General features: G+C 61.6%; 436 protein-coding genes, 5 tRNA genes, 3 rRNA genes and 3 pseudogenes (2 of these 447 running past the window's edge). 197 read left to right on the plus strand and 250 right to left on the minus strand.

Features of this window, described 5'->3' with window-relative positions:
* A protein-coding gene (locus NMAG_RS07440; RefSeq protein WP_004217401.1) for a class I SAM-dependent methyltransferase crosses the window boundary here: on the minus strand, positions 1-91 show its 5' end (the start). It extends 548 nt beyond the left edge of the window; the window shows 91 of its 639 coding nt (coding positions 1-91); the start codon lies at positions 89-91; the stop codon falls past the left edge of the window.
* Between the two features lie 30 nt (positions 92-121).
* A complete protein-coding gene (locus NMAG_RS07445; RefSeq protein ID WP_004217403.1) occupies positions 122-643 on the minus strand; it encodes an archaemetzincin family Zn-dependent metalloprotease in 522 nt (173 codons plus the stop codon).
* 39 nt (positions 644-682) lie between these two features.
* On the opposite strand from NMAG_RS07445, the gene NMAG_RS07450 reads away from it, so the two are divergent.
* The 4 genes from NMAG_RS07450 (at position 683) to NMAG_RS07465 (ending at position 4,785) form a co-directional block, all read left to right on the plus strand.
* Positions 683-1,081 carry a UPF0146 family protein gene (locus tag NMAG_RS07450; protein WP_004217406.1) on the plus strand — a complete coding sequence of 133 codons (399 nt, stop codon included), beginning with the start codon at positions 683-685 and terminating at the stop codon, positions 1,079-1,081.
* A 68-nt stretch (positions 1,082-1,149) separates the two neighbouring features.
* Complete coding sequence (locus NMAG_RS07455) at positions 1,150-1,815, plus strand: DUF3267 domain-containing protein (protein WP_004217407.1); 666 nt, start codon at positions 1,150-1,152, stop codon at positions 1,813-1,815.
* A gap of 89 nt (positions 1,816-1,904) precedes the next feature.
* Entirely contained in the window at positions 1,905-2,879 is a 975-nt protein-coding gene (locus NMAG_RS07460) for a TIGR01548 family HAD-type hydrolase (RefSeq protein ID WP_012996537.1), read from the plus strand.
* Positions 2,880-2,970: 91 nt separating this feature from the next.
* Positions 2,971-4,785, plus strand: a complete 1,815-nt coding sequence (locus NMAG_RS07465) for an FAD-dependent oxidoreductase (protein WP_004217409.1) — start codon at positions 2,971-2,973, stop codon at positions 4,783-4,785.
* Between the two features lie 213 nt (positions 4,786-4,998).
* On the opposite strand, the gene NMAG_RS22035 is transcribed toward NMAG_RS07465, so the two are convergent.
* On the minus strand, positions 4,999-5,169 hold the full coding sequence (locus NMAG_RS22035; RefSeq protein WP_004217410.1) for a hypothetical protein: 171 nt from the start codon (positions 5,167-5,169) through the stop codon (positions 4,999-5,001).
* A gap of 277 nt (positions 5,170-5,446) precedes the next feature.
* Between NMAG_RS22035 and NMAG_RS07470 the strand changes: the two genes are divergently transcribed.
* On the plus strand, positions 5,447-5,677 hold the full coding sequence (locus tag NMAG_RS07470; RefSeq protein ID WP_004217411.1) for a hypothetical protein: 231 nt from the start codon (positions 5,447-5,449) through the stop codon (positions 5,675-5,677).
* On the opposite strand, the gene NMAG_RS07475 is transcribed toward NMAG_RS07470, so the two are convergent.
* Positions 5,674-6,525: a glycerophosphodiester phosphodiesterase gene (locus tag NMAG_RS07475; protein WP_004217412.1), complete on the minus strand. Its 852-nt coding sequence runs from the start codon at positions 6,523-6,525 to the stop codon at positions 5,674-5,676. The genes NMAG_RS07470 and NMAG_RS07475 overlap by 4 nt on opposite strands.
* 155 nt (positions 6,526-6,680) lie before the next feature.
* On the opposite strand from NMAG_RS07475, the gene NMAG_RS07480 reads away from it, so the two are divergent.
* From NMAG_RS07480 to npdG, 3 genes are all read left to right on the plus strand, one after another.
* Positions 6,681-6,938, plus strand: a complete 258-nt coding sequence (locus NMAG_RS07480; RefSeq protein WP_012996539.1) for a hypothetical protein — start codon at positions 6,681-6,683, stop codon at positions 6,936-6,938.
* Positions 6,939-7,144: 206 nt separating this feature from the next.
* A complete protein-coding gene (locus NMAG_RS07485) occupies positions 7,145-8,563 on the plus strand; it encodes a hypothetical protein (protein ID WP_004217414.1) in 1,419 nt (472 codons plus the stop codon).
* A 111-nt stretch (positions 8,564-8,674) separates the two neighbouring features.
* On the plus strand, positions 8,675-9,343 hold the full coding sequence (gene npdG, locus NMAG_RS07490; RefSeq protein ID WP_004217416.1) for an NADPH-dependent F420 reductase: 669 nt from the start codon (positions 8,675-8,677) through the stop codon (positions 9,341-9,343).
* A 111-nt stretch (positions 9,344-9,454) separates the two neighbouring features.
* Here the strand turns inward: npdG and NMAG_RS07495 are convergent, their stop codons facing one another.
* Positions 9,455-9,757 carry a thioredoxin family protein gene (locus NMAG_RS07495; protein WP_012996540.1) on the minus strand — a complete coding sequence of 101 codons (303 nt, stop codon included), beginning with the start codon at positions 9,755-9,757 and terminating at the stop codon, positions 9,455-9,457.
* A gap of 261 nt (positions 9,758-10,018) precedes the next feature.
* On the opposite strand from NMAG_RS07495, the gene NMAG_RS07500 reads away from it, so the two are divergent.
* From NMAG_RS07500 to NMAG_RS07525, 6 genes are all read left to right on the plus strand, one after another.
* A complete protein-coding gene (locus NMAG_RS07500; RefSeq protein ID WP_004217418.1) occupies positions 10,019-10,180 on the plus strand; it encodes a preprotein translocase subunit Sec61beta in 162 nt (53 codons plus the stop codon).
* Between the two features lie 149 nt (positions 10,181-10,329).
* Positions 10,330-10,950 carry a pyridoxal 5'-phosphate synthase glutaminase subunit PdxT gene (gene pdxT / locus NMAG_RS07505; RefSeq protein WP_004217420.1) on the plus strand — a complete coding sequence of 207 codons (621 nt, stop codon included), beginning with the start codon at positions 10,330-10,332 and terminating at the stop codon, positions 10,948-10,950.
* 93 nt (positions 10,951-11,043) lie between these two features.
* Positions 11,044-11,511 (plus strand): bifunctional nuclease family protein, encoded by a 468-nt coding sequence (locus NMAG_RS07510; RefSeq protein WP_004217422.1) that lies wholly within the window; start codon positions 11,044-11,046, stop codon positions 11,509-11,511.
* Positions 11,512-11,796, plus strand: a complete 285-nt coding sequence (gene hisE / locus NMAG_RS07515; protein WP_004217424.1) for a phosphoribosyl-ATP diphosphatase — start codon at positions 11,512-11,514, stop codon at positions 11,794-11,796. It abuts the gene before it with no gap.
* 89 nt (positions 11,797-11,885) lie between these two features.
* On the plus strand, positions 11,886-12,239 hold the full coding sequence (locus NMAG_RS07520; protein ID WP_004217425.1) for a four-helix bundle copper-binding protein: 354 nt from the start codon (positions 11,886-11,888) through the stop codon (positions 12,237-12,239).
* A 65-nt stretch (positions 12,240-12,304) separates the two neighbouring features.
* Positions 12,305-12,859 (plus strand): hypothetical protein, encoded by a 555-nt coding sequence (locus NMAG_RS07525; RefSeq protein WP_004217426.1) that lies wholly within the window; start codon positions 12,305-12,307, stop codon positions 12,857-12,859.
* 253 nt (positions 12,860-13,112) lie between these two features.
* Here NMAG_RS07525 and NMAG_RS07530 read toward each other — a convergent pair whose 3' ends face one another.
* Positions 13,113-13,496, minus strand: a complete 384-nt coding sequence (locus NMAG_RS07530) for a DUF5518 domain-containing protein (RefSeq protein WP_004217427.1) — start codon at positions 13,494-13,496, stop codon at positions 13,113-13,115.
* 83 nt (positions 13,497-13,579) lie between these two features.
* Between NMAG_RS07530 and NMAG_RS07535 the strand changes: the two genes are divergently transcribed.
* The 3 genes from NMAG_RS07535 to NMAG_RS07540 are packed head-to-tail and all read left to right on the plus strand — an operon-like array spanning position 13,580 to position 15,156.
* Positions 13,580-14,575, plus strand: a complete 996-nt coding sequence (locus NMAG_RS07535; protein WP_004217428.1) for an NOG1 family protein — start codon at positions 13,580-13,582, stop codon at positions 14,573-14,575.
* Between the two features lie 7 nt (positions 14,576-14,582).
* On the plus strand, positions 14,583-14,726 hold the full coding sequence (locus NMAG_RS22040) for a hypothetical protein (RefSeq protein WP_160165672.1): 144 nt from the start codon (positions 14,583-14,585) through the stop codon (positions 14,724-14,726).
* A 7-nt stretch (positions 14,727-14,733) separates the two neighbouring features.
* Positions 14,734-15,156: a hypothetical protein gene (locus NMAG_RS07540; protein ID WP_004217429.1), complete on the plus strand. Its 423-nt coding sequence runs from the start codon at positions 14,734-14,736 to the stop codon at positions 15,154-15,156.
* A gap of 21 nt (positions 15,157-15,177) precedes the next feature.
* Here NMAG_RS07540 and NMAG_RS07545 read toward each other — a convergent pair whose 3' ends face one another.
* Positions 15,178-16,470, minus strand: a complete 1,293-nt coding sequence (locus tag NMAG_RS07545; RefSeq protein WP_004217430.1) for a TIGR00341 family protein — start codon at positions 16,468-16,470, stop codon at positions 15,178-15,180.
* A 126-nt stretch (positions 16,471-16,596) separates the two neighbouring features.
* Between NMAG_RS07545 and engB the strand changes: the two genes are divergently transcribed.
* Positions 16,597-17,214 (plus strand): GTP-binding protein EngB, encoded by a 618-nt coding sequence (gene engB / locus NMAG_RS07550; protein ID WP_004217431.1) that lies wholly within the window; start codon positions 16,597-16,599, stop codon positions 17,212-17,214.
* Positions 17,215-17,319: 105 nt separating this feature from the next.
* Here engB and ddh read toward each other — a convergent pair whose 3' ends face one another.
* Both ddh and NMAG_RS07560 read right to left on the minus strand, forming a co-directional pair.
* Complete coding sequence (ddh, locus tag NMAG_RS07555) at positions 17,320-18,303, minus strand: D-2-hydroxyacid dehydrogenase (RefSeq protein WP_004217433.1); 984 nt, start codon at positions 18,301-18,303, stop codon at positions 17,320-17,322.
* A 209-nt stretch (positions 18,304-18,512) separates the two neighbouring features.
* Positions 18,513-19,916 carry an NUDIX domain-containing protein gene (locus NMAG_RS07560; protein ID WP_004217435.1) on the minus strand — a complete coding sequence of 468 codons (1,404 nt, stop codon included), beginning with the start codon at positions 19,914-19,916 and terminating at the stop codon, positions 18,513-18,515.
* A gap of 149 nt (positions 19,917-20,065) precedes the next feature.
* Between NMAG_RS07560 and NMAG_RS07565 the strand changes: the two genes are divergently transcribed.
* The 6 genes from NMAG_RS07565 (at position 20,066) to NMAG_RS07590 (ending at position 26,792) form a co-directional block, all read left to right on the plus strand.
* Positions 20,066-22,285 (plus strand): hydantoinase/oxoprolinase family protein, encoded by a 2,220-nt coding sequence (locus NMAG_RS07565; RefSeq protein ID WP_004217437.1) that lies wholly within the window; start codon positions 20,066-20,068, stop codon positions 22,283-22,285.
* Positions 22,282-23,907 carry a hydantoinase B/oxoprolinase family protein gene (locus NMAG_RS07570; RefSeq protein WP_004217438.1) on the plus strand — a complete coding sequence of 542 codons (1,626 nt, stop codon included), beginning with the start codon at positions 22,282-22,284 and terminating at the stop codon, positions 23,905-23,907. The genes NMAG_RS07565 and NMAG_RS07570 overlap by 4 nt, the downstream gene beginning before the upstream one ends.
* A 189-nt stretch (positions 23,908-24,096) precedes the next feature.
* Positions 24,097-24,543 (plus strand): DUF5518 domain-containing protein, encoded by a 447-nt coding sequence (locus NMAG_RS07575; protein ID WP_004217439.1) that lies wholly within the window; start codon positions 24,097-24,099, stop codon positions 24,541-24,543.
* 138 nt (positions 24,544-24,681) lie between these two features.
* On the plus strand, positions 24,682-24,927 hold the full coding sequence (locus NMAG_RS07580) for a hypothetical protein (protein ID WP_004217440.1): 246 nt from the start codon (positions 24,682-24,684) through the stop codon (positions 24,925-24,927).
* A 36-nt stretch (positions 24,928-24,963) separates the two neighbouring features.
* Positions 24,964-25,746, plus strand: a complete 783-nt coding sequence (locus NMAG_RS07585; RefSeq protein WP_004217441.1) for a coenzyme F420-0:L-glutamate ligase — start codon at positions 24,964-24,966, stop codon at positions 25,744-25,746.
* Positions 25,747-25,763: 17 nt separating this feature from the next.
* Positions 25,764-26,792 (plus strand): 5,10-methylenetetrahydromethanopterin reductase, encoded by a 1,029-nt coding sequence (locus tag NMAG_RS07590; protein ID WP_004217442.1) that lies wholly within the window; start codon positions 25,764-25,766, stop codon positions 26,790-26,792.
* Positions 26,793-27,003: 211 nt separating this feature from the next.
* On the opposite strand, the gene NMAG_RS07595 is transcribed toward NMAG_RS07590, so the two are convergent.
* On the minus strand, positions 27,004-27,198 hold the full coding sequence (locus NMAG_RS07595; RefSeq protein ID WP_004217443.1) for a hypothetical protein: 195 nt from the start codon (positions 27,196-27,198) through the stop codon (positions 27,004-27,006).
* Between the two features lie 368 nt (positions 27,199-27,566).
* Here NMAG_RS07595 and NMAG_RS07600 point away from each other — a divergent pair, with 368 nt between their 5' ends.
* From NMAG_RS07600 to yciH, 6 genes are all read left to right on the plus strand, one after another.
* Positions 27,567-27,923: a DUF7573 domain-containing protein gene (locus NMAG_RS07600; RefSeq protein WP_049916425.1), complete on the plus strand. Its 357-nt coding sequence runs from the start codon at positions 27,567-27,569 to the stop codon at positions 27,921-27,923.
* A gap of 92 nt (positions 27,924-28,015) precedes the next feature.
* Complete coding sequence (locus NMAG_RS07605) at positions 28,016-28,210, plus strand: cold-shock protein (RefSeq protein WP_004217445.1); 195 nt, start codon at positions 28,016-28,018, stop codon at positions 28,208-28,210.
* A gap of 286 nt (positions 28,211-28,496) precedes the next feature.
* Positions 28,497-29,504, plus strand: a complete 1,008-nt coding sequence (locus NMAG_RS07610) for an AAA family ATPase (RefSeq protein ID WP_004217446.1) — start codon at positions 28,497-28,499, stop codon at positions 29,502-29,504.
* A gap of 103 nt (positions 29,505-29,607) precedes the next feature.
* Positions 29,608-30,816 (plus strand): DUF58 domain-containing protein, encoded by a 1,209-nt coding sequence (locus tag NMAG_RS07615; RefSeq protein WP_004217447.1) that lies wholly within the window; start codon positions 29,608-29,610, stop codon positions 30,814-30,816.
* A complete protein-coding gene (locus tag NMAG_RS07620) occupies positions 30,813-33,335 on the plus strand; it encodes a DUF3488 and transglutaminase-like domain-containing protein (protein WP_004217449.1) in 2,523 nt (840 codons plus the stop codon). The genes NMAG_RS07615 and NMAG_RS07620 overlap by 4 nt, the downstream gene beginning before the upstream one ends.
* A 93-nt stretch (positions 33,336-33,428) precedes the next feature.
* Positions 33,429-33,722: a stress response translation initiation inhibitor YciH gene (gene yciH / locus NMAG_RS07625; RefSeq protein WP_004217450.1), complete on the plus strand. Its 294-nt coding sequence runs from the start codon at positions 33,429-33,431 to the stop codon at positions 33,720-33,722.
* A gap of 189 nt (positions 33,723-33,911) precedes the next feature.
* Here yciH and NMAG_RS07630 read toward each other — a convergent pair whose 3' ends face one another.
* Complete coding sequence (locus NMAG_RS07630; RefSeq protein ID WP_004217451.1) at positions 33,912-34,310, minus strand: rhodanese-like domain-containing protein; 399 nt, start codon at positions 34,308-34,310, stop codon at positions 33,912-33,914.
* Between the two features lie 166 nt (positions 34,311-34,476).
* Between NMAG_RS07630 and NMAG_RS07635 the strand changes: the two genes are divergently transcribed.
* Entirely contained in the window at positions 34,477-34,731 is a 255-nt protein-coding gene (locus tag NMAG_RS07635; protein WP_012996544.1) for a hypothetical protein, read from the plus strand.
* 122 nt (positions 34,732-34,853) lie between these two features.
* On the opposite strand, the gene NMAG_RS07640 is transcribed toward NMAG_RS07635, so the two are convergent.
* Positions 34,854-35,459, minus strand: a complete 606-nt coding sequence (locus NMAG_RS07640; protein WP_004217453.1) for an NUDIX hydrolase — start codon at positions 35,457-35,459, stop codon at positions 34,854-34,856.
* 97 nt (positions 35,460-35,556) lie between these two features.
* Between NMAG_RS07640 and NMAG_RS07645 the strand changes: the two genes are divergently transcribed.
* Positions 35,557-36,045 (plus strand): NUDIX hydrolase, encoded by a 489-nt coding sequence (locus NMAG_RS07645; protein ID WP_004217454.1) that lies wholly within the window; start codon positions 35,557-35,559, stop codon positions 36,043-36,045.
* Between the two features lie 29 nt (positions 36,046-36,074).
* Here the strand turns inward: NMAG_RS07645 and NMAG_RS07650 are convergent, their stop codons facing one another.
* The 9 genes from NMAG_RS07650 to NMAG_RS07690 form a co-directional block, all read right to left on the minus strand.
* A complete protein-coding gene (locus NMAG_RS07650) occupies positions 36,075-36,500 on the minus strand; it encodes a DUF5809 family protein (RefSeq protein WP_004217455.1) in 426 nt (141 codons plus the stop codon).
* Between the two features lie 88 nt (positions 36,501-36,588).
* Entirely contained in the window at positions 36,589-37,098 is a 510-nt protein-coding gene (locus NMAG_RS07655; RefSeq protein WP_004217457.1) for a DUF5810 domain-containing protein, read from the minus strand.
* Positions 37,099-37,296: 198 nt separating this feature from the next.
* A complete protein-coding gene (rimI, locus tag NMAG_RS07660; RefSeq protein WP_004217461.1) occupies positions 37,297-37,785 on the minus strand; it encodes a ribosomal protein S18-alanine N-acetyltransferase in 489 nt (162 codons plus the stop codon).
* Between the two features lie 71 nt (positions 37,786-37,856).
* Positions 37,857-38,174: a hypothetical protein gene (locus NMAG_RS07665; protein ID WP_004217462.1), complete on the minus strand. Its 318-nt coding sequence runs from the start codon at positions 38,172-38,174 to the stop codon at positions 37,857-37,859.
* Positions 38,174-39,634 carry a sodium-dependent transporter gene (locus NMAG_RS07670; RefSeq protein ID WP_004217463.1) on the minus strand — a complete coding sequence of 487 codons (1,461 nt, stop codon included), beginning with the start codon at positions 39,632-39,634 and terminating at the stop codon, positions 38,174-38,176. The genes NMAG_RS07665 and NMAG_RS07670 overlap by 1 nt, the downstream gene beginning before the upstream one ends.
* 399 nt (positions 39,635-40,033) lie before the next feature.
* Entirely contained in the window at positions 40,034-40,528 is a 495-nt protein-coding gene (locus NMAG_RS07675) for a ferritin-like domain-containing protein (protein ID WP_012996546.1), read from the minus strand.
* 192 nt (positions 40,529-40,720) lie between these two features.
* The gene (locus tag NMAG_RS07680) at positions 40,721-41,002 is read right to left on the minus strand and encodes a DUF6360 family protein (protein WP_004217465.1); all 282 of its coding nucleotides are present in this window, start codon (positions 41,000-41,002) and stop codon (positions 40,721-40,723) included.
* Between the two features lie 169 nt (positions 41,003-41,171).
* A complete protein-coding gene (locus NMAG_RS07685; RefSeq protein ID WP_004217467.1) occupies positions 41,172-42,947 on the minus strand; it encodes a nitrite/sulfite reductase in 1,776 nt (591 codons plus the stop codon).
* A gap of 139 nt (positions 42,948-43,086) precedes the next feature.
* The gene (locus NMAG_RS07690) at positions 43,087-43,416 is read right to left on the minus strand and encodes a hypothetical protein (protein ID WP_004217468.1); all 330 of its coding nucleotides are present in this window, start codon (positions 43,414-43,416) and stop codon (positions 43,087-43,089) included.
* 214 nt (positions 43,417-43,630) lie between these two features.
* Here NMAG_RS07690 and NMAG_RS22045 point away from each other — a divergent pair, with 214 nt between their 5' ends.
* From NMAG_RS22045 to NMAG_RS07705, 4 genes are all read left to right on the plus strand, one after another.
* Positions 43,631-43,774 (plus strand): hypothetical protein, encoded by a 144-nt coding sequence (locus tag NMAG_RS22045; protein ID WP_004217469.1) that lies wholly within the window; start codon positions 43,631-43,633, stop codon positions 43,772-43,774.
* Between the two features lie 61 nt (positions 43,775-43,835).
* Positions 43,836-44,633, plus strand: coding sequence for a DUF7119 family protein (locus NMAG_RS07695; RefSeq protein WP_004217471.1), 798 nt, complete (start codon positions 43,836-43,838; stop codon positions 44,631-44,633).
* A 99-nt stretch (positions 44,634-44,732) separates the two neighbouring features.
* Positions 44,733-44,806 (plus strand) — tRNA-Lys (locus NMAG_RS07700).
* Between the two features lie 496 nt (positions 44,807-45,302).
* The gene (locus NMAG_RS07705) at positions 45,303-46,664 is read left to right on the plus strand and encodes a site-specific integrase (RefSeq protein ID WP_004217472.1); all 1,362 of its coding nucleotides are present in this window, start codon (positions 45,303-45,305) and stop codon (positions 46,662-46,664) included.
* Here the strand turns inward: NMAG_RS07705 and NMAG_RS07710 are convergent.
* The 8 genes from NMAG_RS07710 to NMAG_RS07745 all read right to left on the minus strand — a co-directional run bounded on the left by NMAG_RS07710 (position 46,628) and on the right by NMAG_RS07745 (position 49,953).
* Positions 46,628-46,798: a hypothetical protein gene (locus tag NMAG_RS07710; RefSeq protein WP_004217473.1), complete on the minus strand. Its 171-nt coding sequence runs from the start codon at positions 46,796-46,798 to the stop codon at positions 46,628-46,630. The genes NMAG_RS07705 and NMAG_RS07710 overlap by 37 nt on opposite strands.
* Positions 46,795-47,118: a hypothetical protein gene (locus tag NMAG_RS07715; RefSeq protein ID WP_004217474.1), complete on the minus strand. Its 324-nt coding sequence runs from the start codon at positions 47,116-47,118 to the stop codon at positions 46,795-46,797. The genes NMAG_RS07710 and NMAG_RS07715 overlap by 4 nt, the downstream gene beginning before the upstream one ends.
* Positions 47,115-47,417: a hypothetical protein gene (locus NMAG_RS07720; RefSeq protein WP_004217475.1), complete on the minus strand. Its 303-nt coding sequence runs from the start codon at positions 47,415-47,417 to the stop codon at positions 47,115-47,117. Before NMAG_RS07720 ends, NMAG_RS07715 begins: the two co-directional genes overlap by 4 nt.
* Entirely contained in the window at positions 47,410-47,808 is a 399-nt protein-coding gene (locus NMAG_RS07725; RefSeq protein ID WP_004217476.1) for a hypothetical protein, read from the minus strand. The genes NMAG_RS07720 and NMAG_RS07725 overlap by 8 nt, the downstream gene beginning before the upstream one ends.
* Positions 47,805-48,107 carry a hypothetical protein gene (locus NMAG_RS07730; RefSeq protein WP_004217477.1) on the minus strand — a complete coding sequence of 101 codons (303 nt, stop codon included), beginning with the start codon at positions 48,105-48,107 and terminating at the stop codon, positions 47,805-47,807. Before NMAG_RS07730 ends, NMAG_RS07725 begins: the two co-directional genes overlap by 4 nt.
* On the minus strand, positions 48,107-49,075 hold the full coding sequence (locus NMAG_RS07735) for a hypothetical protein (protein WP_012996547.1): 969 nt from the start codon (positions 49,073-49,075) through the stop codon (positions 48,107-48,109). The genes NMAG_RS07730 and NMAG_RS07735 overlap by 1 nt, the downstream gene beginning before the upstream one ends.
* Positions 49,072-49,446 (minus strand): hypothetical protein, encoded by a 375-nt coding sequence (locus NMAG_RS07740; RefSeq protein WP_004217480.1) that lies wholly within the window; start codon positions 49,444-49,446, stop codon positions 49,072-49,074. Before NMAG_RS07740 ends, NMAG_RS07735 begins: the two co-directional genes overlap by 4 nt.
* A 324-nt stretch (positions 49,447-49,770) precedes the next feature.
* Positions 49,771-49,953, minus strand: a complete 183-nt coding sequence (locus tag NMAG_RS07745) for a ribbon-helix-helix domain-containing protein (RefSeq protein WP_160165673.1) — start codon at positions 49,951-49,953, stop codon at positions 49,771-49,773.
* Between the two features lie 107 nt (positions 49,954-50,060).
* Here NMAG_RS07745 and NMAG_RS07750 point away from each other — a divergent pair, with 107 nt between their 5' ends.
* Positions 50,061-50,252, plus strand: coding sequence for a plasmid mobilization protein (locus NMAG_RS07750; protein WP_004217483.1), 192 nt, complete (start codon positions 50,061-50,063; stop codon positions 50,250-50,252).
* 386 nt (positions 50,253-50,638) lie between these two features.
* Here NMAG_RS07750 and NMAG_RS07755 read toward each other — a convergent pair whose 3' ends face one another.
* From NMAG_RS07755 to NMAG_RS07770, 4 genes are all read right to left on the minus strand, one after another.
* A complete protein-coding gene (locus tag NMAG_RS07755; RefSeq protein ID WP_004217484.1) occupies positions 50,639-51,394 on the minus strand; it encodes a hypothetical protein in 756 nt (251 codons plus the stop codon).
* Complete coding sequence (locus NMAG_RS07760; protein WP_004217486.1) at positions 51,384-52,598, minus strand: hypothetical protein; 1,215 nt, start codon at positions 52,596-52,598, stop codon at positions 51,384-51,386. Before NMAG_RS07760 ends, NMAG_RS07755 begins: the two co-directional genes overlap by 11 nt.
* Positions 52,599-52,676: 78 nt before the next feature.
* Positions 52,677-54,062, minus strand: coding sequence for a BRcat domain-containing protein (locus NMAG_RS07765; RefSeq protein ID WP_004217487.1), 1,386 nt, complete (start codon positions 54,060-54,062; stop codon positions 52,677-52,679).
* Positions 54,062-56,227 carry a helicase HerA domain-containing protein gene (locus NMAG_RS07770; protein WP_012996550.1) on the minus strand — a complete coding sequence of 722 codons (2,166 nt, stop codon included), beginning with the start codon at positions 56,225-56,227 and terminating at the stop codon, positions 54,062-54,064. The genes NMAG_RS07765 and NMAG_RS07770 overlap by 1 nt, the downstream gene beginning before the upstream one ends.
* 89 nt (positions 56,228-56,316) lie before the next feature.
* Between NMAG_RS07770 and NMAG_RS07775 the strand changes: the two genes are divergently transcribed.
* Positions 56,317-57,561, plus strand: a complete 1,245-nt coding sequence (locus NMAG_RS07775; protein WP_004217489.1) for a DNA methyltransferase — start codon at positions 56,317-56,319, stop codon at positions 57,559-57,561.
* A 527-nt stretch (positions 57,562-58,088) separates the two neighbouring features.
* Positions 58,089-58,439: a winged helix-turn-helix domain-containing protein gene (locus NMAG_RS07780; RefSeq protein ID WP_004217490.1), complete on the plus strand. Its 351-nt coding sequence runs from the start codon at positions 58,089-58,091 to the stop codon at positions 58,437-58,439.
* A gap of 169 nt (positions 58,440-58,608) precedes the next feature.
* On the opposite strand, the gene NMAG_RS07785 is transcribed toward NMAG_RS07780, so the two are convergent.
* Entirely contained in the window at positions 58,609-59,679 is a 1,071-nt protein-coding gene (locus NMAG_RS07785; protein WP_004217491.1) for a Cdc6/Cdc18 family protein, read from the minus strand.
* Positions 59,680-59,693: 14 nt separating this feature from the next.
* On the opposite strand from NMAG_RS07785, the gene NMAG_RS07790 reads away from it, so the two are divergent.
* Positions 59,694-60,503: an FxLYD domain-containing protein gene (locus NMAG_RS07790; protein ID WP_004217492.1), complete on the plus strand. Its 810-nt coding sequence runs from the start codon at positions 59,694-59,696 to the stop codon at positions 60,501-60,503.
* An 82-nt stretch (positions 60,504-60,585) separates the two neighbouring features.
* Here NMAG_RS07790 and NMAG_RS07795 read toward each other — a convergent pair whose 3' ends face one another.
* The 3 genes from NMAG_RS07795 to NMAG_RS07805 all read right to left on the minus strand — a co-directional run bounded on the left by NMAG_RS07795 (position 60,586) and on the right by NMAG_RS07805 (position 64,684).
* The gene (locus NMAG_RS07795) at positions 60,586-60,990 is read right to left on the minus strand and encodes a hypothetical protein (protein ID WP_004217493.1); all 405 of its coding nucleotides are present in this window, start codon (positions 60,988-60,990) and stop codon (positions 60,586-60,588) included.
* A 164-nt stretch (positions 60,991-61,154) separates the two neighbouring features.
* Complete coding sequence (locus NMAG_RS07800) at positions 61,155-62,003, minus strand: hypothetical protein (RefSeq protein WP_237076826.1); 849 nt, start codon at positions 62,001-62,003, stop codon at positions 61,155-61,157.
* Between the two features lie 2,423 nt (positions 62,004-64,426).
* Positions 64,427-64,684, minus strand: coding sequence for a hypothetical protein (locus tag NMAG_RS07805; protein ID WP_004217498.1), 258 nt, complete (start codon positions 64,682-64,684; stop codon positions 64,427-64,429).
* A gap of 537 nt (positions 64,685-65,221) precedes the next feature.
* Between NMAG_RS07805 and NMAG_RS07810 the strand changes: the two genes are divergently transcribed.
* Positions 65,222-65,851, plus strand: a complete 630-nt coding sequence (locus tag NMAG_RS07810; protein WP_004217500.1) for a hypothetical protein — start codon at positions 65,222-65,224, stop codon at positions 65,849-65,851.
* Positions 65,852-66,311: 460 nt separating this feature from the next.
* Positions 66,312-68,816, plus strand: coding sequence for a BGTF surface domain-containing protein (locus NMAG_RS07815; protein ID WP_004217501.1), 2,505 nt, complete (start codon positions 66,312-66,314; stop codon positions 68,814-68,816).
* A 120-nt stretch (positions 68,817-68,936) separates the two neighbouring features.
* Here NMAG_RS07815 and NMAG_RS07820 read toward each other — a convergent pair whose 3' ends face one another.
* Genes NMAG_RS07820 through NMAG_RS07840 form a run of 5 tightly spaced genes read right to left on the minus strand, consistent with a single transcriptional unit; the run spans position 68,937 to position 75,550 of the window.
* Positions 68,937-71,705 (minus strand): fibronectin type III domain-containing protein, encoded by a 2,769-nt coding sequence (locus NMAG_RS07820; protein ID WP_004217502.1) that lies wholly within the window; start codon positions 71,703-71,705, stop codon positions 68,937-68,939.
* Positions 71,705-72,838 carry a fibronectin type III domain-containing protein gene (locus NMAG_RS07825; protein WP_004217503.1) on the minus strand — a complete coding sequence of 378 codons (1,134 nt, stop codon included), beginning with the start codon at positions 72,836-72,838 and terminating at the stop codon, positions 71,705-71,707. The genes NMAG_RS07820 and NMAG_RS07825 overlap by 1 nt, the downstream gene beginning before the upstream one ends.
* Complete coding sequence (locus tag NMAG_RS07830; protein WP_004217504.1) at positions 72,831-73,727, minus strand: LamG-like jellyroll fold domain-containing protein; 897 nt, start codon at positions 73,725-73,727, stop codon at positions 72,831-72,833. The genes NMAG_RS07825 and NMAG_RS07830 overlap by 8 nt, the downstream gene beginning before the upstream one ends.
* A gap of 2 nt (positions 73,728-73,729) precedes the next feature.
* Positions 73,730-74,878, minus strand: coding sequence for a hypothetical protein (locus NMAG_RS07835; protein WP_004217505.1), 1,149 nt, complete (start codon positions 74,876-74,878; stop codon positions 73,730-73,732).
* 9 nt (positions 74,879-74,887) lie between these two features.
* The gene (locus NMAG_RS07840) at positions 74,888-75,550 is read right to left on the minus strand and encodes a hypothetical protein (RefSeq protein WP_004217506.1); all 663 of its coding nucleotides are present in this window, start codon (positions 75,548-75,550) and stop codon (positions 74,888-74,890) included.
* Between the two features lie 70 nt (positions 75,551-75,620).
* Here NMAG_RS07840 and NMAG_RS07845 point away from each other — a divergent pair, with 70 nt between their 5' ends.
* Positions 75,621-76,271 (plus strand): rhomboid family intramembrane serine protease, encoded by a 651-nt coding sequence (locus NMAG_RS07845; RefSeq protein ID WP_004217507.1) that lies wholly within the window; start codon positions 75,621-75,623, stop codon positions 76,269-76,271.
* A gap of 5 nt (positions 76,272-76,276) precedes the next feature.
* Here NMAG_RS07845 and NMAG_RS07850 read toward each other — a convergent pair whose 3' ends face one another.
* The 28 genes from NMAG_RS07850 to NMAG_RS07985 all read right to left on the minus strand — a co-directional run bounded on the left by NMAG_RS07850 (position 76,277) and on the right by NMAG_RS07985 (position 100,887).
* Positions 76,277-77,494 carry a hypothetical protein gene (locus tag NMAG_RS07850; RefSeq protein ID WP_004217508.1) on the minus strand — a complete coding sequence of 406 codons (1,218 nt, stop codon included), beginning with the start codon at positions 77,492-77,494 and terminating at the stop codon, positions 76,277-76,279.
* Between the two features lie 76 nt (positions 77,495-77,570).
* A complete protein-coding gene (locus tag NMAG_RS07855; RefSeq protein ID WP_004217510.1) occupies positions 77,571-78,071 on the minus strand; it encodes a hypothetical protein in 501 nt (166 codons plus the stop codon).
* Positions 78,071-78,964: a hypothetical protein gene (locus tag NMAG_RS07860; RefSeq protein WP_004217511.1), complete on the minus strand. Its 894-nt coding sequence runs from the start codon at positions 78,962-78,964 to the stop codon at positions 78,071-78,073. Before NMAG_RS07860 ends, NMAG_RS07855 begins: the two co-directional genes overlap by 1 nt.
* A gap of 31 nt (positions 78,965-78,995) precedes the next feature.
* Complete coding sequence (locus tag NMAG_RS07865) at positions 78,996-79,544, minus strand: hypothetical protein (protein WP_004217512.1); 549 nt, start codon at positions 79,542-79,544, stop codon at positions 78,996-78,998.
* A complete protein-coding gene (locus NMAG_RS07870) occupies positions 79,541-80,011 on the minus strand; it encodes a hypothetical protein (protein WP_004217514.1) in 471 nt (156 codons plus the stop codon). The genes NMAG_RS07865 and NMAG_RS07870 overlap by 4 nt, the downstream gene beginning before the upstream one ends.
* Positions 80,008-80,748 carry a hypothetical protein gene (locus NMAG_RS07875; protein WP_004217516.1) on the minus strand — a complete coding sequence of 247 codons (741 nt, stop codon included), beginning with the start codon at positions 80,746-80,748 and terminating at the stop codon, positions 80,008-80,010. The genes NMAG_RS07870 and NMAG_RS07875 overlap by 4 nt, the downstream gene beginning before the upstream one ends.
* Before the next feature lie 3 nt (positions 80,749-80,751).
* Positions 80,752-81,012, minus strand: coding sequence for a hypothetical protein (locus NMAG_RS07880; RefSeq protein ID WP_004217517.1), 261 nt, complete (start codon positions 81,010-81,012; stop codon positions 80,752-80,754).
* A gap of 2 nt (positions 81,013-81,014) precedes the next feature.
* Entirely contained in the window at positions 81,015-81,545 is a 531-nt protein-coding gene (locus NMAG_RS07885) for a hypothetical protein (protein ID WP_004217519.1), read from the minus strand.
* Between the two features lie 13 nt (positions 81,546-81,558).
* On the minus strand, positions 81,559-82,896 hold the full coding sequence (locus NMAG_RS07890) for a hypothetical protein (RefSeq protein WP_012996553.1): 1,338 nt from the start codon (positions 82,894-82,896) through the stop codon (positions 81,559-81,561).
* A gap of 2 nt (positions 82,897-82,898) precedes the next feature.
* On the minus strand, positions 82,899-84,104 hold the full coding sequence (locus NMAG_RS07895) for an HK97 family phage prohead protease (protein WP_004217525.1): 1,206 nt from the start codon (positions 84,102-84,104) through the stop codon (positions 82,899-82,901).
* A 91-nt stretch (positions 84,105-84,195) separates the two neighbouring features.
* On the minus strand, positions 84,196-85,629 hold the full coding sequence (locus NMAG_RS07900) for a phage portal protein (protein WP_004217526.1): 1,434 nt from the start codon (positions 85,627-85,629) through the stop codon (positions 84,196-84,198).
* A 1-nt stretch (position 85,630) separates the two neighbouring features.
* Entirely contained in the window at positions 85,631-85,975 is a 345-nt protein-coding gene (locus NMAG_RS07905) for a KTSC domain-containing protein (RefSeq protein ID WP_004217527.1), read from the minus strand.
* A complete protein-coding gene (locus tag NMAG_RS07910; protein ID WP_004217528.1) occupies positions 85,975-87,783 on the minus strand; it encodes a hypothetical protein in 1,809 nt (602 codons plus the stop codon). The genes NMAG_RS07905 and NMAG_RS07910 overlap by 1 nt, the downstream gene beginning before the upstream one ends.
* Position 87,784: 1 nt before the next feature.
* Positions 87,785-88,360: a hypothetical protein gene (locus NMAG_RS07915; RefSeq protein WP_012996554.1), complete on the minus strand. Its 576-nt coding sequence runs from the start codon at positions 88,358-88,360 to the stop codon at positions 87,785-87,787.
* A 34-nt stretch (positions 88,361-88,394) separates the two neighbouring features.
* Positions 88,395-88,685, minus strand: coding sequence for an HNH endonuclease signature motif containing protein (locus tag NMAG_RS20875; RefSeq protein ID WP_335332062.1), 291 nt, complete (start codon positions 88,683-88,685; stop codon positions 88,395-88,397).
* A gap of 192 nt (positions 88,686-88,877) precedes the next feature.
* Positions 88,878-89,153 carry a hypothetical protein gene (locus NMAG_RS07920; protein ID WP_004217531.1) on the minus strand — a complete coding sequence of 92 codons (276 nt, stop codon included), beginning with the start codon at positions 89,151-89,153 and terminating at the stop codon, positions 88,878-88,880.
* Between the two features lie 195 nt (positions 89,154-89,348).
* The gene (locus NMAG_RS07930; RefSeq protein ID WP_237076827.1) at positions 89,349-89,618 is read right to left on the minus strand and encodes a hypothetical protein; all 270 of its coding nucleotides are present in this window, start codon (positions 89,616-89,618) and stop codon (positions 89,349-89,351) included.
* A gap of 76 nt (positions 89,619-89,694) precedes the next feature.
* Entirely contained in the window at positions 89,695-90,135 is a 441-nt protein-coding gene (locus NMAG_RS07935; RefSeq protein WP_004217534.1) for a hypothetical protein, read from the minus strand.
* A 3-nt stretch (positions 90,136-90,138) separates the two neighbouring features.
* Positions 90,139-90,648: a hypothetical protein gene (locus tag NMAG_RS07940; protein WP_012996557.1), complete on the minus strand. Its 510-nt coding sequence runs from the start codon at positions 90,646-90,648 to the stop codon at positions 90,139-90,141.
* A gap of 177 nt (positions 90,649-90,825) precedes the next feature.
* Positions 90,826-91,071: a hypothetical protein gene (locus NMAG_RS07945; RefSeq protein ID WP_004217536.1), complete on the minus strand. Its 246-nt coding sequence runs from the start codon at positions 91,069-91,071 to the stop codon at positions 90,826-90,828.
* Positions 91,072-91,146: 75 nt separating this feature from the next.
* The gene (locus NMAG_RS07950; protein ID WP_004217537.1) at positions 91,147-94,665 is read right to left on the minus strand and encodes a hypothetical protein; all 3,519 of its coding nucleotides are present in this window, start codon (positions 94,663-94,665) and stop codon (positions 91,147-91,149) included.
* On the minus strand, positions 94,662-95,273 hold the full coding sequence (locus tag NMAG_RS07955; RefSeq protein WP_004217538.1) for an HNH endonuclease signature motif containing protein: 612 nt from the start codon (positions 95,271-95,273) through the stop codon (positions 94,662-94,664). The genes NMAG_RS07950 and NMAG_RS07955 overlap by 4 nt, the downstream gene beginning before the upstream one ends.
* Positions 95,273-95,503, minus strand: coding sequence for a hypothetical protein (locus tag NMAG_RS07960; RefSeq protein WP_004217539.1), 231 nt, complete (start codon positions 95,501-95,503; stop codon positions 95,273-95,275). The genes NMAG_RS07955 and NMAG_RS07960 overlap by 1 nt, the downstream gene beginning before the upstream one ends.
* A 138-nt stretch (positions 95,504-95,641) precedes the next feature.
* Positions 95,642-95,717, minus strand: a tRNA-Cys gene (locus tag NMAG_RS07965).
* Positions 95,718-95,844: 127 nt separating this feature from the next.
* Positions 95,845-95,966, minus strand: a 5S ribosomal RNA gene (gene rrf, locus NMAG_RS07970).
* A gap of 131 nt (positions 95,967-96,097) precedes the next feature.
* Positions 96,098-99,016 (minus strand): 23S ribosomal RNA (locus NMAG_RS07975).
* Positions 99,017-99,212: 196 nt separating this feature from the next.
* Positions 99,213-99,284: transfer RNA gene (locus NMAG_RS07980), tRNA-Ala, on the minus strand.
* A gap of 131 nt (positions 99,285-99,415) precedes the next feature.
* Positions 99,416-100,887: ribosomal RNA gene (locus tag NMAG_RS07985) — 16S ribosomal RNA — on the minus strand.
* Together the 16S, 23S and 5S rRNA genes with 2 tRNA genes alongside form the textbook arrangement of a ribosomal RNA operon.
* 1,054 nt (positions 100,888-101,941) lie before the next feature.
* Here NMAG_RS07985 and NMAG_RS07990 point away from each other — a divergent pair.
* Complete coding sequence (locus tag NMAG_RS07990) at positions 101,942-102,319, plus strand: winged helix-turn-helix domain-containing protein (RefSeq protein ID WP_004215747.1); 378 nt, start codon at positions 101,942-101,944, stop codon at positions 102,317-102,319.
* Complete coding sequence (locus NMAG_RS07995; protein WP_004215746.1) at positions 102,316-102,612, plus strand: DUF7521 family protein; 297 nt, start codon at positions 102,316-102,318, stop codon at positions 102,610-102,612. The genes NMAG_RS07990 and NMAG_RS07995 overlap by 4 nt, the downstream gene beginning before the upstream one ends.
* 30 nt (positions 102,613-102,642) lie before the next feature.
* Here the strand turns inward: NMAG_RS07995 and NMAG_RS08000 are convergent, their stop codons facing one another.
* From NMAG_RS08000 to lipA, 6 genes are all read right to left on the minus strand, one after another.
* Complete coding sequence (locus tag NMAG_RS08000; protein WP_004215742.1) at positions 102,643-103,098, minus strand: hypothetical protein; 456 nt, start codon at positions 103,096-103,098, stop codon at positions 102,643-102,645.
* 345 nt (positions 103,099-103,443) lie between these two features.
* Positions 103,444-104,919, minus strand: coding sequence for a dihydrolipoyl dehydrogenase (gene lpdA / locus NMAG_RS08005; RefSeq protein WP_004215739.1), 1,476 nt, complete (start codon positions 104,917-104,919; stop codon positions 103,444-103,446).
* Between the two features lie 183 nt (positions 104,920-105,102).
* The gene (locus NMAG_RS08010) at positions 105,103-106,740 is read right to left on the minus strand and encodes a dihydrolipoamide acetyltransferase family protein (RefSeq protein WP_004215737.1); all 1,638 of its coding nucleotides are present in this window, start codon (positions 106,738-106,740) and stop codon (positions 105,103-105,105) included.
* A 1-nt stretch (position 106,741) separates the two neighbouring features.
* On the minus strand, positions 106,742-107,752 hold the full coding sequence (locus NMAG_RS08015) for an alpha-ketoacid dehydrogenase subunit beta (protein ID WP_004215736.1): 1,011 nt from the start codon (positions 107,750-107,752) through the stop codon (positions 106,742-106,744).
* Positions 107,753-107,755: 3 nt separating this feature from the next.
* Entirely contained in the window at positions 107,756-108,865 is a 1,110-nt protein-coding gene (pdhA, locus tag NMAG_RS08020) for a pyruvate dehydrogenase (acetyl-transferring) E1 component subunit alpha (protein ID WP_004215735.1), read from the minus strand.
* A gap of 346 nt (positions 108,866-109,211) precedes the next feature.
* Complete coding sequence (gene lipA / locus NMAG_RS08025; RefSeq protein ID WP_012996559.1) at positions 109,212-110,177, minus strand: lipoyl synthase; 966 nt, start codon at positions 110,175-110,177, stop codon at positions 109,212-109,214.
* 135 nt (positions 110,178-110,312) lie between these two features.
* On the opposite strand from lipA, the gene NMAG_RS08030 reads away from it, so the two are divergent.
* From NMAG_RS08030 to NMAG_RS08050, 6 genes are all read left to right on the plus strand, one after another.
* Positions 110,313-111,713, plus strand: a complete 1,401-nt coding sequence (locus tag NMAG_RS08030) for an MATE family efflux transporter (protein ID WP_004215733.1) — start codon at positions 110,313-110,315, stop codon at positions 111,711-111,713.
* Between the two features lie 71 nt (positions 111,714-111,784).
* Positions 111,785-112,297: a PH domain-containing protein gene (locus tag NMAG_RS08035; protein WP_004215731.1), complete on the plus strand. Its 513-nt coding sequence runs from the start codon at positions 111,785-111,787 to the stop codon at positions 112,295-112,297.
* 296 nt (positions 112,298-112,593) lie between these two features.
* Entirely contained in the window at positions 112,594-113,190 is a 597-nt protein-coding gene (locus tag NMAG_RS08040; RefSeq protein WP_004215726.1) for a hypothetical protein, read from the plus strand.
* 135 nt (positions 113,191-113,325) lie between these two features.
* Positions 113,326-115,683: a DEAD/DEAH box helicase gene (locus NMAG_RS08045; RefSeq protein WP_004215719.1), complete on the plus strand. Its 2,358-nt coding sequence runs from the start codon at positions 113,326-113,328 to the stop codon at positions 115,681-115,683.
* Positions 115,684-116,103: 420 nt separating this feature from the next.
* Positions 116,104-116,991, plus strand: a complete 888-nt coding sequence (locus NMAG_RS21570) for a hypothetical protein (protein ID WP_148221903.1) — start codon at positions 116,104-116,106, stop codon at positions 116,989-116,991.
* Between the two features lie 517 nt (positions 116,992-117,508).
* On the plus strand, positions 117,509-117,688 hold the full coding sequence (locus tag NMAG_RS08050; protein ID WP_237076828.1) for a hypothetical protein: 180 nt from the start codon (positions 117,509-117,511) through the stop codon (positions 117,686-117,688).
* 67 nt (positions 117,689-117,755) lie between these two features.
* Here NMAG_RS08050 and NMAG_RS08055 read toward each other — a convergent pair whose 3' ends face one another.
* Positions 117,756-118,466, minus strand: a complete 711-nt coding sequence (locus tag NMAG_RS08055; protein WP_004215717.1) for an HAD family hydrolase — start codon at positions 118,464-118,466, stop codon at positions 117,756-117,758.
* Positions 118,467-118,599: 133 nt separating this feature from the next.
* Positions 118,600-119,196, minus strand: a complete 597-nt coding sequence (locus tag NMAG_RS08060) for a DJ-1/PfpI family protein (RefSeq protein ID WP_004215716.1) — start codon at positions 119,194-119,196, stop codon at positions 118,600-118,602.
* A 166-nt stretch (positions 119,197-119,362) separates the two neighbouring features.
* Between NMAG_RS08060 and NMAG_RS08065 the strand changes: the two genes are divergently transcribed.
* Complete coding sequence (locus tag NMAG_RS08065) at positions 119,363-119,692, plus strand: MazG-like family protein (protein WP_004215713.1); 330 nt, start codon at positions 119,363-119,365, stop codon at positions 119,690-119,692.
* Between the two features lie 113 nt (positions 119,693-119,805).
* Here NMAG_RS08065 and NMAG_RS08070 read toward each other — a convergent pair whose 3' ends face one another.
* The 7 genes from NMAG_RS08070 to NMAG_RS08100 form a co-directional block, all read right to left on the minus strand.
* The gene (locus NMAG_RS08070; protein WP_004215712.1) at positions 119,806-120,075 is read right to left on the minus strand and encodes a hypothetical protein; all 270 of its coding nucleotides are present in this window, start codon (positions 120,073-120,075) and stop codon (positions 119,806-119,808) included.
* 143 nt (positions 120,076-120,218) lie between these two features.
* Positions 120,219-121,406, minus strand: coding sequence for an HD domain-containing protein (locus tag NMAG_RS08075; RefSeq protein ID WP_004215711.1), 1,188 nt, complete (start codon positions 121,404-121,406; stop codon positions 120,219-120,221).
* 120 nt (positions 121,407-121,526) lie between these two features.
* A complete protein-coding gene (locus NMAG_RS08080) occupies positions 121,527-122,027 on the minus strand; it encodes an AAA family ATPase (RefSeq protein ID WP_012996561.1) in 501 nt (166 codons plus the stop codon).
* A 139-nt stretch (positions 122,028-122,166) separates the two neighbouring features.
* Entirely contained in the window at positions 122,167-123,327 is a 1,161-nt protein-coding gene (phnE, locus tag NMAG_RS08085) for a phosphonate ABC transporter, permease protein PhnE (protein ID WP_004215708.1), read from the minus strand.
* Complete coding sequence (locus NMAG_RS08090; protein ID WP_004215707.1) at positions 123,324-124,133, minus strand: phosphonate ABC transporter ATP-binding protein; 810 nt, start codon at positions 124,131-124,133, stop codon at positions 123,324-123,326. The genes phnE and NMAG_RS08090 overlap by 4 nt, the downstream gene beginning before the upstream one ends.
* Before the next feature lie 40 nt (positions 124,134-124,173).
* The gene (locus tag NMAG_RS08095; protein WP_004215706.1) at positions 124,174-125,166 is read right to left on the minus strand and encodes a PhnD/SsuA/transferrin family substrate-binding protein; all 993 of its coding nucleotides are present in this window, start codon (positions 125,164-125,166) and stop codon (positions 124,174-124,176) included.
* A gap of 371 nt (positions 125,167-125,537) precedes the next feature.
* Complete coding sequence (locus tag NMAG_RS08100) at positions 125,538-126,386, minus strand: hypothetical protein (RefSeq protein ID WP_004215705.1); 849 nt, start codon at positions 126,384-126,386, stop codon at positions 125,538-125,540.
* A 122-nt stretch (positions 126,387-126,508) separates the two neighbouring features.
* Between NMAG_RS08100 and NMAG_RS08105 the strand changes: the two genes are divergently transcribed.
* The 7 genes from NMAG_RS08105 (at position 126,509) to NMAG_RS08135 (ending at position 137,089) form a co-directional block, all read left to right on the plus strand.
* Positions 126,509-127,285, plus strand: a complete 777-nt coding sequence (locus NMAG_RS08105) for a PDDEXK family nuclease (protein WP_004215704.1) — start codon at positions 126,509-126,511, stop codon at positions 127,283-127,285.
* A 102-nt stretch (positions 127,286-127,387) separates the two neighbouring features.
* The gene (gene endA / locus NMAG_RS08110) at positions 127,388-128,515 is read left to right on the plus strand and encodes a tRNA-intron lyase (RefSeq protein ID WP_004215703.1); all 1,128 of its coding nucleotides are present in this window, start codon (positions 127,388-127,390) and stop codon (positions 128,513-128,515) included.
* An 89-nt stretch (positions 128,516-128,604) separates the two neighbouring features.
* Positions 128,605-129,774, plus strand: coding sequence for a tubulin/FtsZ family protein (locus NMAG_RS08115; protein ID WP_004215702.1), 1,170 nt, complete (start codon positions 128,605-128,607; stop codon positions 129,772-129,774).
* Between the two features lie 197 nt (positions 129,775-129,971).
* A complete protein-coding gene (locus NMAG_RS08120) occupies positions 129,972-132,692 on the plus strand; it encodes a DUF4129 domain-containing protein (protein ID WP_012996563.1) in 2,721 nt (906 codons plus the stop codon).
* On the plus strand, positions 132,689-133,675 hold the full coding sequence (locus NMAG_RS08125) for a DUF7269 family protein (RefSeq protein ID WP_004215700.1): 987 nt from the start codon (positions 132,689-132,691) through the stop codon (positions 133,673-133,675). The genes NMAG_RS08120 and NMAG_RS08125 overlap by 4 nt, the downstream gene beginning before the upstream one ends.
* Positions 133,668-135,131, plus strand: a complete 1,464-nt coding sequence (locus NMAG_RS08130; RefSeq protein ID WP_004215699.1) for a DUF58 domain-containing protein — start codon at positions 133,668-133,670, stop codon at positions 135,129-135,131. The genes NMAG_RS08125 and NMAG_RS08130 overlap by 8 nt, the downstream gene beginning before the upstream one ends.
* On the plus strand, positions 135,131-137,089 hold the full coding sequence (locus NMAG_RS08135) for a DUF7519 family protein (RefSeq protein WP_004215698.1): 1,959 nt from the start codon (positions 135,131-135,133) through the stop codon (positions 137,087-137,089). The genes NMAG_RS08130 and NMAG_RS08135 overlap by 1 nt, the downstream gene beginning before the upstream one ends.
* A gap of 22 nt (positions 137,090-137,111) precedes the next feature.
* Here NMAG_RS08135 and NMAG_RS08140 read toward each other — a convergent pair whose 3' ends face one another.
* Positions 137,112-138,077: an AAA family ATPase gene (locus NMAG_RS08140; RefSeq protein WP_004215696.1), complete on the minus strand. Its 966-nt coding sequence runs from the start codon at positions 138,075-138,077 to the stop codon at positions 137,112-137,114.
* 118 nt (positions 138,078-138,195) lie between these two features.
* Here NMAG_RS08140 and NMAG_RS08145 point away from each other — a divergent pair, with 118 nt between their 5' ends.
* The 4 genes from NMAG_RS08145 (at position 138,196) to pheT (ending at position 145,204) form a co-directional block, all read left to right on the plus strand.
* Positions 138,196-139,908, plus strand: coding sequence for a tryptophan--tRNA ligase (locus NMAG_RS08145; RefSeq protein WP_004215694.1), 1,713 nt, complete (start codon positions 138,196-138,198; stop codon positions 139,906-139,908).
* A 132-nt stretch (positions 139,909-140,040) separates the two neighbouring features.
* The gene (locus NMAG_RS08150) at positions 140,041-141,591 is read left to right on the plus strand and encodes a hypothetical protein (protein ID WP_004215692.1); all 1,551 of its coding nucleotides are present in this window, start codon (positions 140,041-140,043) and stop codon (positions 141,589-141,591) included.
* A 386-nt stretch (positions 141,592-141,977) separates the two neighbouring features.
* A complete protein-coding gene (pheS, locus tag NMAG_RS08155) occupies positions 141,978-143,486 on the plus strand; it encodes a phenylalanine--tRNA ligase subunit alpha (protein ID WP_004215690.1) in 1,509 nt (502 codons plus the stop codon).
* Positions 143,486-145,204, plus strand: coding sequence for a phenylalanine--tRNA ligase subunit beta (gene pheT, locus NMAG_RS08160; protein ID WP_004215688.1), 1,719 nt, complete (start codon positions 143,486-143,488; stop codon positions 145,202-145,204). The genes pheS and pheT overlap by 1 nt, the downstream gene beginning before the upstream one ends.
* Positions 145,205-145,235: 31 nt before the next feature.
* On the opposite strand, the gene NMAG_RS08165 is transcribed toward pheT, so the two are convergent.
* The gene (locus NMAG_RS08165) at positions 145,236-148,235 is read right to left on the minus strand and encodes a M14 family metallopeptidase (RefSeq protein ID WP_004215686.1); all 3,000 of its coding nucleotides are present in this window, start codon (positions 148,233-148,235) and stop codon (positions 145,236-145,238) included.
* Between the two features lie 238 nt (positions 148,236-148,473).
* Positions 148,474-148,671, minus strand: coding sequence for a hypothetical protein (locus NMAG_RS08170; protein ID WP_004215684.1), 198 nt, complete (start codon positions 148,669-148,671; stop codon positions 148,474-148,476).
* 236 nt (positions 148,672-148,907) lie between these two features.
* Between NMAG_RS08170 and NMAG_RS08175 the strand changes: the two genes are divergently transcribed.
* Positions 148,908-149,216: a non-histone chromosomal MC1 family protein gene (locus NMAG_RS08175; protein WP_004215683.1), complete on the plus strand. Its 309-nt coding sequence runs from the start codon at positions 148,908-148,910 to the stop codon at positions 149,214-149,216.
* A 110-nt stretch (positions 149,217-149,326) separates the two neighbouring features.
* Here NMAG_RS08175 and NMAG_RS08180 read toward each other — a convergent pair whose 3' ends face one another.
* The gene (locus tag NMAG_RS08180) at positions 149,327-150,163 is read right to left on the minus strand and encodes a bacteriorhodopsin (protein WP_012996564.1); all 837 of its coding nucleotides are present in this window, start codon (positions 150,161-150,163) and stop codon (positions 149,327-149,329) included.
* A 346-nt stretch (positions 150,164-150,509) separates the two neighbouring features.
* Between NMAG_RS08180 and pheA the strand changes: the two genes are divergently transcribed.
* From pheA to leuS, 4 genes are all read left to right on the plus strand, one after another.
* On the plus strand, positions 150,510-151,328 hold the full coding sequence (pheA, locus tag NMAG_RS08185; RefSeq protein WP_004215681.1) for a prephenate dehydratase: 819 nt from the start codon (positions 150,510-150,512) through the stop codon (positions 151,326-151,328).
* 275 nt (positions 151,329-151,603) lie between these two features.
* Positions 151,604-152,059, plus strand: a complete 456-nt coding sequence (locus tag NMAG_RS08190; RefSeq protein WP_004215680.1) for a peroxiredoxin — start codon at positions 151,604-151,606, stop codon at positions 152,057-152,059.
* 95 nt (positions 152,060-152,154) lie between these two features.
* Complete coding sequence (locus NMAG_RS08195) at positions 152,155-152,577, plus strand: Hsp20/alpha crystallin family protein (protein WP_004215679.1); 423 nt, start codon at positions 152,155-152,157, stop codon at positions 152,575-152,577.
* A gap of 274 nt (positions 152,578-152,851) precedes the next feature.
* Complete coding sequence (gene leuS / locus NMAG_RS08200; RefSeq protein ID WP_049939267.1) at positions 152,852-155,521, plus strand: leucine--tRNA ligase; 2,670 nt, start codon at positions 152,852-152,854, stop codon at positions 155,519-155,521.
* Positions 155,522-155,811: 290 nt separating this feature from the next.
* Here leuS and NMAG_RS08205 read toward each other — a convergent pair whose 3' ends face one another.
* Positions 155,812-157,041, minus strand: coding sequence for an ArsR/SmtB family transcription factor (locus NMAG_RS08205; protein ID WP_004215675.1), 1,230 nt, complete (start codon positions 157,039-157,041; stop codon positions 155,812-155,814).
* Positions 157,042-157,291: 250 nt separating this feature from the next.
* Entirely contained in the window at positions 157,292-159,505 is a 2,214-nt protein-coding gene (locus NMAG_RS08210) for a (Fe-S)-binding protein (RefSeq protein ID WP_004215673.1), read from the minus strand.
* A 180-nt stretch (positions 159,506-159,685) separates the two neighbouring features.
* Between NMAG_RS08210 and NMAG_RS08215 the strand changes: the two genes are divergently transcribed.
* Positions 159,686-160,276, plus strand: a complete 591-nt coding sequence (locus NMAG_RS08215; RefSeq protein WP_004215672.1) for a hypothetical protein — start codon at positions 159,686-159,688, stop codon at positions 160,274-160,276.
* A 90-nt stretch (positions 160,277-160,366) separates the two neighbouring features.
* Positions 160,367-161,050, plus strand: a complete 684-nt coding sequence (locus tag NMAG_RS08220; protein ID WP_004215671.1) for a CRISPR-associated protein Cas4 — start codon at positions 160,367-160,369, stop codon at positions 161,048-161,050.
* Positions 161,051-161,079: 29 nt separating this feature from the next.
* Here the strand turns inward: NMAG_RS08220 and NMAG_RS08225 are convergent, their stop codons facing one another.
* The 3 genes from NMAG_RS08225 to NMAG_RS08235 all read right to left on the minus strand — a co-directional run bounded on the left by NMAG_RS08225 (position 161,080) and on the right by NMAG_RS08235 (position 162,602).
* The gene (locus NMAG_RS08225; RefSeq protein ID WP_004215670.1) at positions 161,080-161,670 is read right to left on the minus strand and encodes an L-threonylcarbamoyladenylate synthase; all 591 of its coding nucleotides are present in this window, start codon (positions 161,668-161,670) and stop codon (positions 161,080-161,082) included.
* 72 nt (positions 161,671-161,742) lie between these two features.
* The gene (locus tag NMAG_RS08230) at positions 161,743-162,258 is read right to left on the minus strand and encodes a redoxin domain-containing protein (RefSeq protein WP_004215669.1); all 516 of its coding nucleotides are present in this window, start codon (positions 162,256-162,258) and stop codon (positions 161,743-161,745) included.
* A complete protein-coding gene (locus tag NMAG_RS08235) occupies positions 162,258-162,602 on the minus strand; it encodes a glutaredoxin family protein (RefSeq protein ID WP_004215668.1) in 345 nt (114 codons plus the stop codon). Before NMAG_RS08235 ends, NMAG_RS08230 begins: the two co-directional genes overlap by 1 nt.
* Before the next feature lie 102 nt (positions 162,603-162,704).
* On the opposite strand from NMAG_RS08235, the gene NMAG_RS08240 reads away from it, so the two are divergent.
* Positions 162,705-164,138, plus strand: coding sequence for a hemolysin family protein (locus tag NMAG_RS08240; protein ID WP_004215667.1), 1,434 nt, complete (start codon positions 162,705-162,707; stop codon positions 164,136-164,138).
* 255 nt (positions 164,139-164,393) lie between these two features.
* Here NMAG_RS08240 and NMAG_RS08245 read toward each other — a convergent pair whose 3' ends face one another.
* The 6 genes from NMAG_RS08245 to NMAG_RS08270 form a co-directional block, all read right to left on the minus strand.
* Positions 164,394-165,272: a hypothetical protein gene (locus tag NMAG_RS08245; protein ID WP_004215666.1), complete on the minus strand. Its 879-nt coding sequence runs from the start codon at positions 165,270-165,272 to the stop codon at positions 164,394-164,396.
* Between the two features lie 112 nt (positions 165,273-165,384).
* The gene (locus NMAG_RS08250; protein ID WP_004215665.1) at positions 165,385-166,578 is read right to left on the minus strand and encodes an inorganic phosphate transporter; all 1,194 of its coding nucleotides are present in this window, start codon (positions 166,576-166,578) and stop codon (positions 165,385-165,387) included.
* A gap of 218 nt (positions 166,579-166,796) precedes the next feature.
* Positions 166,797-167,648, minus strand: a complete 852-nt coding sequence (locus NMAG_RS08255; protein ID WP_004215664.1) for an ABC transporter permease — start codon at positions 167,646-167,648, stop codon at positions 166,797-166,799.
* Positions 167,645-168,652, minus strand: a complete 1,008-nt coding sequence (locus tag NMAG_RS08260; protein WP_004215663.1) for an ABC transporter ATP-binding protein — start codon at positions 168,650-168,652, stop codon at positions 167,645-167,647. Before NMAG_RS08260 ends, NMAG_RS08255 begins: the two co-directional genes overlap by 4 nt.
* Positions 168,653-168,714: 62 nt before the next feature.
* The gene (locus tag NMAG_RS08265; protein ID WP_004215661.1) at positions 168,715-169,602 is read right to left on the minus strand and encodes an ABC transporter permease; all 888 of its coding nucleotides are present in this window, start codon (positions 169,600-169,602) and stop codon (positions 168,715-168,717) included.
* Positions 169,603-169,750: 148 nt separating this feature from the next.
* A complete protein-coding gene (locus NMAG_RS08270; protein WP_004215660.1) occupies positions 169,751-170,473 on the minus strand; it encodes a DUF5828 family protein in 723 nt (240 codons plus the stop codon).
* Between the two features lie 178 nt (positions 170,474-170,651).
* Between NMAG_RS08270 and upp the strand changes: the two genes are divergently transcribed.
* Positions 170,652-171,329 carry a uracil phosphoribosyltransferase gene (gene upp / locus NMAG_RS08275; protein WP_004215659.1) on the plus strand — a complete coding sequence of 226 codons (678 nt, stop codon included), beginning with the start codon at positions 170,652-170,654 and terminating at the stop codon, positions 171,327-171,329.
* A gap of 105 nt (positions 171,330-171,434) precedes the next feature.
* On the opposite strand, the gene NMAG_RS08280 is transcribed toward upp, so the two are convergent.
* Both NMAG_RS08280 and NMAG_RS08285 read right to left on the minus strand, forming a co-directional pair.
* On the minus strand, positions 171,435-171,629 hold the full coding sequence (locus NMAG_RS08280; protein WP_004215657.1) for a YgaP family membrane protein: 195 nt from the start codon (positions 171,627-171,629) through the stop codon (positions 171,435-171,437).
* Between the two features lie 122 nt (positions 171,630-171,751).
* Entirely contained in the window at positions 171,752-174,040 is a 2,289-nt protein-coding gene (locus NMAG_RS08285; protein ID WP_004215656.1) for a S9 family peptidase, read from the minus strand.
* A gap of 113 nt (positions 174,041-174,153) precedes the next feature.
* Here NMAG_RS08285 and NMAG_RS08290 point away from each other — a divergent pair, with 113 nt between their 5' ends.
* Complete coding sequence (locus NMAG_RS08290) at positions 174,154-175,041, plus strand: hypothetical protein (protein ID WP_004215655.1); 888 nt, start codon at positions 174,154-174,156, stop codon at positions 175,039-175,041.
* Positions 175,042-175,078: 37 nt separating this feature from the next.
* Here the strand turns inward: NMAG_RS08290 and NMAG_RS22440 are convergent, their stop codons facing one another.
* From NMAG_RS22440 to NMAG_RS08305, 3 genes are all read right to left on the minus strand, one after another.
* Positions 175,079-175,579, minus strand: a complete 501-nt coding sequence (locus tag NMAG_RS22440) for a hypothetical protein (protein WP_004215654.1) — start codon at positions 175,577-175,579, stop codon at positions 175,079-175,081.
* A 284-nt stretch (positions 175,580-175,863) separates the two neighbouring features.
* Positions 175,864-176,478, minus strand: coding sequence for an IMPACT family protein (locus NMAG_RS08300; protein ID WP_004215653.1), 615 nt, complete (start codon positions 176,476-176,478; stop codon positions 175,864-175,866).
* A gap of 28 nt (positions 176,479-176,506) precedes the next feature.
* A complete protein-coding gene (locus NMAG_RS08305; RefSeq protein ID WP_004215651.1) occupies positions 176,507-177,010 on the minus strand; it encodes an amino acid-binding protein in 504 nt (167 codons plus the stop codon).
* Between the two features lie 242 nt (positions 177,011-177,252).
* On the opposite strand from NMAG_RS08305, the gene NMAG_RS08310 reads away from it, so the two are divergent.
* The gene (locus tag NMAG_RS08310) at positions 177,253-178,065 is read left to right on the plus strand and encodes a hypothetical protein (protein ID WP_004215650.1); all 813 of its coding nucleotides are present in this window, start codon (positions 177,253-177,255) and stop codon (positions 178,063-178,065) included.
* Positions 178,066-178,076: 11 nt separating this feature from the next.
* Here the strand turns inward: NMAG_RS08310 and hisB are convergent, their stop codons facing one another.
* Positions 178,077-178,676, minus strand: coding sequence for an imidazoleglycerol-phosphate dehydratase HisB (hisB, locus tag NMAG_RS08315; protein WP_004215649.1), 600 nt, complete (start codon positions 178,674-178,676; stop codon positions 178,077-178,079).
* Positions 178,677-179,159: 483 nt separating this feature from the next.
* On the opposite strand from hisB, the gene NMAG_RS08320 reads away from it, so the two are divergent.
* Both NMAG_RS08320 and NMAG_RS08325 read left to right on the plus strand, forming a co-directional pair.
* The gene (locus tag NMAG_RS08320; RefSeq protein WP_012996566.1) at positions 179,160-179,444 is read left to right on the plus strand and encodes a hypothetical protein; all 285 of its coding nucleotides are present in this window, start codon (positions 179,160-179,162) and stop codon (positions 179,442-179,444) included.
* A 154-nt stretch (positions 179,445-179,598) separates the two neighbouring features.
* Positions 179,599-181,128 (plus strand): TrkH family potassium uptake protein, encoded by a 1,530-nt coding sequence (locus tag NMAG_RS08325; protein WP_012996567.1) that lies wholly within the window; start codon positions 179,599-179,601, stop codon positions 181,126-181,128.
* Between the two features lie 8 nt (positions 181,129-181,136).
* Here the strand turns inward: NMAG_RS08325 and hisA are convergent, their stop codons facing one another.
* On the minus strand, positions 181,137-181,946 hold the full coding sequence (hisA, locus tag NMAG_RS08330) for a 1-(5-phosphoribosyl)-5-[(5-phosphoribosylamino)methylideneamino]imidazole-4-carboxamide isomerase (RefSeq protein WP_004215646.1): 810 nt from the start codon (positions 181,944-181,946) through the stop codon (positions 181,137-181,139).
* Positions 181,947-181,998: 52 nt separating this feature from the next.
* On the opposite strand from hisA, the gene NMAG_RS22050 reads away from it, so the two are divergent.
* From NMAG_RS22050 to NMAG_RS08340, 3 genes are all read left to right on the plus strand, one after another.
* Positions 181,999-182,151 (plus strand): hypothetical protein, encoded by a 153-nt coding sequence (locus NMAG_RS22050; RefSeq protein ID WP_004215645.1) that lies wholly within the window; start codon positions 181,999-182,001, stop codon positions 182,149-182,151.
* 105 nt (positions 182,152-182,256) lie between these two features.
* Positions 182,257-183,438 carry an inorganic phosphate transporter gene (locus tag NMAG_RS08335; protein WP_004215644.1) on the plus strand — a complete coding sequence of 394 codons (1,182 nt, stop codon included), beginning with the start codon at positions 182,257-182,259 and terminating at the stop codon, positions 183,436-183,438.
* Between the two features lie 38 nt (positions 183,439-183,476).
* Positions 183,477-183,905 (plus strand): universal stress protein, encoded by a 429-nt coding sequence (locus NMAG_RS08340; protein ID WP_004215643.1) that lies wholly within the window; start codon positions 183,477-183,479, stop codon positions 183,903-183,905.
* Positions 183,906-184,003: 98 nt separating this feature from the next.
* Here NMAG_RS08340 and NMAG_RS08345 read toward each other — a convergent pair whose 3' ends face one another.
* Entirely contained in the window at positions 184,004-184,750 is a 747-nt protein-coding gene (locus NMAG_RS08345) for a hypothetical protein (protein WP_004215642.1), read from the minus strand.
* A gap of 268 nt (positions 184,751-185,018) precedes the next feature.
* Between NMAG_RS08345 and NMAG_RS08350 the strand changes: the two are divergent.
* From NMAG_RS08350 to NMAG_RS08360, 3 genes and pseudogenes are all read left to right on the plus strand, one after another.
* Positions 185,019-186,241: pseudogene (locus NMAG_RS08350) on the plus strand (anion permease).
* A 184-nt stretch (positions 186,242-186,425) separates the two neighbouring features.
* The gene (gene fer, locus NMAG_RS08355; protein WP_004215640.1) at positions 186,426-186,815 is read left to right on the plus strand and encodes a ferredoxin Fer; all 390 of its coding nucleotides are present in this window, start codon (positions 186,426-186,428) and stop codon (positions 186,813-186,815) included.
* 399 nt (positions 186,816-187,214) lie between these two features.
* Positions 187,215-187,583 carry a cupin domain-containing protein gene (locus tag NMAG_RS08360; RefSeq protein WP_004215639.1) on the plus strand — a complete coding sequence of 123 codons (369 nt, stop codon included), beginning with the start codon at positions 187,215-187,217 and terminating at the stop codon, positions 187,581-187,583.
* A 324-nt stretch (positions 187,584-187,907) separates the two neighbouring features.
* Here NMAG_RS08360 and glmM read toward each other — a convergent pair whose 3' ends face one another.
* Positions 187,908-189,272, minus strand: a complete 1,365-nt coding sequence (gene glmM / locus NMAG_RS08365; RefSeq protein WP_004215638.1) for a phosphoglucosamine mutase — start codon at positions 189,270-189,272, stop codon at positions 187,908-187,910.
* Between the two features lie 147 nt (positions 189,273-189,419).
* Here glmM and NMAG_RS08370 point away from each other — a divergent pair, with 147 nt between their 5' ends.
* The 3 genes from NMAG_RS08370 (at position 189,420) to NMAG_RS08380 (ending at position 192,162) form a co-directional block, all read left to right on the plus strand.
* Positions 189,420-190,487 (plus strand): HVO_0234 family beta-propeller protein, encoded by a 1,068-nt coding sequence (locus NMAG_RS08370; RefSeq protein WP_004215635.1) that lies wholly within the window; start codon positions 189,420-189,422, stop codon positions 190,485-190,487.
* Positions 190,488-190,584: 97 nt separating this feature from the next.
* Positions 190,585-191,139, plus strand: a complete 555-nt coding sequence (locus tag NMAG_RS08375) for a hypothetical protein (RefSeq protein WP_004215634.1) — start codon at positions 190,585-190,587, stop codon at positions 191,137-191,139.
* Between the two features lie 147 nt (positions 191,140-191,286).
* Positions 191,287-192,162: a ribose-phosphate diphosphokinase gene (locus NMAG_RS08380; protein ID WP_004215633.1), complete on the plus strand. Its 876-nt coding sequence runs from the start codon at positions 191,287-191,289 to the stop codon at positions 192,160-192,162.
* 339 nt (positions 192,163-192,501) lie between these two features.
* Here NMAG_RS08380 and ileS read toward each other — a convergent pair whose 3' ends face one another.
* Positions 192,502-195,714: an isoleucine--tRNA ligase gene (ileS, locus tag NMAG_RS08385; protein WP_004215632.1), complete on the minus strand. Its 3,213-nt coding sequence runs from the start codon at positions 195,712-195,714 to the stop codon at positions 192,502-192,504.
* A gap of 222 nt (positions 195,715-195,936) precedes the next feature.
* Here ileS and NMAG_RS08390 point away from each other — a divergent pair, with 222 nt between their 5' ends.
* Positions 195,937-196,230: a hypothetical protein gene (locus NMAG_RS08390; RefSeq protein WP_004215631.1), complete on the plus strand. Its 294-nt coding sequence runs from the start codon at positions 195,937-195,939 to the stop codon at positions 196,228-196,230.
* A 70-nt stretch (positions 196,231-196,300) separates the two neighbouring features.
* On the opposite strand, the gene NMAG_RS08395 is transcribed toward NMAG_RS08390, so the two are convergent.
* Positions 196,301-196,528 carry a hypothetical protein gene (locus tag NMAG_RS08395; RefSeq protein ID WP_004215630.1) on the minus strand — a complete coding sequence of 76 codons (228 nt, stop codon included), beginning with the start codon at positions 196,526-196,528 and terminating at the stop codon, positions 196,301-196,303.
* Between the two features lie 125 nt (positions 196,529-196,653).
* Here NMAG_RS08395 and NMAG_RS08400 point away from each other — a divergent pair, with 125 nt between their 5' ends.
* On the plus strand, positions 196,654-197,385 hold the full coding sequence (locus tag NMAG_RS08400) for a uracil-DNA glycosylase (protein WP_012996568.1): 732 nt from the start codon (positions 196,654-196,656) through the stop codon (positions 197,383-197,385).
* Positions 197,386-197,591: 206 nt separating this feature from the next.
* Here the strand turns inward: NMAG_RS08400 and NMAG_RS22055 are convergent, their stop codons facing one another.
* Positions 197,592-197,756, minus strand: a complete 165-nt coding sequence (locus tag NMAG_RS22055; RefSeq protein ID WP_004267690.1) for a hypothetical protein — start codon at positions 197,754-197,756, stop codon at positions 197,592-197,594.
* 133 nt (positions 197,757-197,889) lie between these two features.
* On the opposite strand from NMAG_RS22055, the gene NMAG_RS08405 reads away from it, so the two are divergent.
* The gene (locus NMAG_RS08405; protein ID WP_004267689.1) at positions 197,890-198,309 is read left to right on the plus strand and encodes an HIT family protein; all 420 of its coding nucleotides are present in this window, start codon (positions 197,890-197,892) and stop codon (positions 198,307-198,309) included.
* Between the two features lie 139 nt (positions 198,310-198,448).
* The gene (locus NMAG_RS08410) at positions 198,449-198,772 is read left to right on the plus strand and encodes a hypothetical protein (protein ID WP_004267688.1); all 324 of its coding nucleotides are present in this window, start codon (positions 198,449-198,451) and stop codon (positions 198,770-198,772) included.
* 153 nt (positions 198,773-198,925) lie between these two features.
* Here the strand turns inward: NMAG_RS08410 and NMAG_RS08415 are convergent, their stop codons facing one another.
* Positions 198,926-199,747, minus strand: a complete 822-nt coding sequence (locus NMAG_RS08415; RefSeq protein WP_004267687.1) for a hypothetical protein — start codon at positions 199,745-199,747, stop codon at positions 198,926-198,928.
* A gap of 240 nt (positions 199,748-199,987) precedes the next feature.
* Positions 199,988-201,046 (minus strand): A24 family peptidase C-terminal domain-containing protein, encoded by a 1,059-nt coding sequence (locus NMAG_RS08420; protein ID WP_004267686.1) that lies wholly within the window; start codon positions 201,044-201,046, stop codon positions 199,988-199,990.
* A gap of 192 nt (positions 201,047-201,238) precedes the next feature.
* Here NMAG_RS08420 and NMAG_RS08425 point away from each other — a divergent pair, with 192 nt between their 5' ends.
* Complete coding sequence (locus tag NMAG_RS08425) at positions 201,239-201,988, plus strand: type 1 glutamine amidotransferase (protein WP_004267685.1); 750 nt, start codon at positions 201,239-201,241, stop codon at positions 201,986-201,988.
* A 70-nt stretch (positions 201,989-202,058) separates the two neighbouring features.
* Here the strand turns inward: NMAG_RS08425 and NMAG_RS08430 are convergent, their stop codons facing one another.
* The 12 genes from NMAG_RS08430 to NMAG_RS08485 all read right to left on the minus strand — a co-directional run bounded on the left by NMAG_RS08430 (position 202,059) and on the right by NMAG_RS08485 (position 215,641).
* The gene (locus NMAG_RS08430; protein ID WP_004267684.1) at positions 202,059-202,682 is read right to left on the minus strand and encodes a hypothetical protein; all 624 of its coding nucleotides are present in this window, start codon (positions 202,680-202,682) and stop codon (positions 202,059-202,061) included.
* 171 nt (positions 202,683-202,853) lie between these two features.
* Entirely contained in the window at positions 202,854-204,122 is a 1,269-nt protein-coding gene (thrC, locus tag NMAG_RS08435) for a threonine synthase (protein WP_004267683.1), read from the minus strand.
* Positions 204,123-204,518: 396 nt separating this feature from the next.
* Positions 204,519-205,490, minus strand: coding sequence for an ornithine carbamoyltransferase (argF, locus tag NMAG_RS08440; protein WP_004267682.1), 972 nt, complete (start codon positions 205,488-205,490; stop codon positions 204,519-204,521).
* Positions 205,490-206,641: a [LysW]-lysine hydrolase gene (locus NMAG_RS08445; RefSeq protein ID WP_004267681.1), complete on the minus strand. Its 1,152-nt coding sequence runs from the start codon at positions 206,639-206,641 to the stop codon at positions 205,490-205,492. Before NMAG_RS08445 ends, argF begins: the two co-directional genes overlap by 1 nt.
* Entirely contained in the window at positions 206,638-207,792 is a 1,155-nt protein-coding gene (locus tag NMAG_RS08450; protein WP_004267680.1) for an aspartate aminotransferase family protein, read from the minus strand. The genes NMAG_RS08445 and NMAG_RS08450 overlap by 4 nt, the downstream gene beginning before the upstream one ends.
* Complete coding sequence (locus NMAG_RS08455) at positions 207,789-208,718, minus strand: acetylglutamate/acetylaminoadipate kinase (protein WP_004267679.1); 930 nt, start codon at positions 208,716-208,718, stop codon at positions 207,789-207,791. The genes NMAG_RS08450 and NMAG_RS08455 overlap by 4 nt, the downstream gene beginning before the upstream one ends.
* Entirely contained in the window at positions 208,715-209,797 is a 1,083-nt protein-coding gene (argC, locus tag NMAG_RS08460; protein ID WP_004267678.1) for an N-acetyl-gamma-glutamyl-phosphate reductase, read from the minus strand. The genes NMAG_RS08455 and argC overlap by 4 nt, the downstream gene beginning before the upstream one ends.
* On the minus strand, positions 209,797-210,687 hold the full coding sequence (gene lysX, locus NMAG_RS08465) for a lysine biosynthesis protein LysX (protein ID WP_004267677.1): 891 nt from the start codon (positions 210,685-210,687) through the stop codon (positions 209,797-209,799). Before lysX ends, argC begins: the two co-directional genes overlap by 1 nt.
* Positions 210,684-210,848: a lysine biosynthesis protein LysW gene (gene lysW / locus NMAG_RS08470; protein WP_004267676.1), complete on the minus strand. Its 165-nt coding sequence runs from the start codon at positions 210,846-210,848 to the stop codon at positions 210,684-210,686. The genes lysX and lysW overlap by 4 nt, the downstream gene beginning before the upstream one ends.
* Before the next feature lie 224 nt (positions 210,849-211,072).
* Positions 211,073-212,578: an argininosuccinate lyase gene (argH, locus tag NMAG_RS08475; protein WP_004267675.1), complete on the minus strand. Its 1,506-nt coding sequence runs from the start codon at positions 212,576-212,578 to the stop codon at positions 211,073-211,075.
* A gap of 2 nt (positions 212,579-212,580) precedes the next feature.
* On the minus strand, positions 212,581-213,810 hold the full coding sequence (locus NMAG_RS08480; protein WP_004267674.1) for an argininosuccinate synthase: 1,230 nt from the start codon (positions 213,808-213,810) through the stop codon (positions 212,581-212,583).
* A 499-nt stretch (positions 213,811-214,309) separates the two neighbouring features.
* The gene (locus tag NMAG_RS08485) at positions 214,310-215,641 is read right to left on the minus strand and encodes a helix-turn-helix transcriptional regulator (RefSeq protein ID WP_012996569.1); all 1,332 of its coding nucleotides are present in this window, start codon (positions 215,639-215,641) and stop codon (positions 214,310-214,312) included.
* An 86-nt stretch (positions 215,642-215,727) separates the two neighbouring features.
* Between NMAG_RS08485 and NMAG_RS08490 the strand changes: the two genes are divergently transcribed.
* From NMAG_RS08490 to NMAG_RS08500, 3 genes are all read left to right on the plus strand, one after another.
* A complete protein-coding gene (locus tag NMAG_RS08490) occupies positions 215,728-215,913 on the plus strand; it encodes a DUF7554 family protein (RefSeq protein WP_004267672.1) in 186 nt (61 codons plus the stop codon).
* A gap of 95 nt (positions 215,914-216,008) precedes the next feature.
* Positions 216,009-216,509 carry a 2'-5' RNA ligase family protein gene (locus NMAG_RS08495; RefSeq protein WP_004267671.1) on the plus strand — a complete coding sequence of 167 codons (501 nt, stop codon included), beginning with the start codon at positions 216,009-216,011 and terminating at the stop codon, positions 216,507-216,509.
* A gap of 125 nt (positions 216,510-216,634) precedes the next feature.
* Complete coding sequence (locus tag NMAG_RS08500; protein WP_004267670.1) at positions 216,635-216,985, plus strand: hypothetical protein; 351 nt, start codon at positions 216,635-216,637, stop codon at positions 216,983-216,985.
* Between the two features lie 102 nt (positions 216,986-217,087).
* Here the strand turns inward: NMAG_RS08500 and NMAG_RS08505 are convergent, their stop codons facing one another.
* Positions 217,088-219,256, minus strand: coding sequence for an ATP-dependent DNA helicase (locus tag NMAG_RS08505; RefSeq protein WP_004267669.1), 2,169 nt, complete (start codon positions 219,254-219,256; stop codon positions 217,088-217,090).
* 155 nt (positions 219,257-219,411) lie between these two features.
* Between NMAG_RS08505 and NMAG_RS08510 the strand changes: the two genes are divergently transcribed.
* The 6 genes from NMAG_RS08510 (at position 219,412) to NMAG_RS08535 (ending at position 224,178) form a co-directional block, all read left to right on the plus strand.
* Positions 219,412-219,849 (plus strand): hypothetical protein, encoded by a 438-nt coding sequence (locus tag NMAG_RS08510; protein WP_004267668.1) that lies wholly within the window; start codon positions 219,412-219,414, stop codon positions 219,847-219,849.
* Positions 219,850-220,124: 275 nt separating this feature from the next.
* The gene (locus NMAG_RS08515) at positions 220,125-220,655 is read left to right on the plus strand and encodes a hypothetical protein (RefSeq protein ID WP_004267667.1); all 531 of its coding nucleotides are present in this window, start codon (positions 220,125-220,127) and stop codon (positions 220,653-220,655) included.
* Between the two features lie 484 nt (positions 220,656-221,139).
* Positions 221,140-221,754, plus strand: a complete 615-nt coding sequence (locus NMAG_RS08520) for a VOC family protein (RefSeq protein WP_004267666.1) — start codon at positions 221,140-221,142, stop codon at positions 221,752-221,754.
* The gene (locus NMAG_RS08525; protein ID WP_004267665.1) at positions 221,754-222,566 is read left to right on the plus strand and encodes an alpha/beta hydrolase; all 813 of its coding nucleotides are present in this window, start codon (positions 221,754-221,756) and stop codon (positions 222,564-222,566) included. Before NMAG_RS08520 ends, NMAG_RS08525 begins: the two co-directional genes overlap by 1 nt.
* Positions 222,567-222,646: 80 nt before the next feature.
* Complete coding sequence (locus tag NMAG_RS08530; protein WP_049916312.1) at positions 222,647-223,204, plus strand: hypothetical protein; 558 nt, start codon at positions 222,647-222,649, stop codon at positions 223,202-223,204.
* Between the two features lie 200 nt (positions 223,205-223,404).
* A complete protein-coding gene (locus tag NMAG_RS08535; protein WP_004267663.1) occupies positions 223,405-224,178 on the plus strand; it encodes an SDR family oxidoreductase in 774 nt (257 codons plus the stop codon).
* Positions 224,179-224,210: 32 nt separating this feature from the next.
* On the opposite strand, the gene NMAG_RS08540 is transcribed toward NMAG_RS08535, so the two are convergent.
* The 4 genes from NMAG_RS08540 to NMAG_RS08555 all read right to left on the minus strand — a co-directional run bounded on the left by NMAG_RS08540 (position 224,211) and on the right by NMAG_RS08555 (position 227,336).
* A complete protein-coding gene (locus NMAG_RS08540; RefSeq protein WP_004267662.1) occupies positions 224,211-224,633 on the minus strand; it encodes a universal stress protein in 423 nt (140 codons plus the stop codon).
* A gap of 83 nt (positions 224,634-224,716) precedes the next feature.
* Positions 224,717-225,859 (minus strand): aminopeptidase, encoded by a 1,143-nt coding sequence (locus tag NMAG_RS08545; protein ID WP_004267661.1) that lies wholly within the window; start codon positions 225,857-225,859, stop codon positions 224,717-224,719.
* 150 nt (positions 225,860-226,009) lie between these two features.
* Positions 226,010-226,258, minus strand: coding sequence for a hypothetical protein (locus tag NMAG_RS08550; protein ID WP_004267660.1), 249 nt, complete (start codon positions 226,256-226,258; stop codon positions 226,010-226,012).
* The gene (locus NMAG_RS08555) at positions 226,248-227,336 is read right to left on the minus strand and encodes a hypothetical protein (protein ID WP_237076829.1); all 1,089 of its coding nucleotides are present in this window, start codon (positions 227,334-227,336) and stop codon (positions 226,248-226,250) included. The genes NMAG_RS08550 and NMAG_RS08555 overlap by 11 nt, the downstream gene beginning before the upstream one ends.
* A 165-nt stretch (positions 227,337-227,501) precedes the next feature.
* Here NMAG_RS08555 and NMAG_RS08560 point away from each other — a divergent pair, with 165 nt between their 5' ends.
* Complete coding sequence (locus NMAG_RS08560; protein ID WP_004267657.1) at positions 227,502-228,515, plus strand: threonine aldolase family protein; 1,014 nt, start codon at positions 227,502-227,504, stop codon at positions 228,513-228,515.
* 104 nt (positions 228,516-228,619) lie between these two features.
* Here the strand turns inward: NMAG_RS08560 and NMAG_RS22640 are convergent, their stop codons facing one another.
* The 3 genes from NMAG_RS22640 to speB all read right to left on the minus strand — a co-directional run bounded on the left by NMAG_RS22640 (position 228,620) and on the right by speB (position 231,037).
* Complete coding sequence (locus NMAG_RS22640; RefSeq protein WP_004267656.1) at positions 228,620-228,748, minus strand: DUF7859 family protein; 129 nt, start codon at positions 228,746-228,748, stop codon at positions 228,620-228,622.
* Positions 228,749-228,855: 107 nt separating this feature from the next.
* Complete coding sequence (locus tag NMAG_RS08565; protein WP_004267655.1) at positions 228,856-230,028, minus strand: pyridoxal phosphate-dependent aminotransferase; 1,173 nt, start codon at positions 230,026-230,028, stop codon at positions 228,856-228,858.
* 4 nt (positions 230,029-230,032) lie between these two features.
* A complete protein-coding gene (gene speB, locus NMAG_RS08570; protein ID WP_004267654.1) occupies positions 230,033-231,037 on the minus strand; it encodes an agmatinase in 1,005 nt (334 codons plus the stop codon).
* 328 nt (positions 231,038-231,365) lie between these two features.
* Here speB and NMAG_RS08575 point away from each other — a divergent pair, with 328 nt between their 5' ends.
* The gene (locus NMAG_RS08575; protein WP_004267653.1) at positions 231,366-232,490 is read left to right on the plus strand and encodes a DUF128 domain-containing protein; all 1,125 of its coding nucleotides are present in this window, start codon (positions 231,366-231,368) and stop codon (positions 232,488-232,490) included.
* A gap of 242 nt (positions 232,491-232,732) precedes the next feature.
* Here NMAG_RS08575 and NMAG_RS08580 read toward each other — a convergent pair whose 3' ends face one another.
* The 8 genes from NMAG_RS08580 to NMAG_RS08615 all read right to left on the minus strand — a co-directional run bounded on the left by NMAG_RS08580 (position 232,733) and on the right by NMAG_RS08615 (position 242,230).
* Positions 232,733-233,653 carry a nitrilase family protein gene (locus NMAG_RS08580; RefSeq protein ID WP_004267652.1) on the minus strand — a complete coding sequence of 307 codons (921 nt, stop codon included), beginning with the start codon at positions 233,651-233,653 and terminating at the stop codon, positions 232,733-232,735.
* A complete protein-coding gene (locus NMAG_RS08585) occupies positions 233,653-235,662 on the minus strand; it encodes an ABC transporter permease subunit (protein WP_004267651.1) in 2,010 nt (669 codons plus the stop codon). Before NMAG_RS08585 ends, NMAG_RS08580 begins: the two co-directional genes overlap by 1 nt.
* A complete protein-coding gene (locus NMAG_RS08590; protein WP_004267650.1) occupies positions 235,663-236,775 on the minus strand; it encodes an ABC transporter ATP-binding protein in 1,113 nt (370 codons plus the stop codon).
* Positions 236,776-236,801: 26 nt separating this feature from the next.
* On the minus strand, positions 236,802-237,905 hold the full coding sequence (locus tag NMAG_RS08595; RefSeq protein WP_012996573.1) for an ABC transporter substrate-binding protein: 1,104 nt from the start codon (positions 237,903-237,905) through the stop codon (positions 236,802-236,804).
* Positions 237,906-238,091: 186 nt separating this feature from the next.
* Complete coding sequence (locus NMAG_RS08600) at positions 238,092-239,090, minus strand: DUF128 domain-containing protein (RefSeq protein ID WP_004267648.1); 999 nt, start codon at positions 239,088-239,090, stop codon at positions 238,092-238,094.
* Between the two features lie 10 nt (positions 239,091-239,100).
* Positions 239,101-240,501 (minus strand): aspartate aminotransferase family protein, encoded by a 1,401-nt coding sequence (locus NMAG_RS08605; protein ID WP_004267647.1) that lies wholly within the window; start codon positions 240,499-240,501, stop codon positions 239,101-239,103.
* 571 nt (positions 240,502-241,072) lie between these two features.
* Positions 241,073-241,591, minus strand: a complete 519-nt coding sequence (locus tag NMAG_RS08610) for a metallophosphoesterase (RefSeq protein ID WP_004267646.1) — start codon at positions 241,589-241,591, stop codon at positions 241,073-241,075.
* Positions 241,592-241,813: 222 nt separating this feature from the next.
* A complete protein-coding gene (locus tag NMAG_RS08615) occupies positions 241,814-242,230 on the minus strand; it encodes a bactofilin family protein (protein ID WP_012996575.1) in 417 nt (138 codons plus the stop codon).
* Between the two features lie 400 nt (positions 242,231-242,630).
* On the opposite strand from NMAG_RS08615, the gene NMAG_RS08620 reads away from it, so the two are divergent.
* The 3 genes from NMAG_RS08620 to NMAG_RS08625 all read left to right on the plus strand — a co-directional run bounded on the left by NMAG_RS08620 (position 242,631) and on the right by NMAG_RS08625 (position 243,977).
* The gene (locus tag NMAG_RS08620) at positions 242,631-243,107 is read left to right on the plus strand and encodes an Lrp/AsnC family transcriptional regulator (RefSeq protein ID WP_004267644.1); all 477 of its coding nucleotides are present in this window, start codon (positions 242,631-242,633) and stop codon (positions 243,105-243,107) included.
* 154 nt (positions 243,108-243,261) lie between these two features.
* Positions 243,262-243,480, plus strand: a complete 219-nt coding sequence (locus NMAG_RS22760) for a HalOD1 output domain-containing protein (RefSeq protein ID WP_394296889.1) — start codon at positions 243,262-243,264, stop codon at positions 243,478-243,480.
* Positions 243,481-243,554: 74 nt separating this feature from the next.
* Entirely contained in the window at positions 243,555-243,977 is a 423-nt protein-coding gene (locus NMAG_RS08625; RefSeq protein WP_004267643.1) for a response regulator, read from the plus strand.
* Between the two features lie 228 nt (positions 243,978-244,205).
* Here NMAG_RS08625 and NMAG_RS08630 read toward each other — a convergent pair.
* Positions 244,206-244,309: transfer RNA gene (locus NMAG_RS08630), tRNA-Arg, on the minus strand.
* Between the two features lie 105 nt (positions 244,310-244,414).
* On the minus strand, positions 244,415-244,864 hold the full coding sequence (locus NMAG_RS08635; RefSeq protein ID WP_004267642.1) for a hypothetical protein: 450 nt from the start codon (positions 244,862-244,864) through the stop codon (positions 244,415-244,417).
* Positions 244,865-245,309: 445 nt separating this feature from the next.
* On the opposite strand from NMAG_RS08635, the gene NMAG_RS08640 reads away from it, so the two are divergent.
* Both NMAG_RS08640 and NMAG_RS08645 read left to right on the plus strand, forming a co-directional pair.
* Positions 245,310-245,966 (plus strand): AAA family ATPase, encoded by a 657-nt coding sequence (locus tag NMAG_RS08640; protein ID WP_004267641.1) that lies wholly within the window; start codon positions 245,310-245,312, stop codon positions 245,964-245,966.
* Between the two features lie 77 nt (positions 245,967-246,043).
* Positions 246,044-246,457: an RNA-binding domain-containing protein gene (locus NMAG_RS08645; protein ID WP_004267640.1), complete on the plus strand. Its 414-nt coding sequence runs from the start codon at positions 246,044-246,046 to the stop codon at positions 246,455-246,457.
* A gap of 24 nt (positions 246,458-246,481) precedes the next feature.
* On the opposite strand, the gene NMAG_RS08650 is transcribed toward NMAG_RS08645, so the two are convergent.
* A complete protein-coding gene (locus NMAG_RS08650) occupies positions 246,482-247,528 on the minus strand; it encodes a hypothetical protein (RefSeq protein WP_004267639.1) in 1,047 nt (348 codons plus the stop codon).
* Positions 247,529-247,766: 238 nt separating this feature from the next.
* Positions 247,767-249,161: a signal recognition particle protein Srp54 gene (locus NMAG_RS08655; RefSeq protein ID WP_004267638.1), complete on the minus strand. Its 1,395-nt coding sequence runs from the start codon at positions 249,159-249,161 to the stop codon at positions 247,767-247,769.
* A 230-nt stretch (positions 249,162-249,391) separates the two neighbouring features.
* Here NMAG_RS08655 and NMAG_RS08660 point away from each other — a divergent pair, with 230 nt between their 5' ends.
* Both NMAG_RS08660 and NMAG_RS08665 read left to right on the plus strand, forming a co-directional pair.
* The gene (locus NMAG_RS08660) at positions 249,392-249,655 is read left to right on the plus strand and encodes a type II toxin-antitoxin system HicB family antitoxin (RefSeq protein WP_004267637.1); all 264 of its coding nucleotides are present in this window, start codon (positions 249,392-249,394) and stop codon (positions 249,653-249,655) included.
* 84 nt (positions 249,656-249,739) lie between these two features.
* The gene (locus tag NMAG_RS08665) at positions 249,740-251,326 is read left to right on the plus strand and encodes a dihydrolipoyl dehydrogenase (RefSeq protein ID WP_004267636.1); all 1,587 of its coding nucleotides are present in this window, start codon (positions 249,740-249,742) and stop codon (positions 251,324-251,326) included.
* Positions 251,327-251,361: 35 nt separating this feature from the next.
* On the opposite strand, the gene NMAG_RS08670 is transcribed toward NMAG_RS08665, so the two are convergent.
* From NMAG_RS08670 to NMAG_RS08680, 3 genes are all read right to left on the minus strand, one after another.
* The gene (locus tag NMAG_RS08670) at positions 251,362-251,805 is read right to left on the minus strand and encodes a hypothetical protein (protein WP_004267635.1); all 444 of its coding nucleotides are present in this window, start codon (positions 251,803-251,805) and stop codon (positions 251,362-251,364) included.
* Positions 251,806-251,935: 130 nt separating this feature from the next.
* A complete protein-coding gene (locus tag NMAG_RS08675; RefSeq protein ID WP_004267634.1) occupies positions 251,936-252,478 on the minus strand; it encodes a putative phosphothreonine lyase domain-containing protein in 543 nt (180 codons plus the stop codon).
* Between the two features lie 212 nt (positions 252,479-252,690).
* A complete protein-coding gene (locus NMAG_RS08680) occupies positions 252,691-253,485 on the minus strand; it encodes a sulfurtransferase (RefSeq protein ID WP_012996577.1) in 795 nt (264 codons plus the stop codon).
* Between the two features lie 282 nt (positions 253,486-253,767).
* Between NMAG_RS08680 and NMAG_RS08685 the strand changes: the two genes are divergently transcribed.
* Together NMAG_RS08685 and NMAG_RS08690 are read left to right on the plus strand one after the other, a co-directional pair.
* Positions 253,768-254,634, plus strand: coding sequence for a sulfurtransferase (locus NMAG_RS08685; RefSeq protein WP_004267632.1), 867 nt, complete (start codon positions 253,768-253,770; stop codon positions 254,632-254,634).
* A gap of 56 nt (positions 254,635-254,690) precedes the next feature.
* Positions 254,691-255,392 (plus strand): hypothetical protein, encoded by a 702-nt coding sequence (locus NMAG_RS08690; protein ID WP_004267631.1) that lies wholly within the window; start codon positions 254,691-254,693, stop codon positions 255,390-255,392.
* A 14-nt stretch (positions 255,393-255,406) separates the two neighbouring features.
* Here NMAG_RS08690 and thiM read toward each other — a convergent pair whose 3' ends face one another.
* The 12 genes from thiM to NMAG_RS08750 form a co-directional block, all read right to left on the minus strand.
* Positions 255,407-256,249, minus strand: a complete 843-nt coding sequence (gene thiM / locus NMAG_RS08695) for a hydroxyethylthiazole kinase (RefSeq protein WP_004267630.1) — start codon at positions 256,247-256,249, stop codon at positions 255,407-255,409.
* Complete coding sequence (gene thiE / locus NMAG_RS08700) at positions 256,246-256,911, minus strand: thiamine phosphate synthase (RefSeq protein ID WP_004267629.1); 666 nt, start codon at positions 256,909-256,911, stop codon at positions 256,246-256,248. The genes thiM and thiE overlap by 4 nt, the downstream gene beginning before the upstream one ends.
* 823 nt (positions 256,912-257,734) lie before the next feature.
* Entirely contained in the window at positions 257,735-258,331 is a 597-nt protein-coding gene (locus NMAG_RS08705; RefSeq protein ID WP_004267628.1) for a GNAT family N-acetyltransferase, read from the minus strand.
* Between the two features lie 53 nt (positions 258,332-258,384).
* Positions 258,385-259,017, minus strand: a complete 633-nt coding sequence (locus tag NMAG_RS08710; protein ID WP_004267627.1) for a hypothetical protein — start codon at positions 259,015-259,017, stop codon at positions 258,385-258,387.
* Between the two features lie 120 nt (positions 259,018-259,137).
* Positions 259,138-260,550: a signal recognition particle-docking protein FtsY gene (gene ftsY / locus NMAG_RS08715; RefSeq protein WP_004267626.1), complete on the minus strand. Its 1,413-nt coding sequence runs from the start codon at positions 260,548-260,550 to the stop codon at positions 259,138-259,140.
* A gap of 125 nt (positions 260,551-260,675) precedes the next feature.
* Entirely contained in the window at positions 260,676-261,128 is a 453-nt protein-coding gene (pfdA, locus tag NMAG_RS08720; protein WP_004267625.1) for a prefoldin subunit alpha, read from the minus strand.
* A gap of 103 nt (positions 261,129-261,231) precedes the next feature.
* Positions 261,232-262,182, minus strand: a complete 951-nt coding sequence (locus tag NMAG_RS08725) for a DUF6159 family protein (RefSeq protein ID WP_004267624.1) — start codon at positions 262,180-262,182, stop codon at positions 261,232-261,234.
* Between the two features lie 233 nt (positions 262,183-262,415).
* On the minus strand, positions 262,416-263,081 hold the full coding sequence (locus tag NMAG_RS08730; protein ID WP_004267623.1) for a translation initiation factor IF-6: 666 nt from the start codon (positions 263,079-263,081) through the stop codon (positions 262,416-262,418).
* A gap of 2 nt (positions 263,082-263,083) precedes the next feature.
* Positions 263,084-263,362 (minus strand): 50S ribosomal protein L31e, encoded by a 279-nt coding sequence (locus tag NMAG_RS08735; RefSeq protein ID WP_004267622.1) that lies wholly within the window; start codon positions 263,360-263,362, stop codon positions 263,084-263,086.
* Between the two features lie 5 nt (positions 263,363-263,367).
* Complete coding sequence (locus tag NMAG_RS08740; protein WP_004267621.1) at positions 263,368-263,520, minus strand: 50S ribosomal protein L39e; 153 nt, start codon at positions 263,518-263,520, stop codon at positions 263,368-263,370.
* A gap of 183 nt (positions 263,521-263,703) precedes the next feature.
* Complete coding sequence (locus NMAG_RS08745) at positions 263,704-264,732, minus strand: hypothetical protein (RefSeq protein WP_004267620.1); 1,029 nt, start codon at positions 264,730-264,732, stop codon at positions 263,704-263,706.
* Positions 264,733-264,889: 157 nt separating this feature from the next.
* A complete protein-coding gene (locus tag NMAG_RS08750) occupies positions 264,890-265,228 on the minus strand; it encodes a DsrE family protein (protein WP_004267619.1) in 339 nt (112 codons plus the stop codon).
* Positions 265,229-265,462: 234 nt separating this feature from the next.
* Between NMAG_RS08750 and NMAG_RS21580 the strand changes: the two genes are divergently transcribed.
* Together NMAG_RS21580 and NMAG_RS20890 are read left to right on the plus strand one after the other, a co-directional pair.
* Positions 265,463-266,041, plus strand: coding sequence for a hypothetical protein (locus tag NMAG_RS21580; RefSeq protein ID WP_012996580.1), 579 nt, complete (start codon positions 265,463-265,465; stop codon positions 266,039-266,041).
* Between the two features lie 455 nt (positions 266,042-266,496).
* Entirely contained in the window at positions 266,497-266,922 is a 426-nt protein-coding gene (locus NMAG_RS20890) for a hypothetical protein (protein ID WP_004267618.1), read from the plus strand.
* A gap of 12 nt (positions 266,923-266,934) precedes the next feature.
* Here the strand turns inward: NMAG_RS20890 and thpR are convergent, their stop codons facing one another.
* Positions 266,935-267,498, minus strand: a complete 564-nt coding sequence (thpR, locus tag NMAG_RS08755; RefSeq protein ID WP_004267617.1) for an RNA 2',3'-cyclic phosphodiesterase — start codon at positions 267,496-267,498, stop codon at positions 266,935-266,937.
* Between the two features lie 133 nt (positions 267,499-267,631).
* Here thpR and NMAG_RS08760 point away from each other — a divergent pair, with 133 nt between their 5' ends.
* From NMAG_RS08760 to radA, 5 genes are all read left to right on the plus strand, one after another.
* A complete protein-coding gene (locus tag NMAG_RS08760) occupies positions 267,632-268,501 on the plus strand; it encodes a tetratricopeptide repeat protein (RefSeq protein ID WP_004267616.1) in 870 nt (289 codons plus the stop codon).
* A 21-nt stretch (positions 268,502-268,522) separates the two neighbouring features.
* The gene (locus NMAG_RS08765; protein ID WP_004267615.1) at positions 268,523-268,816 is read left to right on the plus strand and encodes a DUF424 domain-containing protein; all 294 of its coding nucleotides are present in this window, start codon (positions 268,523-268,525) and stop codon (positions 268,814-268,816) included.
* A 99-nt stretch (positions 268,817-268,915) separates the two neighbouring features.
* Entirely contained in the window at positions 268,916-269,920 is a 1,005-nt protein-coding gene (locus NMAG_RS08770) for a hypothetical protein (protein ID WP_004267614.1), read from the plus strand.
* 295 nt (positions 269,921-270,215) lie between these two features.
* The gene (locus NMAG_RS08775) at positions 270,216-271,526 is read left to right on the plus strand and encodes an outer membrane protein assembly factor BamB family protein (protein ID WP_004267613.1); all 1,311 of its coding nucleotides are present in this window, start codon (positions 270,216-270,218) and stop codon (positions 271,524-271,526) included.
* A gap of 428 nt (positions 271,527-271,954) precedes the next feature.
* Positions 271,955-272,986, plus strand: coding sequence for a DNA repair and recombination protein RadA (gene radA, locus NMAG_RS08780; protein WP_004267612.1), 1,032 nt, complete (start codon positions 271,955-271,957; stop codon positions 272,984-272,986).
* A 96-nt stretch (positions 272,987-273,082) separates the two neighbouring features.
* Here the strand turns inward: radA and NMAG_RS08785 are convergent, their stop codons facing one another.
* The 6 genes from NMAG_RS08785 to NMAG_RS08810 all read right to left on the minus strand — a co-directional run bounded on the left by NMAG_RS08785 (position 273,083) and on the right by NMAG_RS08810 (position 277,233).
* Entirely contained in the window at positions 273,083-273,271 is a 189-nt protein-coding gene (locus tag NMAG_RS08785) for a hypothetical protein (protein WP_004267611.1), read from the minus strand.
* A 199-nt stretch (positions 273,272-273,470) separates the two neighbouring features.
* On the minus strand, positions 273,471-273,902 hold the full coding sequence (sufU, locus tag NMAG_RS08790; protein ID WP_004267610.1) for a Fe-S cluster assembly sulfur transfer protein SufU: 432 nt from the start codon (positions 273,900-273,902) through the stop codon (positions 273,471-273,473).
* Between the two features lie 149 nt (positions 273,903-274,051).
* Positions 274,052-274,318 carry a hypothetical protein gene (locus NMAG_RS08795; protein WP_004267609.1) on the minus strand — a complete coding sequence of 89 codons (267 nt, stop codon included), beginning with the start codon at positions 274,316-274,318 and terminating at the stop codon, positions 274,052-274,054.
* Between the two features lie 120 nt (positions 274,319-274,438).
* The gene (locus NMAG_RS08800) at positions 274,439-275,077 is read right to left on the minus strand and encodes an HD domain-containing protein (protein ID WP_004267608.1); all 639 of its coding nucleotides are present in this window, start codon (positions 275,075-275,077) and stop codon (positions 274,439-274,441) included.
* 73 nt (positions 275,078-275,150) lie between these two features.
* Positions 275,151-276,044, minus strand: coding sequence for an ABC transporter substrate-binding protein (locus NMAG_RS08805; protein WP_004267607.1), 894 nt, complete (start codon positions 276,042-276,044; stop codon positions 275,151-275,153).
* A 13-nt stretch (positions 276,045-276,057) separates the two neighbouring features.
* Positions 276,058-277,233, minus strand: coding sequence for a PGF-CTERM-anchored ABC transporter substrate-binding protein (locus NMAG_RS08810; protein WP_004267606.1), 1,176 nt, complete (start codon positions 277,231-277,233; stop codon positions 276,058-276,060).
* 640 nt (positions 277,234-277,873) lie between these two features.
* On the opposite strand from NMAG_RS08810, the gene NMAG_RS21585 reads away from it, so the two are divergent.
* Positions 277,874-278,293 (plus strand): hypothetical protein, encoded by a 420-nt coding sequence (locus NMAG_RS21585; RefSeq protein WP_148221905.1) that lies wholly within the window; start codon positions 277,874-277,876, stop codon positions 278,291-278,293.
* Between the two features lie 155 nt (positions 278,294-278,448).
* Here NMAG_RS21585 and NMAG_RS21590 read toward each other — a convergent pair whose 3' ends face one another.
* The gene (locus tag NMAG_RS21590; RefSeq protein WP_012996582.1) at positions 278,449-279,795 is read right to left on the minus strand and encodes a hypothetical protein; all 1,347 of its coding nucleotides are present in this window, start codon (positions 279,793-279,795) and stop codon (positions 278,449-278,451) included.
* Positions 279,796-280,032: 237 nt separating this feature from the next.
* Here NMAG_RS21590 and NMAG_RS20895 point away from each other — a divergent pair.
* Positions 280,033-280,584, plus strand: a pseudogene (locus NMAG_RS20895) (IS6 family transposase).
* A 74-nt stretch (positions 280,585-280,658) separates the two neighbouring features.
* On the opposite strand, the gene NMAG_RS08820 reads toward NMAG_RS20895, so the two are convergent.
* Together NMAG_RS08820 and pspAB are read right to left on the minus strand one after the other, a co-directional pair.
* Positions 280,659-281,903: an aminotransferase class V-fold PLP-dependent enzyme gene (locus NMAG_RS08820; RefSeq protein WP_004267603.1), complete on the minus strand. Its 1,245-nt coding sequence runs from the start codon at positions 281,901-281,903 to the stop codon at positions 280,659-280,661.
* Between the two features lie 729 nt (positions 281,904-282,632).
* A complete protein-coding gene (gene pspAB, locus NMAG_RS08825) occupies positions 282,633-283,238 on the minus strand; it encodes a PspA-associated protein PspAB (protein ID WP_004267602.1) in 606 nt (201 codons plus the stop codon).
* Positions 283,239-283,494: 256 nt separating this feature from the next.
* Here pspAB and NMAG_RS08830 point away from each other — a divergent pair, with 256 nt between their 5' ends.
* The 3 genes from NMAG_RS08830 (at position 283,495) to NMAG_RS08840 (ending at position 286,901) form a co-directional block, all read left to right on the plus strand.
* Positions 283,495-284,157: an SWIM zinc finger family protein gene (locus NMAG_RS08830; protein WP_004267601.1), complete on the plus strand. Its 663-nt coding sequence runs from the start codon at positions 283,495-283,497 to the stop codon at positions 284,155-284,157.
* A gap of 102 nt (positions 284,158-284,259) precedes the next feature.
* Positions 284,260-286,137 carry an acyl-CoA dehydrogenase family protein gene (locus NMAG_RS08835; protein ID WP_004267600.1) on the plus strand — a complete coding sequence of 626 codons (1,878 nt, stop codon included), beginning with the start codon at positions 284,260-284,262 and terminating at the stop codon, positions 286,135-286,137.
* 80 nt (positions 286,138-286,217) lie between these two features.
* Positions 286,218-286,901: a hypothetical protein gene (locus tag NMAG_RS08840; protein WP_004267599.1), complete on the plus strand. Its 684-nt coding sequence runs from the start codon at positions 286,218-286,220 to the stop codon at positions 286,899-286,901.
* Between the two features lie 249 nt (positions 286,902-287,150).
* On the opposite strand, the gene hjc is transcribed toward NMAG_RS08840, so the two are convergent.
* From hjc to NMAG_RS08855, 3 genes are all read right to left on the minus strand, one after another.
* Complete coding sequence (gene hjc / locus NMAG_RS08845) at positions 287,151-287,675, minus strand: Holliday junction resolvase Hjc (protein WP_004267598.1); 525 nt, start codon at positions 287,673-287,675, stop codon at positions 287,151-287,153.
* An 86-nt stretch (positions 287,676-287,761) separates the two neighbouring features.
* Complete coding sequence (locus NMAG_RS08850; RefSeq protein ID WP_004267597.1) at positions 287,762-288,586, minus strand: CPBP family intramembrane glutamic endopeptidase; 825 nt, start codon at positions 288,584-288,586, stop codon at positions 287,762-287,764.
* Positions 288,587-288,792: 206 nt separating this feature from the next.
* Positions 288,793-289,656, minus strand: coding sequence for a hypothetical protein (locus NMAG_RS08855; RefSeq protein ID WP_004267596.1), 864 nt, complete (start codon positions 289,654-289,656; stop codon positions 288,793-288,795).
* Between the two features lie 332 nt (positions 289,657-289,988).
* Between NMAG_RS08855 and NMAG_RS08860 the strand changes: the two genes are divergently transcribed.
* Positions 289,989-290,576 carry a hypothetical protein gene (locus NMAG_RS08860; protein WP_012996583.1) on the plus strand — a complete coding sequence of 196 codons (588 nt, stop codon included), beginning with the start codon at positions 289,989-289,991 and terminating at the stop codon, positions 290,574-290,576.
* A 251-nt stretch (positions 290,577-290,827) separates the two neighbouring features.
* On the opposite strand, the gene NMAG_RS08865 is transcribed toward NMAG_RS08860, so the two are convergent.
* From NMAG_RS08865 to NMAG_RS08880, 4 genes are all read right to left on the minus strand, one after another.
* Entirely contained in the window at positions 290,828-292,111 is a 1,284-nt protein-coding gene (locus NMAG_RS08865; RefSeq protein WP_004267594.1) for an adenosylhomocysteinase, read from the minus strand.
* A gap of 384 nt (positions 292,112-292,495) precedes the next feature.
* Positions 292,496-293,287 carry a hypothetical protein gene (locus tag NMAG_RS08870; RefSeq protein ID WP_012996584.1) on the minus strand — a complete coding sequence of 264 codons (792 nt, stop codon included), beginning with the start codon at positions 293,285-293,287 and terminating at the stop codon, positions 292,496-292,498.
* A gap of 154 nt (positions 293,288-293,441) precedes the next feature.
* The gene (locus tag NMAG_RS08875) at positions 293,442-294,740 is read right to left on the minus strand and encodes an amidohydrolase (protein WP_004267592.1); all 1,299 of its coding nucleotides are present in this window, start codon (positions 294,738-294,740) and stop codon (positions 293,442-293,444) included.
* 141 nt (positions 294,741-294,881) lie between these two features.
* Positions 294,882-295,775, minus strand: a complete 894-nt coding sequence (locus NMAG_RS08880; RefSeq protein WP_004267591.1) for an FkbM family methyltransferase — start codon at positions 295,773-295,775, stop codon at positions 294,882-294,884.
* Positions 295,776-295,824: 49 nt separating this feature from the next.
* Here NMAG_RS08880 and NMAG_RS08885 point away from each other — a divergent pair, with 49 nt between their 5' ends.
* On the plus strand, positions 295,825-296,850 hold the full coding sequence (locus NMAG_RS08885; RefSeq protein ID WP_004267590.1) for a phosphotransferase family protein: 1,026 nt from the start codon (positions 295,825-295,827) through the stop codon (positions 296,848-296,850).
* Between the two features lie 74 nt (positions 296,851-296,924).
* Positions 296,925-298,064, plus strand: coding sequence for a stage II sporulation protein M (locus NMAG_RS08890; protein WP_004267589.1), 1,140 nt, complete (start codon positions 296,925-296,927; stop codon positions 298,062-298,064).
* A gap of 213 nt (positions 298,065-298,277) precedes the next feature.
* On the opposite strand, the gene NMAG_RS08895 is transcribed toward NMAG_RS08890, so the two are convergent.
* Entirely contained in the window at positions 298,278-298,472 is a 195-nt protein-coding gene (locus NMAG_RS08895; protein WP_004267588.1) for a cold-shock protein, read from the minus strand.
* A 316-nt stretch (positions 298,473-298,788) separates the two neighbouring features.
* On the minus strand, positions 298,789-301,461 hold the full coding sequence (locus tag NMAG_RS08900; RefSeq protein ID WP_012996585.1) for a heavy metal translocating P-type ATPase: 2,673 nt from the start codon (positions 301,459-301,461) through the stop codon (positions 298,789-298,791).
* A gap of 305 nt (positions 301,462-301,766) precedes the next feature.
* Between NMAG_RS08900 and hisG the strand changes: the two genes are divergently transcribed.
* Positions 301,767-302,621: an ATP phosphoribosyltransferase gene (gene hisG / locus NMAG_RS08905; RefSeq protein WP_004267586.1), complete on the plus strand. Its 855-nt coding sequence runs from the start codon at positions 301,767-301,769 to the stop codon at positions 302,619-302,621.
* Between the two features lie 18 nt (positions 302,622-302,639).
* Here hisG and NMAG_RS08910 read toward each other — a convergent pair whose 3' ends face one another.
* Positions 302,640-302,900, minus strand: a complete 261-nt coding sequence (locus tag NMAG_RS08910; protein ID WP_012996586.1) for a PRC-barrel domain-containing protein — start codon at positions 302,898-302,900, stop codon at positions 302,640-302,642.
* Positions 302,901-303,093: 193 nt separating this feature from the next.
* Between NMAG_RS08910 and NMAG_RS08915 the strand changes: the two genes are divergently transcribed.
* Complete coding sequence (locus tag NMAG_RS08915) at positions 303,094-304,071, plus strand: M48 family metalloprotease (RefSeq protein WP_004267584.1); 978 nt, start codon at positions 303,094-303,096, stop codon at positions 304,069-304,071.
* A 45-nt stretch (positions 304,072-304,116) separates the two neighbouring features.
* Here NMAG_RS08915 and NMAG_RS08920 read toward each other — a convergent pair whose 3' ends face one another.
* Positions 304,117-304,311, minus strand: a complete 195-nt coding sequence (locus NMAG_RS08920; RefSeq protein ID WP_004267583.1) for a DUF7534 family protein — start codon at positions 304,309-304,311, stop codon at positions 304,117-304,119.
* A gap of 210 nt (positions 304,312-304,521) precedes the next feature.
* Between NMAG_RS08920 and NMAG_RS08925 the strand changes: the two genes are divergently transcribed.
* Positions 304,522-304,953 carry a universal stress protein gene (locus NMAG_RS08925; RefSeq protein WP_049916315.1) on the plus strand — a complete coding sequence of 144 codons (432 nt, stop codon included), beginning with the start codon at positions 304,522-304,524 and terminating at the stop codon, positions 304,951-304,953.
* Positions 304,954-305,033: 80 nt separating this feature from the next.
* Here the strand turns inward: NMAG_RS08925 and NMAG_RS08930 are convergent, their stop codons facing one another.
* Positions 305,034-306,143: a potassium channel family protein gene (locus NMAG_RS08930; RefSeq protein WP_004267581.1), complete on the minus strand. Its 1,110-nt coding sequence runs from the start codon at positions 306,141-306,143 to the stop codon at positions 305,034-305,036.
* Between the two features lie 303 nt (positions 306,144-306,446).
* A complete protein-coding gene (locus NMAG_RS08935) occupies positions 306,447-307,007 on the minus strand; it encodes a TATA-box-binding protein (RefSeq protein ID WP_004267580.1) in 561 nt (186 codons plus the stop codon).
* 167 nt (positions 307,008-307,174) lie between these two features.
* Between NMAG_RS08935 and NMAG_RS08940 the strand changes: the two genes are divergently transcribed.
* A complete protein-coding gene (locus NMAG_RS08940) occupies positions 307,175-308,272 on the plus strand; it encodes an RNA methyltransferase (protein WP_004267579.1) in 1,098 nt (365 codons plus the stop codon).
* 73 nt (positions 308,273-308,345) lie between these two features.
* Here the strand turns inward: NMAG_RS08940 and NMAG_RS08945 are convergent, their stop codons facing one another.
* Complete coding sequence (locus NMAG_RS08945) at positions 308,346-308,705, minus strand: hypothetical protein (RefSeq protein ID WP_004267578.1); 360 nt, start codon at positions 308,703-308,705, stop codon at positions 308,346-308,348.
* Positions 308,706-308,809: 104 nt separating this feature from the next.
* Positions 308,810-309,247, minus strand: coding sequence for an acyl-CoA thioesterase (locus NMAG_RS08950; RefSeq protein ID WP_004267577.1), 438 nt, complete (start codon positions 309,245-309,247; stop codon positions 308,810-308,812).
* A 90-nt stretch (positions 309,248-309,337) separates the two neighbouring features.
* Between NMAG_RS08950 and NMAG_RS08955 the strand changes: the two genes are divergently transcribed.
* Positions 309,338-309,907: a hypothetical protein gene (locus NMAG_RS08955; RefSeq protein WP_004267576.1), complete on the plus strand. Its 570-nt coding sequence runs from the start codon at positions 309,338-309,340 to the stop codon at positions 309,905-309,907.
* Between the two features lie 90 nt (positions 309,908-309,997).
* Here NMAG_RS08955 and NMAG_RS08960 read toward each other — a convergent pair whose 3' ends face one another.
* Together NMAG_RS08960 and NMAG_RS08965 are read right to left on the minus strand one after the other, a co-directional pair.
* Positions 309,998-311,002, minus strand: a complete 1,005-nt coding sequence (locus NMAG_RS08960; RefSeq protein ID WP_004267575.1) for an AAA family ATPase — start codon at positions 311,000-311,002, stop codon at positions 309,998-310,000.
* 106 nt (positions 311,003-311,108) lie between these two features.
* A complete protein-coding gene (locus tag NMAG_RS08965) occupies positions 311,109-312,287 on the minus strand; it encodes a DUF7282 domain-containing protein (RefSeq protein ID WP_004267574.1) in 1,179 nt (392 codons plus the stop codon).
* A 180-nt stretch (positions 312,288-312,467) separates the two neighbouring features.
* On the opposite strand from NMAG_RS08965, the gene rnz reads away from it, so the two are divergent.
* The gene (gene rnz, locus NMAG_RS08970) at positions 312,468-313,397 is read left to right on the plus strand and encodes a ribonuclease Z (protein WP_004267573.1); all 930 of its coding nucleotides are present in this window, start codon (positions 312,468-312,470) and stop codon (positions 313,395-313,397) included.
* Positions 313,398-313,485: 88 nt separating this feature from the next.
* Entirely contained in the window at positions 313,486-315,459 is a 1,974-nt protein-coding gene (locus tag NMAG_RS08975; protein ID WP_004267572.1) for a DUF460 domain-containing protein, read from the plus strand.
* 30 nt (positions 315,460-315,489) lie between these two features.
* On the opposite strand, the gene NMAG_RS08980 is transcribed toward NMAG_RS08975, so the two are convergent.
* Positions 315,490-315,669 (minus strand): DUF7470 family protein, encoded by a 180-nt coding sequence (locus NMAG_RS08980; RefSeq protein WP_004267571.1) that lies wholly within the window; start codon positions 315,667-315,669, stop codon positions 315,490-315,492.
* A 125-nt stretch (positions 315,670-315,794) separates the two neighbouring features.
* On the opposite strand from NMAG_RS08980, the gene eif1A reads away from it, so the two are divergent.
* Both eif1A and NMAG_RS08990 read left to right on the plus strand, forming a co-directional pair.
* Positions 315,795-316,085: a translation initiation factor eIF-1A gene (gene eif1A, locus NMAG_RS08985; RefSeq protein ID WP_004267570.1), complete on the plus strand. Its 291-nt coding sequence runs from the start codon at positions 315,795-315,797 to the stop codon at positions 316,083-316,085.
* Positions 316,086-316,230: 145 nt separating this feature from the next.
* Positions 316,231-317,655, plus strand: coding sequence for a S8 family peptidase (locus NMAG_RS08990; protein ID WP_012996588.1), 1,425 nt, complete (start codon positions 316,231-316,233; stop codon positions 317,653-317,655).
* Positions 317,656-317,799: 144 nt separating this feature from the next.
* Here NMAG_RS08990 and NMAG_RS08995 read toward each other — a convergent pair whose 3' ends face one another.
* The 5 genes from NMAG_RS08995 to NMAG_RS09015 form a co-directional block, all read right to left on the minus strand.
* Positions 317,800-318,081, minus strand: coding sequence for a hypothetical protein (locus NMAG_RS08995; RefSeq protein WP_004267568.1), 282 nt, complete (start codon positions 318,079-318,081; stop codon positions 317,800-317,802).
* A 344-nt stretch (positions 318,082-318,425) separates the two neighbouring features.
* Positions 318,426-319,538, minus strand: a complete 1,113-nt coding sequence (locus tag NMAG_RS09000; protein ID WP_004267567.1) for a pyridoxal-phosphate-dependent aminotransferase family protein — start codon at positions 319,536-319,538, stop codon at positions 318,426-318,428.
* A gap of 137 nt (positions 319,539-319,675) precedes the next feature.
* Positions 319,676-320,779, minus strand: coding sequence for a DMT family transporter (locus NMAG_RS09005; protein WP_004267566.1), 1,104 nt, complete (start codon positions 320,777-320,779; stop codon positions 319,676-319,678).
* Positions 320,780-321,151: 372 nt separating this feature from the next.
* A complete protein-coding gene (locus NMAG_RS09010) occupies positions 321,152-321,649 on the minus strand; it encodes a cupredoxin domain-containing protein (RefSeq protein ID WP_004267565.1) in 498 nt (165 codons plus the stop codon).
* Between the two features lie 216 nt (positions 321,650-321,865).
* Positions 321,866-323,089, minus strand: a complete 1,224-nt coding sequence (locus NMAG_RS09015; protein WP_191219376.1) for an MFS transporter — start codon at positions 323,087-323,089, stop codon at positions 321,866-321,868.
* A gap of 445 nt (positions 323,090-323,534) precedes the next feature.
* Here NMAG_RS09015 and NMAG_RS09020 point away from each other — a divergent pair, with 445 nt between their 5' ends.
* The 3 genes from NMAG_RS09020 to metX all read left to right on the plus strand — a co-directional run bounded on the left by NMAG_RS09020 (position 323,535) and on the right by metX (position 327,526).
* The gene (locus NMAG_RS09020) at positions 323,535-324,431 is read left to right on the plus strand and encodes a hypothetical protein (protein WP_012996591.1); all 897 of its coding nucleotides are present in this window, start codon (positions 323,535-323,537) and stop codon (positions 324,429-324,431) included.
* A 543-nt stretch (positions 324,432-324,974) separates the two neighbouring features.
* Positions 324,975-326,315 carry an O-acetylhomoserine aminocarboxypropyltransferase/cysteine synthase family protein gene (locus NMAG_RS09030; protein WP_004267561.1) on the plus strand — a complete coding sequence of 447 codons (1,341 nt, stop codon included), beginning with the start codon at positions 324,975-324,977 and terminating at the stop codon, positions 326,313-326,315.
* Positions 326,312-327,526, plus strand: a complete 1,215-nt coding sequence (gene metX, locus NMAG_RS09035) for a homoserine O-acetyltransferase MetX (protein WP_004267560.1) — start codon at positions 326,312-326,314, stop codon at positions 327,524-327,526. The genes NMAG_RS09030 and metX overlap by 4 nt, the downstream gene beginning before the upstream one ends.
* A 57-nt stretch (positions 327,527-327,583) precedes the next feature.
* On the opposite strand, the gene NMAG_RS09040 is transcribed toward metX, so the two are convergent.
* From NMAG_RS09040 to serB, 3 genes are all read right to left on the minus strand, one after another.
* Entirely contained in the window at positions 327,584-327,985 is a 402-nt protein-coding gene (locus tag NMAG_RS09040; RefSeq protein ID WP_004267559.1) for a hypothetical protein, read from the minus strand.
* Positions 327,986-328,160: 175 nt separating this feature from the next.
* Positions 328,161-329,468, minus strand: a complete 1,308-nt coding sequence (locus tag NMAG_RS09045) for an RNA-guided endonuclease TnpB family protein (RefSeq protein ID WP_049939281.1) — start codon at positions 329,466-329,468, stop codon at positions 328,161-328,163.
* A 129-nt stretch (positions 329,469-329,597) separates the two neighbouring features.
* Positions 329,598-330,236 (minus strand): phosphoserine phosphatase SerB, encoded by a 639-nt coding sequence (gene serB, locus NMAG_RS09050; RefSeq protein ID WP_004267558.1) that lies wholly within the window; start codon positions 330,234-330,236, stop codon positions 329,598-329,600.
* Between the two features lie 199 nt (positions 330,237-330,435).
* On the opposite strand from serB, the gene serA reads away from it, so the two are divergent.
* Complete coding sequence (serA, locus tag NMAG_RS09055) at positions 330,436-332,022, plus strand: phosphoglycerate dehydrogenase (protein WP_004267557.1); 1,587 nt, start codon at positions 330,436-330,438, stop codon at positions 332,020-332,022.
* 112 nt (positions 332,023-332,134) lie between these two features.
* Here the strand turns inward: serA and NMAG_RS09060 are convergent, their stop codons facing one another.
* Together NMAG_RS09060 and NMAG_RS09065 are read right to left on the minus strand one after the other, a co-directional pair.
* Entirely contained in the window at positions 332,135-333,112 is a 978-nt protein-coding gene (locus NMAG_RS09060; protein ID WP_004267556.1) for a hypothetical protein, read from the minus strand.
* A gap of 358 nt (positions 333,113-333,470) precedes the next feature.
* The gene (locus tag NMAG_RS09065) at positions 333,471-333,926 is read right to left on the minus strand and encodes a hypothetical protein (protein ID WP_012996593.1); all 456 of its coding nucleotides are present in this window, start codon (positions 333,924-333,926) and stop codon (positions 333,471-333,473) included.
* 1,183 nt (positions 333,927-335,109) lie between these two features.
* Between NMAG_RS09065 and NMAG_RS20900 the strand changes: the two genes are divergently transcribed.
* From NMAG_RS20900 to NMAG_RS22070, 7 genes and pseudogenes are all read left to right on the plus strand, one after another.
* Positions 335,110-335,520, plus strand: coding sequence for a hypothetical protein (locus tag NMAG_RS20900; protein WP_004267555.1), 411 nt, complete (start codon positions 335,110-335,112; stop codon positions 335,518-335,520).
* Positions 335,521-335,585: 65 nt separating this feature from the next.
* Positions 335,586-335,756 (plus strand): hypothetical protein, encoded by a 171-nt coding sequence (locus NMAG_RS22065; protein ID WP_012996594.1) that lies wholly within the window; start codon positions 335,586-335,588, stop codon positions 335,754-335,756.
* 1 nt (position 335,757) lies between these two features.
* Complete coding sequence (locus NMAG_RS21595) at positions 335,758-336,555, plus strand: hypothetical protein (RefSeq protein ID WP_148221906.1); 798 nt, start codon at positions 335,758-335,760, stop codon at positions 336,553-336,555.
* 658 nt (positions 336,556-337,213) lie between these two features.
* Positions 337,214-337,892 (plus strand): annotated as a pseudogene (locus NMAG_RS20905) (IS6 family transposase).
* 49 nt (positions 337,893-337,941) lie between these two features.
* A complete protein-coding gene (hisI, locus tag NMAG_RS09070; protein WP_012996596.1) occupies positions 337,942-338,382 on the plus strand; it encodes a phosphoribosyl-AMP cyclohydrolase in 441 nt (146 codons plus the stop codon).
* Between the two features lie 8 nt (positions 338,383-338,390).
* Positions 338,391-339,593, plus strand: a complete 1,203-nt coding sequence (locus tag NMAG_RS09075) for a DUF7118 family protein (protein ID WP_004267553.1) — start codon at positions 338,391-338,393, stop codon at positions 339,591-339,593.
* Positions 339,594-340,147: 554 nt separating this feature from the next.
* Positions 340,148-340,801, plus strand: coding sequence for a hypothetical protein (locus tag NMAG_RS22070; RefSeq protein WP_191219356.1), 654 nt, complete (start codon positions 340,148-340,150; stop codon positions 340,799-340,801).
* A 514-nt stretch (positions 340,802-341,315) separates the two neighbouring features.
* On the opposite strand, the gene NMAG_RS09085 is transcribed toward NMAG_RS22070, so the two are convergent.
* Positions 341,316-342,605: a polysaccharide deacetylase family protein gene (locus NMAG_RS09085; RefSeq protein WP_004267551.1), complete on the minus strand. Its 1,290-nt coding sequence runs from the start codon at positions 342,603-342,605 to the stop codon at positions 341,316-341,318.
* A gap of 387 nt (positions 342,606-342,992) precedes the next feature.
* Between NMAG_RS09085 and NMAG_RS09090 the strand changes: the two genes are divergently transcribed.
* From NMAG_RS09090 to NMAG_RS09095, 3 genes are all read left to right on the plus strand, one after another.
* Positions 342,993-343,703, plus strand: a complete 711-nt coding sequence (locus NMAG_RS09090; protein WP_004267550.1) for a CatB-related O-acetyltransferase — start codon at positions 342,993-342,995, stop codon at positions 343,701-343,703.
* A gap of 363 nt (positions 343,704-344,066) precedes the next feature.
* Positions 344,067-344,261, plus strand: coding sequence for a hypothetical protein (locus tag NMAG_RS21600; RefSeq protein WP_012996599.1), 195 nt, complete (start codon positions 344,067-344,069; stop codon positions 344,259-344,261).
* An 11-nt stretch (positions 344,262-344,272) separates the two neighbouring features.
* On the plus strand, positions 344,273-344,788 hold the full coding sequence (locus NMAG_RS09095; protein WP_004267549.1) for a hypothetical protein: 516 nt from the start codon (positions 344,273-344,275) through the stop codon (positions 344,786-344,788).
* On the opposite strand, the gene NMAG_RS09100 is transcribed toward NMAG_RS09095, so the two are convergent.
* The 5 genes from NMAG_RS09100 to alaS form a co-directional block, all read right to left on the minus strand.
* Positions 344,773-345,984, minus strand: coding sequence for an AMP-binding protein (locus NMAG_RS09100; RefSeq protein WP_191219377.1), 1,212 nt, complete (start codon positions 345,982-345,984; stop codon positions 344,773-344,775). The genes NMAG_RS09095 and NMAG_RS09100 overlap by 16 nt on opposite strands.
* A gap of 289 nt (positions 345,985-346,273) precedes the next feature.
* Positions 346,274-347,071, minus strand: a complete 798-nt coding sequence (locus NMAG_RS09105) for an alpha/beta fold hydrolase (RefSeq protein ID WP_004267547.1) — start codon at positions 347,069-347,071, stop codon at positions 346,274-346,276.
* A 74-nt stretch (positions 347,072-347,145) separates the two neighbouring features.
* The gene (locus NMAG_RS09110; RefSeq protein WP_004267546.1) at positions 347,146-347,658 is read right to left on the minus strand and encodes a DUF3368 domain-containing protein; all 513 of its coding nucleotides are present in this window, start codon (positions 347,656-347,658) and stop codon (positions 347,146-347,148) included.
* Positions 347,659-347,949: a UPF0175 family protein gene (locus NMAG_RS09115; RefSeq protein ID WP_004267545.1), complete on the minus strand. Its 291-nt coding sequence runs from the start codon at positions 347,947-347,949 to the stop codon at positions 347,659-347,661.
* Between the two features lie 179 nt (positions 347,950-348,128).
* Positions 348,129-350,909 carry an alanine--tRNA ligase gene (alaS, locus tag NMAG_RS09120; protein WP_004267544.1) on the minus strand — a complete coding sequence of 927 codons (2,781 nt, stop codon included), beginning with the start codon at positions 350,907-350,909 and terminating at the stop codon, positions 348,129-348,131.
* A gap of 309 nt (positions 350,910-351,218) precedes the next feature.
* On the opposite strand from alaS, the gene NMAG_RS09125 reads away from it, so the two are divergent.
* Complete coding sequence (locus tag NMAG_RS09125) at positions 351,219-353,651, plus strand: PAS domain-containing protein (RefSeq protein WP_012996600.1); 2,433 nt, start codon at positions 351,219-351,221, stop codon at positions 353,649-353,651.
* A 98-nt stretch (positions 353,652-353,749) separates the two neighbouring features.
* On the opposite strand, the gene NMAG_RS09130 is transcribed toward NMAG_RS09125, so the two are convergent.
* Positions 353,750-354,775 (minus strand): replication factor C small subunit, encoded by a 1,026-nt coding sequence (locus NMAG_RS09130; protein ID WP_004267542.1) that lies wholly within the window; start codon positions 354,773-354,775, stop codon positions 353,750-353,752.
* 200 nt (positions 354,776-354,975) lie between these two features.
* Between NMAG_RS09130 and NMAG_RS09135 the strand changes: the two genes are divergently transcribed.
* A complete protein-coding gene (locus NMAG_RS09135; protein ID WP_004267541.1) occupies positions 354,976-356,076 on the plus strand; it encodes a bactofilin family protein in 1,101 nt (366 codons plus the stop codon).
* Here NMAG_RS09135 and NMAG_RS09140 read toward each other — a convergent pair.
* Complete coding sequence (locus NMAG_RS09140) at positions 356,070-357,842, minus strand: zinc ribbon domain-containing protein (protein ID WP_012996601.1); 1,773 nt, start codon at positions 357,840-357,842, stop codon at positions 356,070-356,072. The genes NMAG_RS09135 and NMAG_RS09140 overlap by 7 nt on opposite strands.
* Entirely contained in the window at positions 357,835-358,461 is a 627-nt protein-coding gene (locus tag NMAG_RS09145) for an IS607-like element ISNma20 family transposase (protein WP_012996602.1), read from the minus strand. Before NMAG_RS09145 ends, NMAG_RS09140 begins: the two co-directional genes overlap by 8 nt.
* Positions 358,462-358,751: 290 nt before the next feature.
* Here NMAG_RS09145 and samp2 point away from each other — a divergent pair, with 290 nt between their 5' ends.
* Positions 358,752-359,015, plus strand: a complete 264-nt coding sequence (gene samp2, locus NMAG_RS09150) for a ubiquitin-like small modifier protein SAMP2 (protein ID WP_004267538.1) — start codon at positions 358,752-358,754, stop codon at positions 359,013-359,015.
* A 47-nt stretch (positions 359,016-359,062) separates the two neighbouring features.
* Here samp2 and ilvA read toward each other — a convergent pair whose 3' ends face one another.
* Positions 359,063-360,298: a threonine ammonia-lyase gene (gene ilvA / locus NMAG_RS09155; protein ID WP_004267537.1), complete on the minus strand. Its 1,236-nt coding sequence runs from the start codon at positions 360,296-360,298 to the stop codon at positions 359,063-359,065.
* Positions 360,299-360,506: 208 nt separating this feature from the next.
* Between ilvA and NMAG_RS09160 the strand changes: the two genes are divergently transcribed.
* Positions 360,507-361,262: a GNAT family N-acetyltransferase gene (locus tag NMAG_RS09160; RefSeq protein ID WP_012996603.1), complete on the plus strand. Its 756-nt coding sequence runs from the start codon at positions 360,507-360,509 to the stop codon at positions 361,260-361,262.
* A 102-nt stretch (positions 361,263-361,364) separates the two neighbouring features.
* Positions 361,365-361,946: an SHOCT domain-containing protein gene (locus tag NMAG_RS09165; protein ID WP_004267535.1), complete on the plus strand. Its 582-nt coding sequence runs from the start codon at positions 361,365-361,367 to the stop codon at positions 361,944-361,946.
* A gap of 104 nt (positions 361,947-362,050) precedes the next feature.
* Here NMAG_RS09165 and NMAG_RS09170 read toward each other — a convergent pair whose 3' ends face one another.
* On the minus strand, positions 362,051-364,423 hold the full coding sequence (locus tag NMAG_RS09170; RefSeq protein ID WP_004267534.1) for an ATP-dependent DNA helicase: 2,373 nt from the start codon (positions 364,421-364,423) through the stop codon (positions 362,051-362,053).
* 134 nt (positions 364,424-364,557) lie between these two features.
* On the opposite strand from NMAG_RS09170, the gene NMAG_RS09175 reads away from it, so the two are divergent.
* Positions 364,558-365,373, plus strand: coding sequence for a hypothetical protein (locus NMAG_RS09175; RefSeq protein WP_004267533.1), 816 nt, complete (start codon positions 364,558-364,560; stop codon positions 365,371-365,373).
* A gap of 3 nt (positions 365,374-365,376) precedes the next feature.
* On the opposite strand, the gene NMAG_RS09180 is transcribed toward NMAG_RS09175, so the two are convergent.
* A complete protein-coding gene (locus NMAG_RS09180) occupies positions 365,377-366,393 on the minus strand; it encodes a CPBP family intramembrane glutamic endopeptidase (protein ID WP_004267532.1) in 1,017 nt (338 codons plus the stop codon).
* Positions 366,394-366,572: 179 nt separating this feature from the next.
* On the opposite strand from NMAG_RS09180, the gene NMAG_RS09185 reads away from it, so the two are divergent.
* Both NMAG_RS09185 and NMAG_RS22075 read left to right on the plus strand, forming a co-directional pair.
* Positions 366,573-367,166, plus strand: coding sequence for a DUF1684 domain-containing protein (locus NMAG_RS09185; protein ID WP_004267531.1), 594 nt, complete (start codon positions 366,573-366,575; stop codon positions 367,164-367,166).
* 26 nt (positions 367,167-367,192) lie between these two features.
* Positions 367,193-367,369, plus strand: a complete 177-nt coding sequence (locus NMAG_RS22075) for a hypothetical protein (RefSeq protein ID WP_191219357.1) — start codon at positions 367,193-367,195, stop codon at positions 367,367-367,369.
* A gap of 183 nt (positions 367,370-367,552) precedes the next feature.
* On the opposite strand, the gene NMAG_RS09190 is transcribed toward NMAG_RS22075, so the two are convergent.
* Positions 367,553-368,233 (minus strand): class I SAM-dependent methyltransferase, encoded by a 681-nt coding sequence (locus NMAG_RS09190; RefSeq protein WP_004267530.1) that lies wholly within the window; start codon positions 368,231-368,233, stop codon positions 367,553-367,555.
* Positions 368,234-368,515: 282 nt separating this feature from the next.
* Here NMAG_RS09190 and NMAG_RS09195 point away from each other — a divergent pair, with 282 nt between their 5' ends.
* From NMAG_RS09195 to NMAG_RS09205, 3 genes are all read left to right on the plus strand, one after another.
* A complete protein-coding gene (locus NMAG_RS09195) occupies positions 368,516-369,679 on the plus strand; it encodes an extracellular solute-binding protein (RefSeq protein ID WP_237076778.1) in 1,164 nt (387 codons plus the stop codon).
* Positions 369,680-369,946: 267 nt separating this feature from the next.
* Positions 369,947-371,569 carry an ABC transporter permease gene (locus NMAG_RS09200; protein ID WP_004267528.1) on the plus strand — a complete coding sequence of 541 codons (1,623 nt, stop codon included), beginning with the start codon at positions 369,947-369,949 and terminating at the stop codon, positions 371,567-371,569.
* Between the two features lie 151 nt (positions 371,570-371,720).
* Positions 371,721-372,299 (plus strand): DUF7090 family protein, encoded by a 579-nt coding sequence (locus NMAG_RS09205; protein ID WP_004267527.1) that lies wholly within the window; start codon positions 371,721-371,723, stop codon positions 372,297-372,299.
* 212 nt (positions 372,300-372,511) lie between these two features.
* Here the strand turns inward: NMAG_RS09205 and NMAG_RS09210 are convergent, their stop codons facing one another.
* From NMAG_RS09210 to NMAG_RS09225, 5 genes are all read right to left on the minus strand, one after another.
* Positions 372,512-373,300, minus strand: coding sequence for a DUF7089 family protein (locus tag NMAG_RS09210; protein WP_004267526.1), 789 nt, complete (start codon positions 373,298-373,300; stop codon positions 372,512-372,514).
* Complete coding sequence (locus NMAG_RS22835; RefSeq protein ID WP_004267525.1) at positions 373,300-373,389, minus strand: hypothetical protein; 90 nt, start codon at positions 373,387-373,389, stop codon at positions 373,300-373,302. Before NMAG_RS22835 ends, NMAG_RS09210 begins: the two co-directional genes overlap by 1 nt.
* Positions 373,390-373,593: 204 nt before the next feature.
* Entirely contained in the window at positions 373,594-374,760 is a 1,167-nt protein-coding gene (locus tag NMAG_RS09215; RefSeq protein WP_004267524.1) for an OapC/ArvC family zinc-ribbon domain-containing protein, read from the minus strand.
* 30 nt (positions 374,761-374,790) lie between these two features.
* Positions 374,791-375,198, minus strand: coding sequence for a DUF2073 domain-containing protein (locus NMAG_RS09220; protein WP_004267523.1), 408 nt, complete (start codon positions 375,196-375,198; stop codon positions 374,791-374,793).
* A gap of 6 nt (positions 375,199-375,204) precedes the next feature.
* The gene (locus NMAG_RS09225; protein WP_004267522.1) at positions 375,205-375,843 is read right to left on the minus strand and encodes an Era-like GTP-binding protein; all 639 of its coding nucleotides are present in this window, start codon (positions 375,841-375,843) and stop codon (positions 375,205-375,207) included.
* Between the two features lie 1,433 nt (positions 375,844-377,276).
* Between NMAG_RS09225 and NMAG_RS09230 the strand changes: the two genes are divergently transcribed.
* Together NMAG_RS09230 and NMAG_RS09235 are read left to right on the plus strand one after the other, a co-directional pair.
* Entirely contained in the window at positions 377,277-379,235 is a 1,959-nt protein-coding gene (locus tag NMAG_RS09230) for a Cdc6/Cdc18 family protein (RefSeq protein WP_004267521.1), read from the plus strand.
* A gap of 97 nt (positions 379,236-379,332) precedes the next feature.
* Entirely contained in the window at positions 379,333-379,794 is a 462-nt protein-coding gene (locus NMAG_RS09235; protein WP_004267520.1) for a hypothetical protein, read from the plus strand.
* Between the two features lie 89 nt (positions 379,795-379,883).
* Here NMAG_RS09235 and NMAG_RS09240 read toward each other — a convergent pair whose 3' ends face one another.
* The gene (locus NMAG_RS09240; RefSeq protein ID WP_012996605.1) at positions 379,884-380,945 is read right to left on the minus strand and encodes a S24/S26 family peptidase; all 1,062 of its coding nucleotides are present in this window, start codon (positions 380,943-380,945) and stop codon (positions 379,884-379,886) included.
* 129 nt (positions 380,946-381,074) lie between these two features.
* Between NMAG_RS09240 and NMAG_RS09245 the strand changes: the two genes are divergently transcribed.
* Complete coding sequence (locus NMAG_RS09245; RefSeq protein ID WP_004267518.1) at positions 381,075-382,619, plus strand: DNA-directed DNA polymerase II small subunit; 1,545 nt, start codon at positions 381,075-381,077, stop codon at positions 382,617-382,619.
* 53 nt (positions 382,620-382,672) lie between these two features.
* On the opposite strand, the gene NMAG_RS09250 is transcribed toward NMAG_RS09245, so the two are convergent.
* On the minus strand, positions 382,673-383,119 hold the full coding sequence (locus tag NMAG_RS09250; RefSeq protein ID WP_004267517.1) for a hypothetical protein: 447 nt from the start codon (positions 383,117-383,119) through the stop codon (positions 382,673-382,675).
* Between the two features lie 278 nt (positions 383,120-383,397).
* On the opposite strand from NMAG_RS09250, the gene NMAG_RS09255 reads away from it, so the two are divergent.
* The 3 genes from NMAG_RS09255 (at position 383,398) to NMAG_RS09270 (ending at position 388,507) form a co-directional block, all read left to right on the plus strand.
* A complete protein-coding gene (locus NMAG_RS09255) occupies positions 383,398-384,576 on the plus strand; it encodes an aspartate kinase (protein ID WP_004267516.1) in 1,179 nt (392 codons plus the stop codon).
* Positions 384,577-385,102: 526 nt separating this feature from the next.
* On the plus strand, positions 385,103-386,455 hold the full coding sequence (locus NMAG_RS09265; RefSeq protein ID WP_004267514.1) for a tryptophanase: 1,353 nt from the start codon (positions 385,103-385,105) through the stop codon (positions 386,453-386,455).
* A gap of 117 nt (positions 386,456-386,572) precedes the next feature.
* Positions 386,573-388,507 carry a Xaa-Pro dipeptidyl-peptidase gene (locus NMAG_RS09270; protein WP_004267513.1) on the plus strand — a complete coding sequence of 645 codons (1,935 nt, stop codon included), beginning with the start codon at positions 386,573-386,575 and terminating at the stop codon, positions 388,505-388,507.
* A 126-nt stretch (positions 388,508-388,633) separates the two neighbouring features.
* On the opposite strand, the gene NMAG_RS09275 is transcribed toward NMAG_RS09270, so the two are convergent.
* Positions 388,634-389,008 (minus strand): hypothetical protein, encoded by a 375-nt coding sequence (locus NMAG_RS09275; RefSeq protein WP_004267512.1) that lies wholly within the window; start codon positions 389,006-389,008, stop codon positions 388,634-388,636.
* Positions 389,009-389,071: 63 nt separating this feature from the next.
* Entirely contained in the window at positions 389,072-390,223 is a 1,152-nt protein-coding gene (locus NMAG_RS09280; protein ID WP_004267511.1) for a thiamine ABC transporter substrate-binding protein, read from the minus strand.
* A 200-nt stretch (positions 390,224-390,423) separates the two neighbouring features.
* On the opposite strand from NMAG_RS09280, the gene NMAG_RS09285 reads away from it, so the two are divergent.
* Positions 390,424-391,233, plus strand: a complete 810-nt coding sequence (locus tag NMAG_RS09285) for a DUF5518 domain-containing protein (RefSeq protein WP_004267510.1) — start codon at positions 390,424-390,426, stop codon at positions 391,231-391,233.
* A gap of 42 nt (positions 391,234-391,275) precedes the next feature.
* Here the strand turns inward: NMAG_RS09285 and NMAG_RS09290 are convergent, their stop codons facing one another.
* Positions 391,276-392,607, minus strand: a complete 1,332-nt coding sequence (locus NMAG_RS09290; protein ID WP_004267509.1) for an ABC transporter permease — start codon at positions 392,605-392,607, stop codon at positions 391,276-391,278.
* Positions 392,607-393,473 carry an ABC transporter ATP-binding protein gene (locus NMAG_RS09295; RefSeq protein ID WP_004267508.1) on the minus strand — a complete coding sequence of 289 codons (867 nt, stop codon included), beginning with the start codon at positions 393,471-393,473 and terminating at the stop codon, positions 392,607-392,609. The genes NMAG_RS09290 and NMAG_RS09295 overlap by 1 nt, the downstream gene beginning before the upstream one ends.
* A 125-nt stretch (positions 393,474-393,598) precedes the next feature.
* Here NMAG_RS09295 and NMAG_RS09300 point away from each other — a divergent pair, with 125 nt between their 5' ends.
* Together NMAG_RS09300 and rpiA are read left to right on the plus strand one after the other, a co-directional pair.
* Positions 393,599-394,465: a S24/S26 family peptidase gene (locus NMAG_RS09300; RefSeq protein WP_004267507.1), complete on the plus strand. Its 867-nt coding sequence runs from the start codon at positions 393,599-393,601 to the stop codon at positions 394,463-394,465.
* A gap of 236 nt (positions 394,466-394,701) precedes the next feature.
* Positions 394,702-395,409 carry a ribose-5-phosphate isomerase RpiA gene (rpiA, locus tag NMAG_RS09305; protein ID WP_191219358.1) on the plus strand — a complete coding sequence of 236 codons (708 nt, stop codon included), beginning with the start codon at positions 394,702-394,704 and terminating at the stop codon, positions 395,407-395,409.
* Positions 395,410-395,427: 18 nt separating this feature from the next.
* Here rpiA and NMAG_RS09310 read toward each other — a convergent pair whose 3' ends face one another.
* A complete protein-coding gene (locus NMAG_RS09310; protein WP_004267505.1) occupies positions 395,428-395,853 on the minus strand; it encodes a hypothetical protein in 426 nt (141 codons plus the stop codon).
* Positions 395,854-396,114: 261 nt separating this feature from the next.
* Between NMAG_RS09310 and fni the strand changes: the two genes are divergently transcribed.
* Entirely contained in the window at positions 396,115-397,182 is a 1,068-nt protein-coding gene (gene fni, locus NMAG_RS09315; RefSeq protein WP_004267504.1) for a type 2 isopentenyl-diphosphate Delta-isomerase, read from the plus strand.
* Between the two features lie 141 nt (positions 397,183-397,323).
* Here the strand turns inward: fni and NMAG_RS09320 are convergent, their stop codons facing one another.
* Positions 397,324-397,491 (minus strand): DUF1931 family protein, encoded by a 168-nt coding sequence (locus NMAG_RS09320; RefSeq protein WP_004267503.1) that lies wholly within the window; start codon positions 397,489-397,491, stop codon positions 397,324-397,326.
* A gap of 258 nt (positions 397,492-397,749) precedes the next feature.
* Between NMAG_RS09320 and larB the strand changes: the two genes are divergently transcribed.
* The 5 genes from larB to NMAG_RS09340 all read left to right on the plus strand — a co-directional run bounded on the left by larB (position 397,750) and on the right by NMAG_RS09340 (position 401,374).
* A complete protein-coding gene (gene larB / locus NMAG_RS09325) occupies positions 397,750-398,502 on the plus strand; it encodes a nickel pincer cofactor biosynthesis protein LarB (RefSeq protein ID WP_004267502.1) in 753 nt (250 codons plus the stop codon).
* Positions 398,503-398,627: 125 nt separating this feature from the next.
* Positions 398,628-398,777 (plus strand): DUF7563 family protein, encoded by a 150-nt coding sequence (locus NMAG_RS22840; protein WP_012996607.1) that lies wholly within the window; start codon positions 398,628-398,630, stop codon positions 398,775-398,777.
* A 201-nt stretch (positions 398,778-398,978) separates the two neighbouring features.
* On the plus strand, positions 398,979-399,401 hold the full coding sequence (locus NMAG_RS09330) for a DUF5518 domain-containing protein (protein WP_004267501.1): 423 nt from the start codon (positions 398,979-398,981) through the stop codon (positions 399,399-399,401).
* A 180-nt stretch (positions 399,402-399,581) separates the two neighbouring features.
* Positions 399,582-399,974, plus strand: a complete 393-nt coding sequence (locus tag NMAG_RS22765; RefSeq protein WP_004267500.1) for a GIY-YIG nuclease family protein — start codon at positions 399,582-399,584, stop codon at positions 399,972-399,974.
* A gap of 326 nt (positions 399,975-400,300) precedes the next feature.
* Positions 400,301-401,374 (plus strand): hypothetical protein, encoded by a 1,074-nt coding sequence (locus NMAG_RS09340; protein ID WP_004267499.1) that lies wholly within the window; start codon positions 400,301-400,303, stop codon positions 401,372-401,374.
* A 115-nt stretch (positions 401,375-401,489) separates the two neighbouring features.
* Here NMAG_RS09340 and NMAG_RS09345 read toward each other — a convergent pair whose 3' ends face one another.
* A complete protein-coding gene (locus NMAG_RS09345) occupies positions 401,490-402,083 on the minus strand; it encodes an NADPH-dependent FMN reductase (RefSeq protein ID WP_004267498.1) in 594 nt (197 codons plus the stop codon).
* A 159-nt stretch (positions 402,084-402,242) separates the two neighbouring features.
* Between NMAG_RS09345 and NMAG_RS09350 the strand changes: the two genes are divergently transcribed.
* Complete coding sequence (locus NMAG_RS09350; protein WP_004267497.1) at positions 402,243-403,754, plus strand: phosphohexomutase domain-containing protein; 1,512 nt, start codon at positions 402,243-402,245, stop codon at positions 403,752-403,754.
* Positions 403,755-403,840: 86 nt separating this feature from the next.
* Positions 403,841-404,251: a hypothetical protein gene (locus tag NMAG_RS09355; RefSeq protein ID WP_004267496.1), complete on the plus strand. Its 411-nt coding sequence runs from the start codon at positions 403,841-403,843 to the stop codon at positions 404,249-404,251.
* A gap of 84 nt (positions 404,252-404,335) precedes the next feature.
* Here the strand turns inward: NMAG_RS09355 and cysE are convergent, their stop codons facing one another.
* The 3 genes from cysE to NMAG_RS09370 form a co-directional block, all read right to left on the minus strand.
* Complete coding sequence (gene cysE, locus NMAG_RS09360; RefSeq protein WP_004267495.1) at positions 404,336-404,848, minus strand: serine O-acetyltransferase; 513 nt, start codon at positions 404,846-404,848, stop codon at positions 404,336-404,338.
* 307 nt (positions 404,849-405,155) lie between these two features.
* A complete protein-coding gene (locus tag NMAG_RS09365; protein ID WP_004267494.1) occupies positions 405,156-405,824 on the minus strand; it encodes a metallophosphoesterase family protein in 669 nt (222 codons plus the stop codon).
* 166 nt (positions 405,825-405,990) lie between these two features.
* The gene (locus NMAG_RS09370; RefSeq protein WP_004267493.1) at positions 405,991-406,587 is read right to left on the minus strand and encodes an IMP cyclohydrolase; all 597 of its coding nucleotides are present in this window, start codon (positions 406,585-406,587) and stop codon (positions 405,991-405,993) included.
* A gap of 116 nt (positions 406,588-406,703) precedes the next feature.
* Between NMAG_RS09370 and NMAG_RS09375 the strand changes: the two genes are divergently transcribed.
* The 3 genes from NMAG_RS09375 to NMAG_RS09385 all read left to right on the plus strand — a co-directional run bounded on the left by NMAG_RS09375 (position 406,704) and on the right by NMAG_RS09385 (position 408,593).
* Entirely contained in the window at positions 406,704-407,489 is a 786-nt protein-coding gene (locus tag NMAG_RS09375; RefSeq protein WP_004267492.1) for a homing endonuclease associated repeat-containing protein, read from the plus strand.
* 133 nt (positions 407,490-407,622) lie between these two features.
* A tRNA-Gln gene (locus NMAG_RS09380) sits at positions 407,623-407,695 on the plus strand.
* 163 nt (positions 407,696-407,858) lie between these two features.
* A complete protein-coding gene (locus tag NMAG_RS09385) occupies positions 407,859-408,593 on the plus strand; it encodes a rhodanese-like domain-containing protein (protein WP_004267491.1) in 735 nt (244 codons plus the stop codon).
* A gap of 28 nt (positions 408,594-408,621) precedes the next feature.
* Here NMAG_RS09385 and NMAG_RS09390 read toward each other — a convergent pair whose 3' ends face one another.
* The 3 genes from NMAG_RS09390 to NMAG_RS09400 form a co-directional block, all read right to left on the minus strand.
* Positions 408,622-410,028 carry an oxidoreductase gene (locus tag NMAG_RS09390; protein ID WP_004267490.1) on the minus strand — a complete coding sequence of 469 codons (1,407 nt, stop codon included), beginning with the start codon at positions 410,026-410,028 and terminating at the stop codon, positions 408,622-408,624.
* A 122-nt stretch (positions 410,029-410,150) separates the two neighbouring features.
* Positions 410,151-410,678, minus strand: coding sequence for a KEOPS complex subunit Cgi121 (cgi121, locus tag NMAG_RS09395; RefSeq protein WP_004267489.1), 528 nt, complete (start codon positions 410,676-410,678; stop codon positions 410,151-410,153).
* Positions 410,678-413,077: an ATP-dependent DNA helicase gene (locus NMAG_RS09400; RefSeq protein ID WP_004267488.1), complete on the minus strand. Its 2,400-nt coding sequence runs from the start codon at positions 413,075-413,077 to the stop codon at positions 410,678-410,680. The genes cgi121 and NMAG_RS09400 overlap by 1 nt, the downstream gene beginning before the upstream one ends.
* Positions 413,078-413,186: 109 nt before the next feature.
* Between NMAG_RS09400 and NMAG_RS09405 the strand changes: the two genes are divergently transcribed.
* Together NMAG_RS09405 and NMAG_RS09410 are read left to right on the plus strand one after the other, a co-directional pair.
* Positions 413,187-413,672 (plus strand): universal stress protein, encoded by a 486-nt coding sequence (locus NMAG_RS09405; RefSeq protein ID WP_004267487.1) that lies wholly within the window; start codon positions 413,187-413,189, stop codon positions 413,670-413,672.
* A gap of 27 nt (positions 413,673-413,699) precedes the next feature.
* Positions 413,700-413,927 carry a zinc-ribbon domain-containing protein gene (locus tag NMAG_RS09410; protein WP_004267486.1) on the plus strand — a complete coding sequence of 76 codons (228 nt, stop codon included), beginning with the start codon at positions 413,700-413,702 and terminating at the stop codon, positions 413,925-413,927.
* 41 nt (positions 413,928-413,968) lie between these two features.
* On the opposite strand, the gene NMAG_RS09415 is transcribed toward NMAG_RS09410, so the two are convergent.
* From NMAG_RS09415 to NMAG_RS09425, 3 genes are all read right to left on the minus strand, one after another.
* The gene (locus NMAG_RS09415) at positions 413,969-415,177 is read right to left on the minus strand and encodes an inorganic phosphate transporter (protein WP_004267485.1); all 1,209 of its coding nucleotides are present in this window, start codon (positions 415,175-415,177) and stop codon (positions 413,969-413,971) included.
* Positions 415,178-415,392: 215 nt separating this feature from the next.
* Positions 415,393-416,127 carry a DICT sensory domain-containing protein gene (locus NMAG_RS09420; protein ID WP_004267484.1) on the minus strand — a complete coding sequence of 245 codons (735 nt, stop codon included), beginning with the start codon at positions 416,125-416,127 and terminating at the stop codon, positions 415,393-415,395.
* Positions 416,124-416,480 (minus strand): DUF7344 domain-containing protein, encoded by a 357-nt coding sequence (locus tag NMAG_RS09425; protein ID WP_004267483.1) that lies wholly within the window; start codon positions 416,478-416,480, stop codon positions 416,124-416,126. Before NMAG_RS09425 ends, NMAG_RS09420 begins: the two co-directional genes overlap by 4 nt.
* 764 nt (positions 416,481-417,244) lie before the next feature.
* On the opposite strand from NMAG_RS09425, the gene NMAG_RS09430 reads away from it, so the two are divergent.
* Positions 417,245-417,490, plus strand: a complete 246-nt coding sequence (locus NMAG_RS09430) for a ferredoxin (protein WP_004267482.1) — start codon at positions 417,245-417,247, stop codon at positions 417,488-417,490.
* A 24-nt stretch (positions 417,491-417,514) separates the two neighbouring features.
* On the opposite strand, the gene NMAG_RS09435 is transcribed toward NMAG_RS09430, so the two are convergent.
* Positions 417,515-418,165 carry a helix-turn-helix domain-containing protein gene (locus tag NMAG_RS09435; RefSeq protein ID WP_004267481.1) on the minus strand — a complete coding sequence of 217 codons (651 nt, stop codon included), beginning with the start codon at positions 418,163-418,165 and terminating at the stop codon, positions 417,515-417,517.
* A gap of 80 nt (positions 418,166-418,245) precedes the next feature.
* On the opposite strand from NMAG_RS09435, the gene NMAG_RS09440 reads away from it, so the two are divergent.
* Complete coding sequence (locus NMAG_RS09440) at positions 418,246-419,823, plus strand: cytochrome P450 (protein WP_004267480.1); 1,578 nt, start codon at positions 418,246-418,248, stop codon at positions 419,821-419,823.
* A gap of 16 nt (positions 419,824-419,839) precedes the next feature.
* Here NMAG_RS09440 and NMAG_RS09445 read toward each other — a convergent pair whose 3' ends face one another.
* Complete coding sequence (locus NMAG_RS09445) at positions 419,840-420,514, minus strand: HAD family hydrolase (RefSeq protein ID WP_012996608.1); 675 nt, start codon at positions 420,512-420,514, stop codon at positions 419,840-419,842.
* Positions 420,515-420,673: 159 nt separating this feature from the next.
* A complete protein-coding gene (gene mdh / locus NMAG_RS09450) occupies positions 420,674-421,588 on the minus strand; it encodes a malate dehydrogenase (RefSeq protein ID WP_004267478.1) in 915 nt (304 codons plus the stop codon).
* 174 nt (positions 421,589-421,762) lie between these two features.
* Between mdh and NMAG_RS09455 the strand changes: the two genes are divergently transcribed.
* The 3 genes from NMAG_RS09455 (at position 421,763) to NMAG_RS09465 (ending at position 423,592) form a co-directional block, all read left to right on the plus strand.
* Positions 421,763-422,212 carry a TIGR00725 family protein gene (locus tag NMAG_RS09455; RefSeq protein WP_012996609.1) on the plus strand — a complete coding sequence of 150 codons (450 nt, stop codon included), beginning with the start codon at positions 421,763-421,765 and terminating at the stop codon, positions 422,210-422,212.
* 111 nt (positions 422,213-422,323) lie between these two features.
* Complete coding sequence (locus NMAG_RS09460; RefSeq protein WP_004267476.1) at positions 422,324-422,764, plus strand: GNAT family N-acetyltransferase; 441 nt, start codon at positions 422,324-422,326, stop codon at positions 422,762-422,764.
* 57 nt (positions 422,765-422,821) lie between these two features.
* Positions 422,822-423,592: an Sjogren's syndrome/scleroderma autoantigen 1 family protein gene (locus NMAG_RS09465; RefSeq protein WP_004267475.1), complete on the plus strand. Its 771-nt coding sequence runs from the start codon at positions 422,822-422,824 to the stop codon at positions 423,590-423,592.
* A gap of 53 nt (positions 423,593-423,645) precedes the next feature.
* On the opposite strand, the gene NMAG_RS09470 is transcribed toward NMAG_RS09465, so the two are convergent.
* From NMAG_RS09470 to NMAG_RS09480, 3 genes are all read right to left on the minus strand, one after another.
* Complete coding sequence (locus tag NMAG_RS09470; RefSeq protein ID WP_004267474.1) at positions 423,646-425,775, minus strand: cation:proton antiporter; 2,130 nt, start codon at positions 425,773-425,775, stop codon at positions 423,646-423,648.
* Between the two features lie 484 nt (positions 425,776-426,259).
* A complete protein-coding gene (locus NMAG_RS09475; protein WP_004267473.1) occupies positions 426,260-427,855 on the minus strand; it encodes an HTTM domain-containing protein in 1,596 nt (531 codons plus the stop codon).
* 234 nt (positions 427,856-428,089) lie between these two features.
* Positions 428,090-430,579 (minus strand): DEAD/DEAH box helicase, encoded by a 2,490-nt coding sequence (locus tag NMAG_RS09480; RefSeq protein WP_004267472.1) that lies wholly within the window; start codon positions 430,577-430,579, stop codon positions 428,090-428,092.
* A gap of 118 nt (positions 430,580-430,697) precedes the next feature.
* Between NMAG_RS09480 and NMAG_RS09485 the strand changes: the two genes are divergently transcribed.
* The gene (locus NMAG_RS09485) at positions 430,698-431,291 is read left to right on the plus strand and encodes a flavin reductase family protein (protein WP_004267471.1); all 594 of its coding nucleotides are present in this window, start codon (positions 430,698-430,700) and stop codon (positions 431,289-431,291) included.
* Between the two features lie 29 nt (positions 431,292-431,320).
* Here the strand turns inward: NMAG_RS09485 and NMAG_RS09490 are convergent, their stop codons facing one another.
* Positions 431,321-432,532, minus strand: a complete 1,212-nt coding sequence (locus tag NMAG_RS09490; RefSeq protein ID WP_004267470.1) for an MFS transporter — start codon at positions 432,530-432,532, stop codon at positions 431,321-431,323.
* A gap of 182 nt (positions 432,533-432,714) precedes the next feature.
* Here NMAG_RS09490 and NMAG_RS22645 point away from each other — a divergent pair, with 182 nt between their 5' ends.
* Positions 432,715-432,849, plus strand: coding sequence for a hypothetical protein (locus NMAG_RS22645; protein ID WP_004267469.1), 135 nt, complete (start codon positions 432,715-432,717; stop codon positions 432,847-432,849).
* A 50-nt stretch (positions 432,850-432,899) separates the two neighbouring features.
* On the opposite strand, the gene dacB is transcribed toward NMAG_RS22645, so the two are convergent.
* The 3 genes from dacB to NMAG_RS09505 form a co-directional block, all read right to left on the minus strand.
* On the minus strand, positions 432,900-434,426 hold the full coding sequence (gene dacB, locus NMAG_RS09495; RefSeq protein WP_004267468.1) for a D-alanyl-D-alanine carboxypeptidase/D-alanyl-D-alanine endopeptidase: 1,527 nt from the start codon (positions 434,424-434,426) through the stop codon (positions 432,900-432,902).
* Between the two features lie 203 nt (positions 434,427-434,629).
* Entirely contained in the window at positions 434,630-435,220 is a 591-nt protein-coding gene (locus NMAG_RS09500; protein ID WP_004267467.1) for a hypothetical protein, read from the minus strand.
* A gap of 205 nt (positions 435,221-435,425) precedes the next feature.
* Positions 435,426-435,890: a DUF5518 domain-containing protein gene (locus tag NMAG_RS09505; protein ID WP_004267466.1), complete on the minus strand. Its 465-nt coding sequence runs from the start codon at positions 435,888-435,890 to the stop codon at positions 435,426-435,428.
* Positions 435,891-436,057: 167 nt separating this feature from the next.
* On the opposite strand from NMAG_RS09505, the gene NMAG_RS09510 reads away from it, so the two are divergent.
* A complete protein-coding gene (locus NMAG_RS09510) occupies positions 436,058-436,477 on the plus strand; it encodes a hypothetical protein (protein ID WP_004267465.1) in 420 nt (139 codons plus the stop codon).
* A gap of 99 nt (positions 436,478-436,576) precedes the next feature.
* Here the strand turns inward: NMAG_RS09510 and glyS are convergent, their stop codons facing one another.
* Together glyS and NMAG_RS09520 are read right to left on the minus strand one after the other, a co-directional pair.
* Positions 436,577-438,469 (minus strand): glycine--tRNA ligase, encoded by a 1,893-nt coding sequence (gene glyS / locus NMAG_RS09515; protein WP_004267464.1) that lies wholly within the window; start codon positions 438,467-438,469, stop codon positions 436,577-436,579.
* Positions 438,462-439,313: a CBS domain-containing protein gene (locus tag NMAG_RS09520; RefSeq protein ID WP_004267463.1), complete on the minus strand. Its 852-nt coding sequence runs from the start codon at positions 439,311-439,313 to the stop codon at positions 438,462-438,464. Before NMAG_RS09520 ends, glyS begins: the two co-directional genes overlap by 8 nt.
* 135 nt (positions 439,314-439,448) lie before the next feature.
* Here NMAG_RS09520 and NMAG_RS22080 point away from each other — a divergent pair, with 135 nt between their 5' ends.
* Positions 439,449-439,610, plus strand: a complete 162-nt coding sequence (locus tag NMAG_RS22080) for a DUF7556 family protein (RefSeq protein ID WP_004267462.1) — start codon at positions 439,449-439,451, stop codon at positions 439,608-439,610.
* Positions 439,611-439,730: 120 nt separating this feature from the next.
* Positions 439,731-440,318 carry a hypothetical protein gene (locus NMAG_RS09525; protein ID WP_004267461.1) on the plus strand — a complete coding sequence of 196 codons (588 nt, stop codon included), beginning with the start codon at positions 439,731-439,733 and terminating at the stop codon, positions 440,316-440,318.
* Between the two features lie 262 nt (positions 440,319-440,580).
* On the opposite strand, the gene NMAG_RS22085 is transcribed toward NMAG_RS09525, so the two are convergent.
* The gene (locus tag NMAG_RS22085; protein ID WP_004267460.1) at positions 440,581-440,739 is read right to left on the minus strand and encodes a hypothetical protein; all 159 of its coding nucleotides are present in this window, start codon (positions 440,737-440,739) and stop codon (positions 440,581-440,583) included.
* A gap of 523 nt (positions 440,740-441,262) precedes the next feature.
* Here NMAG_RS22085 and NMAG_RS09530 point away from each other — a divergent pair.
* The 5 genes from NMAG_RS09530 (at position 441,263) to NMAG_RS09550 (ending at position 450,113) form a co-directional block, all read left to right on the plus strand.
* On the plus strand, positions 441,263-441,682 hold the full coding sequence (locus tag NMAG_RS09530) for a PPC domain-containing DNA-binding protein (protein WP_004267459.1): 420 nt from the start codon (positions 441,263-441,265) through the stop codon (positions 441,680-441,682).
* Between the two features lies 1 nt (position 441,683).
* On the plus strand, positions 441,684-446,129 hold the full coding sequence (locus NMAG_RS09535; protein ID WP_004267458.1) for a DNA-directed DNA polymerase II large subunit: 4,446 nt from the start codon (positions 441,684-441,686) through the stop codon (positions 446,127-446,129).
* A gap of 314 nt (positions 446,130-446,443) precedes the next feature.
* Positions 446,444-447,430, plus strand: a complete 987-nt coding sequence (locus tag NMAG_RS09540; protein ID WP_004267457.1) for a bile acid:sodium symporter family protein — start codon at positions 446,444-446,446, stop codon at positions 447,428-447,430.
* Between the two features lie 105 nt (positions 447,431-447,535).
* Positions 447,536-448,936 carry an FAD-binding oxidoreductase gene (locus NMAG_RS09545; protein WP_012996614.1) on the plus strand — a complete coding sequence of 467 codons (1,401 nt, stop codon included), beginning with the start codon at positions 447,536-447,538 and terminating at the stop codon, positions 448,934-448,936.
* A 244-nt stretch (positions 448,937-449,180) separates the two neighbouring features.
* Positions 449,181-450,113, plus strand: a complete 933-nt coding sequence (locus NMAG_RS09550) for a ketopantoate reductase family protein (protein WP_004267455.1) — start codon at positions 449,181-449,183, stop codon at positions 450,111-450,113.
* A 166-nt stretch (positions 450,114-450,279) separates the two neighbouring features.
* Here the strand turns inward: NMAG_RS09550 and NMAG_RS09555 are convergent, their stop codons facing one another.
* Both NMAG_RS09555 and NMAG_RS09560 read right to left on the minus strand, forming a co-directional pair.
* Complete coding sequence (locus tag NMAG_RS09555; protein ID WP_004267454.1) at positions 450,280-450,639, minus strand: NifU family protein; 360 nt, start codon at positions 450,637-450,639, stop codon at positions 450,280-450,282.
* Between the two features lie 132 nt (positions 450,640-450,771).
* A complete protein-coding gene (locus NMAG_RS09560) occupies positions 450,772-451,116 on the minus strand; it encodes a DUF5783 family protein (RefSeq protein ID WP_004267453.1) in 345 nt (114 codons plus the stop codon).
* A gap of 168 nt (positions 451,117-451,284) precedes the next feature.
* Between NMAG_RS09560 and NMAG_RS20915 the strand changes: the two genes are divergently transcribed.
* Positions 451,285-451,603 carry the 5' portion of a hypothetical protein gene (locus NMAG_RS20915; RefSeq protein ID WP_004267452.1) on the plus strand. Its footprint extends 71 nt past the window's final position, so the window shows 319 of its 390 coding nt (coding positions 1-319); the start codon lies at positions 451,285-451,287; its stop codon lies beyond the right edge, outside the window.

Raw genomic sequence — 451,603 nt, forward strand, 5'->3', positions numbered from 1 at the left:
GTGCCTCCTGTTCGGCGCGATAGGCACCGTCGTTTGCGTCGAACCACTCGTCGTACGCGTCGGTATGCGTTTCGAAGGGGGAAGCAGTCATGTGTGGGAATGAAAGGGGAGGTCGGTAAATTCAACTAATCAGTCGCTGACAGCTGCCACAGAGGTTCTCCTCTTTGATGTCGACTTCGCGGACGGTCGGCGAGAAGTTCATCACGCAACGGTTGTTGTCGCAGTGTTCCAGGCCATAGGTGTGGCCGATTTCGTGGACGATCTCCTTGCGGACGCGGTTCTCGAAGATTTCGCTGGCGCTTTTGTTCGAGAAGCCGCCGTCGCTCGAGGTCTGCAGGCGGTAGGTCGAGACGACGCTGCCACTGCCGTCCAGGTAGGCGAGGCCGAAGACGTAGTTTCGGCGACGATAGAAGAGGTCGTGTGGTGTAATCGCGATGTTCTTTGCGCCGCGGCCGACGCGCTCTGCGAGTTGGATGAACGCTTCGGCGGAGTACTGGTCGCGTCCGGAGTCGTACGCGCCGTTTGGCACCGGCTGGGAGTCAGTCACGGAGACGTCACAGTCGTAGACCGACCGTAACGCGGAGGATGCCGCTCGTTTGACTGCCGCGGGGACGTTGCCGACCGGCACGATGTCGACGAGCATGACAAACGCTATGGGCGCTTTGCTCATAAACATCCCGCCATGGGCCACATTCGGCGAAATCGAACCACACTGACAGAGATCCTCGCGGCCTACGATCGACTCGTCGAGGTGGGGATTGGCCGCCGGACGGACGTTGCCGCGGCGCTCGCCGAGCGTGGCTGTACTGTGACGGCGACGGATATCTACGACCGAGATGTGCCGGCGGGAGTCCGCTTCGTCTGCGACGATATCGTCGATCCGAATCCGTCGATCTACGCCGACGCGGACGCGATCTACGCCCGAAATTTGCCGCCCGAACTCCACAGACCGGCCCGAGACGTTGCCCGTGAATCGGGTGCAGATCTGCTCTTTACAACGCTCGGGGGCGACCAGCCCGCGATCCCGGTCGAGCGGCGAACGATCGAGACGGGAACGGTGTACGTGAGCCAGCGATCCTGAGTCAGCGATCCAGTTCGGGTCGAGACGCATGAATTAACACCGTCGAAACCGTTCCATCAGGATGACCTGTGCTCCCCGAGCCACTCCTCTCTGCCCTCCTGTTGGTACTCATCACGGCGCTCATCGTGGCAGTGATCGCCGGCCTCGGAACGGTTCTCTGGGTCACCCTCCAGCTCGCGTCCGCTCCCGGCGTCGTCGTTCACGAGTTCGCCCACGCACTCGCCTGTCGACTCACCGGCGTCCGCATCCGCGAGGTCGTCTACTTTCGTTTTGGCGACCCGGCTGGCTACGTCCGTCACGAGCAGCCCAAACGGTACCTCGACGCCTTCGTTATCGGTGTCGCACCGTTTCTGGTCAACACCGTCGTCGCGTTCGGCGCGCTGCTCGGGTTCGCCGATTTCGTGACGACGACTGGGATCGTCACACCCGCTGACGGCGTGCTTCCCGCCGTCGACACGAGCGGCGCTTCGAACGAACTGCTCGCCGGCACGGCTGTCCTCGGCTGGCTCGGACTCGTGATCGGCGTCCACGCCTTCCCGAGCACCGGCGACGCGAACGCACTCTGGGCACAGACACGCACCAGATGGCGCCGTTCACCGCTCGTCCTGCTCGGCATTCCGTTCGTTCTCGTGGTCTACGTCGTGAGCCTGCTCTCGTGGCTGTGGGCGGACGTCCTCTACGCGATTGGGCTGTTGCTGCTCGCGTTCGCGGTTGTGGGTTCGCCACTCGTGTGAGGGGCGACCGACAGTATGGGGCTGTGATGGGCGGCTTCCTGAAACGAGAAATCGGCCGGCTTTATTCCCTCCGACCCATTCGAGACGGTATGACCACGAACGCGAATGGGGACGGGAACGGAAACAGAAACAGAAACAGAAACAGAAACAGAAACGGGACTGCGCCACTCGAGGCAGCCGTCGATGCCATCGTCCTCGACATCGACGGCGTCCTCGTCGACGTCGCCGACTCTTACCGGCGCGCGATCATCGAATCCGTCGACACCGTCTACGGCCGGACGATCCGCAAGGACGATATTCAGCAGTTCAAGGACGCTGGCGGCTTCAACAACGACTGGGAGCTAACCGACGCCGCCGCGCTCTACGTGCTCGCAACCGGAGAGGGCTACGACGCCTCACTCGCCGAGTTCACCGACGAAATCGCTGCTGCAGGTGGCGGACTCGAGGCCGCCGAAAGCGCCGTCCGCGACGGCATCGGCGCACAGGCGACGAAACGCGTCACCGACCGCTGGAATCGCGAGCGCCTGCGTGATGTCTTCCAGCAGCTCTATCTCGGCGAGGAACTCTATCAGGCACTCGAGTCCGGCGAGCCAGACGACGACCTGCGCCAGGAGGGATTCATTCACGACGAACCGGTGATACTCGACGAAGAGACCCGTAACTGGCTGCTCGACGAGGCCGGCGTCTCCGTCGGCGTGCTGACCGGCCGACCCGAGGCAGAGGCCGAAATCGCACTGGATCGCGTCGGCCTCGCCGACGAGATTCCGGTCGAACACCGGTTTACGATGGACGACTGGGAGGAAGGAAAACCACACCCACGCGCGCTGACGACGCTGGCCGAGCGCTTCGACGCCGACAGCGTCATCTTCGTCGGCGACACGCTGGACGACGTGCGAACCGCGACGAACGCGATCGAGGCGGATCCGAGCCGCGAGTACCACGGAATCGGGGTTCTGACCGGTGGTCTCACCGGCGCAGAAGGTCGACAGAAGTATGCTGACGAAGACGCAGCGGCGGTACTCGAGTCCGTCAACGAACTTCCTGCCTTGCTCGCGGACGAGTAAGTGGGGAAATAAGGAGACACCTTCTCCAGCTACCGGAAACCGGCAGGTTCGCACGCCCGTTTTTTGCCACCGCTCGATGTAGCGTGGCCCCATGACCGCACCCGACCCTGATTCCTCGTTCTCCTGTGACCCCCGCCTGCCCGGCGAGCCGACTCCCGTCTGGCTCGCGGAGCCGGCCGACGCGGCACTCGATGAGCCACCGGCGGATGCGACTGGCGGCCCAGTCGACGAGTCAGCCGATGAATCCGTACCCGCGCTCACAACAGACCACACCGTCGACGTCTGCGTCGTCGGCGCTGGCATCGCCGGCCTCTCGACTGCACTCGAGTTACGCGAGCGTGGGAAGACGGTTGCGGTTCTCGAACGTGACCGGATTGCAGCGGGTATCACGGGGAAGTCGACGGCAAAGTTGACGAGCCAGCACGGAGCGATCTACGACTACCTGCGCCGGGAGTTCGGCCGGCGAGAGACGAAGCAGTACGCGGCGGTACAGGAGGAGGCAATCGACGCGGTCGAGCGCCGGATCGAGGAGTTCGGGATCGACTGCGGGTTCGAGCGCCAGCCCTCGTACCTCTACGGAAACGATCGAGATACGATCGAACGCGAGGCCGACGCCGCCAAGCTCGCGGGATTGCCAGCAACCTTCGTGACCTCGGTACCGCCGTTCGAGCGGGCCCAGGCCGCAGTTCGCTTCGACGATCAGGCGTGGTTCCACCCGCGCCAGTACCTCCTCGGAATCGCGGACGTACTGCAGGAGGACGACGGCGCGGCCGTCTACGAAGGAACCCGCGTGACGGACGTCGAGTCCGGCACGCCGTGTCGCGTACAGACCGAGTCGGCGACGGTGACCGCCGAACAGGTCGTCCTCGCGACCGGCTTTCCGATTCTCGACCGGGCGGGCTACTTCGCGCGGATGCACCCGAAACGATCCTACGTGCTCGCACTCCGTCTCGACGGCGAACCGCCCGAGGGGATGTACTATCGGACGGGCGACAACTACCGCTCTGTTCGGACCTATCGCGGCGCTGGAGGTGGGGAAGACGGGAGCAATGGGGGAGAGAACGACGACAGCGATAGCAGGGGCGACGGCAGCAACAATGGCGACAGCGAAGCCCTCCTCCTCGTCGGCGGCGAAAACCACAAAACCGGACAGGGCGGCTCGACAGCCGAGCGCTATCGCACGCTACTCGAGTGGGCTCGCGAACGATTCCCCGTCGAATCGGTCGCCTACCGGTGGTCGAACCAGGACTACAAACCGGTCGACAAGGTGCCGTTCGTCGGCCGCGTCGGCGCGGGGGCGCAGAACGTGTACGTCGCCACCGGCTTTCGCGGCTGGGGAATGACCAACGGCGTCGCCGCCGGCCAACTGCTGGCGGCGCTCATCGACGGTCGCAAACCACCTGAGCGGAAGTTGTTCGATCCGATGCGGGTCACTCCGAAGGCGTCGGCGGGCAAGACGATCACCGAGAACGTCGACGCCGTGAGCGAGTTCGCGACTGACTGGCTCCGCGCGCTGCTCACGCCCGAACTGCGCTCGCTCGACCCTGGCGAGGGGACCGTGATCCGCAGCGGGGGGAAACCGGTGGCGTGTGCGCGGGACGCAGACGGCGACCTGCACGCGACCTCAGCCGTCTGCACCCACATGTACTGCCTCGTCGAGTGGAACGACGCCGAATGTAGCTGGGACTGTCCCTGCCACGGCTCGCGGTTCGCGCCGGACGGGGAGGTGCTTCAGGGGCCGGCGAACGAGGGGCTCTCGAGTGCCAGTATCGATGATGGTGGAGGAGGTGGTGGTGTGGGTGATAGCGCAGGTGCCGAAACGGGCGTGAGCATCGACATCGACAGGGGTGGAGTCGGTAGCGGGAGTGGAAGCGAGGAGCGGGACGGAGGAGAGGGCGAGGATTGAGGGGTGGGCGAAAATGGGGGAAAGGATTGAGGAGGAGTCGGAGATGAGGGGAGGAATTGAGGAGGGGCGACAGCAGCAAACTCGAAGTCTGTCGAAATCAGTGACCGAGGATAGTACTCGAGCGGTGTGTGCATACAGAGCAGAGAGACAGCACAGCGACACAGTTTGTTTCGCTCCCAATGAATACCGCATCCGGCCAGTATATCTGCACACCTACCGAAGACGGAGGAGTAGCAGAAGCGCTACTGGGATCAGGAAGGCAGGAAGAATGCCGCCGAGAAAGAGCAATTCCGGAGGGAGAAAGAAGACTAGCAGTAGTACAATGTTGGCAATCAACAGTGCGATGATCAGATTGAGACGGAAGATGACTGCGTTCTCGTTCATTATTTCGTGTTTCTAATTGTTCTCAAATATGTGTCTTGTGGATTGACTACTTGGACTGCACTGACCGACCACTACCAACGGAGATCGACTCGCAGTCAGTACCACATTCGCGCTCTGTATCCAGCACACACTCTGTATCAGTATCCGGAGATCTCAATCGAGCCGAACTCGAGTACCACCTGCTCCCAACGACGATGACGAAAAACGCGCACAGTTTGTACAGCCAGAAACACATCAAACCAGAAGATTGTTGGCCACCCAACATGCCGAGGTGAGTGTGGACCGAACTGACGTGTTTCTCGCGCTCATCACCTTCCTGCTGGCGGCGCTCGTCTACGAGGTTAGCGACCCGAATACGCCGGGTATCATCGCTGTCCCGGTGTTGCTCCTTCTCTATTCGATTCCGATCTACCTCGGCGCTGCTTTCGTGTTCAAACTGGCTGCAGCAGAGAGTCCCATCGCGGACCAGGCAGAACGTGGGAGCGAGACGAACGATCGGGATAGCTAACGGCTCAGTGGGTCCGAGCCACGCCGAAGCCCTGGATACTCCACGATAATCCCATCCACGCCCGCCGCCGCGAGCTGATCGTACTGCACCCAGGTCTCGACCGTCCAGACGTTGACCGCCCGTCCCTCCTCGTGGGCCGTCTCTACGATGTCGATAGCCGGCGCTTCGGAATCGAACCCTGCGTACTCGGTCCCAGCGAGGGGCAGGCCGGCGATTGCGTTTCGTGGCGGATGGATCGCCTCGCAGTCGTACCGCCGCGCCAGTTCGAGGCCGGACTCGAGTGCATCCCAGACGAGCACGGCACGATCGTACTCGGGACCAACCTCGCGGGCGGCGGCGAGTGCACCCTCGCAGAACGACGAAAAGAGGATCTCACCGCCGAACGCGTCGCAGTCGGCGACGACGCGCTCGACGAACGGTGTCCACAGCGCACGTCGTTCTGCCCGCTCGTCCGGCCCTAACAACTCGGCGAAACGCAGGTCGCTTGCTCCGCAGTGTTTCAGTTCGACGTTGACGCCGACGCTGTCGGGAACGGCTGCAAGAACGTCTGCGAGCGTCGGGACGGTCTCGTCGGTTCCGAGCACGCTGGCTGACTGGATGTCCGCGAGAGCTGTCTCCCAGACGAGTCCCGTCGCGTCGGTGAGCGGACGGCCGGCGCGCGAGCGAGACGGGTCGCCCTCGAGTCGCTCGTCGTGGATAACGACCGGTGTGCCACAGGCGGCGGGCTGCACGTCGAGTTCGATCATCGTGGTATCTTCGCGAGATGCAGCCGCGACGGCCGCGCCGACGGTGTTCTCGGGTGCGACGCCGGCGTAGCCACGGTGGGCGATGAGTGCGGGATCGGGCATAGACTGTGTACTCGAGTCGACGCACGCAGCGGAGTATCTTGGGAGCTGCGTTGGCGATTGGTGCAGGTCGGGGCTGCGAAGCGAGAGGGGTGGAGCGGTCGAACGCGGCGCTCGCCGCGGACACGTTGAACACCCTGGCCGTCGAACGACAGTCCATGGCCGACAGCACGCTCGACGATGTGAGACGAGCACTCGATCGCGCGACCGAACTCGAGAAGGAGGAAGCGCTGTCTGTCCTTCGAACTGCCCGCGAGGATCTCGACGCACTGGGGAACGACGCAGCCGTCGACGAGGAGCGACGACGGGAACTCGCGGATCGCGTCGATCAGCGCATCCGTGAGGTGGAGAACCGGGACGACTACGACAGCGGCCTCGGCGCGGCGATGAATCCGGACGAAGACGAGGCACCGTAGCACGCTAGTACGTCGTCGAGCCGACGGCATCGGCTGGGCGTGAGCCAGTAGTAAGTAGTAGCGTCTGCCTACAACGCTGCAGCCGTACGTGCTGTGTCCGTCTGCTATCGACCGACGGTTGTACGAGTGGCAATCGGCCCCTAATGAGGCGTTGTGACGGCAAACGGTCGGGATCCTTTTATCATGCTCTCGGTGACCGTTCACCTATGACGAGGCCATCTCGACGCCGGCTCCTCCAGGGACTCACGGCGGGAGGCATCACGCTCGGTGCAGTTCAGTGGAGCGATCAAACGGTGCAAGCGCGTTGGCAACCGAACACGGAGACGGACACCGACACGACAGAGACGGACGGCTCGCTCTCGATTTCGATCACCGAGACGAACGCGCCCGTGCCCGCCGGCGAGTACCTGCAGGTCGAGGCAGAGCTCACGAACACCGGCTCGACGGACGTTCGAACTGAGGCCGCACTCGTCGTCGGCGTCGGTGAAACGGAGATTTCGCGCCGCGGGATGACGGTCGGCGCTGGCGAGACGGAGACGATTCGGCAGGGGTTTTACACCTATCCCGTCCCGCAGGACGACGAGTTTCCCGTGCGTATCGAAACACCACACGGCGTCGCCGAGCAGACGGTCAACGTCACTGCAGCCGAGGCGTTGCCGAGCGCTCGTCCCGACAGTGAACTCGCCGTCCAGCCGGGTACCGAGGTACTTTTCGAAGCCGAAGCGCTCGATCCGGACGAGTCCCAGACGACGATCTGGTGGGTCGACGGCGAGAGCGTGACCACCGGCGTCGGCGGAGCCTGGGAGTGGCAGTACTACGAAGAGATCGGCGCTGACTTCTGGTGGCACGAGTTCGAGGAGCCCGGGAGCCACGAGGTGACCGCAGCCGTTATTCCGGACGATGAGGCAACCGGACCGGGAGAAACGGCCGAGGAGACCTACGCTGCCCGCTGGGAAATCGAGGTGACAGACGACGGTGCGGCATCGCCGTCCGTCGAGGGCGTGCGGCCTGCAGAGAACGTCGTCCCGATTCAGGAGGGAGACCAGGTCGAATTCGAACTCGAGGCGACCGATCCCGACGGCGGACTCGACCGCGTTGTCTGGTGGCTCACCCAGGCGGACACCATTCTCGACGTGACAGAACTCGAGGGCGACGCTGACACGGCGGTCATCTCGATGGACGGTGGCTGTCACACCTGTCACGTCGTGCCGTGGGTAATCTGCGACGATGGCACCGCCACTGCGCTGCAGTCGCGGTGGGAGATTGACGCAGTCGGCGACGGAGACGATGAGGATGACGAGGAGAATGGTGACGACGGCGACGACACCGGCCAGCTCGGCCTCTCAATCCAGGGAACGAACTCCCCTGTCGACGCCGGCGACTTCCTCGAGGTAACCGCGAGCGTGACGAACGACGGGGCCGAGACCCGGACGGCGTCGGTCGAGCTTATCGTCGGCCACGACCCGACCGGCGTCGACAGCGAGACGGTGACCCTCGAACCCGGCGAGAGCGAAACGCTGACGCTCGGCTACGAGACCTACGAAACCAGCCAGGACGAGCAGTTCCCCGTCCGCGTCGAGAGCGGCGATTCCACAGCCGAGGCGAGCGTGCAGGTGTTCGCCTGAGATCCAGGTGTTTACCCAAGCGTTTCGACTGAGACCACGCTATTCCCGCAGTCGCGGTGAAATCCACCGATCCCCGCACCCTTTATTCGAGTGCCGACGAGAGTGACAGGTATGCGAATCGCACTACTCGGCGGCACCGGCGACATCGGCGAAGGGCTCGCACTCCGCTTCGCCCGCGATACCGACCACGAACTCCTCATCGGCTCGCGCGACCCTGAAAAAGCGCGCGACGCCGTCGAGGAATACAACTCGGTACTCGAGTCCCACGATGCCACCGCAGATTGCAAGGGCTTCGCCAACGAGATGGCTGCAGACCGCGCTGACGTCGTGATCCTCAGCGTGCCGCCGTACCACGTCGGTGACACCGTCGAAGCCGTTGCGGACGTGCTCGACGAGGACACGATTCTGGTCACCCCCGCCGTTGGCATGAAAGGCGACGAAGACGGCATGCACTACCACCCGCCGGGAACGGGCAGCGTCAGCGAACTCGTCGCCCAGCGCGCGCCAGACGGCGTTCCCGTCGTCGGGGCGTACCACAACCTCGCGGCCGGAAAGCTCGCGAACATCGAACTCGAGTTCGATCTGGATACGCTGCTCGTCGGCGACGACGCGGATGCGAAAGAGACGGTTCGGAATCTGACGAACGAAATCGAAGGGCTGCGTGCGCTCGATGCGGGGCCGCTCGCGAACGCGGCGGAAGTCGAGAGTGTGACACCGCTTGTCATCAACATCGCAAAGTACAACGAGGAGCTGCACGACGTTGGCGTGAAGTGGGTCTAGTTTCGGACAGACTGCCTCCACAAACGCTGCCTCCACAAACGCTGCCTCCAGCGCACCCGCTCACGGTACGGGTCGAGTCCGAGAAAAACGAAACGTCGAGTCGCAGAGAGCTTACGCGCCCGCGGACTCGAGTGCGTCCTCCAGATCCTCGCGCTGGGTGACGCCAACGAAGCGCTCGACGATGCCGTCGTCGTTCTCGATGATCAGTGTCGGCAGCGAGCGTACCTGGTACTCGTTGGCGACGTCTTGCTGTTCGTCGACGTTTACCTTCTCGACCTCGAAGCGACCATCCCAGTCGTTTTCGAGCTCTTCGAGGATCGGATCCTGCGTCTTGCAGGGGCCACACCAGTCCGCGTAGAAGTCCTTGAGCGTGACAGTCATACGGTTCAGCGCTAGTTGCCACGCGCGGCGCATAAGGGTTTCCCAGTCATGACGGCTTGCCGGCATCGTGGATGGGCGACGCAGTGAGCAGCGAGCAGTGAGCAATGAGTTATGAGCAATGAGCAGCGAACAGCGAGCACCAGACACCGAACAGCGAGTAGCGGCCGCCAAACAGCGACGGTACTCGAGTCGACCCACCGAACGAGTGGACCACTGAACTGACCACGGCCACCCTCGTGCAGAGGCAACTCCGGGAGTCGAAAGTTTTAGTTCCCGGAGCACATAGAGATTGGTATGGATAAAGGACAAAACACTGGCGGGCTGATGTCCAGTGCCGGCCTCGTCCGGTACTTTGACGCGGAAGACTCGAACGCGATTCTCATCAACCCGAAGACGGTCATCGCGACGGGCGTCCTGATCGGCGTCCTCGTGCAGCTGCTGACGTTCGTTTCGTAAGCGACCCAGGCAGCCCATTTTCGCGCCACTACTCACACCACACACCAACACCTGGTAGCGGTCGGAATTCGATAGCAACAGGTGCCCGATAGCGACAGGATTCGTCGCCGTGCGCGCCACTTTTGACCCTCGTCTCCCTACCGCGAGCCATGACACTTCAGGCGGGTGTCGTCGCCGTACAGGGCGACGTCGCAGAACACGTCACAGCCATCGAACGGGCCGCAGCGGCCCACGGACGCGACGTCGAGGTCCGCGAAATTCGCGAATCGGGACTCGTCCCCGATTGCGACTTCCTCGCGATGCCCGGCGGCGAGTCCACCACGATTTCACGGTTGCTCCACGACGACGGCATCGCCCCCGAGATCCAGAACCACGTCGCGGCCGGCAAACCGCTGTTCGCCACCTGCGCCGGCCTGATCGTCGCCGCGGCCGACACCGGCGACGAGCGCGTAGACGAACTCGAGTTGCTCGACGTGACGGTCGAACGCAATGCCTTCGGTCGCCAGAAGGACAGTTTCGAAGCACCGCTCGACGTGGCGGGGCTCGCAGACGACGAGCCGTTTCCGGCGGTGTTCATCCGCGCACCGGCAATCGCGGACGCGGGATCTGCCGAGGTGCTCGCGACGTGGGACGGTCGACCAGTAGCGGTACGAGACGGGCCGGTTGTGGGGACCTCTTTCCACCCGGAGCTAACGCCCGATAGCCGGATTCACGGACTGGCGTTCTTCGAGAACGAGGAGGCGGCGCTGCCGGCCTCGGAGTCCGCGTAAGTTCGAGCGAGCGATACAACGCGGGTCCGACACAGCGCAGGTATGCGTTCGCAACCGGGCACGTTTTTCTTCCCGGCCGCCCTCACTAGGGCTATGCAGGCATCTATCGACGCGGTTCGCGTCGCCGGCACCCCGCAGGGACCGGTCCCCGTCGTCGTCCTCGAGATTGACGGCAAGGACGACGTGGTCCCCATCTTCATCGGGTTCAACGAGGCCTCGAGCATCGCCCGTGGCCTCGAAGCCGAAGATATTGGCCGGCCGCTGACCCACGACCTGTTGCTCGACGTGATGGAAGAGTTGGGAAGCCGAATCGACCGCGTCGTCGTCAGCGAGATCGAAAACCGCGAGGGCGGCCAGGGCGGCACCTACATCGCTGATCTCCACGTCGCGACGCCTCGCGGCGAGACCGTCATCGACGCCCGGCCGAGTGACTCGCTCGCGCTCGCCGCGCGAACGAACGCCTCGATCGAAGTCTCGGAGGCCGTCTTCGAGGACGGCCGAGACGACAGCGAGAAGTTCGCGGAGTTAGAAGACATCCGCAACGTCTCTGGTGAACTGTAAATGGACGATACGCTCGACGAGCTGTTCGCCGTCATCGAAGATCGGAAGGAAACGCTGCCCGAGGGCTCTTACACCGCCTCGCTCTTTACCCACGAGAAGGGCGAGAACGCGGTACTCGAGAAGCTCGGTGAAGAGACGACGGAACTGATTCTCGCGGCGAAAGACGACGACGAGGAGGAGATCGCCTACGAGGCGGCGGATATCGTCTACCACCTGCTCGTCTTGCTCTCGATGAAGGATATGGAGATCGAGGATCTCGAGGCGGAACTCGAGGCGCGACGCTGATTCGCTGGTCCGTTGGCTTACTGACTTGCTGATTCCGCCTTGCAAACGCCCATCGGACGTTGATGAGCGGTGGCGATGTCCGTTCTGTGATGGCGCTCGACCAGCTTTCACACGTGGACGACCACATGCACATGCAGGAGTGTATCGACAACTGTCTCGAGGCCGCGCAGATCTGTGAGTGGTGTGCAGACGCCTGCGCCGAGGAAGGCGAGGGAATGGCCCGCTGCATCCGGCTCTGTCGGGACGTGGCGGACATCACGACGCTGCACGCTCGCTGGATGGCGCGAAACTCGGGTTACCACCGCGACCTCGCCGAACTCTGTGCGGACCTCTGTGAGGAGTGTGCCGAGGAGTGTGAGCAACACGACCACGACCACTGCCAGGCCTGTGCGGAGATCCTGCCGAAGTGTGCCGAAAGCTGCCGAGAAATGGCAACGAGCTAACCGCGATGGAGTAGTCCACGAAACGCGGCCGAACACTTTTGCAACAGTTCGTTGAAAAGATCCGCATGGGCTCGCCACCCCGCCGCAGCGCCGACCTCGGCCGCGGAATCGACAGGCTGGCAACCGGCTGCAAGCGGTACGGACCCGGACGACTTCCGAAGGCCGAAAATCACGCTGTCGGGGCTGGATACGCGGGTGCGAGCGCAGCGGTTTGTACGGCAATATTCTACGCCGGAATCTCCACAGTGATCGGTTCGGTTGGACTGGATGCAGCGGCAGATTTTGTTAATATCGCGTTAGCTGCTCTGGCACTTCCACTCGTTGTCCCTGCCGCTTTCGCTATCGGATATGGTGGGTGGAAAATCGTGACGCCGACCTCGCCTGTTAGTGGATTGGTGTGTGGAGTTCTGGGCGTGTTTGCAACCTACGGCGTTGTCCTCCTCTTGTTCGGAATACTGGTGACGGTACCTGAGGTGCTTTCGGGTGCGTCCCCTCTCAGAGCAGCCGTGTTCTCGTGGGGCGTCATCTATGTTGCATTCGTAGAAGCGTGGTGGGCAGCAGTGCCTATCGGCGCGATGAGTGGCTTTGTCTACGTTGCAGTTATCTCACCGACAGAGTGAGTTGTCGCACTGTAGACAGTGATCTGCAGTAACAGCACTACTACCCGTCTCATTCGCGATCGTCCTCCTCCTCACCCTCGCTGTCGGACTCCACCCCGGCGGATCGGACGCAGTTTTGTGGGACGCTGCAACGCTAACCGCGCTCATCGCGATCGTTGCAGCCACGTTCACAACCGGGTTCACGCTCCCCTCGGCTGTCTGACCGGCGCAATATACGAACGCGCTCGCACTCGAACGGTTCCCGACGCGCCCGCTACCGGCGCGGGTTCGGATTGAGCACGCCGCCGACCGCGCCAGCAATGGCGCTCTCGAGTGCCATCACGAACGAGATGGCAAGCGCGACGAACAGAATCCCGAGGCCGGCGACGCCTGAGAAGAGACCGCCGATTGGGCCGGCCGCCCAGCCCGAAACTGCGACGATGAGGGCGATGAGCGTGCCGCCGACGAGTCCGCCGAACGCACCGGTGAGCAGTCCGTGCCAGAAGCCACTGGCGAGGCCACCGCCGGCGAGGTAGCCTGCAACGAAGCCGCCGAACAGGACGGCAATGAGCTGACCGATGCCGGGAACGACCACGCCGACCACGCTCAGGACCGTTGCGACCAGGAACCCAATAATAACCGCGCGCCAGTTAGTCATCGTGTCTCTCTTCGCTCCGTGAACGGATAAGCGCTCGCCGCATAACGAACGACCTTTTAAGACCGCGCGTTCTACCTGTGAGCATGATTTTCGAAGACCTTCCGACGACGCCCACGTCGGAAGAGCTGATCGACAAGGCGTTTTCGCGGGCAGCGCGGGCCGGCAAGGCCAAAGGCGGCCTCGAGGCCCAGCAGTCGATGCTCCAGACCGCGGCGAACATCATCTCGGACAACCTGGAAAACGTCGTCACGGCCTGGCCGGACTTCGACTACGAAGACGACGTCCACCCGTTCTACTACGAACTCGCAGACGCAATCGTCGACGTCGACGAGTTGCGCCAGGCACTCTCAGAGACGATGTGGGCCAGCCGAAAGGCTCGCGAGATCCACAACGAGTACCAGCCGCGGCTTCGCAAGACCGACATCGACACCGCCCGCAAGCACCGCAAACAGGCTTTCGCCCGACTCGCAGACATCGTCGAGCAGATCGACGACGAACTGCTGTACATCAACAAATCGCGAAACGACCTGCGCGATTTGCCCGAGATCAACCCGGAGGAGCCAACGATCGTCGTCGCCGGCTACCCGAACGTCGGCAAATCCTCCTTCGTCAACGACGTCACAAGCGCCCGCGGCGAGACGGCCTCCTATCCGTTCACGACGAAGGGAATCGGCGTCGGCCACTTCGAACACGAGCACATCCGCCACCAGATCGTCGACACCCCCGGCCTGCTCGACCGCCCGCCGGCCGAGCGAAACGAGATCGAATCCCAGGCCGTCAGCGCCATCGAGCACCTCGCCGACTGCATGCTCGTGATGGTCGACCCCAGCGCCGAGTGTGGCTACCCGCTGGCGTCGCAACTCGAGTTGCGTGATTCGATCGCGGCACAGTTCGAGACGGTGCCGGTGTTGACGATCGCGAACAAGGTTGACCGCGCGGAGGCGTGGGATGACAGCCAGATCGATGCGCTGAACGCGGACTACGAGATGAGCGTCGAGACGGGCGAGAACGTCGAGACGGTGCTCGAGGCTGCCGTCGAGGCGATCGACTTCGAGCCTGAGTTGCCGTTCGACGGCTAACTGGCGTATGAACTCACGAGGTCACGACCGGACGACCGGACGAGCGGGCGAACGAGCGAACGGACGAGTCGAGCAGACGGGCGAGCGGGCGAACGGACGAGTCGAGCAGACGGGCGAACGGACGAGTCGAGCAGACGGGGTGAGGAGGTGACGAGAGCATGAAGGGACCCGGCATCTTCAGCATGCTCCAGATCGCCGCCGGACTCTCGATGGCGGGACCGATGTTCGTCGTCGGTTTCGAGTTCGTTCGAACGGACCGTGTCATCCCTGGTATCGGTTTTTTCCTCCTCGGAGCGATCGCACTGTACTTCCCGACATATCTCGTCAAGCGTATCGGTGGGCCGCGAAACTGGCTTCGGTGGCTAGCCAGCAGCGTGTGGTCGGCAGTAAAACCAGGATCCAGTACAGAACAGGGGTCCGCAAACGGAGACGACAGCTGGCGACAGTCGTCGGAATCGACGGCTGCCGAAACACAGCAGCAGAGGGGATCGGCGACGGAGTCGACAGAGAACGGACGTGAGTCGGCTTCGGAGTCGAAATCGAAACGATCCAGCCGGCTCGAGCGGTTTCGCAGACGATAGCGTCGGAAACCGTCACCGTCCTCAGCGCTCGACCTGACCAACGTACCTGATCTCGACGATTACGTCCTCGTTCGTCTGTTGGTTGATCCGTTCCGCTAACGTGTCGGCAATGCCGGGCTCTTCTGCACCTGGCGGGCCGCCGATCGTCACGATGACGCGTTCGGGACCGACGAACGGGTAGTCCTCGTCGACGATCACCTCCGTTTCGAGGAGCTGGTACTCCGCGAACGCATCGTCCTCGAGGACGATTTCGGCCTCGTTCTGTGCACTCTCCTCGAACGTCGCAAGCCCGTAGGATGCGTAGGTAATGCCGCCGAGGAAGATGGCGAAGATGAACACGATCGCGGCGAGTCCGACAACTCGCTCTCGGACGCGTTTCTCGGTTTCGTCCCGGGAGAACAGGTTCTCGGGACGATAGCCGGCGTACCAGAGTGTCAACAGTCCAGCGAGGTTCACCGAAAGGACGTTGACGAGAACGAGCGCAGTCGAACCGATCGCGGCCGACGGCTCCCCCCAGGCGATGGCGACGCCAGCGGCTGCAGCGGGTGGAATGAGTGCGGCCGCGATCATCACGCCGACGAGTGCGACGGAGATTCCCGTCGCGATGCTCACGATACCGGCAACGCCGGCACCGAGTGCAACTGCAAGCGAGAGCAAGTCCGGCGTGAGCCGTTCAGAGATTTCGTCGACCGTCCCGATATCGAGGCCCGGCGGAACGATGTTCGTCGTCCGGACCAGCCAGGCGAAGACGGCTGCGGCCGCGATTGCGAGGACAATCCCGATGATCTGGTAGAGAATACTCTCGGTGAACAGCTCCTCGTCGTCGATCACGGAGCCGACGCTCGCACCGAGCGCCGGCCCGATTAGCGGCGCGATAACCATCGATCCGACGACGACGGCCGGCGAATCGAGCAGCAAGCCAGCGGTTGCGACGACCGCGCTCACGATCGTCATCGTCGCGTAGACGCCGAACGTCGGGGTGAGTGACTCCGCTTCGGCCTGCAGCTCCTGGCGTGAGATGCGGTCTGACTCGACATCACCCTTCTCGTACTCGTCTCGGAGCGCCTGAAATCGGCGTGAAATTACCGTTTCAGCGTCGACGACGACGGTGTAGGCGTCCTCGTCGATCCCTTCCTCCTGTAGTTCATCGAGCACAGGTTCGACCGCAGGAGATGGCAGCGGAAAGTAGACGACAGCGGTGTACTCCCGATTGCTGGCCTCGTCGGTAACGACGTAGTCGATTTCTCGGTCGTCGAGCGTCTCGAGAATCGTCTCTCGTCTCCCGGTTGGAACCGTCAGCTGTACGAGGCGCACGTGAGCCACTGAATACCCCGGGGGTCATAACTTGGGGGCATCTCCAACCGACCTGCTGGCGGGAGAGACGCCACAGCGCCGGCCCAGTCACGGTGCTTATAAACCCGAGAGCGCCGTAGCAGCGGTATGTTCGATACCCGCCCCAATCGCGAGGCCGAAGTCATCCTCGTCGGCCGCTCGAACGTGGGCAAGTCGACCCTTATGCGCGAACTCACCGGTCACAGCTTCGACACGGGTGGCAGTCCCGGCGTTACCCGCAGTCCGAACCACTACGACTGGGCTCCCGAAGACTTCGTCATCACCGACCTCCCCGGCTTCGGCTTCATGAGCGGCGTCCACGAGGAGCGACGCGAGGAGATCAAGACGAACATCGTCCAGTACATCGAGGAGTACGCCGACAACGTCCTCGTCGCAGTCCTGGTCGTCGACGGCAAGAGCGTCATCGACATCATCGACCGTCACTCCGGCCCCGACGAGATTCCCTACGACGTGGAGATGTTCCACTTCCTGCGGGAACTCGAGATTCCGACCGTCGTCGCCGTCAACAAGATGGACAAAGTCGATGACCGCGACGAGCGACTGAACGAACTCTGTGACCGCCTCGGCATCCTCCCGCCGTGGAAGCAGTGGCAGGAGACCATCGCACCGATCACCGCGAAGAACGGCCAGATCAGTTCGCTGAACGAGGCGGTCCGCGAGCACCTGCACGAACAGAACCGGGACGATCTGTTCAAATTCTTCTGAGCGCCGTTTTGCTGGGGGATCTCCTCACTGGTTCGGTCGAACCGCTTTCCAAAATCTACGCTATAAAGGCCACCGATCGGGCGCTGCCCGCTGCGGCGGTGAACCCTAAATGACGCGGTTGACGACCGACTCATCCGCCGCGAGTCGCTCGACATTCTCTCGAACCAGTCCGCCAACATCACGGAAGTAGTCAACCGTAAACGCGGCACAGTGAGGCGTGATGATCACTTCGTCCATCTCCCACAGCGGAGACTCCGCTGGCAGCGGCTCCGTCTCGAACACGTCGAGGCCCGCGCCTTCGATCGAGTCCGACTCGAGTGCATCCACCAATGCAGACTCATCCACGATGGAGCCGCGACCGACGTTGACGAAGTAGGCGTCGTCGCGCATGGCGTCGAAGAACTCGGCGTCGGCGAGGTGGTGTGTGTCGTCGGTGAGCGGGAGCGTGACGATTACGAAGTCGGCGTCTGCGACGGCGGCGTGGCGGTCTTCGGTTGGAAACACCGCTTCGAAGCCGGGGACTGGGTCGCCGGAGCGGCGGACGCCGGTGACGTGCACGCCGAGCGAGCCGAGGGTATCGGCGACGCCGCTGCCGAGCGTGCCAGTGCCGAGAACGCAGGCGGTCTTGCCGGGCAGGGTGAACGCCTCGTCCCATTCTGGACGCTCCCAGCGGCGGTCCTGCTGGGCGGCGATGGCGGTGTGGAGTCGCCGAGAGAACGCGAGAAGGTAGCCCGCGACGGTTTCGCCGACTGTGCGGTCGTGAATCCCCGTGCTGTTGGTGAGGATCACGTCGTTCGCTTCGAACTCGTCGAAGGGGAAGCGGTCAACGCCAGCCTGGATGGAGTGGACCCACTCGAGTTCGAGGAACGAATCGTCGTACTTTCGAGTGACGACGGCGTCACACGTGTCGGTGCCGTCGGTGTCCACGACTTCTACGGGGACGGGAAGATCGGCAAGTTCGTCGGCAAGTTCGGTCGGCGGGAAGACGCCACCGACGGAGTCGTGAATGCCGAGGAGCGCGATTTCGCGGTCGGTTCTGGATTCGGCGTCCACCTCGCCGTCATCCGTCTCGTCTGAACTGGCTGGCATACCGCCCGGTACGGACGACCCGACGTTCAAGCTTTGCCAACATGTGTCATTGCTGTCGCGACACCGACTGCTGTCACGAAACGCACCGCTGTTCACGTACGGAAACGGCGGCTCGGGAAAAGTCCTCGTCACAAGGGGCTCGGAGGGGGTAACTGCTCGTCACGGCCGCCGGCGGTTCCTACTCGACGAATGGGTTTCCCTCTGTCGCTTCAGCGGTCGCGCCAGGACTCGAGTGCGCGCATGTTCTCGGCGGTCTCCTCGATCTCGGCGGGCGCGAGCAGTCCTCGCTCTGTCGCAAACTCGGTGACACAGTCGGCAGGTGTGATGTCGAACGTCGGGTTCAGCACATCGATCGCCGCGTCGCCGTCGTAAACCGCGTCGCGCGCCGCGGACTCGAGTGCAACCTCCTCTCGTGTCGAAATTTTGTCCGTGGCGGCGACGACGGTGACGGGAACATCCTCGTGGGCAGCAGCGGCGGCGAGCGCTCGCGTTCCGGTCTTGTTCACGACAGCGCCGTCGTGGCGAATCGTGTCTGCGCCGACGAGCACCCGGTCGATGGATTCAGTTGCGAGCACGTGTGCGGCTGCGGCGTCAGTGTGGAGTGTCACGGGACAGTCGACACCACCAGCGGCCAGTTCCTCTGCGACGGCGACCCCCTCCAGCGCGGGCCGGGATTCGGCGACGAACACCCGCGACGGTGCGCCGGCGCGCAGCGCGTCGACGACGGTTCCAGAGCGCGAGAGCGTGAGCACAGCGCCGTCGATCACGTCGGCTGCAGTTGCCGCAGCGTCGTCGTCCGCAGCAGTCGCGCGGTCGATTCCCGCGAGGGTGGACTCGAGAACAGCCGCCGCGTCGGGAACGGACACATCGTCAGCGGCTGCCTCGCTGGCCTCCGCCATCGCCCGGTTCACCCGGTTCCGGAGCACCGCCATCGACGGCCGCGCCTCGAGGAGTCGCTCAGCGAGTGCGGTGAGTTCGGCCCACTCCTCCTCGGCGTCGGCGGCGGCGGCGTCGGTGTCGGTGTCGGCGTGCTGATCCACATCGTCGCCGTCGTCGGAATCCGCTCGCTCGGCAACCACCAGTCCCGCCCGGTCCCGAAGCACTTCGAGCGCACGAATCGAGAGCGCGGCCGCCCCGTGCTCGTCGTCCGCCGTAATCGAGCGCACCGTTGGCGCAACGCGCTCGTAGGCCGTCCAGAGCGCCGGCACTGTCTGGCGATCCGGATCGATGCAGATGGTCGTTGGTGGTGTCCACTCGAGTGCGTCGTGCTCCTCACTCAGGTCGACATCGCGGCTGTCGACGTCGAACAGGTACGGATGGACGGTCCACTCGCGGTCGAGCTCGGGGTCGGTGACGGAGACGGGGCGGCCCGACCGGATGAGGTCGATTTCGGCGTCCGAGAGGCCGGTTTCTTCGCGGATTTCGGTGCGGACCTGTGTGTTGGGATTACCTTCGGCGAAGCCGGAGACGCCACCCCATTGCCCGGTGTAGGTGCCGACGGCGTCGCTGCGGCGCAGGAGAAGGATCTCGCCGCGGTGGCGGAGGAAAGCGGTGACAACATCGGCGTGGGTGGGTTCCGATCCGGCCCCATCGCCGTCCGTGGAATCGGTCATACGTGGCCCCAGGCGGGCCGCGACGGAATTGCTTTCGGGAGCAGATAGACCATCGTTTCAGACAGAGCGTCTCAGCGTATCACGAACCAGGGAGACATCGACAGGCACCCGGTCGTGAACTATACCTATCTCGAGTCCGACCAGCGACCATGACACGGCGTGGGACGACGGAACACGAGTCGACAACGTGCACCCGCTCTCGATCCCGACCGCGATCCCGTACCCGTACCCGTACTCGCACCCGAATCGGCGTCGACGTCGGCGGCACCTTCACCGACATCGCGCTCTCCGTCGACGACGACCTCGTCACCGCGAAAGTACCGACCACGGCCCCCCAGCACGTCGGCGTGCTCGAGGGCATCGAAAAAGCCTGTGCCGACGCAGGTATCGACCCCAACGAAATCGACGAGTTCAGCCACGCGATGACCGTCTCGGTCAACGCCCTCCTCGAACGCGACGGCGCAACGACCGCGCTCGTCACCACTGCCGGCTTTCGTGACGTACTCGAGATCGGTCGCCAGAATCGCCGCTCGCTCTACGACCTCGACGCCGAGAAGCCGACGCCGCTCGTCCCCCGCGAACGCCGGTTCGAAGTCGACGAGCGGACGACGGCCGAGGGTGTCGAACAGCCGGTCGATCCCGACGAGGTTCGGGAGCTCGCAGCGCAACTCCGTGAGGCGGACGTGGAGGCCATCGCGGTCTCGCTCCTGCACGCCTATGCCGATCCGTCGAACGAGCGCCAGGTTACCGAAATCCTCCGCGAAGAGCTCTCGGTTCCGGTATCGGCTTCTCACGAGGTGCTGGCCGAGTTCCGCGAGTTCGAACGCACGTCGACGACTGCCGTCGACGCCTACGTCCGCCCCGTGATCGACCGCTACATCGGTCGACTCGTCGAGCAGGCGGCCGACGCGGGGATTCCGAAACCGCGGATCATGCAGGCGAACGGCGGCACCGCTACGCCGGAGACGGTCCGCAAGCACGCCGTCACGACGACGCTCTCCGGTCCGGCCGCGGGGGTTGTCGGCGCTGGGGCAACCGTTGGCGGCTCCGACTCCGGCGGCGACGACAGCGGCGACATCGGCGACAATACCGATAACGACGACAACACGGATAACGGCGACACCGCAGACACCGACGAACCTGTAGGAACAGACCGCGAGACACTCGAGGGACTCGTCACCTTCGACATGGGCGGCACCTCGAGCGACGTGAGCCTCGTCCGAGACGGCCGCGCCGAGCGGACGACCGACGCCGAAATCGACGGGCTCCCGATCCGGACGCCGATGGTCGACGTCAACACCGTCGGGGCCGGCGGCGGCTCGATCGCCTGGGTCGACGCCGGCGGCGCGCTCCGCGTCGGCCCGGAATCGGCGGGCGCACAGCCCGGTCCCGCCTGCTACGGCCGCGGCGGCACGCGACCGACCGTGACCGACGCCACCGTCGTCCTCGGCTACATCGGCCCCGAGACCGCGCTCGGCGGCGAGATGACCCTCGACGTCGAGGCGGCCCACGACGCCCTGGCGAGCCTTGCCGAGGAGGCCGGCCTGGACAGCGCACTCGAGGCCGCCCGCGGCGTCTACCGTGTGGCGAACGCAACGATGACCCGAGCGATCCGCAGCGTCACGGTCGAGCGCGGCCACGACCCCCGCGAGTTCGCGCTCGTCGCCTTCGGCGGCGCAGGGCCGATGCACGCCACGGCGCTGGCCGACGCGCTGTCAGTCGAGTGCGTACTCGTCCCCCGTCCGGGCGGCGTCCTCTCAGCGTTCGGCCTCCTCGCCGCCGACGAGAGCCACGACGCCGTTCAGACCGTTGGTGTTGTACTCGAGTCCGCCTCGCCGGCAACGATCAGCGAGGTGTACGACGAGCTGGTCGAAGACGTGCTCGCGGACGTCTCCAATCCGGACGCGGCCCAACTCGAGCGAGCGGCGGACTGTCGGTACGCCGGACAGAGTTTCGAGTTGACTGTTCCCGTGGACGCGGCGGGGGCGTTCGACGCCGAGGCGGTCGCCGACCGCTTCCACGAGGCCCACGAGCGAACCTACGGCTACGCGCTGGACGAGGCGATCGAAGTCGTGAATCTGCGGACGACGGCGACCGTTCCCGGCGCGGAACCGACCGTTCGCCACGAAGGCGGCGGTAGCGGTGATGCAATCGTCGGCACGCGAACCGCGCACTTCCCCGGCGTGGACGAGGAGCAGGGCCAGGCGACCATCTACGAGCGTGACCGACTCGCACCCGGCGCGACGATCGACGGCCCGGCGGTGCTCGAGCAGGCAGAGAGTACGACGGTGGTTCCGCCGGGGTGGATAGGTGAAATTCTGCCGGACGGAACGCTTGCGATGACGCGTACGGAGGTGAGTGAGGAATGACCGATCACGATTCGACAAACCACGACTCAGCAGCCAACAGCTCGACTGACGAATCCCCCACGACCACCGACCAGCCCATCGACCCCGTCACCCTCGAAGTCCTGCGCAACCAGCTCGCCGGCATCGCCGAGGAAATGGGCCAAACGCTGATCCGCGGGGCCTACTCCCCCAACATCAAGGAACGCCGCGACTGCTCGACCGCCCTCTTCGACGCCGAGGGTCGAATGATCGCCCAGGCCGAACACATCCCCGTCCACCTCGGCGCGATGCCCGCCGCTGTGGAGGCCGTACTCGAGTTCGACCCAGAACCCGGCGACGTCTTCGTGCTCAACGACCCGTTCGAGGGCGGGACGCACCTCCCGGACGTGACGATGGTCTCCACGCTCGCCGTCGAGGGCGAGATCGTCGGCTACGCGGTCTCGCGCGCCCACCACGCCGACGTTGGTGGGATGACGCCCGGCAGCATGCCCGCAGGCGCGGAGGAAATCTACCAGGAGGGGCTTCGAATACCGCCGACGCGACTGGTGGCCGGCGGCGAGGTCCGCGAGGAGGTGCAGTCGCTGCTGCTGGCGAACGTGCGCAACGCCCGCGAGCGCCGAGCCGACCTACGAGCCCAGCGCGCGGCGAACGAGCGAGCCGCCGAGCGGTTGCGAGAGCTGTTCGACGAGCACGGCCGCGAGACGGTGGTGTCGGGCTTCGACGCCGTCATCGACTACTCGCGCGAGCGGATCGAGAACGAACTCACGGCGCTGCCCGACGGCACCTACGAGGCGACGGATTACCTGGAGGGCGACGGCGTGACGGACGACGATATCGAGATCAGCGTCGCCGTGACCATCGACGGCGCGTCGGTCGACGTCGACTTTTCGGGCACCGCAGCGCAGCTTGCGGGCAACCTCAACGCGCCCCGCGCGGTCGCGACGAGTGCAGTCTACTTCGTCGTGCGCTGTCTCACGGATCCCGAGATTCCACCAAATCACGGCTGTTACGAGCCCGTGAGCGTGCACGCACCGAACGGAACGCTGCTCAACCCCGAGCCGCCGGCCGCGGTCGTCGGCGGCAACGTCGAGACCAGCCAGCGCGTGACCGACGTGGTCTTCACCGCGTTCGCCGAGGCCGCACCCGACCGCGTCCCGGCGCAGGGCCAGGGTACGATGAACAACCTGACCATCGGCGCGCGGGACGGCTCGTTTACCTACTACGAGACCATCGCGGGCGGGTTCGGCGCTCGCGCCGACCGTGACGGCATGGACGGCGTGCAGGTCGGGATGACCAACACGCTCAACACGCCCGTCGAGTCACTCGAGACGGAGTACCCGCTCCGGGTCGAGCGCTACGCGCTGCGCGAGGGGAGCGGCGGCCGCGGCCGGTTCCGTGGCGGCGAGGGACTCGAGCGCACCGTGACGGTCGAGGCGGACGCGACGGTCTCGCTACTGACCGAGCGCCGTCGCCACGCACCAGCGGGCGTCGCTGGCGGCGAAGACGGTGCGACGGGTGAGAACCTGCTCGACGGCGAGCCAGTGCCCGCGAAGACGACGGTCGACGTCGACGCGGGGACGACCGTCACCGTGCGGACGCCCGGTGGTGGCGGACACGGTGAGCCAGACGAACGAGCGGAGTAACTCGAGTGCAGCGGGAACACGGAGGGGTGCCTCGCGTCCACGAGGACAATTTTAGCCTGCCATACCCGTGTTCCCGAATCCTCTCGTGTCGCGGTCACTGGTTCTGATTAGGAACTAGTCGAGATGGTTCAATCAACACTCTTATTTAGATATATTATATGCGTTCATTTATTGAGAGGTGTGGAAGTGATGACTAGTAAGATCCGTGTTTTGACCACCGAATCGATACCCAACGCGATGGTTTCAGCGGCGGTTTTTTGGGGCGCAGTTGTTTGCGCTATCGTGAACGTCATAGAATTAGAATACAATATAGCCGCATTGGTCACCCCGTCCACTCCATCGGCTGGATCCGGTCAAATCATCGGAGGGCTGATTGCTGGCTACCTGTATACTGGCACACGGCGAGAGGCCTTGCAAGCCGGCGGATACGCCGGTAGCCTACCAATTTTGGTTTTCGGACCAGTTGCACTCGTTCTCCATATCGGTACGCAGGCAACTGCTTTCACGCTGGAATATACGCTTCTCCAATACGCGTTCGGGTTCCTGCTAGTGTATCCATTCATGATCTGTGTGGGTTTTCTGTTCGGTGGTATCGGAGGCTTTGTCGGCCACTGGATATCGAAAACACTCACCTGAACAGTTCGGGTGAATCGCTACACAGCATCGACTTATCGCGGATGGGAACAGTGGCAGAAGACGATACACCAGACCGCCTAATGCCATATGTCAATCATAAAGTAGTATATATTACTAATCCAAATTTTTGGGTGCAATATGAACGCGTTCGAGCCAACGCCGACCGCGTCGGTCGACGAGATTTCGCAGTGGGTCTTCGGACGAATACTGGTAGCGCTCGTCTTCACCGGCTACGGCGCACTGCTTGCCAGAGACCTGTTCGGCGTGTTCGGAACCGTTGTCGCACTGTGTCTCTGGTTCTACGGGCTCCTGTTCGTCATTCGAATCCTCTTTCGCGGTATCGACGCGTTTCTGGAGGGAAGAGCTGACGACTCTCTCCGGTGACGGTGCCCTTTTGACGCCGCTCGCCGACACTTCAGTATGGAACTCACACCAGTGACGGACCTGCCCGAAATCCGTCCCGGCGACGACCTCGCCGACCTCATCGCGGACCGGGCTGGCGACACCCTCGCCGACGGCGACGTGCTCACCGTCGCCAGCACGGTCGTCTCGAAGGCCGAGGGGCGAACGGCCGACCTCGCGGACTACCCCGTCAGCGGCCGCGCCCAGGAGATCGCCGACAGCCTCGGCGAGCTCGCCGGCGAGGAGAAAGACCCCCGGTTTGCCCAGGCGGTACTCGAGGAGAGCACGGAACTGCTGATCGAAGTCCCGTTCCTGCTGACCGAGACGCGATTCGGCCACATCTGCGTGAACGCGGGCATCGATCGGTCGAACGTGCCGGAACACGACCTGCTCTTGCTTCCCAAACAGCCGAGCGAGAGCGCAGCGCGAATCCGTGATGGACTCACAGAGCGCGGCTACGAGGACGTCGCCGTAATCGTCACCGACACCTGCGGGCGACCGTTCCGTCACGGCCAGCGCGGCGTCGCAATCGGCTGGGATGGGATGCCAGCAAGTCGTGACTGGCGCGGAGAACAGGACCGCGACGGCCGCGAGCTGGGCGTGACGGTGCAGTCCGTGGTCGACGAACTCGCGGCGGCAGCGAACCTCGTCACCGGCGAGGGAGCCGACGGGGTGCCAGCCGTCGTCGCCAGCGACTGGGCGTTCGGCGACCTCGACGGGAGCGACGAACTGTTCCGATCGGTCGAGGACGATCTCATCAGACAGGCGCTCCGCGGCTGGGAGTGGGAGGGTGGCACATGAGCGACAATACACAACGTATGAATAACGATACACAACCAGGAAGCGAGCCGACCGTCGGTATCGAGCTCACCCCCGAACATCCGACCGAGCGCATCGCCGACCTGGCCGCACTCGCCGAAGACGAGGGCTTCGACGTCGCGTTCACGAGCAGCCACTACTTCAACCGCGACCCGTTCGTCACGCTTTCGCGCATGGCCGAGGCGACGGACACAATTCGGCTCGGCCCGGGCGTCGTCAACCCCTACGAGAGCCATCCCGTGAAACTCGCCGGCCAGGCCGCGACGGTCGACGAGGAGAGCAACGGCCGCGCCGTCTTCGGCATCGGTGCCGGTGACCGCTCCTCGCTCGCAAATCTCGGCATCGAACACGAGCGGCCGCTCCGTCGCGTCCTCGAGACGTTCGGCGTGGCGCGCGACCTCTGGGCGGGCGACACTGTGAGTCACGACGGCACCTTTGCGGCCAGCGACGCCTCGCTCAATCTCGAGCCGCCGTCCGGTCAGCTCCCGGTCTACGTCGGCGCGCAGGGGCCACACATGCTCCGGATGAGTGCCAAGCACGCCGACGGCGTGTTAGTGAATGCTGCCCACCCGAAAGACCTCGAGTGGGCTGCGGGACAGCTGGAACATGGACTCGAGGAGCGCCCGGACGAGCACGGCCCGTTCGAGGCGCTCGCCTTCGCAAGCGTGAGCGTCGCGGATGACGAGGACGACGCCCGCGAGGCCGCACGACCGCCAGTTGCGTTCATCGTCGGCGGCGCGGCCGACCCGGTGCTCGACCGCCACGATATCGACCGCGAGGCTGCCGAAGCCGTCAGCGACGCGCTCTCGCAGGGCAATCTCACCGAGGCCTTCGGGCACGTCACCCCAGAGATGATCGACGCGTTCTGTATCGCCGGCACGACCGAACAGGTGGCCGAACAGTTCGAGGCGGTACTCGAGTTCGTCGACGGTATCGTCGTCGGGTCGCCGCTGGGGCCGGATCTGGAGGATGCGGTCGAGAAAGCAAGCGCGGCGATGGAGCAGGCAATCGCTGCTGACGAGAGGTGAGGAGTTGAGGTGTGGCGTGTGAGGTGTGACGGCCTGAAGGGCACTGGGTGACTGCGTTTGATTTCCGGGTTATTTTCCGATGGAGGGGTACCGATTGCGCTCGGATGGGGGATGTGGGATGAGGGATAAGGGGGTAAGGGGCCAGAGAGTTATCGCTCAACGCTGGCGTGACCTGAGCGAACGCGAAAACGGGTTCACCGCGGTCGGCAGTTCAGTTACCCGTGACGAGGCTGCCGAGTGCGCCGAGGGTGAGGACGCCGAAGACGCCGAGTGAGAAGACGACGAGGAGTGTGCCGGCGATCATGAGCAGCGGGGCGGCACCTTCGCCGGTTGCGACGCCACTGAAGTATTCGTTCATCTCGATGAGGTTATCCACGATGGCGTTCAGTACTGCGACGGTTTCCATGCGTGGGGCTTGTCACCGGTGGTACTTGGCCGTGCCGGTCGCGTGCGAGACAACAGGTGGTGTGACTCGTAGCAGTCGCGATCGGAGTGGCGTATTTCGCGGCAGCGACGGCCGAGCTATAGTAACAACTGCAACTAGTTACACACTGATCGCCGAGCAGGCTGGCGATCAGGTGTGCATTGACTTGCAGTGGCTACTATATTGGGTGAGGGGTGGTTGGAATGGGTAGTGTGGGACTGGGCGGGAATGGGCGGGAATGGGCGGGAGTGGGCTGGGTGCAGTGGTCGAGGGAGAACGAAGACGTATGGCATGCGCTGTGCGCTACGAATACCGCCGGGCCTAAGCCAGAGTCGCTCGTACGGACGAGCGTGACTGACGACGCGACGCTATCTTCGTTTGGAACGGATGCTGACTCCGGGTCTGTGAGTGAGCGTGAGCGTGAGTGTGAGTCTGAGTCTGAGTCTGAGTCTGAGTCTGCTCCCGAACTCGAACCCGAACCCGACTCCACATCCGCATCCACCGACGATTCCCAGGTAGAAACGGATACGGCAGAAGCGGACGCAGCGGACGCGGACCCCCACGAACTCACCCCGTCGCTCGCCACCTACGCCGTCCAGCCCCCTGGGGCCGAACCCGCTCACACCTGTGAGCAGTGTGACACAGTGAGTCGCCGTCTCTGGCGCGACGACGGGCGATTCGTCTGCCCCGAGTGCAAAGTCTGGTAGGCCGATAGAACGGTGATACCCGTCCGTTTTCGGACGAATCGGACACTAGCCCCCGAACATTTATATCTTCGTCTCCGCTTTGTAAACCTGCAATGGCGAAAGGTACGGTTGCATTCTTCAACGACACCGGCGGTTACGGATTCATCGAGACTGAGGACGCGGACGAGGACGTGTTCTTCCACATGGAAGACGTTGGCGGACCTGACCTCGAAGAAGGCCAGGAACTCGAGTTCGACATCGAGCAGGCCGACAAGGGGCCACGCGCGACGAACGTCGAGCGCCTCTAACTCGGCAATCCAGACAGTATCATTTTCTGAGTAACTCCGTCCTGAGCAGCGCTGCTGGTGTCGGCTGTACCCTACCAAACGACGCCAGCAGGCCAAGCATACTTTATCACAGCCGTTGTAGCATGTGATGAGAGGACATCACACGGAGAACGGACAGAACGGCCAACAGTCACCAGAATCGACACAAAACATATATTCACGACCCGCGCAAGTCGGACAAACGAGATGAATCCGTTTTCCCCGCCCGCACGACGATTGCCTCGCCACCTCCACTCACCCTCGACCGATGACTGACGCTGACCCACCGACCGACACGGTACTCGAGACGACGCCGATCGACGCCGACGAGCAGACTGAAGACGTAGAGCCCATAGCGCTCTCGCGCGTCGAGACGATCGCTGCTGAGATCGAGCAAAACGTCTCGCGCGTGATCGTCGGCCACGAATCCGTCATCGAACACGTCATCACGGCGCTCCTCGGTCGCGGGCACGTGCTGCTCGACGACGTGCCCGGTGTCGGGAAAACGATGCTCGCGCGCTCGATCGCGACCTCGGTCGACTGTACGTTTCGCCGGATCCAGTTTACACCCGACCTTCTCCCGACCGACGTGACCGGCGTGAACGTCTTCAACCAGCAAACCCGCGAGTTCGAGTTCCAGCCCGGCCCCATCTTCGGCAACATCGTCCTCGGCGATGAGATCAATCGTGCGCCGCCGAAGACGCAATCGGCGCTGCTCGAGGCGATGGAAGAGGGGCAGGTGACTGCCGATGGCGAGACGCGGTCGCTTCCCGCGCCGTTCACCGTCATCGCGACGCAGAACGCCATCGAACCGAACCGAACCTACGACCTGCCGTTCGCCGAACTCGATCGGTTCATGAAGAAACTCCACCTCGGCTACCCCGATCCCGAGGACGAAACTGAGCTGCTCGGTCGGACCGTTGGCACGCATCCGATCGAGGAACTCGAGTCCGTCACGGATCGCGAGACGCTGGTGCGCGCTCGGGAAACGGTCTCCCGCGTGGAGGTCGCAGAACCGGTCCGGGCGTACGTGACCCGGCTGGCGGGCTACACACGCGAGAACGCCCACATTGGTGCGAGTCCGCGCGGAACGATTGCACTCCTTCGGGCCGCCCAGGCTCGCGCGGTGATCAACGGCCGCGACTACGTGACGCCGGACGACGTACAGGCGGAGGCCGCCGTCGTCCTGAGCCACCGCGTGAAGACGAACGACCGCACGCGCGACGGGAAGACGATCGTCGCGGACGCACTCGAGCAGGTTCCGGTCGACGGATGACGGTGACAGTGGCGGTAACGGTGACGGTGACGGTGACGGTAACGAGTGCACTGACGACTGCGGCGACGAGAACGACAATGACAACGACAACGACACCGAGCACATGTGGGTAACAGCCCGCGGGTGGATCGTCCTCGCTGTGATCGCCGGTTCGCTCGCGATGAGCTGGCAGTACGGGCCGCGCGCGCTGAACGCTATCGTCGCGCCGCTGGTGATCGTGCTGGCTGCCAGCTTCCTCATCACACTCCGCCGAGATCGACCGACCGTCAGGCGACATCCCGTCGACGACGGCTTCGTCGGGGAGACGCGCGAGATAGCGTTCGTCGTCGAAACGGAGGGCGACATCGCCGCGACGGTCCGCGACGAGGTCGGTTCGGGACTGAAGCCAGTCATTGACGACGACACGAAAGCCCTCTCGACGCACGCGATCCTCGACGGCGAGACACACGTTACGTACGAGGTAGAACTCATCAACCGCGGTGAGCGTGCGGCCGGACCCGTTTCGATCACCGTCAGCGACATCTTCGGACTCTTCGTTCGGCGATACAGGTTCGACGAGCGAAGCGAACTCACGGTGTATCCGGAGATATACAGCCTCGACGGCGAACTGGGCCAGCGGCTCCAGAACATTGCGGACGCGACGGCCCGTCGAAGCCGCGAGGAGTTCGACCACCTGCGGGAGTATCGTCGCGGCGATTCACTGCGTGACGTTCACTGGAAGGCCGCCGCCAAACAGCCCGAAGACGACCTCGTCGTCACGGAGTACGCCGCCGACGAAGGGCTCGGATCGGTTACCGTCGCCGCAGAGTGTCTCTCCGGCCGAGAGGATGACCTCGCAACCGCCGTGGCGAGCATCGTCACGGCACTGCACGAGGCAAATATTCGGGTCGGACTCGTCGTCGACGGTACCGACATCCAGCCCGACACCGGAAGCGAACACTACTACGAACTACTCAGCGTCCTCGCCGCTCTCGAGCCACGTGCGGGCACGGCATCGCTCACGGACCGCGAACGTGCCGATTCAGAGGTCTGCGTGACAGCCGGCACGTCCGGAACAACCGTCTCCATCGGTGACCAAGACGCGCCCGCCCACGAGCGGGCACTCGAGTTCGAGTTCGAGTTCGAATTCGATCGAGTTCGAGAGGCGGGGGATGGGGGTCGGACGCGAGGAGAATGGCAAGGACGAGATCGAGAACGAGACCCTGGACAAGGCCGAAAGTCAGAAAGCGATCAGAGCGGAGAACGGACTCACCAGAGCACGGGCGTTGCACGCGGTCACGAGGATGAGACTGGGACGGGGGTGACATCATGAGCACCGATACCGGTGCCGGAACCAGTAGCAGTACCAGTACCAGTACGACAACCAGTAGCGACCACCGAAACGCACGGACGATCTCACTCGGCGTCGACGAGACGTCTCGGTCGATCGGGCCCGACGTGTTTCGGATCCTCGCACTCGGCTGCGTGCTGTTGCTGATCGCGTCGTTCGTCCGTATCCTCCACGAGGTGACCCAGGCCGTCGGCGGGACACCGTCGCTGTTTGCACTCGTCGGTGGCATGCTCCTCGCCGCGACGCTACTGGCGCGACTGATCCGACCACGAACCGCACTCATCGCGGCGCTCACAGTGGCTGGACTCGGGTTTGCCTACTACCTCGAGAGCAGCGGCGTTGGTGTCGGTATCGTTCTCTCTCAGACCGGCGCACTGGCTGACGATATCGCCACGCTCGCGACCGGCCTCCCGCTCATCCGCACCGTCGAAGCCGGCGTCTGGACACTTGGCTTCGCCCCCGCACCGGTCTTTCTCTCGTGGTATCTCGCTCTCCGCGGACGGTATGCACTGAGCGTCCTCCCCGGCGGCTTCGCGCTCGGATTTCTCGTCCTGACCGGGGACGCCGACCTCACGGTTACACTGCTTGGAACACTCGCCGGGCTGGGTGCCGTCGGGTTCGGTGAACTCGAACGCCGAGGCGGCTCGATCAGCCAGGCCGACCTGCTTGCGGCTCTCTTCGCGCTCATTATCGTCCTCTCGCTGTCCGTCTCGTTCGTCCCCGGCAGTTCCGAGGGGCCGTCGAGCATTGGTGCTACGGACGCAGGCACACTCGAGGGCACCATCGATTCGGCCGGTGATCGCTCGGGATTCACCGGGCAGGTCGACCTCTCGCCGGAGGTCCGCTTCACCGTCGAATCGGAACAACCCTCCTACTGGCGGACGGGCGTCTATGACCGCTTCACCGGCGACGAATGGGTCCGTACCGGGCAAGAACAGCCACTCGATGGACCGATCACCGAGCAGTCGGGCAATTACGAGACGGTACAGCAGATCGTGACTGCCGAAACCGAACTCGGCGTCATGCCGGTCGCACCACAGCCGCTGTCGGTCGCCGACGGCGCAGCGCAGTACGCGGAGGTCTCGTCGCACGGACAGGTCCATCCCTCGACCACGTTGATCGAGGGAGACAGCTACGCTGTCGAGAGCGCCATCGTCGACCCCGGAGCGGACGAACTCCGACAGGCAGGGACCGACTATCCCGACCAGGTCGAAGAACGATATCTGCAACAGCCAGAGGGGACCTCCGAGGCGTTTGACGAGTACACCGCGGATGTGACGGCTGATGCAGAGACGCCGTACGAGAAGGCTGCGGCGATCGAAAGCCATCTCCGATCCTCGAAGTCGTACTCGCTCGACGTCTCCCAGCCGGGCGGCAACGTCGCCGAGGAGTTCCTCTTCGAGATGGACGAGGGCTACTGCATCTACTTCGCGACGACGATGACGCAGATGCTGCGCGCCGAGGAGGTACCCGCTCGGTACGTCACCGGCTACACCAGTGGGCAGCAGGTCGACGACGACACCCACGTCGTCCGCGGACTCGACGCCCACGCCTGGGTCGAGGTCTACTTCCCCGACCACGGCTGGGTCGCCTTCGAACCGACGCCGAGCGGCGAGCGCGACGACGTCCACGACGACCAACTCGAGGAGGCCCGCGAAACCGGTGCCGAGAACGTCGACATCGAGGAGAGCGAAGACGTGCCGGTCCGTGAGGACGAAGACGACGATGAGCTGGCCGAGCGTGACCCGGCCGGTCCTGACGAGGACGCGGACAACGAAACGAACGAAACGGATCCGGATTCAGGTTCGGACCACGACCCAGAGCCAGAGCCGGAACCGGAACCGGAACCGGAACCGGACAACGAGAGCAACGACACGACTGACGGCACCGACCCCGGACCTGACGACGGCGGAGACGCGGATGCCAGCGACGATGGGTTCTCGATCCCCGTACCGATCACGCGCGAGTTGCTCGCGCTCACGACCGTCGTCCTCGTCGGACTGGCGGCCGGTATCCATCGGACAGACGGCCGCGAGCGTCTCCAGCGCTTACTTGGGCTCTACTGGCAGCGTCCGAGCGACGACCCGGACGCCGACGCGGCCCGCGCCTACCGTCGCCTCGAACGGCATCTGGGACGAGCATACCGACCCCGAAAGCCGGGTGAGTCGGCTCGCTCGTACGTCACGGCGCTTCAAGAACAGGCGACTACGAACGGCGAGCTCGATCCCGAAGACACGCGAATCGAAACGGTACTCGAGTCCTACGAGCGAGCGACCTACGGCGGTGGCGTGAGCCGGCGAGAGGCAACAGCCTCGATCCAGGCGGTCGACGAACTCGCGCGCGAGCGGGTGCCGCTAATTGGTGGAGACAAGAGCGAGAGAGTGGGCGAAAACGCGAGCAGCGACGGCAGCGGGGACGAGAGCGATGACGGCGATAGCGGGGATACCGGTTCCGAGGGTGAGTCAGGAACTGGCACAGAGGACGACAACCGTCGATCGTGATGACAGATTTGGGTGGGTCACTGAAAAAGAACCACACGACAGCATGTAGGTCCCGATAGTGTTTAATATGGCCATTTCGTAGCAAGGAACGTAATGTCGGAAGTCTGCTCGACGTGCGGGCTGCCTGAGGAACTCTGCGTCTGTGAAGACGTGGCCAAGGGACAACAGCAACTCAATATCCGCATTGACGAGCGCAGATACGGTAAAGAGGTAACGATCGTCGAAGGATTCGATCCGAAGGACGTCGACCTAGATAGTCTCTCGTCGGATCTCAAGTCCAAGTTTGCCTGCGGTGGGACCGTCGAAGACGGTCAGATCGAACTGCAGGGCAATCACACTGGGCGTATCGAAGAGTTCCTTCGGGATCGGGGTTTCAACGTCGCCTAACGCCCGCGATGATCTGAGACGACTTCCGAACCCACGACGCAAAGTCGACTGGCCTCGCGCCGGTCTCTGAATCGGGCGGTGAGTGACAGCGGTCCGGTCTTTTTACGCTGGTAAGTGATAGCGAGCGCTGGTGAGTTACTGTGAGTTACTGTGAGTTACTGTGAGCTATTGTGAACGTCGCGACGGCAACTAGAACGGCGACTCAGACCCAGCACCAGCATCAGCGCTGTGCTCACCGTCGGCAGCACCAGACTCCGCCTCCCTGTCGCCGGCCACGAGTCCGAACTTCAACCCGTACTTCTCGAGACCGCCCTCCATACTCTCGATCCGTGCATCTGCGGTCCCCTCGTACGAGCCGAGTAGCTGGGCCGCCTGGATGCTCGCCTTCCCGTGCGGACAGACGGTGACGATACGCGAGGCGTCCTCGAATTCCTCGACACGACTCGTGAGTTTCTGGAAGGGGACGTTCTCGCTACCGGGAATCCGGCTGTGGTTGAAGCTATGTTGATCACGGATGTCGACGATGCGAACGTCAGCGTCGGACTCGAGTAGCTCCTTGACCTCGTCGGGAGAGATTTCGCCGTCCATCACGCTCGCGTTGGGCTGCCGGAAGAATAAGCACATGGGTCGGAGTCGCAACCAGCGGTGTGACGTACGGGGGGTTAGCAGCCACTCGCTCACAAATAGCCAGCGCGAGTGACAGACAAATCGGCCGTAACAAGGCGTTATCGTCCTCGATTTCGTAGGGACGACTATGGTACGACAAGTGGTAACATATGAAGCACTGTTCGGCATCCAGCTTGTTGGCACGATCGTCCTCGTCGTCGGGCTATTTCTGGGCGGGCTGACAATGACGACGATTGCAGGCGGAGTCATCATCATGGCCGCAATCGTCGGGCACGTCTTCGCCGCAGTCCAGTTCGAGCCCGAAGAACTTGCCGACGAGCCTGACCGAGAGCGAGATCCAGACCCCGACTCCGAACCGGCGGGCCACGGTGCGAGCCGCTAACACGTTTGGTCTCGGACGGGAAGTACAGCGAGGACGGCGAACACGGCAGAGACGATGCAGACGAAAGTACGGTGGGTACGCCACAGACGGCAACCATCGCTATACCCACACTCACGGGCGACTTACTCGGCGTTGTTCCCAGACAGCACACCGTCCTCCCGAGCCAACAAGAGCGCCGACAGCGTCGAGTCGTTCACTGGCTGCTCGCGCGCCCGCTCGAGTGCCCGGTCGACCGGCACCGTCGTTACCTCGAGGAACTCGTTCGAATCCAACTCGCGCTCCCCGGGCACCAGCCCGTCCGCGTAGACGACTCCCCGGTCGTGGCGAAGCACACCGGTTGCAACCGCGTACTCCTGCAAGAGCACCGTACTCGTCGGTCGGAAACCAGTCTCTTCCTCGAGTTCTCGAGTCGCGGCTTCGGTGTAGGACTCCCCCTCCTCGACGATTCCAGCCGGGAGTTCGAGGTGTGTCTCACGGATTGCCGGCCGGTACTGTTCGACGAACAGGAGTTGATCTCCGCTCTGCTCTGCCTCAGGTGACTGCGAGTCGGACTCGAGTACCTGCCCATCGACGCGCGCGACGACGACGACCGCTGGCGGCAACTCGGCCCAGTAGTACCGCTGCTCGCTTCCGTCCGGTTGTTCGAGCAGGTCGTAGCCGCCGTCGTACCAGGGTGTTTCGTACTCGGTGACCTCCTCCAGAATACGCCACTCGTCGGGTGTCGTCATTGGTGGCGTATACCGGGCCGGAGCCGTAATAGGTGCGGGTTGCGTGCCGGAACGCATTTTCCCAGGCCGGACGTGACAGGTGGTAGTGAAGCGTGGCGTGTCCGACGACGAGTTCGATGCTGTCCCGCGCGAACAACAGACTATTCGCCTCTCAGCGGATCGCTTCGATTCGTTTCGCGACTGGGCAGTGAACGGAACGGCCTATACGGCGGCTGCTCGGGTGTACGACGAGGACGGTCGGATCGCACTCGTTTCGAATCGCTGGTCCGACGGGTGGGCGTTACCCGGCGGTGCCGTCGAATCCGGGGAGACGGTACGCGAGGCCACGCACCGCGAAATCCGTAAGGAAACCGGACTGGACGCGACGATCCACGAGCCGCTGGTTGTGGTCGAACAGACGTACCGCTCGGCGGCGACTGATGAGACGTACACCGGAACGTACGTCGTCTTTGCAGCCAGTGCTGACGGGCCGCTCGCCAATGTCGAGGAACTGGGTGTGAACCCGGACAAGATTATGGCCGCGTCCTGGTTCGAAACACTTCCGGAACACCTTCACGATGGGGCGCTACTCCGTCCGTATCTGTAGGGAAGTCAGATTCGAGAGCGCGATACAGCCTACGGCTCACCGCGCTCGACGTGCTCGCGGTAGAGCCGCCCGAACGCCTGCCGGCGCAACGTCGCGACTGCGGCGTCCTCCTCGTTCTGGAACGTCGCGGCGACCGCTTTCTCATCCGGCCCGGCGTGCCAGACGACCCGGTCGACGTTCTCGTTGCCGATGACGGACACCTCGCCGTCGTACGATTCCTGCCACTCGTCGAACTCCTCGCGCGTGCCGACGGTAACCGCGAGCGAACTCGCGAACAGCACGTCTCGCGCGGTCTCGACGACATCGCTCGTGACGCGCTCGGCGTACTCTTCGCGGTCGAACGCCATCGCCTTCGCAACCTCTCGGACGACCGTCTGGGCCGTCGGTCCGGCGTTCGCATAGCGTTCGCGCGCGTCGTCCATCGACGAGAACGTCGCTGTCCCAACGGTGTGCATACCCGCTTCTGATCGCGGGAGCAAGTTACAAATTGCGTGTTCGATTGGCGACGAACGGTCACCGCACCGTCCGGTAACCGTCGCCTCGCTACTCGTTCGTTTCTGACTCTGTCGCCGACTCCGCACTCGAATTCGAACTCGAACTCGTACTCGTACTCGTACTCGTACTCGAGTCCCCGTCCTCATCTGCTGCGTTTTCGACCATCTGGCGGGTCAGTTCGGAGGCTTCCTGCAGGACGTGTTCGGTTTCGGCGGTCATCGAGCCGCGGCCGCGCTGGCGGCTCTGACGGGCCAGGTCGGCTTCGAGACCGGTTGGGCGGCCCTGGGTGTGATCGTGATCGTGACCATGGCCGTGACCGCCACCGCTACCATGCTGACCACTCCGTCCACCCTCAAACGACGGCGTCTCGATCTCCGGCGCGTGTTCCGCAACGATCTCGCCAAGTTCCGGCGGTGAGCATTCGTCCCACTCCGGCGCGTGCTCGGCAAGCCACTCCTGGTGCTCCTGACGGCCAAGCGAGGCAGTGATCGCGAGATGGTTCGCAAGATGCTCCGCGTCGGCCTGTTCAGCCGCACAGACGGGGCAGGCGTATCCCATATCACCCACTAGGAGCGCGCGTAGTAAAACGGCCACGTCTCCAGCCGTGGCTGCGGGACTCGTACTCGAGTCTCCGGTGAGGGGACGGCATGCCGAGACGGCGAGACGGCGAGACGGCGAGACGACGATACAACGACACCCAGGGAACCCAACACAACCAGCGCAGCCAACGATAACACTCAGCGAACAGCCGACCGGCTACTCGAGTTGCCGAACCATGATAATCGCATCCTCGCCGTTGTTGTAGTAGCCGGGGACGTGTCGGATCGGTTCGAAACCGAACTGGCGATAGAGGCGTTTGGCACCCTCGTTCGAGCGTCGGACCTCGAGTTTGATCGAGTCGGCACCGTGGGCCGCGAGGACGGCGATAGATCGCGAGAGAAGTGCAGAGCCGACGCCCATGTCGCGTCGGTCGGGGTGGACGGCGATGTCCTTGACGTGGCCGAGCTGGCGGCCGAACGAGGTGGTGACGTCGGAGACGATGTAGCCGGCAATCTGGGCGTCGACGACGGCGACGAGAAAGCCGGGTTCACCGAGGAATCGATCGAAAGCGTCGTACGGCCAGGGCTGAGAGAACGACTCGTTCTCGATGCGAACGACGGCAAGCAGGTCGGCCTGTTCGGCCGGCCGGATGACGAGGTCATCATCGGTGCCGTCGTCGTGTTCCTCGGCTGGCGAAACCGTCACGCTGTGTGCTACTGCGCCGAGCGATAAAAACAGTGTGCGTCCGGCGGATGACCGGAGCGCTCCGCTGGGGATTAGAGCCGTTCGAGCCGCTCAATTTCGGCGTCCGACCAGTCGTAGAAGTGCCGGTCGGTCTGTCTGAGGACAGTCACGCACTCGTTGTACTGTTCTCTGGCGCGGTCGGCGAGCGGGTCGTTCGGATTGTTCTCGACCCAGTCGCGAAGGTCAGCGAGCGCCTCCGGCGAGTACGTGTCCATCCGATCCTGCTGCTCCAGGATCTCGACCTTGCGACTCTCCTGGCGGAGCGTGCGAGTCAGCGCCCAGAGGGAGATGCCCCAGAACGCAAGCAGCGTGAACGCGAGCATGCCGATGACCTCAGCGGTGAGGGGCATCAGTCATCACCTCCGGTGACGTCTGCGGTATCTGGTTTGTCGCCACGACCCTCGACGACCGACATGATGGCGTAGCCGATGATCGGGAACAGGACGATCACGAGCATCCCGGCGATCATCTCGGGTTCGCGGAAATTCTCCCAGGCGAAGTAGCCCATGATGAACAGCATGACAGCTGGGATGACGTACTTGATGACTGGGTCCCACCACTTGCCGACGTAGATGCCGGCGTTGCGGTTGACCGCGAGCAGGCGAAGCCGCTTGGGTCCGAGAACCCAGCCGATGACGCCAATGATCGCGAGCGTCGCGAGTGGCAGCCCCCAGTTCCCGAAGACGAAGTCGAGGAAGTCGAGGATGTCCGCGGAGTACGCACTTGGGACACCGAGCAGCCAGATACCACCACAGACGGCGAGCACCGTCTGTGTCCGATCCAGTCTCGTCTCCTCGCTGACGGTTGTAACGCTCACTTCGGTAATGAGCAACCCGGACGTGAACGTCGCGAGGAAGAATCCCAGGAAGAACAGGATCGCGACCAGGCCACCGAGTGGAATCTCGGGAAAGACCTGGACGAGCGAGACGAACGCGAGTCCGGCACCGGCGTCGGGTTCGACGCCGACCGCGAAGACGACCGGGAAAATCGCGAGTGCGGCGAGGATCCCAATGCTCGACTCACCGAGCGCAGTGAAGACGCCACCACCCAGTGGCACGTCGTCGTACTCACGGAGATAACTGCCAACAGTCAAGGCAATCCCCCACCCCAGTCCAGTCGAGAACAGTGCCTGTCCGAGGGCGGCGATCCAGGTGTCACTGGCTGCGAGGTACGACCACTCGATTTCGAACGCGAAGGCAATACCCTCGCTGGCTCCGGGCAACGTGAGCCCACGGATCGTCATGACGATGAGTGCGATGACGAGCGCCGGCACTGCGTAGACGACGAGTCGCTCGACGCCACGACGGATACCGAGGATGAGGATCGCTGCAATCGACCCCATGATCACCGTGTGGAGTCCGATCATCAGCGCTGGATTCGCGAAGAAGGCGTTCATGAACGATTCGGCTTCGAAGCCGGTCGCCGTGAACGTAAACAGCAGCGAGTGGACGGCGTAGTACAGCGTCCAGCCGATCAGTGGCGAGTAGTACGACATCAGCGCGATGTTGACCAACAGGACGATGACGCCGAGGCCAACCAACCCGCCACGCCCGAGAACGTCACGGAACGCGCCGATCACGCCCTTCTGTGTATATCGCCCAAGTGCAACCTCGGCCATCAGGCCGGGGACTGCGAGCAAGAACAGCAACACGAGGAACGCGAGGACGAACGCACCACCGCCGTTCTCTCCCATGACGTACGGGAATCGCCAGATGTTCCCCGCGCCGACCATGGCGCCGATCATTGCCATGAGGAACCCAAACCGCGTTCCCCACTCCGCTCGTGCAGTTTTTGCTGGTGCGTCTGCCATTATCTAACACCCACTGTGTCAAGGCACTGTATCATGGTATAAGTATATTGCGTGTGACACTGAACGACACGAATAACAACTGATTTCCGGCGTTACAAGCGGCTAATACCAGTTCTAGCAGAGCGAGCGGCGGTAACTCCTGAAGCGGTTCTCCTGGGAGAACCAAACCCCCATGACAACGGGGGTACTCGAGAGGGAGCGAGAAAACGCAGTCCAGAAATATGCTCAGGAGAGCTATCCCGACCGATCAGGCGTCCGCGTCACTATTGTCGTCATCGGTGTTGTCGTCGAGTGTCGTCGTCGGCTCTGCGTCCTCGGTTCCGCCCTACTGGGTATCCTCGTCTCTGTCCCCGTCTTCGTCTGCATTTCCGCCGCTAGTAGAATTGCCAGTCACCGGGGTCACTCCGCCGGAATCGCATCCATCTCGTACGATTCGGTCAGTTCCGTCAACTCGTCGAGCGCCGCCTGCTCTTCACGGAGATTCTCCTCTAACAGGTCCGCCGCATCGTCCATCCCGAGCTGGTCCGCGAGCGGGATCAGATTGCCGTAGGCTGCGATTTCGTAGTGTTCGGTCTTCTCCGCGGCCGCCATGCTGTGGAAGTCCATCACTTCCTGGGAGGGATCCATCGAGGCGAACCCCTCGTACTCCTCGATCAGGCCCTTGATTCCCTCACACTCTTCTTTCTCGGGTGGCTCGCCGAACATCTCGAAGACCTCCTCCAGACGGTTGATTTGCTCTTCCGTCTCCTCGCGGTGCTCTGCGAACGCCTCCGCAATCTCCTCGCGCTCTGTGTTCGACTCCAGCTCAGAGAGCGCGTCGAGGAGTTCGTGTTCTGCGTGGTAGATGTCTTCGAGGCCGTGCTCGAACAGGTCGTGGATGGTGTCAACGCTCATAAGACGATCACGAACGGCTTCGCCGAGCGTGTGAAAAAGCGAGACGCCTGCGACGGCAGGCGGACCGAGCACCTAGACGTAACGACCAACGGCTAACGGCTAACGTCCAACGGCTAACGGCTAACGTCCAACGGCTAACGGCTAACGTCCAACGGCTAACGGCTAACGGCAGACAGCGCCAGGCAACAGCAACTACTCCGTCGCGCTCTCTACACGATCCGCATACGTCTCGAGTTCCCCCGCAAGCTCACGCGCCTGATCCGGGGTTAACTCGAGTTCATCCATGTGCTTGGGGAGGTGTTGTTCGGTCGCGTTGTCGAGTTCGATCTGGAGGCGGACGCAGTCGGGTTCCTCGCGGTCGGTCGTGGCGTTGAGGACGGCGACGGAGTCGAACTCGAACTCGTGGCCTTTCGCCGACGCTTCGACGTAGTCGAGCGTGGTGTAGGCGTTGACCCGCATCAGTCGGTCGGACATGGCTAGGGAGTCGCACTACGATCACTTAGGGACTTCCAACGGGTGCCCTCTGTGGATGCGATGGACTGGACTCAGTCGCAGTCGCAGAACATAGACGACCAGTTGTCTACCGCGGTGCCCGGTAAATATCGACGAGGAGAGGGGAGCGGACGTGGGTAGTACGCGGGACTCAGTCGTCCGATGGAATCGGCGTCCCGTCCGCACGGGCAGGTGCAGGACTGGCGTCGAATCCGTCGTCCTCCGCGTAGGGATACCAGGTTCGCTTGGTGTTGTGCAGGAACGGATCCTCGTAGCTCGTCTCCTCGGGCTCGACGAGATCAGCCAGTACCTCGTCGTCGCGAGCGGCAACGAACTCGCGGAAGCTCTCACCGTCTTCACGCGCGTCGTCGAAATTGGCGAGCAGATTCTCAATCGCACCCGGCACTTCGTCAGCAGGCACGCGGTCCGACACCCAGGAGGCAAACTGCGGATTCTCGCCGAGGCCGCCGCCGAGGCCGATGTCGAGCGCCTCGACCGGTTCGCCGTCCTTGCGGGTCTTCATACCCCGCAGGGAGACATCGGCAATCTGGGGCTGGGCACAGGATGCCGTACACCCAGAGAGATGGATGTGGAAATTCTCGACGCCCTCAGGAAGCGAGACGTTGTCGACCAGCCAGCGCGAGAAGCGCACCTGGCGGTTCTTCGTCTCGACAATCGAAAGCGAACAGAACTCGCTGCCGGTACAGGCGATCGAGCCTCGCTGGAACGGGTGTGGATCCGGGCTATACTCGTCGAAGACCGGATTGTCGAGCAGCGCGTCGACCTCCTCGTCCGGCACGTCCGTCAGGATGATGTTCTGGCGCTGGGTCAGGCGAACCTCACCGGAGGCGTGTTCTTCGGCCGCGTCGGCGATCTCGTAGCCGTCGTCGATTCCGAGACGTCCCACGAGGACGTTCAGTCCGATGTAGTTGGTGCCGTCGTCCTGCTCGTGGACGCCAACGTGGTCGTGTTTGCCGTCCGCGTCACCAGCGTTGTAGCTGTAGGAGTGACGCAGATCCTCGCCGGCCGTCTCGAGTTCGAAGTCGATGTACTCTCCCTGGAGGACGTTGCGGACCTTCTCTGGCCCCCACTCGTCGACGAGGAACTTCATGCGCGCGTTGTAGCGGTTCTCGCGGTCTCCGTGATCGCGGAAGAGCGCCGAGATACCGCCAGCGACGTCAACGGCCTGCTCGGGCGTCACGAAGACATCGATGTTCTTCGCAAACCGAGGCTCGTTGCGCGCCAGTCCGCCGCCGACGCGGACGTTGTAGCCCGTGACGGTCTCGCCATCAATCTCCTTCTCGGCTGGCTCGAACGCCAGGTCGTTGATGTCACCCTGCCCACAGCCCTCGTCACAGCCCGTCACAGAGACCTTCCACTTGCGGGGCAGGTTCGAGTGCGCATCGTTCGTTTTGAACGTATCGTGGAGGTCGTCCGCGAGCGCGGCAGCATCGACGTGCTCGTGTTTGTCCTTCCCAGCGACCGGGCAGCCGACGATATTCCGCCAGGAGTCACCGCAGGCCTGGACCGTCGAGAGCCCGACGTCCTCGAGTGCCTCGAAAATACCGGGCACGTCCTCGATTCGAATCCAGTGGAGCTGGATCGCCTGACGCGTCGTTACGTCGAGCCAGCCGTTGCCGAACTCGGGATTCGAAACCGGACCGCGGGCGTACTCGTCTGCAATCTCGACGATGCGACGGAACTGCCCCGGCTCGAGTACGCCGCTCGGTGGCCCGATCCGCATCATGAAGTACGACTCCTGGCCGGCGCGCTGGTGGTACAGGCCGTACCACTTGAAGCGCTCGAACCAGGCGTCCTTCTCGTCGTCCGGAATCGACTCCCAGCCCGCTTCGGCGAATCGCTCGATATGGTCTCGAATGTCTGTGCCGTAGACCTCGTCCTTCCACTCCTCGACGTCAGTAGGCATCTGATGCATAGATACAGAGGCGGCCATATACGCCCGTGTGTCGCGTCAGACCCGGCCGCCTCTCGCTGGTCGAGGAAGGTGTTGCCAGAACCACTTCGTGTGAACGTGGCCCAAAAGAAGGGGGCGCTGGAAACGCGAGTTATGGAGTCGGAACGGCAGCGACGGGCGATGTCTGCACCGACCCCGGCTCATAGGACTTGAACTCGCCGTCGACGATTCGACCGACCGGGAGTGACTCGATGTAATCACGTGTTCCGCAGTCGATACACATCCCGACTGCATCAGCGACGATTCGATTGTCGATGGCTCGAAGGTCGACACCGGAAAATCCCTCGAGCAGCACGTGCGGAGTCTCACAGCTACAGTATTCGCGGAACGGGAGGATCCAGACATCACTGACACCGACCTCTCGAGAGTCGTTGACACTGATCCAGGCGCCGTCGTCGAGCGTTCGTAGTGCAATGGCCATAGGCGAACTACGTCCCTCCTGACCCTCTGTGCATCGCTGGTCGCAACGTTTTGTGCCGCCGATGACAGCCCGGAACGGAGAAATCGCAGGACAGTGTTGCGCTCGGACGAGTTACACCGACTCAAACGACGGCAACAATCCCCGCTAGGGGTGAGTACGGGTATCGTTTGCTTCCGAAGCGGTACTTATGAAAACTGCGCCCATACGAGGTGGTATGACGAAAGCGGCAGAACGCAGTCCAGAACCGGGGGAGCAGGACGAGCACCGAGACGATGCCCACCTGGACGGTATCGAGGAGGGAGCCGGCTGCACCGAAATCTGGGAACACCTCGCCGAACAGCGCGAGAACGAGGAGTGAGCACCCCTGCTTACCAGGTAGCGACACTTTTAGCGCTCAAGGACATACACATCACTAATTCATGAGAGATACCGGGCCCGGCGACACGTCTCGCGGACATCGCCGCGACGATCGTGAGCGCAAGCGCGATCGCGACCGTGATACGGATCGGGATCGGAAACGGGGTCGGAAACGGGATCGGGAGCACGGCCGGAATCACGATCGGCAGCAGGACCAATCGATCCCAACCGACCGAGAATCCCCCGTCGGCGCACCAGTTATCCGTGGTGACGAATCCGTCACCGGCCAGCACGCAACCCGGGCCGTGCAGTTCGATCCGGATGATCCGGACAGCCTACAGGAGGCCGCAGAAACCGTCGCGCAGTTCGCAACCGGCAACAGCAACGACGACCACCTCTACATGCTCCGCGGAGCCGCCGCCTGCGCGGCACTGGTTCGCGGTGAAGGCTCGTACAAAGCCGCCGCCGAGCGCGCCGGCGACGATGTCACCGTCTCGTTCATCCGCAAATGGGCCCGCGTTCACGACCTCCCTCGATCCGTTCGCAAACAGGTCGCACTCGGTCAGATCGCCCCCACCGCCGCCAAGCACATCGCTCGCGTCGGCGGCGAGGCTCGACTCCTCCTCGCCTGGGCCGCAATCGACGCCAACCTCACCGTTCGCGACGTCCGCAGCATCGCAAGCGCCGTCAACGACGGAACGCCAATCGAAGACGCACTCGCTACACACGACTCCCAGCTCGGCCGCCTCGAACTCGCGCTCTCGCCAGCCAGCTACCGCGATCTCAGACGACAGGCCTCCCTCGACGACGTCGACCCCGGCGAGATCGTCACGGCTGCACTCGAGTCGTATCTCGAGTAACGAGTCTGGTTCTCGAATGTTTTGTATCCACGAACGGGCCGCCATCCAGCACCGAAGAAAGAAACGTTTAACCACTACTCACCAATAGTGGAATACGCAGGGCCGGTAGCTCAGTCTGGCAGAGCGTCTGGCTTTTAACCAGACGGTCGCGTGTTCAAATCGCGCCCGGCCCGCTTTCTGCGAGGAACAATTCGTGATGAGCAGAGCGGCGACTTCGATTTGAACACAGGAAATTTGAGCGCAGGGAGGTTGTACGCAGCGAAGCGAGCACATCCGACCGTGTGTTCAAATCGCAAGCGAGTTCGATGTCCTGTGCGACGACCTCGTCCGTCGCGCAGTTGGGACCGCGAATTCCCATCGCCAGTATGAGGAATCCGCCGTCGGATGGGAATTGGGGTTGATACAGGCGCTCGATATCATCTGGATGTTGCTTGGTAGTTTCCTCTCACCGAGTCGCACTGTCGTCATCCGGTGGACCGTGTGCGAAAATGAAGTCTCTGTTGGAACAGACCAACGCCAACCAGTCAATTGAGCGTCTACTGTGAAAAAGCACCATACTGCCAGCGAATACTCTCTCCAGGAAACGTCAGCAAATATCAAGAAAAGCCAAGGGCCGGCTTCTAGCCAAACCCTTACAATCCAATCGGTCGTGTAGATATTCAAGCTATCATGACCGACGCAGACCCACGCGAAGAGGTCGACACCCTTCGCGACCGGCTCCGTTCGAGCGGGGAGGACGCACGCTACGTTCAGTTCGAAGCTGATCGACGACATCTGTTGAAATTCAGTGATAACATCCGGCTCGTCCCCTCGGAGATCGGCGACCATCGCCACCTGAAACTCCTGCGACACTGCTGTCGAATGGCGGCTCTCGTCCCGCCGCCCACCGTCGAGGACTTCAAGGACAACGATGAGGCAGCTGACGCTGGCATCGTCGACGAAGACGATGTCGACGATCTCCTCGAGGAGCACGGCCTCCTCGGACTCACACTCGAGTACCGTGCCGCTGCGGAAGGTGTTGTCCGCTGGATCAACGAAGAGTACGCCAACGAACACACGAACCAGGACTACCGGACTGCATTGCGGTCGTTCGGCCGGTACCGCCTCAAGAGAGACGAACCGCCTGAAAGCCTTACCTGGATTCCGACCGGGACGAGCAACGACTTCGACCCTGTTCCGTCCGAGCGAGATCTGCTCACCCACGACGATGTCCGGGCGATGATCGAAGAGGGATCGCGAAACCCACGTGACAAAGCACTGCTCGCAGTCCAATTCGAGGCCGGACTCCGTGGCGGTGAGCTCTACGACGTCCGCGTTGGCGACGTCTTCGATGGTGAGCACTCTGTCGGACTCCACGTCGACGGGAAGGAAGGTGAACGAAGTGTCCACCTGATCACGTCCGTCCCCTACCTCCAGCAGTGGCTCACTAGCCATCCCGCCCCGGACGACGACCAAGCGTGGCTCTGGAGCAAGCTCTCGTCGGCTGAGCGACCGAGTTACGCCACGTTCCTGAACTACTTCAAGAACGCAGCCGCGCGCGTCGACGTCACCAAGGACGTCACGCCGACGAACTTCCGGAAGTCGAACACGCGCTGGCTCATTCTGCAGAACTTCTCGACCGCCCGTATCGAAGATCGCCAGGGCCGCAAGCGTGGATCCGAGCACACTGCCCGCTACATGGCTCGGTTCGGGGAGGAGAGTAACGAACGGGCGTACGCGCAACTCCATGGTCTCGATGTCGAAGCCAACGAGACTGAAGAGGTTGCACCCCCCGTCCCCTGTCCGCGTTGCGGTGAGGACACACCCAGTGATCGGGACTTTTGCATCCACTGCCACCAGAGCCTCGACTTCGAAGCGAAGGAACTCCTCGACGAAGTCCGTGAGGTCCTCGACAACCGTTCGATCGAAGCCGAGGACCCCGAGGACCGTCGAGAGTTCGTCTCGGCTCGACGGACCCTGGAGGAGAAACCCCACGTCATGGACAAAGACGACCTTCATGAGTTCGCCTCCTCGTTGTCAGCCGAGGACTGAAGGACCATCTCGCAAATTCGACTGACTTCCTCGTCGTCCTCGTGTTTCGCTGCAAGTCGTTCGAACAGCTCGCGTTCGTCATCGGTCAACTCGTCGTTCGGTTCGCTGGAGGTCGGTGAAGTGCTCTGGCTCATTGGTCGGTCACCTGATTGCGGATGTAGATACGCTCGGACCACGGGCGGTCCATCAGTTCGATGCACGTGACTATCGCTCCCATTCTGGCAAGCAGCACGGTATCGGTACGGCGGTGGTAGCGGGCGACAGCGCCGCGGTGGGCGCTCGGGTAGTGTACTGGGTACGCCTCCTGCCACGCCTGTTCAACGTCGACGTCGTCCAGGGGTGATCGAGCGACCCACTGGTCTTCGACGTGACCTGTGATCTCTCCGACGGCGTGGTCGGCAGCGCGCTGTCGTTCGCGTTCGGTGGTCTCGGCGTTGGCCAGCTGGACCGTCATGCTGAGACCACTCCGTTGGTGAGCGCGAGTGTCGCCCAGAAGATGAGCGCGACAGCGCCGAGTAGGACGAGCGTCTTCAGCGGGGTGAGACGCGCTCGTTCGTTGAAGCGCTGGCCGAAGTATCCCTCACGAGTGTCTGGCGAGACGCGGCCGTCACCACCGCAGAGACTGCAGGTCCGGTTGCCTTCGTCGAAGCACTCGCCGTTCATGTGGCAGAGCGCATCGAAACAGTCGATGAAATCGCCACGGCCGTCACAGCTCGGGCAGTACGCGCCTTCGGTGTGGATGGCCTCAGACATTGCCGGTCACCTCGCTGCGGTCGTGGACCTCGCCGCAGACGCCGCAGGTGATTCCGTCGACATCGCGCTCGTTTTTGATCGCCGAGTGGCCGCAGGGGAACAGCCCCTCTCGGTCGTCGTCCTCGAGAATCCTCTGGAGGTACTGGTAGGCTCCCGGGTCGGTTTCCCAGAGACAGCGACGTTTTGCGTACTCCGCCGTCTCAACGCGGTCGGTTCGGCGGACGATCCCTCTGTTCCGTAGTCCGACGAGCTGATCCGCGAGTTCATCGGAGATGACGTTGGAACGCCATCGTCGGCCGGGTGCCGGGAGATCCGTGAGCAACTGTGCGTTCCGGCGGATGTATGGGCGCTGGAAACTCGGTGGCCCTTCGCGTGGAACGCCAGAACTCACGCCTGCTCACCCCCTTCTGTTCGAGTCGAGTTCTCAGATTCTGTTTCCAGCTTGACGCTGCACTCGAGACAGACCCGGACGTACTCGGCGTTCCACATCGCCCGGAGCTTCGCTCGGCTGGTACTCGTTTCAGGGTTCTCGCCGAGCGTGAACTCGAGTTTCTGCGCGTAGTAGCGCCCGCAGTGCTCGCCACACTCATCGCAGTGGTTGTCGTGGCGACGGCGTCCGAGTCGGAGCTTTGGCTCGCAGATCGCGTACCCGATCGCCTTCGCGAGGGCGAACTGCACTCGAGCGAGCACTATTGCTCACCTCCGCTGGCTCGGCAGTCTGCACACTTCGGAATCGTATGCTCGTACTCCTGCCGACGGACGGTGTCCCGTCGCTCGCCAGTCGTCGGATCTCGAGTACGGTGCTCGACGACTTCCTCCTCGACGAGCGTCCCGCCGGATGGAACCTGTTCGAGGTCAGTTTCTGGAACTTCGGTTGTGCAGCCGTAGCAGATGGCTGTTGGAACGGCGACACCGCCATCGGTCGCGACGGCTCGCTGGAGGTCGACGTCATGCATCTCTTTGCGGGCGTGGTCCTCGGCTTCGTCCGAGACCTCGAGGAGATCCGGGTCGCTGTAGGACCACGTGCAGTCCTCGCAGGTGGCGTGGTGGTGTGGTCGTCCACCGTCGGCGATCGCGGTCTGGCCGTCGTCACAGTCGTGGTGGACTAGCTCGGCGAGTGAGTCGAACGGCTGGTCGCACAGATCACACCAGTGTGCATCGCCCGTGAGGAACGCGTTTCGGCCGCCGTCAGCGGCGAGCGTTTGTTCGAGGCGGTCGCGCACACGCGTGAGGATATCATCTCGGCGGTGCTCGAGTTCGTGTTCGTCGACGACGTAGTCGATGGCGACTCGTTCGGAGTCACCGACGTCGATGAGCGTCGCGGCTTCGCGAACGGCGCGGTCGACGAGCTCCGCTTCGGGGACTGTGTGTCCGCCGTCGGTGACCGCCTCGGGTTCGGTGTCGGTCTCTTCGCCCGGCAGTGGGCCGATGTAGCGCCGGCGTCGGGCACCGCAGTCAGGGCAGGCGTCCGAGCCGTCGGTTTCGTACTCGGTGCCGCAGTTGGTGCACTCGACGGGACGGCAGTCGCGATCGTCGTCGACCTCGTCGGCGGTGTCGAAGTGATCGGCGGGGACGCCGTAGCGGGATTCCTGGGCGTCCATCTTGCACTGCTGGCAGTGCCACGAGTGATTGCCACAGGTTGGGCAGTCCGAGCTCATCGGCGCTCCTCCAGGTTGACCGCGTGGTTGGTTGTCAGCCACTCGGTGGCGGTGGTGCCTTCGACGCAGTACTGACACGCGCCCGTTGCCGGGCCACCGGACAGTGGCTCGGGTTCCTGGTGGCGTGCTTCGGCGTCGTCGAACGCCTGGGCGATCCGGAGGCGGTTGAGTCGTGCTGCGTCCTCGTCGGTCAGGTCCGACTCGAGTCGGTCGGAGTGGGCGGCAACGGTCGCTGCTGCGTTGATCGCCGCCGAAAGGGCGTCTTCGGGGGTTGTGGGCGTATTCGCTCGGTTGATGACCGAGTCGAAATACGGGCTGGTCGTGCTATTCGATCCGTCAGCGTTATCGGCATCGTTGGTGTCTGTGTTCATGGTTGCAGGTGACCGGAGCGGATTCCTGCTCCGGCGTTGGTGTCTGTAACCCGCGGACTACCGGGACGCGACGGCTTTGGTAGGTTTGGAGCGTCCCGGTGAGTGCCGTGAGTGGTTGATTCTGTGGTTGCTCCCAAAATGCACTAAAGATATCCTGCCCCGTTTCGGAACAGCCACCGACAACTAACGCTGTGTTAGCGACCATAGGGATCTCTGAGGCCACCAAAGAGCATCTTCGTCGAGGACGGATTCTTACGTGCATGGGACTGTCGAAGTGGCGCGCTTATCGCGCCAGCTTCTCTATGAAATATTTGTATTCTGTGCTCAGAGTCCGTTCACTTCGACAGTGTAGGACTCAGGCGCTTCCCACTCACCTTCGTCCTCCGCCTGAAAGCGAGCAACGAGGGCTTCACGCACGTACCGACTTCGGTTACTATCAGCGTCTTCTACTCTCTCTTCGAGATCTTCCAACATCTCGTCTGGCATGCTGAATGTCGGATGCGCCATACTACTACCATAGTAGACTACAACCATAATAGTATCGGACAGTCCTCGGGTAGAATGGTATTGAAGAATGGTACATTCTTATGGTGGTGTAGCAGAATGGTAGCACCATGACGAGCAAACGCGACAAGCAAATCTCCACCTATGTCACTGGGGAGGAGAAACAGGACATCCGCGTGCTCGCCGCTAAGCAAGGATATTCGGGTGTCTCCGACTGGCTCCGTGACCTCGCACTTGAGGAACTTGAGGAGGCTCGGGAAGAGGGAAACTCGACTAACAGCGTCGTAGCAACGGCAAACTGAGACGGAGGTACCCACGTCTACTGCTGTTTTCTGCCGCTCTAATTGCTTCCGTAGGATTTGCTAACTTCAGAGATTGGAAACACACCTCTCGCGTTTGTGTTGGACGGGTCTGTTAAAATATCCACATAGTGAGAGTTTTTAACGCTCGTGCTGAATACAGGGCGCGAATCGGTCAAAGTGGATGCTGAATGATTGACCAGACGCCAGTTGATCCCTCACAATTGTCTCTCTAATCAAACCACTGTTTCAGGGCGGCTTGCTCACAAGACTTACCGCCGTCATTTCCACCAGTTCATACAGCCTTCCTATCGCTGATTCGAGAATAGTCACTGTGCAGGTTCCCTTAATTCCCCTGGTTGTTACGAGTGAATACGGATCAGGGAGGCCTATGACTCCGTTTCAACTAGTTGTATCTGCCGGATGTACTCCGAGATGAAGTTCTCAGTGTTTCTAATATAAAGAGACCCGTTGCAGTCACAGTGTGCTTGTGCGATCTTGTTTACTCGCTCTTCGAAGGTGTAGATTCGATCCTCTGAGTCATCGAATTTGAAGTCTTCCTCATCAGAGGTGATGAAGCAATTTCCGAACCCATCGGCGAACCAGTCGACAGCGTGTGCGAGGATTTTTCGGTCGTGATCGTTATACATGTGGACAGCCAGATCCGTGAACACGCGAAGGGTGTAGCTGTCGGTGTGGACAGACACGCGCGGAGAGGGCTCCTTGAAAAGCTTTCGCTCTGCCCGACGAAACGCACGCTGGCGCTTGTTTAGGCGGCGAAGGGCTTCTTCGTCACTATACTGGTCAAGGAGTTCATCCAGGAAGGAATTCAACACGTCCGCATCCCTATCATTGAGTTCCTCACACGTTCTGAAGTCAAAGGTACTGAGTGGGTTGGTGGAAGCATGGGCAGTAGCATCCTTGACACCACTTTGGCGACGTTCGGCGACACCGGTATACTCACCGGCAACCTTCTGACTCACAGAGAGTGTGAGTTGCGGGAGGCAAGAGACGAGAACTTCAGCGGCTGCCTCGCGCCGGCGCAGTTTCTCGCTGGGGTTGAGGGTCTCTTTCGTGTAATCGATAAGGACAGAGGTATCGACGAAGACATCATCTCCTGCCCCAGGGTACGATTCACTGCTCATTATCCGATTCCTCCTCAGCCGTCTCTATCCGCTGCTGCCGGAGCGCGGCATCAGTGAGCGCGTTAGAAAGTCGGATTTCTTTGTCCTGATCGGCCGATTGGTATGTAGGGACATCCGGCAAAAACCCATCTCGTACGAATTGCTCCTGAAGCTCGCGTGTCTTGGCAGGTGCTTCTTCTTCGAGAGCTGTGATCCGTTCTTGTGAAATCCGAGTCAACCTCTCAGCGTCGGGCCCAATCGCCGTCAGCTGAGAGATATAGTGAGAAATGTACTGCCAGATTACCGCGTCGTACACTTCGTCGAGTGTGTTGAGCGTCTCTGGGGCAGTCAAAGGGATGTCCGCCGCATCATTCGCCTCCACTGCTAGGAGAACATCTTCAATCAAATCAGTGAAACCGTGAACAACCCCAGTGACGGCCGAAGGAATGAACTCAGCGCGCATAAGCGCCAGCCGGAGATTAACTGCAGCTCGCCCGGCCTGTGCTTCAAATGATGTACTTTTCCATCGTTCCGCTACCTCGGGCTCGCCAGTGAGAATCTGCGGTCGATTGTCGATCATGTCGAACGTAGTTTTTCGTGCATCCCGAAGCGTAATCCGTAACTTCACGTTCGCCAGATAGATGTCTTTGAGAGGTGGGGGCGCATATTCGTCATAGTATTCCAGAAGAAATGTGTAGTCGTCGCCGTTCCAATACTCCTTGGTCAATGGCGGCGTAAAATCTTGGTCGAGGAAAAATTGCAGATAGTCATTTTCCGTTAGCTCTCCAAGCTCCGTCTCCTCGATAGCAGGATGATTATCTATACACTGATTGGGGGACTCCTCAGTCGGTGAGTCGACGCCGTCATCTGTCTGTGAATCGCTTGCCGACTGTTGCCCATCGTTGGTCGGAGTTTGTGGCTCGGCCGGAGATTGAGTTCCGGTCCCAGCATACGATCCTGACGGTGCCATCACAGCCGTTGGGCCGTATTTGAACCAGCTGCGTGTTATCGGCGACGTTGTCTGGCTGCCATCAGCTGGGATCGGACCGAGGTAATGCTGAAGGGCGACCTCCGTGTACTTTTGGCGTTTAACACGGGTGCCTGTCTGCCAATTCAGCCCCTTCCCCTCAACAGCATCCCTAAGCCCCTGGTCAATCCGTCGGAGGACTTCCTGCTCCGTTAAGCTGCCACCCTGTGAACGGGGGTCATTTGGATCGTTACTCATGGAAACAGAAGTGGGACACCGAGATCGTCGGTGTCACCGTTCTTATATACTGTTTGGTCGCGATGGACATATTTCTTCTCATGTCTCCTCCTCTGAAGCTTCGGACATTACTTCAGCAAGTGTCCCGAGGACGATTCGGCCTAGTGCCTCAGGGATCGAAGCCGCTTCGTGAGCGAGGACGAGTGGAATCAGCCCATCCCTGTACTGAATCGTCAGGATGCGTTCAAGCACGCTAATCGTCCGGGCGAGTTCATCGTAGGCGTCTACATCTTGGACGATATCACCCTCCTTAGTGGCTAGATCACCCTCCTCGTACTGTCGGGGAATTAAGAAAGCAAGTACGTGCCCGGACCCGGAGCCTTTGCCGGATTTGTAGAGAAAGTTCTTACCATAGTACGTCTTATATGCGTAGTCTTTGGTACGGTCACCTGCAATCACGTACTCGTAGATGTCATCGTTTGAAAAGGGCAATACTGTGGGGCCATCAAGATAGTCGCGGACAGATTCTGCATACGCAGCGAAGTCACCGGTCTTGTGGATACCGATGTAGACTAACGGACTACGACCGTCGGCGCGAAGATACTGTTTGAATTCGCCGATCCGGTTGTGAATCGGCTCGTGAATCCACGCCCCAGTGTCAAACTGTGCAAGGGGTCCGTCTTTGATGAACGCCGTTCGCTCAAGCCCGGCGGGGTCGCTCATCCAGATGTCGTGTGCGGCACCGAGCAAGACAAGGTGCTCAATAATTCCCATCAACACGTTGAGGGCTGCCTCGTTCGACTGTGAGCCGGTCACGCGCTCGTGAACCCGAAGCGCATCTGTCGGGTACGTAGTAACCCCACATTCCGGGCATTGATCGGGTGTTGAAGAGTTCACGAACAATTGTTGGTGTTCGCAATCAGGGGCCGGACAGTACTCTAATCGGAGACGTCCATGTGAATCAAGCCGGCCCTTTCGCTTCAGGAGGTCGTGATATAGTGTGAATAGCGTTGTATCGAACACTCCCTTTGATCGAAAGTTCCGGTAGGTCATCTGTCGCCAGCTCTCGTGGGTTGACTCGCTGTCAAGGAGTGTGTTCGTACTCGGAAGTACCATCCGAACGTGATGGGTCTCGCCGAGGTTCGCTACTTTCGATGGCGAGACAAACGCATGCTTGGCCTGTGCGTCGAGGATCGCGAGATTAAGCTCAACAAGCGCAATGTCAATGAACCCCACTCGCTTGTTGCGCCGTTCGTCCCCGATCGTGACTTCGACCCGGGAACCATCGACGCTGTAGACCGTTTCGATCGGTGCGCCGAGATCATCGGCGCCTGGCAGTTCCTCGGCCGGAATGTCGTCGAAATCGTTGGCGTCTGCCGGCGATGGCGGATAATAGTCGAACTCTCCCAGTTCAGCGGCGAGCTCACTGTCACGGCTGAGCCCCACATGGCCGATACTGTTCGAGGGTTCGTTCGGGAGGGGCATTAGTCAGCTTGCCTCGATGAGTTCGGCTCTACTATGAACTCATCATCTTTCTTGACCCCAAACGGCGTATTGGCTTTGACCCAGTCAGTATCGAACAGCGAGATCTGTACCGGAACGATGTATTCGCCTTTGTACGTCTTCACGCGAGAGTAGCCAACTGTTTCGACATTCCGAATCGAATTTTCGAAATCATCGTAGTTGTAGTATTTTCCAAGCTCATTGATTTCTTTCTCGCTGTTGAGGTGTGTGACAATCCAATTAGCTGTATTTGCCCGGACGCGGGGGTCTACGCTCGTGACTTCTTGAGTTGCGTAGGCCATGCCAATCTTGAATTTAGCGCCCTCCTTCGCGAGCGTCACGAAGGGATTCATCTCACCGTCGTCGCGGCCGTACTCATCGAAATGCTGGTGCGCCTCTTCGAGATAGATCTGGATCTTCGGAAGTTCATCCTCATCTGTTGAGCGGAACCGGTCCATCGACTGGTTGAGAATATATCTGACGAGGCGCTCTTTTTCGGCTGTGATCACCTCCTCCAGTCCGTTCGAGATGTCCACAACGACCAGTTCGCCGTCTGTCAACAGATCGTATATCTCCTCTGCGACGTTCACCTCACGAGCGGGGTTGTGGTAATCTTGAAGCCTCCGTAACTTGCCGAAGCCACTCTGTGAACCTGCTGTACGGAACATCTCGAGGACATTATCCAAGTCGTCGTTGACCCAGTCGCGATCCTCGGGATAGGCATCGTTGATGTCTGACGTGTTTGCGGCTACAGTACTCCAAAACTCAACGAGCGTGTTTTCGCCGTCCCACTTGCCGAGCGGGACGTCATCGCTCGGCCCCTTTTTTTCGTAGTCAAGATGTGAATTATCGTTTACGATCTCTAACACTTCATCTCTGACGCTTATCCACATTGTTTCGAAGTCATCAGGGAGATCATCAGTACCAATTGCTCGCGAGATAACAGCGTAGTACGCACTACGAAGCCACTCTGCACGCGTTTGTTGGCCCCCATCCATGTCTTCGAGATCATCTTCGGAGGGAATGTTGTTCGAGACAGTTACAAAATTCTCCGTATATGTCGCGCTATCGTTACCGAGTTCCATCCGCACGTAGTTCTTCACCACATCAAGGTTGGAGCGGGCGAGAAGGTTCGTTCGCAGTGGCTTATATCGATCTGTCTCATCCTCTTGGGCAGCAAACTTGTAAACGGTTGAGATCGCCTCGAGGTCGCCGTCATCACCTTGCGCGTGCAGTTCGCCGAGCGCACACTCCTCGTCTTGATCGTTGACGTATGCGTACTCACCACTGGGATCAAAGATTAGCTGGCCGATCGATTCATCGTGAGCCTCGATCGCGCCAGCGATGATCTTCATCGTGTTCGACTTGCCCTTTCGTGTCATCCCAAAGACGGCTGTTTTCGCGCCGATGAATTCCTCGACGTCGAAGTACATTCCGGCGGAAGCACCGTCGCCCCAGATATCGGTCGTCGTATACTGCACATCGCCGAGTTTGACCGGTTTTGTGTCTGCCGTCGTAGGATAGCTCGCGATCCACTGCAACGCCGCGTGATCAGGCTTGTGAACGACATAATGTCCGGCAGAAAAGAACGTCTGGACATCACTACTGAAGCTTAGCCGCTGTTCGTCGTCTTCGTTCGTATCGTAGTAGAAGGTGCCCAGAATCTTTGCCTCGACACCAGAGTATTGAATTTGTCGGCGTGTGAGGACATCGACGAAGTCCTCGGGTGAGGCTGTCCCACCTCCCTCACCCGTGATTGCTTCCTGGATAGCATCATAGCGATTTGTTTGTAGGCGACCCTCCTGTGGAATATCGGTCGTGTCGCTCACGCGCAGAAGCAACGCGTGAGTCGCGTCAGTGTCGGTGGGATCCGGCGGTGCGTAACCAGGATCGCTCTCGGGCAGCCTGTGGCCGGTATGGACATCCTCCTCGGAGACGATCTCATCTCCTTCCAGAAGCGGACGCGCGATTAATAGCGAGTGGCGGGGGAGCCCGCCCGCATCCTGCGTCCACTTGTCGTTGGTGAGAACCTTACAGTGTTCATGACCGGGCGAGAACACGCCACCAACATGGTGAGATTCCACGAGAAGATCACCAATCCGCATATCTGTCCGTGGAGAAAGGTCATCTTCGAGTGATGAACACATCAATACCACCTACACATTCACCGACATATAATACCTTTTCGATTATTGAGAGGAACGGATTTATTAAGCCATCGCGACTGCGGTTTACTATGTCACAGGATTATAGCGCGTATGAAGACGCGCTATCATCGGCGGAGATCATCGGCACAGAGACGCTCCCACATTCTTGGCGGGAGGCACCTCGTGCGTGGGGTAACGAATTACACAAGCTTGCTCCCTACGTTGGTGGGTTTCCACCCGCACTTGCGAACTATCTGCTTCAACAATATACTGACCCCGAGATGACGGTCCTTGATCCGTTTTCGGGCGGCGGCACGACTGCTCTTGAGGCTTCGCTTCTTGATCGCGATGTTCTGGCCAGTGATGTGTTCAGCTATGCGTGTACGCTCACTGGGGCAAAGACGCATCCTTTGACTGAAGACGAATTCGATGCGGCACTGAAACGGGTCAAGCGAGACGCAGATAATGTCAACCCAGATATGTTACCACCCGTGGATGAGGATGCAGCAATCTTTTTTCACGAGGACACACTTCAAGAACTGCGGCAATACCGAGCCGTTCTCAAAGAGGACACCAGTCGTGATGGCAGGTTTCTGAAGGCGGTGATATGTGGCATTCTTCACGGCCCATCAGAGCTATTTCTTTCAATTCAGACTCGCGATACGTTCTCTGGGAGTGCGAATTATGTTAAGGATTACAAGGAAAAACACGATCTAGAGGAAGTATATAAGCCAGTTGATGAGAAGGTCCGTGACAAGTTTAATCGACTCGTTGGTGCGCAATACCCTTCCGGGAGCACCCGAGTTGAGCAAGCTGATGCGACGTCGCTGCCATTTGAGGATGATACAGCTGACTTTGTATTGACGTCACCGCCGTACATGCATATGTTAGACTATTCATGGAATAATTGGCTTCGGCTGTGGTGGCTTGACGAGGATCGGTCGGCGGAGCAAGACTCGCTCAATCAGACATCCAAGGTAGAGTTGTTTCGGTCGTTCATGACCGATGTAATCGCGGAACTGGACCGTGTGTTAAAATCCGATGCGCGAGCTATCATCGTTATTGGTGACGTCCGTAAACATCGGCAGGGTGGCGCGAAGGTAGTCTATCCAGCTCGGATGATTGCTGCGGAGGCGAGTGAGTTTGGTTTCGAGGTTGAGCGGGTTATTGAGGACGATTACAACGTGGACAAGCGCTACTACACGCAATTGAACAATCTCCGGTGGGATGAGGAGGAAGAAGATGACGGGCAGGAGCTAATCGATCGAATTCTCGTGTTACGGAAGGGAGATCCCGGACCACAGGTAGAGGTAACGCCGGAGTGGAGCGACTGAACCCGTCATCGTGATCGTCACGCTGACCCAGTAGGCCAGTCAGCTACTCGACGAGCTCTCGTGTGGTGACAAATCCAACCTCTGTATTCAGCAGACCGATCATATCAACCCTAAGGCATGCGACACAGCTAGGGAAACAGTTGTTCTACTATGTCTCCACCACTGATGCACTAACACCCGGAACCTCAAACTTAACAGGCGCTTCCAACTCTTTATCGACCACTTCGTATACTTTCGAGTACGTCTCACCAGGCATCTCAAGTGAATCGTAATCCGCCAGTTTGCTCAGGTAGTCACAGACACGCCGCCACGTTACCGGACCCCGATTCCGCCCCTCTAAGATCGCGTCCTAGTGCTCGCGATAGGCGCCGCTCAACTCGTCACCGGTCACCGGTCCGATCGCACGCACGGGCTCGTATACGCGAAGGAGGATGACAACTACACATCACAGACTTGCATCGTACCAGAGAAAGTGGCCAGAAGGCCTTACTTTGCGCTGGAACTATCTTCTCGTTACGAGACTAACTATGAAACTCCGCCAACCAACTGACTTTCTTATCCTTGAGGCACTCGAAGACAAAGGTCGGAACGTCGCGACGAATTTGGCCTCCCACACGGGAAAGAGTCGCAAGAACATCAACACGCGATTGCCGGTGCTTGAAGACTACGGCCTCGTTCGGAAGATCGGCCCGGCAGAACGGTCCGGGTTGTACGAAATCACGTCCGACGGGAAGGCAGCACTCATCTATCAGGACCAGTACGACCAGGTGGACGACTTCGAGGGGCTCATTGAGGGACCCGGCACCACCGCCGACAACAGCAACGGCAATTCTCAAGCGAGTTTCGCCCGCGGCGAAGACGAAACCGAAGACACCTGAGCAGATCTGTTGAAGCTCTTGCACAGTGAGTGGCTCCAATCGAATCGCATCTGTGAATCGGCAGTGGAGTACAATAGACGAACGCTGACTTATCAGAGGCCTACGACCAGAATTGCACCATCTGCTCATTCTTAACACGACGATTGGGGCAGCAAATCAACACAGACAGTTATTCTGCGTATAGAATCCCCGGTACCACAAACTCAACCGGCGCTTCCAGTTCCTCGTCAACCACTTCGTACACTTTCGAGTTCGTCTCACCGGGCATCTCGAGTAAATCGTAATCCGCCAGTTTGCTCAGGTAGTCATAGACACGCCGCCACGTCACTGGACTCCGATTCTGCCCCTCAAAGATCGCGTCCTGGTGCTCGCGATAGGCAGCCTTCAGCTCGTCACCGGTCACCGGCCCGACTGCACGCACGAGCTCGTACACGCGAAGATACACTACAGGAAGACTCCGAAGATTCGCCTTCCGTATCTTCGTCTTCGCTCGCTCGAACGAATCCTGGACGTCCTCCTCTCGGAAACGATCGTGGTTGCGCTCCTCCGCCAACTCCGCAGCGGCAAGCACTGACTGGATCGCCCAGCGAGCCACCCCACCAGTCTCGTCGGCGATCCACTCCAACTGCTCGGTCGTCACCGGCCGCCCGACGAGGCCGTGTTCGACCCGCGGCTTGAGGATGTCGACGAGCTCGTCTTCGTGGTACTTCCGGAACTCGATCTGCGAATCCGCGGGGAAGTTCGCTTCGACGTCGTCGCCGAGGCGGGCAAGCCATTCGACCTGCTGGTGTGCGATCGCGATCACCGAGACCAGCTCGATCTCGAGCAGATCACCGAGGACGTCCAGGTCTGGAATGATGTCCGCCTCGTCGAGGATTACGACGTAGGGCTGGTCGGTGACCTCGGTGAGTATCTCCAGAAGGTCCGTGCGAGACTGATTCTGGTGGACAATGCCCGCACTCGGATGCTTGTAGACGGCCTCGTGGATGATCTCGTGGGAGGTCGCTCCGGAGCACTCGATCCCAACCGACTGGACGCTCGCCCGCTGGTAGAGATCGCGAAGGAGCCAGCGCGTCGTCGCCGTCTTCCCGACACCAGAGGGTCCGTAGATGAGAACGTCTTCGGCTCGTCGCCCACGGATAGCAGGCTCGAGGAGACGGGAAAGAGACCGAAGTTCCTCGTTCCGATGGAGAATCGCCGTCTGGTATTCATCGTCGAAGACCAACCGATTTCGAATCATACGTGACTGTTTCAGTGGGTGATACGAAAGTGCTGACGGGGGTCGTTTCGAAACACGTTGACGAGAGTTTCATAACACACATCAAAGAAAAATCCAGATATGTTGATGTGAATCGACGAAAATTCCTCCTTGGAAGCAGCGTTGCACTTACGTCCGCTTTAGCTGGTTGCGCTTCGGATGGAACTGAAGAAGTTGAGGGTGGAACACGAGACGAAAACGGAAACGCTGAATCTAACGAAAGTGCAGACATCGAGATTCTTGATAGCGAGCTTGTTATCGAAGCTGGCTCTTGGCCGACTGATGTCTATGTTGAAGTAACGGTCGAGAACAGCGGTGATGTCCCCAGTGGGGATATCAACCTCCAAGCGGACTGGTACGACGAAGATGGAAACTACCTTGATAACGACAACGCACGTCTAACAGCGCTCAAAGACGGTGAAACGTGGCTTGCACGTGTCTATTTCTTGGGCACCGATGCGGAGGATATTGAGGATTACGAGCTCGAGGGAGAGTTTAGCGAAGACGACTACGAACCGACAGAGGGTCTATCACTCGCTAACAGCAACATGGAGGTGCAGGGTGACGAACTGACCGTTGAAGGCGAGGTCGAAAACAACACTGGCGAGGAACAGTCGTACGTTGAGGTGGTTGCGACAATCTATGATGAGGACGGGAACGTTCTTGGAGATCAGTGGACCAATGTAACCGATCTCCGCGACGGTGAAACGTGGGCCTTTGACTTTGATTACTTCTCGCGGGACGTCCGTAACCGCGCCCAGGACGCAGCAGACCACGAGATTCTGGTCAAGGGTTCTGCCTGGTAGCACCCGCGCGCCTTTTTGAGTTCTTAGTCTTCTCGGCCAATCTCAGAATGAACCAGATACGTGTTTAGTGGATTGTATACCGCTAATTGGTGAGTTTTCGATATCCGCTTCCGCCCGCAATGAGCATTCCTAGACCAGCAAACACCGTCACGTAAACGCCCATGGCAGAGACTCCAGTGACGTGGTAGAACCCTACGAACGTGATGATCGCCCCGCCAATGATTCCCACCAGCATTAATCGCTTCTCGTTGTCAGAAAACCACACTATGGCAAGGACGAGAGCGGCGACAATGAGTGAGATGACTCCGTCTCCTTCGAAGCCAAGTACTGACGTCCCCAAAATCGTATACCACGGAAGGAACGCACCAGCAATCGCGACAACTGCCGTTAGAAGAATCCCTTTGTATTCGGTGTCAATATCGACCTCTTCATTCGAAGTACCTTGACCAACTACCGCTTCTGTAGGACCTGTATCATTAGTCTCCATACCGACAGTCATCAATTAAAAATATAATTGTTCTTGCCGGCTTGTGGTGGCTGTTGTACAGACCTGCTGAGAGCATAGTCACTCTCACATGCAACGTTGCAGCCAAAGCCAGCGATGACCCCACGTAATCTTTCTCGCAAATCTCCGATTAGTCGACGGTTTGGTTACCCCATTATATCTGGCATTTCAATAACAACATCTTTGCTTTCACCTTCCGCTAGGGAGATCTCCTTTTCAGCTTCAGTTGTGTTACCCATACCATCGTCGTAGAAAACTTCGATTGTATAGTCTCCAGGTCCTAACTCATCAACAGCGAAACTGCCACTAGCTCCATCCGTATCTTCAACATCTGCCGTCGCAACGACGTCGCCATCTTCTCCGATAAATTCTACTGGGTCAAACCCTGTTGGGCCTAGATTTCCAAAACCTTCGTGGTCAATCGTTCCACTCACACTTGCAGGATCGGGTTCTGGCGGTTCTGGTTCTGGTGCGGGTTCTGGCCCTTCTTCTTCGATGCCAGTCGTAATACGCAAATTCCCAAACCCGTCACTGCTGTCGCTCAATTCCCCATCTGTATCGTCAACTTGGACACCCAACCAGATGTGCTGCCCAGGCTCGAGTTGGTCACCGCTGTCAGCAGCGGAGTCACTAATGAAGAAGTCAACATTTTCATTCACATCATCGTGATCAAGCTGGACTCCGACTGTTTCTGTTCCCTGGTTTGTGATCTGTACAATGTCAGAGATCGTTGTTACCGCGTATTCGTTGAGGCCTTGACCCCCTGCTTCTGTACCGCTGCCACCGCCAATGTCGATCGTCAAGCGGCTGTTGTCGGTATCATCCGTGACGTAGGTGTCGTCACCTGAGAGGCCTAGATAGGCTTCCGAGTCACCCTCGAATTCGACGGTAACCTCTCGGTGAGCCTCAACGCTACTGAACGCGCCTGTTCCAAATGCTGCTGCGCTGCCTGTAGCCAGTGCACCCATTCCGAGTACGAATTTGCGACGTTGCATAGTTGTTGTCTCCAGCATCGACCCCGCTTTCGATCAGCGGCTGATTGATGCCTGTTTGCCCCCAAATCCAGAATCCTGTATTGTAGTTAGGTGATTGACTAGTTTCGACGAGAGGTTGACTAGTAGTCAACAAGGGCCACACCAGTTCGATTTACGATTCCTCAGGATCGCAATGAACTTGGTCGGGTTTGGCGATCGCAGAGCTCCGTACTACCCAAATCTCGTGCCCGAAGCCTACAGCTATGCAGACACCCACCCGACATGCATCACGTGATGCTACTCGATACCCTCGACGAGCTCCTGGTTGGAACAGGAAACTGCTGAAACGTGCGCGTAGAATACGGTTGCCAGCAGGGCAGTGGGAAAACTGCTGGCAACCCGCTGCTTGCGATCTGTACCAGAGACGATCGCAAACGCGTGCATCCGTCCGAAGCTGTTAGGTAAGTTGGTTGTTCCAGGCAGAGGCAGGACGTGTTCCATCGACCCCCTGGGTCTGAAGGGGTATCGGAGGTCGATGGAATCTGTGGTCCAGAGAACGTATGTTTAAACCCTAAGGGCCGAGATATAGGGATGGTTCCAGAACTACCCTTGTGGGATTGAAGCGAGGATATCCGAATCGATCACGAAGGAACCGAGTACAGTTCCAGAACTACCCTTGTGGGATTGAAGCGTCCGTAGCCGTTCGGAAGGACGACGAGGGCCAGGAGTTCCAGAACTACCCTTGTGGGATTGAAGCTTCCGTGTCAACGTCGTCGTCATCGTCGTCATCGTGTTCCAGAACTACCCTTGTGGGATTGAAGCCTGGTACGACATGAACTCTTGCACCAGACTCGTGTTCGTTCCAGAACTACCCTTGTGGGATTGAAGCTCCGTTCGAAGTGCGGAACGAGAGCTGGTCCATCATCGTTCCAGAACTACCCTTGTGGGATTGAAGCCCTCTGAGCCAACTCAAATCACCGATCCCGAAGAAATGTTCCAGAACTACCCTTGTGGGATTGAAGCTTCCGCTCTGAGGACCTGTGGGGGCTCCTGTACGTGTTCCAGAACTACCCTTGTGGGATTGAAGCCGTCTTCGACGCCGATGAATCCAGGCCCGTCTAAGTGGGTTCCAGAACTACCCTTGTGGGATTGAAGCGCGGCTGACAGCGACGAGTACATCACGCACACGTTGTTCCAGAACTACCCTTGTGGGATTGAAGCGTCGTGCTCGCGGCGAGCGCGATCTCGGTCGGCGGTTCCAGAACTACCCTTGTGGGATTGAAGCGCAATCTTCGCTGCCCTTGCAGTCTACACCCGCACGTTCCAGAACTACCCTTGTGGGCTCGAAGCGTCAGTCTCGTGTAGGTGTCGCAGGACGCGCAGCGGTTTTCAGAACTACCCTTGTTGGCTTGAAGCACGATGACAGACAACGACGAGAAAGTTAAATTCAGCCAGTCCCAGAACTACCCTTGTGGGCTTGAAGCCGGATCTGTTCCTCTTGCTCGCTACTGAACGCGTTTGTTCCAGAACTACCCTTGTGGGCTCGAAGCGAGCAGGACCGTCGCGGCACCGAGATCAATATGCACGGTTCCAGTATTACCCTTGTAGGCTCGAAGCCACTCGGTCCGTCCTTCCGATGGCTTCCGAACTCCAGTTTCAGAACCACCCTTGTAGGCTCGAAGCATCCTCTACGACGGCCTCCCACCGAAGATCATCCTGTTCCAGTACTACCCTTGTAGGCTCGAAGCTTCAAATCGGAGAACGCCGTCTACGACGTTGAGGGTTCCAGTACTACCCTTGTAGGCTCGAAGCCACGGGTACCGTGTGCGTGACGAAGCGAAGGAAACGGTTCCAGTACTACCCTTGTAGGCTCGAAGCCTTCGTTTCCGGCCCGGCCACCGCTTCGGCTTCCCCGTTCCAGTACTACCCTTGTAGGCTCGAAGCCTCCCGCCGCTGGCGATCATCGTTGCGTTGCTCCGGTTCCAGTACTACCCTTGTAGGCTCGAAGCGCCCGCGTCGGCACTGCCGAGATCATCGACGACAGGTTCCCAGTACTACCTTTGTAGGCTCGAAGCGTCCCACCCGATTCGTTCCCAATAGAACAAATGGCCCGTTCCAGTACTACCCTTGTAGGCTCGAAGCAACAAGGCCGTCTTCGTGGTCGGACGCTCCGGTGTGTTCCAGTACTACCCTTGTAGGCTCGAAGCATCGCGTGTGAGCGCGTCTCCCTCGTCTGTTCGGACCGTTCCAGTACTACCCTTGTAGGCTCGAAGCAGACGCAACTCGACGGCACCACGCGGACGACGCCGGTTTCCAGTACTACCCTTGTAGGCTTGAAGCAGATCAAACTCAACCTCGACCTCGCCGCCAGTGTCAGTTTCAGAACCACCCTTGTGGGCTTGAAGTGGGTTCTCTCTTCAGCGACTTCTCCAATCATTTGCTGTTCAAAATCCCCTTGTGGCCAGAGGCCACGAACACCCGGCGTGACTTCCAGCCATGATAATGTCAACCTCTTCCACGGTGTCCACGGCATGATGCTCCACGAGACCCTCGACGAGCTTCTGGTCGGAACAAGCAAGTGCTGAAACAGACGCGTAGAATACGGTTGCCAGCAGGGCAGTGGGTGAACTGCTGGCAATCCGATGCTTGTGGCCTGTCCCAGAGACGGCCACAAGCTCACTCATCTTGGTGATGACGTGCATCCGTCCGAAGACGTCGGAACGGCGAGGAAGCTGTCTCGTCGGGGAATTTTCGTTCTGGCAACGACAATCCTCGATGACTTCCTCGCCAATATACTGGTTAGTGTGCGTGTGTATCAACTTGTTGGCTGGTCAAATAATAATCAGTGAGGATAGGTGATGGTTATCCAACCATCTAATCTAACACTATTTTTTGTACATAGTTCTATTTCGAAGGCGATTCCATGGTTGTTTACCAATATCATCATTGCACTTACGTGTTATCGGATAGATGGGCAACTGCGGGGGAACATCCACCACCGGTCGTTCGCAAGCGACCAGCCTGTCCAAAGGCCAGACCCCCCGCCTTTAGACAGTCCCGTGATGGACCCATCCACACCACCTGCCCCCGCCTCGGCCCTCCAATAGGGCCGTTTTGCTAGAGACCGTTCGTAGACTGGCTCCGAGTACGTAGCCACTTTTCGTCGCGACAAGTAGGCTACCGCCGACCGGATCCGGAGACCGACATACTCACACCTGTCCTCCGCAGTACACATTGGTATGACCCAGCTCTACGATCGGCTTCGAACCGCTCCGCAGACAGACGTCGATCTGAGCAACCTCAATTTTGAGGAGCGCCAGGAGGCACGCCAGATCTCGGTCACGCGCACGAGCGATACAACAAATATTGGTCCCTCGGGTGATTTCACAACCGTCTACTATCTTGCAGGCGACGAGAAGCCAGCAGCCGCGCTGTTCGTCGATGAAAACCGCTCAGAGTTAGATGCGGTTGCTTTCTCGAAGAAGAACATCGTGCAGACAAACGTCCCGCGGCCAGTCTATGACTGGATTCTTCACTCGCTTGGCGAGCGAGAGCTAGAGAAACACGAGTCGGTCGTCCTCGAGGAACGCCCCGACGGTCCACACTGGGTGATCGACCGTCAGCGCTACGACGAGTCCCCAAATCGGCGCTACACCACGACAGAACAGCGCGCGGCACGCATTGATGGCTGTTCGATTGATGAACTCTACGAAGCGTTCGACGAAGAGATTCGAGAATCGGACCTCAGAGAGCATGCGGCCGTCATGGGAAACGTCCGCTATATCCTCGAATACTTCCGAACAGCAGACCGATTCGAGTGCGTGCCGGTGTCTGCCGATGGTGAGATGGCAGTTCGGAAAGCAGCGTAACGGAACGCAGGAGATCGGTCTCACTCTCACTTTGAGAGTGTAGTTCACTTCGAAAGCCCCGGCGGGGGAGGATGAAAAGCACTCAGTCCCTACCCGGGTGCTGCCCGTCTCCCCGCATCGCGGCTATTACAAGACAACGTGGTACACATTCCGCGTAAGCACGCGTGCATGTGTGTGGGGTAACCCACAGTCAGTATTCGGCAGTGGATTCACTAATATGTTGCGTTGAGCGGTTGTAACGCACACTGACTTGCCATGTGGTATAGACTCTCTTGGTTTCGCGAATTCCGTATCAAACTAGAAGACTTATTACAGACAACCCAAAATGAACCAGATACCCCTACACCGGGAGTCCATCACAGGTCTCCAATCGCGTGGTCGTATGGATCGCGTGATCGGCCGCTGTGGTGGTCCGCCCTAGCATAGACAAGCAACTAGCAGACAACAACAACAATACAATATGACAAGCAATACGACCTTCCGCGAAAAGGGACGCGCAGTGTTCCTGGCCGCGCTTATGGTTCTGTCCGTTGTCGCCATGTCCGCCACGTTTGCGGGCGCAGCGGCAGCGTTCAACAGCGACACGTACGACGAAGGTCCAACCATCACGTCTAGCGAAAATCTCGATGACGTATGGGTTGGCCAAGAAATCACACTTGTAGATGATGACTGGGACGGTGACTTCGTCTCCATCGCCGAAGGCCCTGAGACGACCGGAGAGGATCCGGATACGGTAACGACCGTTGGCTTCGACGATGATGAGGTTACCTTCAACACCGAAGAGCTGGTAGAGGGCGAAATCTACCACATCTACGCTCACGGTGACACGACAGAAACGTTCGAGTTTGAAGATGACGCATTCGAAGCAACGAGTGAGAACCTCGATGTTTCCTTCGAGAGTGACACCGTTGCTGAGGACGGCACCCTCGACCTCGAGGTTTCGTCTGACCGTCCTGAGCAGTCCCTGAACATTTCGTCGGACGACTTCGATGCTGACGAACTTGACGACATCTTCAACAGCGAGGACGTCGATGTCTACGATCACGGTGACGAGGATGTCATCACGCTCAAGACTGTCGAAGACGACGACGAAATTCCGGCTAACTTCCTGGATGTCGAAAGTGGCGAATACGAGTTCGAGTTTGACGTGACGGACTCAATCGACTCCGACAACGCAACCATCGAAGTTCGCGACTCTGACGCAGACCGCGAATTCGTCAACGGACCGTACACCCAGCAGCAGGGTGACGAGTTCAACATCACCGTCGACCACGACGACACCAATGATGCGTTCGTGACGATCGGTGACTACGAGGACGCTGGCTACGAGGTCGGCCTCTTCGTTGAAGACACTGAAGGCGATCACGACGAGATCAACATCACGTTCAACGCCCACGAAGCAGGCCAGGGTGACGAATACGACGCGATCAGCGCTCAGCAGGAAGACGTTAACCTCGAGATCGCGTACATGCAGGTCGTCGATAGCGACACCATCCACATTAACGATGATTACTTCGACGAGTCCGACCTGGACTCTGAATATGATACCGTCGAAGATGACATCACTGACAGCAGTGCGACCCCGACCGCCACGCTCGACAACCCACTAGCAGCAACGGACTACGAACTGAACGTCGGTGACGGCTACGAAGTCGACGACGGTGCCGTCGAATTCACCGACCGCAGTGACAGTTCGTTCATCAACCTCGAACCAGTCGGTGCGCCTGGTGACGTCACCACGCACACCGCACCTGAAGACGACAGCATGAGCGACCTCGACGACTTCGAGGACGCCACGGTCACTGCAACTGACTCGTTCGCTGAGGACGACTACCTGCTCCTGACCGTTGAAGACGCCGGTCTGACTGGTGCCTTCCCAAGTGACGACGACGTCTCGGTTGGAGCAAACACTGACGATGACGAGGGACTGTCCGCGCTGGACATTGAACTCGAAATCGAGCAGACTGACGTTGCTTCCAACCTCGGAGACGAAGTCTGGAACACGTCTGACGAAGCCGATAACGACCTTGAAGTCTCCCTCGTCAACGGCGGAGACTACGATGGCGAACTGCTGATCTTCAACATCGACACCGAGTTCGACGAAGGTGACTACGAGTGGACGCTCTTGTTCGATGAGGGTGACTACATCGACGAAGATGAAGAAGTCGAAATTGAAGGCGAGTTCGCTGTTGAAGAGCGTGACGTTACGCTCAACGCAGTCGACGAAGTTCCAAACGTTGACGGCGCCGAACTGAGCGGCGACACCAACGTTGCACCAGGTACGGAGATTGACATGGTCTCCTCCGCAACTGGTGAATTCGTCCTGACCGACGACCCAGTCGTTGCTGACGACTACTCCTTCACGGGTGCGTTCGACTTCAGCGACTACGAGCCTGGCATCGAATTCGACGTTGAGGCCGAAGAGCCAGAGGGTGCTTCGGATGACTTCACCGCCGAACTCGTCGACGGTGACGGTCCTGTCATCAACGTTGACACCGACGCACCAGACGAAGTGAAGGTTGGTGACGACGCAACCCTCGACGTGACCATCTCGAACAACGGTGGCGCAACCGCTGAAGACGTCGAAATCGGCGTTGTCATCGATGGCGAGAACGTCGACGAAGACACCGAGTCGCTCGATGCTGACGAGTCGTGGACCAGCAGCTACGACATCCCAACTGACGTCGCAGGTGACGTCGAATGGAGTGTCACTGCTGACGACGCCGAAGACGACGGTGTGACCACCGTCTCCGAGAAGGACGACACTGACGACGACAAGTCCGACGACGACAAGTCCGACGACGACGGTGCTGACGACGACGGCGCAGCCGACGACGGCGCAGCCGCCGACGACGGTACTGACGACGGCGAAACCGACGACGACGGTTCGCCCGGCTTCGGTGTTGCTGTCGCACTCGCAGCACTCCTCGGCGCTGCAATGCTGGCTCTGCGCAAGCAGAACTAAGCTGAGCAGCTCCCCACACTAACTACCGGACTTCGTCCGGCTTTGCCGCACCTCGATTTTCTTTCGACCGCTACACCAAACAGCCACAGCTATAGTGTCCTAATATACCTGAAAAGGGGATCAGACCCGCTGGCTGGTCGCAGCCAGCTGCGACTGGATCTGTTGGACGACGTCGGAGACGCGGCTCCGAGAGCCCAGACGCAACTCGAGTCCGGCCGGCGTCTCGTCGACCTCGTAGACCGAGAGCGGGCCACCCGGAAGACCCTCAAGATCGAGCGCACCGAGGAGCCCGTCGATCGCCTCGCCGGCCGGGATCGTGAGTTGTGCCTCGTAGCGCGGCTCGTGCAACTCGTCGACGAGGACGCGCGCCGCCTGCGCGCACGCCCGTTCAGTCGTCGCCTGCGGGATCTCCTCGACAATCTCGGTCCGCGGGTCGCCGTCATAGTCGTCGTGTTCGTAGCTGCCCGAGACGTTGTACTCGTAGTCGACCACGAGTTCCTCGCCGTCGGCGATGCCGCCGGACTCGCGGATGTCCAACCCACCGGCACCGGTCCGCAGCTGGTAGTCCAGGTTCGGTCGGTAGCGCGTGCCGTCCTCGGCGCTCCGAACGCGCTCGGTGCCGGTGATGATGTTCTCCTCCTCAAGGGAGACCGCCTCGCCAGCGACGGCGTCAATCTCCTCGTCTTCGACGTTGTTGCGGCCGCCCTTGACGGTCGCGTGGAGGATCCGTCGGGACTCCTTAGTGACCTCGTAGTCCTCGATCGGCAACTCGCGGTCGCTCTCGCGTTGTCCGGGACTCGCCCAGTGGACCACGGTCTGGTCGTCATCCTGCCGGATCTCATAGAGTGCGTCGGCATCTTCGGCCACGGCCGCGATCTCCTCGTCGAGGTCGCCGTCGAGGTCGCGGTTCAGAACGATCGGCGTGTCGTCGAGGATCGCCGTCAGTTCGTAACTGTCGACGGCCTGGCCCTCCTGACCGTAGCGTGGTGTCTCTCCCTCGCCGGCGTCACCGTAGCGCGAGAGCGTGATCCGGACGAACAACTCTCCGGTCAGGTCATCGAACTCACCGTTGACGGTCGTGGCGTTCGATGCCTCGACCCAGTCGACGGCGTCGTTGCTAATTGCGATCGCCTGGTCACCAGACGTGTCGTCCATCTCGACGTCGAGCGTACCACCGGCGACCGAGAGGACGGCCGCGTACTGGTCGACCACGACACTCTCAGAGTCCGGCTTGTACGCCGGCCCGTCCAGGTACGGATCGTCGTCACTGGGGACCGTCGTGTCGTCGTCAAAGAGGTAGTCGTAGCGGTCGTCATGCAGCGATACCAGATCGGCAGTGAACGAGTTGTCGTTGAAGTCCGCCGCCTCAAGTCGGATGCGATACGTTCCGGGCGGGATGTCGCCACTGCTCCACTCGTCAGTGTAGCCGAGGTCAGCCAGATTGCCGTCGTCCTCGGGTGCGCTCCAGAACAGGGGTGTGGATCCGGTGCCTGCCCAAATCACTTGCGAGGCGACCTCTTCGTCGGTCTCGTGGTCGATGAGCGTCAGCGTGATCTGTGTGTTCCCCGACTCACTCTGGCCGCGGATCGCGGGGCGGACGTACTCCTCGGGAATGGTGTGCTCGATTTCGATCGGTGCAACGCGCTCGATCATGTCGCCGGGATCGAGCTCCTCCGCGGAACCGCCAGCGTACTCGTCTCCCGACGTCGAGGATGAGCCACTGCTATCCCACAGCTGGTCGTTGGACATGTCGACCAGGATATTCGAGTTAGTCAACTCGGGCCGGCTTTCGTCGTCGTTGATCGCGATCGGGATTTCAGAGAGGTCCGTGAACTCAGTCAGGTCGTGCCAGTCCTCGGCAGTCGACGGATCCTGGGCGAGTGCCTCAGTGCGCTCGCTGTCCGGCGGTGTGATCTCTGTCTCGTAGTCGGTATACTCGTCGATCAGTCGTTCGGCCAGCTCGTGTGCTGGCTCGGCGATGATGTCCTCCTGGACGCGTCTCTCGAGTTGTGTGCCACCGACGCCGACCAGTTCGTCGCGATCGGGCTTAGCGACGACGTCCTCGACCTCGTCGACGGGGCGGCGGTCACCGTCCTTCCAGACCGCCATCGGGATCCCCTCGTAGGAGTCTGCGAAGTGGACGTCGTCCTTCGGGACGGGGATCGTCGTCTCTGGGAGGGCGTTCACTCGCGGTTGGATCTGTGCGCCGTCGAGGATCTGTGGCGTGATCGTAGTGCCAGAGGGGTGCTCAAGTTCGGTGTGCCAGCCGCGGGGTGGAACAGCGCGCCGAGCGAGTTCGAGATCGGCGGTTCGGATGGTCTCGCTGGCATCACTATCGGCGAACATCCACTGCGTCTGCGTCCGGATGATGTACTCGTACTCCTTGTCCGGGTAGACGGTCTCATCTATGAACGAGGTTGTAGTGTCCGAGACAGTGCCAACAAGTTCCCAGTCGCGGTCGTAAGTCACGTGCCGGCGACGGATCTGGTAGGAGCCGCGGAACTCTGCGATATCGTCCCATCCGATTGAGACAGATGTCGGCTCGGTGTCTGTCTCAACAGGCGGGTCGGTCGGCACCAGTTTGGTGATCTCCTCAGCAGCGAGCCACTCGCCCGTAACGTAGTCGGTCTGGGTGCGGATTCGGATTGAGTACTGCTCACCAGCTAAGATGTCCTCGATGGTGTGATCAAGATCGGCATCGTGAGCGATGGTCACCTCATGCTCGTAGTCGGGGTGGTCGCCGTCGGGATCGTCGTCGCGTACCTCGAGGCGGTACTCACCGTTGTTCAGAGCCGCATCCCAGAGTGTGCCCAGCGTCTCGACTTCCGATGCATCCAGTGCTAACCCCTCTGCGTCGGGGAGGTCGGTCGTGAACGTGACTGGTGCCATTACTCGTCAGCCCTCGCTGTTGCGTGGTCCGTGTACGTCTCGGCGGTTGCGTCATACTGCTGTCCGTCGAGCAATTCCGTGGTCTCGAAGGTGACCGTCTCACCTTCGTCGACGGGATCGTAGTCGCTGCCGTCCTGGTCGAACCCGTCCTCGCCGTCCTTTCGCAGCAGTAGGCGATACCCACTCGAGTTGTTGCTCGGATCGGTCGCCTCGAGTGTGACGAACCGACCGTCGACGGTAGCGACAGAGAAGTCTTCGAGTGCGGGGAGGTCGGTGATCACCGTGTCGGAGACGCCAGACTCTTCGACGGCATCGCCGGTGTCCCGGCGAACGTAGTAGCTGTAGGGCTCGCCGTCGAGAAGGTCGGTCTGGGTGTACTCCTCGGTTGATGGGTCGAGGCCGTCGACGACACTGCTGCGGTCGGGGTCGATGACCTCGATGTCGCCCTCGTCGTTGTCGTCATTGATGGTCCAGCCGACGGTCGCTTCGCGGCCTCCTGCCGTGATCGTGCCGATCGTTGGGGCCGGGAGATCGGTCGTCGCGTCGACTTCCGTAGAGAGATCGGATTCTCCCGTATGATCGACCGCACTCACCCGGTAGAAGTATTCACGGCCGTTGGTTCGACCGCCGTCGCTGAACTGTGTTGATGACGTTGTACCAACGATGTCGTAGTCACTTACCGAGGATCCGGACGACCGTGCTCGGTAGATGTTAAACTCGTCTGGGGGGTCAGACGCGCTAATGGAGAGTTGGATAGTGTCATCGGAGACGCTACTGACCGACAGGCTCTCGATCTCGATCGTCTGTGCCGACTCGTTGCTTGACGGGTCAGACTCGACACCACTGGTGACTGCTGTCACTCGGTAGTGGTAGGTCGTTCCGGTGGACGTCCCAGTATCGGTGTAACTGGTTGAACTCGTCGTATCGATATGCTCGTAGTCGTCGAGTGACGTGCTCGAACTGAGTGCACGGTAGATGTTGTACTCCTCGGCGTTCTCTTCGGTGTCCCAAGAGATTTCAATGTGGACTCTGGGTTTGGCAACCAACCCTGACGGTGGGTCAGGTTCGTCGAGGATAAAGTCCACCGATGTCTGAGGTGGACTCTCGGTTGGCCCGAGGTCGAAATCAGCCATGGTGGACGTCCTTATTCTCATTGTAGTTTTCTATGATGTCCTTGTGTGTGAACGGGATGTCAGAAATCCATGCATCATCTATGTAACCATCTGTAGATGAATCTGCATCGTTGCCCCACGATAGACTCCCGCCATCAGTTTCGTCTGGTAGGTCGTGTTCGTAATCCTCGGCAAGGACTTCTTTGGCGTCCACATACATCCTGATCGTGTTACTGTCTAACACCACAGCTATGTGATACCACTCGCCCTCTTCGAGTTCCAAACCGTCCGTCGAAGCTAACCCTCCAACATTGTCGGCTGCCCGGAAGGATAAATCGCCATCGTTGTCTACCCGGAAATATATACTCTGCTCGTCATCTTCCCGGAAGCCAAATATTGGAGATGCGCTCCCGAAGTCTATGTCATCAATATTGAACCACGCGCCCAGCGAAAACGACTGGTCTCGCATCAAATCGATAATAGGGTCAGTGAGAGTTTCGGGGAGATTCACCCGATCGAAGCCACCGGTTAAGCGGATGTGATGGCCGCCGATACCGCCAGACCTCCACTCGTCATATGCATATGACGCATCATAATCATTCACGCTGTCAGCGACCGTCTCACCTGATCCCTCTGACATCGGCCACCGACCGACGAACCCCTTATGCCGGGGCCGGGCGAGTGCGTTCGCTACCGGAGTCGCGACATGCCATTCGTCGCCGGACGATTCGTGGTATGATGGGACAATAATATAGTTCCCATCCCGTTCGGTTTCGAGCGTATAACTACCACTTCCGTCAGTTTCTGTCCGATCCTCGATTGTGCGCGTCGATTCGTTGATGAGATAGACGGTTACCCCATCCTGTGCGTTACCAGCGAGTTCGACCGTTCCAGAAATGGTCTCTGTCATGATTACTTTCTCACCTGTGATCGACTGATCAGCCCCTTGGCCGCCTGCGGATCGACGAGCGCCTCCGCCGCGATCGCCCCGAGCATCTCCTCCACGTCCTCCGGGATCGGCCCCGTCTCGCCACTCGGGATATCGAACAACACACCGTCTGCTCCACGCGAGAGGATCGCGTCCAGTGCGAACAGATCACCGTCGACATCGAACGTCAGCTGCGCTTTGTCGCGGATCATCGCCACCTCCTGGAGGTCGACATCCCAGAGCTCGACATCGGCGGGCTGGTCGAGGCCGACGTCGCTCCAGGACTCGTCACTCGAGTCCCACTCCTCGGCTTCAATTGTTCCCTCGGTCTCGTCGAGGCGCAGCCGGACAAGGCCGTTGTCCATCACAATCTCGTCGTCGAAGTCGTGCTGCGTCGAGAAGAGTGACTGCCAGAGTCGAACCCGTCCGTCGTCGTTCTTGAGGTACTTCTCTGACTCACCGCGAGTGTCGTACGCAGCGCAGTCGACCGGTGCCTCGTCGGCGTAGTCGATTTCGTAGACGAGCGTCGGATCCTCCACGCCGACCGCGTCTTTACCGTCGGCGAGATCGTAGGTGTCGACGTCGCCGAACTCCGACTCGCGCGTCTCGATCGGTTCTGCAGGTGCTCGGTGCTGTGTCTCGCCGTCGAACCACTGGACTTTGCGCGCCGCTGCGGGGACGCCGACCAGCGCGTCCGTCTCGTTGCCGAACTCGTGGTCGGCCTGACGTGTGTTCGGCTCGACGGCACGGTAGCTGTTCTGCTGTGTTCCCTTGCGCGTGAGTTCGAGATCCCAGACGTAGATGTCGTGGGCGTTTGCGTGGGCGGGCGGCACCGACGCTGACTCGATCTCGTAGTACCCCGCGTCGGGGTAGCGTCCATCCTCTTGGAACAGTGGCAGGGCCTCGATCGAAGAGTTCGTGAGTTCGCGCAGTTCCTCGGCGTGGAGTTGGGAATGCCAACTACCAGCGCGGAACTGGCCGTCGAGCGAGAGGTCTGGCGCAGCACTCGAGAGCTGATCGACGACGGCTTCGTCGCCTTCGAGGACGCCGGCCTGGGCGAGTTGTGATTCGAGGCTGCCCGATTCACCAGTCTGACTGGCTTCTTCGATGGGGATTTTGTACAAGTACTTCATAACAAAAGCTCACCAGTCGGGGGTGTACTCGCCGAGTTCGGCGACCACTTCGTCGACGGCGTCCTGGACGTCGTCGAGTGCGTCGTCGACGTTCGGGACCGTCGCCGTTCGGACTAGCGTCAGCGTGATGCTGATCTCCGCGTGATCCTCTTTCGAAATTACGTGACTCTGGACCGCGACCGTGATCGGCTCACTGAACGGGCCTGCGGAGTCCGAGTACGTGCCGTCAGTGTGGCCGCGGATGTGGAGTTGGGTCTGGCCACCACTGTCGCTGCGTGTCTCGTTGAGCCAGTGGCGGAGGACATCGACCTGTGCGTCGAGGTCGCCGGGCACAGCGTCGTACTGCGTTGACTCGTCACTCTCCGCGGAGCCGTCGCCCCATTGCGTCGACTCCTCGGCACCACGGGTCGCGCTGATTGTAATCTGGTCAGTACCTGCCCCACCATCGATGTGGTACCCTTCGCGTCGGCCGAAATCACCACTCGAGATGGGATCGGTCAGGGCGTCTGGTGCGATGTCGAACGCCTCGGTGACGTACTGACCACGCTCGGAGAGCACGTACGAGCGGTCGAGTTCGTCGGTCGTCTCAAGATCGGTCTGCAGAACGAACACACCCATCTCGTCGGTGCCGCTAATTGGATCGATTTCGAGGACAATTCGGTCAGAAAGCATGAACAGTCACCTCGGGCTGATTGTCAGACTTGCCAAACGATTTAGGCGTTCGTGGACCGATAGAACGAGTATGGGCCACCAGACGACGCCAGAGCCGGCACCCCTTGCTGAGACCGAGACTGGCGGCGAGAAGTCGGAGGAGACGTGGGGCGAGGCGCTTGGCCGCAACCCGGTCGTGCAAACGCTTGCGATTATGATGGCAGTCTCTATCCTGGGGTGGAGTGCGACCGGTGGTCAGGGCATCCCCGACGACTTCGCGGTCGCGATGCCTGTCTTCGATCCCTGGTGGTCGCTCATCACCGCGACGTACGGGCACCTGGACACCGCACACCTCATTTCCAACGCGACGATGGTCGCCGTTGCCGGCGGCCTGATCTCGCTGTACTCGTCCGCGATCCGCTTCCACTTGTTCTTTCTCACGACCGGCGTTCTCTCGTCGATCAGTCAGGTCTACATCGCCGACGCCTTCGGGACATCGCTCGCCGTGATCGGTGCGAGCGGGAGTGCGTTCGCCCTGGGTGGCTACATCATCGGGTCGGTCTCCACCGCCGGCGACTCCGAGAAGAGCGGCTCGTTCGGCCCGGTTGCCGTCCTCGTGTTGCTCGCTGCTGGCGGTGTAACGATCTGGATGTCGCCGCCCGGAACGGCGTTCGGATCCCACTTCGTCGGCGTGTTGCTCGGCCTGATTGCCGGCCGACTCCATCTCCTGCGGACTCGCTGACTCAGTCATCGGAACGCCCTCTCGAGATCGTCGACTCGCCCTTCCAAGTCACTCAGTTCGTCCTCGAGTTCGTCGTACGCACCGTCCAGTTCACGTTCGAGGTCGCTGACGGCGTCGGCAACGTCTCGGATGTCGTCGACGATGATCTCGGTGTCGAACGTCTGCGTGACGCTGATCTGCTCGATTGCAACGCCACTACCGGCCGATCCTGACGCGGGTGCCCCTGCCGCGTCAGTGCTTGCCTCTCCCGCAGCTGTTCGGCTGCCCGAGCCCGATGATCGGAATGGTGATACTCTCTCAGCAACGGAGTCGGAGAACTCCTCTGCCTTCCTGGCCTGTTCTGCAGACCACTCATCAATTTCGGGTGCGCCAATGTGCTCAAAAACCGGCAGCGGATCTAAGTCGTCGTCGCCCCCGTCCAAGTCGACGGCGTCCGGATCCGACATTGTGTCCGGAACGCGTGTCTCTGGACCAGGTTCTCGTTGCCTCGTCTCGGTCGTGATTGAGATTGTCGGCGGATCCTCGATCTCGAGTGGAGGGACGTCTTCGACGGGTAACGGCTCGACCTCCTCGAGTGGGTACGGTTCCTCGGGGTGGTCGACATCGAACACGAGGTCCTCGACGTGTTCGGTTTGGACGCCGAGTTCGAAGTCGTCGATCCGCTCTGTGTCGACGGCGATCTCGAACTGCTCGAGTTCCTCCGTGTCCACGTCGACGCCGATGTCGTCGATCTCCTCACCCGAGACTGCGACCTCGACCGCGCCGATCTCGTCTGCAGCGACGTCAACGGCGAGATCGTCCGCGTCGACCGTGATGTCGTCGCCGGCGATCGCGTTCCCAACTGCAGAGCCGACCGCCGAGCCGATCCCGGCACCGATGCCACTCGCAGCGCCGCCAGCGAGGCCACCAGCACCACCGAGGAGGTCGCCGAAGAGACCACCGCCGCCAGAGTCGCCGTCGATGTCACCGTCCCACCCTTCGAGAATCTCGAGGATGTCTTCCAGGTTGGCGTGGTTATCGCGACTCCATCGGTGCTCACGTCGGGCACGCCGCTGTGCGCGACCGCCACCCCCGGTTTGGGCAGACATCGTCCCGCCGTCAGTCATGCCGATCTCAGTCGATCCGATCTCGGACTCGATTTGCTGACGAGCATTTCGGAGTTCGCTGTCCGGGATGTCTATATCGACACGAGCAGTTGTGCCGAACTCGTTCCCGTCAGTCATGGATAGCCTCGGTCTTCGGCGCGGTTAGCAAGTAACACGAGGTAGTCGACCGGCGTCTGCAGAATATCCGGGTAGCTCATTCCATGGGCGAGGGCGACGACGATGAGTTCGTCGAACCGCTCTCGCCCTCGCTCCTGTTTCCCGAGACGCCAGGCACGCCGAGCGCGTTGGCCTTCGCCTCAGCCCAGTCAACAAACGCAGGGTGACACTGTCCGACGTCGGTGAACGTCTCCGAAAGGCCACCGCTGTGGTACGGTGCCGCCGCCGTGCTCGCTGCGACGAACCAGTTGCGCCGTTCCTTCTTCTCGACGTTTGACGGCATCTCGCGGTGCATGAGCGCTTCCTCGGCGGCAGTCATCGCACCGAGTTCGATCTCGGCGTCGGGTGACCAGCCTTCTTCATCGCGCTGCCACTCGAGTCCATCCTTGTAGTAACGCAACCGATTGCGTCGGCCCTGCGTGTATGTGTACTCGTCCGTACCGCTGTCGAGTTCAGTGAGAGCGGCTTCGAGGGCGTCGATCTGATCGGTCAGTTCGTCGATTGCCTCATCGAGCGTGTACGCCTCGGTCGTGAGCATCAGGCGACCACCTCAACGTCTGCGACGTGGTAGTCGATCGGTTCGCTCAGGTCCTCGTCGGGGTTGACAAGGTTGCTCCAGTCGTAGCTGGTCGGTTGCATCCCTACGAGTTCGTAGCCGATCGTCTCACCCTGCCCGTTCTCGAACGTGAGTGTCCCGTCGACCTTGTCGACCGACTCCAGGTCGACACCGTCGCCGACGGCCATCTCGAGTTGGTCGGTCTCGGTCACGGTTGCGTCGCTCGCGAACGCCGGCTCGATTGCCGAGGCGACCGCGTCGAAGGGGTGCCGGGACTGACCGCGACGGAACCGTGCGAGGTTCGACAGCGATAGCGTCGCCGTCTGCATGAGTGTCTGCGCGGCGCCGTCGACATCGAGTTCAGTGCCGTGCCACGTGTACTCGTCGTCGCAACTCGGCTTCTCGATCGACTCTGGCGTCGAGACATCGTCCGGCTCGAAGCCATACGCCAACGTCAGATCGACCGTGATGTCCTCGGCGCGCTGGTAGCTGACCGATGCGTCCAGAACGATCGTCCCGGTCGGAGTTCGAGATGCATCCTCGTCGAGCAGGTCGGCACCGAAGTGCCACGCGCTCGACGGCGCTCGCATCGGTTCGTTCGGGAGCGCGGTGCCATCGTCGGCGAAGATTAGGTCGTGGAAGTTGTCGTCGGTCATCGTGAACGAGACGCTCGCTGCGCCCTCGAAGTCACCCGCGCGTGATCCGCATGGCGTGGGGTCGTCGGGGTGGCGCGATCGCTGGAGCGCCTGCTCGACCGTCAGGTTGCCGACTGTGATGTTCGTCCCTGGCTGGATCCACGTTGGGTCGGCCGCCGGACCGTCGCCATACTCCGACTCGACCGTGTAGGCCACGGTTGCCGCGCCGGCGCCGGTCATACTGTACCTCCGTCAGTCTGGATGTTCAGTTTCATAACTCTGGTAGTTTCTCGCAACCTCTGAGTGTGCAGTCGAACTGGTAGCGATAGAAGTCACGATACTCCGCCGACTGCGGATCGTCGTTCGTGACCAACAGGTCGTGATACGTGGTGTATGGGATGTCCGTCTCGGGATACGACCGCATTCCAAGCAGCGTCCGGCGGATCTGCCGAACGAGGTCATCGAATGGGATCCCGTTCTCACCGTCCGGATCGACATGGCCATAGTGGCCACCTTGAGAGGTCATACCCTCAACCGTGACCGCAACGACGGTCTCGATCCCGTGATCGTACTCGGTTCCCCGCGGACTTGTGGCCCGATCTGCCAGCGTTGCGCCGACGTAGACGCCCTTCTCGAGGCTGTCCGTCCGCTTGTGCATCGGCTCGTTGAGGTCGAGGTCTCCAGAGCCGTCGTACACGCTGCTGTCGTCACGGTTCACTCGCTTAACAGCGACCGGGTTGTCGTTCCGGTTCGTGTAGGAGTTCGCGATGTCGTCGACGACGCTGCCGAGCTGGTCGAGAACCCAGTTGACCTCGGTCATGATTCGAGCCACCTCCGGACGTAGTTCAGCGAGTCACGGATGAACCTGCTCTCAGGCAGTCCGTCGACGTTGGTCTCTGGGAGGAACACTCGCCAGCCGTCACCCTCGCGATCGAACTCCTCACGAACCCACTGCGGTGGGTCGTGACGTTCCTCCCAGACGAACGAGAGGACATCCGCGTTCCGCGTTTGGACGACGTGGTCGGCTGTCCCCCTCTCGAAGTAGATCGACGGCTCTGGCCACCCCCAGCGGACGACAACGCGACCCTCACGCCTTTCGACTCGGGTCTGTCCTGCCTCGATCAACGTCGAGACGTTGTACTCGTGGCGCTGGCCGTACTGCTCGAGGACGTCGTGGGCATACTCCTGGACTTCCGGCGCGATCTCCTCGCGGGCCCGCTGCTCGACGTCGTCCAGGAGCGCCTCGCGAAGGTCGGCTTCGAAGCTGTTCTCGAGCTCGAAAGTCATTCGTGGATGCCCAGTTTCTCCTTCGCCTGACGTTCCATCGCCTGAACCTTGCTCTCGGTAGCCTGCAGATTCGCGTTCTCTGGGATCCCGAGCCCTGCTTCATCCGACGATGCAAGGAGTTCAGCAGCGGCCAGTTGAGCAACCGCGCGCCGCACTGTACTCGAGACGCCTTCGATACCCCAGTCGTAGGAGACGATCACGGCGTTGCCGTAGTCTCGCAGGTTCGGGAGCGTTCCCGTGTGCAAGTAGAGGTGGGTGATGCCGCTCGAGTCGTCGCTGTTCAGGTAGTAGTCCTGGCCGCGACCTTCCTCGTGTTTCTCGACCCAGTCAGTGACATCACCGGACAGATCGCGGACGAGGAGTTCGGTTACCTCGACGATGTCTCGCCTCGAGACTTGCACTCGAGTGTACGGCCCCGCATGCCGGACCGGATAGCGGGCCTGCCGAGCGGCAGCGACCTGCATCTGCTGCGGGCCGGCGTGCGGGCTCGAGGGGATGTCGTGTTCGTCTTCCTGGTGGCTCTTCGGTTCCGTCGGGATGAGGTCGTGATCGTCCTCGTCGATCCCGTCGGGGTCGTACCAGTGGCGGTCGTGTTCTTCGTGCAGCCACTCGGTCAGGCCGCTGATCGCGTCGACGACCGCTTGGTTGTCTGCAGCCTCGAGGCCACCAGTAAAGTCAGACTCGTGGATGACGCGGTTGACGTCCTCAACGGTACAGTAACCGTTCTCGTCGGGCATGGGTCAGTATCTCTCGAGTTCCTCGACGATTACCTCGCCCCGTGGGATTCGCTCGCCTTCACGGACGGGTCGGAACGAGTCGTGTTCGACCGTAATGTAGAAGACGTCCCGTTCTGGGTCGTAGCCCGCGCGGCGGATCTCTGCCCCGATCGGCAGGTCGCTCTCGAAGCGGCGTGTACCGGTCGAAAGGAACCCCGGCATTGCAACTGCGGATACCTCAAACCGCTTCAGCCGTTCGCCAACGGTACTTTCGTCATCCGACATAGTCACTCGTCCTCCAGTTCGTCGGCCCGGCCGAGGTCCTTGAGGCGTGCTTTCGCAGCGTTGCGAACGCGCTTGCTGTGGTTCGATTCGAGATCGTGGATCTCCGTGAGGTGGTCGTCGACAAGCCCATCCTCGACATCGGCCTTGCGATCGTTCCAACCTAGCGCCAGCCAGTCGTCGCGGTTCCAATCCGCCCATGCCTCGAGATCGTCCGTTTCGGAGTCACCGTCAGCACCGGTTTCAGTGTCGACATCGGAACCGTCCTGGTCGGCGTTGGTTTCATCATCGTCTGCAGTCTCCTCGAGGTCGTCACCAGCGTAGCTGACGACATCGCCAGTGTCGCGATCGTACTCGACGTCGTAGGACGAGGCGAGATGGTCCATCACGTCGTCAACCTTGTCGGGTTTGATCGAGAGGTAGCCCTCATCGTCGACGCCGACGTTGGTGTGGCGACTCGAGCTGATTGGGACAGCGACCTGCGAAGGAGGGTCGCGAGCAAAGGCATCCGTCGCCCGTGGATGTTGGATGCGCATCTTACTCACCTATCTATGCGGTCTCTCCACTGCCGTCACCGTCTGGGTCGAACTCGACCTCGCCGAGATCGTACTCGAGCCAGAACGTGTGCTCACCGTGAGATTTGTCGATCAGCGTGCCGTACTCGGCCATCGCCGCCTTGTCCGCGAGGCCGTCACGACCCAGTGGGAGCGTGAACAGCGGCGCGAGTGCGCGGAACTGCAGGGAGCGACGGTCGATGATGAAGGCGTTACCGGGGCTCTCGGGGGAAGCGTCCCACGGGAGTTCGAAGTTCGGCATGATGTTCGGACACTCGGTGACGCGAACGCCCTTGATCCAGAGCTGGCGAGCACCGAAGTCCGCACCCTCGCTGAACGAGTCGAGGCGGGTGACCGGGTTCGCCTCGTTCTCGAGTAGGTCGAACAGCGACGGCGAGACGAAGATCTCTGCGTCAGCGTACGTGAGACCAGTCCCTTCGACTGCCCACGTGAGCGCGGCCTTGAGGTCCTCGAGGACGGGGAAGCCATCAGCGTCGACGTCGACGCCGGTGCGGTCGATGTCGTTGCCCGCACTCTGGGCGAGATGCGTCATGCCGGGGAAGGCGTTGTCGGTCCCCAGCGAGGAGTAGCCGAAGTCGGTTTCTCCAGCGTCTGGGTCGGCGTAGAAGTACGCTGCAGCCTTCGTGAGCGCCCACTCGATGGTGCGCTGGCCGAGCGTCGTGTTCTCCAGATCCATGTAGTCGAGCGAGTCGGTCGCTCGAGACGCGAAGTCCGAGACGTTGATCTGGTCGACGAAGATCCGCATGTCCTCGCTGTCCGTCTCGATCGTGAAGTCGCCGTAGTCGTTGTCCGAGAGGTCGATGACGTCAGACTGGCCGGCGTAGCCGATCGGTGGTGAGCGGTCCGAGAGGATGTTGTACTGCGCCGTGAAGCCCTGCTGGGACTGCGTGTCGATCCGATCCAGCACCGGCGCACGCTGGCGCTGGACGTCGATGATCATCGGGTCGACGATGATCGGCACGGCATCCTGGACGGTGCCGGCATCGACGACGTTCTTCTGCGCCATCGCCTCAACACCCTTGATCGTCTTGCTGCTGGCCATCTGGCCCGGCTTGTAGGACTTGCCAGCAGCGGCGGCTGCGAGGAACGGGTGCCTCGTGCCGAAGTTCTGCTCGAGGTGCTCTGCGTAGCCGCCCTCGTTCTCGCGCTGTCGGATGCGACCGCTGACATCGATGCCGGTCCGACCGCGCTCGATGCTGCTCTCTTCGAATCCCCAGTCACGGAGGATGCTGTAGAGGTTTGCTTCTGCCTCGTCGCCGGTGCCACGGTGGCCTGCCAGCGTCTCCTGAACGTGTCCGATAGTTGCACTCATGGTTAGATCGTCACCCCGGTGGAATCGTCGTCAGTCGTCTCGCTCGAGGCGTCCTCGGAACCGAACAGCTTCGTATCGGAGTCGGCGAGCTCGAGTTCGCCGTCGTCGTTGGCCTTCTCGCGAAGCGCCTCGAACTCCTTGCGGACATCCTCGTCGGCGTCCTCGCCGAGGAAGAGTTGGACGGTGTCGTCGTCCGTGCCGGCGTCCTTGCCGTCGTCCGGCTCGCCCGACTCGTCTGTTTCGTCGGGTTCGGTGTCGCGCTCCTCGAGGAGCGAGTCGATGCCTTCGACGAGGTCACGGACAGCGTCCGTCTGCTCGGACACTGCTTCGCGAAGCTCGTCGTCTGCGTCATTGGCGGGATCGTCGCCACCGTCTGAGTTGTTCGTCATGTTAGAATGAGTTTCAGCGTCCGACTCGACATCGTCCTGGAGGCGCTCCTCGAGGACGTCGAATCGGCGCTGGAAGTGCTGCTTGAGGTCGTCAATCCCTGCGGGTTGACCTGCCGCCCCGTACTGCTGACCGAAGCTGCCTTGCCCCGCTGGTGGGGCAGGTGAACGGCCTCGGATTGCAGGCTGTGCGCCACCGGCAGCGATCTGGTTGTGGGCGGGCTGATAGCCGCCAGCCATCGCCGGAGAGCCCAGCGCTCCGCGGGCTTCGATCCCGACCTCGCCGCCGTTGTTGACCGTCACGGGGTTGCTCGGGATCCCCACCTGGGAGATCTCGAGGAGGTCGACTCCGTGGAAGCGGTATTTGCTCTCGTCCTCATCGCGCTCGTACTCGAGGATGCGGAAGCCGACCGAGGAACCGACCGGCATGTCGTCCTCGAGCAACTGGACCATCTTTTCAGCCGGCTCAGTCGTCGCCGGCGTGCCAGTCGCGTAGAGAACGTCGATGCCGCCTTCGGTCTCAATCTCCGCGGAGTCCCAGCGGCCGACGATCCCGAGCGTGCCGTAGTACGGCCCCTCGGCACCGCGACCATGATCGAGGAACATCGGAACCCGACCGCTGTCGATCTGGTCCTTCATGTCCTCGAGACCCTCACGAGAGAACTCGTCACCGTCGCGGTCCTCGGCCGTCGACGAGACCGGCATCCGGACCTGTTTCCGGTCCTCGCCCTCCTCGTCTTCAACTTCCTTGACCGCCCCCTTGCCGGGGTCGAAGCGGAAGCGCTTCTCGACGTACTGGTCCTTCTGAAGTGTCTGTTGCATCTGTGAATCTCTCAAAACAAGTCCCGTGCCACCTATCGTCCCTTACTGTCCCACGCCACGGGTCGCGGGGTCATCGGGCACTCGAGTAATGCTACTGGATTGGGTCTACACCGTCGTCACCATCACCGCCGTCCTCACTCGAGTCATCGCTGGCGCTGCCTCGAGCGTCGCGGATCAATTGTTCGATAATGTACTTCGGATGCTCGCCGTAGTCGATCTCGACGCCGGCGATCTCGACAGTCGTGTCACCAGTCTCTTCGCCGAGTTTCTGGAGATACGCGTTCAACGGGAGTGTCCCCGCCTCGTACCGTTCTCGAAGATGTTCCTCTCGAGCCCGCTCTTGACGAGGGTCCGAGTGGGTGAGTTTTAGCGAGAACCGCTGCTCGTCGGGCAGTTCCTGGTAGCTCTCGAACTGGCGGAACACTTGCGTCGTGATCGCGTCCTCGAGTGTTTCGAGGAAGCCCTGCGTGACGCGCTTGTGGACGATCGAGAGCTCCGCATCCGCGGTGTTGTAGTTGACGTCCTCAGTCATCGCAATCTCGCCTTTCGTCAGCCCGAACGCGGCGAGGCACAGCTGCAGGAACCACTGCTGCTCCCCGATGATATCGAGGTTCAGCGCTGTGCCGCCCATCTCGATCCAGTTCGCCGGGCCGTCGCCGCCGATCACGCCGACTTTCCGCGGGTCGCCGGCAGCGTTCTTGATCGTCTCCTCGATCTCGGTGAAGTCCTGTTCACCGGCGTTGATCATCTGGACGAAGCCGCTCGGGAGTTCGTTGTCGTTGTAGAACCGCTGGGCGTGAATCGTCGAGTGAGTCAGGTGCTCGAGAGCGGCCTGGACCTGCATCCCGGGCGCTCGAGGATAGATCCGGTTCGACCGCTTCGATCCCGGGTAGCGCATGACGACGAGGTCGTCGTGATCGAGTGGCGTGAGCTCACTGTCGCCGACACCACTGACAATGCTCCCGGCATGTGTTCGGAACGGCGCCTGGTAGAACGGCGTCTCGTCGAACTCACCCGTCGCCGTAACGTTGTGCCGAATCGTGAGCGCGTCGACGGGCTTCAGTGCCGCTACCGGGATCGAACCGTCGGTACTCCCGATCGGCTCCAGGTATCCGTTGCCGATATCGGCCATGTCGGAGACGACCGCCGAGACGAGGTCGTTCCACGAGTCTTTCTGGAGGTGTGGGCCATCGAGAACATCACGGAGCAGTTCCCACAGCGACGTCGCAGCCGGTGATGGATCAATGTCCTCTGGCGTCTCTCTGCCCAGGTCGGCACCAGAGAGTTGGTCGTTGATGGCGTTCTTGATGATCTCCATCGCCCACGTCTCGCCCAACTTCCGAGCCTGGTACGCCTCTTTGCCCCGAGGCACTCCGTGGACGTTCGCGCCGAGGATGGAATCTTCAACTTGCTGGAGGGTCTGGGAGTCCTCGAGGTCGACCGACGATCCGCCGATCGAGGCTGTTGACTTCTCCGGGCGCTGGCGATACGTCTCGTGTTGCTCGAGGTAGTGTTTGAGAGCCATGTTAGTCTAAGAACCTCCGGACGGTCTCGTTGTTCTGTGGCGCTGCCCGCCCGTGAGCAGGCCATTCGCTGGCACTCAATTCTTCGTAAGCGTATGACATTCTGATTTCAGAATAGTGGTAGGATCCGTGCGAGTCGGCTGCCTTCAGTTCCTCCCAGACGTCCTCCGGAACGAACCTGTAGATGTAGATCCGATCCCCGTGGAACCGGATGTACAGGTCCTGATGCGCGCGGTCGTACAGACCAGAGTGCAGGTTACTCGAGACGAACGGCATCATGTCGATCAGTCCCTCTTTGGCGGATAGTTCGACGTCGCCGACGATCGGGATCGCGTCGTTATCTGGCATCAAAACTGACCTCCGAATCGGTTCTGCAATTCCTGTACCGCCTGTCCGATCTGGCTGTCCTCGAAGCTCTTCTCTTCAACGTCGCGTTCGAGGCTGACGCCACAGTCCGAACAGGTCGCTGTTCCCTGTCGCCGCCCGGGCTCAAGCCTACCTCCACAACGCGGGCACGTTGGATCGTCGCCGCTGTTACTCGAGGGACCCCCTTGACCGTCGATCGACACCGTCGCGGTCGGGATGCCGGCCGTGACCCCAGAGTCACGGCCCCATATCGCCTGCATCGACGCGTCGAGGTAGTCCGGAGACCGACCGAGGCGTTCCTTGACCTTCTCTTTCGGCGTCAGCTTGAGGACGTCCTCGCCATTGGTCCCGCGGGAGCCGATGTGCGTCTCTTCGTACTCGAGTGTGCGAGCAGCAACGAGCAACTCTTCGCGAAGCGTCCGGTCGTTGATCGACCCGCCATTCTGGAGCCACTTCCCAAGCAGTGCGACGCCCTCGGCCCAGCAGTCCTTGTAATTCGCCGAGTCCTCGGCGACACCGAGTGACTTGAACCGGATCGTCTCCGGGAATCGCTGGTGCATAATGTCCGCGAATCCGGACCCTTCGCCGACCGCGTCGATCGGCATCGGGTTGTCCGGATCGTCCTCGAGGACATCGGTGACGTCATCGGCGTGTGCGGTGTAGTCGTGACACGGCTCTTCGTACCGAACCTCAAGGACGTCACCGTCGACGCTGATGACTGGCGTCCGGTCACCACCGTCTCTGGCAACGTCGATCCCGGTCGCCTGCGGCCGTCCAACTGGTTGCCAGTCACGGCCCCAGGCGGCGTTGACATCGTCGATCGTGAACGGCCGGTTCTTGCTCGCGCCGCCGGGCGGGATGATCCCAGCACGCCGGCGGTACCACCGCTGATCAAGGTCTGTCCGGAACTCGGGGTTGTCCTCGAGAGCGTCGCTGTGGGAGAAGACCGGGTTACCGTCGGCATCGAGTTTCGGTGCAGACAGCGTTCGAGCCGTTTCGGCACCGGGCCAGGGCTCCTTGTTGTAGTCCTCCCAGTCGTCCTGGATCTTGTGGAGCGACGCGAGGCCGTCGACCTTCTCGTCGTCAACGTTCCCGAGCTCGACCTGCACGTTGTGCGAGTCGAAACTCGAGAACTCGAGTACCTCCCACTTCGATGTCGGATCGTCTTGCTCGTCGAGGATCGGGTAGATCGAGTTCGTTTCGTCCTTCGGTGGGTTGGCGATCGCGATGATCCGGTCCTGCTCGTCAGTGACGAGCGACTTCATCGCGTCGAGGACCTCGGCGTCGACGTCTTTCTTGTCGGCCTCCTCGATGATCGCCAGTGTGTAGGCGGCGTGGACACCCTCGAGTTCGCCGGCGTCCTGTGGGGAAGCTGCCTCGAAAAAATGCTCGGGCTCTCCGTCGATCTCGATGCGCTCCGGTCGGCTCTTGTACTCGCCAGGCAGTGGCACTCGAGCGTCACCGTGGAGGTTCTCGACCGGCTTGCAGTACGTCCGCTTCATCTTCCGCTCGGTCCCCGATGTCGCGAACGAGCAGGCCGGGTAGCGGACCGTCAGCCAGACGATCGTGATCGCCGCCAGGATGTAGGACTTCCCGAGGCCGTTCGCGGTGACGACCAGAAGGCGCTCGTTCGCAGCGATCCCACGGCAGATCTGTGCCTGTGCCCCGGTGACGGTGATACCAAGATAGTCCTCGATCGCGTCCTCGAGCCATGTCTCGTCGCCGGCCTCGGCGCGCTCGACGTAGTGGCTCGGTGGGCTGGGTGCCGCTGCATCAGCTGTGACTGCCATGTTAGTCGTCCACCTCGTGCCCGTTGGCCTGTTTCAGGTTGCGCATGAACGCATCCTCGAGAGTGACCGATCCGGAGACCTCGAGCTCGTCTGCCGGCGCTATGCCGAACTTATCGCACAGCCCTTCGAAGCGACGGAGGAAGCGTTCATCTCCCGACCGTCGGAACTGGAGCAGACACATCGATGCCGCAGCTCGAGCGACATCCTGTGCATCCCCGGGATCGCCGAGGTGGTCATAGGCGTCTTCGAAGGCCTCGCTCTCGCCTTCGGTTAGACTCGAGGTGAAGTGCTCACAGAAGGCACCGTGTTTGAGTGCGTTCTGAGAGGAGGTCTCTTTCCCTTCCTCTGTTTTCGGACCCGTTGAACCGCCCCCGTGCTTCCGACAGCGACCGTGATCGATCTCGGTACCCCAGCCAGAAGTGAGCTGGCAGTACCCACCGAACAGCACCCGATCTTCGCCATCGCGAACGATCTGCCCGTCTTGCTTTTGCTTCCGACGGCCGTTGCACGTGTCGTCAGGCTCTCGTGTCGGGACCTTCTCGAGAGGGTGTCCGATCAAGTCGTCTTCATCAGTCATTGGATTGGTTGTTCCGCGTCTCAAGCCAGTGTCGTCAGAATCCAGGCTCACTGGCTGTTGGTGTCGGCGGTTCGGTTCCTCGAGGCCGGGGCGGATCAAGCCGGCTCGAGGTACGGCGGTTGTCGTGCTGTCCGTCCTGGTGGCAATCGCGACAGAGCCCGATGAGGTTGTTCGGATCGCTGTTGTGCCTTCGGTGGTCGCGGTGGTGTACTTCGATCCCGTCGACGGCGTCTCGAGGGCGACCACATCCGGGACAGCGGTACGAGCTGCCGTCGCGGTCGTCCCAGTAGAGATCGCGGGCAGGTTGCCGTTCGTCCATGGGCATTATTTCGGCTTGAGAGTCCTCGTTGCGCACTCGCCACAGAGCGTGACGGTATCACCTTCCTCGTAACCCATGTCAGCGAGAACGCCGCCAAGTTTGGCAGTCCGGAAAAATTCGGGAGAGAATTGACAGAGAAGGGCCGGCGCTGGATAGCACACAGAGTCACAGCCGTCACAGTCTGCTTTGTATCCCATCTCAGATCAGGAAGTGGAGGAACGCGGCGACCAGGAACAGGTCGATCGCGATGATCCCCGGAATAGCGACCAACCGAAGCATGAATCCAAACGGTGGATACAGTGGTGCGTTCTTAACCCAGGTCTCTTCTTGGACCGCCTTGGTTATCTCGAGAGCATTGCGGATCAGTGCCCACCACGTCAGCAGTAGGACGACCGCAAACAGGAGGAGATAGGCCGCCAACGTGAGTGACTCGACCGGTGCCTCATAGAGCCGAATAAATGGATTCGATGTCATGCGTTCGTACAGTTGTGCTCTTCACGCTCTGACTCGAGTAGCTTCGAGCCGCAGTGGGAGCATTCGACGGTTCGATCCTCCGCAGGTCGGCCGTTGTTGAATTGTATATTTCGGGCCATGGGTGGCAGTTGCGATCGGTGGTCCTTGTCGAACTGAATGAAGTGCGAGACGTCTGTGCTGACGTCCTGGAACCCGTCAAGAGTCATCATGCTCGTCGTCTCGGGGGCGGGTCTGACCACCATCCGTCGAGACGCGGATGTTCGTGACAGCGTTGACGACGCGGTCGACTTCGAGCCCCCACATCCGACCGATGACGAGCCAGACGATCGATGTCGTCCCGATGACGAGCCAGTCTGGGGCAGGCTCTGCCCGGATGACGAACATCGGACCGAGAACGACCGCAGCCCAGACGCCGAACAGGAACAGCGTTGCGACGGTCCGCTCGAACGACTCTTCATCAGGCATCAGTGCTCTCCCCAGGCAGACAAGTTCAATCTTCGCGCGGTACAGCGGATCGTCGGTGTTCGGTTTGACAGACATCTCATTCATCTCTCTCGATGGAGGCGACATCGATTCCACAGCCCTCGAGAAGAACGCGGAGTTCGTACTCGTCGAGCCACGTCAGTCCCTCTTCGTGAACGTGGTCGGTCTTTGCTTCCCAGCGGTTCGCCTCGACGTGGCCGTTGATCTCGAGGTATCCGTCGACCGGTCGAGCCCGGAGGTGGTACTCGAGTGGTCGCCCGTCGACGGCAACGCCAGCTGGGCGGCGCATGTTGAGGACCTCGTCTTCGTACTTGAGCGACCAGCCGCTGGCGTCCTCGAAGTGGTGGCGTCGGAGTTGGTCCTCGAGGACGTCGACGCTAATCGCGAGCGTGACGTGGTCGTGTTGTTCGGGCCATTCGACGGTCGCGTACCGACGTCGGAAATCCGCCTTCGCGAACTTCCAGTACCGGAAGGGGATGTGCTGGAGGATTTCGAGCATCGGTCAGGCTCTCCACATCGCCATCTTCACCGCACACCGGAAGATCTCGGTGTCGTAACCGGCGTACTTGTCCAGTCCTTTCGCGATCCGGACGAACTCCCGCAGCGTGTAACGGTCGAACTCGACGTTGGCCTCCTCGAGTCGGTTCGCGAGCGGCGCCGTCAGTCGCAGCGCCTGGACCTTCGACAGCGTCTCGTCGTCAGCCCAGCAGCCCACTCGAGCGCAAGAGCGGCAGGTCGTCCGGGCGATCGACGTCCGCTGCTGGCCGGGGCGGGTCGTGACACCGTCGACGGACGTGTGGATTTGCTCGTCCGGTTCGAGGGTTGCAGCCGTAGTTCGGTGGTGCTCCTGGACATCGTGATCGTTGATGCCGCCGTTGAACGTCGCCTCCTCGATTTCTTTGACAAGTTCGAAGCAGCCGTTACACACGCGAGGGGTGTGCCAGACGATGCGGTCGAATGCCCGCTGCGGCGAGACGTGGTCGTCCGCGGGGTGGGTTTCCGTTGTTGACATGGCTGGAGAAAAGCGATGCTGCAGGGCGGACGTGATCATCGTCGACGACGTCAGCGGTCGTCAACTCGACGCCCTGTAGCAATCGTATTGTTTTCGTGAAGGTCACCCGAGTTGATAAGGATAAGCGCGTGCGCCGATCTGGCGCACGTTTGTCTGAGAGGCTTGGTTTCGAACTCCTCAGGAGCTTTCAGTGATTTCGACTCGAACAAAACGGAGGTCGTCGTCACCATCGCGATCGCGACGAACGATGTCGGCGTCCTCGAGTCGAGTGAGTGCGCGATCCAATGTTCGGCGTGGCATCTCGGTTTCCTCCTGGAGTTCGTCGCGACGGATGGATCCACCGGCCTCCTCGATAACCCAGAGGAGGTGCTTCGCACTCCATGGTAGCTCGTCGACATCGGGGGTGTGTTCGGGGAGGCTCATGGGCTTTGTTTCGTGGAGAGTGCCGCGGCTGGTCGTAAGCGGGCGAGCGCGGGGTCGAGACGCCGGTTGAGGGCGTCAGTCACCCGAACCAGGACCGGCTTTCCAGTCCCAAACATCAGCCGGCTGATCACTCGAGCCGTCTTGAGGTCCTAGATCACCGTTGTCCGGGGTAGTCGGGTCGCGGATCGCCAACGCCCACCTACTAGAGTCTACGTAGGAGTCAGTTGGCGATTCCTGAATGTCACAAACGCCAGTATGAGGCAGTCCAGACTCGGAATACAGCGTCGCACCGTTCGATCCCAACCCTTCAGCAGCCTGGACAGCGTCGACGTTGACGAGTCGCTCGAGTGTCTGCCGGACGTGCTCTTTCGAACAGTCGACGGCGTCGGCGAGCTCCCGCGCTGTTCGCGAGCGATGACTCGAACGAAGTTCGTCGACGATCGCCTCCTGGAGGTCAGAGTAGACCCACTCGACACCAGGCGTCTGGACGTCGGCGAAAGCAGCGGGCATCGCATCCGTTCGAACGAATACCGTCGCGGTCACGTCGGGATCGGTCGGATCGCGAGCGTACCGACCGGCAGCCTGAGCGATGTGGTTCTCGCGAACGCTCGCGAGGATCTCTTGAGCAGTGTCGGCGTCGTCTCCCTCGAAGCCACGGCCACGTGCTCGGTACTCCTCCCCGGCGCTGTCGGTGGCGGTCTCAACTTCTGCCTCGAGGTCGAGTTCGGCGAGCAGATCCAGAACGTAGTCGTCGCCGGGATCCATGCAGCCGTTGACGAGGCCGACGCGCTCGTGCTGGAAGTCGTTCCGTGACTTCTCCTCGCCGAAGTGCATCAACTCGGGACGGTGGCAGCCGGCCTCCTCCATCAACTCCTCGAGTCGATCCTCCACTTGTCCCGTCGTGATCGCCGTGCGGAACTGGGTGCCATACTCGTCGACGAGCTGGTCGAGCAGTACCTCAAGCTTGTCCTCGTTCAGCCACTCGAGCGCCTTGTCACCCGATAGCGGTCGGGTTGCGTCGCCAACCTGGACGACACGGAGTCCGCGTTCGTAGCGTCGCCACAGTTGCCGTGCTTCGGATTCGAGGACGTCGGTCGTTTTGATCCACGGGACGGTGTTGGCTTGCCACAGCGGCACTGCGGGGTGTGCGTCAAGTCCAACGACAGATCGCGCAGCGCCGAAGTCAGGAACAGTCCGGACAGTCTGGACATCGTTGTTCTCGTCGAGGACGACGCTCACCCACTCGCGGTTCCAGTCGTCGTCATCGCGAACGCCGGCCTCGAGACGCGGTGGTTCGTGGCCTGTCTTCCCGAATCGGCGACCGTTGGCGCGATCTTCGGCACGGAAGATCGCCCTCGCGAGCGCTGGTGCGAGTGTGTGCGCATCCGGGCACTCGAAGTACCAGTCCCGATCGGGCTCGGTCCAGAGGACATCCTCAAGGGCATCGCGTTCGCGAGCGGCGTCACCCTGGTAGTCGTCGTGGAGTGAGAGTTGGATGAAGGCTTCCCAGGTCGTGACAGGGGCGTCGATCTCGCGAAGGTACGCGCCGATGGCGTCACGAATACGGCTCGTCGAGAGATCGTCCTGTTCGTAGCTGGGCTCTTCATCGACGACGACGTTATTGTGCGAGCGGAGCCCGGGAGCAAACGCAAAGTTGTGCGTCGCGATGACGAGCGGCCAGTAGTCGAGTTCCCCGTCGGGTCCCTCGCGATACTTCTCCCACTGCGTGATCGCCGTACACCGATCACCGCCGCAAGGGAGTTCGACGCCCTGGTCGTTGTGCTCTTCGAGGTAACGATGCGCAGCGCTGAACGGCATCCCCTTGCCTTCACACTGGGCATCGAGCCAGTCGCTGGCGGGGTCGCCGTTGATCGTGATCTCGTCGTCGTGCTCGCCGGCGCAGACCGGGCAGGCTTCGTGGCGACCGAGCAGGACGTGGTACTGTCCGCTGTGCTCTTCGGCGACGTCGACGGCCTCGTCACGAGCGTCGCGTGTCTCGAGCAGGTGGACGACCGGCCGGTCACCGGTGATGTCTTCGCGAGCGCCCCAGCGCGTCGACGCGATCGTGTAGGACTTCCCGAGCGATGTCGGGGCATCGACGATCTGCTCGTCTTCGTTGCGGATCACGTCGGCAATCGTCTCGAAGAGCTCTTCGCGAGCGTCGTCCGTCGACGGCCATTCGAGGCCGCGTTTCTTGGCGAACCGTCGGCGTTCCGTGGGCTTGAGTGCGTCTAACTGGGCGATCGGAAGCGCTGAAACAGCGCGACCATCGCCATCTTGCGTATACGCGTCGTCGGAATCGTACTCAGGGATATCGAACCCGAGTTCGCGTAGTCGCTCGACACCGCGCCACCACGTCTCGCCGTCGACGGGACGGGCGTTCGCGGGGCGGATCTCGCCAGCGTCGATCGCGGCCATGGTGACGACGCCACCGTAGCCACCGAGTTCACCGGTGTCTTGCCAGCGCTCGTCGTTGACGATGTTCGCCGTCCCGCCGTCGGACAACGATCCCCACGTGGGCCAGAACGCTCGCTCGCCTTCGCTTGTGTTGGCGTCGTCGTTCCAGCGCTGGACGATCGTCTTTTTCGCGACGTGTTGAGCGTCGAGTCGATCGATTGCGTGGAAGATGTCGCGGATGTCGTCCGTGGTCTCGCTGCTCGAGGTTGTGTTCGGTTCGTAGTCCTCGAGATCGTAGTCCTCACGGTCGACCGAGACATCAGCCGGGTCGCGAGTGACCTTACGAGGGAGCTGGTCGTTGGCCTCCAGGAGGTCATCGAGAACGCTGTCGTCCCACTCGTTAATCTCGGTCGGCGTCCCGAGAACGTGCTCCCCGGTCATCACGCAGACACGCTTGCCGGGGTAGATCTCGATCGATGGGAGATCGTCGTTCTCACCCCATGGATCCTCGTCGATTCGCCAAGCCGCTTGCTTGACACCGTTGGGAAGTTCACCGCGATAGATCGCGTGTGCACCACTGTCGGACTGAGAGACGTCGGCGTAGGTTATACCCAGGTGTTCGAGGATCGCGATGAACGCTGGATGGACATCGCCGGTCTCAGGACAGCGGACATCGTCACCGTCGACGTAGACGAACGGGTCGTCTTCGGTTTGGAGGAACGCGCGGCCGTCGAGTCGGGGATCGATCTCGGCCATCGCGACGGCTTCGCCGTCGACGTAGTTGCCGTGGTAACCCCACTTGAACCGGGCATCGCAGTCGCATGTCGCAGCGGTGTCGTGGCCGTCTTTCGAACACTCCGCGGGTGCATCCTGGTCGCCCCAGGGGGCGAACGGTTTCTTCTCGATGTGGCCCATCCACTGCTCGCGCTCAAGCAACTCGCCGGGCCAGGTGTTCGGTTCAGGGTTGGCAAAGTCAGCATCTGCCCAGTGGTTCCAGGATACACCGCGATCGGTTGACCCCGTACGGCAGTGTCCATGAACAGGTCCCTGATCGTCCACCAGCTCACCGTCGACGATCGCCTCGGCCGCCTCGAGGTAGCTGGGATCAGCGTCAGCCAGCCAGAGCAATCGCTTGGGGCTGGCGTTCGGGTTGTTTTCGTGAGTGAAGCGAAGTCGCTCGACGACATCGTCGCTCACGCCGACTCACCCCCTTTCCCGTTGGCGTGGATCCTTCCGTGCTCTTCAGCCGTCAATACCTCTATATTCGCTGGACGATTGTCCCATGGGATACCATTTTTATGATGGACGACCTTCTGGCCAACCTCCTCATATCCGTACTCGGAAACTGCCAACAACCGGTGAACAGCAACCCTCTGTCTCTGGCCGTCTCTGAAGACTCTCCAACGAGCGTAGCCTTCGGTATCGACATCATAACGCGCTGGTTCGTGCAGGGCGCTTAATTTGACTGCTTCTGTACGTGATCGGCGTTCAATCCCGTGTTTGTCGAGCCATGTTCTAACTGTGGGAGCAGCACAGTCCAGCCTCTCAGCGAGGAATTCGGCTGATTGATTGTACTCAATGTATTGCTCGCGGAGCCAGCTTTCGTCTCTGAGTTCATCTGGCGTCTTTTCCCAGTTTGGTTCGCGTGTTTCAATCCCGTGTTCGTCTAGCCAACGACCAACGGTCTCGCTGGAGCAAGCCAACGTATCACTGATGTCGTGAATGCTGAGTTCACGTCCGATGTAGAGTTCTCGGAGGACCTCGGGGTCCCTCCACGGGTATTTTCGTCCACTGTACTCCGACATCAGAGACCCCCCTTAGAGAAGTCCCACAGTGTCGTTTGACCGTCGACATCTGGCCGTTCGACATCTTGGTCGTCACCAATTTCCGGAACGCCTTCTGTCCGCTCTTTGCCGATGTCTTCGGGATCGGTCGCGTAGACGACATCCTCGGCTTGCTTCTCGAGCTCAGGACGCTCGGTGATGTACTGGACGGTACCGTCGAGCGGAGCCCCCTCGTAAGAACGTCCGCTCATGCCGCGACACCCCGGTTGGCCGTTGCTATCGCGGGATGTAGTTCATGACACTCTCTGGAGTTATGAAAACGTGTAGTCCCAGACGTGAGTGACGCCTGGGTACCCTCAACCCGATTGGATTGTAAGGATTTTGATGTAAGCCAAGGGCCGGATTTGAACCGGCGGTAGGCGGCTCTGCAGGCCGCTGCGTTCGGCCGGACTCTGCCACCTTGGCGCAACTGATTGTTGTTCCTGCGTTCGTTTAAGCATAGCGGTACGGCGTAGCCGTGATCCGCTGACTGTACAACTGCAAAACGCCCCGCAGAGTTGGCACTCTGCAGGGCGTAAGTATGGAGTATGAGTAGGGGCGGCGAATCGGCTCTCCCAGAGGGTCTCCCACTCCAGTACTCACCAATACGCAGGCAGGCTTATCTTCCGTGTTCGGGATGGGTACGGGAGGAACCCCGCCGCGATGGCCGCCTTAACGCTGATCCACGGAATCGAACCGTGACTATCTGACACCAGTCTCAGTGGTCTCTTCAGACCGTGTTGTACGTGTAGTCCAGTTTGCGTCCGGACCCGTTCTCGCGTCACGGATCCAATGCGATATGTATGAATGTGTGGCTTGGCCGATTAGTGCTCGCGGGCTCAACGCCTCGTTGCCTTGGCGCGTACACCCCGAGTCTATCGATCTCGTCTTCTACGAGTGGCCTCGGTGGCTCCTCTTTTCCAGGTGGGTTTCGAGCTTAGATGCGTTCAGCTCTTACCCCGTGGTGCGTGGCTGCCCGGCACGTGCTCTTTCGAACAGCCGGTACACCAGTGGCACCCATTCGTAGTTCCTCTCGTACTATACGAACGTTCCCGTCAGGAACCATAACACCCCCAATAGATAGCAGCCGACCTGTCTCACGACGGTCTAAACCCAGCTCACGACCTCCTTTAATAGGCGAACAACCTCACCCTTGCCCGCTTCTGCACGGGCAGGATGGAGGGAACCGACATCGAGGTAGCAAGCCACCCGGTCGATATGTGCTCTTGCGGGTGACGACTCTGTTATCCCTAAGGTAGCTTTTTTGTCAGCAATTGGCCGCATCAAGCAGCCTAATTGGTTCGCTAGACCACGCTTTCGCGTCAGCGTCCGTCGTTGTGCCGGACACTGTCAGACTTCCGTATGCTCTTGCGCTCTTTCCCGCGTCTCCGACGCGGGTGAGGAAATCTTGGGGCGCGCCCGATATCTTTTCAGGCGCGTACCGCCCCAGTCAAACTGCCCGGCTACCAGTGTCCTCCGCCAGGAGTGAGAGTCGCAGTCACCATCGGGTAGTATTTCAATGCTGGCTCGGTGGCCCGCTAGCGCGGGTACCTGTGTAATGCCTCCTACCTATGCTGCACAATGGCGACCACGTCTCAGTGACAGCCTGCAGTAAAGCTCTATAGGGTCTTCGCTTCCCCTTGGGGGTCTCCAGACTCCGCACTGGAACGTACAGTTCACCGGGCCCAACGTTGGGACAGTGGCGCTCTCGTTGATCCATTCATGCAAGCCGCTACTGAAGCGGCAAGGTACTACGCTACCTTAAGAGGGTCATAGTTACCCCCGCCGTTAACGGGTCCTTCGTCCCCTTGTAAGGGGTGTTCAGATACCCGCACTGGGCAGGATTCAGTGACCGTACGAGTCCTTGCGGATTTGCGGTCACCTATGTTGTTACTAGACAGTCGGAGCGCCCGAGTCACTGCGACCTGCCTCTTTCCGAGGCAGGCATCCCTTATTGCGAACGTACGGGACTAACTTGCCGAATTCCCTAACGTCGGTTGCTCCCGACAGACCTTGGCTTTCGCCGCCATGAGTACCTGTGTCGGATCTCGGTACGGACAGTATGCTCGTCTTTTCACGGGCTCTGGGTTGACCCAGCTTGCGTTATCCAGCCATTCGATCGCTTCGTGCCATTACGGCTTCCACGCTCTTCGACTGTTCAACTGGGCGAAGGCCCAGCCTGGGTGGCCCCAAAGCGTCAACTTTTATTGCATACCGGCATAGGAATATTAACCTATTTCCCTGTTGTCTGCTTCGACTTACGGGCAGACTTAGGACCGGCTAACCCTCAGCTGATCAGCATTGCTGAGGAACCCTTACTCGTTCGGCCGTCGGGGGTCTAACCCGACTAACGCTGCTACTATGACCAGGATTTTCGTTACTGAACGGTCCACACGAATTCTCATCCGTGCTTCCACCCGAACAGAACGCCAACCTACGCGATTACCCTGTCAGGGGTACGGCTCGGTCTCGGTGGTGGATTTGAGCCCCGATCATTTTGGGCGCCTCAAACCTCGGCCGGTAAGCTGTTACGCTTTTCTTAGAGGGTAGCTGCTTCTAAGCTCACCTCCCGGCTGTCTAGGGCTTGAGACCACCTTCGATCGCACTTAATCCACACTTTGGGACCTTAACCCAGCTCTGGGTTGTCTCCCTTACGGTACACAGGCTTACCCCGTGCACCGGACTCCCTGCGTCGAACGACGTTCATAGGTTCGGAGTTGGACAGGGGGGCGCACTCCTCTCGGAGTGCGGTCCCCCAATCCGTCGCTCTACCCCATGAACTATCTCGGCAGAGGTGATGCTTCGACATCTTTCGGTTGGAACCAGCTGTTTCTGGATTCGATGGGCCTTTCACCCCTAGACGTAGGTCACGTGAGGGTATTGTAGGACACCAACACTAACAGGCCTCCACGTGCCTTTCGGCACGCTTCACCTTGCCCACGTCTAGATCATCCAGTTTCGGGTCGTGCCCGATTGACTCCCCGCGCTTGAACACGGCGGCCCTCGTCGTAAGACTGCGGCCATGTCGGTTTCCCTACGCCTTCCTCGATTCTCGAGTTAGACTCGTCAATCAGGCACACTCCCTGGTTCGTTTTTCAAAACGTACGACAGAACATCGGCTTCCGTCGATTCCTACTAGAGACTCGCGTCTCGGTCGTTACTCGGCGGACCTTGTATGCTCTGTCGCTCTATCGCCAACTGATTTCACGCCCTATTGCACCTCCCTTTGTGGGGTGCTTTTCAGCGTTCGTTCACACTACTTGTTCGCTATCGGTCTTGAGGAGTGTTTAGTCTTCCCAGTCGATGCCTGGGATATTCACGAGGGATATCCAACCCCCGATACTCTGGAGCTGACTCGTCTCTTACTCGTCGACAGTACGGGACTGTCACCCTGTCTCGTGCTCTGTTCCAAGAGACTTCGTGTCGAGTTTCGGAGAGTGATCGTCAGTCCGAACACCACATTGCCCGAAGGCTTCGGTTTGGACTGTATCGCGTTCCTTCGCCAGTACTAACGACATCACATTACGTTTTCTTTTCCTGCCGATACTGAGATGTTTCAGTTCTCGGCGTTCCCCATTGCGCGAAGCAATTGCGGTGGGGATTCCCATTCGGAAATCCTCAGTTCTTTCCCTCCGTGCGGGTCCCTGAGGCTTATCGCAGCTTGGCACGTCCGTCTTCAGCTCTCAAGCCGAGCGATCCACCAGCTGGCACAGTAGCCACGTTCATCGGATCGGCGCTACACCAGAAGTGTAGCATATCGTGACCCGGGAACGGGTCCAGTGGACGCCTGGACTACACGTACACACGGTCTCATCTGCACGCCAGTAGACGGCTGGCCTGCATTGACCCTTCCCACTCACGCTTACGCGGAGTGGTGCATCGGTTCGTGCGCCGCGATCTCAAAGAGACCGTGACGCGATATGGACCCACTGGGATTTGAACCCAGGGCATCCTCCTTGCAAAGGAGGCACTCTCCCACTGAGCTATGGGCCCACCCCTCCAAACTGGAGGGAACGAAGCGTTAGCCTTGGTAGTTCAAAGGTGCCCGTTCGGTTCGGCGGGTGGGTGGTGTAACCGAACGTGGACTGAAAGGTGGGCTGGGGCGTCGCCCCAGTCCCGATCTGTGGAGGTGATCCAGCCGCAGATTCCCCTACGGCTACCTTGTTACGACTTAAGCCCCCTTGCGGAGCCCAGATTCGACCCGGAAACCGGGCCTCATCCGGACCCCACTCGGGTGCTTTGACGGGCGGTGTGTGCAAGGAGCAGGGACGTATTCACCGCGCCCTTCTGAGGCGCGATTACTACCGAATCCAGCTTCATGAGGGCGAGTTTCAGCCCTCAATCCGAACTACGACCACGTTTCGGAGATTAGCGTCGCCTTTCGGCGTTGCATCCCACTGTCGTGGCCATTGTAGCCCGCGTGTCGCCCAGCACATTCGGGGCATACTGACCTACCGTTGCCCGTTCCTTCCTCCAGTTTGGCACTGGCAGTCCTCCTAATGTACCCAACCACCACAAGGGTGTTGCTGGCAATTAGGAGTGCGGGTCTCGCTCGTTGCCTGACTTAACAGGACGCCTCACGGTACGAGCTGACGGCGGCCATGCACCTCCTCTCAATGGCTCAGGTAAGCTCATCACACTGACCGTCACTGCACATTGTCGATGCTGGTGAGATGTCCGGCGTTGAGTCCAATTAAACCGCAGGCTCCTCCGGTTGTAGTGCTCCCCCGCCAATTCCTTTAAGTTTCATCCTTGCGGACGTACTTCCCAGGCGGTCTGCTTCACGGCTTCCCTACGGCACAACACAGGCTCGTAGCCTGTGTCACACCTAGCAGACATCGTTTACAGCTCGGACTACCCGGGTATCTAATCCGGTTCGTGACCCGAGCTTTCGTCCCTCACCGTCGGATCCGTCTTCCAGAGGCGCTTTCGCCACCGGTGGTCCGTCCAGGATTACGGGATTTCACTCCTACCCCAGACGTACCCCTCTGGTCTTCCGGTCCCAAGCCACACAGTTTCCACCGGACGCCTCTCCGTTAAGCGAAGAGATTTCCCGATAGACTTGCGCGGCCAGCTACGGACGCTTTAGGCCCAATAACAGCGGTCATCACTCGTGCTGCCGGTATTACCGCGGCGGCTGGCACCGGTCTTGCCCAGCACTTATTCCGCGACCACCTTACGGTCGCAAAAAGCGAGGACTATATGCCCTCGCACTTGGAGTCCCCTTATCGCACTGGCGTGCAGTGTAAAGGTTTCGCGCCTGCTGCGCCCCGTAGGGCCCGGTATCTTGTCTCAGATACCGTCTCCGGGCTCTTGCTCTCACAACCCGTACCGATTACTGGCACGGTGGGCCGTTACCCCACCGTCTACCTAATCGGCCGCAGCCACATCCTATGGCGCCGGAGCATTTCGGACTCTCTCCACTCCAGGATGAGAGTCGTATTCCAGATTAGCCTCAGTTTCCCGAGGTTGTCTGGATCCATAGGGTAGTTTGGCCACGTGTTACTGAGCTATCTGCTACGAGTCTAAACTCGTACAACTAGCATGGCTAAATCGGACTCCAATAGCAATGACCTCCGGCAGGATCAACCGGAATGGTCTCCCCAGCGCAAGGCTGGGGGGTTGGCGGTGAATGCTAATGTCTCGTGCACTCACACATGGGTCCACGTTCGGTGACCAACCACGATCGTGAACCGATCGGGCGTCACCGAACTACCAAGGCTAACATCAGATCCCATCTGTACGGCGGACCGCAGGGGTAGGATCCTCATTTCCTTCGGACGTATTCGTAGGTCGTCTGGGGTACTTAACCCCTTCGAACCCAAATCGTCCGACGACGAAGCGAGTGAACGCTTCGTCAGTCACGCATTTCTTTGCAATCGTATCCGAATCCCCGTATGTACTTAAGGGCAACGAATCGCACTCGTTCCGGAACGCATAGCCGGAACGGGATTTGCGTAGTAACGAATAGGTCCTGTGAGTATATAAGGACGCTGTTCTGTGATGCCAAAGACATCACCTACGCTCGAACCGAGTGTCCCTCAAACAGTCTGACTTCGAAGAAGCCACACAACTGGAAGATGGATACGGTGCCTGCCTCCGTGCCGGGAAACGGCCAGAGGGAACGTGGCGGCGTGCGCCACGTCGTTCGCATTAATGACGAGGAGAGGGTGCATACATAAGGCCGTCGAACGAGATGCTCTTCGAAATCCAGTACCATGAGAGAATGTTCCACTTGTGATTTGATTGCCGTATAGAGGAAATACGGCTGGATTGGCGGGTCTGGAGTGGTTGAAGCAGGTGTATACTGGCACTGGCCAATACTGGCACTGGGCAGCGTTCGCCAATGAGTGAGGGCTACAGCAATACGCGATACAAAATAGATTCTCCACGAGCCAAGCAAATCACTCAGGGATCGTAACGTCCGGACGGATAACATTCGGACGGACAAGCTGTCACGCGGGCGGAGGTCGGCCGGTCATCCCGTCCTCGTAGACACGGTCGAACCGAATGATACCCGCGTAGGTCGGGTTCGGTGATGCGCGTGTAAGAAACTTGCTTCTGAGAGCGGAACGGCAAAACGATCAGCGAATGGTCGCTGCGACGTGCACCGATGCGAATAAACCGACGGCGTTGCAAGTGACTGCTGAATGGTCCGGGACCCGATCGGTTCGGAGTCAACACCGTCTGCAGCAGAAATCTGTTCTGCACTCGACGACCCTGACTGCCGTGAGATCATCCGGAATCTCGAGGAACCCATGACGGCTTCTGAACTTACTAACCAGTGTGAGATACCCCAGTCGACGCTGTATCGGAAACTCGAGGTACTAACTGACTCGACGCTACTCGAGGAGACCACCGAGATTCGGCGCGACGGACATCACGCGAGCAAGTATGCCGTTGCGTTCGACGAAATCTCGATTGGGTTGGACGATGACCAGTCGTTGACGGTGCAGATCGATCGGCCGGCCCGGACGGCGGACGAACGGCTCGCAGAACTCTGGTCGGAGGTGCGAAAAGAAACATGAGCCCGTACGCTTCTGGTGCATCGGAGATCGCGCTCGCACTTGCAGTTGTGAAGACGCTCGTCTTGATCGTTGGTGGCTTCATCACGTACTTTGCGTTCAAAGCGTACCGGCGAACGAGACAGCGTGCACTCGGGTATCTAACGCTTGGTTTCGGGCTGGTTACGCTCGGGTTCTTTCTGGCAGGGATGCTCTATGAACTGCTGAACGTCCATCTGGCGACGGGAATCTTGCTCGAGAGCCTGCTGGTACTCGCGGGCTTTCTCGTGATCGCGTATTCGCTGTACGTGCAGTAGGGGCCGCGTCTCTTTCTCAGTTCAGTGGTACTACCGTGGTCGGTTGTGCTCGCTGTTGTCGTAGGTGAGTTCGAAGGAATCTCTCTCCGACATCCGGTAGATCGGATCGGGCACGGAGGGTGCAAGGTCGTCGGCCTGCCAGGCCCACACCTCGAGTAGTTCGACCGGACCGCCGCTGCCGTCCTCGGTGACGAGTTCGTGGCGTGCGGGAACCGTGCGAACTGTCGATTCGTCCCCCTGCTCGGCGATGTCGACGATCTGTGGCGGCGCGGTATACTGGTAGTCGGTGAGCGGGCCGTCCCCGTTCTCGTCCGTCTCTTCGGACTCGTCACCGTCACCATCGGCTGCGTCCGGGTCCCCGACAGACGCTGGGTCGTCCTCAGAGAAGACGGAAAGACAGCCCGCAAGTGCGCCCAGTGCGCTGACTCCGGCAGTCGAGAGAACCGTTCGTCGCCGCAGCGTGGACGGACCGTTGGATGCAGTCATAGTACACCAGATCGTTAGGACGGCAACCTAAAGGATAGCAGAGAGATTTCCAACGAATGGGAAGCTATTCGACTTCTCTGTACCGTAATCGTCACATTCACCCGGGCGTGATCGCGGTCAATCTACTGACGACGGCAGCGGTAACAGATTGCTGATAGAGACGACTCGAGACCATGAGAAGCAGTTCGTCTCGAGTACCCCGCCGATTGCACGGTTCGGGGAGGGTGTGAGTAGGGGCAGTTCTGAGTTGTGTGGCGCGAAGCGCACAGCAGTTCGGTGGTTTGGCGGTTTGGCGGTCCGACGGTTCGACGGTTCAGTGGTTCGGCGATTCAGGGGTTCAGCGATTCACCGGTTCAACGTATGAATCGCGTGTCCCAGCGCGTTCTCCGCAGCTTCCATCACCGATTCAGAAAGCGTTGGATGCGCGTGAACTGTCGAGGCGACGTCCTCGAGTGTCGCGCCGAGTTCGATCGCGAGGCCGAGTTCGCCGACGAGTTCGGACGCCTCAGGGCCGACGATGCTGGCACCGAGGACGTAGCCCTCCTCTTCCTCGGCAACAATCTTGACGAAACCGTCGCTCTCACCCGTGGTCAGCGCGCGACCGCTGGCGCGGAAGGGGAACTTCCCGACGACGGTGTCGAAGCCAGCATCCTCGGCGTCAGTCTCGGACATCCCGACGGTCGCGATTTCGGGGTCAGTGAAGACCACTGCGGGCATCGCCTGGTAGTCGATGGCCGACGGTTCGCCGGCGATGACTTCGGCGGCGACTTCGCCTTCCATACTGCCCTTGTGGGCGAGCATTGGCTCGCCAGCCACGTCGCCGACGGCAAAGATATGTTCGACGTTCGTGCGTGCGCGCGAATCGGTTTCGATGAAGCCCTTGTCGTTGGTCTCGACGCCGGCCTCACCAAGATCGAGCGTATCCGAAACTGGCTGGCGACCGACGGCGACGAGGACCTTCTCGGCGTCGAGGTCGAGCGTATCCGCTTCCTCGGCCTCCTCGGCTGCGGCTCCACCGTCTGCGGCGACCTCCGGCGCTGGCTCTGCCACGACACGAACGCCGTCGCCGTCCTCGCGCTCGTGCCACTCCGCGGCCGTGTAGCCGAACTCGAACTCGATGCCGAGGCCCTTCGCGTGCTGCTTGACCGGGCGTTTGAGATCGTCGTCGTAGCCCGGCAGAATCTCGTCGAGCATCTCGACGACCGTTACGTCCGTCCCGAGTTTAGCGAAGACGCTCGCCAGTTCCATCCCGATGTAGCCAGCGCCGACGACGACCAGCGAGTCGGGAACGGAGTCGAGCGAGAGCGCCTGGCGCGAGTTCAGGATCGGCTCGTCGCCGTAGGAGAAGTTCGGAATCTCGATCGGGCGCGAACCGGTCGCGACGATTGCGTGTTCGAACTCGAGTGTCTCCGAGCCCTGGCCTTCGCCGTCGTGTGAGATGCGGACGGTGTTCTCGTCGGCGAACGTCGCCATCCCCTCCATGAGGTTGACGCCGTTTGCCTTGCAGAGCTTCTCGACGCCGCCGGTGAGCTGGTCGACGACGTCGTCTTTCCAGCTGACCATGCCCGCGAGGTCGATTGCGGGATCGGCGTGGATCCCCATCGCTTCGGCGTTGCGGGCGTCGTGGGCGACGTCAGTCGCCGTGATGAGTGCTTTCGATGGGATACAGCCGTGGTTCAGACAGGTGCCACCGTAGGCGTCTTTCTCGACGAGCGTGACGTCGAGATCGAGCTGACCGGCCCGGATCGCGGCGACGTAGCCGGCAGGGCCCGCGCCGATCACGAGGACGTCGGTGCCGGTGGTGACGTCTCCGACGACCATTAGTTGCGTCCTCCGTGCTGGGCCAGGGTTGCGGTGATCGTAGTCGGTACCGAACGGAACCGCACGTGCGTCGTGTGTGTGCTCATGTACATGCGTATGCTGGTGCGTATGGTGGGTAGCGTCTAACGTTTAGGGGTCGCGGGCGAAGTGAGGGGGTGGGAGAGCGGGTGGGTGGAGAGTCAGTTACTCGAGTAGCAGCAGTTCTGGATTCTCGAGGTACTCCATCACCGTGTTCGTAAACTGTGCGCCGACAGCGCCGTCGATCAGCCGGTGGTCGAACGACAGCGAGAGCGTCATCACGGATCGTGGCTCGATCGACTCGTCGCCGTTCTCGTCGGTGACGACGCGCGGTTTGCGCTTGATCTCGCCGACTGCGAGAATACCCGATTCGGGGTAGTTCAGGATCGGGGTCGCGTACTCGCCGCCGATGCCGCCGATGTTCGTGATCGTGAACGTCGAGCCCCGGAGTTCGTCCGGGCTGATCGAGCGCTCGCGGGCGCGCTGGACGAGTTCGTTCATCTCCGAGGAAAGCTGGAGCATGCCCTTCCCGTCGGCGTTGTCGACGACTGGGACCATGAGACCCACGTCGGTCGCCGCTGCGACACCGATGTTGTAGTAGTTGCGGTGGACGATTTCCTCGTTTGCCTCGTCGATGACCGCGTTCATCTCGGGGTACTCCTGCAGCGCTGCGACGACGGCCTTCATGATGAACGGCATGTACGTCAGGCGGATGCCCTGCTCCTCAGCGTGGGGCTTGAGCCGTTTGCGGGCTTCGACGAGTTCCGTGACGTCGACCTCGTCGTGGTGGGTGACGTGTGGGGCCGAGAACTTCGACTCGACCATCGCGTCGGCGATCGTCTTGCGGACGCCACGGAACGGTTCGCGGCGTTCACGCTCGCCCTCGGCGAAGGCCTCGCCGGCCTCGATGGCTGCCGTGTCGGCTTCCTGAGCCTGCTGCTGGGCCTCAGCGTACTCTCGGACGGCCTCAGGCGTGACGAACGCCTCGCCGTCGCGCTCCTCGGTGGCGGGAACGGCGTCGAGGTCGACGCCCTCTTCCTCGGCGATGCGCCGCGTTGCGGGTGCGGCGAGTGTGTGGTCGCGGTCAGCGGATTCGACCTGGGCCGGGGCCTGCGTCTGTGTCTGCGTCTGGGACCCCCCAGCCTGACCAGTCGAGCCACTGGCCGGAGACTCGTCGGTACTCGAGTCGGCTGCTGTAGCCGTGGTCGATTCGGCCTCGGTGGTACTGCTAGCAGTCTCACCGCTTCCAGCCTGTGCCTGTGCCTGTGCGTCGGCCGCTGGCGCGGTGCCTGCTGCAGCCTGCACGTCGGCAGCCGTGATCCGGCCACCGGGTCCGCTGCCCTGAATCTGCGAGAGGTCGATCCCCTCCTCACGGGCTAGCCGTCGCACGCGTGGGGGCGCGAAGATCCGATCGTCTGGCGTCTCCGCGGGTTCGGTGTCCTCGCCGGCACCCGTTGCGCCGGGGTCTCCGGCGGGACTGGCGTCGGCGTCTGCGTCTGCTGTGGCGTCGGATTCCGTCTCGGCTTCGCCAGCGGCTGCATCCGCTTCCGCTGTGTCTTCCTCGCCTTCCACGTCGAACGTGACGAACACGTCCCCGACGGGGATCACGTCGCCTTCCTCGAAGTGGAGTTCGCGGACGCTGCCGTTGACCGGCGCGGGGACCTCGACGAGCGCCTTGTCCGTCTCGACCTCCGCAACCGGCTGGTCTTCGCTGACCTCGTCGCCCGGTTCGACGAACCAGGTGACGAGTTCTCCCTCTGCAACACCTTCACCGACGTCTGGAAGCTCGAATTCACGGACCATGTTAGAACCCCATCGCGTCGCGGATGCCCGATTCGATGCGTTCGGCCTCGGGCAGGTAGTAGTCTTCGAGCGCGTACAGCGGGAACGGCGTATCGAAGCCGGTGATGCGCTCGATCGGTGCCTCCTGGTAGAGCAGCGCTTCCTCCTGAATCGTCGCGGCAATTTCTGCGCCGAGGCCGCCCGTCTGGGGAGCCTCGTGGACGACCGCTGCACGGCCAGTCTTTTTGAACGACTCGACGATGGTGTCCTCGTCGAGCGGTGAGAGCGTCCGAAGGTCGACGACCTCGACGTCGATCTCGCCCGCAAGGTTCTCTGCGGCCTCGATCGTCGGGCGGGTCATCGCACCCCACGTAAAGACGGAGATGTCCGAGCCTTCGCGGCGGACGGCAGCCTCGCCGAGTGGAACCTCGTACGGTTCTGCGGGGACCTCCTCACGGAACGCCCGGTAGATGAGCTTCGGTTCGAGGAAGAGTACCGGATCAGGAGAGCGAATTGCGCTCGTCAACAGCCCCTTCGTGTCGTACGGCGTCGAGGGGACGACGACCTTGAGTCCGGGCTGGTGGACGAACATCGCCTCCGAGGACTCGGAGTGGTGTTCGGGCGCGCGGATGCCGCCACCGTATGGTGCACGGATGACCAGCGGACACGTGAACCGGCCGCGAGAGCGCGTCCGCAGTCGTGCTGCGTGTGAAACGATCTGGTCGAAGCCGGGATAGATGAACCCGAGGAACTGCATCTCGGGGACCGGGCGCATGCCGTAGGCAGCCATCCCGATCGCGGTGCCAACGATGCCCGACTCCGCAAGCGGCGTGTCGATAACGCGGTTCTCGCCGAACTCCTCGTACAGTCCTTCGGTGGCGCGGAAGACGCCACCGTTCTTGCCGACGTCCTCGCCCATGACGACGACGTCCTCGTCGCGTTCCATCTCGCTGTGGAGTCCGTCTCGGACTGCCTGTACCAGCGTCAGGTTGTCAGTTTCGGTGTCAGTGTCAGTGTGAGATTCTGCAGCCATAGATTATCCCTCCAGCAGCGCGTCGTCGCCGTGTTCTTCGCGAATCGATTCGAACCACTCGAGTTGCTCTTGCAGTCGCTTTGGCATCCCCTCGTAAACGTGGGCGAAGATTTCGGCGGGGTCGGGTCGCTCAACTGCCTCTGCGGCCTCGATTGCGTCTGCGACGTCGCTTTCGATGCGCGACTCGATAGTGTCGACGCGCTCGTCGTCGAGCATGCCGTGGTTGCGCATGTACGTCTCGAGGCGCGGAATCGGGTCCTTCTGCTTCCAGCGCTCGACTTCCTCGTCGTCGCGGTAGACGGAGGGGTCGTCGGCGGTGGTGTGGGCACCGAAGCGATACTGGACGGCCTCGATCAGCGTCGGACGGAGTTCGTCTTCGCTGGGGTTCTTCGCTTTCTCGACGGCGTCACGCGTGACCTTGTAGACGGCGAGCGGGTCCATACCGTCGACCTGGACGCCCTCGAAGCCGTAGGCGGTCGCCTTCTGGGCGAGCGTCGCGCTTGCGGTCTGGCGCTCGCGCGGAACCGAGATGGCCCACTGGTTGTTGTTACAGAAGAAGATGTTCGGCGTATCGAAGACGCCGGCGAAGTTGAGTCCTTCGTGGAAGTCTCCCTCCGAGGTCGCGCCGTCGCCGAAGTAGCAGATGAACGCCTTCTCCTCGTCTTTGAGCTTCGAGGCCCAGGCAGCGCCCGTCGCGTGGGGGATCTGTGTTGCAATCGGCACCGCCACGGTGAAGATGTTCGCGTCTTCCGGAATCTTGTTGCCCTGCTCGTGGCCCATCCAGTACAGCAGGGTGCGTTTGAGTGAGAGCCCACGAACCAGCCCGGCACCGTGTTCACGGTAGCTTGGGAACATCCAGTCATCGGTGTCGAGTGCGTGTGCGCTTGCAACCTGTGCGCCCTCCTGGCCCGACAGCGGCGGATACGTTCCCATCCGTCCCTGTCGCTGGAGGCTCACGGCGCGCTCGTCGAAATGACGAACCAGCCGCATCTGTTCGTACATCTCGACGAGTTCGTCTTCGTCGATATCCGGCACCTCCACGCCCTCACGGACGCGGCCGGCGTCGTCGAGGATCTGTACTCGTTCTCGGGGATCGCGCTGTATCGTGCTCACGGAGAGTCCCACCTGCGCATACCCTAACGAATTATCGCTTGTGTTAAAGGATTTTCGTAAATAGTTTACTATCAAAGGAATTCTTGCCAGACAGACCAAGGCCTACGGTGATAGTAGGGGAAGAATAAATCAATCGTTCAGCAGGCACCAGTATTTTGTAATAGTTCCAGAAACAGCGCGTCGGGTACCGGAAACAGTGAACGGTTGGGCAGCAAACCGTCGTTCGTAGGGGCTGCAAAACAGGCTCACGAACGACAGGGGACTCGAGTAGGCGCGGCGTTATCGAAGCGAGATGAGGGTCCAGAAAGGGACGGAGACGCCGGTGAGAGTAGTGGAAAACGCGGAGTTACTCTGAGGCGGAGACCGGCGAATCCATGCTGCGAGCGCGCTGACGTGCCTCGTCGACGCTCGTCCCCTCTCGGAGGACAGCATCGACGAACAGTTCGCCGGCTTTGTACGAGGAGCGGACCATCGGACCGCTCGCACAGTAGAGGAAGTTCAGTTCCTCTTCGGCGACCTGTCGCCAGGTCTCGTACTTGTGTGGATGGTCGTAGCGCTGGACGTCGAGATGGTTTCGCGAGGGCTGGAGGTACTGTCCAAGCGTGACGATATCGACGCCGTGCTCGCGACAGTCGGCGAGCGTCTGGTAGACTTCGTGATCGTACTCGCCGTGGCCGAGCATGATCGAGGTCTTGGTGTAAATATCGGACTCGCGGTCGACTTGCTCCAGCACCGAGAGCGACTGTTCGTATCCTGCGCGGCGGTCTCGGACCGGGAACTGGAGTCGCTCGACGGTTTCGACGTTGTGTGCGATCACGTCCGGGTCGGCGTCGATGATCTTGCGGACGAGTTCGGGTTCGCCCTGGAAGTCCGGAATGAGGACCTCGACGAGGATGCCCGGATGGCGGTCCTTGATCTCGCGAATCGTCTCGGCGAAGTGGCCCGCACCCTGGTCTGGCAGGTCGTCTCGGTCGACGGATGTGAGCACGACGTAGTCGAGACCAATCTCGGCGACAGCGTCGGCGACGTTAGCGGGTTCGTCCGGATCGAGTGGCTCCATGCCGCCCGTGGTCACGTCACAGAAGTTGCACGCACGCGAGCACCGATCGCCCATGAGCATGAACGTCGCCGTCCCACCCGAACCATTGCCTGTTCCAGCGCCTCCGGACCAGCACTCCCCGAGGTTCGGACAGTTGGCTTCCTCACAGACGGTGTGGAGATTTCGCTCGCGGAGTGTCTCCCGGATATCGGTGAATTCCCGACCAGATGGCGGTCGCATCTTGAGCCAGTCGGGCTTCCGAGCGCTGCTCATACCGTGACCGAGGGGGGCAGGCGGAAAAATGGTTGTGGTCCGGGCGGTCACACACCGGCGAGCGTCACTGGCCACCACGAAACGTACTATCTAATGGCAATGTTTATTTAGCCAACCAGTCACCGTGGGGACGAGATGCTCGATCTCGATCGGACGGAGATCACAACGGGGCCTATTCCCAAGATACTCGCAATTCTGGCGGCTCCGTTGCTCGTTCAGAATCTCGTCCAGGTGCTTCAGCAGGTCGTCGATACCCTCTGGCTGGGTCGATACAGCCTCGAGGCCGTTGCCGCAGTCGGACTCACGTTTCCGCTCACGGGGCTTCTCGCCGCCGTGTCGATCGGTGCCAGCGTCGGAACACAGGTTCTCGTCTCACAGCGCGTTGGCGCAGACGCGGACACGAAGGCACAACGCGGTGCGGCAAACGGCATCGTCGTCGGCTTCCTTGCGGGTGGGCTTGCCGGTCTCGTAGTCGCGTACTTCGCTGCCGATATCGTCGCTGTCTTCGGTGCCAACGAACTCGTCACCCAGTACGCCGCCGCTTACCTCGCTGTGAGCGCGATCCTCTTTCCCGCCATGAGCACGAGCGAGGCGATTGAATCGGGCTTCATCGGGTGGGGGGAAACACGCGTCGCACTCTACATCAACATCGTCGCGGTTGGGACGAATATCGTCCTCGACCCGTTCCTCATCTTCGGCTGGTGGCTGTTTCCCGAACTGGGCGTCACCGGCGCAGCCCTCGCAACCGGGATCGGGTACGCCGCCGGCTTCGGCTTCGGACTCGTGGTGGCACTACGCGCTCGAGACGGGTTTCATCTCCCCCGAAACGCGCTTACGTTCTCCCGCGACGACTGTCGCGAGATCATCGACATCGGCTGGCCGACCGCCGGCCAGTACATCTCGAGTCAGTCGGCCCGTGTCGGGATGGTCTGGCTCGTGACGCTCGTTGGCGGGGCAGCAGGACTCGCCGCGTACACGATTGGGGCGCGGGTCGCAGCAATTGCGTTCGTGCCTGCGCTCGGGCTGCAACAGGCTGCACAGAGTATGATCGGACAGAACCTCGGAGCTGAACGACCGGGGCGGGCGCGACGGACGACGTGGACCGGCGTAGTCATGGCGAGCGTCGGGCTCACAGTCGTCGGCGTGGTCCAGTGGCTGATTCCGGAGACGCTGTCGGTGCTGTTCGTTCCCGATGCGACGCCGGCGGAGGTTGCAGTCGCCGCGGACTACCTGCGGATTCTCGCGTACAGCTACTGGGCGATCGGGGCGACGTATCTCCTGCAAGCCGGGTTCAACGGGGCGCGGCGCACGCGGACGAGCCTGATCGCGACCCTGCTCCAGTACTGGATCGTCCGCATCCCGGTCGCGCTCGCCGCGGCGTACCTCCTGGAAATGGGAGTCAACGGGGTTTTCTGGGCCGTAACCATCTCGAACATCGTCGCAGCGCTCGGACTAGGGGCGTACTACTGGTACGAGACGGCGACCGGGATGAACACCCGGGCGGTCACACTTGCCCAGTCTGAAGCCGCCGATTAACCCGAGATACGCCACGAAACACGAGAAAACCGCGCGATAGCTTTACAGAGCCGAACGAAGTAGGTGATTGTATGACTCCGGCGACACTGGACTGGCTTCACCTCTCGGACGACGAACGAGTCGTCTGGGAGAGCCGACCACATCCGATCACGATGGGCATCAGGATGCCGATCGCAGTGGGGGTGGTGTTGCTTGGCTTTCTCCTCGCAGCGTGGAGCGCGTCCGACGGAATGGGAGCGCTCACCTACGCGGGGATCGCACTGGCTCTCGGTGGTGCGATCGTCGCCCTCATCCAGTACGTCTTCTGGCGGAACACCCACTACGTGATCACGTCGGCGGAACTGTACAAGAAACACGGCGTCGTTTCGCGAGACGTGACCCAGTTTCGCCTTGACCGCGTCCAGAACGCGAGCCTCCAGCAGTCGGTCGTCGGCCGCGTGCTGGGGTACGGAACGCTGACCGTGTACACGGCCGGTTCCGGCGACCCGGAACTGACGTTCGAACGCGTCCCACAGCCTCAACGAGCGTCGGGAGTGCTCAGCGACGAACTCGGCCAGATTGCACACAGCACGTCGCCAGTCTGACCCTAACTTGAGCCGTTTGTCCCGTTTGTCCCGTTTGTCCCGTTTGTCCCGATCACATCGAGTAGCCAGGACGAACTCGAGACGGACGGAACTCAAGCACCACCGAGATTCCGCGGGGCACCCACACGTCACTCGAGATCACCGGGCGTCACCTGAAGACCGGTCACGAATCTGCGAAACTGAGCTCCGGTATCGATCGTCAAACCAGATGTAGCGATTTAGCGGGTTGTTAAGCCCGTATTGGAAAGCCTGAATCACAAAGCATATTATACGAACTCGGCTGGAGAGCCAATGCGATGGCTCAACAGACACTGGCGACACCAGCAGAGTCGGTATCGCGCGGAGCGAGTATTGCAGCGAGCGCCGGACTCGGTGTCCTGGCCGCTGTAGTCGGGTATCTGATCACCTACGTGATGGTCGTCGACGAAGTCCGGGAGGGCTTTGGCGACCACGTCGCCGAGTGGACCGGCGTCGCCTGGTACTACTACAACGCACACCTGGTCGATATCGAAGCGAGCGGTGAAATCGCCGGCTGGGGCAGCACAGACACGGTCGACTTCATCGCCCAGACCGATGCTACGAGCGCGACGGCACTGTACGTCGTGCCACCGCTCGTGCTCTTCGCGTTCGGTGCAGTACTTGCGTATCAGCTCGATGCTCGCAATCTCGGCGAGGCCGTTCTCGTCGGTGCGCCGGTGACGATTGGCTACGCCATCATTATGTCCCTCGGTGCCGTCGTCGCCGAATCGAGTGCCGAGGCGTCGTTCCTCGGAATCGAAGCGACGGGCGCGATGTCGCCAGAACTCGTGCCGGCGATCATCCTCGGCGGGATCATCTATCCCGTTGTCTTTGCGACGGCAGGTGCAGTGGTTGCGGCACTACTCCGGGCCTGAAGCGGTTTCAGGGCACGAGCCGGCCACAACCGGTCACGGAACGGCAATCGATCACGAGGAAACAACCGATCACGGACCAGCCACGAGACGATCCGAAGGAAACGCCTTTCACCACCCGCTCCCCGTTTTCGCGTGATGGAGGTTGCCGAGGTTCTCCCCGAGTTCGCAGACGCCTTCGCTTTCGAGGAGTTCAATCGCATGCAACGCGAGGCTCTGCCCGCGTTACTCGAGCGCGAGGAAAACGTCGTCGCGAGCGCACCCACCGCATCGGGCAAGACCGCGCTCGCCGAACTCGCGATCTGCAAGGCCCTGGCCGACGGCGGCACCGCACTCTTTATCGCCCCGCTGCGGGCCCTGACGAACGAAAAGGAAGACGACTGGGACCGCTTCGAGGAACTCGGCTACACCGTCTACGTCGTCACCGGCGAGCGCGAATTGAACTCGAGACGCGCCCGCCGCGCGGACATCCTCGTGATGACGCCCGAGAAACTCGACTCGGCGACGCGCAAGCACGATTCCCGGCGCTATGACTTCGTGACGGATATCGACGTCTGCGTGATCGACGAGGTCCACCTGCTGGATGCCGACCGCAGAGGGTCCGTCCTCGAGGTCACGATTTCGCGACTGCGACGGCTCTGTGAGCCACGCGTCGTCGCCCTCTCGGCGACCATGCCGAACGTCACCGACGTGGCGGCGTGGCTCGACGCACCCGAAGAGACCACCTTCGAGTTCGGTGATGAGTACCGCCCGGTCGACCTGAACGCCGGCGTCAAGACCTACACCCACGGCGAGAACTCCTTCGCGGACAAGTACCGCCGGCTCTACCGAGCCCTTGATCTCGCCGAACCACACCTGAACGAGGATGGGCAGGCGCTCGTTTTCGTCTCCTCGCGACAGGACACCGTCCGGGCGGCCGAGAAGGCCCGCGACGAAATCGCCGAGCGCGACATTCCGATGGGCGCGCGCGGCAACTACGATTTCCATACCGAATCGAAGGAACTCGAGAACGACACGCTCAGAAATTCGGTGCTCGACGGCGTCGCCTTCCACCACGCAGGGCTCTCGAAGAACGACCGTGACCTCGTCGAGGAGTGGTTCAAGGAAGGCATCGTCGAGTTGCTGTTCTCGACCTCGACGCTCGCCTGGGGGGTGAACCTCCCCGCCCGCTGCGTCGTGATTCGAGACACGAAACTGCACGACCCACTCGAGGGCGAGGTCGATATGAGCCCGCTCGACGTGCTCCAGATGCTCGGGCGTGCGGGCCGGCCGGGGTACGACGACGTGGGCTACGGCTGGGTGGTCTGTGACGGATCGGATGCGGACAAGTACCGTCGCCTGCTGCGAGACGGCAAGGAGATCGAGTCTCGGCTCGCCGAGAGCTTAGAGACCCACCTCAACGCCGAAATCGCGATGGGGACCATCACCGATCTGGACGACGTGATGGACTGGCTCGAGACGACCTTCTACTACGTCCGCGGCCAGTCCCGACCAGAGGACTACGACTTCCCGAATCTCAGACAGCGCGTTCGAGACTGTCTCGAGAAACTCGTTGACCGCGGCTTCGTCGAGACCGGCGACGACCTCTCGATCGAGGCGACGCCACGGGGCGTGCTCGCCTCGAAGTACTACCTGCGACTCGAGACGGCCGCCGAGTTCGCCGCGCTTTGTGATCGAGCCGAGGAAAGCGCGGGTGCACTCGAGATGGACGACATCCTGACGGCCGTCGCGACCGCGCAGGAGTTCGACTCCGTCTCGTCCCGGCAGGACGAGCGAGACGCGATCGACGCGGTGCTCGTCGGCGCGGACACGGGCGACCTGGAAGCGGGCGAGCGGAAGGTGCTCGCCATCCTGCGCAGTGCTGCGAGCGGGACGACACCTGGTGCGTTACGCAGCGACGCCTGGGTGATCAAGCGAAACGCGACGCGGCTCATCTCCGCGCTCGGCGCGTTCCTCGACCGGTTCGTCGGGCCGCACGCGGCGAATCTCTCCCGACGGACCGAGGCGCGCATCGAGAACGGCGTCGCCGAGGATGCGGTCGGCCTGACGGCCATCGACGGCGTCGCCGCGGGTCGTGCGAGCAAACTCGCGAAAGAAGGCCTCTCGACACCCGGCGACGTGATCGACGCCGATATCGACGGGCTCGTAGCAGCCGGCCTCTCGGAGGGCATCGCCGAACGAGTTTACGAGGGCGCACAGTCACTCCCCTCGGTCGAGTTCGACTGGGGCACCTTCCCCGACGCCATCGGCACCGGCGAGAACGAGGTCTGTGAGGTGACGATCCGAAACGTCGGCGAACCGGCACGGGCCGGCGTCCGAGTCACCGTCAACGGCGTCGAGATGACCAGCACCAGCACCTATCTCCGCGATGTCGAGACTGTCCCGGTGGGGGTGTTCGGCGCAGATGCAGATGGACTCGAGTACACGGTGAGCGTCGCTTTCCCCGAAGAGCCGCTGGTGCCGGTGGAGGCGAGTCGTGTAGTGGACGTACGGTAGGCGGAATTTTCCAGTCGCCATGATACATATCAATTAAAATCAATCAACAGATACTCATGGGCGAGAGCTATTCGATAATTGATAGTACATCATAACAACTGATTGTAAATTTATGGCCCTGTGTATGAGCTCGAAATTAGAATCTCATGCCCCGGGAGAGATATCATAGTTCTTCATTCGATGAAAGACACAATAAGAAATTTGTGAAGGGTAGCATTTATTCACTACTTCTAGCAGTCAAACTTGGCCATCAAAACCATTCATATTTATTATAAATCATCATGTTGTATTTCTACACCATTATTGTTAGTTCTAATTAGCCCTAGTAATTTATATACATCCAACCATAATAGAGTACCACAGTAAAACATGAGAAGAAGACAATTATTGAAAAGCACACCTATCGCAGGTGGGTTAGCTATGACCGGGATTGTATCAAGCGCATCTGCTACTGGTGACGGAGATGTTGATCCTGAGATGGAACCCGGTGGTGGTGGCGGTGGTGCGGTGATTCGAGAACGAGTGGATGATGATGAATTTGAATCCCAGGGAGATGTGATAAAATTAGCGACCAGCCTAGAAGTACATCATCCCTACTGGTCAACTGCTCTGAATAAATGGCAGGTAGACTACGCTTTTGGCAGTGTTGCAGTGACAGAGGATGCCGATACCCAAGGAGTTGTATCAGGGGACGTTTGGAGACAAACTCTTGAAATCTCTGGATATGATGATGTTGGTGACTTCTATAGTAGGGACAATGAGGCTTGGTACGGGGCAACTTCTCCCCATCCAGACGACCTGTCTGACGATGATACTCTGGTAAGTGTATTTAGCCTCGCAACCTCAAGAATTAATCCATTGATAGGAGCATCGTTCACTGCTGCAGGCCTTGCACAAAAGTTCGCGGGGTACATCGGCGACATGTCATGCTCAGGAATATGTGATGAGTGGCGGCCATCCATTCCACAAGATGAACTCGGTGTTTATAGAGTATACCGACGACAAATCCCTGAGCAGACATCCGAAACAGTGGAGATAGAAAACATCGCTTTTGGAGAAAGTGAGCGCGTAGCGATAACAGATACGTGGGTGGCAGTTGGTGTAGGTGATAGACCATCTACTATGGAAACAGTAACAGAAGAGAACAAATCTGAATACAACCTGAGTCCTATTGCTGAAGCGGAAATAGAAAAAGAAGGGGAGATACATGTTAGCCCAGACGCAGAAGTAACAATCGAAACTGGATCAATATATGACTCTCAAGCCAAAGAAGAAAGAAGACGTGAAATCATATCAGATCACTACTAGTGGACTATAAAGGATTATGACTATTTTCAGAAGATCATTTCTTTGTTCTGGGCTTGTGATCCTGTCCGCAGGGTGTATGCTGTCTTCTAATAAGGATGCCCAACTTGGAGCAATCGTTTTAGAAAACCCAACCGATGAATCACAGCGTATCGAACTCGAAGTGTTCGAAAACGACACAAGAGTGCACTCGTCTGCCCATGAATTGACAGGAGGCGGAGAAGAGACCACTTACAGTCTTCCTGACTGCGACTGGTCATCAAGCCAAAGTCAATTTGAGATTAAAGCACGCCGGGAAAATACTGAATGGGAGTCATTCAATGTGTCTCATGTTGATCATGAAAAGTGTGTAGCTGTCCTTATCAGACCCTCTCCCTCGTGGAGCAATGAAGATGTCGAATTTTCTCCCCACCTATGTAACGATATAGTCGAGTCAATGAACTGTGGACATTAAATACATATTGTTCTCCCAAACTTCTGTCTTTTTGAGAATTAATATACCATGTCGGGTGTCCTTTACATGGACTTTCCCAATCATCGCGTGTTTGCGATGTATTTGGTTGCCGCAATTGCTGGCCTGCTCGGCTGGCGTGCGTTCCTCCCACACCTGAACGGCGGTGTGGTGCTCGTCCTTGCGATCGGCGTCCTCGCACTGTTGTTCTTCGTGGACAGCTACCTCAGTAATGAACGCACCGTGTGAACGTGCGGTTCCACTAACGGATTTCGGCAGATACCGACTGAATCGACTGACATCGACTGATACCGACTCACTCGGTCAGTTCCAGGATCGTCTCCCGCATTTCGTCGGGTGAATCAACCACGACATCCGCAGGCGAGCGATCGATATCGCCGTGGGCGTCGATCCTGTAGGCGATGACGACCGTCTCGGCACGGGCGGCCGCCTCGATGCCGTTCGCCGAGTCCTCGACGACGACACACGCCTCCGGCGGGACGCCGATCTCGTCCGCGGCGTACTCGAACACGTCGGGCTCCGGTTTGCTCGCCGCCTCGATATCGTCGGCGCTCACGATTTCGTCGAACGAGTCCTCGAGATCGAATCGATCGGTGACCCAGCCGATCCACTCGTGAGGAGAGGAAGAGACGATCGCCGTCTCGATACCTCGCTCATCGAGTTCAGCGAGCAGGTCGTGCAGGCCGTCCAGAAGATCGACCCGCTCCGTGTAGAGTTCCTCGGCTGCCTCAGTGAACCGGTCGATGTACGCCTCGCGCGAGATTGCCGTACCGTACTCGTCGTCGAGATAGTCGTAGATCTCGCGGTAGTTCATCCCGGTGACCTCGGCGACGTCGACGTCCTCGTCCGGGACCGCGGCGGGGAGGATTTCCTCGCGCTCGAACTCGACCCAGTAGTCCTCGCTGTTGACGATGACGCCGTCCATATCGAACAGCACCGCATCGGCGCGCTCGCCGTCCGCGATCAGCTTGTCGGTCTGTCCCGTCACATCTGTCACGTCGTCCATATGCGTCAGGCTACCCGACGGTGCCGTATAGCCGTTTGGCCGGCGGAGGAGAGAGAGAAAATGGACGAGGAGACAGGAGAGCAAGTCACGGCAAGGGAAGGAGGCGAGAACGGTGACCGGACCGCTAACTGACCTAGCCGAAGATCTCACCACGCCGGTCGTGAATCATCTCCGCCGCCACCTCGTCCGCGATGGATTCGTCGAACTCGCGTTCGAGCAACCACAGTCCGAGATCGATTCCCGACGTAACTCCGCCCGCGGTGAGTACGTCGCCATCGTCGACTACCCGCTCGTCGACCACGTTCGCGGCCGTTTCCTCGAGGTCGTCCACCGCAGCAGGGTGGGTCGTCGCGGGTCGGCCCTCGAGTAGGCCCGCCTCAGCAAGAATCATCGCACCGGTGCAAACGGAGGCGACCGTCGCACCGTTCGTGTAGCACTCGTCGACTGCGGCCGGCAGTTCCCCCTCGTCGACGACGAGTCGGACGCCGCCGGTCGAGGTCGTCCAGCCCCCGCCGGGGACAAGCAGGAGGTCGGGGTTGCCCAGCGTGCCGTCGGGTTCGACCCGCAGGTCGTGACTGGCGGTCACGAGGTCGGTCTCCTCGAGTGTCACGAGATTTGTGTCGATCGATGCGCCGGCTTGCGCGCCGTTCTCGAGTACCTCGTAGGGACCAATCGCGTCGAGTTCGTCGAAACCATCGAAGAGGATGATTTCAGCGGTAATGTCGACCATGTCAGAGTGGTCACGGCCACGGAAGAAACGTGTTTTGCCGGACGGAGATCTGTGCGGGGTAGTCCTCGGAGCCCTTCCACCCGGTCGCAACCCTCTCACCCGGTCAGGTGTGATAGCCATCCCTGTTATCGAGTGTTTTTTCTCCTAACACAATCTGCACGCAGCTATGGTAGACCAAGCAGCCCAGGAACGCGTCGCCGAGTTCATCGCCACACACGACCTCGAAGCCCCGCCCGAGTTCAGATTGCTCGATCTCACCTCCGAGGTCGGCGAGCTCGCGAAGGACGCGAACACGTCGACCGAGTACGGCTCGGAGCCCACAGACTTCGACCTCTCCTCGGACGAGATTGGCGACGTGCTGTTCGCGCTGCTCGCGCTTGCAGAGTCGGTCGACATCGACGCAGACGCGGCACTGGACGAAGCCCTCGCAAAGTACGAGGAGAGACTTGCAGCAGACGGTGTGGAGTCGCCTGGGTCGGAAACCGGCGAGGAGTGAGGGGGAGAAGTACAGGTACAGGTTCAGATCAGATTCAGGACCAGGTGCAGATTTGGCCGCCGATTCAGCACCGGTCACACACTCGCGGACCGAATACAGCCTATGGACCGCGCTCAGAGGTTGCCCTCACCTGGACTCGGCATCGTCTCTTCTTTCTGGCCCGCTGTTTCCGATTCACCAGAGGACTCCGAAGTCGGCTGGTCACGGTCGTGTTCGTTCCGACGGAGTGCAACGGCGAGGACGGCTGCGGAGAAGACGACCAAGACAACCGACAGCGTTCCGCCGCCGTTGACAACCACGAGTCCGAGTGCTGTGAGAAGGCCCACAGTGAAGAGCGCCCCATAGATGTTTAGTCGGGGAACGGCTGTGTTTGAATCTCCCATAACGCTCCGTTTGTTGGATATCTGTATAATTCTTGTTTGTCACACGCCAAATGCGCTGATTATTTCGACGATAGCTCGAGAAGCCAACGTCTGCAGAAGAAAAATGACCGATCCACAGGGAGTGATCGGGCTCTGCACCAAGACTACGGCGCGACGATCGCGTCCGTCTCGAGTACCGTCGCCGCTGCTGCCTGCACGTCGGCGAGTATCGGCTTCGGCGCGTAGACGCCGAGCCGCCAGGTTTCCCGGGCGCAGGCATCGAGGCCGGCGACGAGCGAAGAGCGCTCCTCGAGTCGCTGGAGGTCGCCGTCGACGACGATTTTGGCGCGCGATTCGGGAGAACTTGGTTCAGACGGGCTGTCGAGGATAACCGCGGACGGATCGACGCCTGCGAGTTCGGCAATCTCTCGCTCGAGGCTGCGCGTGCGGGCGTACTCGAGTCCGACGAACTCGTCCGTTACGTCGTCGCGGGGTGCCCAGATCGCGCGCTTGTAGAGCGTTCGCTCCCGGAGCCGGCGCTCCAGGTCGGCCGTCGGCTCGTGTTCGGCGAGCAACGAGAAGAGTTCCGAGTCGGTGAGGCGGGCGAATTTCTCGGGGGAGATGACCTCGTCGCGCAGCACGCGCTCGCTCGCTCGGTCGAGCATCGCGCCCGCGATTCGAGAGACGTGGTGGCCGTAGACGGTCGCGTTCATCAGTGTGCGAGCGATCAGCGCGCTTTCCGCGGTCGCGACGTTGCCCGCCTCGAGTGCGAGTTCGCCGTCGACGGTCCGGAGCGCATAGAGCAGCCGCGAGTGGTCGATCGTACCGTAGGGGACGCCGGTGTGGTGGGCGTCGCGAACGAGGTAGTCCATCCGATCGACGTCGAGTGAGCCGGAGACGAGTTCACCGAGCGGGCCGCGACCGTCGACCGTGGCGGCGACGGCTTCAGGGTCGAGCCCCTGCTCCTCGAGTACGTCGCCGACCTCGCTGTCGGTGAGCAGCCACTCGATCTCGTCGTGGTGGCGGCCGACGTGGCGTTCGATCGCGGCCTCGGTCTGGTGACCGAAGGGGCCGTGGCCGACGTCGTGGACGAGCGCAGCGGCACGGAGACGGTCCGCGAGCTGATCGTCGAGCTCGAGCTGGTCGACGGCGCGAGAGGCGAGGTGGTAGACGCCGAGACTGTGCTCGAAGCGAGTGTGGTTCGCGGAGGGGTAGACGAGCTGGACGGTGCTCAGTTGCCGAACGTAGCGCAGGCGCTGCATGGGCGCGGTGTCGAGCAGCGCCTCCCCGGTGGGACAGAGTTCGATATAGTCGTGAACGCTGTCCTTGATCGTCGTCGCTGTCGTGGTCATACCCCTACTCTGCAGCAGTGGTTCTTAGATACGGTGATCCCACGTTCGTGTGAGGTTTGTGAGAGTACGCCAGGAGAGGAACCACGCATGCGCCGTCAGGCCACAGAGGCCCTCACACCCTCACAGCACGTGCTCGTCGATCTGTCGATACGTCTCCTCGAGTGTCCCCGAGTTGTCGACGACGACGTGGTCGCGCTCGATTGAGTCGAACGTTTCGCGCAACTGGAGGTGTTGTTCGAACTGCGCATCGCTAATCGTGTCCGTGCGTTCCTCGATGCGTTCCTTGACGACATCGAGGTTGCAGTCGACGTAGACGAACTCGCAGTCGACGCCAGTTTCGTCGGCCATCGCCGTGGCCTGCTCACGGTGCGGCCGAGACTGGAACGTCGCATCGAGGACGACGTTCGAGCCGGACTCGAGTGCAGACTGGGCGCACTCGAGCAGGGCGTCGTACGTCGCGTCGGTCTCTTCAGGCGTATAGGACGGGTCGGGAAAGAGCTGCTTGCGTACCTGGTCGGTTCGGTAGCGTTCTGCGTCGATCTGTTCGGCAGTGTAGCCTGAGGCGGCCGATTTGCCGACGCCTGGCAAACCGCAGTAGACGATCAACGTTGCGCGAGACACGGTGGTTCATCCGTAAGAACACTACTAAACCGAACCGATTTGCCGGCAGCGAGATGGTCCGTCACACGTTGAGCCGGTACAGACCGCGTCACAATCGATCGAAACCGCTCAACCGACAAAAGTAGAAATGAGGTCCTGATTACCGGAGCAGCGAGTCTGCCATCCGATTCGGGAACCCGGTGATGAGCTCGCGAATACTCTGTTTCTCCTGGTCGGAGCGCAGTCGTGCACGCAGTCGCTGGCTGAAGAGTTCGACGATGAAGACGAGCACGAAGATGACGAACAGCGTCGCCATCATGTTCCCGAACATGAGTCGGCTCTCCTGGGTTGCGACGACCGCACCGAGCCCGCCAGCGCCGATGACACCGACGGTCACGGCGGACCGGACGTTGATCTCGAGGATGTAGAGCGTCCAGGCGATGAACGACGTTCGAACCTGGCTCAGCATCCCGAAGAACACGACCTGTGGTTTGCTTGCACCCGTCGTTCGCATCGCCTCGATCGGCCCCTGCTCGAGTTCCTCGAGTTCCTCGACGAACAGGCGACCGAGGTTCCCGATGGTGTTGAGCGCGATCGCGAGCGTCGCTGCGGCCGCACCGAGACCGACCAGGGCGACGAAGATGAGCGCCCAGACGATAGCCGGGATCGAGCGGATGAACGACATGATGGCGCGGAAGATCAGGTTGATCGGGAACGGCGTCACGCGTTCGGAGGCCAGCACGCTGAACAGCAGTGCCAGCGGGAAGCCAAGGATTGTTCCGACGACACCCATCGCGAGCGTCGTCCCGGCCTCTCCGAAGATGGTGAACATGCCGAGTTCTTCGAAGAAGAACGCGTAGTAGTCACCGAGATACGGTGGGAACTGGAAGATCAGTCGCCCGACCTCGGGGTCGTAGATGAGCTCGTTGCTCACGATGAACTCCCAGTAGGCGCCGACGTCGAGGAACGGAATGCCCGCATCGAGACCCGGAATCTCGTTGGTCGTAATAGGGAAGTAATCCCCCATTCGCTCGGCGAAGTGACTCCAGGTAAACCGCGTCCGGTCGCTGAAGAATTCGGTCGCGACGAGCCCCTGGATCGTGACGAACACGATCGACACCGTGAGTACGACCCATCCGATCGCTCGCTGCCGACGCGTTTTCCGGATGTTCTCGAACTGTTCGTTGACACCCGCACTCGCCGATTCGAGCGGTTTCGATTTGTCGACGCCACCGTCCGGGAGCGGTTCGGATTCAGTTTCAGACTGCGTTTCGGCTTCGGTCGCCGTCCCCGAACGGCGCGACTCCTGCGAATCGGTCACAGTGTCGCCTCCCTATCCAGGCTCGTCTGGTTATCTGCCGATCCCCTGTCTGATGAATTCTCCCCGTGTGAAACAAACATTCCTTCAGTGTCGATATCGCCGTATATTTCGTCAATCACGTCGAGAGTCAGATCTTCACGATAGCCGTCGAACACCTTCTGGCCATCGTGCAAGCCGATGAATCGCTGGCCGTACTTTCGAGCGATGTTGACCTGATGGAGACTGATAAACGTCGTCAGATTTCGTTCGTCTGCTGCGCGGTTCAGGTATCCCATAACGTCCTGTGCACTTCCCGGGTCGAGACTCGCAACCGGTTCGTCAGCCAGCAACACGTCAGGTTCCTGCGTGAGTGCACGTGCGATACCGACGCGCTGTTGCTGTCCACCACTCATTCGGCGAGACTTCTTTTCTGCTTCCTCGAGTAACCCAACCGTATCGAGTGCCTCGAGTGCCTGCTGTTTTTCCTCGTCATCTTGCAACTGGAAGATGCTCTCGAGGAATCCAGTCCGGTTGATACCGCCGGAGAGAGCGTTCGAGTAGGCAGACATATCGCCAATGATATTGTGTTGCTGGAAGATCATTGCGACTTCCGGCTGCGTACTCGTCATCGGTTCGCCGTCGATCAGCACCTGGCCGGCGGTTGGTTCCGTGAGTGCGGACATACACCGCAAGAGCGTGGATTTCCCCGATCCAGAGACCCCGAGGATGATAACGAACTCACCTGCCGGAACCTCGAACGAGATATTATCGAGTGCGACAGTATCGCCGTATGTCTTTCTGAGATTGTCGACGACAATTTTGCTCATCGGTTGGTTACCCTTGGTTTGAAGTTGCGTTGTTTGAGGCTTACTCTATGTCGTCGAAGGCGATATCGAGGTCCTCAGCGAAGTCACGAACTGGCTCGTAGTCCTCGTGATCGGCCGCAACGATGCCGCTGAACCACAGCGTGTGGTCGTCGAAGTCCTGCCAGTCTGCTTCCTGATCTTCGTCCAGATCGTAGTCGTCAGTGTCTAGCGTTCCCTCGTTGTACTCTTCGAGCATCTCGTCCGGCAGATCGAGACCAAGTTCGTCAGCCAGGTCGAAGGCGTCGTGCTGGAGTTCTTCGGCCTCAACGTTCTGCATGAACTCCTCGATGTCGGACCGGAGGTCGTCCTGCCAGCCAGCGTTGACGACGATTGGTGCTCGTGGAATCGCCGGCGACACGTCCAGCAGTCGCAGTTCAGGATCGCGCGTGCCGGCGATATCGACTTCCGGGGAAATCTCGTAGAGGTCCGGATACTCGTCCTCGATCTGTTCGACCGGAACGTGTGGAACGGACGCGAACTCACCGGCACCGGCTGCTGCGATGGTGTCGTCGTTGATGAGTTCCTCGACAGCGAGGTCGTGCGAGACGCCGCTGCGCCACTCGAAGTCCTCGGCACCGCCACCCTCGGCGACGTTTCCGATGTCGAGACCGGCTTCGTGAAGCATCCACAGCGGTGCCATACCGCCCGAAACCGAGCCGACGTCTGCCATCGCAACTGCCTCCCCCTCGAGGTCAGATACGTCGGTGATCCCGCTGTCTGCCGTCGTCACCAGCGTTCCGAAGTAGCGCTCGGCACCGAACGCTTCACGCATGCCGACGACGTCGATTTCTTCGGGACCAAGCTGTGGCACTGCACCCGGTGACGTGTCAGCAAGGGTCATGTCACCCTCTCCTGCACGTTCGAGTTCCACCATCGTTCCGGAGTAACTCTGCGTTGGCAGCCCCTCGATTTCGACATCGAACTCGTCTTCGATCAGCTCGAACAGCGGCTGATACTGCACTTCGATATCGATCGTATCCTCTGCCGGGTTCATCACCCACGTAATGGTTTCAGTGCTGTCACCACTGCCATTACCACCGTCTCCGTCGGTCTCCTCACTTCTCCCCAGACACCCCGCCAGCGCGAGTGTCCCGACTGCACCAGTTTTGGTTAGAAAACGACGCCGTGAGTTGGTTGACGTACCGCTATCTTGGGACATCTGCCAGTTGATAACTAGAGCACCATCAAATAATTTCTGATTATAGTATATGTCACATCACCCCTGAGAACGTCTGTCTCTATACCGCTCCGGAATACAACCAGGGAACCAATGGACCCGCTAATCCAGTGACTGCAGTCCGATATGTCAATAGCACTGCAACCAGATTATAGCCATTGGTTCCTTTCCTCGATCGTATCTGAGCGTCACACGGTGTCCAATCCGAGTTCGTGCGCTTGCTGTAGATACTGGTCCCGAGCAGCAACAGCATCACACTCGGTATCGAGGGACAGCGCGTCGACTCCGTGGTGGTCGTACTCGAGTACAACCGCTGCATCGTAAGACGCCGGGAAATGGACCGACAGTTCGTATCGACCGACAGCGGTATCGACGGCGTCGACCAGTTCTGCTTCCGCAGCAGTAAGCTCGAGCGCGAACGCGTCCTGAACGGCATCCTGGAGCCGCTTCTCCGCACGGGTGTAGCCCGGTAGCGTCCGTTTGACCGGTGCAGGAACGTCCGAGAGATAGGCCTCACTGGCATCGTGGAGCAGCCCCCAGCGCTGGGCCGACAGACTCCCACCGCGGGCTTCGACCTCGCGACTGACGTGGACCGCGTGGCGAGCGACGCTGTAGAACTGTTTTCCCTGGCCGGTGAAGCGACTGAGATTCGAAAGCGCGTGCGCGATATCCGCGAGGTCGATCGCGTCCGGATCAGGATCGAGCGGCGTGATCGTCCCGCCTGAACGCCTGTTGATCACGCGGTGTCCACCGTCGATTTCGGCCAGCACATCCTGCAGACGGCCGACGACGGTTTCGAACTCGGCTCGAGTTGGCCGCACGTCCGCGTTCTGGCCACCGTCGCTCTCGAGTCCGTCACGAGATGCGCCGTCGGACTCACGGACAGCAGCCTCGAGTCGAGCCAGGTCGGACTCGAGTGCGTCGAACGCGTCGCGGACCGCCTGGGGGCCGGTTTGCTGTTGCTGGCGCTCGTCGGAGCCAGCAACTGACTCGCCCGTGTTGTCGCTTCGATCACCAACACCCTCGTCGCTGGTCATATCCGAGTGAACCGAAGACCGGCGGTAAAGGCGTATCGACTCACGATATGGTGGCCGTCAGCACGACTGTGAAAGACACCAGTCGTCCGCGAGTTTAAGTACGATTCCGCATCACCCACCCTATGATCGACGACGCGATTCGCGTGCTCGCCGGCGACTGCACCGTCATCGCCGAAGGTACCGACCGCTCGGAGTATCGTGGCCGGGTGACGACGATCGTCAAGCCCGATAACACCGTTCTCGTCCACGATATCGACGGCTACCAGCCAGTCGCCTGGCTCACCCGGGCCGACAGCGTCTCCAGCGACCGCACGGACGACTTCACCCTCGTCGCGAAGAAAGACACCCAGACGCTTCGAATCGCAGCCCACGATCAGGACGGCTTCGCCAACTACCCGGCCTCTGCGGCCGGCACACCCGTCGGCACCTGTCCGGACGGCGACTGCACCGGCTCGCTCGTTCGCTCGAAGGGCGTCCGCTGTGTCGACTGCGGAACGCGCTACGGCGTGCCCGCTGATGCGACGATCAAGGACGATCAGTCCCACTGTGAGTGTGGGCTCCCGCGAATGCGCGTCGAGCGCGGCCTCGCGTTCGATGTCTGTCTCGACCGAAACTGCGAGTCGCTCGACGAGGCCGTCCGCGAGGCGTTCGACCGCGAGTGGGACTGCCCCGAATCGGGCTGTGACGGCGACCTCCGGATTCTCCGTCGTGGCGGCCTCATTGCTGGCTGCGAGCACTATCCGGAGTGTGACACCGGGTTTGCCATGCCCGGCGGCGTCGTCGACGGCGAGTGCGCCTGTGGTCTCCCGACGTTCGAAACGCGCGGCGGTTCACGGTGTCTCGACGCGACGTGTGAGCGTCACCAGCGCAGACAGGTGGGGGCGGCGAGTGGCCACTGAAGGCTACAGCAACCGGCCACCGCTACCGCTTCGGCACCAGCAACGCCACTCACACCACCAGCACATCCACACGCACTTAATGCCCGCTCGCAAAACACGAGTATGTCACTGGAGGGGCGATTCGACGACGACGCAGGCGTCGTCCGCGTCGGCCACGACGCACGCCAGCGCTACCACGACTCGCGCGGCTACGGCTACCCACTCGAGGGCAACGAAATCGCGCTCGCACCGGTCGAAGCCGCACACCTGCTCTATCGCGGCGACCTCGACGCGGTCGTCGAGCGGTCGACCGGCGACCGCCTCGACTTTCAGGCCTTCGTCAACCGCGAACCCGGTACCGATTTCGGTGTTCGATTCCTCGTCTACGCGGATCTGCGCGAACGTGGCTTCTACCTCTCGCCCGCACGGGAACCGTGGATCGACGAGTCACTTCTGGATGCAGAACACGAACGGATCGACTTCGCCGTCTTCCCCCGCGGCAAAGGCCCCGGCGACGGCGAAGTCGAGCACGCGCTTCGCGTCATCGGCGAGCGAACCGACATCCCTGCAAGCGAACTCGCCGACGGTGTCCTCGCCGTCGTCGACGAGGAGAGCGAGATTACGTACTTCGACGTGAACGCGAGAGATCCGAGCGGCGGGACGGACACCGACCTCCCAAGCGAGGTCAACGCAACCCTCCTCGAGGACCGGGTGGTCCTCTGGGAGCCGCCGATCGACCTCTACGAGGACGCCTTCTACGGCCAGCCACTCGAGGGCCGCGAGTACGAGCGGCCGACGCTACAGTGTTCGCTGCTCGAGGCGGCCTACCTCGCCGAGCGAGGTGTGATCGACCTCGCGTTCGAAACGGTAGTCGAGCGCGGTCGTGAGGTCGAAGGGGAACGGTTCGACCGACGACTGCGGGTGTACACGGAACTGCGTGAGCGTGAAATCGTCCCCAAGACGGGCTACAAGTTCGGATCGGACTTCCGGACGTACGCGAACGTCGAGTCCGTCTCCGAGTTGAGCCACTCCGAGTTGCTGGTGCGTGTCCATCCAGACAGCCACGTCTTCGAACCGCGAGACCTCGCACTCGACGTGCGGTTAGCCCACGGCGTCCGGAAGACGATGGTGTTCGCGCTCGTCGGTGAGTCGGACGGAGAAAGCGAGGGTGATATCGATGCTGATGCGACCGTCACTACCGACGCCAGCGAGCAGATCGAGTGGTGGTCACTCGAGCGACTCACTCCCTGAAATCATCATCACGGTGACTTTTCTGCCCAGTTACGTCAGTCCTCTCTCAAACGGAACCATGAAAGTCCCGCCATACGATAGGTTCAGCCATGCAACTCGAGGTGATCGGGATCGGTGGCGCGGGCTGTCGGATCGCCGACGCGATCCACACCACGGAGCCGTCTGAACAGCCGTTTCTCTGCGATACGTTCGCGTTCGATACAGACACGCTCAGTCTGGAGGCACTCGAGTCGATCCCGGACGAGCACCGCCATCGGTACGGTGCGGAGATCGAGAACGGACTCAACGGAAATCTCCAGCGCGGCGAAACCATCGGTGAGGAGCACGTCGACGAGCTGAGCCGGCAACTCGACGAGGCGACGCCGTCGGCCGCGGACGCCTTCCTCGTCGCCGTCGGTCTCGGGGGTGCAACCGGCGGTGGCACCGCGCCCGCGCTCGTCGCGAACCTCCAGACGCTGTACGACGCGCCGGTGTACGTCCTGGCGACGCTGCCGGCGGACCGCGAGCGGCTGCCGGACGGCGATCCGTCGGTTCCGAGTGACGATACACGCGCGTCCGGTGCAGACGCCGACGGCGCGACGCGGCCGATGGCTGCACAGAACGCAGTGCGAACGCTCTCGCGACTGGACGGCCTCGCGAACGCAATCTTCTGTTTCGACACCGAACCGTGGCTTCGAACTGGAGAGGAACTGGTCGACGGCCGCGACCGACTCAACCGTGAAATCGCCACGCGCATCGAGGCGTTCTTCGGCTCGACAGCACAAACCACCGACGGCGCACCGAAGGCTGAAAGCGTCGTCGACGCGAACGACGTCTCGCGCATTCTCGGCAACGAAACCGCGCTCGTCTCGCTGGGCTACGGCGCACAGCAGGTCGACGCCAGCGACTCGGGACCGCTGCTCGGAATCGACCTCGGAATTGGCCCCTTCAGTTCAAGCGCGGAGGTCGAAACCAGCGCCGCCGTCAGCGCCGTCGAGACGGCCGTCGGGAAGGCGATTCGAGGAAAGCTGACACTCGAGTGCGACCGACCGAACGCCGAGCGGGCGCTGCTGATCGTCGGCGGCCCGCCGGCGTGGCTCAATCAGACGGCAGTCGCCGACGGCCGACGGGCACTCGAGTCGGCGACGGAATCGACGGAGACGCTGGGTGGGGATTCGCCGCGACCGGGAAGCGACGAAGTGTTCGCGCTTGCGGTGTTTGCGGGAATCGAACCGGTGGAGCGCCTCGAAGCGTTGCGAGCGGCAGGCGAGACACGCTGAGCGGCCGGGGAAGGGGCGTACCAACGGAACGGCCAAAAGGAGCGCAAACAGCGAGTGAGTGAGGCCAGGGCCACAGCCGCGACAACTGTCAGATGGCGGTCGGCTGAGGCTGTATGAATATTTTGGCCGCTCATGTGTCATCTGTCCATACGTTTATAATAGCCCACTCAATATGTCACGTCGAACGGAACGTTTGGATGGGGTCAGGATCGGCAACCGAGACGGGCGGGGTAGCGAATCGCGAGTCAGAACCATCAGCCGGCAGGGTTGGGGACGTGGGCGAGAGTAGGGATGGTGACAAGGGTGAGGATGGAGACCCAGGGCCGGCCGAACGGCCGGACTGGGGGCAGTTTCTTCTGGTCTCTCTCGCCGTGCTAGCACTTACACTCGCCGCACTCACCGTCCCCGCACTCGGTGGCGTCGCGGGGACGCCGGGCGATGGGAGCGGCGATCTGTTCCCCGATGAAGTGGCAGAACTCGAAGACGGGGACGGAGAGCCGGACTCGGAAGAAGATTCGAATGGGGATGCAGAGACAGAGACGGCTACTGAAGAGCGAGAGGAACAAGATCAAGACCAGGAGCAGGGGCAGGAGTCGGAACACGGGCAGGAGGGACAGGAACAGGAGTCGGAACACGGGCAGGAGCAAGACGATGCGCCCGACGCCGAGAGCGACCCTGAGAGCGGAGAGATCGACGAGGACAACGATAGAGACGGCGAGCAGAACGACGATGCGCCCGACGAGATCGAAGATCACGAACAGGTCGACCCTGACGAAGAGTCGACTGACGAGTCTGGTGCGAACGAGCCAGAACACGGTGACGAGGAGCCGGATTCAGAAATCGACGCTGACGATGCGATCGCCGAAGAGTCGGATGCGGACAGCGAAATCGAGGGAGGCGATACCGAGGCCGAACAGGTCGAGGAGGGCGAAGAGGGCGAAGAGGGCGAAGAGGGCGAAGAGGGCGAGCAAGACGAGCAAGACGAGTCAGACGAAGAAACGGACGAGCACACCGAAACCGACAGCGGCTACGACATCGCGTTCAACGAGTCGCCGACGCCCGGCAGCGTTGTCGAGGTAACCGTCACCGAAAACGGTGAGACGCGCGAGAACGCGGGCGTCACCTTCAACGGGGTGCCGGTCGGCGAAACAGACGCCGACGGAACGGTAACTGGAACGGTCCCATTTACGGACACGCTGACGGTCACAATCGATCCGGCGGACGCAGCCGCTGAATCGACGACCGAGCCGTCGATCCGTGGCCCAGTCGGCGGCCCAGTCGGGGCACCGGTCCACTTCTACGGCGGGAGTGGAGCAGTTCCGGCGTCCGATCACGACGAGACAGGTTCTGCCAGCGATGACGACAACGACGGTGAGGGAGACAGCGAAACCGCCGAGCGAGAGCCGGAAACCGAACGGACCGTCGAGATGGACGCCGAAACCGAACTCACGCTCGACCGTGAAACGCCGATGGACCCCGAGGACGCCGTGCTTGCCGGGACGAACGCCACGGTGACGGCGACTGTTGCGGAGAATCCGATTCCGGACGGTACGGTGCTCATCGACGGCGAGGAAGTCGCGACGACAGATGCGACCGGAACTGCACAGCTCACCGTTCCCGAGACGACCGGAGAGATGGCGATCGCCGTCGAGCGTGACGAGATTCGTGCCGAACGAGAGTTTGCGGTCTACGGTCTCGCCGTTGACGTGACAGAGCGGATCCCGCTACCCGGCCGAACCGTGACCGCCGACGTCTCCTACACGGGGCCACCGGTAGAAGACGCTACCAACGACGATTCAGCGGCGAACGAGAGCACGAGTGAAACACCCGACGCAACCGCTAACGCGACGGTGTTCCTCGATGGAACCGCCGTCAGCGAGACCGGAGCGGACGGAACTAGCTCGGTCAGACTACCCCTCGCGAACGAGGCCACGCTCGGCGCAGCGGTCGGCGAATCCACGGCAGAAACGACCGTCAGCGGACTCTATCGAAACGCCGCGCTCGTCGCACTCGGTGTGCTCACCCTCGTGACCGCACTCGGCTGGCTCCTCGTTCGCCGGTTCGGACTCTCGAGAAAGAGCGTTCGATCGATCCCGTCGCTCATCCGGCGTGCGGTCCGCCGTGCGGGCACGCTGGCACAGTTGATCGGTCGAAAGGGAGTCGAAGCGGTTGTCCGACTCGCGCGCAGCCTCGAGCGGGCGGGTACCTGGCTCGCCGAGCGCGGTCGGGAGGCGATAGCGGCAACGCGACGCGCGGGGCGCTGGCTGCTCGCACTGCCCGGCGAACTCGCAAAGCGAGGGTTCGCCGCACTGGCGGCGATACACCCCACACGGCTCGTCAGCACTCTCCTCGCATTGCTGCGGTCGTTCGGAAAGTCGTCCCGTGAACGGGTATCGTCGATGACCGGATCGGCACAGACGGATACCGCAGCGGCCGGCTCAACGAGTGACCCCGATCAGTCCGTTCGCACACTGCGAACACTCTGGCACGAGTTCATCCGCGCGGTTCGTCCGCCACGGATTCGAACGAAGACGCCCGGCGAAATTGGGCGCTACGCGGTCGACAAAGGGTTCCCAGAGCCACCGGTTCGAACTGTCGTCGACGCGTTCCGGGATGCAGAGTATGGCGAATCCTCGCCAACGGAGACGCGACTCGAGTCGGTCGAGCGTGCGGTCGGGTCGGTGACCGAGCCGGAGTCGGAAGCGAGAGTGGATGGACAGTCAGCAGACAACACCGAAGTCTCGGACGCAGACCGTGTGAAATCCCGCGACGACACAGCAGTTGACGAGGATCTACTCCCTGGAAACCAGGGAGACTCCACAACGGAGAACGAGACGAACCAGTCCGACGGGCCATCGCCGGCGAACAACCCCACGTCAGCGGACGAATCAGCTAACGGACACGGAGGGCCACAATGAGTAACCGATCGATCTGGAACGTTCTTCTCGGACTGTTCGCGGCCTGTACACTCGCATTTGGGGCCGTACTTGCGATTACGCCGGAGTCGCTTCCGACGCCGGTACTCGAGCAACTCACCGACATCGAGCAGGCGAGCGACCCGCAAGACGTGATTATGGCCATCAGCGGAGTCGTCGGACTGTTCGCACTGTGGCGAACGTACTTCTCGGGCGCGACGGGCGCGGATTCGGTGGACGGTTCCAGGCCACCACAGAGGGACGAACGAAGCACACGTCCCGCGGAGACAGGACCCGCTCACACACGGAGCCACTCGTCCCAGAATCGCCAGCCTGACCCCGAACCGCGAACCAGACACATTGTTGGCGGTGAGACGACGGCACGTGTCGAGCAGACGCTTCACGCACTCAGACGCGGCCACAAGCGACCAGAGCAGACGGACGCAATCGTCGACGACCTCCGCCAGTCCGTGCGGACGATCGAAGCGGCACAGGGCTGCGCCGAACACGCCGACGAGCGAATTCGACGCGGCGAGTGGACCGACGATCAGATCGCGGCGACGTTCCTTGGTGACGCCACTGCGGGTCGACTCTCGATCTGGCACCGACTGCGTCGATGGCTGTTCCCCGGCCGAACGTTCGAACGGCGACTCGAACGAACCGTCGACGAAATCGAACGATACGCACTCGAGTTCGATCCGGCCGAGATGTCGCCTGCGGATAGCGAGGGCGGTGAGGAGGAGTCAGGGGCGAAAGACGATTCGGACGGGACAGACGTGATGGGTGAAACGGATGAAACGGATGAAACGGATGAAACGGACGTAACAGACGAAACAGACGATTCGGACAGCACAGGCAGCACAGACGACGGCGATGGGACCGAGGACGCGGCCGGAGATGGGAACGAGAACGGAAACGGTGACAACGCGGGCAGCAACAACGAGTCCGAATCTGCCGCAGAACGGACGGAGGTGACCCATGCATAGAGTCCCGCGCTGGCACTCCGGCGTCGTCGCTGCCATCGCACTCGTCGCCACCGGCGTGCTGTTTGGCTCGGCTGCGCTCTTGCTCGCTGCAGTGGTTCCCGTGAGCTACCTCGGCTACGCTGCGCTTTCGTCTGTTCCCGACCCGGACGCTGTGCTCACCATCCAGCGTGACTGTACACCCCGAACACCGCTCCCCGGCGAGCGCGTCGAGGTGACACTCACCGTCCGAAACGAGGGTGAGCGAACGCTCCCCGACGTCCGACTCGTCGACGGAGTGCCGCCGGAGCTCGACGTCGTCGACAGCAGTGCGCAGACCGCGACGACGCTCCGTCCCGGAGAGGACACCGAACTCACCTACACACTTCGTCCGCGTCGCGGCAGCTACACCTTCGAGGGCTGCTGGGTCCGCCTCCGAAGCCTGAGCGCGACTGCTGTCGCGACCGGTTCCGTGGACGCCACTGGTGAGGCGGTACTCGAGTGCTCGGTGCCGCTCGATGGGGTGCCGATCCACCGCGAGACGATTCCGTTCGTCGGTGCGGTGGCGAGCGACAGCGGTGGCGCGGGCTACGAGTTCCACTCGACGCGAGAGTACCAGCAGGGAGACCCGCTGAGTCGGATCGACTGGCGGCGGTACGCCCGGACGGGTGAGTTGGGGACGGTTCGCTACCGCGAGCAGGAGTCAGCGAAGATCGTGCTCGTGCTCGACGGACGGCCGGAGTCGGCCGTCGCAGCAGCCGAGGGACATCCCGACGGAGTCACGCTCTCGGCGTACGCGGGAGTCGTTTCGACGGCAGCGCTGACCGAGGAAAACCACAGCGTCGGTGTCGTCGGACTCGGCGTTCGGGCGGAGACACCAGGGGTCTACACCGGTCCGCCGGCGTACGTCGAGCCCGGAACGGGGGCCGATGTCGGCGGCCGAATCGCCCGGGTCTGTGATACTGTCGCCGCGCAGGGAGCCGGTGGTAGAGTTTCGGCGAGAGAGTCAGAGGCAGGTGGTACTGGTACTGACCCCGAGGCAGGGACAGGCCCACAGGCACAGGGGCGGGGACAGCGACAGGCTCGAGCCGACGGGTATGGAGCCGCCGCGAGGAGCGCGACGGTGGGTGGGACGGCCGCACCAGGCGGACCGACATCCACGAGCGGCCGGTCGCCGACACAGGTCGCCGATCATCTCGCGACACTGCTCCCGTCCGACGCCCAGCTCGTGGTCTGTACGCCGGCCGTCGACGACGAAATCGTCGACCTCGCGGCGGCGCTTCGGCGGCGCGGCTACCGGCTTTCGGTCGTCTCACCGGATGTAACAACTCGGGACGAGATCGGCGCGCGGCTGGCGGCCGTCCGTCGAAATGCGCGCCTCGAACACCTTCGACGAACCGACATCCCCGTCGCAGATTGGGATCCGGAGCAACCACTCACAGCGGCGCTCGGCCGCGCGTTCGACGAGGTGATCCGCTGATGGCGACCGACCGAGCACCCGAGCACAAGCACAAACACGAACGACGTGGACGGCAGTCGCCAGAGACCAGCACCGAGATGCGCAGTACAGGGCCGGTCGGCTCCAGCCGAGAGAGCGAAACAGTCAGTGCACCAACAACGTCAGCAGTCGCAATGGCTGCGGTCCTCACCGGTTCGCTCGTCCTCGCAGTCGATCTCGGCCTCGTCCGTCCGACACTTCTCGCGATCGTCAGCGGTGCGATTCTGACGGCGACCGTGACGGCAACGAAGCGTCGAACGCCGGGCGGGCGCGCCGTCGGGAGCATCCTCGCCGTGTTCGCCGCGCTCGGACTCGCAGGCGCACTCGGGCTCACCCTCGCGACGAGCGGCGATCCAATGGCACTCGAGACGCGCTATCACGCCGGCGTCGTTCTCGCGATTGCGGCGGCCGCCTTCGGTGCTACGGCCACAGTGACGGGTGCGGTCGGCAACAGGGCAGTCCGCTCGGCGCTGCCAGTCGTCCTGGTCACGCCGTTCCCTATCGCACTCGTCGCAGCCGCGTACTTCGACCCGCTGCGAGAGGTCCTTCCCGGCGTTCCCGAAGTGGGAGAGGGGTGGTCGAGCACGGAACTGCTTGACTCGCTCCTCTGGCCCGACGAACTGGCCGCGGGCGTGTTGAGTTTCGCTGCGTTGCTCATCGGGTTGTTGTGGCTGACGACGGTCATCGTGCCGCGGCTGCCGATCGTCGAATTGCTGCCACGAGATCGACGGGCGGCCGCGGAACAGCAGATCGACCGACTCACGTCGTGGACCGGCACGATCGGATTCCTGCTGTTCATGGGAACCGTCATCGCGAGCGGAGTCGCACTCCACGCACGGGAGGAGGAAGCGACGTACGCCGTCGAGGCGTACGACTACCTCGAGGCGACGGTGATTCCGGTCGCCATGCATCCTGTTGCTCGGTTCGTCGTCCTCGGTGGAATCGCGGCGCTCTGTGCGGCCGCACTCCTCTCCCGGTTGCCCGACCTCCACCGGCTCCGTCGCAGCCGCATGCTCCGACTGGTCCCGGTGTTCACCGGTGGTGTACTGGTCGCAGCGCTCGTCGCAGTCAGCTATCCCTCGGCGTTCGACCGCTGGATTCGACCGGAACTCGAGTCCATGGCTGCGGCGGGCGACGGGGTTCCGCTGCCGGGTGGAGTTGGAACGATCCCACCAGATGAACTGCTCAGCGTCGGCTCGCCGCCGGAGGGGATCGCGATTGCCGCCGTCGCGATGATCGGCGTCATCGGCACGATCAGCGCGCTGGTGTGTTGCATCTGGCTGCTCGGCTCCCTGCAGTTGCTCTCGGACCGCGGTGCGCCCGGCACGCTCGCGGCCAGCGCGCTCGTCGCGGGTGCGATTATCGCAGCGATCACCGGTGCCTCGACGCTCGTAGTCGGGGCTGTCGTCGTGTGTGCAATCGTCGCCTGGGACGCCAGTCTCTACGGCGTCTCGGTGACCGAGGAACTCGGCCGCGGCGTCGACGCCCGTCGACCCGCGTTGACGCACGCGATTGGTTCAGCGCTGGTCGGCGCAGTTGGAATTGCAATCGCGCTTGGCCTCGTCGAGCTCGGAGGGCGGCTCACGGTCAGAAGCGGCGTGACGGTCGTCATCGCACTTATTGTGGCGCTGCTCGCGATGTTCATCGTGCTCAAGCGCCGCGCAGTGGCATCGGCTTCGAATTCGAGCGCGAGCGAGATTTCCCGGCTTCCCGTCGCGGCCGGGACGATGCCTGGCGTCAACCACGAGGAAGTCCGGGCACTCCGGTCGGCTGGCTTCGAAACGATTGGAGACGTCCAGACTGCAACGCGGGCCGAACTCGCCGATGTCGACGGACTGGACGGCGAGACGGTGGAAGCGCTGACGGGGACGATGAGCACTGCTGGCACCACCAGCGGTAACAACGACAGCAACGACCAGCACAAGAGACGAACACAGTAGCGCCGACGAAACGCCACGCCGACTACGGCTCGACCGCCGGCACCTCGACTCGGTCGAGCACGTTCTTGACCACCGCCGCACCGTCAACTCCCTCGATCTGTGCATCCGTCGTCAGCACGAGCCGGTGTTGCATCACCGGCTCCGCGATCCGCTTGACGTCGTCCGGCGCGACGTACTCGCGGCCCGAAATCGCCGCTCGCGCACGCGCCGCCTCGAAGTACCGCTGAATTCCACGGGGCGAAATGCCGATCTTCACCCGGTCGTCCCGTCTCGTTTCTCGCGCCAGATCAACGAGATAGCCACGCACCGCCTCTCCCATCGAAATTCGTTCTGGAACCTGCTGTAAGCGCTTGACACCGGCTGTATCGAGCGCCGGCTCGATCGTCGGCATCTTCGTCTCGCGAGCGCTCCGGCGCTCGATCAACTCGAGTTCCCCCTCCCGATCCGGGTAGCCGATCGAGGTCTTGATCATAAAGCGGTCGCGCTGGGCCTCCGGCAGTTCGAAGGTCCCCTCCTGTTCGACCGGGTTTTGCGTGGCGATGACGAGAAACGGGTCCGGAAGGTCGCGGGTTTCGCCGTCGACGGTGACCTGGCCCTCGTCCATCGCCTCAAGCAGCGCAGCCTGCGTTTTTGGCGGCGCGCGGTTGATCTCGTCCGCGAGAACGACGTTCGCGAACACCGGCCCCTTCGTGAACTCGAACTCGCCGCGCTGTTCGTTGAAGACGTGCGAGCCCGTGATGTCGTTCGGCAGCAGGTCAGGGGTGAACTGAATGCGGGAGAACTCGAGTCCGAGCGCTTGCGCGAACGCGAGCGCGGTCAGCGTCTTCCCGGTGCCGGGGACGTCCTCCAGGAGGACGTGGCCGCGTGCGAGGGCCGCTGTGAGCACTTGCTCGAGGAACTCGCGGTCGGTGATGACTGCATCGCCGATGCGGGAGATGACTTCGGTACAGGTTTCGCTCGTCGAGACGGCTGAGACGTCGTCTGCCATCGGTTGGCGTTGTCGACGCGGTCACATGAAGATACTGGCAGCCGAACAGACGCCAGTCGGCAGACAGGGTGGAGCAGAAGCGAAGGCTTTTGCGCGCCGGCGCGCCAAAACGGTGATAATGACCGGAGACGACCCACGCGAGGAGCGGGGACCGGAGTTCGAGTTCGAGTTCGATTCCGATTCCGATTCCGATCTCGAGGACGAAGGCGAAGGCAAAGACAAACGCGCAGGCCTTCGAACCGATGGCGGCGCAGCGGGTGCCGATGATGTCGCGCTCGACCCCTGGGGCTCCTCGACCGTCTCCGACTACCGTAAACTGTTCGAGGAGTTCGGCATCGAGGAGTTCGACGACGTGCTACCGGAGGTTCCTCACCCCCACTACCTGATGCGCCGGGGCGTCATCTTCGGCCAACGCGACTACCGACCCGTCGTCGAGGCGCTCCAAAACGACGAGCCCGCGGCCGTCCTCTCCGGGTTCATGCCGACCGGCGACCCGCACATCGGCCACAAACTCGTCTTCGACGAGATCATCTGGCACCAGCAACAGGGCGCAGACGCCTACGCCCTGATCGCCGACCTGGAGGCGAACTCGGCCCGGGGCATGTCCTGGGAGGAGATCGACGAACACGCCCGCAGCTACCTGCTCTCCCTGCTCGCACTCGGCTTCGACCCCGAGGAAGGCGACCTCTACCGCCAGTCGACCAACCGCGAGGTACAGGACCTCGCGTTCGACCTCGGCGCAGAGGCCAACTTCTCCGAATTCCAGGCGATCTACGGCTTCGACGGCGAAACCGACGTCTCGCACATGCAGTCGGTCGTCACCCAGATGGCGGACATCCTCTACCCGCAACTCGAGGAGCCAAAGCCAACCGTGATCCCCGTCGGCCCCGACCAGGACCCCCACGTCCGGCTGGCACGGGACCTCGCCGAACGGATGCGCTTTTTCAAGGTCTCGACGGCCTACGCCAGCTTCGAACTCGACGACGGAGAGCGCGACCTCGTCGCCCGGTTCCACGAGGAACTCGATCCCGCCGACTTCGACGACGACCAGCTCCGGTGTGTCCACGTCGCCCAGACGCTGGAGGCGACACCGCTCTCCGAACTCGAGGTCGATGCGAGCACGCTCGACGGGGTCCTGACGAAGCTCAACGAAGCAGGAATGGAGCCACTTCGCCCACGAATCCGCTTCTCCGACCGGCGAGCGACCGAAGACGCCTTCGACGCCCTCATCGACGCTATCGACGGCGAGAAGCGCGTCTACGAAAACCACATCGACGCTTTCGAAATCGACCGCGCCGACGCGGCGGAACTCGCACGAGAGATCGAAGTCGACAACGGCGGCTACGGCTTCCAGCCGCCGTCGTCGATCTACCACCGCTTCATGACCGGCCTGACAGGCGGCAAGATGTCCTCCTCGGTGCCGGCCTCACACATCTCACTGCTCGACGACCCCGAAGACGGCTACAACAAGGTCAAGTCGGCGACGACGGGCGGGCGCGAAACCGCCGAAGAACAGCGCGAGAAGGGCGGCAAAGCCGACGAGTGTCCGGTCTACGAGCTGTACGCCTATCTGCTCGCCAGCGACGTTCACGAGAACGAGGATCGTTCTCGTGCAGCCCATCAGAACCCGAAGGATTCTGAGGACGACGACGAGTTCGCAAAGCGCGTCTACGACGAGTGCGTCGGCGGCGAGCGCCTCTGTGGCGACTGCAAGGAGCAGGCCGCCCAGCTCATGAAGGAGTTCCTCGCGGAGCACCAAGAGAAACGCGCCGAAGTCGAGGAGCTACTCGAAAAGGCGGACATCGAACTCGAGTCGCCGCGGCGTCGATAGCGGACGACGATCTCGTCGCACTCGAGAAGGCGACGCTGTCCAGTTGGCTGGCATCTGTTTTCTCGACAGCAGCATTATATTTTGGCGTCTGACGAAGTTATATAGGTGCGTTCGTGAAAGCACCCCTAACTGATGCCCGCCTCTCGCCCTCCCGGCTCGTCCGATTCGACCGACGCCGCGGACGATCTCTTGCGCTGTGCGGACGTCCTCGGTACCTTTGGCGTGACGGCAACTGATCTCCAGCCACCACAGCCTCACGAGAGCAGCGGAGCCGACGACCTCGCGAGCGCACTGGCCGCCGAACTCGAGTCCGGTCGGAATCGAACCGCCGTGCTCCGCCAGCTCATCACCGAGAGCGAGCGCGGGCTCACCTGTTCGGCGCGCTACGCACAGGAGGCTCTGGAGCGCGAACTCGTCGCCGTCTTCGACGCCATCGGCTGGTCGTTCCAGTGCGAGCAACTCACCGCGGCACTGCGGTCGGCCGACCGGTTCCACCTGCAGGCGACCGACTACCGGGGCCGGCAACGCGAGACGACAGTTGAGTATCCCAGCACGCCGCTTGGCACCGACAACCTGCCGGCCATCCTGCAGGCGATCAACGCCTCGATTCTGGCGGGCACCGACGCACAGTTCGTCCTCCTTTCGACGGGCGTCGATCGCTGGCGCGCCGCACTCGTCGAGGTGGGTGCACTCGAGTCCCTGCGCGATCGGTACGGCGAGCGGATCGACGTGGGCGTGGATGGCGAGTCGCTGCTCCCCGAGCACGGGGTGGCGGCGTACGTGCCCGGCGAGTTGGGTGGGGACTCGAGTACCGTTTCCGATGGCGAGAAGCCATGGCCCGACTGGGCGGAGGGCCGCGAACGGCAACGGGGGCGGAAGCGGAGACAGGAGCAGGGTTGTGGGCAGGGACAGGGGCAGGGAAGCGGACAACAGCGTGACCGAGACGGCGACCGAAGTCGGGACGAAGACAGTGTCCAACCAACGCTAGACGAGTTTGGGTCGCTGATCGAGGAGGCGGAGGAGGACAACAAGGGAGAGGGTGAAGATGTGGATTCATCGACGAAGTCGCCACCCACTCCGTCCGCTGATGAGTCGTCAGCGGAAACAACTGGGACAACAGAAGGTGGCGAGTTCGAACTCCGCGGCTCGCCGAGTGTGTCGCGGGTGAGCGACGGGAGCGACGGGAGGGACGAGAGTGACGGAAGTGGCGGAAGTGGCGGGAGTACCGAAAGTAACGGGAGTGACAAGGAGGGCAACGCACGACATCCCGAAGCCGAAACGAGCGTTGGAACTGCACTCGAGGGATTCGATCGCCCGTCAAATGAAGCAGATCAGGAGACGACGGACACCGACGACTTCGGCTCGCTCTCGGGCACCAGCACCACGGCACGCGTCTCGAACGACTCCTTCGGCAGCGACGTCGAGTGGGAGACCGAAGACGACCGGTATCGTGCACTGGGTGCCGCCCTCGGTGCAGGTGGGGCTGTGTCGGTTCGGGGGCTACTCGAGGACGACGAGTTCCTCCCCGAGTTGCCGGCAGCCGAAAAGGCGGAGACGCGCATCGAGTTCGCGGACGCGTTCGACCCGGCGGCGGTGACGCGGGCGAAGGCGGCGGCCGAGCAGTCGGGGTTCGTCTGGGTCGAGTCGGGGTCGCTGGAGACGACGCGGGTGTCGAACTCGTAGACGGCGGAGAGTCCGGTCAGCAGAGAAATCGAAGGGACGAGAAACTACTTCGGGTCATCGCGTGCGATCACTGTCACCGTCCCGCAACGCTTTTGCACCATGCATCGTATCGAACGCGTATGGCACCCGAATCCACCGCCCGTGCCAGCGTCGTGCGAAAGCCACAGCTCTCGTGTGCGGGATTCGGGTTCGTTTTTGCGGGCTGAGTACGGGTCGGCGGACCCGCGGGGACCCACATCGGGTTGACGCGGCGAAACCGGCCGCAGGGGCGCTCCGCTGGTGCCGAGCAGGCAGTCACCAGCACCTCGGCTTCGAACCGCGCCGCTGCAGCATCGGTCCGAGTCGGAACCGCTAACTGACCACCACGCAGCCATCTATACAAGCGAATGCAACTACCAGCAGCACAGGTCGCGGTCTTGGAGGCCGCGAGCGCGGACGAAGCAACGTCCGTCGACGCCCTCGCCGAGGCGACCGACCTGCCCCCGGAGACCGTCACCGGCGCGGTCTTCGAACTCGAGGACGAGGGGCTCGTCACCGTCTCGGAACGCGTCGACGAAACGATCACACTCACCGACGAAGGACGCGAGTACGCCAAGAACAAACTGCCCGAGATCAGCCTCTACGAGGCCGCACTCGAAGCCGGTGCCGACGACGCCCTCGTCTCGATGGGACAGGTCATCGGCACGTCCGGACTCGAGGGCAACGCCGTCGACATCGCGCTCTCGAACTACGCGCGAAAGGGGTACGGCCAGATCGACAGCGGTGAGATCACGGCGAACCCGGACGCCGATCCGGCGAGCGACGAGGAGGCAAGTGCACTCGAGTCCCTCGCTGCAGGCGACGGCCTCGACGACGTCGGGGTTCGCGACCAACTCGAGCGGCGCGGCCTGCTCGAAATCAGCGAGACGACGATCCGCGAGGCCACAGTGACCGACGACGGCGTGACGGAACTGATGGCGGGACTCGAGACGGCCGAAACGGTCGGCCAGGTCACGCCCGATCTCCTGACCGGCGGCGAGTGGGAAGACGTCGAATTCGCCGAGTACAACGTCGAAGCGGACGCAGAGCAGTTCGAAGGCGGCCGCGTGCACATCCTGCGCCAGACGGCCGACCGCGTGAAGGACGTCCTCGTCGGCATGGGCTTTCAGGAGATGGAGGGTCCGCACGTCGACGCGGACTTCTGGATCAACGACTGTCTGTTCATGCCCCAGGACCACCCAGCGCGCACGCACTGGGACCGGTTCGCCCTGGAGCAGCCGACGCACATCGACGACCTCCCCGAAGATCTCGTCGTGGACGTCGAGCGCGCACACAGGGAAGGCGTCGGCCCGGACGGCGAGGGCTATCACTCGCCGTGGGACGAGGACTTCGCCCGCGCACTTGCGCTTCGCGGCCACACGACCTCGCTGTCGACCCGCTATCTCTCCGGTGAGGAAATCGGCGAGATCGAACCACCCGCGCGCTTCTTCAGCGTCGAGAAGGTCTACCGCAACGACACCCTCGATCCAACGCACCTGCTGGAGTTCTTCCAGATCGAGGGCTGGGTAATGGCCGAGGACCTCTCGGTCCGTGACCTGATGGGGACCTTCGAGGAGTTCTACGCCCAGTTCGGTATCGAAGACATCCAGTTCAAGCCCCACTACAACCCCTATACCGAGCCCAGCTTCGAGCTGTTCGGAACCCACCCGACGACGGGCGAATTGGTGGAGATCGGCAACTCGGGCATCTTCCGCGAGGAGATGCTCGAACCGCTCGGCGTCGAGTGTGACGTGATGGCCTGGGGGCTCGCCTTAGAGCGACTGCTCATGCTGATGTACGGCTTCGAGGACATCCGAGACATCCACGGCACGCTGTGTGACCTGGAACTGCTGCGCGAGACGGAGGTGACCTACTGATGCCAACGGTCGATATCGACCCCGACGAACTGCGCGACCTGACCGGCCACGACGACGTGGGCGACGAGGAACTCAAAGACGACCTGTTCGGTCTCGGACTCGAGTTCGAGGGCCGAACCGAGGACGGCGCGTTCGAACTCGAGTTCGCGCCAGATCGCCTCGACCGTCTCTCGGTTGAGGGCGTAGCGCGTTCGCTTCGCTACCAGTACGGCGACGCCCGCGGCGTGCACGTTCCGTCGACGAACTCGGCGGAATGGACCATCACAGTCGACGACTCAGTGCCAGACGAGCGCCCGTACGTAACGGGCGCGGTGATCCGTGACGTGAGTCTGGACGAGGATGGCCTGGACTCGCTCATCCAGTTGCAGGAGAAACTGCACGCGACGATGGGGCGAAAGCGCGCGAAGGGGGCGATTGGGATTCACGACCTGACCATGCTAAAAGGGGCGTCGGCTACCGACACCGATACCCCAACCATCGAGTACGTCGGCGTCGAACCCGACGAGGACCGCTTCGTCCCGCTCGATTCGGACGCCGAGCTGACGCCCGCCGAGGTCCTGGAAGAGCACGACACGGGCCGCACCTACGCGGATCTCGTCAGCGAGTACGAACGCTACCCAGCGATTTACGACGACATCGGCCTGTTCTCGTTCCCGCCCGTCATCAACGGCCGCCGGACCGAAGTGTCGACGGAGTCCCGAGACCTGTTCGTCGAGATGACCGGCACCGACCAGTGGACGATCGACAAGATGCTGAACATCGTCTGCTACGCGCTCGCGGCCCGCGGAGCGACGATCGAGGATGTGACGGTCCAGTATCCTGATCATGAACTCGTTCGTCCGGATCTCTCGACGAAAACGAAATCCGTCCCGCACAAGCGCATCGAGACGATTCTGGGACTCAACCTCGATCCGGACGAAGTGGTCGACCTGGCAGAACGATCCGGACTCGAAGCCACAAAAGAAGACAGCGAAGACGCCGGCAAACTCGTCTACGAGTTCACCATCCCACCCTACCGCGTCGACGTGCTCCACCCACTCGACGTCATCGACGACCTCGGCCGGGCCTACGGCTTCAACGAACTCGAGCCGGAGTACCCCGACGTGGGCACCGTCGGCGGCCGCCACAAGCGCTCCCGACTCGAGGACGCCGCGCGCACGCAACTCGTCGGCCTCGGCTTCGAGGACCTGCTCAACTTCCACATGATCAGCGAGGAGGAGAACTACGAGCGCCTCGATGTGGCCCCCGACGCGGACGCCTACGGCGCTGGCGAGGCTGCGACGATCAAGGAACCCTACAGCGAGGACTTCACAATGTTGCGGACGTGGGTCATGCCGTCGCTCCTGATGGTCCTCGAACGCAACACCCACCGCGCGTACCCACAGCACCTCGCAGAGATCGGATTCACCGCTGCCGTCGACGAACGCGAGAACACTGGCGTCACCGAGCAGCGCCACGTCGGTGCCGTGCTCGCGAATCACGACGCCGGTTACGAGGACGCCAAGGCACGCCTGCAGGCGCTGGCGCGGCGCTTCGACGTAGAACTCGAGACGCCGCCGACCGAACACCCGACCTTCATCTCGGGTCGGACGGCCGCCGTCGTCATCGACGGCGAGGAAGTCGGCGTCATCGGCGAGGTCCACCCGAAGGTGCTCGTCGAGCACGACCTCGAGGTGCCGGTTGCGGCGTTCGAGTTCGAGTTGGCGGCGCTGCAGTAGATCGTCGCCGACGTTTCTCGGCGGCTACCGTCTACCGTATCTCACCGTACGTTCTCACCAGTTCTCCATCAGCGTAGCGACGCTGTTCGAAGCCGAGCGCGTTACACAGCAGGGTGTGACCCATGAACGACACCGCGTAGTCCGCCATTCCGAACGGATGGAGTTCGGTCTGCTGGGCCGGTGGGAGCACCGAGCCGACGACGGCGATTTCGCCGGCATCTCCGTTTCCGTTTCCGTTTCCGTTTCCGTTTCCGTTTCCGTCTCCACCTTCGGCCCCATCGCCATCGCCGGCTGCGGGAAGCAGCCCCGCAGCGACACCCGACTCGAGTTGGGTCGATTCGCCGTCCTGCAGCGCGGCCGTGGTGAACGTCCCGGCGACGGAACCGCCAGCCGTCTCGAAGGCGTCCACATCGACAATGGTCGCAGGCTGGTCGACGCCAGTCGTGTAGCCGAGCTGTGACCCCTTCCAGATCTCCTGCTGCCGGGTTCTGATGCCGGCCAGCAGCGGGTGGTCGAAGTCCCGATCCTCGAGATTGGCGAACGGCACGAGGATGTTCGCGATGTCGTCGGCCGTGATGGCTGTGGCCCCACCGGTCTCGAGCACCGCGAGCAGGTTGACACCCGAATCCGTGAGGATCAGATCCCCGCCGGCCTCAACGAAGTCCTCGAGTGCACCGATGTAGTCTGGGTCGTCGATGCCGTCGTCGTGGGAGACGACGACCTTGTCGTAGTGGCGCATGCCGGAGTTCCCCCGGAGGAGGCGGCCGACGCTCACGTGGTGGACGCTCATGCCGTCCATATCGCCGTCGACGACGTCATCGTCGAGATCCGCGAAGAACTCCATTGGGTTGACCGAGTACTCGCGCTGCTCGTAGCCGAGCACCTCCACTGGGTCCGGGATCTCCTCGTCGTCCGCCACGTCGACGACCGTCGTGAGGACGTTGAGTTCGGCGTCGCTCTCCGCCTCGATAGTCCACTGGCCGGCCTCGGGGCGGCGCACGAAGATTTCCTCGTAGTCGTGCGTTCGCACGGCCTGATTTCGCGGATCAGCCTTCGCGTCGATGTCGATCTCGTGGACGACGGTTCCGTCAGGGTTTCGGATGCGAACGGTTCCCTCGGTCGCGTTGCCGACGCCCTCGAGGTCGACGAACAGCGAGTGAGAGTCCGCGGTCGTCTCGGCGCTGAGCTGTGACTGGGTGCCGGGACCCGGCTGGACGACCTCGTGGCGGCGCTGGACCGACGTTGCACGGTCCTGTCCTCTCCCACGGCCCTGTCCGGGGCCACCACGGCCAGGTCCACCGCGACCGGGCTGGTCGTCGGTGTGTGGCAGCTCAGCTGAGGTGCGCGTCAGTTCGTCCGTCGTGACGTAGGCAGTGTCCTGGCCACCGGTTTCGACCGTCGCGTGCGTCTCGCGGGCCGTCATCGCAGCGTACTCGCGCATCGAGATCCGGTAGGCCTCCTCGTAGTGGCGCGTCCAGTAGGGCATCCACTCCTTCTGAGCCGCTACAGAGTGGTTCGAGAGGATGATTTCAGGGGCGACGGTGATCGCACCGAGTCCGCCGAACTCCGCTGGCTGGCCGGCCCAGCCGAGGAAGCCGCCAGTGATCTGGTAGGACAGCGAGTCGTAGATCGTTCCCCAGTCGAACAGGCCGCCGTAGCTGTCGCCGTCCGGCACGAACGGCGAGCCGTACATCTCCTCGCCGGCCGTGGCGATGTCATCTGCGACCGCATCGATGTCTCCCCAGAACTCCTGCATTCCCTCGCCGATCTGGATGTTGACCTCGTCTAAGTCGTGCGTGCCGTCGTGGTCGAACGGCGCGTTCGTCTCGAGGTTGAACACCATGTGATCCGCGGTGTACATCCCGTGGTAGTCACAGAGGAACGCCACGTTGTCGTACTCGCGGAAGTGCTCGACGATGGCGAGTGAGTCAGGCACGAGGTCGTGGAACTCCTCAGGCGCACCCTCCGGCTCCGCTGGCCGGAAGCTCGGATTCGTCCAGCCCATCGTCGGATACTGACGGTTGGTGTCGACTGGCTGCCCCTCGAACGTACTCGCGTTGCCACGCTGGAAGTTGGTATTGTGGTCGGCAACCCACGGAATCTCGGTCTGTGGCTTGCGCGAAACCCAGCCGTCCGGGTTCGTAAACAGGAACAACAAGACGATATCGTCGAGCAGGTGCTCGAAATCGTCCGCCTCGCCGCGTGCGATTTCCTCGATCAGCCGACAGCCAGCCTCCGTTCCCGCCCGCTCGTCGCCGTGAATGTTGAGCGAGTAGACGACCTTCTCCTTCGCGGCGAACGACGAGTCGTCCTGCACATCGTTCGTGACTTCCGCAACGTAGACGTCCCGCGGATCGGCGTCCTCGTCGGTGTACAGATTCGTCCACCCTGGCGACTCGCCGATCGACTGCACCCGAACGCGGTCCGAATGCGTGTCCTCGATGTACTCGAGTGCCTGCACCGTCTCCTCGTAGGCGATGTAGTCGCGAGCCTCCTCGATTGGCGGGAAGACGCCGTCCGCGTAGGGCTCCTCGAGCGTCCACCAGGGGTTCGAACCGGGTGCGAAGTTCATTGCGTCGATACCATCATCGTCGTCGCCATCACCCAGCGCGAGCACGTCCTCGACCTCTGACGCCGTAAGGTGTGCATGTGCAGACAGTGTTGGCGACTCGCGAGTGACCGCCTTCGGTGCGCGCGATCGGCCTGGGGCTGGCTCCTCCTCGTACTCGTCCGCGAACGCGTCGAAGACGTCCTGATCGGTGAAGACGATGCTGGTCGCAGCCTCGTACTCCGCAGGCGTGTGATTCAGGACGTACTCGAGTTCGTCGCTGAGCACGTCGTCACTTACGTCGGCGGTGGCGCTGCCGGGGAGTGCGAGCGCAGCGCCGGTTGCAACAGAGAGGCTGAGGAACGTTCGTCGGTCGACAGTCGAGTCGGTAAACGTGGCTTGAACACCAGACTCGTCGGTTTCAGTCGGTGCGTCGGTCCCGTCGGCTATTGTCCTGTATTCGTTGTCTGTATGGTGTGACATTCTCGGTCCTGTGGGAGTTACCCACGAAAATAACCAATCACAATTCCGTATAAGTACAGTGTGGAACGAGAGAACGTCACTGGAATACATATATTTACAATAACAGACGGTGTGACGTCGACGAGTAACTGAACACGGAGTTCGGAGACAACGCTCAGAAGCGTATTACAGCGGCGCTGCTCTCGGGTATGGGGCAGTCAGAATCGATACACTACCGGCCTGAAGAAGTGGTGTCGAGTTAGAATTCGTGTTCGACGTCGTCCTCGTCTGCTTTTTGGATGATGATTTTCCCGTCCCGAACGCGGACAAAGACTTCGTCACCGATATCCATCCCCGCGACTGCGAGTTCATCCTCGTGGAGATTCAGGTGGACGTTGTGATAGTTGCCGTCTTCGTCTTTCGCACCGCTTGGACTCAGCTTCTTTTTCCGTACCATCGCGGGATTCTATTCCGAACTTCGCCGTAGGATATACTTAAGTGTTTTCGACGCCTCGACGAATAACCTTGTTACACACCGGTTGGTCGAGCAATTACACGACGGAACCGCAATGTGAACAACTGATAGTGCGGGAAGGTCACTGGCGTACGTACTTAAAGATACCGACGCAGTCGGTCGATTTTCGGGGATATATTTATGTCGGGCCGTGTGCTGGTTTGGCATGGAGCAAAACCATGGTACGAGAAGACGGTAAACGAAACTTCGCGCTGCGATCGTCGAACGGTGAAGAAGAAAGTGTGTTCTCTGGGAACACGCCACGGCAGGCAGCACTCAAGGCGGCTCGTCGGCTCGAACCCGGCTCCAGTGAGGATGAGGCCGACCGCACCGAACTCCGACTCCGGGAGAAGGGGACGGACAAGGTCCATATCTACGACGGCTGGGCCTGGGAAGAGACGGCACCCGACGACAAACCGGACTGGATGCCGAACGAGATCACGGAGGCGAACGTCTCCAAGAAAGGTATCGATCACCTGGACGAGTAACGTATTGTCGAGGATTTCGACTCATCGGGCAGTGAGTAACATCACGAGTAGCCACTGCGCTCGCGCTTTCTCACCCATCGGACGAAGCCGTCGAAGGGCGTCTCAGCTGTTCAGTCGGCGTACTCTGCTCGCTCTACTGAGTCACCCGAATCGGTTGGGCCGCCCGAAGCACTCGACCCACCCGAACCGCCAGAACCGCCAGAACCACCAGAACCGCTCGACCCACCCGAACCGTCCCGACTCCGAGAGCGATCACGGTCGGTTCCGATCGAGAGCAGCACAGTCGCAGCAGCCGTCTGTGAGAGTGCCGTGCGGCTCCGAACTACGATCGCACCGAAGCCGAGGATGAGGATCACCTCGACGTAGATCACGACCAGTTGTCCCACGAAATCGTCCGCGAGGCCCGCACCTTGTGCCATGATCCCGGTCGCAACCAGCCCGACCCAGCCGAGCACGATGAGATACTTAAGTTTGCTAAACAGCAGTCGTCGTTCAGACTCGAGTGCCGCCGCGGCACGAGTGAAGGGGCCGAACAGGAGGTAGAGCCCGAACCCGAGGGCCGCGAAGGTTCCGAGGGTCGCGACGAGGGCGAGGGTACCGTCGACGAACCAGCTGCCGAGCGTGATCCAGAGCCGGCCGAGGACAGCGGCAAACAAAAACAGCGTGAGCCGTCGGTCGACACCGGCAACTGAACAGACCACGAGGACGATCACGGTCCACATGGCGGTGTAGCCGAGGAACCGAAACAGGTCCGTGTCCGCGCCGGAGATCCCGTTTACCAGGGCCATCACGACGTACGCCAGCCCCATCGAACCGGCTGCGACGGCTGCAGCGTAGCCGTACTGATTCGGGCCGTCGGGCAGGGTTCTCGAGTAGCCGACGAAGATAGCTGCGGCCGAAATGAAGACGATACTCGAAACCACGAGCAGCACGAACATGTCGATCATAACGACTCCCCGCTGTGTGTGAACGTGGACGGTGGTCGAACGCGGTGCAACGAGTATCGTCTCGAACGGGCGTGTGATCGTGTCATCTGTGGTCGTCTTCGGAGAGCGGTCGTGAGAGCGGGATGTGCACACGACTGTCTCGACATGAGATAACTGTTATCGCCGATTCGGGAGCGTGAGCACGGACAAAGTCGGTAACGTGAGCACGGGCGGAGTCGGGAGCGCAGGGACGAACGGACGGTAAAAGGGAGCCAGAGTGGAGATAGTCAACCATACCGATACAAACTCCGGCAATCGTCCGTTCGAACCCCGGGTATTTTGACCGTCTCTCGGCAAACAGAAGGCGATGACTGCAGTGACTCTCGGCCCAGAAGGAACCTACTCTCACCGGGCGGCCCAGGCGATCGCCGACGCAGACGCAATCGACTTTCGCCAGTCCGTCACCTCGATCGTCGACGCCGTCGCGACCGGCGAGTACGACCGCGGCGTGATCCCCATCGAAAACAGCATCGAGGGCAGCGTCACGGAGAGTCTCGACGCGCTCGCCGAGTACGACGTCGCCGTCGTCCGCGAAATCGTCACGCCGATCAAACACGCACTCCTCGCACAGGGGCCGGGCTTCGAAACGATCGCCAGCCACTCCCAGGCGCTTGCACAGTGTCGCTCCTATCTCGAGCGCGAGTATCCCGACGCCACGCTCGAAGCCGTCGCGAGCACGGCCCAGGGCGTCGAGTTCGCCCGCGAAGATCCCACAATCGCCGGCATCGGCCACCCCGCCAACGCCGACAACGCCACCGAACTCGAGGTCCTCGCCGAAGACATCCAGGATCAAGACTCCAACGCGACACGGTTCTTCGCCGTCGCGCCCGCCGAGGACCGCTCGAAAGGCGGCGGCAAGACAACGCTGGTCGTCTACCCGAACGCGAACTATCCTGGCCTGCTACTCGAACTCCTCGAACCGTTCGCCGACCGGGATATCAACCTGACCCGCGTCGAGTCCCGGCCGAGCGGCCGGCGACTCGGAGACTACGTCTTCCACGTCGATATCGAGGCGGGGCTCTACGAGGCGCGGACCAACGAGGCGATTGCCGAACTCGAGGAACTCGCCGAGAAGGGGTGGGTCCGCCGACTCGGCTCGTACGATCTCGAGCACGTCGTCGAGTGACCGCGTCGGTCGAAAGGTCCTCAGCCCACACTGTTAGCAGGAGGCCTGTTCGGTCGCTATAGTAACAACTGCAACTAGTTACACACTGATCGCACAGCAGTCGTGCGATCAGGTGTGCAGTGACTTGCAGTGGCTACTATAGTTCTTTCCACGACACAACCGATTCGACGGGTCGTTCCAACCGGAGCAACTGTCAGTGACTCCTACCGTATCGCACAGCACCAGCAGTCAGGCGCACCGAAACGCGTTTCCGCACGATCCCAGTACGACCGGACATGCCACTCGAGACAGGCGACGACGCACCCGACGTGACCGCACCGAATCAGGACGGCGAGACAGTCTCGCCTGCGTTCGACGACCCGACGGTCCTCTACTTCTACCCGCGGGACGACACCCCCGGTTGTACGACCGAGGCCACCCAGTTCCAGCGCGAGCGAGACACCTACCGCGAGGCCGGCGTCGACGTCTACGGCGTCTCGACCGACGACGTCGACTCCCACCAGTCGTTCGCCGAGGCGGAAGGACTCGAGTTCGACCTGCTCGCGGATCCCGACGGCGCGGTCGCGGCTGCCTTCGAGGTCGACGTTGAGGATGGTGCGGTTGCGCGAACGACGTTTCTGCTCGCCGACGGCGAGGTGCAGGCGGTGTACGAAAGCGTCGATCCGGATGGGCACGCGCGCGATGTGTTGCTTGATGCGATGGACGAGGGGCTCGTGACGCTGCCAGAGTGAGTGGCGTAAGGGCTATCGCACCCGAAGATGGGAACGACGGTTCTGTTGTTCGTATGCGGGCAGAATTTATGCCTGTCGAACACCTACGCACAGGTATGCGCCGAAACCCGTTCGACGAAATCGAGGAGATGCTCGACCGCGTCAGCAAGCAGGTCGAGGAGGGGATGGCCGGCGGCGGCCTGCAGGTACCCGGCTCCGTCCCGGTAGATGTCGCCGATCGCCACGACGAGTACGTGGTGACGGCCGATCTGCCGGGCTACGACGTCGAGGATATCGACCTCACGCTCACGGACGGGACGCTCCGTCTCGAGGCGACCCGCACGGACGAGGAGGAAGAACACGTCGAGGGGCGGTACCTCCGACGCGAGCGGACGCGAAAGTCGGCAAACCGCCAGATTCGACTCCCGGATCCGGTCGACGAGGACGCGGTCGATGCCGGCTACGAGAACGGCGTGTTGACCGTTCGACTGCCGAAAGAGTCGACTGACGAGGAGTCGAAGCAGATCGATATCGAGTAGCCGAATAGTCGAGTGGTGAGTAGTCGAGAAGTCGAATAGTCGAGAGAGCCCCACAGCAGACACGACACCGCGAACACTGCTTTTCGATTCGACGAGTCACGCTGACCGAGTCAGCAGCGCCGGCCTCGTCGCCGAGTGACCGGATGTTCGCTCGGTCGTGCGAACTGACCTGGATTCAAACACAGGAAGCAAGGAAACGGACGAAGACGGCGTCGAGCGCCGGCAAGTGATGGAAAGTTATACAGCCTCGACGCTCTCAGAGCTATATAAGCAAATGAGCGACGCGGGATACGACCACGCAGCAGTCGAGCAACGCTGGCAGGCCGCGTGGGACGACGCGGACGCGTATCGGACATCGGACGACGTCGACGATCCGACGTACGTCCTCGGGATGTATCCGTACCCGTCCGGGAAACTCCACATGGGCCACGTCCGAAACTACACCATCACGGACGCCTACGCCCGATACCGTCAAATGTGCGGCGACGACGTCCTCCATCCGATGGGCTGGGACGCGTTCGGCCTCCCGGCAGAAAACGCGGCCAAAGACCGCGACACCAACCCACGCGACTGGACGTTCGACTGCATCGACACGATGCGTGACCAGATGCGCGCGATGGGCTTTGGCTACGACTGGGACCGAGAAATCGCGACCTGCACGCCCGAGTACTACCAGTGGAACCAGTGGCTCTTCTCCCGGTTCCACCAGGAAGACCTCGTCGAGCGCCGCGACGCCGAAGTCAACTGGTGTCCCGAGTGTGAAACCGTCCTCGCCGACGAACAGGTCGAGGGCGAGGCCGAACTCTGCTGGCGCTGTGACACCCCCGTCGAGCAGCGCGAACTCGAGCAGTGGTTCCTGAAGATTACCGAGTACGCGGACGAACTGCTGGAGGACATCGACGACCTGGAAGGCTGGCCGAACTCGGTCCGCCAGATGCAGCGCAACTGGATCGGCCGCCAGTACGGTGCCGAGGTGGAGTTCGAAATCGGCGGTCACGGCTCTGTTACGGCCTTCACGACCCGCCTCGACACCATCCACGGCGCGACCTTCTTCGCGCTTGCGCCGGACCACCCGATCAGCAAGCAGGCCGCCGAGGAAGACGAAGATGTCCGACACTTCATCGAGCACGAGGCTGACCCCGAGGGCGACGAGCCAAACGGCGTCGCAACCCACCTGACGGCGACGAACCCCGTGACGGGCGAGGAGATTCCCGTCTACGTCGCGGACTTCGTCCTCTCGGACGTCGGAACGGGCGCACTGATGGCCGTTCCCGGCCACGACGAGCGCGACCACGCCTTCGCCGAGAAGATGGGCGAGGAAATCGTCCCCGTCATCGCGCCCGAACCTGAGGAGGGCGAGGAACCGGAGGTTCCGGACATCAGCGAGGAAGCGTTCACCGAGGACGGTGTGCTGGTCAACTCGGGCGAGTACGACGGACTCGGCAGCGAGACGGCTCGCGAGCGCCTGACTGAGGACATCGAGAGCGCCGAGCACACCACACAGTACCAGCTTCGCGACTGGGGCATCTCCCGCCAGCGCTACTGGGGAACGCCGATTCCGGTCGTTCACTGCCACGATAGCTGTGGCTCAGTCGTCGTGCCTGAGGAAGAACTCCCCGTCGAGTTGCCTGAGTTCATCAACACTACCGGCAACCCGCTAGATGCCGCCGAGGAGTGGAAGCAAACCACCTGTCCGGAGTGTGGTGGCGACGCGACCCGCGAGACGGACACGATGGACACCTTCGTCGACTCCTCGTGGTACTTCCTGCGGTACGTCTCGCCCGACCTGGAGGAGGCACCGTTCGACCTGGCGCGTGCGAACGACTGGATGCCGGTCGACCAGTACGTCGGCGGCATCGAACACGCCGTGATGCACCTGCTGTACTCGCGATTCTTCACCAAGGTGCTCGCGGACCACGAGGGCCTGGAACACCGCGAGCCGTTCACCAACCTGCTCGCCCAGGGAATGGTCCAGCTGGACGGCGAGAAGATGTCCAAGTCGAAGGGGAACACGGTCTCGCCCCAGCGCATCGTCGAGGAGTACGGCGCGGACACCGCGCGCCTGTTCATGATGCAGGCCGCCCAGCCCGAGCGCGACTTCGACTGGAGCGAGGAGGGCGTGCGCTCGACGAACGCCTTCCTGACGCGACTGAAGGAGATGGTCGAAGACTTCGCCACGGAGCAGCCTGCCGGCGAGGACGACGCCACCGCGCGCTACGTCGCGAACGAAATCGACGCAACGATCGCTATCGCAGGCGGCGAGTACGACGACCTGACGTTCAACCGCGCGCTGCGCGAGACCCAGGACCTCGTGCAGACGCTGCGCCAGTATGCGGCGTACACCGAACCCCACGCAGAAACCTACGAGCGCGGCCTCTCGGCGGTCGTGCGCCTGCTCGCACCCGTCGCACCACACCTGGCAGAAGAGCTGTACGCCGAACTCGACACCGGCGAGGACGGCGACGAAACCGAGTTCGTCGTCGACGCGCCGTGGCCGACCGCGACGGTCGACCGCGAGTACGTCACGAAACGCCGCCAACTCGTCGAAAACACCCGCGAGGACGTCCGCGACATCATCGACGTCGCCGGCATCGAGGACCCGCAGGCGATCGACGTCGTCGTCGCACCCGACTGGAAGTACGACGCACTCGAGATCGCCATCGAGAGCGACGCACCGAACCTGATCGGCGAACTGATGCAGGAATCCCACATCCGTGAACAGGGCGACGCCGCGGCCAACTACGGCCAGGACCTGCAGGCCGAACGCGAGGCCCTGTCGATGACGCTCGGTCCCGACGAAGAACACGAGGCACTCGAGTCCGCTGCGTGGCTGCTCGAGCGTGAGTTCGAAGCGCCCGTCTCGGTCGTCCACGCAGACGAGGTCGACGAGAGCGTGCTGAAGAACGCCGAACCGGGACGGCCGGCGATCGAGATCGAGGACTGACTCCGAGCCGCGACGCTACCCGAAGCAATCAATTTTCACGTCCGTTTCTTCCGCTGGTGGCTCGCGTTCCGCTTTCGGTTCGTCTTGGCGCTGAGTTCGTCTGTCGAGGAGTAATCACTACCAGCACAGGCCGATTGTCCGGCCCCCAGTGACGAGCTTGGCGCGCCACTCGATGATGAACTCGGCGCACTACTCGAACTCGAGTACAGCCGCGTCCTCGGAGGGGAGTTCGGCGGCTGTAGTCGTACCACTGGGTTCTGGACGGTGAGAGATGGAATCACCGGCTGGAATCAACCGATCACAGAGAGCCAGGCCGCGAGTATCGCGACAGCGGCGACTGGATGGGCGAGGATTATCGCAAGCGTCCGTCTCGCGGGCAGTGTCACCGCTCGTCGCCGCGTGGCGATGAACCGACCGACGAGGTACGCGACGGAGCCAAGTGGCATGGCGACGAGCACGACAATGGCTGGGCCGAGCGCGAGCAAGATCGTGTCCGGACCGCCCCTGACGATGTCGCCGGCGACGAGGTAGCCCCAGATACCGACGAACGGAACGCTCGCGACGCCCCAGCTCGCGAACAAACCGTCGTTGCTCGCGGCGACAGCGACGGCCGCGAACAGCCAGGCTGGAATCGCCCACTGAACGACGATCCACGAGGCGAGCGTCAGCCACCTGCCAGTGCCGATGGCGGCGAGATCGAGGACGAGGAAGGTTGCGAGCGACCCGGCCAGAATCACGGTCGCGTATCGTTTCGTCAGGTCCGGTTGGCGGCCGACGAGCAGTTTCGCCGTTCCGGCCCGGTTGGCGCGGTCGTGATTGCGGGTACGGGGACAGTCGGCACGGGCGTGGTCATGGTCGCGAATACAGTCGGCACGGTTGTTGCCACGGCCCCCCTCCCAGTCGCGGTCCTGTCCAAACACACCACGTCGATCGGCCACGAGAACGACGAGTAAACCGAGCAGGAACGTCGCGACGGCGACGGTTACGGCGGGTGAGACGGCGGTTGTAGTTGTAGTGGTGGTAGTGGTCGCTGTGTCGACCGTCCCGGCGTCGTCGCCAGCGAGCATCCCGATCCGCGCCGGTTCGCGGACGAGCACGCCAACGACCAGCGCGACGAGACTCACGAGCGCGATCGGTGCAAACAGCCGGTCGACAGCGGCTGCGAGCCGCTCGACGAATCCCGGTTCACCAGCCGCAATGACAACCGCCTGCTTCGACGGCTCGTAGACCGTGACCTCCCGGCCGTTCTCGCCGTACCGGGTTTCGACCGGCTCCAGCAGGTCCGCCGACTCGAGTTTATCCACGTGATAGCCGACGTTCTGCAGACTCGTCTCGAGTTCCGCGGCCAGTTCAGAGCGGGTTCGCCCCTCCGCGTAGCAGGCGGCCAGCACAGCACGAGAGGTTTCGGAGCCGAGGGCGTCGAACAGCTGGTCTGCGTCCTCGCCCTCGAGTCCGACGACGGCTGGCTCGTCGGCGTCCTCGCGAAATCGGCGCACGAGCCGGCCGGCAAGTCGATCCATATCTGAACCGTCGTACTCGATGACAAAAGTGTATCCGGGTGGTCAAATGGTGGTTTGAGTCGGTGGGAGGGACCAGTGATGGGGTCGATAGCGGAGAGGGAGAAAGAGAGAAACCAGTCGACCAATCGATGACGGCGCTCAGCAGCGAGGGCTCACTCTCGTTCCTAGTCGATACGGACCGTGAAAAAACGATTGCGGAGAGTGAGGAAATCGTGGCCCATTCGAGGACCACTACGGCTGACCGTCCGCGTTAGTCGGCAGCGACTTCGAGATTAGCCTTCTCTTGTGCACCGATCGCCTCGACGACGAGTTCGGCGATGTCGACGATTTCGATGTCGTCCTCGTAGCCACCGGTCTTGCGGCCGTCTTCGTACATCGTCATGCACATCGGACAGGCGACGACGAATTTTTCAACTCCAGCGCCGGCGTCGGTGTCCTCTAAGGCTTCGCGGAGTCGCTCCTCGCTCGGCTTTGGCTCCTCTTCGAAGTCCATCCAGAGACCACCACCACCGCCACCACAACAGAACGAGTTGTCGCGGTTGCGCGGCATCTCGTCGAGTTCACAGCCCGTTGCACGGATGAGGTCACGTGGAGCCTCGTACTCGTCGTTGTACCGGCCCAGATGACATGGGTCGTGGTAGGTGACGGTGTAGTCGAGTTCGGTCCCGCTCAGGTCGAGTGCACCGCCCTGCACGAGTTCCTCCACGGCCTGCGTCCAGTGGAGCACGTCAATCTCGCCGTCTGCGTTCCACTCGTCGGTGTAGTCAAACGGCATCATCGGATCGTCTGCGAACTCCTCGAAGTCGAGCTCTGGATACTCGTTCTTGAACGTGTTGTAGGAGTGTGGGTCTGTACAGACGATTTTGTCGAACTCGCAGTCCTCCCAGGTTTCGACGTGATGTCCGGCGAGTTCGACGTAGAGGAACTCTTCGCCGACGCGACGGATGTCGTTGCCGTCGTACTTCTCGTCCTCGAAGAGGATCCCGAAGCTGACGTCGGCTTCCTGCAGGATGGTTGCGAGCGAGCGGGCAACCTGCTTGTTGCGCTCATCGTAGCTCGGGTAGTCGCCGACGTACCAGAGGTAGTCGACTTCCTCCTCGCGGGCGTCGGCCACGTCGAACTCGAGTTCGTCGGCCCAGTCGGCGCGGTTGCGGGCCGAGTCGCCGAAGGTGTTGCCGTCCTGCATGACGTTCTGGAAGACGTCCTGCATGCTCGGGGCGATGTCGCCCTGGTCGGTCATCTGGCGGTTGAGCCGCGTAAAGGACTGGAGGTGCTCGATCTCGACCGGACAGGCGTCCATACAGGCCATACAGGCCATGCAGGACTCCATCGTCTCGGTGTTGATGACGCTCGTGCCGCCGTCGGCGATAATCGGCTTCTCGTCGCCGCCGTCGTCGAGTTCCTCGCGGTACTTCTTCAGGTCGAGGATGACGTTTCGCGGGTCGAGCGGGCGGTCGGAAGCCTTCGCCGGACAGACCGACGAACAGCGACCACACTTGGTACAGGCGTCCTGGTCGAGAATCTCCTTCCAGGTGAAGTCGTCGATGGACTCGGCGTTCGTCGCGTCCAGATCCGACGGAACGTTCGGAAGACGCGCACCGGCCTTCTCGTCGGCCGTGACGACGTTCGCGAACGAGGAGATCATGTGGAACGGCTTGGCGTACGGAATCCAGGCGACGAAGAAGAGCGCGAGCAGTGAGTGCGACCACCAGAACAGCCAGTGGATCGTCTCGGCGTTGTAGCCGAGATCGCTTGCCGCGCTGTAGTCGACGCCGTTGACCGTCGCCTCGAGTGCAGCACCGGTCGTCGGCACGTCGATTGCCTGGAAGACCATTGCAATGCCGTAGCCAACGAAGCTCACGACCTCGTGGTCGGGCATACCGGTCGCGTAGATTCGTGCACCTTCAAGCAGGAAGCCACCGACGCCGAGGCCGAACAGCGTCCAGATGAAGATGTCGTCCTCGTTCGAGGTGTGACGGCCCCAGAGACGGTGGTTGCGGACCCAGTACCGACGGTACATCGCCATCCCGATACCAACGACGAACAGCAGTCCCATCGCGTCAACGATGAACTGGTAGGCGAGGTAGAAATCACCCTCCCAGAAGACGATGCCGAAGATGAGTTCGGTCGTGTACTGCTCGAAGCCGATGATGAGCGTCGCGATGAGCAACGTCAGGAAGCCCCAGAGGATAAACGAGTGCATCAGCCCGCCGTAGAGATCCCGGTTGAACTGTTTCTCGTTCGAGAGAACGATCTTCGCAGAACTCACGATACGACTCGGCAGGTCGTCGAGACGGGCGAACGGATCGTCATCGCCCTGCGCGTACCGGTTAAATCGCAGGTACACGCCATACGCGAGGACAGTGAGAGTCAACACTACGAGGAGATAGAACAGAACGTACCCAACGTCACTGATCCCCAGGTAGGTCTCCCTCCCTGCGTTCGCCTGTGCTATGACGTTCATGTTCAATCAGGGGGTGGGGCGTAACTTAATTCTTGCCACACTGTGCGAGAGACGACCGCTGCGCCCTCTTGCGGAAATTATTCCTGCGTTTTCAAGTTTATAATTGTTGTCCATGCATCAGCTTCACCCAACGCTATCTGGCAACAGTCTTAAATAGCCTCCCATCGGGAGTGTCCACCCATGAACGAAAAAACCGAAGAACTCCGCGATATATTCACCGACGTGACCGACGGCGAAGAGACAATTACCGAATCCCAGGAAGACACCCGTGGGTCACTCGAGAAGGACGAGCAGACTGACGAGGAGCGACTCGAGAGCGTCGTCGCGCAGATGCGCGAGCGCTACGAGTTCGAGACGTCGCTCTCGGACGACGACCTGATCGCGGTCGCGAAGGCGTTCTACGACGACCAGAGCGACGAAGACATCGCCGACGACCATGGGATGGATCCCGAGACCGTCTTCGAGGCCCGCATGGCCCTCCACCTCGTCGGCGAGGACGACGCCGACGAGGTGGACCTTGTCGCGATTCGCAACCGCGACGAGGACGACGAGACGCTCGCCGCAGAGTACGACGTGAGCGCCGCAGAGATCCGTCGCTTCCGCCGTATTGCGGCCGCACAGGACGAATCTCGCGCCGCAAACGACCGCTACCGCGACGAGTTCGACAGCATCCTTGCCGACGCCGACCTCTCGGCGCAGATGGCGACCGACGTGCGCGAGGACGGACTCGAGGATGCGACTGAAGGGATGGAGACGAACGTCGACTTCTAACTCGAGGACGCGACTGCCGACTGCGCCGTTCCGATTGGCTGCCCCCGCAGACTGCGCGGACTTTTATAGGAAGACTCGGCCAGACGAGCCGTGAGCCACCCCCACGTCACGTTCAGCGACCTCCGAACCGCCGCCTACTGTCCCCGAAAGTGCTACTACCAGCGGACACGCGACTGCGACCCCGATCTGCCACCCGACATCGAAGCAATTCGTTCCCTGGCGACACGGTACGAGCAGCTGCTCGAGTCGTCCGTGGCTGTACTCGAGTCCGAACCGATTGCACGACCGCCGGCCAACTACCAGCGGACGCTGGCCGAAACGCGCGAGCGTCTCGAGGAAAGCGGCGACTGGGAGCGACTCTGTAACCCGAGCCAGCGAGACGTACTCGTTACAGGGAAAGATTGTCGCGGACGGGTGCACAAGGCGCTCGCGAACCCGCTGGAACCGGTACTCATATCGAGCGGCGCACCCCCGGAGCAGGGCGTCTGGGAGCCACAGACGGTTCACGCCGTCGCGGCCGCGAAGGCACTCGCCTGGGAACACGAGCAGCCGATCGAACGGGCCTGGCTCGAGTACCCAGCCTATGGCGTTATCCGCGCTGTTCAGTTGACGACCCGCCGGAAAGCGCGCTACCGACGCGCGCTGCGGACGGTTCGTGAACTGGACGGCCCGCCAGCACGAACGACGAACCGGTCGAAGTGTGAGTCCTGCGAATTCGCCGAGGAGTGTGGCGTGCGGACGCGGACGCTGCGGTCACTCCTTGGCTTTGGCTGAGGAGAGAAACGGGTCCGTCCCGCGGGGAGTCAGTGCGTCGCGAACCAGGTCTCGATTTCGTCGGCCAGCGCGCCGCGGCGGTGGATCGTCTCGCTCGACGGATCGACGACAGTGCTCTCCGTGCCGGGCGTTTCGCCGCCGTCGAGCACCGCAGCGACCGATTCTCGAAGGCCGTCGTCGAGTTCTTCGAGTCGCCGAACGCTTCCGGCCCCGCTCACGTTCGCGCTCGTCGCCGTGATCGGCGTCCCAGCGCGTTCACAGAGCGCCAGTGCGGTCGGCTGGTCTGGAACACGAATCCCGACACGGTCCTCGCCCGCGGTCAGCACATCTGGGACGTTCTCGAGTCGTTGACAGAGCACCGTTACGGGACCGGGGAGAAACGTGGCCATGAACCGCCGCTCGCGCTCGGTCGTGCGGACGTAGTCGAACGCTGCCGGGACCGAGGGCACAGCGAGCGAGATCGGCTTGGAGCGGTCACGGCCTTTCACCTCGAAGACGCGCTCGACGGCGTCGGGGTCGAGTGCGTCCGCCCCGAGTCCGTAGACGGTTTCGGTGGGATAGACGACGAGGTCGCCGTCGCAGATGGCGTCCGCGGCGCGGTCGAGAGGGGGAGGAGACATTTGACGAGAACTGGGGCCGGTATCGCAAAAAGGGTACCGCGTTCCAGCGAGTGACAAGCGCGTTCCGCCGGGTCAGAACCCGAACTCCGCTTCGAGTTCGTCGTACTCCGGGAACTCGGGCCAGTCGGTAGCGACCCACGAGGCGGTGATCGTCATCTCGTCGTCGATGGCGAAGAAGGCGACTCGCGGCTCGCTCACACCTGCCATTCCGTCGAGGTCGTGCGAGATTCCGTAGGCGTCTGCCACGTCGTTTGCCGGGTCGGCAAAGAGGTCGAACGGGGCGTCGGTCTCGGTAATAAACTCCGAGACGGCGTACGGTGTCGAGGCCGTCACGCCGACGACACGGTCAGCGCGGTCGGCCCAGTCGCGGTCGCGCAGTTCCTCCCAGACGTAGGTGCCGACAAACGAGCCGATCATCGGCGTGAAGACGACGATCGTCTGGCCACCGCCATCCTCACCGACGAGTTCGGAGAGCGTGCGGTCTTCCCAGAACTCGTCCGTAACGAGCGGCCGGGTGAAATCCGGTGCCGACTCACCGGTATCGGGGTGGTCTGCAGGACCGAGATCGACGACATCGAATTCGGGCATCAGTCGTCACCTCCGGCAGCTGCGCCGGTCTCTGTTTCGGACGAAGACGAGTCACCGGAGCCGTACGTCGATTCCAGATAGTCCACGATGTTCGCACTCTCGGCCATCGTCACACCGGTCTGCTCGTCGACGATCACTGGGACCGTTCGGACGCCAGCGACTCGCTTGACCACGTCCCGTTTCGAGTGCAGCGGCTCGACGAATCGCGACTGGTACTCGAGTTCGTACGCCTCGAGCAGGCGAGCGACGCGCTCGCAGTAGGGACAGGCCTGCAGGCGGTAGAAGGTGATCGGTGCCTCGTGGCCGGTGGTCGTATCACCGACATCGCTGGTGGTGTCGCTCATGTGCAGCCGTTCGGGAAACAGCCGGGTAAACGTGTCGTCAGCGGGCAAATGGGGGTTGAAATGGTAAACGGTTAACCGATCGGGTGAGAAGGCTGTACATCAATGGCGCTGGTTTCGCTCGCTGAGGTCTGGGTCGCGCTGTACGAGGTCCCAGTCGTGGGGCTCGAACTCGAGCAGACGACGGTCACCATTCTCGGCGTGCTCACAGTTGCGGTTCTCATCGGACTCTCCGGTTTCTTCTCCTCCTCGGAGATTGCGATGTTCAACCTGCCGAAACACCGGCTCGAGGGAATGGTTGAGGACGGTCTCGAGGGGGCAGAGTTGACGAAGAAACTGAAAGACGACCCACACAGGCTGCTCGTGACGATCCTCGTCGGGAACAACATCGTCAATATCGCGATGTCCTCGATCGCGACCGCCCTGCTGGGGCTGTACTTTGGCGGACTCGCAGCAGTGCTGTTTGCGACGTTCGGTATCACGGCAATCGTCCTCCTGTTCGGCGAAAGCGTCCCCAAGTCCTACGCAGTCGAGAACACCGAATCCTGGGCACGGCGGATCGCGAAGCCGCTGAAGGCCACCGAATACGTCCTCTACCCGCTTATCGTCCTCTTCGATTACCTCACCCGACAGGTGAACAGACTCACGGGCTCGACCGGCGCAATCGAGTCGCCGTACGTCACCCGCGACGAGATTCAGGAGATGATCGAGTCCGGCGAACGGGAGGGTGTTCTCGAGGAAGAAGAACACGAGATGCTCCAGCGCATCTTCCGTTTCAACAACACCATCGTCAAGGAGGTGATGACACCGCGACTCGATATGACGGCAGTGCCAAAGGATGCAAGCATCGACGAGGCCATCGAAACCTGTATCCAGAGCGGCCACGCCCGCGTTCCAGTCTACGAGGGGAGTCTCGACAACGTCCAGGGAATCGTCCACATCCGCGACCTCGTCCGCGATCTCAACTACGGCGAGACCGAAGCCGAGGATCTCGAACTTGCGGACCTCATCCAGCCGACGCTGCACGTTCCCGAGTCGAAGAACGTCGACGAACTCCTGACCGAGATGCGCGAAAACCGGATGCATATGGCCATCGTCATCGACGAATTCGGCACCACAGAGGGGCTGGTGACGATGGAGGACATGGTCGAGGAGATTATCGGTGAAATCCTGGAAGGCGGCGAGGATCTCCCGATCGAAGAGCTCGACGAACGCACCGTGATGGTCCGCGGCGAGGTCAACATCGAGGACGTCAACGAGGCACTCGAGATCGACCTCCCCGAAGGAGAGGAGTTCGAAACGATCGCCGGTTTCATCTTCAACCGCGCGGGCCGCCTTGTCGAAGAGGGCGAAGAGATCACGTACGACGGCGTCCGGATCACCGTTGAAAGCGTCGAGAACACGCGAATTATGAAAGCGCGGTTGCGCAAACTCACGGAGCACGACGAGGACGACGGTGAACAGTCGACGGTTACCTGTGACGGAAGTGGAAGCAGAAACGGGAACCGGAACCGGAACGGGGATGTGGGAAGCAACTAGCGGCCACACTGTTTGAGCGGAGTTTGTCCGTTAGACTCGTTGAGTGTAGCTATAGTAGCCACTGCAAGTCACTGCACACCTGATCGCCAGCCTGCTCGGCGATCAGTGTGTAACTAGTTGCAGTTGTTACTATACAAGTGGCAGGTGCAAACACAAGCTGGCAGGGGAGCAAACACAAGCCGACACGGACGCAACGGAACGACGTCGATCCCAGATTGTGCACCACTCCTCGAGAAGGAGAAACGAATTCGAACGCTACGCCGTCGGCTCCGTCCGTGATGAGGCGATAAGTCCCTCGATTTCTGTCGCAACCACTGGCGGAACCGCGAGTCGTCGCGGTCCTGCCACGTACGTCCCGTCAGGCTTGGCGTACTCGAAGGTCAGGACGACCGTGTCACCGATCTGTCGAGTCGACACCGACTCGATCAGGTGGAGATCGATCGCCTGCTCGGGGTCGTAGAGGTAGATCGCCTGTTCTTCCCGATCGAGCGCGCCAATGGATCGCAGGAAGGATGCGAGAACGAGTGCGACCAGCGCGAGCGGGATAAACAGCGCTGCGAGCCCAGTGAACGGGCCGGCACCGGTAGCGAGCAGTTCGTTCTGCGAGACGTACCGACCGACGAGCATCAGCGAGCCGATCACGCCGGCCATGATCAGGGTGCCGATGGCGGCATCGATCGCACGCTCGAGGCTGCGACCGGACGGGATCGGGACGGGCAGCGAGTCGGCGAGGGCGCGCACTCGCTGTTCGGTGTTCCCGGCGAGTATGAGGACGAGTGTGGTGACGACGATCGCGGCGGTGAGTGCAACGATGACCGATTGACCACCGGTCTGTCCCGCGAGGTCGTACACCCGCCAGAAGACGATGATCGAGATGGTAGCGAAGAACGTGCCGACGCCGAGTGACCACAGGAGCCAGATAGTCCGCGAGGTCGAGGCGTCGCGCCGCCACTGAATGGGGCCGTCTCCAGAGCGGTCGGGATCGATGTCGTCGACCCCATCGAGGTCATCAGGGACCGGTGTCGCACTCGTACTCGTGTCCGGCCCCACGTTCGCTTGCGGAGTTGAGTCCGAACCGGTGGTGGTGCCCGGTGTCGCAGTCGAGTTCGATTGCGCGTTCGCGTCCTCCTCCATAGCTGAACTCGCCGCCGGTCGTGTAAAGACTGTTCGATGTCTACCCGGCTGTCGGTCCTGTCGTTACAGTGGTAGCGAGGCGAAAGACCTCGCTGTAGCCGCGTGGAGAACGTCAGAGGAGGAGAACGTCGAGGATGGTGTACCCACCGTAGGCGATGAGAACCGAACCAGCGAGTGAGATGATCCACGCGAGGACGGTATAGCCCATCTTGCGTGCGCTCACGCCTCCACCGGCCTCAGCGGCGGCGTACCCGCTCCCGATGATCGCACTGACGATGATTTCGTTGAACGAGACCGGAATGCCAAACAGGACTGCTGCCTGAGCGATCATGAACGACGGGATGAGCGCAGCGATCGACCGCCGCGGCCCGAGCGAGGAGTAGTCCTGTGCGATCGCTTTGATCATCCGCGGCGCGCCCGTCCAGGAGCCAAGCAGGAGGCCGAACCCGCCACCGAGGAGCAAGGCGATCAGCGGCAGGCCGACGTCGTCTGAGAGCGGAATCAGCGGGCCGATCGCCAGCCCGACCTGGCTGCCACCCGCGGAAAAGGCCACGAGTGCACCCAGCACGAGCAGGAAATGTCGTTCACCGCGTTCGACATCGCCACGGAGGTCGAAGCCGACCGCACCGCCCCACAACACGGCGATGATCGCCGTCACGACGACGACGCCCGCGAGGTCGGGACCAGGAACCCAGCCGCTCGAAGCCTGCGCGATCGACGCACCGCCTGCCTCAGCGGGGCCGAGAATCGCGAACTCGATGTTCGCAACGAGTACGCCGACGAAGGCGGCCAGACCAACGATCAGGTACGTCTCCGAGATCGGCTCGCTGCGAAGCAACCGCGCGATGGTGTAGGCGAGACCGCCGCCGACGAACGGCGTGAGGATCCACAGCGTCGCAATCTCGATGTACTTCGGCCAGGCAGGGGTCCCTCCCATCGCGAGCCCAACGCCGACGACGGCCCCGGTGACGGTGAAGGCCGTCGCAATAGGGTAGCCCGCGAAGACGCCGATCGCGACCAGCGCGGCTGCAATGATCAGTGCAATCGTCGCCGCACTCGGCGAGAGGACGACGCCACCGATAAGCTCCGTCCCGACTGCTTCGGAGACGTTCGCACCCTGTAATACCGCGCCGCTAAATCCGAGGATACCGACGAAGAAGCCGGCTCGCATCACCGAAATCGCGTTCGCACCGACTGCGGGCGCAAACGGCGTCGATCCACTCGAGCCAGCACCGATCGCCCAGGCCATAAAGAGACTCGCAAGGGCGGCGATCAGGAACGTGGCGATCGTCGCGATTTCGACCATCTATTCGGGCTTTCCAGTGGGTACTACAAGTGTGTGCCGGCCTGCGGTTGCTGGAGAACGTTGGCCCTGGTGGGTTGAGTAGTGAACTCATTTGGGTCGAGGCGTGGGATCGGTTCGGCACGGATCGAACGAGAACGGAGGGAGATAGGCAAGGAACAGGGAGACCAGCAAGGTGCGAACGGAGACAACCACGCCCTCGTCGCACGAGCGCGGACCGTTCAGTCGAGATCCGCGCGCTGGAACCACCAGTAGCCCACCAAAACCGGAACGGTCGCCCACGCGAGCAGCACGCCGAGACCGAACAAATTCGGCGCGTGCGGAGCCGTCGTCGTCCCGCCGACGAAGGCGATATCGAGCAGATCGGGAACGTAGTATCGCGCCCCGTCGAACGCGTGCAACGGATTCAGCCGGTTTGCGTACAGAAACCACGCCGGCTCCTCGAGTGTAGCAAACCGACCTGCGAGGGGGTCCACGCCCGTATCGGTCTGCCCGGTCACGACGAGCGAAACGAGCGAGATGACGAGGGTGTCCCAGAGGACCACACACAGCGCATAGAGCCCGATCAAAATTCCGACCACTCGCGTCTCGCTGGCGAAGGTACTCGAGACGCCGACCGTCACGCCGAGCCACGCGAACGTGTAGAGGACGAGCACGGCGAGGCCGCCGACAATTTCTGTCGGCCCGTCCGTCCCGAACTGCGCGACGACGAACGCCGAGAGCAGAAGTGCGACGGCGAGAACGACGGCGAGGAGCGTCGCGGCGCGGCCGACGTATTTTCCAGTCACGATATCCCGGCGACGCCCCGGTTGGCCGAGGAGAAGACGGATTCGACCTGAATCTCGCTCACCGACGACCGCTCGATAGCCGAGGATGATCACGAGCAGCGGGACGAACTCCGCGAACGTGTCGAACGTCGACAGGAAGGGGTACGTCGTTCCCGCGAGCAGGTCGCCGTAGAGCCACAGCCGTGTGATGACGAACAGGCCGAGAACGGCGGCCACGACCCAGAGCACCCGCGATCGGATCGCGTCGGTGACCTCCGCACGGGCGATTTGCAGCGTCGCACTCACGCACTCTCACCGCTCGGTGTCTCGATTGGCTCGATATCCTCAGTCGAGTCAGTCGAGTCAATCGAGTCAGTCGAGTCAATCGAGTCAGTCGAGTCAGTCGTGAGTGCAGCGAACAGGTCCTCGAGTGAGGCCTGCTCGACATCGATGTCGACGACGGATGCGCCAGTGTCCTCGACGCGACTGATGGCCGCCGACTTCACGCCGGGATCGGCGCACTCGATACGAAGCGTGGTGCCGGTTCGCTCGACGTCCGTCACGTCGGAGAGTTCCAACAGACCGGGGTCGGGGTCGGGGCCGGGGCCGGGGTCGGCGTCGAGCGTGAGCACGAGCACCGATCGCGAGTCCAGAGAGTCCCGCAAGTTCTCGACCGTACTGACCGCGAGCAACTCGCCGTCGTCGAGGACGCATACGCGATCGCAGATCGCCTCTACCTGCTCGAGTGCGTGACTCGAAAAGAAAATCGCCGCGCCGCGGTCGGCTTCCTCGCGAAGCAGAGCTCGAATCTCGTGCATCCCGTTCGGGTCGATTCCGGACGACGGTTCGTCGAGGATCAGCACGTCGGGCTCGCCGACGAGTGCCATCCCGAGTGCGAGTCGTTGGGACATTCCCTTCGAGTAGTCGCCGGCGCGCTGATCCGCGGCCTCGGCGAGTCCGACCCGCTCAAGGATTTCGTCCGGGTCGTCCGCGGCATCGTTCATCTCGATGGCAAACGCGACGTGTTCGCGCCCGGTCAGTCGGTCGTAGAGGCTGTACTCGTCGGGGAGGATTCCGATTCGCTCGCGAACTGCACGCGGGTTCTCCTGGGGGTCGTCGTCGAGAATCGACGCGTGTCCCGCCGTCGGCCGGATGAAGTCGAGCAGCACGTCGATCGTCGTCGACTTACCGGCCCCGTTCGGCCCGAGAAAGCCGACTATTTCGCCGCGTTCGACGGTCAGGTTCACGTCAGAGATTGCCTCAAGGTCACCGTATCGTTTCGTGAGATCGTCCGTCTCTATCGCAGTCATTTATTCTCAACTATCTCCTTTACATATTGAATTAAAGTCGTTTGGGTCACGAACGGTTTGACTCATTCGAGGTCCACACGCTGGAACCACCAGGAACCGACGAGCAGCGGCAGCGCCAGCCATGCGAGCAACACGCCGACACCGAACAGATTCGGGCCGTGTGGCACAGCGACTGAGCTGCCGGAGACAACCGCCTGAAGCACCTCGTAGCTGTAAAACACGGTTCCCGTGAACGCCTCCGCAGGTCCAAGTCGAAACGCGTACAGGAACCACGTCGCTCCCTCGGCATACGTCACGACGGCTGGATCGGCAAACTCGATGAGCCCGCCGAGTTCTCCCGAGCCAGTTACCGCGAGTGCCAACACTCTGGCCACAAACGGCTCCCATAGCGCGAGCAAGAGCGTGTAGGCGATGAGCATGACACCGATCACCTGCCGTCCCGACGCGGCCATCGCGGAGACGCCGACGGTCGCACCGAGCCACGCGAGACCGTAGAGCGCCACCGATCCGACGCCGGCGACGAACTCGAGTACACCCACGCTGCCAGTCTGGGTGACGACGAGGACGAGTACGACCAGGATTGCGGCCGAGAGGACGGCGAGAAAGGCGATTACTCGGGCCAGAAACGCTTGGATGACGAGGGAACGTCGTGTGGTCGGTTGCCCGAGGAGAAGTCGAACGCGTCCCGACTCGCGCAGTCGGACGACGGCGTCGTAGCCGATGACGATGGCGAACAGCGGGAGCCAGTGAGTGAACTGGAGGAGGACGAGGAGGAACGACTGTGAACTGGCGTCGATCATCGTCGGGTCTGCGGCCCAGTTCGCGAGAACGAGGACGACGAGGAGTCCGGTGAGTATCCAGAGCAGATTCGAGCGCACGAGGTCGGTGAGATCGGCCCGAACGAGTGGTACTGCAGGACACTTTTGACGGCAGTAGTGAATCAGACCCATTCGGTCTTTTTGAATTATTTCGGTGTGGGGTAAAATAATATGTGTGTTCGCATGACCATGGACTCGATCACAGATCGCACCACCCCGTAGGTGTCGCAAAAACAGGCCGACAGTGAGGAGGGGCGTACCGATAAACCGAACTAACCGCTCAGTTCGTCGTCGACTTCGATCCGTCCTCCGCCTCCGGTGGCGGCTCTGCCCCCTCGATCGCCTCTGCAGCGTCCGTATCCTTCTCGACTTCGACGTGCCAGCGGTCGATCTCGTCGTCGAGTTCGGCAAGCCGATCCGAGACGCGGTCCTTGAGATCGTCGTCGTTCACGTTGACCTCGAAAACGAACCGCTCACTATTGTTGCTGTTTCGCGCCGCCTGCTGGACGTTCGCGCTGATGAGTTCGTTGTCGAAGTAGTACGGCGCGAGCTGGGTCATCACGTTCTGATACACCGTGTCCTCAACCCGACGCAGGGCCTTCCGTCCCGCCGAATCGGCCGCGCGAGCGACGTAATCGATCGACTCCTTCCAGTTGTCCATCGCCGCCTCAGCATCGTCGTCCTCGAGTTGCTCGTAGGACGCGGTGATCTTCTCGCCGGCAGTTTTGATGTCCTCGTCGGGTTCTTTCCCTGCTTTCTCGCCTTTGCCCTCTTCGACGCTGGCCTGCTCTGCGGTCTTCTCGCTGACGTCAGCTTCGAGGGTCTCGTGGGCTTTGGGGCGCCACTCGTCCCACTCGTCGAACGCCCGCGCGAACCGTGCGCCGTAGTCGTGGTCGGGATCGTGGACACCCTCGTCGCGCAAGGCGTACGTGATGCGCTCGCCGTGTTCGACGACGTCGGCCCACTCGCCGCGAACTTTGAATCCCGAGATGCTCTCTTCCATTCGAGTGAGCGGGTAGTAAGACACGGACTGGTATAAACTTCTTCGCTGCGTCATCTATCGCAGCAGTCAGCTTTCGCTGTCGGGCTGACAGGCAGTGACAGCCCACGAGACCCACACAGTCCGGTACTCGTCGCGGCTGATCGACAGTGTGAACTATCCCGCGGGTGGCCATACGAATATGCCAATCGAAGACCGCGACGATGCGTATCTCGTCACGCACGCACTCGCAAAGCACACGCTCTCACAGCTTCGAGACGTTCAGACCGAGCAGGTCAGTTTCCGCAAGGGGCTCGTCAAACTCGGCCGGATCTGTGGCTACGAGATCATCGACGGCCGCATGGAAACCGAGTACGTTGAAATCGATACGCCACTCGAGCCGACCATGGGCGAACAGGTGCGCGGACTCGACGACGTGGTCATCATCAACGTGCTTCGTGCGGCGACGCCGTTCGTCGAGGGGCTACTGAAGGCGTTCCCGCGCGCACGGCAGGGCGTCATCAGCGCGAGCCGCGACGAAGAGGCCGGCCGCGAGGACGACGGCTCGTTCCCGATCACGGTCGACTACGTCAAGCTGCCCGAGATCACCGAGGACGACACGGTCATCATCGCGGACCCAATGCTCGCGACTGGAAGTACGATGTGTACCGTTCTCGACCACGTCATCGAGAACTCTCCGGAGCCGGAGAACCTGATCGTGCTCTCGGCCGTCTCGGCACCCGAGGGACTCCTCCGCGTGGACGACGAGTTCCCCGAAGCCGACCTGCTGACGGTTTCGATCGACGACTACCTCGACGACGATGGCTTCATCGTTCCCGGCCTGGGCGACGCCGGCGACCGGGCGTTCCGAACGACCTGAATCCCTGACTGGAGTTCGCCCTCCACCAATCGGAAGCCGTCCCCGCACAGCTGGCAGTCGTTGTACTCGAGTCCATGCGAGACGTGGCGGTGCAGTCACTCGTTCTCACGGGCAGGTATCGATCCCTAACAGCGCGTTCAACGGACATCGCTGGATAATCGCCGTCGCGAGCAGATCGCTTCCTGCGATGAACGCGAGCGTCCCGACCGTTTGCTCTCGGTTGCTGTACCCGAAGCAGAGCAGTCCAGTTGCGACGACGACTCGAAGGGCACGATCGGAGCCGCCAACGTTTGGGTTCATGCCCCAGCCTACACGCACTGTGATCCTATGTCTGGCCCCTGTAATCGCGCGGTGTAGTCGCAGTGAGATTGCGGTATAGTCGTGGTGTGCCAACGGATCGCGCTGCAGTTGCGTCGACCCCGTCAGTCGTCTGTGCTCGTCGCCTCGTTCCCGTTCGCGTTCGCGTTTACGTTCGCGTTCGCGTTTGTGTTTGCGTTCTCACTCGCGCTCTCGCCCTCCCCATCATCTGACTCGTCCAGTCCTCCTGACAGCCCCGCGTTCGGGTCGCGCTCGAGTGCCGGTGGGACCTCACGGGAGTCGGCGTAGCCGTCGAACCAGCGGACGATGCGCTCGAGTCGGTCGACGATGTGGCCCGGCTCACCCGAACGCGAGAGTTCGTGGCCCTCGCGCGGATACCGGACGAGACGGGTGTCGACGCCGTGTTTCTTCAGACCGAGGTAGAACAGTTCGGCGGTGTTCGCAGGCGTCCGGTAGTCCCGATCAGAGTGGAGCACGAGCGTTGGCGTCTCGACGTTCGGGATGTGTGCAACGGGCGACTGCTCCCAGAGGAATTCGGGCTCCTCCCAGGGTGTCGTGTCGAAGTCGCCCTCGATGAGCTTGAACGCGTCCGTCGAGCCGTAGAAACTGGTGAGATCGTAGACGCCGCGCTGGGAGACTGCGGCCGTGAAGCGGTCCGTCTGGGTGACCGCCCACGAGGTCATGAATCCGCCGAAGCTCCCGCCGGTGACGAACAGTTCGTCCTCGTCGACGAAATCGCGTTCACAGACTTCGTCGACGCCCGCGAGTACGTCCGCAAGCGTCACATCGCCCCAGTTGCGTTCGATCGCCATGGCGTGGTCCTCGCCGTAGCCCGTCGAGCCGCGGGGATTAGACCAGAAGACGACGTAGCCCTGTGCCGCGAGCGTCTGGAACTCGTGCCACATCGTCCCCGCGGTGGTCCACTGGGAGTGGGGACCGCCGTGGATTTCGACGACGAGCGGGTAGGTTTCGTCCGGGCCGCTCGCGGCGTCGGCGTCGAATTCAGGTGGGGTTAGCAGCCAGCCCTGGATCTGGTTGCGTTCGCCGTCGTCGCTGTTGCCGTCGCCGTCGCTGTTGCCGTTGCCGTCGGCATCTTCAATCCCGGCGTCACCCCTCTCGAACCAGATCTCCTCCGGCTGGCGCACCGCTCGATCCGCGAGGAGGTCGCCGTTGACGCGCGTCAGTCGGTGCGTCTCGTTTCCGCCGCGGGTCGTCACGAAGATGTCGCCAGGGTGGTCCCACTCGCTCTGGACGAGCGCGACGGCGTTGTCGCCGACCGAGAAGCCCGACACAGTCACGTCATCGCCGTAAACGCGGGTCGGCTCCTCGAGTGCTTCCTCATCGCTGTCGATCGTCGTCGGCACGTTGACCGACCAGAGCACGTTCGCCCCCTCATCCGGCGTCGTGAAGTACAGCAGCTCCTCGTCCGGCGCCCAGGTGAAGTTGCCGTCGATCGTCCGATCCAGCGACGCCGTCGGCGTCGTCTCCGCGCCAGTCTCGCGGTCGTGCACGCGAACGTCAGTCTGGCGTAGCGAGGCCTGTTCTTCAGGCGTGAATGCGTACGCGATCCGCCCATCTGTCGTCGCCTCGAGTTCGGTGACCCAGCCGGTCGTCTGCGTGAAGGCCGTTGCCTCATCCGTTTCGAGGTCGTGTTCGTACAGGTCGTACCGGCTCGAGTCGTCTGCCTCGACCGCATCCTCGGCGGTTTTGACCGCGTAGTAGACCGTCTCGTCGTCACCCCAGGTCGCTCCGATATGGTCTTCGTCGCCGTCAGTGAGGCGTTCGATCGCGTCCGTATCCTCGGAATCAGTATCAGTCGGATCGGATGGATCGGACTCGAGTGCAGCCTCGATATCGAGGACGTAGACGTGACTCCGCCGGCCGTCCATGTACTCCGTACCGGCGCGGTAGATCATGCGGTCGATAACGCGCGGGTCGGGCGTCTCGGGTTCGTACTCAGGGTCGACGGCGAGGTCGCGCCCCTCCTCGCGGTCGTCGGCGGTGACCTGCTGGGTGAACAGGAGACGGCTGCCGTCGGGACTCCACTCGAGTCCGGTGACGCCGCCGACGACGGACGTGAGCTGGCGGGCTTCACCGCCGGTCGTCGTGGGGAGTATCCAGAGTTGCTGGCGGTCGTCGTCCTCGCCGCGGGTGCTGGCGAACGCGAGGCGGTCGCCGTCGGGGCTCCAGCGGGGCTGGCTGTCGACACCCTCGCTAATCGTGAGTTGCGTTGGCTCGTCACCGCCGACGGGGACGACGTGGATGGTTGCCTCGGAGGATTCCTCGTCTTCGGGGAGTTGTTCGACGTATGCGACGCGCTCGCCGCCAGGCGAGAGCTGTGGATCCGAAACCTGCCGCAGGTCGTAGAAGTCGGTCGCCTCGATCGTGTTCATGCAGTTCGGTACCGAGGTGTGTGTAAAAAAGGTTGGTCCACCGGAGAACGCGACCGGGACAGTGAGTTGCAGTACGGCTATGTGTCAGCAGTTCGTACGTATGTGGCACGTACATGTCCGGCCGCTCGTCCACCGACGCCACTGATGGCTCCGCCATCGCGCAGTCGTCCCCCCTCCCTCCGGCAACGGATTCGGTTGCCGTCGCAAGCTTCTTCAGTATCCTCGGTGCAGCCGTCGCGCTGACCACAACGGTCGCGGGAGACGGTACTCTCGCCGTCGTCCTCGGCTCGACGCTGCTCGGACTCGGCGCTGGCGCACTGCTCGGTGTCGGTCTCGTCCGCTTCAGTCCCGATCTTCTGGCCCGCCTCGGGAGCAGGCGAAGCCGGCATCTCGTGATCGCGCTGCCAGCCGTCCCCTTCGCCGTCGTCGGCTTCGCGGCCATTTTCGGCCCAGTTGGAACCGAACTCGGGTTCGTCTCGGTTGGCTCGATGAGTGCACTCGTCATCCTTGGCTACGCGCTCCGTGCGATCGCATCGACCCGCTACGCAGAAACGGTAACGGCAGACAGCCCGCTCCAGACGTGTCGGTGGGAGCCGCCACGATCACCCAGAATGGACGCCGTGTTGCTCGTCATCTGGCTGGGTCTCGCCGTCGTCTACGCAGTCGCCGGCGACTGGCTCTCGACGCTCGTCTGGGGCACACTCGGTGTTCTGTGGCTCACCACCGGCCTGATCGAGGGACGGTTCCAGATCGACGGGCTGGGGACGACACCCGAGATCCGAATCCACGAAACCGGCTTCGTCAAACAACGCCCGCTAACCAGCACGTTCGTCTCCTGGGAAACCGTCGACCACGTCCGTCTGCGAGACGACGAACTCGTCTTCGACCGCGGCCTGTTCGATACGCGACTCGACCGCGACGCACTCGAGTCACCCGACAAAATCCTCGCTGCAATCGAGTCACAGCTCTCGGATCAGACGGCAACGCTTCCGCCCTCATGAAAGTCCCAGTAGTGGTGGGTAGGTGATAGAAGGAGGATCATCCGGCGGAGAGGCTTTCCAGCCGAGATAGTGGCCCTTCCGGGAACAACTGAAAGAACACAGCTTGTATCAAGACGAGAGCGCCGAGTACCCCGCCAAACAACGGCGGCCAGATCGCTGGGGAAACACCGCCCGTTGGCGCGAGATAGTGGACATACAGGCTTGCAACGACCCACCACAAGGTGTACATAGCAAGAATTCCGAGCATGACCGAAGCGAGGATCCGAGTCACTGCTGTGTCACCGGGCTGGATCCGATCACCGGAATCGAGAACTGCCGAACCGAGTCGGATTCCGTGTGCCAGCACACTGACCAGAACGGTAAGAGCGAGAAGCCCAGGAACGAGAATCGATAGTGGGATCCAAAGCAGTTCGGGGACGGTGTCAAGGAGAATCGGGGATTCGGTGACTATTCCAGCTGCAAGGAGGAATGCGAGGATTGCGAGGACGGACTCAGCTACTCGTCCCCCGATCGCACTGTTGCGGTAGCGGGCACACATGACATGTGAGTGATTTTTGCTATCTGTTTAAGAGATTTACTGTAGCCGAGATCGCCGTCTGTATCAAGCGAGTCGGGTCGGTATCTGTTTGGTGCGTATCCGTACTGCACACACCCAATGCATGCAGCACGACACTCCGAACACCACCGTACCCTGATTGAACGCTCACCCCCAATAAGCACACGTAGTTGCCGACTGCTACGGTTCAGCTTCACAGTCAGTTTTGGATGAAGAAATCGTGCTACTACCCACCGGAAAGAGAGCGAACAGGGGAGGAAGAGAACTCAGGCCGACTCGAGTACCGCCCGCCCGCTGGTCGCGCTCCGAATCCGATCCCGGAGCGCCTCGGCGTCGGCAACGGGCACCCGAACGCCGAACGAGACGTCAGCCTCGTAGGCGGCGTCGAACTCGTAGCCCTCGCTCTCGAGAATGCCGCGAACGGTGCCGGAGTCGTCGTACTCGACAGTGATCGAGACGCGCTCGTGCGGACGCTCCTCGATGACACCCGCCGCATCGACGGCATCCTTCACCGCGCGGGAGTAGGCCCGGACGAGCCCGCCCACCCCGAGATTCGTCCCGCCGTAGTACCGCGTGACCACCACGACGCAGTTCTCGATCTCGCGCTGGGTGAGCACGTTGAGTGCCGGCTTCCCCGCTGAACTGGCTGGCTCACCGTCGTCACTCGAGTACTCCCGCAAGAGATCGCCGTCGCTGTCGGCGCGAACGCGGTAGGCGGGGACGTTGTGGGTTGCGTCGGCGTACTCCTCGCGAATGGCCTCGATGAACGCCTCTGCGTCGTCGACGGCGTCGACGGGCCGGGCGTGGCCGATGAACTCGGAGCCCTGGACGACGAACTCGGCGGTTGCGGCCTCGGCGATGGTGTTGTAGGTCCGACTCACGGCTTGTGGGTGTCCTGCGTGTTCGTGCTCACTGCAGTTCGATCTTCCGGACGAACTCGAGGTCTCGGAGTTCGGTGATCGCCGTTCCCGAGATGTCCTGGTCGGTGATCAGGTACAGTCGCGGCTCGTCGGTGAACTCGGGGTCCTCGCTGATCGTCTGGCGGATCGAGATGTCGTTATCGGCGAGCGTGCCGGTGACCTGGGCGACGATGCCCTTCTGGTCGGCGTTGTCGACGGCAATCGAGAGCACCGTCAGGTCGAGGACGGGTGCGAGGTCCATCAGGCTCGGCACCTGCGAGATGTTCTGGAAGATCCGCCGCAGTTCGGGATCGTCGAGGATCGCGTTCGTTGTGGAGTCCACGACGCGACGATCGACGTCGATCTCGCGGGCGATGCCGGTGTTCGGGATCTCGATGCCGCCCGAGACGACGCGGCCGTCGTCGTTAACTGAAAAGCCGCGCTCCAGGAGGAGCCGGATAACCGCCTGCTGGCTCGGGGATCCCTCGAACTTCTCCATGATCTCGTCGAACATTCGTTGGTGGGTATACGAGTGCCCAGGTATAATGGTCGGTGATCGACATCCGGTCGGCTTGCCGAGTCGGTGAGGGTGTGGGTAGGTGTGGATGAGTGTGGGTGGGGGTGGGGTAGGGTAGGGTAGGGTAGGGTAGGGTAGGGTAGGGGTGTGGATGTGGTCCGCCGAATCTGGCCGATCGACTGAGTTCCCACAACGCGTCTGACGGACGTTTATTACCGGCCCGCCCGCTATCGCATCCCATGCGCGCACTGCAGCACTGTGACTTCTGTGACAGCGAGGCCGCTGGCACCTTCGAGGTCCTCCCGCCCGAACTCGAGCCGACCGACGCCGAGCAACGACGGGTGGTGCTCTGTCCGGCCTGCAAGGACCGGCTCGGAACGCTCCTCGAACCCCTGCTGGCTCGCCTTCGTGGCGAACCGGTCGTGGAGTCCGACGGGGCCGACGATCCAAGCGAAGCTGGTGCTGTCGAGCGGCGTGAGCAGGACACCGTGGACAGGGCCGGTCGTGAGGACGAGAACGCACCCGAAAGCAAGGATAGAGACGAAGCAACGTCCGCACCTCGCGGAAACGAGATCACGTTCGGCGCATCGGACGCGGTTGAGGACGCAGTCGAGAGCGAGGCTGCGCCTGCGAGTGAGACTGGCGGAAACGCAGGAACGGGGCCAATGACAGAGACAGCGTCAACGGCAGAGACGGAAACGGAGCCAACGGTAGAGACAACGTCAACGACAGAGACGGAAACGGAGCCAGCAACGGACGCAAAACCGGACACAGCGGCGACAACTGGCGAAACCGGGACAACCAGTACAGAGAGTACCGGCGAGACACAGACACAGACGCAAACGCAAACACAGACACCCAGCACACCACAAGCCTACCCCAAGGTCATCCGCCTCCTGCGAAACCGTGAGTTGCCGATGGACCGCAGCGCCGTCGAATCGCTCGCTGCCGGCGCGTACGACCTCGAAGCCGAGCAGGCCGAGGCCATCGTCGATCACGCACTCGAGCAGGAGGAGTTCACCGAACGGGGCGGACAGCTTCACCGCGCCTGAGACACTGCCGGCTACTCGGTCAACGTCCCCTTCGTACTCGGCGCATCCTCTCTTCGTTCATCCACTCGCGTCGCATCGTCGAGCGACCGCGCCAGCGCCTTGAACAACGCCTCAGCCTCGTGGTGCGCGTTCTCGCCAGTCACGCCCGCGTGCAGCGTCAGTCCCGCGTTCATCGCCAGCGACTCCGCGAAATGACGCGCCATATCGCTCGTGAACTCGCCGATCTGGTCCTGGGAAAACGCCCCATCGAAGTAAAAGCGCGGCCGCCCGCTCACGTCGACCACCACGTCCGCAACCGCCTCGTCCAGCGGCACCCGCCGATCTGCGTACCGGACGATCCCCGCGCGGTCGTCGAGCGCCTCGTCGAACGCCGATCCGAGCACAATTGCCACGTCCTCGACCGTGTGGTGATCGTCGATCTCCAGATCACCGTCGCACTCGAGTTCGAGGTCGAACAGGCCGTGGCGAGCGAAGGCGGTCAGCATGTGATCGAAGAAGCCGATGCCGGTATCGACGGTGGCGGAACCGTCGCCGTCGACGGTTAGTGTGCATTCGATTTCCGTCTCGCCGGTGTCGCGCGTAACGGTGGCGCGACGCTCGCTCGTGGTCATGTGGAAGCGATTGCGCCCTCGCTACAAGGGGGTTGCGCTCACGGCGAGCGTGGCGGTTGGGGCAAGCGCGGCGGTTGGGACGAGCGCAGCGAGCGATAAGTGCCAGGCGCGAGTGATGAGCGACGACAGGAAACCAGATTCAATCGGATGCGAACGACTGTGTGCCGGACGAATAGCGGTGAGGAAACGAGACTAATCTCTGAAGACGATTGTCGACGCAGTCGACACGCCCGAGCGTAGTCGGGTGCTACGAGCACGGTTCATGGAGAACGAATGTCCTACTCACGCGAGTGTTTGAAATCGAACCCGATACCGGTTAGACCTCCTTAAATCGAGTTATAAAACGTCTCGTCGCGTTTAGAAGAGTCTAAAATGGTAGTTTTGGTGTCACTACGGGTGTGAAACGGACCGAAATAGTCCCAACCGTCGGGCGCTTATATGATACATGCAGTGAATGTCGCTGATACGAAGAGGTGACCCGCGATGTCTAACTCAACGCCCAGCCCCTCCCCACTTTCGAACGAGTCCGTGCCGCCGTCAGGAACGGACGGCGACCAGCAGGCAGAATCGACGACGAGCAGCGCCCGAAACGTCCTCAAGGGATCAACGCAATTCCTGAGTTTCTGGGCGGCCGTCGGGTTACCGTTCATTTACCTCCCCCTGCTAGCACAGGGGCTCGGAGACCCGCGAGCAACGCTCATCTTCCTCGGACTGCTCGGTATCAACATCCTCACGCTGTACATCGGCCACGATTACAAGCGCGGGTGAGCCTGAACCGACGCGTTTCCCCAATTCCCGCCCCCATATAGCCCCCACCGTACATACTTTCGAGAGTACGTATCGAGGCGACACCCCGCTGTCGTCGTCTTCGATACCTTCCGAACTGATTATTTCCCCCCGTATCCCAGGTGTGGCTACCTGAATGAGGATTCGTGTCGACTGGCGCTCGAGTTGTAGCCTCACCGGAACGGTGCTGCGGTGGCTCTCAATCCCGCTCGCAGCGCCGGCGTTGCTCGCAGTACTCGACGGAAACGACCCGGTTCCGTTCCTGGTCGCTATCGCCGTTGCGATTGCGAGTGGGCTGGCACTCGAGCAGTTGAGTGCTGACCGCGAGCTCGGCCAGCGCGAGTCGTTCCTGATGGTTGCGCTCACGTGGCTCGGCGTCGCAAGCGTCGGTGCAATCCCGTTTCTCTTCGCAGGGGCCGGCTCGGCCGGCGAATCCGCCTTTACCGGGCTCATCAACACACCGATCAACGCCTTCTTCGAGAGCATGAGCGGGCTGACGACAACGGGCGCAACCGTCATGGAGGAGTGGGATTTCAACAACCAGCCGCGCTCGATCTTGCTGTGGCGACAGCTCATCCAGTGGCTCGGCGGGCTCGGGATCCTGATCGTCGCGATCGGTCTGCTCTCACACCTGATGGTCGGTGGTGCACAGCTGATGGAAACCGAGAGTCAGACGCGAAACGTCCGCAAGCTTCGACCACACATCTCTGAAACGGCACGGCTCATCTGGGGGCTGTACGTTGGGCTCACGCTCCTCGCCGTCGCCGTCTTCTACGGACTGCACCTCCTGGGATTCGCGGACGGGATGGACCTATTCAACGCAGTTTCGCACGCGCTGACGAGTGTGGCGACCGCCGGCTTCTCGCCGGAAGGAGACAGCATCGCCGCGTTCTCGCCGATTGTCCAGTGGTCGATCATCCCGTTCATGATCCTCGGCTCGACCAACTTCGTCCTTCTCTACTACATCACGCAAGGGGAGTTCGAGCGCCCGCTGCAGTCCGAAGAGCTCCGATTCTATCTCGGCGTACTCGCTCTGTTCAGCGCGCTCGTCGTCGGGATTCTCGCGTTCGATGCAGACCTCGACCTGGGTATCGAGCCGACGATCCGCCACGGCGTGTTCAACGTCGTCTCGCTGGTGACGACGACCGGCTACGCGAGCATGGACTTCAACCAGTGGAGTCCTGGTGCGAAGCATATGCTGTTTCTCTCTATGTTCATCGGCGGGATGGCCGGGAGTACGACCTGTTCGATCAAGTCGCTGCGCTGGCTGGTCGTCCTGAAGGCGTTCAAGCGAAATCTCTTCACGGCGATCCACCCCGAGGCAGTCCGCCCGCTCCGGGTCAGTGGCAGTGTCGTCGACGAGGAGACCGTCAACGACATCTTCGGCTACGTCCTGCTCGCCATCGTCATCTTCTTCGGCCTGACGGTCCTGCTCGTCGTCGACGCCGCACGCGCCGGCACCGACGTCAGCGAATTCGGCGCACTCGGTGCTGCAGCCTCAATCTTCATGAACATCGGCCCCGCGTTCGAACTCGCCGGTCCGATGGAGAACTACAACGACTTTTCGGCCTTTTCGCGGTCCGTCATGGTCATCATGATGTGGATCGGCCGAATCGAAATCGTTCCCGTCCTCGTCCTGCTGTTGCCGGCGTACTGGCGATCCTGATCGGTCGGTTACTCGTCGTGGCTATCGTCACCATCGTCACCATCGTCGCCAACCACAGCCTTCGCCTCCTCTAGCGTGAAATTCCCTTCGTACAGCGCACTTCCAACCACGGCCGCCGCCGCACCCGCCTCCTCGAGTGCCCGGATATCTTCGAGCGTCGCCACACCCCCGCTCGCGATCACCGGGACATCCGTGGCGTCGACCAGTTCGCGGACCGGTTCCGTGGCCACGCCCTCGAGTTGCCCCTCCACGTCGACGTTGGTGAACAGGATTGCGGTAGCCCCGAGTTCCTCGTAGCGTTCGGCCGCTTCGACCGGCGAGACGCCCGCACCCTCGGTCCAGCCCTCGACGACGACCTCGCCGTCTTTCGCATCGAGACTGACGATGACGCTGTCGGGATGCGTCTCACTGATTTCCGCAACGATATCGGGGTCCTCGACCGCCGCAGTGCCGAGGATAACCCGGTCGACGCCGCGGTCGAGTACGTCCCGTGCGTCCGCGGCCGTTCGAATCCCGCCACCGAGTTGCGTCGGGACATCGACGGACTCGAGTACGCTCTCGATCGCGGCGGTGTTCTCGCGCTCGCCGTCGAACGCGCCGTCTAAGTCGACGAGGTGGAGCGAGTCGGCGCCGGCCTCGAGCCAGCGTGTGGCGGCGTCGACGGGGTCGCCGTAGGTTTTCTCGGTGCCGCGCTCGCCCTGGACGAGCTGGACGACCTCGCCGTTCTGGATGTCGACGGCGGGGATGACGTCGAAGCTGGTCGGGTCAGTGGGGTCACTCGAGTCTGTGTGAGAAGACGAGTCGTCTGCGTCAGTCATACGTGTGTGAGCGGGGTGCATCCGAGTAAAGGCGACGGTTTGCTGTTCTTCGATGCGCCGGATCGATTTGCTGTTCTTCGATGCGCCGGATGAGTTTGCTGTTCTTCGGTTAGTTGGATCGGTTTGCTTTCGCGTCGGCGCGCCGCTACAGCTGATTCTGTCGATCGTCACCGTCGTCGGTATCGCGTTTCTCAGAGGTATCTGAGCCGTACGACAGCAAGAATTTGACAGGGAGAGACGTTGCAAACACGACAGACGGGACAGAACGGGTCCAGTACTTATTTTATCCGGATAGTCGTATTTGTTGTCGATGGTAGAAACGCTTCTCGTAGTCGGGATTATCGCGTCTGTCTTCGTTGGTTTCAATATCGGGGGATCGTCGACGGGGATCACGTGGGGGCCGTCGGTCGGCGCTGGCATCGTCACGAAGACGGCCGCGGCAGCGATCATGACCGTGTTCGTGTTCCTCGGCGGGATGACGGTTGGACAGAACGTCATGGGAACACTCAGCGAGGATATCATTACGATCGATCTCACGCTCTCGGCTGGCGTCGCCGTCCTCTTCTTTATCGGCCTCGGCATCCTCGTCGCCAACATTTTCGGCGTTCCCGTCCCTACGTCGATGACGACCGTCGGTGCAATCGCCGGACTCGGGCTGGCGACCGGGACTCTCAACTACGCGGTGATCGCCGAAATCATCTCCTGGTGGGTCGTGACACCGATCATCGGCTTCTGGATCGGCGGCATTATCGGGCGGTATCTCTACCCGTGGGTCAACCAGCGCGTCGACATCAAAAGCACCGACGGCCCGCTCCTCAGCCTCGACCGTCAGGGTGCAGTCCCGAAACCGGCGCTCGGACCGAATACGACCGCCCAGGAACTCGCAACGACGGTCGTCGTCCTCATTATTGGCTGTTACATGGCGTTCAGTGCCGGCGCGAGCAACGTCCCGAACGCCGCGGCGCCGTTGGTTGGTGAGGCTGGCTTGGAAGTGACACAAGCAGTCATCATCGCAACCGCCGCAATCGGACTCGGTGGCTTTACGATCGCCAGACGAACGATGGACTCTGTCGGCGGTGAACTGAGCGACATTCCGCTCCTCGCCGCACTATTCGTGATGGTAACTGCTTCGACGATCACGACCGCGCTCTCCTATATCGGCATTCCAATCAGCCTCGTGATGGCCACCGTCATGACCATCGTTGGCATCGGCTGGGGGCGAGCAACCCGCCCAATCACGTTCCGAGAGGCCGTCACCCGCGACACCGACGCACAAGACCGCGATATCGAACTGGGTGCGATCGTCGCCGAAGAACAGGAAAGTGAACAGGCCCCAGCAATCGGTGAAGAAGAACCCGAAGAAGTGCTCAACGCAGCCGATCTGTTCAATCCACGGGCAGTCATCAAGTACATCTCGATGTGGATCATCGGTCCGTCGATGTCGACGCTGCTGGCCTACGGATTCTTCATACTCCTTCCAGGGGTTGCGTGATGCGAGGTTCTTAGCACCTAGGACTCGTACCCCAGCACATGCTCTCGAAAATTCTCGTGCCGATGGACAGGTCCGAACACGCCGGTCGTGCACTCGAGTACGCGCTCGAAAACGTTCCTGAGGCCGACGTCACTGTCCTGCACGTCGTCGGCGTTCCGTCGATGATGATGGGCGATGCGGTGGCACTAACGCTTGAGGACGACATCAGCGACGCGGCTGCGAAGCGCGCCGAACCGGTGTTCGAGTTGGCACACGAAATCGCCGATGAACGGGACCGGGAGATCAAGACGATTGTCGGTATCGGTCATCCGGCACGGAATATCGTCGACCGTGCCGAGGAGTACGACACGATCGTTCTCGGAAGTCACGGCGAAGACTGGGACCGTGCGACACGTCGATTCCTCGTCGGGAACGTCGCCGAAACAGTGTCGAAACGCTCACCGGTGCCGGTAACGATCGTCCACTAGGCGCTCACAGTAGTCTACGATTCGCTCACAGTAGTCTACGATTCGCTCACAGTAGTCTACGATTCGCTCACAGTAGTCTACGATTCGCTCACGGAAGTCTACGATTCGGATTCCTCATCGGCTGCGTCGTCCGCAACTGACTCTTCGATGAGTTCTTCGATTTCGTCCTCGCGTAGACGCCGGTCGACGCGTTCCTCGACGGCGTCGACTTTCGCCTGGACTTCTCCAACCTGTTCTTCGACCGTTTGCTCGACGGTTTCGCCGACTGTTTCCTCGACGGTTTCGCCGACTGTTTCCTCGACGGTTTCGCCAACCGTTTGCTCGACCGTCTCCTCAACTGTCGCTTGTACCTCTTCAACCTGTTCTTCGACCGTCTCACCCACCGTTTCTTCGACTGTTTCGCCGACGGTCTCCTCGACCGTTTCCTCAACCGTCTCGCCCACTGTCTCTTCGACAGTCTCTCCCACCGTTTCCTCGACTGTTTCCTCGACCTGTGCCTGCACACCCTCGACCTGGCGTTCGACTGTCTCGTCGACCGTCTGCTCGAGGGTTTCGTCGACCGTTTGTTCAAGGGTTTCTTCGACCGTCTCCTCAACCTGCGTCTGGACGACTTCGACTTCTTTCTCGACGGTTTCGCCGACCGTCTCTTCGACTGCCTGGGTCATCCAGTCCGGATCGAACCGCGCCATCTTCCAGACGACGTGCACGACGTAAGATGCGAAGACGCCGACACCGAACGCGATTCCGACGTTCGTCTCGACTGTCGCGATCAGAACGATCGAGAGCGCGATCAACGCACCGTAGGCGAGATCAACGGCTGCGTCGACACGAACCGGGTTTAGCATCGGCGAGTAGCACCTGTATCGCTCGACCGGGCAGTGCCAGATTCTGAATGAGAGGCGACGTATCGACGCTGACCATCCACCGGAACACACCGCTGCCCCCGGCGTTCGACGGAAATCCGACTAGCACACATGTTACCAGAATATTCGGTAGGCGACGTTGAAATTCTTTGCTCTAGAATCCAGAGGGTGGCGACCTGGTTGTATTCACGATTGTCTGCCCTCGATGTAATGGGTCTATTTTTAGGATTAGCTCGCTTGAGTACACACTGTGACGGAAGTACTGCTTCTCGTGGGTATTCTCGTTGCAATCTTCGTCGGCTACAACATCGGCGGAGCAACGACGGGGCCAGCGTTCGGTCCGGCGGTTGGGGCGAACGTAATCACGAAAACGATGGCCGCGGCACTCATGTCGATTTTCTTCTTCATCGGTGCGGCGACGATCGGCCCGCAGGTCGTCGATACGCTCGGTAACGAGCTCGTTCACGATACGGCAGTGTTTACGATGCGCTCGAACGTCGCCGTCCTCTTCTTCATCGGCGGCGCGCTATTCGTCGGAAACTACGCTGGTGTCCCAGCCTCGACCTCGATGACGGCCGTCGGTGCGATCGCCGCACTCGGACTCGCGACGGGTGAACTCGCCTAGGACACGCTCGGCCAGATCGTTATCTGGTGGGTCGTCGCACCAATCATCGGCTTCTGGGTCGCAGGTGTTGTCGGCCGATACTTCTATCCGCAGATCAACGAGTGGATCGCGATCGAGGCCAGCCGTGACGGCCGAGAGATGATCACCGTCGACCGGTCAGGCACCGTTCCACGGCTCCAGTTCGGCGACGGTGCGGACCGCCGGGAGATTACAGGTGCGTTCGTCGTCGTCGGTATCGGCTGTCTGATGGGCTTTTCCTCGGGAACGAGCAACATCGCGAACGCGATTGCCCCGATCTACGGCGCAGTTGCTGGCACGGGTACTGAACTCACACTCGGCTCACTGTCGGTCCCGTTCGGAATGCCTGCGCTGATCGTCATCGGCTCAATCGCCGTCGCAATCGGCTGTTTCACTATCGCACGTCGAACGCTCGATACGCTCGGTAACGACATCACGAACCTGCCGCTGACGGCGGCAATCGTCGTCGCCGTGGTTAGCTCGACCATCGTCGTTGCTCTTTCCTGGATCGGTATCCCTGCGAGTTTCGTCGTCATCGCGACGATGAGCATCATCGGACTCGGCTGGGGGCGTGCAACACGGACGACAACGCTCTCTGATGCCAGAGCCGGCGAGGAGACCCACGTCTCCGTCGGTGCACTCACCGCCGACGAAGAGGGTGAAACGCCGCCCGAGATCGGGAAGAAGAGCCCGAAGACATCCCAACGGCTGCTGATCTGTTCAACCCATCAACGACGGCCAGGGTGATCCTCATGCAAAATGTCGTTCCCGTTATCTCCACGGTCGGAGCCTTCCTTACGTTCCGGTTCCTGCCGGTATTCGGCTTCTGACTCCACAGGGAGGCTGTCTTTGCCACCATCGCGAAAGGGGCGCTTGCGCTCGTCACAGATCATTCGTACCGCCTGTGAATCAGCCGGAAAGACGAATACTCTGGATGGATAGCCAGCTATTTGTGAAAAACCATTTAGAATGGAACAGCAAGCTATACCAGTGCGGGACTCGAAGCGCCGGTTGATGCCCACGGTAGAATACCTCAACTACGAAGTGCTGGACGACCAGGGTTGGGAAATGGACGACGACGACCTCTTCGAGAAAGCTGCAGACGCCGACTTCGGCGAAGAGGACTACGGCTCCCTCGAGGTCAACGAGGGCGAATACATCCTCGAAGCCGCCGAGGCACAGGGCTACGACTGGCCCTTCTCGTGCCGCGCCGGTGCCTGTGCAAACTGCGCAGCCATCGTCACGGAAGGCGAAATCCAGATGGACATGCAGCAGATCCTCTCGGACGAAGAGGTCGAGGACAAGAACGTCCGCCTGACCTGCATTGGCTCCGCCGAGACTGACGAGGTCAAGATGGTCTACAACGCAAAGCACCTCGACTACCTGCAGAACCGCGTCATTTAAGCGGTCTCACCGTTTTCCGCTTTCCGTTTTCGCGTGTGTCCGTGACACGTTGAGCCTGTCGTTCGTCGTCCACGAGGTCATCGGGATTCCTCGCGTTCGTGACGCCTCGGTCTCGATTCCCGCACCCTCGACACTCTACAAGCCGTTTGCCCGCTTGAAGAGAGCCGTCTGGCGGGCTCTGCTAAACGTTCCACCCCCAGACTTGCCGCTGAACGGTGTCTCCGGCATTGTCTCGAGTGTCTCCGGCATTGGTGTCGCCGGGCTTGAGCGGACGCACGTCTCAACTCTATCAAAATCTACCAACTCCTATCAAGTCGTATTGAATACGAGATTGGACGATAGCCTCTCAGTTGAGACAGGCGGGGAACAGCTTAACTCAAACACGAATGTTCTTGCTGTATGGGCTATCATCACGTTAACACAAACGACATCGAACCGTTCGATTCCCCCGGTCGTGAATTCCGATCAATTGGCCGTGCAATCGGACTCGAAACGCTTGGAATTAGCCATGTCGTTGCAGAGCCGGGTGAACAGATCCCGCTGCAGTATCATTATCACGAAGAACAAGAAGAAGCGTTCTACGTCATAAGCGGTGTGCTACATGTTGAGACACCTGATGACGAGTACGTTGTCGAGGAGGACGAGGTGTTTATTGCCGAACCAACGAGTCCACATCGCGCGTACAATCCCAACCAGTCCGCCTCTTCAGTCGAAGTATTGGCGTTCGGCGCGCCGTCAGTCGACGATATCCATCCATACGAACCGTAACGGCACCGACAATGCGTCTTCTCTACTCGGCACAGTGCAAATAACGACCAGCAGTGAGGAGAGTCGTCTTTCAATCCGTGGTGTATTCGCACACTGCGTTCAGCAAGGCAGCTGAAATCTGTCACCGCTTGAGGGAGCAACAAGACCCATATCAGGTGTTTTGGGAGGTGGTACACCCCTGCACTGGCTGAACGGAAAAGCCTGCACAGAGACAGGTGAAAGACGGAACAGCTAGTCCAGACACAAACAATCTATCATCCAAAGGGAAACATTCAGTCCACACAGCGGCCAGCATCCGCTTCCCCCCAGAAGACAGCAACGCGGTCAGGAGTCTGCCTTCGCCTCGGCGAGCGTCTCGTACATCTCCTCGACCAGTTCGGTCGCCCGGTCCGCGTCACGCGCTTCCGCATAGACCCGAACGAGCGGTTCAGTGCCGGACGGGCGAGCCAACACCCAGGCATCACCGTAATCGAGACGATAGCCGTCGCGCGTATTCAACTCCGCATCCGCCGCGTGGGCGTGATTCGCCGCCGCATCGAGCATCGCGTCGCGTTCGGCCGTCGACTCATACTTGATATTGCGCCGAATGTTCGCATACCCGTCGTACGGTGCGACGATTTCGCTCACCGGCTGTTCGGCGACCAACTCGAGGAACCGGGCTGCTGTGTAGGCCCCGTCGCGCGAGAGTCGGTAATCAGGGAAGAAGATGCCGCCGTTGCCCTCGCCCGCGATCGGGACGTGTTCACCGTTGGCCTCGAGTTCCTCGATCCGTGTGATGATGTTCGTCGACCCGATCGGCGTGAGTTCGAGGTCGGCACCGACGTTGGTCACGACGTCGACGAGCCGCTGGGAGACGTTGACCGCAGACACCGTCGTCTCGCCGGACTCGAGTTGGGCCGCAGCGAGGGCGGCCAGCGCTGCGTCGCCGGAGACGAACTCGCCGTTCTCGTCGAAGAAGATAGCGCGGTCGGCGTCGCCGTCGTGGGCGATGCCGATATCGGCGTCGGTCGTCCGGACGAGGCGGCCCAGATCGCCGAGGTTGTCGGGAACTGGTTCGGGGTCCCGGCCGGGGAACTTGCCGTCAGGCTGGCTGTTGACCGTGCGGACGCGACAGCCGAGTTCGCGGAAGAACTCGGGGCTGGTGAGCGTCCCTGCGCCGTGGCCGGGGTCGAGTGCGACCGTCAGGTCGGCATCGGAGATCGCCTCGCGGTTCGAGGCGGCGAGCAACTCGTCGATGTATGCGTCGCGAGCGCCGTCGATGTCACGGACTCGGCCAGTCTCGTCCCACGGGGAGACGGCGAACTCGCCCGCGAGCAGCGTCTCCTCGACGGCTTCGAGGTCAGTAACGGCGAGTTCGACGCCGTCGCTGCCGACGAGTTTGATGCCGTTGTACTGGGGCGGATTGTGCGAGGCGGTGATGACGATGACGGGGACGCCCTCGCGTTCGGCGTACCCCTGCGCGCCCGGCGTCGGAACGATTCCCAATCGGTCGACGTCGGTGCCCGTACTCGTCAGTCCGCTCGCTGCCGCATCGGCCAGCATCCGTCCCGTGTAGCGGGTGTCGCGAGCAATTGCGACCCGGTCCACCTGCCAGGCCGTGCCCGCCGCTTTGGCAACCCGCAGGACGAACGCCGGCGTCAGCTCCTCGTTGGCGACGCCACGTGTCCCGCTCGATCCGAAGACTTCCATCGGTCGCTAGTCTGACGGGACTACTCAAAGGGATTCCGGAGCAGACATCCGGTGGGTGGAGGAACTACGATGGGCGCGACAGCACGGAAGGGAGCACCGACGCCGCGCCAGCGGAACGCTTTCGGCCCAGCCACCCAACCCAGCAGTATGGACTCTATCGAGGAAAAGCGCGTCTTCGGCGACCGCGCTGGCGCGGTCCAGGCCTACGTCGCAAGTTCGATCGGCGTCGTCCGCGTCCACATCGCCGGCGAGACCGTCGGCGAGTTCAGCCTCTGTGCACGCTGTGACGCACGAGATATCGCAACGACCCAGTCCGGCCGCGTCGTCGTCGCAACTGACGAAGACGTTCGTATAGAAGCGCACCTCGACCGTACAGATACCGACGACCGGAACGCAGCCAGCGAGTTCTCCCTCACAGACACCGGTTTTGGACCCGCAACCGCAGTCGGCGTCACCGAAACGACACTCCTCGCTGCGAGACCCGATGGCAGCATCGCCGTTCGGGAATACGAACCCAGCGACGACCCACGGGAGACCCAACGAGACAGCGACTGGGAAGAACTCGAGTTCGAACGCGGCGGCCCCGAAGCGCTCGACAGTCACCCAACCACGATCCGTGCAATCGACGGCGACCTACTCGCGACCGACGCCGGCGTCTACCGGCTTCGCGAGACGGCTGGAGCGTGGGTACTCGAGCACGCCGGCCTGACGGACGTTGTCGACGTATCGGCGGGGGCGGTGCCGCTCGCGGCGACAGCGGACGGGCTCTACAGACTCGGAAACGGCTGGATGAAGGTTCTCGAGGGGACCGTCGAGACGGTGACAGCAGATCCACAGGCTGAACCGGGGCGGCTGTCGCGTGCACACGCTGTGAGGACAACTGGGGCAGCCACGGCAGCGAATACGGCAGAAACGGCTGCAGAGACCGCGAGCGCCGAGACGACAGAAGCGGACCTGTACGCGTTCGAAGACGAGACCTGGGAGCAGGTACCGGTCGAACCGGTCGACGAGAGCATCGTCGACGTCGGCTATGGCCCGCGAGCGACGGCAGAAAAGGAAGCAGCGACAACCCTCGAATCGGTCTACGCCGTCACCGAAAGCGGCACCGTCCTCGTCTCGACGACCGAGTCGGGTGCGTCCACCACACCGGATGCGTGGCGACAGCGGTCGGTCGGCGTCACCGGTGTGACGGGGCTCGTTGTCCGCCCTGAATGAAACTGTTCATCCTGAAGACAGGACAACAACGGCAGCCGAAAATCAACCGGCAGATCTAGCGGAAGCTTGACTATCCGTGACTGTCTCGGTCCGGACCATGAGCGACCTTCCGCGCCGCCGGCTACTGGCACTCGGCGGTACTGCACTGACAGGAGCGATCGCCGGCTGTTCCAGCAGCGCGAACGAAGACGACCCGAACGGAAACGACGATTCCGAGACGGACGGAACCGGAGACGAGGACGACACCGAACCAGGTGATGGTGACGAAAACGGAGACGAGACCGGCACAGACGACGCCGACAGCACCGCCCTCGGCGATATCGCCGTCGAGAACCTGAGCGGAAACGATCACACAGTCAACATCATACTCGAGTTCGATGGCGAAATCGAGCACTGGTCGACCCACGAGTTGAGTGCCGGCGACGGCGCGACCCTCGACCGAGACTGGGACGACGACGCGGGCGAGTTCCGCGTTATTTTGCGGCTCGACGACGGCGACCCGGTACAGGATACCGCAACGTCCTGGAACGAGCCAGATTGTCTCAATCTGTTGGTGACGATCAATCGCAACGGTGAGCTGACGACGCACGCCGATACGAACAGCGGACCGTGTGGCGACGGCGACGCTGATTTCGACGAGGGCGACGAGTAACTGGCCAGCGACTCACAGAGACCCAGAACTCGCGAGGGAGTAACGTCGAGGGACAGTCCCACGGGTTCCCGACAGGTCGGTACGGACCGAGGACTCGCAACGGACAGGAACGAAAACTGGTTTACGCCCCATCCTGTGGTGTCGAGTATGATCATCAGCGGAGCCGCCTCCCAGGCGCTCGCCGCCGCGCTCGCACGCGAACTCGAGGAACCGCTCGCCACAGCCGAATACGACCGTTTCCCGGATGGGGAACTGCTCGCTACCGTCCCTGATCTGGCCGACAGCGACGGCATCGGCGACACCGACCGCGCGATTATCGTCGCTTCCACCGTCTCGAGTGACGCCCACCTCGAACTGCTCCAGCTACAAGACGCCGCCCGCGAAGCCGGCGTCTCGGAGGTCGTCACCGTCCTCCCCTACATGGGCTACGCTCGCCAGGACAAGGCGTTCGAGGCCGGCCACCCGATTTCGGCTCGCGCTGTCGCACGGGCCATCTCGAGTACCACCGACCGCGTCCTCACCGTCACCCCACACGAGGACGCAGTCTGTGAGTTCTTCGAGCCGACGGCGACGGCCATCGACGCGGCGGACCGCCTCGCGGAGCCGCTACCCGACGACCTCACGAATCCAGTCTTCCTCTCGCCCGACGCGGGTGCGACCGACCTCGCCAAGACGGTTCGAGACGCCTACGGCGACGGTTCGGGCGAGACGGACTACTTCGAGAAGGTGCGCCACTCCGGCACGGAGGTCGAGATCACGCCGAGTGACGTGGACGTCACAGGCCGCGACGTCGTCGTCGCGGACGACATCATCGCAACGGGGTCGACGATGAGCGAAGCCGTCGCCGTCCTGCAAGAGCGCGGCGTTGGTCGTGTCTTCGTCACGTGCGTCCACCCGCTGCTCGCGAGCAACGCGGTCACCAAACTCTCGCAGGCCGGCGTCGAAGCGATCTACGGGACGGACACGATCGAACGCCAGCAGAGTGCGGTCTCGGTCGCGCCGTCGATCGCCGCCCACCTTTGAGGGCTGGTGGTGTCGGTACTCGGGTACTCGAGTACACGATCTGATTCTTGCCGATCGAGCCGCCCAGCGTGGCGGCTGTTCGGTGACTGAAACGGGAGCAAACCGCAGCGATCGTTTGGAGGCGAAATCCGAGAGAATAGTAGCAGTCAGTCCGACGCTTCCGGCGCTGCCAACGGCTCGATCGCGATCTCGGCATCCACCTTTTTCCGCTCGGGTCGCTCTCTACGTTCGCAACCACTCGCGCAAAGACCTGTCTGGCGAGAGCAAAGCTCTCGCTGACCTTGCTTCGCTTCGCTCAGCAAGAGGCCAAAAATACCGCTTCGCGCAGCGAACCGATGCTTATTCAGACGCTTCCGGCGCTGCCAACGACTCGATCGCGATCTCCATCGCCACGCCTTCAACCTCCCACTCCTTGCGGTGACCATCGTCGACAACGTCGCCGCCGAACTCATCCGCACGAACCTCCTCGCGGATCAGATCCGCACGCTCGTCGACCAGCGAGGCAACGCGGTCGTCTTCGATTTCGAGCTCCAGCGCAATTCGCTCCTCGACATCTAAGTCGAGGTCCTTGCGCATCTCCTGTACCCGGCGGATAACCTCGCGGGCGTACCCCTCGCTCTCGATATCGTCAGTGAGCGAGGCGTCGACGTACGCAACCCCGCGGTCGTCGCCGTTCAGCCCAAAGGCCGTGCCGGCGACACCCTCCGGCGTCTGGGTGACGAACGAGACCATCTCCTCGGTGATCTCCTCGCCGGACTCGAGTACATCCTCCACAGCCGCTGCGATCGACTCGAGTGTCGGCTCGTCGATCCGGGCCTCGTTGAGCGCGTTCATGACCTGGCCGGCGCGGTCGCCGAACGTCGGTCCGAGTTCGCTCATGTCTGCTTCGGCACTGTAGTTCAGTTCGCCCCAGCGGTCGTCCGGCGAGACGAGTTCGATCTCGCGGGCGTTGAGGCGATCCTCGAGCAGTGGGGTGTGGCGCTCGACAGCATCGACGACGCGCTGGTCGTCGGCTGCGACGACGACGCGTGGGACGGGCCAGCGCAGTTTGCGGCCGGCCTGCTGACGAGCGTTCGCGCCGGCTTCTTCGATGGCGCGAAGGAATGCGACGTCCTCCTCGAGTTGCTCGTCGACGAACGTCTCGTCGACGGTGGGCCAGTCGCACATATGGACGGTGTCGTGTTCGGCGTCGCCGGTGAGCGTGCCGTAGATTTCCTCACTGATGAACGGCGCGTAGGGAGCGAGCAGCGCGACGGTTTCGCGGAGCACACGGTAGATGGTCGCGTAGGCGGCTTCCTTGGAGGCGCTGTCCTCTTCTTCCCACATACGCTCGCGGACGGCCTGGACGTAGAACCGTGAGACGTCCTCGACGACGAAGTCGATGAGCGCGTTGAGGGCCTTGTCCTGGCGGCGCTCGTCGAAGTGGGCGGTCATCTCGTCCTTGGTGGACTGCAGGCGGGCGAGCACCCACTCGTCGATGAGTTCGAGATCCGCTTGCACGTCTTCGACGGTCGTCGCCTGCGGATCAAACTCATCGAGCCGCATGTACGGCAGCGGGAACCGGAAGACGTTCCACAGCGTCCGGAGGTGGTTCTCCATCGTCTGCATGCCCTCCCAGGAGAAGCGCATGTCGTCGCCCTGCGGGTTGTTCGACAGCAAGAACGCACGCATCACGTCCCGGCCGTGGCGGTCGATGGCCTCGTGGGGGTCGACCAGAATGTCCTTGGACTTGGACATTGCGCGGCCGTCGGGCATGAGCGCGTGGCCGTGCATGAGGACCTCTTCATAGGGAATGTCGCCGAGTGCGGCGGTGCCCATGCCGAGCTGGGACCAGAACCAGCCGCGGGTCTGGTCGTGGGCTTCGAGGATGAAGTCTGCGGGCCAGAGGTCGTCGAACTGGCTGTCGTCCGAGGGGTAGTTCAGGGTTCCCCAGGAGGCGACCGAAGAGTCGAGCCAGACGTCGAACACGTCGGGCACGCGAGTGTAGGTGGTGCCGTCCTCGGTGATCGTGAGGTCGTCGACGGTGTCCTTGTGCAGGTCGACCGTATCGACGTCGATATCCTGATCGACGCGGTCGACGAGTTCCTCGCGCTCGCCGATGACGATCATGTCTTCATCATCATCACGGTCCTCTGGCGTCCAGACGGGCAGCGGAATACCCCAGTAGCGCTGTCGGGAGACGTTCCAGTCGGGTGCCTCCTCGACGAAGTCGCGGAAGCGGTTGTCTCGCGCCCAGTCTGGGTGCCACTGGCTGTCCTCGATGTTCTCGAGGAGCTCGTCTTTCACGTCCGTGATCGTGATGAACCACTGGTCGGTAACGATCTGGATGATGCCCGTATCACACCGCCAGCAGTGACCGTAGCTGTGGGAAACCGTCTCGGAGGCGAGCAGCGCGCCGTTGTCCTCGAGATCGGCCGTGATCTCTGGGTCTGCGTCCTTGACGAACTCGCCTTCGTACTTGCCGGCCTCCTCGGTGTAGACGCCGTCGCCATCGACGGGACAGAAGATCGGGAAGCCAAGCTCCGTTCCGCGCTCGAAGTCCTCCTCACCGTGACCCGGTGCGGAGTGGACGAGACCGGTGCCGTCGCCGCCCGTGTCCACGTAGTCGGCAGCGTAGACCTCGTGGGTTCCCTCTGCGTCGACGGTGTCTGGCACTTCCTCGGCGAGTGGGTGCTCGTACGCCCAGCCGATCATCTCTTCGCCGGCGACCTCCTCGACGACCTCGTAGTCGTCGTAGCGGCCCGTCTTCAGCACGTCCTCGTGTTTGGCCTCGGCGACGTACAGCAGTTCCTCCTCGCCGTCCTTCTCGGCGCGGACGCCGACGTAGTCGCCCTCCTCGTCGACTGCGACGAAGGTGTTCGCCGGGATAGTCCACGGCGTCGTCGTCCAGATGACGATCGAGCCCTCGCGGTCGGCGAGGTCGAACTTCACGTAGATCGAGGGGTCCTCGACGTCCTCGTACTCGACCTCGTTGTTCGCGATTGCCGTCTCACAGCGCGGACACTGTGAAATCGAGCGGTGGCCTTTCTCGACTAAGCCGCGCTCTGCAGCCTTCGAGAAGCCCCACCAGGCTGCCTCCATGTACTCGGGGCTAACCGTCCGATACGGGTTCTCCCAGTCCATCCAGACGCCGAAGTCCTGGAAGTCAGACTGGAGGCCCTCGAGTTGCTCGTCTGCGTACTCCTTGCAGGCCTCGATGAAGTTCTCCTCGCCGTACTCCTCGATGTCCTTCTTGTTCTCGAAGCCGAGTTGGCCCTCGACGCGGGTTTCGATCGGGAGCCCGTGCATGTCGTAGCCCGGCCGGTCGGTGACGTCGTAGCCCTGCATCCGGTGGAAGCGGATGTAGACGTCCTTGAGGGACTTGTTCCAGGTGGTCCCCATGTGTGCCGAGCCCGACGTGTACGGCGGGCCGTCGACGAAGAAGAACGATTCACCGTCCGATCGGTGCTCGACAGTTTGCTCGTAGGCATCGACGTCGTCCCAGTAGTCGAACACCCGTTGCTCGACGGCATCGGGGTCGTACTGGTCGTCGACCTCGCTAAACCTGCTCATACCTCACGTAATTGCCTGGGATGGTAAAGAGGAATCGATATTGCAGGTCAGCCGATGGATGGCAGGGCGGTCAGCAGATAGCCAGAATCGGTCACGGTGCAGAACAGTGCAGACACAGGCCGGTGACGGCGCGGAACGATGACGCCATTGTGAGCGTGACCGCGAGAACAACGCCGGCGGTTCGACACGCCTATCGGTTAGAGATCAAACAGGTACGCAGGGATGCTTACGGCTCGCGATGCGATCGGATTGCTGTTCGACCGAGAAGTAGCGAAACTCGCCGCCGTCGTAGCAATCGGCTGGTGGATGATCTGGACAGGAGTCGGATCAACGAACTGGATCGAGTTTTCGGGTGTCGTGCGCGGACTCGACGACTTGCTCACCGTACTTGCCGTCCTCGTCGGCGTGATACTCGCGTTCGTCGGGACGCTCGCACTGGTGGTCAAACTCGTTTACGACGCAGTTGTCCTCGCTAACGCGAACTATAGTAGCCACTGCAAGTCAATGCACACCTGATCGCACGACTGCTGTGCGATCAGTGTGTAACTAGTTGCAGTTGTTACTATAGCGCAATCGATACCGTGCGTTACTGTCCTCGGACTCCACGGAGAACCTTCTGATAGCCGAGTCCGTAAACGCCCGCGTAGAGCATGATCCCGCCGATCGCGGCGAGCCACAGTGCAACCATCGTCTCCCCCGAACCGAAGTGCTGAAGACTCGCGTACTCGGCGGTGACACCAGCAACCGTGAGCGCGCCGGCAGCAACGGTATAGAACAGCATCGACAGCGACTCCGCAAGCAGTTCTGAAGCCATTGCACTGGGTAGACAGCCAAGAGAGGTAAACTTGTTCCCCCGAGAACAACAGATCGCGGCCGAAATTAGTTAGACTGCTGATCCGGCCCGCCTATAGCCATCGAGACCCGACCTCGAGACAGATCGTGCCCGCTTCCGACCCTCCCTTCCCCGACTCCCGGAACGTCATCGAACCGGACTGCCAGCGCTGTCCAGCACTCGTCGAACACCGTACCTGCATCTCGTGGGGCACCGGGCCACTCGACGCCGACGTGCTCGTCGCCGGCGAAGCACCCGGCTCCGGTAATCCCGACGCTGACAACTGGCAGGGCGGCAACTGGACCGGGAAGGCTTACACCTCCCGCCACTCCGGTCGTCGCATCCGACGCATGGTCGAGCGCATCGGCTACGGTGACGACGCCTATTACACCAACGCCGTGAAGTGCTTCCCCGCGAACGAGGAGTCACGCTCCTCGACAGAGAGCGGTGAACCCGCGAGCACGGAGACCCCGCGCACCGAGGACCTTCCAGACAACCGCGAGCCCACGCCAACAGAGCGAGCGAACTGTCGGACCCACCTCGTCACCGAAGTCGAGACACTCGAGCCAGCCGTGTTGCTCGCGACGGGGAAGCACGCGACGAAATCGGTGCTGGCAGCCGAGGAGCGAGAGCTGGGCGGCTTCATCGAGACGGTGCTCGAGCCGGTTCGCTGTGAGCAACTCGAGACGTGGCTCGTGCCGATCCTGCATCCGTCCTATCAGGACGTGTGGATCGGCCGGTTAGGGTACGAGCCGGAGGAGTACCTCACAGCGATTCGGGAGACAGTAGACGAGTGCGTTGAGCGTGGGCGTCCGTCTCGAGCGGGAGTCGACAAATGAAGTGAGCAGCGAAACAGCGGGCCAGGAGACGGAGACTGAAGTCAAGACCGAGACCGAGACCGAGGTCGAGACCAAGATCGAGTTGAGACCGAGACCGAGACCGAGACCGAGACCGGGACCAAGATCGAGTTGAGACCGAAACCAAGATCGAGATCGAAACCGCGAGTCGAGGATAGCACACAGTCGACTGTCAACTATCGTATCCGTCAGATTGAACCTGTGACCATGTAGTAGACGAACGTGAAGAACGCGAACCAGAGCAGGGTTCTGAGGAAAATCTTGCTATAGATGTCCTTGACCGGTGCCATTGCATGGAACTGCCGCTCGGCGCGAAACAGTCGTTGCAGTGGCGTCTCGTTTCGATCGCTCATTGGAGTACGTGAGTGGTAGGCACGGTCCATAGTTACCTGTTCCGGAGAGAGCGCCGCAGCACGGTACTCGAGACGCGCCGGCTCGTCCCGACCAGCGGTAACCTTCTTACCGCGAGCCGACACACAGTGGCGTATGAGCACGATCTTTACCCAGATCGTCGAGGGAGAGATTCCCGCCCGAATCGTGTACGAAGACGAGACCACGGTCGCCTTCCTCGATGCCAATCCGCTGGCACCGGGACACACGCTCGTCATTCCGAAAGACGAGTACGAGCGGCTGAACGACGTTCCGGCCGACGTCGCGACGGATCTCTACGACACAATCCATCGGCTGGTCCCCGTCGTCGAGGACGTCGTCGACGCCGACGCGACGACTGTCGCGTTCAACAACGGCGAGGAAGCCGGTCAGGAGGTTCCACACGTCCACTGTCACATCGTCCCGCGCTTCGAGGGTGACGGTGGCGGCCCCATCCACGCTATCGCGGGCGAAGTACCCGATCTCGACGACGACGAACTCGACGCGATTGCGGCGGATATCGAGTCCGAGGCCTGACTCACCGACAGAGCTCCCGCCCAGCGAACTGCAACTACCGACGCCGAACTGTCCCTCCAACCACCGACTCACACTCGACCACCGAGTCGCATCCACCGCCCGTGACTCTTTTCTCACTCCGGCGTAACTCTCGGCACAGATGAGCACCCTCGACCGGCTTCAGACTCGCATCAGCGAGTTGCCGATCTCAGTTCCGGCGGTACTCGAGTTAGCCAGCGTCTGCATCTGCATCGGGTTGTTCGTGGGGACGTTCGTGGCGCTTGCGAGTGGGATTCCGGGGGCAGAGAGTGGTGCAGCTGGGACAGCTGGAGCGGGTGGAGCAGCTGACGCGGCGGACGCGGGCGATACAATCGGCGGGAGTGGCGGAGCAGAGCTGCTGTGGCTCGGAATCATCGCCGTTGGCGCTGCGTTCGTCGTTTTCTGGACAGCGCTGGTGCCGCTGGTTGAGCGGGTGTACTACTAACTCCTGACCGGTTGGTTTTGGTGAATCGCCATGTGGTACCGAGTTGAGCCGGCACAATGGGAGATATGGAGCGGAAAACGGCGATAGTTCACGTCCAAAATTTCCCGCTTCATCGGGACGGTCGTGTCGTTGGCTCGACCATCCTGCAGACGGTTACTCTTGAGCACCTCTCTCGCCCCACTTCGAGCGAAGCGCCGGTGGAACCAGCCACGCAGCGAATCCGTCGGGATCGGCCGCTCGTTCGGCTCGGTGTTGGGCCCACTCGAGGACAGTCAAGAGGAGGAAGAACCCGCCGATGAGCGTCGCCAGCCCGATTCGGTCCGCAGCCGACTGCGACGCCACCGCCAACGTGAACAGACCGACGATGACGAACGTCAGGAACAATGCCCACACCCCGGGAACGAGCACCAGGAGCAGGCGAACCGGATACTCAAGGACCGTTACGGGAGACAGGTCCGTATATCGACGTGGACGGAAGTAGTTCCGGTAGACGTAGATGAGATGGGAGCCGACGATCATCAGCGCGGTGCCGAACACGGCTGGCTCTCGAAACGCCGAGAGCCACGCCGGGAAGGTGTCGTGTGCCTCGTGTCCGCCGACGAGTGTGTCACCGATTGCGACGAAGAGAACGCCGGCGACCAGCAACGACGGCACGATCACGCGTAGACTACGCAGATAGACCGGCGGTAATGGTCCGGGGAGTGGAACCGTTGGCAGACTACTCAGATAGCCATCGTCGGACCCAACGACGATAGGGGTGACGTCCTGATCCTCGGTCTTCATCTCCTGCTGGGCGAACAGCGCACAGCCACAGTAGACGACGACCAGCGTTAGTATCTCGAACAGGTACAGTACGAAGACGAGCGTATGCAACAGGTCGAACCAGACGATTCCCACGATCGGCAACGCGTTTCCGACGAGTATTGGAGCGAACTCCCGAAGATCATCCTCGGTCGCTCGTCGCCGGTCAATCATCGCTCAGTCGAGCGGAGGGACGACCTTCATATCAATCTTCCGAACGATAGTCGAAACACGATCCACCGAGCGACTGGATGTTTACGTAACAAGATGAGAGAAAAAGGCGTGAGACCGCTAATCAAGCAGTGTGCGTGCCGTCCCGTCGATCCGCGCGTTAGGCGCGTAACCGATATCACTCGAACGTGCGATGGGCTGGGCAAATCCAACGAGGTATAGCGATTCACCACAGTCGGGCGATTAGAAGAGGCCGAGCACGCCGAACAGCAGATCACCGTAGAGCACCGCGAGCAGCATGCCGAGGAAGATCGGCACCAGAAACGGCGTCCCGGGTGAGATCCAGACCGTCTCCTTCGTGGTGATCGTCTCGAGTCCGGCGCGCAGTTGGTCAGGCGTCGTACCGTAGGCCGTCCCCTCGATATCCTCGAGGAAGGACTCGGCTCCCCAGGGGTCGTCCGTAGTCGCCCCGGACGGCACGTCTTCGTTCGGTTCAGGTGGGGAACGCTCAGTAGCGTCGCCGTCCCCCGTCTCAGGTGCCGCCGCACTGACACCGCCGTCCGTCTCGACCGCCACAGCACCGTCAGTCGGCGGATTCGGCTCCGCGGGAAGCGTCGCAGGGTCGCGATAGTGTTCGGGGTCCGTACGAAGCTTCTCGAGTGTGCACCCTCGCCAGCGGAGGTACATCCGCAGGGCGTCGAGGTCGAGCCCGCGGCTGGTGGTGCCGTTTGGTTCTTCCATCAACCAGCCGGGCGTCTCGGGGAGCCGCTCCCAGGCAATTGGCCAGCCGAGGAACATCTCTCGCCGAATCCGACCCGATGCGGCGTTTCGGATCGCCAGCAGGAGCGGAATCGCGAGCGCGACGATGACGGCGTTCGTCAGAATCGTGAACGAGAACGTCCCGATCGGTGTCTCGACGAGCGGGAACGACCACGAGCCGATCGTATACGACGGCAGCGTCGGGAACAGCAGGGCGAGCACGAGCAATGCCTTCGCGTCGGCACCGCCGAAGCCGCCGAACCACCAGAAGAGATACGCGATCGGGACGACGAGCCCCAGGCTCACCGTCGCCGGCACGACGAACTCGTAGATGAACTGGTGGGACCAGCCGACAGCACCTGCGTGCCAGGCGAGCCAGCCGTCCCAGACGAGCAAGATCGCGCCGAGAACGGTGAGCGGAATCCAGACGGTACTCGAGACACGCCTCGTTTTGATGTCGCGAACGGCGGTCCAGGCGAAGACGGGGAGGGCGAGGAGCCGAAGGAGATCGGGCCCCGTCGCCGAGATGAACGCGAGTGACACGGTCGATGGTGGGTGTGGACGGCGCGGTACCGTTATGGTTTCGGCCTCCGGGAGCTACGCTCGGTGGTCGCCGCGGACACGACTGGGTGAGTCGCAAGTGTAGGCGGCTGCCAGCGTGTTGCGTCAGCGATCGTGGCAAAACGGACACAGTGCAGAAGGACTTTCCCTCCAGCCTCCGCACTAGTGGCGTAGATGACGTACGTCCGTATTGCCGTCCTGAACGCGGCTCACGAGGACGCGAACACGACGCGAAACTTCCGGCGCGAACTCGACGCCTCCCTGGCCGAGTTCGACGTTACGGAAGGCGAGCTTCCGACGCACTTCGAGTTCGACGCACTCGTCGTCACGGGCTCGCGATCGTCTGTGTACTGGGATGAGGAGTGGATCGATGCCACGAAGGAGTGGGTGAGCGAGGCGCTCAGTCGAAACCTGCCCGCGCTTGGTATCTGTTGGGGGCACCAGCTACTGGCCGACGTGCTCGGCGGTACCGTCGAGGATATGGGGTCCTACGAGGTGGGCTACAGCGAAATCGAACACCACGGCAACTCACGGCTGTTCGAGGGCATCTCCCAGTCGTTCACGGCCTTCACCAGCCACGCCGACGAAGTCTCGGCACTCCCGCCCGGTGCGACGCCGCTCGCCGAGAACCACTACTCGAACCACGGCTTCCGCAAGGACCGCGTCTTCGGCGTCCAGTTCCACCCCGAGTACGACCAGAAAACCGCTCGCGAACTCGTCCGTCGCAAGGAGTTAGACGACGAGCGACGCGACGCCGTCCTCGCGGAGATCACCGACGAGAACTACGAAGCCGCCTGCGAGGCGAAACTCGTCTTCGAGAACTTCGTCGAGTACGTCCGCGAGCTGACCGCTGAAGAATCGCAGACACCGAGTGCAACGAACGACGACGGAGACAGCTCAGAACCGGTCGGACACTCCGACTAACTCCAGACCGCACGGCAGACCACACGGAGCAGTCCGCCACGGCCGAGAGAGGCGACGACGGCGTGAGCGACTACCGACGAAGCTGCCGCCACCAATTTTCGACCCAGCGACGAACGCGAGTCACTCGAGTACGTCCACGCCTGATTCCAGTCCCCAGCTGTTTGAGCACTGATCCGCTGCCTGCTGTGCGCTGTTTCGTGGTCCCAACCCCACACCCATCCTCATCTCTGTCCTCCGCTGCCTCCTGCTGCGCCTCGAGCAGCCGCTCGTACTGCGTGATGAGTTCCTGTTGCTGGTCGGTGCGCGACTCGAGTTCGGTCTGCAGTGCAGCGATCTGTGCGCGGAGGCGAGTGCGTTCGATCCGGGCGGGCGTTAGTCGTGTCGCGCTTGTTCCGGCGAATCTCGCAGTGATCGGTGACGAAGCCTGGGCGGAAGGGTGTGGGTGGGGGTGGAGGTTGGGGTTGGGGTGTGGGTGGGTGTCTGTGCAGGCGGTGCGAGTCGCTCTCGTGGCGTCGGTTCCAGTGTCGGTGTCCGTGTGGGTTGGAGTCTCAGTAGCAGAATCGGTATTGGTAGCCGCCTCAGCGACGGCGGTGGTCTCCGAATTACACGTAAAACTAACGACCACTGATCGATCACGGGCACGAGAGCCGGCGTGGGGGTCGGACTGGGAGTCGGAACTGTGCTCGACGGACATGGGCGACACACACCTACACCGGACACCCACAAAAGCGTCAGTCAGTCGGGCGTCAGACGGGTTTAACGGCCTTCGATTTCGAGCGCCGTTGATCGAGCAGGCAGTGTTCGAGTCGGCGCGACTCGCGTGGACCGCCGTAACCGACTGTTCCGGGAACCCCGAAACCCCCACTCAGAGGTGGTCGAGAACGCCCGCAGTCTCGGCCGGCACCGGCTCTGGCTCGCGACCCGCAGCGGCCGCCGCGTCGGGGTCCTTGAGCAGGTGGCCCGTCGTCAGGCAAGCGACGCGTTCGTCTTCGGTGACGATCCCCTCCTCGCGAAGCTTTCGGAGGCCCGCGACGGAGGCTGCAGAGGCCGGCTCGACGCCGATCCCCTCGCCTGCGAGGTCGCGCTGGGCGTCGGTAATTTCCTCGTCGGTAACCGAAATCGCGGTGCCACCAGTTTCGCGGATCCCCGGCAACGCCTTCGGCGCGTTGACCGGGTTCCCGATTCGGATCGCCGTCGCGCGCGTCTCTACGTCGTCCCAGCGGCGAACTTCGTCCGCGCCGTTCTCGATCGCTTCGACCATCGGAGCCGCGCCCTCGGCTTGCACGCCGACCAGTTTCGGAACCTCGTCCTCCTCGAGTGCCCCCGCCTGCACGAGTTCGCGGAAGGCCTTGTACAGCGCCGACGTGTTGCCGGCGTTGCCGACCGGGAGCACGATCCGGTCCGGAACCGTGTCGTAGTCCGCGAGGAAGCCCTCCAGAATCTCGAGGCCGATGGTCTTCTGGCCCTCGAGTCGGAACGGGTTCAGCGAGTTCAGCAGGTAGGCCTCGCCCTGCCCGGCTAACTCCTGGACGATGTCGAGACAGGCGTCGAAGTTGCCGTCGACCTCCAGAATGCGTGCGCCGTGGAGGCTCGCCTGGGCGACCTTTCCGGCGGCGACCTTTCCCGCGGGGAGGAGCACCAGCGTCTCCATCCCGCCGCGGGAGCCGTAGGCTGCAAGCGCGGCGCTCGTGTTGCCCGTCGAGGCGCAGGCGAGTCGGTCGACGCCGAGTTCCCTCGCGACGGCGACGCCGACGGTCATGCCGCGGTCCTTGAACGATCCCGTCGGGTTCATCCCCTCGTGTTTGATCCGCAGCGCCTCGAGTCCTAGATCGGCTTCCAGACTGGGAACGTCGTACAGCGGCGTCGCACCCTCCTGGATCGAGACGCCCGACGGGAGCGGGAGCGCGTCGGCGTAGCGCCAGACGCCCTGGTCGGGGTCCGCGGCGGCCGCGAAGTCCTCGAAGGTCGGCAGGTCGTCGTAGCGCACCTCGAGCAGGCCGTCGCACTCGTCGCAGGTGTAGCGGACGTCCGCGAACGGCGCGAACGTCTCGCCGCACTCGATGCACTCGAGCCAGACACCGTCCTCGGCGTCGGCGGGCGCTGCCGGCTGGTCGGCAGAGAGACTGAGACTCATTATGTTCTGTCCGACGGGAAGGGGGCGATCGGCAAAAAGGACGTGGATACGGCAGATACCCGCGGAGTAGCGCTGCTCGCGGATCACCGTCTCAAAAAATGGTCGCCCGTGCCACTCGTGTGGTGGTGGCGATCGTGCGCTGCACCGCTGTCGTGCCCGAATCTGTGAGCAATCCCCCTACATCAGGATGAGTCCCATCAGCATCGCGGGACCGATCAGCATGATGAACACTGCGAGTAGCAGTTTGAATGACATGCTGGTCAAACGTGATTTTGTTCCAATACATAATGATTTCTGATCGTTCACGGCGATGCCAGCGTCACCGGAACGGAAATACCGTATTATCACGAGAAAACCAGCAGTTGACTCGAGTTGGGTCGAGATCTGAATCGGGCGTTACTCGAGTAGCCAGTGCAACAGCGCCTTCTGGGCGTGCAGGCGATTTTCAGCCTGGTCGAAGACGATCGACTGGTCGCTCTCGATCGCCTCGTCCGTGATCTCCTCGCCGCGGTGGGCCGGCAGACAGTGCATCACCGACGCGTCGGGGGCGTGTGCGAGCAGATCCGAACAGACCTGGAAGCCCTCGAAGGCATCCATACGCACGTCGCGCTCGTCCTCCTGGCCCATGCTGATCCAGACGTCGGTGTAGATGATGTCGGCGTCCGTGACTGCCTCGACGGGGTCGTGCGTGACCGTCGGATCGCCGCCGAGTTCCCGCGCTCGGTCGATAACTGCGTCGTCCATGCTGTAGCCCGGTGGCGTTGCGACGGTGACGTCCATGTCGGTCATCGCAGCGCCGATGACGAACGACTGGCCGACGTTGTTGCCGTCACCGACCCAGGCCACTGAGACGTTCTCGAAGCCACCCATCTCCTCGCGAATCGTCAGCAGATCCGCGAGCGTCTGGCAGGGGTGGGCGTCGTCGGTGAGCCCGTTGATGATCGGGACCGACGAGTGCTCCGCGAGCACCTCGATGTTCTCGTGTCTGAACACGCGCGCCATCACGGCGTCGACGTACCGCGAGAGCGTTCGCGAGGTGTCCTTCAGCGGCTCGCCGCGGCCGAGCTGGATGTCGTCCTCGCCGAGGAAGACGGCGTGCCCACCGAGTTGCGTCATTCCCGTCTCGAAGGAGACACGCGTGCGCGTACTCGGCTTCTGGAAGATCATCCCGAGCGTCTGGCCGGAGAGTGCCTCGTGGGCTGTCCCCTCCTGCTGGGCTCGCTTGAACTCCGCCGCTCGAACGAGGACCGTAAGCAGTTCCTCGTGCGAGAGGTCATCGATTTCGAGGAAGTGTCTCGGCTGCGATGCGTCCGTCTGCGAGTCGGATATCTTGGAATCTGCGTCTGTGTTTGCGTCTGTGTCTCCCATCAGTCCTCACCTCCAGTAAGCGTCGTCGCGACACGGCTTAGCACCGCGACGGACTGGTCGAATTCGGCAAGCGAAAGGCGTTCGTCGGGCGCGTGATCCAGGTCGGAGTTACCGGGACCGTAGGTCGCCATCGGACACTCCCACGCGCCGGCGTACAGATTCATGTCGCTGGTCCCGGTCTTGCGCAGGAGTCGCGGCTCGCCGTCCTCCTTGCGGATCGCCGCACGGAACGCGCGAGCGACTTCGGTGCGCGGGCTCTCCATCACCGGCGGAATCGGCTCGGCCCACGAGACGGTACCGTACTCGAGTTCGGCCTCTGCAGTCTCGCGGACGGTCTCGATGTCAAGCGCGGGCGGGACCCGAAGCTGGGCGTCGAGGGTGGCCTCGACGGAGAGGCCGTCGTCGGTGACGCCGCCGTCGATGGCGACGGGTTTGGTGGTGACGCGCTCGAAGACGGGTTGGTACTCATCTTGCTTGAACGCCGATTCGACGCGCGTCCACCAGTTCGTCGCGTGCTGAATCGCGTTCGGTTCGGGACGAGAGGTGTGGCCGGACTCGCTGGTCGCAACGTAGGTTCCCGAGAGGAAGCCGCGGTAGCCAAGCGTGATGCCCGTCGTTCCACTCGGTTCGCCGTTGACGACGGCGTCGGGGGCCTCGCGGTCCGCGACGAGATGGCGTGCGCCGCGGGAGTTGGTCTCCTCGCCGACGACGCCGACGAACGAGACGCCTGTGTGTACTGCGGCTGCGGCCATGGCGGCCAGCGGTCCCGTCGCGTCGACGCTGCCGCGGCCCCAGAGCACGTCTTCGCCGGTCTCCTCAGCGACTTCTGCCTCGACATCGGTCTCGTCCGCGGGCTCGACTTCGACTGGAATCTCACCGGGCACAGTGTCGATGTGCGAGGTGAGCAATACCGAGTCGTCAGCCGGTGCACGCACGTTGCCAGCAGCATCGAGCCAGACCTCGCGGTCGTAGGTTTCGAAGAACTCGACGAGGCACTCTGCGGCCGCACGCTCCTCGCCAGAGGGCGACGGCGTCGAGACGAGGTCGATCAGCAGTTGGCGGGCATCGTCGGTCGAGACGGCCGTAGCGTCGGTATCGGCGTCTGCATCAGAGTCAGAGTCGATATCTGTATCCGTCATCGTCGAACTCATGACTCCGCCTGCGCCTCGGCTTCGGGCGCGAGCACGTCCGCGAGCGCCGTCACAACCTGGTCTGCGGCCGCCTCGTCGACCACGAGCGGCGGCAGCAGGCGAACGACCGAACGACCGGCCGGCAGCGCGAGAATCTGGTGCTCGAGTGCGAGGTCGCGAAGCACGCCGTTCGCCCCGCGTTTCACCTCGACGCCGAGCAGCAGGCCCTCGCCGCGAACGTCCCGGAGCGGCACGTCGAGCGCGGCGAGTTCGTCCTGCAGGTAGCCGCCGATTTCGGCGGCGTTCCCCGGCAGATCCTCCTCGACGACCACGTCGAGCGTGGCGTTCGCTGCAGCCGAAACGAGGGGGTTGCCAGAGAACGTCGAGCCGTGTGGGCCAGACGCCTCTGCGATCCAATCCGCACAGAGCGTCGCGCCCATCGGAAGCCCGCTCGCGATTCCCTTCGCGGTCGTCAGGATGTCGGGCGTCACGCCGGAGCCCTCGCAGGCCCAGAACTCGCCCGTACGGCCAATTCCGGTCTGTATTTCGTCGAAGATCAGTGCAGTATCGGTCGCCTCGGTGGCCTCACGCGCCGTCTCGAGGTAGTCCTGTGGTGCGGGATGGATGCCACCCTCGCCCTGAATCGGTTCGAGAATCACCGCCGCGGTGTCGTCGTCGACGGCGGACTCGAGTTCCCCTGCATCACCGTACGTCACAAACTCGACCTGGTCCTCGAGCAACGGCTCGAACGGCTTCTTGTACTTGGGTTTCCAGGTCGCCGACAGGGTGCCGGCGGTGCGGCCGTGGAAGGCGCGCTTGGCGGCAACGATCTTCGTGCCGTCGGTGGCGCTCCTGGCGAACTTCAGCGCGGCCTCGTTGGCCTCGGTACCGGAGTTACAGAGCCAGACGTTTTCGATGCCGTCGGGTGCGAGTGCCCCCAGTTTCTCGTGGAGATCAGCACGCGCCTGGACGGGATAGGAACCCTGCACGTACAGCAGTTCGCCGGCCTGCTTCTGGACTGCCTCGACCACGTCCGGATGGCAGTGGCCGGTTGGCGTACAGGCGTAGCTCGCGCCGAAGTCCAGATAGTCGGTGCCGTTCTCGGCGGTGAGCGTCGCGCCCTCGCCGGTTGCGATGCTGATCGGTTTCTCGGAGAAGACGAATCCGCTCATTGTGTTGGCTCCGCTGTCGTGTCCGCATCGGCTGTTTCAGTGTCATCGAGCACACCGGGCTCGAGTGTCGTTCCTTCGCCTGCGAGCGCGCTCGTGATCGGGTCGTCCGCGTTCGCCGACGCAACCGTGACCGAGGTCGCGCCGCCTTCCAGGGCCTCCTCGGCTGCCATGACCTTCTTCGTCATGAATCCCTCCGCGGCTGTCTTGACGGTCTCGAACGCTTCGGGCGTCGCGGCTGCGTCGATCTTCGTCGACTCGTCGTCGGGGTCCTCGTAGATGCCCGAGACGTCCGTCAGGACGACCAGGTCGGCCTCGAGTGCCCCCGCAATTGCGGCGGCCGCGCGGTCGGCGTCGGCGTTGACCGCCGTATAGCCGCCGTCTCGCGAGCCCTGCTCGCTCGAGTTATCCGCGGAACGTCGTTCCGCGCTCTCTTTTTCGCGTCCGAGCACCGGGACCGAGACAACTGGCGTGTAGCCGCCCGCGAGGATCGTCTCGAGTAGGTCTGCGTTCACGGACTCGATCGTGCCCGAGTGATCGCCACGTTTGATCTTCTTCTTTCCATCCTCCTTGACGCGGACGGCCGACTTGCGCTTGCCTTCGAGTAGTTTGCCGTCAGTGCCCGAGAGGCCCACAGCGTTCACGCCCTCGTTGTGCAGGCGCTCGACCAGATCGGTGTTGAGCTTGCCGGGCATGACCATCTTGAAGACGTCCATGGTGTCTTCGTCCGTAAAGCGACCGACGACACCGCCGGGCGTCTCGACATACGTTGGGTCCTGACCGAGGTCCTCGAGTGTCTCGTCGACGGCGGTCGAGCCACCGTGGGTGAGGACGACGTCCTCTCCGTCTTCGACGAGGGAGGCGACATCTGCGAGTGCGCCTTCGGGATCGACGGCGCGTGCGCCACCGATCTTGACGACGGTTGTCATGGTGCCCCCACGGGATGCAGTCCCGTAAACTCGAGTCCGGCCGTCTCCTCGAAGCCGAGCGCAACGTTCGCGGCGTGGACCGCCTGTCCCGCCGAGCCCTTCATCATGTTGTCGATCGCCGAGAAGACGACGACGCGTTTGTTCGAGGGATCGAGTTCGAACCCGACCTCGGCGAGGTTCGTGCCGGCGACGGACTTGGGTTCCGGATACCGATACACACCGGAGCCGCCCGCCGCCATGCGGACGAACGGTTCGTCCTCGTAGCAGCCACGATAGGCCTTCCAGAGGTCGCCCTTCGAGACTGGCGAACTGGGGAAGACGTGACTCGTCGCGCTTGCACCGCGAACCATGTCCACGGCGTGGCAGGTAAACGCCACCGAGGTGCCGAGGAACTGCTCGATCTCGGCCTCGTGGCGGTGGCCCGTCGGCGCGTAGGGGCGGACGACGCCCGAGCGCTCGGGGTGGCTCGAAGCCTCGCCGCCGCCCGCACCGCCTTCGGAGGAGCCGACCTTCACGTCGACGACGACCTGTTCTCCACCGTCGAGGATGTCGTGCTCGAACAGCGGGTACAGCCCGAGGATAGTCGCGGTGGCGTTACAGCCGCCGCCCGCGATGAGGTCCGCGCCAGCGAGGTTCTCGCGGTTGATCTCGGGCAGCGCGTACTCTGCCTTCTCCAGGTACTCCGGCGCGTCGTGGCCGTCGTACCACTCGACGTACTGCGCTTCAGTGTCGAGGCGGAAGTCCGCCGAGAGGTCGACCACCGTCTCCGCGATGTCGAAGAAGTCGTCCACCTGTCCCATCGAGACGCCGTGTGGCGTCGCGGCGAACAGAACGTCGACGCTCTCCAGATCCTCGGGTTCGGTAAAGCGCAGGTCCGTCCCGCGAAGTGGCGGGTGGACGGAGCCGACGCTCTTGCCGGCCTTCGAACGGCTGGTGACCTCCGCGATTTCGAAGTTCGGGTGGCCGGCGAGCAACCGCAGGAGTTCGCCGCCGGTGAAGCCACTGCCGCCGATGACTGTCGCGGTGACGGTCTCTGTGGCCGCGTCTGTGCTCGCATCGGCGTCGGTTCCGACAGCCATCAGAACGTCACCTCGAGTTCGGTTCCGCTAGCGTCTGCCTCGCTGGCCTTCTCCTCGAGCCAGTCGACGACAGTACCGGCGACGTCGGTTTCGACGGCGTCGTTGAGCGCCTTGAACTCGACGGTGTGGTTGACCTCGTGGACGGTATACCCGTTTTCCGTCTCCATCAGATCCACGCCGAGCAGCCCGCCGCCGACCACATCACTGGATTTCTGTACCAGCTCTTTCGCCTCGTCATCGAGTTCGAAGACATCAGTTTCGGCCCCTTTCGCGGCGTTCGTGATCCAGTGGTCAGACGAGCGAACCATCGCTGCGACGGGCTCGCCGTCGACCGCGAGCACGCGAATGTCGCGGCCAGGTTTCTCGACGAACTCCTGGACGTAGAACACCTTGTGCTCGTAGTGGCCGAGCGTCGCCTTGTGTTCGAGAATCGCCTCTGCGGCGTCGGGCGAATCGATCTTGGCCATCAGGCGGCCCCACGATCCCACGACGGGTTTGAGGACGCAGGGGTAGCCGAACTCCTCGATGGCCTCCATGGCCGTCTCCTTCGTGAAGGCAACCTTGGTTTTGGGCGTGGGCACGCCAGCCTTCTCGAGTGCGAGACTGTTCTTGACCTTGTCCGCACAGACGTCGGCCGTCTCGTGGCTGTTGACCACGGGAATCCCGTACGCGTCGAAGAACTGCGTCGCGTACAGGCTGCGGCTCGTGGCGAGACAGCGGTCGACGACGATATCGAGGTCCGCAAACTCGGCTGCGGCCTCGCTAATGTCGAACGTCTGCGTGCGGACGTCGATCTTGATGACCTCGTGACCGCGCTCGCGAAGCTCGGTCAGGAGGAGCTTTTCGTCCTTGCGGATCCGGGAGTAGAGGATTCCTATTTGCAAGGTCACTCACCCCAGTCCTCTTCGAGCTCCGGGGCTCGCTCGAGGACTGGCGGCTCGGTGTCGACGACTTCCAGTTCGGCTCCACAGGTCGTACAGTCAACAATCTCTCCAGCTTCCAGATCGTCGTGCAGGGAGACTTCGGCCCCACACTCGACGCATTCTGTCATTGTATCTCGACCTGGGAGCCAGACACCCTTAAATCCACCGAATGTAACAGAGAATTTATATTACTATACCCTACGCTAACGGCACCAAAACGCTATTTTCCAATGAATTCCGTTCTGTGTATCACAGATATTATATGTCGTCCCCGGACGGGGACGGCGGTCGCGGCAGTCGCGACACTCGCAGTGATCGCACCAGCCACGACTCCGACCAGAACACTAGCCACTCAGACATAGTCGTTCACCTCCTCACGCAGCGCCGCGTGCGCCGCGTCGAGCTCATCCACGAGGTCCGTCTGCACCGCTTCGTCGGACTCGATTGCATCGCGAGCGTACTCGAGTTGGTCTGCCACCGCGGTAGGTGCCGGCCCGCCCTGGGAGTCGCGGCTTGCGACGCTCTGGGCGGGATCGAGTGCGTCGGCGACAGCGTCGGGGTCGACGTAGGCCTCGAGCGGTTCGCCGAGGACGTCCTCGGCGGCGGCATCGAGTGCGTCGTAGTCGGCACCCTGTTCCGCCGCGCTCGCGACTAGTTCGTGCGCCGTCCTGAACGGTAACCCGTTCGCCGCGAGCAGATCCGCAACCCCAGTCGCAGTCGAGAATCCCTCGCCGGCCTCTGCTTCGAGCGCCTCCTCGTTCCAGTCGGCCGTCGCGACCGCGCCCGCGGCGACTTCGCTGGCCTCGGTCACGGCGTCGACGGCGTCCCAGGCGTGGGTCGTCGCGCGCTGCAGATCGCGATTGTACGCGCGGGGGAGTCCCTTGAGCATCGTCGTCAGGCCCTGAACGTTCCCCGCCGCATCGCCCGCGACCGCGCGGACGAGTTCGAGCGTGTCGGGATTCTTCTTCTGTGGCATGATCGACGAGGTCGAGGAGTAGTCGTCCGCGAGGTCGACGAAGCCGCGGTTCGCGAAGATGATGAGGTCCTCCGCGAGACCGGACAGCGTCGTCGCGTGCGTCGACAGTGCCTGGGTCGTCTCGAGCAGGAAGTCTCGACTCGAGGAGGCGTCCATCGAGTTCTGGATAACGCTGTCGAACCCGAGCAGTTCGGCTGTGTACTCGCGGTCGATATCGAACGTGGTGCCCGCGAACGCCGCGCCGCCGAGTGGCGACTGGTTGATGCGTGCGTAGGCGTCGAGCAGGCGTTCGGTGTCGCGGCGGATGGCTCCCTCGTAGGAGAGCGCCCAGTGGGCGACCGTCGTCGGCTGGGCGGGCTGAAGGTGTGTGTAGCCCGGCATCACCGTCTCCGTGTGTGCGCTCGCGACATCGATCAGGGACTCGCGCAGTGCGAGCGTCGTCTCGATGGCGTCCAGCACGTCCTCGCGCAGGCGGTAGCGAATACAGGTCGCGACCTCGTCGTTGCGCGAGCGTGCAGTGTGCATCTTGCCGCCCTCCTCGCCGACCTGGTCGATGACGGCCGTCTCGATGGCCTCGTGGACGTCCTCGCCGTCGGGGAGCGAGCCGTGGCCCTCGACCTCAATCGCGTCGAGCGCGGTCAGGATGTCGCCTGCCGTCTCGTCGTCGACGATCTCCTGCGCCGCGAGCATGAGGACGTGCGCGCGATCGATTTCGAGGTCGGCCTCGAAGATCCGTTCGTCGGCCGCAAGCGAGGAGAGGAAGCTCCGGGCAGGGCCGCCGCTGAAGCGGTCTCGCCGGACGACGCCCGATGCGTCGCCGTCGCCGTCGCCGTGGCCGCCATCAGTGCCGCCGACACCGCCGTGAGCACTCTCCTCAGTCATGACTACTCCTCGCCTCCGTCCGTTGCGAGTTCGACCTCCGACTCGTCCTCACTCTCGTCGGTCGTGACCGAGTTCGCGAGACGGCGCTGGAAGCCGTGGTACTTCGCGACGCCAGTAGCGTCCTCCTGGGCGATCTTGCCGACCGTCTCCGTATCGAAGGAGGCGTGTTCGGCCGAGTACGCGGCGTACTTGCTGTCGCGACCGACCGGACGGGCCTTGCCGCCCTCGAAGCGGATCGTGACCGTACCGGTGACGCGCTGCTGGGTCTCAGCGATGAAGCCCTCGAGTGCACTCACGAGTGGTGCGTCGACGAGGCCCTCGTAGCCCTTCTTCGACCACTTCTGGTCGATCAGCTGTTTGAACTCGCGTTCCTCCTGGGTGAGGACGAGCCCTTCGAGCGCCTCGTGGGCGTTGAGCAGCGTCGTGGCGGCGGGGTGTTCGTAGTTTTCACGCACTTTGAGGCCGAGCATGCGGTCTTCCATCGAGTCCGTGCGGCCGACGCCGTAGGAGCCGGCGAGTTCGTTCAGATACTCGATCAGCGCAACGGGCTCGTACTCCTCGCCGTCGATCGCGACGGGGTAGCCCTGCTCGAAGGTGAGCTCGATCTCTTCGGTCTCGCCGGACGGCTCGTCCGTCCAGTTGTAGATGTCCGTGGACGGAACGTAGCTCGGGTCCTCGAGTTCGGCGCCCTCGACGGAGCGACTCCAGAGGTTGGTGTCGACGGACCAGTCGCCGCCGCTGCCGCCCTCGACGGGGAGCCCTTTCTCTGCGGCGTACTCCTGTTCCCACTCGCGCGTGAGACCGAGTTCACGCACGGGCGCGATGACTTCCAGATCGGAGTCGCGCCAGACGGCCTCGAAACGGAGCTGGTCGTTCCCCTTGCCCGTACAGCCGTGGGCGATACCGGTACAGTCGTTCTCCTCGGCGACCTCGAGGATTGCCTCGGCAATTACTGGGCGTGCAAGCGCCGTGCCGAGCGGGTAACCCTGGTAGGTCGCGTTCGCGCAAACACTATCGAAACAGAGGTCGGCGAACTCGTCTTTGGCGTCGACGACGTAGTGGTCGAGATTGAGCGCGTCGGCGGTTTCTTCTGCCTCGTCGAACTCCGAGGCTGGTTGACCGACGTCGACGGTGACGCCGATGACTTCATCGTATCCGTATTCTTCCTCGAGCAGCGGGACACAGACAGTCGTGTCAAGTCCGCCCGAGAACGCGAGTGCAACGCGTGTCATATCGTATCCGAATCAAACCGAGGGACGTACTTAAATTTCACTATCTAAAGTTTTGAAAATTAGTGGTAGAGCGGACGCTAACCGGGAAAATAGGAATTTCCTATCGAGTTTGTAAACAGTCGGGACGGGGGGATAAGGTATAGAATGGGCTCAAAGGCCCGGTCGCGGTCGTCGTGGTCGCGGCGAGACAGTCCCGCCGGTCCCGAAGAAAGCGAACGCAGGTTCGGGTCCGGCAGACTGCGTCATTGCACAATCATACGAATTTGAGCCCTATTAAACCCTCGTGTTGGGCAAGTGTTGCACAGAGTGGCGACTGCTAGCATCGAACGAGACAGCACGAGTAGCCGACCAGCAAACAGTCACGCAGCCACACAGTGAACACCGAGACTGTCACACAGCCACTAGCCAGACAGTTAGACAGCCAACAAACAGACAAGTACACAGCTAACAACCAAACGACCTCCCCCAACCCAAACCCAAACGACCTCCCCCAACAACGCTACTCGTCGTCCTCATCATCGGGCAACGCCAGCACGTTCTCCCGGCCAATCCGGAAGACATCGATCGCGTCATCCTCACGTAACCCACCGACAACCTGACTCGTCTTGGCCTCGGTCCACTCGAGTTCCGACACCACTTGCTGTTGTTTGATGCGTCCGCCGTGTTCCTTCAGGAGTCGGAGAACACGTTCCTCGTTGCTCAGCAGTTCCGGTGGCGGACCGTTCGATGCGGGTGAATCCGGTCCTGCGGTGCCAGGGGACCCAGAGTCAACGTCAGCGTCTGAGTCGGGTGCTGCAGTGTCACTGCTCCCGACTCCCGCAGCCTGTGGGGGTTCCGCCGGTGGTGCCAGTGACTCGTCGCCAGTGTTGGTCGCCGACTCTGAACCGGCCGCTGGCGCACTCGCCCGTGTTCGGCGTTTGTACCACCAGCCGCCTGCGCCGGCGGCCGCCAGCACACCGAGTGCAATCCCAACGATGAGCCACGGCATTGCCGGACTTTCCTCGGGTTCGACTGGTTCAGTCGTACTCTCCCCGTTTTCGATCATGACGATCCAGGGCTGGTCGTCCATGAACTCCGTCTCACCACCGTTCCAGCGGACTGACTCTTCCGGCGGGTCGTCGGAAGCGGGGTCAACGTCACTGATAATGTAGTCCTCCGGCGGGAACACGTGCAGTGTTCGGCCTTCGACGAGTGTGAAGTCGACGAGTGCGTCGCCAGCTTCGAGCTGATTCAACTCGACGTAGGCGAACGATGACCACTGGAACGAGAATGTGACGTGTCCGAGCTCCTGTGGCGTCGAACTCGTGTCGGTCGTCACCGACCCGTTCGAAATCGCCATCTCTCTGCCGGTTTCGTTCTCACCGGCAGCACGGATCGTCTCCCAGTCGTCGAGTTCGTATGCGACGTATCCGTCGGGGTTCTCTTCGACATCGTCGCGTAACTGTTGCCACTCAGCGGATTCTGCGTCCTCGAATCGGTAATCGACAGTGAACGTTGCCGTGCCGTTTTCGTGAAGCGAGATGCTGATGTGGACATCGGTCGCGTTGTCGAGGTGACCGGCCGCTTCGGGCGCTGGGATTTCCTCGTCGTTTTCGTCTTCGTCGTCGTCTTCGTCTCCGTTACCAACGCCGTTGTCGCCCTCCTGAAGTAGATACTGTCCCTGGCCGGCGTCTTGCACGCCAAACTGATCTTCGGCCTGTGCGGAGTGTGGTGCCGTCCCAGCATCCGCAGCCGTTGCCACCACAGCAACCGGTACGGACCAGACGACCGCAAGCGCGCACCCAACGACCACGAGTCCGCAAATCAGGGCTCGAAGCCCCCTTCCGTCCATCACATACAACTGCCGGTGCCGACTAAATAGGTCTTTCCGACCACGGTAGCGGAGTCCTTTTCAAACTGGTAGTGCAAAACGAATGTATGAACGACTCACGCGGCGCGCTCGAGGTCGAGGCACTCCTGAAAATCATCCTCGTCCTGGTGGCCGTTCTGCTCGTCATCGAGGTCCTCAGCGCGTTGATTAGCGGCATTATCGGCCTGCTACAGCCGCTGGTCATGCTCGCGATCCTCGCAATCATCGTGCTGTGGCTGCTCGACCGCCTCTAAGAATTACCGGACACACATCCCGCATCCTCGGCCGAAACAACACGGCCGTCAACACAACCCTCAAGCAACTGCCGTGACTACAGCCGGCTACTCGCGTGTACAGCGTCAACGTCCCCGTCCCCGGCCGCGTCCGCCAGCTTGCCGACCAGTTCTATCCCTCCCTCGTCGGCTTCGAAACCGTCCGCGAGGACCACTCCTGTCTCCTCAAACGACTCGGCGACGAACCCCACGTCTCCCAGCTTCAGCGTCGCGCCCATCGCGCACTCGAGGGCGCGCCCGCTGTCGAAGCCCAGATCACGGGCATTGACTACTTCGAAGACCCCCCACTGGGCTCTGCGCCCGTCGTGTATCTGGCCGTCGAGAGTCCCGGACTCGAGTCCATCCACGAACAGCTACTCGATGAGTTCGACCGCGTCGAGGGACTCGAGGGCGACGACTACGTGCCACACGTGACGCTCGCACGCGGTGGGAACCTCGAGACGGCACAGCGGCTGGCCGAGCGTGAAATTGAGCCGGTGACCTGGACGGTGACCGAACTCGAGTTCTGGGACGGAGCGTACAAGCTCCCGGTGAGTCGAGTGTCGTTGCCGGCCTGAACTGGCAGACGGCAAAACGGCCTGGACTGGCAGACGGCAAAACGGCCTGGACTGGCAGACGGCAAAACGGCCTGGACTGGCAGACGGCCAGAAGTTATTCAGCACTGGTCCCGAGTTCCGTGAGTATGAACCGACGGTCTGTCCTGGCGCTGTTTGCAACAGTGCCGCTTGCGGGCTGTAGCAGTCTCCTTGGCGGTGGCGTCGACGCGTCGCTCGGCGAGGACGAAATCGTCGAATTCGACTCGGACGCAGGCTCCGAGCTAACGGTAACCGTCGAGGTCGAGGAGGTCTTTTCGCTCGACAGCGACGTGGATCACGAGCGAGAAGGGGTCGGCTTCCGACTCGATCACACCGAGAACGGGATCGTCGAGACGCGCACGGTCGAAGACGAGGAGACGTTCGAGGTAACGGTCGAAGACGACGGTACCCACGCTGTCATGTTGATTGGCGGTGAGGGGCACGTCACAATCGAGTGACCGGCCAGAAAGCGTACTGCTCATACGGTCTATTGTGACGATTTACCGGTGCAACCGCAGAACGATCGCGGTTACACCGGCACTGACTTACAATAATTCGTATCAGGGCGCGGGCGCGTCGCCGTCGTAGCAGTCGTGGTCGCCGTAGAAGTTGAGCATCGCGAACTTGAGTTTTTCCGGGCCGATATCGAGCAGTTCCTCGCGTTCTTCGTGCGGGAAGGTGCTGTTGACGCTGTACTTGCCGAGATCCGACTTTGCTTGCTTCGAGTAGCGTCTGTCGAGCAACGCGCGGACGCCGACGTCCTCGGGCGAACGGATAACACGACCGAGCGCCTGCCTCGTTTTGCGAACGGTCGGAATTTCGACGGCGTAGCGCCAGCCCGTCTCGGTGCCGTCGAACGCCGCGTCGTAGGCTTCCTGGACCGCCTCGGCACGGTCATCCAGATGCGGGTACGGCACGCCGACAACGAGCACTGTCTGTGCGTCGTCGCCGTCGAAACTCACACCCTCCGCGAGCGTCCCCCACAGCGAGGTGCAGAGGACGGCCCCGTCGTCGGCGATAAACTCCTGTCGAAGCTCCTCGACCGGCTGCCCCGGTTCGTCGAGGTAGACCGTCACGTTCGACCGGGACCGGGACCGGGACCGGGACTCGAGTCGCTCTGCGTATCTGCTCGCCTCACCGTAGTTCGGGAAGAAGGTGAGCGTGTTGCCAGGAGTCATGCGAACGGCGTCGTGGATGGTCTCGGTAACATCCTCCTGCACCGCGGGGTCGTCCCGATCCGAGGAGAACAGCGGCGGCGTCTCGACGGCGTACGTTCGGCGATTGTCCGCGGGGAACTGCAATCCATAGGCCATCGTCACCGGCTTCTCGAGTCCGAGCACGTCCTCGGTCACGTCGAACGGCTGCAAGGTCGCGCTCATGAGCACCGTCGCGGAAACCTCCTCGAACAGTTGCCCCGTGACCTGCCGTGGCAGACACGAGTAAATCTCGGCGCGACCGTAGACCTCGTCCGTCCCCGCGTCGCGGGTAACGGCAACGACGGGGTACAGGCCCTCCTTCGAGCCCTCGTTCATCCATGCGCTGACGAACGCGGCGGCCTGCAAGGTCTGACACTCCGTCCGCGTCGCGGTCTCGCCCTCGCGGTAGGCCTCCTCGTACTCCGCATCCAGTTCCTGGCCGAGTTTCATCGCAGCCTCGAGATCCTCCTGAATGCCGCGACCCTCGTAGCGCTGGAGGAACTCGAGTGTCAGGTCGTCGCGACGGCCCTCGTTCGCGATGGGGACGTCCTCCCAGTTCTCGCCGATGCGTTCGCGTTCGCCGAAGCCAAAGGAGTCTTCGTACGTTTCGACGAGCGCACGGTGGAACGCGGAGAGGGCGTTGACGGCGTCTTCCGCCCGCGGATCGTCAGCGTCTGCGAGTTCGTCGAGTGCGGACTCGAACGTCCGCTCGGAGCAGGTCCGGGTGGCGTGCTCGCGGGCGGCGTCCTCGACGTTGTGGGCCTCGTCGAAGACGGCGATGACGTCCTCAGGGTCGCGGCCCAGCCAGCGGAAGAACTGCTCGCGAATCGTCGAATCGAGCAGGTGGTGGTAGTTACAGACGACCAGGTCGACGCCCTCGATCCCCTCCTTCAGCAGTTCGTAGCCACAAAGCTCGCGCTGCTCTGCGTACTCGTAGATCTCGTCGGGCGTGCGAACGTCCTCGAAAAGCCAGCCGAAGAACTCGTCGGTGTCTTCGGTCAGGTTGTTCCGGTAATAGTCACAGACGTTCTGGTCCTCCAGATCGTCGAGGCGTTCCTCGATGGACTCGAGTTCGTCCATCACTGCAGAGCGGGCGTCGGCCGCGCCACCGTCGCCCTGCTGGCTCTCGGTCAGGAGTTCGCGCTGGCGGCGCTCGAGTTGCTGTTTATCCTGTTCGGCGTCGACGACGGCGCGGGTGTTGTCCCGCAAGGCCTGACACTCTTCGTAGCCGACATCGATGTGGCACATCGAGCCTTTCCCCTTGAAAACGACGGCGCGGATGGGTTCCTCGCGAGTGATCGCGCGCGCCTCGGCAATGAACTGGCGCATCTGCTGGTGGACGTTCGTCGTGATGACGACCGTCTTGTCCTCCTCGCGGGCGACTTCCAGAGCGGGAACGAGCGACGAGAGGGTCTTGCCGGTCCCGCAGGCACCCTCAAAGAGGACGTTTTGCCCGCGCACGAGCGCGTTATGGATGCGGTCCATGGCCTCGCGCTGGTTCTCGTACGGCTGGTCGTACGGGAAAAAGCGCATGTACCCGGCTGTCTCGGACACGATACGTGATTGGTTCCCGCTCCGATAAAAGGATTCGTCTCAGATTGAGACCGGCCCAGGTGACACCAGCCAGCAGGTCGCACCATGTGCAGCGCTCACAACGACCACGGCCAGCAACTGCGCGCTACAGTGCCATGTACATCCCACTCCTCGAGTCGAGCATGTCCATTCCCGGATACCGACCCAGTGACACCGCAGAGTTCGCACTCGAGTTCGGCGGCGCTCGTGCGGCCGTCGTCGCGAGTGATGTGCCGGACGAGTTCGGCGTCGACGACAGCGTGCGATGGTCGCCCGCGGACGCACACGAACATGCGCTCTCGGAGCCGGTCGACCTCGTCGGACTGGACGGGCTTGCCGGGGTTAGCGCGATGCGGATCGAAGTCGGGTACGACCCGACGGGGCTGCCACCAGGAGCGAGTCCGACGGACGTTGCCATCGCCGCGAAGACGGATGCGGGCTGGGAGACGCTCGATTCGACTGTGGATCTGACAGAGACGACGGTGACAGCAGTGCTGAACGAGCGGCCGCCGGGGGCGACGGTCGTGGCGGTGTACGACGGCGGCGAGCACTGATGCGGTCTGGTATCGTTCTGAACCGGTGATCGCTGCTCTGTCGGAGAGTTGCCGGTACCACGCTACACTGATCCGGTTGAGGTACCACACTACACTGATCTGGTTGAGAATACCAGACGAATTTGCGTTCAGTACTATGTCTTGTCCAGGCTGATCAGAAATTTGACCTGATAGTCGAACGTCGAACGTGAAAATAGAGGTATCACCTGTGACAACCGCTCTACGTTCGGCTCGCGAACACAAAGAATTTACCACCCAGTCGGAATTTGGCTGCCATGCAGCGCCGCACCTATCTGACTCTCACCGGCTCAGTTGGACTGCTCGCCGTCGCTGGTTGCCTCTCCGAGGAGCAGAGTACTCCCAAAGAGAACTCCGAACCGAACGCTGACTCAGACTCTGAGACCGATTCCGGTTCCAGTTCCAACACCAGTTCGGACTCCGATCACGATCAGAGCAACGACTGTCGGATCGAAACAGAAATCGAATCAGAACAGCTCTACGACGAGTGGAAGACCGTCGACGCCGGCCAAGCCGTGACGCTCAGAACCGACCTCGAAACGGACGACGAACTCGAGATACAGGCCGTCCAGACGGACGATGGGGCGCGGCCGCTGGTCCGCGTCGAGGATCCAAACGGTGACCTCGTGCTCGAGACGGACGTCTTCGAGCGTATCGAACGAAACATTACCGCTCAACAGACGGGCCGGTACTACATCCAGTTCGAAAATACTGCTGCAATGACCACCGGACAGTGGGATCTCGATCTCGTCTTGCACCAGGAAATCGAGACCGAAGTCTGTTCGTGAACGTCCGTCACTCGAGTTCGTCTGCTTCTGGTATTCGAGTTCCGCCTGGGACTCGAGTTCGGTCACCTGTCCCCTGACAGAATCAGGGAGTGTTGCTTCGCTGGCGGATGTTCTACTGGGAGTGAGTCATTCTACGGGAGGCACTCGAGTCGAGTACGCGGGAGTTGGGCAGGGACAGTGTCCCTGCACTCCCCCTGAAATGCGGCGAAATCTGGGTGCACAGATTCTGGTGGAGTTGGTCTCGCGGTGGATTGCAGGATGCGCTGGAGACCAGTTTGACCAACAGCATAAACGATCATAAACTAACTGCCTGTTCCCAATATTTGCCACCTGTTGACACGGGACGCTATCGCCACCGATAGTGACAGCAAGACGTCCCTTTCCGGCCGACGATATAGCACTCTGTGGCCGGTAACACGAGTGTTACGTGGTTGGTCCAGTGTCTCTGTAGGCTTCATATGGACAGGTAACATAGTGAAACCACATGAGCGACGAGTCAATTCCAGTGACGCCGGAACTGCCGGACAGCCCCGTTCACATGCAGGGCACCGACCACATCACCATCTGGGGGAGCAACGCCGAGGAGACGATCGCGTTCTATCGCGACCTCCTCGGGATGCCGCTGGTGCTTCGCCAGCCGAACCTCGACGATCCATCCCAGACGCACCTCTTCTTCGATACGGGCGACGGGCGCATCCTGACGTTCTTCGTCAGCGACGACCGCCCCTCTGCCCGCGGCCAGCGCGGCGGCGTCGGCGCGGTTCACCACCTCTGTTTCAGCGTCGATCCCGACGAGTACGAAGAGACGATGGAGGCACTCGAGGACGCCGGCTACCAGTACAACATCTTTGATCGGGGCATCTTCCACTCGATCTACACGCGAGACAACAACGGGCTCGTCATCGAACTCTCGGCGGACAAGTACGAGATTCCGAACGACCGCCGCGGCGAGATTCTGGCGACGGCACAGGAACTGCGCGAGGACGACGGTGCGGAGTACGCCAAGGACGAGCACCTTCGCGGTGCGATCGACGAGTTGGGACTCGAGGTCGTCGAACACGACTTGCCCGAGGCGAGCGCTGGCACCGGTGGGCTGTAATGACGCCACCAGTGGACCGCGGTGGCGGCGATGACGGAGGGAGCAGCGGCGATAACAGGGATAACGGCGACGCCAACGGTGTCAACGGCGACGGAGATAGTAACACCAGCACCACCAGCAACACCAGCAACACCAGCAACACCAGCAACGACAGAATCGACGGTCCACACCAGGACCACCCACTCGTGACAGCCGGCACGGAACTCGAGTCCGCCGACGCGGCGATGGCTCTCGTTCACGGTCGCGGGGCGACCGCGCGGAGTATCATCCAGATGGGGCGCGAGGTCCACCGAAATGGTCTCGCGCTCCTTGCGCCGCAAGCCCAGCGCAACGAGTGGTATCCGAACTCGTTCCTCGCGCCAGTGGAGTCGAACGAGCCGGGGCGAACGTCGGGGCTACAGGCGATTTCGGATGCGATCGAAGCGGCAAACGAAGCTGGCGTACCGACCGACCAAATCTTGGTACTCGGCTTCTCACAGGGTGCCTGCCTCGCGAGCGAGTTCGTCGCGCGCAATCCACAGCGCTACGGCGGGCTGGTTGCACTGAGCGGTGGTCTGATCGGTGACGAGATCGAGGTGACGGACTATCTCGGTGGAGAGTCGGCTGCTGACCTCGACGACACCCCCACCTTCCTCGGCTGCAGTGACGTCGACCCCCACATTCCAGAAGAGCGCGTCCACGAAACCGCGAGCGTCCTCGCGAAACTCAACGCCGACGTCGATACCCGTCTCTACGAAGGGATGGGCCACGGCGTCAACGAAGACGAACTCGAGACGGTCGCCTCGATGGCCGCCACGCTGAGTGGCGGGTGAGCCCCACTACGTATCACGGGTAGTGACTCTCAGGCTCGTTACAGCCGCTTCTTATGGCGCTCTCGGCCCTATCGTTGTCTATGGGAACGGACCGCTGGCGCGTAAGCCGACGTCGAGTGCTCGCCGGTATCGGCGGCGCGGCAATGATTGCTCCGAGCGCCGGCTGTCTGGGGCTGGGAGCAGAACGCGAGAGCGACGGGAACGACCCGGATACGGCTGACAACGAGACCGAAGCCGACAGCGACGAATCAGGGCCGGTTACCGATGCAGCCGAAACGACCGTCAACGACACCGACCTCGACACCTGGATCGACGTTTCGACGATTCGACTCGACGCCTACGTCGGTGGCTGGGTTGGTGTCGAACCCGATCACATCGACCGCGTCGAAAATCCCACGCTCGTCCTCGTCGAGGGTCGCGAGTACGAGTTCACGTGTGAAAATCAGGACAACGTCAAGCACAACCTCGCGATCCACGACGAGGCGGATGCGGTTGTCGACGACCTCTCGTCTCCGATCATCGCGACTCGTGGTGAAACCGAGACGCTCCAGTTCGAGGCACGTTCCGAGATGGAGACCTATATTTGCGAACACCAGCCAGTGATCCAGCTTGGCGAGATTCAGGTTGTCGACAACTGATCGGCGGGTTCTTCCCTCCCCTCACACCGACTCAGAATCCACACAACTACTCATAACTACCCACACCTACTCAGAATCCACACAACTACTCATAACTACCCACACCTACTCAGAATCCACACAACCGCCCACAGCACGACTGGTCCAGTTTCTGAAGACTGCCTAGCACTTCCTTTCTTGGCAGTGTAGGAATACGGGCAATGACACAGGTACTCGAGAACGAGGTTGCAGTAATCACCGGTGGTGCGAGCGGAATCGGCCGCGAGATTGCACGACGGTTTGCCGCAGACGGGGCGGATATCGTCATCGCAGACATCCAGGACACACCGCGTGAGGGTGGTGAACCGACTCACGAACTGATCGACGAGGAGACCGAGGCCGAGACGGCCTATGTCGAGTGTGACGTGTCATCCGTCGATGACCTCGAGAGTGCCGTTGTGGCGGCCGACGAGTTTGGTGGCGTGACCGTGATGGTGAACAACGCCGGCATCTTCCACGGAGAGGAGTTCCTCCAGACCGAAGAGGAGGCGTTCGATCGGATGATGAACATCAACGTCAAGGGCGTCTACTTCGGTGCGCAGGCGGCCGCGCGACGCATGGTCGAAGCCGACGGCGGGAGTATCATCAACCTCTCGTCGGTCGCCGGACTCGAGGGGTCGGGTGAGTTCGTCACCTACTGTGGGACGAAGGGTGCGGTTCGCTTGCTCACGTATTCGATGGCGGCGGCACTTGGCCCTGACGGCGTTCGCGTGAACGCGATTCACCCAGGACTGATCGAGACGACGATGACGACCGATGATGTCTCGATCATCGGCTCGGAAGACGAGGACGCCTTCCTCGAGTCGATTCCGTCTCGGCGTGCCGGTCAGCCAGACGAGATTGCGGACGCGGCGGTGTACCTCGCGAGCGACCAGTCGTCGTATGTGAACGGGGAGTCGCTGGTCGTCGATGGTGGGATGACTAACACGCAGTAGCCAGTTCGCGTCCGTTCTACGTACTCACCGCGTTACCGGACGACCGTCACCGGAACCGGCGCTCGGCGAACGATCTTTTCTGCAATGCTGCCGAGGAGAGCCCGTGAAACACCCGCGCGACCGTGGCTGCCGACGATGATGTGGTCGATGTCGTTCGATTCGTCTTCGGCGAACGCGACCACTTCGTTGTCCGGCCGACCGATTGTTGTCTCCGTTCTGAACTCGACGTCGGGGTTACTCGCGAGTTCGGCGATCTCCTCGCGGAGCGTGCCCGAGACTTCCTCTTGCCTGTCTTTGAGCGCGTCCTGGACGTAGTTGACGCTCGCGCCGGTGTACCCTTCAGCGGCTTCGACGACGCGAAGGAGGACGATTTCGTCGTCAGCGTGCTGTCTGAACGCGTATTCGGCGGCCTGCTGTGCGGGTTCCGAACCGTCGTATGCGACGAGAATTGCCATACGCCGACGTTCTCTCTGCAGCGGTATAAGCGCGGCTACTGGTTCTGTTTCGATAAAAACGGCTTACTACCGTGCTACCCGACCTACTCTTCGAAGCCGTCTTCAAACTGGAAGGTACCGTCTCGCTGGACGACTTCACCGTCAACTTCGATGTACGAATCCTCGCTCATGTCGACGATCATGTCGACGTGGGTCGCGCTCTCGTTTTGCTCGTTGCCCTCGCCGACGGTGTTGTCGTAGGCGCGGCCGACTGCCATGTGGACGGTGTCGCCCATCTTCTCGTCGAAGAGCATGTTGTACGTGAACCGGTCGATATCGCGATTCATTCCGATCCCGAGTTCACCGAGTCGGCGCGCGCCGTCGTCGGTGTTGAGGACCTCCGTCAGAATCTCCTCGTTCTTCGCTGCCGAGTGGGAGACGACCTCGCCACCCTCGAACTCGAGATAGACGTCTGTAATCTCACGACCCTGATGATACAGCGGCATGTCGAACAGGACCTCACCCTCGACGCTGTCGGGTTGTGGTGCGGTGAAGACCTCGCCGCCGGGCAGGTTGTGCTCGCCGTGGTCGTTGATCGTCGGGTTGCCCGCGACGGACATGGTCACGTCGGTGGTGTCGCCGCTGACGATGCGGACCTCCTCGGCGGGGTCGAGAATTTCGACCATGTTCGCCTGGAGTTCGCGCTGGTCGTCCCAGTCCTTGTTGACGGCGTCCCAGACGAAGTTCTCGTAGCCTTCGGTACTCATTTCGGCAAGCTGGGCGTTCGCGGGCGCGGGGAACTGGGTCAGACACCAGCGCGTCGAGAGGCGCTCGTTCAGGATCGGCCGGTGGGCCTTCCCGTAGGCGGCGCTGACTTCGGGATCGACGTCGCTGGTCTGGGTGACGTTGTCGCCGGCGCGGATGGCGATGTAGACGTCCGTGTTCTCGATGAGCGCGAGTTCGTGTTCCGGCGTTTCGAACTCCGGACTCGCGGCTTCGCCGCTCGCCTTATCCGAGGCGCTACGCGCCTCGCTCTCGCTGGCGCGAAGGAACGCACGCTGTTCGCGCTTGCCGGTGCGCTGGCTCGTCGTGACCGGGTTTGCCCCCTTCTCCCCGATTATCTCATGAAGTGCGACAACGAGGTCCTCAGCGACGGGATGAGCGTCGATGACGACGTTGTCACCTTCCTGCAGATCGACCGAGTGATTCGCGATAATCTCGGCATGGTTACGGATTCGCGGATCCATACTGGACGAGTATTCGCAGTACTGGGATACAGTTTTCGAATCGAAACCACAACTCGGCTGGTCAGCAGTTCACCCAGCGTGTTTGACCGATTCGGTACAGTTCACACCGTTTCCGAGAGAGGGCCAGCCACTCACGGACCCAGCCACGACTCACCGCCCCGCCCCACCATCCGCCAGAAAAATCCCCAAATAGATCGACGCGAACGCACAACCAACCCCCGCAGCGAACGCGATAACGAACGGGGACTCGAGTACAACCTCGCCACCGTCCTCGAGGACCCAGCCGCTGAAGCCGACGGTGAGCAGGGCAATGGCGAGCAGTCGGAGGATGGAGACGAGTTGGCGGCCGCGTTTGGTGGGGGTTTTGTCTTCGTCTTCAGCTTCGTTCTCAGTTGGCACGGTCAGTCACCCAGTTTGTGTCATCGCTCCCACTAACGTTTTGCTGAGAGCGGGGTGGAACGCCACCAGCCCCGTTCGCTCCGGTGTTCTGTCCGTCCAGTTCGTCCAGTTCGTCCAGTTCCTGGCAGAACGAGACGGTCGCGGCCGTCAGAACGAACGAGAGCGGGACCGCCACGACGAGGGCAGTAACGAAGCCAATCACGGGGATTGTGCTCACGAACAGCGAGAGTGGGATGGAGACGACGAGACCGACCGCAATGTGTCCAAGTGCGAACTGAAAGTAGGCACCTCCCGCAAGGGCGTATCCGGCAGATCGACGTAGTGCCTCTATAACCGGTTCGTCGGCGACGACGAACAGGAACGGCGTGGCGTAGAAGAGGTACAGCAGAACGAACGCGACGGGCATCGCGAGAAGGACGAGCGCAGGACTGACCAGCATCAGTGGGATCGCAAACAGAAACGCCGCGAAGACGAGCAGGTGATAGACAAAGAACGGCGGCGTGTACTGTTTCACGAGCGCTGCTATCGCGACTGGTTCGCCGCGAAGTCGTCGGTCCAGGCCGCCGATGTAGCCCGCGGCGATCACTGACGCGATGAGGGCGTAGACGACGAGGAGTCCACCGATCACCCCGAGCAGTGAGAGCCCGCCGATTTCGGGTGGGACGACGACCGTTTCGAACGGCGTTTCGATCGTTACGTCGGCGCCGGCGGGGCCGTGGCCAGTAGTTGTGCCTGTTCCAGCACCGTGATGCACCGCACTCGACGCCCCAGTCGTCTCGGCGTCGGGAGCGTCGATGAACGCCCAGAGGTCGAGCAGCGGGTTCGGTAACGGGAATTTCGCAGAGATAGTAAACCCACTCTGTGGTGCCATCGTCCGGGCGACCTTCCCGAGTTCGACGAGCGAGAGGACGAGCGGAACGAGCATGAACGCCGACAGGGAGCCGAATCGGTCGATGATCCGTGAGACGTGTTCGTTGAAGGACCGTGGTGTCGGTGTTTCCGATCCGGGAGGCGAAGAAGCGGAAGGAGACGACGGGGACGAGGGAGGGGAGTCGGACGGGGGCGAATCAGGGGCCATACGGCCACAACAGATTGCTGACACTTCAACGTACTGTTTGGTGGGCACTGAGAGCCAGACACAGCACTATGATCACCGATACGGCGTACGGTGCCCGTGTGAGACTCTCTGGCTGACCGCACGCACATGCCAGCGTTCTTTGCCGGCGACCGGCAACTACATCGCATGATCGACTTTCGCTCGGATACCGTTACGACACCCGACGATCGAATGCGCGAGGCCGCACGGGACGCCGAGGTCGGCGACGACGTCTACCGCGAGGACCCAACTGTGGCCGAACTCGAGTCCCGCGTCGCTGCACGGCTCGGCACCGAGGCTGCGATCTACTGCCCAACGGGCACGATGGCGAACCAGATCGCCGGCCGCGTCCACACCGAGCGTGGACAGGAAGTGCTCGCAGACCGCAAGAGCCACGTCGTGAAATACGAACTCGGCGGCTTTGCAGACCTCGCCGGCCTGCAGGTGCGGATGCTCGACACCGACCGGGGCGTCCCGACGCCAGAACAGGTCGAGGCCGGCCTCGTCGAGGAGGGACTCCACCGGCCCGGCACCGGCCTGCTCTGCCTCGAGAACACCCACAACGCCCGCGGCGGCCTCGCGATCGATCCCGAGAAGATCGCTGCCGCAGCCGAGGTGGCCCACGAGAACGACGTGCCGGTCCACCTCGACGGCGCGCGCGTGTTCAACGCCGCGACAGCGCTCGACGTTCCTGTCGCCGAAATCGTCGACCCAGTCGACACCGTCATGGTCTCGCTCTCGAAGGGCCTCGGCGCACCGGTCGGCTCGATGCTCGCCGGCTCCGAGGCGTTCATCGACGAGGCCCGCCGCACCCGCAAACTCCTCGGCGGCGGCATGCGCCAGGCCGGCATCATCGCCGGCCCGGCACTCTGTGCACTCGAGAACGTCGAGTCACTCGCGACGGATCACGAGAACGCCCGCGCGCTCGCGGACGGGCTGGACGAGATCGATGGCTTCGACGTGCAACCGCCGGAGACGAACATCGTCCTCGCGGACGTTGCCGGCACCGGGCTCGACACTGCGGCGGTACTCGAGCGCTTGGAAGAACAGGACGTGCTGGCGACGGCGTTCGGCCCGACGACGGTTCGGTTCTGTACGCACCGCGACGTGTCGGCGGCCGATGTCGAGGCGGCACTCGAGCGGATCGAGGCGACGTTCTGAGTTAGCACGATCTGATTTCAGGCCATCACTGACGACGGACACCGCTCTCTCTGACTTTTGTATTGTACTTCGTGGCTGTTTTGGGATGGACGCTGTCGCGCTGTTTACCTGCCCATCCCATCGCGGAACTCGAGTACCGTCCGCCGAAGCAGCAGGTAGGTAAAGAAGATGAGCGAGAGCAGGATTACGACGATAGCGATGATGACAGGGTCGTCAGGGATGAAGCCGAGCATATCCGCGGGGTACAGCCCGGGTGTGCAAAGTCGTTTCGACGTTCGCCGAGTTCGAGCGGTCGACGGTCGGTGACAGTGTGGCGATTCAGTCGCCGGTGACTAGGTGACTACCACCAGCGGTTCTCGACGAGCCGGTCGACCGCCTCGCGAATCGTCTCCTCGTTGCGCGAGAAGGTGAACCGAACCCAGTCCGAGTCGGCGTCGGGGTCCGTGTAGAAGCTACTGCCCGGAACGGCGGCGACGCCGGCCTCGCGGATCAGCCGGTAGCAGAACTCGATGTCGTCCTCGTCGGTCGGGTACCGCGTCAGAATGTAGTACGCGCCGTCGGGTTTGACCGGGTCGAGGCCCGCTTCCTGCAGGCCGTCATAGAGGATGTCGCGTCGCTCTTCGTAGGAGTCCGAGAGCTCCTGGTAGTACGAGTCGGGTAACTCGAGCGCTTCGACGCCGGCCTTCTGGAACGGTGTCGGCGCACAGATACTCGTGTAGTCGTGGATCTTCCGGAGTTCCTTCGAGAGGTACTCGGGCGCGAGACAGAAGCCGACGCGCCAGCCGGTGACGCTGAACGTCTTCGACATGCCCGTACAGACGATCGTTCGGTCGGCGAGGTCGCCGACCTCGACCGGACTGATGTAGTCGTCGGTGTAGACGATGTGCTCGTAGATCTCGTCGGTGAGAACGATCAGGTCGTGCTCGAAGACGAGTTCCTCGATGCGCTCGAGTTCCTCGCGCGTGAACACCTTCCCTGTCGGATTCATCGGGGTGTTGAGCACGATGATCCGGGCGTTCTCGGCCGCTGCTTCGAGTGCCTCGAAGTCGATGCCGAGGCCGTCGGTAATGTCGATAGGGACCGCGGTCGCACCCGCGAACTGGCTCGCGGGGATGTAGCTCTCGTAGACGGGTTCGAAGTAGATGACTTCGTCACCGGGGCCGGCAAGCGAGAGCATCGTCGACATGATGGCCTCGCTGGTGCCGCTGGTGATCGTGACCTCGGTTTCAGGGTCGTACTCGACGCCCTTCCACTCGGCGTAGCGCTCGGCGACAGCGTCACGCAGTTCCGGAAGCCCCCAGGTGATCGTGTACTGGCTGTCGGTCTCGATCGCCTCCTGGGCGGCGGTCTTGATCTCGGGTGGCGTCTCGTCCTCGTCGGGAATCCCCTGCGAGAGGTTGATCGCGCCGCGGTCGATTGCCTCGCGAGTCATCTCGCGGATGACCGACTCGGCGACGCCCGAGGTTCGGGAACTGCCGATTGCACCGTCGTCGAAATCAGGTGTCCGTGTCATTGTCTTATTCAGCGAACTTGCGCTCGAGTAGCGTTACGAGCAGGTACGCGGCGAGTCGCTGGGTGCCTTCGTCGGAGTCGTACCGGGGTGCGACCTCCATCATGTCGACCGCGCCGACGTCGTCGGTCTCACCGAGTACTTCCATCGTTTTGAGTGCCTGGTGTGGCGTCAGCCCGCCTGGCACAGGAGTGCCGGTTCCCGGCGCAACACTCGGATCGACGGCATCGATATCGAAGGAGACGTAGACTGCGTCGGTTCCCTCGGCCGCGGCGGCGACCGCGTCGGCCACGGCTGACGTGATGCCTTGGTCTTCGACATCGCGCATCGTGTAGAGGTTGAGTCCGGTCTCCTCGGCGAACTCGAAGAATTCAGGAGATTCGTAGCCGCGGATGCCGACCTGGCTGACGTTCTCGTAATCGGTGTACTCGGAGTTCGCGATCAGTGACGTACTCGAGCCGTGGAAGTCCGTGCCGAAGACTGGACTCTCGGAGGTGGTGTCGGTGTGGGCGTCGATCTGGACGAAGCCGACGGTGTCGTGTCCAGCCCCCTCCGCGAAGCCTCGGAGGGCTGGGAACGTACAGTAGTGGTCGCCGCCGAGCATGACCGGAAAGGTCTGCGATGCGACGGTCGCCATGTGCGCGGTGATACTTTCAGCAGTCGTCTCGCTGTCCATCGGGAAGATCGGCGCATCGCCACAGTCAGCGACGGTGAGATCGTCGAAGTTCACCTGCTTTCCCGTCTGCATGTTCGTCAGTCCGCCCTTGTAGTCAGAGAGATACGCCCACCAACCGCTCGCGCGGCGGATCGCCTGGGGGCCGTAGCGTGCACCCGGTCGGTTCGAAACCGCACCGTCGTAGGGGACGCCAAACGTTGCCGCGTCGACGTCGGAGACAGCACCGACATCCCGCATCTCCCCCTTCAAAAAGGTCTTTGCACCGGCGTACGCGAGTTCCACGTTCGCCCCCTCGACTGACTCTCGGAACGCAGCTGCAGGGTGCTGATCGCTCATCAGGTACTCACCTCGCCTTGCTGACTGCAAGCTAGCGCGGTCGATTGCGAAGCGTCCCCTGTCACTGTTCCGACTGCTCGCACTTGCGAGAGATCGAGTGTCATTCTAATACATCCCGGCAACTAGTTGCCACCCTATTCGTTTCGCGACAGCACTAATAAGGTTACGCACCGCGTGCGGAGGACTCCCCTCCCAACCCACCCGGTTCCGAACACGTACGGACTGTTGCTACCCGAACTGGCGTTTGTTCGACGCCAGCATCTGTTCGAAACACAACCCAGACCCAAACCCAAAGCTTGGTGGTCTCCCTCATCCACTATCTCTCTGAATGGCACCGGAGCTCGATAGACGGACGTACGACCTCCTTCGACTCGTCGACCGCCACAGCCCGATCGGCAGCATCCAACTCGTCGAACTCATGCAGCTCCACGGCTACGACATCAAAGACCGAACAATCCGGCTCACACTGTCCGAACTCGACGAACTCGGGCTCACGGCGAAAGTCCCCGGGCAGGGTCGCCGTCTGACACAGCGCGGCCGCGACGAACTCGAGCAGGGCGACGTCAGCAGCCGCCTCGAACAGATCCGCGCCCGCATCGCCGCCCTCACCAGCCGCGTCAGCTACGACCCGCTCGAGGACACTGGCGCGCTCGTTACCTCTGCCGCCTACCTCGACGAGGACGCCGTCGACGAGGCACTCGACCTCGTCGCCTCACTCGAGTCCCTCCCACTCGGCCCGATCCCGATTGCACTCGAGGACAGCGCCGAGAGCGAGCCCGGCGACGTTCGTCTGCTCGTCCCCTCGAGCATTACCCTCGACGGCGTTTTGCTGGCCCACGGCGTCAACGCCGATCTTGCGACGGCGGGGTTACTCGAGTACGAGCCGGTAGCGGTGTCGGAGCGTTTGGGTGGGGATAGCGCTGCTGCTGGTGAGGGTGACGCTATTGGAGATGGTGCTGGCGAGAGCGAAAGGGCGAGTGCAAACAAAAACGAGGACCCCCGCCTCGACATCCAGAGCGGCGGCCGAATCGTCCGCTACGTGGACGTCATCAACGGCGAGGGGTCGTCGATCGACGTCATTTCGCTGTTGATCGAGTCGGGGCGTACCGACGTTCGGAGCGTTCTCGAGGGAGAGGGGTCCGGTCTGCTGGTCGGCGACGGTCGACAGTTCCCGATTAACCGGTACGAGGAGGCACGTGACCTCGCTGTCGCGAGCCGGGACGCAATCGGCGGCGTGCTCGACTTTCAGCGGCCTCGCGAGCAGGATAAGCTTCCGAACGGCAGTTCCGCATGGGCCTTTGGCTCGTTGACCTACGTCGGTGTCGGTGAACTGCTGCTCTCAGCGCTGAGTGAGTACGACGTCACAACCGAGTGGGATACGCTGTACGGCACGGCCGAACGGAGCATGTTCGAGTCTGTCGAGACAGTGGTTCCAGCACCGCTCGACGATTGAGACGGCGCTGTTTTTTCGCGACCAGCCGGTTCAGCGCTGCTCGAATCCGTTCACAGTCCTGCCTCTGGCTGTGCGTGATTACACTCACATACTGGAGACCCGGGAGTCAGCACTCGAGACCCGGTACTCGGTACTTGAGACCCGGTACTCGGTACTTGAGACTCGGTACTCGAGTGCATACGTGATCACCACGGCGACACGGGGTGCCTCTGAGTGGTCGTGGGTGTCGCCGCGATCGAGTGTTAGCAATCGTAGTGCTCGGGACGACGCGATGCGAGTGCGTCGTCGTACGGTGTGAGCTCCTTGTTGCGCGCTCGAGTGAGATCACACGCCGTCGTGAGCGCGTGCTCGCCGTCGACTGGTGCCGGGCCGGCGAGCGGGAGCCCGTTCGGGTCGAGGATAACGCTCTGGCCTTCGAACGTGACGCCGCGTTCTGTGCCTGCACGGTCTGCACAGGCCACGAAGACGCGGTTCGCGTTCGCGTGGGCGAGCGCCTGATGTGCGCCAATTGTCCAGCCACCGGGTCGGGTTCCGTCTGCGGGACCGGGTACCCAGTTGGTCGGGACGGCGACGAGGTCGACACCCGCTTTCGCCTGTGTCACCGTCAGTTCAGGAAACCAGAGATCATTGCAGATCTGGACGCCGAGTCGGCCAAACGGCGTGCCAACGACCGGTAGCTCGTCTCCGGCAGTGAACCAGCGATGTTCCTCGTTCCAGAGGTGGAGCTTTCGGTAGACGGCCTCGACGCCGTTCGGCGAGACGACGAGGGCGCTGTTGTAGTATCGACTGTTTGCGTCGGTTGTGTCTGTGTCTACGTCTGCGGCTTCAGGAAAGCCACCGACGATCCATGTGTCCGTCTCAGCCGCAACGTCAGCCCACGCGTCGGCGGTTGCGCCATCACGCGGTTCGGCCATCGTAGCGAGTTCGGATTCTGATTCGAAGACGTAGCCCGAGGTTGCGAGTTCGGGAAGGACGAGCAGATCGGCGTCCGCGTGCTCACGGACGAGTTCGACTGTGTGCTCGCGGTTGCGCTCGATTTCGCCGAACGCGGGTGTCGTCTGTGCGACGGCGATCCGCGCGTCGGTGGCGGCCGCCGGTGCGTCCGCGGCCGCCTCAGGCCGGATACTCGAGTCCGAATCCGAACCCGAACTCGCATCCGTCATTACTCCCAGATCCCTCCGGAGAATCGGTCAATCGCCGTCATCACGACAACAGTGAGGGCGATGAAGACTACACTGGCGGCCGCGATAGTCGGCGAGTAGCCGTACCGAAGCGAGTTGAAGATCTCGATTGGAATGGTGTTGACGAGGAACAGCGACAGCAGCCACGCGATGATGTACTCGTTCAACGAGAGGATGAACGCGAACAGCGCACCCGAGATCACGTTCGCCCGGATCAGCGGGTACGTGATGGTCCGTAGCGTTCGCAGCGACGACGCGCCGAGGTTCATCGCGGCCTCCTCGTAGGTCCGGTCGATCTCGTCTAACCCCTGTGAGATCAGGATGAACGGGAACGGCGCGTAGAAGATCCCGTGTGCGACGATGATACTCGTCCGCGAGCCGGCGATGCCGAGTTCGAGGAAGAACACCAGGAACGCGACCCCGATGATCACCGGCGGCACGAGGATCGGTAGCACGCCGAACGTTCCGTAGATGGAGCTCCACTTGTAGTCGAATCGGTCGAGAGCGAACGCGAGTCCGCCACCGATCGTCGTACTCAGAAGCGCTGCGGCCCCTGCGATGGCGAAGCTGTTGACCAAGGCCACCATCCACGATTCACTCGTGAAGAACTCGACGTACCACTGCAAGGAGAACCCACCCGGTGGGAACGTCAGGAACTGTTCAGGAGTGAACGAAACGGCGATGATGATCGCGAGCGGGACGGCGATAAACGCCATCGCAGCTGCGACGTACACACGGAACGTTACCCAGATCACCGACTCGCGGGTTTTCGCGTCGATGCGGGTGACGGCAGCGTCGATCACTGCGCCAAGCCGAGCGGCGGCGGCAGTGAGTCCGATCGCGGACGCGGCGTTCCCAAAGCCGCCGCGAACCTTCGCGAGCGGGCTGGTTCCCGTCGAGCCGGTCTGCTGAGAGCCGCCGTCGGTCGCGACCTCTTCGCTCCCACCGAGGCTTCCCGCGGTGACGTTCGTCAGGCGGATGAGCGCCCAGAGGAACACGATCACGACGAGGATCAGGCCGATACTCATCGCGGCGGCGAACGGGTAGTTACTCTCGCTCATGATCTGCTGTTCGATCAGCACCGGCAGCGTCCGTTCGGCGGAGCTACCGAGCAGTCGTGGGAGCACGTACGAACCCAGTGCGAGGATGAAGACGAGCGCCATCCCGCTCGTGATCCCGTTCTTCGAGAGGGGGAGCGTCACGCGACGGAACGTCTTCGCTGAGCCCGCACCGAGGTTCTTCGACGCCTCGAGTAGTTCGCCGTCGATGTTCCGGATGCTGCTGTAGAGCGTGAGGATCATGAACGGCAGGAAGACGTAGACCATGCCGACGACCAGTCCCCAGTAGCCCGGGTAGAACGACTGTGGCTCGGAGAGGATCCCGGTTGCGACACCGATCGAACTCAGGACACCGCCGGAGGCCAGAATAACCTGCCAGGCGTACGCGCGGATGACGTACGTCACCCACAGCGACGAGATGATCGTAATGAGCAGCAGGCTTCGCAGCCACGGTCGATCCATTCGCGCGAGATAGTACGCGATCGGATAGCCAAGCAGCAGCGAGAAGATGGCTGTCACGAGTGCCAGTTCGATCGTCAGCCACGTCTGGCTGAGGTAGAGCCCGGGCTCGATGAACGGCCAGGACGACGTGAAGTCGGCACTGACGAAGCGGAAGTAGTTCTCGAACGTGAAGCCGAATTCGTACTGTCCGCCGGGGATGTTCACCCAGAAGCTGAAGACGAACAGCAGACACAGCGGGATGAAGAAGATCGCGACGAGCCAAAACATCGGATACGACAGCGCGTACCACTTTGCTCTGGCTTTCAATCCTGCACGCCCGGAGTCGCCTCCGCTTTCGGCGTCGCTACTGGTCACTGTTCCGCCGTCTGGCGCGAGTTCGGGGCTGGTGCCAGCGGTAGCGGTAGCGTCAGTGTCAGCGCCAGTGTCGGTATCGGTATCGGTATCGGTATCGGTATCGGTATCGGAACCCATCTATGCCTCCACGAGTCGGCAGTCGTCGGCCGCGACGGAAACCGCCACTCGGTCTCCGGGGCCTCGTTTGTCCATCCCGCTTCGCCGAACAACGGTGATTTCGCGACCGCTGTCGGTTTCGAGATGGAATTCGACACTACTGCCGAGATGTCGTTTGAAGGTTATTTCGCCCTCAAAGACGGTCGTTCCGCCGGCGTTCGTGCCACCGTCTGCGCTGGCCACACCGGCGTTGCTGGCGGCACTGTCCTCGAACCGGAACCGCTCCGGACGGATGACAACCGAGGTATCGTCGCCAGCCGAGACGCCGTTCTGTGCCGCCGCCTGCAAGGAGACGTCGCCACAGTCGACCAGCGCGTAGCCGTTCTCGACCGCCGAGACGGTACCGTCGAAGATGTTCGCCGTCCCGAGGAAGTCCGCAACGAAGCGGGAATCAGGGTCGTTGTACACCTCTTCCGGTGGGCCAACCTGTTCGAACTGACCGTCGTTCATCACGGCCAGCCGGTCCGACATCGTCAGCGCCTCCTCCTGATTGTGCGTGACGAAGACGGTTGTGATGCCAATCTCCTGTTGAATGCGGCGCAGTTCGACCTGCATCTGCTCGCGCAGTTGCTTGTCGAGGCTCGCGAGCGGTTCGTCGAGCAACAGCGCCTTCGGTTGCGGTGCGAGCGCACGTGCGAGCGCGATTCGCTGCTGTTGCCCGCCGGAAAGCTGGTCCGGCATCCGGTCGCCGACGCCCGGCAATTCGACGAGGTCGAGCATTTCCTCGACGCGGGCGTCGATCTCCTCGGTGGTGTAGTCACCGTCAGCTTCCATCCCGTAGGCGATATTCTCGTGAATGGTCATGTGCGGGAACAGCGCGAAGTCCTGGAAGACCATCCCGGTGTCACGCTCGTACGGGGGTGCGTCGGTGACCTCGTTCCCGTCGATGTGGACACTCCCGTCAGTTGGCGTCTCGAACCCGGCGATCGTTCGGAGGGTCGTCGTCTTGCCACAGCCAGACGGGCCGACGAGTGTCACGAACTCGCCGCTCTCGATGTCGATATCGACACCTTTGACTGCGAGAACGCCGCCCGGATACCGCTTCTGTACTCCTGCAAGTGAAATTCCACTCATAAACAATTAGATCTGTTTCGATTGGCTTAGCCGATGATGAACTGTTCCCAGCGCTCACTAACCCAGTCCTCTTCCTCGACGTAGAGTTCGTACTTGGGCGTGATCGCTTCGTCCGGTCCTGGTCCGGCGACCTCCTCGTAGAAGTCGTCGTCGATCTCGGAGTACTCACGTTCGACCGTCGGACTCGTGTACAGTCCCTGTGCGAGTTCGTCCTGCACCGAGGGCTGACTCGCGTAGTCGATGAACTCGCGCGCCTCCTCCTTGAGGTCGGACGTCTCGAGTGTGACCCAGAGCCCGGAGTCGAGAATCGATCCTTCCTGGACGAAGTTCGACTGAACTGGCGCGCCGTCGTCCTGCATGACTCGCGTAATGTCACTGTAGAGCATGCCGGCCGGCACTTCGCCGTCTCGGAGACGCTGCTGGAACTCCGCTTCGTTCTCGTACCAGAAGTTCGCCTGATCCGTGACGCCCTCGAGTTCCTCGAACACTTCCTCGACGCCGTCGCGGTCGTCGAGAATGTCCTGGCCGTCGAAGTGCACTTCTGCGGTGACCTCGAGCAGGAACGAGTTCGACGCGTAGCCGAGCAGGCCGAGCGTATCTTCGTACTCGTCGTCCCAGAGCGCCTCCCAGGAATCGATTGGCTCCTCGATGACGTCCGTATTCTGGACGAGGTTGATGTACCACGACAGCGCACCGATACTCGAGATGCCGCCGTCGGCCTCACCGACGAGATCGTCGCTGATGTACTCGAGATTCTCGAACTCGTCGTCGTCCCAGATGTGCCACAGATCGGAGTTTAGTCCCTGAAGGACACCGGTCTGTGCCATGATCGCGACGTCGACTGGCGCATCGCCGGCACCAACGGCGTTCTCGTACTGCGTGAGCGCTTCCTCGGATGTTGGTTGTGCCTCTGACTCGACGCTGATGTCGGTTTCCTCTTCGAACGGAGCAAAGAGGTCCTCGTCCATAACGTCCTGGAACACACCGCCGTAGACCGCAACGGTCAGCGTGTCGTCCCCACCGTCGAGCATTCCTGTACAGCCTGCGAGCCCCCCGAGGGCGGCGACACTCCCCGCTGCCGCCGTCGATCGAAGGAACGTCCGTCTCCCGTGCGTGTTTTTTGCTGGCATACAATTGCCACCTACTCCACGTATCCTTGCTATCCCTACATAAAGCTTCCCACAGGCCGTGCTGACGTGTCTCTAAGCGACACTGTTGCCCACTGGCCCGTGTTATTTTAACTGACTTCCCAGCTGACGAGGCGATTCGATACTGTGTAGTCCAACTTCATTCGAGAGTAGACGGAAAACGTCAGTCTATTGTAAGTCTGCTCGATCGTGAACCCGTGCCAGCGTTTCCCACTCCGTCGCGATTCCCTCCTCGACGCAACGGGCGATGAGGCACTCAGAGAGACCGACACACGTCAGCGAGGCGAACGCCCAGCCCGGTTCATCCCACGGGAACGGGCCGGGTTCGCGCGGCCGCCGCACGTCGATCACACCGCCGAGTTGGCGGCGAGTGGCGACTGCGAGCTCGTGTGCGCGGTCGTACTTTGCGAGCGGAAACTCACGATTGTCGGCGACCAGAAGCCCTGGCTCGCCCGCAAGCGCCGAGCCGACCGTCGTACGACGTGCCTCGATCAGCAGCGATACCATGTCGACAGTCGCTCGCTCGTCTCCGATCACGTCGGTGAACCGCCTGATCGCACCGCCGTGGGCGGCCGGCTCCGGATCGTCATAGGGGACGCTCTCCGGATCCGCGTGATACTCGACGACACCGGTCGTCTCGAGATCCGTGTCGATCCCCTCGTTGAGCAACACGCCATCGATCGTTACACTCGAGGGCGCGGCGATCTCGAGGAACTCCTCGCCGTCGCGCTCGACCGACTCGAGTGCTGTCGCGGCTGGTCCCAGCGGTGAGTCGTCGATCGCTGCGATAATCGACTCGACGTCTGACCGGTTCGTCGCCGGTACGGTAACGGTACCGACGACGACGTCTCCGTCGTCGGTCTCTGGGTTGTACGTCACGTGACTTGTCAGGTCTGCGAGTCGCTCGCGGACCTGTTCGACACGGCCACTGACGCCGCCGCGATCGAGCTCTGCGCGGCCGGCAACTGTCAGCCGCCTTCCTTTTCCACCTGCTTTCTCAGTTAATCCGCTCTCATCGAGGTCGGCGAGCGTGAGCCGGACCGTTCGCTCCGTGATCGAATAGCCGCGCTCGCGGAGATGGTCGGTCAGGTGAACGCTCCCGATCGGTTCGTGAGCCGCGAGCAAACGGAGGATGTCGTACGTTCGTCGATCCGGATCGCTCGTCATCGTTCGATACCTACTGTGCGGCGGATAAATGCGTGGCGAGATCCGCGAAGGAGTCGATGTGTGCATCGATCTCGTCGGTCGTGTGCTGGACGCTGATGGTCCACTGCTGAGAGGCGTCGTGGGGGTGTGGGATGACACCGCGGTTGAGCATCCCGAACCAGTAGGCTTCGTGGAGTTCCTCGTCGACGTGTTCCCAGTCGCGGAACGTTCGCACGCGCTCGTCCGTGAAGTACACCATTCCCTGTGATCCGACAGTGACGACGTAGCCATCGATATCGGCGTCGGCCATCACATCGCGATAGCCGTCCGCCAGGCGTTCGGAGAGCTCGGTGACGTGGTCGTACGCGTCGTCCGTGAGTATTTCCCGCAGCGTGACACCGACCGCGCGCAGCGAGAGCGGGTTCCCGTTGTAGGTGCCGTAGTGTGCCGCACCGGTCGCGACGCCCTTCTCGAGATCAGCCGCGACCAGTTCCATGAGTTCTCGCTTGCCACCGAACGCGCCGACGGGATAGCCGCCGCCGATCGCCTTCGCGAGCGCGACCAGATCCGGCTGGACGCCGTAGTACTCGGCCCCGCCGCCGGGTGCGATCTTCGCGCCGGTCTTGACTTCGTCGAAAATCAGGACGGCACCGAACTCGTCGGCCAGTTCGCGCAGCCGATGGAGGAAACCATCTTCCGGTTCGACGACGCCGAGATTGAAGCAGGCCGGTTCGACGAGAATGCCCGCAACCTCGTCCTCGTGGGCGCGAAGCAGTCGCTCGACGCTCGCTGCGTCGTTGTACTGTGCCAGGAGGATGTTCTCTGGGACAGACTCCGGGATTCCACGGGACTCCCTGATCGGCGTTGGATCGTCGGCCGGTCCGGCCTCGTCGAGTGGCGGCATCTTGCTCACGAGGGCTGGATCGTGTGCGCCGTGGTACGCGCCTTCCATCCGGATGATCTTCTCACGGCCGGTCGCTGCCCGCGCGAGGCGCATCGAGTGCATCACCGATTCGGTGCCGCTGTTCGTGAACCGGACCTGTTCGATCGCCTCCCAGCGGTCGAGTAGCGGCTGCGCTGCGAACTCGATGAGGTCACTCGGTCGCGTGTACAGCGTCCCGTCGTCGATCTGCTCTTTCGTCGCTTCGGACAGCGTCGGATGCGTGTGCCCGACGAGCTGGGTTCCGTTGTTCAGTGCGAAATCCAGGTACTCGTTCCCGTCCACGTCGTGAATCGTCGTCCCCGTCGCCCGCTCGGCGTGTACGGGATACGGATCGTACGCACGGTACGTGCTGCAAACGCCTGCGGGGACCAGTTCCCCCAGATCCTCGGCAAGCGCCGCTGAACCTGGTGTTTGCTCCTGGTACTGTTCGTGCTCGGTTGCGAGTAACTCCGCCGCCGACGTGTCGGATGGTCGTTCTGGCTCGGTCATCAAATCCCGGAAGTACACTTCCGGTTCTAGGGTCAACGATTCGCGTCTCAAATATAGCTTTCGGCGATGGGGCTCTCGTTCGCCGTCCTCCACGGTGTACTCGACACTGAACCCTTCAGCCACAGCTCAGCGGCCGATCAGCACCACTGTGAGGCGATCTTGTCTGTCACTAAAACCGCTTTTTCACCTTACGCTGCCTATAACTAACTACCGACCATTGGTGTACATGCGCCTCGATCACGCCGCCAACGGTTCGGCGTCGTGCACTCGAGGACGATCCGATCATCCCCCGACCACCGGTTGCCCCGCCCACATCTCGCCCGCTCCCCGCCTGGTCCCTCGCTGCCCGCCACCCCCTCCCCCTCCCCCCTCATCGACATCCCCCCATCAACCGCTCGCCACACCCGCTGGCGCAACTGCTGTCCTCCCTGTGTCTGTTCGTCGATCCACGTCGGGTTTGCGTCCGATCCGTCCACTCACTCCGCTATCCCACCGTAACACCACACCATCTTCCGGCGTTACGCAACCAGCAATTCGAGGCGAACGTGCATCGCTGTAGCCGCGGGCAGAATCACGCCGAGACGACGATTGACTCGAGTACCGTTCCGTCTGGCTGGCGCAGTTCCCCGGTGAGACTCACGTTCTCGTCGGCACGCTCCTCGAGAACGACGAACCCCGGCCGATTTCCGCGTGGCTGGGCGTGACTGCCGGGATTGAGCAGCAGACAGTCCTCGGTGTCGATTACCGTCGGTCGGTGGGTGTGTCCCGAAACGACGACGTCGGCATCTCGCGACCGACCGAACATCGTGAGCCCCATTTCGCCGCCGTCGCGGCGGTGGGTGACGGCGAACCGGACGCCGCCTGCCTCGACGACGCGCGCCGTCGGGAGTCGGTCACGAACCGCGGCGCTGTCTGCGTTGCCGTGCACGGCAAAGAGGGTGTTACACACAGCCTGAAACGACTCGAGTGCGGCCGTACTCGTGAAGTCACCGGCGTGGATGACAGTGTCCGCCTCACGCGCTGCGGTCAGCGCTTCGCCAGTCAGTTCGTGACCGCTCTCGCTGTGTGTGTCCGAGAAAATCGCAATCATAGCCGTCTCTTTGCCCGCGTGAGGGACGTTCCTTTCGACTCTGTCGGCGCACGTCACTCCGTTCCATTCTGTCACCTACCCCACTCATGGCACTCCGTTCGACCCTCCCAACCACTCTCCCTACTCATATCACTCGCCGTTCTCATACGGAACGGTATAGCGACTCACCAGTGCTCGCTCCGATGAGGTGGCGATCATCGGTACCGAACGACAACGGACCTATCAGTCAATTCTCGTCGCATCTCCAGTACCGTTTCCGGCGACGGTGGCACTCGAGTCGAGTTGCACGCTGGAAGCAGTGACGTTTCCGTCGACGTCGGTGTTTACCCCGAGGTGAACGGCATCGCCCGCGGTGAGATTCCCATCGACGCTCGCCCCCTCGACGAGCACAACGTATCGGCTTGCCTCGAGATTACCGTCGACGTGTGCATCTCCATCGAGTAACACGTCACCTCCCGCCTCGAGATTGCCGTCGATCTCGGTGGCACTGTCGAGCATCACGTGGGTAGCGACAGTGACGTTTCCGTCGACGTCAGCACCGCTCTCGAGAACCACTGCGCCGTCGGCGCGAAGGTTTCCGTCGAGGCCACCGTCGGCGGCGATCACGACGTCACCATCTGCTCGGACGTTCCCCCTCACGTTCGTCGACAACGGTTGCGGTCGACCGGTCGTCGATCGGCCCCGTCCCGTGTGGCCCCGACGCAACCAATTCGTCGACCGCGTCAGCTCCCTGCTGTTACGTGCTCGAATGGGAGTCTTGAGCCCTCGCGATGTAGCCTGCAAGACTCAGCGCGAGAACGCCACTGGAGACACAAACGAATTGTCGTCTCGTAGAATCGGCCGTCATTGTCGATGGCTCACTCCAGACAGACCTGTGTCTTGCCGCTCGATTCACTGCGTGAAAACTCACGCGTGGATCTGGATACCGGCCTTCACTCGAGTGAATGTGTGTCCCACGATCGAATTACCATCAGAGAGAGACTCTTGCCAGCAAATGTAGTGCCAACAGTCATTGAAGGTGGTACCGACTACTCCGTCCATGAGTTCCTACCAGCTAGATGAGGTAGACAAAGCTATCATTCATTTTCTCCAGAAAGATGCGCGGAATAACACAACGACCGAAATAGCTGCAGAGGTGGATGTGTCAGCCAGCACAGTCGGGAACCGTATCAACCAACTCGAAGATGAAGGTGTTATCGAGGGGTACAATCCAAATTTGAACTATGAACAGGCACAACTCCCACTTCACATCATGTTCGTTTGTAGCGCGCCAGTCGCTAAACAGACACAACTCGCCGAAGAGGCGCTTGACGTGTTCGGCGTTGTGAACGTACGAGAGATGCTATCCGGCACTCGCAATATACGAGTCGAGACGATCAGCAGGGAGTTCGACGAAATAGAACGGTCCGTTCAAGAACTGGATGCGCTTGGCCTCGAGATTGAAACCTCCGAGATCATTAAACAAGAGTACACACGTCCGTTCGACCATTTTGGATCTGACTTGCTTGAAGACTAGTTATCTCACCGGCATAGTTTACGTTCGAATTTCACAGAACCAAAGATGCGTGTGCTGAATTTCAGCTGTATGTTTCCACACCTCTTATGGCGGAACAAAGCATAGCGGCTATGTGAGTGAATCAGTCTCCGCAGAACCCACAAGCAATCCACCAGTGAGCACCAGAGTCATCACCGAAGTTGCTGCAGCGAAAGGAGAGTCTCCAATGGACATGCAGCCACCACCCTACGATGCAATTGACCCCAGTGCATTAAACGCCCTCTTCACCCATATTACAGCCTCGCAAAACGGCACAGTCACGTTCACATATAACGGCTGTACTGTCACCGTCACGAGCTCCGGGCAAGTAGCTGTTCAGCCTCCGACTGAGTAACGACCCAGAATGTCCAGGACTACATCTCCCGCTCCCCCCTCCCCCTTCTTTCCGAGTCCTATTGTGGAAGCATAATGTCTGTTGATATCCTGCTTATCGACGCAACTGACAACTCTCAACACATCCAGAAACTGCTCGCGGGAACAGAACGCACCACCGTCCACCTCGTTCAGACAGGGACTGAGGCACTCGAGTTCCTCACCCAGCGTGGGAGCTATTCAAACGCCGCCTCCCCAGAGCTAGTACTGTTGAACCCACAGCTGCCTGACGTCGACGGCTACGACCTCCTTCGAAACCTCAAAAATGAGCCAGAGTTGAGAGCAATACCCGTCATTATCCTCTCAGAATTCGACCGTGAAGAGGATATCATCGAATCCTACTCCCATCACGCAAACGCATATATCCATCTCCCAGACGACCCACATACCCTGGCAGAAACCATCACTGGCATCAAATCATTCTGGCTCGACATCGCACACCTCCCATCCCTGCAGTAACAAACACACGTGCGGTCCAGGCGTGAGATGCCCTGCGTCTTCCGCCATGCTTTGACATCCTCCACACGGCTGAAGCCGTGGGCTTTCGCCTGTACCTTCTGTAAATCCCTCCGTGAAAGAGCAACACGGGCACGATGGGATTCGAACCACTGTCGGAGCAAAGCTCCTCCCTGATCCGAACCCATCTCAGTGTACTGCTGTTGCTCACGAAGTGTTCGCAACAGCAAACGGGCACGATGGGATTCGAACCCACGACCATCGGATGTCTTCCCCCGTCGCAATCGCAACGAGGATAGAAGTCCGACGCTCTGTCCAGACTGAGCTACGTGCCCACGGTCGCCATCTGGTGGGTATTCGTCAGGCCAATTTATACCCTTTGACTGACTGGTACTGCAGCCGCGACAGAAAAAGCGATATGCCGTGTTCGTCAGTCGTGGTTACGCACCGTCGTCCGTGTCGGAGTCTGGGTCGTCTTCATCGTCGTCACCGCCTAGTTCATCATCCTCATCGTCGTCATCGCCGATTCCGTCCTCTTCGTCGTCACCAATTCCGTCCTCCGCATCATCGTCGCCGACTCCGTCCTCTTCGTCGTCATCACCGTTTTCCATCTCGTCATCGTCGCCGTTCTCGACACCGTCGTCCTCATCTTCATCTTCATCTTCATCTTCGTCTTCGTCTTCGTCTTCGTCTTCACCTACATCGTCATCTCCGTTCTCGTCGTCCAGACCATCGTCGTCACCCGGCCCGTCGTCGTCCGCTCCGATATCGCCGCCATCGTCATCGAGTTCGTCGTCCTCTTCATCGTCCATACAGCCCGCAACGGCCGCGATCATACCGACACCAGCAAGCTTCGTGAAGCGGCGTCGGTCAAGGTTCGGTGCTGTCATATCGGCACCTGGCCCGATGTGGGGGTGCCAGATAATGGCCCGCGTTCGTTCGAATCGTCACCCAGAATTCAGACGAATTACGAAAGTCCCAGATTTCGAAGCCGAACTGTTGCAAGCGCACCCATAGTTTCAGCACTGCAACTGCCACACACAGACATTAGTGTATATAATAAGATATCAGTAACCACTATTTGGCAAACATGCTCGTGAACAGACCGCTCAGCCAGTCATCGCAAGACCGCCACAACCTCCACAAGAGCAACACCGTAACTGAAAGATCCGTTCTAGCCACCTACACCCGTCCTAACACCGTTTCGTCGCGTGAAACGGCCGGTGATTGAATCCCCCTCCCCTCCACTCACCCCCTGCTCGACCACGCTCGACAACGCAGAATCCGCGACGGCGAACACAGCTCTTATGCACGTCTCGGCGGTAGGAGTTCTCGATGCACGTCATCGGAACGGTGGGACTCCCCGGAAGCGGCAAGGGAGAGGCCGCCACCGTCGCACGCGAAGATGGAATCCCGGTCGTGACGATGGGCGACGTCGTCCGCCAGGAGACCGCAGATCGCGGGCTCGACCCGACGAAGGACCATGGCACGGTCGCACAGGCGCTACGCGAGGAGAACGGGCCGGCAGCCATCGCCGAGCGCTCGCTCCCGATGATCGAGGACCGACTTGCGGATCACGAAACGGTGCTCGTCGACGGGATCCGCTCAGATGTCGAGGTCGACGTCTTCGAAGAACGATTTAGCGAGGCGTTTACGCTGGTCAGTATCGAGGCCCCCTTCGACGTTCGAGCCGAGCGGATCGATGCCCGCGGACGTGATGCGAGCGAAGCGAACGGTGGCGAAGGTCTGGCCGCCCGCGACGAGCGCGAGCGCGGCTTCGGGATGGACGACGCAATGGAGCATGCCGACGTCGTCGTCGAGAACACCGAGTCACTCGAGTCCTTCCACGAGCAAATACAGTCGATTATCCGCGACGGAGCGACTGCCGAGTCCGTGGACACGGACGAGTCTGAGTCTGAGTCTGAGTCAGAACGAGAGACCACCGCGAGCGAGAGCGAGAGCGAAGCAGAACCCGAAGAACCCCAACCGTAGGCGACTGTGTCCAGTCGCGACACGGACCAGCACCGTTAGACCCTAAGTCGTACCCACCGAATCCAGAGACAAGAGCTATGACCGATATCTACCGCGTCGACGTCGAAGCAACGGCACCGGTCTACGACACCGAGGTGACGAGTCGGGTTGCCGACGCCGTCGCCAACATCTTCCCGAACGCCGACCTCGAGGAGTCCTTCGGTGAGATCCACGCCGAGGCGCACTCGATGGACCACTTCTCAGAGTTGCTGCACAGACAGGAGATTCTCGACACCGCCCGCGGCGAGTTCTTCTCGACGCGCGAGGGCGACACGTTCTCGTTTGCGCTCAAGAAGCAGGCGGCCTTCGAGGATCGAATCAATTTCTCCGTCGGCGAACCGGACGAACTCGGCGAGATCAGCGTCCGCGTGCGCGTCGACGAACCGACGGTCGAGGAGTACATCGACCAGATTGCGCCGCCGACAGAAGACGGAAAGCCAGTCGATAGCTAATCGCTGCCTACCGGAGCCGACTGCTCACTCACTACACTCGCCAGCCGCCGCGAGCGCGTCTTCTGCCGCATCCTGGTGCTGGTGGGCCCCAGTAATATCTCGGTCGTCAGCCGCCGCTGCACTCGCTGCAAACTCCGCTGCAGCCGTCTGCAAGTTGACTCCCTGGCAGTGAGCCGTCTCGAACGCAGTCGCGAGCTCGGCCGGCGCAGATTCACTCCCGTCCTCGATCGTTTCGGTTCCCGCTTCGAACGACGACTTCGCGTCGAGAAATGCCGTCTCGGCCGCGCCGTACTCGTCGTCCGCGAAGTACTCGCGTCCTGCTTCGAGGTCGTCGTAACCCACGAGCAACTCGTCGTAGCCGGCGACCAGCACCGCCTGGGAACCGAGGACGGACTCGAGTGCCTCGAACCCGTCGACCAGTTGTGCACGGTCGACGGTCGGCAGCGATTCGTAGCGTGCGTCGTCGAAGCCGTCGACTGTCTGCGTAGCGGTTTCGAGGAGGTCCTGTGCCTCGGAGATGTGTCCGGATCGACCCGAGAGGGTGTCGCGGGCGTCGTCAAGGTCGTCAGTAGCTGCGTCGCCCGTCGTCCCCTCGTCGTCTGGGTTCACATCGAACGCAGCGCTCACCTCCTCAATCTCGCGCTCGAGTTCGTCGTCGGTCACGGTTGCGGTGACCGAGACGAGTCCCTCGAGTACGTCGGCATAGTCGCGGACGAGGTCGACGTCTGCCTGCCGGTCGGACTCGAGTTCACTCGCCGCAGTGTCGAGCAATGAGCGAGCGGACTCGAGTCGCTCCGAGTGTGGAGTGGGGTCGAATTCGGTGTCTGCGGACGTGTTGTCGGTGGTGGTGGTGGAACCGTCTGTAGTGTCGCTGGCGGCACCGGAGTCGGTGTGTGCACTGAGTTCGATCGCGGTTTCGTTCAGTCGGCCGATAGCGCGATCGAGTGCGCGGTGGCCGGTTCGGTCCGTGACAGTGACATCGGTCTCGTCGCTGGAGATGGTATCGAGGCAGCCCGAGAGTGCGACGAGGCCGACACCACCGAGTTGCGCGAGGTGCTGGCGTCGATTCATTACGTCGAGAATGTGAGTGGAGCTGTAAGAACGTGCTGGTAGACATGTTAGTTCTGGCGATTATCGACAGACCTCCAGAGTGGCGGTAGCACTGACTGATTACCCGGGGTACGACAGCCACAGTGAATTGTAGTTATTGACTGTTATGAAAGGGAGGAAGCGAACGGGAGGGAATAGGAGAGGCGATGCGGAAGAGAAAGAGAACAGCGACAGAGCAGAGCGAGCAACGTAGCGGGAATCAGAACGGGCCGAGGCCGCCCATACCACCGCCACCGCCACCGCCGCCACCCTGTTGCATCTGCTTCATCATGCGCTGCATCTCCTGTTCAGAGCCCATGCCCTGGAACTGCTTGATGGTCTTCTCCATCATCTTGTACTGCTGAAGGAGTTCGCGGACCTGTTCCTCGCTCGTCCCGGAGCCGCGAGCGATGCGCTCGATCTGACTCGCGCCGATTGCCTTCGGATATTCTTTCTCGGCGTCAGTCATCGAATCCATGATGACGCTGAAGCTGTGCATCCGCTCCTGGGTGACGTCCATCGCGTCGTCAGGAAGCTGGTCCTTGATCCCGCCGCCGAAACCAGGGATCATGTCCATCACCTGATCGAGCGGCCCCATGTTGTTCATCGCCTCCATCTGCTTTTGCATGTCGTTCAGGGTGAACTGTCCCTGAAGCATGTCTTCGGGGTCCCAGTCGTCGTCCTCGATCTGGGTCTGCTCCATCGCGCGCTCGACTCGCTCTGCGAGCTGTCCGAGGTCACCCATGCCGAGTAGCCGGGAGATGAAGCTGTCCGGCTCGAAGCGCTCGACGTCCTGGACCTCCTCACCGGTTCCGAGGAAGGCAATCGAACTGTCGGTCTGGTCGACCGCAGTAAGGGCACCACCACCCTTCGCGGTACCATCCAGTTTCGTGATGACGACGCCGTCGATACCGATCGACTCGTCGAACTGCTGGGCCTGCTCCTTGGCTCCCTGTCCGATCGCTGCGTCGAGGACGAGCAGCGACGTGTCGGGCTCGACAACGCCCTCGATCTGCTCGATCTCGGCGATCAGGTCGTCCTCGAGTGCGTGGCGGCCAGCCGTGTCCACGATGTGGACGTCGGCTTCGCTCGTCGCCTCGAGCCCCTTCCGTGCGATTTCGACTGGGTCGTCGTTGTCCGGGTTCCCGTAGAAGTCGACCTCGGCGCGGCCGGCCATCTCCTTGGCCTGATCGTACGCACCGGGTCGGAACGTGTCCGTCTGGATGATCGCCGGCCGAAGTCCCTTCGTCGAGAACCACCAGGCCATCTTGGCCGAGGAGGTCGTCTTCCCCGACCCCTGCAGTCCCGCAAGCAGAATGGTCTGTTCCTCGAGTGGCAGTTCCGTCGAGTCGCCGATGAGGCCGACGAGTTCCTCGTAGACAATACGGAGGACGAAGTCCCGCGCCGGCGTCCCGGCCGGGGGTTCCTCCTCGAGTGCACGCTCTTTGATGTTGTCCGACAGCTCCATCACGAGCGAGACGTCAACGTCGGCGGAGAGCAAGGAGCGCTGGATCTCCTTGACGATCTCCTCGACGTCCTCCTCACTAATTCGTGACTTCCCGCGGAGCTTATCGAGACTGCCCCGCAGAGAACTCCCGAGATCGTCGAGTACCATTTGCAGGATGTACGGGGCGTGGTCGTTAAAGCCTTTTTCTCGTGGACCTGGCGGGCAGGAATCGGACGAGAGGCCGATTCCGGGTCGTGAGCATCGGTTGTCGAGTGTGAGTGTATGTCTCAGTTCAGAAATGCAATCGGAGAACCGCAACGGCGGGACCACAGGAGCGCATCGCAGCGCGTCGCAGCGCGTCGGTGAGTATTTCACTCGCGCGGTGGCAAGGTTGAGGTATGCCTTCGGATGCAGATTCCGACGCCGATGCCGACACTCACACCGAACGCGAACTCACCGTCGACCTCTCGGCGTACGACGAACTCCGCGACGAGACCGTCACCCTCCGTGTCAACGAGAACGGCCTCTACATTGCCGACCACGAGGAGACCGGCGTCTCGAGTCAAGGCCAGTCCGAAGAGATCGCAATTGGGAATCTCCAGGAAGCCGTCAGTACGTACAGAGACGGCCAATCGGACGATACTGGCGACGACTGGCTGTGAGATTCGCCGCCGCAGGGACGTGTTCGAACCAGACCAGCCAGCGCATCCCCTCGTTTTACGCCGACAGTCGTTGTCGGTTCTCCGATGACCGGATTCGACGCTGGCGAGCGCACTGACGGTTCCAGCGAACGCACCACTTGTACTACCGCTGCCGCAGACGGCGGCATCGACGAATACGACCTCGTCGTCCTCGGTGGCGGCTCCGGCAGCCAGGTCGCAACCGCCGCCGTCGACGAGGGCCACACCGCCGCAGTCGTCGAACCCGGCCCGCTCGGCGGTGCCTGCGTCACCCGCGGCTGCATCCCCTCGAAGGCGCTCATCCACCGCGCCGACATCGTCGACGAACTGCACCGTGCGGCCGAATTCGGCGTCCACGCCGACCTCCAGGAGATCGAATTCGGCGAGTTCACCGCGGCGATCCACGACACCGTCTACGAGAAAGCTGACAACCAGGAATCGTCGCTCGACGACACCGACGGCCTCACCCGCTACCACGGAACGGGACGGTTCGTCGACGACCGAACGATTGTTGTCGAATCCGACGACGAGAACGCGTCACAATCAGACTCGAGTACACCGTCCCAAATCCGCGGCGACACAATCATCATCGCCGTCGGCGGCCGCCCCGTTATACCGCCGATCGGCGGCGTCGAGGACGTCGACTACCTCACGAGCGAGGACGCGCTCTTTCTGGACGAACAGCCAGATTCTCTCGTCATCGTCGGCGGCGGCTACATCGGCGCGGAACTGGGCTACTTCTTCGGCGCGCTCGGCACCGAGGTCTCGCTCGTCGGCCGCAGCGAGCAGTTAGTCCCCCGCGAGGACGACGACGTGAGCGAGGTTGTGACGGACGCACTCGAGTCTCACTGCGAGCTCTACACGGGGTACGAGGCGGCGGCGGTCGAGGAAACGGACGACGGAATCGTTGTGACGGCCGAGCCGAGCGATGACGGCGGGAGCGGCGACGAAGGGGACGACAGTGGAGAGAACGACAACGAAGAGAACAGCGACGAATCGGTCGAACTCGAAGCCGAACGACTCCTGTTCGCCACGGGCCGACGGCCGAACACCGACAGCCTCGACCTCGAGAAAACCGGCGTCGAGACGGACGACTCGGGCCACATCGAGGTGGACGAGCAACTGGCGACGACTGCTGACGACATCTGGGCGCTGGGCGACGTTCTCGCCAACGAACCCTACAAGCACGCGGCAGACTACGAAACCCGGATCGTCACCGCGAACGTGCTCGACGATGCCGGCGAGGAGGTCGACTACCACGCGATGCCGCACGCGATTTTCACGTCGCCGCAGGTCGCGAGCGTGGGACAAACTGAAGGGGCGCTCGAAGAGCGGGGACTCGAGTACCAGTCAGCAAACATCCCGTTCGGGACCGCGCCGCTGGGGATGATCCTCGACGCCGACGGCTTCGTCAAGGTGCTGGCCTCACCTGAGGGAGAGATTCTGGGCTGCCATATCGTCGGCCCGCATGCGTCGACGCTGATTCAGGAGGTGGTCACCGCGATGGACAGTGGGTCAGGAATGGTCGAGGACGTTGCGGAGCCGGTGCACGTGCACCCGGCGCTGTCGGAGGTGGTCTACGCGGCGTTCGACGAGTTGTCCTCGCGAGAGTATTCGACGGCACCGGATTGGCGGGATGTCAGCGGCGCCTGAGTTGCGAAAATGGAACGACAGCGGCGACAGAGCCGTCACTCGAGAAACCCACAGCCGTAGTCGTCCGCGAGTTCGGAACACTCGTGGACGGTGAACTCGATCGGTGGGAGGTAGTCCCGGTCGTGTGCGCGGACATCCACCGCAGCACAGTCGCCCGTCGCTCGCTCGGAGACGTCGAGCGTTCGCCACTCGGAGTCGTCTCGTCTGGCTTCGATGACGAACTCGTCCGGGTCATCTCCCCATTCACAGGGGAGTTGCTCGTCAGCTGGAACCTGCTCGGAAATCGCGTTCAACCGGTGCGTTGTCGTCGACACCGTTTCGTCGTCCGCGGCGATTCGGACCTCGATCGTCCGCTCGTCGTCGGTGTAGTTCGACGCGACGACCGAACCCAGTTGTGTGCCGTCGTACGGGAGGACCGCAGTACAGCCCGCGAGGGCGGCACAGCCGAGACTGCTCAGGAGGTGGCGGCGGGAGACCATTGCTATCGTTCCGAGCGAAGAAGTGTTGTCCCTAAATGTTTTCGAGAATGGGTGTGGTTCGAATCGCTGCGAACAGTCGCCACTGCCACCAGCGAGGGTATCATAAACGGCTTCACGAGAGGTCCAGGTTTTACTGGGTGTATCGTGCAGGGGCTGAGAGGCCAAATTCCTCGGCTGTGTCCGCGACGATTCCCTTTGCCGTATAGATGTCTGGCTTGTAGTACAGTTCGTGGGTAACGTCGTGTGCGTCACGGAGGTGCTCCCTGACCCGGAGCACATCATGCCGCTCGAAATAATTCGGCGTATAGACCGTGAGGAGATAGTCGTCGTACATGGCTAGCTCCTCGTAACCAAACGTCGTCATCGCCTTGACTGCCCAGAGCTGCCCTGCTTCTGCGTCAGCGACGAGTTCAGGCCATAACTCGTCAATCCGCTCTGCTGAGCCCGTAATCTGCCACTTCCCGATCGTCTTCTGCTCCTCGAGTGCATCGCGGTCGATTTCTCGAACGGCTTCGTTTTCCGCTGGTGGTAAATCGTCGGACTGCACGTTCTCCGGTCGCCCAACGCCGTGTTCTGAAAAGTAATCGTCACCCCCGATCTTCGGAGAGTCACTGACGTCTCTGCTCCGTAGCCAATACTGCTCTTTGTCGGTGATTGTGAGCGGTGATTTCATCGGTAAGACATCCTCATAGGAGGGCTGGACAGAATACCAATGCTCGCCACGCGGTGTGAAAGTGAAAGTGGAAGTGGAAGTGGAAGTGGAAGTGGAAGTAAAGGAGTTAGTTTAGACGATTAGCAGATTGCAGCCCCGGTATCTACTCCACAGTATCGACCAGAGTGCGATTCTACGTCACAAGTATGCTAACTGTTCTACAAACCACCCATCTACGACGCTCCCGTCTCAATTTCGCCGTCCATCGCGATCCACTCCGTGAGACTCCCCTCGTAGACCGCCACGTCCTCGTAACCAAGCGCCCGCAAAACGACGTAGGTGTGGCTAATCCGCCGCGCCGTGTTACAGTAGAGCACGATATCTTGATCCCGCGTGATGCCGTGGGACTCGAGTAACCCCTCCAGATCGCCCTCCGAAAGCAACCGTCGCGTTTCGTCGTCCACGGCCTCGCGCCAGTCGAACCGGACGGCACCGGGAAGATGTGCCTCCGCGAATTCATCGCGCTCGCGCGTGTCGACCAGCAGCGCGTCTCGCTCACGTGCGGCCTCGACCGCCTCGCGGCCGACCAGTGGGCTCTCCTCCCGGTCGAGTGGGTGGGGCTCGTAGTTCGTCGCCTCGAACTCGGTCGCGGCCGTCGTCGTCTCGTACTCCCGGCTCCAGGCGCTGTAGTCTCCGTTCAGCAGGCGCACGTCGTCGTGGCCGTACTCGAGTGCGGTCAGATACAACCGGGCAGCGAAGACGCCATGAGTGTCGTCGTAGGCGACGAGGGTGTCGCCGGGGCCAATGCCGGCAGCAGAGAGCAGGGACGCAAAGGCGTCGGCACCGGGGAGGGTACCGCGGTCAGCGTCGGAGTCGTCGCGGTAGCTGTCGAAGGGAATGCTGGCGGCACCGGGAACGTGGCCGATGGCGTCGAACTCCCAGGCATCTCTGACGTCGACGGGGCGGATGTCGGGGCGGTCGCGGTTCGCTGCCAGCCAGTCGGGCGAGACGACGACGGATTCGTCCATCGGCCGAGCGAACTCGCTCCGTGGCCGATAACGACTCGGTACCGGCACGTCTTCCCGCGGTACCGATATAGTGGCAATCAGTTCCGGTTCGTGGCCGAACATGGTGACAGTCGTGAGTCAGCCGACCCGTCGAAGGTCGGGGGCCAGACACCCTGCAGGGGGAGAAAACGCGAGTCAATTTCGGGCGTCCATGATAGCGGTAACACTCACCTCCAGGACAGACCGGCGACTCCATTATCCGGTTCGAGAGGCCCTATGAACTCCAAGAACCAGGGAATAGCTATGGCATCAAACGAGTACGCCAACGACGTACTGGTCACGGCCGACTGGGTCGCCGACCGTCTCGACGAGTTCGAAAGTGACGATCCCGCGTACCGACTGGTCGAAGTCGACGTAGACACCGAGGCTTACGAGGAGGAACACGCCCCCGGTGCGGTCGGGTTCAACTGGGAGACACAACTCCAGGACCAGACCCGCCGCGACGTGCTCGAGCAGGACGATCTCGAGGACCTCCTCGGCTCCCACGGGATCAGCGAGGACTCGACCATCGTCCTCTACGGCGACAACGCGAACTGGTTCGCCGCCTACACCTACTGGCAGCTGAAATACTACGGCCACGACGAGGTCTACCTGTTAGACGGCGGCCGCGAGTACTGGCTCGAGAACGAGTATCCGACGACCGACGAGGAGCCAGACTTCTCGGCCGTCGAGTACGACGCCGCCGGCCCGCGCGAGAACATCCGCGCCTACCGGGAGGACGTCGAGAAAGCGATTGAACGCGGCGTCCCGCTCGTCGACGTGCGCTCGCCCGAGGAGTATAGCGGCGAGATTCTCGCTCCACCAGGTCTGCAGGAGACAGCCCAGCGCGGCGGCCACATCCCGGGCGCGAAGAACATCTCGTGGGCAGCCGTCACCACCGACGACGGGACGTTCAAGAGCCGCGAGGAACTCGAGTCCCTCTACGCTGAGGAAGGCATTACGGGCGGCGAGACGACGGTCGCCTACTGCCGCATCGGCGAGCGGTCGTCCGTCGCGTGGTTCGCACTGCACGAACTGCTCGGCTACGAGGACACGGTCAACTACGACGGTTCCTGGACCGAGTGGGGCAACCTGGTCAACGCGCCGGTCGAGACCGGCGACGGAAGCTGAGCGGACCGAACGGCACGAAAGTAGCGACCCTCACCCACCACACTAGCCCTGAACTGATGACCGACGACCCATCCGACGCAGCTGATACCGACAGCCCGCCCGCCGCAGAGGCCGTCCTCGAGACGGTCCGCGAGAACGCACAGACCGAACTCTCGCGACTCGGTTCCTCGAAGTCACTCTACGCCGATACGGGTGGCGAGATCGAGACCGAGCCAGTCCTCGAGGCCACGGCGGACGCCGAGTACGCCGCCTGGCAGACGTTCAGCGCCTGGGCGGCCGACGAATCCGAGTCCGGCAACGCGCGCGAGGCCTTCGAGACGACCGCCGCGGAGGAACGTGAGCACCTCGAAACGGTGCTCGAGACGCTGGAAAGCGGCGGCGACAGCGATTTCGCTGTCGAGTCTTACGATCCAACCGCAATGCCCGCCCTTCACGACTATCTGCGGGCACTCGAGTCCACCCCCGAGCGCATCGGTGGATTCCTCGGTCGCGTCCTGGCGAGCAAGCGCTCGAAGGAACAGGTGGTCGGCTACTTCGTTGGCGACGCGGACCCGCAGACGGCGGCTGTCTTCCGGGAGTTCGGCGATGATCTGGACGGGCAACGCGAGCGCGCCGAAGCGCTCGTTGCGGAGTACTGTTCGAGCGACGCCGACCGCGAGCAGGCGATCGAGGCGGCAACGGAGGCGATCGAAACCGCCTACGCAGAGTACGTCGAAAGCCTGGAAGCGCTGGGTGCGAACCCGAAACCTGTCTGCTGACGCCCGCTGCAGGCTCAGACGAGTCGCTCGACACGGTCACCGAGATCGAGCGATGCTGTCTCGATCGCCTCGTCGAACCCGGCAACCGCATCGTGAAAATTCGTTCGGTAACTCGCCGGTCCCTGGTACTCCATCTCGGCCGCGCGCTCGCCCGCGATGCCGAACGCGAGTGTTCCGTGAAGCGCCGCGGCGTGGGCGTCCTCGAGTGCACCGTTGAACACGGCGAGGGTCGAACCGAGCATGCAGCCGGTGCCGACGACCTCGCCGAGCATCTCGTGGCCCGCAGTGAGTCGGTAAGCGCTGTCTGCATCGGCGACGATATCCTCGACGCCGCTGGCGACGACGATCGAGCCGGTCGAGTCGGCGAGCGAGCGGGCGGTCTCCTCGATCTCGTCGTAGTCGCCGACGGATTCGACGCCTTTCACGTCGGCTTCGACGCCTGCGAGCGCGCTGATCTCGCCGTAGTTACCCTTGATGACGGTGAACGAGACTTCGTCGAGCAGCGTCTGTGCGACCGACTTGCGTGTCGGCGTGGAACCGACGCCGACGGGGTCGAGTACGACTGGAAGGTCGCGGTCGGCCGCCGTCTGTGCGGCCTCGCGCATGGCCTCAACTTTCGTCTCTGGAATCTGGCCCGTGTTGAACAGCACGGCGTCTGCACCCTGGGCCATCTCGCCGGCATCGCCGGGGGAGTCGGCCATCACCGGGAGCGCATCCCAGTGGAGGATGAGGTTCGCCACGTCGTTCATCGTCACCTCGTTGGTCAGTGCCTGGACGAGTGGCGGGGCGTCCGCGATGGCTCGCAGCGAGCCCGCGAGTTCGTCGCCCGTGACGTCGGGTGAGTCCGTGTCACTCATTCGGTAGCTCCTCCGTGCTCGACGTGCTTTGTCGTTTCGACGGTCGAAGCGAGCGCGGCGGTCGCAGCCCGCGGATCGTCGGCGGCGGTGATTGCCGAGATGACTGCGACACCGACTGCACCTGCCTCGACGACCGGTCCGGCGTTCCCGGCCGTGATCCCACCGATGCCGACCGCCGGAATCGAAATCGCATCGGTGACGTCGGCGACGCGCTCCGGACCGACGCCGTCTTTGTGTTTTGCGACGTCCTTCGAGGTCGTTCCGTAAATCGTCCCGACGCCGACGTAATCTGCTCCGTCGGCTTCGGCCTGTTCGGCCGCGTCGACCGTCCCCGTCGAACAGCCGACGATCGAATCCGGCCCGAGCAGATCGCGGGCGACCGAGACAGGGAGGTCCGACTGGCCGACGTGGACGCCGTCAGCGTCGATCGCCTGTGCGATATCGACCCGATCGTTGACGATCAGGCCCACGCCCGCCTCGGCTGTCAGTTCGCGCAGTTCCCGACCGAGTTCGTACCGAAACCGGGTGTCGGTGTCCTTCTCACGGAGTTGAACGACGTCGACCCCGCCCGCGATCGCCGCCTCGACGATCTCGAGCGTCGAGCGCCCCGCCGAGACGGACTCCTGGGTGACGAGATACGTTTGCCAGTTCGAGGGATCCATATGAGCCACTCCGTGTATCGGGGCAAAAGAAGGCGGGGTTCGGATCGGTGGAGTTCCGGGAGCGATGCAGGGGATAGGGTTAGACGCAGTTCGTTGGCAGAAGAACCCGTGACCCACCCAGACAACCTCACCGACCAAGACATCCAGCAGGACGATGAACGGTGAGGGTTACTCGAGTGACACTGCGCCAGTCTGGAGCAGGTCGTAGATCCCACAAGGAATTGATTCTGATCTATTTGCTGAAGTAGGGAACTATAGTAGCCACTGCAAGTCACTGCACACCTGTTCGCCAGCCTGCTCGGCGATCAGTGTGTAACTAGTTGCAGTTGTTACTATAGAGAGGTGTGAATGGAAGGTGTAGAGACTATTAAAGGATGGATGGTAGAATGTATTTATCATAGAAGAGATGGTATATTATAGAGGTGGATGGAACGCATGTCAGTCTCGTTGGAATAAACCTCTCGATAGTAGCAGGGTTCTGGATGATGAGAAACACGCTCACCGAGGGGGCGCCTATTGTCACAGAACTCCACCACCTGTTACTCTGGGGAGGTCTAGCGATCACACTCGTCGGTCTGATCGTCTCCGTTGTGAGAGAGTCTAATGGGTGAGTTCCAGTCATCGCTGTGCTGACCGAATAGTGTACGGGGCGTCTCCGAACGAAGCGAAGCGGGACCGACGCGGTAGTGGTCGAATTACGCTTCGTCCTTGAGCAGCCAATCGGCCATTTCGTCGGCAGCGAAGACCTGATCGTCGAGAGGATTCACGGTCTCGCGGAGACGTTCGAGGAGAGACCTCGAGAGCCTGCGAGCCGACGACAAGGTTACACCTCGAGAAACGGCTCGCCAGCCCGGAGCAGCGACCCGAACTCGTCCTCCCGAACCGTCGAGAACGGCGTGATCGGTTCCGGATTCTCGGGTTTGTCTGCGATTTCCCGTCGCCACCACCGCACGTCGTGCCACTCTCCCTGCGTGTAGCCGACCCGCGGGAAGTCTGCAAAGCGCTCGAAGCCGAGCCGTTCGTGAAATCGAACCGTCGCGGGGTTCGGAAGCGTCGTCACCGCATAGGCGTCGTAAAATCCCTGACGCTCGAGGATAGCAAACAGCGACTCGTACAGCGCTCTGCCGACGCCCGACTGGCGAGCGTCCGCCGCGACGTAGACGGAGAGTTCGACGACCCACTGGTAGGCCTGGCGCTTTCGCAGCGGGCCCGCGTAGGCGTAGCCGAGCACCGTCCCGTCCGCACTCTCGGCGACGAGCCAGGGGTACTGCTCGAGTGTCGACTCGATACGGTCTGCCATCTCGTCGGCGGTCGGCGGCGTCTCCTCGAACGTAACCGCGGAGGACGAACAGAAGGGGGCGTAGATGTCACGAACTGCGGCCGCATCGGCCGTGGTGGCAACTCGAATGTGTGGGTCCATGTGTCGTGTCAGCCACTGCTTTCTGGCGGGTGCCTATAAGTTCGCTGCCCCGGTTACGAGCGTTCCGAGCAGGCGACCAGTTCCCCCTCCGTTCGCGGGTCGGGGTCGAACGACGGCTCCGTTCCAATGCCGTCGTACTGCGCACGCAACGCGACCCGATCGTTGAGGAAGTAGGTCACTCGAACGTCCCACTCGGCGTGCTCCGTGTGCACCGTCTCCGTCACCAGATCGTACACCAGCGAGACCAGGACACCATCCTGATCGCGGTCGTCCTCGGAGTCGTGGTCCCAATCCTCGTCGGCTACTGCCGACAGCCGATGCTGTCCGATCGACAACTCGAAGTCACGCGCCTGGTCACCGTGCCCCGCGAGAAACGCTTGCTGACGATACGCCCGCTCGAGTGTACCCACATACGCCAGCGCACTCTGTGCGCGCTTGGCTGGGTCGGGTGGGTACTCGAGTGCGTCGAACTCGAGACCGGCTATATCTCCGTTGGCTGACGCGGGTGGAAACGCAGTCGGTCGAGAAACAGCAGTACAGTCAGCGTCGGTTCCTGTAGGTGTGGATTCACCGTTCGACGAAGCCGTCTCTGGGTTGCTGAACCAGTTCGTCGAACAGCCCGCTGTGAGTGCGGAAAGGGAGGCGACAGACGCGAGAACCGGCCGACGAGAGCGGGGAGGGCACATATACGCACGTCAGCCAGGCCACCAATAGCTGTTTCGTATCTAACCTATGCGTGTCGAAGGGAACGGGCGGATGAGAGGAGACGACTGTTACAGTGTCGAGAGCCGGGAGTGGGTGAGCGACTACTCCTCCTCGAGCAGTCGGTCGACCATCTCCTCCGGATCGAAGCGCTCGATGTGGTCGTAGCCCTGGCCGACACCGAGGAAGAGAATCGGACGACCGGTGACGTGTGCGACCGAAATCGCCGCCCCGCCGTTCGAGTCGGCGTCGGCTTTCGTCAGGATCGCACCGTCGATCTCTGCCGCGTTGTTGAACTCGCGGGCACGGTTGACCGCGTCCTGGCCGGCCACCGCCTCGTCGACGAACAGCGTCATGTCCGGGTCGACGACGCGGTCGATCTTCTCGAGTTGGTCCATCAACCCCTCGTCGGTGTGGAGTCGACCCGCCGTGTCACCGAGGACGACATCGACGTCGTTGGCCTCGGCGTACTCGACGGCGTCGTACAGCACCGCGGCGGGGTCGCCGCCCTGCTCGTGGGTGATGAGTTTCGTGTCGAGCGCGTTGGCGTGCTCCTGGATCTGCTCGTTGGCCCCGGCGCGATAGGTGTCGCCGTTGGCCATCACAGTGGAGTAGCCCCGTTCCTCGAAGTAGCGGCTGAGCTTTGCGATCGAAGTGGTCTTCCCGACGCCGTTGACGCCGGTGAAGATGATCGTCACCGGCTTGTCCTCGATCGCGATGCGCTCGTCGAAGTCGAACTGACCGACGCTGATGACGTCGTAGATCGCATCCCGGAGCGCCTCCTCGACGACCTCGCCGGTCGAGGTCGTGAACGTCCGCGTCTCGCCGATGAGTTCGTCGCGGATGTTGTCGAGGATTTCCTCGGCGACGCCCATCTCGACGTCACTCGAGAGCAGCGCCATCTCGAGTTCGTGGAGTGGCCCCTCGAGGTCCTCCTCCTCGATGACGAACTTGCCTTTGACGAAGGATTTGGCCTTGCGGCCGAAGCCGGTGCTGCCGTTGTTGGTTGTGTCCTCGGCGTCCTCGGCGTCATCAGTTTCGCTGCCGTCGGCCACGTCGGGATCAGCATCCACCTCTCCCGCCGTTTCGAGGTCGGATTCGGGCTCAGTCTCAGTCTCAGCCTCAGTCTCGGCGCTCGTCTCGGCCGGGGACTCGAGTGCTGTGTCGCTCGGGGCTGTCTTCGAGGTCGTGGTGGTGGTCGTGGTCGACTCCGACTCGGTGGAAGCTGACGGTTCGGCAACCGCCTGGTCGGTTGGGTCGGTCGACTCAGTGGTGTGAGCATCGGCATCGGCATCGACGTCGACATCGACATCGACATCGACATCCGTCTCCACATCTGCACCAGCATCCGCGGCTGGCTCGGAATCGGCCGTCTCGGCTATATCGGCTTCCTCGACATCGCTCTCGACACCATCCACGTCCGCGGCGGGATCGTCGACCTCCTCGACGTTCTCTTCGGCAGCTTCCTCGGCGTCCTTCCGGAAGCTTCCGAGTTTCTTCTTCAGATTGTCGAACATTGTAACGGTGGCTGTAGGGAACTGCTAGTGGCTGCCAACTTCTGATTGCTGATTGGTGATTGTTGACTACTGAACGGGAACGGATACCGGTCTCATTGACTGCCCGCACCCGTCCCAGTTCTGCCTTACTCGTCGTCCTGGCCCGGCTGGCCGCCCATCTGCTGCATCTGCTGTTGCATCGCCTGCTGCTGGAGCTGCTGGGCCTGGGACTCGAGTTCGTCGCTCTCGGATTCGAACTCGTCGATTTCGTCTTCGAGCTCCTCGATTCGGTCGTCGAGCGTCTCCTTCTTGCGCTCGAGTGCGCCGACGGCGTCGTCCTGTTCGAACTCTGCGGCGTAATCGGAGCCGAGTTCGACGATCGCTTCGTCGATATCCTCGATCGTTGCGCGCAGGTACGCGCCGCCGCCGAGTGGAACCTGCACCGTCGAACCAGTTTCGAGCGTCTGGAGGGCATCGATGGCCTCGTCGACCTCGCTCTGCTCGGTGCGAATATTCTCGACTTCGCCTTCGAGCGCGGTGATCTGTTCCTGTATCTCCTGAAGTTCCTGGGAAAGCTGCTGGAGCTGTTGTTGACTCATGGCTTTCACTCCGGCAGGCAGTCGGAAGAATCTTCCCTTCCACAGTGATTTCCGCGGTTTTGCAGACGTTTCGCCGAAACAGGGTGTAGCGGACGGCTCCGGGCTAGATCTGTCCCGGCTCGCGGTTCGAGGGCTGGCCCGTCATCCCGGTTCCGCCACGCCGAGGTCGCGTGATCGCATCGGGGTCGATGCCGTCGAACTCCGGCGGCAACGAGCCGTCGCGGGCGTACTTGTAGAGGGCTGTCTTCGCGATTCCCGTCGCGGCCTGATAGACCGCCAGCAGGACGCCGATCACCAGCAGTGTCGGTACGAGCGTAAACGTGAGCACCGACCACGGCTCGGCGAGTGCGAACATCGGCGCGCCGATGCCGGCGAGCGCAGTGAGAACGATCAGCGGCATCATCACGAGTCCGACGCCGAGACTGATCCCACCGACCTGTCCCCACGTCTCGCGAAACAGGCTGGCACTCTCGCGCAGCGACTTTCGAACGCCACCCTCCTGAAAGACGATGACTGGGACGATGAAGAACGTCATCGCGAACCAGGCGAAGCCGGCCAGCGAGCGGGCAATCTGGGCACCCCAGCCGTCCTGGCTCTCGAGTGCCTGGAAGATGAGACCGACGACGGTGCCGACGGCACCCCACGCGAGGATCGTCCGGCGAGATTCCCAGGCACCGGCGAGGCCGGCCCGGAGGCTGGTCGGTTCGTCGGCGAACAGGCTGCCGACGGCGTGGACGAGCGCCGCGCTGAAGAACGTCGCAATCGAGGTGGCGACGAACATGAATCCGACGGAGGCAGCCACAAGAAAGGCTGTGACTGCCGTATCGGCTGTCCCTTCCGAGACTGTCGTGAACTGCTCAACGAGCGCCATCCCGTAGCCGACACCGAACAACGCGGCAACGATGCCACCGAACAGACCGACCAGTCCGACGACCCAGGCAAGGCCGTACATGACGGGGAACGCGAGCAGCCACTTCTCGCGGCGGAGGATGCCAAACGAGGCTTTTGCGATCGCGAGGCCGGTTTTGAATCTGGCGAACAGGGACCCGAACATACGAGCCACATGTTGCTACCATATCATAAGTCTTGAGGACCGTTCGTAGCAGTGATTCGTGTAGTATGAGGCGTCTACCGAGTAGATACGCCGCTTAGAACTGTATATTCAAACCGGAATCTGTACAGAACCAGTGCAAGCAGTCGCGCACAAACGCACAGCCAGGACACTATGTACAGTCAAGACAGCCAGAAAAACGGACCGCAAAACCGACCGGGGACAGTTCGTAGCAGTTAGTCCAGATAGCCGAGCGTATCCTCGATCCGGCCGAGTTCAGGACCCGTCGTGTCCTCACCGACGACGTAGCCCGACTCGTTGGCCAACAGCCCCGACCCGACCAGGGGCGCACCGTAGTTGATCGTCCCGACGTCCGCGCGAACGTCGAGCGTCTCCTCGAGTACGTCGAGTTCCTCGTCGGTCGCCTTTGGGTGACAGAGCACGCCCGAATTCGTCGCGACCGCAGCGGTGCCGACGGTGCGAACACCCGCGAGATCGCCGCGTTCGACCGGCACGTCGAGTGTGTCCTTGATGATCTGGATTGCCTCACGAGGCAGGTCCGGATGGACGTAGGCCCCGTAGTCGTTCGCGAGGACGACGTTCCCGGCGGCGTTGATACTACCGGGCAACTCCGCGACGGGCAGGTCGACGTCCGCTTCGAGTCGCTCGCGCTCGTACTCGAGTACGCGGGAGCTGACGAGGAGGCCGTTTTCGTTACCCGTCGCTAGCGCGCCGACGGTCGAGGAACCGCCGACAGTTGTCTGGATCGCGGGAACCGCGAGTTCGTCGGTCAGGTCGGCGACGATATCGTCGTCGACGTCCGGGCGAACGAGCACGCACGAGTCGGTCGCACGGGCGAAGACGCCGACGTAGGCCGACCCGGCGAAGGCGAGTCGCTGCAAGTTTAGTCGGCGACCTCGGCCTCAACGACGGCCTCACCCTCTTCGTCGAAGCGAGCCGCGCGGACGCGGAGCTTGCGTGGCGGGTTCGCTCGACCCTGGGACCAGATTTCCTCGTTGATCGAGGGGTCGAGTCGGATGGCGTCCTCGTCGACGGCGAAGTGCTTGGCGAGGTGTTCACGGATGAGTCGCATGGCGAGGTCCGCGGCCTCGTGGTTTGCGCCCTTCTTGACGTCCCGCAGCGGGACGGTTACAACGCGTTCTTCGAAATCACTTGCACTCATGGATCTTACTCGTCGGTGTCGTTACGCCGCCAGTTGCGTCGCTTCGGGTTCCGCTGGACTTCCATGTCCGTCTTCATCATAACCCAGGCCGGAACGCGGCTGTTCTGGTTCTCGAGTTTGGCAAGTCGCTTCTTCTTGCCCTTCGATTTCTTACCCATAGTAGCCGGACGTAGCCCGTGCTGGCTTAAAATCTTGTCCATCTCTCGGGGCCGTGGTGTGTGAGGGGGTCGCGATCACCGGTCACCGGTGCCCTGGATCGATTTCGACTGACTCGGGGAACAGAGTTCAGGCTTCAGCGTTCAGGTTTCAGATCCAGAGTCCAGAGTCCGGAGTTCAAGAGTTCAAGATCGAACACGGGCCAAGTATTCGGCGGCCGCCTCGAGTGTCGCCTCGCTCAGGTCCGTCGTGTACTCGAAGTGATCGACTGCTGGGTCGGTGCCGTCGGCCTCGTAGCCGTCGTGGTTAGCGAACTCGTCGTGATTGTAGCAGCCGGTGCCGTGAAATCGGGTTCCGCCGCCGAGCTCGTCGGGGCCGGCGTAGGCGGTCGCCATAGGGCTTACGCGCAGCGTTCGTCCCTCCGGTCCGGTTCTGGTGGCAGTTCCCAGGTTGTGGTCACAGCGTGTATCCCCAACCTCTGCGACGATATCGGGTGAGAGGAACGTATGAAGCACTTCGTGAATCGCGATGTTTCGGCTGACTGCGCGCGAATCCCAGACCTCCGTCGCACCGACGTTAGCGACGGTCTGTGCGCCGTCGACTGCGTCTGGGTCATCCGCATCCGTGTCACTCCCTACAGAGCCGATCAGGTCGTTCGGAGAGATGGTTCCACCGTAGCCCACCTGGTAGTTGAACGGCGACCAGCAAAGCAACAGGTGGCAGGTCGGCCCACCGAGTGCATCGTGATCTCGAAGCTGGTCGCGAAAGGCGTCGAGAACGGTCGGCAGCGACGGAAACGCGAGGTCAGTCGGCTGCGAGACGGACAGGAGCGGAAAGCGGACAGGAGGGCCACGCTCGACGCGCACGGTAAGTTCAGGCTCTGAAGCGGTGGTCGAATCCGAGACCAGCGATCGGTCGGCCGCGTAGGCCTGGATCTGCCCCATCGCGTCCTCGACGGCCGCGAACGCGTCCCGAAACGGGATCGGCCAGTCGTCGCTCATCCCGTCGACGCCGTGCCGGGGCCAGGCAGTCGGCGGGACGGGACCGGGATAAACGCGAACCCGAAGGTCATTGGCCTCACTTTCGCTAGCGTCCACACTCGGCCCGAACAGAGATGCGCCACCCACGCCACCGACGGCGGCGACGAACTCCCGGCGGCTGATCGGGGTGGACCGTCCGAACCGAGACAGCAACGACGACGGCGGTGGCTCCATCGGCTACGCCAGTATCCCGTCATCCCACATCATACACGGTGCTGTATGTGCAAGTTGTCCCAGCGTACGACGACGGTACACGAGCAGAGTGGGTGCTGTAGGACACCGATACCGAACTACCGTGGCCCCAGGATGGAGTCTCGACGGCCGATCACACCTACGGCCGAACGTATGCATAGCCGTCCGTCTGCAACTGCGTCACCTCGACGGCCCCTTCGGGAACCGTTTCGATTCCGTCGATGAGATCCGACTCGCCGAAGTCGACCGTCTCGAGTGTATTGCTGCACGCCTTGAACGCGATACCGTCGTCGAGTAGCTCCTGAATGTCGTCGTCTGCTCTGCCACCGGCTCTGGCCACCTCGATTCCGGACGCCTGGATGACGACCGCGACGTCGTCTATTCGACCGCTCTCGTCCGCGACGAGGTTTTTGGCGATCGCGAGTGACGTGTCCTGTTCGCCCTCGTCTCCCGACAGGAGGTGTACGACGGTTTGCATGCACAGAAGCGATGCCGAGCACTGGTGAAGCGTTGGTGCTTGCACTCGAACAGAACGTGGGTGTGGTGCGGCCAGCAGGCAGTGTCGTCGATGCTCGGTGCTTGTTATTCGTTATTTCGGAAACGGGAAAAAGTGCTCAAATATGCTATCAAGGCTACGCTGGGAAGTTGTAAGCTTTTACAGGAGAATATATAGAAAATTATATTAGTGTTCAAGTGGAAGTCGCCATTGGTTATGAAGAATGGTAAAGAGAAGCGGCCAAACAAGCAACCAAGGATCGGACGACGAGATGCTTTAAAAAAAGTTGGCGCAGCAGGCGTTATTGGCAGTGTCTCAATGATTCCGTTGGCTGATATTACAACTGCAGATTTGGGTGGTGACCCAGAATGGACTGAGTCATATGAAGATAATTCTGACGTTGACAGTATAACACACGAGACCAAAGTCGGTATTGGTGTGTCCGTAGAATACTATGGAAGCCATGTCAATAATGCTGGTAACTGGTTGCACGAATTCCGGATGAACTCCACTCACAGTGGACGTCGAAGACTCAGTGGTAATGACGAGTGGGAAAAAGAAGGGCTAGACACACGGATTAGGGACCACGAATTTACTGTTGACATTAATTCCTCTCTCAGCGATCCAACAATATGGACTAGTGACGACCCTAGAAATCTGGGATGTACACCACCTCCGTCGGACCCGATCAACAATCCAGACTATAAGGAAGCAGCCGAAACAGCAGTCCAAGCAGCAGTCGGATCTCTTCACCCTGTTCTGTCAGGGGGGGATATTGGTTGCGAATATGGTTAATGCATTAGCTAACACTGACTCGCCCGATAGTGAGAATGGCATCGCAGAATATCAGTGGGAATACAATTCCAGTGATCGTCCTTTTGAGAGTTCGAGTTTTTTCCGCTGGTTCGTTGAGCAACACGATGGGTGTTATAACCTACGAGTCGATATTGACAGCAAGTGCAGTTCGCTAAGTGTTGGACAAGCACGGGTCGCAAGAACGCTTTCCGTTGAGCAACCAGTAGATCCAGGTTACTGTACACCTTCAGTGAGTACTGATCAACTCATTAAGGAGCTATCGCAAGAACACGAAGTTACTGAAGTACCTCAGCAGACGATTGAATCAAATCCGGAATTGGAGCGATTCGCAGATGGTGGTCCACTCTACCGACTCGCTCTTTCAGTTCGAAGTGAGCCACTCAATGAAGAATAGTCCATGAACATTATTCATTGACAGACACTTAATACAGATAATGGACAGAAGAAGTCTAATTCATACGGCTGTGGGTGCATCATTTATACTGTCTGGTTGTCTCTCTCGATCAGACGGTAACAGTGAGACCGCAGGGACGGTACTGACTGAAGTCTCCATTGATAATACTGAACAAGAGGAGCACACAGTTGAGTTAGAGATTGAGTATGACGACAATATCATTCACTCAGCGAGTCATACGATTGATGCCGCAGACGGGAATATAGCTGGCGGTAAAGAAGTATCACTTGACCTTCCAGAAGAGCCAGGGGAGTTTATTATCCGGGCCACTGTGGATGGAAGAACTACCGAAGCAAATCTCACGACTCAATACACTGAAGGATGTATTCGGGTCCTACTCTTGATCAATGACGGCGGCGAGGCAGAAATATTCACAAATAACGCTGGAAGCGACTGCCTCGACTGAAGGTATTCTACACTAACATTCCTTGAGCGGAAACCGCGCAACCGTCGAGTACTCCGGTCCCTCATCTGTGAGCGTACTCTCGGTCAGCCGAACCTCCTCGACGCGGGCTTCACCAATCGTTGGCGCTCGCTCGCGGACGAGCTCCTGCACCAACTCCTTCCCGCCCGCGTGCTCCATGCGCGCGAGCGTGACGTGCGGCGTGAACTCGTGTGACTCCGCCTCGAACCCCATCGCCGTCGTCCGCTCCTCGATGGCCTCGTGCAGGGCCGCCAGTTCGTCGCCACCCGTTTCGGTCCCAAGCCAGAGCACGCTGATGTACTCCAAATCGGGGAAGACGCCGAGTCCACCGTAGCGGACGGTGAAGGGTGAAACATCCGCCTCGTCGACCGCCGTCTCGAGTTCGGACTCGAGTTGGGAAAGCTGGCCCTCCTCGACGTCGCCGAGGAACTTCAGCGTCACGTGGGCCTGCTCGGGGTCAGTGAAGGTGAGGCCGCTCGCGTCGCTGAACTCGTCCTGGAGGTCGGCAACCGCGTTCGCGAGGTCGGCCGGAAGGTCGACGCTGACGAAGAGTCGCATACCGGATGGTTCGACGGCGAACTACTCAATGGTGGCGACGCCTGACGACGGCGATGGTGAGGAGGGCAATATGTAACGAGCCGTCTGTTCCCGGGTCGCAGCCCTTAACAGTCGTCGTCGCCACATTCAACCAATGACTGACCGAGAGGGAGACGGAACCGGAGACGACTCTCGCGACCATCGCTTCTCCGAAGGAGAGGGGTTCAGCGACCCCTACGACGAGTTCGACCTCGACCCGCCGGAACTGGACGTCGACCCCTCGAAGGTCGACCCGGTCGACTCCCGCGTCGTCGCCGACACGCTCGACAGCCAGCAGATCGCAAGCGACGACGTCGACGCCACGGAACTGCTCGACGTCGGCCTGAGCTACATGCAGATCAACCGCTACGAGCAGGCGACCGACGCCTTCGAGCGGACCGCCCAGTACGCAGAGGACGAGCGACTCGAGCAGGAAGCTTGGGTCAACAAGGGCGTCGCTCACGCCGAACTCGAGGAGTGGGACGAGGCGATCGGTGCCCACCGAGAGGCCCTGGATATCGACGCCGAGAGCGAACACGCTGCGACGGCCGAGACAAACCTCGCCTACGCCCTCTGGGAGTTTGGTGAGACCGCACAGGCGCTCGAACACGCCGAGCGAGCCGTCGAGATCGACGAGCGCTTCGCCGAGGGCTGGTTCAACCGCGCCTTCTTCCTCTCAGAGCGCGGCCTCTCCGAGGAGGCCCTGCAGTGTATCGACAACGCGATCCGACTCGGGCTTCGAAACGCCAAGATCCTCGAGGAGAAAGCCGAAATTCTCGAAGATCTCGGCGAGTACGACGAGGCCGAAGAGATCGCCGAGGAGGCCAACGAACTGCGCGAGCGCGCCGAACAGCAGATGATGGAGGATCGTCGAGAAATGGAGGGCCAGCCGACCGGTGCGGGCGGCGGTGCAACCGATCCCGCAGGCGACATCGCCGACCCCGGCCGCGAAGCCGACCGCGACAGCGAGTGGGAACTCGAGTAACAGAGTGAGACGAGACGACGCATGATCATCAACGAACGCCAGACACAGGAGGGGTTACTCGTTGCGGTCTGTGACAGCGATGCCCTCGGTGAGACGTTCGAAGGCGACGACCTCTCGCTGACCGTCACGGAGGAGTTCTACGGCGGCGACGAGGCGGACGAGGATGCCGTTATCGACAGTCTCGCGCGGGCGGACGTGGCTAACATCGTCGGCACCCGATCGGTCGAACTCGCGATCGAGGCGGGCTTCATCGACGAGGCGAACGTGCTCGAGGTCGGCGAGACCCACCACGCGCAGTTGTTGCGGATGTACTGAGCGGGGAACCGATCGCAGCGAATCGGACGAGAGACCGGTCTATTCACACCACGCCGGTGGCGGGAAAATGTTTTTGTCGTATCACGCTGAGGTCGAAATATGAAGCTCCAGCAGGTCCCACTTCTCGCGCATATCCACAAGCCGGAGTACACCGGTGAGAATCGGTGTCTCCCCTGTACGATCGTCAACCTCGTCATCGCGGGCATACTCGCCGTCGCCGCCGCGGTGGTCTCGCCGCTACTCGCAATCGTCGTCGTCGCTCTCTCGGTTACCGCAATCGCCTTGCGTGGCTACCTCGTTCCCGGCACACCGTCGCTGACGAAGCGATACTTCCCTGACTGGCTTCTGGCGAAATTCGACAAAGAACCCGAACCGGGTGCGGGAACACTCGTTGCAGAAGATGGATCGACCACCAGTGCCGGTGCGACGACCACACCGTCCGATACCGACGCCGACACCGGTTCCGGCGCTGAACCCGGCCACACCGCCGGCGAGCCACTCAATCCAGAGCGGTGGTTACTCGAGTACGATCTCGTCGTTCCGTGTTCACGGACTGGTGGGGATGGCGAAGGGGCTGAAGCGTCTGAGGGGGCTGAAGGGGCTGAAGGGGCTGAAGGGGTTGAAGGAGCGAAAAATGCTGAAGATGGCGAAGCGGACGATCTCTGTCTGACCGAGGAACTCGAGAACACCTGGCGAGTCGCTATCGACGAGCGCCGGGACGGTGATCGAGTCACACAGGTCGGGACGTTTTTCGATGTCGATCAGTCGGCAGTGACGGTGGAGCAGGCCGACGGCCCGGACCAGCCAGTTCGAGCGCTCATCGAGGGTCGGCTTGCTGCGCAGTGGGAGTCCGACGCGGCACTGCTGGCCGATCTGGGGAGTATGCACGTACTCGCAGAACGGGTACCGGAATGGCCGGCGCTCTCGCTCGAACAGCGCAGTCAGCTCGCGAACGGGCTGCGGGCGTTCGTCGAGGAGTGTCCAAGCTGTACGGGTGAGATTTCGCTCGACGAGGAGACTGTCGAATCCTGCTGTCGGTCCTATCAGGTGTACGCGATTACGTGCAACGACTGTGAATCGCGGCTGCTCGAAGTCAGACAGTAAGCAGAGTCGGTGACCCTACTGGTTGGGCAGTGTGCTCATCTCGCTAAGCGTGTGATATAGAACCACGGCAGGTAGCCACACCACCATCGACTGCGCCATACAGCAGCGTTGTGCCTGCCGGTGCGGACGGAGCCAGGGGCAGCAACGTACTGGGACATGCTTCCCCACCGTTCGTTCTGTGTCGTCTTCAGCTCCACCGATTGTTCTGTATCGTATTCAACTCACGAGCATCTGCGGCGGCCACGATACTGGCAGGTCGCATCCATTATACCGATTCAGTCAGTACGCACCCACAGTGACAGAATGGACTCAGTGCGAGGGCGACGAGCAACGCTCGGGTGTCCGGCGAGCCGTCTCCGACCCCGTCCGCGTCGAAGCGGGGTGGACAGCCGACCTCGTCGGCACTGTTGGCCCGCCGGTTCTCGACCGCGATACCGTCTTCGTCGGAACGGACCGAGGGAACTGCTATGCGTTCGACCGTGAGACGGGACGACGACGCTGGGTCGTCGAGACGATGACTGCGACCGACACCGCGCCCGTTCGCACGCGCGACCGCCTGTTTTTCGGAACCACGGACGGGACGATTCACGCCGTGGACCCCGCCACCGGCGAGCAGTACTGGCAACTCGAGTTACCAACCTCGCTCACAACGCCCCTTCTGTATGCGGACGGAGATCTGTACGCCGGCCACGAGGACGGCCTCACCGCGATTGCGACCGCGGCTGGCGACGAGGTGGAAGCGTTCGATCTGGACGGCGACAATGGGGAGGCAGTTGAAGAGCCCGGAACCGTCCGCTGGACGGTCGAGACCGACACGCCGGTGACGGGAGCGCCGGTTATCGCGAGACCGCCGGAGACGGGACGGGAACGAGCACCGCTGCAGGAGCAAACGGCAAGACCGTCGTTCGACGCCGAACTCGAGCCCGAGAGCGACCAGAATCTCGGACAGGAACTCGACGGCAGTATGGAGCTGAACGACAGCATCGACATCGACACCGAGAGCGATGAACCCTGGGACTCGCCGCGCATCTACGCTGCGACGGCCGACGAGCACGTACACTGTCTCGCGAGCGACGACGGTGAAGGCATCTGGACTGCACCCACCAACGATGTCGCGACGAACGCACTCACAGTCGCCGACGGCCGCGTCTACGTCGCCGACGCCGGTGGCACACTGCTCGCGTTGAACGCCGGCACCGGCCAGACCTGGTTCACCTACACGATCACCGGCGGCTTCACCTCGAGTGCAACCGTTCTCACCGACGAAGGAACGACACTCGTCGGCGCGAACGACGGCTACGCCCACGTCACAGACACGACCTTCGGCCGGCGCAAACTGCGCGGCTGGCTCTTCTCGAAAAAAGGCGTTGCCCTCGACGGCGAGGTCCAGGCAAGCCCCGTCGTCGCCGGCGACGTGCTCTGCGTTGGCGACACGACCGGCTCGCTCTACGGCCTGGATCTCACCGACGACTGTGACCATCTCTGGCACCACGGCTTCGAGGACCCCATCACGGCCACACCGGCAGTCGGTGACGGGGAACTGTTCGTTGGAACCGGTGACCGGCTAGTGCAACTCGAGTGGAGCGACGAGTTGTCGCTGCCCTGAGTTTGTAGCCTCTACGCTGATTCTGCGTTAGTACTATGCTGCAGTTGCTGTGAGACGGTGCTGTTGTGGCTGTGCTGCTGTGTTGCCATTGGTGCTGCTGTGCTGCTGTGTTGCCATTGGTGCTGCTGTGTTGCTGTGCTGCCATTGCTGCTGCTGTGTTGCTGCTGTGCTGCTGTGTTGCCATTGGTGCTGCTGTGCTGCTGTGCTGCTGTGTTGCTGCTGTGCTGCTGTGTTGCCATTGGTGCTGCTGTGTTGCTGTTGCTATGTTGCTGCTGCTGTTGCTGGAGCCCAATCTGAACAGACGACCGTCCACCGCATCGTACATAACTGTTCAGTAACCAGAATTGTCACCCCGACGGCTGCTGCCACTTTCACTTTCACTCCCCTGTTAACGAGGGTTTATGGGGTGTCCACAATAACGAAGAAGTATGGCAGACGCAGACCTCGAGACACTCCCGGGCGTCGGACCGGCAACCGCAGACAAACTCCACGACGCAGGCTTCGATTCCTTCCAGAGCCTCGCCGTCGCTTCTCCCTCTGAACTCTCGAACACCGCGGACGTCGGCGAATCGACGGCCGCAGATATCGTCAACGCCGCACGTGACGCCGCCGACGTCGGTGGCTTCGAAACCGGCTCGACCGTACTCGAGCGACGGAACGAGATCGGCAAACTGAGCTGGCAGATCGACGAAGTCGACGAACTCCTCGGCGGCGGTATCGAAACCCAGTCGATCACCGAAGTGTACGGTGAGTTCGGCTCCGGAAAGTCCCAGGTCACCCACCAGATGGCCGTCAACGTCCAGCTTCCGAAGGAAGTCGGTGGCCTCCACGGCGCCGCGATGTTCATCGACTCCGAGGACACCTTCCGACCGGAACGGATCGACGACATGGTCCGCGGCCTCCCCGAGGAAGCGATCAACGCCGCACTCGAGGACCGCGAAATCGAGGGCTCGGCTGGTGACGAGGATGCGGTCGACGAACTCGTCGACGACGTGCTCGACAAGATCCACGTCGCGAAGGCGTTCAACTCCAACCACCAGATGCTGCTTGCCGAGAAGGCGAAGGAACTGGCGAGTGAGCACGAGGAGGCCGAGTATCCGATCCGCCTCCTCTGTGTCGACTCGCTGACCGCTCACTTCCGTGCAGAGTACGTCGGTCGTGGTGAACTCGCAGAGCGCCAGCAGAAACTCAACAAGCACCTGCACGACCTCGACAAGGTCGGAAACCTCTACAACACGTCCGTTATCGTGACGAACCAGGTTGCCTCGAACCCGGACTCGTTCTTCGGCGACCCAACGCAGCCGATCGGTGGCAACATTCTGGGCCACAAGTCGACGTTCCGGATGTACCTTCGCAAGTCCAAGGGTGACAAGCGGATCGTTCGTCTGGTCGACGCACCGAACCTCGCCGACGGCGAGGCGGTCATGCGCGTTCAGGACGAAGGGCTGAAACCAGAGTAAGCGGCGTCGCAGTCACACCAATACACTCACTGTAGCCCGTTTTAGCCGTATTTCGTCACTCTCTATCTCTCTCCCTCGTTCTGTGGAGCGACAGCACTACTGCTCGGCAGCGTTGTCGGATTCTGCAAGTTGTCGGTGGTACTCGCCTCTCCCCACGTGAAGGAGAATCAGCACTGAACCGAGAAACAGCGGCCAAAGCATCGGGATGACGAGGACGAATATCGAGACCTGAATGGAGGCGAGCAAGAGGAGGATATCCTGCTGTCTGGTACGGGGAGTAGCCATACAACGAGGTTCACGTCAGGGGAAAAATCAATTCCGAATACAACTTCACTCCGTGGCGGCCGGAATGCGGGAAGCGAGTCAAATAGGAATCGAAGGCGGAACCAACGTCGTATTTGCCTGCTCAGCCACAGCCACAGTCGCAGTCACAACCGCAAGACAATCGCAACCGCAACCGCCGCCCGAGGTCACTCCCAGCTACTTACTCGTCGTCCTCGGTCGTCGTCTTCTCCACGTCGAGTTCCCCCTGATAAATCTCCGCCCCATCCTGGGCAACCTTCTCTGCGAGCACCGCACACTTGACCCGCATCGGAGAGATGTCGACGCCGAGCATGTCGATCACGTCGTCGCGGTCCATCTCCAGGAGTTCATCGATGGTCTTTCCGCGGAGTTCACTCGAGAGCATGCTGGCTGAGGCCTGGCTGATCGCACAGCCGTCGCCGGAGAATGCGACGCGTTCGATCGTCTCCTTATCGCCGTCCTCAGCGAGTTTGACGTCCATCCGAATCTCGTCGCCACACATCGGGTTCTCGCCGATGTGGGTAAACGTTGGATCCTCGAGTTGCCCGTAGTTGCGCGGGTTCTTGTAGTGGTCGAGGATCTGCTGTCGGTACATATCCGAGCCCAGTCCCATTGGTGGGTGTGGCTATGCCAGTTATCTGTAAAAGGGTTCCGGGGCGGATGAACCGGACGCTCGGCGGCGAACTGCGTAGACGGGAATGTGGACGCTGTTTGGAGGACACCATCGGCGAGAAAAACGGTTGCTGATCGAAAGCGATCCCGTTACGTCGATCCCTGGTCGCCGCCAGAGTCGATTGGGACTGGCGGATTGAGGTAGCAGGCATCGACGACGGCGAGAGAGCCGAAGAGCGCAGCGACAGCCAACAGCGGTGGCGTCGGAAGGCTCGTGACGGTCGCCACGATCAGTGCAACCGCGAACGCGACCGGAATAACGGCGAGCGTGACGTCGTACCGGTCGGCCGCGGCGAGAACGTCGACCAGAGCGTCGAACGGGTCCTGTTGTGGACTGCCAATGGGTTTCTCGTACATTGTTCTCACCTCGGCGTCGGTGACTAGCGTCGCCTAAATCAAAAACGCTGTGCCAGTTGTAGTTGTAGTTGTAGTTGTCAGACGTGCTGAACAGTCACCGAAAGGAACCAAACCGACTCGTTAGCGGTCGCCGACAGCCTCGGCCTCGAACCGACTGGCGAACTCGCGAACGAACTGTGCACGCTCGGCGGCGAGGTCGCTCGCAACGTCGGTGTGTATCCGATCGGGAAGGTCGAGAATCTTCTTGTGGAGATGGTTGTACTGACTGACGCCAGACGATGTCTCGTCGTCTGCAACCGGCACTGCGGGGTCGTACATCGGCGAGTCGATTGCAGTGCCATGAGCGAAGACGCGACCGACGCCAACCGCGCCGAGCGCATCGAGGTTGTCCGCATCCGAGACGATCATCGCCTCGACGGTCTCCGGTTCGATCTCGTTCGAGTACCGATGCGCACAGATGCAGTGAGAGACTGCCGAGACAGTCTCATCGGTGGCACCGAGTTCCCGGAGGATCTCGCTACCCTCCCGAGCGCCCCACATCGCGTGACAGTCGATCTCGCCGCGGTCCTCGCGCTCCCGGCCGATATCGTGGAGGGCGACCGCGAGGTGGACGATTTGTTCGTCGATCCCAGCCGAGTCAGGATGGCGATCGATGAGCGTCTCTGCGAGCGCGTCGACGCGCTCGACGTGATGCCAGTCGTGGGCCGGTGGCGCGTCCTCGAAGTACGGTCTGGCGCGACTCCGGACTTCCTCGAGCATAGCCCATCCGTTTTCAGAAGCGGGCGATAAGTGCTCCGTTCCGCAGTGGGTCAGGAATACAATTCAATCGGACTCAGAGTCGAACAACATCCGCCGGCGGCTCTCCGAATTCGTCGGGGTGACAGAGCGTCGCCAGGCGCTCCGCAGCGTCGACCAGTCGCGGCGTCCACCGCGTCAAATACGCGCCGCCGTCGAGGATGAACACCCGATCCTCACGAACCGCCGTCAGCTCCTCCCAGCCCGGTCGCTCCGACAGTTCGCCGAACTGCTCGCGCGTCCGCTCCGCGTCGAATCCGCAGGGAGCCACCACCAGCACCTCCGGATCGTACGCGAGAAAGCTGTCCCACTCGACCGGTGCCGAGCGCTCGCCCGGCTCACTCAGTCCGTACTCGCCGCCGGCGAGTTCGACTATGTCCGGCACCCAAGTGCCTGCCGGCCGGGCGGGATCCATCCACTCGAGTACCGCCATTCGCGGACGCGGCGCTGCTGGGACCCGTTCTTCCAGGGTGGCGATCCGTTCTCGGAGGCCGGTGACGAGCTCGTCCGCGCGGGCTTCGGTTCCGGTGACTCGGCCGACGTCGTGGATGCACTCGAGTACGTCCTCGAGTCGGCTGGCGTCGAGTGCGAGGACCTCGGGGTCGGCATCGAGGTCGGCGAGCGTTTCGTCGACGAGCACGTCGTCGACCGCGCAGACGCCGCAGACACCTTGCGTGACGATCAGGTCGGGGTCAGCGTCGTCGATGCGTTCGGCGTCCATCTGGTAGAGGTGGCCGTTCGCGGTTGCAGCGCGGACCTGTTCGTGGCGGTCGGCACTGGCTTCGGCGTCGACCTTCGAGGCGTCGATCGTCGGCAGGTCGGCGGCCTCGGGCGGAAAGTCACAGGCGTGTGAGACAGCGACGGGTTCGACCCCGAGTGCATACAGGATCTCCGTCGAGGACGGTGACGTGGAGATAACGTTGTGATTCATACGGGACACCTTCTCATAGGTTCCTATCACCGTGACGGATCACGGCGAGCAAGGTGAGGAGGGCAGCGAGTGCAGCGCCAGCGGGGAGGATGCCGAATCCGGGAATTCCGTCCGAGTCGTCAGTGGAGTCGGAGTCGGCTTCAGTTTCGGTCTCGTTGTCGGCGTCAGCCACCGTCTCGGATTCCGTTTCGGCGTCAGAAACCGCCTCAGCGTACGCCTCCGGGTGGAACGTCTCGGCCATCGCCGTCACCGCGTGGACGACGCGCGGCCCGGGCCGGTTCAGGTGGTTGACTTCGATCGTCACCGTCTGGTTCTGCTCGACGGCAGTCGTAGAGTCGTAGGCCGGTGCGTCCGGCACGTCGGGCGAGTTCGTGTTCAGAATCAGCCACTCGGGATCCTGTTCGAGGATCATCTCGTCGGTTGGCTGCTGGTACTCCGTGATACCCGCCTCTGCGGCGACGTTCGTCCCGCCGCCGGCTTCGATCAGTTCGTGGATGAACGTCTCCTCGCCGGCCGTGAAGCCGAAGAAGGTGTAGAGCACGTCCGGGCGTTCCTCGCCCTCGAGTGCGTCCTCGACGATGGCGAGTTCCTCGTCCATCCAGTCGACGGTCTCGGCGGCACCGTCACACTCGCCGACGAGCGAGCCGATAGTGTGTGTTCGATCGCGAACGTCGTCGATCGACTCTGCGGAGTCGAAATAGTAGACAGGGACGTCAGCCTCGCGGAGCGTCTCGACTTCCTCGTCCTCGGAGACGTAGTCGGAGCTCGGCGCGAGTACGAGGTCGGGATCGAGGTCGACGATAATCTCGTGTTCGATCGTCTCGGACTCCGTCGAAACGCTCGTGCGATCCTCGGCACCCTCGAGATTCTCAGCGTGCTGTGTCGTCCCGACGACCTGGTCCTCGGCCCCAATTTCCCACATCGTCTGGGCCGCACTCGGGTTGAGCGTCACGACCGAGTCAGGAGGGGACTCGAGTTCGATCTCGGTGTCAGTGTCGTCCGTCACGGTCACCGGGAACGAGCAGGTCGGCTCGGTTGCATCGGCTGTCGATGCTGGTCCCGCTCCGGCCGCTCCGGTCGTTCCGGTCGTTCCGGTCGTTCCAACTGTTCCGGCCGCCGCCAGCGGACTCACGAACCCGATCACGACGAGCACTGCGATACCCACAACGCCAATTCGCCGAACGTGCATACCAGTACCGTCTCTACTAATCAAAGATATATGTGACTATTGCAATCAGAGTTGCATTCATGTGGGCACGCCTGCTGGTGACCGCGAGAGGGCAGACAGCGGTCGACAGCTACCCACTGGAATACGTTGTACTCGTACTCGAGTAGCAGTCCGGACAAAAGCGAAGAATCGGGATGCGAAGAGGCGACAGAAAACGAGGCGTGACGTGTTACGCGAACAGCTGTCGCGCGTCGTCGAGGGCGGCGACCAACTTGTCGATTTCCTCGCGCGTGTTATATACCAAGGTCGCTTGAGTCGAAGTAAGTTTCGAGACTGCATGTGTTGATATTACACCACTTGTGAGGTGATTTGGAGTTTTGAGGATTTTTCAGGTCAGTTCACCGAACCATTGAGAGAAGTCATCTACTGTTATATTTTGGTATTCTTAAGCAGCATACGCTTACCGGAGAATGGTGCTGCTCCGGGGGAAACGAATATGTATTTATTCATACACGACTGAAAACCCATTCCAGAACCTTATCCAGAAATGAGAGATGTTAATTTGGATAGAGCTATAAATGATATCTTCCAAATGTATCCATGTCTTATGTATGGAAAGCCAGGCGAAAAGGCTACACTATAGAACTGCAAAGTATTAGATATGGACGTTAGACGGTCAACATCACTAATCGGGTTAGGTACCATCGCTTTCGGTGCCTACCTTCCTTGGGTGACAACACACCCGAACGTGAACATAGAAATTCTCGCACATCCGGCAGGACTTGGATCTGGTTTGGAAATTTGGGGAGCAATAACACTCCCCATCTCAATAATTGCAGTAATTGGGATCTTAGCTGACCTCCCATGGGTAGGTACACAGAAATACCTCCTACTTGTTGGGTTAGTGTCCATCATCCTCGGTATTATTCCAATATTGACTGATCCAGGTATTACTGGGGTGTTTATTTCGGGACCAGGACCATTTGTTACTGTTATTGGTTCAGTTATAACCATAATTTCACAACTTCCACCCATATCAGACTTAAATCACTATAGGACATCATATTTTTCAATTCAGTAGAATATCTTATTCTTATGTCGATTTCCCAGGTAGATGGTGTGAGTGAATAGAGAACTCTAGAGGAGTGAGCAGACGGCGACATTCTTTGAGATGTTACCTCCAGCTCTATCGAAACTATTCCTTGTTACCAATACAATGTATGTATTACAACACTTTTAGGAAAGAGATAGGCCAAATTCATCAAGGACCCACTCAATAGACATTCCTCGGGTTCTACCATTTTCTGGATTTGCGAAGGCCAAACCTGCGAGTGAGTAAGGGTTGTGATCTTCAGGATCTACGTACATAGGCCCTCCTGAATCCCCTTTATCAGAATCAGCTGAAATTGTAACATTATTCCAGTCTGGTTCCCATTCGGTTATGTGTCCGTCAGTCCTTCCAGTAGCTGTTCCTTGCTTTTCCATAGTATAAGATAAATTTCCAACCTCCGATTTAATTTTATCCTCTGTAACAATACTGTAGAAGGCACCTCGACATCCACCACCTTCACTAGCTATGCACTGTTGAACTCTTATATCATCTTCTACTATCCACGTAGCAGCGTCTCTTCGAACGGTATCGTTAACTTGTTCAAAGATTACTTCGTCACGCTCTCCTACAAAATTACCAGTTGCACCGTGCGATGGTTGATGAACCCTTCGGTAATTTCGATCGTCACTTGGCAAATCAAAATTATGACCTGCTGTAAGCATGTATCCCCATCCTGCGGTAGAGCAGGTTGTTCCATGCGTATGATAAGGGCTCCGTCGAACGTAAACACGTTGTTCAATTCCCCCCACTACAGGACGATATTTGTCATCAAATTTCCCAATTAGTTTTTCTTTATCTGTTTCGACCGTCGTAGGAATTTCTACCTTTTCTGTATCACCACCTAAATCAATAGAAACAGTTCCCAAGCTTTGGCTTGCTTCAGAAACTATTTCGCGGATGGTCTGGACTTCTTCTTCTGATGGTGATTTTGTCGAACTATATTCATATTTGACCTGGCCACCCTCAGATTTGTCTACCTTCTCAGTCACACCATCTATTTCGATCTCAAACAGGTCTGTGGATATTAATTTCACGACGACTTCTTTTCCACCATTATTTGCCGTTCGAACACCAGAGTAAATATCATCATATTCCGTTTGTGACACCACTTCTTTCTTAATATCTTTCGATAATTTCTCTGCTGCGATTATTTCCGCCCATTCTTCACGTGGTACTGTTTCAACGACTGGTTCTTCTTGATCGGCATCACTATACTCCTTAGAAACGATATAAGATGTGATTGGGATTTCCTTTTTTGGATTGTCAGTTTTCGCAGCAGCATTTTCTTGTGATAGATAGGATAAACTGAGACCAGATACTCCAAGAGAGGACAAGAGTCCAATAAACCTGCGCTTACCCATCAGATATGGGTTTCGTTCCAAAGTTTGCTGGGTTTCATCTTTAGCTTTTTTACTAAGTTGTTCTTTTCGGTCGGAAGCATCACCTTCCGAAGAGCCATGGTCTTTGACCATATTTTATAGTAATCACCGTACTAAATAAGTGTTGTTGTTAAATCATATTATTAGAATATTATATTGTTATCGCGGTTTATTTAGTCTTTGAGGGTTTAGTATTATATGACTCGTCCATTACAGCCCTTTGAGTGACCCCATGAGAGGTCACTGTCTGGATGAGAGTTTGAGGAAGGAGCAGGTGGTGGCAAGAAGTGTCCAATACAACTCGCCAACCTGCTCAGAGAAACCTGAGACGTGGACTGTGATGAGGTTCGGGGTGCGCCTCCATCCAATGCGGTTGTCGGTTCGAGAGGTTGACTCACTCCTCGAATTACTCGCTATTGACCGTTCTCATGGGGCAATTTGAAACTGGACGTACAAACTCTCGGATGGTCAGAGGGAGGTCGACGGCGAGAAAAGTGGTTGTACGCCGCGATCGGCACAAAATCGAAACTCCTACTCGAGATCGATGTGTACAGCCGCCGCGGGACCGATCCTACGGCGGCGTTTCTGCATTAACTTACCGAGAAACACGATATTGGCAAAAAGATTCTCGTCGATGCTGGTGGCTACCTGACTGCCCTCAGTCGTCACGACTTGAGCGGTAACCTCAACTACAGCGACGGAAACACCATCGAAAAGTTGTTTTAGACTGTCCCCATGCGAGTTATCCGTTTTCACTCCTTCTGGCGGGGAAGTCCAGCCAGCACACGCCGCTGGCTCAGACACTTCAGACACCACTATAACCACGATCAGCCGAATCAAGCACTCGATGGCCGAGTACTAGCCGAGGAGATGCTCAACTAGACAGTGCCATCAAATACGTAACGTTCGAATCTGAATGTGAGATTAAAAAAAGACCCCCCCTTCGTTCGCAGCGATTATGCAAACAGCTGCCGCGCATCGTCGAGGGCGGCGACCAGCTTGTCGATCTCCTCGCGTGTGTTGTAGACGTAGAACGAGGCGCGCGTCGAGGCCGGCACGCCGAGTTTGTCGTGCAGCGGCTGCGTGCAGTGATCACCGGCGCGGACGGCGATCGTGTGGTCGTTCATGATCGAGGTCAGGTCGTGGGCGTGGACGCCCTCGAGGTTGAAGCTGACGAGGCCGCCGCGGTCGGGGCCGCCTTCGGGGCCGTAGATTTCGACGTCCTCCTCGGCTTCGAGTCGGTCGTAGGCGTAGGCCGCGAGTTCCTCCTCGTGAGTCTCGATTCGATCCATACCGATCTCTTCGAGCCAGTCGACTGCTGCATGGAGGCCGACGGCTTCGGCGATCGGCGGCGTTCCCGGTTCGAACTTCCAGGGAAGTTCGCCCCAGGTAGAGTCCTCGAAGGTAACCTTGCGGATCATCCCACCGCCGTAGAGGTAGGGGTTCAGGTCCTCGAGGAGGTCCTGTTTCCCGTAGAGGACACCGATGCCGGTCGGGCCGGCCATCTTGTGGCCCGAGAAGGCGTAGAAGTCGGCGTCGATCTCCTTCACGTCGACGGGGCGATTTGGGACGGCCTGTGCGCCGTCGATAAAGGAGAGCGCGTCGTGCTCGTGGGCGAGGTTGGTCAGTTCGGAGACGGGGTTGACGGTGCCGAGCGTGTTCGAGACGTGGACCGCCGAGACGATGGCGGTGTCGTCGTCGATGAGGTCGACAGCGTGGTCCATGTCGAGTCGACCGGTCTCGTCGACGCGGATGTACTCGACGCTGGCACCGGTCCGTTTGGCGATCTGTTGCCAGGTGACCAGCGAGGCGTGGTGTTCCATCTCCGTGAGGACGACCGTATCCTCGGGGCCGAGTTCGTTCAGGCCCCAGGAATAAGCGAGCAGGTTCTCGCTCTCAGTGGTGTTCTTGGTGAAGACGACCTCCTCGCGGCCGTCGGCGTTGATGAACTCGGCGACGCGGTCGTGGGCGACCTCGTAGGCCTCCGAGGCTTCCTGGCTCAGGTGGTGGATCCCGCGGTGGACGTTGGCGTTCGACTCACGGTAGTAATCGCTCATGGCATCGACAACCGGGTCCGGCGTCTGGGTCGTCGCCGCGTTGTCGAGGTAGACGACCTGCTGGCCGTCGAACTCGCGCTGGAGAATCGGAAACTCCTCGCGGATGGCCGCGACGTCGATCGCGTCGGCCTGCTGGTGACTCATTGGCGTCTAGGAAGTCCTCGATGCAAAACACTCCTTCGGTCCGGTTCGGTTCAGTCCGGCACGGTTCGGTTCCCATCTCGCAGGACAGTAGCAACTGGTCAGTCATCCACGACCAGCCGTGAGCCAGCGTACACACCTCGCCGCAACTGGGCGATACATGTGCGTCAAAGGGGGATGGGTGTCGAAAGGAAGTGGGATGCGGCAGGCGACGAACTGTGTATGGCGCAGTTCGGATGATGATGTGGTGTGGGGATGATGTGGCAGCCTGCCGTATCAGTTCATAGCGGTGGGACCTGCATAGCCGTGTTGCCAAATAGATTTGGTACCCTGTGACCGACTGCATTCTCGGCTCGTTCTCGGCTCGGTCTCACTTCATTCTCGGCTCGCTCCTGTCTCCCCCCTCGGCTCGTTCTCGACTCGTTCTTGGCCCACTCACTCTTGACTCACTCTTTCCCACCCACTCTCGACTCACTCTTTCCCACCCACTCTCGACTCACTCTTTCCCACCCACTCTCGACTCACTCTTTCCCACCCACTCTCGACTCACTCTTTCCCACCCACTCTCGACTCACTCTTTCCCACCCACTCTCGACTCACTCTTTCCCACCCACTCTCGACTCACTCTTTCCCACCCACTCTCGACTCACTCTTTCCCACCCACTCTCGACTCACTCTTTCCCACCCACTCTCGACTCACTCTTTCCCACCCACTCTCGACTCAGTCCCGCCTCACTCCCAGGGATGCGTCCCCCGCTGACTCGGCCACAGCGGATACCAGTACTCCTTCTCACGCTCGATCTGTAACTCACCATCGAGGGCAGCCTCGAGTTTGAACTCCGCACTCGAGTCCCGCTCCCGACCGGACCGTGGCGCGAAGGGGTAGTAGGCACCGCGGCGGAACGAGTAGATCCAGTAGGCCGGCCCGTCCCGGTTCTCGTAGGCGAAGACTGCGGCGAGTAGCCGCGAGCCGTAGCCACGCTCGATGAACGTGTCGGCGGCGAAGTGCATGCTCGTGATGAGGTCCTCCGGGTCGCTGTCCTCGAGGACGACCCAGTGGTAGCCGTGGTCGTCGTCGGTGACGGTGAACTGGGTGCCGGTGTCTTCCTGGCCGGCCTCGAGGATTGCCTCGACCTCGTCGACGGCATCACGGAAGCTGTGCGAGTCGACGCCGGAGAAACAAAGCGCACCCATGTCGAGCGAGCGGTATCCTAACTCCGCCTCCATCGTCAGATAGGCGGTGCTCATCCCGAAGAGGTCCTCGGGGTCGGCGTCGCGTCTGGCGTCAGTCTCGGCGCGCAGTCCGAGCGCGGCACGGAGTCCGTCCAGCAGTCCCATATCGGGGAGAACGGAGCCATCCTCTTAGAACTCACCTATTGTGGACCAGGAGTGATCGCCACGCCGTGCTCGAACTGTTTCGCCACCACGCCATTATCGAACCGTCTCGAGCACATCGAGACTGTCACACAGCCCGACGGTCAGTCCACGTCGGCAGTCAGGAATTCCGACGAACAGGGCCGTTATACCCCTCCAGAACGTATCTCTGGTGAATAGCCACCCGACCAGTTTCGCGACACTCTCACCCGACGCACCCATGAAAACAACAGCGTCACCGAAAGCACCGCTTCCAGTACAGACACCGAACCAACTCGAGGAGCGCTCGCGCCGAGCGCGGACCGAACCGATGTCCGTCCTCCCGCTCGGCGACGGTCTCTACGAGGTCGAATCCGCGAGCGACCACACCTACCTCGTCGATCTCGGGGCGGGCCGGTGTACCTGTCCTGACCATATCTTCCGCAGCGCCCGCTGCAAGCACATTCGCCGTGTCGCCATCGAGATCACCGACGGCCGCACCCCACCGCCAGGACAGCTTGCCGTGGAGTGCCAGAACACCGACTGCCACGAGTCGGTCTTCGTCGACGAGGACGCTGGCGGTGGCGCTGGCACCGACGACGAAGCGTCCGGACAGCCAGTCTACTGCGAGTCGCACACACTCTGGCCGGGCGATACGGTGGTCGACCGAGAGACCGGCGACCGACTCACAGTCGTCGATGTTTCCGACCTGCGGGCGGACGCGGTCCGAATCGATGCGGCAAACTGCACCGTCGCAGAGTACGGCACGAATTCGGAGTACGACCCCAACGTCCCCGTTGTCGGTGTCGTCTATCCACATGCTACCGTGCGACCGAACGGCGTCGTCCCCAACTCGCTGCGGGTGTACGTCTTCCCGCGGACGCGACTCGAGAAGTGCGCCTGAGACGCCGTCCGAACACGCGTTCCGGACCAAACGGAAACAGTACCCAACCGAGAAACTGTTTCGTTACTCCCGTTTTATTGAGATGCGGTAACAATTGCGTGCATGGACACGGACGTCGGAATCGACTACGGCACATTCGAGGAAGGCCGGCACGTCAACTACTGGGAACTCGATCAGACGCTCCAGCGCGAGCTTCGGCGCGGCTACACCGACGACGAGTTCGACTGGGCCGAATCGCGACTCTCGGCGTTCGGCGAAACCGTCGGTCACACCATCGCAGACAACGCCGACGACATCGACAATCACAGCCCTGAACTCGAGCCCTACGACAAGTACGGCGAGGTGCAAAACTGGGTTCGATATCCGGAGGCACAGTACGAGAACGAACGCCTCACCTACGAACAGGGCATCGTCGCGGATTCCTTCGAAGCGCCGCCAGGTCGCGATGAACCGATGCCGCTCTCGCACAACCTCGCGATGCAGTACCTGCTCTCCTACGCGGATCCGGGCTTTGACTGTCCGGTCGCGATGACCGCCGGCGCGGCGCTCGTTCTCGAGAAGTTCGGCCGCGAGGACGACGTGCTATGTGAGTACTACGACGCCCTCACGAGCCGCGACTACGAGGACCTGATCGAGGGCGCGATGTTCCTCACAGAAAAGCAAGGCGGCAGCGACGTCGGTGCGAACGAGACTCGCGCCGAGTGGGACGAGAGCGCGGGCTACTGGCGACTCAGCGGCGAGAAGTGGTTCTGTTCGAATATCGACGCCGAAGGAACGCTCGCACTCGCCCGGACCGAGAACGCGCCGGCGGGAACCGCAGGCCTCTCGATGTTCCTCGTTCCGCACGCAGATCCCGACGGTGTGAGCAGAGACGACTCCGACGATGCAGACGGGAACGGACCCTACACCAAGGGACAGCGACGGGAAGACGGACCGCTCGCACCTGCAGAGACCAACGACCAGTTCTATCGTCGGCTCAAGGACAAACTCGGGACGATTTCGGTCCCCACCGGTGAGGTCGAGTTCACCGGCGCGAAGGCGTACCTCGTTGGCGAGGAGGAAGCGGGCTTCCGGCAGATGGCCGAGATGCTCAACCTCGAACGCCTCTCGAACGCGGCCGCCTCCTGTGGCATCATCGGCCGCGTCCTCCTCGAGAGCAAGATCTACGCGGCGAACCGCGAAGCCTTCGGTGAAACCATCGACCAGTACCCACTCATGCGCGCGGATCTCGTCGACATGGCCGTCACCCACGAGGCCGCGACGACGTATACATTCGAGGCGGCGCGGCTGCTTTCGAAGCGCGAACGTGCAGAACGGGCGGGTGAGACGGCAGACGACGCCTACCGACTCATGCGACTGCTGATCCCCATCGCCAAGGCCCGCACCGCCCGAATGGCCGTCGACACCGCCTCCTACGGAATGGAGATTCACGGCGGCAACGGCTACGTGAACGAGTTCGTCACCAACCGTCTCCTCCGGGACGCGCAGGTCCTCCCGATCTGGGAGGGCACCGAGAACATCCTCTCACTGGATGTCCTCCGGGCGCTCGAACGCGAAGAGGCTCACGAACCGCTGCAGGCCGCGATCAGCGAGCGACTCGAGTACGTCTCGCATCCAGCGCTGGCAGATGCCGCCGCGACGGTCGAGAGTGAGTTCCACGACCTGCTGGGCGCGCTCGCGACGCTCGCTGGTGAGGACACCGAGTACGCGCAACTGTCCGCAAAGCGCCTTGCACACTACGTCTTCGACGTTTTCACTGCTGCGTTGTTGCTCGAGCGCGCACAGCGCGACCTGGACGAGGATGAGAACGGTCGACTGGCACTCGTCGCAACGCGGTTCGTCTCACGAGAACTTGCGGACCGAGATGCGCGCGGAATCACGAGCGGCGATCGGTTCCCGATAGAGCAGTTCGATAGCGTAGTTCGGTATACGCCGGTCGAGCCGGAATCGATTACGGATGCCGTTGCAGCCGACGATTGATGGCGTGAGCGGATTGGGACCGGGTCGTGCAAAACCGGTGCCGTAACGTATTACTAGAAGCAATTTGTTCGAAGATGTAGATGAAGCGAACTATTTTGACGGCGACGCTCTTGCTCGTCGGAATTTCGTTGCTTCTGAATCCGCTCTATCTCTCTCCTGGCAATCTGGACGGAGAAGCGACCGAAATCACGTACGAAGTCGACGTGGTCGAAACCAGAACCGAAGCCTCCCAGGCGCTCTCCCTGTCCGAATCGATACTGTCGTGTGGTGCCCAGGGCGAACGACCCTGCGCACTCGAGCGGGCAGTCCTCGAGCAAGGGGAACTCGAGTTCGACGGGACGCTCACGGATGACCAGACCGGCGACCACGACGTTCACCAGCGACAGAACGCACGGTACGACGTCGTCCAACTCGATGGGGAGTATTACGCTCCCGAACTGAACCAGACTGGAGAGACGACGGTGCTGACGCTCCGCGAGGTTTCGATGATGGAGGCACTCGAGCACGCCGCAATCTCGAGTGACGAAGCGTCCGACGACGTTCAGACTGCAGTCGAGACGGGATCGGTCCAGCTCTACGACGAGCGGGTCCCGGAATTCGAACAAGCGCTGCCGATCGAACACGACGGAGAGCTGTACGCTGTCGACGGGGTCAGATACGACGGGACGCCAGACGAAGACCTGATACTCACGCGCTTGGGGCTGTTTTTCGCCGGCGTGACGGCGATCTGCTTTGCGTGGGTCCGCCGCGGAAACACGGACTGATCAACCACCGATCACTCCGTCCGTTTGAATGGCACATCGCTTCTCATCGTTGTGAAGGCGTCTGGCCGGCATCTACATCGTCGCGACGAGGCGCTAAAGCGTAGTTTCGACTGCCAAACGATACCCGTCAAACCACACCCGCTAAACGACGCCCACCAAACCACACCCGCTAAACGACGCCCACCAGACCACACCCGCTAAACGACGCCCACCAGACCACACCCGCTAAACGACACCCGTTCGTCGATCCTACTCGAGTGCTCGCGCTGCTTCCTCGACGTCCATCACGCCCTGTTCGACTGCGTTGAGGACCCGAAGAATGTCCTCGTCTGGACCGTCGTCGCCATCTTCGTCACCGAGTTCGTCGAGCGTGACCTTCTCCGAGGCACCGACGAACTCCGCGAAGTCGGTGCCGTCGGCGAGTGCGGTCTCCTTCTTCACGCGGTAGTTCCCGCCGTCAGTGACGTGCAGGTCTGCAGGGTGGAAGAAGTACCAGTCTTCGCGGTCGAACCGGACGCCGATGCGGGGCTTCGCGCCGAAGTTCTGTGCAAAGTAGATGAGCGCTTCGACCTCCTCGCCAGTGAGATAGATCGGATCGCCCGAACTCGATTTGGCCTCGACTGCGTAGAACTGTTCGCCGTCGCCGGCGAGTACGTCGGGGAGTTCGCGTTCCGTCGCCGAACCGCTTGCGGGCGCGCGCATCACCGCGAAGCCGGCCTCGTCGAGTTCGTTGACGAGTTCGCGTTCGCGGCGGTCGCCCTTCGCCTGAGACATACGAGTAGTTCGTCGAGGGGTGGTAATAAACCGGGCGAAGCGCCAGCCCGGAACGCTGCAAAAGTGATCAGCGGGCTGTCGTGACGTTACAGTGGGAGCGCAGCAACGATGCCGCCACCGAGAGCCATCGCCGCCTCGAGTTCCTCCGGTGCGAATCGGACCACGAGATAGAGGATCGCGAACTGAATTGCGTTGAACGCAGCGTGAGCAGCTGTCGGAACGAGCAGGTTGTCGGTCCGCGCGTAGAGGTAGCCAAAGATCAGCGAGCCACCGAAGACGACGGCGAGCGAGACGCCAATCGCGCCGAGTGGGGCAAACGAGCCATCGGCTGCGAGCGCGTAGGCAGGAATGTGAACCAGCGCGAAGATGGCGCTCGTGACGATAACCGCACCGATGCGAGAGAAGCCGGCGTACAGCCGCTTTTGGATCACGTTTCGGAAGAGGAACTCCTCTGCGGGCGCGTTGAAGAGGAAGACGATCACGATCATGAGCAGAATCATGTTCGGGTCGTCACCGACCAGTGTCATCACCTGATTCTCGGAGGAGGGCAACTGAAGCACCGTCGCGACGAGATTGACGACCATCACGAACGCGATGCTACCGACAATCCCGATGCCGACGTAGCGCCAGCCCCGACGCGAGGGCCACTCGAGATCGAGCCAGTCCCAGCCTCGCCCTGTATAGCGGAGATAGAGCCCGCCGACGAGGAAGAAGCCGACGAAGTTCAGGGTGAGGAGGACGAATATCGCGGCGTTCGAGGCGTCACCCGGAGATTCGAGGAGTGTTGGATCGAGCAGGAACGCCGGTAGCGTGACGAATTCAGCGGCGACTAAGCCGAGGAGTGCGAGGCCGAAACCGACGAGGGTCGATCGAAGCGGCCCGTCCGTCCGTTGCTGTGGGGACGTTTCCATGTCCCGGAGTTTGGTGTCTGGCCTCTTGGGCGTTCCTCTCTCGTATCGCGGTTGACGTGTGACCCGGAGTCAGGAGTGGTACGGGTCAGGAAAGAGTATACGAGTCGATGACAATGTGAGGTGCGAGACGGTGGAGGGGAGTCAAAATGAACGAAGTCAAAACAAAACCGAATCGAATCCAAAGCGAAGCCACAATCAACTGAAAATCAGAACCCTGGAATCAATTCAGAGACCACACTCACCACCCCGAGAACACCGATCGCAAACACACTCCACATCACCCACGGCCCCCACCGCTCGTGCCAGGAGTTCACCCGCACCGTCTGGACGTGTTTCACCTGCTTAATCCCGCCGTCGGTGCGATAAGTGAGCACCACCGGCACCGAATACCGCCCCGGTGGTGCATCCGCCCGCGTGTTGCACTCGAGTATGTACGCCGGCACCTCGCGCCGGTTGCCGTCGAGGGGCTTCTGGCGCAGCCCGTACTCGCTACCGCCAGCAGCGTCGACATCTGACTGGAAGACCGACGGATCGGGTAAGTCTGACGCGGACGAGCGAGAATCAGCGTCGGCCTGCGATCGATCACCGCCGCGACCGGCGGCGTTACGACGAATCGTTCCTGGCTCTTCCAGGTCGAGGACGCCGTCGTGGCCGTGAAAGACGCTGAGCGCGTCCGCAGAAATGGCGCCACAACCCGAGACGAACACGCCGAGTTCGATCTGCTCGCCGGGGTTGATCCGCTCGCGCCTGAGAAAGACATCGAGGTCGGGGTCGTCGAGCGAGCCAGCGCCCTCGATAGCGAGGCTGATCTCGAGTGGCCCGTCCGCGTCGATCTGCGAGCGGGTGAGGAGTGGTCCAATCGAGTACGAGCCAGGGTCCGGTTCCGGCAGGAACGTGTGTGCCGGCGATTCGCCGTCGCTCCCGTCAGTTGTGGTGGTGTCACTAGGGCCGATGTCTGCAGTCTCCTCGACAGCCTCGGCGGCCACGGATTCCTCAACCACAGACTCCTCGACAGCCTCCGCGGTATCCGACTCGCTCACACCACCGGTTTCGGGCGACGGCTCGGACATTCGATACGTGACCGTCACGCCCGACCACTTTCAGCGTGGTGGCCGCTCGAACGACCGAACAAACCACTGTCCGCACCAGTTCCAACTCACCGGCGATCATCCGATTGAACACTCCTGTTCTCTTCCAACAACTACCGCTGACTCGTTCAGATCGGTCCCATTCATCGGTACTCGTGGTCGTTCGGCTTCGTATTCGTCGGCGTTTTCGTGAAAGGCTGGCGCTGTTGTCCTCTGGGGCGCTCAGATCGAAGCTGTCTCGCCAACTGTCAAAATAGTACATGGGGCTTAAGTTCAAATTATTAATATAATAGGGGTTCTAATAACCTAATGCAATGCAAGACGAAAGCCGCAGATTGGTCCTCAAAAAAGCCGCTGCTGCCGTTGTTGCAAGCGGAGCAGTAGCGGGAAGCGTATCGGCAAGCAACGGTATCGGCGTTGCCATCGAAGAGAACGAAACGATCGAACCCTCCACCGCAGACGATCTCGAGGCTGTTTCGGTCGATCAACAGGAATCTGAACCTTCCACCGCGGACGATCTCGAGACTGTTTCGGTTGACCACGAGGAAGTCGAACACTCCGAATACGGCGACCGGCTCACGACCAGCGTGGAAGAAGACGATGTCGACTTACGCGACGTCGGCACAGCAGCGACCCACGATAGCAAAGTCAGACCAGGAGGACGAAACGAGCACGGACGGTACGACGTTGCCGTCGGTGACGAGATCACCGTCCAATCGTTCTACACTCCAGCAAGCGAAGACCTTCGCATCGAACTCGGTGGGGCCGGGGCGTTCGTCGACGATGGTGGTTCGGTGACGTTCACCGTCGAAGAAGGAAGCGCCACGGTTCCGGTAGAAGTCGTCGCGCCAATTACGAACGACGACATCGTCGACTACGACATCGCCGTCGACGCACCGTAGAACGACTTCGGCGTCGATATTTCTCGACACCGTTCTGTCCACGATACGTTTGCGCGAGCCTCGTCAGTTGATCCGTCACAGGAATTCGTCGAGTCCGAACGAATACCCCTCAAACCAGAACCTACCACGGCGGCTCGTTCTCGTGGGTTCACAGGCAGTTCAAGGCGAATGCCACGGGGATTGATCCCGTGGCGTGCGCAGGTTCACAGAATAATTGAGGCGGATGCCACGGGGCTGGACCCCGAGACAATTTACGTCCCGTGGTCCCAGGAGCCCATGTACTCGTGCTGGGTGTCCGTCAGCGAGTCGAACTCGACGCCGTCGGCTGCGAGTTTGATCTCGGCAATCTCCTTGTCGAGTTCGTCCGGAACGTCGTGGACACCGGCGTCGTAGGCGTCGCCGTTATCGACGAGTTCGCGCACACAGGCCGCCTGCACACCGAACGACTGATCCATAACCTCGACCGGGTGGCCGAGCGAGACCGGCGCGGCGAGATTGACGAGGCGACCCTCAGCGATGACGTTGAGGCGGCGGCCATCGTCCATCTCGTAGGCTTCGACGCCGTCACGGGCCTCGTAGCGGTCGGCTGCGAGGTCGTCGAGCGCGTCGAGATCAATTTCGATGTCGAAGTGGCCCGCGTTGGCGAGCACGACGCCGTCTTGCATCTTCTCGAAGTGCTCCTCGACGATGACATCGCGGTTGCCCGTCGTGGTCAGGAAGACGTCACCGACCTCGGCGGCCTCGGCCATCGGCATAACCTCGTAGCCCTCCATGTGGGCCTCGAGGGCGCGCCGTGGCTCGACCTCAGTGACGACGACGTTCGCGTTCTGACCGGCGGCCTTCTTCGCGACGCCCTTGCCACAGTAGCCGTAGCCAGCGACGACGACGGTCTTGCCGGCCCACGAGAGGTTCGTGGTCATCGCAATCGAGGCCAGCGATGACTCGCCGGTGCCGTGGACGTTGTCGAACAGGCGCTTCATTGGCGTGTCGTTCACGGCGAAGACCGGGTAGTCGAGCGCCCCGTCGTCGTCCATCGCGCGGAGGCGGTGGACGCCAGTGGTGGTCTCCTCGGCACCGCCGATGATGCCGTCGATGAGTTCGGGGTAGTCCTCGTGGATAGCGGCGACGAGGTCCATCCCGTCGTCGACCGTAATGGTGGGCTCGTGGGCGATGACGGCCTCGATGGCGTCGTAGTACTCGTCGTCGTCGACGCCGCGTTTGGCGTAGCTCGTGATGTTGTCGTGGGCGTCCAGCGCTGCCGAGACATCATCGTGGGTCGATAGTGGGTTGCAGCCGGTTACTGCGACCTCGGCACCGCCCTCGGCAAGGGTTTCGACGAGGATCGCCGTTTTCGCCTCGACGTGCATCGCCATCGCGATGCGTTCGCCGTCGAACGGTTTGTCGGCGACGAACTCCTCGCGGACGGACTCGAGAATGGGCATGTGTTGGGTTGCCCAGTCCATCTTCCGACGGCCGTCTTCGCGGGCCTCGTCGGCATCGTCCAGCTGTTCGCTGATCGGCGGATAGTCGCTCATACCTTGACTGAGTGCGAGAGGGGCCAAAACCCTACCGAAGCGAGAACGAGAGGTGGGCTGGAGGGAGGCTACATCGGGCCCCCCAATTGCTCGTTCCTGTCAGTGGGTACGTCACAGAATAGCAGTGAAACCGGTGGAGTCGACCGCAGCGGTTCGTCAGTGGTGTGGATGTACTTCCACGGATCGTTCGACGGCAGCGACGATGACCACTGTGACCGATCCCGCGCCCGGCGACGGCGGGAGCGAGCGATGGGGTGGGTGGGGTGCCTCTGAAACACCGTATGGGTGCCGTCGGCCGATAGCAGGACCCGAATGGTGTGGATGTGGGGTGTCAGATGGTCAGATGGTCAGTCAACGAGTCAACACGCAGGGATGGAACGGGTGTTAGTTGTTGCCGTTACCGCTCCCGTTCGCATGGGCAGGTGGCCCGCTACTCGAGTTGGTGCTGTCGTTGCTGTCTGCGTCGTCATCGTCGTCATCGCCATCTTCGTCACTGTCGGCGTCAGTGGCCGGGCCAGCGTGTGCTGGTGGGCCTTGAGAACTGCTGTTGGCGTCGTCGCCATCGTCGTCGGCGTTGTCAGGGCCGGCGTGTGCTGGTGGTCCCTGACTGCTCTTCTCGTCGTCACCGCCTGGACCCGCGTGGGCTGGTGGGCCGGCGTCGTCAGCCGCGTTGCCCGGGTTGTTCTCGGTGACGAAACTCGAGACGGCCTGCCCTATCGAGCCGTCAGTCTCGTTCTGTTGATCTGCGACGAACGCCGAGACGAGCGAGCCGAAGCTGCTGTGTTCGGGTTCGTCGTCTTTGACTTTGTCGCCGATGAGCGTCTCGGTCGTCGAGACCGAGTCGTTGCCGACTGCGGCAGCGAACTCGACCTCGATCGATTCGTTGCCCTCAGGGGCGTCGAACGTCTGCTCGCCGCTGACGTTCGTGTACGTGCCTGCAGCCGCGTACGACTGGCTCTCATTGACCGGTTTGACGGTCAGGTTCATCTTGTCGACTGTCGTTTCGTTATCGGTGACGGTGACGGTCACCGACTCGTCTTGCGAGACATCGATCTCGAGGCCCGCATCCGAGTCGTTGGCAGCCGGTTCCGCTGCGATAACCGCGCCTGGGAGGGCGACGACGGACAGGATCAACAGGGCAGCCATCGTCACTGCGGTGGATTGGTGACTACTCATTGCGAGTCGAGACATTCAGGAAGACACGAATAAACCCCGTCGGCAGTTCTGGGTCGTTCGTATTATTGAGGAGTGCATAACACTGCCCGAGAATCGTTTATAACGTTTATCAGCAGATCTGAGTGTTCAGTTTGGATGGGAGTCTGTGCCAGATTCAGGCCTCGGCGCGATCGATGAGCGCCGTTGCGTGCTCGTGTGCTCGCTCGCGAACTGCATCTTCGTCGAGCGTCGTGACCTCGCGGTCGCGCATGAGCACCTGTCCGTCACAGATCGTGTGGCGAACGTCGGCCGCCGCGACCGCGTAGGCGAGGTGACTAACGAGGTCGTGGGCCGGCGTCAGGTGTGGCTTCTCGAGATCGATCACTGCGAGATCGGCGGGCGCACCGGACTCCAGTCGACCGGTGTCGATACCGATGGCGTCCGCGGTCGCGTGGGTGAGCAGTTCCGAGACCGACTCAGACGAGACCGCGCTCGCGTCCTCGGCTGCCAGTTTGCCGATCATGGCCGCGTCGCGGGCCTCGTCGAGCAGCGACAGGTCGTTGTTCGAGGCCGCGCCGTCGGTGCCGAGACCGACCGAAACGCCGGCGTCGAGCATCCGCTGGACCGGAGCCATGCCGCTTGCCAGTTTCATATTCGAAGCCGGGCAGTGGATGACGCTCGTTCCTGCCTCGGCGAGCAGGCTGATCTCGCTCTCGTCGACGTGGACGCCGTGGGCGACGAAGTCCTCGGACTCGAGCATCCCCTTCTCCGCGGCGTAGGCGAGTGGGCGCATCCCGTGTTCCTCGACGATCGGTGCGACCTCGTCCGCCGTCTCGTTCGCGTGGTAGTGGATCGGCACGCCCGCTTCCCGCGCCTTCGGGACGAACTCGTCCAGATACTCCTCGCCGACCGTAGTCAGTGAGTGAGGCATGAACGCCGTCGAGATGCGGCCGTCCGCCATCCCATCGAGGTCGCGTGCAACGTCGATGCTCGTCTGGGCGTCCTCACGGGCCGCCTCGTCGTCCGCCGCGACGGTGACGACACCGTGGCCGAGGCGCGCGCGGAGTCCCGCCGTTTCGACTGCATCCGCAATTTCGGGAACCTCGAAGTACATGTCCGCGAAGGCGGTGGTTCCCGATTTGATCATCTCGAGTAGCCCCAGTTCCGCGCCGGCGTGAACGTCCTCGGGAGTCAGTTCGGCCTCGGCGGGCCAGATATCCTCCTGCAGCCAGGCGTCGAGCGTCTTGTCGTCGGCGTAGCCACGCAACAGCGTCATCGCGACGTGGCAGTGGCCGTTGACGAAGCCGGGCGTCACGAGCGCGTTCGCGGCGTTGAGCGTCTCGTCGCCGGCACCCGCGAGATCGTCGCCGACCTCGAGAATCTCGCCCGCATCCTGGTCGATCAGTACGTCCGCACGCGTCACCGTCGCATCCGGGAGGAGCACCCGCCCGTCTGTAATCGCAAGCGTCGCCATGCCCGACTGTTTCGGAGTCGAGCGTGTTAGCGTGTCGGTTGTCGGTCGCGAGCGGGCGGCCAGGTCGCCAGTCCGAGTCACCATCCAATCACGTCTTCCACGGCAAAGCGCGTCATGTCTCCCACGGTAAAGTTCCACCCGTCATCGGGGTTCACAGCGCCAATAGCCCTCGCGCTGCCGAATTTCGTACGAGAGATCCTGCAGAACCCCCTTCGTTTCCTCTGGAACGTTTCCTGACAGGCCATCCTCGTGGTACTCGAGTACAACCGTCGGCTCGTATCTGGCAAGCGTCTCGCGTGCACCACGGATCACGGCAGGAGCCATCCCTTCGACGTCGATTTTGATCGCGTCGGGGGCTGGCAGCGAGTCCGTGAGTACGAGGTCGTCGAGGCTCACTACCGGAACCGAGTTTACCTCACGGACCCGTGCCCCCCAGCGCGTGGCGCTCTCGCGGTCGAACGACGACAGTTCCGGGTTACTCGAACGGTAGAACGGGCTGGTGGTTGGCGCTGGTTCGTCTCCGAGGCCGTACTCGAGTACCGTCACCTGCTCGCTGATATCGTTCAGTGCAACGTTGGCGCGAAGTCGCACAGCAGTCGTCGGAGAGGGTTCGACAGCGATCAGGTGGCGCTGCGGGGCGGCAGTCGCGAGCGCGAGGGTGTAGATGCCGACGTTCGCACCGAGGTCGTAGATGACGGCAGACGGCCCGCAGACGGCGTCGAGTTCGGCGAGCATCGAGTCCGAGCCGTGGCGGTTGCAGAGTTCGTAGCACTGGAACTCGCCGGCTGGCGTTCGGTTCGTCCGTGCGAGCCACTGCTGTTCGTAGTTCAGCCGCGCCAGCCGGTGGTAGGCACGACCGGCGACCTCGCGAGCGATGGTTGCGGCTCGCGTCGTGACAGAGGGTGAGGCGTGCGAGCCCAGTGCCATTGACGGGACAATGGGGAGCCAGCGAGTTGTACCCGCGGGACGCGTCTCGATGTGTGCGAGGTCGAGTGCTGGTACGAACGCAATCGAGAAAGCAAGCGTGTCAGCCACAGAAACACGGGGGAACCGATACCCCACACCCCGTTGTACACACCTGCGAATGGAGTCGAGCACTGTCGCCGAACAGATTACAGCGACCGCACTCGAGTCCGCTCTCGACCTCGAGTCGCCGCCGACAGTCCGCTCCTGTTGGCGACCAGCCGCGGGGTCGGTGGCAGAGACGTTCGTGGTTGCACTCGAGACGATCGGTGACGAAAACCAGCGCTCGCCGGCCGTCCCGGAGCGCGTGGTCTGCAAACTCGGCGGCGCGAGCGTCTGGACCGGAGACGTGATCGAGCCGCTGGTACTCGGGCAGGTCAGCGAGTCGTCGTCGCTGCCAGTGCCGGCTGTGCTCGCGAGCGGGTCGATCGAGATCGACAGTGGCGACGGACCCGCACACGGCGATCGGTGGGCACTCTACGAGTTTCGTGACGGGCAAAACGCAGGTGAGTGCTATCACACCCTCGGAGCCGATGACCGACGACGACTGGTCGCACAGGCCGGCGCAGCCCTCGGCTCCCTCCACAGTCTCAGCGAACGCGACCCACGACTCGCATTCGACCGTGTCGGTGGGCTCGCACGGGAGTCGGACGGCGAGGTACTCGAGTGGACCGAACTCAAGTGCTGGCACGCGCTCGATCCCCCAGCCAGACTCCGTTTGGCGCTGCCGGTTCCGCTGGCTGGGGACGACGGCTGTCGTCCGGTGCTCACGCACGGCGATTTCCAGCCGAACAATCTGCTCGTGACGCCGACAGGCGATATCACGGCGATTCTCGACTGGGGGAACGCCCACGTCACGCACGACGAGTACGCGCTCGCCAGAGCCGAAGTGCGGTTCGTCGACCTGCACGCTCGCCGATTTTCGCGGGCCGAACGCGAGCGGCTTCGGGCTGAATTTCGTCGCAATTACGCCGCTCACGCGACCCTCTCGGACGAATTCGACGAGCGAGCACTGCACTACAAACTGCTGTGGGCGCTTCAGTCCGGCGCGAACTACGCCCGAATCGTACGAAGTGCTCGTGGTCGACAGCAACTGTGGCGACAGTGTCAACGGCTCCTCGGACGGGAGACGACGGCCACGCCGTAGCCAGCCCCCTGTCGAACTCGCAGCGAGAGTTGAAGAGGCGGCGGATTTATCCGGACTTTCGTGGAACCACGCCTATGAACGGTGCCGACGAGGGCGGCACGGGTGACGAGTCTCTGACGGACGAACAGTCGTACGCTCGAGATGAAGAGCCGCCACACAGGCGCGAGCTCGAGCAAGAGCGCGAACGTGAGCACGATAGTGAGGGTGAGGGCGAGGGCGAGGGCGAGGGCGAGGGCAAGGGTGAAAACGAACGGATCACCGTCAGTCCGTCACTGACAGGCGCTGATTCTGCGGGCAACTCGAGTCGGCGCGCAGACGAGACACGTGCGACCACTCCAACCGCACCCGGTGGTCCACCCGGACGGGACCCAGGGAGAGACGGCCCCACGCCAGGTGCGAACGCACACCGAAACTGGTTCGGACTGCTGGTCGGCCTCGCGGTCGCTGCCTTTCTGACGGCTGCGATCACGGTCCTCACACAGGACGCCATCGAACCGGTGCTCGGCGTCACGGCCCTCGGCGTCGGCTTCGCCGCGGCGGCAGGCATCGCCCGAACCAGCGCCCCGTGGCTCTTCGAGGCGCTGAGTGCCGCGTGGGTCGAACACCGTCGCTCGGTCTGGGTCGCCACCGGCATGTTCGCAGTCGGAACCGCCATCGGCATCGCCCTCCTGTTCGCCGGCGTCAATCTGCTCGAAATCGTCGCCGAACTCCTCGAAGAGGAACTGCTACCCGAACTCGAGGACGAGCAGGCGAACGGGGAACTCGAGTTCACCGCAACGTTCTTTATCCAGAACAACTCGATGCCGTTCCTCATGGCGATCGGCGGCGCGCTCACGCTCGGCCTGCTCACGGCCTTCATCATGGTGTTCAACGGGATTATCGTGGGTAACGTGAGCGCTGCTGCCGCGGACATCGCCGGACTGGACTTCATCATCGCCGCGCTCGTCCCACACGGGATCTTCGAACTGCCGGCGCTGTTTCTGGCCGCCGGCGTCGGCTTTCGGCTGCTCTCGCGGTTCGGCCAGCGCGTGCTTGGCTCGCGGGATGCGTTTTTCACCCGGCCGTATCTGGTCCGGACTGCGGTGTTCGTCCTCTTTGCCTGGCTGTTGCTCGTCCTCGCCGCGTTCGTCGAGGCCTACGTGACGCCGGAGCTACTCGAGGTGCTCTTTGCGGAGTTACTCGAGGGGCCGGAAGATGCGCCGGTGACGCCCTGACCTGAAGCGGCCAGGCAACTTCAGCAGTGTAACTTTGTTGGAATGAGAGAGATATGACCGAACGTGCGTGGTGAATAACGAGATTCTGTTTGATCTACGAAAGTGGTACCCACTCAGTACAGGTAACGGAGATTTCGCTACGGGAACTGAGTCGTCTGTGGGTAGAAATGAAAACCGTCGTTCATTGTCGCCGTGGCGACTATGAAGTCGGAATTAGTTGCGGACGACGTTCGTCGCGCGCGGACCCTTGGGGGCCTGTTCGATGTCGAATTCAATATCCTGTCCTTCTTCGAGGTCCGGGCCGCCGACGTCTTCCATGTGGAAGAATACGTCATCGTCCGCGTCGTCCGTCGAAATGAAACCGTAGCCGCCTGTGTCGTTGAAGAAATCAACGTTACCGTTTGCCATTACAACAAAATAGAGTGTGAGTAGACGGTTAAATATTCCGCATTCGTCCTCAAAATTCAGTTTTTGCTTGCCCGATATCCAAAATAACTTCATTTGACTCCATATTCAACCACCATCTGGCAATAGTGATAGGATTGTGTCCGATCCAGCACAATACTAGAGGAGTTTCGATGTATCTACAGTTCCAACAAGATGTCATGGGCCGTAGTATCACACCACGGGGTTCGAAACAAGCGAAACCGTCGTGCTGAACGCATCCTCTGGATTCGGCACGGTTCCTGATTTGCATCACCTATCAAGGGGTACAAGCGAGGCGTCAGTTTCGACCGAGAAGTGCGTCGAACGGCTTCAATACCGCGAGCCGGTAATCCTCGTGCGGATCGTAGGTCGCAAACGAGAGGCTGTTGGCCATCACGCTCACGCTCGAGGTCGCCATCGCGAGCCCGGCCAACGCGGGGTTCAACATGCCGAGTGCGGCGATTGGGATGAGCGTCGTGTTGTAGATGAACGCCCAGAAGAGGTTCTGGCGAACCTTCGAAATCGTCGCCTCGGAGATGCGAACGGCCTTGAGCACGTCTGCAGGATCATCTCGCATCAGTGTCACGTCGGCCGATTCGATGGCCACGTCGGTCCCCGACCCGATGGCAACGCCGACCTGTGCGGTCGTCAGTGCGGGTGCGTCGTTGACGCCGTCACCGACCATCATCACGCGGTTGCCCTCGTCCTGCAGCGCCTCGACGTGATCCGCCTTGTCCTCCGGGAGGACCTCCGCACGGACGTTCTCGGACGGGATCCCGACCTGTTCGGCGACGGCCTGCGCCGTGCGCTCGTTGTCGCCGGTGAGCATCACCGTCTCCGTTCCGCGGTCGTGCAGCGCCGCAACGGTCTCTTTTGCGCTCTCACGAACCTCATCCGCGACCGCGAGCACACCGCGAAGTTGCCCGTCGACTGCGACCGCCATCGCTGTCTTCCCTTCGCGCTCAAGTTCGGTCAGCGTTGCCTCGGCTGGCTGGGTGTCGATCCCCTCGTCTTCGAGGAGCTTCCGGCGACCGATCAGGACACGCCCGCGGTCCGTCTCCGCGCTGACGCCGTGGCCGGGAACGTTCTCGAACTCGCTGACCTCACCGAGCGCGATGTCACGCTCGTCAGCGCCGTCGACGACGGCGCGAGCAATCGGGTGTTCGGAGCCGGATTCGGCGGTCGCCGCCGCGCCGAGGAGGAACGCTTCAGGTGAGTCGTCGGCGTCGGTCTCCGCCTGCTCCGCGAGCGTGCCCCCGTCGGGTGCGGGTTCGCCGCCATCGGTCACCGTCGACTCGTCAGCGTCGATGATCTCGATGTCCGTCAGCGTCATCTCGCCGTGGGTCAGCGTCCCCGTCTTGTCGAAAACGATCGTGTCGATGCCCCGAACCTGCTCCAGCACGTCACCGCCCTTGAACAGGACGCCGTTCGTCGCAGACAGCGTCGAGCCAACCATCGTCGCCGCCGGCGTCGCCAGCCCAAGCGCACAGGGACAGGCGATCAACAGCGACGAGGCGAGCACGATCACGGAGAACTCGAGTACCGGCACGCCAGCGCCCCCGGCCGCGGCCGCGGCGACCTCGGGGCCGCCCTGAACGAGCCCCAGCAGTGGGATTGCGTCGACGAACGCCGCGAGGGGTCCCGGGAACGCGGCCCAGAGCAGCGCCCAGACGACGGCGTTGACGATCACCGCGGGGACGAAGTAGGCACTCACTTTGTCGACCAGCCGCTGGATCTCGGGCTGGCGCGACTGGGCTTCCTTCACCCGGTCGACGAGTTGCTGAATCGCCGTCTCGGAGCCGACCTTCGTCGCCTCCACGAGGAGCACACCGTTCTCGTTGATCGTTGAGCCGACGACCTCGTCGCCGACTTCCTTCTCGACTGGGACCGACTCACCCGTCAGCATGGACTCATCGACTGCACTCTGGCCGTCGACGACCTCGCCGTCGGTTGGAATCCGCTCGCCCGGTCGGACCTTCATCACGTCGCCAACGGCGACGGTCTCGAGTGGGACCTGTTTCTCCTCACCGTCTTCGACGATGGTGGCCTCGTCCGCCTCCATCTCCAGCAACTCTCGCAGCGCGTTGCCCGCGCGGGCCTTCGAGCGTACCTCGAGCCAGTTGCCGAGCGTGATGAACCAGAGAATAAACGCGACGGCCTCGAAGTACAGCCCTGCGCCGGCGATGAGCCCAAAGAGAAACGCCGTACTGTAGATGTAGCCCGCGGACGTGCCGAGTGCAACCAGCGTGTCCATGTTCGCCCGTCGGTTGTGGGAAAACGCCCGCCACGCGCCGGCGATGAACTCCTTCCCCAGCGTCGCCATCAGCGCCGTCGCGAGCACGAACTCGAGTAGCCCCATGATCGGAACCGTCGCAATCGCGAGGTCGACGGTCCCGAGGTGGGGTAACGTCACGAGGTCGAACATCGCGAGCATGATCGGCACGAACGGCAGTGTCAGGATGCCGCCGCCGATCACCAGTCGGCGCTGGCGGCGGAGTTCTTTCTCGACGGCGCGCTCGCGCTGGCTCGCGCCCTGGGTCTCCTCGACCTCGTCGCGAACGGGTTCGTAGCCGGCGTCCTCGATCGTATCGTGGATGTCAGCCAGCGAGATGTCGTTCGGGTTGTATTCGACGCGCGCCTCGTCCGAGGCGAAGTTCACGTCGGCTCGAATCACGCCGGGGAGGCCCTCGACGGCGTCACTCACCGCGCCTGAGCAGGTCGAACAGGACATTCCCATCACGGTGAGCGTCTCGGTAATCGAGGCGGCCTCGTAGCCGGCGTCCTCGATGGCGTCGTAGATTTCGGCCAGCGAGGTCTCGGCCGGGTCGTACTCGACGGTTCCCTCGTCCGTCGCGTAGTTGGCGTTGCCCGCCTCGACACCGTCGAGGGCGGCGACCGCGTCCTCGACGGCTCCCGAGCACGTCGAACAGGACATGCCCGTGATCTCGAGATGGGTCCGTCTGGTAGTCATGGCTAGTCGTACGGGCTACACCTTCAAGCGGATTGTGCCTTTGGAAGGTCGACTCGTTCAACCGTGAGCTTTCGAAAGTAAATCGAGGTGCGTCTCAGGGGTAGGATACATAAGTGACGTGGCCCCCAGCGGATGTGCGAGACCGACATGGACTCGAGTTCTCGACTGCGTCGTCCGTCGAAACCCACACCCGGGACACTGGCAGTGGGCACTCGCGACTCGATGTATCTCTCCCGGGAAGCGAGCACGACAGTAGCTGACGGAGATGAAAAGACAATTGCCCGCTGGGGCCGAACACGCTGTAAATGCGAATCGCCGTTCCCAACAAGGGCCGCCTGCACGAGCCGACGATCGACCTTCTCGAGCGGGCCGGCCTCCATCTCGAGAACGGTGCCGATCGGCAACTCTACGCCGACACCGTCGACCCCGACGTCTCGGTGCTGTTCGCCCGCGCCGCCGACATCCCGGAATACATCGCCGACGGTGCGGCCGACATGGGCATCACCGGCTACGATCAGGTCCAGGAAGCACAGGTCGAAGACGTCGCAGAACTGCTCGATCTCGAGTTCGGGACCTGCCGACTCGTCCTCGCCGCACCGGAAGACGGCGAAATCGAGACCGTCGACGACCTCGCCGGCAAGACCGTCGCGACCGAGTTCCCGAACGTCACCCGCGAATTCTTCGCCGAGCGCGGCCTCGAACCGACCGTCGTCGAAGTTTCCGGCGCGACAGAACTAACCCCCCACGTCGAAATTTCGGACGCCATCGTCGACATCACGAGCACCGGCACGACGCTGAAGATGAATCGACTGGCCGTCGTCGAGGAGGTGCTCTCGAGTTCCGTTCGACTGTTCGCCCGAGAAGACGTGCGCGAGGAATCGAAAGTCGAGGAGGTTCGAACTGCACTGGCATCGGTGAAGCAGGCTGAGGGCAAGCGCTACCTGATGATGAACGTGCCCGAGGAGCGCCTCGACGACGTTCGCGACGTGATTCCGGGGATGGGCGGCCCGACAGTGATGGACATCGCGAACGGCGGCGGCGAGAAGGTCGCGGTTCACGCGGTGGTCAACGAAGGAGATGTGTTCGAGACGATTACGGACGTCAAGCAGGCTGGCGCGAGCGATATTCTGGTAACCGAGATCGAACGGTTAGTGGAGTGAGCCGCCGGCGAATGGCTCTCAATCGGCGTCTGACTCTGACAGCGACACAACCAGCTGGTCGTCGACCCCGACAATTGCGCCCGCAGCGATTCGAAGCTCGCCGTCCGGCGTCCGCGGGATCTGTCTGAGTTCGACGTCTGACCGGTCCGTGTCGACGAGAACCGACTCTAGCCGGCCAGTCTGTGGATTCATCGTCAGATTGCGGACAGTGCCGAGCTGTCGGCCGTCCACACTACACACCGGCTTTTCCGTCAGGGCACTCGCGAGAATCGGGGACATACCACCAGTTTCGTTGTTCACATAAATAAAAACACGTGTCTGTGGTGTCACGTCATCGGTCGTCATCGACATCGAACAGCGGAGTACGGCTCGGGACACCACCGAACACCACCGTTCACGGATCTCAACACTTTTGGACCGCGCATCGGAAGAGAGCCATGTGTCCTCCGCTCACGCCACCCTGAAGGTTCGGATGGTCGCAGCGGTCGTCGGCCTGGTACTCGTCACGGCAGCGTTCCTCGCCGGCGTCTGGGCCGTCTTCTACGGCATCTTCACCTTCCTCGACATCGTGTTCGCCGCGCAGTACGCCGCCGGCATCACCAGCATCACACTGCTGGCGATCGGCTATCTCGAGTACACCCAACTCGAGACGATCGAGCAGCTCGCGGACGCCCACCCGGTCGACGAGGAGGCGGCTCCGGAGTTGTATCAGACGACGACACGGGTTGCGGCCCAGTTGGACGTACCAGTACCGACGATCGCCGTCTCGGACCGCGACGCACCGGAGGCGCTGGTCGTTGGCTTCCGACCGGAGAACATGCACCTCGTGCTCTCACTTGGGACGATCGAGTCGGTCGGCGGTGCGAACAGCGACGAACTCGAGGCCGTGATCGCCCACGAACTCGCTCACGTTGCAAACCGGGACGCGATGGTCATGACGGTCGTCTCCCTCCCCGTCGTGCTCGCCGACGGCCTGAGCTCACGGATCGCCGAGATCGAGGATCCCGGCTGGCTCGCGGTTTTTACGGTGCCGCTCGGGTTTCTCTCGGCGGGCGTGTTAGTCGTCGGACGGACGATCACGAGTCATCTCTCCCGTGCCCGAGAGCGAGCAGCGGATCGGGCGGCTGCAGAGGTGACCGGATCGCCCGCCGCGCTCGCGAACGCCCTCCGGCGACTCGATCAAGAGGTTGCGGAGACGCCGACGACGGATCTCCGTGACGTGTCGGGCGTCTCGTCGCTGTCGATCGTCCCGCTGGAGCCGGCGGAACTCGAGAAGGTCATGCTCGGTCCAGAGGGCGACCGGGAGCCGGCCTACTGGGAACTCACGAAGCGACTCCACCGACTCGAGCGCCGGTTGTTTGGAACGCATCCGCCGACCGAGTCACGACTCGAAGCGCTCGCGGATCAGGAGCGGGAGCACGAACGCGAACGAGCACAAAGACTGCTGTAAGAGGGCGAGTAAGTGGCGAACGAACCGATCCGAAGTCAGCAAGAGCTACGACTCGTTTCGGATGGACTCGAGTACCCCGCCGTAGGTGAGGGCAACCGAGAGAACGACGGCGACAACCAACAGCGGTGCGGCGTAGCGGACGAGTGTGAACGGATCGGCTGGAGATGCAACGCTCGCGATGACGAGTGCGAGCGTACACAGGAGGGCGAGTGTTCGTGCGAACTGGTCGTGGGAGGCCATCGTCGGTCTGTAGATGGATTTCCTGAGCGGACAGATAGCAGTTTCTACTGTGGGAAGACAGGGGCCTCGGGGCTTGACCCCGAGGCGGTTCACGTGGGCGAACGAGACGGTGGACACTACCAGCCTGAACAGGACAGCGACATCCACTCAGGCTGAACAGAACACGCACCGCAGCGACACCACTATCACTGCTGGAGGCTAACAATGAACATGCCAGAACACGTACTCGTGCCGATCGATCGGTCGGAACAATCACGGACGGCGCTGGCGTTCGCCCTCGACGAATACCCGGACGCGACGATTACGTTGCTACACATCATCGACGTGGGAAACCTCGCGAAGTATGGTGACGAAGGCTACTTTTTCAGCGACGATTTCGTCGATCAGTTGCGCCAGCGCGGTCACGAACTGTTAGAAGAGAACCAGACGCGAGCGATGGAACGGGTCGACGGTGTCGAAATTGAGACCGAACTCAGAACGGGTTCGCCAGCGCGGACGATCACAGGGTACGTCGACTCGCACGACGTGGACCACGTCATCATGGGAAGCCACGGTCGCCACGGCGTGAGCCGGGTGTTGATCGGCAGCGTCGCCGAAACGGTGACGCGCCGGTCGCCGGTTCCGGTAACGATCGTCAGGTAAATCCTCGCTGTCGGTAACGTCGTCAGTGAACTCTCAATCCAGGTAACGGGCTGCAAATGAATCGTCGAGCGACAGTCACGTCAGTCATCCACCGGCGGCCACTCCCACGCGTCAGCCCGGACGACACCGAGAAGCTTCCGTCGGCGCTCGGCATGCTCCTCGAGTGCCGCCTCGAACTCCTCGTCTGCAACAGTCGGGATGTCGTCCTCGCGCAGGCGGTCGAGTTCCGGCGCGGGCGGGGCCTGCGCTGCCGGCTCGATGAAGGCTGCCTCTAACGTCTCGAGATAGCCGTCGACGCTCGAGCGCGCGTCCGCAACCAGCGTCGGGTTCGGCTGTTGATCGTCCGGAATCCCGTGCCGAGCGATGGTGAGCGACTCGTCCAGAATCGGAACGGCGACCGCGGAGGCCTGGGCCGACTGCTCACTGTGGTAGTAGTGCAAGATCGGATAGGATTTGTGTTGCTCCGCGAGGAGACTGAGCTGTGTGGCGAGGGACTCGAGTGGAAGGTCCAGTCCGGCGAACGGGTCCGCAGCGTTGGGGTGAGGATGGGCGTCCGTATTGGTGCCGCCGTCAGTGACCGCCCCGGGCGGACCACTGGGGCCAGTCGAGCCGCCACGGCCGCTGCCGTCGGGCGAGTTGCCGGTCCACCCCGTCCGGACGAACGACTCACTTCGGTCGCCGAGACCCGTCACATCGCTCGCGAACGAGCGCTTTTCGGAGACTGCGCCGAGCACCGAGAGCACGTAGGAGACCGCGAGCGTGACGAACGCCATCCCCGTCGCCGTCGTCGCAGCGCTGACGAGCTCCCAGGTCGCGCTGGTTGGCGCGTAGTCGCCGTTGCCGCTAGTGAACATGGTGTAGGCGACGTAGTAGAGCCGCCCCGGCCAGGTCGCCGGGTCGCCGGTGTGGGTGTTGACCAGCGCAGTCGACCCGCCGGCGAAGAGGAACGCCCAGCCGAGCCAGAGCAACCCGATCCACATGACGAGCGTGCACGCGAGAATCAGCGGGCCGGCAACGCTGAGCGCCCGGGAGCGTTCCCGTGCGACGAATCGAAGTCCGCGCCAGACACCCGTCGTCAGGCGTCCCGACAGCGGACCGGAGCCGCCATCGACCCAGAGCGTCGTCCAGAAGAGGTCGACGATGACGGCGATCAACAACACGATTCCGACGACGAGAAACAGCGGTTGCATGGTTTGACCAGTCCCTACGACGCCCCGCGGTGTCAACGATGGCCCGGCGACAGACGACCCGGTTTTGTATGCCCGTCGCTCAAAACAGAGACACGACGTGCCGTTTACGAAAGACGAGACGCACCCGAGAAGCAGAGAGATGTGTCTCTGGGAAACCGGACGGTCGGAGAACCGAAAGCAGAGAACGCAAACCGCAAAACCCAAACCGAAAACCGAAAACCGCAGGCGCAAACGGCAGACACCGAGAGCAGAGAGTGTGAGAGTGAAAGTCAGCGAACGCGAACCGAAATCGATTCCAGCCCGTTACTCGAGGAGACCGAGATCTTCGAGTCGGGAAACGATCTTGTCGACGGCATGTTCGGCGTCTTCGGGCTTCTTGCCGCCGGTAATAACGAGCTTCCCCGAACCGAACAGCAGTGCGACGACTTCTGGGTCGTCGAGGCGGTAGACGAGGCCAGGGAACTGCTCTGGCTCGTACTCGATGTTCTCCAGTCCCAGCCCGATCGCGATAGCGTTCAGGTTGAGGTTGCGGCCGAGGTCGGCCGAGGTGACGATGTTCTGGACGACGATTTCCGGGTCTTCGTTGACCTGGATCTGGAGTTCACGGAGCTTATCGAAGACGATACGGAGGCTCTCGTGGACGTCGTCAGTGCTCTTTGCGCCAGTGCAGACGATCTTCCCCGAACGGAAGATGAGTGCTGCGGACTTGGGATTCTGGGTGCGGTAGACGAGACCGGGGAACTGCTCGGGGTCGTAGTCGGCCCCCTCGAGGTCCATTGCGACGCTCTGGAGGTCGAGTTCCTGTCCAATGCCGGTCGACGCCACCACGTTTTCGATGTTGATGGTGTCCTTCGGATCCGTCATAAGTCGCTTAAAAAGACGTATTTAAGGTTTATAAAGGTTGGTACCGACACCTGATATGTCCGGTTTATTCAGTCGGGAAGCCCTGAGGCGGCCGATTTGCGGGCGGAGCGGCCGACGGCGTCGGCGAAAACGGTAGGCTCATACCGTCCCCGCGGTGACGAACGACCATGTATTTCCTCGAGCTCGGCGGCGAGGACGACGCGTTTGCGGCCCGCGAAGCGGCGAGTGCCGCGAGCGACGTCCGCCGAATCGCACCCGGGCTCGCTACCGCGCGCGGTATCGAACCATCGCGCGTCCGTGGACTGGCCTACACCCACCGCGCGAGCGAGCTGCTCGGACGAACTGACGCGGATCTCGCGAGCGCGCAGGCACTTCTGGAGGCAGCGGAACCTGGACTCGAGTACGACTCGGCCGAGGCAGAAACGACAGTCGCGGTTCGCGCGACGGACGTTCACGGCGCGACCGGAGTCGACACCGCACAGGCCGAGCGCGAACTCGGGCAGGTGTTGGTCGACCGCGGCTTCGGTGTGGACCTCGACGACCCGGATCGGGTGTTGCGGGCGGTGTTTTCGGCTGGCGGCAGTGGAAACGATGACAACGGCGACAGCGACAATGACGGTGACAGCGACAGTGACGCCGACAGCGACGGCGACACTGTCTGCGCCCTCGGCTGGCTCGTCGCCGAAAGCGTTCGGGACTTCGGCACCCGCGCACCGACTGACAAACCCTTCTTCCAGCCCGGCAGCATGGACCCGCTGCTCGCCCGCGCGGTCGCGAACATCGCCGGCGCACGACCCGGGCGCACCCTTCTCGACCCAATGTGTGGCACCGGCGGCGTCCTCGTCGAGGCCGGCCTCGTCGGCGCGGACGTAATCGGCACCGACGCGCAGGCGAAGATGGCCGGAGGAGCTCAGAAGAACCTGAGCCATTTCCTGGATCGAGACGAGCCGTCCCCAACTGGCGTCGAACGCGGTTCCTGGCACGTCGGCCGCGGCGACGGCACCCGCCTCCCGCTCGCCGACAACGCCGTCGACGGCGTCGTCTTCGACGCACCCTACGGTCGCCAGTCGAAGGTCGACACCCACCGGCTCGAGGACCTCGTCGCCGGCGCGCTCTCGGAAGCCCGCCGCGTCGCCACCCGCGCCGTCGTCGTCGCCGACCGCTCGTGGGAACACGAGGCGCGCCAGGCTGGGTGGGAACTCGAGTCCGTCTTCGAGCGACGGGTGCATCGCTCGCTGACGCGGTACGTGCTTGTACTCGAATAAGAGCGGCAGCAACGGTGACGTGTCGGTGCGATCACGAAGTCAGTAGAGGCCGGAGTCACGGACTAGGCCGACGTTACGAGCGCCACCGATCCGCCGTAGCAGCGACGAGACCGGCGGCAACCGCGCCGAGCCAGGCGCTGAGCGCAACCACGATATCGGTGCCGTCCTGAGAGATGTCGAACACACCCCAGAGGACGAACGCCGCGAGCCAGGTCGTCAGTCCGAACCGCCAGACGTGGGCGTACTCGAGACGGTCCGATCGGAGCACCACCAGTCCGACGAGGGTTCCGGGGACGAGTGCGAGGAGACTCAGTCGGACGGGCAAGAGCACGGCGTCGACGAAGATGCCGAGCAACGCGGCGGTCGGAATCGCGAGCAAGATTGCACAGCCGACGACGACGCCGAGTTCCTCGAGACGGTCCGCGAGTGCCATATCGGCCGCTCGAACGGGGCGGAAAAGAGAATACCGGTTCGAGTGCGTGTGCGTGTCGATGCCGGAACCGGCCTTGATCCACTCAGACGGGTCGGTGTAGCGTCTCAGTAGTCCGCCGCAAGCGCACGCTCTCGAAGCTGTTCCCCCTCCTCCGTTTCGGCGGACAATTCGGGCACTGGAACCGGCGTATTGTCCTCGTCGATCGCGACGAACGTGAACGAGGACGCGGTCGTCCGCTCGGTCTCGCCGCTGCGGGGTTCCTCGCGCCAGGCTCGGAGCGCGACGTGGACGCTCGTCCGGCCCGAATCGTAGACGTAGGCCTCGACGAGTGCGGTGTCACCGATCCGGATCGGGCGCTCGAAGTCGAGTTCGTTCACTCGTGCGGTGACGCAGGTCTCGCCGGCAAAGCGCATCGCCGACATCGCGCCGACCTCGTCGAGCCACTTCATCAGGGTGCCGCCGTGGAGTGTGGCGTTGTTGTTCGCGTGATTCGGCTGGACGCGAAAGCGGTTCTGAATCCGAGTGTCGAGGACGGTTGGCATGTGACAGTGGTTATGTGGATGGGACGATAAATCCGCCCGCTGGTGCAGACGTTTCGACGATTTTTCGGCGGTGGTACGAAAGGGGCGCGTATGGGTCGCGAACCGACAGTACCCGAGTGGCCGCGCTGGTTTCGGGTCCTGTGTTATGGCCTCCTCGCTGTGATTATCCTCGGACTGAGCTATCGCGCGCTCGCGGATGCAGCGACGACGCACGAAGCACTGCAGGGACTCGGCGGGGTCGCCATCCTCTGTCTCCTGCTTTCCTACCAGTATCTCTCCAAGACGCGCTGGCGCGACCGAACCGCGCTGTCAGGGCTTGCGCTACTCGCTTGCCTGGCAGTTGTTGTGGGAATACTGGCCCTGCTCGTCCCCGAACGTGAGTGGCTGGACCGCGAGTTCGCCATCCTCCTCGGCCTCGGCACGCTGTTCGCGCTCACGCTGATTCTCTCGCGGTACGTCAGCCTCTCGGGGCGTCCCTTCGGCATCCTGGTGTCAGCCGCGGGACTCGGAATCGTCGGACTGGGGGTACTCGAGTTCGACTCCAGCACGCTGGGCGGATACGAGACGATCGGGACCGGCGCGGTCTGTCTGCTCATCGGTCTCTGTTACGTCGTCAAACCGGAGGCGATGGCGGAACTCGAGCGGCAGGCCCGAGAGTAAAACAGTGGTCATACGGACTATTGTAAGTCATTGCCGGTGCAACCGCGACCGTCCTGCGGTTGCACCGGGAAATCGTTACAAGAGACCGTATCAGGCGTCCCGACCGAGCTCCGCCAGCAGATGCGAGACGTGAATCCGATCGCTCGAGCCCTCGTGCATCTCGAACTCGATATCCGCGGCGAGTCGGTGCATTCGCGCCAGTTTTTCGCCCTGATATCGTTTTCGCGAGAGCCGTAGAATCGAATCGAGGACTTCCTCACCGTCCAGTCCCTCGTCGACGAGCAGGTCGTCTAACGTCTTTCGAGCGTCGGTGAACTCGCCGGCTTCCGCGTCGTCGAGCATCGACTCGATCTCGTCGTCCAGTCCGACCTCACCGATCGTCTCGTAGGCTGCACTCATCGTGAGTTCACCCGCGTCCTCGACCGTCGTCTGGGCTGCGAGTATCGCCTGCCGGAGGTTGCCGTTCGCGTAGCCCGCGACGAACTCGAGTCCGTCCGGTTCGTAGTCGACGTCCTCGGCCTCGACGATGCGCTCGAGGACGGCGACGGTCTCCGCGCTGCTCGGTGAGCGAAAGGAGACGGGGAAACAGCGCGAGCGGATCGGCGGGATGAGTTTCGTCGGCTGGCGGGTCGCGATAATAAACTGCGTCGTCCGGTGGTGTTGCTCCATGATCCGGCGCAGCGCCTGCTGGAAGTCCTCGCGGACGTCTTCGGCGTTGTCGAGCAGAATTGTCTTGTACTCGCCCGAAACGGAAGCGTAGCTCGCGGATTCTTTGAGGACGTGGTTGATCATGTCCCGCTTGGACATCGAGGAACGACCGACGAGGAACTGTGCGAAACGTGGGTCGTTCTTGATCTCGGTTTTCGTCCGCCCGAAGAAGTCGGCGACGTTGATCTCGATCAGGTCGTTGTCGGGGTCGGCGTGTGCCTCGCGGGCGAGTGCGCGGGCTGCTGCCGTCTTGCCGCTGCCGGGTGGCCCCTGTAAGAGGAGATTAATCGGCTCGTCGACGGCCCGCTCTAGGTACTCACGGGCGTCGTCCTGTGGCAACTCGGCCAACTCGGGGGCGTGCGTGTCGGTCCACAGCGGCGCGTCCATCGGCAGGCGATAGGGACGGGACGGGTAAGAATCGGTCGGTTGCGGTCGGTTGCACGCCGTACCGTGTGAGGACCGCACCGCGGGCGACGCGCGAAACGAGCGACGGTCACTCCGCGTTGGTCCGCACCTCGCCGACGGTGAACGTCGTCACAACCAGTTCAGGTAACGCCTCCTCGTCGACGACGATTTCGTCGGCATCCGGTTCGTACAGGGAGGCCGCCTCGCGGTCCTCCGGATCACCCTCGTAGATGACCGCCGTCAGCTCGTCGTCGTCGTCGACCGAGACGTTCTCGTCGAACGAGACGCGCACCTCCTCGTGCTCACCCGGCTCGAGTTGGTCGCTCGCGCCGAGTATCTCCCAGTCATCGGGATCGATGTCAGTCTCGTCTGTCGCGTTCTCCTCGTCCCCATTCTCGACGACCGCAACGAATCCCTCGACCGGAATCGCCACGTCCGTAATCACGCGACTCTCGCTCGCGTCAGTAACCGTAACGGCTGGCTCCGTGTGGAACTCGAGTTCGATCGTCTCGTGGATGCCATCACGGTCGGTGTAGACGCCCAGGACTCGCTCGCCGGGTGGCGTCCCACGAGTGTCGACCTCGAAGGTGACCGTCGTCGACTCGCCGCCCTCGAGGTCGAGCGTCTGCCACTCGAGTAGCTGGCCGTCGAGACGGAGTTCAACGGGCTGTTGGTCGTCCAGGTCGGTCGGGTTGCGGACCTCGGCGGTGACCTCCATGGTTTCGTTCGTCGTGGCACTGGTCGGCACGTCGAGGTCCTCGACGGTGAAGGAGTCCTCGAGTGTGTCGTCGATTTCCTCGGCGGTGACGGTGGCGGTGTCGCTGACGGGGTAGCCGGCCGAGAGGTACGGCTGGTCTTCGGTGCCGTCGGTCTCGGCGTAGGCGAAGTCGTCCTCGTCTGCGGTGTCCTGGTGGACCGTCGCGGTGAGGCGACCGAGCAATTCCTGCTCTGAGTCGTCGTCTCGGTCGATGGTGAGTTCCTCGTGGGTACCGTCAGAGAGCGGCTCCGAGACGGCGAGCGGTTCGGTCGCGTCGGCACCGTCGGTGATGACGACGTAGCCGCCGTCGGAGAGGGTGACCTCGTCGATGACGACAACAGAGCCGTTCTGCTGTTGATCCTCGAATTCGATCGTGGCCTCGGGGTCGTCGTCGATGCCGAACAGGGCAGGAGCCTGTCCGACAACGATGCCCGCCGCGAGGACGATCGCAATCGCGATCAGGATAGCGACGACACGTTTGATCGTGCCGAAAGTCGGTCTCGAACTCATTGGGGGGTGGGCTGGATGCGCAAGGTTACGGACTGGAGTGACGTAAAACGCGCCGTCCGTTTGCACGACACTCGTCAGACAAGTCATGACTGACAGCGACACAGCGAGTGGCTACTGCACCGATGGGTCGGCATTCGAAGCCGGTTTAGCCGCGGGCCGTCGAACACACTATCACTACCGATGCCACTACGCGTGACGTTCCTTGGGACGGCGGGCGCGGTTCCGACGACGAACCGGAACCCGAGCGGAATCCACGTCGCCCGCGAAGGAGAGGAACTGCTGTTCGACGCCGGCGAGGGAATCCAGCGCCAGATGATGCGCTTCGGGACCGGTTTCTCGATTTCGCACCTGTTCGTCACGCATCTCCACGGCGACCACGTTCTCGGAATTCCGGGACTGCTCCAGACGATGGACTTCAACGACCGCGAGGAGCCACTCGCCGTTCACACCCCACACGGGACGCGACGCCAGCTCAAGGGACTCGTCAATGCGCTCGGCAACCGCCCTTCGTTTCCAGTGCGAATTAACGAAGTGGGCGACGGCGACGTGGCCTACCGCGCCGACGAATACGAAATTCGAGCGTTCGGCACGGACCACGATACGAGATCTGTTGGGTACGCACTCGTCGAAGACGACCGCAAGGGCCGCTTCGACCGCGAACACGCCGAAGAACTGGGCGTCCCCGTCGGCCCGAAATTCTCGAAACTACACAACGGCGAGCCAGTCGAACTCGAGGACGGCACCGTCGTCGACCCCGAACAGGTCGTCGGCGAACCCCGGCCCGGCCGCAGCCTCGTCTATACCGGCGACACGCGGCCAACGGTGGCGACGATCGAGGCCGCGGACGAACCCGACCTCCTGATCCACGACGCGACCTTCGCCGAAGACCGCGCAGATCGAGCAGCCAAGACCGCTCACTCGACGGCCCAGCAGGCTGCTGAGATCGCGACCCGCGCCGGCGCGAAACGGCTGGCACTGATGCACATCTCCTCGCGCTACGCCGGCCACACCGGCGACCACCTCGCCGAGGCGCGCGACGTATTCGACGGCGAGGTGTTCGTCCCCGAGGACGGCGATCTGGTCGAACTCGAGTACACGGACGCGAAGTAGCGCAACGGCATTCACTGGCCAACTGACACCACCGCCACGGACTCACACCCGCGCCGGATTTATACTCGCTACGCCCCTACCCTCGTTCGTGAGTACGCGAACGAGTGCGCTCGATGCAGTCGTCTTCGGGGTCGACGTCCAGAGCGGTGACGTGCGCGGTGACGCACCGTCGTACGCGCTGGTCGAGTTCGACGGCGAGACGGTCTCGCGGGACGTCGTCTCACACCGAAAACTCAGACGGCTGATCGACGACGAGGAGCCGGCGATCGTCGCGACGGACAACATGTACGAGCTGGCCGCCGACAAAGACCAGCTCATCCACCTGCTTGGCTCGCTCCCGACAGGAACGAAACTGGTGCAGGTAACGGGTGCCGAACAGCCCGAGCCACTCTCTCGAGTCGCGAAACGCCACGGAATTCCATACGGCAAGGAACCGATGCAGGAAGCCGAGGCTGCCGCCCGCCTCGCCGCCCACAACGTCGGCCACGAGGTCTCCGCCTTTACCGACACCACGACCGTCAAGGTCTCTCGGGGCCGCTCTACCGGCAGCGGCGGCTGGAGCGAGGACCGCTACACCCGGCGCATCCACGGCTCGGTGAAGAAACGCGCTCGCGAGGTCGAGTCCGAACTCGAGGAGGAAAACCTCGAGTACGACACCGAGATCCGGGAAGCCTACGGCGGCTACGCCAACGCGGTGTTCACCGTCGAGGCGCGCCCGCAGGATATCCCCGTCTCCCGCAATCGCTCGGGTGACGTGCGCGTCGAAATCGAGCGCGAGCGACGCGACGGGATCGAGTTCCGCCCGCTCGCAAAGCGCCGAGATCACGTCGTCGTCGGGATCGACCCGGGGACGACCACTGCCGTCGCCATCGTCTCTCTCGAGGGCGACGTGCTCGACGTCTGGAGTTCACGAACCAGCGACACTGCCGACGTGATCGAGTGGATCGTCGAACGCGGCAGGCCGATCATCGTCGCCGCGGACGTGACGCCGATGCCCGAAACGGTCGAAAAGTTCCGCCGGAGCTTCGATGCGGCGGGCTGGGTTCCGGAAACGGACCTGCCGATCGACGAAAAACAACACCGGACACGCGACCACCCCTACGACGACGACCACCAGCGCGACGCAATGGCGGCCGCGCTGTACGCCGTCGACGCCCACGAGGACCAGTTCGAACGCATCGCCGCGAAACTCCCGCCGGGAATCGACCGCGGCGAGGTCACCGCCCGCGTCGTCGCCGGCGAGGAGAGCGTCGAAGCTGTCCTCAGAGATCTTACCGACGACGACGGCGACGAGGAGGAGCCGACCGAGCACGAACCGCGCGAACTCAGCGAGGAGGAACAGCGGATCAAGGATCTGGAACGACAGGTCGAACGACTCCAGTCACACGTCACAACGCTCGAGGGACGGGTCGAAGAGCGCGACGACCGCATCGACGACCTGGAACGGGAACTCGAGTCGGCCCGTCGTCAGGAGCGCAAGGAGGTGCGACAGGACCGTGAGGTGACCCGCCACCGTCGCACGGCGGAGCGACTCGAGTACGAGCGCGACGAGGCCCGCGAGCGCGTCGAGGAGTTAGAGGATAAAGTTGCGCGGATGAAGGCGCTCTGGAAGCTGGATCACTCGAACTTCAGCGACGTTTCCGCGAAGAAAGAGGGGCTGGTGCCGGTCAAGGTCGTCGAGAAGTTCACGAAGGGGGCGATCCGCGAGGCCGACGACCAGTACGGAATCGCGGAGGGGGACGTGGTCTACGTACGCGACGCGAGCGGTGCGGGGCGCTCGACGGCGGAGTTACTCGCGGGGTTCGAGCCACGAGTGATTCTGAAGGACGGCGGACTCTCGGAAGTTGCCGACGAACTGCTCTTCGAGCACGAGATTCCCGTCGGACCCGCCGGAGACGTGGCGATGCAGGAGGTGGACGAACTCGCCGTCGCACGGGAAGAGGACGTGGAGGCGGTGATCGACGACTGGCACGACCGCGCCCGGGAGCGGCGACGCGATCAGAAGGCAGCGATGGTCGATCAGCTGATCAGCGAGCATCGGGCTGGAGACAACGAGGTCTGAACAGCACTGAGACGGCACGCAGAACGAGATCTAGAACATACCGAACTGCTGGAGGACACTCGAGACGAGCGCTTTGACGACGAGGCCGAGACCGGCGAGAACGAGGGCGATACCGACGGCGACGATAGGGCTCACGTACGCGACGATACCGATACCGGCAACGAGAATCAAGATGCCGACGATTCCGAGAGGTCCGAGGTGCTTCAGCATAGTCGTGCATGCTCAGTCAACCGAAATAAACGCCGTGGTTCGCGGGCCACTCGCCGCCAGCACGGGGTGTGATCGCCCCAGGGAATCGATAAAGGGTTAAACCGTTCGAACTCGAACCGGGGTCCATGAGCGACGACGGCGAGGGTGGTCGGAAGAACCTCCGAATGCCTGAGGAGGATGAGGTCTTCGCGACCGTCACGAACATGCTCGGAGCGAATCGGGTGACAGTACGCTGTGCAGACGGGAAAGAGCGCACTGCGCGCATTCCCGGCAAGATGCAAAAGCGCATCTGGATCCGCGAAGACGACGTGGTCCTCGTCGAGCCGTGGGACTGGCAGGACGAGAAGGCAGATATCACCTGGCGCTACGAGAAGAGCGATGCAGACCAACTGCGTCGCGAAGGGCACATTCAGTAACGACGCAAAGCGACAGTTTTCTTCGGCTCGTTGGGGGTGGTGGTAGAGTTAGCGTTGGAGAGAGCGATTGCGCCGACGTGACAGGGACCTAATACGCGGGGGACACCACAGAAAGCTTATCTGGCGGGTTTACCTTTCAGTCCGCATGACTCTCACTCGTCGCCAGCTCCTGCAGGGTGCCGGCGCGGCCGTCTCCGTCAGTCTCGTCACGTCTTCGGGGACGGCAGCGGCGTCGCAGTCGTCTGCAGGGTCACCCTCTTCGGACAGCCGACGGGTGTTCGTCCACCCGCAAAACGGACTGCTCGGCGAACTACTCGACGTCGTTGACTCCGTCGGCGGCACGACGCTTCGCGAGTACGACAACTTCGAGTTCGTGCTCGCAGAGGTCCCCGCAAACCGGCTGGACGAGTTGCTCGCCGCTACCGGCGTCGCAACCGTCGAGGAGGACGACGAAACCGGGATTCCCGACGACTGGTCACCGTCGCTACTCGAGTCGTTGTTGCCGCCGGACCGATCGGACTGTGAGACCCATCCCGATCAACAGGCCTCGTGGGGACTCGAGCGCATCGGCGCGAGCGAGGTCGAACCGAACGGGTCGGGCGTCGATATCGGGATTCTCGATACCGGCATCCAGACCGACCACTGTAGCCTCTCGGTCGCGGGCGGGCAGAACGTCACCGGCTCGGGGCTCCCAGACGACTACGAGGACCGCCACGGCCACGGCACGCACGTCGCCGGCGTCGCCGGTGCGGTTGATAACGGCCGCGGCGTGGTGGGGACGGCACCAAACGCGAACCTCTACGCCGTGAAGGTGCTCGATGACGATGGCGACGGCCGCTACAGCGATCTGATCGCGGGCATCGACTGGTGTATGGAGAACGACGTAGAGATCATCTCGATGAGCCTCGGCGGCGAGAGCGAGAGCGAGGCGGTCGCAGAGGCGATCGAAACCGCCCACTCGGCGGGCCACCTGCTCCTGTCGGCAGCCGGCAACGAAGGCAACAACGGACGCAGCTCCTGTACCGAGGAGACGATGACCTACCCGGCAACACACGACGACGTCGTCGCCGTCACCGCGATGGACGAGGATGACACACTCGCCGCCTACAGCAGCGTCGGTGAGGGTGTCGACCTGCTCGCACCGGGCACCGACATCCGCTCGAGTACCGTCGACAATCGCTACGCCGAGGCCAGCGGAACGAGCGTCGCAGCGCCGTTCGTCGCTGGCGTTGCGGCGCTGTGCTGGGAGACGCGCGAGGAGTCGGGGACGGGGTCGGGGTCGGGGTCGGGGTCAGGGCCAGAACCGGGCACCAACGATGCAGTCCGGTCGATTCTCACCGAGACGGCGGAAACGGTGCTCGACACCTGCGCAGAAGGAGCGGGCCTCGTCGACGCCCGCGAAGCGGTGGGCGACGAGCGAGCGACGGGTGGATCCGAGCGCAGCGAGGATCAGAGTCAAATCGAGAGCGGGGCTGTCGGGACGCTCCGCGACGGCGTCTCGTCGGCGTTCGAGTGGGTCACTGACCTGGTCGGGGCAATCGTCGAACGGCTCGGACGGCTGTTCGGGTAGTTGTGCGCGAACGAGACGACACTCGCTTTTTCCTGTCGGCAGCGTTAGAACTCGCCACTCGAGTACCGAGTGTGCTGTGGGTATGGGCCTGTTGTGACTACAGGTCTACTGTCCCTGTGCGGACACCGAGACGCGAAAAATCGATTACTGGGAGTTGACGCGGATTTCGACAGTGCCGAAGCCGGGGACGTCGAGTTCGGTCATGTAGCCGCGAAGACGGCGACCGAGTGCGGGCAGGGCGCGTCGGAGCACGACGACTGCGAGCGTGACCGTGATGGCGGCGGTTGCCGCGTAGACTGGGTAGCTGGCTGCGACGAGCAGCGCGAACATACCGAACAGGAGTGTAACGCTGCCGACGAGGGAGCTTGCGACGTTCGGTGGTTGTGGTTCGGTACCGCGTGGGTGGGTGTGTGTTTGCTGTGGCATGGTGAATCAGTCGTCACCCCGAACGGGGGACGGGTGTTCTCAAATCAACCTACGTCCTCCCCGTATATAATATTTCACTTTCCTGGTAGGAATAGAGATGTGTTACCATGCAACAGTGTAGTAAACGACCGTTATAGACCCCATAGACCATTGTAACCAATACCATGGCAATTGTTGTCTGCATTACCGAACGATTATACATTCGAACGAAGATGATGCCGCTGTGAGTCCCAGCGGTGACGACAGTCACGACTGGGCAACACGAAGCGAGCGAGAAACGAACAGAACACAGAAAGCGCAAGACGAGTCAGAAACAGCTGTCGTGCTGGGTTCCAGCCCGGTAGCTACAGATCTGCAACGTCTTCGATCGCATCGGTCAGCGCCCGAATACTCTCGACATCGTGTTCACCCATGTGGCCGATGCGGAACGTCTTCTCACCGAGTGCGGAGCCGTACCCGTCCGAGAAGACGAAGTCGTACTCCTCGCTGACGGCGTCGATGGTTTCCGCGACATCGATTCCCTGCGTGTTCTCGATACAGCTCACCGTCTGGGACTCGTAGCCCTCCTCGGGGAACATATCGAAGTGTTCGCGCGCCCACTCGCGCGTGTACTCGGCCATCTCCCGATGGCGCTGGTCGCGCGAATCGTGACCCTCCTGGAGCATGTGCTTCATCTGCTGCCGGTAGGCGAGCATGATCGGAATCGCCGGCGTGGAGTGGGTCTGGCCCTTCCGGTCGTAGTAGTCGAGCGAGCGCTGGAAGCCACCGTACCACGACGCGGAGTCGGACTCGAGTTCGCGCTCGTAGGCGTCGTCGCTGACGACGCAGACACCGAGTCCCGGCGGCATGGCGAACGCCTTCTGAACCGACGTGAAGATGACGTCGATGTTGTGCTCGTCGATGTCGACGAAATCGCCACCTAGCGAGGAGACCGCGTCCACAATGAAGGACGTGTCCGGATACTCCGCGACCACGTCGCCGATCTCCTCGACCGGGTTTCGGACACCGGTCGAGGACTCGTTCATCACGCACGTGACCGCGTCGTACTCGCGGTCGCTCTCCTCGAGTGCCTCGCGGACGTCCTCGGGCTTGACCGCCTGGCCCCAGTCGTACTCGAGTGTGTCCACGGTCTTGCCCACCCGCTCGGCGACGTTGGCTTGGCGTTCACTGAAGCTGCCACAGGTCGTGACGAGGACGTTGTCGTCGACGAGGTTGAGGATCGAGCTCTCCATGAACTCGGTGCCGGAGCCGGTGAGGATGATGACGTCGTTGTCGGTGCCGAGGAACTCCTTCGTGTCCTCGACGATGGTCGTGTAGAGGTCGGTCATCCGGTCCATGCGGTGGCCGAACATCGGCTCGCACATGGCCTCGATAACGTCGTCGCGCACCTCAGTCGGGCCGGGGATGTACAGCGTCTGCTCGGGATAGTCGTCTCTGTATTCGCGTTTTTCGGTCACGGAAGCCACCTGAGTACCGCCTACTGGGTGGCGAGAGGGTATGGTAGTTTTGGATGGCGCAGTCGAAACGAAGGGGTAGTCGCTGAGTGAGCCACAGTACCTGATCGATCGAACCTCGAGTCAACGGAGGGGAATACCTAGTCGCCGTGTGGAGACGCCGACGCAGAGCCACCAGTCGTGTTCGTGCCGTGTGCGTTCGGCGTCGTCTGGGCGGTCGCCGAAGAGTCAGCTACAGCGTCGTCAGCGGCGATATCGATACCGATATCGCGGTCACTCAGATAGGAGTTTCCGGAGACGACGACGCTACCGTCCGTGAACGTCGGCCGCCGCGGGCCGTAGCCCACGATCGGGCCACCAATCTGCCAGAGCGCGTCGAGTTTGCAGAGTGCGAAGCCGACGATGATCAGCGCAAAGCCGAGGATCGTCAGTGCGGTAATCGACTCGCCGAGCAGCGCCCAGCCAAAGACGGCAGCGACGACCGGCGTCGCGTAGTTGACCAGGCTGAGTTCGGCCGCCCCCACGCGCTCGAGAAGGACGAAGTAGATGAGAAAGCCACCAGCCGTCGACGCCACGCCGAGGTAGAGGAGCGCGCTCGCCGAAGGGAGCGTCAGCGACGCCGAGGAAAGCCCCTCAGCAGGGTGGGCAACACTCAGAGCGTGCAAGACGGCAGCACCGACGACCATTGCCCACGCCTGCAGGGAGATGATCGGCAGCGACTCGTCGATTCCCTCGATGAGCACCGAACCGAGCGCGAACAGCGTCGCCGCGACGAACAGCAGTGCGACGCCGAGGATCTGCCCGTCGAGCGAACCGCCGGGAACCGCGATGACGACGATACCCGCCAATCCGACGAGCAGTCCGAGCACTGCGGGGGCGCGGATACGCTGGTTCGGCAGGAGTGCAAGTGCGAGCGGCGGCGTCACGATCGGTGTCAGACTCAAGACGATCGCAGCAACCGCACTCGAGACGTACGACTGTCCCAGAAAGAGGAACGCGAAGTGGCCACCAACGAGCAGGCCGCCGGCGACGGCGATCGCGTACCAGTCAGTCCGGGTCCGTGGTCGCCACTCGAGTTCCCGGATCGCGACGAGGCCGACGAAGACCAGCGCGGCGATGTCGAAGCGAAGCGCCGCAAAGAGGATCGGCGGAATCGTCGCGAGTCCGACCTCGATCGCGCTGAAGGCGGTCCCCCAGACGAGCGCGAGGGCGACAAAGAGCAGGATGTCTCTGTGTGAAATCATTTCTAGAGAAAATGGCCTGGGGGTACTTCTGTATTCTGATTATACATCGTCAGCGCCTGAGGATGCCGAATTCGGAGTTACATGGTAACAGTGAACAGTGATGAAGAACCGTGGTAGTCTCCGAAATCCGACAAACAGATACGCAGTGTGATACGTCGGCGATGATGGGTGGTTGGGAGCCAATCACTGATGGGTTGCGGGCAGTCACTGGCGGTGTGAGTAGAGAAAGAGGGTTTGGACGGGGATGGGGAGTGGATGATCAGTGGGCAGTTGGCGGACGATGAGCAATGGACGGTGGATGTGGATACCCAATGATGCCACTCACGAGCGAGCGCACACGAAAGAAGTCAAATGAAAGAACCGCGAGTGGCGTTATTCGTCGTCGAGCGGCGGTTCGACCTGAATCTCGCCCTGCATCTGGTTGTGTGGGTCACAGCGGTAGTAGGCCATCTCTTCGGTGGCGACGACGCCGGAGAGCGTCTGCTCGTCGTCGTTGACCTCGTCGGTCTGGTAGTCCTCGACGACCTCTTCGTTCTCGTCCCAGATGACGATGTTGTGGGTTCCGCTGTCCTGGTTGTACCAGGTGAAGTCGTACTCCTGGCCCTCGAAGAGGACGATCGTTGGGTTCTGCTCGTCGGCGATCATGTCAGGGGCGACGCCTTCCCAGCCGGCGGTCAGGCCGTCGAGTTCGATCGTGTCGACGTCTTCCCACGCTTCGACATCGATGTCGTCGCCGTTCTCGTCGCCGTTTGCGGCGCCGTTCTCGTCGTCAGTGTCGTCGTCGCTACATCCTGCGACGAGTGCGGTTGCGGCCGCCGCACCCGTGAGCTTCAGTGCTGTACGTCGGGAGAGAGGGTTGTCTCGACTCATCAACATTGTATTAGAGATCAGTGCATAAAAATGGCCCTCCTCTACCGCCGTCCAGTCATGCGATTTCATACCATAGAGGAACTGATCGGTAGAAGCGCTATACTGTGTAGAAAAACCATGTTACTCGAGAGTAAGAAGCAAAAAACGATATCAGACATCCTCAAGCGGACGTGTTGACGGCAGCAAGTGACAGGACGAGCAACGAGGTGAGTTGCGCTACTGGTCGGCCTGCGGTGATTTCGTTCCGGTCTCGAGTGACAGTCGCAAGAAGATCGGGATCGTGATGAGTGCAATGATGATCTCGAGTCCGCCAACGACGAGGAACGCGAGGTCGTAGCCGTAGGAACCGGCGACAGAGCCGCCGATGAGGAAGCCACCGAGGAAGCCAAGGCTCCCAGCGACGTTGAAGCCGGCCATCGCAGTCCCGCGTTCGCGTTCGTCGGCGAGGTCCGTGACGAGCGCCATCGTCGCAGGTGAGACGAGCGCGCCGAGAATGCCCACGACGACCATCGCCATCGCAGCGGTGCCGACAGACGGGGCAATCCCAACGCCGAGGATACCGAAACCGTAACAGGCGGAGCCGACCACGACCGGGATCGTCCGGCCAATTCGGTCGGAAAGCGATCCGAGTGGGTACTGCAGGAGGGCAAACGGCGCAAAGAAACACGCGAGCAACAGTCCCGTCGCGCCGGGACCGAGGTTGAACGTCTCTTGGAAGTACAGGGTTCCAACGAGTGCGAAGAAGCCCGCCGTCATTCGATCGACGAACCCGAAGGCATAAGGAAGTGACAGCGTGGGCCGCTGGCGCACTCCCTCGATCAGCGCGCGGGCGGTGCGACGAGACGCCGGCGTTCGGTCCTCGAGCCGAGAGACCAGGAGCCCAACACAGACGAGCAAAGTAGCCGCAGCCAGCAGTGGCGCAACCGGATCGAGTTCGGTCAGTTGGCCGCCGATCGGCGCGCCCGTTGCGGCCCCGAGTCCGATAGCGATGCCGGCCGCGCCCATATTGCGCCCGTGGCCGCCCTCGAGATCCATCAGCATCGTCATCGTCAGCGAGAGCGCGCCGATCGTCATCGCACCCTGCAGGACGCGCAACAGGAGGACACCCTCGAACGGAATGCTGCCGAGCGAAGGGACAACCGCCAGCGCGGCGTAACTGGCCGCGCCGGCCACCGCACTCAGGACGATGAACGGCGTTCGACGGCCAGTAATATCACTGATTGCACCCCAGATACCGACGAAGACGACGTAGGCGGCGAACTCGCTCACGAGGAACCACATGCTCGCATCGAGCGTCGTCGACGCAACGGGCGAACTCGCCGCATCAGCACCCAGCACGTCGACCAGGGTCGCGATACCCGGGTAGAGCAGCAGTTGCGAGAAGAGCACGGAAAAGACGACCGCCGCGAGCACGAGCCGGTCACGATCACTCGAGTGCACGACCGGTGGTTCGAACCAGGAGAATATGAAGGCGTCCGTCTCGTCGCCGTCCGTGCGCTCGCCATTAGATGCGTCGTTTGCCACCGCCAGGGAAGCCCGCCAGACACGTCAACAGGACTAATACCGTTAGCCAGTGATTTCTTAAATATCACTTACAGGGGAGTATTGAAGTCTATTTGGTGACCCGGACATCAACATCATACGTAAAAATAAATGTAGATGAACGAGGGGCTATTCAAAGACCGTTCCATTTGACCAATGAAGAGCGTTTTTTACAGAGATTTGGTTAAATATAGTGCATTGAATGGGCGGGATGAAAGCACATCATAAGTAGAAGAGATTTCAATAGGAAGAACCCCATTATATTAGATGGGAATTCTAATGGTAAATAATTAGTTTAAGCGTATACTGTAACTTTTAATATATGTAGTGAGTAATATAATGTATGGAAAGAAGAAAGTTACTCCAAGCAATTGGAAGCGGATCGGTTGGTATCGGTACTGTAGGTGCAATTTCAGGTAGTAGTACGGCCAAAGAAAACAACATTGCAGCACGAGATCACAGTGAGGACGCTACAGCGTCTCTAATCAAACAGGCTCAATCGGATTCGGACTTACGCGCCCTCATTGATCATGCAAATGAAAACGGATGGCGTATACCGTGGGACAGTGCAACAACTAAACGTATAACCAGCCAAACGGAAACAGGGTATTACGACTACATCGTTGTCGAGGCGGAGTCGTCTAGCCAACAAGTGGAGAAAGAGGAGGAGTTAGTATTCATTTGGATTGGTAACGATACAATGGGTTTAGACCTTTCGCACCATACAGTTATCCACCACGTTCAAAAAACGGACAAACCGACAGCTAGTGGCCTCTTTGGGTGGGACAAAGTAAAAGTGATAAAATCCGAGGCCGGTGATATTATCCAAACAGAGAGGGATTTCCATAGGGAGAACGAATTAGGAGCGGACGATTACACGTTCCCTCCCGGTGGTGGCAGTAGTGAATGTGTCGAAGTAGACGTCCAAATAGCTCCAGACGCAAAATGGGATTGTGTCGCCCTAGCTGTCGCGGGTGCGATTCCAACTTCCGTGCCATGTTCGACTTGTATTCTAGATGTTACACGTACGTCGTGTGCTGTCTGCGCAATTGCGACTGTTATATACAAGGTTTCCTCGATGCATTGCTTTTCTGATTTGGGGCCTGTCGTTCAAGCAGATGTCGAAGAATGGTTTTTCGAGGAACACGATGATTTCAGTTACTCGGATTTTGCGACCTGGACAGATGAGGCACTAGTTGTTGACGAAACCTTTTATAACGAAGACCTACCTGTCTGCTAGGTGAGCTATAGAGCCACATTTATACCCATATAGTTATGGGAAACTCAAATATCTAATACGGAGAAATATATAGAACACCATGATGAGTCCACTGATCTTGTTGTACACCATTTTATTTATATTTCTATTTTTGATTATAAGGAGAGAGTATGCAAGAGGCTCAGATAAGTATGAAATTTGTGGTTGGGTTATGGTGGCGGGAAGCTTTTTCTTCCTCTTTGTTACTACTACTGACATGCATGTTCCTATATTATCAAGGGTGCAAGAAGTGACTGTGTACGGTCTAATAGCCATTCAGGGGGTGGCAGCGTGGATGTTTCTCTGGTTATCGAATACATCAAAGTTTTAATATCTTATCTGTGTTAGACTGAATTGGTTATTAGCGTTGGTTTTACAGATAGTTATTAATACGACTACAGACGGCCACACCAGATAATCCGATTCAGCCCACGTTTTAACTCCGGAGTGTTATCACTAGCCACAGACAGCGGTTTTTGCCGTTACTGAGGCGCATATGAGGCTGGAGTTATATGCATACTGAACATGAGCGACGACGCGAGCGACGGGACCGACGCCGAGTTCGGGACGGCGGAATTCGGCACGCGGAGCGTTCACGCCGGCCAGCGAGCCGATCCGGCCACTGGTGCGCGCGCCCCGCCGATCTACCAGACGACATCCTACACCTTCCCCGACGCCGAGACCGCCGCCGAGCGCTACGCGCTGGCGGACGACGGTTACATCTACTCTCGAATCAGCAACCCCACCGTCGAGATGCTCGAGGACCGACTCGCCTCCCTCGAGAACGGCGCAGGAGCGGTCGCGACGGGCAGCGGTATGGCCGCACTCGACTCGGCTACCCTGATTCTCGCCGAAGCGGGCGACAACGTCGTCTGCTCGACCGACACCTACGGCGGGACGACGGCCTACTTTTCGAAGACCGCGACCCGCCGCGACATCGAACCGAAATTCGTGCCGACACTCGAGTACGATGCCTACGAGGAAGCCATCGACGAGGACACTGCTTTCGTCCACATCGAGACGATCGGCAACCCCTCGCTCGTCACGCCGGATTTCGAGCGCGTGGCCGAGATCGCCCACGAGAACGGCGTGCCGCTGGTGGTCGACAACACGTTCGCGACGCCGGCGCTCTGTCGGCCACTCGAGCACGGGGCCGACGTGGTCTGGGAGTCGACGACGAAGTGGCTCCACGGCTCAGGGACGACCGTCGGCGGCGTGCTCGTCGACGGCGGCACGTTCCCGTGGGGAGAGCACGGCTACGACGAAATCGCGGGCCAGAACCACGCCTACCACGACGTCGACTTCTCGCGGGACTTCCCCGAGACACCGTTCGCCGCCGCGGCCAGGTTCCGCTCGCTGCGCACCCTCGGCAACCAGCAGTCACCGTTCGACGCCTGGCAGACACTACAGGGACTCGAGTCCCTCCCGCTACGGATGGACAAGCACTGCGAGAACGCGGCCATCGTCGCGGAGTATCTGGCCGACCACGAGGACGTGGCCTGGGTCACACAGCCGGGACTCGAGTCGCATCCGACGCACGACAACGCCGCGCGCTACCTGAACGACTACAGCGGGATGGTCGCGTTCGGCCTCGAAACCGGCTATGCGGGCGGAAAAACGTTCTGTGAGAGCGTGGAAGTCGCCCAGTTCCTGGCGAACATCGGCGACGCGAAGACGCTGGTAATCCACCCCGCGAGCACGACCCACGGCCAACTCACCCCCGAGGAGCAAGAGGAGGCCGGCGTCACGCCGGATCTGGTCCGCATGTCGGTCGGCATCGAGGATCCCGCGGACATTCTGGCCGATCTGGAGCAGGCGATTGAAACCGCGACACGGACGACAATGGAGGGCGACGGACGAACATGACGACGACTGACGTCCAATCGCTCGGCGAGTTCACCTTCGAGTGCGGCGAGTCGATTCCCGAACTCGAAGTGGCCTACGAAACGTACGGCGAGTTCACCGGTGATAACGCTGTCCTCGTCTGTCACGCGCTGACCGGCAGCGCACACGTCGCGCGCCGCCCGGGCGCTGGCGACGACACTGCGGGGCAGGCCCGCGCCTGGTGGGGCGACGTCGTCGGTCCCGGGAAGGCAGTCGACACCACCGAGTACTACGTCGTCTGTGCGAACGTTCCTGGTTCCTGTTACGGGACGACGGGTCCCTCGAGTACGAATCCCGAGACGGGCGAGCCCTACGGCACCGACTTCCCGCCGGTCACGATCGGCGACTGGACGCGCACACAGCGTCGGCTGCTCGACGAACTCGGCGTCGGGCGGCTCCATACACTCATCGGCGGCAGCGTCGGCGGGATGAACGTCCTCGACTGGCTCTCGCGCTACCCTGACGACGTCGAACGCGCGGCGGCCGTCGCCACGGCCGCGAGACTCGACGCGCAGTGTCTCGCGCTGGATACGGTCGCACGCAGGGCGATCACGAGCGACCCGAACTGGAACGGCGGCCACTACTACGGTGGACCGGTACCCGAGGACGGCCTCGCGCGCGCTCGCCAGATCGGTCACATCATGTACCTCTCGAAGGCCTCGATGGCCCAGAAGTTCGGCCGGCGTTCGGCGGGCCGCGAAACGGTCCGCGAGGAATCACCGGACCCCGCAGCGTCGTTTTTCCCCTATCGCGAGGTCGAATCATACCTCGACTACCAGGCCGAGAAGTTCACCGACCGCTTCGACGCGAATAGCTACCTGTATCTCACGCGCGCGATGGACGACTACGACCTCTCGACCGGATACGAATCCGACGCGGCCGCACTCGCGGCCTTCGAGGGCGAACTCCTCCTTCTCTCGTTCACCGGCGACTGGCACTTCACCGTCGAACAATCCGAAGCGGTCGCCGAGGCCTGCCGCGAGGCCGGCGTCGACGTTTCTCACCACGTCGTCGAATCCGACCACGGCCACGACGCGTTCCTCGTCGAACCGGAGAAGGTCGGCCCGCCGCTGGCGACCGTACTCGAGGAGGGACTGTCCGGCCGGACGATTACGGACACGACGGATGGAGAGAAACCGACGGGGGAATCAGAGTCGTTCGCACCCGTTCATACGAGTCTGTTTTCCAAGTAACGTTTTCCAGGTAAGACGGGGTGCAACAACGAAGTCCAAACAGCGGAGTGCAACGCGTCAGTCGGCCGTGTTCACATGCCCCTGCCGCGAGGACGGGTCGTCCTGTCCGCCATCGAATCGAACGTACTGATCAACAACGTTGTGACCCGGTCGCCGGCGCGCCAGCCATCGTCGAAGGTCGCTACCCAGCAGGTCGAGCCCCGTCGCGCGCATGAATCGTCGCGCCGGCGGGGAGCGGAACATGGCAATCAGCGCCCACATCGTCCCGGCCGTAAACGTCCCGAGTGCCGAAAGTGTCATTCCAAGCGTCAGGAAAGTGATCGTATAGACGTAGCCGATCGTCATCGAAGGGATACTCGTTCCGAGCGGTATACGAGCGCTGGCGTTCGCCAGCGTTGGCCCGAGAAAGACCACGGAGAGGCCGCTACCGATCATGAACACGAAGTCTTGCCACATCATCAAATTCGATTACTCGATTGTGAGTTAAAACTCTCTCGGTCAGGAAATAGGCAATTACAGCGGATAGTCGGGGAACCAAGACCGTCGTCACCCACAATCATTGACCTCCTCCCGCGCCTAAAGTCGCGGGAATCCCACCATGGGATTTCAGGCCGAGCGAAGTAGCCTGTTGGTTTCAAGACGCATTCGTTCCATGCGTCACCTGCTGGGGTTCAGCATCGGCATGGCTGTCTTGTGGCCCGGTCAATGAGGCCCCATCCGTAGCCGAGTCATCGTCACCAGCCTTCTGCCGGGAAGTCCGGTCGCTTTGGCGGTGGCTCTCTCCACTACGGTAGCGGTCTGCGATATTCATCGCCCCGTTCACGTCAGCCTGGTATTCTGTGACCCAACAGTCGTCGTTCGAACAGCGGAACGTCGCCTGTCGTGGGCGAGAGCCGACCTTACCACAGGCGTGGCATTCTTTCGACGTGTTCCGGGGATTCACCGTCTCGACGGGAATCCCCTTCTCGGCGGCTTTGTACCGAATCTGTGCGTGGAGCTTCGCAAAGCCCCATCCATGTAACCGCCGGTTCATGTACGCGCCGTAGTCCATGTTCTCACGGATGTACGTCAGGTCTTCCAGTACCAGCACCGGGTTCTCGACGGACTCGGCGTATTCAACGACCTCGCGAGTTACCCGGTGGACCACGTGGTCAATCCGGTTCCACAGCGATTCGCCGTAGGACTCCGTGGTTCGCTCACTGCCACGTCTCTGAAGCCGTCGCTTGGCGGTGAAGTAGGTTTTGCGGAGCCTCCGGACGGTTTTGCCGTCGTTGGCCCACAGTTTGGGGCGAACCGGAGAGCCACTCTCATCGCGGTGACACACCGTGACGAGACTCGCTTCTCCGATGTCGACGCCGATCGGCGTCCTGTCGAGCCCAGCGAGACAGGGCTCGCCAGACGAGTCTGGCGGGGTCCGCTCGTTGGCAGACGTCGCAGATTGTTCCTCTACGTCGCGGGTGGCGGTGATGTGGAGATACCACGTCCCATCCCGCTCGAGGAGCCGACTTTCACCCATCTCGACATCACCAGCATACACTGCTTCCAGCCAATCCCGCTGGTCTGGATTGGCGTGTGCCGGGATCCAGAGGTGGTAATCGTCGTGATGAGGGATTTTGACGTACCACTCGAGGGCGTTCTGTGGCTTGTGGTCGAGTTGAACACCTTCGTTGGTAAACTTCACCGGATGGTCGTCGTGAAGTTCGTCGGTATCGTAGCTGCCGCCACAGAGTTGCGGGACGTACTGCTTGAGGGCGTTTTTAGCGTAGCCGGAAAGGTCGTACTCGACAACAATGTCGTTTGTGGCTGACTGGGTGGTGCAGTCGGCGTCGAAGGCTGCCTGAAGTGCCTGCTGATATGCCTCACGAGTCTCACAGAGCTTGCGCTCCTTGTGAGCATTGGGGTCGACGAGGCGCAACTCGAGCGTCTTCGTGACTTCAGGCATCCGTTCTGTACCCATCAATACGGCACAGGACACGATATACGTCAGCCATGCGGAGTGAAAGTAAAGGATGGAAATCCACCGCAGCGTCACTCCGAAAACGGACAATCAGAGGTGACCACGCTGCGTCGATTACTCGAGTACGGCGTTGGACTCGAGTACCTCGCGCGCTTCGGCCATCGAGGAGACGACGACGTCACAGTGTGGTTCAACAGCCGGTTTCGGCTCGAAACCGACCGCGAGGCCGGCGACCTTGAGCATCGGCAGGTCGTTTGCGCCATCACCGATTGCGACGGTGTCCTCGAGCTCGGCACCGACGTCGTTGGCGAGCGACTCGAGTGCGTCGTCTTTGGTGCCCTCGATTAGTGGGCCGTTGACATCGCCGGTGAGTTCGCCGTTTGCCAGCGGGAGGCGATTCGACACGATGTGGTCGACGGTGACGCCCTCGCGCTCGAGTGCCGCTGCGACGCCGCGTTCGAAGCCGCCGGTCAGGATGGCGGTCGTGATTCCGGCCTCGTTGAGCGTCTCGATCAGGTCCGCCGCGCCCGGTCGTAGTTCGACCTGCTCGTAGGCGGCGGTCGCGTCGGCTTCTGGTAAGCCGTCGAGGAGGGCTGCTCGCTCGCGGAGGCTCTCGGCGTAGCCGATCTCGTCGTTCATCGCGCGTTCCGTGATTGCTGCCATCTCGTCGGCGGCGTTACAGCGCTCGCCGAGCAGTACCGTCATCTCGGAGTCCGAAAGGGTCCCGTCGAAGTCGAAAGCGACGACTGTCATCGGTCGGCGATTGTGGGCGACCGGATAAACCAGTTCAGGTTCACGGCAGGTTTGACACTGGGACGTGTCACAGCGCCGACCAGGCATCGATTTACCCGGTCAACAGACAGCATAATCGACAGCCGGCAGCGACACGGTAGTTTTTGCCACCCGTGGCGACAACGGAAGGGTTTACCTGCTGCGCGCGATTGTCTCGCGCATGAACGTGCTCGTCACGGACCCCATCGCAGACGCGGGTCTTGACGTACTCAGAGACGCCGGCCACGACGTCGAAACGGGCTACGAACTCGAGGGCGAGGATCTCCTCGAAGCGGTGTCTACCGCCAACGGGCTCATCGTCCGCTCCGGAACGGAAGTCACCGAAGATGTGCTCGAAGCCGCCGAGGACCTGGTCATCGTCGGCCGCGCCGGGATCGGCGTCGATAACATCGACATCGAGGCCGCGACCGACAACGGCGTCATCGTCGCCAACGCGCCAGAAGGAAACGTCCGCGCCGCAGCAGAGCACACCGTCGCGATGACGTTCGCCGCCGCGCGCTCGATTCCGCAGGCCCACATCCGCCTGAAGGACGGCGAGTGGGCTAAAAGCGAGTATCTCGGTGCCGAACTCGACAGCAAGACGCTCGGCGTCGTCGGCCTCGGCCGTGTCGGCCAGGAGGTCGCGAAAAAGCTCGACTCGCTCGGCATGGACATCGTCGCGTTCGACCCCTACATCTCCGAGGAGCGCGCCGACCGTCTCGGTGCCGAACTCGTCGACTTCGAGGACTGCCTTGCCCGCGCCGACTTCCTCACTATCCACACGCCGCTAACCCCCGAAACCGAGGGGATGATCGGCCCCGACGAACTCGACCTGCTGGAAGGTGGCTACGTCGTCAACGTCGGCCGTGGCGGCATCATTCAGGAGGATGCCCTCGCCACCAAAGTCGAGGACGGCACCGTCGCCGGCGCAGCGCTCGACGTCTTCGCGGAGGAACCCCTCTCACCGGAGTCGCCGCTGCTCGAACACGACGACGTCATCGTCACGCCCCATCTCGGTGCCTCGACCGAGGCAGCCCAGGAGAACGTCGCAACCTCGACGGCCGAGCAGGTCAACGCCGCACTCGCTGCGGAGCCGGTCGCGAACGCGCTCAACGCGCCCTCGATCGACGAGAGCGCCTTCCCGCGTCTCGAGCCGTACATCGATATCGCCGAAACTGGCGGCAAGGTCGCCGCACAACTCCTCGATGACCGCATCGAGGACATCGAAGTTACTTACGAGGGCGACATCGCGGACGAGGACATCGAGTTCGTCACGGCCTCTGCACTGAAGGGCGTCTTCGAACCGCTGGAGTGGCAGGTCAACGCGGTCAACGCGCCACAGATCGCCGAAGACCGCGGCGTCGACGTGACGGAGTCGAAGACCCGCCAGGCCGAGGACTTCCAGAGCCTGATTTCGGTGACAGTCAGCAACGACGACGAGTCGATCACCGTCGACGGAACGCTCTTCGCGGGCGACGACCCACGCATCGTTCGCGTCGACGGCTACCGCGTGGACGCGATCCCGCACGGAAAGATGGTCGTCACGCGCAACACGGACGAACCGGGCGTCATCGGCCTCATCGGAACCGTGATGGGCAAACACGGCGTCAACATCGCCGGCATGTTCAACGCCCGCGAGGCCCACGGTGGAGAGGCACTGACGGTGTACAACGTCGACAGCCAGGTGCCCGACGCGGCCAAGGACGAGCTCAACGAGGACGACCGGATCATCGGTGTCGATTACATCACGCTGAACGGGCAGAACTGACGGCTGACGGCTGAAGTCCGAAGTCCGAAATCTGTGAATCGAGTATACCAGAACACCGCCTTTTCGCCGCACTCATACGGGCCCTCTGAACACGTCTCGCCAATTCGAGTACCTACTCGTCAGGCCCGGGCGACACGTTCGGCGCACCGCCGGTAATCGTCACCGTGCGCCCCTCGACCTCGGTATCGTGGACATCGTCCGAAATTCCCTCGAGTTCGGCCACGATGTCGTCGGTCGGCTCGACCCCCTCCTCGAGGATGAACACCCAGGTCATCGTGTCCGCCATCGGCGACGCACTCGAGACGCCCCAGATGTAAATCTCGTCGAGCGAGACGTCGCTCTCTTCGGGTGCGTTGTACTCGCCGGTGACAGTCGTCTCGTGGGGGAACTGTCGGAAGAGGTGGGTAAACTCCTGGTCGATATCTTCCAGACGGTCGTGGCTGCCGTGGTGGGCGTCAATCCGCTCCTCGTAGTCCGGGCCGATGACGATGGCCGACTCGCTGACGGCGATGTCCCGCCGGCCCGACGTGTTCGGAATCGGCGCGTCGATGACCGCGAACCCTTCGTACTCGTCGACGAACTCGTACTCGTCGTCGTCCTCGACGCCCGCGACGATGGCGTCTCGGTCGAACGAGCCGAAAAAGACCTGCGTGAGCGACTGAAGCAGGTGTGCGTCGACGACGTCTGCTGAGACCTCGAAGTACTCGGGGAAGACGCTCTCGAAGTCGGTTCCCTCGGGGAACTCCTCGGTGTAGTCGAAGCGGCGATTGCCGCCGTTGAACGGGTCCGCGTCGGTGAGCCAGGTCCGGAAGGCAGCGGCCTCGTCCCAGTCCGCCTCGATGTCACGGTCGGGAATCTCGCGTTCGAAGCCCTCCTCGCTGTCGGCCTCGCCGTTACCGTCGTGACCGTTCGAGTCGCCGTCGTCGGACCCGTTGCCCGACGGCTCGTCCGTGTCGCCGCTGCTCATACAGCCGGCCAGTCCCGCCAGGCCGACCGCAAGCGTGCCGATAGCGCCACGGCGCGTGATCGTCATCGTAGTCGTCGAACTCGAGTTGCTCATGTGGTAGGCGTCGACCACGGATGGGCCCATAACTACTCGTGACTGTCTATCGCTGTGAGAACGTCCGTAAGTTGGTTGGGCAGCGTGGTGTGTGATTTAGTGTGTTGCTATTGTAACACGATATAGATGGTATTGTTGGACAGGGTATTTCTGTTATATTGCCCCCGACAAACAGTATCGTTGGAATCGCCACCTCGGGCTTGATACCAGACCAAGGACTATCCTAGATCCCCCCATCGAGAATGGTCAAAGAATCGATATATAGGTGACACCATTGCTCACCAACCACAATACGACTGGAAGGTATGTTCTACTTGGAGGTGGATGATATAACGACTAGCGGAACAGTATCAACAATCTCCTACAGGAGAGCGAACGAAAAAGATTCTTACTTCATTGCAGCACTAATGAGGACTCCTGCGATTGCTCCGACAGTACCAATGAAGAGCGGCACGATTAGCGTGACCGCAATACTTCCCAGCGGTGGGATCCCCTCCCACGGTCGAAAAAAATAGAGTGGAAATGCAACCAATCCAAAGGGGACAATTAGCAGAAGCGGAGTCGTAGTTCCGTATCGCTTTGCAGTGATCCATCCAGCGGCAGCCGATCCACAGAGACCACCTATCAATAGGGCTACCCACAACATAAGAAATCCAGCAGCGACACCTTCTGCAAATAGGTCGAAAATCTGGATACCAAGCATACCCAGTATGTATGAAAAGCCCACAACACCAACAATTAACCCATTAGGAATAGTAATTGAATATAAAATTGTCTTTAAAACGGGGATCAAGTGAAATCGGGCGACCGATTGACCGAGGGGTTGAGACTTCTCATTATCCATTTTATAGAAATTATTAATTTCCTTGATTATAAATACTTTCTCATTATAAACACCACCAATATTTCTATCAGAATGGTTTGTGATTAATGTCTATGATTTTTAAATTACTCAAACAATTATGTTTTCCATCTCAGAAGCCATATTAGCATCTTTTTATTCCTTGCTTGTGAAACAACACTCTTGTGAAGGGTACTGATACTGAGTGGGAGAACAACCCAAACATAACCTTTCAGATATTCTTAGCCAGGCTTGCGTAGGATTCTACGGTGAAAGTGGAAAGTCAAAGACTAGCTGTAAGTTTATTTCTCAAACCCCTCGATACGACTCTCGTATGTATTCACGTGTACGGTTCCGTCGACGCATTTGCCTTCCACGTAACTAACTGCTTCTTTCAGATGGTCTGTGTTTTCTCTTAGTAGATCGTAAGTACGAAATCTTCGGGGTAGACCGTCAGCGACTTCACCCCGTAGCTGTCGACGAAGAGCCGCACGGTTGATTTGCCAGCAGGTTTTGAGGGAACAATGTGTCACCGATCGCTGCCTCGCTCGACGTGGATGAACAGCGGTGGTTTGTCTTCGTCATAATCCTTCGTCGACGTTTCGAAAGAACATATGAACCCAACGATTAGTTATACTCGCAATCTGCCTTACCAACGCAGAGGAACTCATTGACCACAACCAGGTTAACATGATTAGTTCGAGATGCGTCAAGTGTTCTGGCAAACCGCTCAACGCTCCGCTGCAGCGTTTGTACGAAGCATCGATTCCAGCTTCTAACTGGCAGATACTCGTGCCAAATCAGAGTAACAAGTAGAACACGAATAACAGCTTACTGGGCTCATTTCCGCGTGCGCGAGCATTAATATTATGCTTGTCGTTGAACCATCACCCACAATCCTTGTGGTGATACCGCAAACACTCTCGACAGCCACCATACTTGATTACGATTCAGTCCGGAGTTCAGACATTAAAGGTCCTCGTACTAGCGACCCGGCTATTTGATTCGAATCTCTGTCTCCAGGATTAAAATCGTTTGGGAGAATATAGCCGAGAGGTGTTGATGAATCACTCCTGTCGCTACGTCTTCACAGCGGCAGTTCTGAACAACAAATAATCTACTTCTGAGGATACCATAACAATACCGAAAGTATTATTACCTAACTAATAGTAGGTTTCATTTGTATATGAGAGTCAAAATAAATAGGCGAGACATACTGCAAGCAACTGCATTAGTCGGCGTATCTAATATCGCTGGTGTAGGACTGAGTGCAGCCGAAAAAGACATTGAAACAGAAGAGTTGGGTACAATACATTATAGCGAGATGGGGATTACATTTGATTGCGACCTAATTCCAAACACAGTTGCATGTTACGGCCCCAGTTATGAATTTACAGAGGATTATGAAGAAATGATTGTACCGATGGCCTCTAAAGAGGATGTGAGAGTCGTCAAAAAATCAGATGAAGTGGTGAATTTTAGGAATTTGTTAGAATTACCAACAAGTGACACAAGACGGAAAACACGGTCTGTACCGCTGGCATTAAATAAACAAAAAATCCGATATCGTTCGGTCAGGCCAGACACCCAATATTAATACCAGCGATTCGAGCGGATGCCACGAGTAGCGATTCAATTAGGGTCTCAGTTGGATCCAAGAACATGGAGGTTGCTGAAGGGGAGACTAATAAACTCAATCTCAGCACTCAATCAATTACTGCTGCGGCGACTGGCGAATTAAACCGACCAGTAGAGATGAAAGCGACTCCGGTAGTTGAGTTGGTGAACCACGGTGTCGTTACCGTTAAAGCGGCAAAAATACTTGATGAATAACATGACACAGTCATTGAATATTTTCCTTTGGCACCACGGTGGTCACACCAGTGAATCGGAACTTGGTACCGCAAGTGAGGCGATTGAGCAGTTAGACAACCAATTAGATTTCTATGATATCCACATTATAAATTCAGATTGGTTTCGCACGCCTTATTCAGGTGTAAGCGATGCCGATAATCCGAGCGAGCTCCTAGATGACTTTGCGGAGCATGTGAAAGATAATTATCCAGAAGACATTCATTCACATCACATTCACCTGCTTGTATTCAAGCACACCGGTATCTCTTCAGGTTTTAACATCGGTGCTGGAGTAGGCCGTCAAGCAGTTGGGGATAATTTGGGAACGGATGAGTTTGAGAATCAAGGGACAGTTGCAGCCGCAAACGCCTACACTGAAATATATGGTAGTATAGTATATGGAGAAGGTGAACAAACGTTCAAGAACACAGTTATTCATGAAATAGTCCATACTTTAACCAAGCATGACCTCGAATACTATTCGGCCCCTGGCGAGGATTGCATGAGTGGTGCTAATACCGATCATTCCTTTGGCCAAATCGATGCTAATGGTTCGGTTTCGCCCATGGTCACCTGGTACACAGGTGAATCAGATCCGGGAGTTAGTGATAAACCATGTGAGCTCTGTTTTGATTTATCAGCTCCTGAAACACTCAGCTCAGAACTGACTTTTTGTGCAGAGTCTACTATAATGGATCATGAAGAAGAGATAGATTTCACTAACGGTGATAATGGTGGGGGAGATCCCTGGGAACCAACATCAGATAGTCACGATTGACTAGTACCTATCCCTTCGCTTTTTTGTATAGTTCGTATTCGTTAGTTCCTTCTTCAGGTGCCATAGCGAGATATTCACTGCCATCTGTTGGTCTACAGTTGCTGGAAGAACTATCTCGTTGTCCAGACAATCACAGGAAAAATTCTGAGTTAGTCAGTCGTCTCACACTCAGCACAGCCAGCAGTCCCAACTGAGGCAACCGTAATGAACTGAGTAATTTCTACAATTCAGATCTATTGTAGCCAATAGATTGTTGAATCCTTTGTCGTTGTTGGGAACCCGGTGAGGCGCTACCGCAAGTGAGTTGCATGTCAGGATACGACTCAACTGACGAAGCCCAGCACTGAACATGCGCTCTCCTATAATTCCGTCATTGTTGTCCCGGTTCACGGGCCCTGAGGCAGTCACTACTCCAGTAGTGTCAGGCCACCAATTCTAAGTTCAAAAAATCGTCTTGAGCACCGAGTTGAGCACAGCAGGGCGAATTAGTTCAACTGCCCATCAGTAGCACACAGTGGCAGGGGCACTGTTCAGATCAGAGTTTGAAAGAGTGAGACGGTGGAATTCGTGGTTCCTATGCCAAATTCGACCATCTCAGTGGCACGGGACTGTCTAGATGAGAGTTTGAGGAATGAGCAGATAGTGGCGAGAAGTGTCTATGCAACTCGCCAGCCTGCTCAAAGAGAGCTTAGATGTGAATTGTAATGAGTTTGGGAGAATAAGCGCACCGCGCACACCCTAACGGATGTTGGGGGGTGCCTGCGCTCAATGGAATTGTCAGTTCGGGAGGTGAGCTCAGTGTTCGAATCACTCGGTATTGACCTCTCTCACGACGCAATCTTGAACTTGACGAAAAAACTATCAGTTTCCCAGAACGACCCGTCGACGGCAAAGCCGTCGCGGGTCGCGGTCGGCGAGACACAGATTGAAGTTGACGGCGAAGAAAAGTGGCTGTACGCTGCGATCAACATAGAACCGAAGCTGCTGCTCGAAATCGACGTGTACAGCCGCCGCGAAACCGATCCCGCGGCGGCGTTCTTACACCGTCTCACCGAGAAACACGATATCGACGAGATAGAGTTTCTTGTCGACGCTGGTGGCTATCTGACTGCCCCCGTTCGTTACGACTTGATCGGTCACCTCAACTACAGCGACCGAAACTACATCGAAAAGTTGTTTCAGACGATCTCAATGCGAATTGGCCGCTTTCACTCCTTCTGGCGGGCAGTACAGCCAACGCACACCGCTGGCACAGGCGCTTCAGACACCACTATAACCACGATCGGCCGAATCAATCGCCTGATGGGCGTACACCAGCCGAGGAGGTGCTCAACTAGACAGTGCCGCGGCAAAAGACCTATCGCCCCAACGACCAACCCATCAGACATGGACGACAACGGCGACGTTGCGGTCGAGTTCGGCGAGGACGGCCTCGTCCCCGCGGTCGCACAGGACGCCGAGACAGGCGAGGTCCTCATGCTCGCCTACGTCTCCCCGGAGGCCCTAAAGCGCACGCGCGAAACCGGTCGCGCACACTACTACTCGCGCAGTCGGGACGAACTCTGGGAGAAGGGCGCGACGAGCGGCCACGTTCAGGACGTCCGCGAGGTGCGCGTTGACTGCGACGCCGACACGCTGCTCTATCTGGTCGACCAGGAGGGCGGCGCGTGTCACACCGGCCACCGCTCGTGTTTCTACCGCACCATCGACGGCGAGACGGTCGGCGAGGCCGTGTTCGATCCGGACGCAGTCTACGCGGACGGCGGAACGGTCGACGAGACGGCCCACGTCGACGAGCGTGACGAACCAACCACCGAATCCGAGTAACCCAGCCGATGAGTGAACGCGTCCACAACACCCACGACCACAACGCCGCTGACGACACCGAGACCGACCGTCGGGACGGCCACGACCAGCTCGACTCCGCACAACTCGACGACCTCGAGGCCGCCCGCGACCGATTCGAACGCGCAACCCAGCGCATCGAGGACCACGGCGGAGACGCCGTCCACGAGGCCGCAGCCGCCTACCGCGACGCCGACGAACTGCTCACCCAGTACGTCGACCGCGCGACCGGCACCGGCCGCGAGAACTTCAAGGCCTACGTCGAACTCGAGGGCAAGTTCTCCACGCTCGTCGAGAACCTCCCCGACGATCTGAAGGGGCGGTCGGCGTTCGACGACGCGCTGGATGCCATCGACAAACGCCGGCTCAGCGAGTCCGACTTCGAGCGCGCCCACGACGCACTCGAGCCCGCCGCACAGTACGCCGAACTGCTCGACGAACGCGAGGCCGCCCGCGAGGCGATCGACGACGCCCGCACCGCAGCCGCCAAGCGCCGGCGCGAGCTCGAACGCGAAATCAGCGACCACGAACGGCTGCTCGAACTCGGCACCGCCGACATCGACGCGCCGGTCGAACGACTGCGAGAGCCGGTCGAGGCCTACAACGATGCGATCCGCGAGGCGTTCACCGAGTACCGACTCGAGACGCCCGCTCGCGAAGTGTTCGCCCTCGTCGAGCGTAGTCAGTGGTACCCGTTCGTCGGCTTCAGACAGCCACCGGCAGATCTCAAAGCGTACATCGAAGAGAGTTCCGACGGCGAGTATTCGATCCCGAAGCTACTCGAGTTCGCCGACTACTCACACTCGAAGCTCGAGCACTACGTGGAGGATGCGGACGTGCTCAAGCGCCGTGTCGCGACCCAGCAGACGTATCTGGACGGGATCGATGCCGAGGCGTTGACGATCGACTGGCCGCCCGAACCTGCGGGGGCACTCGAGCGCCGTGTTCGAGAGTACCGGCCGTTCGTCGCCCGCGTGGCTGACGAGGAGACGGTCACACAGCTTCGCGAGATTCGTCTGCGGACGTACGACGATGAGTACGACCGGCTCCAGACGGCCGCCCAGGCGGTCGAACAGCTTACTTCCGAGGAGCGCAAGCGACTCGCAAACGGTGCGCTCGCCGACGACCTCGACTCTCTGCGCGCAGAAAAGGCGGCACTCGAGTCGGCGCTGGATGTTGACGATCCGGTGTAGGGTGTGGGATCGTTCTGATTTGGGAGTGGTTTCGGTTTGGTATTGGGATCGATAGCAGCAGTAGCGAAGTGCAGGGGACAGCGGTGAATACAAAGAATGAAAGCAACACGATAATTTCGTTTGTTCACATCATGTAGTAAGCAACAAACTACTACCATGAGGGTTGAACAGTAACTGTCGAAAAGTATCTAACTCATTTCTCCACTATCTTTATCTTGCTTTTGAGACTGCCACCAACTAATAGCCCAGTTTGGAGAGACAGTATTACTGCTGCAACAAGCAGGAGCCCCATTACAAAGAAATTAACCTCTTCTTAGTATACCATAGAGGTTATTCTAATTTCTATGTCTTTAAAATACGTTCTCTCATAGTAATAATTATACACCCCCATATAGTATTGGAATATGGAGTTACAATGAATAAGAGATTCAGCCAAAGTCGTCGACGGACGTTAACACAAATTGGCACAGGCGCTGCTGCACTTGGGTTGGTTGGTTGGTAGTGTTAGTGCAGACGCTTCCAGTTCTGACTCACTGACGGAACTTGATTCCCAGGTGCTTGACGCTTACGCCGATAAAGGAGAAGATGGTCTCCATGAGGTCATGAAGGAAACAGGTTACAATTATAACGTCAGTACCTCTTCCAAAGATTTCAAGGTGGAAGATGATTCCGAAATCAGTCCAGATGTTCGATATAGTAAAGGGTCCTCAGATCTCACAGTCCACACTTTTGATGATCCTGAGGACGACGAGCGGATCCGGGTACAGGTCATTGTGAATTTAGAAGATACAACGGTATCTGCTGGATATCCTACATGGGCAGAAGACACCATTGCGGTCAGTTACAATGGTGACGATTGGACTAATGTAGGGGAGGCAAGTTTGAGGATAACACCTGATGAAGGAGGATCCATTGAACTCTTCCCTGGCTCAGTAGAAGATGGTGGACTTGCCGCCATTATTGATCTTGACTCGGTATATACCGACGCTACACAGAATGTTCTTCTTGCCCAGTCACTCCATAACCTTAGAGGGATCCCAGGGACAATTTATGGAAGTTATGTACATTCCTGGTCACCCAACCCAAGTAGTGTATCCGTTGATAGCGTTCAAGGAGGGGATGGTCCTGTTGAGGTTTCCTTTGATGGTAGGCTCGATAACGACTGGCAAATCACAGACGACGAAGATACTGATGAGCTCATAGACTGATCACAGACAGGAATCAATACATAGATGTACATTTAGATTTTTCATTCGATATGGATCAAAGGAACTGGTTTTTGGCTTTGATTGCATACTTGTTAGCAGCCATTGTTGTAGAAATGGATCCAGGAGGTTCCTTGCTGTACGAATTGTCAATATTAATTATACAATTTATCTTGGGAATATATATTATTACTTTCCCCATCTATATTTGGCTATCCAAATAGCAACTTTGATAGCGTATTTGAGTGCTTCTTTGCACAACCACTGCAATAATTCTCGCCAAAGCTCAAATGGTCGGAAATATTATACTGTCGGACAGAACTATTCGAAGATAGGTCGCGCTACTGTAGCCGTCACCTTGCGAAAATAGAGTTCAGGTTGAATCTCTAAGTTCGTACACACCACAGTCACCCAGTTTCGTTTGCACTCCAGTCACTCGGTTTCGTTCGTATTCACGAGACATCAGAAACGATGGCTCGTTCCCAAACGAAAACGATCGACGAACTGGGAGGACAGTTCAGTGCACGTACTCGTCGGCCATCTCCGCCGGCGTAATGACCTCCAGATCGCCGGCTTCGACGTGGGCATCGAGTTCTTCGAGCGTTTCTTCGAGGCCTTCGATCGCCTCCTCCTCCTCGAGTTGGTAGAACGCAAGCGACGTGATGCCGCCGTGGGTCGCCGTCCAGTCGAGTAGATCAGCCGCTTCGCCGGGCGCAGGGTTCGACACTGTCGAGCAGAGGTGTGGATTGCCGGCATAGCCCTGTGCCTGTGTTTGGCCGGCGAACGCGAGGTCGTAATTGTCCTGGACGAGTTCGTAGGCGGACTCGGTGTACTGCGAGCCAGGGAACGCGAAGAAGAGGCCGTCGTCGGCGTATCCCTCGTCCTCGAGCCAGTCGACCGGTTCGGTGATGTTCTCCTCCATTTCGTCCGGGCCGATATTTCTGACGTGCGTTCCGAAGTGTGAGTGGCTGCCGATCGTCCAGCCGTCGTTGGCGAGATCCGCAATCTGGTCTTCGGTGAGTCGGTCGCCTTCGACCGCCACGTCAGAACGGACGCGATCGGTTGGCACGAACGTGGTCGCCGGGAAGCCGTACTCGGAGACGCGCGGCAGCGCTTCGGAGTGGTGGTTCTCGTAGCCGCCGTGGAACTGGAGCATCACTTTGCCAGCGTTTGGCTTCTGGACGAAGTGGAAGTCGTCGACCCACATCCGGCTGTCCTCGTCGCCATCGTCGTCACCGTCGCCGAACCAGCGGATAATCTGCAAGACCATGATCTCACTCAGGTCCGGTTCACCGCGGACGCGTGTGAGCCCGAAGTTCTTGCGAGCCAACGGCATGTCCGACATCACCTGCTGGCTGTACTCGACGTAGTCACCATCTTCGTCCTGTAGTTGGATCAGAACGATACCGTCGTCGTCCGCGGTCATCGCGAGGCCCGGGACAACGTCCCGAATGTCGATTGGATCATCGAGCGAGCGCCGGGCCCGAATCTGGCCGTCTTCTGGATCCGGCGCGAGAATCATCGATTGCGAACCGTCGTACGACCGTTCGCTATCGGCGTCGATTGCGCCGATGTCCTGAAATGCCTCCCATTCGTCGATGGATTCGAAGTCGTCGAAGGTGCCGACCAGCCCGGATTCGCCGCCGCCGTCACCGCCGTTGCCATCGTCGTCACCGTTCCCGGTATCGGCATCGCCACCGTTCTCGTCGGTGGGGTCTTCATCGCTCTCTTCACCGCCCATACAGCCCGCGAGTGCGAGCCCAACGGCCGTAGCTGATGTCGTTGTGAGATACGTTCGTCGTTTCATCGGTGTACTACCGAGGCAATTCAGGAAGCCTGATTGTTATGTACGAGATAGTTCAAATCGGTCATCGCTACCGCAAGGGTTACCGATAGTAACCTGTGTGAACGACGTGACAGCGACAGGCTGTTTTCTCGGACGCCCGCGATGGGTTTCCCAGCCGATAGATGCAGACAGTTCTCGATCCGTGATTCACAGGCTACTCGTCAGAATTCGTGGGTGAACGTTTTCTCGCACCGATACGAGTGAGGCAGCCTCCAGCGCAAACGTCGTACTAGCCGAACTGGTCGTCGTGCCTACTGTCGGTAGGTTCGTGTTTCAACTGCACTCGAGTGATGACTCTCTGGCTGATGGAAATAACCTATATGTGATACGATGAGAAAGCACCGGTCCATGGCCCTCGATACCATCGTGGAACGGTCCCTGTCAGTGCTTGGGTATCCGTCCATCACCCACGGGCTGCTTAATCGACACGTCGATGCGGCTGCGCTCGACGTCGCGCCCTCGGCACGTATTTCGATGGGGTGTCTCCTTCGAGGGCACGTCACGCTCGAACCGCACGTCCGGTTGAGCCGCGGCTGCATCCTGAACGGCCCGATCGACGTCGGACGACGGACGAACTTCGAACCAGACTGCGACCTCGTCGGCGACATCGAGATCGGCAACTACTGTGCAATCGCCAGAGAGACGACGTTCCAGCAAACGAATCACGAAACGACGAAGCCCGCGATGCAGATCAGGTTGTACGACGAAGTCCTCGACAGCGAGCTCCCGCCAGCAGCAGACGGGCCGATCGAAGTCGGCAACGACGTCTGGATCGGAACGGACGCGACGATCCTCTCCGGCGTCACCATCGGTGACGGTGCGATTATCGGTGCCGGTGCCGTCGTGACAAGTGACGTCGACCCGTACGCCGTCGTCGCCGGCGTCCCAGCCAGACGAGTGAAGTGGCGATTTCCGAAAGAGACCCGGGAACAACTGCTCGAACTCGAGTGGTGGGAGTGGGACGAGGAGACGATACGCGAGCACCGCGACTTTTTCGAGCAGACGCTTCCCGACTCGCGTGGCGTACAGGAAGCGCTATCGGTTGAGACGACGAAGTAACAGGACAGATGAAGAAATCGGCGGGCCAGATCCACCGATGAGAACGGGGGAGACCCCCGAGAGCGATAGAGGGCCAAACACAACCACTCCCACGGCAGCGTCGTCGAGCATGCGGTATACGCCGGCCATCCGAACGAGGCAGGGAACGAGACAGGGGACGAGACAGGAGACGAGACAGGGGACGAGACAGGGAACGAGACAGGAAATTTTCACGGAGAGTCCCATAGAGGGGATGGATACAGACCATTGATGTTGTTTTTCTGGATGTCATGATCCTGTTTTTGAGGAGGATTCTGGCTTTTAGCTCAAAACCGATTTCATGTTACCCTAATAATTTAACACCTGTCATTCAAATATAGGTTAATGGAACGACAGGAGTTCATTGCATGCTCAACTCCGGAAATAATTGTAGCGATCTGTGTTGATGAATCTTCAGGTCCGTCCGAAAATGAAGAAGATACATCCTCTGACTCGGAAGAGTTGATCGAACTACAACACTCCTGGAAGTTCTGCAGTCCGACCTTCGCTCAGATGAAGAGCCGCTGGCTCTCGAGTTGACCGTAGAAAATGTGGGTGAAAACCCACTGGAATATGAAGAGCGGCGAAGTGCCTTGTTCTGGTTTGAAACAACGGATGATGAGGATTTCATCTTGTCACCACGTGACACCCTCTACGATGATGAATCGATATTCGAATATGATACAGATAGTGACCATTGGGTCCTCGATGAATATGGATCCGACATGACTTCCGATTATCAAGTCGGTTCGTTAGAGCCAGGCGACACCCATACGGAGACACTGTGGGTTGTCACGCCCTATAATGCAAACCCACCAGAAGAAACACCTGAAGAGCTACGTTTCACGGGAGAGTTCACTGTTTCCGAGACGGATGTGAATGGCCTAGAAGAAGGAGAGGACGAATCGTGGGAGTTCACTTTGGTGAGAAAAGAGGACGACCAATTCCACATCGCGGAGCGACTACTTGTCATCTATCGTGGGTTTCAACAGAGCCGTTTCTTCACATCCCGCCCCGTCCCGCCCTGTTCTGTCATGCTCAGGAACGTCCCTCACTCCAGCGCGTAGCGCCCATTCTCGTCTCGGTCGAACAACTGACCGGTATCGACCCATCGGCCGACTGGCTGACTCCCCGCCGTCTCCCCACCGCGGCGGCCGTCCGCGACGACCGGCCCCCGCACCTCGAGCGTCCCGCTCCCTGCACCCTCGACGGCGGCACCGTCCGACCCGACAAGTCGCACTCGACAGTCCAGAATCGGACGTCCGATACTCGCCGCCTCGGCAGCCTCATCTCTCCCGTCGCCGGCGTCAGTCCCCGCAAAACCACCGCTCGCAACGTCGCTTCCCGCGAGTATCATCGGGCACTCGAGTACCCCGTACACACGCGAGACTGGAATCCCACGGTTCCGGTACGGATCGAGGAGCGCCGGGTCGACCGTCGCATCCGGCAGCACACACCGGACGGGTTCCAGTGCGGCCGTGAACGCACTGTCCGCGTCGCCCGCCAGGTCCCGGAAGACGCTCGTCCGACCCGAGAGGTGGGTCGCGTTCTCGGCTGCCATCGCGGTCAGCGCATCGCCTGGATCGAACGCCCGGTCGAGCAACAGCCGACCGCCGGCGTACAGCACGGGGAGCGCCAGTCGAACGAGTCCGTCGGGTGCCGACAGCGGAGTCGGAATCGGTGCGACGGTGTCCTGCGTGAGTCCCCACGTCAGGACCGCCGCGATGCAGTTGGACTCGAGTGTCCGCGCAGAAAACGTAACGATTGGCTGCCCGTCGTCGCCGTGGAGGGCGAGCAGCGGCCCCGATGCATCGGAGTGGGCGCGCCAGCGCTCGGCGGGTTCGGCGTCCGCGAGGTCGGGCAGCGTCACCGAGCGGTCGAACGGAATCGAGCGGACGAGGTCGCGCTGGGCCGGTTCGGCGACGACGAGCGCAGGGTCGAGCACGTCGAACGGCCGCTCGACAGTTATCGGCGTGAGCAAGTGCGAGATTGGTGCGAGTGTTGCACCGAGACGGCGACACGCGAACAGCAGTGCGAGCGAAGTCACACGATTGCGCGAGACGAGACAGACGGTGTCGCCCGCCTCGATACCGAGTCCCCCGAGACGCGCACCGAACCAGTCTGCGAGCGTCGAGAGCCCGGCGTAGGTGAGCCGATCCTCGTGGATCGTCTCGGCCGGCGCATACAGCCGTTCTTCCGAGATGTCGACGACGGCAGTCCGATCCGGGAAACGTTCCGCTCGTTTCGCGAGCGAGAGGGTCACGAGGGTATCGACGACGTTCGCGGTCGTAATACGGGAGGGGTCATTCGCAAGCCGTCGGGTGACTGTGGGTCTGCAGACCGCGACTGGGACTGCAACTGCAACCGCGACTGGGACTGCAACTGCAACCGCGACTGGGACCGCAACTGCAACCGCGACTGGGACCGCAACTGCAACCGCGACTGGGACCGCAACTGCAACCGCGACTGGCAACTGGAACCGCAACTGCGACCGCGACTGGCAACTGGAACCGCAACTGCGACCGCGGTTACGGCTGGGACGACAGCGACAATCAGGACTTGGACTCGGACTCAGACTCCAGAAACCCGAGCAACCGATCGTTCACATCGCGTGACCGCTCAATAAACCCGAGATGACCGACGGACTCGAGTACCCCGAACTCACCACGAGGGAGTCCTCTCGCGAGCGCGCGACCAACGTCGGGGTCGACAAGCGAATCTTCGGTCCCGTGGAACACCCGCGTCGGCTGGGTCACCTCGACGAGCCAGTCCGTCGCGTCGAAGTCGTCGAGCGCTGCAACCTGTGCCTCCCAGCCCGCGCGGTCAGCATCGCCATCAGCTCGCCAGTCAATCATGCCCTCGACGGCCTTCGGCTGGGACGCGACGAAGTCAGCAGAGAGCACCGACTCGAGTGACTCCCGAATCGCGTCGCGGTCGTCCGGCGGGGCGAACAGCGACTCGAGAGAAAAGGCATCGCCGATGGCTGCCGTACCGAACAGCGAGAGCGTCTCGACGCGGGTCGTAGAGCGAGCGGCCGCAAGCGCGATCGCGCCGCCGAGGCCGCAGCCGACGAGGTGAGCGCTGCGGGCGTCGCAGTCTGTGAGGACCGCTTCGAGGTCGGCGACGAAATCAGACAGGTCGTATGGACCGGACGGCGCGTCCGAGCGGCCAGTGCCGCGAAGGTCCCAGACGATGGTCTCGAAGGGGCCGGTGAGCGCGGCGTGTTGCCAGCCCCAGAGCCAGCCGCCGAGACCGGCGTCGGAGATGAAGACGACGGGAGCGGTGTCGGCCGCGGCGTCGCCGTCGCGGGAGTAGTGCAGTGAGACGGAACCGTTCGACGCGGTGGGCATACTAGAAGTGAGTGGGTGGAGTAAGGCGACGGTTTCGGTTCCAGATTCGAGATGACAGATTTCGAGCTGGGAAACTACTCCTCGAACGACTCGAGCTTCCGAACGAGTTTTGCGTAGAGATTGGGTGCACAGTACCAACCAGCGTCGATCATCGCGTCGATAGTCTCGCGGGCAGTCGTGACTGAAATCCGACCTCGTTTCGCACACTGGAGCACGAGATACGCCGTGCCACGCGTCTGGATATCTTCGACCGCTGCAGCTCGACGGCCGGCGGCCTCGTCCATCACGGCAGTTGCGTCGATTGCTGCGGCACAGCCGAGCACTGCGATATCCGCGTCGCTCAGGGTCGGATTTTCTCGCAACCGATCAGTGAGTGGCGTCTCCTTGACCGGGACGACCTCGAGCGCCCCATCCTCGATACCCTGTTCGATCCGATGTGCGTCAGAATATCCCGCTTCGAGGCCGGCCGGGACGACTTCCTCGTAGACCGGTTCAGGAACGCGACAGCGGCCACTCAGATGTGAGAGGACGTACAACTGCTCGACCTTCGCGAGATAAATGAGCGGTGTTGCGTCGAAAACCCACATCTACAACTCGTCCAGATCCGCATCGAGATGATCGCTCGATACCCAGGAGATATCTCGCTCTTCGACGAGCGCGACAAACTCCCATTGGGACATCCCCGCGATTTCAGCGGCCTTCGAAACCGTAATCTCGCCGTCTTCGAGGCGGGCCAGTGCTTGCTCACGACGCCACTCGGCGAGTCCCTCGGCGAGCAGCTTTCGAACGGCCGTACTCCGGTCGAGGCGCTCTTCGGCGAGGTAGTCCTCGAGTTCGGCCTCGAGATCGTCCGGTACTCGAGTCGAAATCGTTCCCACGGAGTATACAATGTGTGCGTTGTATACAGGTCTTTCGCCGACGGTGTGAGAGTGAGTCACCACGCAGTAGCGAGCTAACACACGGTAGCCAGACTGTCGAACCAGAACAGGCCACAGAACAGAAACAGCGCGCAGGGAGAGAAAGAACGTGCAGGTAGTCGACCGCGCTCGCGCCGCGTTCAGGCGTCGAGTACCTGCCGCAACACGTCAGGTGCGTCCGCGAGTGCGTCGTCCAGGTCCTCGGTGTTCGGGCCGCCGCCCTGTGCGAAGTCCGGTGGACCGCCGCCACCGCCGCCGACGCGAGCGGCCAGTTCGCCGACCACTTCGCCAGCGTTGACGCCAACGTCGTCCGGAACGGCGACGACGAACGTCGCACCGCTTTCACCGCTGCCGAGAACCGCGATGCTGCCTTCGTCGACGATCGCACTCGCGGTCGCACGAAGTTCGTCCATGTCGGCGTCCAGTCGGTCGACGATTGCCGTCGTCTCGCCGACGTCGTACTCTTCGCCGCTGCCGCCACCGCCCGCGCGAGCCGCCGCGAGCTCCTCTGTCAGGTCCTCGATCTGCTTCCCCCGGGCTTTCCACTCCTCGAAGAAGCGTTCCGCGGTGTCTGGAACTTCCTCGGGCGAGACGTCCAAGATCTCGGCCGCCTCGTAGAGGGCGTCCTCGTTTTCCTGGGTGGACTCGAGTGCGGCGTCGCCAGCGGCGAAGGTGATGCGCTCGACGCCGTCCTGAACGCGCTCGGTGGTGAGGATCTTGATCGAGCCGATATCGCCGGTTCGGTTGACGTGAGTACCACCACAGGCCTGGACGTCGTCAGCAACGTGGATGAGGCGGATCTGTTCACCTGGTGGGATGCCACCCTGGTAGAGGTCGAAGCCGTGATCGGATTCGGCGTCGTGGCGGTCGGGCCACTCCTGGCTGACCGAGGTGTTCTCCATCACGAGGTCGTTCGCGACGCGTTCGATCGTCTTGACGTCCTCGCGGGAGATGCGGTCGTAGTGGCGCAGGTCGATTCGCGAGGAGTCGACGCCCTTCTGGGCGCCGGCCTGGCGGACGTGCTCACCGAGAACCTGCCGTGCGGCGTGGATGACGATGTGGGTCGCCGTGTGATGGCGCATCAGCTGTCGGCGACGGGTCGCATCGAGCTGGCCGTTGACGAACTCGCCCTTGCCGAGTTTGTCGTCCGTGCGGTGGAGGATGACGCCGTCCTCGCGCTGGACGTCGCGGACCTCGACGGTCGCGTCGTCGGTCGAGAGCGTCCCGGTGTCTGCGGGCTGGCCACCGCCCTCGGGGTAGAACATCGTCTGGTCGAGCACGATGTCGTAGCCCGACTCGCGTTCGAAGACATCGAGGACGACCGCCTCGAACTGGGTGCGCTGTTGGTCGTCGTAGTACAGCGTCTCCGTCTCGGGGAGGTCGGCGAATCGCTCGTCAGTCTCGTCTGTAGTCTTCTCGGCCGCCTCGGGCGTGTCGTGGCGCTCGGCAACGAGACTGTAGAAGTCGTCCGGCACGTCAACGTCCGCACCGGCCTCTGCGGCGATTTCCTCCACCATGTCGGGCTGGAGCCCGTGGGAGTCGTAGAGTTCGATCAGTTCGTCGGTCGGGATCGGCTCGCCCGTTTCGGCGTGCTCCTCGGCGAGGGATTCGACGCGTCGACTGCCGCGTTCGAGCGTCTCGCGGTACTTCTCGACCTCGGTGCGGACGATGTCGCGGATCGTATCGCGGTTCTCGTACTCGAGACGGTCGGCCTGCATGTCAACGAGTTCGTCGAGCGGCGCGTCGACGCCGACGGTGTCACAGAGGCGTTTCGTTCGACGGAGAACCATCCGTGCGAGATAGCCCGTGCCGACGTTCGAGGGGACGATGCCGTCGCCGAGCATGTACGCGAGCGTCCGGCAGTGGTCTGCGATGGCGTAGATGTCCTCGAGTGGCTCCATCAGGGACTCGAGTTCCGCGGCGTCGACGGCGAGTTCGGTCGCGATTTCGCCGCGGGCGGTTTCCATGTCTTCGGCCTCGTCGATGTCCATGTGGCCCGCAAGTTTGGCGGCGCGGTGGATGAGCGCCTCCTCGTCCTCGGTGTGCTCGATCCCCGCGTTGTCCTTTAAGAACTCGATCATGTCGGGGTAGACCGCCTCGTAGACGGTCGGCGTCCCCTGGGACACCCAGGTCCACCGTTCGAGGCCGTAGCCGGTGTCGACGATGTAGGTGTCCATCGGGGTGTAGCGGTTCCCGTCTTTCATCTCGTACTCGCCCTCGGTGTCTTGTTCCATCGACATGAAGACCAGCGTGGCGAGTTCGACGCCGCGGTAGATGACCTCGATTGCGGGACCGGCGTTGCCGCCGCCGACCCACGGATCCTCGATGTAGATGACTTCCTCGAGGTCGACGCCCATCGAGTCGAAGAACTCGTCGCAGAGTTCAACGGTGCGGTCCTTCCAGTAGACCTCGCCCTGGTAGGCGTACTGCTCGGGGTCGTCTAAGTCCTCGCGCGCGTTGAACGCGTGATGGGCCATCATCTCGAAGGCCATCGTGTGGCGGCCGGTCTTGCCGACGTTGTCGATGTCCTGCATCCGGATGCAGGGCTGGGAGACGGTAAGCGGGTTCGCCGGCGGTGGCGTTTCACCGCTCGTGACGAGCGGCTGGAAGTCGTAGATCGACGCCTGGGTCAGCAGGACGTCGTCGCGCCAGCGGTTGGCCGCGACCGGATACGGGTCGATCCGCTCGTGGTCGTGTGCTTCGAAGAACGAGAGGAACTGCTCTCGCATCTCCGAGAGGTTGTACGCCTCGTCGAAGCCGGGGTTCTCGATGAAGTCGTACTCCTCGCAGGGCGGTTCCCCACAGGTTTCCCGCTCGTGGTCGCGCGTCCAGAAGTGTGCGCCACAGGAGGGACACTCCTTCCGGACGAACCCCTCCGTCTCGAAATACTCGAGACGGTACTCCTCCTCAAGTTGGCTCATTATACACGTGTTGGCCATGCAGGGCGTAAAACAGTTCCGCAACGCTCACTACGCGAGAATATACCCACTCACCCACCCAATCTCCCACTGTTTGTTCCCAGCACAGACAGTTCAATTACAGATACTGTTACATGGATATTGTCGGGCAAGAGATGAATTATCCCGCGACAGTCTGGTTCTGAAGCCACAAGGGTAGTCAACCGAAACCTGTCGAAGTGATTGATAGTCACAATATCGGTACACGCAGCAGAATCTTTATCGTCGTGATACAGACAGTACGAATAGACGACGAGTCAGCGCCAGGGTACGATGACGAACGCGACACCACGACAGCGGCCCCAGACGATCCTCTACGTCGCCGCGTCCGACGACGCGGCCCGTGATGGAGCGGCGGCACTACAGCGCGTGTCGTCGGGTCCCGAGCGGGCCGTTCGTCCCACGACCTCTGTCGATCGGGTCGAAAGCTGGGCCGCAAACGTCGACTGCGTCGTGTTCGCCGAGACGCCGACGACGCCCGACGGCGCACACCTCCTCGAGGTTGCAGACGCCTGCGGACAGACACCACTCGTCCTGTTCACCGAGAGCGGCTACGGCGCGACGGCCGCACGCTCGACCGACGGCATCGACGGCTACGTCCGACGCGATACCGACGACGCCGTCTCACACCTCGCGGACGAGATTACCTGGCTGTGTTACGGCTCCGGCAGCGAAACCGCTGATACGAGCACTCACTCGACTGGCGAAACCGCTGATACGAGCACTCACTCGACTGGCGAAACCGCTGATACGAGCACTCACTCGACTGGCGAAACCGCTGATACGAGCACTCACTCGACTGGCGAAACCGATGACACCGTCGCCAACGACGACGCACTGCTCGCCGGCACCGCCGACCTACTCACCTGCCGCGACCGCGACCGGCTACTCGAGTCCCTCGTCTCACTCACAGCCGACTGGCTCGCGGGTGAGCGATGCTGGATCTCGACGGTCAACTTCGGCGAACTGGTGCCACAGGCGACCGCGTCGGGAGTCGACGCGGATGCGATCGAGTCGATGCCAACGAACGGGCCGATCGGAGCGACCCTTCGAGCAGGCGAGTCGTACGTCGTGTCCGACGTTACAGACGACGCAGCGATCGAACCGCCGGTTGCAGATGCCCGCTCGCTATGTAGTGTGCCGATCGACGACCTCGGGGTGCTGGTCGTCGCGAGTGAGACGCCAGAACGGTTCGAGAGCGGGAACAGCGACGCAAGCGATGCGGGGGAGCGCGCGGACACCGCCACCGCCACCGCCACCGCTACCGCCACCGACGAAACCGACACGACACCCACGACCGTCGACCGACTCGAGTCCCTCTGTGAAATCGCAACCGCAGTCCTCGAACGAAATCGGGCCGAAGCGCGTCTGGCAGCTGAACGAGACCGACTCGAGACGGCCCGCGACGAAGTCGCGAGCGAGCGGGACCGTCTCGCGGAAGAACAGACGGTTATCGGGGAGGCTGCCGAGCAACTCGCGGCTGAACGCGACCGGTTCCGGGCGGCGTTCGCCGCCGCGCCGCTGCCGGCGTTGCGGTACGAACTCGAGGCCGGGCCCGAAACCGATGGGGACGCCGAGGCCGTCATTACCGACGTCAACGCCGCCTTCGAAACCACGTTCGGCGACAACCGCGAAGCCCTCCGCGGCCGCTCCGTCCAGGAGTACACCATTCCCTCCGGCCTGAGCGAGCGTGCAACCGCACTCACTACCGCATTGCACGCCGGCGAACGGCGGGTACTCGAGTGCCGTCGGGAGACGGTTGTGGGTGTGCGGGAGTTCGAGGTGACGGTGGTGCCGCCGGATAGCAATAGCGAAACCAGGCAAGCTACCGACGAAAACACGCCTGCAAGCGCCCAGACCGGGGTCCTTTACTACGTAGACCGCTCCGAACAGAGCGAGACGGAACGAGAGCTCACGGCGACTCGACGGCGACTCGATGCCATCGCGACCATGCTCGAAGACGAGGTACAGACGCCGCTCAACGTCGCTCGGGGCTACCTCGAACTCGTCGAGAAGACCGGCGATGCCGAGCACTTCGAGGTGATTGACGACGCCCACCTGCAGTTGACGGACCACGTCGAGTCGCTGTACGACCTCGCAGCGAGCGACGACGTGCTCGCCGAAACCGAGCCCGTCGCGATTCACGACGTGGCTCGACGCGCCTGGATCACCGTCGACACCGGTACGGCAGCACTCAACACCGAATCGACGCTCGTCCTCGAGGCCGACCGAACGCGACTACGAGAGCTGTTCGAACTCGTGATACGACTCGTACTGGCAGATAGCCGCATGGTCGACCGGGCGGGCAACAGACCGACACCGGCCGCGAGAGTCACCGTCGGCGCGACGGACGACGGCTTCTACGTTGCTCGTGATGGGTCATCGGCGACGAGTGCTGGCGACGACTCAGTGAGCGAAGCGAGGGGAGAAGGAAAGGTGGACTCGAGTGTCGCCGACGAGACGGCGGCTGCGGCGAACGCGGATGCGCAGTCAGAATCGGTATCGGCACCGACACCCCAATCTGCGGAAACGGAACCACAACTCGCCGCTTCAGCAGAGACCGATGCGGAAACTGCAGACGATTTAGAGGGTGCCCGCGAGCGCATCGAACAGATTGCCGATGCTCACGGCTGGGATGTCGGTATTGCGGCGGACAACGAGCGTTCGGCGTTTGCATTCCGTGGTATCGACTCGGTTGAGCTGTGATCGGTGACCGCAACCCGTCGACGTCTGCCGTCGACCCTCGTCCTCGCCTTTGGACGTTTCTGAGGCGATCAAAAACGAATCGAAACGAAAAGCCGTCGTTACTGGTTCTCAAGCGCCAGCGACGCCAACATCGCCTCGAGTTGCAGTCGCTCGTTCGCCCCCTCCGTGATCCGGAAGTCGACCTCACCGAGGCGTTCGAGTAGCCGAACCGTTTCCTGCTCCGGAATGTCGAACTCCCAGGCCGAACGGTGGAGCTGGTCGATTACGTCGCCGCCCGCAAGGCCGCGGTCAGTGAGGAGGTCCTCGAGTGACGCCCGTGCGGCGGTGAAGTCGCCGGCGATGGCCTGCTCAACCATCTCCTCGACCTCTTCGGGCCGTGCGGTCGCGGTAATCGCGAAGACAGTTTCCTCGTCGACGGTTTCGCCCATCACGGCCGCAGCCTGCAGGGCGTTGATCGCCTTTCGCATGTCGCCGTCGGCCGCATAGACCAGCGCGTCGACGCCGTCGTCGGTGACCTCAATGTCCTGGTCGGCGGCGATCTCGCGGACCTGGGCCTCGATAGCGGTTTCGGTGAGCTGCGTAAAGCGGAACACTGCGCATCGAGACTGGATCGGATCGATGATCTGACTCGAGTAGTTACACGAGAGGATGAAACGAGTGTTGTTCGAGAACTGCTCCATCGTACGACGCAGGGCGGACTGGGCGTCGGAAGTGAGTGCGTCGGCCTCGTCCAGGAAGATGATGCGGTGGTCGTAGCCGCCGAAGGAGGCACGCGCGAAATCCTTGATGCGGTCGCGGACGACGTCGATGCCGCGCTGGTCGGAGGCGTTGAGTTCGAGGAAGTTCTCGCGCCAGTCGTCGTCGTAGACCTCGCGGGCGATGGCCTGTGCGGCGGTCGTCTTCCCAGTACCGGCCGGCCCCGCGAACATGAGATGGGGCAGGTCGTCCTGTTCGACGTAGCGCTGGAGGCGCGGAACGATGTTCTCGTGGCCCTTGATCTCGTCCAGATACTCCGGCCGATACTTCTCGATCCAGACCTCGGTCCGACCGGCAGTCGACTCGGCGACCTCGGTGTCGGTATCGGTCTCGGCCTCAGTCGCGCCGTCGGCGTCGGCGTCGCTCATACCGGGTCAAGGAACGGGCCGAAGATAAATCGACCGAACGATGGTGCGCGACGGGTCCCTGGCAGCGAATCAGCGGACACTGTGACCCTGATCGGTGCGCGATCCGGTCGACACGTCTGGTCACCAATCGTCCCAGAAACGAACTGGTCCAGACGTTTACCGAATGACAGGTTTTTCACCACCCACGGAAAAGAGATAGTATGGGAGAAACTACCAAAGAGAGGTCGAGGCGCTCAACCGCGTTCGTCCTCCTCGTCGTCCTCCTCGTCGGCTGTGCTGCGTTCTCGGCACCCGTCGCCGCACAGTCCGAGACGCGTACCGGCGGGACCATCACGATCGGTCCCGACGAGACTGTCGGTAGTCTCAACGCCTTCGGTGGCACCGTCGTCGTCGAGGGAACGGTCACCGGAGATGTTAGCGCCGCCGCGGGCGACGTTCGAATCGATGGTGACGTCGGCGGCGACGTCGAGGCCGGCGCCGGAAGCGTCATGATCACCGGTGACGTCGGCGGCGACGTCAACGCCGCAACTGGTGGACTGGAAATCGCCGAGGGCGCAACGATCGGTGGCAGCCTCGCCGCCGGCGCGGGGAGTGTGACTATCGACGGAACGATCGACGGCGACGCCGAACTCGGAGCCGAAACGACGACTCTCGGCGAGGAGGCCGCCATCGCCGGCGATCTGCGCTACGGCGGCGACCTTCAGGGAAACACTGACGCCGTCGCAGGCGAAATCGAGTACGACTCCACGCTCGGCGGCGAGTGGACTCCAACGTTCGAGCCAATCAGTTCGCTGCTCGCCTCGGCGTACATCCTCGCGCTAAATCTGCTCCTGGGAGCCGCGCTGCTCGCCATCTTCCCGCGATTCTCCGATTCCGTGGCGGGCCAGGTTTCTCAGAAGCCAGTCCGTTCCGGCCTGGTTGGGCTCGGCGTGCTCATCGGCGTTCCGCTCTTGCTGATCGCACTCGCGATCACGATCGTTGGCATCCCGTTCTCGCTCGTCGGTGGCCTTCTGTTCGCGCTGATCATCTGGATCGGGATCATCTACGGTCGGTTCGCTGTCGCGGCGTGGCTCCTCTCTGCCGGCGGGGTCGATAACCGGTGGCTCGCCCTCGTCGTCGGACTGGTCGGCGGCGCGCTGCTCGCGCAGATCCCCTGGATCGGCGGACTGCTGAATTTCCTGTTCTTCCTGCTCGGGCTCGGTGCGCTCGCTCTCGCACTGGTCCAGCACCGGCGAACGAGTCGCGAGCAGCGCCACGAGCAAGAGCCACAGCCGTACTCCCACCGTTCCAATTTTCAGTAGCTTTCAGTAGGACACCGTAAGAAACGGGTACACTGTTGGACGACTGGGCCGCGTCCATCACTCCCATCCGCATTCGACTCGGGCAAGGCGACAGCGGGTGCTATGACAGCCGACCCACCACCAGTGGTCGCCGCTGCCTGTTCAGGTTCGTAGGCGACGATGCCAGATCCGAACGTGAGTCGCGTGCCAGCGTCAGAACTCGCTTCTGACGAGGATCGCAGTCCATCGGACTGCTCACCAGCGGAACGGCCAGCTAGCACGATTTCAGAATCCCCCGTGTAGGAGGACGTGAAACCGTGGTCTAGCTCGTCCGTCTCGCTGAAGAACACGCGAGCTACGTTCAGTGTCCCGATGTAGTCCCGGTCGCCCTCGAACCCACACCGTGCGTTGTCACACCGGAAGTGCCCGCCCCACCAGTGTTCTTCGTGGTGGTTGGGTGACTTGCAGGTGTGGCCGGTTGAGCCACACCGGGGACACGACCGACTTGTTCCCTGTGGATAGACTCGCTCAACAGCGAGACCGGCACACTCTGCCCGATATTCGATTTTTTCGATGATGTCCCGCCGCGCCCACGACGACAATTCCCACGACAACGTGCCTTCGTCACTCGGCGGGGAGAGCGACCGCAAGTCCTCGTGGACGATGGCGTCTACGTCGTAGGCGAGTGCAAGTGCGAGAACTTGGTTTGCGACGTCGTGTGTTAGTTGATCGCGCTTGTGCTGGATCTTGCTGTTCACTCGCTCGTACTCACTGTGGATGTGGGCGAACTCGTCAGTATGCGAGCGAGCGCCACGGCGCAACGCGGCAAGGCGGTCGTTCAGGCGGGTACGTTCGCGGTGGAGTCGTCGCATCTTCTCGCGGTCTGTGAACTGGATGAACTGTGGCGTGGATCGTTGCTCGCCATCGTCTGTGGCCACCACGACAGTCATGTCTTTTCGCATCCCGGCGTCGAGCGCCAGTACGCAGTCTGTGCCGTCAGTCGTCTCCGCGTGGTCGACTTCGACGGGGAAGGACAGTTCGTAATAGGTGTCACCGGTCTTTCGGCGAGCGGGCTGAAACTCGGGAGCCGAGAGATCGCCGTGAGCGAGGAGGTCATGAAACGCCTCGTAGCCGTCACGCTCGTACTCCGTCCACGACCAGTCACCTCGTGTCTCCGGCGACAGCGTGTCCGGTGTCTTGAGGCGAATGGTCAGCGTCTCACTGTCGGCGTCATACTGGTATTTGACGGCTTGGCCGCTCGTTGGGCCGTCGTCCGCAGAAAACGGTAGCACGCCGCTATCGTACTCTGGACAGTCCTGCAGTTCGAAATACGTGGCAGGATGCGTGCCATGACGGTCGCAGTAGCTGGTGAGTTGGTCGATGAGGATGTCCACGTATCCCGACGAGAGGTAGTCACCGTCATCCCAGAGTTGTTCTTTGATGCGACGACGGTGGATGCGTCGGATTTTGTGGTCGGGCAACACGCTTTGGATGGACTGAAAGGCGTCTCGGCGGTCGGCGTGACTCCGGAGCGTTTCCCCGACTTTCTGCAAGATGCACCGTCGAAACCGCGAGGGGAGATACAGGTCGAGTTCTTCGAACGGTTCGTGTTCATCGAAGTATTTCCACGCCTGATGCGATGCGTCGGCAATGCCGCTCAGATGGACTGGTGTCCAGTGGTCTTCGAGGACATGGTTGGCGACACGACGGGTGAGTGTTGCCAGTCGCTTGAATCGTTTGTCGTCCTCATCTGGGAGGTGAATCGGGAGCGAGAGGTGGTCACTCATCGGGTTTTACCTCTGATTCGACGGTATTGACGACCTGTTGTTTTTTCGATGAGCGCATCCCGTAGAGTTTGCCGCTGAAGCTGGCGACGAGCTTGATAAGGTCGTCAACGAGTTCTTCCTGTGCAGATTTGTCCGTCTCGTCTTCGATGACGGTGACTGTGACACCGTAGCAGTCGAAATACCGTTTGAGATACGAGAACCCAAAACGAGTGAGTCTATCTTCGTAGGTGACGAGAATGCGTCCGTAGTCGGCTTCCTGTAGGTCATCGAGGAGGGAGTTGAGGCCACGGCGGTCTTCGTTGAGGCCACTGCCAACGTCGGTATAGGTGTTTTCGACGCTCCAGCCGTGGTCGTGAGCGTAGTCTGTGAGTCGCTCAAGTTGGTGGTCGAGGTCGCCGTTATCTTTCTGCCCGTGACTGGAGACGCGAGCGTAGAGTACAACACGGTCTGTCGGACGAGTATCGCCAGCAAGTCGGCGAAGTTCTCGATGTGGTATTCGTCGTTCACCGCCGGGTGTTCGGGTATAGTCGAGATCGTCGTTGCGACACCAGCGTTTGACGGTCTGGGGGTGAACACCGAGTTCGTCTGCGAACTCGCCAATCGAGTCCGACCGCGGCATTCTGATATTACTGGTTACTACTGGTAGATACTTATAGATACTGAATTCTGTAACAGTTACATTACCCCGGCCCGCAGCGCGACCAACGGCGCCGAAGCGATCCGGACGGTCGTGACGGCTTCGATCAGGACGACCCAACAACGGACTAGCGAGACACGGGATCGCACCGTCCCGTTTGGGGAGCGCGACGGTCACGGACAACAAACGACGTACGACGAACGACGTACGACGTACAACAAACAACGAACAACAGACGACGTACTCAAGTTTCACCCGCCACAACACCGACTATGCGCGTCACCGTCGACGTCAAGGGCGAGGAGACACACGAGATTTCGCTCACAGACCTCCGCGAAGGGAACGGTGGCGACTCGAGTGCAGACACGACTGCAGACAAAGCGGACAAACCGACGTACGCCGACCTCCTTCGAGAGATCGACCTGAGTCCACACGAGGTGAGCGTGCTGATCGACGGGCGGCCAGTGCCGGAGGATCAGCCGGTCGAGAGCGAGCAGGTGACGGTGTTGCGGTTGATTAAGGGTGGAAGTCGGTAGCCGGAGCCGGTAGCTGATAGTCAACAGCACTGCAAAACGACCGCCCCTCAAGCGTTGACGTGCGTCACCTCGTAGCCGTGATCACGAATCGATCGGATGATTGCTCGTGCCTGTCCCGCGCCGCTGGTCTCGATCTGGAAGTCGAGGTGTGCCTCGCCGACGTCGAGTTCCGGTGCCGAGCGGTCGTGGCGAACCGTCTGAATGTTGGCGTTATGGTCGGCGATCACGCCCGAAATTTCCTCCATCTTGCCGGACTGATCGTCGATCCGCACGCGAAGCCGCAGCAGTTGTTCCCGATCGGAGAGCGCGTGGACGAGCACCGTCTGGAGCATCGTCATATCGAGGTTCCCACCACAGAGTAGGGCCATCACCGTCTCGCCCTCCACGTCGAGTTCGTCGCTGATAATCGCTGCAACCGAGGCCGCGCCAGCCCCCTCGACGACCTGCTTTGCACGCTCTAACAGGAGCAAAATCGCTCGTGCAATTTCGCCGTCGGTCACCGTTACTACGTCGTCGACGTGCTCCTCGATGAGCGAGAGCGTCAACTCCGAGACGCCGCCGGTGGCGATACCGTCCGCGATCGTGTTCACCGACTCGAGTGAGATCGGCGTTCCCTTCTGGAGGCTATCGGGAACAGTGGCCGCGTCGGTCGCCTGCACACCCACGACGCGCGTCTCGGGCGACCGCTCGGCGAACGCGGTTGCGATGCCAGCGATGAGGCCGCCGCCACCGATCGGGACGACGACGGTGTCCACCTCCGGCAGATCCTCGTACATCTCGAGACCAAGGGTGCCCTGGCCGGCGACGATCGCCGGGTCGTCGTAGGCGTGGACGAACTCGGCGTCGGTGCCGGAAACGAGGTCTTCCGCGAAGTCCATGGCCTCGCGGAAGTCGGTGCCGACGAGTTCGACATCCGCGCCGTATCCTCTCGTCGCGTCGACCTTCGCCTGTGGTGCGGTGCGGGGCATGACGATGGTCGAGTCGATACCGAGGTTCGTCGCGGCGAGTGCGACACCCTGGGCGTGGTTGCCCGCGCTCGCGGCGACGACGCGCTCGGTTTCGTCCTCGGTGACACACTGGGCGATTTTGTTGTACGCGCCGCGAGTTTTGAACGAGCCCGTCCACTGGAGGTGCTCCATCTTGAGGAACACCTCGCCACCGGTCAGTTCGTCGAGCGACGTGCTCCGCTCGATGGGCGTTCGCTTGACGACCGACTCGTCGTCGAACCGGTCGCGAGCGGCCTCGATATCGGAAACGTCGACGGATCCTGAATATTGCGCCATTGTACAACGTTAAGTGTCACATCCCAGCAATCGCGAATAATAGTTCGGGTTGCACGTCAGAATTGGTGGTCCTCGGGTTGTACGCCGAACCTTGTGGTCCGGGCCGAATCCACGATCACAGCACAGTACAGCAAAGCACAGCACAGTACCGACGACCACGAATCCAGCAACCAACGCACTGTTGACGCCCGACGGCGAACACGACCACATGGTCGGTGACACCCACGTCCGCACCGCCACAGCCGCGGACGAACTCGAGATCCGTCGCATTCTCGACGCCGCGATGCTCACGTTCGAGAACCTCGAGGAACGACTCGCAGCGGGAGACGTACTCGTTGCCGGCGACCAACAGGGTGGTTCGACTGACCCCGGCCACACTCCAGAATCCGAGGACTCCAGCGCGCGGGCCGACGAACGAATTCTCGGCACGCTAGTTCTGGCTCCGGTTCCACCCGAAACGGACGGGTGCAGGACTGGAGCAAAAGGGGCTAACAGGCCAGACGAGCCCACAGAACCGGTCCGCGAGAGCACACATATCGCTGCAATCGCCGTCCGGCGACGCCACCGCGGGCAGGGAATCGGACGTGCGCTCGTCGCGCACGTACTCGAGTCCGAGCCCCAGTCCCAGACCGAACCCGAGTCCCAGTCCCAGTCCCAGTCCCAGTCACAGTCTGAATCCGAGTCTGGATCCGACCTCGAGCGACGAGTGACGGCACACTTCGACGCGGCTGTGCGGCCCTTTTACGAGTCACTCGGGTTTGCGATCGAGCCGCTCGAGGCAGCCCAGGCAGCCGAGTCGGCCGAATCAGTCGGGCACGACAACGCAACCGGAGCTGATCGGTTCCGTGGCATCGCCGTCGCCACCGACGACGAATCGGATATCGATACCGACAGCGAAACCGACACCAACACCAACACCAACACCGACAACGACAGCGAAACCGACCCGGCAACTGGTCAATAGTACTCGAGTTCATCGAGCCCAGTCAAGCGGAGCCGACGCCACCGAGTCCAGCACCTGTGAAAAACAGTTGGAACTAATACATCGGATCGCTGTCGTAACGGTATGGCTCCCCGTCGACCCGGTTCGAACTCGCGTCGTCGAGAGTGGCACGCGCTCGTCGAACACTACACACCGAATGGAACTCTTGGTCGGTGGCTTCTCGGTGCACCGACCGGGATGGTTGGACTCTGGCTGCTACCGGTCGCTCTCTTCGCAGTTCCAAGCGTTTTGATACCGGCATTACTCGGTGCATCAGTTGCGATGTTGCTGTTCGCCGTACTGATGCTCTGGCCCATCTACCTCTCGCTCATCGGGAACGTGGAGTCGACGGACGCGTACGCGAAGTCAGTAACCGGTGAGTCGAAATCGACGGGGGCCACGTCCGTCAGTGGTTCGACCACGGGACACACTTCGCCACCAACCGGAACAACGGCGGGGGGAACTCGTTCTCGCTCAACTCGAGACCCGACCCACTCGGAGTCCAACTCGAGTGATCCCTTCGAAGAACTCAAGCGGCAGTACACAGCCGGCGAGATCAGCGAGGAGGAGTTCGAGCGACGAGTCGAGGCACAACTCGGCGACGATACCGAGGCCAGCACAGACCGAGCGAGCGATGGCGACACCGAACTCACCGACCGTCGCTGAGCACTCGGCCTGACCACCTGAACCAAGCGTCCTGAGCAGTCGGCCTGGCCACCCGAGCGAACCGTTTTGAACAGTCGCCGAACACACCAAACTGGCGTCGCTGATCAGGACAGCTTCGACCGGAACCGATCCAGTCCGAACTCGAGCATGTCCGGACTCACGGTCTGGAACTCGTCGTCGTCCGGGAGGAAGGGAACGACGGAGTCCCAGCTATCGCGGGCGTATCGCTCGTCCAACAGCACACGGACGCCCGTATCCTCGGGCGAGCGGATCACCCGACCAATCGCCTGCCGGGCCTTCCGAACCGCAGGAATCGTCAGCGCATAGGTGAAGCCATCGCCGAAGGCATCGTCGTAGGCTCGGCGCACCGCTTTCGTCCGCGGACTCGAGGTGTTGACGATCGGAACACCACAGACAACCGCCGCGGAGAGGCGGTCGCCGCTGTAGTCGACGCCTTCCGTCAGCGTCCCGCGGAGACTCGTCACGAGCACCTTCCCGTCGCCCGCGAAAAATTCGCTCTTGAGTGACTCCGTCGCCTCGTCGTCGCTCGAGGCGTCGCGAAGCACGGGTTTCGAGAGGCGGTCCTCGAGTACCCCGGCGATCCACTCGGCCTCGGCGTAGCTCGGCATGCCGACGAGTACGTTGCCGGGAAGGCGGCCAACCTGCGTGATGGCGTCGGCGTAGTGGGTTCGCGTCGGATTCTCGTCACCGGTTCTGCCGCGGTTGTCGTACGTGAACTTCGGTGCAGCGACTGCGAAGCTCTCGCGGTTCTCCTCGGGGAAGTGGAGGCCGTAGCGGCGTTCGACGACCGGTCGATCCTCCTCGCGGGCGAGGTACTCGAGTCCCGTGACCTCGGTGAAGGCGTCCATCGGCTCCAGCGTCGCGCTCATCAGAATGCCGCCGCCGAAGGACGCGAGACGGTCACCGATGGCGTCGCTGGGGACGCAGTTGTGCAGCGCGATGCGAGCGGTGTAGGCCCGTCGCCAGGAGTCCGGCGGCTCCGTGTCGTTCCAGGTGCGCTCGAGTTCGATCTCGCGGAAGTATTCCGTGTGTCCGCAACGGTACCACTCGCCCAACACGCGGCCGACAGCGGGTGCGGCCCGCGTTCGGTCCTCGTCTTCGGCCTCGTTTAAAATTCGTGCGGCGACAGCACCGACGGCCTCGACGCGGACCCAGTCGGCGTCGCCGTAGCCCGCCTCTCTTGCCCACTCCGAGAGTTCGTCTTCGGCCGGCTCACCGGGGTCTCGGAGTGGAATCTCTTCGTCAGGGAGGTCGGTGAGATCCGACTTCCACCCCCTGTGTTTCCGGTCGAGATGAGCAGTCACGCGGCGGTCGAGTTCGTCTCTGAGATCACGGATGAACTCGAGTGTTCGGTTGAGTTCCTCGTAGGTGACGTCGCTGTCCTGGAGTTCGGCGCGGACGAGGTCGGCGTCGGCGGTCTGGGAGCCGCCGGTTGCCTGGCGGCCCTCGCGTTCGAACTTGATAGGCTGGATAACGCGCGAGAGTTCGGTTTCGGCGTCTCGAAGCGTGGTGTCGGCGACCCCGTCGCTGACGAGGTCGCGCACGCGCGGTTCAAGCATGTGAGCCTCGTCGCAGACGACGAACGTGGAGTCGTCGAGCAGCGCGCCGGTGAACGAACCGGTCGTTCGCGGGTCGAACGCGTGGTAGTAGTTTCCGATGACGACCTCGGTGTGGGCGAGCGCAGCGCCCATGACCGAGTGTGGACAGGTGCCGTTGCGGACTGAGCGCGCGACGAGGTCCTCGGGTGTGATCATCCCCGCATCGGTGAGGTCGTAGGGGACCGCTTCGACTGCATCACCATCACTGCCCTCGTCCGGCAGGTCGTCCAGGTACTGCGCGTAGAACGGACAGAACTCGGTCTCGGCGCTCACCGCCCCGCCGTCGGAGTAGGTCGGCATCTCCGGCGGGTAGGCGGCCGTCTCGCCGGCAGTCTCGAGGAACCGCCCCATGGAACCGGAGCGGCCGCTGTCGGCGAGCCCCGTCTGCTGCTGGCGTGCGTTCGCGGTCAGCGCGGCGGCGGTCGTCTCGCCGCCCTCGCCAGTCAGGTCACGCGTTCGGTCCCGAAGGGTCTCACACCGGTCGTAGACGTTGCCGTCGTCGATGTCGCCCGCATTGGCCCGGTTGTACGGGCAGACATCGGCCTTCCCGACGAGTGTGAGCCCCGAAACTGGGTCCCAGTCGTCCGGCAGGTTCTCGTTGATCGTCTCGAGATCCGCTTCGAACTGGCGCAGTTGCTGCTTGACGCTGGTGAGGACGAAGACGCGCTCGTAGTCGGTGTCCGGGTCGCGCACGAGGTCAATGCCAGCGGTGAGTGCGATCATCGTCTTTCCCGTCCCGCAGGCTCCTTCGATGACCGTGTATCCACCGTCACGGGCCGCGTCGGCGGCGGTTTCGATGCCGTCGACCTGCTCGTCGTAGGGCTCGGCGTGACCGAAGATCGGTCGCCAGTCCGTCATTCTTCCCGTACTCATGGTCGGGTGGTCAAAGCGTTGACGGACCACTCTCGGTGCGGGATCGGATATAAACCTCCGGGCGGCGAGTCGTGTCAGTTCACAATATTTTTCTATCGCGACGAGAGGCAGAGAACGTAATGCCCCTCCCCGACCCTGGTGTCGATTCCCCGTTCTACCGCGATCTCGTGGTCTTCCTGCTCGCAGTCTGTTTACTCACCAGTCCGTTTCTGGTTGCAACCGTTCACATCGGCGAGCCCGCCCACGAATTCGACCGCGCGGCAGTGACGACCAACGACAGTGCGATCGAATACGCCGACGAAGACGAAGACGAAGACGAAGACGACGTTCCGTTCCTGACACCAATCAGTGAGGACATCGACTGCGCCGGCTGGGCTGGCGACCTGCGAGCCTGTGCACTCGAGGAGCAGGTACTCGACGGACAGCCAGTGCCAGCCGGAATGTGGACGGGCGAAGCGGGACACACGCCGGTTTCCACGCCGTATCTGTCGGGGTACTACCGATACATCCAACTCGACGGGCAGGTGTACGAGCCCGCGTACGAAACGAACGCATCGGAACAGCGAAACGGGATGCACAGGGTCGAACTGGCCCTCGAACCCGCGGACCCAGACGACGCGCTACAGCGAGTCTCGGTTGACGTAACCGACGAGGATCTCCATCCGACCGTCGCCGAAACCGCACGAGAGGGGGCAACGACCACTCGCGCCGCTGTTGATGTCCCGGAGACACCGATCGAACTCGAGGACGGGACTCACTACCGGGTGTACGAGAGCCAGCAGGTCGACGAGTCGCCGTGGGACTCGAGTTCGCTCGCGTTCGCGCTGCGATACGTCGTGCCGCTGATCGGCATCGCGATGCTCGTGTCGCTATCTCGTCGGATCGAGGTGTCCTACGTCGGTGGAAAAGGAGAGAAGTCTGAGCGCGACGAATAGCGACTATCGATCGCTGGTGTAGTCGTCAGAGTCTGGTTCTGTCCCAGTGCTGTGCACGGAGTTGTCGGTGTCGACGTCGCCATGTTCGGTGCCAGCATGGTCGGTGTCCGGATCCTCGACGAGTGCCCACTCGCGCGTGAGCGACGGCGTTCCGCGGACCGCGATGGCGACCGCGGCGAGTCCGAAGACCGCGATGCCGACCGCGCCAACCGGGTTGACCACGAGTTCAGAACCACCCTGCGCGAAGACGATCAACGTCGTCCCGAAGGCGTTGAACACGCCGTGGAGGATCGACGGCGCGATGACCGATTTGGCCTGAACGGTGACGTAGGTGTACACCGGCGACATCGCGATGCAGGCCGCGGTCATGACACCGACGCCGACGAGCGGATCCGTCGTCGGATAGTTGTACCCCTCGAGGATCACCGGCGCGTGCCAGAGCCCCCAGACGACGCCGATCACGGTCGACGCTGGCCAGAACCCGTACGGCGACAGCTCTGTCAGGAAGACGCCGCGCCAGCCAAACTCCTCACCAAACGCGAGTATGGCGTTGATCGTCGCCCCGGCGATGAGCGCGGCGACGATCGTCACGAGCAGGTTGAGCGGCCAATCCGGCAGCGACGGCCCCTCGGGCTGGTCTGCGGGATCGGCCGGTGCGAACTCCGTTCCCTCACCCGTGAACGGGTTCGCGTCGGGGACGAACTCGACGCCGGGCAGCGCGAGCGCGATGGCGATGCCGAGCAGGACGAGCGCGATCGGGACGATTGCGGCGATCGCAAGCCAGCGCACTCGCTCCCACGGGAACCGAAGGCCAGCAGCCTCGAACGACGGCGAGCCAACCACGCAGGTAGCGATTCCGGCGAGCATTGGCGTGAACATGTACGCGGGCGCGAGCGCGACCATGCTTACACCGAGGAGTTGCGAAACGAGCACGAACGCCCCCGAGAGCACGACGAGCGAGCCGAGAAAGACGACAAGCGGTCGGCGACCGGGAACACTGTCACGCTCGGTCACGGCCACCCCTCCTGTGCCTGTGTCGAATCGTCGGCATGCTGTAACATGGCTGAACTGTACGTCCCGTACGAATAAGTATTACACCGTCTGTCCTGGTTGGAAACAGCGTCGACAGGGACCACAACACGACCCAGGGGATCAACCTGGAACACAACACACACCCGTCACCACCCCCAACACCACCCATGAGCGACACGAGCGATTCGGCCGACAACGTCGATACCGAGCAGTGGCGCGTCGAACTCGAGGAGAAGCGCGCAGAGAAAAACGAGTTCTTCGCCAGCCACCCCCAGTCACCCGTCCCACCCGAGGAGCGCGATGCGTTCGAGGCACTCGAGTACTTCGACCCAGATCCGGACTACCGCGTCACCGCGACTGCGGAGGTCCACGACGACCCCGAAGTTGTGCTCATGGACACGACGACGGGCCGCGAGATGCGATACCTGCGCGTGGCGACACTCGAGTTCGACCTCGAGCGCACGGACGAGGAACTCGAGGATGTCAGTACGTCGCTTGCAGCGTACCAACTCGAGAGTCCGAATCAGGAGCCGTACTTCATTCCGTTCCGGGACAAGACGACGGGCCAGCAGACCTACGAAGGCGGGCGGTACATGGAGCTGGCGGCGGATCGTGATCTCGAGACGGGTGACGAGCTGGTCGTCGATTTCAACCTGGCGTACACGCCGTTCTGTGCGTTCAGCGAGACGTACGACTGTCCGCTCCCGCCGAAGGAGAACTGGCTCGACGTGACGATTCCGGCGGGCGAGCGGTTCGAGTAGACGAGAAGGCGACTGGCGATTTTGTGGTGGCTGACGGTTTTGTGGTGGCTGACGGTTTTGTGGTGGCTGACGGTTTTGCGGTGGCTGACGGTTTTGCGGTGGCTGACGGTTTTGCGGTGGCTGACGGTTTTGCGGTGGCTGACGGTTTTGCGGTGGCTGACGGTTTTGCGGTGGCTGACGGTTTTGCGGTGGCTGAGAGTTAGCTGGACAACACGAGCAGGCACGTTTCCACTGGAACGGAAGCACTGTTTCCAGCGTGCTGGTGGGGTGAGACTGACCTCGAGTGGAAATAGAGGGGTTTGAGTATGATTGGCTGTGGTTGCCGACGGTAGTGATCGCAGTCGCGTCAGGTATCGCGAGTATGGCGGTAATGACAACGACAGCAATTACGGTGCGACGCCAACAGTGAGCAACGTCCCGAACTCGCGGTAGCGTTCGACCATCTCCGCGCGGGTGTCCCAGTTCTCCGTCGGGAACTCGGCTTCGGCGGGAATCGTGATCTCGCGGTCCGGAATGGTGTCTTGTTCGGCGACGTGGAGTCCGGCGTCGCGGAAGGCTTCGCGGTACTGGTCGCGGTCCCAGCGAGTCATCTCGATCGAGATCTTCTCCTGCCACGCGTGGGAGTGGACGTTCTCTTCGTAGTAGTTGACCGCACAGTAGAACGTTCCACCGGGGCGAAGCACACGGGCGATTTCGGCGAGTGTTTCGTGGGGGGCAGCAGCGTAGTAGAACGCCTCCATCGACCAGACGTGATCGATCGTGTCGTCACCGAAGGGAAGCGAGCCGAAGTCGCCGACGACGTACGAAACCTGCGGGTCCTGCGTGTAGCCCGCGGCGTTGTGGGCCATTTCGGGTGAGCCGTCGAGCCCGTAGATTCGTCCTGCATCCTTGGTGTCCCGGAGCGCGCGGCCGGCGTAGCCGCTCCCACAGCCGAGGTCGAGGACGGTATCGCCGGCCTCCACCGGCATTCGTGCCAGCGCGTGCTTTGCCGTGTGCCAGTGGCGCTCTTCCATCCCTCGGTCACGACCGCTCGTCGCCCAGTCGTCGAACTCCTCGCGTACGCTCATACCGGATGCGTCGGCCTCCGTGAGCAAAACCGGTTCGACTTTCGACTCGAGTAGAGCGCGAAACGACGCGCCCGATGTCGCGAGCCGATGGCAGCTGGGTGGACTGACCGACAGGTACTTTAGGATGGCCTAAAAAGGTGTGATCGGAGAGGTTTAGGCTGGCCGAAATACCGTGGGCATCGGTTTCGGTCGGATGGATAGCGAACGCTGTCCCCTCCTCTCGTCCGTTCTATCGCAACTAATCGGTAGGTATAAGTGTTTTAGGTCGGCCTAAAACTAAGTATGCAACAGCGAAGCAGCGATCAGATGAGTCGGGTTGGTCGACGAACGTATCTTGCCGCCGCAGGCGGTGCTGTAGCCGGCCTCGCTGGACTCGCGGGCTGCCTGGGTGACGGCGGAGACAGCACGCCGATCGCAGAGGTCGACCCGATGACACAGGGTGTCAATTCGGGTACGCTATCCTGGGACGACCTCGGTGACCTCGAGGGTGAAATCAGCATCTACTCCGGCCGAACGCCAGATCAGATCTCCGGCGTCTTCGAAGCCCTCGAACAGGAGTACGACGATCTCACCGTCAGCGTCGACTGGGACGACAACGATACGCAAGTCAACCAGATCCTCGAAGAGGAGACCCACCCGGCAGACCTCATGTACTCACAGGACCCCGGTGCACTGAACGCACTTCACGAGGATGGATCCTTACAGGAACTCCCTGCGGACGTTCTCGATGCTGTCCCTAACAGCTACCAGCACAACGACGGATACTGGACTGGCGTAACCGGGCGGACTCGTTCGATTCAGTACAACAGTGACCGACTGGACGAAACCGACTTCGATAGCTGGGACGAGCTGCCGACAGATATTACGGAGTACGCAACCGACGAACGATTCGAGGACATCATTTCGACTCGACCGAACTCCGGAACGTTCCGCGGATTCATCCAGGCGATGGTCGAACGGAAGGGCGAAGAAGAGACCCGCGAGTGGGTTCGACAGATGGCCGACGATCAGAACACACACCTCTTCGAAGGTGGCTCCGACCAGGCGGAGGCGATAAACAGAGGTGGCGACGACGACCCGATCATCGGCCTCGGAAACAGCTACTACGCTGCTCGTATCCTCAACGAGGATTCCGACGCACCAATTCGGACCACGTTCACCGAAAACGACGCTGGGTGTCTATTCAGCGTCGCCGGTGTCGGTGTCCTCGACCAGGTCGGAGACGCCGAACTCGTCGCGGAGTTCGTCCGACACCTGCTCGCAGAGGAGGGCCAGGAACTCATGATGGAAGACAACGGCGAGTACCCAGTCGTCGAAGATATCGAGTACGTCGGCCCGCTTCCAGACCTCGACGAAATCAACCCGCCAGAGTTCGACCTCAGCGGCTTCGACATGGACCTGCAGGAAGCAGGCGACCTCATCGAAGACGAAGGGATGTTCTCGTAACGACTGAGTTGTTCGAGTGATCTCAGGTCGACCCGGAACCCCAACCCAACTCCAACCCGAAACCGAACCGGAACCCCAACCCCAACCCGAACCAGAACACTTCCCTCATCTGTTTTTGTGGGAACATGCGTCTGCATTGCCACACGGTGGGACGCTTCGGAGGATTTAGGAGCACCTAACTCAAAGCGACCAACCAGATTCGCGCCGCCGCCGACCTGCTCGGATCAGAGACCGGAGGCGACAGACGATCGACGACACCCGACTATAATGAAACCACTTACGGACTATCTCGATCTCTCACAGCAGTTTCCCCTGACCCGCCAACAACTCCGAGAGACCGATCGATCCACGGCTGCATTGGTGCTCTCGAGTGCCATCGTCGCCTTCCTGGTCATGTCCCCGATGCTCTGGTTGGTCTTTCGGGCGACTGAGGTTGACCCCGCTCGTGCCTACAGCCTCATTGTCTCCTCGCAGACCGGCTGGATTACGCTCAACAGCATCGTTCTCATGGCAATCGTGATGCTGTGTTCGATTCTCCTCGGGGTTCCACTTGCCGTCTTGACGACCCGAACGGACCTTCCCTACCCCCGCTTCTGGACTATCGTGGCCGCACTCCCGCTCGTCATCCCCAGTTACATCGGTGCGATCGCGTTCGTGGGTATGTTCGGCTCTGGCGGTGAGATCGACTCGGTTCTCGGAACCACGATCCCCGCTATCGACGGACTCTCCGGATCGATATTCATCATCACGCTGTATACGTATCCCTACGTGTTTCTGACGACCCGAGCGGCGCTGCTGTCGATGGATAGTTCGATCGTCGACGCCGCCCGAACGCTGAATGCCGGACCGTTCGAGGCGTTCAAACGGGTCACCTTCCCCCAGATCAGACCCGGGATCGCCGCCGGCGCACTGCTCGCCGGACTTTACGCAATTTCGGACTTCGGAACACCGGCGTTCATGGGTGCAAACGTCTTTACAAGTCGAATCTACTGGGAAACCACTGGCTTCGGTCGTGAATACGCTGCTTTGCTCGCACTACAACTGATAGCGATCGTTGCCGTCGTCCTAGTCATCGAGGCCGGAATCGGACGTGACGAAGACGCTACCAGCAGTGGCGACGGTGAGGGGAGTACAATTCGACTCGGAAACTGGAAGTGGCCCGCAATGGGATTCGTCTCACTCCTTGGCACGCTCACCCTCGTCATCCCCGTTGCGATCTTTACCCGCTGGCTCTTCCGCAGCGAAGGCGATCGAATCCCAGCCTACGAGTTCCAACTCGAGTTCGCGTTCAACTCGGTCTACCTCGCGCTGTTAGCCGCACTCGTCGCATGTCTGTTTGCACTGCCGGTCGCCTACTACTCCGGTCGAGTGAACTCGCTCACCTCACGGATTCTCGAACGAGCAACCTACGTTGGATTCGCCGTCCCCGGCGTCGTCATCGGACTTGCACTGGTGTTCCTCGGTAACAGGATGCTTCCGTCGCTGTACAGACAGGGCGTCTGGCTGCTGGTTTTCGCGTACGTCGTCCGCTTTCTCCCACAGGCGGTTGGGACCATTCGGTCGTCGGTGCTACAGGTCGACGAGAAAACGATCGAGGCCGCCCGGACGCTCAACGCCGGTCGACTCGAGACGTTCCGTCGCGTGACCCTGCCGCTGATCATGCCCGGTGTTGTCGCCGGCAGCGTCCTCGTCTTCTTGACGACGATGAAGGAATTGCCGGTTACGCTGATGCTCAGACCGATTGGGATGGAGACGCTCGTCAGCCTGATCTGGAACGCACAGGATTCACTTGCCTACCGCTATGCGGCCGTTCCCGCGTTGTTGCTCATCCTTATTTCGGGGCTCTCGATGCTGATCTTGCTCCGACAGGAAGGTGGCAAGCTCAGCTAGCTGTTGCGCTGGCACTCATACGATCACGGGCTGGCCGACAACGAAGTGAGACAACGCGAACGCTACGATGACCGCAACAGAGACGCTGGGCCAGCAAATACCCCGGTAGATCCTCACTATTAAGTCCGTTCCAGCAGTTGTTCACTGCAGTATGGATTACACGCTCGAGATCGAGGAGACACCGGACAGCGTACCAGGTGGGACAGGCATTCTCTTGCTCCACCCAAGCACCGGCGAAACGGACCGTATCGACACCGAATTCCTCAAAACCGACACCGATCACTTCCTCGTCGTCTCCACGCGAACCACCGCCCGCGAAGTCAAGCAGAAACTCGAGTACTACGACGTCGACGAAGAGCGCGCCGAAATTTTAGACACCCTGAGCATCGAACACGGCTACTCCCGCCGCAAGAGCGACACCGTCCACTACGTCGCCGCTCCCGACGACGTCGACGGCATCATCGAGCACATCGACGGCTTCCTCGAGAATCACGACGGCAAACTGCGACTCAGTTTCGACTCGATCACCGAACTCGCCTACTACGCTGGCGACGACGAAGCCCTCGAAGCTGTCGACCGCATTCTCGAGCTACTCGAGACGTACGACGCAGTCGGGCTCTTTCATGTCTCGGAAGATCCCCACGAGCCAGAACTTGTCGAGGCGTTCCGTGATCGCTTTGACGGCGTGATCGACCTCGACGAAGATGGCGATGTCGACGCGGAGTTCTAGCGGCTCCTGGACGAACAAGCCAGTCTTCCTGGACGAACAAGCCAGTCTTCCTGGACGAACAGGCCAGCCCTCATGGACGAACAGGCCAGTCTTCCTGGACGAACAGGCCAGCCCTCATGGACGAACAGGCCAGCCCTCATGGACGAACAAGTAGCAGTCGGGCTGAGAATGGATGCCGTACACATCACAGCGCTAGTCGGAGAACTACCCCGTCACTCCGCGAGCGCGTCGAACGTCTTCTCCGCCCACCGGATCGCATACTCCGGCCCGTGATCACGGTAGGCGCTCGTATCCAGCGCGGCGAACGGTGCCGGTAACTCGATCGCGTGTTTGATCGACGCACAGGCGAGTTCGGTCGCGTCCGCGAAGTCCGTCTCGCCGCGCGCGACCGCACGGGGGAGTCCAGCAACCCGGTCCTCGAGTCGTGTTCCCGCGTCCTGCCAGGCGTCACCGAGTTCCGCGCGGTCTGAGTGCTCGTGCCACTCGGCAAAGACCTCCCGGGTCTGGAGTCCCGTCCAGCCGTCGTACAGCGCCGCTGCGATCTGGTAGGTGCTGTTCGGGTCGAGATCGACCGCCTGATCGAGGTCCGCGTACTCGTCTTCGAAAAAGCCGATGAAGTGCTCGGGGGTGTCGAGCCCGAGTTCGACGAACGCCTCTGCGAGGAGGAAGTCGACGAACGACTCCGGCGATCCCTCGACTCTCGGCTTGACGAGGACGATCGGTGGATCGGTCTGGCGCGTCCAGACGACGCTGCCGTCACCGGGCATCCCGATCGTCAGATCGGAACTCGCGTACCGTGACAGCAACGTGGGTGCATCTTCGGGCAGCCACGCCGCTGGATAGCTCGCCGGTTCGAGCGTGTTGACTACGAGACCGAGATCCTCGGCGACCGCCGGTGGAAGTGTCTCGAAGTCACGCTCGCAGTCGAAGACGAGGGCGTCGGGCGCGTGCTCGTCTCGAACTACCTCGACCGGGCGTGAGAGGTCACGAGCCTCGAACATCAGACGAAAACGTTCTGGAAGATCAGTAGGATCGACAGCAGCGCCGATACAGCGACCGTCGTGACGACGACCTTGGTTGCAGTGCTCATGATCGGGAACTGTCGCTCACGTCGCTTAAATCCATCTGTCCCGGCCGAATACTGGGTCCGATAGAAACGCACAATCGAAAATCGAAACTCAGCGCCAGCCAGCAGCGTCGCTCAGAGCAGCGTCACTCAGTCTAGAGTAACACCTGCAACTTACACCTGATCGCACAGTGGTCGTTCGATCAGGTGTGCAGTGGCTACGAGAGCTTACTCTTCGCCACCCTCTCGCCAGGAATCGGGCACGTCGATCACGTACCGACCGTCTTCCTGCAGCGAAATAATGTACTCCTCGCGGTTGTAGAGCTCCATCAGATTGAGTTCGTACTGGCCCGGACGAACGATCTTGATACTCTCGAACTGCTTGTTGAGTTCCTCCCGAAGCTCCTCCATCGACGGACTCTCCCCGCTCGGTTCGCTGACGACGCGGCCGTGTTCCGGCGGGCTATCGCCCGCGCCCGCAGGCAGTTCTTCACCGGCGGATTCCGTGGACGACCCACCGGCAGACTCCGCGGATGGCTCACCAGCGGATTCCGTGGATGTCTCACCAGCGGATTCCGTGGATGTCTCACCAGCGGATTCCGTGGACGGGGCTGTCTCCACAGACCGGTCACCACTCGCCGGTGTCGACTGCGACGACGCACTGGTCGCCGTCCCCGTCGGTAACTCATCGCTCGGAATCACTTCGCTTCGCGCATCCGACTGGGCCGTATTCTCGCTGTCCGCCATCGTCGCCGTCGTACTCGAGTCCGACCGTTGCTGGCGCGGTGCACTCGAAGCGGACCCCCCATCTTCGGATGGTTCGTCCGCGTCGGCGGCTGGACGAGGCGAGGCCTGTTCCCAGGCGGAAGCATCCTCGCTGGCCGACGAGCGGTCTTCCGGACGGCGAGCAGTGTCGGGCCACTCCTTGAAGGAGCCGAACTCGTCTGCGTCGGGGTCGGTGTCTGTAGCTGGCTTCGAAGTTGTACTTGAGCGTGACTTCGAGACCGAATCCGAACCAGAATCCGAACCTGAATCCGAATCCGTACTAGTGGTATCGGTAGCTGCTGTACTCGAATCGGCCTCCGACGCTGGTGAGGTCGGCCACGCCGTCGAGGGGTCAGGTGCGTCCTCAGTATCGTCTCGAGTAACCCAGTCCCGGACCGTTTCAGCTGCGCGGCTCGTGACGCCACTCGAGTCCGTGTTCTGATCGGGGGATGAGTTGGAGTCGGGACGCTGCGTTCCAGTTCCACCAGTGGAATCCGACGCTGCATCCGTGTTCGCCGCCGATGAGGGCGTGAACTGGAACTTGTTCCCGTTGCAGTCGGGACACCCCGAGAGCATCTCCTTGGAGCCGTCGGGGAATGTCCGGCCGCAGTTCGTGCATTCGTGTGGCATTAGTCTCTCACTCTCCTCACTGTCTGTGCGCTAATCACGGGAAACGAGTGCGCTGATGAGTGTTTCGTCCTTGTGGAGTGTCTCGATCTGGTTTGCCGGCCCGATCACGGTCAGCTTCGCCTCGGTCTCGTCCGAACCCATGAGTCGGCCGAGTAGTGACGAGTCGCGGGTCTCCGATTTGGGATACGTCTCGATCTCGATCCCGTTGAACTCGTCCGGGCTGATCTCGGACATCGTGACCTCGATGAGGCGACTCTCTTCGTCCGGGGTAAGCCCCTCCTCGAGGATGACGATGTTTCCGTCGTGAACACCGTCTAAGATCATCCGGATCTTCTCCATCGTCGCCATGCTATCCATGCGCTCGCCGCTGATGAGGTCGATCTGGACGCCGTCGGAGTCCGGCGGATCGGAGTCGTCCGCGTTAGTTGCTGTTGGCATGGGTGCTCACCCGAAGTACTCCGCGATGTTCTCGTAGACTTCGTCCATGTTCTCACCCTCCTTTGCGGACAGCGGGATCGTCTTGTGCTGCGGGAACGCGTCCTCGATTCGCTTGACACTCGAGTCGTCCAGGTCGATCTTGTTCGCGAAGATGAGAACCGGGAGATCCCGAGACTCGATGATACCGATCAACATCGTGTTGACCTGCGTGATCGGATCCTCCGCGCTGTCGAGGACGTAGATAACGCCGTCGACGTCCTCGCGAAGCCAGTGCATGGCCTCGGCGACCCCTTCGGTCGCCTCGCGCGAACGGCGGATGGCGTCGTCCTCCTCCATTTCGTCGGTAAACTCTTCGTAGTCGACTTTCGTCGTGACACCAGGTGTGTCGACGATGTCGATCGTCACCGTCTTACCGTTGCGCTCGATCTCGACATTTTCTTTCCTGCGCGCGCGCCGCGTTTCGTGTGGAACGTGGCTTTCAGTCCCGATCGCATCGCCAGTCCAGTCGCGAGCGATTCGGTTCGCGAGCGTCGTCTTTCCAGCGTTCGGTGGACCATAGATACCGATTCGTTTGGGTTCCTGTTCGGAGAACAGGCGGTCCGTAACCCGAGAGATACTATCTTTGAGTTCTGTGAACAGTCCCATCTGTAGGGCCCTCCAGCACCGCGGGGTGCATCTGCGCGTACTACTGACTGAACTCACTTAAGCCTACGTCAAACGTGTTGATTTTCAGACGAAAAAGCATAGATTCCTGTCAGGTCTGGTCGCATGGTTGAGAAGAGAGTGAGTGTTGTGAGAGCGAGACGGTATGAATTAGCTTCTGGATGGACGGGTTGGCCTATATATAATCCAGAGGCAATATAGAGACGACCGCTGTGACGAGCTGAAATACCATGGGTTCGATAGAGCTAGTATTTCTCATGGGATACTAGATGTAAGTAATCGATACTAGAACACTCTAGACAAATCCTAGGTGGTCAGTTTTCGAATATGTTGGACGAATCCGACGGTGTTCGAACACCCCCACCCCTTCGTTTCAACTGGAGACCAGTGATGGAGTGGGGTTGGAGAGCTGGTGTTGAGCAGCAGTAGCGGGTTCTGTTTCAACTCGAACGGGAGTACAGACGACAACTCGGAAGAAAACGAAGGATGCGAGAAGTCTAGTAATAGATCTCCATAAGAGGGACAGATCTAGTAGCAACTAGCAATAAAACTAACTTCTCTAGTAAAAACATCAATCTGCTAGTGGTACGGTCCTTATTTCTCACCCATCATTATAAATCCTCTCGTTCTAGAAGTCACCCTCCCCCACCCCTCTCTCGACTCTCTCCAGTTGAAACGAAGGGGTGGGGGGCACCACCCCTTTCTCACACAAGTTTCCTGACTCATTGTTGGCAAGACACAATGATGATGATTCACACCCCTTCGTATCATCCCCCACACCACGCTGCATAATCTCTCACCTCACCATCTCCTCTCACCATCTCCTCTCACCAATCTTCTCTCACCAATCTACTTTCACCAGTCCACCTTCCAACTTTCCCAAAAATTCGAACTTCTGGGATCCGAACCTCCTTGAATCCGAACCTCCTGGATTGATCGACCCGAGTAGCCCACAGAAATCACCTCCACATCCACAGTCTGAGGCAGGCACGGGTCTAGGATCGGACGGAGCTGGGACAGGCATGCCCGATTCACAGCGGATCGAATCACGCATAGCTGGTTGCTGCACGAGTTGTAGCTGTCTTCTATTTTCTTCTATACGTGTGCGCGCTAGACCAACAAGATAGACACAGTGACAAGATAGACACAGTGAATACCAGTCTATCCTTTCACTGTTGGTCCAGTAGTTCAGTGTCGCAGTTGCTCACGGATTACTCGGTTCGGTGAACCACTCAACGTCCGTGAAGTGAAGGGAAGAATTTAATATCACCGTCTTCCTCTGTTTCGTTTGCATCAACTGGATCCGGACCGGGTCGTTAGGACTGTAGACTGGCCCCGCTGGCTCGCCTACACCGCTATATCCTCGCCCTCGGGTTCGGATCTGCAGTCGAAACAAGGGGGTACGTGTACGACGAATGTCAGACGACGAAACGGAACAAACAAATTCGAACACGGGCACAGATACCGATTCACACAGCTCACAGCGGGGCGACCGTGCGAGCAGTGATCGTTCCTCTCACCAGTCCGACTTATCTTCTGACGCGAACTCGAACTCGAACTCGAACTCAGACTCTACGTCGAACCGACCAGTGAACTCGAGTGCGAATGCGGACGGTCCCAGAAACAGTACTAGTACCAGTCCCAGTACCAGTACTAATTCCAATACTGCCGGATCTGACAACACTCACGGTTTCTCGACCGATTTCGGTGACACCGACCTTGGTGACGACGGTGAGGACTCAAACCAGGGCCTGTTCGACGACCTCCTGAGTGGCGAACCAATCTTCGAGAACAAGGAGGTCCTTCGGCCATCGTACACACCCCACGAACTTCCCCACCGAAGCGACCAGATCAACAAGATGGCGACCATCCTGGTCGCCGCGCTTCGCGGCGAAACGCCGTCAAACATCCTCATCTACGGGAAGACCGGGACGGGGAAGACCGCGAGCGCGAAGTTCGTCAGCAAAGAACTCGAGAGTACTTCCCAGAAGTACAGCGTCCCGTGTGACGTCGAGTACATCAACTGCGAGGTAACCGACACGCAGTATCGCGTGCTCGCCCAGCTTGCGAACAAGTTCATCGAGAAGAACAAAGCACGAATCGACGACCAGATCGAATCCTTACAGGCGCTCCGTGAGGAGGTTGCGGCGTACGACGAGGCATCAGAACGCCAGGGGAGCACCGACACACCGTCGGCGACCCAGTCCGAATCCGAACACAACAGCAACATTTCGACTGGAAACGATCCCGATCAGATGGCATCTGAGGAGGGCAACAGTTCACATACTCCAGTGGAAAATGGGGGGTACAGTAACAGTAGTGGCGCTTCGGAACGGCGCGAACGCTCGGAGAACGCACAACAATCGCACGGAACGCCACCGCGGCAAACAGCGAATCAGCCACCACACCCACTCGAGGAGACGGCATTCGAATCGGTCGCTGACATCGACGCGCGGATCGAGTCTCTGCGGGAGGACAAGGACTCGTTCGAAGAGGTGCCGATGACCGGGTGGCCCACGGATCGCGTCTACAGCGTCTTCTTCGATGCTGTCGACTACGACGAGCGGGTGGTCGTCATTATGCTCGACGAAATCGACAAACTCGTCGAAAAGAGCGGCGACGACACGCTCTACAATCTTTCGCGAATGAACTCCGAACTCGAGAACTCTCGCGTCTCGATCATCGGCATTTCGAACGACCTCAAGTTCACTGACTTTCTCGACCCACGCGTGAAGTCCAGTCTGGGTGAGGAGGAGATCGTTTTCCCACCGTACGACGCCAACCAGCTCCGGGACATTCTCCAGCATCGTTCCGAAGTCGCGTTCAAAGGGGGCGCGCTGTCTACAGACGTCATCCCGTTGTGTGCGGCCTTCGCTGCACAGGAACACGGGGACGCACGCCGCGCACTCGATCTCCTTCGGACGGCGGGCGAACTCGCAGAACGTTCGCAAGCCGAAACCATCGTCGAAGAGCACGTCCGCCAGGCACAGGACAAGATCGAACTCGACCGTGTGGTCGAGGTTGTTCGGACCCTCCCAACCCAGAGCAAACTGGTCCTGTTTGCAATCATCCTCCTCGAGAAGAACGGTGTACACAGCATCAATACGGGCGAGGTGTTCAATATCTACAAGCGTCTCTGTGAGGAGATCGACGCTGATGTACTCACACAGCGCCGCGTCACGGACCTGATTAGCGAACTCGATATGCTCGGGATCGTCAACGCCGTAGTCGTCTCCAAGGGACGGTACGGCCGAACGAAGGAGATCAGCCTCTCGGTGCCGATCGACGAGACGGAGGCCGTACTGCTCTCTGACTCTCGGCTTTCGGATATCGACGATATTCAGCCGTTCGTGCAGGCGCGCTTCGAGAACTAACACAACGTATCCATCGCAAACGCTTTTTTCGCGCTCTGGTTCCCGCGCATTCGGATTGTCCGAAGAACGCATAACTGCTGAGTCGCTCTCTCAAAGTATGCAGCGACGCACGGTCCTCGCAGGACTTGGGAGCCTTTCCGGACTCCTTGCTTTGAGCGGTTGTCTCTCCGACGATCACGGCGAGATCGACGAGTTCGAACGCGGTGAGATCGAGATCACCATCGATGGGGAGTCAATCGAGTCGATGGACAAAATCCAGTCCGAATACGCTGACAACGACTCGATAGACTTCCACCTGCACGAGTTTGACGACTACTGGTACATGGAAGGCGAGGAGCGAGTGACCGTCGCGGAGGGCCTCACTCTTCTCCCGCATTTCGAGTACGAGCGCGTCGATGATTCGAACGTGGTGACGTTCGACGGAACGGTGTACGACGAACGCGATTCAGAGACGACGATCACAGTCGAAGTCGACGGTGAGGAGGTTGACCCAACGGCCCACGAACTCGCCGATCGTGAGGCGCTCGTACTCGAGATTGAGTCCGGCGAGAGCGACTGACTGCGGTCTTGGTTTGAACGGTCGGCTGTGATCTGTTCCTGATCAGATGTTTCTGGCCGGATATTCCTGGCCGGATATTCCTGGCAGAATTACGCCCGGAAGCGGTGTGCTGCAGCCACGACTCCAGCACCCGCGCTAGCACCGACGCCGAGTCCTGCGTTACTCATGAGCTCGAGCATTTCACCGTCGATCAGTCCCGTCGCACCGGGTGCGATCGGTCCCAGCATGCCGCCGAAGAATTCGTCGAACGCGAGGCGGATGTGGCCGAGCCACGGGATACGGAACATCGCCTTGCCGGTCACCCAGTCGGGATGGACAATCGTCGTCGCGGCTCCGCCCTGGTACTGGTCGTAGCCGTTGTTGTTGTCACCCATCGTGACGAACCCGTCGTGTGGGGCTGGACAGGTCCGTACCTGGTCGCAGGTTGCGCCGCCGACGATCTCCTCGTCTGCCTTCGTGTCGACCCAGTTTTCGCCCTCGTCGACCCAGAAGTGTGCCCGGTGTATCACCGGTGTCTGTCCCGGATCGCCATCCGGCATGAAGACGATGACGTCTCCGGGTTCACCGAACTTCTCGTGGTTGCCGTCCTGGCCGTTCTCGAGTGTTACCACGCCGGTCTCGCCGGCAGGGTCGTCACCGACGAAGCGGTCGTCGTCGACGACGAAGATGAGATCGCCGCGCTCCATGTTGGGTTCCATGCTGCCGCTCTCGACGGCAACGAGTGGCGGCCAGATCCCGCTGACGGCGAAGAGGAGAAGTCCGATCGCGGCAACGATCGCAACGCTGCTTAGAACGTCTCTGACGATGACGACACCCTCGTCGTTCGAGCGCAGAAACCAGCGGATGACACCGTCGTCTTCGATGGTCACGCGGTCGGCGCGATCGCTGGGGTCGTCGCGTGGGTTCGGTCCGGCTTCCCGTCCCCGTCCCTGTTCGCGTTCGCGTTCGTGTTCCCGTTCCCGTTCGTCGTCACGGTCACGATCGGACTCCGTCCCGGTCTCGGACCCGGACTCGTGTTCGTATTCGTGCTCGTGCTCGTGCTCGTGATCGTGATCGTGATCGTGCGCTCGCTCACCGTCGCTCTCGCGATCACGCTCACGACGCCGATCGCCAACATCGTCGTCAGTCCCACCGGGATCAGGGCCGCTCATCATCCCGCTTTTTGCTGGGGGCTACAATCAACCTTCTGCTCAGTCGAACCACGTGAAGCAGTCCAGATCTGTCCCCGCGTTCGTTCTGGATTCGCTATCCTTTTGCCCCAGGTCACGAATACGATTCGTGTGCCACTCGAGGGGCCGGCCCGAATCGTCAGCGAACTTACGAGCCGCGGCTACAACGCTGAGCGCGAGGCAGTGACCCACATCGCTTCGGCGGACCATCCCGCGGCCGTTCTCGAGCAAGTTGTCGAGGAGATGCCTGACGACGCGCTGGTCGTTCGAACGGATCACGTCGAAGCGGTGCTAGCGGCTGACGAAGACCCCTCCGTTTCAACTGGAACTCGTCCCGCAGATCAGCACGACTCGGTGGAGCAAGTTCCAGCTGAAACAGGGGGGTCTGGACCGACCGCAGTCGCCGAGTCGGAGGCAAACGAGCGAATCGAGCGCAACAACGATCCCTCGCTTCGCTCACTCGAGATCGACGGCGACATGACCGGCAACAGTACGGGAACCGGCGAGTACGAGGACTTTGTCGCCGTCTTCCGGGACCGACTCGAGCGCCTCGGCGGAAAGCTCCGCGGGCGAGTCAATCACCGACCTGCAACGGCCATCCAGTCGATGCCGGGCGGTAGCGAGGCAGGAATGGTCGGGCTGGTCAACGACATTCGATCGACGGCGAGCGGCCACTGGCTGATCGAACTCGAGGACGCCACGGGTACGTTCCCGTGGCTGGTGATGAAAGATCGCGAGTTCGCCGATATGGTTGACCAACTGCTCTGTGATGAGGTGCTGGCGATGGAGGGGACCCTCTCGGACGATGCGGGAATCGCCTTCGTCGACTCGATGTACTTCCCGGACGTGCCGCGTACGCACGAGCCATCGACGGCAGACCGCCACGTGCAGGCAGCGCTGATCAGCGACGTCCACGTCGGCAGCCAGGAGTTCATGGCCGACGCCTGGGACGCCTTCGCGGACTGGCTGTACACGGAGCAGGCCCAGCACGTCGAGTACCTGCTAATCGCCGGCGACATGGTCGAGGGCGTGGGCATCTATCCGAACCAGGACGAGGAGCTCGACGTAGTCGACATCTACGAGCAGTACGAGGCCTTCAACGAGCGCCTCAAGCAAGTTCCCGGTGATATAGACATCGTCATGATTCCGGGCAACCACGACGCGGTTCGGCTCGCAGAGCCCCAGCCCGGCTTCGACGACCGGCTTCGCGATATCATGTCCGCCCACGATCCACAGATCGTGAGCAACCCTTCTACCGTTACCGTCGAGGGCGTCTCTATTCTGATGTACCACGGTGTCTCGCTGGACGAGGTCATCGCCGAACTCCCCGAGGAAAAGGCGAGCTACGACGAGCCACACAAGGCGATGTACCAGCTCCTGAAAAAGCGCCACGTCGCACCGCAGTTCGGGGGCCACACTCGCCTTGCACCCGAAGAGGAGGACTTCCTCGTGATGGACGAGGTGCCGGACATCTTCCACACCGGCCACGTCCACAAACTCGGCTTCGGGAAGTACCACAATGTGCTCGCGATCAATTCTGGCTGCTGGCAGGCCCAGACGGACTTTCAGAAGAGCGTCAACATCAACCCCGATTCGGGTTACGCGCCGATTGTCGACCTCGACACGCTGGACGTAACGGTACAGAAATTCAGCTGACAGTCCTTTCGGCGCGATCGCGTCTACGACGGCACGGAATCCGTCAGCACCGGCTACGATGGCTCCAGTCGAAACCGCACCGTCCGCGAGCCGTCGAAGCGTGGTCCGCGCCCCTCTCTCGTGAACCCAAGCTCGTCGGCCGCCGATTCGATCGACTCGTTTTCTGGGGGTGCAAGTACCTCTACCGCCATCGATTCGCGCTCGGCGAACCGAACCGGCTCCGCCAGCAACTGCCGACAGGCCTCACCCGTTCCGTCGAGTTGTGTCACGTGCACCGTATTCTCGCGCGCATCGAAGCTAATGAAGCCGAGCAGGTCCTCCGGATCCGAGCCACCGTACTGCGAGCCCGAACTCGAGACGTCGGCGTTCGGATCGTGGCTCCCGTCCTCCGCGACGCGGACGGTGCGATCGTGGACGAGGTTTCGCATCACGTCGGTCGGCGAGTCAGCGATCGCCGCCAGCGCGTCTGCATCGGCCTCGAGTGCGTCCCGTACGTTCATCGGTGTGTGGTAAAGACACGCACAAATATAAATCCGTCCGCGATTCGACTCCGACTCGCTCGCGTCCCGGGCGGCTGATCCGCTTGTGACAACCGTCTCAGCAGTGCGAACAGTGGCTGGTATCGTTGATGGTCGAAAATGTGCATTTGCCGCCAACAGGGGACAGAACACCGGAAAAATACGTGGAAGGGAACACAGTTATCTGCTCGCTCTGGTAACGAACCCAGTATGAGCCACGCCACCGGTATTCGCTCGACTGACCGCCACGAGGTGTCCCTATGCGTGTTGTAGCCAAGTTCGGGGGGACGAGCCTCGGCAGCGGCGACCGTATTAATCGGGCCGCAAACTCGATCGCGGCCGCCGTCGAAGACGGCCACGAAATCGCTGTCGTCGCGAGCGCGATGGGGTCGACCACTGACGAACTGCTCGACGAGATTTCTTTCGAGACGGACGAAGCCGACCGCGCCCAGATCGTGAGCATGGGCGAACGGACTTCCGTCCGAATGCTCAAGGCCGCGCTCTCGGCCCGCGACATCGACGCCAAATTCTTAGAACCTGGTAGCGAAGGCTGGCCGGTCATCACCGACGAGTACGGCGAAGTCGATGTCGAAGAAACCAACGAGCGCGCCAGAACGGTCGCCGCGGAGATGGACGAAACTGTCCCAGTCCTCACTGGCTTCCTCGCCGAAGGGCCGGATGGTTCGATCACGACGCTCGGCCGCGGCGGCAGCGACACGACCGCCGTGATGATGGGCAAGTACATGGACGCCGACGAGGTCGTCATCGTCACCGACGTCGAAGGCGTCATGACCGGCGACCCGCGGGTCGTCGAAGGGGCACGAAACGTCGGCGAGATCTCCGTCGACGAACTGCGAAACCTCTCGTTCCGCGGTGCTGAAGTCGTCGCTCCCTCCGCACTCTCCTACAAGGACGAGACGCTCAATGTCCGCGTCGTCCACTACCAGCACGGCGACCTCCTCTCGGGCGGCACGAGCATCGAAGGCGAGTTCGAGAACCTCGTCGACCTCCGCGAGCGCCCCCTCGCCTGCCTCACCGTCGCCGGTCGCGCGATCCGCAACGAACCCGGCATCTTCCACCACCTCTCGGCCGCACTGAGCGAGAGTGACGTCAACATCGACGCCGTCGCCAGCGGCATGGACTCGGTCACGTTCTACATCGACGAGGACGAAGCCGAACGCGCCGAGAACATCCTCCACCGCGAGGTCATCGCCCGCGACGAACTCTCGAGTGTCACCGTCGACTCGCCGGTGGCAGTCATCCGCGTGACGGGCGGCGAACTCCCCAATCAGCCCGGTGTCATCAGCGAGATCGTCAACCCGCTCGCCGAGGAGCGCATCCACCTCCAAGACGTCATCACGAGTGCGACCAGCGTTGCGCTGTTCGTCGACTGGAACGACCGCGAGAAGACACTCGAGTTGACGCAGGATCTGTTCTGAGGAATCGACCGGTTTTGTTCTGGCGTTTCGAACGAGTATTTGGTACTTTCACGGGCGAGTGGTGCTGCGTACTCGAGTTGGGACGTGCGTTGCTCCGGTTGGGGTCGTTTTGATGCCCCCGTCGTCCAGTCTGGTCCCGCTTATTTACCTGTTAGTCCGCCTCAGTGGCCGCTACTGAGTTGTGCTACTGAGTTGCTGTAGCGAGTCTTCAGGCCCTACGAGGAGGCCAACGATCGAGAGCGCAAGTCCTGCGTACACCAGCAACCCAGCCGAGGGACCGAAAAAGGTTGCTGCCAGTACGAGATTCATTCCAATGAGTACGAACTTCAAACCTAACATACAACACCTATTGGCCCAATTGACAATAATTTATCTCTTCGTTGTCGTACTCTTCGTGCCCGCTCTCTGTAGCACGCTCACGATTCCGTTCATCAATGTCCCTGTCTGGCCGTAAACGCACTCCTCGAGACGAAAGCGAACACGAGGTTCCAGCTAGACTGAACACGCGTGGCGTTCTCGAGTTGCTATGGTCGCATACAAATCGAAGATGGTCGAGCGAATCCGGCTCCCCTCTCGAGAACAGCGCGAGCGAAATCTCGAGGCCGCCGGCTACAATCTCTTCAATCTCTCCTCGGAGGAGGTCTTCGTCGATCTGCTCACGGACAGCGGCACCGGCGCGATGAGCGACGCCCAGTGGGCCGCCCTGATCCGCGGCGACGAGTCCTACGCTGGCTCCCGCAGTTTCGAGGAACTCGAGGAGGCAGTCGCAGACGTGATGGGATTCTCGAACGTCGTCCCAACCCACCAGGGCCGCGGCGCTGAGAACGTCCTCTACGGGGCGCTCCTCTCGGCTGGCGACGTCGTACCGAACAACACACACTTCGACACGACGCGCGCGCACATCTCGAATCAGGACGCCGATCCGGTCGACTGCCCGATCGACGTCGCGCACGACCCGGATGCCGAGGAGCCGTTCAAGGGGAACTTCTCGCTCGAGCGGGCCCGTGCCGTGGTCGAGGAGCACGGGGCCGAGCGCATCCCGGTCGTCGTCCAGACGATCACGAACAACTCGGCGGCGGGTCAGGCGGTCAGCGTCGAGAACACCCGCAAGGTCCGTGAGTTCGCCGACGAAATCGACGCTACGTTCGTCATCGATGCCTGCCGATTCGCCGAGAACGCCTACTTCGTCAGCCAGCGCGAGGAGGAGTTCGCCGACGCCTCGATCGCCGACATCGCCCGCGAACAGCTCGGTTACGCCGACGCGCTCGTGATGAGCGGCAAGAAGGACGGGCTGGTCAACGCCGGCGGCTTCGTCGCCACCGACGACGACGCGCTGTTCGAGCAGTGCAAGCAGCGCGCGATCCTCTACGAGGGGTTCCCGACCTACGGCGGGATGGCCGGCCGCGACGTGGCCGCGATGGCAGTCGGCCTCCGCGAGGCTGTCGAGGACGCCTATCTCGAGGACCGAATCGAACAGGTCCGCGAGTTCGGTGCACAGCTTGCCGCCGTGGGGGTACCGGTCTACACGCCGACCAGTGGCCACGCGGTGTACGTCGATGCGGGCGAACTCTTCCCACATCTCGACGCCGAGGAGTTCCCCGGCCAGGTGCTCGCCTGCGAACTCTACCGTGAGGGCGGCGTTCGCGGCGTCGAACTCGGCAGTTTCGCGTTCCCAGACACCGACCGGCCGGAACTCGTTCGGCTCGCGGTCCCGCGTCGCACGTATCACCGCGAGCACTTCGATCACGTCGTCGAGACTGCCGAGGCCGTCCTCGAGAAGCGCGAGACAGTTTCCGGACTTCAGCTCGCGAGCGATCCAGTGATGCCTGAAATTAGACACTTTACGGCAGAACTCGAACCGGTCCCGTCCTCACAGTAACCGACTCGGTCTCGGTGCGTTTCGGTTTCCCGTTTCGCAGTAACTGGTCGACTACCTATAGAGAACTCAATACTTCTCGCAAAAGTTACTTATAACTGTCCGTGATTGTCCCTGGTGATGTCTGGAGATGACATACCACACGATGGGGAGTCGAGCGAACACGGACTTACACGCCGTGAGGCACTCGGAACGTACGCCGCTGCCGGAATCGGCGCGGCGATGGTGCCGGGAGCAGCCACCGCAACTGCGGCGACAGACGCCGACGGCCCCGTCTTCGAGGACGGTCGCGCCCAGCCCGTCTTCGACGAGGACGACGTCCTCCGCGAGGAGTTCTGGGTCGAAACGGAGACCGATACGACCAACACCGGCGACCTGGACCGGATTCACGTCGAAATTGCCAGGCCCGAATCGACTGTAGACAGCGACGTCGCGCTGCCGGTGATTATGGAACCCAGTCCGTACTTCGGTGGGCTGGATATGAGCACGGCTGACCTCTACGACGTCGACGTTTCGCTGTACGAACCAGATAAACCGGGTCGCGATACGCAACCGCGGAGCAACACGGCGACCGAGCAGACGATCGACACCGACGATCTGACGGCGTTCAGCGGCAGTGCAACCGATTGGATCGGGCCGAGCACCTACGAGGAGTACTTCGTTCCCAGAGGATTCGTCTTCGCGTACGCCTCCTCGCGCGGCACGCACAAGTCGACCGGTGCGAACACCTGTGGCGACGAACACGAGGTGAACGGCATCAAAGCCGTCGTCGACTGGCTGAACGGCCGCGCGACGGCCTACGACTCCCGCTCCGGCGGCGACCCAGTCGAGGCCGAGTGGACGACCGGAAAGACCGGCATGATCGGCGCGTCGTACAACGGCACGCTCCCGAACGGCGTCGCAGCGACCGGCGTCGACGGTCTCGAGGCCATCGTCCCCGAAGTCGCAATCTCGAGCTGGTATGACTACTTCAGAGCGAACGGCCACGTCGTCGCACCCGGCGGCTGGCAGGGCGAGGATGCCTACCAGCTCGCCGCCTGGGTCACGACCCGGGAGGATCGGGAGGTCGCCGAACCGATCCTCGAGCAGATCGAAGCCGACCAGGGCCGCGAGACTGGCAACTACAACGAGTTCTGGGACGCCCGCAACTACGTCCACGATGCCGACAACGTCGAGGCCGCCGTCCTCATTACCCACGGGCTCAACGACGACAACGTCAAAACCAAGCAGTTCGCCCAGTGGTACGACGCACTGCGAGACGCCGACGTCTCGCGCAAAATCTGGCTCCACCAGGGCGGGCACTCGAGTCCACTTAGCCACCGGCCGGAGGAGTGGCTCGACGAGTTGAACCTGTGGTGGACGCGCTGGCTCTTCGGCGTCGAGAACGACGTGATGGATGGGCCGACGGCGACGGTCCAGCGGGAGGACGACTCCTGGACCACGTACGACGAGTGGCCGGTTCCGGGGACGAGCGAGGCCGAACTCAACTTCACGCCGGGCGGCCGGACGTCGGGTGGGCTCACACTCGAGCACACGCGTGGTCGACCGGTCACCGAGACGGTCGTCGACCCGGCGGAACCGGAAACGCCGGCGGATGACCTGATCGCGGCCGAGGAGTCAGAACACAGGTTGCTGTATACGACGGCGCAACTCGAGGAGGACGTACATCTGAGCGGCACGGTCGAACTCGACGTGCGACTCTCGTTTGACTCGGAATCGGCGAACGTGACGGGTGTACTGGTCGACGTTGGGCCGGACGGGGAGACTGAAATCATCAACCGGGGGTGGATGAACCCCCAGAACCGAAAGTCGGACTCGGAGACGTTCGCTATCCATCCCGGCACGCCATACCGGCTTTCGTTCGACCTCCAGCCGGACGACCACGTCTTCGCGCCGGACCACCGGATCGGTATCGCCGTCCTCTCGACGGACTACGACTTCACGCAGCGGCCACCGGAGGAGAAAGAACTCACGCTCGACGTGAAACAGAGCGCTGCCCGACTGCCGGTCGTCGGCGGTGCGGATGCGCTGAGTGACGCGCTTTCGGACGACTGACGAAGCCGATAGTCACCAGCCCGACGGTTCGGTTTTCGGCTCACGGTTCCCGGTTCCTTGGTCCTTGGTCCTTGGTCCTTGATCCTCGATTCTTCGATTCCTCGATTTTTCAGTGCTCCCGTTCGCTTACCAACTCGAGAGCAGTCCCCGCGCTCGATCACGGATACCCGGCTCCGGTTCGGGCTCCGGCTGGGAACGACTCCGCAGTCCGCGCTTTGCAGCGCTCCGGACTGCCTGGCTTGCCGCTGCGGACTCGGCGGCGTCGAGTGCCCAGTCGGGAACCTGTGACTCGATCTCCGAGCGCTTCTCCGCTTTGAGCTGACTGTACTTTCTGAGTGCGATGCCGACGCCGATGAAGAGCCCGGCGTCCATCAACTCCTGTCTGAACCGATTCTTGTCGTCTCGCACTGCAATCGCTTTGACCAGCGAGAGGACGCCGATTGCGAGGTAGAGTTTCGACGTCTTCGAGGGGTCGCCGCTGAGTATCCGTTGTAGGGCCATGCGCGGCGACGTACCACGCTCGCCGTCTTAAAACTGCACCGAGTTCTCACTGCCTTCTCTGGCTCAATCTCCGATTTCGTCGTCCCAGGTCTCGAGCCAGGTCGCGAACTCTCCCTCAAGGTCGTCGTAGGTGAGCGTTACTGTCTCGTCTGGCTCTACCGCGTTCTCGAGGAACGTCGCATCGAGGTCGACGTACTCGTCACTGACGGCGGGGAACTGCGCGTTTCGCGTCGCGAGCTCCGCCTGTGCCGTCTGGGACAACAGGAGGTCGACGAACTCGTAAGCGAGTTCCGTCCGCGTCGCGTCCGCGAAGATCGCTGCCCCCTCAGTACTCCGATATCCCGCGTTGTCAAGCGGTGCGACCTGGTGGCGCTGCATGTCTCGATCAGTCGCGGCCGCAACCACCTGATCCGTCGAGTACGAGACCACCATCGGGCGCTCACCTTCGAGATAGGCATCCCGGTAGGCGTCCGTCCAGCGTTCCTCGATGCGAACGCCGTTCGCCTGCAACTCCTCCCAGAAGGAGAGCATGCCAGAGCCGGACCCGTACTCCGCGACCGTCCATAGGAAAAACGCCTGCCCCGGATTTGACACACGCGGATCCTGCGCGAGCAACGTGTCCGCGTACGCCGAATCAAGGAGGTCGTCGAACGTCTCGGGTGGGGACTCGAGTACCGTCTCGTCGTAGACGAGCGAGAGGTAGCTGGTGCCCACGGGGAGTACGCGGTCGCGCGGGTCGTCGAAGGCGAGGTCGGACTGGATTCGGTCGGCGTGCTCGAGACGGTCGCGCTCGAGCGATTCGAACAGTCGCGTGTCGCCGTGGGCGTCGAGGACGGAGTCGACGAGTGCGAGTTCGCTCGCGGTGAGGCCGAGGATGACGTCGGTGTCGATGTCGGCGTCGAGACGGGCGCGCTGGATGTAGTGTTCGATGCCGGATTCGGGGACGGTCCACTCGATCTCCTCCTCGAACTCTTCTTCGACGGTTTCTCGGAACCAGTCACCGGCGGGGCTGGGGGCTTGATCGGGATCGGGATTGGGATCGGAGTCGGTATCAGGGTCGGAGTCTGAGCCGGTCGCGAAGGAAGTGTAGGTCGCGACTCGCAGCGGCCCCGTTTCGGCGGCGTGTTCTTCGTTCTCGCCGTTACGGGTCAGACAGCCAGCGAGTGCGGTGACCGAGCCGCCGCCGACGCCGTGGACGAACGTCCGTCGGTCCATTAGTCGCATATTATGCCGCGCGGGCTTAAGGTCCCTGCCCGCTCACAGCGTTCGTCCAGCAGTAGTCCAGCGCTCGCCCACCGGTAGTCGTCGCTTTCTGTGTCCAGCGGTCCGGTAGTGTGGGTCTGCTCCCCCGAAACAGTCCGCAACGGTCTGTTTCGACCACCGACACTTTTCTCGCTGCTCGTCGTTGGTTGCGTATGAGTCGTGGCCGAACTGCTATCAACGCGCTCATCGGTGCCGTCGTCGCCGTTGTCCTCTCGTTTATCCCCTTCTCGACGATCATCGGGGGCGCAGTCGCCGGCTTTCTCGAGGGGCCGGAAACGAGAGACGGTGTCCTCGCCGGGGCGCTCGCCGGTGCGATCATGTTCGTGCCGGTCGTCGGCATTGCCCTCTTCTTCCTCGGATTTATGGGATTTGGCTTCGGCGTCGCTGCCGTCCCGTTCGAGGGCTTTGTCGTCGTGCTTGCCTTCTTCGGACTGCTCTCGACGGTCGTCTTGCTCTACACCGTTGGCCTCTCGCTACTCGGCGGTGTCCTCGGATCGTACCTCGCCCGCGAGTTCCCGTCGGCGCGACACCGAACCAACCAGACGCTCGGGACGGAGCCGCCCCGGCGTGAGGGGCCACGCGGTCGCCGCGTGCGCTCGCCACGGGCTTCGCGCGCCACCGGACCCACGGACTCGTCCGCGACACACCCCGCCCGCGCTGACCGCTCGCGGTCGCCTCCCAACGGGCCACCTTCGTCTGATCGATTGGACCGTTCTACTCGTCCCGACCGCTACGGATCTACAGCCACCGACCACCGCGCTCGCTCAGATACGAATCGCGACCAGGACGAAACTCGCGAACGCGGTCGAGCCACCGACACTGAGTCACCCGCTGATACTGACACAGGGGACCGCCCCGACCGAGAGGCGGCACGCTGGCATGGGGATGACGACGATGCCACGGACGCCGACAACGCTGCAGGAGACGATCAGGTAATTGACGACAACCGAGACCGGGACTGATTCGGTTCTGGTTCCGGTTCTGGTTCTTCCCGTCTATCGTCCTCACTCGTACCGAAGCGCGTCGATCGGATCCGTTCGGGCCGCCCGCCAGGCGGGATAGAGCCCCGAGAGAACGCCGACGAGGATTCCCACGGCGACAGCGAGCGCGACGTACTCGTAGGGATAGACGAGCGGAATATCGATGTACCACGCCCCGGCGTACCCAACGGCGAGTCCGAGTACCGTGCCGAGGATGGCACCGATGATTCCCAGCACCACCGCTTCCGTCAGGAACAGGCCCAACACGTCCCGGTTCTGCGCACCAACGGCCTTCATAATCCCGATCTCACGGGTCCGCTCGGTGACGCTGACCAGCATAATGTTCGCGATGCCGATCGAACCAACGACGAGCGAGATAGCCGCGATGCCGACGATGAAGTTTTGCAGCAGGTCGAGTATGTCCTGTAGCTGCTGGAGCAACTCGGTGCTCGTCTGCATGGTGATCTCGAGGTCGTCGCCGAGCAACTCACTCGCGTCGGAGTCGTCGCTCTCGAGTACGGCGAGTGCGCTGTCGCGAGCCTGGTCGATATCCCCCTCGTCGGCAGACGGTGCCTCGACGACGATTGCGAGGAATCTGGCGTCCTCGGCGGTTGCTGCATCGCCGTCATCGCCGTCGGCTGGATCCGCCTCGTCCGCTTCGTCTTCAGCTGCTTCGTCACCACCAAACCCGGCACCGATCCCGTCTACCTCCTCCGTGTAGTAGGGGTCCGTCGGCACGTACACCCGTGGCGACGGCTCGAACCCTTCGAACGGACTCAGTCCCTCAGAACTGTCCGTGATCCCGACGACAGTCACCGACGTCTGCTCGCCGCCCTGCCTGACGATGGTCAACTCGTCGCCGACGGAGACGTTCTCCTCGAACTGGCCGGCCACTGCCGGGTTGATCACTGCCTCACGTTCGCCCATCTCGAACTGCCGACCCTCGTCGATCGTCGCCGGTCTGATGTACGGTGGTCCCGCGGCGATCAGCGCATCGCTCTGTGGCGTTAGCTCACCGTCGTAGGCGAGCGCCTGCGTCGAAATCGGCATATAGCCGTAGGCCGCGTCGACGTCCTCGAGTTCGTCCACCTGTTCGAGATCGTCCTGCGTGAACACCGGTTGCGCACCGGCGAGTGGGCCACCTTCCGTGTCTGGATCGGCGGCCCACCCGTAGAGATTCCGCTGATCGTCCGGGCTGATGTCGCCGAGCAGGCCGGCCTGCAGGCTCGCACCCAGCGTAACGAACGCGATCACCGCCGCGATACCGATGATAATCCCAAGGGTCGTCAGCGCCGAGCGCAACCGATGGCTCCCGATCGAGCGCCAGGCGAGTCGACCGAACTCGAGTGGCCGCATCAGCTGTCTGCTCCGGTTGGTGAGTCTGGTCCCGAGTCTGATCCTGACTCTGTGTCTGAGCCTGCTCCTCCTGCCCCCGGGCTTGAGCCTGACTCTGGCCCTGACCCCGCCTCCCCGGTCTCTTCGATGCGCTCGTCAGAGCCGTATGCCGGGCCTGGTTCCGAACGCGGCTCACTCCCGTCGAGCTCCTCGATCCGTTCAATCTGCCCGTCCAGCAGATGGACGATCCGCTCTGCACGTGATGCCACGTGGCGTTCGTGAGTCACGACGAGCATGGTGGTACCGGCGTCGTGGAACTCGTCGAAGAGGTCGAGCACGTCGGCCTCAGTCTCGGTGTCTAAGTTCCCCGAGGGCTCGTCTGCCAGGACAATCGTTGGATCGTTCACCAGCGCACGAGCGAGGGCGACGCGCTGGCGCTGGCCGCCAGAGAGTTCGTTCGGCATGTGATCCGTTCGGTCGCCGAGTCCGACGCGCTCGAGTAACTCGCGTGCGCGGTCGGTTCGTTCACCTCGACTGATCCCCTGAAAGAGCTGTGGCAGGGCGACGTTCTCGAGTGCCGTAAGCCGCGGCATCAGGTTGAACGTCTGGAAGACGAAGCCGACGGTCGTTCCCCGGAGGGTGGTCCGCTCGCGGTCGTCGAGTGCGCCCACGTCCTGCCCGCCGACGACGACGGTGCCGTCGGTGGGGGTGTCGAGACAGCCGACGAGATTCATCAGCGTCGACTTGCCGGAGCCGCTGGGTCCCATAATCGCGGTGTAAGAGCCCTCCGGAATCTCGAGGGTGACGCCGTCGAGCGCGTGGACGGGCTCGGCCAACTGGTAGGTTTTACGGACGTTCTCGAGGCTGACTGCAGTCCCCGTCGCCATGGGTGTTTGACCACGGTGGGTGTGAAAAAGGTTCGCTGCGGTTGCAGCGCCACAGATCGCGCGTTTCAGCCGATGGTGTTGAAAATACAAAACGTTGACTTGCCGTGGTCTCGGACAGTACCTCAATGAGCGACCGTCCTCGCTCTGATTCCCCCTCCGATTCGGCGGCCGACTCGAGTACGCGCTCGTGTCCAGACTCGGTTCCACGTTCGAGTGCAGACTCAGGTCCACCTTCGAGTTCGGCTTCGGATGCGCCCCCAGCCGATACCGCTGCCCCCTCGAGTGCTCCTGCCGCCAGCCCCAGTGACGGATTCGGTCGCTGGCTGCTCCGCTCGGACGATACCCGCGCCGTCGCGTGCAGAGACGCCGCGAGTGTCGTTGCCGTCGTCGGACTGGTCGGCCTGTTGCTCGTCGCGTTCAGCGGCGTCTGGCCGCCCCTGGCCGCAGTCGAGAGCGGGAGCATGGAACCGAACGTAGACACCGGTGACCTCGTCTTTGTCACCGACAGTGACCGGTTCGTCGGCAGCGAGGCCGTCGGCGAGACCGGCGTCGTCACCCGGGACGCCGCACTGAGCGGTGATGGTACTCACCTTCGGTTCGGCGAACCCGGTGACGTCATCGTTTTCGCGCCCGACGGCGACGAAAGCGAGACGCCAGTCATCCACCGCGCACACTTCTGGGTCGAGGAAGGCGAAAACTGGGTCGAGACGAAGGCGGACGACGACGCACTCGGCGATAGAACGTGTGCGGCGCTGCACTCGTGTCCGGCACCCCACGACGGCTTCGTCACGAAGGGCGATGCGAACAGCCTGTACGACCAGGTTGAGGGCCAGTACGCAGACACAACCGTCGTCAAATCCGAGTGGGTCACCAGCAAGTCCGTCGTCCGCCTCCCGTGGCTCGGCCAGGTTCGCGTCGCACTCGAGTCCCTGTTCGCAGTCACGACCTCGCCGCCGCTGGCTGGCTCCCAGCTCGTGGCGTCGTTCGGGTAGTGCCCGTGCTACGGACTACTTGCGGGTTGTCTCCTCGTCCTCGTCCGCGCTTCTCGTACGAGCACTGTGACCAGCGCGACAGCGGACGACGCGACCAGCGCGACAGCGGACGACGCGACCAGTGCGACAGCGGACGACGCGACCAGTGCGACACGAAGCATGACACGAAAACGCGACCAGCGCGACACGAGATGTACAACGTTTTTCTCCTCGCCGCTCGCCTGACGAACCAGACCATGAAGACCGAGGGCGGGAGCGACACGGCGAAGCAACACGCAGGCGAGCGGGCGGCCGACGCCGTCGAGGACGGCACCGTTGTCGGCCTTGGAACCGGCTCGACGGCCGCCTACGCAATCGAAGCCATCGGACAGGCCGTCGCCGACGGCCTCGACGTTCGGGCCATCCCCACGTCGTTCCAGTCGCGCCAGTTGGCACTCGAGTACGACATTCCACTGACGACACTCGACGCCGTCGACGGCGTGGATCTCGCGATCGACGGCGCGGATCAGGTGGTTGACGATCCCGAGTCGGCCGCACACGGCGCACTCATCAAGGGTGGCGGGGGCGCACATGCCCGCGAGAAACTCGTCGATGCGGCCGCGGACCGGTTCCTCGTCGTCGCCGATCCGTCGAAGCTCACGACCGACCTCGACCGGTCGGTTCCACTCGAAGTGCTCCCCGACGCTCACACCGTCGTCACCGAGCGCGTTCGGGCACTGGACGGCGAGCCAACGCTTCGCGACGCCGAGCACAAGGACGGTCCAGTCGTCACCGACAACGGAAATCTACTCCTCGACTGTGAGTTTGGCACAATTGCAGATCCAGACGCGCTCGCGACCACACTCGCTTCGATTCCGGGCGTCGTCGAACACGGCCTGTTCGTCGGACTGGCTGACGTTACCTACATCGGAACGGCCGATGGTGTGGACGTTCGGACGTACTGATTTCAGGTCTTTTGCTGCTCAGATGGTGTCTTCGCCCTCCTGCTTCTCAGTAGACGCTGGTGCATCCGCCCGCCCAGCAGCCAGCGCAGCCACCAGATAAACCACGCCCAGCGCACGCGTGAGCGGCCCCAGCCACGGCTTCACCTCGATGTCGTCCGGATTCTCGTAGGCGACTCTGAGGCCGAACTCGAGTGCGGACCGCGGTACGAGCGCCATCGCGAGACCGAGGCCGGCAAGCAGCGGTCGGGCGACGGCGGGTGGACCGCGACGACGGGTGCCAGCCCAGATGAAGACGAGGGCCTCGAGACGGGCCATTGGAATTGTCCAGCGTCTGAGTCGACCCTCACCCGGGTTTTCGAAGGCGATTCCCTCTGCAGCGCGGATAATTCGTCGCGGCGCAGCGAACTCGAGAATGCCGATCCCGGTCAGGAGGTGGCGGAGCATAGGCGGTGATTTGACGGGGAGCGCCAAAAGCGTGTGTCTGGTGTGATATACTGAGGGACCGGCAGTTATGGAGGTGGTCGGAGTGGTGGCGAGTGTGATGATGGTAGCGGGAACAGAAGTGAGCAGGTAGCACAGGCGGAACAAGTAGAATCGGTGATGGGTGGGAACGAATAGAACTCGAGACTCGAGTCCCCCACCCGCGCACCGAGAATGGACACCTTTTCAATACCGACTCCCTCACCTTCGGATGGAGACGATTCGATGCCCGAAACATCCGACAGGAAAGACGACCACATCCGCATCATCGAGGAGGAAGACGTCGAGACGGCAGGCACCGGTTTTGCCGACATCGACCTCGTCCACGAGGCACTGCCGGAGATTCACCGCGACGAAATCGACACCACGATCGAACTGTTCGGGCACGAGTTAGCGGCCCCGATCGTTATCGAGAGCATGACCGGCGGCCACCCAAACACGACCAAAATCAACCGCGCACTCGCCGAAGCCGCCCAGGAGATGAACATCGCCATGGGCGTCGGCAGCCAGCGTGCCGGCATCGAACTCGACGACGAGGACCTACTCGAGTCCTACACCGTCGTCCGCGACGTCGCACCCGACGCGTTCCTCTACGGTAACGTCGGCGCGGCACAGCTACTCGAGTACGATGTCGAGGACGTCGAGGCGGCCGTCGAGATGATCGACGCCGACGCGATGGCGATCCACCTCAACTTCTTACAGGAGGCCGTCCAGCCGGAAGGCGACATCGACGCCCGCGGCTGTCTCGCCGAAATCGGCCACGTCGCGAGCGATCTCTCGGTGCCGGTCGTCGTCAAGGAAACGGGCAACGGCATCTCGCGCGAGACCGCGAGCCGCCTCACCGACGCCGGCGTCGACGCCATCGACGTCGCCGGCCAGGGCGGCACCACGTGGTCCGGCATCGAATCCTATCGCGCCGCCGCCGTCGGCGCGTCCCGCCAGGAGAAGATCGGGCAACTGTTCCGCGCCTGGGGCGTCCCGACTGCCGTGAGTACACTCGAGTCCGCCGCGGTGCACGATTGCGTGATCGCGAGCGGTGGCGTCCGCTCGGGGCTCGACATCGCGAAGGCGATCGCCCTCGGCGCTCGTGCAGGTGGCCTCGCGAAGCCGTTCCTCGGCCCGGCGGGCCAGGGCACCGACGCAGTCGTCGACCTGATCGAGCAACTCGAACTCGAGTTGCGGACGGCAATGTTCGTCACGGGATCGGCCTCCGTCGCTGACTTGCAGGAGGCAGAGTACGTCGTTGGCGGCCGAACGAAGCAGTATCTCGACGAGCGCCGTCGAGACCGATAAGCGTCGACCACGCTGCACTCGAGTAGTGTTTTTCGCTGTCACTCTTGATTTGAGAGCGACCGCTCAGCAGGGAGATGCTCTCCGTGACCGATAGCAATCGCTCACCAGTGTAGCGTACGAAAGAATTGTGGTAACGCTACCTTACAGGTCGCGCGGCTGGACCGTCTTTCGGTCGTTTGCCTCTGCGCGGCGGGCAGCGTCTTCGAGGAGTTCGTCGACTTCCTCGTCGAGTGCGTCGTAGAAGTCCGAGGCGACGTTCTTGTCATCGAGCGCTTCCTTCACAGCAGCTTTGACGATAAGGTCTGCCATACGATGTAGCGATTTCCCTTTCCACCATATAAATACTTTGGTTATTTACGGAAATACCGGGTCGTCAGCGGTTGCGACGCCCATTTCGGGGGGCCGATCCACCGGAAAGTATATGACTTATGAGTCACGCATCCGTCGTTTTGCCCCATCGAGCGCGCCGATTGGGCTCGCGCGCGCCGCTGGGTCCTCTCGCGCGCGGTTTCGACACCTCCCTTGTCGGTCCGACGGATTCGAGTATCGCGGCCCCCCATCAGACGTATGCGCGAACTCCTTGATGCCGTCGCTGACGGCACCCTCTCTCCCGAACAGGCTGAGGCCGAGCTCAATGGCTACGTCACCGGTGAGGCCGGCCGCTTCGACGCGGCCAGACAGTCACGACGAGGTATCCCCGAGGCAATCCTCGCCGAGGGCAAGTCCGACGCACAGGTCGTCGCGCTCGCAGAGACTGCACTCGAGACGACCGATCGAGCGCTGCTCACGCGCGTCAATGACGACCAGATCGACGCGCTCCGAACGGCACTGGCCGAGTCTGTGCCCGATGCGACGATCGAGCGCCGCGGGACGACCGTCCGCGTGCTTGGGCCCGACTTCGATCAGCCGGAACTCGAGGCGACCGTCGGTATCGTGACGGCGGGCACGGTCGACAAGCCGGTCGCCGACGAGGCCGAAATCGTCTGCGCCGATGCGGGCGCAACGATCGACCGGGTGGACGACGTTGGCGTCGCGGCCCTCTCACGAACGCTCGACCAGGTCGAGCGCTTTCGCGATGCGGACGTCTTAATCGTTGCTGCAGGACGGGAGGGAGCGCTGCCGACCGTCATCGCCGGCCTCGTCGATACGCCGGTCATTGCAGTTCCCGTCTCGAGTGGCTACGGCCACGGCGGCGACGGTGAGGCGGCCCTGGCGGGCCTGCTCCAGTCCTGTACGGTACTATCGGTCGTCAACATCGACGCTGGCTTCGTGGCCGGCGCACAGGCTATCTTGATTGCGCGCGCAATCCATGGGTCCTAGAACTAATATCATTGTTGGTACCAAAAGATAATCTCATTAGTGACAAACTGCATAACTCGTTCTAGGAAGGATTTTTATTTCTTCCACGAATAGTACTGGGTACCGGCGAACTCGCCGGTGTAACCATGCCCAAGTGTGACCACTGCGACGCGCACGTTTCCGAACGGTTCGCGCGTGTCTTCGCCGACGCACACGGCGAAATCCGCGCGTGTATTAGCTGCTCGGCCAATGCGGGAATCGCTGAAGCCTCACGTGAGCGTGCCCGTCAATTGTAACGCAAATTGACCCGGCCCCGCTACGAACTGCACATCCAAATTGGCAGCTCCATACTCGGACGAGGTCCTTTTTGTTGCGTATTCTCACCTTCCGTTTGGGTATCTGTCCAGCGTCTGCCCAGCGTTCTCGGCCCCTTCGTTGATCCTCGCTACTCGAGTCACAGGAATGTTTATTTGCAGACTGGACGAACCGTCTCGCAAATGAGGCAGACAGTCGACCCCGACTTCGAGTTCGACCGCGGACCCGTGCTCTGGGGAGCGATTGCAGTCGTGATCCTGGGGTTCGCCGTGAACTTTCTCCTGAATCGACCGCTGTGGCTCGTTCTGGTCGCGCTGGTCGGCGGTGGCGTTGCGGCCGCCCGGAGTGACTTCTACGAGGTCCCGGCCAACAACGGCGCTGTCGCAGCAGTCCTCGGAACGCTCGTATTGATTCCGTTTCTGGCGTTCGCACGCGTCTCCTGGTTGTTCGGTATCGAGGGCAGCGGGGATACGCTATTTCTTTCGGCTGTTCTCGGTCTTGCCTGGGTCGCCATCGTCCTCATCGTGCTCGCGCCGCTCGGATACGTTGGCGGGATGCTGGTCGATATAATCCGTCGCCGGGTCGGTGGACCGATCGGTTACTGATCACGACGTAGTTCGTGCCCTTCCAGCCACTGCTTTCGTGTCCTTCCAGTCACCGCTTCCAACTTTGGGTCGGGTCCCCAACTCCACCCCCACTCTTGCTCTCCTGTCTCCGCTTATCCCCGCGCTCCCCGCTCACTACGATAGCATCCTTTTTCGGCTCCGTTTCCCTACACTTGTCCGATGTCGGAGCCAGACGTCACAGGCGACTCGGCCGGTGGGGGAAAGCCGGAGAGCAATGGGACCGGCACCAGCACCGGGACCAGCACCAGCACCAGCACCGGGACCAGCACCAGCACCGGCACCGACCCCGACACCGAAGCCGCCGCCAACCGCCACGTCGTCTACGTACTCGAGTGCGCCGACGGCTCGCTTTACACCGGCTACACGACCGACCTCGAAAGACGGGTCGCCGAACACAACGCGGGTGAGGGTGCGAAGTACACCCGCGGGCGAACGCCAGTCGAGGTCTGCTATCACGAGCGCTACGAGACGCGTTCGGCCGCCATGTCTCGTGAGTACGAGATCAAGCAGTTGACCCGCACACAGAAGGAGCGACTCGTTGGCCTCGAGTGATACGGTCTGCTGTAACGGCTACCGGCCTGACCGCAGGATGGCTCGCGGTGGGGCCGGAAATGAGTTACAGTAGTCCGTATGAGGCCCCGATTGTGGTGCACTTCGAGTCCGGGAGTCGGTCGCCACAGGTGAGTTCGGAAAACAGCCATGAGACGACCCGATCTCTTTGGAAACCCACCGGTGAGCGTTCGTTGCCCGCGGCTACTGCCCACCGTCGAACGGCGTCCGGACTGCTCCGCAATCGACGCAATCGTGGTCTTCAGATAGTATTTCTTGGAACCTCTTCGAAAAATAGATAGTGTCGGTTGCTGTCCGTACGGACGATAATGGACATTGACGGTCTCAAACAGCCGGAGTATACTGGCGAGAATCGCTGCCTGCCGTGTACGCTGGTCAACCTGGCGATTGCTGCGGTTGCTGGCTGGCTCGTCGCTCGGAAACACAGGGCCGCTGGCGTCCTCGCGCTTGCTGTCTCGGCTGCGATAATCTACGTTCGTGGCTATCTCGTCCCCGGAACACCGACGTTGACCAAACGGTATCTGCCGGCCGACGTATTACGCCTGTTTGGCAAGGAGCAGGACCCCGAGATCGCTGGCGGTTTCCAGGGCGTCGATGCCGGTACGGTCTCGAGCGGAGCCGACATCGACTTGCTGACCGACGAGCAGATCGGTATCGACACCACTGATGCTCACGCTGGTGTTGACACGACCGACCCAGACGACGCGACCGACTACTTCGATGCGCTGGTTGATCCGCCCGGACCCGACGCAACGGTGCAGTCTGAACCGCCCGCTCACTATGTCGACGGCGATGGCGACGGTGACGGTGACGGTGACGGCGACGGTGACGGCGACGGCGACGGTGGTTCCGATTTCGGAGCCATCGACCTCGAGGCGTACTTCCTCGAGCACGAGGTCCTTGAGCCCTGCGAGGACATCGATGGTCTCTGTCTCACCGCAGCATTCGACCGAGTCTGGTTCAACGAGATCGACGCTGTTGACGTGGAATCCATCGAGCTTGCCGACGTCGTCGAGGCATTCGGCTTCGAGGCCGACCTCGACGAGTTGGACTTCGAGCCTCACGGTGATGGCCTGATGCTCCAGGCAAACCGTCAGGCCGTTGGACGGTGGCCCTCCCGGACGGCGTTACTCGCCGATGTCGCCGCGAGCCGCACCCTCGCGGAGTGGATGCCCGATTGGGACACACACGACCCACAGCTGAAGGGCGAGATCTGTAATGCGCTCCGAGTATTCTTAGAGGAGTGTCCGACCGGCGGCGACGTACACATCACGGAGGGGGTTGTCGAGTCCTGCTGTAGCTCCCACGACGTGATCGCCGTGATCTGCGAGAAGTCAGGCGATCGGCTGTTCGAGCATCGCATCGACGCGGACGAGGCCTAATACGGACTGCCATACCGACGTTTCAGTTCGACCGTCGCCGTATTGCAGTTGGGCCGGCAATGATGTCCAGTAAACTGTCTGCGTTGCGTTCGTCTCGTGTTGAACCGGTCGTCGGTCAATCGTCGCCGGCCGCCCGCGTCGACGTAACGCTGGGATCGATGAACGCGTACTCGGTGAGGCTCCACCCAAGTTTTTCCACCCGCTCCTGCAGGTCGGTGTCGCGGAACCGACGCCCGTCGATCGCGTCAGGATCCTTCTCGAACTTCTTATTCGCATTGCGAAGGCCGACCTGGTGGGGCAGTACCCAGCCGTGGACGCCCCGGACCGTGATCCGTAGGTGGTCGAGTGTCGACCCATAACTGCCGCCGCCGGCAGTCGCAAGCAGGCCGACGGTGGTGTCTTCGTACTCGTCCCAGCCACAGTAGTCGTGAAAGTTCTTCAGCGCGCCCGAGTACGAGCCGTGGTAGACCGGTGTGCCGAGTGCCACGGCGTCTGCCTCCCGCATGAGGGCCTTCACCTCCTGTTCGTCACCCTGTTCGTCGACGTTGGGATCGTAGAGCGGCAGGTCGTACTCGCGGAGGTCGAGCAGCGTCGTTTCGGCACCGGCCTCAGCAGCTGCTCGCAGGGCGTACTGCAGCGCGGTTCGCGTGTAACTCTCGTCGCGGAGGCTCCCGCTAACCGCGAGGACGGAGGGTGTGGAGCGACTCATTGGTCGACCTAATGTGAACTGGCCCAATGTGCGTGTCGCTTCGATGCGCGTGGGGCCCTCGTCTGGAACCTGCGCACGGATGGTCTCTCTCCCACCCTACCGTCTCGACCAGTGGACTGCAGCGTCGCTTTTTTCGCACCCGGCGGTGAGTCCACGCCTATGGACGCCATCACGTTCGGCACCGACGGCTGGCGAGCGACACTCGAGACGTTCACGACGCCACGCGTCCGCATGGTCGGCCAGGGCGTCGCAACGTACCTCGCTGACGAGGGTCGGGACGCCCCCGTCGTCGTCGGGTACGACGCCCGCGAGAGTTCGCGTGGCTTCGCCGAAGAACTCGCCAGAGTGCTGTGTGCGAACGGCTTCGACGTGTTGCTCCCCGAGCGAGACTGTCCGACGCCGCTCGTGGCTCACGCGATCGTTGAGCGCGACCTCGCCGGTGGCCTTGCGATTACGGCCTCGCACAATCCGCCGGAGTACAACGGCGTGAAGTTCATTCCACATACCGGCGCGCCGGCACTTCCAGAAGTCACGGACGCGATTGCCGACCGTCTTGCGGAACCGGACCCACTCCCCGAATCCGAGCACGGCACCGTCCGGGAGGTTGATCTCGAGACACCACACGCCGATGCGGTGTTCGATCTCGTCGGGTCGATTACCGCGGGCGATGATAGCGCTATCAGCCACAGCGACACCGATTCACGTGACAGCACGGCCGGCGACACCGATTCACGTGACAGCAAGGCCGGGGACAGCGCGCCCGACGACGCAATCATCGAATCGGACTTCACCGTCGCCTACGACGCCATGCACGGCAGCGGCCGCGGCGTCACGGACGCCGCCCTCGAGCGCGCCGGCCTCACTGTCGAACGCCTGCGCTGTGAGCGTGACCCCGATTTCGGCGGCGGCGCACCCGAACCGGCCGCGGAGCACCTCACCGAACTGATCGACCGCGTCACCGACCCCAATAGTGCGCCCGTCCTCGGCCTCGCAAACGACGGCGACGCCGACCGCCTCGCCATCGTCACACCTGCCCGCGGCTACCTCGACGAGAACCTCTTTTTCGCCGCGCTGTACGAGTACCTACTCGAGTCCGACGCTGGCTCGGCGGTCCGCTCGGTCTCGACGACGTACCTCATCGACCGCGTCGCCGAGGCACACGCTGAGGCTGTCCACGAGGTCCCGGTCGGTTTCAAATGGGTCGCACAGGCGATGGCCGACCACGACGCCCTCGTCGGCGGCGAGGAGTCCGGCGGCTTCACCGTCCGCGGACACGTCCGCGAGAAAGACGGCGTCCTCGTGGCGCTGCTCGCAGCCGCCATGCACGCCGCGGAACCGATCGACGACCGGGTCGACCGACTGCTCGACACCCACGGCACCGTCGTGCAAGACAAGATCAGCGTCGACTGTCCCGACGAAGAGAAGGGTCGTGTACTCGGTGCACTCGAGTCCGAAATTCCCGAGACTGTTGCCGGCACGACGGTTGCGGACGTGAACACTGCGGATGGATTCAAGCTGCTACTCGAGGACGGCTCGTGGCTACTCGTTCGGCCGAGCGGGACGGAGCCCGTGTTACGTGTTTATGCGGAGGCCGAGACGGACGAGCGTGTAGCGACGCTACTCGACGCTGGCGAGTCGTTGGTCGAACCGCTCGTCGAGTCACGCGGCTAAGCGATTGGGCCGGTGACCAGTTAGCCGGCGGGCTGGTTGCGTGTTCCGGGCTTGTACTTACCGGTCCTGTCGTCGATAGGTCAAACATGGATAGTCGACGCGAGGATGCCGCCTACACCGAACTGGATCCCGACACCTGGCACCAGAACGACGGGGGCAACTACTACATCGACTGCCCCGAGTGTGGTTCGGCGGCGACGCTGATGAACGTGGTCCAGCACGGCCGCTGTAACGGGTATCTCGACCAGCGAGAGGGGGAGACTGAACTCGACGAGGAGGCGATGGGCTGTACGGCGAGGCTCTGGTTCGAACTCGGCTACGTTTCGGATCCAGAGCCTGCGGACGAGACGGCGGCTGGTGACGATGCAGTCGCTGGTGATGCCACAGCGAATGCCGATCAGGATACGGAGACGAGTGTCGAGACGGGCAACGGTGTGCCAGCAGAAGGAGAACCTGCGGGCGCGGACGGAACGGTCGACGAGAGCCAGGAGAACTGACCTACCTCTCCCTCTCGGTCAGTCGCCTTCACTCGTCGGCCGCCTCACTCATTAGTCGCCTTCACTCGTCGGCCGGCCCACTCGTCAGTCGTCAATTCGCCGTGCCGGAACACCAACTACTGTCGCGCCGGCCTCAACGTCGTCGGTGACGACCGACCCCGCACCGACGGCAGCATCCTCACCGATCGTGATATCGCCGAGCAGCGTCGCGTTCGCACCGATCTTCACACCGTCTTCGACCGTCGGGTGTCGCTTCACCGGCTCGTTCGTATCACCGCCAAGCGTGACGCCGTGGTACATGTGCACGTCGTCGCCGACTTCGGCGGTTTCGCCGATGACGACGCCCATCCCGTGATCGATCGTCACTCGTCGTCCAACCGTCGCGGCGGGGTGGACCTCGACGCCCGTCAAAAGTCGCACGAGATGCGACAGGAGTCGAGCGAGCAGTCGAAAACCGCTGTTCCAGAGCCGGTGGGTGACTCTGTGCCCCCAGACGGCGTGGACTCCGGGATAGGTGAGCGCGACCTCGAGACACCGTCGCGCGGCCGGATCCCGGTCGCACATCGCCCGCGTGTCCTCACGCAGTCGTCCGATCATCTACCAGTAGCCTCCGTGCTGCCGCCGAGACGGTTCGGCCGCCCATCCTGGTGGTCGGCTACTATCGCTCGCTTGCGTGTGCCATCGACAACACCGGCGCTCGGCGTGTCGTGGTCGATTCCTGCCGGTACACGCGCGGTCGCCGGAGACAACCATACGCCACTCTATATCGGTATCCTGCCTAAAAGGTTCGATTCGACTGCTCTTCGGGGCCGTGTACCGGTTCTCACAGTTGGTCCCACTCACCGACGCGGTATTCACTTACCCGCTCACTCTCTCCTGTACCGTGCCGATACGCACTCCCTTCTCACTTCCCTCGCGCAAGTCGGCTCCCGATTCGCTCCGGTAGCCCTACCTCCCCGACTTCCTCTTGCACCGTCTCTACGTCGTACTCGACACGATGCGTCTCGACGGTCATCGCCGCCAGATCGACGACCGCGTAGCCCGCCCGCGGATCACCATCTCGTGGCTGGCCGACGCTCCCGGGATTGACAACGATCCCCTCAGCGAAGCGTTCGACCCCTTGTACGTGCGTGTGGCCGAGCACCAGCACGTCCTCTTCGTCGAGTAACTGCGCCGAGAAGTCCTTGGGATACGTGTACCGCGAGTAGCGCTGTGGATCGTCGGGATGCCCATGGACAAGCTTGATGCGCCCGTCGCACTCGAGTCGCTCCGTCGGCAACCCCTCGAGCCATGCACACTGCCCTTCCGTCAGTTGGGAGCGGGCGTACTCGACGCCTGCCTGCGCCATCCCGTTGAACCGGAACGGCGTCTCGCCGGCGACAGCGGCGTCGTGGTTCCCGAGCACGGTTGGGACGTCTCGCTCGCGCAGTTCGTCGACGCAGTCTCCCGGCCAGGGGTTGTAGCCGACGACGTCGCCGGCACAGCAGAGTTCGTCGACCGGTGGCATGTCCGCGAGGACCGTCTCGAGGGCGACCCGATTCCCGTGGACGTCCGAGATGAGACCGACCTTCATGGCAGTTACTCACCATTCACTGTCGCGAGACAGTTGTAGGTTGCTCACGCAGCGCACAATAGACAGCGTCGGGCAGCGCCGCCTCATACGGTTTACTGTAAGTCATTTCCGGCGCAACCGCGATCCAGGCGGCAGTTGCACCGGTAAATCGTTACAGCAATCCGTATCAGTCCCCGTTCTCGATCGCCGTTTCGAAGCCGTCCTCGGTTCGGGAAACCCCTGCCGCACACACTGCGTGTTCGAACTCGAGTGCGTAGCTCTCGCTGGCTGCCGCCGTAGCACTCTCGGCATCGAACTCGATCGGTTCCGGTGTGTCCTTCTCGTAGGTCGCCACGAGCGTCGGTTCGTCGACGGTCTCGACGAGCAGCGCGTCCTTGCGGACGGTACCGATCAGTGCCTCGCCATCGTCAGTGATCGTCGCCGCTATCCGCGGCGTGTCGTAGTCGTCCTTCTCGTAGTCGAGCGCGAGCAGACTCTCCGCGAGCGCGTCCCGCGCGGGATAGCCCAACTCGAGTTTCTCCGCGATCGGGTCGACGTGCGAGCCGTTGCCGAAGGCGACCGTCTCGCCAGTCGGCGTCTCGACGACGCGCAGGCAGTTGTAGGAGACGTACGGGTTGTCGGTGTCCGGCGCATCCTCGGTCGGGCCGACAGTAAGCGCCTCAGCATCGTCTCGCGCAGTAATTGCTCGGTTCGGGAACGACCGGGAGGAGACGCGGTACGCGCCACCCTCCGGGCCAACGACGACGAATCGTCCGACGTACATACTCGAATGTGCTCGGGTCGGGAGAATAGTGGTATCGGTTCGTGATCACACGAGTAGCGTACTCCCATCCGGTTTCCGTCTGCGGGTTTATATCACATGCCGGAACGAACGGCGGTGTGACTACGGAAGACGAGTGTCTCGAGGCACTCCGGGAGGCTGCCGAACGACTTGGTGAGTCGCCGACGAAAGCACAGTACGAGGAACTCGGGCTGACACCCGCCTCTGCGACGATTATTCGAACGTGTGGTGGCTGGAACGACGCGAAGGAACGGGCCGGGCTCGAGACATCGTACTCGAGGGGGTCTCGAGTAAGACGGAAGCCAGACGAGATCGAACTTCCCGAGGGACTGTCCTGGGATGCGCTCTCTGTGGATCAGCGGTGGCACTACCGAAACACCGACTGGAACACGGAGCGGACGTTACGCCGCCGTTCTCGATTGCGATCCTGGCTCGACGAACAAAAGCGAGAACGCGGCTGTTCTCGGTGCGACGTGAACACTGCAGCCTGTCTCGATTTCCATCACGTCGATGCGACAACAAAACGGATGGCAGTCGGACGAATGGTAACCTTCGGATACGGCCGGGACGCACTTCGAAACGAGATTGCAAAGTGTACCGTCGTCTGTGCGAATTGCCACCGAGCAATTCATCATACGCCACCGGAGCGAGAACTCCGGACATGGACGGACAATCAAAAACGTGCTGCTGGCTGTAATCGATGCGGAGAATCGGACCCCGCCTGTTTAGACTTCCACCACGTAGGGGACGTGAAGGAGGCAACTGTCGCACAACTGGTCGCAAACGACCAACCAAAAGAGCGAATCAGGGCTGAAATCGAGCGATGCCACGTTCTCTGTGCAAACTGTCATCGAAAGGAACACCACGACTCGACGATGTGCTAACAGCTTCCGACCTAGAGACTGTTAATCGAGTTCGTTCGAGAACGCGTTCGCGTTCGAGTTCGTAACACTCTAATACGAACCCCAACTACAGACTGGTACGACGTTGGTAACTGACGCCGCCGGCGTCATGTCAAGTCCATTAGGGTAGTGGCCAATCCTTCGAGCTTCTGGGGCTCGAGACGCTGGTTCGAATCCAGCATGGACTACTTCTCTCATTTCAACTCGAGTTCACTCGGAGTCTCTTCTCCGAGTCTCCAGTTGAAACGAAGGGGTCTGGTCAGGTATCTCATCCAGTGACGACGAAACAGGTCGCGAGTGCTCCCAGCGGCGACCCCAATGGCTATAATTAGTGGACGTGTTCCCTGAATTATGAAGAGACGAACGCTTCTCCGAGCGACTGGTGGCGCGGTTCTCGGTGGCTCGGTCGGTCTCGCCGGGTGTCTGGACCAGTTTTCGGATTCTGAGTCCGACAACACCGACTCTCACGACTTCCCGCCAGAATACGAAACCGAGACGTTCAACGGTCAGACCGTCCCGTTCGCGCCGCTCGAGGACGTCGCTGAGTGGTGGGAGGACGACGAGGCGTACTTTGTCGATACACGAACGCAGCCACAATACGACGAGGCACACATCGAGGGTGCCGTCTTCAGCCCGGCACCGGACGGACTGGAGTCGAGCGACCCGGTCTCCGACTGGGGTACCGACACGCGAATCGTCACCTACTGTGTCTGCCCGATTGCACAGGCAGGCCAACGCGCGGCGGTTCTTCTCGATAACGGCTACACGGATGTCTACGGTCTCGCGGACGGGTTTAATCCCTGGCGCGAGAACGGCCACCCCGTTGAGAGCAACGATGGCCAGGCGTCACTATCGACCTACGAAATCGAGGGCGAGACGGACCCCGCAGACGCCGGCGAGTACGCACTCGCGGTCCACCCCGACACCGGTCAGCGTGAAGCCAGTCGCATCGACGCGAACGGCGGGTACGAACTGTCGCTACACTTCGTCGACGTTCCCGACTCGTCGCTACTCGAGTTGCGGACGCCGAGCTACGAACTCGAGGGGACGATCGAGGAGTTCTCGTCGGCGACTGTTCGCGCCTGAGTCGTGGGGGTCAGTCGTTGCGTCGTTCCTATTCGCGCGTTTCTGTTTCCTCACTGCTCGCGTACGCACCAGCACGCTCGAGTACCCCCCGCTGTTGCAGCACGCTGGGTGTGCGACAGATACCGGGTGCGCCGGTGGCCTGCGGCACGGTGCAGTTGTTGCAGCTGTCACAGAGGACTCGCGGTGTGGTATCCTCGGCAATGAGAGTGGCGTTTGCGTCCGTATCGAGTAGTCGCGCGCCGAGTCGCGGTTCGGCATAGAACGGACGGGCCAGGCCGACCATATCGCATGCAGGCTCGGTTTCCTGCCCCGATTCGCCGCCGCCGTTCCCCTCGCCTGCCCCAAGCAATCGATCCATCTCCCTGCGCTCACGAATCCCACCTTCTGCGAGTACCGGAATCGACACCGCTTCGCGAACCCGTCGGCAGAACGCTTCGTTCCAGGCCGGCTCGAACCCGTACTGCAGCGACTGGACCCAGTTTGCGAGCGAGACGAGTCGTCGTCGCGCCGGCCCGCCGAAGGCCGCGTCGTACGCCTCTTGCAGGTTTTCGTTTTCCCATGCTCGCGCGGGATACTCGCCGCGGACAATGCTCATATCCCAGACGACCGATGTCTGGACCGGTACCACGGCGTCGTAGCCGATCCGCTCGAGTCGGCGCGCAATTTCGACGCCGTCCGAGAGCGAGAGCTTCCGCCGGACGATCGGCGTGGGTGGTGCAGGCGTCTCCGCCGGGACCTTGGTTACGATCGGAACGTCGCCCGCCCGTCCGCGAATCTCGTCGTGGACCAGCGCGAGGAACGCGAGTCGGGCTTCGGGTGAGCCGCCGAACTCGTCGTCGCGGCGGTTGTAGAACGGCGAGAGGAACTGCTGGATAATGCCCATGTTCGCTGCGGCGAGATGGATGCCGTCGTAGCCCGCTTCCACGGCTGACGCGGCCGCACGGCCGAAATCCCCTGCGAGATCGTACACCTCGTCGGTTGAGAGCACCTGTGGCTCGTACGAGAGAAAGCCGAGGCGGTCGAGCAACTGAAGCTGCCACGGCGGCTTTGATACCGCCAGTTGCTCGAGGTCGGGATGGCCGGCGCGATACTCGGCGTTCCAGGTCTCCATACTCCGCAGACCGCCGTGCTCGAGTTGGATAAAAATCCGCCCGCCGTGGTCGTGAATCCGGTCGGTCAGTCGCGACAGCTGCGAGACGAACGCGGGATCGTGCACGCGGGTCATACCAGGTGCGGCACAGCCGCCCTCGCCGCGGACGATGGTCGCACCCTGAAAAATGAGCCCTACTCCCGACGCTGCGGCCGGTTCGAGGTCGTCGATCAACGCGTCGACTGCGTCGGGGCCGCTGCCCGCGCACTCGAGTAGCGGTGCGCGGTAGAGCCGGTTGGGGATCGTCACGCCGCCGATGGTGAGGGGGTCCTCGAGGGTCGCCATCTGTGCTGTTGACGGCGGTTCAACGGGGATGGATAAGAGTGTGCTGCCGGGTTGTCGGTTTTCGGTTGCCTGTACCGACTTGGGGACAGTCTTGGGTCACCAGGTGCCAGTACAGTACTCTATTACTTCTCGACTTCGAGCAACGCCACCCGCTCACGAACCAGTGCCTCGAGTGAGGCGTCCGTCGCGGCGCGTTCGGCGTCGGTGATGTCGAAGAACGATTGCAAGGTTTCCTCGTCGGTGTCGTCGAGCGTCGGTTCGGGTCCGACGAACGACTCGAGTTCGGTGATCGCCTCGCGGGCGGCCTCGAGGTCGCCGTGTTCGTTCTCCGTTGACCCAGCGTGGTCGATGAGGACGACGGCGCGAGTCTCGTCCTCGCTAACGCCCATCTCGAGTGCCTGGTCGATCTGTCGCCGGCCAGCAGCGTAGAGCAGTATTTCGACTGCTCGGTCGCGTGCGACGTTCTCGCCGCGGTCGATCGCACGGTCGGCCAACTCGACGGCCCGCTGGAGGTGTTGCCGTCCAGCCACGTATCGTGCGTCGAAGGCCTGTATCGTCACGCCGTGGCGCTCGCCGATCTTGCCTACGTCGGTGACGAACGCATCGAGGTCGTCGACTGCGAGGCGACACTCGAGTAGCTCCGGGGCCACTAGAAGTCACCCAGGCTGGATTGGTTGTCGTCTGCGTCGTCCTCGGTTGCGTTCGCATCGGCATTCGGTTCGCTGGAGCCACTCGAGTTGGACGACCCCGATCCGGAGCCACCCTCGACCGGAATCGGCTCGACGCCGTCCATCGACGGCTCCTCGCGGCCGGCGTTCTCGAGGATGTTCTCGGCCGTCTTCTCGCCTTTGAGGACGTGCAGGATGACGCCCTTGTCAGCGGATCGGAGGGCTGCGGGCTCTTCGATGCCGGCCGCGTAGAGCCGCCGTGCGCGCTTGCGGCCAATGCCGCTCACCGAAACGAGCTCGAGTAGCTCCTCGCCGACACCGTGTTCGACGCGGGCGCGGGCCTCGCGGACCGCGACGGCCCACTCACTGTCGATCTCACTCGCGAGCGACTCTGCCGCACCGAGTAGCCACTCGGCGGTGTCAACCTTGCCGCGGAGGTCGCCGGGACCGATTTTGTACCGCTCGGTGATCTGTTCCTCGTCGTCCTCGGTCGCCCAGTCTTCGAGTAGTTTGCCGGTCTTGAGAGCGGCGAGCCAATCCTCGAAGCGCTCTTCTTCGAACTCGCTGGGCGCGTCGCCGAGCAGTTCGCGTTCACGTTCGTAGTAGAGTTCACCGAATTTTTCGTCCTCACCCGAGCGCAGGTAGAGTTCGTACATGTCGGGCGTGCGCGAGACGAGCTGGTAGAGCCCGAGAGCGGTCGGGCGCTCGTCGGCGTCCTCGAGTCCGTGGACGATTTCGGCGGCGCTCATCGGATCGAGGTAGAGCCGTGAGACGGTGTGGCCGAGGCTGGTGGCCTCGAGGTCCTCTTCTTGACCGGTTGTGCCCCCGCTGTCACCGCCATCGCTATCGGCCAGGTCAGCCGCCGATGTGAACGCACTCGCCGCGTCGGCCTCGCTGTTGAGCGTGTCCTCGGGACCGCCGCTTCGTTCGATGAAATCGTTCCGTTCTAGGTAGCTCAACACGTCGTCAGTCACCCGCTCGAGCCGTCCCCCCTCGCTCGACTGGCTCGCGTAGAGCGTGGCCTCGAGGAACTCGAGTAACCCCTCGCGTGTGCGGGCAAATCCGGAGGCGATGGTGGCGAGCACGTGGGTTCGTAGTGCGGGCTCGGCAGCCAGTTTCGAGCGGACGGGTTCGGGGTCGGCCCAGACGTAGCGGTCGAACAGCTCCTGGCTCTCGTCGTGGCTCTTCGCGAGCAGGACGGCCTCGCCGTAGGGGTCGAGACCGGGGCGGCCGGCCCGGCCCATCATCTGGTGGACCTCGAGTACGTCGAGAGGGGCCATTCCGCCTGCGCTCGGGTCGAAGCGCCGCCAGTCGCGGACGATGACACGCCGGGCTGGCGTGTTCACACCGGCGGCGAGCGTCGGCGTCGCGGAGATGACCTTCAGCAGGCGGTCGCGGAACGCGTCCTCGACCAGACTGCGCTGGGTACTCGAGAGCCCCGCGTGGTGAAACGCCGCGCCGCGTTCGACGCAGTCGGCGAGGTCCTGGCTGGTCTCGGTGTCGCTGTCCTCGCGGATCTCGGTAGCCAGCGCTGCCAGATCGTTTTGCTCGCCGGCGGTCAGTTCGCGACTCGAGACCTGTCCGAGTCTGCGGGCGGCGGCCTCGGCGTTTCGGCGGGAGTTCACGAAGACGAGCGAGGAGCCGCCCTCTTGAAGGATATCGCGAACGAGTGCGGCCTCTTGCTTCTCGCCGGCCTCGACCGGGACCTCCCGCGTCTCGCCATCGTCGAAGTTGAGCGCGTTGCCGTAGTGGACGCCCATCTGGAGGTCGATCGGCCGCCAGTCGGTGTCGACCAGCTCGGCGTCGAGCCAGTCGGCGAGTTCGTCCGCGTTGCCGACGGTTGCAGAGAGTGCGACGACCTGCAGTTGCGGGTTGAGCCGCCGGAGTTTGGCGAGGGTCACCTCGAGTGTCGGGCCGCGGTTTCGGTCGTCGATCAGGTGCACCTCATCGCTGACGACGCACGTCAGGTCCGAGAGCCAGTCCGCACCGTTGCGTACGAGCGAGTCGACCTTCTCGCTGGTCGCGACGATGATGTCCTTCGTGGCGAGCCACTCGCTGGTCGACTCGTAGTTGCCGGTGGCGACGCCGGTCGTGACGCCGAACTCCTCGTAGGCGTCGAACTCGGCCTTCTTCTCGCTCGCCAGGGCTCGCAGCGGGACGATGTATAGCGCCTTCCCGCCGCGCTGTACGGCAGAGAGCATCGATAACGCGGCGATCATGGTCTTGCCGCTGGCGGTGGGGACGGCGGCGACGAGGTTCTCACCCTCGGTTGCGCCGGCTTCGACGGCCTCGGCCTGCGGCGGGTAGAGCTCCTCGATGCCTTGCTCCTGGAAGTGCGAGCGGGCACCGGGTGGGAGCCCCGACAGCTCCTCGACGTTCATTACCCGTGATTGGCGCGTCTTTCGGTTTAAACTGTCGTCTTGCGGAGTCGCTCTCCAATCTCTCGTCCACGATTTGAACTCTGCCCGGCGTCTGCGCGCCGACAGACCGATGAACGAGGCGACCGAACCCGCCCGTATGACCGCTACGGGCCCCGACCGCGTCCTCGTCCCCACGCTTGGCCGTCCGGGAGAGGACGAGGCGCTCGCGTACGCCCTCGAGATGTTTCCCGACGCCGAGGTCATCCTGCTGGCCGTCGTGATGCCGCTCGATGCGCCGCTCAGTGAAGGGAACATCCTCAAGCGCGACGAAACGCGAACGGAGGAGGCCCGACGGACGACGACGGAGCTACTCGAGTCGGTGTCCGCGGACGTGCCGTCAGCGTCCGATCGGATTCGCATCGAGACGACCGAGGGACGGCCCTGGACGGTTATTCCGCGGTACGCGAGCGATGCGGATGTCGATCACGTCGTCATGTACGGCCACGAGAAGGGGTCGGGAACCGGAACGCCGGGGTTCGTTCGGCGATTTCTCGGACGCACGATCGCGACGACCGTCGTCGACCGTACCGACCGGCCGGTGACCGTACTCGAGTGAGCACCCCGAGGTGATGGGAGTGGACGTATGAAACCGGTGTATATCTGCAGTCGTTGCGGGGAAGAGATCTCACGAACCGTCGACGAGTGTCCACACTGCGGTTATCACCCGCAGTCGATCGTCTGGCGGGTCGGTGTCGGAGCGCTCATCTTCGGCGCCGCGGCCGCGCTCGTCTTCCCGCCGGTCGGACTCATCGGGATCTTCGCTGGCGTTCTCGCCGTCGGCGGGAGCTACCTCCTGTCGCCGGCGGGGTGAAGCGACGGTGGTGTGTTGTGGTGTGACCGGTACCGACCGGGTTATCCGCCGATCAGCGCCGCGAGCAGCTGATAAAGCCCGTAGCCGACTCCGATCGACGTTCCGAGCGTGAGCAGCCAGAATACGATCGTAAACCCGATCTTCTGCTTCGAGACACCGGCTGATCCCGCAGCCAGCCCACCGCCGATGACTCCCGAGAGGATGATGTTGTTGAGCGAGATGGGGATTCCGAGGGCGATCGCCAGCTGTGCGATGATGAAGCCGGGAACGAGTGCCGCGATCGACCGGCGGACACCGAGCTGTGCGTACTCCCGCGAGGTCGCTTGCAGCAGCCGCGGTGCCCCCATCCAGGCGCCGGCGAGAATGCCGGTTGCACCCAGTGCTAGCAGTGTGATTCCCGGCAGACCGAGTTCGATCCGAAAGAGGTTCTCGAGCGGACCGGTCGCGAGTCCGACCTGCGACCCACCCGACGAGAACGCGACGATTCCGCCGAGGACGAGCAAGAACGACCGAATCCCGTGATCGACGGAGTCGAGGACGTGCTTGCGAATCCAGTAGAACGCCAGTGCTCCGATTCCGATCGTCACGAAGATCATTCCGAGATCGACGTCTCCCACGAGCACCGGGCCGCCGCCGAACGGCTGAGAGAGAAACCGTGCAAGCGTCCCCTGTTCGGCTGCTGGATCGGGAATCGCGCCGAGTCGAATATTCGCGACGATTGCTCCGACGATGGCTGCGAGCAACGGTACGCCGACTGATTCGGGAATGTCGTCACGTCGCAGCGTGACCGCGGTCGCATACGCCAGCCCGCCGGACATGAACGGCACGAGCAGCCAGAACGTTCCGAGACGCTGGTACGTCGCCATTGCGGGGTCGCCGCCCAGTGAGAGTCCGACGCCAACCATCGCGCCCGTTGTTGCGAACGCCGCGGGGATCGGATACCGCGTGTAGATCCCGATCGCCATGAACGTCGCCGCCGTCAACAGGCCGGCGGTGGCTGCGAGCGGCGTAATGGTCACGCCGTCGATCAGATCCGCTCCGACGGTCTCGGAGATGCTCCCGCCTTGCATGAGCGCACCAGCGGCTGCGAGCAGTCCGATGACGAAGGCAGCCCGCATCGTCGAAATCGCGTTCGCGCCGATCGCGGGGGCAAACGGCGGCGAGTTGCTGTTCGCTCCGAGCACCCACGCCATAAACAGGCAGGTGATGATGGCGGCCCCGACGAGGACGGCGAACGATAGTGCGACCATTCACTCGAGTATAATTCGTGCTATCGACACAAAAACGGTCGTCCGATTCTTGATCGGCAACCGGTCTCTCGTGCTCTCATGCTCTCGTGCTCTCATGCTCTCGTGTCTCGAGTTCGACCGTGTGTCTGTTCCTGAATCCCGAACAACAGCCGTCCCGTGTCGAGGGACGATAGTCGTCCGACGGTCGGCACAGCCGTTGCCTCGGTGGTTCGGTGCTACGCGCTCTGAACGCCATCGATATCCTCGAGGCACGCCACCAGTTCGCCGACCAACTCGGGATCGTACGTCCAGAAGCCGTAGTACCGTCCGGGCTGTCGTTCTTCGGCGACCAGCGCACACGCTTGCTGCGTGTTCCCTGCACCGTCGAAGACGACGAACCAGAACTGTCCGATCTCGCCCAAAGCGGAGACGACCGCGAGACCCTCCGTCGGCGCGTCCCACGCGGCATCGAGGAATACCGTCACCGAGAGGGCTCCACGGGAGGAGAGGCGGTCGTACACCTCTCGCTGCTTCTCGAAGGCCGCTTTGCGCTCGAAACCGGCGTACAGCGCCCCCTCACCGAGACGCCAGGCCCGCTCTTCGATCTCCCGCGAGACCGCGAGCAACTGTCGGCGATCGTAGGAGGAAAAGAGCGTATTCTCGAGGAAGTCGAACACCTGCCGCGTCTCGATACCGGAATTCTCGAGCGTCCACGGCGGATAACTGTCGGGGGAGAGGATAGCGCCGAAGTACTCGATTCCCAGCGCCCCTCGAAAGCTGCCGTCGGCGCCCCGGATCACCACGAAGCCGTCGTCGAACGCAGCGGCCTGTCGGTGCTCGACGGTCACGTTTCTGGTCGTGAACTGCTGCTGAAGCTCGGCCGCGACGTCGGTCTCGGCAGTGTAGACCGCGAGATGCTTTCGCTCGTTTTCGACGATTTCGAGCGCCTCTTCCAGCCCACTGATCGTCATTCGCCGATCCCGAGAACGGTGTAGATCGCCGGCGGAACGTCCACGTCCCGAACGGTCTGCTCCTCGGCGTCGAACTCGAGTAACTCATGGTCGTCGAGTCGCGGCAGTATCGAATGGTACAGATAGATGTACGCGTCGTCGTAGTCCGATTCGGCTGCGATCCGACCCTCCTCGGCGGCGGTTTTTCCAGCGATTGCCGTGGCGAGTTCGTTGACTGTCGTCTTCGGATGATCGTACAGATAGGCGAGCGTGATCTGCATCTCTCGGTTGGCGAGTAACCCGAGCCACTCGTCGAGCGCTCGTCCGGAGACGGCGTCTGCGAGCGGAGAGAGGTCATCGATCTCGTTCTTCATGGTTGTTGCTATAGAATACGATTGCTGCTAAGATAAGCCACGTCCCGGATTCGACCGACTGTCTCGGTAAGTAGCTAGTAGCCACTGCAAGTCAATGCACACCTGATCGCACGACGGCAGCGCGGTTCGGAGCGAGCGCGGTTCGGAGCGAGCGCGGTTCGGAGCGAGCGCGGTTCGGAGCGAGCGCGGTTCGGAACGAACGAAGTGAGTGAGAACCGCGGACGCGAGCGGGGAACAACGTGACCCGCGAGCGAACGAAGTGAGTGAGAACCGCGGACGCGAGCGGGGAACAACGTGACCCGCGAGCGAACGAAGTGAGTGAGAACCGCGGACGTGAGCGGGGAACAACGTGACCCGCGAGCGAACGAAGTGAGTGAGAACCGCGGACGTGAGCGGGGAACAACGTGACCCGCGAGCGAACGAAGTGAGTGAGAACCGCGGACGCGAGCGGGGAACAACGTGACCCGCAAGCGAGTGGAACGAGTGAGAACCGCGGAAGCGCGATCAGTGTGTGAATAGTTGCAGTTGTTACTATAGTAGCTACTGCAAGTCAGTCCACAGCCCATCGCATAGCGCACAGCTGTCGGGCTATCGGTGTGTGACTTGTTTCAGTGGCACGTATTCATGTCCGTTGCACGTCGTCGGGTTCGTCTGCAGACGGCATCCTGGTCCGGGCTCTCCTGACAGTCTCCGATCGCTGGCGGCGGGCGCTGTCTCCTCTCCCGACCGCTAACGATTTACCACGATCACCCCAATCTTCGCTCATGAAAGTCGAGTTCGACGAGGACACCTGTATCGGGATGTACCAGTGCGTCGCCGAGTGGGAGGGATTCACGAAAGACAAGTCGAAAGGGAAGGCGATTCTCGAGGACAGCGAGGAGGTCGAAGACGGCGTTTTCGTTCGCGAGATTCCCGAAGACGCAGAACTGGACGCGAAGTTCGCCGCCCGCACGTGTCCCGTCGATGCCATCAAAATCTACGACGACGATGGCGAGCAGTTGATTCCCTGATCAGTCGCTCAGTCACCACCGCTTCTATCGTTGCACTGCAGCATCGACCAGTTTCGACTCCGCCGTTCGGAGCAACGTCGAGGCCGCACTCTCCGAGCACTCGAGTTCGGCTGCCACCGTTGCAAGGTCGCCACTCCGTGGCACGTCGTAGTACCCCGCGTTGCGGGCGACCGTGAGCGCCTCGAACTGTCTGGCAGTGAGCCGACCGGCCAGCGTCTCCGAGCGGCGCTGGTGCTCGCTTATGCGCTCGACCTCGATCTCGACACCGTCCGGCGCTCTTTCGAGCAGCTGCGACATCGCTTCTGGTTCGCCAAGCACGGTGATGCGGGCGTTTTGTCGCCCCGTGTAGACCATCGGCGGGACGATCACCAGACCGGGGACATCGAACGTTCCCAGCAGCGTGGCGTCGGCGGCCCGCAGGTCCATCTCGACGTAGCCGTAGAAGGCGTCGTCATCGATGGGTGTCGCATCGTAGCGGTGAACGGCGTCGAGCTCGTCGGCCAGCGTTCCGAGTGCTCCGACATCACCGACGATTAGCGAGAGAAAGCGAACGGTGCCGGCTTCGGGATCGACCTCCCAGGAGAGCACCTCCTCGCGCTGGAACGCTGTGAGGCCCTCGGGTCCTGGCAACTGCATCGACGGGGGGAGGCGGAGCGTGAGGTCTGCTGACTGCATACCGGACATTCTCCTCCACTATATAAAGAAGTTCAGTGCTTCGGGAGATCACCGACGGTTGTACACGTCGAAGAACGAGTATGACCGACCCGCAGTCGACAGCAGACGACCGAAGCCCGAGGACAGACGCCGAAGCCGGAACTGAGCCGGCGCGAAACGACGGTGAGACCGGATCGATGCGAGCCACTGCTCGGACACCGCCACCCGGCCCGCGCGGGCTCCCGCTGATCGACAGCACCCTCACCTTCGTTCGCGAGCCACTCGAGTTCCTCTCCGATCTCAGTACGTACGGCGATGTCGCCGGATACGAAGCCTTCGGTCGTGAGTTCGTCGCGGTTTCGGATCCCGGGCTCGTCGAGGAGGTCCTGGTTTCCCGCGACGACGAGTTCTGGCGTGGCGAGTTCGAGAACGAGTTCAGTGACGCGGTCGCTATCGAGGGGGTGTTCTTCGCGGAAGGCGACCGCTGGCGACGACAGCGTGTGCTCCTCCAGAACGCGTTCACACCGGCCAGAATACAGTCCTACGCCGACGATATGGTCGACGAGACGACTCGGCTCGTCGAGCGCTGGTCCGACGGCGACGTTGTCGACCTTCGTGAGGCGTCCTCAACGTTGACGCTCCGGGCGTTGACCCGGTCTCTGTTCGATCTCGAGTTCGGGGACGACCGTGCTGAGCGCGTGCGACGCTGGGTTCACGCGATGGGTGTGTACAACGACACCGAGTTCTTCGGCGTTCGGGCCGTGTTGCCGACGTGGCTCCCCAGCGGGGCCGAACGCGAGTACCGGCGTGCGACGGCCGATGTCGAAGCGCTCGTCGAGGGTCTGGTCGCCGACCGCCGCCAGTCGGGTACAGACGGCGACGACCTGCTCTCGCTGCTCGCGACGGGTGCGTATCCCGACGGTTCGAGACCATCGGCCGAGGAGATTACTGACCAGCTCCTGCTCTTCTTGCTTGCTGGGCACGAAACGACTGCGACTGCGCTGACGTACGCCTGCTGGCTGCTGGCTGGGGACGACGCTGATGTAGATGTCGACGCTGATATCGATGCCGATGCCGACGCTGGTGCCGATTTCGACGTTGATGTCGATGGTGGTGCCGACGCTGATGCCGATTTCGACACCGCCAGCGTTCGCTCACAGCTCGAACGGGAGGTCGACGCGGTCTGTGGCGATCGAAACCCGACGTTCACGGACCTCCCGGAGCTCTCCGTCACCGAGGCTGTCAGCCGCGAGGCGCTGCGTCTCTACCCGCCGCTGCCGTTCCTCCAGCGCGAACCTCACGAAAGCACTGCGGTCGGCGGCTACCGAATCGACCCGGGAACGACAGTCCAGCTCAATATGTACGGAATCCACCGGGACGACCGGTGGTGGTCCGAGCCAGACGCGTTCCGTCCGGCTCGCTGGCTCTCCGCCGACGAGGACGGGCGACCCGTGCTCGATGCTCGTACTGATACTAACCGTCCCGAGTACGCCTACTTCCCCTTCGGTGGCGGCCCACGCCACTGTATCGGGATGCGGTTCGCGATGACCGAACTCCAGCTCTCGCTGGCGACGTTGGTCCAACACGCTGATTTTGACCGAATTACGGAGTCGATCGATCCTTCGTTCAAGGTATCACTCGATCCCGGACCGGTCGAGATGCGGGTCCGAAAACGGTAGGCTGCGTTCCCCTTCGTTACCGGTGGGCGAGCTGCCTCACTCCGTACAAATCCTCGACCTCGTACGTCGGTTCGACTCCCAGCTCGACCTCGTGACAGTGGGGCCGGCGAACGAAGACGGACTCGAGTCCCGCTCGTTCTGCAGCGAGGATATCGCTCTCGCTGTCGCCGATGTAGAGTGCTGACTCGGCGGAGACGGACAGATCGTCCAGTGCCCGATCGAGGTAGTGCGTGTTCGGTTTCTTCAGTTGAAGGCTCTCGATGGTCATCTCGCGACCGTAGTAGGTGTCGAAGAACGGGCCGAGTTCGAAGTGCTCTAAGACAAACTCGATGGTGCTGTGGTGGTTGTTGCTCACGACGCCGCAGTTCACCTCCATTGGAAGGCCGGAAAGCGCGGCGACGTCGTCGTATTGCGTTCGGGTTCCGTTTCTGAACTCGACCAGTTGGGAATCCTCGTCGTGTCGCTCGCGCGCGGCCCAGAACGTCGCTGGCTCGAGGTCGTACGCCGAGCAAATCTCCTGAAGCGTCTCGGTCGTCACGCCGCCCACAATAGCGTCGACGTGCTGGCGGTCCGGGTCCTCGACGCCGACCGCACGAAAGGCGGCCCGCGTGGCGTTCGTCTGGGTTTCCACCGGCGGCGGTTCGACGAGCACACCGTCGCTGTCGAAGAGCACGGCGTCGTATGCTGTCACGCGCTAGTGGTATTCTAAACGGGTAGGTTACCGTTTCGGTCGGGAAGCCGAACGCGGTGAGAAAATCGGTCGCGGTTGCCCGTGGTCCGATCCAACTGATCCGAATCGAGGGCAGTTCGCAATTCTCGCAGCTCTACAGATCTCGCTGTACTGCGCCGATCAGGCGATCTTGTCGTACTGGTCCGAGAGCTTCTCGGCGGCCTCGCCGAGCTGGTTGCGCTCGTACTCCGTGAGATCCCACTCGACGACTTCCTCGACGCCGTTCGAGCCGAGTTTGACGGGCACGCCGAAGGCAGTGTCCTCGTGGCCGAACTCGCCCTCGAGTGTGACGCTCGCGGGCAGCACTTCGCCGGTGTCGCGGAGGATGGCCTCGACCATGTGGCCGACGCCGGTCGCTGGTCCCCACTCCGTCGCGCCCTTCTTCTCGATGACGTTCATCGCGGAGGTCTGGAGCTCTTCGAGGAGTTCGTCCTTCTCGTCGTCAGTGAACTCGAGATCCTGGCCGTTGACGCGGACCTTCGAGAAGACCGGGACCTGCGCGTCGCCGTGCTCGCCAAGGATCGTCGCCTCGACGTTCTGGACGGGAACGTCGTAGCGCTGGGAGATCACGTAGCGGAAGCGGGCGGAGTCGAGTCGCCCGCCGAAGCCGATCACCTTGTCGCGTGCGCGGTTGCCCGCCTCGTAGAGGTGGCGGTTGAGCAGGTCGACCGGGTTCGAGGTTGTGACGGTGATGAAGTCGTCGTTGTACTCCGCGATCGAGGAGCCGATGTCCTCCATGATCGGCGCGTTGTCGCCCGCGAGGTCGATTCGCGTCTGTCCAGGCTGGCGCGGGATGCCGGCCGTGATGACGACGACGTCCGAGCCCTCGGTGGCCTCGTAGCCGCCCTGACGGATCGTAGTGTTCGAGTCGTAGGCTGCGCCGTGGTTCGCGTCGGCGGCCTGACCGATCGTGTCGTCTTCCTTGTCCGGGATGTCGACGAAGACGAGTTCGTCTGCGATGTCCCGAAGCGCGATGTTGTACCCTGCGGCGGCCCCGACCGTTCCGGCCGCGCCGACCACGCTAACTTTCGTCATACCACGTAACGATCCGCTTGCCCTTGCGTTAAATCCGTCGAATCCCGCTCTTCTCGCACGATATGACGATATTTCTATCGACGACTGTCGAACCCTTGCCGTTGGTTCTTTTCCACATCACGCAGCACAGCCACGTCCCGAACCGATATGAGCCAGCGCCGCCGTCTCACCCATATGCGAGTGAGCGTCATCGGCGGCGGAACGATCACGAACGACGAAGCCGACCGCGCCGAGGCAGTCGGCCGCGAACTCGGTCGGCGCGGCCACACGGTCGTCTGTGGCGGTCTCGGTGGAACGATGGAGGCCGTCTGCCGCGGTGCAAAGGACGCGGGCGGAACCACCATCGGCATCCTCCCGGGCGATCGCCGGGCCGCCGCAAACGAGCACGTCGACATCCCAATCGCAACCGGCCTCGCCCACGCCCGGAACGCGCTCGTTCCGATGAACGGTGATGCAGTCATCGCGCTCTCCGGCGGCGTCGGCACGCTCTCCGAGATCGGGTTTGCTGGCATCTACGACCGTCCTATTGTGGGTCTCGAAACCCACGCCATCGCCGGCGTTGAGATCGAGACCGTCGAGACACCCACGGCCGCCGTCGATGCCGTGGAGGCGGCACTCGAGTAGCCCTGTCGCGACCTGATTCCTGGCTCGTTGTAGGACAGGCACCATCGGTACTCGGCATCGCTGCCAGACCGAATCGGTACCGGCTTTGTGTATCCTCTCCTCGGCTCACCTATGACTGATTCGAGCACCGCCGACGCCACTGCTGATTCGTACACCATTCGCGAGGAACTCCCTGATCCCGAGACGTTCGCCGCACTGCGCGACGCCGCCGACATGCCGCCACGCTCGCCCGAAGGTATCGAACAGGGGCTCCCCAACTCCGTCTACGGCGTGATCGTCGTCCACGAACCGACGGGCGAAACGGTCGGCATGGGTCGCATCGTCGGCGACGGCGGCACCGTCTACCAGATTTCAGATATGGTCGTCCACCCAGACCATCAACGCCAGGGACTTGGCACGCGAATTATGACCCAGCTCGAGTCCTATCTCGAGTCGGAAGCGCCGCCGCAGGCGTACGTCAACCTCATAGCCGACGTTGACGGCTTCTACGAGTCGTTCGGCTACGAGGAGACGCAACCGGCGTCGAAGGGGATGTACCGGCGGATCGAGTGACGGTTCGTCGAGTCCGCCTTCGCAGCTTTTTCGACGGATGCCACCGTTCTGGTGGGTATGAGCGACTTCGATAAGGAGGCCGAGCGCGAGAAGCTTCGGGAGAAGTACGAGCGCGACAAGGAAGAGCGACAGGCGACCCAGCGCATGAGCGACCTGCTGCTCAAGGGGGCGACGATGACGAACTCCCACTGTGGCACCTGTGGGGACCCGCTGTTTCAGGAGAGCGGGACGACGTTCTGTCCAAGCTGTCACGGGAGTCCGGACGCTGTGCAGGGGACCGGGCTGGAGGCGGACGCGGCTGACGCGGATGCAGCCGACGATGCTGCGCCCGAAGAGACTGCGCCCGAGGCCGGGACTGGGGCCGAGACCGCCACAGACGAGCGAAACGCCGCCGCGGACTCGTCCGAGATGGCCGACCGCGCCGACACCGACGCGCCAAGAGATCCCAAAGTCACGTCTCAGCCGTCGGATGAGACTGATTCGGACCGTACGGATGCAGACCGGTCACGGCCAACGTCGGGGTCGTACTCTCAGTCTCAGCCGCAGACTCAGTCTCAGTCTCAGCCTCAGAGTCGGACCCAGACCCAGAACCAGACCAAGGCCCACCCACAGTCACCACCTCGCCGCGACGAGCCAACACCTGCCAGCAGCGTCGACACGAACGCCACTGATAGCAGCGCCGGCGACCGCTCCGCTGCTCGCGACTCGCTGACGCGTGCACTCGAGAAGTTCGCCGCCGAGGCAGCGGCTACCGACGACCCGCGGTACGCGAAAGAGTGTCTCGAGGCAGCCCGTGAAGCGAGCGAGGCGCTAGAGTCGCTTCGCTGAGTTCGCCCGTCGTCGCTGTCGCGATTGCTGACGTTGCCGACCACCGGTGGCGATCAGGAGAACCGGAGGAACTGCCGGTCGTCCGTTTGCTCTGCCACCGCCGGATACAGTATCACGAAGTTCCCCTCGGTGAGCCGCGCGATTCGCGCTGGCAGTGTCTGGAGCTCCGGATGCCATCCCGTGTCTGTCCGGCGAGAGCTCAGACAGATGATCAGGTCGCCCGCCTCACCTGCGCTGCGAAGCGGTTGGGTCAGGTCATCCCAGTCCGCGACCGTGTCGAACTCGACTGGCTGCTCCGGTGCAATGGCCTCCATCAGCCGTTCGAACTGCGGCGACTCCTCGCCAACCATAACGCCGTGGATCGGCGCTCCCGTCTGCTCGGCGACGAGAGCCACCGTGTGCAGCGCTTCGGCGATCCCGTCGTTGCGAGCCACGTTCGGCGGGAGCACGAGCACGATCCGCTGTGTCGTATTGAGACGGTCGCGAATCCGCGCCACGAGCGCGAGCTGCGTCGTTCGCCGGAGCACTTGATCGATCACGTGACCGAACACCCGCTGCGTCCGCGCTCGAGCCCCATCCCAGCCGATCACCAGCGTCGTGATGCGATTGTCGAGCACCGAGCCGACGATCCCCGAAGCGATATTGTGGTTTACGCGAGTGTGCGTCTCGAGTGGCACCTCTGCAGCCGCGGTTTCGTCTGCTAGCGTTTCGAGCCGCGTCTCCGCATCACCGACTGCAGCGGCGGTCTGCGTGACCGTCTCGGGACGGACGACGGTGACCGCGTGGATCGGTTCGTCGGCTCGCTCGTCGCGAATCGCCATCGCGAGTCCGAGCAGTGAGCGGGGGTCTCTCGAGTCGTGTGCCGCCGGGACGAGAATTCGCTGTGGGGCCGTCGCCGGGTCGTACGGTTCACGCTCGCGCGCACGAGCAATCTCTGCACCAGTTCGCTGGACGAGCGTGGGGCTGAACAGGCTGACGACGAGGATCATCACCACGACGCCGTTGATCATGTGCTGGCCGAATCCGTCGACGCCGGCGTCGAACCCGATCTGGACGATCGCAAGCGCCGCCGCGGCCTGGCCGACGGAGAGGCCGAACATGCTGTAGACCTCGTTGCGGTCGTAGTCGTACAGTCGACCGGTCGCCCACGCGGCGAGGTACTTCGTAGTGACGACCATCCCGAGCAGCGAGCCAGCGATGAGGAGCGTTTCGGTCCCCTCGAAGAAGACCCGTGCATCGACGAGCATGCCGACTGACAACAGAAAGAACGGGATGAATAGCGCGTTGCCGACGAACTCGATGCGGTTCATCAGCGGCCCAGTTTCGGGAATGAGGCGATTGAGCGCCAATCCGGCGAGGAACGCGCCGATAATGTGCTCGACGCCGACGAGTTCGGCGAGGATTGCACAACCGAACAGGACGGCGAGGACGAACAGGTATTCGAAGTAGCTCTCCTCGCTATGAATGCGAAAGAACCAGCGCCCGAGCCGTGGCACGACGAGCCAGACGCCGACGAAGAACACGGCGAGCCCGGCCGTCAACTGCACCCAGAACGCGGCGTCTAGGTCGCCGCCGACTGCGGCGATCACGATCGCAAGCACGAGCAGCGCGAGGGTGTCGGTCAGGATCGTTCCGCCGATGGTCGCAGTAATGGCCTCGTTTTTCGCGATGCCGAGCTGGGTGACGACCGGATACGCGAGCAGCGTGTGTGAGGAAAAGATCGCCGCGAACAGCGACGCGGCGGCAACGGACAGGTCAAGCACTGCGACGCCGACCACAGTGCCTACAACCTGTGGAATCGTGAACGAGAGCAGTCCGAAGACGATACTTCGGTCTCTGTACGCGACGAACTGCGTGAGGTTGATCTCGAGTCCGGCGATGAATAGCAAGTAGATCAGGCCAACCTCGCCGAGCACCTGGATCGTCTCGCCGCGCTCGAGGAGGTGGAGCCCGTTCGGGCCGATTACCGCGCCGACGAGTATGATGCCGACGATGCCCGGCAGCCGATATCGTTTGAGGACCAGCGGTGCGATCAGGAAAATCGTCACTGCGAGCCCGAAGATCGCAACGGGGTCGTCGAACGGAAGGGTCAACGCTACGGAACCCTCGAGTAACCACGTCAGCGGTAACTCCGCGCTGAGCGGCGACGTTGTCGACAAGCTGTCTGATCCGGCGAGTGACACTGGCTGCTGTTATCGTCTACGGCAGGGCCTGTAACGGGTTCGCGTGCATATGCCCGCTGCCTGCTTTCAGACCGAACAATAACTGTGGCTACCGAGCACTCACAATCAACACCGCACTATAGTAACAACTGCAACTAGTTACACACTGCTCGCCGAGCAGGCTGGCGATCAGGTGTGCAGTGGCTTGCAGTGGCTACTATAGTTGAGCAGTATGCGCAATTTCCTCCTGATACGGTACCGACCACGGCTAAAGCCGTAGGTTTCCGCGCTGCTCCTGTATGAACTGCACGGGGTCGGCACAGAGACTGCAGCCCCCGTCAGAGAGGCAGGTTGGCGCATCGCTCGGACTCCCGTCGGTCATCGGTCATCGGTCATCGGTCATCGGTCATCGGTCATCGGTCATCGGTCATCGGTCATCGGTCATCGGTCACACCCATGTAGCCTCGCCAATTCGGGGTTCCAGTGTTGACAGCGTGCTTCGCCCTCACTCGCGTGGCAGAGGAATTGTCTCGGGTTCCTCACCGTGGCAGTGATATTCATAGATGATACCGCTGCGGGAGTCGCGTTCATCCGGGTCGGAAATCGTGTCCATCGTAATCGACTCGACGATCCGATGTACCGTGAGTTGCTCAAGCTCTGCGCCGTTGTCACTCTGCCAGGTTTCACAGTAGTGTGCTGCCAGATGGGACGGAGCGTCGTTTCTGTCGTGGAGACCGCCGCGGCGAACGCTGTTCATATAGAAGCGCTCGCGATAGGTGCTGTACTGTTGCTGTAGCTCGTCGTAGGGCCGCTCTCGAGTTACTTCCCTGTCGTCGTTGTAGACGTCGACGTACTCGCCGTCAGTTGTCTCTGCTGCGAAGACGAAGTAGTTATCGCTGGTTCGTGGTGTCGGGGCGAAAACGCTCCATTCCGGTTGATCGATGTTCAACGCTACGGCGCGGTCTTCGATCTGTTCGTCCGGTGAGACGGCTTCGTTCACGGCGTTTCCAGCTGGAAGGTATGCAAAGAGTGTAACGATGATCAGCGAGAGCACGATAACGCCGACGCCGACATTGTACAGGTGTGCTTTCGCCGTCGTTATCTGTGGCTCGTCGATCCGCACTCGCGGAACGCGAGCGGCAATTCGCTCGAGGTCGGCTGTCCACTCGGTGTACGCTGCTGGGTCGATACCGAGTCGCCTGGCGGCTAGCTCGGCATCACGCCAGAGCTGTGGCTGGAAGAATAACACGAGCCCTGCCAACGCGACGTACGGGAACGCGCCGATACGGACAGTCACAGCGAACATCGCGTGGCCGCCGACGAACAACAGAATCAGCGGGTATCGTTGTCGGCCGATTAGGATGATCAGAAGCGGTGAGAGCATGAGCATGTAGTACCACAACAATCCGCCGTACTCGAGCAACGTCGGGAACTCGCGGACGTACTCCGCGAGCAAGAACGTCATATCGTCGAGTCCCATGATGAGCGGCGTCGCCTCACCGCTGGTCCACAGACTTTCTTGGGACTTGTGGTACCAGTTAAGAAAGTACATATAGACCATCTGTCCCATCGCGAAGAAAGCCATGATGCCGGCGAATGACGGTCGTGGCTCGCGGTCAGCGTGGACGGCGTCGACCGACCAGCGCTCGCCAAGCGGGAGGAAGATCGCCCAGAAGAAAAGCAGGCGAAACAGCGTATCGGCATAGCTCAACACGAGCGGATTGTGGTGGTCGAGCGAGATGACGAACAGAAACGACAGAATTGTTGCCAGTCGCGTTTTGTAGCCGACAATCAACTGTAGTGCAAACAGCGCCTGTATGACCATCAACGCCGCAATCTGTGTCGGACTCGAGGCGTAGTAGTAGAGCGAAAACGCGTTTTCCGCGGTCATCTCGACTGCTAACTCCTGGGGAACGACCCCTTCTCCCGAGTAGAAAAAGGCGAAGTTTCTCGAGCGCAACACAAGATCGGCGAGGACGAGCGCGCCGAGGAATATCCGGAAGACAGCAAGTGAGCGGGTGTCGATCCGGATGCAGTCACGGAAGTTCGTCTGGATCCGTTCGCCGATCGCCCGAGCCTGCTGTGATAGTTCGCGTGACATGCTGCTGTGAGGTGTCGACGGTCCCGTGGTCGGTCTCAGTGCAGTCGGTTGCAGTCCGAATTTCGGACGTTCGCTGATGGATGCGGAAGAACCGAACTGTTGAATCGCGGGCCGTATTGGTTGTTCAGTCGACTCGTTATTCTAATTATAAATGCCTTCTGTTTCAGCGAACTCGACAGACAGTGTTCGTGGTGCCGGACGGTATACAGACCGCTGATCACACCAGAACTGCGGTTAAGAGTAGTTGCTGTAGTCGCTCCCAATCACTTCGCGCATCCGTTCAGCAGTCACCTGTCCGACGCCGTCGGCCGCCTGCAACTCGTCTTCGGTCGCGATCATCACCGCTTCAACCGTGCCGAACTCCTCGAGTAGCGAGCGCGCCGTCACCGGTCCAATTTCTGCGATCGAGGAGACGACGTACTCCTGTTGTTCGGCCAGTGTCTTCGACTGCTTCTCGCCGTGGACCGAGACCTCACGGTCTGAGAGTTTCTGTTCCCGACCTGCGATCACCGCGAACAATTCCATCGTCTCCGCTTCTCCCTCGGTTCGGAGCACGCTCGCGCCGAAGTCGACAGCCAGACTCGAAAGCGACCCACGAATCGCGTTCGGGTGGATGTCCCGCTGTTCGTACAGGCCGTCGCCCTCGACGACGACGATGGGCCGGGCGTAGTGGCGAGCCATCGCACCGACCTGCTCGAAGACGGAGCGGTCACCGCCGACCAGCGAGTCGACGAAGTCGGCGACGGACTTGCGTTCGACGACGACGCGATCCGAGAGGACGTAGTCGCCCACGTCGAGCGTCTCGAGTCGAACCTCGATCTCCTCACGTCGGGAGAGGTCGCGGGCGATGTTGGCGTCCATCTCGCGCTGGTCGGCGACGATTTCGATCGCGTCGCCCTCGGCCGACGGCTCGTGCGTCTCCACGTTGTCGGTCTCGCTGTCCGAGTCGCCGTCCGCCGTTTCATCGTCGTCGCTGGCCGCATCGAACTCCCGCAGCCCTGGCTGATCCGAACCCCCTCCGCTTCCACTGGAAGAGTCGGAGACTGCGTCGGGATTGGTGGTGTTTTCGTCTACTTTCACTTCGCTTTCGTTTTCGTTGTCAGCAGCACCACTGGCGCTACTCGAGTCCCCGCCGAAATCGGCGAGCGACTGCTGGGACTCGTCGAGTTCCTCGGCGAGGTCGTCGGCCATCCCTTTCAGTTCGCGCAGTTCGGATTCCATCTCCTTCTCGCGGCGGCGGGAGATCCAGAAGTAGGCCTCGTCGCGGGTGTCTTCGGCCATGAGGACGACGACACGGCCCTCGGACTGGCGGCCGGTCCGGCCCTTGCGCTGAATGGACCGAATCGCCGTGGGGACCGGTTCGTAGAAGAGCACGAGGTCGACTTCGGGCACGTCGAGCCCCTCTTCGGCAACCGACGTGGAGACGAGCACCTCGAACTCGGCGGCGCGGAACTCGTCGAGCACTTCCTGTTGCTGTTTCTGCGTCATACCGTCTGACCCCTCGCGGTCGCCTTGCCCGACGAAGCGCTTCGCGTCGAAGCTATCCGAGAGGAACGCCGTCAGCGCCTCCGCCGTGTCTCGGGACTCGGTGAAGACGATCACGCGCTCGCCGCCCTCGAGTCCGAGCGTTTCCGCGAGGAGCATCCGCGTCTTGCGGTACTTGGGATGTAACTCGTCGAAGCTTTCGGCCTTTCGCATGGCCTCACGAACGCGCGGGTCCGAGACCATCCGCTGGCTGGCCTTCGACGCGCCTGAGGAGCGGGCCTGGTTGCGCTGGCGGTCGAAGTACCGCCGCAGAGCCTCGACGCTCTGTGTTTCGACGAGCGTGACCGCCTGGCGGAGCTTCATCACCTCCGCGTGAACCGACATTCCCTTGAACCCCTCCGACTGGTCGTTGTTGATTAACTGCTGTAACTCGGCGCGCATCCGGTTCAGGTCCTTCTGGGATTGGTCGGGCTGGGTCGACTTCGCGACGCCCAGTTCTTTGAGTTTCTCGAGTCGGTCTGTGATCACCTCGTTCAGCGCGTCGCGGATCTCCAGCACGTCGTCGGGGAGGTCGATCCGCTCCCATTCGACCTCCGTGTCGTGGGTGAACTCGTCGACGTCTGCGTCCTCCTCGGTCATCACCTCGACTTCCTGTAGGCCGAGGTTCTCACAGACCTCGAGGATCGCCTCCTCGTCGCCGCCGGGCGAGGCCGACATCCCCGTCACGAGCGGGTCCGTCGCGTCCGCGTGGTAGCGCTCGGCGATGTAGTTGTAGGCGTAGTCGCCGGTCGCGCGGTGGCACTCGTCGAACGTCAGGTGGGTCACGTCGGCGAGCGAGATTCGGCTCCCGACGAGGTCGTTCTCGATCACCTGCGGAGTGGCCATCACGATCGTCGCCTCCTCCCACAGTTCGGCGCGGTTGTCCGGGCTCACGTCGCCGGTGAAGACGACGATTTCCTCATCGGGTATCTGGAGCGCTTCGCGGTAGAAGTCGGCGTGTTGCTGGACGAGGGGCTTTGTCGGCGCGAGCATCAGCGACGTGCCGCCGACCTCGTCGAGTCGTCGCGCCGTCACGAGCAGGCTTACGGTCGTCTTGCCGAGGCCCGTCGGGAGACAGACGAGCGTGTGACCGTTCGCGGCGGTCCCGGCGAGTTTCAGCTGGTAGAGGCGGCGCTCGAGAAAGTTGGACTCGAGTAGCGGGTGATCGATTGAGGGCGGCTCCTCGTCCTGGGCTGCCATTGGCGGCGGCTTCGACGCGGGTCCGGTTAAGGATTGAGAAAGCATGGTGAAAGTGAACTGTGCTGGTCGGGTTGCCCCAGTGCGAACATCTACCACGACCGGGACGAATGGACCGGACATGCCGGAACACGACATCGAGTCGCTGACGCCCCGTGAGCGCGCCCGAATCATCAAGTCTGCCGTCGCACCGCGGCCTATCGCCTGGATCAGCACGACGAGTGTCGATGGCGTCGACAACCTCGCACCGTTCAGCAGCTACAATTATATTTCCTCCGCGGAGCCGGTCGTCCTCTTCAACACGCCGTACGCGGAGGGCGACGACCAGAAGGACACGCCGCGGAACGTACTCGAGACGGAGGCGTTCGCGGTCAACGTTGTGCCCGAGGCGCTGGCCGAGCAGATGGACACGACCTCCGCCGACCTCGACGCCGACGAGAGCGAGTTCGAGTTCGCTGGCGTCGAGCGGGCCGACTGCGAGCGCATCGATGCGCCGCGAGTCGCGGACGCTGCGGTCACGATGGAGTGTACGCTGTACGACTCGCTGCGCGTCCGCGACCGACTCGTAATTCTGGGTGACGTCGAGTACGTCCACGTCGACGAGTCGGTGCTGACGGACGGGCAAATCGACGCCGCGAAGATCGATACGGTGGCTCGCCTCGGCGGGCCCTACTACACTGACAGCGAGCCGATCGAACTCGAGCGCCAGTTCTGATTTACATCTCTCGTTCCGATTCTGACGCGCTACCCCTCCGGCAACCAGTAGACGAGCACCATCGCACCGACCGCGAGGACGGCCAGCAGGATGTACCCCTCGTTGAAGAAGCCGCGGTCGGCGAGCGCGCCGAACAGGACCGGACTCGCCGCGCCGATGGTCATGTAGAACGTCCGCAGGAAACCGAGCCCCGTCCCCTTCATGTCCGCCGGAAACGCCGCCGTCATGTACGTCAGCGTCATCGTCCCGTAGCCGAGGATACTGCTGAGGAGGATGGTGCCACCCACGATGGGCCAGAATCCCTCCAGAAACGGCAGCGCTGCGAGTGCGAACGCGATGACGCCGAGCACGGCCGGCAGCGAACGCCGAATGCCAAACCGGTCGTACAGATTCCCCGTCACCGGCTGGACGACGATGCCGAGCGCGAAGAAGGCGCTGAACAGCCCCGTCGCGACCGTCGGTGAGAACGCCTTGATCTCGATCAGATACGTCGGGTAGAAGCCCGTAAATGCCTGCCAGATGCAGTAGGTGAGAATCTGGATTGCCGTGACGACGATGATCGCCCGCCGGCGCAACTGGACGGCGACGTAGCGGACCGTCTCGAGTGACATGCTGTCGACCGCGCTTGACTCGCTGGAGGTACGGTTCGGGACCACGAGCCAGAGAAAGAGGGCAGCGAGTCCGAAGACGGGGACGGCGAGACCGAAGCCGAACTGCCAGGCGAGCGTCGCTGCAATCGCGCCGGCGACGAGCGGCAGGACGGCGTTGCCGACCTCACCCGCGGCCATCGTGACGCCGATTGCGGTGCCGTCGTTGTTGGGGAAGACAGCGGAAAGGATCGTGAACCGGGCGACGCCGTAGAGTGCGGTTCCGAAGCCGAAACAGGCCGTTGCGACGAAGACGACCGGTGCTGAACTGGCGACGGCGACGAGTCCGAGCGTCACTGCTGAGATGACTGTGCTGGTGACGAGGACGTTCCCCTCGCCAAGCCGATCCGCGAGGATGCCACCCGGAAGCTGTCCGAGCGCGTACGCGAGCCAGAGCACGGTCAGCAGGAAGCCGGCCGTCGTCAGATCAAGTCCATAGGCCTCCTGAAGGTACGGCAGTAAGACGGGATACGCGAGACGTACACCGATCGAGAGGAACCAGCCGGCCGCGACGGCGGCGAGGATCTTGCCACGCCTGCCGGTCAGAAACGTTCTCGCACTCGATAACGATTCGGACCGAAACAGGTGTGCCACAGTCTGGCTCAGCCGTTGGCTTTCGCTGCCTATGATAGCATCTTTCCGGTACGATGTTGCCGATATCGATACTCGAACTCGATGGAGTTTCATTCGATGCAGTTCTACTACCAGCCCACTTCTTCGGTACTGCACGCCACCGACCAATGCTTTTGTTGCTCCCTCTCGTACGTCGTGATACCATGTGCCACTGCTTCGACGCAGTCGACGACCTGTCCGAGACGGAACGTGCGGACATCCGCGCCGAACACAGTATCGACGAGCTCCGGGCGGAGTACTCCGCCGACGAACTCGAGAAGCTCGGTGTCAGTGGTTGAATCGCTTCACGACTGCACCGGCAGTCGCTCGACACTGATTTTGTCGCGGCTCAGCCGCTTTCCTCAGCGATCGCTGTGACGAGTTCGTCCACTCGTGGTGACGCACCGTTGGCCCGTTCGCCCGTTAGATTCGCCGCGAGTACCGCGAAACTCGTCGCGGGTTCGCCGTCGTCTTCGATGACGCCCGCGAGACACGTTACGCCGCGAAGCGAGCCGGTTTTCCCACGAATCGTCGCGTCGACATCTCCGAGCCGGTTCCGAAGTGTGCCGTCCTCGCCGGCGACTGCCATCGTCCCGTAGAACTCCTCGCCCCAGTCGGCGTCGAGTCCCCACTCGATCATCGAGACCACGTCGCGCGCCGAAGCCAGGTCGTGTCTGGACAGCCCGGAACCGTCGCGGATCTGTGGCGTCTCCGCGCCGGCCGCCGCGAGCGTCTCGTCGAGATACGCCTCCCAGACAGACCAGGAGCCGTTTCCGGTTCCCTCGCGCTCGTAGGCAACCGTTCTGGCGATGTTCTCCGCAACCATGTTGTACGACCAGTGGTTGACCCCTTCCGCAATGTCGGACAGCGGTGCCGACTCGTGAGTCGCCACCTCCTCTGTGAGTTCGATCGGCACGTCAGTGATCTCGATTTCGGGCTCCGGACCGCCGCCACCCGGCGTGATCTCGACGCCCTCGTCCGCGAGCGCCCGCGCGAAGACCCTCGCAGCGTGCTCGTTCGGCGTGGCAACCGGGACCGACGCCGTCGCCTCGTCGTCCGGCACCATCCGCCCGTTCACCTCGGCTGTATTTGTCCAGTGGTTGGGCGTCGTTATCGTCACGAACCGGTCGCTGTCGACGCACTCGAGTTCGATCTCGACATCGACGAGCCCCGAGTCGGGTTCGACCGTGTGTTCGAACTCGCAGGTGTCACCCTGCCGAGAGACCGTTATTTCGGCCTCGTTGTGGTTGACGACGAACGCCGAACTCTTCGAGCCGTACGTGTTCACCGCGTCGCCGAGCGTCCATGCTGGCGGGTACTCACCGTCGTCGAACGCGGAGACGTCGACGACGAGTCGATCGGTGACGCGCTCGATGCCGGCGTCGGCGACGGCTGCTGCGAGTGCTTCGAGATCCGACGCCGTGAGATCCGGATCGCCGCTGGCGACGACGCCGAGCGATTCGACGACGCGCTGATTTCGGCGGTCGCCGACGACGCCGACGGTCGTCTCGTACCGATAGTCGGGGCCGAGTTCGTCGAACGCGGCCGCAGTGGTCAACAGCTTCGCCGTCGACGCCGGCTGAACGGGCCGTTCGGATCCACTATCAGCGATTACGTCCCCGGTTTCGATGTCGCGTGCGAAGACACTGATTGCTGCCTGATCGAGATGGTCGAACACGTCGCCGGCGTCGACCGGTGGTCCCTGGTGGGCTTGCTGAGTCTGCTCGCCTTGCTGCTCCTGGTCGCTCTCCTCTGTCTGTTCTTCTTCCCCCTCATCCGCGGCGCTGGCCTGACTCCCTGCTACCAGCCCCGTAACCGCTGCTAGTCCCGTTGCCTGTACGAATCGCCGTCTATCGAGCGTGAACGCGCTGAACATAGCCCGGACTCGAATGGGTGATACTAATTACTAACCACCATCCCTAGCATGCTAGTTGGTAACGAATACAGTCACGAAGCGCAACTGATTGTGTCCGGCCGCTGCTCAGTGTCGGCCAGCGAAATCAAAAACAGCCCAGACCGAATCGACCCGCTTCAAATCGGAACGGCCCCAATTCAGACCGAGATGAATCCGAACCCGCTTCAGACCGGGACGAACTCGAGTACAACCCACGCGAGCACGCCGGCGTAGATCGGAATCGTCAGGTTGTCGTCGACGATGAAGTCGCCGATCTGGACCTTCACGCCGTCGGCGATGGTCGCGCCGAGGGCGGCCGCGAGGACGGCGAGCGGGGTTTCATACAAGAAGGGCGCGGCGATGATCGCGCTGACGACGAACATCGTGACGAGTACCTTCGTGCTCTTGACCCGCCGCAGCGTGTTGTCCGACACGGCACCGCTAATCGGATCGCCGATCGCGAGCATCAACATCGCCGGCAGCGCGATTTCCTCCGGGAAGAGCAAGACCACGATGGTCATACTCACCATGTAGTAGCCATAGCCCGCGAACTGGTCCTGTTCGTAGTCGCGAGTCAACTTCTCGTAAATCCAGAGGTCGAGTCCGACGTTCAATCGGACGAACTCGAGTGCAATCGTGCCGACGGCGAGGACCGTCATCAGGACGCCAAAGCGTTCCCAGGTGAGGCCGAGGTCGAGGTAGGCTGCGAGCAGGTAGAGGGCGACCAGGCCGGCCCCACTCGAGTGGACGAGTCGTCGTTTGAGTTCGTCGGCCATCGTTTCGTTTCTGTCTCTTCCGTCGGAGGTGGTGACCTTCAGTGCGTCGGTTACGTTTGGGACGTGACTGTCGCCTCTGTGGTTTGTTCTGGTTTGTTGGTCGTGATCTATAGTAGCCACTGCAAGTCACTGCACACCTGATCGCCAGCCTGCTCGGCGATCAGTGTGTAACTAGTTGCAGTTGTTACTATATTATCTGAATCCGTTACGCAGACCGTCGCTTCTTGGTGAGGCGGTAGGATAGCCACCGACCGATATACGCGCCGATGCCCCCGATCAGTGCCCCGAACCCGGCGGCAACGGGGTACGCAATGAGTAGCAAGACGATCGATTCGAAGACAACGGCCTCGATGCCGAACGTCAGTGCGCGTTCCGTCATGGTGAGAAGCAGCGTAATCGGCCCGAGAACGAGGACCGGAACTGCACCCGCACAGCTACCGGCTTTCAGCGCCTCCTGTCGCGGCCCGGCGTAGAGTGCGCCGGCGAGAGCGCCACCAACGAGTTGTCCATAACCGACCGAGTACGAACTTGTGAGGTGCCCAGTCATATTGTACTCGACGATGTTCAGGAGGGAACACACGATTGCACCCCAGAGAACGGCCGCCGCGAACGTGCCGCTCGTTATCGAGCGAACAATTTCGTCCTGCAGGGTGGACTGCTGGTGGGCCATCGCTTGTCGAAACCGTCGCCACCAACTGATAAAAGTCCTCTGTTCACGTATCACAGTCGACAACTCTGGTCCGACGAGGGTTGGTCGAGGTACGTTCGATTCCCTCTTCCGAGTGTCGTGTCTGATACCCAACACACTTTTCGTATCGGGTGGAAAACCGTTACAAAATGAACTCGACTGTATTGCGCGCGGTGTTTCCGGATCGCCCGCCGACGAAAACCGATGTCGTCTCAGGAGGCCTCGCTGGTGGCCTTGCACTCCTTCACGGAACCTGGCCCGCTCCGGGTAACGGGTTACGCTGGGAGTGGATTGCGCTCGGGTTCGTCCTCGGTGCAATCGTACTGGGACCGGTCGCACAATCGCCGGTCGGGAAGCGGATCGGGGCGATGGCTCGCGATCTCAGCATTGCCGCCCGTCTCGTCGTGATGGCGATCGTCATCACAGTGACGCTCGTACTCGCTACTGTCGTTTTTCCAGACGTGATCTTTCGCAACGTCTCCATCGGTATCCTTGCAGTGATCCCGTTCTACGTCGTCGGACACGTTGTCGTTGCCAGAGAACTCGGCGGCTGGCAGACAGCGTCGTAGTCGGACTCGGAGTCCCCTGTTCTCCGACCGCTGTCCCCGCTTCTTTTGTTGACCCTATTCCCCATCCTGTTCCGTTCTATCGCTCTTCCATTCCCTCTGTCAAAGTTCGTCGAACTCGAGTTCTCCAGCCCGAAGCTCCGCCATGATTCCGGGGAGCTCCGACACCGACAATCGCTTCTGGTCCGTCGTATCACGTTCGCGGACGGTTACGGTGGTCTCCTCGTTCTCGAGTGTCTCGTAATCCACGGTCACGCAGAACGGCGTGCCGACCTCGTCCTGGCGGCGGTAGCGCCGACCGATGTTACCCGAGTCGTCGTAGGTGACCGAGAGGCCCACGTCCCGGAGGTCTGCGACGATTTCGTCCGCGGTGGACTCGAGTTCGTCGTCGTTCTGGAGCGGGAAGACGCCGACGAAGGTGGGTGCGACTTCGGGGTCGAGCGCGAGGTAGGTGCGCTCCTCGCCGTCGACCTCGTCCTCCGCGTAGGCGTGGTGAAGGACGGTGTAGACGAGTCGGTCCACACCGAAGGAGGGTTCGACGACGTGTGGGAGGATGTGCTCGCCGGCCTCGGTCTGTTCCTCAACCGCGAAGCCGGTCTTCTCGACAGGGATCTCGTGGCGCTCGCCGTCGAGTTCGATCTCGACGCTGTCGCTGTCTCGCGGCTCCGTCCCGTCGCCGCTCGACTCTTCCGCGGCGTCCTGCGCCGCGCTCTCGAACGCAGTCCGGTCTCGGCCGGCGAGGGACTCGAGTTCGTCAACAACGTCCTGTGCTGCGCCGCCGAACTCTGGACCCAGATAACTCATGTCGGGATCGACGGTCGCGCGCTCGACAGTCTTCGGTTCGTCGTACTGCCGGAAGACGGTAAAGCGGTCCTCGGAGTACTCGGCGTGTTTCGAGAGGTCGTAGTCGCTACGGTAGGCGAAGCCAGCCATCTCGATCCAGTTGCCATCAATCTCGCTTTCGGCGTCCCAGCAGTCCGCTGCGTAGTGGGCGCGCTCACCGGAGAGATGCTGACGGAACCGGAACCGGTCCATGTCGACGCCGACGGCGTCGTACCACGGTTTCGCGACGCCGAGGAAGTAGGCGACCCACTCGTCACCGATGATGCCCTCGTCGACGGCCTCTCCGATGGTCGTCTCGATTTCATCGCCGTCCGCTGCGTTCTGCTCGGCCGCCGGATAGAGCGTCACCTCGACGTCCGCGACCGCTTCGAGGTCCGGTTCGTCCTCCTCGGGATCGACGAAGTACTCGAGTTCGGCCTGCGTAAATTCACGCGTCCGAATGATGGATCGGCGGGGGCTGATCTCGTTGCGGTAGGCGCGGCCGATCTGGGTGACACCAAATGGAAGTTGGTTCCGGGCGTACTCCTTGAGTCGCGGGAACTCGACGAAGATGCCCTGTGCGGTCTCGGGGCGGAGATAGCCGGGCTGGGAGTCGCCGGGGCCGATGTTCGTCGCGAACATGAGGTTGAACGTCTCGACGGCCTGGTCCGCCAGACCGGCACCGCAGGAGGGGCAGACGAGTTCGTACTCGGCGATGACCTCCTCGACTTCGGGGATGGGGAGGCTCTCGGCGTCCTCGTACTCCGTATTGTCTTCGACGACGTGGTCCGCGCGGTGACTCTCGCCACACTCGGGACACTCGACCAGCATGTCGTCGAAGCCGTCGAGGTGGCCCGAGGCCTCAAAGACGGGTTCGGGCATGATCGTCGGCGCGTCGATCTCCATGTTGCCTTCGGCGACCGCGAAGCGGTCGCGCCAGGCGTCCTCGACGTTGCCCTTCAGGGCTGCGCCCTGCGGACCGAAGGTGTAGAAGCCGCCGACGCCGCCGTACGCGCCCGACGACTGGAAGAAGTAGCCCCGGCGCTTTGCGAGTTCGACGAGTTTCTCGCTGGTCTGTTCGTCTGGCGCGGCTGGTTCTGCATCTGCGTCCGTCTCTGTGTCTGGCGCTGCCTCTGCATCCGTATCCGCCGTTTCCTGCTGTTGTTCACTCATAGAGAGCCTCCAGAATATCCACGTCACAGACGATGCCGACGAGTTGCTCGCCGGTCACCATCGGAATCTGCTCGATATCGTTGCTGATCATCTGCTGTGCGGCCTCCTGAATCGTCTTCTCGGTCGAGACCGTCACCACGTCCTCGCTCATGAACTCCCGTACAGGACCGTTTGGAATCTCGATATCCCGCGTCGGGAGGTAGCGACTGCCGACGCCCTTGATCCCCTCCCAGGACCACTCCGAGTCCTGATCCGGGAAATTGTTCCCAGTCTCTTCTTCGCCCTCGACGATGCGGGCGACCTCGATGATGTCGACCTCCGTGAGGACACCGCTCATCCCACCCTCGTCGTCCAGTGCGATCGTGTAGGGAACGTTCGCGTACGACAGCCCACGCTCGGCGACCGACAGCGGCGCGCCCTCGTAGGTCGTGTTCACGTCCTCGCTCGCGTAGCCGCCGACGGTGTCGTCTGTCTCCTGGTCGCCCGTCGCGATCGCGTGGATCACGTCCGTCACCGTGATGATCCCCTCGAACTCGCCGTCGACGACCGGAACGCGGCGCGCGCCCTCCTCGACCATCGTTCGAGCGACCTCCTCGAGTGCCGTCTCGCGCGTCGTCGTTGGCACCTCGTCCATCAGCATGACCAGCTGGTCCTCGTCGGGCTGTTCGATCAGCGTATCTCGGGAGACCAGTCCGCGGTACTCGGGGCCGTTGTCCGTCGGTTTTACGACCGGCACTGACGAGAACGACCGCTCCTGAAGGTACTCGAGTACGTCCGAGCGAGTGCCTGGCAGGTCGACGGTCACCACGTCCTCGCGGGGTGTCATCGCGTCGGCTACGTTCATGTCCCCACAGTAGGGCAAAAATGAGTATAAACCCAGTGTTTCGTGCGCCCGCGCTCGGCGTTCGTGTCAGTTCATTTGTGTCTTCTGACGGGTCGATTCGACGAGCTTATATGTCTCGGGTTGTCACTCTCTACCATGGTGTCGAAACCCCACACCACAGCGGCAGACGAGACGGTCGTCGGCTCGATCGATTCGACGGATTCGAGCGACGAATACGTCATTGCGGATATTTCGGCCGACGACGCATGGCTCTCCATGCGAGCGGACGAGGCGATGACACTTCCAGCGTGGCGATAGGGGGGTTTCGATCGCTCGACACGGTGGGGGCCTGTCGGGCTGCGGTGCGGTGGGGTCTTTCGTCCACGCTGTCGATATTCTGAGATAGCGTTTAGTACGTCCTCGATGACGTCGTAGTCGATGGTCGATCACCAGCGCACAGACAGCGGACGTGACGGCGGTCGAACCGGCGGAGGACGGCCGCGTGGGTCCAGCGTCGGCTCTGGTCCCGGTCCCGGAGCCGCGCCTGGTTCCAACTCTGGAACCGGACTGGAGTCCGCGTCCGATTCTCGGTACTCGATCACGTCGTTGCTCTCGTCGCCCGTCCCCGGGCCACTCGCTCGGCGAGCGATTTCGGTGTCGGTGACGAGCGACCGCGACGTCTATGCACAGGACGAAGCCGTCTCGTTCACCGTCGCGTTCCGAAACCGACTCCCGGTTTCGGTCGCCGTGCCGACGCCGCGTCGCCGACGCTGGGACTGGTCCGTCGACGGCGAACTGGAGGCGAGCGACGAGCGCCGCGACTTCCAGTCCGTTCCCTCTACGTTTCGATTTAGCGCGGGCGAGCGAAAAGAGATCCGCGTGACCTGGAACGGCCGATTCGAGCGGACCGTGGACTGCCACGAGTACGTCGTCCCAGAACCGGGTGAGTACGAGATTCGGGCGTTTGTCGCGACCGAGGACGGCCGGTGTCAGCCGAGTGATTCGACTCTTATCTGCATTCGGTGACTGGCCTCGCTGTGCAGTAGTTCACTGGAGAGGGTATCTCGGGGGACGGCGTGTAGCAATTTGCCACATCCCACGTCGTGTGTCAGTTCGATTTCGCCGTCCACAATTCCAACTCCGTATTCTGGCTGCCATCATCACGCAGCCAACTGCTTGCAGGTGTGTGCTGTGGGAGACGAGACAGAGAGCGTTGAACACCGGAGGGCGGGTCGCCAGCGGGTGGTGCATCGGCCCGCAGCCGTTGGTCGGGAGTGTCGGCTGTCACTTACCCGGTGAGGAAGCCGCCCGGCGGAATGCGCGTCGATGGGCGACCGTCCTCGTCAGCGCTGTTGTCGTCGCCGAATTCGGGTGAGTGCTTGACTGTTCGTCGAGCCTTTGCGACCGTGCGGTTGCAGGTGGCAACCATAGCGAGGATATTACTCATACACGAGTTAATAGCGACGCTGTCGATATAAGTATTTATGAGATGGAAGATCATGTGCTTCTCGAACGTGCCTTTCTGGTCTTTCTGAACGGCAACTGGATAGAACGTTATCTAGAGGGACTAAGATGCTATATCCGAACTAACTACTTCTAGAGTAAATAGTACCCCTCTCACTGTATGCATTGTGACCATTCTGTCTCGGCACTCGACCAATCACACCACGATCAGTGACGAACATGACAGGCAATGAACTGCGACCCACCGCCATACTCCGGGTCACTCTCGGAGACAGACCGCTCTCGCGTACGACTGTTTGCAGGCGACCTCGACGATATTGCCTGTTCAGCATCGACTCGAGTAGCAACGTCGTCGCAGACGACCAGGCCACCACTCGCGACTGGCCACGACGGTGATCGTCTGCCCCCGTCGGTGGCTGTCTCGTCCGAGGCTCTCTCCACCGTCACATCATCCGCGACTGACTGGAACAGTGACCTTTTTCCACCGGCACATACAGTATCGCTGTATGAACTACCGAGCCGTCGACACCGACGCGGAGTACGTCGCCCGCCTCGACACCGGCGCGGACTGGCGCGCCGAAATCGAGTCGCTCGCTGACGAGGTCGCGGCCGATGCCGCCTGGTTTACCGCCCTCGGTGCCGTCCAGGACGCTGAACTCTGGTTCTACGACCAGGACGAGTGTGAGTACTACCCCATCGAGTTCGACGAGCCACTCGAGGTCGCAAGCTGTGTTGGCAACGTTTCCCTGCTGGACAACGAGCGCTTTGCCCACACCCACGCTGTCCTCTCGGACCCCGACGGCACCACCTACGCCGGTCACCTGAACGAGGCCACCGTCTGGGCCGGTGAGGTCCACATGCGCGTCTTCGAGGAGGGCCTCGAGCGCGAGTACGACGAGACGACCGAGCTCGACCTCTGGCTCTGAGATGCGCGCGGAAGACGAACGATACTTCGAGCAACTCGAGTCCCAGCTCGAGGAGGCGTTCGACGTCGCCGAGCGAGCCAAAGAGCGCGGCGGCGACCCAGAACCCGACGTCGAGATTCCGACTGCGCGGGACATGGCCGACCGCGTCGAGAACATCCTGGGGATCGACGGCGTCGCCGAGCGCGTCAGGGAACTCGAGGGCGAGATGTCTCGCGAAGAGGCAGCCCTCGAACTCGCGGAGGATTTCGCAGAAGGGCGCGTCGGTGACTACGAGACGAAAGCCGGCAAGGTCGAGGGCGCGGTTCGAACGGCGGTTGCCCTGCTTACGGAGGGTGTCGTCGCAGCACCGATCGAGGGGATCGACCGGGTCGAGATTCTGACGAACGACGACGGGACGGAGTTCGTCAACGTCTACTACGCCGGCCCGATCCGGTCTGCGGGTGGGACGGCACAGGCACTCTCCGTGCTGGTCGCAGACTACACACGCGCGCTCGTCGGCATCGAGCAGTACGAAGCCAGACAGGAGGAGGTCGAACGGTACGCGGAGGAAATCTCCCTCTACGACAAAGAGACCGGCCTGCAGTACTGCCCGAAGGACAAGGAGGCGAAATTCATCGCCAAACACCTCCCGATCATGCTGGACGGAGAGGCGACCGGCGACGAGGAGGTCTCTGGCTTTCGCGACCTGGAGCGAGTCGACACCAACAGCGCCCGCGGCGGGATGTGTCTCGTGCTTGGTGAGGGGATCGCGCTCAAAGCCCCCAAGATCCAGCGCTACACCCGAAATCTGGACGAGATCGACTGGCCGTGGCTGCAGGATCTGATCGACGGTAATTACGCAGCTGACGCAAGTGATGGAGACGACACAGCTGACGCAGCTGGCTCAGATGACGGAAGCAACGAAGCAGATACGGACGAGAACGCTGAGAACGACGGCGATGATACCGACGGTGACGAAACAGAAGCCGACGAAAGCAGCGACGAAGCCGCTGTCACCGACGAGACAGATACCTCCGACAGCGAACCGGTCGGCCCACCCCGGGCCGAACCGTCGAAGAAGTTCCTCCGGGACCTGATCGCCGGCCGCCCAGTCTTCACGCACCCCAGTTCGCCGGGTGGTTTCCGACTCCGGTACGGCCGCGCGCGAAACCACGGCTTCGCGACCGGCGGCATCCACCCCGCGACGATGCACCTCGTCGACGACTTCCTCGCGACGGGGACCCAGATCAAGACGGAACGACCCGGAAAGGCCCACGGGATCATCCCCGTCGACAGTATCGACGGCCCCACGGTCAAACTCGCAAACGGCGACGTTCGCCGAATCGACGACCCCGAAGAGGCCAAAGAGATCAGAAACGGCGTCGAGAAAATCCTCGATACCGGCGAGTATCTGGTCAACTACGGCGAGTTCGTCGAGAACAACCATCCGCTCGCCCCCGCCTCCTACGTCTACGAGTGGTGGATCCAGGACATGGCGACCGCCGGCGCGGACGTGCAAGCCCTCGAGGACGACCCCCGAATTGACCTCGAGTTTCCCGACCCAGCGGAGGCACTCGAGTGGGCCACGGAATACGACGCACCGTTGCACCCCCAGTACACCTACCTCTGGCACGACATCTCGGTCGAGTCGTTTTGCACCCTTGCCGACGCTGTCGCGGAGGGGTGGGTCGAGGCTGAACCCAGGGAGGGTGCAGGTACGGGAGCGAACGATGACACCCTGGTACTCGAGTGCACCGAGTCAGTGCAGGAGGCACTCGAGACGCTCATCCTCGAACACCGCCAGCGACCGGACGAGAATCGAATCGAGATCGACGACTGGCGGCCGTTCGCTCGAACGCTCGGCTGTGAGCCACGGCAGGCGGTTGCGGACGGTGCGGCGCTGGATTCTGATGTGGGGGATGCAGATTCGGACCAGGCCTCGGACTCGAACTCGAACTCGAACTCGGACTCGAACCCGAACGCAGCCCACGACAACACGCTCCCCATCGAACTCGAGCGCACCTGGGACGACGACGACCTCTCGGAACGCGCCCGCACCTGGGGCCACGAGGACGAAGCCGACGGCGCCAACGCGATCGAGGCAGTCAACGAGGTTGCCCCCTTCGAGGTTCGCGAACGCGCACCCACACGAATCGGGAACCGGATGGGTCGTCCGGAGAAATCCGAGCGCCGCGACCTCAGCCCACCGGTCCACACCCTGTTCCCCATCGGCGAGGCCGGCGGCGCACAGCGCAACGTTGCCGACGCGGCTAAACACGCCGAAACCATGTCGGACACGCCCGGCATCGTCGAGATCCAGATCGGCCGCCAGCAGTGTCCCAGCTGTGGGACGGAGACGTTCAAAAACCGCTGTCCCGACTGCGAAACGCGAACCGAACCCGACTACCGCTGTCCCGACTGCGACCAGTCGCTCGAGCCAGACGATTCCGGCCGCGTCGAATGCGGCCGCTGTGAGATCGAAGGCACCTGTGTCGAACCCCGCGAGATCGACATCAACGACGAATTCCGGAGTGCACTCGAGTCCGTCGGCGAGCGAGAGAACGCCTTCGAGATCCTGAAGGGTGTCAAGGGGCTGACCTCGCAGAACAAGATTCCCGAGCCGATCGAGAAGGGGATCTTGCGCGCCAAACACGACGTCTCGGCGTTCAAGGACGGGACTGTCCGCTACGACATGACGGACTTGCCAGTTACGTCCGTCCGTGCAAACGAACTCGATATCGACGTCGGGCAGCTACAGGCGCTCGGCTACGAGGAGGATATCCACGGTGACCCGCTCACCCACGAGGATCAGTTGGTCGAACTCAACGTACAGGACATCGTCCTCTCGGACGGCGCAGCCGAACACATGATGCAGACGGCCGACTTCATCGACGACCTGCTGGAGCAGTACTACGGACTCGAGCCGTTCTACGAGATCGATGACCGCCAGGAACTCGTCGGCGAGTTGGTGTTCGGGATGGCACCCCACACGAGTGCTGCAACTGTCGGTCGGGTGATTGGTTTCACGAGCGCAGCGGTCGGATACGCTCATCCGTACTTTCACGCCGCGAAACGCCGGAACTGCTTCCATCCCGAGACGGAGATCGTTTATCGTGAAGGGGAGTCGCGGTCTATTTACGACAAGCAGCAGCTCGAATCCGATGACGGGTTGCCACCCGAGGAACGTCCACAACGGGACAGTATTCGCACCTTCGTCGAGGATCGACTCGAGAACCCGGAGCAAGACGATTTCGGTACGGAATATCAGGAGCTCGATGACGATGTCTGGGTACTCTCGTACACAGGTGTGTGCTGTCCGAAACGCGTGACGACCGTCTCGAAGCATCCGGCACCGGATCATCTTCTCTCGATCACGACCGAAAGCGGCCGCAAACTCCGAGTGACACCGGATCACACGATGCTTCGGTTCGACGAAGATTCCTCGGATCGCCTCTCACAAGAATACTGGAAGGCAGAGACGGTATCGGCTCAGGAACTCTCCCCTGGTGACGAACTTCCAACGCCGTCGCCTGTCGGGGAGCGTACAGTCGATGACTTCCTGTTCGGTCCCGTCAAGGAGATCAACGACTTCCCGCCTGCTGTCACAGGCTGGGATGTGATCTCTGATATCGAAATTATTGAATCGGATACTGATTACGTATATTGTCTGGAAGTAGAGAGTTCGAACACGCTCTCAGCGAATGGAATAATCACAGGACAGTGTGATGGCGACGAAGACTGTGTAATGTTATTGCTCGACGGACTATTGAATTTCAGTAAATCATTCTTGCCTGATAAGAGGGGTGGTAAGATGGACGCACCCCTGGTCATGTCCTCCCGGATCGATCCCTCCGAAATCGACGACGAGGCCCACAACATGGACATCGTCTCCCAGTACCCTCGCGAGTTTTACCTCGCAACCCGCGAACAGGCCGATCCGGAGGAAGTCGATATCCAGATTGGCGAGGACACGCTCGGAACCGACGGCGAGTACACCGGCTTCGAGCACACCCACGACACCACCGACATCGCGATGGGACCGGACCTCTCGGCGTACAAGACGCTCGGCTCGATGATGGACAAGATGGACGCCCAGCTCGAACTCTCGCGGAAACTCGCCGCCGTCGACGAAACTGACGTGGCCGAGCGAGTCATCGAATACCACTTCCTTCCGGACCTCATCGGAAACCTTCGCGCGTTCTCTCGGCAGGAAACCCGCTGTCTCGACTGCGGCGAGAAGTTCCGACGGATGCCACTGACCGGCGACTGTCGGGAGTGTGGCGGTCGCGTCAATCTCACCGTCCACCAGGGATCGGTCAACAAGTACATGCAGACGGCGATTCAGGTCGCCGAGGAGTACGACTGCCGGGACTATACCAAGCAGCGACTGGAAGTACTCGAGAAGTCACTCGAGAGTATCTTCGAGAACGACAAGAACAAACAGTCCGGTATCGAGGACTTCATGTAACTGCCATCGGCTGATTTTGGCCTGGCGTAGACTGCTCGAGGTCGTTTTTGGCGGTCGTTCCCTGGCCGCAGGCAGTGAACGTGTGTCTGTGTGTGTCTGTGTGTGTCTGTGTGTGTCTGTGTGTGTCTGTCGTCCCCTGCACTCTGTGCGGAGTTGCTCGTGGCACGTTCTGTCCCCTAGGCACTGTTTCGCTGGCCTATGTCCGTTCAGGTCGCCTTTTCTAATACCTGGTCCTATGTTAGCGGGGATAATTCCAACCAACTACAACCTCATCCGGTACTTATTTGGATGTTTGATTGTGTTATAGTCACGCAATGACGACAATGGATGGAGTGAAGAAGGGCAGCCAACTCGTGACGAAGTTCTTCGTTCTCTGGGTGATTATTGCGGCGGTGTTAGCATTTGCACAGCCAGAGAGTTTCGCCTGGCTTGGTGATTACATCTCCTACCTGTTAGCGATCGTAATGCTGGGGATGGGGATGACGCTTACCATCGAAGACTTCAGACGGATTCTCGAGCGACCACGGGACGTCGTTCTTGGAGCGGTCGCTCAGTGGGTCATCATGCCTATTTCTGCGTACGCGCTGGTCGTCTTCCTCTCGCTTCCGGCAGAGATTGGAATTGGGCTTATTCTCCTCGGTGCAGCACCGGGTGGGACAGCATCGAACGTGTACACTTATCTCGGCAAGGGGGACGTGGCGCTCTCGGTGACGGTGACGTCGGTGACGACGCTCGCGGCACCGATCGTGATGCCCGCCTGGATTATCCTCTTCGTCGGCGAACAGATCAACGTCACCTTCGGTGAGATGTTCCAGGAAATCGTTCTCATCGTCGTGATTCCGGTTATTCTCGGCATTATCCTTCGCCGTGCTCTCGACAAACGTGCACCGCGGGCCGCAGAAGCGGGGCTGACGGTGTTCCCAGCGATCAGCGTGCTTGCAATCGTGACGATCGTTGCTGCCGTCATCGGCGGGACTGTCGATAATCTCCTCACAGCGAGCGGTATTGTGATTCTCGCTGTCCTGATCCACCACGCGATCGGCCTCGCGTCGGGGTACGGCACCGGCTATCTCACGAATATGTCTGATGCGCGCTCGCGTGCGCTCTCGTTCGAGGTTGGGATGCAAAACAGCGCGCTGGCAGTCGCAATCGCCGCTACGTTCTTTTCACCGCTCGCGTCACTGGTTCCCGCCGTCGCGGTCGTACTCCATCAGATCGCAGGTCCTGCAGTGGCGTCCTACTACGCCAGTCAGGACGACGAAACGCTCTACGAGGCGACGACTGACGCTATCGGCGACTGACGTTCGGTTTCCGTTTTCAACATCGATAGTCACACTTCAGTGTCACTTCGTTTCTCAAATTGTCCGCATCACCACGTTTAATGGAGCATATTCGAATTATTATGCATGTCAGAACGTTTGGAACAGATCTGTGAGGAACTGGATCCCGGACAGTATTCGTTCACCGATGCGGATCGATTCGAACGGTCCCACGACTGGGGGACTGACGAGGAAGACGGCGTCTATCCGGACGTCGTCATCTGGCCCGAAAGCACTGCCGACGTTTCGGCCGTTCTCGCAGCGGCAAACGATGCGGGGATCCCAGTGACACCGTACGCGGCCGGGACGAGCCTCGAAGGAAACGCCGTTCCACTGCACGGCGGCATTAGCCTCGACCTGACTCGGATGGACGCAATACACGATATCCGGCCGGATGCGCTGCAGATCGATGTTGGACCCGGAATCTACGGCGACGAGATCAACGCCGCACTCGAAAATCACGGACTGATCCTTCCGTCGCTTCCGTCCTCCGGGAAGATATCCACGATCGGCGGAATGATCGCAAACGACGCCTCCGGCATGAAGACGGTGAAGTACGGTGAAGTCGCAGATTGGCTGCTCGAGGCCGAGGCTGTGCTCCCCTCTGGCGAGGTACTCACAGTTGGGAGCAAGGCAGCAAAGACTTCCTCGGGGTACAACGTTCTCGATCTCCTCGTCGGGAGCGAGGGTACCCTCGCGGTCGTCACCCGTCTCACGCTTCGCTTGACCGGCCGACCCGAACAGATCTGGGCTGGCCGCGCAACCTTTTCGAATCTGCACGACGCTGCTGACGCCGTGTTCGACGCCATCCGTTCGGGCGTCGACGTGGCCAAGATCGAACTGATCGACTCACTCAGTGCCGAGATTGCAAACACACGACTCGATACCGATCTCCCCAACTCGCCGATGGTCTTTCTCGAGTTCCACGCGAATCAGCACATCGAAGCCGAAGTCGACTTCTGCCGGACGGTGTTCGACGCACACGACATCGACTCGTTCGAAATCGCCGAACAGGATCAGGAGATGGCGGCGCTCTGGGAAGCGCGCCGCGAACTGGCCGACGCGGTTGAGCCGTACGACCCTGACCTCTCGCCGCTCACCCCCGGCGACGTCACCGTTCCGATCGACCGGTTGCCCGATATCGTCGACTACATCAAAACGCTTGGCGAGGAACACGACATCATGATTCCTTGCTTCGGGCACGCTGGTGATGGGAACATCCACTACTTCGTGATGGTAGATCCTGACGATCCGGCGATGGTCTCGACCGGGCAGGACGTGTCCAAGCAGATCGTCGCTCGTGCAGTCGAAATGGGGGGAACTGCGACCGGGGAACACGGCATCGGCATTGGAAAGCGGGAGTACGTTCCGACCGAGCACGACGAGGCACTGGTCGCCACGATGCGCTCGATCAAGTCGACGTTCGACCCGAACGGAATTCTCAACCCGGGGAAGATTTTCCCTGATGAGTCGGACTCTCAGCGGTAGGCGCTGACGCACTGTCGTCTGCACCTGATTCTATATCTCGATATACGATTTATGGCCTGCAGAGCTGCCTGTATCGAAGCACCGATATCGACCCGTCCACACCGTCCAGGCCGTCGTCTCGACTTTGTATCCCTTCGAGCGTGTCTTCGACCGATGGCGACAGAGTAACTCGATCTGGACTTTGGAAGTGCGGTCTGGACGGAAGACTAGCAGTTTATCGCGCTGGCGACCCGCCATTTGCATAATGGAGGTCGTGGTCTTCGGAGCCGGTAGTCTCGGCAGTCTCGTCGGTGGCACACTCACCCGAGTCGACGAACACACGGTGACGCTCGTCGCACGCGAGCCACACGCGAGCACAATCCGTGCATCCGGGCTCCAACTCAGTGGTGAGTTCGGCCAAACGGTTACGCCCGACGCGACGACGGACGGCAGAAATCTCGAGGCCGACCTCGCGATCGTGACGGTCAAGTCCTTCGATACGCCCGCTGCAGCCGAGACGCTCGCGACTGGCGCGTTCGACACTGTCCTCTCGTTGCAAAACGGGATGGGGAACGAGGAGACACTCGCCGCTGCGATCGATGCGCCGGTTCTGGCGGGAACAGCGACGTACGGCGCGGTTCTTCAGGAACCGGGTGTCGTCGAGTGTACCGGACCCGGCAAGATCGTACTCGGCTCGCTCGAGGAGGGATCAACCGGGAACGGTTCCAACTCGAGTACCCGCGCGACGAGCATCGAGGCAGCATTCGAGCGGGCGGGACTCGAGACGGTCGTCGCGGACGACATGTCGCGACGGCTGTGGACGAAACTCGCGATTAACGCGGGCATCAATCCGGTAACGGCACTTACGGGAACAACGAACGAGGCCGTTACGTCCGGCCCTGCTGGCGAACTGGCAAGGGAAGCAGCCCGTGAGACGGCACGGGTTGCACAGGCTGCGGGGGTTTCACTTCGTGAACGGGATGCGGTTGCGGCAATGGACAACGTGGCGACAGAGACGGCTGCGAACACGTCGTCGATGGCCCAGGACGTCGCTGCGGGGCGACGGACTGAAATCGACTCGATCAACGGCTACGTGGTGGATCAAGCGGCAGCGCTTGGGGTGGACGTACCGACGAATCGAGTTCTCACGACGCTGGTCCGGACGTGGGAGCGAGGGAGCGGTGCTCGATCAGACTAGCGACTGCTGGCGCTGCTGACGGGGGATGGACACATGGTTAGCCCTAACCACGGAATTCATCTGTAGAACGTACGCTTGTCGTCTGTAGCCGTCGGAATCAGTGAATCGTTGCCCGTCTCGCCGTCTCGAGTCGACGTGACGAACCCACTCCGAGGCGGACGGCGCGTTAGAAGGGTGCTTCCGGACCTTCGTCGGCTTCGCCGTCGTCGTCGACGGTTTCGCCGGGGAAGGAAGGACTCATGCCACCGCCCATGTCGCCACCGCCGTCCATGCCGGTGTGTGCGTTGACCTTCTCGATCTCGGGGATTTCCTTGACCATGCGGCTCTTGATTGCCTGAATTGTCATCGGGGAGATGCCACAGCCACTGCAGGCGCCACCGAGTGCGATGGTGACCTCACCGCTCTCGCGGTCGAGTTCCTGAATTGCTGCGCTGCCGCCGTGCATCTGGATCTGTGGGAAGTTTCGTCGCAGGAAGTTTGCAACGCGGTCCTCGAGATCGTCTCCGCCCTGGGTTTCGGTACTCATGTATCGGCGTTGGGGGCGAACCTCCCTAAACCTTCCGTCGTTTCCCGCTGGCGATCATCGGTATCCCGTCTCATCCCCACTCGGAACCCGGATAGCTCGTTGTTCAGGTTGTTTTACGAGTCAGTCCCTGACTCAGGCCAGACCGAACACACGCTCGAGTTCGGTCTCGATCTCTCCGACGTGGATCTCGAGTACTTCCTCGAATCGCTCCTGTTCGACAACGACACCAGTGAGCCGGCCGTAGGGTTCCTCCGGGAGCTCAACGCGGAACTCGCCGTCGGTGTCGTTCTCGTTGCCCACGTAGAACGGCTCGCTTTCGTTCAGCACTTGCTGGTCGATTGCGTGCACCAGTTCGGAGTCGTACTGGTCGTTCATCCGGTTGAACGCGTTTTTGTAGGCCTGCTGCAGTTCGGGGAAGTAGTTCGCGTACTTGTCCTCGAACTTCTCGGGATCGAACTCGGTGTTCGTATGTGCCATACTGGCTCTACGGGCGAGCGAGGACAAAAGTCGGACGATCAGTCCCGCTCTGCGAGTGTTCGCCGAGAGACTGTCGCGCGAGCTGATACCGTACGGTGGGCCTCTAGAGCAGGGTGCGTATGCAAGGCGAACGGACACGCCGTCAAGTAGCGGTAACGATACCCATCTATGTCCCGCGACCACCATCCTATTCCATGGGAACAGCTCCCACCGGAATGGGGGCCATCTGAGTACGATGATGGCCACTTTGCCTACCGACACAATCAGTCGCCGACTGTTCTCGTCGCCAATCGGACTCCCGCAGGGGACTCTCACCCCGGTTTCGGTCTCTGTTGCTACTGGGAACTGCGCTATCGATACTCGCTTGGCGACCGTTCGCTTTCCGAGGCGATTACTCGCGTCTCCACCCGCAGTGCCGCCGTCGAGGGACTACTCGAGTGCATGCATCGTGTCCACGATTCAGTCGATCAGCCAGCGGATCCGATCG

Source organism: Natrialba magadii ATCC 43099, assembly GCF_000025625.1.
Classification (GTDB): Archaea; Halobacteriota; Halobacteria; order Halobacteriales; family Natrialbaceae; genus Natrialba; species Natrialba magadii.

Excerpts from the sequence above, each read along its gene's own strand:
- NMAG_RS08260 (WP_004215663.1), bottom strand. The coding sequence starts at position 168,652 with ATGACTGCGATAGAGACGGACGATCTCACGAAACGATACGGTGACCTT.
- NMAG_RS09235 (WP_004267520.1), top strand. The coding sequence starts at position 379,333 with ATGCAGCGACGCACGGTCCTCGCAGGACTTGGGAGCCTTTCCGGACTC.
- pheS (WP_004215690.1), top strand. The coding sequence starts at position 141,978 with ATGCAACTACCAGCAGCACAGGTCGCGGTCTTGGAGGCCGCGAGCGCG.
- NMAG_RS09345 (WP_004267498.1), bottom strand. The coding sequence starts at position 402,083 with ATGAGTCGCTCCACACCCTCCGTCCTCGCGGTTAGCGGGAGCCTCCGC.
- NMAG_RS08605 (WP_004267647.1), bottom strand. The coding sequence starts at position 240,501 with ATGACCGAGCCAGAACGACCATCCGACACGTCGGCGGCGGAGTTACTC.
- NMAG_RS07695 (WP_004217471.1), top strand. The coding sequence starts at position 43,836 with ATGAGAGATACCGGGCCCGGCGACACGTCTCGCGGACATCGCCGCGAC.
- NMAG_RS07740 (WP_004217480.1), bottom strand. The coding sequence starts at position 49,446 with ATGAACACAGACACCAACGATGCCGATAACGCTGACGGATCGAATAGC.
- NMAG_RS09350 (WP_004267497.1), top strand. The coding sequence starts at position 402,243 with ATGGACGCCATCACGTTCGGCACCGACGGCTGGCGAGCGACACTCGAG.
- NMAG_RS08585 (WP_004267651.1), bottom strand. The coding sequence starts at position 235,662 with ATGGGTTCCGATACCGATACCGATACCGATACCGATACCGATACCGAC.
- NMAG_RS07755 (WP_004217484.1), bottom strand. The coding sequence starts at position 51,394 with ATGAGCAGTGAATCGTACCCTGGGGCAGGAGATGATGTCTTCGTCGAT.
- NMAG_RS08235 (WP_004215668.1), bottom strand. The coding sequence starts at position 162,602 with ATGAGCGACACCACCAGCGATGTCGGTGATACGACCACCGGCCACGAG.
- larB (WP_004267502.1), top strand. The coding sequence starts at position 397,750 with ATGCGCGAACTCCTTGATGCCGTCGCTGACGGCACCCTCTCTCCCGAA.
- NMAG_RS08225 (WP_004215670.1), bottom strand. The coding sequence starts at position 161,670 with ATGTCTCCTCCCCCTCTCGACCGCGCCGCGGACGCCATCTGCGACGGC.
- NMAG_RS09425 (WP_004267483.1), bottom strand. The coding sequence starts at position 416,480 with ATGAAGAACGAGATCGATGACCTCTCTCCGCTCGCAGACGCCGTCTCC.
- NMAG_RS08245 (WP_004215666.1), bottom strand. The coding sequence starts at position 165,272 with ATGGAGGAGGACGCGAACGCGCAATCGAACTCGACTGCGACACCGGGC.
- NMAG_RS07880 (WP_004217517.1), bottom strand. The coding sequence starts at position 81,012 with ATGTCGGATGACGAAAGTACCGTTGGCGAACGGCTGAAGCGGTTTGAG.
- NMAG_RS08340 (WP_004215643.1), top strand. The coding sequence starts at position 183,477 with ATGCTCTCGAAAATTCTCGTGCCGATGGACAGGTCCGAACACGCCGGT.
- speB (WP_004267654.1), bottom strand. The coding sequence starts at position 231,037 with ATGAGCGATCAGCACCCTGCAGCTGCGTTCCGAGAGTCAGTCGAGGGG.
- NMAG_RS09400 (WP_004267488.1), bottom strand. The coding sequence starts at position 413,077 with ATGAACGTCGAGGAGCTGTCGGGGCTCCCACCCGGTGCCCGCTCGCAC.
- engB (WP_004217431.1), top strand. The coding sequence starts at position 16,597 with ATGTTCGATACCCGCCCCAATCGCGAGGCCGAAGTCATCCTCGTCGGC.
- NMAG_RS07870 (WP_004217514.1), bottom strand. The coding sequence starts at position 80,011 with ATGACTTTCGAGCTCGAGAACAGCTTCGAAGCCGACCTTCGCGAGGCG.
- NMAG_RS08770 (WP_004267614.1), top strand. The coding sequence starts at position 268,916 with ATGAAGCTCCAGCAGGTCCCACTTCTCGCGCATATCCACAAGCCGGAG.
- sufU (WP_004267610.1), bottom strand. The coding sequence starts at position 273,902 with ATGGGACTGGGCTCGGATATGTACCGACAGCAGATCCTCGACCACTAC.
- NMAG_RS08140 (WP_004215696.1), bottom strand. The coding sequence starts at position 138,077 with ATGGCAGACGACGTCTCAGCCGTCTCGACGAGCGAAACCTGTACCGAA.
- NMAG_RS21600 (WP_012996599.1), top strand. The coding sequence starts at position 344,067 with ATGGAACGACAGGAGTTCATTGCATGCTCAACTCCGGAAATAATTGTA.
- NMAG_RS08135 (WP_004215698.1), top strand. The coding sequence starts at position 135,131 with ATGGCGACCGACCGAGCACCCGAGCACAAGCACAAACACGAACGACGT.
- NMAG_RS08870 (WP_012996584.1), bottom strand. The coding sequence starts at position 293,287 with ATGAGTAGTCACCAATCCACCGCAGTGACGATGGCTGCCCTGTTGATC.
- NMAG_RS09195 (WP_237076778.1), top strand. The coding sequence starts at position 368,516 with ATGCAACAGCGAAGCAGCGATCAGATGAGTCGGGTTGGTCGACGAACG.
- NMAG_RS09530 (WP_004267459.1), top strand. The coding sequence starts at position 441,263 with ATGAACTACCGAGCCGTCGACACCGACGCGGAGTACGTCGCCCGCCTC.
- NMAG_RS09125 (WP_012996600.1), top strand. The coding sequence starts at position 351,219 with ATGACGAACGCGACACCACGACAGCGGCCCCAGACGATCCTCTACGTC.
- NMAG_RS09110 (WP_004267546.1), bottom strand. The coding sequence starts at position 347,658 with ATGTGGGTTTTCGACGCAACACCGCTCATTTATCTCGCGAAGGTCGAG.
- NMAG_RS07675 (WP_012996546.1), bottom strand. The coding sequence starts at position 40,528 with ATGAGCGTTGACACCATCCACGACCTGTTCGAGCACGGCCTCGAAGAC.
- NMAG_RS08485 (WP_012996569.1), bottom strand. The coding sequence starts at position 215,641 with ATGGACGGAAGGGGGCTTCGAGCCCTGATTTGCGGACTCGTGGTCGTT.
- argF (WP_004267682.1), bottom strand. The coding sequence starts at position 205,490 with ATGGGAGACACAGACGCAAACACAGACGCAGATTCCAAGATATCCGAC.
- NMAG_RS08660 (WP_004267637.1), top strand. The coding sequence starts at position 249,392 with ATGCCTTCGGATGCAGATTCCGACGCCGATGCCGACACTCACACCGAA.
- thrC (WP_004267683.1), bottom strand. The coding sequence starts at position 204,122 with ATGAGTCTCAGTCTCTCTGCCGACCAGCCGGCAGCGCCCGCCGACGCC.
- yciH (WP_004217450.1), top strand. The coding sequence starts at position 33,429 with ATGTCGGAAGTCTGCTCGACGTGCGGGCTGCCTGAGGAACTCTGCGTC.
- NMAG_RS22040 (WP_160165672.1), top strand. The coding sequence starts at position 14,583 with ATGAACTCACGAGGTCACGACCGGACGACCGGACGAGCGGGCGAACGA.
- NMAG_RS09365 (WP_004267494.1), bottom strand. The coding sequence starts at position 405,824 with ATGAAGGTCGGTCTCATCTCGGACGTCCACGGGAATCGGGTCGCCCTC.
- thiE (WP_004267629.1), bottom strand. The coding sequence starts at position 256,911 with ATGGATCCCTCGAACTGGCAAACGTATCTCGTCACCCAGGAGTCCGTC.
- mdh (WP_004267478.1), bottom strand. The coding sequence starts at position 421,588 with ATGACGAAAGTTAGCGTGGTCGGCGCGGCCGGAACGGTCGGGGCCGCC.
- NMAG_RS07485 (WP_004217414.1), top strand. The coding sequence starts at position 7,145 with ATGACGAGGCCATCTCGACGCCGGCTCCTCCAGGGACTCACGGCGGGA.
- NMAG_RS09250 (WP_004267517.1), bottom strand. The coding sequence starts at position 383,119 with ATGAACGTACGGGACGCACTCGAGGCCGATGCAGACGCGCTGGCGGCG.
- NMAG_RS21570 (WP_148221903.1), top strand. The coding sequence starts at position 116,104 with ATGACCGGGATTGTATCAAGCGCATCTGCTACTGGTGACGGAGATGTT.
- NMAG_RS07715 (WP_004217474.1), bottom strand. The coding sequence starts at position 47,118 with ATGACGGTCCAGCTGGCCAACGCCGAGACCACCGAACGCGAACGACAG.
- pdxT (WP_004217420.1), top strand. The coding sequence starts at position 10,330 with ATGACACTTCAGGCGGGTGTCGTCGCCGTACAGGGCGACGTCGCAGAA.
- NMAG_RS08120 (WP_012996563.1), top strand. The coding sequence starts at position 129,972 with ATGGGGTCAGGATCGGCAACCGAGACGGGCGGGGTAGCGAATCGCGAG.
- NMAG_RS07855 (WP_004217510.1), bottom strand. The coding sequence starts at position 78,071 with ATGCTCACGACCGAGGCGTACACGCTCGATGAGGCAATCGACGAACTG.
- NMAG_RS07640 (WP_004217453.1), bottom strand. The coding sequence starts at position 35,459 with ATGACGACACCCGACGAGTGGCGTATTCTGGAGGAGGTCACCGAGTAC.
- NMAG_RS08545 (WP_004267661.1), bottom strand. The coding sequence starts at position 225,859 with ATGGATCCGCGAATCCGTAACCATGCCGAGATTATCGCGAATCACTCG.
- NMAG_RS09300 (WP_004267507.1), top strand. The coding sequence starts at position 393,599 with ATGAGCGACCGTCCTCGCTCTGATTCCCCCTCCGATTCGGCGGCCGAC.
- NMAG_RS08945 (WP_004267578.1), bottom strand. The coding sequence starts at position 308,705 with ATGGCACTCGCGGACCGTCTCGAGGAACTCGGCGTCGTCGTCGGCTGT.
- NMAG_RS08840 (WP_004267599.1), top strand. The coding sequence starts at position 286,218 with ATGAAGCGAACTATTTTGACGGCGACGCTCTTGCTCGTCGGAATTTCG.
- NMAG_RS07905 (WP_004217527.1), bottom strand. The coding sequence starts at position 85,975 with ATGCCAGATAACGACGCGATCCCGATCGTCGGCGACGTCGAACTATCC.
- NMAG_RS22645 (WP_004267469.1), top strand. The coding sequence starts at position 432,715 with ATGTGCCACTGCTTCGACGCAGTCGACGACCTGTCCGAGACGGAACGT.
- NMAG_RS08765 (WP_004267615.1), top strand. The coding sequence starts at position 268,523 with ATGATCATCAACGAACGCCAGACACAGGAGGGGTTACTCGTTGCGGTC.
- NMAG_RS09140 (WP_012996601.1), bottom strand. The coding sequence starts at position 357,842 with ATGAGTGACCACCTCTCGCTCCCGATTCACCTCCCAGATGAGGACGAC.
- ilvA (WP_004267537.1), bottom strand. The coding sequence starts at position 360,298 with ATGGCGCAATATTCAGGATCCGTCGACGTTTCCGATATCGAGGCCGCT.
- NMAG_RS07705 (WP_004217472.1), top strand. The coding sequence starts at position 45,303 with ATGACCGACGCAGACCCACGCGAAGAGGTCGACACCCTTCGCGACCGG.
- NMAG_RS07655 (WP_004217457.1), bottom strand. The coding sequence starts at position 37,098 with ATGGGATACGCCTGCCCCGTCTGTGCGGCTGAACAGGCCGACGCGGAG.
- NMAG_RS07465 (WP_004217409.1), top strand. The coding sequence starts at position 2,971 with ATGACCGCACCCGACCCTGATTCCTCGTTCTCCTGTGACCCCCGCCTG.
- NMAG_RS08640 (WP_004267641.1), top strand. The coding sequence starts at position 245,310 with ATGCACGTCATCGGAACGGTGGGACTCCCCGGAAGCGGCAAGGGAGAG.
- NMAG_RS09225 (WP_004267522.1), bottom strand. The coding sequence starts at position 375,843 with ATGGGACTGTTCACAGAACTCAAAGATAGTATCTCTCGGGTTACGGAC.
- NMAG_RS07795 (WP_004217493.1), bottom strand. The coding sequence starts at position 60,990 with ATGGAGACTAATGATACAGGTCCTACAGAAGCGGTAGTTGGTCAAGGT.
- lysW (WP_004267676.1), bottom strand. The coding sequence starts at position 210,848 with ATGACAGAATGCGTCGAGTGTGGGGCCGAAGTCTCCCTGCACGACGAT.
- NMAG_RS07590 (WP_004217442.1), top strand. The coding sequence starts at position 25,764 with ATGAATAACGATACACAACCAGGAAGCGAGCCGACCGTCGGTATCGAG.
- NMAG_RS08655 (WP_004267638.1), bottom strand. The coding sequence starts at position 249,161 with ATGGTACTCGACGATCTCGGGAGTTCTCTGCGGGGCAGTCTCGATAAG.
- NMAG_RS07820 (WP_004217502.1), bottom strand. The coding sequence starts at position 71,705 with ATGGCACCAGTCACGTTCACGACCGACCTCCCCGACGCAGAGGGGTTA.
- NMAG_RS09330 (WP_004267501.1), top strand. The coding sequence starts at position 398,979 with ATGAGGCAGACAGTCGACCCCGACTTCGAGTTCGACCGCGGACCCGTG.
- NMAG_RS09440 (WP_004267480.1), top strand. The coding sequence starts at position 418,246 with ATGACCGACCCGCAGTCGACAGCAGACGACCGAAGCCCGAGGACAGAC.
- NMAG_RS08040 (WP_004215726.1), top strand. The coding sequence starts at position 112,594 with ATGGCTCAACAGACACTGGCGACACCAGCAGAGTCGGTATCGCGCGGA.
- NMAG_RS22835 (WP_004267525.1), bottom strand. The coding sequence starts at position 373,389 with ATGAGCACTGCAACCAAGGTCGTCGTCACGACGGTCGCTGTATCGGCG.
- NMAG_RS08515 (WP_004267667.1), top strand. The coding sequence starts at position 220,125 with ATGCAGCGCCGCACCTATCTGACTCTCACCGGCTCAGTTGGACTGCTC.
- NMAG_RS08810 (WP_004267606.1), bottom strand. The coding sequence starts at position 277,233 with ATGCACGTTCGGCGAATTGGCGTTGTGGGTATCGCAGTGCTCGTCGTG.
- NMAG_RS08280 (WP_004215657.1), bottom strand. The coding sequence starts at position 171,629 with ATGAACCCAAACGTTGGCGGCTCCGATCGTGCCCTTCGAGTCGTCGTC.
- glmM (WP_004215638.1), bottom strand. The coding sequence starts at position 189,272 with ATGGAAGTCTTCGGATCGAGCGGGACACGTGGCGTCGCCAACGAGGAG.
- NMAG_RS08575 (WP_004267653.1), top strand. The coding sequence starts at position 231,366 with ATGGCACCGGAGCTCGATAGACGGACGTACGACCTCCTTCGACTCGTC.
- fni (WP_004267504.1), top strand. The coding sequence starts at position 396,115 with ATGCCCGAAACATCCGACAGGAAAGACGACCACATCCGCATCATCGAG.
- NMAG_RS08230 (WP_004215669.1), bottom strand. The coding sequence starts at position 162,258 with ATGCCCGAATTCGATGTCGTCGATCTCGGTCCTGCAGACCACCCCGAT.
- NMAG_RS08935 (WP_004267580.1), bottom strand. The coding sequence starts at position 307,007 with ATGACGGATCCGAAGGACACCATCAACATCGAAAACGTGGTGGCGTCG.
- NMAG_RS08855 (WP_004267596.1), bottom strand. The coding sequence starts at position 289,656 with ATGTCCGAGCCGTCGCCCGAAACCGGTGGTGTGAGCGAGTCGGATACC.
- pheA (WP_004215681.1), top strand. The coding sequence starts at position 150,510 with ATGACTGCAGTGACTCTCGGCCCAGAAGGAACCTACTCTCACCGGGCG.
- NMAG_RS08860 (WP_012996583.1), top strand. The coding sequence starts at position 289,989 with ATGCAAGACGAAAGCCGCAGATTGGTCCTCAAAAAAGCCGCTGCTGCC.
- NMAG_RS08930 (WP_004267581.1), bottom strand. The coding sequence starts at position 306,143 with ATGCAACCGCTGTTTCTCGTCGTCGGAATCGTGTTGTTGATCGCCGTC.
- NMAG_RS07810 (WP_004217500.1), top strand. The coding sequence starts at position 65,222 with ATGACCCAGCTCTACGATCGGCTTCGAACCGCTCCGCAGACAGACGTC.
- NMAG_RS08010 (WP_004215737.1), bottom strand. The coding sequence starts at position 106,740 with ATGGTCCGTGAATTCGAGCTTCCAGACGTCGGTGAAGGTGTTGCAGAG.
- NMAG_RS21590 (WP_012996582.1), bottom strand. The coding sequence starts at position 279,795 with ATGGTCAAAGACCATGGCTCTTCGGAAGGTGATGCTTCCGACCGAAAA.
- hisE (WP_004217424.1), top strand. The coding sequence starts at position 11,512 with ATGGACGATACGCTCGACGAGCTGTTCGCCGTCATCGAAGATCGGAAG.
- NMAG_RS07765 (WP_004217487.1), bottom strand. The coding sequence starts at position 54,062 with ATGCCCCTCCCGAACGAACCCTCGAACAGTATCGGCCATGTGGGGCTC.
- NMAG_RS07670 (WP_004217463.1), bottom strand. The coding sequence starts at position 39,634 with ATGGCAGACGCACCAGCAAAAACTGCACGAGCGGAGTGGGGAACGCGG.
- NMAG_RS07480 (WP_012996539.1), top strand. The coding sequence starts at position 6,681 with ATGGCCGACAGCACGCTCGACGATGTGAGACGAGCACTCGATCGCGCG.
- NMAG_RS08925 (WP_049916315.1), top strand. The coding sequence starts at position 304,522 with ATGCCAGAACACGTACTCGTGCCGATCGATCGGTCGGAACAATCACGG.
- NMAG_RS08785 (WP_004267611.1), bottom strand. The coding sequence starts at position 273,271 with ATGGCTACTCCCCGTACCAGACAGCAGGATATCCTCCTCTTGCTCGCC.
- NMAG_RS08820 (WP_004267603.1), bottom strand. The coding sequence starts at position 281,903 with ATGAGTCACCAGCAGGCCGACGCGATCGACGTCGCGGCCATCCGCGAG.
- NMAG_RS07605 (WP_004217445.1), top strand. The coding sequence starts at position 28,016 with ATGGCGAAAGGTACGGTTGCATTCTTCAACGACACCGGCGGTTACGGA.
- NMAG_RS09270 (WP_004267513.1), top strand. The coding sequence starts at position 386,573 with ATGTCTGGAGATGACATACCACACGATGGGGAGTCGAGCGAACACGGA.
- NMAG_RS09200 (WP_004267528.1), top strand. The coding sequence starts at position 369,947 with ATGAAACCACTTACGGACTATCTCGATCTCTCACAGCAGTTTCCCCTG.
- NMAG_RS07745 (WP_160165673.1), bottom strand. The coding sequence starts at position 49,953 with ATGGCGCATCCGACATTCAGCATGCCAGACGAGATGTTGGAAGATCTC.
- NMAG_RS09220 (WP_004267523.1), bottom strand. The coding sequence starts at position 375,198 with ATGCCAACAGCAACTAACGCGGACGACTCCGATCCGCCGGACTCCGAC.
- NMAG_RS08705 (WP_004267628.1), bottom strand. The coding sequence starts at position 258,331 with ATGGACCCACACATTCGAGTTGCCACCACGGCCGATGCGGCCGCAGTT.
- NMAG_RS07825 (WP_004217503.1), bottom strand. The coding sequence starts at position 72,838 with ATGGCTGATTTCGACCTCGGGCCAACCGAGAGTCCACCTCAGACATCG.
- NMAG_RS08100 (WP_004215705.1), bottom strand. The coding sequence starts at position 126,386 with ATGACCAGCGACGAGGGTGTTGGTGATCGAAGCGACAACACGGGCGAG.
- NMAG_RS08375 (WP_004215634.1), top strand. The coding sequence starts at position 190,585 with ATGAGCGACCTTCCGCGCCGCCGGCTACTGGCACTCGGCGGTACTGCA.
- hisG (WP_004267586.1), top strand. The coding sequence starts at position 301,767 with ATGCGAATCGCCGTTCCCAACAAGGGCCGCCTGCACGAGCCGACGATC.
- NMAG_RS08240 (WP_004215667.1), top strand. The coding sequence starts at position 162,705 with ATGGCGCTGGTTTCGCTCGCTGAGGTCTGGGTCGCGCTGTACGAGGTC.
- NMAG_RS08635 (WP_004267642.1), bottom strand. The coding sequence starts at position 244,864 with ATGACAGCACCGAACCTTGACCGACGCCGCTTCACGAAGCTTGCTGGT.
- NMAG_RS08285 (WP_004215656.1), bottom strand. The coding sequence starts at position 174,040 with ATGAACACGATCGAGGCGACCGACTTCTACGACCTGCGGCAGGTTTCG.
- NMAG_RS07495 (WP_012996540.1), bottom strand. The coding sequence starts at position 9,757 with ATGCGCCGCGCGTGGCAACTAGCGCTGAACCGTATGACTGTCACGCTC.
- NMAG_RS21595 (WP_148221906.1), top strand. The coding sequence starts at position 335,758 with ATGACACAGTCATTGAATATTTTCCTTTGGCACCACGGTGGTCACACC.
- NMAG_RS07835 (WP_004217505.1), bottom strand. The coding sequence starts at position 74,878 with ATGAAGTACTTGTACAAAATCCCCATCGAAGAAGCCAGTCAGACTGGT.
- NMAG_RS08175 (WP_004215683.1), top strand. The coding sequence starts at position 148,908 with ATGGTACGAGAAGACGGTAAACGAAACTTCGCGCTGCGATCGTCGAAC.
- samp2 (WP_004267538.1), top strand. The coding sequence starts at position 358,752 with ATGCGCGTCACCGTCGACGTCAAGGGCGAGGAGACACACGAGATTTCG.
- NMAG_RS20900 (WP_004267555.1), top strand. The coding sequence starts at position 335,110 with ATGAGAGTCAAAATAAATAGGCGAGACATACTGCAAGCAACTGCATTA.
- NMAG_RS07910 (WP_004217528.1), bottom strand. The coding sequence starts at position 87,783 with ATGGCAGTCACAGCTGATGCAGCGGCACCCAGCCCACCGAGCCACTAC.
- NMAG_RS08050 (WP_237076828.1), top strand. The coding sequence starts at position 117,509 with ATGGACTTTCCCAATCATCGCGTGTTTGCGATGTATTTGGTTGCCGCA.
- NMAG_RS08065 (WP_004215713.1), top strand. The coding sequence starts at position 119,363 with ATGGTAGACCAAGCAGCCCAGGAACGCGTCGCCGAGTTCATCGCCACA.
- rnz (WP_004267573.1), top strand. The coding sequence starts at position 312,468 with ATGCCACTACGCGTGACGTTCCTTGGGACGGCGGGCGCGGTTCCGACG.
- hjc (WP_004267598.1), bottom strand. The coding sequence starts at position 287,675 with ATGTCTCAGGCGAAGGGCGACCGCCGCGAACGCGAACTCGTCAACGAA.
- NMAG_RS09480 (WP_004267472.1), bottom strand. The coding sequence starts at position 430,579 with ATGGCAGCCCAGGACGAGGAGCCGCCCTCAATCGATCACCCGCTACTC.
- NMAG_RS08800 (WP_004267608.1), bottom strand. The coding sequence starts at position 275,077 with ATGCTCGAGGAAGTCCGGAGTCGCGCCAGACCGTACTTCGAGGACGCG.
- NMAG_RS07775 (WP_004217489.1), top strand. The coding sequence starts at position 56,317 with ATGTCACAGGATTATAGCGCGTATGAAGACGCGCTATCATCGGCGGAG.
- NMAG_RS09370 (WP_004267493.1), bottom strand. The coding sequence starts at position 406,587 with ATGTACGTCGGACGATTCGTCGTCGTTGGCCCGGAGGGTGGCGCGTAC.
- NMAG_RS22035 (WP_004217410.1), bottom strand. The coding sequence starts at position 5,169 with ATGAACGAGAACGCAGTCATCTTCCGTCTCAATCTGATCATCGCACTG.
- NMAG_RS07785 (WP_004217491.1), bottom strand. The coding sequence starts at position 59,679 with ATGATTCGAAATCGGTTGGTCTTCGACGATGAATACCAGACGGCGATT.
- NMAG_RS09420 (WP_004267484.1), bottom strand. The coding sequence starts at position 416,127 with ATGACGATCAGTGGGCTGGAAGAGGCGCTCGAAATCGTCGAAAACGAG.
- alaS (WP_004267544.1), bottom strand. The coding sequence starts at position 350,909 with ATGAGCCAACTTGAGGAGGAGTACCGTCTCGAGTATTTCGAGACGGAG.
- dacB (WP_004267468.1), bottom strand. The coding sequence starts at position 434,426 with ATGTTCAGCGCGTTCACGCTCGATAGACGGCGATTCGTACAGGCAACG.
- ileS (WP_004215632.1), bottom strand. The coding sequence starts at position 195,714 with ATGAGCAGGTTTAGCGAGGTCGACGACCAGTACGACCCCGATGCCGTC.
- NMAG_RS08990 (WP_012996588.1), top strand. The coding sequence starts at position 316,231 with ATGACTCTCACTCGTCGCCAGCTCCTGCAGGGTGCCGGCGCGGCCGTC.
- NMAG_RS08215 (WP_004215672.1), top strand. The coding sequence starts at position 159,686 with ATGAACGAAAAAACCGAAGAACTCCGCGATATATTCACCGACGTGACC.
- NMAG_RS07800 (WP_237076826.1), bottom strand. The coding sequence starts at position 62,003 with ATGCAACGTCGCAAATTCGTACTCGGAATGGGTGCACTGGCTACAGGC.
- NMAG_RS07445 (WP_004217403.1), bottom strand. The coding sequence starts at position 643 with ATGCTCGTCGACATCGTGCCGGTCGGCAACGTCCCCGCGGCAGTCAAA.
- NMAG_RS22080 (WP_004267462.1), top strand. The coding sequence starts at position 439,449 with ATGGTGTCGAAACCCCACACCACAGCGGCAGACGAGACGGTCGTCGGC.
- NMAG_RS08890 (WP_004267589.1), top strand. The coding sequence starts at position 296,925 with ATGAACGGTGCCGACGAGGGCGGCACGGGTGACGAGTCTCTGACGGAC.
- NMAG_RS07450 (WP_004217406.1), top strand. The coding sequence starts at position 683 with ATGGGCCACATTCGGCGAAATCGAACCACACTGACAGAGATCCTCGCG.
- NMAG_RS07610 (WP_004217446.1), top strand. The coding sequence starts at position 28,497 with ATGACTGACGCTGACCCACCGACCGACACGGTACTCGAGACGACGCCG.
- NMAG_RS07945 (WP_004217536.1), bottom strand. The coding sequence starts at position 91,071 with ATGAGCCTCCCCGAACACACCCCCGATGTCGACGAGCTACCATGGAGT.
- NMAG_RS09560 (WP_004267453.1), bottom strand. The coding sequence starts at position 451,116 with ATGGCACATACGAACACCGAGTTCGATCCCGAGAAGTTCGAGGACAAG.
- NMAG_RS07535 (WP_004217428.1), top strand. The coding sequence starts at position 13,580 with ATGATTTTCGAAGACCTTCCGACGACGCCCACGTCGGAAGAGCTGATC.
- NMAG_RS07685 (WP_004217467.1), bottom strand. The coding sequence starts at position 42,947 with ATGCCTACTGACGTCGAGGAGTGGAAGGACGAGGTCTACGGCACAGAC.
- NMAG_RS08560 (WP_004267657.1), top strand. The coding sequence starts at position 227,502 with ATGATCGACTTTCGCTCGGATACCGTTACGACACCCGACGATCGAATG.
- NMAG_RS08210 (WP_004215673.1), bottom strand. The coding sequence starts at position 159,505 with ATGAACGTCATAGCACAGGCGAACGCAGGGAGGGAGACCTACCTGGGG.
- NMAG_RS08450 (WP_004267680.1), bottom strand. The coding sequence starts at position 207,792 with ATGAGCGGATTCGTCTTCTCCGAGAAACCGATCAGCATCGCAACCGGC.
- NMAG_RS08510 (WP_004267668.1), top strand. The coding sequence starts at position 219,412 with ATGTACATCCCACTCCTCGAGTCGAGCATGTCCATTCCCGGATACCGA.
- NMAG_RS08555 (WP_237076829.1), bottom strand. The coding sequence starts at position 227,336 with ATGGCCCCTGATTCGCCCCCGTCCGACTCCCCTCCCTCGTCCCCGTCG.
- NMAG_RS09280 (WP_004267511.1), bottom strand. The coding sequence starts at position 390,223 with ATGGACCGACGGACGTTCGTCCACGGCGTCGGCGGCGGCTCGGTCACC.
- NMAG_RS08075 (WP_004215711.1), bottom strand. The coding sequence starts at position 121,406 with ATGACCACGACAGCGACGACGATCAAGGACAGCGTTCACGACTATATC.
- NMAG_RS08690 (WP_004267631.1), top strand. The coding sequence starts at position 254,691 with ATGACCGACGACCCATCCGACGCAGCTGATACCGACAGCCCGCCCGCC.
- NMAG_RS07635 (WP_012996544.1), top strand. The coding sequence starts at position 34,477 with ATGGTACGACAAGTGGTAACATATGAAGCACTGTTCGGCATCCAGCTT.
- NMAG_RS08725 (WP_004267624.1), bottom strand. The coding sequence starts at position 262,182 with ATGTTCGGGTCCCTGTTCGCCAGATTCAAAACCGGCCTCGCGATCGCA.
- NMAG_RS07780 (WP_004217490.1), top strand. The coding sequence starts at position 58,089 with ATGAAACTCCGCCAACCAACTGACTTTCTTATCCTTGAGGCACTCGAA.
- NMAG_RS07615 (WP_004217447.1), top strand. The coding sequence starts at position 29,608 with ATGTGGGTAACAGCCCGCGGGTGGATCGTCCTCGCTGTGATCGCCGGT.
- NMAG_RS07935 (WP_004217534.1), bottom strand. The coding sequence starts at position 90,135 with ATGCTCGAAATCCTCCAGCACATCCCCTTCCGGTACTGGAAGTTCGCG.
- NMAG_RS07575 (WP_004217439.1), top strand. The coding sequence starts at position 24,097 with ATGACTAGTAAGATCCGTGTTTTGACCACCGAATCGATACCCAACGCG.
- NMAG_RS08345 (WP_004215642.1), bottom strand. The coding sequence starts at position 184,750 with ATGCTAAACCCGGTTCGTGTCGACGCAGCCGTTGATCTCGCCTACGGT.
- NMAG_RS08835 (WP_004267600.1), top strand. The coding sequence starts at position 284,260 with ATGGACACGGACGTCGGAATCGACTACGGCACATTCGAGGAAGGCCGG.
- NMAG_RS07955 (WP_004217538.1), bottom strand. The coding sequence starts at position 95,273 with ATGTCGGAGTACAGTGGACGAAAATACCCGTGGAGGGACCCCGAGGTC.
- NMAG_RS07665 (WP_004217462.1), bottom strand. The coding sequence starts at position 38,174 with ATGCCCCTCACCGCTGAGGTCATCGGCATGCTCGCGTTCACGCTGCTT.
- NMAG_RS07750 (WP_004217483.1), top strand. The coding sequence starts at position 50,061 with ATGACGAGCAAACGCGACAAGCAAATCTCCACCTATGTCACTGGGGAG.
- NMAG_RS08670 (WP_004267635.1), bottom strand. The coding sequence starts at position 251,805 with ATGGTCTCCCGCCGCCACCTCCTGAGCAGTCTCGGCTGTGCCGCCCTC.
- NMAG_RS08055 (WP_004215717.1), bottom strand. The coding sequence starts at position 118,466 with ATGGACGACGTGACAGATGTGACGGGACAGACCGACAAGCTGATCGCG.
- NMAG_RS22440 (WP_004215654.1), bottom strand. The coding sequence starts at position 175,579 with ATGTGTGCCCGCTACCGCAACAGTGCGATCGGGGGACGAGTAGCTGAG.
- NMAG_RS08180 (WP_012996564.1), bottom strand. The coding sequence starts at position 150,163 with ATGATCGACATGTTCGTGCTGCTCGTGGTTTCGAGTATCGTCTTCATT.
- cysE (WP_004267495.1), bottom strand. The coding sequence starts at position 404,848 with ATGATCGGACGACTGCGTGAGGACACGCGGGCGATGTGCGACCGGGAT.
- NMAG_RS22045 (WP_004217469.1), top strand. The coding sequence starts at position 43,631 with ATGACGAAAGCGGCAGAACGCAGTCCAGAACCGGGGGAGCAGGACGAG.
- NMAG_RS08805 (WP_004267607.1), bottom strand. The coding sequence starts at position 276,044 with ATGAATCACAACGTTATCTCCACGTCACCGTCCTCGACGGAGATCCTG.
- NMAG_RS09060 (WP_004267556.1), bottom strand. The coding sequence starts at position 333,112 with ATGGGCCCATCCGTGGTCGACGCCTACCACATGAGCAACTCGAGTTCG.
- NMAG_RS08675 (WP_004267634.1), bottom strand. The coding sequence starts at position 252,478 with ATGAAATCACCGCTCACAATCACCGACAAAGAGCAGTATTGGCTACGG.
- argC (WP_004267678.1), bottom strand. The coding sequence starts at position 209,797 with ATGGCTGTCGGAACCGACGCCGATGCGAGCACAGACGCGGCCACAGAG.
- NMAG_RS08150 (WP_004215692.1), top strand. The coding sequence starts at position 140,041 with ATGCCCGCCTCTCGCCCTCCCGGCTCGTCCGATTCGACCGACGCCGCG.
- NMAG_RS07990 (WP_004215747.1), top strand. The coding sequence starts at position 101,942 with ATGGTCCGGGACCCGATCGGTTCGGAGTCAACACCGTCTGCAGCAGAA.
- NMAG_RS07650 (WP_004217455.1), bottom strand. The coding sequence starts at position 36,500 with ATGCACACCGTTGGGACAGCGACGTTCTCGTCGATGGACGACGCGCGC.
- rpiA (WP_191219358.1), top strand. The coding sequence starts at position 394,702 with ATGAAGACCGAGGGCGGGAGCGACACGGCGAAGCAACACGCAGGCGAG.
- hisA (WP_004215646.1), bottom strand. The coding sequence starts at position 181,946 with ATGACTGACGCAGACGACTCGTCTTCTCACACAGACTCGAGTGACCCC.
- NMAG_RS08070 (WP_004215712.1), bottom strand. The coding sequence starts at position 120,075 with ATGGGAGATTCAAACACAGCCGTTCCCCGACTAAACATCTATGGGGCG.
- NMAG_RS09320 (WP_004267503.1), bottom strand. The coding sequence starts at position 397,491 with ATGGCAGACCTTATCGTCAAAGCTGCTGTGAAGGAAGCGCTCGATGAC.
- NMAG_RS08535 (WP_004267663.1), top strand. The coding sequence starts at position 223,405 with ATGACACAGGTACTCGAGAACGAGGTTGCAGTAATCACCGGTGGTGCG.
- NMAG_RS22085 (WP_004267460.1), bottom strand. The coding sequence starts at position 440,739 with ATGAGTAATATCCTCGCTATGGTTGCCACCTGCAACCGCACGGTCGCA.
- NMAG_RS09135 (WP_004267541.1), top strand. The coding sequence starts at position 354,976 with ATGGGAGAAACTACCAAAGAGAGGTCGAGGCGCTCAACCGCGTTCGTC.
- endA (WP_004215703.1), top strand. The coding sequence starts at position 127,388 with ATGTCACTGGAGGGGCGATTCGACGACGACGCAGGCGTCGTCCGCGTC.
- NMAG_RS08270 (WP_004215660.1), bottom strand. The coding sequence starts at position 170,473 with ATGGAAGAGAGCATCTCGGGATTCAAAGTTCGCGGCGAGTGGGCCGAC.
- NMAG_RS07460 (WP_012996537.1), top strand. The coding sequence starts at position 1,905 with ATGACCACGAACGCGAATGGGGACGGGAACGGAAACAGAAACAGAAAC.
- NMAG_RS08525 (WP_004267665.1), top strand. The coding sequence starts at position 221,754 with ATGACGCCACCAGTGGACCGCGGTGGCGGCGATGACGGAGGGAGCAGC.
- NMAG_RS09355 (WP_004267496.1), top strand. The coding sequence starts at position 403,841 with ATGGATAGTCGACGCGAGGATGCCGCCTACACCGAACTGGATCCCGAC.
- NMAG_RS09340 (WP_004267499.1), top strand. The coding sequence starts at position 400,301 with ATGGACATTGACGGTCTCAAACAGCCGGAGTATACTGGCGAGAATCGC.
- NMAG_RS08320 (WP_012996566.1), top strand. The coding sequence starts at position 179,160 with ATGTCTAACTCAACGCCCAGCCCCTCCCCACTTTCGAACGAGTCCGTG.
- NMAG_RS07710 (WP_004217473.1), bottom strand. The coding sequence starts at position 46,798 with ATGAGCCAGAGCACTTCACCGACCTCCAGCGAACCGAACGACGAGTTG.
- NMAG_RS08980 (WP_004267571.1), bottom strand. The coding sequence starts at position 315,669 with ATGCTGAAGCACCTCGGACCTCTCGGAATCGTCGGCATCTTGATTCTC.
- NMAG_RS08895 (WP_004267588.1), bottom strand. The coding sequence starts at position 298,472 with ATGGCAAACGGTAACGTTGATTTCTTCAACGACACAGGCGGCTACGGT.
- NMAG_RS08595 (WP_012996573.1), bottom strand. The coding sequence starts at position 237,905 with ATGCCAGCAAAAAACACGCACGGGAGACGGACGTTCCTTCGATCGACG.
- NMAG_RS09410 (WP_004267486.1), top strand. The coding sequence starts at position 413,700 with ATGAAACCGGTGTATATCTGCAGTCGTTGCGGGGAAGAGATCTCACGA.
- radA (WP_004267612.1), top strand. The coding sequence starts at position 271,955 with ATGGCAGACGCAGACCTCGAGACACTCCCGGGCGTCGGACCGGCAACC.
- NMAG_RS08500 (WP_004267670.1), top strand. The coding sequence starts at position 216,635 with ATGAACCGACGGTCTGTCCTGGCGCTGTTTGCAACAGTGCCGCTTGCG.
- NMAG_RS08915 (WP_004267584.1), top strand. The coding sequence starts at position 303,094 with ATGGTCGCAGCGGTCGTCGGCCTGGTACTCGTCACGGCAGCGTTCCTC.
- NMAG_RS08190 (WP_004215680.1), top strand. The coding sequence starts at position 151,604 with ATGCCACTCGAGACAGGCGACGACGCACCCGACGTGACCGCACCGAAT.
- NMAG_RS07560 (WP_004217435.1), bottom strand. The coding sequence starts at position 19,916 with ATGACCGATTCCACGGACGGCGATGGGGCCGGATCGGAACCCACCCAC.
- NMAG_RS08865 (WP_004267594.1), bottom strand. The coding sequence starts at position 292,111 with ATGAGCGACTATCCGCCGATCAGCGAACAGCTGGACGATGCCGACGAG.
- NMAG_RS09190 (WP_004267530.1), bottom strand. The coding sequence starts at position 368,233 with ATGAGCGTACGCGAGGAGTTCGACGACTGGGCGACGAGCGGTCGTGAC.
- hisB (WP_004215649.1), bottom strand. The coding sequence starts at position 178,676 with ATGACCACGAGCGAGCGTCGCGCCACCGTTACGCGCGACACCGGCGAG.
- NMAG_RS08105 (WP_004215704.1), top strand. The coding sequence starts at position 126,509 with ATGATCGACGACGCGATTCGCGTGCTCGCCGGCGACTGCACCGTCATC.
- NMAG_RS09175 (WP_004267533.1), top strand. The coding sequence starts at position 364,558 with ATGCCCCTCCCCGACCCTGGTGTCGATTCCCCGTTCTACCGCGATCTC.
- NMAG_RS09385 (WP_004267491.1), top strand. The coding sequence starts at position 407,859 with ATGAAGAGACGAACGCTTCTCCGAGCGACTGGTGGCGCGGTTCTCGGT.
- NMAG_RS08445 (WP_004267681.1), bottom strand. The coding sequence starts at position 206,641 with ATGAGTTCGACGATGACGGATACAGATATCGACTCTGACTCTGATGCA.
- thiM (WP_004267630.1), bottom strand. The coding sequence starts at position 256,249 with ATGAGTGACACGGACTCACCCGACGTCACGGGCGACGAACTCGCGGGC.
- NMAG_RS07885 (WP_004217519.1), bottom strand. The coding sequence starts at position 81,545 with ATGCGCATCCAACATCCACGGGCGACGGATGCCTTTGCTCGCGACCCT.
- NMAG_RS08395 (WP_004215630.1), bottom strand. The coding sequence starts at position 196,528 with ATGGCTTCAGAACTGCTTGCGGAGTCGCTGTCGATGCTGTTCTATACC.
- NMAG_RS09205 (WP_004267527.1), top strand. The coding sequence starts at position 371,721 with ATGGATTACACGCTCGAGATCGAGGAGACACCGGACAGCGTACCAGGT.
- NMAG_RS09275 (WP_004267512.1), bottom strand. The coding sequence starts at position 389,008 with ATGGCCCTACAACGGATACTCAGCGGCGACCCCTCGAAGACGTCGAAA.
- NMAG_RS09465 (WP_004267475.1), top strand. The coding sequence starts at position 422,822 with ATGAGCGACTTCGATAAGGAGGCCGAGCGCGAGAAGCTTCGGGAGAAG.
- NMAG_RS08600 (WP_004267648.1), bottom strand. The coding sequence starts at position 239,090 with ATGACGAGCGATCCGGATCGACGAACGTACGACATCCTCCGTTTGCTC.
- NMAG_RS08250 (WP_004215665.1), bottom strand. The coding sequence starts at position 166,578 with ATGGTCGAAATCGCGACGATCGCCACGTTCCTGATCGCCGCCCTTGCG.
- NMAG_RS08380 (WP_004215633.1), top strand. The coding sequence starts at position 191,287 with ATGATCATCAGCGGAGCCGCCTCCCAGGCGCTCGCCGCCGCGCTCGCA.
- fer (WP_004215640.1), top strand. The coding sequence starts at position 186,426 with ATGCCCACGGTAGAATACCTCAACTACGAAGTGCTGGACGACCAGGGT.
- NMAG_RS07585 (WP_004217441.1), top strand. The coding sequence starts at position 24,964 with ATGGAACTCACACCAGTGACGGACCTGCCCGAAATCCGTCCCGGCGAC.
- NMAG_RS08960 (WP_004267575.1), bottom strand. The coding sequence starts at position 311,002 with ATGGACGCGCCGCTGTGGACCGACACGCACGCCCCCGAGTTGGCCGAG.
- NMAG_RS08740 (WP_004267621.1), bottom strand. The coding sequence starts at position 263,520 with ATGGGTAAGAAATCGAAGGGCAAGAAGAAGCGACTTGCCAAACTCGAG.
- NMAG_RS08830 (WP_004267601.1), top strand. The coding sequence starts at position 283,495 with ATGAAAACAACAGCGTCACCGAAAGCACCGCTTCCAGTACAGACACCG.
- leuS (WP_049939267.1), top strand. The coding sequence starts at position 152,852 with ATGAGCGACGCGGGATACGACCACGCAGCAGTCGAGCAACGCTGGCAG.
- eif1A (WP_004267570.1), top strand. The coding sequence starts at position 315,795 with ATGAGCGACGACGGCGAGGGTGGTCGGAAGAACCTCCGAATGCCTGAG.
- NMAG_RS08745 (WP_004267620.1), bottom strand. The coding sequence starts at position 264,732 with ATGGAGCCACCGCCGTCGTCGTTGCTGTCTCGGTTCGGACGGTCCACC.
- serB (WP_004267558.1), bottom strand. The coding sequence starts at position 330,236 with ATGACAGTCGTCGCTTTCGACTTCGACGGGACCCTTTCGGACTCCGAG.
- NMAG_RS21585 (WP_148221905.1), top strand. The coding sequence starts at position 277,874 with ATGGACGTTAGACGGTCAACATCACTAATCGGGTTAGGTACCATCGCT.
- NMAG_RS20890 (WP_004267618.1), top strand. The coding sequence starts at position 266,497 with ATGGACAGAAGAAGTCTAATTCATACGGCTGTGGGTGCATCATTTATA.
- NMAG_RS08130 (WP_004215699.1), top strand. The coding sequence starts at position 133,668 with ATGCATAGAGTCCCGCGCTGGCACTCCGGCGTCGTCGCTGCCATCGCA.
- NMAG_RS08390 (WP_004215631.1), top strand. The coding sequence starts at position 195,937 with ATGCTTACGGCTCGCGATGCGATCGGATTGCTGTTCGACCGAGAAGTA.
- NMAG_RS09030 (WP_004267561.1), top strand. The coding sequence starts at position 324,975 with ATGAGCGACGACGCGAGCGACGGGACCGACGCCGAGTTCGGGACGGCG.
- NMAG_RS09460 (WP_004267476.1), top strand. The coding sequence starts at position 422,324 with ATGACTGATTCGAGCACCGCCGACGCCACTGCTGATTCGTACACCATT.
- NMAG_RS09130 (WP_004267542.1), bottom strand. The coding sequence starts at position 354,775 with ATGAGCGACGCCGACGCCGACGGCGCGACTGAGGCCGAGACCGATACC.
- NMAG_RS22065 (WP_012996594.1), top strand. The coding sequence starts at position 335,586 with ATGGAGGTTGCTGAAGGGGAGACTAATAAACTCAATCTCAGCACTCAA.
- NMAG_RS09255 (WP_004267516.1), top strand. The coding sequence starts at position 383,398 with ATGCGTGTTGTAGCCAAGTTCGGGGGGACGAGCCTCGGCAGCGGCGAC.
- NMAG_RS08610 (WP_004267646.1), bottom strand. The coding sequence starts at position 241,591 with ATGATTGCGATTTTCTCGGACACACACAGCGAGAGCGGTCACGAACTG.
- NMAG_RS08850 (WP_004267597.1), bottom strand. The coding sequence starts at position 288,586 with ATGGAAACGTCCCCACAGCAACGGACGGACGGGCCGCTTCGATCGACC.
- NMAG_RS09290 (WP_004267509.1), bottom strand. The coding sequence starts at position 392,607 with ATGCGGCCACTCGAGTTCGGTCGACTCGCCTGGCGCTCGATCGGGAGC.
- NMAG_RS07580 (WP_004217440.1), top strand. The coding sequence starts at position 24,682 with ATGAACGCGTTCGAGCCAACGCCGACCGCGTCGGTCGACGAGATTTCG.
- NMAG_RS08760 (WP_004267616.1), top strand. The coding sequence starts at position 267,632 with ATGACTGACCGAGAGGGAGACGGAACCGGAGACGACTCTCGCGACCAT.
- NMAG_RS08950 (WP_004267577.1), bottom strand. The coding sequence starts at position 309,247 with ATGCCAACCGTCCTCGACACTCGGATTCAGAACCGCTTTCGCGTCCAG.
- NMAG_RS09240 (WP_012996605.1), bottom strand. The coding sequence starts at position 380,945 with ATGAGCGGCCCTGATCCCGGTGGGACTGACGACGATGTTGGCGATCGG.
- NMAG_RS08665 (WP_004267636.1), top strand. The coding sequence starts at position 249,740 with ATGACCGGATTCGACGCTGGCGAGCGCACTGACGGTTCCAGCGAACGC.
- thpR (WP_004267617.1), bottom strand. The coding sequence starts at position 267,498 with ATGCGACTCTTCGTCAGCGTCGACCTTCCGGCCGACCTCGCGAACGCG.
- NMAG_RS09160 (WP_012996603.1), top strand. The coding sequence starts at position 360,507 with ATGGTCGGTGACACCCACGTCCGCACCGCCACAGCCGCGGACGAACTC.
- NMAG_RS08625 (WP_004267643.1), top strand. The coding sequence starts at position 243,555 with ATGTCTGTTGATATCCTGCTTATCGACGCAACTGACAACTCTCAACAC.
- NMAG_RS08045 (WP_004215719.1), top strand. The coding sequence starts at position 113,326 with ATGGAGGTTGCCGAGGTTCTCCCCGAGTTCGCAGACGCCTTCGCTTTC.
- NMAG_RS07520 (WP_004217425.1), top strand. The coding sequence starts at position 11,886 with ATGGCGCTCGACCAGCTTTCACACGTGGACGACCACATGCACATGCAG.
- NMAG_RS09005 (WP_004267566.1), bottom strand. The coding sequence starts at position 320,779 with ATGATTTCACACAGAGACATCCTGCTCTTTGTCGCCCTCGCGCTCGTC.
- NMAG_RS08030 (WP_004215733.1), top strand. The coding sequence starts at position 110,313 with ATGCTCGATCTCGATCGGACGGAGATCACAACGGGGCCTATTCCCAAG.
- argH (WP_004267675.1), bottom strand. The coding sequence starts at position 212,578 with ATGACTGAGGAGAGTGCTCACGGCGGTGTCGGCGGCACTGATGGCGGC.
- NMAG_RS09165 (WP_004267535.1), top strand. The coding sequence starts at position 361,365 with ATGGCTCCCCGTCGACCCGGTTCGAACTCGCGTCGTCGAGAGTGGCAC.
- NMAG_RS08305 (WP_004215651.1), bottom strand. The coding sequence starts at position 177,010 with ATGTTCGACGAGATCATGGAGAAGTTCGAGGGATCCCCGAGCCAGCAG.
- NMAG_RS08480 (WP_004267674.1), bottom strand. The coding sequence starts at position 213,810 with ATGACACGCGTTGCACTCGCGTTCTCGGGCGGACTTGACACGACTGTC.
- NMAG_RS22765 (WP_004267500.1), top strand. The coding sequence starts at position 399,582 with ATGTCGGAGCCAGACGTCACAGGCGACTCGGCCGGTGGGGGAAAGCCG.
- NMAG_RS08195 (WP_004215679.1), top strand. The coding sequence starts at position 152,155 with ATGCGCCGAAACCCGTTCGACGAAATCGAGGAGATGCTCGACCGCGTC.
- NMAG_RS22055 (WP_004267690.1), bottom strand. The coding sequence starts at position 197,756 with ATGAGCGATCGAAACGAGACGCCACTGCAACGACTGTTTCGCGCCGAG.
- NMAG_RS09550 (WP_004267455.1), top strand. The coding sequence starts at position 449,181 with ATGGAGGTCGTGGTCTTCGGAGCCGGTAGTCTCGGCAGTCTCGTCGGT.
- hisI (WP_012996596.1), top strand. The coding sequence starts at position 337,942 with ATGGACGACAACGGCGACGTTGCGGTCGAGTTCGGCGAGGACGGCCTC.
- pfdA (WP_004267625.1), bottom strand. The coding sequence starts at position 261,128 with ATGAGTCAACAACAGCTCCAGCAGCTTTCCCAGGAACTTCAGGAGATA.
- NMAG_RS09020 (WP_012996591.1), top strand. The coding sequence starts at position 323,535 with ATGGAAAGAAGAAAGTTACTCCAAGCAATTGGAAGCGGATCGGTTGGT.
- NMAG_RS07540 (WP_004217429.1), top strand. The coding sequence starts at position 14,734 with ATGAAGGGACCCGGCATCTTCAGCATGCTCCAGATCGCCGCCGGACTC.
- NMAG_RS08795 (WP_004267609.1), bottom strand. The coding sequence starts at position 274,318 with ATGTACGAGAAACCCATTGGCAGTCCACAACAGGACCCGTTCGACGCT.
- NMAG_RS08455 (WP_004267679.1), bottom strand. The coding sequence starts at position 208,718 with ATGACAACCGTCGTCAAGATCGGTGGCGCACGCGCCGTCGATCCCGAA.
- NMAG_RS09555 (WP_004267454.1), bottom strand. The coding sequence starts at position 450,639 with ATGAGTACCGAAACCCAGGGCGGAGACGATCTCGAGGACCGCGTTGCA.
- NMAG_RS07840 (WP_004217506.1), bottom strand. The coding sequence starts at position 75,550 with ATGCTTTCTGACCGAATTGTCCTCGAAATCGATCCAATTAGCGGCACC.
- NMAG_RS07805 (WP_004217498.1), bottom strand. The coding sequence starts at position 64,684 with ATGCACGTCATCACCAAGATGAGTGAGCTTGTGGCCGTCTCTGGGACA.
- NMAG_RS08750 (WP_004267619.1), bottom strand. The coding sequence starts at position 265,228 with ATGCAAACCGTCGTACACCTCCTGTCGGGAGACGAGGGCGAACAGGAC.
- NMAG_RS09485 (WP_004267471.1), top strand. The coding sequence starts at position 430,698 with ATGCCGGAACACGACATCGAGTCGCTGACGCCCCGTGAGCGCGCCCGA.
- NMAG_RS07565 (WP_004217437.1), top strand. The coding sequence starts at position 20,066 with ATGACACGGCGTGGGACGACGGAACACGAGTCGACAACGTGCACCCGC.
- NMAG_RS08580 (WP_004267652.1), bottom strand. The coding sequence starts at position 233,653 with ATGACGGATGCGAGTTCGGGTTCGGATTCGGACTCGAGTATCCGGCCT.
- NMAG_RS09090 (WP_004267550.1), top strand. The coding sequence starts at position 342,993 with ATGGCCCTCGATACCATCGTGGAACGGTCCCTGTCAGTGCTTGGGTAT.
- NMAG_RS08910 (WP_012996586.1), bottom strand. The coding sequence starts at position 302,900 with ATGTCCCCGATTCTCGCGAGTGCCCTGACGGAAAAGCCGGTGTGTAGT.
- NMAG_RS08205 (WP_004215675.1), bottom strand. The coding sequence starts at position 157,041 with ATGGATCGACTTGCCGGCCGGCTCGTGCGCCGATTTCGCGAGGACGCC.
- NMAG_RS07525 (WP_004217426.1), top strand. The coding sequence starts at position 12,305 with ATGGGCTCGCCACCCCGCCGCAGCGCCGACCTCGGCCGCGGAATCGAC.
- NMAG_RS08505 (WP_004267669.1), bottom strand. The coding sequence starts at position 219,256 with ATGCGCTTTTTCCCGTACGACCAGCCGTACGAGAACCAGCGCGAGGCC.
- NMAG_RS09010 (WP_004267565.1), bottom strand. The coding sequence starts at position 321,649 with ATGAGTCGAGACAACCCTCTCTCCCGACGTACAGCACTGAAGCTCACG.
- NMAG_RS09500 (WP_004267467.1), bottom strand. The coding sequence starts at position 435,220 with ATGGCCGACGAACTCAAACGACGACTCGTCCACTCGAGTGGGGCCGGC.
- NMAG_RS07475 (WP_004217412.1), bottom strand. The coding sequence starts at position 6,525 with ATGCCCGATCCCGCACTCATCGCCCACCGTGGCTACGCCGGCGTCGCA.
- lipA (WP_012996559.1), bottom strand. The coding sequence starts at position 110,177 with ATGAGCAGCGCTCGGAAGCCCGACTGGCTCAAGATGCGACCGCCATCT.
- NMAG_RS07850 (WP_004217508.1), bottom strand. The coding sequence starts at position 77,494 with ATGACTGACGGGAACGAGTTCGGCACAACTGCTCGTGTCGATATAGAC.
- NMAG_RS07510 (WP_004217422.1), top strand. The coding sequence starts at position 11,044 with ATGCAGGCATCTATCGACGCGGTTCGCGTCGCCGGCACCCCGCAGGGA.
- NMAG_RS09475 (WP_004267473.1), bottom strand. The coding sequence starts at position 427,855 with ATGTCACGCGAACTATCACAGCAGGCTCGGGCGATCGGCGAACGGATC.
- NMAG_RS07680 (WP_004217465.1), bottom strand. The coding sequence starts at position 41,002 with ATGTCCGACCGACTGATGCGGGTCAACGCCTACACCACGCTCGACTAC.
- NMAG_RS07630 (WP_004217451.1), bottom strand. The coding sequence starts at position 34,310 with ATGGACGGCGAAATCTCTCCCGACGAGGTCAAGGAGCTACTCGAGTCC.
- NMAG_RS08165 (WP_004215686.1), bottom strand. The coding sequence starts at position 148,235 with ATGTCACACCATACAGACAACGAATACAGGACAATAGCCGACGGGACC.
- NMAG_RS09310 (WP_004267505.1), bottom strand. The coding sequence starts at position 395,853 with ATGCTCCGCCACCTCCTGACCGGGATCGGCATTCTCGAGTTCGCTGCG.
- NMAG_RS22840 (WP_012996607.1), top strand. The coding sequence starts at position 398,628 with ATGCCCAAGTGTGACCACTGCGACGCGCACGTTTCCGAACGGTTCGCG.
- NMAG_RS08540 (WP_004267662.1), bottom strand. The coding sequence starts at position 224,633 with ATGGCAATTCTCGTCGCATACGACGGTTCGGAACCCGCACAGCAGGCC.
- NMAG_RS08000 (WP_004215742.1), bottom strand. The coding sequence starts at position 103,098 with ATGACTGCATCCAACGGTCCGTCCACGCTGCGGCGACGAACGGTTCTC.
- NMAG_RS08265 (WP_004215661.1), bottom strand. The coding sequence starts at position 169,602 with ATGGGTCTGATTCACTACTGCCGTCAAAAGTGTCCTGCAGTACCACTC.
- NMAG_RS08060 (WP_004215716.1), bottom strand. The coding sequence starts at position 119,196 with ATGGTCGACATTACCGCTGAAATCATCCTCTTCGATGGTTTCGACGAA.
- NMAG_RS08875 (WP_004267592.1), bottom strand. The coding sequence starts at position 294,740 with ATGGCGACGCTTGCGATTACAGACGGGCGGGTGCTCCTCCCGGATGCG.
- NMAG_RS08370 (WP_004215635.1), top strand. The coding sequence starts at position 189,420 with ATGGACTCTATCGAGGAAAAGCGCGTCTTCGGCGACCGCGCTGGCGCG.
- NMAG_RS07900 (WP_004217526.1), bottom strand. The coding sequence starts at position 85,629 with ATGGCTCTCAAACACTACCTCGAGCAACACGAGACGTATCGCCAGCGC.
- NMAG_RS08095 (WP_004215706.1), bottom strand. The coding sequence starts at position 125,166 with ATGAACCCGGCAGAGGATACGATCGATATCGAAGTGCAGTATCAGCCG.
- NMAG_RS09285 (WP_004267510.1), top strand. The coding sequence starts at position 390,424 with ATGAGTCGTGGCCGAACTGCTATCAACGCGCTCATCGGTGCCGTCGTC.
- NMAG_RS08170 (WP_004215684.1), bottom strand. The coding sequence starts at position 148,671 with ATGGTACGGAAAAAGAAGCTGAGTCCAAGCGGTGCGAAAGACGAAGAC.
- NMAG_RS09415 (WP_004267485.1), bottom strand. The coding sequence starts at position 415,177 with ATGGTCGCACTATCGTTCGCCGTCCTCGTCGGGGCCGCCATCATCACC.
- NMAG_RS08680 (WP_012996577.1), bottom strand. The coding sequence starts at position 253,485 with ATGGACGAATCCGTCGTCGTCTCGCCCGACTGGCTGGCAGCGAACCGC.
- NMAG_RS09405 (WP_004267487.1), top strand. The coding sequence starts at position 413,187 with ATGAACGAGGCGACCGAACCCGCCCGTATGACCGCTACGGGCCCCGAC.
- NMAG_RS07830 (WP_004217504.1), bottom strand. The coding sequence starts at position 73,727 with ATGACAGAGACCATTTCTGGAACGGTCGAACTCGCTGGTAACGCACAG.
- NMAG_RS09040 (WP_004267559.1), bottom strand. The coding sequence starts at position 327,985 with ATGATGTGGCAAGACTTCGTGTTCATGATCGGTAGCGGCCTCTCCGTG.
- NMAG_RS08115 (WP_004215702.1), top strand. The coding sequence starts at position 128,605 with ATGCAACTCGAGGTGATCGGGATCGGTGGCGCGGGCTGTCGGATCGCC.
- NMAG_RS08965 (WP_004267574.1), bottom strand. The coding sequence starts at position 312,287 with ATGAGTTCGAGACCGACTTTCGGCACGATCAAACGTGTCGTCGCTATC.
- pheT (WP_004215688.1), top strand. The coding sequence starts at position 143,486 with ATGCCAACGGTCGATATCGACCCCGACGAACTGCGCGACCTGACCGGC.
- NMAG_RS07735 (WP_012996547.1), bottom strand. The coding sequence starts at position 49,075 with ATGAGCTCGGACTGCCCAACCTGTGGCAATCACTCGTGGCACTGCCAG.
- NMAG_RS07845 (WP_004217507.1), top strand. The coding sequence starts at position 75,621 with ATGGGCCACCAGACGACGCCAGAGCCGGCACCCCTTGCTGAGACCGAG.
- NMAG_RS08920 (WP_004267583.1), bottom strand. The coding sequence starts at position 304,311 with ATGGCCTCCCACGACCAGTTCGCACGAACACTCGCCCTCCTGTGTACG.
- NMAG_RS07865 (WP_004217512.1), bottom strand. The coding sequence starts at position 79,544 with ATGACCGAGGTCAACTGGGTTCTCGACCAGCTCGGCAGCGTCGTCGAC.
- NMAG_RS08520 (WP_004267666.1), top strand. The coding sequence starts at position 221,140 with ATGAGCGACGAGTCAATTCCAGTGACGCCGGAACTGCCGGACAGCCCC.
- NMAG_RS09455 (WP_012996609.1), top strand. The coding sequence starts at position 421,763 with ATGCGAGTGAGCGTCATCGGCGGCGGAACGATCACGAACGACGAAGCC.
- NMAG_RS07760 (WP_004217486.1), bottom strand. The coding sequence starts at position 52,598 with ATGAGTAACGATCCAAATGACCCCCGTTCACAGGGTGGCAGCTTAACG.
- NMAG_RS08125 (WP_004215700.1), top strand. The coding sequence starts at position 132,689 with ATGAGTAACCGATCGATCTGGAACGTTCTTCTCGGACTGTTCGCGGCC.
- NMAG_RS08425 (WP_004267685.1), top strand. The coding sequence starts at position 201,239 with ATGACGTACGTCCGTATTGCCGTCCTGAACGCGGCTCACGAGGACGCG.
- NMAG_RS09065 (WP_012996593.1), bottom strand. The coding sequence starts at position 333,926 with ATGGATAATGAGAAGTCTCAACCCCTCGGTCAATCGGTCGCCCGATTT.
- NMAG_RS08415 (WP_004267687.1), bottom strand. The coding sequence starts at position 199,747 with ATGATTGACCGGCGACGAGCGACCGAGGATGATCTTCGGGAGTTCGCT.
- NMAG_RS07570 (WP_004217438.1), top strand. The coding sequence starts at position 22,282 with ATGACCGATCACGATTCGACAAACCACGACTCAGCAGCCAACAGCTCG.
- NMAG_RS07500 (WP_004217418.1), top strand. The coding sequence starts at position 10,019 with ATGGATAAAGGACAAAACACTGGCGGGCTGATGTCCAGTGCCGGCCTC.
- NMAG_RS20875 (WP_335332062.1), bottom strand. The coding sequence starts at position 88,685 with ATGCCCATGGACGAACGGCAACCTGCCCGCGATCTCTACTGGGACGAC.
- ftsY (WP_004267626.1), bottom strand. The coding sequence starts at position 260,550 with ATGTTCGACAATCTGAAGAAGAAACTCGGAAGCTTCCGGAAGGACGCC.
- NMAG_RS08325 (WP_012996567.1), top strand. The coding sequence starts at position 179,599 with ATGAGGATTCGTGTCGACTGGCGCTCGAGTTGTAGCCTCACCGGAACG.
- NMAG_RS07895 (WP_004217525.1), bottom strand. The coding sequence starts at position 84,104 with ATGCAACAGACACTTCAGAAGGACCAGTACGTCGAGAAGCGCTTCCGC.
- NMAG_RS09185 (WP_004267531.1), top strand. The coding sequence starts at position 366,573 with ATGAGCGACACGAGCGATTCGGCCGACAACGTCGATACCGAGCAGTGG.
- NMAG_RS08900 (WP_012996585.1), bottom strand. The coding sequence starts at position 301,461 with ATGACTACCAGACGGACCCATCTCGAGATCACGGGCATGTCCTGTTCG.
- glyS (WP_004267464.1), bottom strand. The coding sequence starts at position 438,469 with ATGAGTGAACAACAGCAGGAAACGGCGGATACGGATGCAGAGGCAGCG.
- ddh (WP_004217433.1), bottom strand. The coding sequence starts at position 18,303 with ATGCCAGCCAGTTCAGACGAGACGGATGACGGCGAGGTGGACGCCGAA.
- NMAG_RS07530 (WP_004217427.1), bottom strand. The coding sequence starts at position 13,496 with ATGACTAACTGGCGCGCGGTTATTATTGGGTTCCTGGTCGCAACGGTC.
- NMAG_RS08090 (WP_004215707.1), bottom strand. The coding sequence starts at position 124,133 with ATGAGCAAAATTGTCGTCGACAATCTCAGAAAGACATACGGCGATACT.
- lpdA (WP_004215739.1), bottom strand. The coding sequence starts at position 104,919 with ATGGTCGTCGGAGACGTCACCACCGGCACCGACGTCCTCGTGATCGGC.
- NMAG_RS09545 (WP_012996614.1), top strand. The coding sequence starts at position 447,536 with ATGTCAGAACGTTTGGAACAGATCTGTGAGGAACTGGATCCCGGACAG.
- pspAB (WP_004267602.1), bottom strand. The coding sequence starts at position 283,238 with ATGGGACTGCTGGACGGACTCCGTGCCGCGCTCGGACTGCGCGCCGAG.
- NMAG_RS07595 (WP_004217443.1), bottom strand. The coding sequence starts at position 27,198 with ATGGAAACCGTCGCAGTACTGAACGCCATCGTGGATAACCTCATCGAG.
- NMAG_RS07875 (WP_004217516.1), bottom strand. The coding sequence starts at position 80,748 with ATGCCCGACGAGAACGGTTACTGTACCGTTGAGGACGTCAACCGCGTC.
- NMAG_RS09390 (WP_004267490.1), bottom strand. The coding sequence starts at position 410,028 with ATGGCGACCCTCGAGGACCCCCTCACCATCGGCGGCGTGACGATCCCC.
- NMAG_RS09505 (WP_004267466.1), bottom strand. The coding sequence starts at position 435,890 with ATGGCCCACCAGCAGTCCACCCTGCAGGACGAAATTGTTCGCTCGATA.
- NMAG_RS08310 (WP_004215650.1), top strand. The coding sequence starts at position 177,253 with ATGCGCGCACTGCAGCACTGTGACTTCTGTGACAGCGAGGCCGCTGGC.
- npdG (WP_004217416.1), top strand. The coding sequence starts at position 8,675 with ATGCGAATCGCACTACTCGGCGGCACCGGCGACATCGGCGAAGGGCTC.
- NMAG_RS08430 (WP_004267684.1), bottom strand. The coding sequence starts at position 202,682 with ATGTCCGTCGAGCACAGTTCCGACTCCCAGTCCGACCCCCACGCCGGC.
- NMAG_RS07995 (WP_004215746.1), top strand. The coding sequence starts at position 102,316 with ATGAGCCCGTACGCTTCTGGTGCATCGGAGATCGCGCTCGCACTTGCA.
- NMAG_RS08410 (WP_004267688.1), top strand. The coding sequence starts at position 198,449 with ATGAGCACCCTCGACCGGCTTCAGACTCGCATCAGCGAGTTGCCGATC.
- NMAG_RS09210 (WP_004267526.1), bottom strand. The coding sequence starts at position 373,300 with ATGTTCGAGGCTCGTGACCTCTCACGCCCGGTCGAGGTAGTTCGAGAC.
- NMAG_RS08565 (WP_004267655.1), bottom strand. The coding sequence starts at position 230,028 with ATGACACGGACACCTGATTTCGACGACGGTGCAATCGGCAGTTCCCGA.
- NMAG_RS22050 (WP_004215645.1), top strand. The coding sequence starts at position 181,999 with ATGCGCCGGATCGATTTGCTGTTCTTCGATGCGCCGGATGAGTTTGCT.
- NMAG_RS09170 (WP_004267534.1), bottom strand. The coding sequence starts at position 364,423 with ATGACGGACTGGCGACCGATCTTCGGTCACGCCGAGCCCTACGACGAG.
- NMAG_RS07930 (WP_237076827.1), bottom strand. The coding sequence starts at position 89,618 with ATGCCTGATGAAGAGTCGTTCGAGCGGACCGTCGCAACGCTGTTCCTG.
- NMAG_RS07815 (WP_004217501.1), top strand. The coding sequence starts at position 66,312 with ATGACAAGCAATACGACCTTCCGCGAAAAGGGACGCGCAGTGTTCCTG.
- NMAG_RS09145 (WP_012996602.1), bottom strand. The coding sequence starts at position 358,461 with ATGCCGCGGTCGGACTCGATTGGCGAGTTCGCAGACGAACTCGGTGTT.
- NMAG_RS09520 (WP_004267463.1), bottom strand. The coding sequence starts at position 439,313 with ATGAACGTAGCCGACGCGATGACACCCCGCGAGGACGTGGTGACCGTC.
- NMAG_RS07860 (WP_004217511.1), bottom strand. The coding sequence starts at position 78,964 with ATGACCGGCGCCGGCGCGGCAACCGTGGCCTACACGGTCGAGTCGGAG.
- NMAG_RS09045 (WP_049939281.1), bottom strand. The coding sequence starts at position 329,468 with ATGCCTGAAGTCACGAAGACGCTCGAGTTGCGCCTCGTCGACCCCAAT.
- NMAG_RS07920 (WP_004217531.1), bottom strand. The coding sequence starts at position 89,153 with ATGACATCGAATCCATTTATTCGGCTCTATGAGGCACCGGTCGAGTCA.
- NMAG_RS07940 (WP_012996557.1), bottom strand. The coding sequence starts at position 90,648 with ATGTCAACAACGGAAACCCACCCCGCGGACGACCACGTCTCGCCGCAG.
- NMAG_RS09430 (WP_004267482.1), top strand. The coding sequence starts at position 417,245 with ATGAAAGTCGAGTTCGACGAGGACACCTGTATCGGGATGTACCAGTGC.
- NMAG_RS08590 (WP_004267650.1), bottom strand. The coding sequence starts at position 236,775 with ATGAGTGGAATTTCACTTGCAGGAGTACAGAAGCGGTATCCGGGCGGC.
- NMAG_RS07960 (WP_004217539.1), bottom strand. The coding sequence starts at position 95,503 with ATGAGCGGACGTTCTTACGAGGGGGCTCCGCTCGACGGTACCGTCCAG.
- NMAG_RS08490 (WP_004267672.1), top strand. The coding sequence starts at position 215,728 with ATGAACGACTCACGCGGCGCGCTCGAGGTCGAGGCACTCCTGAAAATC.
- NMAG_RS08620 (WP_004267644.1), top strand. The coding sequence starts at position 242,631 with ATGAGTTCCTACCAGCTAGATGAGGTAGACAAAGCTATCATTCATTTT.
- serA (WP_004267557.1), top strand. The coding sequence starts at position 330,436 with ATGAACGTGCTCGTCACGGACCCCATCGCAGACGCGGGTCTTGACGTA.
- NMAG_RS09085 (WP_004267551.1), bottom strand. The coding sequence starts at position 342,605 with ATGAAACGACGAACGTATCTCACAACGACATCAGCTACGGCCGTTGGG.
- NMAG_RS22640 (WP_004267656.1), bottom strand. The coding sequence starts at position 228,748 with ATGCTCGGCTTCATCCCTGACGACCCTGTCATCATCGCTATCGTCGTA.
- NMAG_RS07770 (WP_012996550.1), bottom strand. The coding sequence starts at position 56,227 with ATGTGTTCATCACTCGAAGATGACCTTTCTCCACGGACAGATATGCGG.
- NMAG_RS09075 (WP_004267553.1), top strand. The coding sequence starts at position 338,391 with ATGAGTGAACGCGTCCACAACACCCACGACCACAACGCCGCTGACGAC.
- NMAG_RS09105 (WP_004267547.1), bottom strand. The coding sequence starts at position 347,071 with ATGCCCACCGCGTCGAACGGTTCCGTCTCACTGCACTACTCCCGCGAC.
- NMAG_RS08645 (WP_004267640.1), top strand. The coding sequence starts at position 246,044 with ATGACCGATATCTACCGCGTCGACGTCGAAGCAACGGCACCGGTCTAC.
- NMAG_RS08360 (WP_004215639.1), top strand. The coding sequence starts at position 187,215 with ATGGGCTATCATCACGTTAACACAAACGACATCGAACCGTTCGATTCC.
- NMAG_RS08035 (WP_004215731.1), top strand. The coding sequence starts at position 111,785 with ATGACTCCGGCGACACTGGACTGGCTTCACCTCTCGGACGACGAACGA.
- upp (WP_004215659.1), top strand. The coding sequence starts at position 170,652 with ATGCCAATCGAAGACCGCGACGATGCGTATCTCGTCACGCACGCACTC.
- NMAG_RS09265 (WP_004267514.1), top strand. The coding sequence starts at position 385,103 with ATGGTCGCATACAAATCGAAGATGGTCGAGCGAATCCGGCTCCCCTCT.
- NMAG_RS08405 (WP_004267689.1), top strand. The coding sequence starts at position 197,890 with ATGAGCACGATCTTTACCCAGATCGTCGAGGGAGAGATTCCCGCCCGA.
- NMAG_RS08335 (WP_004215644.1), top strand. The coding sequence starts at position 182,257 with ATGGTAGAAACGCTTCTCGTAGTCGGGATTATCGCGTCTGTCTTCGTT.
- NMAG_RS08885 (WP_004267590.1), top strand. The coding sequence starts at position 295,825 with ATGGAGTCGAGCACTGTCGCCGAACAGATTACAGCGACCGCACTCGAG.
- NMAG_RS07890 (WP_012996553.1), bottom strand. The coding sequence starts at position 82,896 with ATGAGTGCAACTATCGGACACGTTCAGGAGACGCTGGCAGGCCACCGT.
- NMAG_RS07690 (WP_004217468.1), bottom strand. The coding sequence starts at position 43,416 with ATGGCCATTGCACTACGAACGCTCGACGACGGCGCCTGGATCAGTGTC.
- NMAG_RS09215 (WP_004267524.1), bottom strand. The coding sequence starts at position 374,760 with ATGCCACACGAATGCACGAACTGCGGCCGGACATTCCCCGACGGCTCC.
- NMAG_RS08735 (WP_004267622.1), bottom strand. The coding sequence starts at position 263,362 with ATGAGTGCAAGTGATTTCGAAGAACGCGTTGTAACCGTCCCGCTGCGG.
- NMAG_RS07720 (WP_004217475.1), bottom strand. The coding sequence starts at position 47,417 with ATGTCTGAGGCCATCCACACCGAAGGCGCGTACTGCCCGAGCTGTGAC.
- NMAG_RS08530 (WP_049916312.1), top strand. The coding sequence starts at position 222,647 with ATGGGAACGGACCGCTGGCGCGTAAGCCGACGTCGAGTGCTCGCCGGT.
- NMAG_RS09535 (WP_004267458.1), top strand. The coding sequence starts at position 441,684 with ATGCGCGCGGAAGACGAACGATACTTCGAGCAACTCGAGTCCCAGCTC.
- NMAG_RS08685 (WP_004267632.1), top strand. The coding sequence starts at position 253,768 with ATGGCATCAAACGAGTACGCCAACGACGTACTGGTCACGGCCGACTGG.
- NMAG_RS09230 (WP_004267521.1), top strand. The coding sequence starts at position 377,277 with ATGTCAGACGACGAAACGGAACAAACAAATTCGAACACGGGCACAGAT.
- NMAG_RS09435 (WP_004267481.1), bottom strand. The coding sequence starts at position 418,165 with ATGCAGTCAGCAGACCTCACGCTCCGCCTCCCCCCGTCGATGCAGTTG.
- NMAG_RS08145 (WP_004215694.1), top strand. The coding sequence starts at position 138,196 with ATGACCGGAGACGACCCACGCGAGGAGCGGGGACCGGAGTTCGAGTTC.
- NMAG_RS09540 (WP_004267457.1), top strand. The coding sequence starts at position 446,444 with ATGACGACAATGGATGGAGTGAAGAAGGGCAGCCAACTCGTGACGAAG.
- NMAG_RS09525 (WP_004267461.1), top strand. The coding sequence starts at position 439,731 with ATGGTCGATCACCAGCGCACAGACAGCGGACGTGACGGCGGTCGAACC.
- NMAG_RS08650 (WP_004267639.1), bottom strand. The coding sequence starts at position 247,528 with ATGAATCGACGCCAGCACCTCGCGCAACTCGGTGGTGTCGGCCTCGTC.
- NMAG_RS09510 (WP_004267465.1), top strand. The coding sequence starts at position 436,058 with ATGAACTCGACTGTATTGCGCGCGGTGTTTCCGGATCGCCCGCCGACG.
- NMAG_RS08015 (WP_004215736.1), bottom strand. The coding sequence starts at position 107,752 with ATGGCTGCAGAATCTCACACTGACACTGACACCGAAACTGACAACCTG.
- NMAG_RS08940 (WP_004267579.1), top strand. The coding sequence starts at position 307,175 with ATGTATTTCCTCGAGCTCGGCGGCGAGGACGACGCGTTTGCGGCCCGC.
- NMAG_RS09295 (WP_004267508.1), bottom strand. The coding sequence starts at position 393,473 with ATGGCGACGGGGACTGCAGTCAGCCTCGAGAACGTCCGTAAAACCTAC.
- NMAG_RS21580 (WP_012996580.1), top strand. The coding sequence starts at position 265,463 with ATGAAGAATGGTAAAGAGAAGCGGCCAAACAAGCAACCAAGGATCGGA.
- metX (WP_004267560.1), top strand. The coding sequence starts at position 326,312 with ATGACGACGACTGACGTCCAATCGCTCGGCGAGTTCACCTTCGAGTGC.
- NMAG_RS07915 (WP_012996554.1), bottom strand. The coding sequence starts at position 88,360 with ATGACTGATGAAGACGACTTGATCGGACACCCTCTCGAGAAGGTCCCG.
- NMAG_RS08955 (WP_004267576.1), top strand. The coding sequence starts at position 309,338 with ATGGGTCGCGAACCGACAGTACCCGAGTGGCCGCGCTGGTTTCGGGTC.
- NMAG_RS08995 (WP_004267568.1), bottom strand. The coding sequence starts at position 318,081 with ATGCCACAGCAAACACACACCCACCCACGCGGTACCGAACCACAACCA.
- NMAG_RS08710 (WP_004267627.1), bottom strand. The coding sequence starts at position 259,017 with ATGTGCCCTCCCCGCTCTCGTCGGCCGGTTCTCGCGTCTGTCGCCTCC.
- NMAG_RS07620 (WP_004217449.1), top strand. The coding sequence starts at position 30,813 with ATGAGCACCGATACCGGTGCCGGAACCAGTAGCAGTACCAGTACCAGT.
- NMAG_RS08290 (WP_004215655.1), top strand. The coding sequence starts at position 174,154 with ATGTCCGGCCGCTCGTCCACCGACGCCACTGATGGCTCCGCCATCGCG.